Origin of the sequence: Rhodococcus ruber (assembly GCF_016804345.1) — a bacterium.
GTDB classification, from domain to species: domain Bacteria; phylum Actinomycetota; class Actinomycetes; order Mycobacteriales; family Mycobacteriaceae; genus Rhodococcus; species Rhodococcus ruber.
The window spans coordinates 4,639,610-5,100,982 of sequence record NZ_CP044211.1 but is presented as its reverse complement, the minus strand read 5'-3'; the positions used below and the strand labels follow the sequence as shown (position 1 = coordinate 5,100,982).

Sequence of the window (461,373 nt, the reverse complement as noted above, 5' to 3'; positions counted from 1 at the left end):
GAGCGTCTCGCTGGACATGCCGGTGGTCTCGGGGATGTGCACGTTCTCGACGACCGGGTCGGTCACCTTCGTCGCGAGCCACGATCGCAGGTTCTCCCGGACCTGCTCGGGATCGCGCCGGGAGTCGCTGGGCCGCGCGACCTCGGCGTCGTGGCCGGCGGCGCCGGACGTCGACGCGGCAGGATCGATGCTCACGCGCTCTCCTTCCGGCCACCGGGACTGTGACCTCGAACACTAGAACACGTTACAAGTTTTCGGAAGGGGTCACCCCAGGTGAGTCCCGAACCAGGCGAGCATCCGGTCGTACGCTCCCGCGGCCGCGTCCGCGTTGTACCGGGGGCCGGTGTCGTTGAAGAAGGCGTGGTCGGCGCCGGGGTAGGTGACCACCTCGTGCGCCAGGCCCGCCCGCTCGAGCGCCGCGGTCGCCGCGTCCCGCGAGGCGTTCACGCGCTGGTCGAGTTCGGCGTAGATCGCGAGGACGGCGGCTCGGGAGCCGGCGAAGTCGGCAGCGTCGGGCAGCGGTCCGTAGAACGGGACGGCCGCCGCGACGCGCGGGTCGCCGGTCGTCAGCAGCAGCCACGTCATGCCGCCGCCGAAGCAGAACCCCACGGCCCCGACGCCCCGATCCGGCACCCGCCGGGTCAGCTCGTCGATGCCCGACCGCATGTCCTGGGAGAACCGTTGCGGCGGAACGGTACTCAGTGCCGCCGTGGCCTGCGCCGGGTCCGTGAACACGGCCGTGCCCCCCTCCTCGGAGAGCAGGTCGATCGCGAGCGCCGAGTAGCCGGCCCCGGCCAGGCGCCCGGCCACCGAGCGGATGTGATCGTTGAGTCCCTTGTTCTCGTGGATCACGAGCACGGCACCCCGGGGCTCCGCCGCCGGCGCCCATGCGCCCTGCAGCGTCCGTCCTTCCGGGCCGGGGAACGTGATCGGCTCCGTCGCAACGGCCGTCGCGCTACCCGGCGGTGTCCGGTCCGGGGATGCGGAAGCCGCCCCAGAAGGGCTGGAAGGTGTTACGGTCGAACCGTTTTCGTTCGAGCAGGCCGCCAGCAGGGCGGATGCCGCGGTGAGGCTCAGCCCCATCAGCCCCAGCCGGCGCAGCGCCTCGCGGCGGGTGAGCAGACCGTCGGCGTGGTCCACCGCGATCTCCTCGGCGATGTAGCGCTGGAAAGGCGTCATGGCCGCTCCCGTCCCGAGGGCAATACCCTCGTATTGTGACGCGGGAAGGGGCCGCGGCGCGGGCGATTCGCGTCGAAGCTCAGCCCGCGACGGCGAGGAGCCCGGCGCCCGTCAGGGTTCCCGCGGCGGCGAGCCGCGCCGGGACGAGCCGCAGCCCGGACAGGAACGGCAGCCGGGCGTGCCGGGCCGCGGCCGCGCGCATCGGCCGCCACAGCGGCGCGCCGGCCTGCGCGAATCCCCCGCCGACCACGACGAGGTCCACGTCGACCAGCGCCGCGGCCGACGCGATCACCTCCCCCAGGGCCGTCCCCGCCCGTCCCAGCGCCGCCACCGCGACAGGATCGCCCGCCCCCGCGTCGCGGGCCAGCGCCGCACCGTCGGCACCGGACCAGCCGTGCCCCCGCGCCCACCGCACCGCGGCGGGCCCGCTCGCCACGGTCTCCACGCACCCGGCGCCCCCGCACGCACACGCCTCGGTACCCACGCTCGACACCATGTGCCCGATGTGGCCCGCGTTGCCGGTCCGGCCCCCGGCAATCCGGCCGTCCAGCACCAGACCACCGCCGATGCCGGTCGAGACCACCACAGCGACGAGGTCGGCCGTACCCCGGCCCGCCCCGAGCCGGTGCTCGGCCAGCGCGGCCGCGGCCCCGTCGACCGCGAGCCGCACCCCCGCGCGCGGGAACAGTCCGCGCACGGCATCGGCCAGATCGAAGCCGCGCGCCCACTCGCCGATGTTGATCGGCGCCACCGAGCCGGCGCCGGTGTCGACCGGGCCGGCACTGGCGATCCCGACGGCGGTCACCTCGTCCCCCGCGGCGACCTGCCGCAGCAGCTGCGCGCACGCCGCCCACACCCCGTGCACGGGCGTCGGCACCGTCCGCGGTGGGTCGAGCGTGCCGTCGGCGCGAACGCGGGCGGCGGCCATCTTGGTGCCGCCGACGTCGAGGGCGAGCGCGACCATCAGCGCCGGCGCAGCACGAGCACCAGGTTGCTGACCAGGAACTCCCGTAGCGCGGGGACCCGAACCAGCCACCACGCCCAGTGCGGGTGGTACCGGGGGAACGCGGCCAGCAGCTCCCCGTGCGGCGTCGACCGTGCCCAGTGCAGCCCGTCGCGGCAGCCCACCTCGAACAACGAGACCCCGTACCGGTTCTTCGGTTCCCGGCCGTGCCGGCGGGCGTACCGCCGGGCCGCGTACTCACCGCCGAACGCGTGCCACGGGCCGGTCTCGTGCCCCCCGAACGGACCCCACCACAGCGTGTACGACAGCACCGTCAGCCCGCCCGGCCGCGTCACCCGCAGCATCTCCTCGGCCATCACCCACGGCTGCGCCACGTGCTCGGCGACGTTCGACGAGAAGCACACGTCCACCGACCCCGTGCGCAGCGGCAGCGCGAGGCCCGAGCCGCGGACCGACCCGCCCACGGCGAGGCCGGCCGCGTGCATCTCCGACGGATCCGGCTCGACCGGCACGTAGCGGGCACCCGCCGCGCCGAACACCTCCGCGAAGTATCCCGGTCCGCCCCCGACGTCGACGACGGTCGTGCCGGTGAGGTCCCGGTCGGTCAGGTCCGCGTACAGGTCACCGATCAGGTCGACGGTGTCGCGCGCGAGCGCCCCGTAGAACAGCTCGGGTGCGGACTGCTCGTGCCGGAAGTCGCCGAGCAGCCCGACGGATCGGCGCAGGGTGGCGCGCCGGGCGAAGGTGCGGGCCACCGGGGGAACGGGCAGGGTCGGAACAACCACGAGGAGCAACCATAGCGGCCCCCGCACTGCACTACCCGCCGGTAACCCTCCACCGCGGGTGCCCCTGCACCCGTTAGTGTGTTCCGGGATACATCCGTCGACGACGAACCACAGGGGGTCGCCACGTGCGCGAGGTTCTGTTGCTGTGCTGGCGCGATACCGGGCACCCCCAGGGCGGAGGCAGCGAACGGTACCTCGAGCAGGTCGGAGCCCAGCTCGCCGCGCGCGGCATCCGCGTCACCCTCCGCACCGCCGCCTACCCCGGTGCCCCCCGCCGCGACGAGATCGACGGCGTCACCGTCAGCCGCGGCGGCGGACGGCTCACCGTCTATCCCCGGGCCCTCGCCGCGATCGCCGCCGGCCGTCTCGGCGTCGGCCCGCTGCGTCACCTCCGGCCCGACGCCGTGATCGACACCCAGAACGGCATCCCGTTCTTCTCCCGGCTCGTCGCCGGGGCGCCCGTGACCGTGCTCGTGCACCACTGCCACCGCGAGCAGTGGCCCGTCGCCGGGCGCGTCATGGCCGCCCTGGGCTGGTGGATCGAGTCCACGCTGTCGCCGCGCGTGCACCGCGACGACCAGTACCTGACCGTGTCGCTGCCGTCCGCCGACGAGCTCATGGCCCTCGGGGTCGACCGCGACCGCATCGCCGTCGTGCGCAACGGTGCCGACGCCGTCCCCGCCGGCGTCGAACCCGGCGACGAACACACCCGCACCGCGCATCCCACCGTGTGCGTGCTGTCGCGGCTCGTACCGCACAAGCAGATCGAGGACGCCCTCGTCGCCGTCGCCGCGCTGCGCGACCGCGTCCCCGGCCTGCACCTCGACGTCATCGGCGGCGGCTGGTGGGAACGGAACCTGCGCGCAGCCGCCGCCGACCTCGGCATCACCGACGCCGTCACCTTCCACGGCCACGTCGCCGAGGACCGCAAGCACGAACTGCTCGCCCGATCCTGGGTGCACGTGATGCCGTCCCGCAAGGAGGGGTGGGGGCTCGCCGTGGTCGAGGCCGCCCAGCACGGTGTGCCCACGATCGGCTACCGCAGTTCCAAGGGCCTGACCGACTCGATCATCGACGGCGTCACCGGCGTGCTCGTCGACTCCCCGGACGAGCTCACCGGTGCCGTGGCCGACCTGCTCGCCGACGCCGACCGCCGCCGCACCCTCGGCGGCAAGGCCCGGGTGCGCGCCGCCGAGTTCTCCTGGTCCGCGACCGGCGACGGGGTGCACGAGGTGCTCGCCGCGACGGCCGCGGGCCACCGCGTCTCAGGACTGTTCCCGCGCCCCGCGCAGGCCGCCGTCGTGCTCGCGGCGCCGGACGCGCCGTCGCAGGACCAGCAGGCCCACGAGCCCGCCTGCTGACACCGCCGCCCACAGCGCGTGCGCGGCGATCGCCGCCGTCCGGTCGTCCGACCGGGTCCCGGCGACCCCGCGCACCCGGTACAGCGACAGCGCGGCGTCGGTGACCACCGGCTCGAGCTGCTCGAGCGTGCGGGCCGAGTCGCCGAGATCCCCGGGCGTGCCGTGCTCGACGAGCACCCACCCCACGCCGTGGGCCGCGAGGTCGGCCGGCGCCGCGCCCGCCAGCAGCAGGCGTTCCACCTCCGCGGCCCCCCGGCCCTCGCCGGCGACGGTGCCGCCGGCGACGATCAGCTCCCCGGACTGCAGCACGTCGGCGCGCAGCATCCGGGGGGCCGGATCGAGAACCGGTGCGGCGCCACTGAACTCGAATCGCCGGAACATACCCGCCGGCAGCACCGCCACATCGCCGTCGCCGGGCGGCACCGTCGCCGCGACCCGCTGCCACGCGTCCGGATACTGCACCGGGCGTACGCGCCCGCCCACGCCCCACGCCAGGTCCGGAAGGGCCAGCAGCACCGCCAGCGCGGTCGCCGTGGCCCAGACGCCGGCCCGCCCGCCGAAACGCGTCCGCAACGTGCCGACCCCCGCCGCGGCGGCCAGCGCGTACAGCGGCACCGCCCAGGCCACCCACTTCTGCGTGTCGCGCAGCAGACCCGCACCCGGGACGTGCACCATCGCCCACTCCCCGGCCCGCAGCCCCGGCCCCGTCGCCGCGAGGGCGGGACCGAGCACCGCGACCGCGGCCAGCGCCGTCAGCACGCCGAGCACCGGGTTGCGCCGTCGCCGCCACAGCGCCGGCACCCCGCACACCACCACCAGCAGCAGCGCCGCAGTACCGACCAGCGCCCACACCGTCGTCCGCGACGCGGGCACCGCGTCGGCGTTCCAGATGCCGCCGAGCCCCGCCACGCTGCCGAGCGTGCCCAGCGCGGGCTCGGCCCGTGCCGCGAAGGCGCGCACCCCCGCCGGATCCGATCCGTCGCCCGCGCCGCCGGAGACGGCCGTCGCCACCAGCCACGGCGCCGCCACCGCACCCGCCAGCGCCACCGCGCCGGCCAGCCGCGGCACCCGCCGGGACCGCCCGCCCGGGGGCGCGAGCACGGCCAGCGCCGTCCCCGACGCCAGCAGCGCACCCGTCGGGGTCAGGCCCGCCACGCCCAGGCACACCGCCAGCGACGGCCACCCGGAGCGGTCGCCCCGCCGCACCGCCACGGCGGCCACCACCGTCCACGGCAGCGCCGCGTAGCCCACCAGCAGGCTCCAGTGCCCCTGCAGCAGCCGCTCCGCCACGTACGGGTTCCACACGCCCACCGTCGCCGCCACCAGCCGGGCCGGCAGCCCGGCCGTCGGCAACAGCACCGCCACCAGCCGGGCGCTGCCCCAGCCGGCCGCCCACAGGGCGCCGGTGAGCAACGCCGTCACCACCAGGCCGCCGTCCGCCACCGAACTCGCCGCCGCCAGCAACGCGTCCTGCGGGACGGCCCGCGCCGCGGCATCGGTCAGACCCAGCGCCGAGTCCGTCGGAAACGACCGCGGGGTGCTCACCGCGTCGCGCAACAGCAGGTAGCCGGGGGAGGTGAGCAGCGGCCCGAGCACCACGGCCGCCAGCGCGAGGCTGTAGAGGGCCGGGACAGCGGGACGCAGCGACACCGGCCTGGGCATGGCCGCACAATACCCATCTCGCGCCGGTGTCCCGCGCCTCGTCGCCCGCACCCGCCGCGTGCAACCATGGTCCGATGCCGCGACCTGAGATGCCGCGCCCGGCCACCGGAACCGCCGTCGCCGGGATGACGATGGTGACCGCCGGTGCCATGACCGCCAACCTGGCGTCCTATCTGCTGCACCTGCCGGCGGCCCAGTGGCTCGGACCCGCGGGATACGGGGAGTTCGCCAGTCTGCTGGCCGCCCAGCTGGTCCTGGCCGTGCCGGCGCTCGCCCTGCAGACCGTCGTCGCCCGGGAGACCGTGCGCGGTGCCGGCACCGCGGCCCTGCGCCGTCTCGGCTATCGCTGCGCCGGCCTCGCCGGGTTCGTCGCGCTCGCCGTCGTGCCCCTCGTCGCGTGGGCCCTCGACACCAGCGTCGCCGGTGCCCTCGGCTCGCTCGTCACCGCACCCCTGCTCGTGCTGCTCGCCACCGAACAGGGCCTGCTGCAAGGCCGGGGACGGTTCGGCGCGCTCAGCGTCGTCCTCGCCGCGGCCGGCGTGGCGAAGGTCGTGCCCGCCGTCGCGGTGCTCGCCGTCGGCGGCGGACCGGGGGCGGCCCTGTTCGCCGGCGCGGTCGGCACCGGGTTCGTCGCGGCCGCGGCCGCCACGCTCGTGTCGCGCTCCCCGGCGGGGCCCGGATCCGGGACCGCCCCGGCGGTCGGCGTGCTCGCGGTGCTGCGCGCTTCCCAGGTGCAGCTGGCGCTGATCGCCCTGACGTCGCTGGATCTGCTGCTCGCCCGCACCGTCCTCGACCCGCAGGACGCGGGATTGTATGCGCTCGGCGCCGTCGCGACGAAAGTCGCGTTCTGGCTGCCGCAGGCGGTCGGGGTGGTGCTGTACCCGCGGATGGCCGACCCCGCCCAGTCCGCGGCCGCGGTCCGCTCGGCCCTGACCGTCCTCGTCGGGATCGGTGCGGCGCTCGTCGCGGGCGCAGCCGTGGGCGCGCCGCTCGTGCCGCTGCTCGTCGGTGACGCCTACGCCCCGGTGCAGTCGCTGCTGTGGCTGTTCGCCCTGCAGGGCGCGTGCCTGGCGGTCCTGCAGGGCGCACTGCTGTCCGCGATCGCGGGCGAACGCACCCACCTCGCGGCCGTCGCGTGGGTCGGTCTCGCGGTGGAGGCTGCCCTCATGCTCACCGTCGCCACCACCACGAGGCAGTTCGTGCTCGTCGCTGTGGCCGTCGCGGCGACGACGGCCGCGGTGGTCTCCGTCCTCGCCGTGCGCGCCGCCCGCACCGTCGGGCCGGATACGCGGCCCGCCCCGTCGGGCCGAATGTGACATCGGTTCGATCCAACCGACGCGATGTCACATTCGGTCACACGCCGACGCCCTCCCGATCGGGAGTCCACACGCCGATGCCCCTCCCGATCGGGAGGGGCATCGGCCGGGTACCTACTGCTACCTACTGCTGCGGCGGTTCCTTGCGCAGGTCGGTGCGCGGGATCTCCTGCGTCTGGTCGGTGGTCCAGTCCCGCTGCTGCGGGGGAGCGTCCGTGCGGGGGATCTCCTCGGTGCGGTCGCTGGTCCAGTCGCGCTGGGCCGGGGCGGCGTGGGCCGGTCCGGCCGGTGCGGTCGGGCCGCCCGTCGCGGCGACGGGACGGCCGGTGCGGCCGCTGCCGCCGCGCAGGCCGAGCACGATGCCGGCGATCAGCGCGAGCAGGCCGAGGATGCCGAGGATGATCGGCACGGTGCGACCGAACAGGTTCAGGGTGTCGATACCGTTCTTGGCCTGTTCCACCTGGAACTCGATGGTGTCCTCGTTGAACGGCAGGGACACCTGCAGCACCGTCACCTCGGGACGGCTCGCCTCGCGGGCGTAGTACTGGTACTGCTGCTCCTGGCCCTTGATGACGACGCCGGTCTCCGGCTCGACCCACAGGTCACGGACGTTGGTGTACCAGCGGGTCATGGTCACCGGCGTCTCGCCGCCCTCGACGCCCCACGTCGAGGCGGGCAGGCTCAGCTTGTAGGTCGGCACCGACGGATCGACCGCGGACAGGTCGACGGGCTCGATCTCGTGCCGGAAGTGGTAGACCTTGACGCCGTTGATCTCGGTCTCGTCGATGTAGTCGATCGGGTAGGTCTCGCGCGCATTGAGGTCGAAGTACGGGTAGGACTTCTGCTCGGTGCCGAACGGGAAGCGGTACTGCAGACCGTCGCGGTTCGGGATCTCCGTCGGCGGAGCCGTGGCCGAGGTCTGGATGGTGCTGACCGCGTCCGGGTTCTCCTCCTTGGTGACCGGCATGCCGCTGACCCGGTCCACCGTGACCCGGTCGACGGTGGCGGAGACCAGACCCGTGTCGCCCTGCATGTCCAGGCGACGGACCGTCTGGCCCGCCTGCAGGGTCATGATGTCCGCATTCGACGGGTCCTCGACGGTGACGAACCGCTGCGCCACGATCGGCACGTCGGTGTCGACCTGCGCCCGCCCCGACAGCAGCGCCCGCGCGTTGAGGATGTCGCCGGTGCCCTCGGCGACCGTGGTCACCTCGAGGTCCAGCGGCGTCTTGGCGAGTTTGCCGACGGTATACGTCGGGATCAGTATTGCCGCGACGATGAGGAAGGCGCCGAGGCCCACCAATGCCAATGCCAGTTTCCGGCCCGAGCCCGAACGCTCAGCCATGCTGTGTCTCCTCACTCAACGGTTCCATCGAGTACCCCCACCGGCAGCCGGTCTGCACGGATCGCCTGGCATCCGGCTCGCGAATACCACGTGAGCCCAGACACTAACAGGGCATCCGCCCGGCGCGCGCCACCGTTCGGACTCGAGATCCCGGCTTCCCCGCCCCGAAGCGACCGGGCAGACTGTCGTCGATGACCAGCAGTGCCCCGCCCACCGCCTCGGCTCCCGCCGTCTCCGGCTTCCTGCCGGCGCTCGAGGGCATGCGCGGATTCGCGGCCGTCGGCGTCCTGATCACGCACGTGGCATTCCAGACCGGCGCCGTGCACGACCCGGTGCTCGGCCGCATCTGGGGGCGGTTCGACCTCGCCGTCGCCCTGTTCTTCGCGCTGTCGGGCTTCCTGCTGTGGCGGCCGCACGCGGCGGCCGCGCGTGGTCTCGGGGCCGCGCCGACCACCGGGCGCTACCTGCTGTCCCGGGCCACCCGCATCCTGCCTGCCTACTGGGTGGTGGTGTGCATCGTGCTGCTCCTGCTGCCCGAGGCGGGCGGCGGGTGGCGGCTGTGGCTCGCGAACCTGACCCTCGTGCAGGTGTTCGTGCCGCTGAGTCTCACCGAGGGGCTCACCCAGATGTGGAGCCTGTCGGTGGAGGTGGCCTTCTACCTGCTGCTGCCGCTGTTCGCCGCGGCGCTCGCCGGTCTGCGTGGCGAACGGGCCCGGTTCCGCGTCCCGCTGTTGCTCGCCCTGAGTGCGCTGTCGCTGGTGTGGGCGTGGCTGCCGGTTCCCACCCCGGACCACATCAACCACGACAACTGGCTGCCCGGCTATCTGCCGTGGTTCGCCGCCGGCATGGTGCTCGCGGAGCTCGTGACGGGCGAGCGGACCTGGGTGCACCGCCTCGCGGCGCACCGGGTGCTCATGGCGGTGGTCGCCGTGGCCGCGTTCGCGCTGTCCACCACGGCCCTCGGCGGGCCGGAAGGCCTCGTGAAGATCGATCCGTGGCAGTACAACGGCAAGATCCTGCTCGGCGCCCTCATGAGCTTCGCACTGCTGGCGCCCCTCGTCCTGGCGCCGCGCGCCGAGCACCGCATCCTGGCGAGCGGTCCGGCGCTGACCGTGGGCCGATGGTCGTACGGCATCTTCATCTGGCACCTGGCCGTGCTGTCCATCGTCTTCCCGGTCTTCGGTCTCATCCCGTTCCAGGGCGACTTCTGGTTCGTGCTCACGGTGACTCTGGTGCTGAGCATCGCCGTCGCGTCGGTCAGCTACGCCCTCGTCGAGGAACCGGTGCGCCGGGAGGTCAGGCGCCGTCAGAGCCGCGTCGCCTCCACCGCAGAACGCGTCGCAGATTCCGCCGCGCCCTGACCGAGACCGGCAGCGCCGCGATTCCCAGCGCGACGAGCCCGCACAGCGCGGCGAACTGGACGGCGACCGAGTGCCCGACGTAGCCGTCCGGCGCCCGCCACGGCCCGGTGGACAGCAACGCCATCGCCGTCATGGTGGCGCATCCGGTCACGACGACCAGCGTGCGGGCAGCCACGTCGCGGCCCCAGCGGGCGCCCACCGCCACGATCGCCGCTGCCGCCACGACCGTCGTCGCCGCGCCCACCGCGCCGGCCGCGAGGACCGCGACGGCCAGCACGCCGGCGAAGCCGACGGTGGTACTGCCCCAGACCCGGGGCGACGGCCCCGGATCGGCGACGGGGCGCCGGCGCGGCCACGCCGCGAGCGCGAACAGCGGCAGCAGCAGGAGCAGGCCGCCGAAGATGCCGAGGCGATACCACCGGTCGGTGGCGAATTCGAGGGTCACGGTGCCGCCGGTCCCGGCGGGCACGACCCAGCCCTGCTGCCAGCCGTCGACCACCACGGGTGTCAGTTCGGTGCCGTCCGCGGCCGTGGCGACCCAGCCGACGTTGGTGCTCTCCGGCACGACGACGAGCCGGTCCCGTTCGGACGCGGGCACCTCGAGCTCGCGCAGGTTCTCCGTCCAGGTGCCGACGGCGAGTTCGGTGGGTTCGGCTGCCGGCGGGCTCGCGGCGCCGGGAACCGGGAGCCGCAGCGTCCCGACGGTGAACGCCTGGCCCGGGTCGATCTCGACGTCGACGCGCCCGGCGGGCAGCGGCGCGACGGTCTCGTCGCACAGGGTGGCCGGCACCTCGACACCGGCGGCGAGGTCCGCGACGGTCGCGGTGACCGAGGTCCGGTAGCTGCGTCCGTCGACGGTGAGCACGGGCCCGGTGTCGCAGCCGACCGTGACCTGCCGGTCGTACACCGGATCCTGCGGACCGATCGGACCGTCCGGGCCGAGGACGGTCACCTCCGCCAGACCCGGCGGGACGACCTTCGCGAAGCCGAGCACCGTCTGGTCCAGCACGTCCTCCCAGCCGACCAGGCCGAGCACCACCCGATCCGTCACGTGTGGTTCGAGATCAATTGTCGTCGTTGATGATTCGACGTCGCGCACCTGCGGTCCGCTGCCGAGGTCGACGGCGACGCGGGTCGGGCGCGCCGGCAGCGGTCCCAGGCCCGCGGTCACCTCCAGGCCGGTCACCAGCTGCGGGGACGGCAGGTCGAGCGTGACGGTCGGTCGCGGCGCGCCGGGGCGCACCGACTCCTCCGACGCCGTCCACGTGGTGCGCGGATCACCGTCGGTCGCGGCGAACGCGGAGCCCTGCAGGTCGACGACGTCGGCGGCGCCGCGGGCGACCACCCGGTCCGGCAGCGCGGCGATCTCGGCGAGGGCCGGGCCGGGCCGGGCCCGCACCCACGGTTGCGGCGTCACCGACGTCGCGTCGGGCACCGACAGGGTGCGGGTGAAGAGGTTCGGCTCCTCGGCTGCGACGGCCAGACCCCGCGCACACCGCACCCGATCGGGGGTGTCGACGCAGCCGCCGCGGCCGGGCAGTTCCTGACCGAGATTCCAGCCCCGCACCGTCGCCCCGGCGACGACGTCCGGCAGCACGATCCGCTGCCGGATGTCGACCGGCCGGGGGTTGTCGCGGTCGGTGAAGTCGTCCACCGCCACCTCGGTCAGCCCGAACTGGTTGCCCACCGACCCGTCCTCGGTGCGGGTGGAGGTGATCCGGATCCAGGTCGTCCGTCCGAGCGGCAGCGCCACGGTCTGTTCGCGGCCGGGTTTCTCGACGCGCACGGCCGTGCTGCCGCGGTCGGTGGTCACCTCGAGCCATTTCACCGCGGGGCCGAGCGCGCCGGGGCTGGTGCTCAACCGCAGCAGCCCGGCCTCGAGGGGCCGGTCCAGGTCGAGCTGCAGCCACTGGCCGACCGCGGACTCGAGGCCGTTGCTGTGCCAGCCGGTGGTGGGATCGCCGTCGACGGTGGCCGCCGGTCCGCTGCCCACGGAGGTGCCGCCGAGCTGGGTGGCGTCGGACGCGGAGCTGGACACACTGATCCGGGCGCCCTCCCATTCGGCATGCACGAGGTCGGTGTCCGGCACCGGATAGTCCGGTACGAGGTTGTAGGTGCGCCGCGGGTCGCCGGCGGCACGGATCGCCGAGCTGTGGTGGTCGACCTGGCCGTAGTCGGTCTCACGGGCGGTGGGGGTGTCGGTGACGAGGACGTCGTCGACGGGCAGACCCGCGCGGTTCGCGTCGGCGGCGAGCAGGGCGGGGCCGGTGCTGCCCGGCTCGGCGTCGTCGAGGCGCAGCAGGGCCTCGGGGCCGCCCTGCACCCGGGGCACGTCGGCCGCGTCCACCGCGTACGGCCCGACCGGAGCGCCGGGCAGGTCCACGCGGTAGATCTCGACCGCCGGGTACGCCGGCCGCAGGTCGGAGTCGGCGGTGAAGCCCTCCTCGAAGTTCCGGGTGATCTCGTTGCCGAACTCCGCGACCCGGACCAGCCCGGGGGAACCCTCGATCGCCCGGTGCACGAGCACCGGCCGCGCCGACGGCGACGTCTCCGGGTCGAGGTCGTTGCGGATCACCACGTACCCGATGCCCTGACCGCGCAGCGTCGCCGCCAGCCCCGGGGTGGGCCGGCCGTCGGCGATGTGCCGCTGCACCGAGTCCAGGGCCCGGATCGCGCCCGGCGGCACGAGGGGCACGGCGTCGCGGGAGGCCCACGGCGTCGACGCGAGCGCCTGGAGGGGCTCGTCGCGGGTCAGGCCCCAGATCTGGCTGCCGAAGGGGGCGCCCGGCACGATCAGCGCGCGTTCCCCACGGGTGTGCTCGTCGAGCCACGCGGCGGTCTCGTGCCAGTATCCGGGCACCGCATCGTAGGCACCGCGCGGGGCGAGCCGGCCGGTCCACGCGAGCGACGTCGCGAGGGTCAGCGCCACGAGGATCAGGGTGGCGAACGCGACCATGGGCTGCCGCTCGGGATGCGCGAACGCGGTCCGGGCCTGCCGCCACGGCACCGCGCCGGGCAGCGGCACCCGGCGCAGCAGATGCGCGAGCCCGAGCACGAGCGGCAACCGCACCAGCGGCTCGAGCTTGTGCACGTTGCGCAGCGGGGCGCCGGTCGAATCCAGGAAGTGCCGGACCTGCTCGGCGATCGGCGAGCCGAGGTCACCGACGTACCCGGCGGCCAGCCCGGCGATGCCGGCGAACAGGATCAGCGTCCACCGCCCCCGGGCGGGCATCGAACGCATCGCCAGTCCCGCCAGGCCCGCGGCCGCGAGCAGACCGGTGACGAGGACCGCCGCGGGCTGGGTGACCAGCACCGCGCCGGCGATGCGCTCGGGGGAGACGAACGGGGTCCAGCTGTCGGTGCCGCGCAGCACCTCCGCCAGCGAGGTCCACTGCGTGGTCACCCCGGATGATTCGATGTAGTCCAGGAACGGGGGGCTGACGCGGCCGAGCAGCAGCAGCGGCACGATCCACCACAGCACCGCGACGACGCAGGCCGGGATCCACCACAGCGTGAACCGCCACCATCGCCGGTTCGGGCGGTGCGCCAGCCACCACAGCCCGGCGACGAGGCACGCGGCGACGGTGGCGACGGCGTTGATCGCGCCCATGAGCGCGACGGCGACGGCGGACTGCGCTGCCGCTCGTCGAGCGGAATACGACGCTGCCGCTCGTCGAGCGGAATACGACGCCGCCGTCCGACGAGGCGAATACGACCCGTCGCCGTCGAGGTAGCGCACGAGCGGCAGCAGCACCCACGGCGCCAGCATCATCGGCAGCGTCTCCGACGAGATGGATCCCAGGGTGGTCAGCACGCGGGGGGAGAGCGCGAACGCCGCCGCGGCGATCAGCCGGGAACCGCGGTTACCGACGCCGAGCGCCTCCGCGAGCCGCACCACGCCCCAGAACCCGGCGAGCAGCAGCAGCGCCCACCACACCCGCTGGGTGATCCACGGGGGGATGTGCAGGAGCTGGCCGACGGCGAAGAAGGAACCGTGCGGGAAGAAGTAGCCGTACGCCTGGTTCTGTACCTGGCCGAGCGGCGCGATGCTGCTCCACTGGTGGGCGGCGCGGGTGAGGAACCCGAGGGGATTCTGGGTCAGGTCGTACTTGGTGTCGGCGACGATCAGGCCGGGGGCCTGCGCGAACGCCAGCAGCAGCGACACCACGGCGGCCCCGTACAACCACCGCCTGGAGAAGGGGTCGGCGGACGGTGCCCCACCGGGGTGGGGTGCCGTGCCGTGGGAAGTGCGTGAACTCGTCGCGTGGACGGCGCCGTCAGCGGCTGCCGTACTCAACCTGGTTCAGCAGGGAGGAATCGGCGTTGCCGCTGCGGTCGACCTGCGGGCGGGTGTTCTCCTGAACCGCCGCCGTGACGCCGAACACCGCCACGGCGCCGAGGACGGCACCGATCGCCGCGCTGGCCAGGCCCGGGCCCACGAACTTCGCCATACCCATCTCCCCATCGTCCATCGTCGGCTCCCGTGTGAGCCGACATCCGTCGCGCGCGCCCGTCGCCGGATCCGAACCGGCGTCGTCGCGCTCCGCGTCAAGGTATCACCCGCACGGGGACAACTGTGGCGTGCTCCACTCGTGGCGGCCTAGAGGCCGAGCACGCCGAGCAGTGTGCGCAGCTTCGCGGTGGTCTCGTCGAGTTCGGCCTGCGGATCGGATGCCGCGACGATGCCCCCGCCGCCCCACGCGAGGGCACGCCTGCCGTCGGCGCTGAGTTCGGCGCAGCGGATCGCCACCAGCCAGTCCCCGTCGCCGTTCGCGTCGCACCACCCCACCGCTCCGCCGTAGAAGCGACGGTCGCCCTCCGTGCCGCGGATCGCGGCGAGCGCGGCCTCGGTGGGAGTGCCGGCCACGGCCGGGGTCGGGTGCAGCGCCGCGGCCAGGGTCAGGACGTCCGTCCCGGGATCGCGCAGGGTGCCGGTGATCGGGGTGGCCAGGTGCCACACGTCGCTCGTTGCGGTCAGCACGGGCGTGCCGGGGATCTGCAGGTCACCGCAGAGCGGGGCCAGGCGGGCGCGGATCCACTCGATGACGAAGGCGTGCTCGGCGAGGTTCTTCGCCGAGGCGAGCAACTGGCGGCCCGCCTCCCGGTCGGCGTCCGGGTCGGCGCACCGCGCGGCGGTGCCGGCGAGCGGACGGCACGTGACGGCGTCGCCGCGACGGCTGACCAGCAGCTCGGGCGTCGCACCGACCAGGGTGTGGCCGCGGTACCGCTCGCCGGCGGCGCTCAGATCCACCGCGTAGACGTGCGCGGTGGGGTGGCGTTCGGCCATCCGGGCCGCGAGGGCGAGCGGGTCGACAGGGGTGTTCGCGACGAGCGTGACCGAGCGGGCGGCGACGACCTTGTCGAGTTCGCCGCGGCCGAGCCGGTCGCGCAGTGCAGCGACCCGCGCGACGTGTTGCTCCGGCGCCGGGGTCTGCGCGGCGATCCGCACCGTGGGCAGGCCGGGCAGGGCGTCCGGCGGCTGCCACGCCGCGCCGGTCACCTCGGCGGTTTCGGGCTGGGTCAACGCGGCCGGACGCTCGGGATCGAACGGCAGCGCGCCCACGATCAGGTCGGCCTCACCGCGGCGCAACGCGAGGGAGGCCTCGGCGATGTCGGTGAACCGGCGGCGCGTCCCGGTGGTGTGCACGGTGCGATCGGCGCGGGAGAGCAGGAAACCGTCCATGGTGGGTCGACGATATCCTCGCCCGCGTGCGGTTCGCGCCGCGGCTAGCGTCCCGGCGGGACGATCAGCACGGGCCGGTGGCTGTGCCGCAGCACATGGTCGGCCACCGAGGACTGCAGCAGCGAGCGCAGGCCGGTGGTGCCGCGGGTGCCGGTGACGATGATGTCGACGTTCAGCTCGTCGGCGGCCTCGACGATGGCGGTCCACACGGCACTGACCACCTCGAGGGTGCGGCCCTCCGCGGCGAGGCCGGCGGAGCGGGCCAGGTCGAGTCCCTCCGCGTTGATCACCTTCGCGTCGGTGAGGGCGACGTCCTCGGTCTCCTCGTCGGGGACCCACTCCGGCTGCATCACCCCCGACAGCCCGGACATGCGGGCGGCCTGACGGACCATCGGTTCCCAGGCCGTGACGACGACGGCGCGGCACGAGGCGAGGAATCTCCCCGCATATTCCACGGCCCGCTTGGCGTTCTCGGAGCCGTCGTAGGCGATGAGGATGAGATCTGCGGGCATCACGAATCCCTGCTGTCGTGGCGGTCCTTGGGGGACACTTTACCGGCCGCCGTGGGCCGCGGGGACCACCCGCCGCCGCGGGTCGTGGGGACCACCCGCCGCCGCGGGTCGTGGGGACCACCCGCCGCCGTGGGCCGTGGGGACCACCCGCCGCCGCGGGTCGTGGGGACCGGCACGGTGGTGGTCGGCTACCGTCGGAGGCCATGCGGATCCGTCACACCCTCACCGTCGCGGTCGCGGCCGTCCTCGCCGTCGCCGGGTGCGGAGGACAGGACGCTCCCCGGGCCGCCGAGTCCACGGCTGCGCCCACGTCGCAGGACACCTCGGCCGTCGCGCAGCCACCGTCGCCCGCCCCCATGGCGACCGCGTCCGCCGCACCGGCGTGCGGCGACGAGCTGCTCGCGTCGCTGACGGTGCGGCAGCGGCTGGCGCAGCTGCTCAACGTCGGCGTCACGGGCACGGCCGACGCACTCGAGGCGGTGCGGTCCGAACAGATCGGCGGGATCTTCGTCGGCAGCTGGACCGATGTGTCGATGCTGGCGAACCGGGAGATCCCGCAGGTGACGGCGGCGAGCCGGCTGCCGCTGATGGTCACCATCGACGAGGAGGGCGGCCGGGTCTCGCGCGTTGGGGCGCTGCTGGGTCCCGATCCGTCGGCGCGGGTGACGGCGCAGACCATGACGGTGGAGGAGACCTACCGGATGGCGCTGGAGCGGGGCCGTGAGCTCCGCGAGCTCGGCGTCACCGTCGACTTCGCCCCCGACGTGGATGTGAGCAGCCAGCCCGACGACGCGGTGATCGGCGACCGTTCCTTCTCCGCCGATCCGCAGGTGGTGGTGCAGTACGCCGGCGCCTACGCGCGCGGGCTGCGCGACGCGGGAATCCTGCCGGTGCTCAAGCACTTCCCGGGCCACGGTTCGGCGTCGGGCGACTCGCACACCGGTGCGGTCACCGCGCCGCCGCTCGACCAGCTGCAGCAGGTGGACCTGGTGCCGTACCGGGAGCTCGTCGATTCCGGGGTCGCGGTGATGCTCGGGCACTTGGACGTGCCGGGTCTGACCGAGGGCGTGCCGGCGAGCATCAGCCCGCAGGCCGTGCAGTTGCTGCGTTCCGGAACGGGCTACGGCGCCCCGCCGTTCGACGGGGTGGTCTTCACCGACGACCTGTCGGGGATGCGGGCCATCACCGATACGTACGACATCACCGAGGCGGTGCAGGCGGCGCTCGCCGCCGGGGTGGACCAGGCGCTGTGGCTGTCCACCGACGACGTCCCGCGGGTGCTCGACCACCTCGAGCAGGCGGTGGCGACGGGGGAGCTCCCGGCGGCGCGGGTGGACGACGCGGTGCGCACCGTCGCGCGCGCCAAGGGCGCGCTGGACTGCTGAATCGACGTCGGAAACCCGATCCTTACTCTAGAGTAAGGATCGGAGCATCGGGACTTGGAGGAGACATGGCCGGCGGTACCAAGCGACTGCCTCGCGCGGTGCGGGAACAGCAGATGCTCGATGCCGCGGTGGAGGTCTTCTCCGAGAACGGATTCCACAATACCTCGATGGACGCCATCGCGGCCCGGGCGCAGATCTCCAAGCCGATGCTCTACCTGTACTACGGCTCGAAGGACGAACTGTTCGCCGCGTGCATCAGCCGCGAGGGGCAGCGGTTCGTCGAGGCGCTGACACCCGCCGGCGACCCCGGGCTCACGCCGCGCGACCAGCTGCGGGTGGCGCTCGAGTCGTTCCTCGGGTTCGTCGACGCCCACCGCAACTCGTGGATGGTGCTCTACCGCCAGGCGATGTCGCAGCAGGCGTTCGCCGGGCAGGTCCGCAGCAGCCGGGACCGGCTCATCGAGCTCACCGCGCATCTGCTGGAGTCGAGCACCCGCGACCCGGAGCCGGGAACGGACTTCGCCATCATGGCGGTGGCGCTGGTCGGTGCCGGTGAGGCGGTCGCCGACCGCATCGCGGGCGGCGAGATCGACGTGGAGAAAGCCGCCGACCTGCTCGAGAACCTCGCCTGGCGCGGACTGGCCGGCAAGAAGCGCACCGACCAGCACGGCTGAGACGCCCCGAGGCCCTGTCGGGGCAGTCCGGAGACGGCCCCGGCAGGGCCTCGGGGGAGCCTTCCGCCGGACGTCGTCCGGGCGAGCCGAGGTGGCTGCCCGTTACAGCGAGGCCGGCACGGCCACGCCCCGACCGGCGACGTCGCCCAGTGCGACGGACTCGTCCGCCAGGGCGGCGCGGTCGATCGGGGCGCCGGCGGCCACGAGCCGGCGCACGATGCGGATGTCCTTCGGACGGCCGAGGGCGATCGCCCCCACGAGCCGGTCGCCGCGCAGCGCGAGCGCCGTGAAGTCGCGGTCCTCGATCGACCCGCGCACCACGTAGTCGTCGTCGTGCCGGGACCAGCCGGCGAACTGCAGGTTGTGCCCGTACTGGTTGGACCAGCCCCACGGCACCTCCGCGGCGCCGAGCGGCTGCCCGAGAACGGATTTCGCCGCGGCAAGGCCCTGCGCCCGGGCGCTGTTCCAGTTCTCCGTGCGGTGCCGGCCGCCGAGTACCGGGTCGGGTTGCTCGATCACGTCGCCCGCGGCGTACACCCCGGCGGCCGAGGTGCGGTAGGCCTCGTCGACGACGATGCCGTCGCCGACGGTGAGCCCGGCCGCCCGGGCGAGCGCGGTGTCCGGCACCGAGCCCACCGCGACGAGCGCGGTGCCCGCCGTCCAGGAGCGGCCGTCCTCCGCGACGGCGTGCACCCCGTCGTCGCTCCCGGTGAGGGAGCGCAGCGCGACGCCGGTGTGGACGGGCACGTCGTGTTCGGCGTGCAGGCCGACGTACATCCGGGCCACCGCGGGCGGCACGATGCGGGCGAGCGGCGACGGCGCACTCTCGAGCACCGTGACCTCGGCTCCCAGTTCTCGTGCGGTGGAGGCGACCTCGCAGCCGATCAGGCCGGCGCCGACGACGAGGAGCGCTCGGTGCGACGCGATCGCGGCCCGCAGCGGCGCGACGTTCTCCGCCGTGCGCAGGCTCAGCACCCGGTCCCCGGCGTCGTGCTCGAGGTGACGGGCGCGCGCACCCGTCGCCAGGATCACCGCGTCGTACTCGACGATCTCGTTGTCCCACAGCCGGAGTCGGTGACGTTCCGGGTCGAGTTCGACGACCCGGGTCTCGGTGCGCAATTCGATGTCGTGGTCGGTCCAGTAGCCGGCCGGTTCGAGTTGCGCCTTCTCGTCGGTGATCCTGCCGGCGAGCAGGTCCTTCGAGAGCACCGGCCGCCGGTACGGCAGTGCGGCCTCCTCGCCGATCAGCACGACACGGCCGGCGAAGCCTTCGTTGCGCAGGGTCTGTGCGGCGGTCGCGCCGGCCACCCCGGTGCCGACGACGACGATCGTCTCGGTCACGTCCGGCTGACCTCGACCATCTCGAAGTCGGACTTGGCGGCGCCGCAGTCCGGGCAGGACCAGTCGTCGGGGATGTCGTCCCAGCGGGTGCCGGGCTCGATGCCGTCCTCGGGCCAGCCCTCGGCCTCGTCGTACTCGAATCCGCACTGCAGGCAACGGAACAGCTTGTAGTCGGTGGTCATCTCAGCGTCCTTCGAAGTCGATCTTCTCGCGGACCCCGCAGTCGGGGCAGCACCAGTCGTCGGGAATCGCGTCCCAGGGGGTGCCGGCGGGGAAACCCTCGCGCGGCGCGCCGGCGGTCTCGTCGTAGACGTAGTTGCACACCGGGCATTCGTAGGCGGCCATCACTGTGCTCCGTACTGCGCGAGAACCTTGTCGCGCTTGCGAGGCTGGATGTTGGCCCGGGTGAGGTCGCCGTCGTAGTGCTCGACGACGCGATGGTCCATCACCTTGCGCCACAGCGGCGGAATGTAGGCGAGGCCGATCATGCTCGCGTAGCCGCTGGGCAGGTTGGGGGCGCCGTCCATGCTCCGCAGGGTCTGGTAGCGGCGCGTCGGGTTGGCGTGGTGGTCGCTGTGCCGCTGCAGGTGGTACAGGAAGATGTTGGTGACGATGTGGTCGGAATTCCAGCTGTGCGCGGGGGTGCAGCGCTCGTACCGGCCCGAGGCCGTCTTCTGCCGCAGCAGTCCGTAGTGCTCGAGGTAGTTCACCGTCTCGAGCAGGGAGAAACCGTAGACGGCCTGCAGGATCAGGAACGGAACGATGACCGGGCCGAACACCGCGACGAGCACGCCGAACAGGACCACCGACATCGCCCACGCGTTGAGGACGTCGTTGCGCAGGGTCCACGGGCTCTTGCCGAGTCGCTGCAGGCGGGTCTTCTCGAGCTCCCACGACGACTTCAGGCTGCCCCACACGCTGCGCGGCAGGAACGCCCAGAACGATTCGCCGAAACGGGCCGAGGCCGGGTCCTCCGGGGTGGAGACCCGCACGTGGTGGCCGCGGTTGTGCTCGATGTAGAAGTGGCCGTAGCCGGTCTGGGCCAGGGTGATCTTCGACAGCCACCGTTCGAGGTCGTCCTTCTTGTGGCCGAGTTCGTGGGCGGTGTTGATCCCGACGCCCCCCATCACGCCGACGCTGAACGCCAGGCCGATCTTCGAGACCAGACCCAGGCCGCCGTCGATCCCCAGCCAGGACAGGTCCGTGGCCGACCACAGGTAGCAGGCGAAGACGAGGCTGGCCAGCTGGAACGGGATGTAGGCGTAGGTGCAGTACCGGTAGTACTTGTCGTTCTCGAGCATCTCCATCACCTCGTCGGGCGGATTCTGCCCGTCGGGGCCGAAGAACCGGTCGAGGATCGGCAGCAGCACGTACACCAGCAGGGGACCGATCCACCACCACACCGACGAGACCGCGGTCCAGCCGAGTTGGTTGAATCCCCAGACCAGCGCCGTCGCGAGAAAGATTGCCGTGGGCGGGATCAGCCCCATGAGCCACAGATGCCGCTTGCGATCGCGCCACTGTTCCACCGGCGTGTGCGCGTGCCGGCCGATGTCCGACGTCGTCACCGTTCGACCTCCCTGTCCCGTGATCCGCGGAGGAGCTGGTATGAGCCAGCTCACTGTCTCTTGGACAGTACATCAGTTTGGGTCGGCGCGGTAGACAAAGGAGAAGATTTGTAAATAGAGCCACTTCGCGACGCGGACGTCTTCGGAGTGAGGGACGCCAGAGTCAGCGACGCCGTGCGTGTTTTCGGTAGTCGGTACTACCGAAAACACGCACGGCGGTGGCGGTGCGTCGATGGTTCAGCGTGTGAGTGCGGACTGCGGCGCAGCCGCTCTCAGCGCAGGGTGGCGGTGAGGTGCGGGTAGCCCTTCTTCGGGTCGCGCAGCGCCAGGTCCCAGCCGGCGGCGGCGCGCGCGGCGTACAGATTCACGGTCGCGGGCAACAGGACCGGCTTGCCGAACCGGACCGAGTACGTCGCGTGCGACGGGATGCGGCCCTCCACGGCCCGCAGTGCCGCGGCCGCGCTCCACATGCCGTGCGCGATGGGCCTGGGGAACCCGAACGCCTTGGCGCCGAGCCGCGAGACGTGGATCGGGTTGCGGTCACCCGAGATCGAGGCGTAGCGGTCGATCGTCTTCTGGTCCACCCGCAACGTCGACGTCGGCACCGGCGGGATCTCCTCGGCCTTCGGTTCGGGCTTCGGCTGATCCGACAGCGAGGTGCGCTGCTGGCGCAGGAACGACGACGTCTGCCGCCACACCGGCTCCCGGCCGACGCTGATCTCGCTCACCAGGTCGACGAGCAGGCCCTTGCGGTGTTCCCGCAGGTTCTCGGCATGCACCCTCAGATCCAGCGGCTCGGTCACGGACACGGGCCGCAACTGCTCGATCACGTTCTCGGCGTGAACGGAACCGACGGCGGGGAAGGGGAAGCCCTTCGACACCATCAGCTTCATCACGACGGGAAACGTGAGGGTGAACGGGTAGGTCAGCGGCAGTGTGTCGCCGAAGCGCAGCCCGCACACCTTCGTGTACCCGGCCAGGTTGTCCGGGTCCACGCGCAGGCCGCGCAGCACGAGGGTGTCGTCGGGCAGGCTGTCGCCGGAAGCACCCACGACCGGCAGCGCCGAGAGCACCGCCCGGGAGTAGACGTCGAGAGTCGAAGGGCGTGAAGAAAGTTCGACGACAGCCATCACGCCCCCAGCATGGACTGGCCGCACACGCGCACGACCTGGCCGGTGACCGCGCTCGACGCCGGGTTGGCGAACCAGGCGACGGTCTCGGCGACGTCGACGGTCTGCCCGCCCTGCTGCAGCGAACTCATCAGCCGGCCGGCCTCGCGGGTGGCCACCGGGATGGCTGCGGTCATGGCCGTCTCGATGAAGCCGGGCGCGACGGCGTTGACGGTGATGTTCTTCTCGGCCAGCACGGGCGCGGTCGCCTGCACCATGCCGATGACGCCCGCCTTGGACGCGCCGTAGTTGGTCTGGCCGCGGTTGCCGGCGATGCCGGCGATCGACGACACGTCGACCACCCGGCCGCCCTCCTTCAGTGCGCCCCGCTCGACCAGTTTCTCGGTGATCTTCTGGGGGGCGAGCAGATTCACGGCCATGACGGCGTTCCACCGCGCGGCGTCCATGTTGGCGAGCAGCTTGTCGCGGGTGATGCCGGCGTTGTGGACGATGACGTCGGCGCCGCCGTGCCGCTCGAGCAGGTAGTCGGCGAGCTTGTCGCCCGCGTCCGGGGCGGTGACGTCCAGTGCGAGGGAGACCCCACCGACCTTGTTCGCCGTCTGCGACAGGGCGTCGCCGGCCGCCGGCACGTCCGCGCAGACGACGTGCGCGCCGTCGCGGGCGAGTACCTCGGCGATCGTGGCGCCGATGCCGCGGGCGGCGCCGGTCACGACGGCCACCTTCCCCGCGAGCGGACGCTCCCACGATTCGGGCGCCGTCGCGTCGCCGGCTCCGACACGGATCACCTGACCGGAGACGAAAGCGGACTTCGCGGACAGCAGGAAACGCAGCGTGGATTCGAGACCGGAGAGTCCGGTGGCGGCGTCGGGGGAGACGTACACCAGTTGCGCCGTGGCCCCCCGGCGCAGCTCCTTGCCGACGCTGCGGGTGAAGCCCTCGAGCGCGCGCTGGGCGATGCGCTCGTCCACGGAGGACGCCTCCTCCGGGGTGGTGCCGAGCACGACGACACGTCCGCTCGGACCGAGGCCCTTGATGGCGGGCTGGAAGAAGGTGAACAGCTGTTCCAGCCCGGCGACGTCCGTGATGCCGGTGGCGTCGAAGACGAGCGCGCCGTACTCGGTGTCGGCGGGGTCGGCGAAGGGGTAGTCGGACAGCAGCGTGCGGATCGGTTCGACGAGGCGGCCGTTGCCCCCGAGGAGCAGCGGGCCCGCCAGCGGCGGCTGCCCCGGCTCGTACCGGCGCAGCTTCTCCGGCTGCGGCAGGCCGAACTGCTTGGCGAGGAATGCTCCGGGCGCGGACCCGATCAACTGGGCGTAGAGGCCGGGGGCGGTCTTGGTTTCAGCCACGATTCCACCTTCTCTGGTTCGGACGTCGGTATTGTCGGGAGGGGCCGACGATGTGGTGTCGACAATGAACTTACTCGCGAGTAAGAATAGTAGCGAGAGCCCGTACTCACCGCCATCATCCACCAGCATCCCGGGAGACGTCAGTGACCACCACCGCCCGTTCCACGCAGCTGCGCCGTGTCGCAATCCTCGGCGGCAACCGGATCCCGTTCGCCCGGTCGGACCGCACGTACGCCCGCGCCTCGAACCAGGACATGTTCACCGCCACGCTCGACGGCCTGGTGAGCCGGTTCAATCTGCAGGGTGAGCGGCTCGGTGCCGTCGTCGGCGGTGCCGTCCTCAAGCACAGTCGCGACTTCAACCTGATCCGCGAGTGCGTGCTCGGCAGCGCGCTGAACCCCCACACCCCCGCCTGGGACCTGCAGCAGGCCTGCGGCACCGGCCTGCAGTCGGTGATCTCCGTGGGGGACGCCATCGCCGCCGGCCGCATCGAGGCCGGCATCGGCGGCGGAGTCGACACCACCTCCGACGCCCCCATCGGTGTCAACAACGAACTGCGCGAGTTCCTGCTCTCCCTCAACCGGGCCCGTTCGACGGGGGACCGCATCAAGCTGCTCGGCCAGGTCCGGCCGTCGATGCTCGGTGTCGAGATCCCCCGCAACGGCGAGGCCCGCACGGGGTTGTCCATGGGGGAACACGCGGCCGTCACCACCAAGGAGTTCGGCATCTCCCGCGAGGCGCAGGACGAACTCGCCGCCGCGAGCCACCGCAACATGGCCGCCGCCTACGACCGGGGCTTCTTCGACGATCTCGTCACCCCCTTCCTGGGCCTCACCCGCGACGACAACCTGCGCCCGGACTCGACCGTCGAGAAGCTCTCCGGCCTGAAGCCGGTGTTCGGAGTCAAGCTCGGCGACGCCACCATGACCGCGGGCAATTCGACCCCGCTCACCGACGGTGCGTCGGCGGCGCTGCTGTCCTCCGAGGAGTGGGCCGCGGAGCGCAGGCTCCCCGTGCTCGCCTACCTCGTGGACTCGGAAACCGCGGCCGTCGACTACGTCCACGGAGGTGACGGCCTGCTCATGGCCCCCACCTACGCGATCCCGCGCCTGTTGCGCCGCAACGGCCTGACCCTCCAGGACTTCGACTTCTACGAGATCCACGAGGCGTTCGCCTCCGTCGTGCTGGCCACGCTCCAGGCTTTCGAGTCGGAGGAGTACTGCAAGGGCCGGCTCGGCCTGGACGCTCCGCTCGGGTCCATCGATCGCACCAAACTCAACGTCAACGGCTCGTCGCTGGCGGCCGGGCACCCGTTCGCCGCGACCGGCGGACGCATTCTCGCGTCCCTGGCGAAGATGCTGCATGAGAAGAAGCAGGAGACCGGCAAGCCCGTGCGGGGCCTGATCTCCATCTGCGCTGCAGGTGGGCAGGGTGTGACCGCCATTCTCGAGGCCTGAGTCCCGCTTCCTGCGGTCCCGTCCGGAAAAAATCTCGGAAGTCTGTAACGCCCGGGCGGGACCACCGATAAACCAGGCGACCTCGCGTTGCTGCCTGACCCCCGACCTGGCGGCAGCGCGAGGTCTTTCGCTTCTCCGTGCGCGCTCCGGCCGCCCGTCCGATCGGGAGCGCTCGGGATCCGACATTAGGCTGGATACCGAGTGGTGCGCCCGAACCGGGGTGCACCCCGGTGAAAGGACACGGGTGAGCGGCAAGAACGGGACGAACGACCCCGAGGACGGTCAGGACGACGCTCGATCGGTCGTCCCCGAACCGGAGGCGGCGGCTCAGGACGCCGCCGGTGACCGGTCGGAGGCAATCCCCGGGGAGAGCCCCGAGCACACCCCGCCGTCCGTCGCCGACGACGCTGCGCCCGAGCCCGCCCGGTCGGGCCCGGACGCCGAGCCGGCACCGCCGGCGGAGGTACCGCCCTGGGAGGCGCCCACGGCCGTGCTGCCCGTCGTCGGGCCGGCGACGGACCGCACCGACGCCGTCGGGCCGGCGACGGACCGCACCGACGCCGTCGGGCCGGCGACGGACCGCACCGACGCCGTCGGGCCGGCGACAGACCGCACTGCGGCCGACGTCGAGACCGAGGTCCTCCCCAGCCTGTCGGACGACGCCGCCCGCGAGCCCGCCGTCGCGGGGGACGCGACCGCCCGCTCGGCGACGCCGTCAGAGGTACCGGACACCCCCCCGCCCGCCGGACCCCCGCCTGCCGGACCCCCGCCTGCCGGACCCCCGCCTGCCGGACCCCCGCCTGCCGGACCCCCGCCCGCCGGACCCCCGCCCGCCGGACCCCCGCCCGCCGGGCCCACACCCGAGGAGCCGGCGCCGACCGGACCCGGGGGCGACAGCGGTCCGCCCTGGCGCCGCATCGCCCTCGTCGCCGGTGGAGTGTTCGCCGTGCTCGCGGCCCTCTATGTCGGTGACCTCGTCGTCTCCTCGGGGAACGTTCCGCGCGGCGTCACCGTTGCCGGCATCGAGATCGGCGGACGGTCGGTTCCGGAAGCCGAGCAGATCCTGCGGGCCGAACTCGGCCCGCGCACAGACGAGCCCGTCACCGTCACCGCGGGCGACGTGACCGCGCAGATCGTGCCGGCGCAGGCCGGTCTGGACGTCGACTGGGAGCACACCCTCGACCGCATCGGATCGCAGCCGCTCGATCCGATAACCCGCGTGACGTCGTTCTTCGGTGGCGGTGACGAGATCGGTGTCGTGTCCACCCGCGACGACGCCGCGCTGTCGGCCGCGATCGGCGGCGTGCGTGCGGTCGCCGACCGTGCACCCCGCGAGGGCAACCTCGTGTTCGACGGCGCAACGCCGGTGCCGGTGGCGCCGCTGCCCGGGCAGACCCTCGATGCGGAGGCCTCCGCAGACCTGTTCGCCGAGCGGTGGGCGTTCGGCGACGTCGAGTTCCCGGTCGAGACGGTCGACGTGACGGTCACGCCCGAGGGACTCGAGCGCGCACTGCGGGAGGTCGCGGACCCGGCCGTCGCCGGCGACGTGACGGTGCGCGGACGGGACGGGGCCGTCGCGACCCTGCCCAGCGACCGGATCGGCGCTGTGCTGACCTTCGTGCCGGACGGCAACGGGGGCCTGTCCCCGCAGTACGGGATCGAGGCCGCGACCGAGATCCTCCGGCCGCAACTGGCGGCGACCGAGGTCGAGCCGAAGGACGCCCGGATCGTGCTCGAAGGCGGCGGCCCGACGGTGATCCCGTCGGTCGCCGGCGAGCTCGTCGACTGGCCGGTGAGTCTCGAGTCGCTGCCGCAGCTGCTGGCCGCGCCGGGCGAGCGGGTGACCGACGCCGTGTACAAGCCGGCCGAGCCGGCGCTGACCACGGAGGCCGCCGAGAAGCTGGGCATCCGCGAGGTGATCGGTGAGTTCACCACCGGGGGCTTCGAGTACGCGTCGGGTGTGAACATCCGCCTGGCGGCGTCGGAGATCAACGGTGCGCTGGTGAAGCCGGGGGAGACGTTCTCGCTCAACGGCTACACGGGCCCGCGCGGCGCGGCGCAGGGGTATGTCGAGTCCGGGATCATCAACAACGGGCGTCCGTCCAAGGCCGTGGGCGGCGGCATCAGCCAGCTCGCGACCACCCTGTACAACGCGACGTACTTCGCCGGTATGGAGGACGTCGAACACACCGAGCACAGCTATTACATCTCGCGGTACCCGGCGGCCCGGGAGGCGACGGTCTACGAGGGCGCGATCGACCTGAAGTTCCGCAATCCCTTCGACACCGGAGTGCTGATCCAGGCGATCGGCACGTCGTCGGACATCACGGTGCGGATCTGGGGCACCAAGACCGTCGACGTCGAGTCCGTGACCGGTTCCCGCACCAACTTCACGGCACCGAACACGATCACCCTGCCGGCCGGGCCGGGATGCATCCCGTCGAGCGGTGCGCAGGGGTTCACGGTGAGCGACACCCGCATCATCACCGACGCGGCCACCGGCCGGCAGATCTCGAGCACCACCCGCACGGTCCGCTACGACCCGGTGCCCGTGGTGCGCTGCGTCAGCGCCGAGCCGGAGCCCGAGCGGGAGTCGGCGCCGGCCGCACCGTCGCAGCCGGCGCCCGGTGAGGCGGAGACGCCCGGCGGTGGCGCGGAGGAACCTGCCGGCGCGCGCCCGGCCGTGACGACGACCCCGCAGCCCGCGCCGAGCGGCGCGGACGAGGCGGAGGAAGTTCCTGCCGCGGCGCCCGCGGCGGCATCGCCGACTGCGGCCGATACGGAGTAGCCGCGGCAGTCCCTGCACACAGCACTGTGCCCTCCCGTCGTGCGACGGGAGGGCACAGTGCTTTCTGTCTGCGTACTCGGTTCCGCCCGAGAGCCGGCTCAGAAGGCCGCTTCGTCGAGCTCCATGATGTCGAGGTCGACGTTGGCGACGATGCTGCGCACGGCGGTCAGCTCGGGCAGGACGTTCTTGGCGAAGAAGCCGGCGACGGCGACCTTGCCTTCGTAGAACGCCTTGTCCTTGGAATCCGGGCCGGCGTCGAGGGCCGCGAGGGCGATCTCGGCCTGCTCGAGCAGCCGCCAGCCGATGAGCAGGTCACCGACGGCCAGCAGGAACCGCACCGAGCCCAGGCCCACCTTGTACAGCTCGGTGGGCTGTTCCTGAGCACCCATGAGGAAGCCGGTCAGGGTGGCGGTCATGGCCTGGACGTCCTCGAGCGCGGTGGCCAGCAGGGCCCGCTCCGACTTGAGGCGCTCGTCGGCGCTGTCGGAGGCGAGGAACTTCTGGATCTGGCCGGTCACGTGTGCCAGGGCGACGCCGCGGTCACGGGCGATCTTGCGGAAGAAGAAGTCCTGCGCCTGGATCGCGGTGGTGCCCTCGTAGAGGGAGTCGATCTTCGCGTCGCGGATGTACTGCTCGATCGGGTAGTCCTGCAGGAAGCCCGAGCCGCCGAACGTCTGCAGCGAGTCCGTCAGGTACTGGTAGGCGCGCTCGGAGCCCACACCCTTGACGATCGGCAGCAGCAGATCGTTGACGCGGTGCGCCAGCTCGTGGTCGGCACCGGAGATCTGCTCGGCGACGACGTCGTCCTGATGCGCGGCGGTGTAGAGGTAAACCGCGCGCAGACCCTCGGCGTAGGCCTTCTGCATGGCCAGCGAGCGTCGCACGTCCGGGTGGTGGGTGATGGTGACCCGGGGGGCGGTCTTGTCGGTCATCTGGGTCAGGTCGGCGCCCTGCACGCGCTCCTTGGCGTAGGCCAGGGCGTTGAGGTAACCGGTCGACAGCGTCGCGATGGCCTTGGTGCCCACCATCATGCGAGCGTGCTCGATGACGTCGAACATCTGGGCGATGCCGTTGTGGACCTCGCCGACGAGCCAGCCCTTGGCCGGGACGCCGTGCCCGCCGAAGGTGAGCTCGCAGGTGGCGGACGCCTTCAGGCCCATCTTGTGCTCGACGTTGGTGACGAACACGCCGTTGCGCTCACCCATCTCGTTCTTCTCGAAGTCGAAGTGGAACTTCGGGACGAAGAAGAGCGAGAGGCCTTTGGTGCCGGGGCCGGCGCCTTCCGGGCGGGCGAGGACGAGGTGGAAGATGTTCTCGAACAGGTCGTCGGAGTCGGCCGAGGTGATGAACCGCTTGACGCCCTCGATGTGCCAGGTGCCGTCGTCCTGCTTGATCGCCTTGGTGCGGCCGGCGCCGACATCGGAGCCGGCGTCGGGCTCGGTCAGCACCATGGTGGCGCCCCAGCCGCGTTCGACGATGGTCGCGGCCCACTGCTTCTGCTCGTCGGTGCCGTTGGCGTGGAGCACACCGGCGAAGGAGGGGCCGGCGGCGTACATGAAGGCGGCCGGCTGGGCGCCGAGCATCATCTCGTTGACGGCCCAGCTCAGGGCGCGCGGTGCGGGCGTTCCGCCGATCTCCTCCTCGAGGCCCATGGACCAGTAGCCGGCCTCGTACCAGGAGTTGAACGCCTTCTTGAAGCCCTCGGGCAGCGAGACCGAGTGGGTCTCGGGGTCGAAGACCGGGGGGGTGCGGTCGGTCTCGGCGAAGGACTCCGCCGCCGGGCCCTCGGTGAGGGTCTTCACCTCGGCCAGGATGCCACGAGAGGTCTCCTCGTCGAGGTCGCCGAACTTTCCGGCCTCGAGGAGCGTCTGAATCCTCAGCACCTCGAAGAGGTTGAACTCCAGATCCCGGAGGTTGCTCTTGTAATGGCCCATGTCTGCGCTACTCCCAGTGAGATGGTGCGGTCAAGCTGTGTTCGAGTACCGCCCAAGTTATTACTCGTCGGTAACATCCGCCTATGTTACCCGTCGGGCAACTAACTGCCAAGAGTTGGTTTGCGGGCCACCACCAACGCATCGATCGCCATTCCGGCGTCCGTTTCCCGCATTCTTCGTTCGGCGGTCCGGATTTGCAGTCGGCCATCGATTTCCGCGACGACATCTGCTGGGGTGTAGAGGATTTCGGGATCCCGGGGGCCGCCGGCACCCTCGGTGGGATTGAGCGAATCGTGGCCCAGAAATATGAGGATTCCGTCAGGTTTCAGGGCCGCGATCGCATTGTCGATCAATGCCCGTCGCTGTGGTGGAGGGAAATGGAGATAGGCCGAGAGGACGAGATCATATCGAGCCTCGAAAGTGGCCCCGGTCACGTCGGCGCACTCGTACGTCAGGCGTTCGCGCACCCGCCGTGGCGCCTGCGCCGCGATCGCCCGGGCCTTGTCCACCGCCACGCGGGAGAAGTCGAGTCCGGTCACCTCCCAGCCGCGCGTGGCCAGCCAGAGCGAGTGCCGGCCCTCGCCGCAGCCCAGATCCAGAGCCCGGCCGTGCGGCAGCGACGTCGCGAACTCGACGAGCACCGGGTTCGGCGGCACCCCCCACACCGTCTCGCTCTTCGCGTACCGCGCATCCCACTCCCGTGCGTCCATGGACGCACGGTAGCCCGGACGCCGCGCGGGTCAGGGGTGGAGCGTGGTGCGCAGCAGGAGCACGTTGTAGTTCTGGTGCACGGTCGTGAGGAAGTACAGGTCCGGGCCCGACGACCACGGGTGGATGTACGCGCCGTACGCCGTCGGCAGTTCGCGGGTGTCGAGGACGACCTCCGGCGCGCTCCACGGCCCTGTCGGCGACGGTGCCCGGCGCAGCACGACGGAGTTGTGCGCGTCGGTGGTCAGCAGGACGAACTGCCCGAGGTGGTCGTTCCACTGCACCGACAGTTCCGCCGCACCACCCGTCATCACCGGGCGCGCCGCGTTCACGTCGCGGACCCACGCGCCGCCGTCCCAGTACTCGTACGCCGCGAGGTCGAGGATCTGCTGTTCCGGTACCCGTGCCAGGTGCACCGGCCCGCCACGACCGGGCGGGGTTCCGTACTGATAGACGAAGCCGCCGTGCCGGACGAAGGCGCCCATCTGGAAGTTCCGGTTCCCGTCGGCGTTCGGCCGCTCGGTCTGCGGCGCCACCGTCCAGTTCTCCCCGTTGTCGTGGGAGAAGGCCAGGCCGGAGAAGTTGGTCTCCCACGAACCGGCCGGCCCCCAGTTCTTCACCGACATCAGGCTCAGGAACTGGGTGTCGCCGACGGCGATCCCCGCGGTGGGGATCCGGCTGATCTCCACGAACGGGATCTTCGGGCTCGGGACGAGTTCCTTCGCCTGGCCGAAGAAATCGCGGGCCGCGCTGTCGAACGTCATCCCGTCGGCGAGGTGGCGGTCCGAGCTGCGGAACAGGGAACTGCTGCGCCAGGCCCAGATGCTGCCCGACAGCAGATTGGGCACGCCGAGGCCCGCGGTGTCACCGAACGCGGTCAGCACCTGGCCGCGCCCGTTGTCCCACATCACGCCCAGGTCGGTGCCCAGGACGTTCAGATCCTGGGTGCGGTTGGTGCTGAGCATCCCGGTCTGCTGGGCCACCACCTGGGTGCGGCCGCGCAACTCCGGCAGGCCGTTGACCCCGTTGAGGCCCGGGATGGGATTGATCGCGTTCGGGTTCGCCGCGGAGGTGCCCGCGAACGGGACCAGGGCGACGACCGCACAGGTCAGTGCGGTGACCCCGACTCGGAACGAGGCACGTCGGTAACCCCCATTACGTGTGTGCACGGCCACAGACGGTAACAGCGGGTGACAACCGTCACACGTCCTTCGGTGTCCGTCGGCGTGTCCCGGCGGTACTCGCACGAGGCCCGGGCCGACGGGTGGGCTCCGCTACGATTCGCGCGCGCGTTACCGTGTCAGGGACGCGATGCACTGACGAGCAGTGCACGAAGCAGAGGAGATTCGCCTGATGGGTGCACAGATCGCCGGTCCCGCCCCGCTGCGGAACACCGCACTGCTCGGGCTGGGCGTGCACCGCCCCGAGCGGGTCGTGACCAACGACGAGATCTGCCAGCAGATCGACTCGAGCGACGAGTGGATCCAGTCGCGGTCCGGCATCAAGGAACGGCGCTTCGCGAAGCCGCACCCCGAGGAGTCGGTGGTGGACATGGCGATCGCGTCGGCCCGCAAGGCGCTCGAGGCCGCCGACATCACCGGTGATCGTGTCGGCGCCGTCATCGTGGCCACCTCGACCTACCCGAATCAGACGCCGCAGTCCGCGGCGCTGGTCGCGCACGCCCTGGGCACCGGGGGCGCGGCCGCTCTCGACATCTCGGCCGGGTGCGCCGGGTTCTGCTACGCGCTCGGCGTGGCGTCCGACATGGTGCGCACCGGGACCGAGGACTACGTGGTCGTCGTCGGCGTCGAGCGCATGAGCGACACCACCGAACCCACCGACCGCTCGGTGCGGTTCATCTTCGGCGACGGCGCCGGTGCCGTGGTCGTCGGCCCGTCCGACGAGGTGGGTATCGGTCCCACCGTGTGGGGGTCGGACGGCTCCCAGGCCGACGCCATCCGCCAGGAACCGGACTGGGTGAGCTTCGCGGACAACCCCGATCAGAAGCGGCCCTGGATCATCATGGAGGGCACCGCGGTGTTCCGCTGGGCTGCCTTCGAGATGGGGAAGATCGCCCGCCAGGTCGCCGACAAGGCCGGTGTCGAACTCGCCGCCCTCGACGCGTTCGTGCCGCACCAGGCCAACCTGCGCATCAACGACGTCATCGTCCGGCAGCTCGACCTGCCGGAGACGGTGGCCGTCGCCGACGACATCATCGAAACGGGCAACACCTCCGCCGCGTCCATCCCCCTCGCGATGGAGAAGATGCTGCGCACCGGCCAGGTCCGGCCCGGCGGGCTCGCCCTGCTGCTCGCCTTCGGCGCCGGACTGTCCTACGCGGGGCAGGTCGTGAAGATGCCGCAGCTCGCGCAGTAGTGGCCGCGGCGAACTCGACCGGTCGTCGTCGCTGGTTGTGGTCGCTCGCCTACGTGCTCGCCTTCGTCGCCTTCGTCGTCCTCCAGCAGACGTACGGCGGCGACGAGGCGGGTCCCGGCGGGTCCACGTCGGCGCCCGTCCCGGCCCCGTCGTCGGCCGCCGCCGCCGAGGCGGTCGAACTGCTGAAGAGCCTCGCCGTGCGGGAACCGGACCCCTCCGGCGGGTACGACCGTGCGCTGTTCGGGCCGGCGTGGACCGACGACGTGACCGTCGCGGGCGGGCGCAACGGCTGCGACACCCGCAACGACGTCCTGAAGCGGGATCTGGTGAACATCAAGCTGGCACCGGTGACGAAGGAGTGCACCGTCGAGGCGGGAACCCTGTACGACCCGTACACGGGCCGGGAGATCTACTTCCGGCGCGGGGTGGACACGTCGTCGGCGGTGCAGATCGATCACGTCGTCGCCCTGTCGGACGCGTGGGAGAAGGGTGCGCGCCTGCTCGACGCACAGGCCCGCAAGAATCTCGCGAACGATCCCCGGAACCTCCTTGCCGTCGACGGACCGACGAACCAGGGCAAGGGCGACAAGGACGCGGCGCAGTGGCTGCCCCCCAACCCCGAGTACCGCTGCACCTACGTCTCCCGGCAGATCGAGGTGAAGGCCGAGTACGGACTGTGGATCACGCCGGACGAGAAGGATGCGATGGCCGGCGTCCTGGCCACCTGCTGACCGGTCTCAGGCGCGGCGGTGCGCGACGTGCTTGCGGACCGCCGTCACCACCCCGACCGCCGAGGCGACGATCACCACGATGCACACGATGCCGACGGCGAGGTTCAGCTGAGCCGTCAGGTCCGAGCCCGCGCGCTCGCGCAGGTCGGACAGGAACTGCGGGGAGAAGTACGGCCGGTGCACGAGCACGGCCGTGGCCACCGCGACAGCGAGCAGGTCGGAGACCACCGACAGTGCGGTGACGACCGTCGTCCAGCTGCGCACGGCCAGCGCGACGCTCGCCGAGACCACCCACAGCACCGCGACGGCCACCATCGCGGGCACCAGCCGGTCGGTGAAACTGGGGTCGAGCGCCTCGTACCCGGCACCGAAGAACGACGGCGCCAGCGACGGGGACAGACCGGCCACCCCGATCAGCACGACCACCGCGAACACCAGTTCCGCGACCGCCTCCCCGACCGGGATCTCCCGGCCGTGCGGCACCGCGGGCAGATCGTCCGGATCCCACCGCCCGAGATCCGTGCCGGCGGGCGCGGTGCGTTCGATCACCGCGAACACGACGGTCACCCAGAAGGCGGCGTACACACCGCCGGTCAGGGCCGCATCGATCGCGTCCCACACGACGTCGGCGCCGTCGAGGGGCGCGGCCGCGGGGTCGGTGGCCTCGGTCAGGGCGGCGAGCAGGGTCAGACCGCCGAGCACCGCCGCCACCACGCCGACGACGGGCCACAGCACCCGCAGATAGGTGTCGTAGAACCTCGGGCCGATCAGGTGCCGCGGCGCGCCCCGGTAGGTGCGGGCGAGATCCTCCGGGGACCCCAGGTCGGCGAGCACCGCACGCGTCTCGTGCTCGGCACCGGCGTCCTCGAGGCGACGGCGCAGGTCGGCGGCCACCTCGGCGCGCCGGGACCGGGGCAGGTGGACGAGGACGGCGTGCAGGTACCGCTCGACGAGTTCCCCGTCGGTGAGGCGGGTGGACATCCCGGTGTTCCTTTCGTTCGGTGCCGGCCCGCGAGCGGCCGGCGCGACGACCCGCGCCGCCCGGGGCCGGGCGGTACTGTGCCGGTACACAGTATTGGGCAGGACCTGCGAGGGTGTGGGGCAGCGCGATGACGGCCGAGCCGCTCGACGAGTACTTCACCGCCACCGTCCGCGGCTGGAGCGCCGGGGCCGGGCAGGCGTCGAACGAACCGGTGCTGCGGTACTTCGACGCGCAACTGCAGTCCCGTCACCTCGACTTCGCGGCCCGCGAGATGCAGCGACGCGGTGCCGGGTTCTACACCATCGGTTCGTCCGGCCACGAGGCGAACGCCGCGCTGGGGCTGCTGTCGCGGGTCACCGATCCGGCGCTGCTGCATTACCGGTCGGGTGCCTTCTACGCCGCGCGGGCGGCCCAGGTGCCGGGCACGACGCCGGTGCGGGACGTGCTCGCCGGGTGCGCCGCCTCGACGCTCGATCCGATCTCCGGCGGCCGGCACAAGGTGTTCGGCAACGCCGAGTTGAACATCCTCCCGCAGACCTCGACGATCGCGTCCCATCTGCCGCGCGCGGTGGGGGCGGCGTTCGCCCTCGCCCGCGCGTCCCGGTTGGGCCTGCAGTGCCCGTGGCCCGCGGATTCGGTGGTGCTGTGCAGCTTCGGGGACGCCTCCGCCAACCATTCCACCGCGGTCGGTGCGCTCAATGCGGCTGCCTACTGCGCGTACCGGGGCCTGCCGCTGCCGCTGCTGTTCGTGTGCGAGGACAACGGGCTCGGCATCAGTGTCCGCACGCCGGAGGGCTGGACGGAACGGGCCCTCTCGTCGTACCCGGGGGTGAGCTACCGCGCGGCCGACGGCGCGGACCCGGTCGGGGTGCTCGCGGCCGTCGCGGACCTGCTCGTCGCCGTCCGGACCGCACGCGCACCGGCCGTGCTGCATCTGAGGGCGGTACGGTTCCTCGGCCACGCCGGCTCCGACGCCGAGACCGCGTACCGCAGCCGCGAGGAGATCGCCGCCGACTACGCCCAGGATCCGTTGCTGGCCACCGCACGTGTCCTCGTCGACCACGGAACGCTCACCCCCGCACAGGTGCTCGAACGATACGAGGCGGTGCGCGCCGTCGTCGCCGCGGAGGTGGACGCCGTCGCGGATGCCCCCCGGCTGGGGTCGGCCGCCGAGGTGATGCGGCCGCTGCACATGCACGGCCGGCGCCGGGTTCCGGACGGGCCGGAGCCCGCGACGACGGAGCCCTGCACGCTCGCCCAGGCCGTGAACGGCGCGCTCGCCGGAATTCTCGACGAGATCCCGGAATCGTTCGTGTTCGGGGAGGACGTGGCCGAGAAGGGCGGGGTGTACGGCCTCACGCGTGGCCTGCTCCGCCGATTCGGGCCGCGGCGCGTCTTCGATACCGTCCTCGACGAGCAGACGATCCTCGGCACGGCACTGGGATTCGCGGTGACGGGCCTGCTGCCGATTCCGGAGATCCAGTACCTGGCCTACCTGCACAACGCCGAGGACCAGTTGCGCGGCGAGGCGGCGAGCCTGATGTTCTTCTCCGACGGCCGCTTCCGCAACCCGATGGTGGTGCGCATCGCCGGCCTCGCCTACCAACGGGGGTTCGGTGGGCACTTCCACAACGACAACTCCGTCGCGGTGCTGCGCGACATCCCCGGTCTGGTGCTCGCGGTGCCGAGCCGCCCGTCGGTCGCCGGGGCACTGCTGCGCAGTTGCGTGCACCTCGCGCGCAGCGAGGGCCGAGTGTGCGTGTTTCTCGAGCCGATCGCGCTGTACCACGAACGCGACCTGTACGACGAGGGCGACGGGCTGTGGCGTGAGCCGCCCGATTCCGTTGCGGTACAGCCCGGTTCGGTGCGGGTGTACGGCACGGGCGAGGACGTGCTGCTCGTGACGTTCGGCAACGGCGTCCGGATGAGCCTGCGTGCGGCTCGTCGGCTGTCGGCGCGCGGTGTGCAGGCCGCGGTGCTGGACCTGCAGTGGCTGGCCCCGCTGCCGCTGGCGGAACTCCTCGCGTGCGCACAGTCCTTCCCGCGCGTGCTGGTGGTGGACGAGACGCGGCGCAGCGGCGGGGTGTCGGAGGCGGTGGTCACCGCGCTGGTGGACGCGGGCTACCGGGGCCGGATCTCGCGGGTCACCAGCCGGGACAGTTTCGTGCCGCTCGGCCCGGCGGCGGCCGAGGTGCTGCTGTCCGAGGACGACGTCGTCAGCGCGGCCGCCGAGTAGCGGCGCCCAATCGGTGGGCCCCGGTCGGTGGGCCCCGGTCGGTGGGCCGTGGTCCGCCCGGCCGGGACGAAGGTCCCGGAAAGCAGGGACCTTCAGCGGGCGGAAATACCCGCCGGGGTACTTGAAGAGCCGACGCCGCGCGCCTACAGTCGTCGGTGAATACCCCACCGGGTATCTAGGGGCGTGGAGGCCCAGCCCGCGTCCGCGCCTGCGTCACGGACGGAAAGGACTGTTCACATGTCGCTCCATTCAGGCAACGGTGCCGCGCGACATCGAGTACTCGTCGTCGGAGGTGGCACGGCCGGAATCGCGACCGCTGCGCGCCTGCGCCGGGCCGGCGTCACCGACATCGCGGTGATCGAGCCCTCCGACGAGCACTGGTACCAGCCGCTGTGGACACTCGTCGGCGGAGGCCAGGCGTCGCTGGACGAGACCCGCCGCGCCGAGGAGAAGCTGATCCCCAAGGGCGTCCGGTGGATCCGGGCCGCCGCGACCGCCGTCGACCCCGACGCGCAGACCGTCACGACCGACCGCGGGACCGTCGTCGGCTACGACTACCTGGTGCTCGCCACCGGACTGCACCTCGACTGGGACGGTGTGCCGGGCCTCGCCGACGCCGTCGGGCACGGTGCCGTCTCGAGCAACTACTCCCCGCGGTACGCCCCCTACACGTGGGAGCTGATCCGCAACATGCGCTCCGGCACGGCGATCTTCACGCAGCCGGCGGGACCGATCAAGTGCGCCGGCGCGCCGCAGAAGATCGCCTACATCGCCTCCGACTACTGGCGGCGGCAGGGCCTGCTGGACGGGATCCGCGTCATCCTCGTCCTGCCCGGTGACTCGATGTTCGGCATCCCGTCCTGGCGGCGGACCCTCGAGGGGGTCGCCGCGCGGTACGGCATCGAGGTGCGCCTGAGCTCGGAGATGACCGCGCTCGACGGGGCGTCGCGCAAGGCGACGATCGTGAACAACGCCACCGGAGACGAGGAGATCGTCGGGTTCGACATGCTCCACGCCGTGCCTCCGCAGCGCGCGCCCGGCTGGGTCGCGGCGAGCCCGCTCGCCAACCCGGCGAGCCCCTTCGGGTACGTCGAGGTCGACAAGCACACGCTTCAGCACCGCCGGTACCCCAACGTGTTCGCGCTCGGCGACGTCGCGGACCTGCCGACGTCGAAGACCGGCGCCGCCGTCCGCAAGCAGGCGCCCGTCCTCGTCGCCAACCTGGTCGCCGAGATGCGCGGGGTCGGCAAGCGCAAGAGCTACGACGGGTACTCGTCCTGCCCGTTCGTCACCGCCCGGGACAAGATGATGCTCGCGGAGTTCGACTACGAGCTCGAGCCGTCCCCGAGCATTCCGGTCATCGACACCACCAAGGATCGCCGCGACATGTGGCTGCTCAAGCGCTACGGCCTGCCGGCGATGTACTGGCACGGAATGGTCAAGGGTCGCGTCTGACCCCCAGTCTGCGTCACCGCAGGCGGCGCAGCGCGATCGGCTGCCCGTCGGACGGGTACGGCAGCGACGTGAAGTTCAGTGGGGCAACGTAATCGGACGGCACATGCCAGCTGTACCCGAGCAGCAGGTGGTGCAGTACCGTCTTGATCTCGGCGCCGGAGAAGTACATGCCCAGGCAGCGGTGCTCTCCGGCGCCGAACGGCGTCCACGCGAACTTGTGTACTCGGTCCTCGCGGCGTTCCGGGGAGAAGCGGCCGGGATCGAACTTCTCCGGCTCCGGCCACAACTCGGCCATGTGGTGGCTGTAGTGCAGCCCGACGTTGATCAGGGTGCCGCGCGGCACGAAGTGGCCGAGGATGTCGGTGTCGGCGGTGGTGTACCGGACGATGCCGGGCACCGGCGTCACGAGCCGCTGGCATTCCTTGATCACCAGGTCCAGGCTGGTGAGCGATTCGAGGTCCGTCAGGGTCGGGGTCGTCGTGCCGAGCGCCTGCGACTCCTCCCGGCACAGTTGCTGCCATTGGGGGAACTGACCGAGGTATTGCAGCACGGTGGACAGCGTGATGGTCGAGGTGTCGTGCGCGGCCATCATCAGGAAGATCATGTGGTTGACGACGTCCTCGTCCGAGAACCGTTCGCCGTCCTCCGATTCCACGTGACACAGTGCGGTGAACAGGTCGTCGCCGTCGCCGGCGCGACGCGCCGGCAGGTAGCGCCGGAAGAACTCCTCGAGCCGGCGACGGCCCACCACGCCACGGCGCCAGCGGGTTCCGGGCAGGGGGTAGCGCACGATCGCGGTGGCCGCCTGCACGCACCCGATGAAGGCCTTGTTCACCTCGGCCATCTCCGTGGCCGACGAGCCCTCGGCGCCGCCCATGAAGATCGAGGTGGCGAGCCCGAGCGTGAGTTCCTTGAGCGTCGGGTAGGCGCGGAAGTCCTCGCTCGGCGTCCACGAGTCGAGGGCCCGGGCGATCGCGGGCTGCATCGAGTCCGTGTACCGGGCGAGGCGGTCCCGGGTGAAGGCCTGTTGCATGATCCGGCGGTGCGTGCGGTGCTCGTCGCCGTCGAGCAGCATCAGGCCGCGATCGAAGAACGGGCCGATGAGGGTGCGCCAGCCCGGACCGTTCGCGAGTGCCCGGTCGCGGTTCTGCAGCGCGGCGCCGCAGGCGTCGGGGCCGAGCAGCACCACCCAGGGCCGGCCCGCGAACCGGAACCAGGACACCGGCCCGTGTTCGCGGTAGCGCCGGTCGTAGGCCCTCAGCGGGTTGCGCATGTAGTCGAGGGCGTACCCGACGTACGGCAGGCCGGCGTCCCCGGGAACGGCGGTCAGACCGGGCGGGGAGGGTGCGAGCACTTTCGTCATGGGGTCTCCGATTCGTCGGACCGTATCTGACATGAAGCTCTGTCAATTGACTGTAGCGTGGATCACAGGCCGTGATCTGTCAAGATTCGACTATGGACCGGCCCAGTCGTCAGTACCGCGGAAAGAGCGCCGAGCAGCGCACCGCCGACCGCCGCGAGCAGTTGCTCGAGGCCGGTCTGACGGTGTTCGGCCGCGACGGTGGCGACCGTGCCACCATGACCGCGATCTGCCAGGAGGCCGGGCTCACCGAACGGTACTTCTACGAGAGTTTCTCCGGCCGGGACGAGCTGCTCGTGTGCGTCGTCGAGCGGATCGCCGACGAGATCCGGGAGCGCGCGCTGGCCGCACTCGCCGAATCCGAGCGCGGACCGGAGGAGCGGGCCCGCGCCGCCATCGCCGCGTTCGTCGCGGTCCTGACCGACGATCCCCGCAAGGGCCGGGTCGCCGTCGTCGAGTCCACCGGGTCCGAGCCCGTGCGCGTCCGCCGCCGGGAACTGCTGCGCCAGTTCGCCGGCCTCGTCGCCGTGGAATCCCGCGAACTGTGGGGCGACCGCGCTCTGCAGCCGCCCCACGATCAGATCGCCGCGCTCCTGTTCGTCGGGGGTCTCGCCGAGCTCACGACCGCCTGGCTCGGCGGGGAGATCGACGTGACCCCCGATCAGATCGTCGAGTCCGCGACCCGCCAGTACGTGTTCACCGCTCACCGCTGAGGCTGTCGTCGCGCTCGGTCCGCTCCGCGCGCCGCCGGGCACCCGGCAGCCGCCACACGGGCTCGAGCGCCGCGGTCTCCTCGGCCGTGGCCACCCGGAACGGCGGCGTCGTGGGCGCTTCGAGGCCGCGACGGCCCTGGCCGCGCGTGGCGCGCAGGCTGGCGACGATCGACACGGTCAGGATCGTGGCGACGACGGCCAGCGAGATCGGCGTCGGAATGTAGAACACGTCGATCTTGAGCAGCATCTTGATGCCCACCCACACCAGCACCAGAGCCAGCCCGATCTTCAGGTACACGAAGCGGTGGATCAGGTCTGCGAGCAGGAAGTACATCGCCCGCAGTCCGAGCACCGCGAATGCGTTGGCGGTGAAGACGAGGAACGGTTCGTCCGTGACGGCGAAGATCGCGGGGATCGAGTCGACCGCGAAGACGATGTCGGTGATCTCGATGAGGACGAGTACCGCAAGCAGTGGGGTGGCCAGCAGCGCACCCCCGCGACGGACGAGCAACTTCTGTCCGTGGTAGGCGTCGGTCATCGGCACGTGGCGGCGGAACAGCCGTAGCGCCCGGGACTTCTCGGGATCGAGGTGCTCGTCGCGCTGCCGGATCATCCGGTAGCCGGTGTAGAGCAGGAACGCCGCGAACAGGTAGAGGATCCAGCCGAAGCTCGCGATCAGCACCGATCCCGCCGCGATGAACAGACCCCGGAACACCAGGGCGCCGAGCACGCCGAGGAACAGGACCCGGTGCTGGTACTCGCGCGGCACGGCGAAGTACGTCAGGATGATCGCCCAGACGAAGACGTTGTCGACGGCGAGCGACTTCTCGATCAGGTAGCCGGAGAAGTACTGCTGGCCGAACTCCGAGCCGTACTGCCACCAGATCAGCGCGCCGAATCCGACGCCGGTACCGACCCAGAACACCGACCAGCCTGCGGCCTCGCGCACACCGATCACGTGAGCACGCCGGTGCGCGAACAGATCCACGGCCAGCATCGCCACGATCGCGGCGAGCACCGCCGCCCACAACCACAACGGAACGGTCATCAGGACCACCTTTCAGCCTCGAACGGCCGAAAGTCTTTCCCGGCTCCGGTGAGCCCGCTCCGCCGGAGAGCCGGCGGACGGCTCCCGAGTTGACGACGAAGCGCGGAGGGATACTCCCTTTCGCGAACTTAGATTAGTGAAGAGTATTTCCGGTTAATTGTCAAGGGGGCAGGACACGGAAGTGAAGAGCAATACCGGAAACCGTGGTGCCCTATGGTGTGCAGGTGACCTCCTCCGCCCGCTCGTCACCCGCCGTCGGCGAGGACCGTGCCCGGGGCTGGACGTTCCTGACCAACCACGCGCACGTGCTGCTGTGTGTCGCGCGGGGCGGACAACCCACCGTCCGCGAACTCGCGCAACGGATCGGGATCACCGAGCGCTCCGTGCAGACGATCCTCGCGGATCTGGTCGACGGCGGGTACCTCACCCGCACCCGGGTGGGCCGCCGCAACACCTACTCGCTGAATCCGGAGGGGCGGCTGCGGCATCCGCTCGAATCCGCGCACACCGTCGGCGAACTGATCGACGCGCTGCGCTGAGCGGCCGGGAAGATGTCCGGCACGCGCCGTCACGGACACCTGCCTCGTGTGGCCGCCGTCACGTGGCATGCTGGCGCTCATGATCGACGTCGAACGTCCCAAGCTGGAAGGCACCGTCGCGGTCGGGGGCAGCCGCCGGATCGGGTTCGCCGAGTTCGGATCGGCCCAGGGCCGAGCCGTGTTCTGGCTGCACGGCACCCCCGGGGCGCGCCGGCAGATCCCCGTCGAGGCACGCCGCTACGCCGAGCGTGAGCACGTCCGGCTCATCGGCCTCGACCGCCCCGGCATCGGCTCGTCGAGCCCGCACCGCTACGAGAACGTCCTCGCCTTCGCGGACGACCTGCGGATCGTCGCGGACACCCTGGGGGTGGACCGGATGGCGGTCGTCGGGCTCTCCGGCGGCGGGCCCTACACCCTCGCCGCGGCGCACGCGATGCCCGAGCGGGTCATGGCCGCCGGGGTACTCGGGGGTGTCGCACCCGTCGTCGGCCCCGACGCGATCAGCAGCGGCCTGATGCGGCTCGGCACAATGGTCGCGCCGCTGCTCGCCGTCGCGGGCGTCCCCATCGGCATGGGCGTGACCTCGATCATCCGGGTCGTGCGCCCGTTCGCGTCGCCGATCATCGACCTGTACGGCCGGCTCTCGCCCGAGGCCGACCGGCAGTTGCTGGCCCGCCCCGAGTTCAAGGCGATGTTCCTCGACGATCTGCTCAACGGCAGCCGCAAGCAGATGGCCGCCCCCTTCGCCGACGTCGTGGTGTTCACCCGGGACTGGGGCTTCCGCCTCGAGGACGTCAAGGTGCCGGTCCGGTGGTGGCACGGCGACACCGACCACATCGTCCCCATGGAACACGGCCTCCACGTGGTGGGCCGGCTCCCCGACGCCCAGTTCCACCACCTGCCGGGAGAGAGCCACCTCGGCGGTCTCGGCGTGTCCGAGGACATCCTCTCGACCGTCCTGCGGATCTGGGACGACGCCGACCGCTGACCCCCGGTGCCCGGTGCCCGGTGGCCGTGCCCATCGCCGTGACCGAATGTCACACCGCTTCGATGTGATCGAAGCGGTGTGACATTCGGTCGCCCCAGCGACGGGGTGCGCACGGCGCGTGCGGCTCCCGCAGGCCGATCACAGCCACCGGCGGGGCGGCTTCTTCACCCACATGATCTTCTCGTCCGCGGCGGTGGGGGAGGCCGCCGGGTGGTCGGGGTGTTGCGCGGCCCAGGCCGACTTCTCGTCGAGCAGCCGAGCGACGAGCGTCCACGTCTCCATCGTGCGCGGCGGGTGCGCCCCCGCCGCCCGTGCCAGCTTCCGGCGCACGTCCTCGCTCAGGGCCAGCAACTCCTCCGCGGTGATCCCGCGATCCCAGGCGAACCGGGCGAGGACGATCGCCTTCTCCCGACGGTTGCGGGCCGCCTCGTCGGTGTGCGCGAAGTCCTCGTCGGTGGCCATGCCCTACAGGATTGGCCGCCGGCCGTGCCGTTGACAACCCACCCCGCGCGGCTCACGCTCGGAGCAGGCGCAGCTGCGGCCCGGGGGAGGACGACATGCCGGTGACTCCGATGGATCTCCCGGACGGCACGCCCGAGGACGTGCGGGTGCGCGCGGCGTCCGCCCCCCGGGTGCCGGTGTCGGATCCCGCGCTCGGACGGGACGTGCAGGTCGACGCCCGTGGTGTCCCACCGCACCGGCTCGTCGCGATCGGGGATTCGGTGCTGCAGGGGTTCCAGAGCGGCGCCGTCTTCCACACCGACGTCTCGGTGCCCGCGATCGTCGCCTACGAACTCGGCTGGCTGCGCCGGTTCCGCTACCCCCGCTACGCCGGTCCGGGCGGGTTGCCGCTCAACATCGAACTGCTTCTGCGCGACCTGGAGCGACGCTTCGGGTCCTCGGTGAACGTGTGGGAGACGCCCCTCGCGCTGTTCGCCGTGCGTGCGCTGATGGACGAGGTGGAGGACTACTGGGAGCGCGGGCCCGGTCGGGACGCGCCGCTGCCCGCGACGTATCGGCACAACCTGTCCTGCTTCGGCTGGGACCTGCGCGACGCCCTGAGCAAGACCGCCGCGACGTGCGAGGCGGCGATCGCCACGCCGAAGGACGACCTGCTCGACCAGATCGTGCAGAACAACGGCGAGCGGGCCGCGTTGCGGGTGTATCCGCGCTGGAGCGACGAGGCGAAGTCGATGACGGTGTTCGACGCGGCCGCGGCCCTGGGCGACGACCACGACGACACGACGGAAGCCGGGATCGAGACGCTGGTCGTGTTCCTCGGCTCCAACAACGCGCTCGGAACGGTCACGGACCTGCGTATCTCCTGGAGCGGCCCGGACTTCCGCGACCTCACCGCGAAGGACGCCTACACCATCTGGCGGCCCGAGCATTTCGCGGCCGAGTTCGCGGAGGTGGTCGATCGGGTGGCGGCGATCCGGGCGCGGCACGTCGTGTGGTGCACGATTCCCCACGTCACCATCGCCCCGATCGCCAAGGGGCTCGGCCACAAGATGGAACCGGGTTCGCCCTACTTCCCCTACTACACCCGGCCGTGGATCGAGGAGTCCCGGTTCGACCCGGCCCAGGACGAGCACATCACGGGTGCCGGCGCGTACGCGGTGGACGTCGCGATCGATCTCTACAACGAGCACATCGAGCAGGCGGTCGCCGACGCCCGCGCCGGTGCGCACGGCCCGGCACGGGACTGGTATCTGCTGGACGTGGCCGGTCTGCTCGAGCGCCTCGCGTCCCGGCGCTTCGTCACGGATGTCGGTGCCCGTCCGGCGTGGTGGACCCCCTACCCGCTCCCGCCCGCGCTCGCCGCGCTCGACCCCGTGCCCGATTCGCGGTTCCTGACGGCCGACGGCCGGGGCGGCCGGGCCGCGGGCGGGCTGTTCTCCCTCGACGGTGTGCACCCGACGACGGTGGCGAACGGGATCCTCGCGCAGGAACTGGTCAACGTGATGCGTCGCGCGGGGGTGCGGTTCCACCATGCCAACGGTGGCGTGCGCCCCGATCCGGTGACGGTGGACTTCGAGCGGTTGATCCGCAGGGACACCCTCGTGCGGACGCCACCGGGGAACATCGACTCGACGCTCGGCATTCTCGCGTGGGCGGACGAGGTCGGTGACCTCGTCCGTCGCACGCTCAGCTTCCGCGTCCGGTGATCAGTTCTCGACGGTGGTGGCACTCCGGTCGATCAGCGCACCCCACAGGTCGGTCGCGACGGTGTGGGCGCGCCGGTGTGCCGGGACGGTGTCGGAGGTGGTGGTCAGGTCGGTGAGGGCTTCGCACAGGTCGACGATGTCGACGTGGAAGCGCATCGAGGCGTCGAGCAGTTCGTCGAACGCCTGGTCTTCGCTGTAGGAGCGGCCCCGTGCGGAGCGGAGAAGGGTCTGCGCGGTGTCGAGTGCCGTCAGGCGTCGTACCGCGGGGATGTCACGGTGTGCTTCGATCGTCAATTGTCCGCCTCTGAGGTGTCGCCACTGGGCGTGTGTCAACTCGTTGTAGTGCGGGTACCCCGCCGGTTCGGCAGCTACCCGGTCTTGTGTCCTCCGTCACAGTACGAGGACTGTGCCGTCGTGTCCACCGTACCCGTGTTTACCCAGCACAGCCCGGTGGGGCGACGCCGCGTCCGCGGGTGTTCCGTCCTCGATGTCCGAATTCGTCGCAGCTGCACAGGTTTCCGACACCATGTATGTTGCGCGCCGGTCAGGCCGGAGGGTGGTGGTCGAGGAACCAGTCCCGCGCCTGCTGCGCCACGACCTCGAGCGTGCCGGGTTCCTCGAACAGGTGCGTCGCCCCGCGCACGATCCGCAGGTCGTGTTCGCACCGCAGGGCCGCGGCAGCCTGCCGGTTCAGTTCGATCACCGTGCGGTCCAGGCCGCCGACGAGCATGAGCGTGGGGGCACGGACCCGGCCGAGCCGAGGCATCGCGAGATCCGGCCGTCCGCCGCGGGAGACGACGGCGGCGATCTCCCGGTCCGGGTCCGCAGCGGCCCACAGCGCCGCGGCAGCGCCCGTGCTGGCCCCGAAGTAACCGATCCACGCGGCCTCCGTGCGGACGAGGTCGGTCACCTCGCCGAGCCGGCCCGCGAGCAGCTCGATGTCGAAGACGAGAGTGCGGTCGCCCTCCTCCCCGGCCGTCAGCAGGTCGAACAGCAGCGTGCCCAGACCGGCGGCGTTCAGTTCCCCGGCGACGTACCGGTTGCGCGGGCTGAACCGGCTGCTGCCGCTGCCGTGCACGAAGATCACCAGGACGTCCGAACCGGCGGGGACGGTCAGGGTGCCGGCCAGGGCCACGTCGCGGAGCTCGAGCTCGACGTCTCGCGCGCTGTCGGCGGTGCTCATCGGGTTCGGCTCAGGCCAGGGTGACCGTGCGGGTGTGCGAGCGGACCGCGTCCTGCAGGTCCTGGCGCGACAGGGTGTGCGGGCCGCACGCGCAGCGCGCGGGCACGTCGTCGTCCTCGAACTGCGTCGTCTCGAGAGTGTCGACGAACTCGGAGCCGAGGGAGCCGCCGTGATGTGCGGTCTCGGAGCGGTCGCGATTGCCGTGTGCCGTCGGCCCACCGCCGGCGACGAGCACCGGCCCCTCCGGCGTGCGGTAGACGGTGGCGACGTTGTGGCTGGCGGGGCACTTCACGCGGACGAGGGCGTGGTCACTGCGCTGGGTACCCAGCGAATCCACGGCAGCACGAGCCATCCGGCGGCGGTCTGTGGGAAGGAGGTCGGGGATGTTCATGGGACCTATTGCACACCCGATCGCGGCCGGATCGAGGGCTTTCGCGGGCAACGGGCCCGATTCGCCCGTTGCGCTACCAGTGCTTCGGCGTGGTCACTGTGGCGGGCAGCCGGGTGCGGCCGTCGCCCCGCGCGGAGTCGAGCTGGGACTGGACGAGGAACAGGCTGCCGGTGAGATCGGCGCCGCGCAGGTCCGCATCGCGCAGGTCGGCGCCGATGAGGTCGGCGCGGCGCAGGTCGGCCTCGCGCAGATCCGCGGCGACGAGGAGGGCGCCCCGCAGGCTGGCGCCCCGCAGGTTCGCCCGGCGGAGTTTCGCACCGACCAGGTCCGCACCGCGACGGTCCTTCCTGCGACCGGGCACGGTGGCCCGGGCGAGTTCGCTCGCATGCAACAACAGGGTGTTGATCTGCTGCCGGTGTGCCGCGACGTCGAGGCGGGCGAGCGCGCCGGCGTCGCCGTTGCTCAGCCGGTCGGTCGCGGCCCGCGCAGCGCGCAGGTCCGTGCGGATCGGCCCGGAGGTGGGCAGGGCGGCCGCCTCGTCGAGATACCACAGCAGCTCGTGCAGTTGGCGCACGACGGGGAAGACGTCGAACATCTGCCGGGCGAGCTGCGGCGAGCGCCGCCAGTCCTCCCCGCCGAAGGTGAGCTGTGAAACCTTCTGGCCCGCACCGAAGCAGTCGTAGACGGTGCACCCGGTGAAGCCCCGGCTCCGCAGGTCCCGATGGATGCCGCAGCGGAAGTCGTCCTGCAGGTTCGGGCAGGGCCGGCCCGCGTCCTTGTCGATCGCGAAGTCCGACGACGCGGCGAACGGCAGAGCCACGCAACACAATCCGAAGCAGTCGGCGCAGTCGGCCAGTAGTTCCGGGCGGGGAGTGGGGTGGTCGGGCAAGGAATGCGTGCCTTTCTGGGCGGGCGGACTGTGGTCGGGGCGCCCGCCGAGCCTAGTCCGGACCGTCGCGCGGGGTCGGCTCCCGGCGGTCGTGGGGCGGACGCCACGACGGGTCGCGTCCGCTGAGCCCGATCAGGCGGTCGAGATCCGGGGCGTCGTCGGGAACCGCGACGGCCGGCCCGAAGAGCCCGCCGGCTGCGCGTTCCTCGTCGGTGGTCGCGGCGACGAACGTCAGGCACGCGGCCAGCGCGGCGGGATCGCAGGAGAACTTCCGGCCGCAGGCGGTCGCGATGTCCCAGCCGTGGATCACGAGTTCGTCGAGCGCCACGACTCCCGCGACGTACCCGGGCAGGTCGACGCCGCCGGCCCGGGTGGTTCCGGTCCATGCGCCGGGGTCGTGCCACGCCTCGGCGAGGGCGAGGACCTGGCCGGGGATCCTGACGCGCCAGTCGTCACCGAGCCGGGAGGCATCCGCCGACGGTCTGTGATCGCCGACAGCTCTACCCGCGGCGGCGGTGAACGCCAGGGACAGCCCGCCCACGTGATCCACGAGGTCCCCGACGGTCGTGCCCGCGCACGGGGTGGGACGGGCCAGTTGCTCGTCTGTGAGCGCGCCGACGAGCCGTGCCATCTCGTGGGCGGCCGGTGCCAGGTCGAGGATCTCGGGCATGAGCGTTCCTTCCGGCGGCGGTGCGCTCATGGTGCCGCACCGGTCCGACAGGATCGAAGGGCAGCCTTGCGGCAGCCGAAAGAAACTGCAGTCGCAACAGTAGACTTTCGATAGCGCGGCCGATAATATCGAGGGCGTCAACGCGAAGGATCCGGAAGAGGGGCAACCGACGGGTTGCCGGCGAAGTTGAAGTTGCAGAGGGGTGGAGCCGCACTCGGTTCTGCGGCTCCACCCCGACGGCGCGACGGGGCGGACTCTGGGAGGCCGACCACGTCGCCACCGGAGAACAGAGCGAGAGGCTGGTGATGCGTATCCATCGGGATTGCGAACTCGTGTATGTCATTTCCTCGTGCCGGTCGAGGCCGGCATTGTCATAACCGTCACGAACCCCGGCGCTGCACGTGCCGGGGTTCCCTCTCGTAGCAACGAAGGGCACGTGGATCCGACCGACGACCGCACTCCCGCGGTCACCAACGAACTCGACAACGACGACTACCCTGCCTTCAGCATGGGCCGCGCCGCTGCGGCACTCGGCGTCACCCCCGCCTTCCTCCGTAGTCTCGATGCCCCCGGCCTCGTGGTTCCGCACCGTTCCGAGGGAGGCCACCGCCGCTACTCCCGCAACCAGCTCCGCATCGTCGCGCGGGTGCGGGAACTGGTCGACAGCGGCACGGCGGTGGACGCGGCGTGCCGCATCGTCTGCCTCGAGGATCAGCTCGCCGAAGCGCGGAGCCGGATTCCGAGTAATTAGAGCACCCGGGGCAACTGGAGCACCGGGTTCCGGCCGGGCGGGTACAGGCTCGATGCGGGGGGGCAGACACGCCTCCGCGCCGCTGGGACTACCCCTCGTATAGTCCCGGCGACGCGGAGGTGCCGTGATCTCGGGTCGATCGGAAACACCCCTCCGCGTGCTCCACGGCCGACCCTTTTTGTTTCCCGACTGCACTACACGTTAGCATAAACCGGTCGATCGGTTTGTGGAGTTCGAAGAATTCATCCGAGCGATCGACGGGGGACGGAAACCGTTCCCCACGAGGGTGCCGGCTACCGGACGCGAGCGTCTCCCGATTCGTCCCGGTCGTCTATAGTCCCTCGATAAAAGCAGTCCGGCCGGTTTGCAATGAAAGAAGCGACAATGACCGTGGATGCGGACGCAGTGCCCCGGAACAGTCCCGTCCTCGGTTTCGAGTCGACGGTGCCCAGGCGGTACGTCCATCGGCAATCGGTGTCGGAGGTGTTCCTGACGGACTGCACGTCCGTCGGCGTCGCCCACCGATTCCTTCTGGGTGCCCAATGGCCACGGCTGCACGGTTTCTACCGGACCGAAACCGGCCGCTACGACGCCATGCTGATCGCCGAGACTCTGCGCCAGACGGCGATCTACTTGGGGCATACGCAGTATCGTGTGCCGCTCGGCCATCCGTTCGTCATGCAGACCCTGCGGGTGGACGCGGCGGTGGACGCGCTGGCCATCGGGGCCGGAGCCGCAGAGGTCGTGCTCGACGCCTCCCTCGACGACCCGGTCTATCGCGGCGGGTTGCTCTCCCAGTTCGACCTCACGGTGGTGTTCGCGATCGACGGACAGCGGGTGGGCACGGGGGAGGGGGTGGCCAACGTCCTCACCCCGGACGCCTACCAGCGGCTGCGCTGGAACGGCGCCGGCCCCCGCCGGATCGGGGATCCCGTCTGCCCCCCGCCGATTTCCCCCGTCGTCGTCGGCCAGTCCCGGCCCGTGGACGTCGTCCTCGGACCGCAGTACGCCGAGAACCGCTGGCGTCTGCGGGTCGACGATCGGCACCCCGTCCTGTTCGACCATCCCAGCGACCACGTGCCCGGAATGCTCCTCCTCGAAGCGTTCCGCCAGAGCGCCCGCGCCGCGTGCGGGTGTCCGGACGCGGATATCGCGCTCATCGAGGCCACCTATCACCGGTTCGTGGAACTGGACGAGCCCGCGAACGTGGTGGCGCGAATCGATGCGCACGATCCGTGGATCGTGCGCACCACCGTCGAGCAGTGGGGCGAGGTCCTGGCGAGCGGCGTCGTGCGGCTCGCGCCGGACCGGTCGCGATGCTGACCGCCGGCGACCGTCGTTCAGTCGCCGGACGGCGGCGTCCAGCGGGCCGCGCGGATCCGCGGCATCTCACCGTGGCGGTCGGCAGGCATCACGGCGGGCAGCAGCAGGATCCACATCTCGTCGAGGCGCTGCTCGAGATCCTGCCGGTGGGTGAGCACGTTGGACACGAGCTGGACACCGTTGTAGGCGGAGATCACGAACCGGGCCAGCATGGCCGCGTCGATCGTGTCGAGGATGTCGCCCTGGGCGATCGCCTGCTCGGTGAGCTTCTCGCAGGCGGCAATCCAGTCCAGGTACGGACCGGTGGGCCCGTCGGTGGCACTGAGTTCGAGGGTCAGACGGATTCCGGCCCGCACGATCGGCTCGTCGATCATCTGGCGCGCCATCTCGTGCGAGAGCATCACGATCTGTTCCAGCGCGGGAATGTCGAGGTTCGCGATGGCCTCGACCGCGGCGATCGAGATGCGATGCTGCTCCTCGATCACGACCTGCGCGAGCTCGTCCTTCGACCGGAAGTGGAAGTAGAGAGCACCCTTGGTGATACCCGAGCTCTCGACGATCGCCCCGAGGCTCGCGCCCTCGTAGCCCGATCGTTCGAAGTTCTCTGCCGCGCCCAGGACGATCTGCTGCCTGGTAGCCACCGCCCGCGCTTGCTGAGCCATCCGTCCTCACTCCGTTCCCACCCTGTGTTCCGACGAGGTGCATCGTGACGAACCCCATCGGGTTTCCCCCACCCGGCCGAATCGTACCCGCCGCCCCGGAATGCCGCCGCGACGAACCTTCGGCGCAGCACCCGCGAATCGCGGTGATCGGCGCGACCGGCTTCGTCGGCGGCGCCGTGCTGGCCGGGCTCACGGAGGCGGGTGTGCCCTGCACGGCCGTCGCGCGACGACCCGACGACGTGCCCGCCGCGGCGACGCGACGGATCGCGGCGGACCTGACCGAACCGTCGTCCCTGGGCACCGTGATCGCCGCCGCCGACGTGATCGTGCATGCGGCCTCGTACACCGGATCGGACCCGCAGACGTGCGACGAGGTGAACCGTGCCGGGACCGAGAACCTGCTGGCGGCAGCGAACCGGCAGCACTGGCCCCACGTGATCTACGTCAGCACGATCGGAGTCTACGGACCGGGCCCGCACCGCGGCGTCGCCGAGGACGCCGTCGTGCCGAACCCGGTCTCGGTGCTCAGTGCGAGCCGGCTCGCGGCCGAGCTGGCCGTGCGGGACTACGGGGGCACGGTGGTGCGCGCCGCCTTCGTCCACGGACCCGGAGACCGCTGGTTCGTGCCCGGAATCGCGCAGATCCTCACTCGTCTCGGTGCGTGGGTCGAGGACGGACGCCCGTTGCTGTCGGTGATCTCGGTCGGTGATCTCGGCCGCCTGATCGCGGCACTCGCGGTTCGCGGCACCCGTCCCGGGGCCGGCGGCGCTGTCCTGCATGCCGCCCACCCGGAGCCGGTGAGTGTGCGCGCACTCGCCTCGGCCGTCGCGCGCGACGCCGGATTCGACCTGCCCAGCACCAGTCTCGGGTACGACGAGGCCGTGGCCCTCGCGGCGGAGCGGGGACTGACGGAGCGGCACATCGATCTCGCCGGTCACGACCACTACTACGACGCGACGCGCATCTGGCGGGAGACCGGGCTGCGCGTGCCACCCCCGGCCTTCGCTCCGTAAGGGGTGGGCACGGCGCCGTTCCCGGCCACCGGGAAACCGCCGGATGCCGCCGGGGCGGGACGGCTACCGTCGCGACGGTGACCACCGTGCCGAGCTCGAACACTCCGTCGCATCCACTGCTGTCCGGACGGACCGCGGTCGTCACCGGAGGAGCGAACGGCATCGGCGCGGCCGTCGTGCGGTTGTTCGCCGAGCACGGTGCCCGCGTCGTCCTCGTCGACACCGATCGCCGGGCGGCCGAGCAGCTCGCCGCCGAAGTGCCCGCCGCGGTTCCGATCGTCGGTGACGCAGCGGACCCGGCGGTCGCGACGGAGGCCGCCGCCCATGACCCGGACGTGCTCGTCAACAACGTCGGCGACTTCCTCCGCGCCGCGACGCCCTTCGCGGAGGCCGACGAATCCGAGTGGGAAGCCCTCGCCCGCGTCAACCTCGACCACGCCCTGCGGATGACCCGCGCCGTCCTTCCCGGCATGATCGACCGGGGGAGGGGCGGTTCCGTCGTCAACGTCACCACGGTCGAGGCGCACCGGGGCATTCCCGGGCACGTCGTGTACGGCACGTACAAGGCCGGGCTGCGGCACTTCACCCGCAGTCTCGCCCTCGAGGTCGGCCGGCACGGCATCCGGGTGAACGCGATCGCACCCGACCTGATCGAGACGCCGCAGGTGCCGTACGAGCGGCTCGTGCCCGAGGCGGACCGGCACCGCTGGCCGGGCTGGGCGCCGCTCGGCGGTCCGGGCCGGCCCGAGGACGTCGCCGGGCCGGCTCTGTTCCTCGCCTCCGACCTCTCCCGCTACGTGACGGGGTCCACGGTGCACGTCGACGGTGGCAGCTACGCGGCCGGCGGCTGGTTCGCCCGCGCCGACGGATCGTGGACCAATCGTCCCCTCGCGCCCTGATCCCTACCACCGAAGGACCTTTCGCGTGAATCCTCCCACCCTGAGCGTCAACCTCCCCAACTTCGGCGACGTGCTGGCCCGCGACAACTACGCCCACCTCGTGGACGTCGCGGTCCGGGCGGAGGAGAGCGGGGTGGACCGGGTCAACGTCACCGACCACGTCGTGATGGGGTCCGACACCTCCGGTTACGCGTGGGGACCGTTTGCCACCGAACCCGATGCGATGTGGCTCGAACCCATGACCGTGCTGGCGGTGATCGCCGGCCGGACCCGCACGATCCGCCTCGGCACCGGCGTGATCATCGCGGCGTTGCGGGGCGCGGCCGTGCTCGCCAAGACCGCGGCCACCCTGGACCACCTGTCCGGCGGGCGGCTCGACCTGGGCGTCGGAACCGGCTGGCAGGAGAAGGAATACGAGGCGGCCGGGTTGAGCTTCCGCGAGCGCGGGCCGCTGCTCGACGACACGCTCGCCGCCTGCCGGGCCCTGTGGGAGCACGCCCCGGCCTCGGTGCAGCGGCCCAGCGTGGCCTTCACCGAGGTGTACTGCTCGCCGCGCCCCGGAGACCGGCGGATCCCGGTCTGGGTCTCGGGATCGTTGTCGAAACCGGTGATCCGCCGGCTCGCCCGATGGGGCGACGGGTGGATCCCGATCATGGGTGCCGGACCGGACGAGCTGCAACGGGGCCGCGACCTGCTCCGTGCCGCGCTCGAGCGGGAGGAACGCGACCCCGACCACCTGCAGATCCGCGGGCGGCTGCAGGTGGTGCACGAGGCGAGCGGCGAGATCGCCGTGCCGGAGACCGCTCGGGCGGTGAAAGAGCTCCTTGCCGTCGGCGTCACCGATGTGATGGTCCCGCTGACCATGGTGCATCCCGATCCGGACCGGGCCGCGGACCGGCTCGCGACGCTCGTCACGGTGCTGCGGGAGGCGGCAGCCTAGAGCGACGGTCCCACCACGACCTGCGGTGCGGTGGCATCATGCCGGGGTGGAACGTGCATGGATGCAGCCGCTCGCCGAACTCGGCGCGGGCACTGTCACCGCGCTGGTCCCCGACACCCTCGTCGACCTGCTCGGCCGCGGTCTCGCCCTCCGGTACGCCGGCCGTCCGGTCGAGACGACCGTGCAGGGAGCGCCGCTGCGTGCCGTCGTCGACGGCGTCCGAATCCGTCGTGACCGCGCGCATCTGCGCGCCCGCGTGCGGCTGAGCCGACTCGACTGGGACGACCGGCGCATCGACAGCCTGACGGTGACCGCACACGGGCTGCGGATCGTGCCGGGCTTGTCCACCCGGATCAGCGCGGCGCGTCTCGACGTGCAGGGCGTCGCACCGATCACCGTCGTGCTGGACTGGTTCAACTCCCTCGACACGCCGTGGCGGCTGAGTCACGGGGACGACATCCGCGCCGATCACCGTCGGCTGAACGTCAGCGCCGTCGTGGACGGGGCGGTCGTCGACGACGTCGCCTACGTGGAGTTGCTGCGCCTGCGCTGCTACGGCCTGCTCGTACCGGTCGTCGCGGCTCGGCGGGTTCCGTTGCCGCCGTTGCCGGCCGGGATTCGCAAGGTGTACGCCGCCCGACGAGGCGACGACGTGCGGTTCGGTTTCGAGATCGCGGACGTCGACGGTGTGCTGCCCTTCGGGGACAGGCCACGCAGGTAGTCGCGCACTGTTCGCCCTCCGAAGCGGACGGTGTCGGGTCAGGGCCGCCGGGCGGCCCACGCCGTGCGGACGCTGCGGACCGTCAGATCCGGTCGCCGCGCCAGGTTTTCGGGGCTGCCGGGCGACAGCAGGCGATCGAGCCGGTCGAGGTCGTCCCTGTCCAGTCGATCGTCGAGCGCGTCGCGGATGCGGGCCAGGTAGGTCGATGCGTACCTCACCGTGTTCGATTGTGCCGCAGTGGCTTCCGTCGAGAACCGTTGCCGGTCGACGACCTCGAACCCGGCGCGCTCGAGGTGGGCGTGCCAATCGGGGTGGGCGTTCCACCCTGCCTCCGTGAGCGCCCGAAGGCAGCGCTCCTCGAGGCCGGGCCGGTCCTGTCCGGTGTCGTCGGGCAGGAAGCGCGGCAGCTCGTCCATCTCGACGACGACGAGCAACCCGCCGGGCGTCAGGCCGGCGTGGAGGTCGCGCAGCACCCGATCCGGGTCGGCGACCTCGTGCAGCGACGAGGCCGCCCACGCGAGGTCGACCTCGTCGACCGGAAGCCGGGTGGTGTCCAGGTCGGCGAGGACGGTCCGGATGCGTTCGGCGAGGCCGTGTTCGCGGGCGGTGGCGCGGACGCGGTCGAGCATCGATGCCGACCGGTCGACCGCGACGATCTCCGCGTCGGGGAATCGGCGGGCGAGAGCCACGCTGCCGGTTCCGGTTCCCGCCCCCACATCGGCGATCACCCGGGGACGGACCGGGGCGTACGGTTCGGCCCACGCCGTCACCTCGTCCAGATACGCGCCAAGCACCTCGGCGTCGAGGTCGAGGAGGTCCGCCAGGCCGGCCTCGTGATGCGTGTGCGGATGGCCCGGAGAGTGGGTGTGGTGCGTCATGTCGCTCACGGTAGCGGCCGTGGTGCCTATAACGCATACCATCTTGCGTATGACGCAAGATCTGGACGCCGTGATCCGCCGCCGCATCCGCAGCCTGCGCCTGGCCCGCGGCTGGTCGCTCGATTCGCTGGCGGCCCGCTGCCGGCTCAGCCCGTCGACGCTGAGCCGCATCGAGACCGGCAACCGCCGGATCGCTCTCGATCAACTGGTGCCGATCGCCCGGGCCCTGGGCACCACGCTCGATCAGCTCGTCGAATCCGCCGAGGACGAGGACGTGGTGATCCGGCCGCAGCCCGAGCACATGCCCGGGGTGACGACGTGGCTGCTGTCCCGGGAGCGGGCCCTGCACGGCGTGACGGTGGCCAAGATGCGCATCACCCCCGACCGGCCCACCGGAACCGGTGCGGCGGCGGTGCATCCGGGCCGGGAGTGGTTCACCGTGCTCGCCGGCACGGCCCGGCTGCAATTGGGCGAGCGGACGGTGCTGGTGCGGACCGGCGAGGCCGCCGCGTTCTCGACGATGGTCCCGCACGTCATCGGTGCCCACGACGGTCCGGTGGAAATTCTCACGATCTTCGACCACGACGGCGAGCGTGCCCACCTCCACGGTGAGCACGGCTCGTCGCGGCCGTGACGCCGGCGCTACCGCGACATCACCGACGGCCCCTCGGCCCCGACATGCATCGTGTCGTCACCGAGATGTGATCCGTGAGAGACACGTTCAGTCGGGGGGTAGGTCGCGTACGTATCGGCCGGGGGCGGCCTCGAGTGGGGGATGCCGGGCACTGCCGGGCGCGGCCGGCGCGACGGTCTCCTCCCCGCTGTGGGCGAGCACCCAGTCGGCCCAGGCCTGCCACCAGCTGCCCTGCTGCCGCTCGGCGCCCTTCAGCCAGGCATCGGGGTCCGGGCCCGGTGTGCCACCGGTCCAGTAGTGCGCCTTCGGGTTGCCGGGCGGGTTGACCAGGCTGGCGATGTGCCCGGAGAAGCTGAGCACGAACTCGGTGTCGCCGCCGAGCAACTCGGTGGTGCGGTAGCAGTTGCGCCACGCGGTCAGGTGATCGGCGATCGCGCCCGAGACGAAGGTGGGTACGGTGATCGACGTCAGGTCGAGGGGCGTGCCCAGCACGGTGAACGCGCCGGGTTCGACGAGCAGGTTGTCCCGGAAGAGGTCGAGGAACTGCCCGTGCAGGGCGCCGGGCAGGTTGGTGCCGTCGGCGTTCCAGGCGAGGATGTCGAAGGCCGGCGGGGTGCGCCCCATGAGGTAGTTGTTGACCACGTAGTTGAACACCAGATCGTTCGGGCGCATCCAGGTGAATGCCGAGCCCATGTCCCGGGCGCTGATGAGGCCCTTGCGGCGGGACCGGCCCTTGGCGAACCGGATCAGGGCAGGCCGGGCGAACGCGCCGAGCAGTGCCGGATCGCCGAAGTCGAGCATCGTCACCGCATACGCCATGCTGTGCACCCGGTCGTCGCCCCGGGCGGCCAGATGGTTGAGCACCGTGGTGGCGAGGATCCCGCCGGCGCAGAAGCCGATCAGATTCACCTCGTCGCTGCCGGTGATCTCCCGTACCTCGTCGATCGCGCGCAGCACCCGCCCGGCGTAGGTGTCGAAGTCCCAGTCACCCTGCTCGGCGGTGGGATTGCGCCACGACAGCAGGAAGGTCTGCTGGCCCCGGCCGACGCTGTACTCGACGAAGCTGCGTCCCGGGCGCAGGTCCAGGAAGTAGTACCGGCCGATGGGCGGGGGCACCGCGAGCACCGGCCGGCGGCGGACCGTCGCCGTGGTCGGGGTGTACTGCAGCACCTCGGCGACCTCGTCGCGGGAGATCACCGCCCCCGGGGTCACCGCCAGGTCGGTGCCGACGGTGAAGGCGCCGCGTCGGACCATCGACGGCATGCCCCGGTTCTCGACCACATCGGAGACGAAGTGCTTCGTGCCGCGCACCAGGCTGAGGCCGGCGGTGTCGAACGCCTCCTTCAGCGCGGCGGGGTTGGTCCACAGGTAGTTCGTCGGCGCCAGGGCGGCGGTGAGGATGTCGGCGGCGAATTTGGCCTCGGCGGCCCGGCGTGGGTCGATGCCGCGGCCGACGTCGGCGACGACGCCGTCGACGGCGTCGGTGGCGGCCAGGTAGGTCTGCTCGAGCCGGCGGTAGGCCGGGTGCGTGCTCCACGCCGGATCGGCGAACCGGCGGTCCCCCTCGGCGGGGGCCACCGTGGATCGACCGGCGACGATCTTCGCCAGTTCCTTGCCGAACGCCGCGCCGTGCCGGGCCACGGTCCGGCCGTGACCGAACACGTCGGCCAGGGCACCGACGGCCGCCCCGAGCCGCGGCGGCGCGACGTCCTCGCCGCCGCCGATCGACTCCTCGACGCTGTCCCCGATCACCGATCGTGTCTGGGTCATCTCGCGCCTCCCTTCGACACCTGGATTGTCGCACCGGATCGGTGTCCCAGCGGCCGGGTATTGCGTAGGCGACAGGTGCAGTCGTCGGAACCGGGCCACTCGGGCCGGTACCGGCCGTGCCGGGCCCCCGTCCGGTGATCGTGACAAGCGTCCAGTTCGCAATCACGTCCACGTGTTACGAGCCGGTCGGCGGGGCGCCACCGCCACTCGGGGCGGAGTCGTTGTTGCATGTGCGGTGGCAAGTGATGCCCGCATCGGGCGGCGTGTGCGCATCACTTGCTCGGTATGAGGGGCAGCTATCGGACGAGTCGGACCGCGACCAGAGGGGCGTGCGGGAAGATCTTCTCCGTACCGTCGGGCATGAACCCGTTACGGCGATAGAAGCTGTGGGCGCGGGGATTGTCCTCGGCAACCCACAGTTGAGCGGGTTCTCCGACGAGAACGGCATCGAGAAGTAGTTGCCCGGCACCGCTTCCGTGGTGTTCGGGGAGGAGATAGAGGGTGTAGAGCTGGAGGTCTCGGACGGGGTCGTCGTCCTCGATCGGTGGGCCGGCAGCAGCGAACCCGACGATGTCTCCGTGTGTTTCGGCGACGCGGAGTCGTGGCGGACGGTGCAGCCCGTTCAGTACGGAGCGCCACATGGCTGTGCGCTGCTCGAGCGCGGTGGCGTCGAAGTACGAGCTGGGGAGGAGGCTGCCGTAGGTTGCCTGCCAGGTGGCGACCTGCACTCGAGCGATCGCCTCGGCATCGGCGGGCTCCGGTTCCCGCACGTGAAACCTCGCAGCCTCCTGCACGGTTCGAGACTACCGTTCGTCCCGAACATGACGGCGCAGACGTGCATCGCTCCGTCTACGGACGTCCGGAACTGTCTGGCGCTCACCGTGGGGTCCGACGCTCGAGGGCACCGGCCGCGGCGACAGCGACCACCCTTCGGCCGCGGGGCGTGAGTTCGAGTTCGGCACCCCGATCGGGGAGCCGGCGATCACCACGGATCTGTTGCTGCACCGGCGTGGTGCAGTGTATGTCACTGTGTGCGAACGGGATTGCAGTCGGACGGCCGTCGAACAGTCGATGGTCCGTTCGGCCGTCCCGGACCAGTGTGCCGCCCAGGGTGACGAAAGGGGTGGTGCTGGGGATGTATTCGGATTCGGACGGGCCCGGAAATCACTGGAACAGTATTGTATCGAAAACGCGTACGTTCTAGAATCGGGGTATGGCCACGGTCGAGTACGACTCGACGGCCGGCGGCTCCGGAACTCGCCGGTACCGCTCTTCGCTGCGCCGGATGCAGGCAGCCCAGACGCGGAGGGTCGTGCTCGAGGCCGCCACCCGCTTGTTCGCCGAGCGCGGCTGGGTCGGCACCGGGATGCGCGAGGTCGCGCGGACCGCCGGGGTGTCCGTCGAAACCGTCTATGCAACGTTCGGATCCAAGGCGGATCTGTTGAAGTCGGCGCTGGACGTCGCCGTCGTCGGCGACGACGCGCCGGTGCCACTGGCCGCCCGGCCCGCCTACACGGAGATCGGTTCCGGACGAACGACCGGCGAGCGCATCGAGATCACCGCGCGCATGATTGCCCTGATCAACGAGCGCCTCCATCGCCTGGCCGCGGCACTGCGCCAGGGGGCGACGGTCGATCCCGCGCTCGCCGCGGTGGTTGCCGATCTGGAGCGGCAACGCAGGCTCTCGATCGCCGACGTCGTCGGCGTGATTCTGGGCCGCCACCCGGATCCCGGTCAGGTCGACGAATTGTGGGTTCAGGCCGGGGACCAGGTCTACGCCCTTTTCATCGAAGGATGCGGCTGGAGTCGGGTCCGCTACGAGGCGTGGCTCATCGACCGCATCGAAGAAATTCTCGATCGCCCGGGGTGAGACTCGGGTGCCCGTGGCTGGAGACGAACATGACAACCGACACTCTGCCCCCCGCCGACACGCGGATCATGCGTGTCGTGCACAGCGCGCTGCGCCGCGATCTGACGCGCGCCGCCCAGGTACTGCGTACCGCGCCTGCGCCCGAACGGACCCAGCGGGTCGCCCTGGCCGATCATCTGGTGTGGATGATGCAGTTCCTGCACCTGCACCACAGCGGCGAGGATCAGGGACTGTGGCCCCTGGTGCGCGCCGTGAACCCGGCCGCCGAGGCCCTGCTCGACGAGATGGACGCCGACCATGCGCGGATCGGCCCCGAGATCGAACGGGTGACCGCTGCGGCCACCGACTACCGTGCCGATCCCGCGGCCCGAGAAGATCTGGTGCATGCCCTCACCGCACTCGAACAGGTACTGCTGCCGCATCTGCAGCGCGAAGAGGACGAGATGATGCCGGTCGTCGCCCGGACCCTGACCCGTCGTCAGTGGGACGAGGTGGAGCAGAAGGTGTTCATTGCCTCGAAGGCGAAGCGGGAGTTGGGGATCGAAGCTCACTGGGTGGTCGACGGGGTCGATCGGGAAGACTACGACGTCGCCGTCGGCAAGGTCGGCCCCGCTACTCGGTTCCTGCTGCGGCATGCGTTCGCACGACCGTATCGGCGGGCATGCGCCGCTCGGTGGGGCGCCGACGTCGATGTCGGCCCGCGGCTGCACCGGCCGCCCCGCACCGAGGGGTCGGTGGAACTGCGGATCGACACCCCGGCCCGGCAGCTGTACGACGCGGTCGCCGACGTCACGCGCATCGGGGAGCGCAGCCCCGAGTGCCGCAGCTGCGAGTGGCTGCCGGGACGATCGCCGGGGACGGTGGGGGCCCGCTTCCGCGGACGCAACCGCGCCCATCACATACGCTGGTCCCGGGTCTGCGAGGTGACCGCCGCCGATCCTGGCGAGAGGTTCGAATTCCACACCGTCTCGGACCGGCGCAACCCGCTCTACCACGACTCGACCACCTGGTCCTACGTGTTCCGGACCGACGGTGACGGGACCCGGGTGACGCACTCGTACCGGATCGACGTACTGCCGTACCGCCCCCTGCTCGCGCTCTACTCCCGCCTGCATCCGCAGCACCAGGACATGCGGCCACAGATGCGACAGAACCTGGAGACGCTGCGGCGGCAGGCCCGCGCCGGCACGCCTACAGGGCCGACTCCTGCCTCATACACCTGACGCGCATGCCACGCCGATCTGTCCGAAGGGTGCTACGAGGGCTCGGTGCCCTGATCCTGCCGGTGCGACATTTTCGACGTGCACTCCACGAAGGCGCCGACCGCGTCCGCGGTCTGCTCCCGATGGTGTTCGCGGCCGGCCCGGCGAACCGGTCGGACGGCTTCCTCGAGCTGAACCTGCTCGCGTGCGAGGGGCGCATCGATCCCGACGACGAGGAGATCGGCGCGGTGTGGGCCGCCGTGGACCGAGCCGACCGGAAGCTCGCTCCCCGGCAGCATCTGGCGTGACCCCCGGTTCGTCCCGACCGGTGCCGCGATCGAGGCGCTCCCGCGTGGCATCCCCCATGTCGTGCCATGTTCGACGGCCCGGTGCGAGTGGGGATCCGCCTGCGCTGCAGAGGTGGAATAGAAACGGGATTGAAGTGGAAATATTGCGTTATATGGTCGCAGTCGAGACTATATATGAGTGAAGGAGATGTCCGTAGCGGCCGCAGCTGTCGAACTGGGAGTCAGCAGGCGACAGGTCGCCCGCTTGGCTCGCGCCGGTGAAGTGGTGGTAGCGCGTGAGATCGGTGACATGCTGCTCCTGGATGCCGGCTCGGTGCACCGTCGTGCACAGTTGCGCCCGGTCCGCGGGCGGCCCTGGAACGAAGACGTCGCCTGGGCGGCGTTGACGCTGCTGTCCGGGGAGGACGTGGACTGGATACCGGCGGCGCAGATGGCCCGGCTCAAGCACCGGCTCCGGCGATCCAGCGCGCAGGAAGTCGCATTTCTCGCGCGTCGCCGTGCGGCGGTTCATCGCATGCGTGGATGGGCCGGCAGCGCGGCGAACCTCTCCGAGTATCTGGTGCTGACCGGCGCAAGCGCGCTGGTACGACGCCCCGTCGCGAGCAAGTTCGGTTTGGCTGCGAGCCGGAGAGGAATCGACGGATATGTACTGGCGGAGGAGTACGACGGTCTTGTCGATCACTTCGGTTTGACCGTCGACGGGGATGGTGACATCACTGTGCGAGCGGTGACGATCGCGGATGCCTTTCGTGGGGGAGAGGTGCCGCTGGCAGCTGTCGCAGTGGATCTGATGGACTCTCTCGACACTCGCGAGCGTAGCGCCGGCACGCGGGTGCTACAGAATTTGCTCGATGACGTCCGGTGACCGGCCGAGATGGGAAGTGCCGGCTCCTGTCGGCGGGTGGACGCCGCCGTGACCCCAGGTAGCGGAACTGTCCCGGACGATCTCGCGCCCCGTCATCGACCGAAGGTGGCCGGCCGTGAGGTATTCGCCGTGCCTGCAGGAACTTCGGCTCTCCGCAAGACCGTCGACTGCATCGTCGAGTACGACGACGGATCGATCCGGCTGAGCGTTCCTGACGTCCTCGGTGCGCTGGTGCTGAAAGGTGCTGCCTACAAGGAGGACGCACGGGACCGAGCGCGGCACCTCGACGACGCGGTGGTGTCGGCGTGTGCGATGAGCGATCCGTTGGGCGACAGCCTACGCATGGAAGGCAGTGATCGTGGACGGGTCCGGGTCTTGGCCGACGCATTGGCCGCAGAGTCGCATCCGTCCTGGTTGCAGGTTCCCGAACAGTTCCGAAGTCAGGGGTACCACGCACTTCTTCGAGTGGTCGAAGAGCCGAAGCCTGTTCCGCCGCAGCGGAGACTGGGGAGGTAGGGGCGAGCGCAATGTGCTCGGTGGCAGCAATTCCGTTGCTCTGGGACGATTTCCGCCAGAGACGTCACGAAGCCGTTCCACGTGCGCTGCCCTCGGCTCCGCAAGAGAATTGCTGAGCCATCCGTGGCGTGTCGACGAGGACCGAGAGCCGGTGAACCGACGAGACGCGTTACCGCGAAAAGCGCTCCGTCACCATCTCGATCCCCGAGACGGCAACCGACGAAGTCCTACCGGAGCGGCTTCAGAAAGTCGAAGAACCCGGGTGTGTGCACCTGCCGCAGCCGGGTGAGCTTGCGGTAGCTGATCAACCACACGCCGTCGACCTTCCGGTACTCCTCGTGGTAGTGGCCCCAGCCGTGCAGGTGTTCCTCGACCGACCCGTTCGTCCACCACAGTTCGTCCTCCATCGCCCAGATCCCGGTCGCGGTGGTGTCGCCGGTGAGGGTGATCTCGGGAGTGTGACCGTGGTGCGCACTGGTGACCGGAGTGCCTCCGTCGAGCAGGTTCTCGATGGCGCGCCGCAACGGTTCGCGGCCCACGACCCGATTGGACCGTCCACCGGTGCGCGGCTGGGTGTCCTCGGGCAGGCCGCCCCAGGTCTCGCTCACCACGTCCTCGGTGTGCAGGGTGGGGTACAGATCCCACTGCTTGGTGTCCATCACCCGCAGCCGTGCGGCGAAGAGCCGCTTGATCTCCTCGACGGCCAGCAGTTGTTCCGCGGCGCTCGGTGTCAGGCCCGCGTCGGTCTGTGTCACGAAGGTTTTCCCCTCACTCGGATCGGAGCAACGTCACTTCACGGTCGGCGGTGAGATCGACGACCAGTTCCCGGCGCGAGATGCGCCAGCCTTCCGGCTCGCGCCGGTACTCGTCCCGATAGCGGACGGACACCGTGTAGTCCCGGTAGCCGTCGCCGCTCGGGTACACGTGGTGCGCCTCGCAGTACAGCTCGCCCCGGGCGCGGTCGCCGTCGAGGTCGATCACGTGCTGGCCGAGGACGTGGCGTGTGGAGTGCAGGTGCGCGACCGCGGCGAGCACCCCGTCGGCGATCGGTCCGGCACCGGTGAGCACCGGGTCGTGTCCGCGACGGACCAGCCCGGGCGGCTGCACGAACTCGGCGTCGTCGGTGAAGAGCGAACGCAGCACGGCCGGCTCGCGGCGGTCGACGGCACGGGCGTACCGTGCGACGACGTCCGTGAGCGCGAGGCGATCCTCGAGTGGGCTGCTCATGCGGGCATTCTCCATCGCTCGACGTCCGGCGCGCGCTCGTCGTCCCACTGATCGGTCGGCGACGAGGCCGCTCCGGGGCGGGTGAAGCGCAGGACCGGGCAGCTGCCCGGGTGGTCGGCGACGGTCACGACGAGACCGGGGTGGTCGGTGACGGCGGGCAGCAGCGCGGCGTACGTCGTCGCAAGCGCGTCGGCGAACGTGCGCCGGTGCGGACTCACCGGTCCCGCAGCGCCGGGGCGCAGCACGGACGTCGTCGCGGTCCCGCCGGGCGGCGACGCGTGGTGCTCGCCGGTGACCACGACGTGGTCGAAGCGGTCGGCGGTGATCTGATCGTCGTGGTTCTCGATCCCGACGAGCACCGCGATGTGGGCGGGGTCGAGGAGGGACTCGGCGGCGTCCGCCAGCACTCGCACCGTGCGCGGCAGCCCGTGGGCCGGCATCAGCACGGCGCGGTGGCCGGTGCCGATCGCGCTGACCCACGGTCCCAGCAGCGAGAACAGGGGTGCGGTGCGGCTTCCCACGATGGCCACCGTCCCGGCGTCGTGGTGCGGGCCGCAGTGCCACAGCGCCCCCGACGGCCCGGGTATCCGGTAGGTGGGCCGACCGGCGCTACCCCAGCCTTCCAACGACTCCCGCACCCGGTGCAGTGCCGTCAGGGACGTGAGGATGTCGTCCATGACCACGTGGGTCGGCAGTTGTCCGTCGAAGTCGGCGTGGACCGCCTCGGTGAGCGGCTTGTGGTGCTGCACGAGCAGATCGATCATGGCGCGGACGGGCCGGACCCGGTGGCCCGGATCGGTGGCCGACGCCGTGGACGGCGTCCGGCGCTGCCGATCGAGCACAGCGGAAAGTTGCTCGGGGAACGAGGATCCCATGGAGGCCTCCTGTCGTCACCGCCGCGCACCCGCCCCGTTCGGGTCAGGTCAGCGACGCTTCGTGGATCGCGCGGTCGAATTCGGGCAGCGGCCCCCCGGCTTGCAGGGTGGTCGCGAGGGCCGGGTCGGCCAGGTGCAGGCGGCCGACGGCGATCAGGTCGAATTCGCCGCTGTCGATCCGTCGTTCCACCTCGTGGACGTTGTCGTCGATCGGTGCCGAGCCGCTGATCCGGCTCTCCCGCAGCGACTTGCCGATGCCGACGCTGCCGACGGCCATGGTGGTCACGCCCGTCAGCTGCTTGGCCCAGCCGGCGAGCGAGAGGTCGCTGCCCTCGAAGGCGGGGGTGTCGAAACGGCGGATGCTCGCGTCGAGGATGTCGACGCCGGCCTCGACGAGAGCGCCGAGGATCACCTTCAGCTCGTCGGGCGTCTCGGCGATGCGCGCGGTGTAGTTCTGCTGCTTGTGCTGCGAGAAGCGGAACACGATGGGCAGATCGTCGCCGATCTCGGCGCGGATGGCCGCCACGACGGCCGCGGGGAATCGGGTGCGCCGCTCGAGGTCACCGCCCCACGCGTCGGTCCGGGTGTTGGTGCCCTCCCACAGGAACGAGTCCAGCAGGTAGCCGTGCCCGCCGTGCAGCGCGATGCCGTCGAATCCGGCCTCGGCGGCTGCGGCGGCGGCGCGAGCGTAGGCCGCGATCACGTCGGCGATGTCCTGCTCGGTCATCGCCTCCGTCGGCCGGGTGGCCCACGCGACGTAGTCCTCCGGGTACGAGGTGATGCCCAGGGCGCCCCAGCTGCCCGACGGACGCATCGGCTTCAGTGCGGGATCGACCGCGCTCATCGCGCCCCACAACGGTCCGACGTGCCACAACTGCGGGACGATCCGGCCCCCGGCGTCGTGTACTTCGTCGACGACCCGGCGCCACCCCGCGAGTGCCTCGGTGCCGTGCATGCGCGGAACACGCGGATTGTCCACGGCCGTCGGGTGATCGATGGCGACACCCTCGGTGACGATCAGGCCCGTCCCACCCGCGGCCCGCCGCCGGTAGTAGGCGGCGACGTCCTCACCCGGCACACCGTCGATCGAGTACGACCGCGTCATCGGTGACATCACGATGCGGTTCGCCAACTCGAGCGAACGCACACGGAGCGGGCGGAAGAGCGGGGAGGAGGAAGCCATGCGGTCGAAACCCTCTCTCGGACGGTACGGACGTGGCTGCCGTGCGGCAGACCGGATATGGATGCGGCCCGCCGGCCGGGTACGACACCGGCCGGCGGGCCTGTAGGACGCAGATTTCCACGCGGCACCGCCCCTGTCGATCGGGTGTCCCACTCAGTGCGATGGAACCCGGCGCGAGGGAACCCCGCTCACCGCAGCTTGATGCTGCCCCCGTCGGCCATCAGCGTCTGCCCCGTCATGTACTTCGAGTCGTCGGAGGCGAGGAACACCACCACCGGCGCGATGTCCGTCTCCGGGTCGCCGATGCGCTGCAACGGCACCTTCGCCGCCGCGGCGGCCGCCCGGTCGGGGAACGCCTGCTGCCAGGCCTGCACGCCTTCGGTCGCGGCGAACGGGCACACGACGTTGACGCGGATGCCGTCGGCGGCCCATTCGTTCGCGGCCACCCGGCTGACCGCCCGGATCGCCTCCTTCGCCGCCGCGTACGACGTCTGCGTCGGCATGCCGTCGAGGGCGGACCCGGAGCCGAAGTTGACGACGGAACCCCGGGCCTGCTTGAGCTGCGGGTAGCAGGCCTGCATGAGGTGCACGGTGGGGTAGAACCCCGTGCCGAACGACAGCTCGAACATCTCCGGGGTGTGCTCGACCAGCAGTGCCTGGCGCGACGCGTGCGCGTTGTTGACCAGGATGTCGATGCCGCCGAACGCCGCGACGGCGGCGTCGCGGATCTGGTCCGCGCTCTCGCGCCGGGAGATGTCGGCCTGCAGGAACTTCGCCTCACCGCCGGCCCCGGTCAGCTCGGACTCGAGCGCGCGCCCCCGATCGTCGTCGACGTCGACGAACAGCACGCGGGCGCCCTCGCGGACGAACACGCGGGTCACCGCGCGGCCGATCCCGCCCGCACCGCCGGTGACGACGGCGGTCTTCCCGCGCAGTTTCACGGCCACGTCCCTTCCACTCATGCGCCGACGGGGTCGCCCGTGGCGAGCGCGACCTTCTCCAGTTCGGCCACACTGTAGGCGGCGTAGGTCTCGTACGGGCCGCGACCGGAGAAGTAGGACGAGAGCTGGTCACCGAGTTCGTCGACGGTGAACGCGGAGCCCGCGGCGTCGAAGCGGTGCTCGACCTTGGGGGCCTCCATGAGCGCGACCATCTTGCCGTACACGACGAAGACCTGACCGTTGACCTCGTCGGAGGCGGGGGAGGCGAGGTACCGGACCAGGGTGGCCACTCGCTCGGGCGCGAGCGGGTCCAGACCCGACGCGCCGGTGTTGTTCTCGCCGAATGCGTCCGCAGTCATGGCCGTGCGGGCGCGCGGGCAGATGGCGTTGGCCCGCACCCCGTACCGCGACAGGCCCTGGGCAGTCGACAGGGTCAGGGCGGTGATGCCGGCCTTGGCGGCCGAGTAGTTGGGCTGCCCGGCCGAGCCGAACAGGAACGCCTCGGAGGAGGTGTTGATCACGCGGCCGTAGACGGGGCCGTTCGCGTCCTTCGACGCCTGCCGCCAGTGCACGGCCGCGGCGCGCGACGTCGCAGCGTGGCCCTTGAGGTGCACCCGGATCACGTCGTCCCAGTCCGACTCGGACAGGTTGAAGATCATCTTGTCGCGCAGGATGCCGGCGTTGTTGACCAGGATGTCCATCGATCCGAACTCGGTGACCGCGGTGCGGACGAGTTCCTCGCCGAGCGCCCAGTCCGAGACGTCGCCGGTGACGGCGACGGCGCGGCCTCCGGCGGCGCGGATCTCGTCGACGACGTCGTGGGCGGCGGCGCCCATGTCGTTGACGACGACGGCGGCCCCGGCGTCGGCGAGGGCGAGGGCTTCGGCACGGCCGAGGCCGGCGCCTGCTCCGGTGACGACGGCGGAGCGGCCGTCGAGGGTCAGGTTCTGAGTCATGGTGGCTCCTTGGGTCCGTGCGGGAGTACAGAACGGTGACTAAAAACTAGTATTCATTCTAGTACCTGCACAAGGGTGTTCTCCGGCCGCACTCTCGCGAGCCGAGGGTGTTCCCGTAAGTCCGCAGGCAACCGTGGGGCCTGGCCTTCGCGTCATCATCCGGCCGTTGATCCCGGAACAGGAATATGTTCTACTGAATTTGCTGTGATCCGCGGCACACCCGCGACGATCGCGTGGTCGTGCGAGTCCTGCCCCACCCACGAACCCCGGAAGGACCCGCGATGTCTCTGAACCTGGCCGATCTCACCGAGGCCGTCGTCGATGCGATACCCGACCGGACGGCCCTGATCTGCGGGGACGAGTCCCGGACGTACGCCGAGTTCGACGCGCGCGCCAATCGGGCCGCGCACCACCTCGCGGCCGTCGGAGTGACGGCAGGTGATCATGTGGGCCTGCACATGCGCAACAGCCTCGAGTTCCTGGAGGTCATGTTGGGCTGCTTGAAGATTCGCGCGGTGCCCGTGAACATCAACTTCCGCTACGTGGGTGCCGAGCTCGTGCACCTCTACACCGATGCGGACCTCGTGGCACTCGTGGTCGACGACGAGTTCGCCGACGTCGCGGCGCAGGCCGTGCCGCACACCTCACGGCTGCGGCACATCACCGTCGTCGGAAGCGCCGAGACGGCGGCGCTCGAGCAGGCCGCGGCAGCTGTGGACGCGACCGTGGCGCGGTACGCGGAGGCGGTGGAGAGCGCCTCGGGGGAGAGGGATTTCGGTGCGCGGAACGGCGACGACCGGTACATCCTCTACACCGGCGGCACGACGGGCATGCCCAAGGGCGTGATGTGGCGGCACGAGGACTTCTACTTCGCGGCGCTGGCCGGCGGCAACCCCTACGGCGAACCGCACCGCAGCCCTGCCGATCTCGCCGCGGCCGCCGCGGCCAACGAGCACCCGATGTCCTATCTCGTCACGGCGCCGCTCATGCACGGGGCCGCGATGTACTCGGTGCTGATGGGGCTGTTCACGGGTGCGAAGCAGGTGCTGATGCGGTCGTTCGATCCGATCGAGGCGCTGCGCCTGATCGACCGGCACCGGATCGCGATCGTGATGGTGGTCGGCGACGCCATCAGCCGGCCGCTGGCCGACGCGGTCGCCGCCCGCGGCACGGAGTTCGATCTGAGCTCTCTGCTGGTCATCGGCTCCGGCGGGGCGCTGTGGTCGGCGAGTGTGCGCGCACACCTGGCGGAGCTGCTGCCGAACGTCTACCTGCGCAACTCCTTCGGCTCGTCGGAGGCGGGCGCGACCGGCACCCTCGACGCCGGCTCCGACGGCCGTGCGCGGATCTCCCCGTCGCCGACGCTGCGGGTGGTCGACACGGATCTGGCCGAGGTCGAGCCCGGCTCGGAGACCATCGGTTACCTCGCCCGCATCGGCCACGTCCCCCTCGGCTACTACAACGACCCGGACAAGTCCGCGGCGACGTTCCCCGAGCGTGACGGTGTGCGCATGTGCCTGCTCGGGGACCTGGCCACCGTGGAGCCGGACGGTGCGATCGTCGTGCTCGGCCGCGGGTCGGCCTGCATCAACACCGGCGGCGAGAAGGTCTACGCGGAGGAGGTCGAGGAAGCCGTCAAGAGCCATCCGGCCGTCCTCGACGCCGTGGTGGCGGGGATCCCGGATCCGCTTCTGGGCGAGCGGGTCTCGGTGGCCGTCCAGTTCCGTCCCGGTGTGGACGCGCCCACGGCCACGGAACTGGCCGACCACTGCCGGACCCTGATCGCCGGGTACAAGATCCCGAAGACGATCGTGCCGGTTCCCGAGGTGCTGCGTTCGCCCGCCGGGAAGGCGGACTACCGGTGGGCGAGGGCGACGCTCGAGAACGCGACCGTCGACGCCTGACGTCGTCGGACGAGGAACGGCCGGCCCCACATTCGGTGCCGGCCGTTCCCGGTGTCCGGGGCGGGTCAGCGACCGGCGCGGGCGAGCAGCTCGCGCGACTCGTCGCGGCCGTCGAGCACCCGGGCGGTGCGTCTGCGGATCCGCCACCGGCCGTCGTTCTTGACGAGTTCGAAGCGGTTGGCCGTCACGCGCCAGACCCGGAAGCCGTTCTCGTCGTGGCGCAGCAACTGCGAATGGCAGGTGGCCACGGCCGTGTCACCCTCGACCCGGATGTGCACGGGATCGAGGAGGTGTCCGCATCCTTCGTGGATGTAGTCCTGGTGCGGCCGTGTGCGCACCATCTCCATGATCTCCTTGCGGCCGTTCATGGTGCGCATGTCGACGTCGTAGACGGCGTCCTCGGTCCACAGTTCGCCCACCGCGTCGGCGTCGCCGGCATCGACGGCCGGGCCGTAGGCGGTGACGATCTCCTGGACGGCGATCTTGTCCTCGAGGAGCTGGACGCGGGCGAGGAGGGACCGCACGAGTTCTGCGGTGTCGGTCTCTGCGGTGTCGGTCATGGGGTCTCCTGTTCGGATGGTTCGGCCGGGGCGAAGTCCAGCCCCAGATCGGTGCCGAGTGCCCGCAGGCACTCGAGTTGTTCGCAGTAGTGTTCGACGCCGGTCGCGGCGACGGTCGCTCCGACCACGGTGGCGCCGGCCTCGCGACGGCGATCCAGCGACCGGGCGGTGCGCTCGCGCGCGCCCAGCGGGTCGAGGGGCGCACCGGTGTCGAGGACGACGTCGAAGCCCTCCGGGCGGTCCACCCGGCCGAGCATCGCGGTCAGGTCGGGCAGGGGCAGGCCGAACGGCACCCAGCCGTCGCCGTGGGCGACGGCGCGGCGCAGCGAGCGCAGCGTGCGGCCCCCGATCCACAGCGGGACGCGGGGTTGGACGGCGTGCGGCTCGACGAGCAGGTTCTGGAATTCGTAATAGGGCCCGTGGTACTCCGGCAGTCGTCGGGACAGTGCGGCGCGCAACGCGGCCAGGGCGTCGTCGGCGCGGGCGCCCCGGTCCTCGAACGGTGCGTCGAGGAGGTCGAACTCCTCGCGCAGGCTGCCCACCCCGAGGCCGAGCGTCAGCCGGCCGCCGCTGAGGACGTCGAGGGTGCCGTAGCGCTTGGCGATCTCGAGCGGGTGGTGGTAACCCAGGACGAGCACCTGAGTGGCGAGCCGGATGCGTTGCGTCCGGGCAGCGAGATAGCTGAGCGTGGCGAGGGGGTCCCAGTAGGTGCCCCCGCGGGTGGCCGCCACGTCCACCGGGACGGCGACGTGTTCGCTGCAGGTCAGATGGTGGAAGCCAAGGAGATCGGCGGTTCGGGCCACCCGGGCGAGGTCGTCGATGCCGGCGGTGCGTTCCCACGGTGAGTGCACGCCGGGGTGCTGGACCACGACGGGGCTGACGATTCCGATGCGCATGCGAGCCTCTCCGCTGCCGGGACTGGGAGGGTGTCGGTCCGTTGTACCGGACGGCATCGTTTCGTCGCGGCCGACGTTCCGATCAGCGGGATCCGCGTCGACCGCGGACGCGAGGCGCGTCAGGGTCGCAGGGGGAGATTCGCGCCGCCGATCACTACTGGCGGCGAGAGTGAGCTGATACACTTTCAGAATTCATTTCAGTTTTCCCGCTCCCATCCGGGGGCAGAAGTATCGGGAGGCCGCAGATGGCAGTCGTCGAAGCAACGGAACCGACAGCTACCACCGCCCCGCGGCGCGACGTGCCGCCGTCGATGGTCGAACGGATGACGCTCATCCTCGACGCGTTCGAGGGCAGGTCCTCGCGCCTGACGCTGGAGGAGGTGGCCTGCCGCACCCGGCTGCCCCGCTCGACCGTGCACCGCATCCTCGATCAGCTCGTGAAGCTGAACTGGGTCGACCACGCATCCTTCGGCTACTGCCTCGGCCGGCGGGCGCTCGGTCTCGGCAGCGGGGACGGTGGCCACGGGGAGATCCGGGCGTCGGCGGCGCCGCTCCTGCACGAGCTGCACATGCAGACCGGCATGGTGGTCCACCTCGCCGTCCTCGACGGCGCCGAGAGCGTCTACCTCGACAAGGTCGGCGGCCGCTTCGCCGCGGCGCTGCCCTCGCGGGTCGGCGGCCGGGCCCCGGCGTACACCACCGCCGGTGGCAAGGCGATGCTGGCCTGGCTCGAACCCGAGCGCGTCGACGACCTGTACGAGCGGCGCCTGGCCCGCCGCACCGAGCACACCATCGGTGACCTCGCGACCCTGCACCAGGAACTCAGCCGGATCCGGCAGAGGCGCGGTCTGTCGTTCGAGCGCAGCGAGTCCGTGCGCGGCGTCGCGTGCGTCGCCGTCGCTGTGCGCGGGCACGACGGTCCGGTCGCCGCGATCTCGCTGTGCGGCGACGCCCGCACCGCGCAGCTCGAGCGGGTCGCACCCCTCGTGGTGGACGCCGCCCGAGAGGTCTCCCGCAGCCTCTACCCCGAACTCGGCGCCCCGCGCCGGGGCCGCCGGGCGCCCGAACCGCCCGAGAGCACGTGGTCCCCGGACGCGATGGACCGGCTGCTGTCGGTCCAGAGCGGTCAGTGGCTCTGAGGGACTTGTTCGAGGCCTCATGCCGCGAGCTGGCTGCGGTGGTGGGCTTCGTGCCGGTCTCGTCCTGAGGGTCCCGCTTCGACGCGTGCCGCGTCGGTGCCCTACGGACCCCTCGCTCCGTCCCGGCCCGCGAACAGTGCCCGAGGTGAGTGCTTGAGTCGGGTGTCCGCCCCCGGTCGCGGTGGGATACTGGACGAGGGGTGACGGTTCCCGACGGAGGAGTTCTGCGATGACCGAGACCGACCACCGCGAGCATGCAGGCCACGACCACACCCATGGCGAGGGTTGCGGGCATGTGGCCGTTCCGCACGGCGACCACATGGACTACATCCACGAGGGGCACCGGCACGCCGCGCACGAGGGGCACTACGACGACCACTGACCGGCAGGACTCGCCCCGGGGCGCAACCGACCCGCGCATCCGGGAGTTCTGTGAGCGCAATCTGCGCTGGAGATGGGTGCTGCTGGGTGGGATCTGCAGCATCGGGGCACTGCTGGGGGTCGCGCCGATCCGTGTCGCGGTGGTCGGCGCCTGGCTGATCCTGCTGGGTATCGCGGTGTTCTCTTTGCTCCACCGGCCGATCGGAGCACCGGTGGCCTCGTTCGGCCTCGGAGTGCTGACACCGGCCGTCGTTCCGACAGCGCTGGATCTGCTCGACTCGCTGTGAGTTCCCCTCATGGTCTGGGAACCGCGGCAGCGGCCCACTCCCGGGAGGGCGACAGCGGTCGCCGCCGAACTCGGGGTCGACGAATCGCAGGGTGAGCTCCGAGGACACGCTCGACGTCGCACACCGACTCCAACGGGGTCCGTGGTGGCGACGGCGGGCGACCCCATGAGCAGGGTCTTCGAGGACTCGGGCGACGAGCGGCCGACGTTCACGAGTCCCCCTATTAATGAAAACGGTTATCGTTATAATGGGGCATCGCACCTCGACCCTCAGGACGCCCCATGGACATCTCCGATCCGGTGCGCGTGCACCTCTTCTTCACGCAACCGGCGGCAGCCACCGCGTTGCGCCGCGCTCTGGGCCCGTCGGCTGCGGACCGGCTCGTCGAGTTCGACGCCTTCGTGCCGCACCTGCGCTCGGCCGCGGACGTCACCGCTACCGACGCGCTGTTGCAGTGCCGCGGGGACGCCGGCGCGCCGCACGTGATCTCCGAATTCGTCTCTGCCCGCGACGAACATCCCCGGGGCCTCGCCCTCGCCTCGGTCGTCACTACCGTCGACGCCCTGACATTGTGGGATATGTTGGTTGCCCCTGCCCTGTACCGGAGGCGAAACCCGGGGGCGTCGCTCGTGGCGACCGCGACGCAGATCGAGCACGCCACCGTCGTGGTGTTCACCGCATGGACATCGCTGGCAGTGGACGATCTCCATCTGCTCGTGGCGCTGGTCGGGCACCTGAACCCGGCGGCGACGGTGGTGCTGCTCGGAGCCGACGCCCCCTTGGCGCTCGATCGGCACGGATTCGACGACGCCGAGGCGAGCCTCAACCGCGCGGGTTGGATGCACGTGCTCAGCGACACCTTCGCCCCGCGCAGTGTCCACGCACGGGTGTCCACCTTCCGGTATCAGAATCTTCGCCCGTTTCATCCCGGCCGTCTGGCTGCGTTGTTCGATGCAGGTCCGGACTCGCCTGTCGGGGCGAATGTGGTACGGGCGGTGGGCTTCTGCCAGCTTGCATCGCGCCCCCACACGGTGGTGCTGTGGGATCAATGTGCCACCGAGTTGCAGTTCACGGCCATGCACACCGACACCGATGCCTGCGCGGAGGAATCGCTCGCCCTAGGCCAGGACATCGCATTCTTCGGCGTCGACCTCGATCCTGCCCGGCTGCAGGACGTGCTGGATGCGTGCATCCTCGATGACGACGAGTTTCTTGCCGGGCCTGCAGCCTGGACGGCTCTGCCGGATCCGCTGCCTCGGCGGGGAACGTAGATCCCGTGCCCGCGCCGGGGCCCGGCGCTTGTGCGGTCCCGGGCTGGTCCGGGAGCAGACTCGGGTGACCGTGGGCCGGTCAGGTAGCAGCGGTGGTCGCCGCATCGGCGGAAACACCAGCTTCTCGCTGCTGTGGCCGTCGCTACGCGCCGGTGGCCATCGAACGTCGAGTTCGTCAGGAGAACCACGGTATTCACCAGGGACACAAAAAATCCGGCAAACCGGGCACATCGAAGTGTCGTCGGCGATGTCATCTTCACGGGGACCCTGTCACGGCTGCGGATCGATCCGCCCCCTTCCCGAGTGCTCTCCCGCTTTTCCATGCGCGGTATCCAGCCCGCGCGCGTTCCGTGCGGCAACCGACCCGGCTGCGACCGCGAGTGTTCGTGCCGGGCCCGGGCTGCAATCCGCCGCAACGTTGAGCGGGCTCGCTCCCTCTCCCTACATTCGTGACCCGGGTTACACGGCGTGAGACGAGGACCGTCCCGAAGTCTCGTCACGCTCGGGGCTCGGCCCTGTGCGGCAGGCCCTCAGGCAGAAAGTAGAGGAGAGCAATGGCGCTGAACAAGAGTGCATTACTGAGCGCGTATCGGAAGATGTCGGAGATCCGCGAGTTCGAGGACCGGTTGCACGAGGAGAACGCGACCGGCGACATCCCGGGGTTCATCCATCTGTACTCGGGGCAGGAAGCGATCGCCGTCGGTGTGTGCGAGAACCTGCACGACACCGACTACATCGGCTCCACCCACCGCGGACACGGCCACTGCATTGCCAAGGGGTGTGACCTCGACGGGATGATGGCCGAGATCTTCGGCAAGAACGACGGACTGTGCCACGGCAAGGGCGGATCGATGCACATCGCCGACCTGTCGGTGGGCATGCTCGGCGCGAACGCGATCGTCGGCGGTGCCCCGTCGCTGGCGATCGGTGCTGCGCTGAGCGCCAAGACCCTGGGGAACGGCGGTGTCGCGGCCTCGTTCACCGGCGACGGCGGATCCAATCAGGGCACCGTGTTCGAGGCCATGAACATGGCGGTCGTGCTCGAGTTGCCGATCGTCTTCGTCATCGAGAACAACGGATTCGGTGAGGCCACCGGCCGCGACTATGCGGTCGGCACACCGAGTATCGCTGCGCGCGCCGCGTCGTTCGGGATGCCCGCTACCACCGTCGACGGTACCGACTTCTTCGAGGTCCACGAGGCGGCGCGCGAGGCGGTCGAGCGCGCCCGCAGGGGAGGCGGTCCTTCCACCATCGAGGCGGTGGCACACCGCTGGCACGGCCACTTCGAGGGCGACGCCCAGCTGTACCGCACCGCGGACCAGGTCGCCGAACTCCGAAGAACCCACGATCCGCTGGTGAAGTTCCGCGCGAAGGTCGACGGCAAGAAGGTCACCGCGAAGGAACTCGATGCGATCGACGCCGAGGCTCGTGAACGGGTCGAGGTCGCCGTCACGAAGGCGCGCGCTGCCGAGTATCCGCCGTTGACGAACCTGCTGACCGACGTCTACGTGTCGTACTGAGAGAGAGAACGAAAATGACCACGTCGAAGACGACATATCGCGAAGCGATCAAGGCCGCACTCGCACAGGAGATGCAGCGGGACGCGACGGTCGTGCAGATCGGTGAGGACCTGCGCGGCGGTCACGCCGGCACCAATCCGGAGCTCGAGTCCGGGAAGGTGGAGGCGTTCGGCGGTGTGCTGGGGGTGACGAAGGGTCTGTGGACCGAGTTCGGTTCCGACCGTGTCATCGACACCCCGATCACCGAGTCCGCGATCATCGGCATGGCAGCCGGCGCTGCTCTGACCGGGCTGCGACCGGTGGCCGAGTTGATGTTCATGGACTTCTTCGGAGTCTGCTACGACGCGCTCTACAACCAGGCCGCGAAGTTCCGGTACATGTTCGGCGGCAAGGCCCGTACCCCGCTGGTGGTGCGGGGCATGATCGGCGCCGGATTCTCCGCCGCCGCCCAGCACTCGCAGTCACCGTACAACGTGTTCGCCGCCGTTCCCGGCCTCAAGGTCGTCGCCCCGTCGAATGCGTACGACGCCAAAGGCCTGCTGATCCAGTCGATTCGCGACGATGATCCCGTCGTGTTCTGTGAACACAAGACACTCTACGACGTCAAGGGCGAGGTTCCGGACGAGCCGTACACGATCCCGTTCGGTGTCGCCAACTACACCCGTGAGGGCACGGACGTCACGATCATCGCGCTGTCGGCGATGGTGAACGCCGCCAACACCGCCGCGGACAAGCTGGCAGCCGAGGGGATCTCCGTCGAGGTCGTCGACCCCCGCACGGTGTCGCCCCTCGACGAGGAGGGCATCCTCGAATCCGTCGCCTCCACCGGCCGGGTTGTGATCGCCGACGAGTCCGCGGCGCGCTGCGGGTTCGGTCACGACGTCGCCGCGCTGATCGCGACGCGTGCGTTCGGGTCACTGAAGGCGCCGATCGAACTGGTCACCCCGCCGCACACTCCGGTGCCGTTCTCCCCGGTCCTCGAGCAGGCGTGGCTGCCGAACGCCGCTCGGATCGAGGCCGCCGTCCGCAAGGTTGTGAGTGCCTGACATGAGTGAGATCAAACTGATCGAAGTTCCCAAGTGGGGCCTGTCCATGGAGGAAGGCACCGTGGCGGAGTGGCTGGTCGAGGAGGGAGCGTCCTTCTCGAAGGGCGACCTGATCTGCGAGATCGAGACCAGCAAGATCGCCAACCAGTTGGAGGCGCCGTTCGACGGGGTGCTCCGACGGGTCGTCGCCAAGCCGGGGGAGACGTTGCCGGTCGGTGCGGTGCTGGCGGTGTCGGCCGAGGCCGCGGTCTCGGACGCCGAGATCGAGGAATTCCTCGCGGGCATCGGGGCAGATCAGGTGCCGGCACCGGCCGAGTCGGGGCGGTCGCCGGGCGGGCAGCCCGCCCCCGCGCCGCCGGATCTCGAGAGCAGCCCGCCGGCGCCGGCGGCCCACGAATCGGTCCCGGCGACCGGGGCGGCCCCCGGGTCCCGTCCGCGTCCCGGCGCGACGATCGTTCCCGATGCCCTGCGCGGACGGACGAACGGTGACGTGTTCGCGACTCCGCACGCCCGCCGCCTGGCGGACGAGCTGTCGATCGACCTGGCCCGTGTGACGGGGACCGGCCGGGAGGGCCGGATCTCGGTTGCCGATCTCCACGACTCGATCCGTGCGGCTGGTGGAACCGTCGCACCACCGCAGTCGCCGACGCGGTCGGGTGTACCGGGACGTTCCTTCGAGGACGACACCGCCGTCCCGGCCACCCCCGTGGCCCGACGTCTGGCCGCGTCCCTCGGGATCAATCTGCACGACTGCCGCGCCACCGGTTCACGTGGTCGGGTGTGTGAGGCCGACGTCCGCGAGGCCGAGCGCCGGTTCCGGCTGCAACCGGAAGTCGTCGCCGCGCCCGAACCCGCCGCGGAGGCGGAGTTCGAGACGATTCCGTTCACCGCGATGCGCAAGGCGATCGGGCAGCGGTTGCAGGAGTCGAAGCGCAGCGCCCCGCACTTCCGGCTCACCGCGGACCTGCAGATCGACGATCTTCTTGCCTTGCGGACGAAGATCAACGCGACCGTTCCGGCCGTCAAGCTGTCGGTCAACGATTTCGTCGTCAAAGCGTGTGCCGCGGCGCTGCGGAAGGTGCCCGATGTCAACGTTCAGTTCGACGAGGCGACACAGTCGGTGCTGCGCTACGCGAGTGCCGACATCTCGGTGGCTGTCGCACTGCCGTCGGGTCTGATCACCCCGATCGTGCGCGGCGCCGACGGCAAGACGCTCGCCGAGATCTCCGGGGAGGTGCAGTCGCTGGTGACCAAGGCCAAGACCGGGAAACTGACGGCCGACGAGTTCCAAGGCGGCACCTTCACGGTGTCCAACCTCGGCATGTTCGATGTGCGGGAGTTCGACGCGATCATCAACCCGCCGCAGGGCGCCATCCTCGCGGTCGGTGCCGGACAGGAGCGTCCCGTCGTCGTCGACGGTCAGGTGGTTGCGCGCACGATGCTCACCGTCACGCTCTCGTGCGACCACCGGGTGATCGACGGCGCGCTCGGCGCGACCTTCCTGCGAGAACTCCGGCGTTTCGTCGAGTCACCCGCGCTGATGCTGGTCTGAGAGGTACACCATGACAGAGAAATACGACGTCCTCGTCGTCGGCAGCGGGCCGGGTGGCTATGTCGCCGCCATCCGCGCCGCGCAGCACGGTCTGCGCACTGCGGTCGTCGAGCGGGACCGGCTCGGCGGGATCTGCCTGAACTGGGGGTGCATCCCCACCAAGGCACTGCTGCACGGCGCCGATGTCGCACACACGCTGGCGAACCTGCGTCCGCTCGGATTCAGCGCGAGCGGTGTGGAATTCGACATGGGACGCCTCGTCGAGTTCAGCCGGTCGGTGTCCGGGCGACTGTCCGACGGCATCGGCTACCTGATGAAGAAGAACGGCATCGACGTCGTCCGGGGGTCGGCGCGGCTGCTCGACAAAGGCGTCGTCGCAGTGACGGCCGCGGACGAGTCGGTGTCCGAGTACCGGGCCGACCACATCATCCTGGCCACCGGAGCCCGGCCGCGATCGGTACCCGGTGTCGTCCCCGACGGTGACCGGGTCTGGACGTACTTCGATGCCCTGGTCCCGTCGGAGTTGCCGAAGTCCTTGCTGGTCATCGGCTCCGGCGCCATCGGCGTCGAATTCGCGAGTCTGTACAACGATCTCGGCACCGACGTCACCCTCGTCGAGGTGGCTCCGCAGATCATGCCGGTCGAGGATGCCGCCGTCGCGGGCCACGTACGGCGGCAGTTCGAGAAGCGAGGCATCAGGATTCACACCGGCGCCTCGGTGTCCGAACTGACGGTCGGCACGAACGCCGTCACCGTGGCCGTCCGGTCGGCCGACGGAACGATCGACGAGTCGACCGTGGACAGGGTTCTCGTTGCGGCCGGAATCCAGGGCAACGTCGAGGACCTCGGCCTCGAGGAACTCGGCGTCGAGGTCGATCGCGGATTCGTCACCACCGACCAGTGGTGTCGCACCACCGCATTCGGCGTGTACGCGATCGGTGACGTGGCGGGCGCACCCTGCCTCGCCCACAAGGCAAGCCACGAGGCCGTGCTGTGTGTGGACAGGCTCGCCGGTGCGGATCACGTCCGGCCGTTGGACCGCGACTACGTTCCGGGCTGTACCTATGCGAGGCCGCAGGTCGCCAGCCTCGGTCTCACCGAAGAACGAGCGCGTGCGACCGGCCGCCGCCTGCAGATCGGGCAGTTCGACCTGCAGGCGTCCGGGAAGGCGCTCGCGATCGGTGAAGCCGACGGGTTCGTGAAGACGATCTTCGACGCCGACAGCGGCGAACTCCTCGGTGCCCACATGGTCGGCCCGGATGTCACCGAGCAGATCCAAGGATTCGGTATCGCTCGATCCCTGGAGGCGACCGCCGACGATCTCGCCGAGGTCGTCTTCGCGCACCCGACACTGTCGGAGGCGATGCACGAATCGGTTCTGGCCGCACTGGGCCGCCCGATCAACATGTAGCAAGTCCCGCCGAACCGCGGGCCCGCGTGGGACCGTGGTTCGGCGGGAACCCCACGCCCAGGAATCGAACGAAACGTGAATCCCACCCCTGGAACATCACCCGAGGCGCCGGCCCGGTCGGGCCGCACATTGCTTCGACTGGAGGTCCGCAACGCGCAGACCCCCATCGAACGCAAGCCGAACTGGATCAAGGCGCGCGTCAAGACGAGTCCTGCGTATGCCGAACTCGAGAGTCTGGTCGAACGCGAAGGGCTGCACACGGTGTGTGCGGAAGCCGGCTGCCCCAACATCTTCGAATGCTGGGCAGACCGCGAAGCCACGTTCCTGATCGGCGGGCGGCAGTGCACGCGCCGCTGCGACTTCTGTCAGATCGACACCGGCAGACCCACCGACCTCGACCGGGACGAGCCCCGCCGCGTCGCCGAGTCCGTGCACGCGATGGGACTTCGGTACTCCACCATCACCGGGGTCGCCCGCGACGACCTGCCCGACGGCGGCGCCTGGCTCTACGCCGAAACCGTCCGGCAGATCCACGCCCTCAACCCCGGCACCGGCGTCGAGAACCTCGTCCCCGACTTCGGCGGAAAGCCCGACCTGCTGGCCGAGGTGTTCGACTCCCGGCCCGAGGTGCTCGCCCACAACCTCGAGACCGTGCCGCGGCTCTTCAAGCGGATCCGCCCCGCGTTTCGCTACGAACGCTCGCTCGGTGTGCTCGCCGCCGCCCGCGACTTCGGCCTGATCACCAAATCGAACCTGATCCTCGGTCTGGGCGAGACCCCACAGGAAGTGCATCAGGCGATGATCGACCTGCACGATGCCGGCTGCGACATCCTCACCATCACCCAGTATCTGCGTCCCTCGCCGCGGCACCACCCAGTCGAGCGGTGGGTCGCGCCGGAAGAATTCGTCGAGCACGCGAAGGCCGCCGAGGAGATCGGTTTCGCCGGCGTCCTGGCGGGGCCGCTCGTGCGTTCCTCCTACCGCGCCGGCCGCCTCTACGCCGACGCCATGGCCCACCACCGCCGTCCACTCGCGGCTGCTCTCAGCCGTCTCGCCCCAGCGCACCCGCCAGGAGAGTGACCACATGAGTTCCGCCGTCGAAGACGACCGCATCGTCGAGTTCGCCCGCCGCTGGCTGCCCTACGGGGGCGGAAGTCCCGGAGACCTTCTCGTCGAATTCGGTATGACCCCCGCGGGATATCTGACCCGGCTGGGTGAGATCCTCGACAGCCCCGCCGCCTTACGGCTGCACCCCCGATTACGTGCGGACCTGCGCAACTTCGTCGCTGCGCGCACCGTCGCCTCGCGCCCCGCCGAATCCGCGCCGACCCGGAGGGACGATGTTCGGAGAGAAGCCCGGTCCGCCCCACTGTGAGCCCCGGGGAGGAGGGCGCGCGTGCCGCTCCTACCCGGATTCGTCGACACGGAGGCGGCGGGGGCTCGGAGCGAGATATCCGCAGGCGGATCTCACCTGATCACACGGACTTCGACCCCCTCCGCGAACCGGTACGGTTGGGGCGTCAGCACAGGACCGAGGCTCTTACGCAGGCGGGAGACCTCGGCACGGACGGCAACGATGTGGTCCCGGTCGCCGAACAGGGCCTCGCTCAACGACGCGGCATCGATACCGGCCGACCGGGTACGTGCCAATACCCGCAGAATCTGCGCGTGCCGCGGTGACAGGGCGCGCGTCCATTCCGTCTCCCCCCGCACCGTCACCCGCGGAGCCGCCCCCAGGTCGAGTTCGAGTTCGACGGCCGCCCGTTCCGCTCGGCGCCGCACCAGCCATGCGTCACCGAGCGGTTCGGGCACGCAGAGTCCGAGACCGGGCACGAGCAGCGGTCGGTCGCCGCCCGGCGGTGCCAGTCGTTCGGGAACGCCGATTCCGCTGGCTGCCACGACCCAGCCGTGGCCGTCCACGACAACGGCGGGCCCGCACGTCGCTGCGAGCACCGGTGCCGCATCGGCACGGAGCCTGTCGAGGTGGGCGGCATGCTCGCGCCAGAGCATCGACTCGGCCAATCGCACAGCCGTCTGCACGAGGGCCACGGTGGCCGGATGCACCGACATCGCGGACCCGCTGATGTCCAGTACCCCGAGTACCTCGCCGGAGCGTGGATCGTGGACCGGTGACCCCGTACACGACCAGCCGTAGTGGGACCGCGCGTAGTGTTCGGCCGAGAAGAGCTGCACCGGAGCGTCCTCGACCAGCGACGTGCCGACCGAATTGGTGCCCACCGACTTCTCCGACCACCGGGCGCCCTCCACGAATCCGAGGACGTCGGCTTCCCTCTGCACGTCGCGTGCACCCTCTCGCCACAACACCACCCCGTCCGAGTCTGCGACGACCACGATGAAGTTCGCGTCGCTCGCCACCTCGGTCAGGGTGCCGCGTAGCTCGGGCAGAACCGATCTCAGGGCACTTCGTGCACGGCGCGCCTCGAGTTCGGAAGTGTCCGCGAGTACGACGTCCTCACACCGGGCGGGACTGACACCGTCTGCCCGAAGACGCGACCACGACCGGGCGACGACGTCGCGCGGCGGTACCGGCGGCGTCCGACCGGACATCACCGCGTCGTGGACGTCGCTCAGCAATCGGGCGCGGCGCGACAAGTCTTCACCGGAACCGAAAGCGAGCAACCGTTGGCGCGCCGAACTGGCCTTACTCACGCCGTCCAGCCTACCGTCAGGAGTGTGAGCCACACCATGGCCCCTGCCGTCTGCGGCCGTCACGAATGCGGAATTCGTCGACGATCTCGCACACTCGCCGAGAAGTGGGTCGACCGGCACACTGCCTGAGCAAGATCGTTCCGCACGAACGCTTTCGGGCCCCACGCACGCCACCACAGGTCGACACACCCGCGCGAAGCGGACCGCACCGTGTACGGCGTGGCCCCGGCCGGCTCGCCACCGAACCCGTCCATCTCCCGCGGCCCCACCGAGCCGCCGAACGACGTCGACGCCTTATGATCCTCTCGACACGGGGTGCCCTGGAGGAGGGCTGAGATCACACTCGTCGAACCTGCTCTAGTTCGTACTAGCGAAGGGATGTCCGAACGACGATGTCTGCTTGTCCACCGCCGCGAGTGTTGTCCGTTGCCGGTTCGGATTCCGGAGGACAGGCAGCGCTTCTTCTGGACCATGTTCAGGCGACCCACTGCCGCCGGATCGTCCTCGTGCCGGGCGGGAATCCTTCGCAGCCTGCCGAGTTGTCCGATGTGACATCGAAGTTCGACGTGCAGGCACAGCCGGGGTAGGCTTGCGACGGACTCGACACGGGGTGCCGGAAACGGCTGAGAGACAGACCCGTCGAACCTGATCTCGATCATGCGAGCGAAGGGATGCCGAGCCGGCGCGGCCGTGTGGTCCGTCGCTGCGGTGAACCCCTTCCCACCGAAGGGAAAGAACAGACAATGCTCCTGCAGAACCAGACTGTCCTCGTCACCGGCGCCGGGCGCGGTCTCGGTCGCCACCTCGCGCAGGCGTTCGCCGACGAGGGCGCCGCCGTCGTGGTCAACTACCGCAACAGCAGCGACGCCGCCCACGCCCTCGCCGAGAAGATCGGCCCGGACCGTGCGATCGCCCTGCCCGCCGACGTGACCGACGCCGCGCAGGTAGACGTCCTGTTCACGCAGGCCCGGAAACAGTTCGGCCGGCCGGTCACCACCGTGGTCAACAACGCGCTGCCCGACTTCTCCTTCAACGGCGACGCGCGCCGCAGAGCCGACGAGATCGGCTACGGCGACTTCGCCGCTCAACTCGACGGCATCGTCGGCGGCGCTGTCAACACGATCCAGGCGGCCCTGCCCGGCATGCGCGAGGCCGGCGGCGGCACCGTCATCAACATCGGCACCAACCTGTTCCAGAACCCGGTGGTGCCGTATCACGACTACACCGCCGCCAAGGCGGCACTGCTGTCGCTGACCCGCACGTTCGCGGCAGACCTCGGGCCCGAAGGCATCCGCGTGAACATGGTCTCCGGCGGGCTGCTGCGCACCACCGACGCATCGGCAGCGACCCCCGAGGAAGTATTCGACCTGATCGCCGCCTCCACGCCCCTGCGGAAGGTCACCACCCCGGCGGACTTCGCCGCCGCCGTGCTGTTCTTCGCTTCCGACTGGTCGCGAGCAGTGACCGGCCAGAACCTGGTGGTCGACGGTGGACTGGTGATGAACTGATGCCGGAGCCCCGCACCCTCCATCTGAACGCCTTTCTCCACGGTGTCGGCCACCATTCGGCGGCCTGGCGGCATCCATCGTCTGCGGCGGAGCGAATCGGCGACATCGCCTACTACGAGGAACTCGCGCGGACCGCCGAACGCGGCTGCCTCGATGCGGTGTTCTTCGCCGACGGACACTGCGTGAACCCGGGCTACACGGCTGGGACCACGTGGTTTCTCGAACCCCTGACCGCGCTGTCCGCCATGGCGCGCAGGACGAATCGCATCGGGCTGGTCACCACGGTGTCCGCGAGCTTCCATACACCGTTCCATGCGGCGCGGATGCTCGCCTCGCTGGACCACATCAGCGGTGGACGGGCCGGGGTGAACATTGTGACCTCGATGTTCGACGCGGAGGCGCGCAACCACGGGTTCGACGCGCTGCCGGACCATGCCGAGCGTTACGGCCGCGCCGAGGAGTTCATCGAGGTGCTGACTGCGCTGTGGGACTCGTGGGACGAAGCCGGCATCCTCGTCGATCGCGCGGCCGGTCGATACCTCGACGCCGATGCCATCCGTCGGATCGACCACCGCGGTCAGCACTTCCGCGTCGACGGGCCGCTCACCGTGCCGCGTTGTCCGCAGGGGCGTCCGGTGCTGTTCCAAGCGGGCGCGTCGGAGACCGGACGCAACCTCGCAGCGCGGCACGCCGAAGCGGTGTACTCGGTGTCGTGGGATTCGGCCGCGGCGCTCGACTTCGCAACCGATCTGCGTGGCCGCGCTGCCGCCGCCGGACGAGATCCCGCGTCGATTGCGATACTGCCGGGCCTCGTCCCCTACGTCGGTCGCACCGAGGACGAGGCCCGGGCGAAGAAGGCGACCCTGGACGCGTTGCTCGACATCGACGCCGCGCTCGCCCAGCTCGGTGTCTTCACCGGTCAGGACTACACGGGCCACGATCTCGACGCGCCGGTGGACGACCTGCCGCCCCTCGATCAGTTCTCCGGCCCGCAGGGCCGCTACGCGACGGTACAACGGATCATCGAAACGCACCGGCCCACTCTGCGTGAACTGCTCGGCTACCTCGCGGCCGGAGGAGGACATGCGACGATGATCGGCACGCCCGAGGCGATCGCGGATGGGATCGAGGAGTGGTTCGTCGCCGGCGCCTGCGACGGATTCAACCTGATGTGTCCGGCGTATCCGGATTCGCTGGACGACTTCGTCGACCTCGTCGTCCCGGAACTGCAACGCCGCGGCCTGTTTCGCACCGCATACCCCGGGGCCACCTTGCGCGACAGTCTGGGACTGTGGTCCTTCGCGTGAAGGCACCCGGGTGACGGCGCCGCTCGGGTAGTGCACAGCGCGGTCAGGGGTCCTGCTCGTCGAGCACCCGCCCGACGAAGCCACCGAGTCGAGTCCCGAGCCGGCGGATCCGAGTCTCGGTGGGCAGTGCTCGATCGGGCTGATTGCCGGGCAGAGGCGCCAGCTCCCGCACATACAGTGAGCATGCGAAGTTGCTGCACATGTAGGTTCCGATGCTGTTTCCGGCCTTGCCGCCGGCGCCGGCCTTGCGCGCCGTGAACAGCGACGTCCCGCCGGTGCGGTGGGCTCGAGCTGGCCTGGGCGGAAGCGCACACGCCGGATGGGCGCCGGCGAACCGCCATGTTCTTCGAGATCTATACCGCGGCGACGCGGGATCCCGAGCTGCAGCAGACATTCCTCGTCCCGGTGGTGACCGAATGGCTCGACCCCATGGCCGCGGCGATCGAGGCTGCGGGCGCGGCACCGGGCGCGGCCCGGTCCGTCGCCTCGCGCATCCTCGCGGTCCATCGAGGTCTTCTCCTCGAGGATCTCGCGCTCGGCTGCAACGTCGCCACCGATGCAGCGCACCGGGACGCCGTCCTGGCGATCCGTACCGAGATCTCCCGTGCGACTTCCTCGGACGAGGAAGGGGTCCGTGACCCGGCCGAGTGAGCAGCCCGCCAATCGTTCGTCGCGACCCCGTTCGCACCGCTGTTCCGGGCTTTCCCGGCGTCGCCGGGGTCGCCGACCGGCCTGGGATCGAGCCCGGCTCGATCGGCGGATCGGCACGAGCTGCCGGACCTTCGTGGGCCACCGTTCTCATCGGCCTCGCAATCGTCCGGCACAACCAGTCTTGCTAACGATAACGATTATCAGTAGCTTCTGTGGCGCTGGGTACTACGGAGGATGCGAGCGGAAGGCCACGTGTGGCACACCTACTGCTGGTCGAGAGCTGGGTCGGGGCAATGGGAACGTTGCTGCCGAGAGCGATTGCCGACCTGGGAGTCGAGTTCACATTCCTGACCCGACGACCGGGGCACTACCCGGACACCCTGCCGGACGGCTCCCCGCATCCGCTGCGTCTCGGTCGCGCGGTGGCGACTGCCGAGACCAACGATCCGGCTGCCGCACTCGAGGCGGCGCGGCGGATCGATGCCGAGGCAAGGATCGACGGCGTCCTCACCAGTTGCGACTACTACCTGCCGACGGCCGCGCGAATTGCCGCCGCGCTCGGACTTCCCGGTCCGACACCCGAGGCGATCGAGACCGCCTGTGACAAGGCGCGCACCCGGGCGGTGTTGGATTGCGTCGGTGTCCCGGGGCCGCGGCACACCACCGCCTCGGTCGACGACCCGATCCGGCTCCGTACCGCGGCCGAGTTGGTGGGATTCCCCTTGGTGGTCAAGCCCACCGATCTGTGTGCGGGAATGTTCGTGCGACGCGCGGACAGTTGGCTGGATGTCGAGTCGGCGGTGCACGCGCTGCGGGGGTTCGAGATCAATGCGCGCGGGCAGCGGCGGAGTCCGGTGGTGTTGCTCGAGGAGTTCCTCGCCGGACCGGAATTCAGTGTGGAGAGCTGGATTTCACGCGGAAACGTCCACACGGTCGGCGTGACCGACAAGAGCCTGGGTGGGGCGTCGGGTTTCGTGGAGACCGGGCACATGTTTCCGGCCGACCTGGCTGAGGGGGACCGCGCGAAGGTGGTGGCCGCCGCGGAGGAGGCGATCGGCGCGGTGGGCCTCGATCACGGTGTGGTGCACACCGAACTACGTCTGACCGCCGCCGGGCCGCGGATCATCGAGATCAATCCACGGCCGGCCGGCAATCAGATCACCGAGCTGATCCGGCATGTGAGCGGAGTCGACCTGCCGCGGGTGGCGGTCGAGCTCGCACTGGGACGCGAGCCGATCGTCCCGACGGTCTCGGACGAGCACCGTGACGGCGGACGGCCCTCGAGCGCAGCCGTGAGCATGCTGGTGCCGACGAGGGCGGGTGTCGTCACCGGAATCGAGGGAGTGGACACCGTCGCAGCCGATCCGTCGGTGGTCTCGGCGGCGTTCAAGGGGCCCGGTCACCGAACCACGCCGGGAATGGACAACAACAGCTACCTGGGCAGCGTCGTCGTCATCTCGCCGGAGCGGTCCGGGGCCCGCCCGCTGGCGGAGCGCCTGTTGTCGTCGATCTCCGCCACATACGGCGAGGAGCCGGCGTCGTGACCGCCACCTCGGCGATCGATACCGCGACGAACGGGCGCCTGGCTGCGCTTCTCGAGTGTTACCGCACCGACCCTGCCCGGCGTCCCGCGCGCGACGTGGTGGTGTCGGTTGCGTTCACCACGTCACAGGGGGTACGGCACGGCGGGCGCAGTGGCGGCTACCGCAACCAGGTGATCTCGCTGCGGGTGGGGGCTGCGACGGGCTCGTGCGCGGTCGAGCCGGGCTCGGTGGATCCGGAGATCGTGCACGCCTGCGCAGGGGTGGCAGTGGCCGATCTGCTGCACCATGCCGAGATCGCCGTGCGAATCGCCGCACTCGACGCCTACCTGACGCACCAGCGCCCGCACTCGGATGAGCCCCGCGCAGTGACGGTGCAGCTGGATTCCGGGGATTCGCTGCAGCGCTCGCTGGCCCGGGCGCATCACGTGACCGGGCTGGTCGACGCACCACCCGGCGGGCGGGTGCTGGTGATCGGAGTGGTCAACTCGCTGCTCGTCAGCTTGCGCGAGCGCGGGCTGCGGTACGTGCCGTGTGATCTGAAGGGCGGCACCACCGAGTGGGGTGAGCCGATCGTTACCGACTTCACCGAGCATCTCGACGAGTGTGATGCGGTGCTGGCCAGCGGAATGATGCTGGGCAACGGCACCGTCGACACCTTGTTCGCGCGGGTGGCGGCGTCCGGCCGGCGGATTCCGATCACGATGTTCGCCCAGAGTGGCGCCGCGGTCGCCCGGGAGTTGCTCGGACACGGCATCGACGCACTCTCGGCCGAGCCGTACCCGTTCTTCTGGCTGACCGGGGACGCCGGCCCGATCTACCTGTACCACGGGTCGAGGGCACGATGACTGTGATCGATCTACCGGCGCGGGTGGGGAACAGCCCACTCGTCCGCATCCTCACGCCGGTGCCGACCCGGCATCCGGGCTACTTCGCGAAGATCGAGGCGCTCGGCCTCGGTGGGCTCAAGGCGCGGTCGGCCCTGTCGATGCTGGTCGGCGCCCGGCGACGCGGGGAACTGCGGGCGGCGCGCGGATCGTCGAATCGACCAGCGGCACTTTGGGAGTCGGGTTGGCATACGTGGCACAGCCACTCGGCCACCCCGTGACCCTGGTGGTGGACTGCGAGCTCGAACCCGCCATGCGCAATCTGCTGTGCGCGCTGGGTGCCACCGTGGAGATCGTGGACCGTCCGCACCCGGAAGGCGGGTGGCAGCAGGCCAGGCTCGACGTCCTGCACCGGATTCTTGCCGCCGACCCGGATGCGTACTGGCCCAACCAGTACGACAATCCCGACAACGCCGTGGGCTACCACGGGCTCGCCGACGAGATCGTCGCGGGCCTGGCCGCACAGGGTATCGAGCGGGCCGAGGTGCTTGTGTGCAGTGTGGGCACCGGCGGCCACAGCAGCGGAGTGGGTCTGCGGTTGCGCCAGGCGTGGCCGGACCTGCGGATCATCGGGGTCGATGCGGTGGGGTCGACGATCTTCGGACAGCCCGCCGCCTGCCGGGTCATGCGGGGACTGGGCAGCAGCGTGCATCCGCGCAATGTGCGATACGAGATGTTCGACGAGGTGCACTGGGTCGGCCCGCGCGAGGCCGTGCACGCCTGCCGCAGCCTGGCGCGGGACGGGTTCCACACCGGCGGCTGGTCGACGGGTGCGGTGGCCACGGTGGCCGGGTGGGCGGCCACCCGCTGGCCGGGCTCGGTGGTCACCGTCTTTCCGGACGGCCCCGACCGCTACCTGCGCACCATCTTCGACGACGACTGGTGTGCTCGGCACAGCCTGCTCGCTCCGCCGCGAACACATCCGCACGAGATCGCCGAGTGCGGTGACCCGGCGGAGTGCTGGACGCGGTGCGAATCCGTGCGGGCCCCGCACCCGGGGGCGAGGGACCGGATGGAGACGGCGCGATGAGCCTGACCTGGTCGGTGAGCACCCTCGCCCTGGCCCGGCCGTTCCGGATCAGCCGGGCGGTGATGTCGTCCCGCCAGGCGATCACGGTCACCGTGACCGATCCCGACACGGGATCGTGCGGCCGCGGCGAGGTCGTCACCTCCGTGTTCGCGGGCCTGGACGTGCACCTCGTCGAGGCCCAACTGCGGGCGGTCGCGGCGTGCTGCGGTGCCCGAGGGATCCCCGAAACGATTCCGGCACACGTGCACCCGGCGGTCGCCGGCGCCGTGTGGTCCGCCGTCGCCGACTACCGGGCACGCGTGAACAGGCAGACGGGCGCTGCGCACCTCGGGCTGCCGCTGCCCGCCGAGATCCCGATCTCCCGCACCCTCGGAATCGGTGCGCCCGAGGACATGGCCGCCGAGGCCGCCGAGTTGTCCGGGTGCGGGTTCGCTCTGCTGAAGGTCAAGACCGACGCCGACCCGACCGAATCGGTACGGCGGCTGGCCGCCATCGCCGCTGCCGCTCCAGGCGTGGACCTGATCGTCGACCCGAACGAAGCGTGGACCGCCGCCACCGCGCTGTCGGTACTCGCCGACAGCGGTGGTCTGCCGATCGTCGCGCTCGAACAACCGCTGCCGGTGCACGACCGCGACGGAATGCGGGAGCTGCGCAGCCGCACCGATCTTCCGCTCGTCGCGGACGAGGCCGTCCACGACCTGACGGACCTGGACGAGCTGACCGGCCTCGCGGACGTGGTGAACATCAAACTCGCCAAGTGCGGCGGCATCTACCGCGCCCACGCACTGGCCGAGGCGGCCGGCGCGCGCGGAATGGAGGTGATGCTCGGCTGCCTGGTGTGCAGCTCGCTGGGTATCGCCCCCGCGGTTCAGCTGGCGTCCCTGGCCCGATGGTGCGACCTGGACGGGCACCTGCTGCTCGCCCGAGACCCGTGGGCCGGCCTCGGGGGCGGAGACGGAAAGCTGCGCCCGAGCGGCCTGCCCGGACTCGGCGTGTACCGACCCGACAACGAGGAAACGCGATGACCGCCACCGACTCCCCGGCAGGGACCTTCGCTCTGCTGCGCAGCTTCCCCCGCTCGGTACAACTGCTGGTGCTCAACCAGTACGGCGTCAACACCGGCTTCTACATGCTGGTGCCGTACCTGTCGATGCATCTGACCGGGAACCTGGGTCTGTCCCTGGCGATCACCGGCCTGGTCCTCGGGGCGCGCACCCTCAGCCAGCAGGGGTTGTTCCTGATCGGGGGCACCGCTGCCGACCGGCTCGGACCCCATCGGGTCATCATCGCCGGCTGCGCACTACGGTCGGTGGGCTTCGCGGTGTTCGCTGTGGGCACCAGCGTGCCGCTGCTGCTGCTCGCCTCTGTTCTGTCGGGATTGGCTGGGGCTCTGTTCAATCCGGCCGTGCGCTCCTACATCGCCGTCGCCGAACCCCGGCGCCGGGCGGAGGCGTTCGCGGTCTTCAATGTCTTCGCACAGGCGGGGGCACTGTCCGGGCCGCTGATCGGCAGCGCGCTGCTGACGGTGGACTTCCGTACCGTCGCCGTCGCCGCGGCGGCCGTCTTCGCCGCCCTCACCCTGGCACAGCTGCGGTTTCTGCCCGCCCACCCGGTGGACCGCGCCGAGACGACGGTGCTCCGCGGCTGGGGTGCGGTGCTGGCCGACCGCCGGTTCGTGCTGTTCACCGTGACCATGCTCGGGATGTTCGCCCTGCAGACGCAGATGTATCTGGTGTATCCGGTGCTGGCCGGGCGGATCACCGACTGGAGTGGGGCAGTGGCGGTGCTGTTCCTGTCCACCACCGTCTTCGGTCTGCTCGCTCAGGTGCGGCTGACCCGATGGTTCGATCGCCACACCAGCCGGGGCACCGCGATCACGGCGGGGCTGATGCTGATGGGCGCCGCGTTCGTGGTGGCATTGCCGGTCCTGTGGGGCGAACCCTCCCACGGCGCGGGACGGATCGCCCTGACGCTGGCACCGCTGTTGCTCTCCGCCCTGATCCTCGAAGCGGGCATCCTGATCGCGCAGCCGTTCGTGATGGAACTGATCCCGGCATACGGGCCGTCGAACATGTCCGGAACTCTGTTCGGGATGTTCTACCTGGTCTCCGGGGTGGCCGCCGCCGGCGGCAATGCGCTGATCGGATACGGCCTCGACCTGGGCAACGGGTGGCCCGGAGCGCTGGTGTGCGTCGCCCTCGCATGGGGTTCGGCCACCGGGATCTGGCTGTTGCACCGCCGCGGCCTGCTCGCCGACCCGGCCGGAGCGCGGACATGACCGCGGCTGCAGGGGCTCGGAACCTGTTGACGGACAACCCCGCTCTGTACGAGGCACGATTCCCCGACCCGGACCACAGCGCCGCCCGGTTCGTCGACGACATTCTCGCGACCTACCTGACCTCCGACGATCCGGCGCCGCGGACACACCCCGCGACAGTGCTGGACCTGGGCTGTGGCACCGGCCGCGACCTGGGATACCTGGCCCGGCGGGGATACCGCTGCCTGGGCATCGACCAGTCCCCGGCGATGGTGCGGTACGCGCAACAACAGTATCCGGGCGTGAGAGCCGCGGTCGGCGACCTGCGCACCTTCGAGGTCGACGCGAGCGTCGACGCCATCGTCTGCCTCGACAGTGCCCTGCTGTACTGCCACACCGACGTCGAGCTGGAATCGTGCCTGCGCTGCTGCCGCAGGCACCTACGTCCCGGTGGGCTGCTGATCGCGGAAATGCGCAACGGCGCCTTCTTCCTCGGCAACACCGAACTCCTCGACGGGCCCACCCGCTCGTCCTTCTCCTGGCACGGCCACACCTGGCGGGCGGAGACCACCCTGTGGATCGACCACGCCGCGCAGCTGCTACGCCGCCGCCGGCGGTGGCAGATCCCCGAGTCCGCCGAGCCCCTCGTCCAGACCTCGGCGTGGCGGCTGCTGTTTCCGCTGGAGCTGACCGGCCACCTGCAGCGCGCCGGATTCGTGGTGCGGGCACTGTTCGACACACCCGGACCCCGCACCGAGACCGGCTGGCCGGGGCAAGGAACCGATCTCGGCGGTACTGCGCTCTGCGGCGACCGGCTGCACGTGATCGCCGAGGCCGTCTGACTCACCCCCACTCTTCACCCCGACCCGCTCGATCCACTGCCCGAGGAGATACCCCGATGAATCCGATTGCCCTGCCTCCGCGTCCGCACCTGAGCCGGCGCTCGTTCCTCGGCCTCGGCGCCGCCGCCGGCGCCGTACTGCTCGGGGCATGCAGCACGAGCGGCGAGACCGCCCCCGCGGCCACCGCCGGGCCCCGGGACGGCGGCCGACTGCGAGCGGTGTTCGCGGGCGGTGGCGCACAGGAGGTGTTGGACCCGCACAAGACCAACCTGTACGCCGACGTCGCCCGCGCGAACGCGCTCTACGACAAGCTCGTCGAATACGGCGACGACCTCGGCCCGGTACCGCGGCTCGCCACCGCCTGGCATCCGAACGCCGACGCGACCACCTGGACGGTGGAGCTGCGCCCGGCGGTCTTCCACGACGGCCGGCCGGTGCGCGCCGCCGACGTGCTGTACTCCTACCGGCGGATCCTGGACCCGGTGAATGCACTGCGCCCGCGGGCCTCTCTCGAGGTGATCGACATCGCCCGCTCCCGCGCCCTCGACGACCACACGATCGAGTTCGTCTGCGCCCGCCCGTGCGGGGAACTGGCGAACGTGCTGGCCGCGTTCGGCGCCTACATCATCCCGGAGGGCACCACCGACTTCAGCCGTCCGATCGGCTCCGGGCCGTTCACGTTCGTCTCGTTCGAACCGGGGCGCTCGCTCGTCACCGCGCGATTCCCCGACTACTGGGACGGTGCCCCCCATGTGGACGAACTCGAGATCCTCACCGCTCCGGACGAGACCGCACGGATCAACGCCCTGCTCGGTGGGCAGGTCGACTACGCCGACGACCTCGGTGTCACCTCGGCGCGCACCTACGAAACCGATGCCCGGATGCAGATCCTGCGGTCGCCGCGCAGCGCGATGTCGGCGTTCGCGATGAAGGTGGACCGGCCCCCCTTCGACAACGTGGATCTGCGGCGGGCGATGTTCGCCCTCGTCGATCGCGACGAGCTGGTCACCACCGTGCTGGGCAGCACCGGTGTGGTCGGCAACGACCTGTTCGGCAAGGACGCCAAGTACTACGCGGCCGACCTGCCGCAGCGCACCCTGGATCTGGACGAGGCCGAGGCCCTGATCCGCAAGGCCGGCGCCCGGAACGCGACCATCGAACTGCAGACCACCGGCGCCACCAACGGCTTCGTCGAGGCCGCCAACATCCTGGCCGAGCAGGCCGGACGCGCCGGACTGAAGATCGATGTGAAAGTCGTTGAGGGATCGACCTATTGGACGCGCACCCTCGACGAGGGTGTGTTGTCGAGTTTCCGCTCCGGGGCCATGCCCATCGAAACGCACCTCGCGCAGCGGATGCTGTCGACCTCGGCGAAGAACTACACCCAGTGGCGCCGCCCCGAGTTCGACGCCTTGTTCGCCACCGCCAGCGAAACCACCGACGAGAACGTCCGGGCCCGCGCATATCAGCAGATGCAGTCGCAGCTCCACAGCGAGGGCGGTCTGCTGGTGTGGGGCTTCTCCGACGGCCTGCACGGGATGGCGCCGCATCTGGCGGGGATGGCCGAGAATGCGCCCAGCAACACCCTCGGGTACGCCCGTTTCGACAAGGCCTGGCTTTCGTGATGCTCGCCCGCTACGCCGGTACCCGCCTCACGGTGGGACTGGCCCAGGTGCTGGGCGTACTCGTCGTCGTCTTCGCGATCGCCGCCCTGCTGCCGGGGGACGCTGCGGTGGTGATCGCGGGCGATGACGCAGATCCGCGGCGGATTGCGCAGTTACGCGAACTCCTCGGGCTGGACCGGCCGCTGTCCGTGCAGTTCGGGGACTGGCTGACCGGTCTGCTCGGCGGCGACCTGGGCACCTCCGTGGTATCCGGCCGCCCCGTCACCGCGATGCTGGGCTCGGCGCTGGCGCCGACGCTGACCCTCGCCGCCCTGGCGTTCGTGGTGCTGGTCCCGCTGGCACTGCTCCTCGGGGTGGTCGCCGCGGTGCGCCGCGGCCACCGGATCGACCGGGCCGTCACCGCCCTGACCGTAGCGTTCTACGCGGCACCGGAATTCGCGTTGGCGATCGTGCTGGTGGCAGTGTTCGCGGTCGGGCTGGGATGGTTCGCGCCCACCGCGGTCGGCGCCGGTGGTCCGTTGCTGATGCAACCGGAGCTGTGGGTGCTGCCCGTACTGGTGCTGGTGATCCGCCCGGTGTGCTCGCTGTCGCGGTTGGTGCGCTCGTCGCTGATCACCACCCTGGACTCCGAATACATCCGGCACACCCGTCGCCTCGGTGTGCCCGTGCGGCGGGTGATCTGGCGGCATGCCCTGCCGGGCTCGCTCACCCCGGCGACACAGCATCTCGCGCGGGTCGCCGATTGGCTGCTCGGCGGGGTCGTGGTCGTCGAGGCGGTGTTCGCGCTCGGCGGTCTCGGGCAGCTGCTGGTCAGCGCGGTCAGCAGCCGCGACATTCCGCTGTTGATGGGATTGGTGACGGTGTTCGCGGTGATCACGGTGGCGGTGAACACGGTCGCGGACATCGCGGCGTTCCAGCTCAACCCCACGGCCGGATCGGCATCGTGACCGGCTCCACGTTTCTCGAGCGTGCGGGTGGGCGGTCCCGGGTGCGCGTCGGGGCTGCCCTGACGGCGGTCCCGCTCGCGGTCGCGCTGCTGGGGCCCTTGTTCACCGAACCCGGTGCCCGTGGCCCGGCGTTCACCTACGGGGACCAGTGGCTTCTGGGAACCGATTCCGAGGGGCGCGATCTGCTCACGCAGGTCCTGCTCGGGGGGCGTTCGCTGGTGCTGGTGGCCGCGGCGGCCGTGGCCCTGACGTACCTGCTCGCCGTGCCGTGGGGGATAGCTGCCGCGACCGCTCGGGTACCGATCGTCGACGAGATGCTCATGCGCCCCCTGGATCTGCTGCTGTCGCTGCCGTCGATCATGGTGCTGCTGCTGGCCGTGGCGCTCACCGACGCCGACCTGGTCGTTCTGACAGTCACCGTGGCGGTGCTGCTGTTCCCTGATGCGGCGCGTCTGGTGCGGGCGTCGGCGCTGCACACCGCGCACACCCCGGCCATGGAGGCGCTGCTCCTGCAACGCGAAACCTGGTGGCGCCGGCACCTCGGCTATCTGGGACGATCGCTGCTCCCGGTCCTCGCGGCAGACGCAGGGCTACGGTTCGTCGGGGCGATCTACCTGGTCGCCTCGGCCAGCTTCCTGGGGGTGAGCGCGGACTCCGCCGGCACCGACTGGGCCGTGATGATCGACCGCAACCGCGCGGGCCTCGCCCTCGTCCCGTGGGGTGTCGTCCTGCCCGCGGCCCTGATCATCGCCTTGGCGATGGGGGTGAATCTGCTGTTCGACTCCGGTGCTCGCGCGGCAACACGCGAGGTGTCGACGAGGAAGTGGCGATGACCGAGGTAATCCCCGCGGCCCCGGCCGCCGCTGTGCCCAGCAGCACCATCCGAGTGCGCGGTCTGACCGCACGGACACGGGATCGGCTCCTGGTCGACGGCGTCGACCTGGACATTCCCGCCGGGGTGGTCACCGCGCTCGTCGGGGCTTCCGGGAGCGGCAAGACCACCACCGCGCTGGCATTGATGGGCGAGCGCCGCCCGGGGGTCGACGTGACCACGACCGTTCTGGACACGGGCGGGGCACGGTTCGGGTACGTGCCCCAGCACCCCTCCTCGGCGCTGAACCCGGCCCTGCGGATCGGTACCGTGCTCGACGACATCGCTCGTGCCGGCCGACGGCACGGGCATCCGGTGACCGTGGCCGACGCACTCGCACGTGCGGGATTCGCCGACGATCCGGGCATGCTGCGCCGTTACCCGCATCAACTGTCGGGCGGACAGCAACAACGACTGGTCATTGCCCAGGCTCTGCTGACCGACCCGACATGCCTGATCCTCGACGAACCCACTACCGGGCAGGACCCGGCTCGTCGGACGGCGGTCCTCGACGAGATCACCCGACTTGCCCGGCAGGGCCTGACGATCGTGCTCGTCACCCACGACCTGGACGCAGTCCGCGCGGTCGCCCAGCGTGTGATCGTCATGGGCGGCGGCCGGGTGCTCGAGACCGGTGACGCCGGGATCCTGCCGGTCGCCGCCCTGCGGATCCCGCAGACACGCGCCGACAGTGCGGATCGCCGCCCGACCCGGGCCGACGCCAGGTTGAACCTGGACGCCGTCTCGGCGAGGTACCGCAACACCGAAGTTCTGCAGCATTTCTCGCTCTCGCTCCAGCCGGGCGAATGTCTGGCACTTCACGGCCCCTCGGGCTGCGGCAAGACCACCGCGGCCCGGGTCGTCGCGGGCTTGCACCCACCCACGGCCGGACGGGTTCTTCTCGACGGCCACCCGTTGGCCGCATCGGTACGGCGACGGACCCGGCACCAGACGGCGGCGATCGGGTACGTCTTCCAGGACGCCAAGGCGGCCTTCGACCCGTATCGCAGCGTGTGGGAGCAGATCCTGCGCGGTCCGGCACGCCTGCGCGGTGCCACCGGCCCGGAATCGGCCGCGGCGGCCCGTCGCGCGCTCGACCAGGTGGGTCTGGCCGAACGGATCACCCGGCAGCATCCGTCCGCCCTTTCCGGCGGCGAGGCCCAGCGCGCCGCCCTCGCCCGTGCCCTGGCGGTCGAGCCCTCGCTGCTCATCTGCGACGAAGTCACCACGGGACTCGATCCCGCATCCCGACAGCGGGTGCTCGACATCTTGTCCGATCTCGTACGAACACAACGCATATCCCTGCTGATGATCAGTCACGACGGCGCCGTGGTGGATGCGATCTCCGACCGGGTCGTCGACATGACCCTCCCGGCCACGAACGGGGAACCGCCGTGAGCGCGCCTCGCCGCGTCCGTCGCCGAGGAAACCCGGCTGTCTCCGCACCGAGCCCGAACCGGACAAATCACTCGCATTCGAGGGGCCGGTTGTGTCAGTCTCTCGGACATGACCGTGCACGACGCCCTCACCATCCGTACCGCCACCGACGACGACTGGCCGGCCCTGGAGTTGCTCGACTCGGTGGCGTTCGGGTACCACCCCATCGATGCCGATCGGACACTGCTTCGTCCGATGTTCCGCACGGAGAACATCGTGGTGGCGACCGAGCGGGGCGCGCCGATCGGTCAGGCGCTGTATCTGGACCTGGAGATCACTGTGCCCGGCGGGCACCAGGTCCCGGCATGTGGTGTCAGCTGGGTTTCGGTCGCTCCCACGCACCGTCGCCGCGGCGTGCTGCGGTCGATGTTCACCGAGCTGCACCGCCGGATGGAGGCGACCGGGGCACCGCTGGCCGCCTTGACCGCCAGCGACGCCGGCATCTACGGGCGTTTCGGATACGGTCCGGCCACCGTCGCCACCGAGGTCACCGTCGATCGGCGCTTCGCCCGCTTCCGCGAGGACGCCCCCGATCCCGGCGGGGTGGTCCTTGCCGACGCTGCGACGGCGGCGGTCCGGTTGCCGGAACTGTACGACCGGTGGCGGCTGTGCACGCCGGGAGCGCAGGCCCGTCCGAAAGCCGAGTGGGACTACACTTTTGCCGATCCCGAGGAGCGCCGCGACGGCGCCTCGGCGCTGTTCTTCCTGGTACACCCCGACGGGTATGCCACCTTCCGCCGCAAGGGATCCGACGCCGAGCCGGTCGCGGTGGTCGAGGAGCTGGTCGCGATCACCGACGACGCCCACGCCGCGCTGTGGCGCACCCTGTGCGGACTGGACCTGACCCACCGCATCGAAGCCGTCCAGCATCCCGACGATCCGCTGCGCCTGCTGCTGACCGACTACCGCCTGCCGCGCACGACCGCCCGGGTGGACGAATTGTGGCTGCGGATCATGGACGTGCCGGCCGCGTTGACCGCCCGCGACTATGCCGCCGACCTGGACACCGTGCTGGCGGTCCGTGACCCGTTCCGCAGCGCCGGGGGCACTTTCGCGCTGACGGTCCGCAACGGCCGGGCCCGGTGCGTCCGCACCGACGCGGCGCCGGTGATCACGCTGGACCTGGACGCGCTGTCCGCGTTGTACCTCGGCGCGCACAAGGCCCGCACGTTTGCTGCAGCCGGCCGGGTGGAGGCGCGCAGTGCTCGTGATATCGCCGACTTGGACCGCGCGTTCGACGTCGCCCGCCCCGCAACACTGGGCTGGCACTTCTGAATCGAGAGCTGCCCTGTGTCATGTCGACACAGCCTTGTCGACACAGTGTGGGATTCTCATGATCCGGTCGGAATCCTCCGGTTGCGACCTGCACCAGTCGGCAGGCCGGCGACGTCGACGGTGGCCGCCGATGCCGCGGCCAGCCACACCAGCACGAACACTCCCGCCGCCGCCCATGCGGCCACCAGCGGGCCGAAGCCCGGCAGACACTGCGTGCCGGTGCGGACGCACTCGCCCCATCCGGCGTCTGCGACCACGCTCCCGGTCACCATCACGATCACCGAGACTACCGCCGCGAGCTCGCCACACCTCCGGACCGCGCGGACCGGCGACGCGTCAGGTCGGCGACGTCGATCGAGCGACGTGTACAGGTCAATCGGCGACCAGTCGCGCCGACCCGTACCGTCCTGCGCCGTGCTCGCGTTGTCGACGGATCACGTAGCAACCCGGAGCGATCCCCGTCGCCCCGTGCTCGGGGTGAAGAAGATACGCCGTCCCGGTGGTCTCGACGATGCCCAGAGCGAGACCCATGGTGTCCCGGACGGGGGTCGTCCACGTGCAGGTGCCCTCGTCGGCGACGAGGGAGTGCGGGTTGCCGCCGGCGGCGCTCCGCAGCAACTCCACTCCCGACTGTGGCACCCGGAGGGAGCGCGCCCACGGTGTGCGTTCGACGGCGGCACCGACCACCGGGTAGGGGATGACGATCAGATCGCCTTGAGCCTGGAGACCACCGGTCACCGGGACGGTGACCTCCCGGTCCAGGTGGTCGAGGACGTCCAACCCGCTGAGAGTCGTGAGATCGGACAGTGTGAGTTCGGACAGTGCGAGTTCGGAATGCATGGGATCACCTTGGTGGAGTTCAGGTTCGGCGAACGAGTTGGGCATAGTCGGTACCGCTGATGCCGTAGGTCCAGCCCGCGGCGTCCAGTGCGGAGGGAACCCAATCGGGGACGTGCAGGCCGTACCGGCGCCGTTGCCCGTCGCGTTCGGCGGAACCGTTGACGACGAGCAGGATCCGGCTGGGCCGACCCCAACCGGTCGGGGATGCATACAGTCCGAGCGTGCATCCCGGGTTTCCCGGATCGTCGGCACGGTCCACGAGTTCGAGCGCAGCCATGTCGATGTACCTGTCCCAGCCGATTCGCTCGATGGCGCATCGGCGGACCTCGACATTGCGCTCGTCGTTGATCCGCTCGACGGTGGGATCGAGGACGACCCAATCGGGAACGATGGTGCCGTGATGCACGAAAACATGGCTGCCGTCCGATAATTCGAGTGCCGGACGATCGGGATGGTGTAAGCGGCGTTCGTTGTGGACGCCCTCCGGTGTGGGTTCGGTGTGTAGTGCGGTAGGCCGTTCGGCCATGACGCAGACTCCGCCGAACGCCCACCACCACCCGGTGGCGCGGACCAGTGCGGCCTGAAGATCGAGGAGGTCGTCGTCGCGCGACTCGAAGCTCGCGAGGCCGAAGCGTCGGACCGTGTCGTAGTGCGCGACCCGATGTGCCTCCTGTTGCCCGTACCAGGTGACACCGGGAGTCGGGCGCGGCCACAGTGTGCGTATCGCCGTCGCGACACCGACGTACAGAGACGTCCGCAACGAATCCCACACGGCCGCACGAAGGAGCGGGTCCTGCCGCCGAGGTATGCGGGCGTCCATCCGGTCACGGGACGCGGACCAGAGTGCGGCGATCCCCGCCGAAGGGTGTGCCGGCTTTCCGAAGCGCAGCGGGGGGACCGAGAGGCCTTCGTCGGCAATCAAGTGCAGTGCCGCTGGGGGAGAGGGGACCCAGACGAACTCCGGTTCGTCGAATCCCGCTCGTCGGTAGAGCTCTGCGACGGCGGATTCCGCGGCGGGCTGGTCGGAAGGCCTCGTACACAGTCCTTGCGCGAGCCAATGGTCGCGCCGGGCGGACGCGGCGGCGGCAAGGGCGTGCGGATCGGTGATTCCGGTGGACAGGGTGCGGTGCGGAACCGCTGATGAGATCGGCACGGCGCTCACCGGATGGTGGCGGTGGCCGCCTTTCCTGTAGTCATGGTTATCGAGGATGGCACGGGAAGGCTCTGGGCGCAAGCAAGTGTCCCCGCCCAGGCGTTCGGGCGTGGACGAAGACCGACGTCTACGTCATCGGCCGAGCGGGACCGTCGTCGATCGTCGTACGGGACTGCTGCAGAAGGGCATTCTCGGAACTACCGCCGCGACCCGGGCAACGGATCGGCACGCGGGCAACGGCGCCCGCGCGTCAGCCGATCTGCTCGAAGAGCGACACGATGATCCCTTCGGGTCCACGCACGTAGGCCATCCGCACGCTGTTCTCGTACTCGCCGATGCCGCCGACGAGCCCGTAACCGTCCGCAGCCACCGCGTCGACGGCCGCCTGGAGGTCGTCGACCTCGAAGGACACGTTGCGCAGCCCGAGCTCGTTGGGCATCGCCGTGGGTGATCCGGGCCCGTGGTCGGGCGTGACGAAGGTCGCGAGCTCCAGCCGGGTCCCTCCGTCGGGCGGCCGGAGCACGGCGATCTCACAGTGCGCGCCGGGGATGCCGCAGACGGTCTCCACGAACTCGCCCTCCACGGATCCGGTGCCCTCCACCTCGAGACCCAGTCCGACGAAGAACGCCGTCACCGACTCGAGGTCCGCGACGGTGATGCCGATGTGGTCGAAACGTTTCACGTGTGCCATGGGACCCATCCTCCGAGTGTCGTCGTGCCGATGCTGGGACGGAGACGGGTCCGGGATCTCGACATGTTCTTGCCGCAGAGCCGCGGTCGACCCGTGGTATCGAAAGGTCGCTGTTGTCCTGCATGGACCGGACCTCGCCGGTCGTGGGCACGCATCCGGTGTTGTCCCGGGTGCTACCGAACCGGGGAAATGGCACGCGAGCGACCGGGCCGTCCGCGACGTCACCGAGGAGCTCGGCGAGGAGTGATCACCCGGCCGGCGACGGCGGGCGGCTCACAGGCCCTCGGCGCGTAGCCAGGTGCGGAGGCGGCGCCGGGCGTTGGTGTACGGGGAGGAGGTGTTGAGCTGGATCATCCGTCCCGCGGTGTACGTGCGATACCAGGGCGCGCCGTAGAGTTCGTCGTTGTCGAGCCCGCGCACCAGGGCAACGATGCGGTCGTGGGCGGCATCGAGCCGCTGCAGCAGCTGCGGCCACGGTACGTCGGCATGATCGCGGTAGAACTTCTGCGCCAGCGGGCCGAGTCGGTTCCAGGTGAATCCCGGTGCCGGGAGGTGCGGGTCGATGCCGCGAGCGCGGTCGTCGTGCCACGAAACGACCAGTTCGCTCCATCCGATCAGGTACGCCACCAGATCGGCCGGGCTCATCCGGGTTCCGGCGCGGTGCCCGGGCAGCGACGCCTCCCGGGCCCGTTCGGCAGGCACACGCTGCAGCTCGCGCGTGAGCGCGCCGTACGTGTCGGCGAGGGCGTGCAGCAACTCGTCCTTGGTGTGCGGTACCGGCATGCGTGTCTCCGTGTGGCGGGCGGTGGTGCCGGCATGCACGGTATCGGCGACGGTGGGTCTGTGCCCGGCGACGGGCCCGGTCAGACCACCGGCGCCGGGCTCTCGATCCCGAACCGGCCCCGGAAGAACACCATGGGACGCTCCTCGCACACGGTGTCCAGCTCCAGCACCCGGCCGATGATCACGTCGTGGTCGCCGGCGACGTGGACGTCGTGCACCTGCGCGTGCACGCGCATCAGCACGTCCGGCAGCGCCGGCGTTCCCCAGCGGGACACCTCCCAGGCAAGATCCTCGTACTTGCGCCCCCGGCTCGAGCCGAACCGGGCGCACAGGTCGGACTGGTCCTCGCGGAGCACGTTGACGCTGAACCGCCCCGTCGCCCGGATCCGGGGCCACGCGCGGCCGCGGTGGTCGGCGCAGAACAGGATGAGCGGCGGCTCGAGCGACACCGAGGCGAACGACTGGCACGCGAACCCCACCGGGCCCTCGTCGTCCAGTCCCGTCACCACCGTGACCCCGGTGGCGAACTGTCCCATCACCCGGCGCATGTCCTCCGGGCTGGGCGCGTCGGCTGTCGATGGTGCGAGGGTCGTCGTCTCGAGGGGCATGAGTCCACCTCCGGGTCGTGGGGACGGATCGGCGTGATCACTGGTCGATGGGCGACGCTAGGTCAGGGCCGGGGCGGTCCGAGCGAGCGTCCCGCTGAGCGGACGGGGTCGGCGGCGCCGCCGTCGACCGAGCGGTGATCTCGCTGAACGGGATGGTGTATGGCCGTCGTCGATCAGGGCTGGCAGCCTGCGGTTCGAATGGGCGGTGTGCCCGGCACCACGGCGACGAACAGGGACGACGATGACCGAAGTGAGCTACGAGGGGACCCTGAAGGAACTTCCCACCGATCAGGGTGTGCTGCGCTACCACGAGGCCGGCGACGGACCGCCGCTGCTGCTGCTGCACGGCTCCGGCCCGGGGGTGACGGGGTGGCGCAACTACCGCGGCGTCCTCGCCGACTTCGCGCGGCACTTCCGCTGCCTGGTGCTCGAGTTTCCCGGTTTCGGCGTCAGCGACCCCGGCGACGGCCATCCGATGGCGATGGCGCAGGGGGCCGTGGGCACCTTCCTCGACGGCCTCGGTCTCGGTGCGGTGGACATGGTCGGCAACTCGATGGGCGGGATCGTCGCCGCCAAGGTCGCCATCGACGAGCCGCACCGCGTGCGCAGGCTCGTCACGATCGGCGGGATGGGCAAGAACGTCTTCGCGCCCGGACCGGGCGAGGGCATCAAGCTGCTCATGGAGTTCACCGACAACCCCACCCGCGAGGGCCTCGTCCGCTGGCTGCAGTCCATGGTCTACGACCCCGCCGTGGTCACCGACCAGCTCGTCGAGGAACGCTGGGCGCTCGCCACCGAACCGAAGACCCTCGAGATCGCCCGCCGGATGTACAGCTCGAAGGCGTTCGCCGCCGGCGCCGCCGCGGCGGCCGCCTCGAACGTCACCCCGTACTGGGCGCAGCTGCACAAGATCACCGCGCCCACCCTGCTGACGTGGGGCCGCGACGACCGGGTCAGCCCCGTGGACATGGCGATGCTGCCCATGCGCGACATCCCGAACTGCGAGCTGCACACGTTCCCGAAGTGCGGGCACTGGACGATGATCGAAGCCCGCGACGCGTGGCTGTCGGCGGTCCTCGCGTTCCTGCTGCGCGACGACGATCGCAGCTAGCCCACGATCCCGCTGAGCGGGAAGACTTCCGTCCTCCCACCTGCGCATATGCCACCTTCGAGACAACCGATCGGCGCGACGACGCGCGGATCATCGACCAGTTCCAGGAGTGCACGATGCTCGACGGTTCCCGGCGACTCGCCGCCGCCGATCTTCTGTGGGCCGCCGAGCGCGACCGCGCCGCGATCGCCCCGCTGACGGAGACCTTCCCCGACATCGACGTGGTGGATTCGTACGAGATCCAGCTGATCAACATCCGCCGCCGGCTCGAGGCGGGCGCCACCGTCTACGGCCACAAGGTCGGCCTGTCGTCCGAGGTCATGCAGAAGATGATGGGCGTGGACGAGCCCGACTACGGACACCTGCTCTCGACGATGGTGTACGCCGAGGACGAGCCCATCGACACGGCGCAGTTCTGCTACCCGCGCATCGAGGTCGAGATCGGCTACGTCCTCGGCGAGACCCTCCCCGGCGAGGACTGCACCGAGGCGGACGTGCTCCGGGCGACCGAGTACATCGTCCCGAGCATCGAACTCATCGACTCGCGCATCGTGGACTGGCGGATCGGGTTGGCGGACACGATCGCCGACAACGCCTCGTCCGCGGGAGTGATCCTCGGGGCGGGCCGCATCGAACCGGACCGGGTCGACATCGGAGCGATCTCGGCGGTGCTGTACCAGGGCGACGAGGAGATCGCGCGCGGCGAGGCGGCGGCGGTACTGGGCGACCCGACCCGTGCCGTCGCGTGGCTGGCCCGCAAGGTGGCGAGCTTCGGGGTGCGGCTCGAGGCCGGGCACGTGATCCTGCCCGGCTCGTGCACCCGCGCCGTCGATGCCCGCCCGGGCGACGTCTTCCGCGCTGATTTCAGCGACATCGGCTCTGTCTCAGTAGAATTCAAGTAAGGAAGTGCACCAGTGACGAAGGCTACCGCCGCGATCGTCGGGCCCGGCAACATCGGCACCGACCTGATGTACAAACTGCTGCGCTCGGACGTCATCGAGCCGCGGTGGATGATCGGTGTCGACCCCAGCAGCGAGGGTCTCGCCCGCGCGGCGACCGAGGGCCTGGTCGCGAGCCACGAGGGTGTGGACTGGCTGCTCGCCCAGGACGAGCGGCCCGACGTGATCTTCGAGGCCACCTCGGCCTACGTGCACCGCGCCAACGCCCCCCGCTACGCCGAGCTCGGCATCCAGGTCGTCGACCTGACCCCGGCGGCCCTCGGGCCGGCCGTCGTGCCCGCCGTGAACATGGGCGAACACGAGGACGCGCCGAACGTCAACCTCATCACCTGCGGTGGCCAGGCCACGATCCCGATGGTGCACGCCGTCTCCCGGGTCACCGAGGTCGAGTACGCCGAGATCGTCGCGAGCGTCGCCTCCCCGTCGGCCGGGCCCGGCACCCGCGCCAACATCGACGAGTTCACCATCACCACCAGCCGCGGCATCGAGACGATCGGCGGTGCCCGCAAGGGCAAGGCCATCATCATCCTCAACCCGGCCGAGCCGCCGATGCTCATGCGCGACACCGTGTTCTGCTCGATCCCCGAGGACGCGGACCGCGACGCGATCGCCGCGTCGATCCACGAGGTGGCCGCCACGGTGCAGGGCTACGTCCCCGGCTACCGCCTGCGCGCCGAGCCGCAGTTCGACGACCCCACCCCGATGAGCGGGGGACGCGCCCGGGTGGCGATCTTCCTCGAGGTCGAGGGCGCCGGCGACTTCCTGCCGCCGTACTCGGGCAACCTCGACATCATGACCGCGGCCGCCACGAAGGTGGGCGAGAGTTTCGCGGCCAAGCTGCTCACCGCCCGCGTGTAGACCCCCACCGCAGACCGTACTTTCGAAGGAACACAGTCGATGCCCTACAGCGCTGATCTCGACATCCGGATCACGGACTCGTCGTTGCGTGACGGCTCCCATGCCAAGCGTCACCAGTTCACCGTCGAGGACGTGCGCTCGATCGTCGGTGCACTCGACGCCGCCGGTGTGCCCGTCATCGAGGTCACCCACGGCGACGGCCTCGGTGGCTCGTCGTTCAACTACGGCTTCAGCCGCACCCCCGAACAGGAGCTGATCAAGGCCGCCGTCGAGACCGCGACGCAGGCGAAGATCGCGTTCCTGATGCTGCCGGGTCTCGGTGTCCGGTCTGACATCCGTGAAGCCGCCGACAACGGCGCGTCGATCTGCCGGATCGCCACGCACTGCACCGAGGCCGACATCTCCGCCCAGCACTTCGGTCTGGCCCGCGAGCTCGGACTCGAGACCGTCGGATTCCTGATGATGTCGCACAGCCAGCCGCCCGAGGTGCTCGCGAAGCAGGCGCGCATCATGGCCGACGCCGGCTGCCAGTGCGTGTACGTCGTCGACTCGGCCGGCGCCCTCGTCCTCGAAGGGGTCTCGGACCGGGTCGCCGCCCTCGTCGCCGAGCTCGGCGACGACGCACAGGTCGGTTTCCACGGGCACGAGAACATGGGGCTCGGCGTGGCCAACTCGGTGCTCGCGGTGCGCGCCGGCGCACTGCAGATCGACGGCTCCACCCGCCGGTTCGGCGCCGGCGCGGGCAACACGCCCGTCGAGGCGTTCGTCGCCGTCGCCGAGAAGCTCGGTATCCGAACGGGTATCGACACCCTGAAGATCATCGACGCCGCCGAGGACGTGGTGCGGCCGATCATGGACGGCGAGTGCCTCCTGGACCGGATGTCGCTGACGATGGGGTACGCCGGCGTGTACTCGAGCTTCCTCAAGCACGCCGCCACGCACGCCGATCGGTACGGGGTCTCCGGCGCGGAGATCCTCATCGAGGCCGGCCGCCGCAACCTCGTCGGGGGCCAGGAAGACCAACTCATCGAGATCGCCGTCGGTCTCGCCGCCCAGAAGTAGACCCTCGGGTCCCGAGCAGAGAGCTGACAGTCATGGGCCAGGTTTTGGACAACATCATCCAGTACGCGGACGAGATCCGCGCCGAGGGCGCCGAGGGCGACAAGCTCATGCGCCTGACCGACAACAACGCCAAGCGGCTGCGCAACGCCGGTGTGATCCGCATGCTGCAGCCCAAGGAGCACGGCGGCCTCGAAGTCCACCCGCGCGAGTTCGCCGAGACCGCGATGGCGATCGGAGCAATGGACGGCGCCACCGGCTGGGTCGCCGGCATCGTCGGCGTACACCCGTGGGAGCTCACGTTCTTCGATCCGAAGGCGCAGAACGAGATCTGGGGCGAGGACCCCGACATGTGGATGGCCTCCCCGTACGCGCCGATGGGTGTCGCGGTTCCGGTCGACGGTGGCTACATCCTCAACGGCCGCTGGTCGTTCTCCTCGGGCACCGACCACTGCGGCTGGATCATGATCGGCGCCGCGGTGGGCGACAAGGACGGAAACCGGCTGAACCCGCCGCAGGTCCTGCACGTGCTGCTGCCGCGCTCGGACTACGAGATCGACCAGGACAGCTGGAACGTCGTGGGCCTGCGCGGCACCGGCTCGAAGGACCTGATCATCGAGGACGCCTTCATCCCCGCCTACCGCACCCTCGACGCCGATGTCGTCCTCAGCGGCAACGGCTGGCGGCACGCCGGGCGCGACGAGACCCTCTACAAGTTCCCGTTCTCGTGCATCTTCCCGCTGGGCATCACCTCGTCGCTGATCGGCATGGCCGAGGGCGCGCTCGCGTGCTACATCGCGGCCCAGAAGGAGCGCGTCGCGGTCACCGGTATCCCGATCAAGGAGGACCCGTACGTCCTCTATGCCCTCGGTGAGGCGGCCGCCGAGATCGCCGCGTCGCGCGCCGCGATCCTCGAGACCGTCGACCGCTTCTGGGACAAGACGGACAAAGGCCAGGAGGTCACCTTCGACGAGCGTGCCATCGGGCGCCGCACCCAGACCGCTGCCGCGTGGCGGGCCGTCCGCGCCGTCGACGAGATCTTCGCCCGCGCCGGTGGTGGCGCGATGCACCTGAAGTTCCCGATGCAGCGTTTCTGGCGCGATGCGCACGTCGGTCTGTCGCACGCGATCCACGTCCCCGGCTCGATCTTCCACGCGTCTGCGCTGACCCAGCTCGGCGGCGAGCCGCAGGGCGTCCACCGCTCGATGATCTAGCTCTCCCGCGAACGTCCCGGAAGGAACACATATGACGGATATTCGAGGACTCGGATACCTCCGGATCCAGACCACCGACGTCGCGCGCTGGCGTGAACTCGTCGTCGACGGCCTCGGCATGGCCGTCGGCTCCGGCCCCGAACCGGACGGCCTCTACCTGCGGGTCGACGAGCGGCGGGCACGCCTGATCGTGCTGCCCGGCGAATCCGACAAGGCACTCGCGGTGGGCTGGGAGGTGCGCGATCAGTTCGCCCTCCAGCGGGTCCGCGAGACCGTCGAGAAGGCGGGCGTCACCGTCGACGTCCTCTCCCAGGAGGAATGCGACTACCGCGACGCCGAGCAGGTCATCGCGTTCGACGACCCGATCGGCACCCGCGTCGAGGTGTTCTTCGGCCCGGTGCTCGACCACAGCCCCGTCGTCACCCCGCACGGCGGCCGGTGGGTCACCGGCGAGCAGGGCCTCGGCCACGTCGTGCTGCCCGCCACCGATTTCGACGCGGCGCATGCCTTCTACACCGAGGTGCTCGGCTTCCTGCCGCGCGGCGCGATCCGGCTCCAGGCTCCCGGCCCGGCGCGGCGCGTGCGCTTCCTCGGCGTGAACCAGCGTCACCACAGCCTGGCCCTGTGCCCGGCGCCGCCGACCGAGGAGCCCGGCCTCGTGCACCTGATGACCGAGGTCGACACCCTCGACGCCGTCGGTCAGGCACTCGACCGCGTACGTAAGCTCGGGTTCTCCATCTCCTCGACGCTGGGCCGGCACACGAACGACAAGATGGTCTCGTTCTACGTGCGCGCGCCGGGCGGCTGGGACCTCGAGTTCGGCACCGAGGGAATGCTCGTCGACGAGGCGTACTACACGGCCGAGGAGATCACCGCCGACAGCTACTGGGGCCACGACTGGTCCGGGTCCGAGCCGCTGGCGGCGTTCAGCCCGAAGTCCTAGCTCGCAGAGGGAACACGAACAAAGGCCCGGCCGGGGATCACCCCGGCCGGGCCTTCGTCGTCGAGCCCTGGTGCTGGGCCGCACCTCGCACGGCATGGTTCCTGCCGTGCTGCTCGGCGTCGTCGCGACGCTGCTCGCGACGAATTTGTCGGTGCGGCTGCGACGGTGCACCCGCGCCGCGATCTGTCATGGCTCGTCGTGATCGTCGGCTACGGCTGCGCCATGACCCCGGTGCGCCTGCAGGACAGGATCGTCGGTGCTCTGCGCGGAACGCAGTGCCGGTCCGCGCCTGCCGACGACGCACCGAGCTCGCAGGTCCCGCCGGCGCGGCAGTCGACCCGGCCGGTGCTCCGACCCGCACAGAAACGAACTGCCCACACGCCGTGCTCGGCGGGTGGGCAGTGCGGATACGAGAACCGATCGGGCCGGCCGTCCTGCGCAGCAAGTCGACGGTGGACCGACTGTCATGGAATGTGCGCAGTCCGGCCGACCCGATCGTGTGTAAGGTACCCCCGCGTCGGTGCTTTCACACCGACGCCCCGGAAATCCGTTCGGTCAGCTCCTGTTCAGCAGCTTGCGCATCGCCTCGGCCGCGCCCCGGACGAGCTTGTCGCGGGGGAACCCGCTGCGCTTGACCGCGGCGTCGTAGTTGCCGCCGGCCACCCACACCGGCCCGTCGGTGAGGTGTTGGAGGCCCTCCCGGGCCACCTCCTCCGGCTCGGCGACGAGCATGCCGGGGATGTCGAAGTTCAGCCCGGCGCGGATCATCGCCGGGGTGCGGGTCACACCGAGGACGAGTTCGACGACGTGCACCCCGTGCGGGGCGAGTTCGAGCCACAGGCTCTCGGCGAACACGCGACTGAACGCCTTGGACGCCGCGTAGATGCTCTGGTGCTCGGACCCCATGTAGCCGGCGAGCGAGCCGAGCAGCATGATGCCGCCGCGCCCGCGCTCCTTCATCTTCGACCCGAACAGGTGCGAAAGTTCCAGCTGCCGATCGATGTTGAGGGTGATCACGCCACGGAAGCCGTCGAGGTCGCCGGAGACGAACTCGTGACCGTAACTGTTGGCGCCGGCGTTGAAGATGAGCAGACCCACCTCGACGTCGGCGGTCGCCCGCCGGAGCTGCTCGACCGCGTCGTCGGCGAGCAGATCGAGCGCGAGGGTGCGCACCTCGACCCCGTTGCCGCGGACCTTCTCGGCGGTCTCCTCGAGCGGGCCGGGCTTGCGGGCGACGAGCACCAGGTTCAGCCCCGCCTTGCTGAGCTCGTCGGCGAACGCGGCACCGACGCCCTCGGAGCCGCCGGCGATGACGGCCCACGGGCCGTACTGCTTGACGTCGATCACGAAAGTTCCTTTCCGGCTGACTTACTGGATGATCGGCCCCGGGACCGGGGTGTCGTCGAGGACGGTGAGGCGGCCTTCGGTCGCGGCCCACGTGATCGTCTCGGCGAGCTTCGCGCAACCACGGCGCGGCGCCCCGGGCCGGGAGTCCTGCCCACCCTGCTCACGCATCTCCGGGCACCGAGACCGCGCCTCCTCGTTCCACTGGACGGAGGTGTGCTCCCAGCTGTTCTTGGCGACGAGAACCCGGGCGCCGCACTCAGTGCACTGCAGGGGTTGCATCGGTGGTCGCCGCCTCCTCGGCTGCCGTCTTGCGGGCGAGGTTCTCCTCGACCTCCTTCATCCACGCCGCCACGGGGCGGGTGGTGTCCATCTCGAACTCGAACCGCTCGGTCATCTCCGGCTTGACGTCGGCGGCGTCCACGTAGAACTGCTCGTACCAGCGGCGCAGCTGGTAGACCGGGCCGTCCTCGTCGCACAGCAGCGGATTCTCGATGCGCGTCTTGTTCTTCCAGATCTCGACGTCCTGCTCGAAGCCTCGGGCGATGAAGTCACCGAACTTGCGGGCCGTCTCGTCGGCCGAGTCGCCGAGGGCGTCCGACTTTTTCACGATGATCCCGTACATCAGGACGAACTTGTTCTCGGTGACGGGGTAGTGGCAGTTGAGCAGCACCGAGTCGATGTCGTAGCCCTCGTACTTGTACTGCAGGTCGTCGATCATGAACGACGGACCGAAGTACGCCGCCTCGGAGCGGCTGCCGACGAGCTTCGGCTGGCCGTCGGCGTGCGGCCGCATGTCCTCGCGCGCCTGACCGTGCATGATCTGCGTCGCGACGTGGCCCTCGAAGATGTTCTTGAAGTACGTGGGGAACGAGTAGTGCACGTAGAAGAAGTGCGCCATGTCGACGATGTTGTCGATGATCTCGCGGCAGTTGGTGTCGACCTCGGTGGTGTACCAGACCCAGTCGGTCCACTCGTCGCTCGTCGCGCCCTCGATGCGGGGGATGGTGACGTCGGCGGGCGGCGGGTTGCCCTCGGGATCGTGCCAGACGAACAGCATTCCGTCCTGGTCGAGGGTGTGCCACGCGCGGGTCTTCGCGATCGGCGGAACGCGCCGCGCGTAGGGGATCGAGGTGCACCGGCCGTTGCCGCCCCAGCGCCAGTCGTGGAAGGGGCAGGCCACCGAGTCGCCCTTGATCGTGCCCTGGCTGAGGTCGCCGCCCATGTGCCGGCAGTACGCGTCGAGGATCTTCAGGTTGCCGTTGCTGTCGGCGAACACCACGAGCTTGGTGCCGAAGGCGTGGATCGAATGCGGCTTGCCGTCCTTGAAGGACTCGGACAGGCCCAGGCAGTGCCAGCCCCGGGCGAACCGGGTGGGCGCGGCACCGGCCACGATCTCGCGAACTTCGACGTCGTCGGACTTGCTGGAGCTCACTGTCGTCCGTCCTTTCGGAGGAAATGTCGTATCGGATGGAGCACCTCGGTGCTGTGCGCGGGTGGGCCGGGGGACGGCAGCCGCCTGCGACCTGTGGGATCGACGCTAGGTGAGGCCGGTCACCGGGGGTGCGGCGATCCCACTGTCCGGGACACGTTCCGGCGGGCCGCGGCGACGGCGCCGCACGATGGGGGAGCCCGTACCCGCCCCGGTCACGAAGGAGTGACGCCGATGCCCGACGACGTGCTGACGAAGGTGCGCGAACTGCTGCCGTCCATCGCGGAGCGCGCGCAGACGGTCGACGACTCGCGCCGGGTGCCGGACCAGACCGTGCAGGACCTGGCCGCGGCGGGGGTGTTCCGGATGCTGCAGCCCGCCCGGTACGGCGGTCTCGAATGCGACCCCGTGCGCTTCTACGAGGTGGTGCGGGAGATCTCGGGGGCCTGCGGGTCGACGGGCTGGGTGACGTCGATCCTCGGGGTCCACTCCTGGCACCTGGGCCTGTTCGACCCGCAGGCCCAGGACGACGTGTGGGGGCAGGACGATTCGACGCTGCTGTCCTCGTCGTACGCGCCGGTCGGCGAACTCGTCCCGGTCGACGGCGGTTTCCGGCTGTCGGGCAACTGGCGGTTCTCGTCCGGGTGCGAGCATGCGACCTGGGCGTTGCTCGGGGCACTCGTCGTCGGTGCCGAGGGCCGGCCGGTGGACTTCATGACCGTCCTGGTGCCGCGCAGCGACTACCGGATCCTGGACGTGTGGGACGTCGTGGGCATGCGCGGAACCGCCAGCAACGAGATCTCCGTCGACAAGGCGTTCGTGCCGCACCACCGCACGGTGCGCAACTACGACCTGGCGCAGCTGCGTGCCCCCGGCCACGCGGTGAACCCGGGACCGTTGTTCCGGCTGCCGTTCGCCGCGATCTTCACCACCGCCGTCGCCGCGCCGGTGATCGGAACGGTCGCCGGGTGCTACGAGCAGTATCTGGGCGCGATGCGGAACCGGGTGCGGTTGAGCCTGGGCGGGGGCCGGTTCGCCGAGGACCAGTTCGCGCAGGTCGCCGTCGCCCGGGCCGCCTCGGAGATCGACGCGGCGATCCTCCAGACGGACCGCAACATCCGGGAGTTGTACGAGCTGGCGGTGGCGGGGCAGCCGCTGCCGACGCGGCTGCGGCTGCGGCTGCGCCGCGACCAGGTGCGGGGCACCGAGCGTGCCGTCGAGGCGATCGATCTGCTGTTCAAGACCTCGGGCGGCAACTCGCTCGGCCGGGGGACCCCCGTCGAGCGGGCGTGGCGTGACGCACACGCGGGCAGCGTGCACGTCGCCAACGATCCCGAACGCGCCCTCGCGATGTACGGACGGGGCGCATTCGGCCTGCCGGTGGAGGACAACCTGATCTGAGCCGCCACCTGCTGGAACGAGGGGTGCCCGGGATCGCTGTATCCTCCCTCTCGTGCGCCTAGCACGCGCGCGTCCCACTGAGCGGAAGATCTCCGGCGGCTCGGCGCGGAACGCGGGATGCTGGGCGGCGCGGCATCGCCGCAGAGACGAGACGACGGAGGAGGACCCCCGTGCCCAGAGTTGCCGAAGCGCGGGACGCCGCGGAGCCGACGTCCGCCGAGCAGCGCGCGCGGTTCGGGCGCATCCTCGACGCCGCTGCGAGCCTGGCGACCGAGAAGGAACTCGAACGGGTGCAGATGCACGAGGTCGCGAAGATGGCCGGCGTCGCCATCGGCACCCTGTACCGGTACTTCCCGTCCAAGACGCACCTGTTCGTGGCGGTCATGGTCGATCAGATCGATCAGATGAGCGAGCGGATGGCCCAGCGCACCAATCCGGACGCCACCCCGCAGGAGGCCGTCTACGAGGCGCTCGTGCGGGCGACGCGGGCGCTGCGGCGACGGCCGTTGCTGGCGACGGCGATGATCCAGTCCACGAGCACCGCCAAGGCCACCTCCATTCCCGACGTCGCGAAGATCGACCACCGCTTCCGCGAGGTGCTCTATCGGGCGGCCGGGCTCGAGTACGTCACCGAACGGGACGCGACGCTGGTGCGGGTCCTCGAGCAGGCGTGGTTCGGGATCATCCAGTCCAGTCTCAACGGCCGGATCTCGGTTCCCGACGCGGAGTCCGACCTGCGGGTGGCGTGCGAGCTGCTGCTCGCGGGCCTGTCGAACGCGAGCCCGGCGAACGCGAGCCCGGCACCCTCCGTCTGACCTCCCCGGTCGCGCACCCGTGTCTCGAACCGTGGCGTGCCTCCAGAACTGAAATGAATTCTTATTCCGTCCGTGGGGCGTAGACCTGCATGGGGTCCGAATTAGGCCATTGCCGTGGCGTAAGAAATGGAATACATTCCAAAAGTGAACGCGTTCCGGTTCTGTGCACCGGCGCGTCCCATCGACACCTGCCCAGCACTCATGTTCCGAGGAGCCAGCTCATGACCGACGTAGTCATCGTCGACGCGGCCCGTACCCCCGTCGGCCGCCGCCGCGGCGCCCTGTCCGGTCTGCACCCGGCCACCCTGCTCGGCACCGCCCAGCGCGCCGTCCTCGAGCGCACCGGCCTCGCCCCCGACCAGGTGGGACAGGTCGTCGGCGGCTGCGTCACCCAGGCCGGCGAACAGTCCAACAACGTCACCCGGCAGGCGTGGCTGCACGCCGGCCTGCCCTACACGACGGCCGCCACGTCGATCGACTGCGCGTGCGGCTCCTCCCAGCAGGCCGTCCACATCGTCGCCGGCCTCATCGCCTCCGGCCAGATCACCGCCGGCATCGGCTGCGGCGTCGAATCCATGAGCCGGGTCTTCCTCGGCCAGGCCCTCACCCCCGAGACCGGCAGCCCCTACCCGGACGACTGGACCATCGACATGGGCGACCAGTTCACCTCCGCCGAGCGCATCGCCGCCAAGCGCGGCATCAAGCGCGGCGACACCGACGCCTTCGGTCTCGAGTCGCAGCGCCGCGCCGCCGCCGCCTGGGCCGAGGGCCGGTTCGACCGCGAGATCGTCCCCACCGAGGCGCCCGTGCTCGCCGACGGCGTGCCCACCGGTGAAACCACCGTCGTCACCCGCGACGGCGGCCTGCGCGAGACCACCGCCGAAGGCCTGGCCGCGCTGAAGCCGGTCGTCGCGGGCGGCATCCACACCGCGGGCTCCGCGTCGCAGATCAGCGACGGCGCCGCCGCGGTCCTGCTCACCAGCGCCGAGCGCGCCCAGGAACTGGGCCTGCGGCCCCGTGCCCGGATCGTCGCCTCGGGCATGGTCGGGTCCGACCCGTACTACCACCTCGACGGCCCGATCGACGCCACCCGCCACGTGCTCGGCAAGGCCGGGATGACGCTGGACGACATCGATCTCGTCGAGATCAACGAGGCGTTCGCGTCGGTCGTCCTGTCGTGGGCGCAGGTGCTCGACGCCGACATGTCCAAGGTCAACGTCAACGGTGGCGCCATCGCCCTCGGCCACGCCGTCGGGTCGACCGGTGCCCGGCTCCTCGCCACCGCCCTGCACGAGCTCGAGCGGTCCGACCGGTCGACGGCACTGGTCACCATGTGCGCGGGCGGCGCACTGTCCACCGCCACCGTCATCGAACGCATCTGACCACCACCATCGAATTCGCGAGGCCGACATGACCATTGGACTGACAGACGAGGACCGCGACCTGCGCGACGCGGTGCGCGGCTGGGCCGCCCGCCACGTCACCGCCGACGTGGTGCGCCAGGCCGTCGAAGCCAAGACCGACACCCGTCCCGCGTTCTGGGGCTCGCTCGCCGAACTCGGTGTGCTCGGGCTGCACCTGCCCGAGGAGGTCGGCGGCGCCGGCTTCGGTCTGGTCGAACTCGCGGTGGTCATCGAGGAACTGGGCCGGTCGATGGTGCCCGGCCCGTTCCTGCCGACCGTGCTGACCGCCGCGGTGCTGCGCGAGGCCGGCCGCACCGCCGAACTCGCCGGTCTCGCGGACGGTGCCACGCTCGCCGGCGTCGCCCTCGACCCGGGCACGTTGCGGGTGGGGCGCGGCTCGGCCGGCACCACCCTGTCCGGGCGGTCCGGATTCGTCCTCGGCGGCCACACCGCCGACGTGCTGCTCGTCGCGGCCGAGGACGCCGGCAACCGCGCCTGGGTGCTGCTGCACCGCGACCGGGTCGACGTCGAGGATCTGCCCAGTCACGATGTGGTGCGCGGCAATTCGCAGTTCGAGGTGGACCGTCTGGCGCTCGGCGCCGACGACGTGCTGCGGATCGACCCGCAGCGCGTCACCGATCTCGCGGCCGCCCTGTTCGCGGCCGAGGCGTCGGGCATCGCGGACTGGTGCGTGCGCACCGCCGCCGAGTACGCCGCGGTGCGCCGCCAGTTCGGCCGCCCGATCGGCCAGTTCCAGGGCGTCAAGCACCGCGCCGCACGCATGCTCGCACTCGCCGAGCAGGCCCGCGTGTGCGCGTGGGACGCCGCCCGCGCCCTGACCCCCGGCGGTGCCGAGGCGGACGAGGCGTCCCTCGCGGCCGCCGTCGCCGGCGCCACAGCCCCCGAGGCCGCGTTCGCCGTGGCCAAGGACTGCATCCAGATTCTCGGCGGCATCGGCTACACGTGGGAACACGACGCGCACCTGTACCTGCGCCGCGCCCAGTCGCTGCGGATCCTGCTCGGTTCCACCGCGTCGTGGCGCCGGCGGGTCACCGACCTCACCCGCGGCGGCACCCGCCGCGTCCTCGGCATCGACCTGCCGCCGGAGGCGGAGCGGATCCGGGACGAGGTGCGCGGCGAACTCGCGCCCGCCGCTGCGCTCGACGGCGCCGAACGCACCACGTACCTCGCCGAGAAGGGCTACACCGCACCGCATCTGCCCGCGCCGTGGGGCAAGGGCGCCGATGCGGTCACCCAGCTGGTGATCGCCGAGGAACTGCGCGCGGCGAGCCTGAGGCCGCACGACATGATCATCGGCAACTGGGTGGTGCCGACCCTGATCGAGCACGGCAGCCCGGAGCAGCTCGAGCGGTTCGTGCCGCCGTCGCTGCGCGGCGACATCGTCTGGTGCCAGCTGTTCTCCGAGCCCGGCGCGGGCTCGGACCTGGCGTCGCTGACCACGAAGGCCACCAAGATCGACGGCGGGTGGATCCTGCAGGGGCAGAAGGTGTGGACCTCGATGGCCCGCGACGCCCACTGGGGCATCTGCCTGGCCCGCACCGACGCCTCCGCTCCCAAGCACAAGGGCTTGTCGTACTTCCTCGTCGACATGCGCGGCAGCGAGGGTCTCGACATCCGCCCGCTGCGCGAGATCACTGGCGAGGCGCTGTTCAACGAGATCTTCATCGACAACGTCTTCGTCCCGGACGAGTGCCTCGTCGGCGAGCCCGGCGACGGCTGGAAGCTCGCCCGCACCACCCTCGCCAACGAACGCGTCTCCCTCTCGCACGACTCGTCCCTCGGCTCCGGCGGCGAGGCCCTGCTCGACCTGGCCGCCGAACTGCCCGGCGGACTCGACGACGAACAGGCCACCGTCCTCGGGAAGGTGCTGTGCGACGCGCAGACCGGCGGGCTGATGGCGTTGCGCACCACGCTGCGCTCGCTGGCCGGTGCCCAGCCCGGTGCCGAGTCCTCGGTCGCGAAGCTGCTCGGCGTCGAGCACATCCAGCAGGTGTGGGAGGTCGCGATGGACTGGGCCGGACCGCGTGCCCTGCTCGGCGCGCAGGACCGCCGGTCGGCGACGCAGATGTTCCTCAACTCCCAGTGCATGTCGATCGCCGGCGGCACCACCAACGTTCAGCTCAACATCATCGGGGAGCGCCTGCTCGGCCTGCCCCGCGACCCCGAGCCCGGGAAGTGAGCACCGCCGTGACGTCGGCGCGGCAGGGACGCCGCGTGTTCGTCGTCGGCGTGGGGATGACGAAGTTCGAGAAGATCGAGACCAGCGGCCGGGAATACCCCGAGATGGTCCGCGAGGCCGTCGACATGGCCCTCGGCGACGCCGGCATCGGCTACGGGCGGGTGCAGCGGGCCGCCGTCGGTTACGTGTTCCAGCCGTCCACCGCCGGTCAGCGCGCCCTGTACGAGGTGGGACTGACCGGCATCCCGATCGTCAACGTCGACAACAACTGCGCCACCGGCTCCACGGCGCTGATGACGGCGCGGGACTGGGTGCAGGGCGGGCAGGGCGACGTCGCGCTGGCCGTCGGGTTCGAGAAGATGACCCGCACCTCCCTGACCGGCACCGGCGAACTGCCGAAGGTCACCACGCTCGACCACCACCTGAACGTCATGACCGACCTGCACGAGTGGGGCACCGGCCCGATGACCGCCCAGCTGTTCGGCAACGCCGCGGTCGAGCACATGGAGCGCTACGGCACCACCGCCGAGCAGATCGCCGCCGTGGCGGTGAAGAACCACCGGCACTCGGTGCACAACCCCTACGCGCAGTTCCGCGACGAGTACACCCTCGAACAGGTGCTGGGCGACAAGATGATCCACGCGCCGCTCACCCGCTCGCAGTGCTCGCCCACCTCCGACGGCGCCGGCGCGGCGGTCCTGGTGAGCGAGGCCTTCGTGCGCGAGCACGGCCTCGAGGACCGGGCCGTCGAGATCGTCGCGCAGGCGTTGACCACCGACACCGGCGAATCGTTCGACAGCCGCTCGATGATCGACGTCGTCGGCGCCCCGATGACGGGAGCGGCCGCCGCCCGGGTGTTCGCCGAGTCCGGGCTCACCGTCGACGACGTCGACGTGATCGAACTGCACGACTGCTTCGCCATCAACGAGATCATCACCTACGAGGGGCTCGGGCTGTGCAGCCCCGGCGAGGGCGGCAAGCTCGTCGAGTCGGGTGCCACCACCCACGGCGGCCGGTGGGTGGTCAACCCGTCGGGCGGCCTGCTCTCCAAGGGCCATCCCCTCGGCGCCACCGGCCTGGCCCAGTGCGCCGAACTCACCTGGCAGCTGCGCGGCGAAGCCGGCGGCCGTCAGGTCGACGGCGCCCGCGTGGGCCTGCAACACAATCTGGGGCTCGGCGGCGCGTGCGTGGTGACGCTGTACCGGGCCGGAACCCTCACCGGAACCGCGGACGAGAAGGAGAACTGACCGTGCCCATCGACCCGAAGACCGCACTGTCCGCCGAACCCACTGTGCGCGAAGCGGTCTGGACCAACCGCGACGTCATGCTGTACCACCTCGGGCTCGGCGCCGGCGGCGACGGACTCGACCCGGCCGAGCTGCGCTGGGTGTACGAGAAGGACCTGCGGGTGCTGCCGACGTTCGCGATGGTGGCCGGCCAGGGCATCTCGGCCGGCGCGCTGAAACCGGCCGGCATGAACCTGCCCGGCATCGACATCGACCTGCGCCGCATCCTGCACGGCGGGCAGTCGCTGCAGCTGCACGCCCCCATCCCCGCCTCCGGGACGGCGCACATCTCGTCGCGCGTGGCGCACGTGTGGGACAAGGGCAAGGCCGCCGTCATCGTGCTCGAACAGGCGGCCACCACCCCGGAAGGTGCGCCGCTGTGGACCACCGGCATGCAGATCTGGGCCCGCGGCGAGGGCGGCTTCGGCGGCGAACCCGGCCCGGAGACGCCGCACACGGTGCCCGACCGCGACGCCGACACCGTCCTCGTCTCGCCCACCGGCACGCGGCAGGCCCTGCTGTACCGGCTCAGCGGCGACATGAACCCGCTGCACGCCGAGCCCGCGTTCGCGCAGGCCGCCGGTTTCGACCGGCCCATCCTGCACGGTCTGGCCTCCTACGGGATCGTGTGCAAGGCCGTCGTCGACGGCCTGCTCGACGGCGACCCGGCGCGGGTGCAGAGCTACTCGGTGCGGTTCGCCGGCTCGCTGTTCCCGGGCGAGACTATCGAGACCGCCGTCTGGCGCGACGGCGACCGGCTGACGTTGCTGGCGACCTGCCCGAAGCGCGACGGCGCCCCCGTCCTCACCCACGCCGTCATGGAGGTGCGTCCGTGAAGGTCGGAACCCATCCCACCGCCGCCACCCACGCCCACGGCACGGTGCTGACCTCGGCGCCGCAGGACGCGCCGGTGGACCGGGCGACCGCCGCCGCGCGCCGCGTCGTCGACGCCATGCTGCGCACCGACCGCGGCAACGCCAACCTCGACCGGGTCGCGGAGGAACTGAACAGCATCGCCGACCACCTCGAGGAACACGCCCCGGAGGTCGCCGAACGACTGATCGACATGTGGAACGGCGAGGGCGTCACCCGGCACGACCCGGTCACCGGCCCCGAGAACGCCATCGCCCCGCCCCTGGTCCTCGAGGGCCTCGAGGACGGCTCGGTGCAGGGCACGGTCACGCTGACGATGCCGTACCAGGGTCCGCCCGGGTGCGTCCACGGCGGGGTGTCCGCGCTCATCCTCGACCATGTGCTCGGCGTCGCCAACGCGTGGGGCGGCAAGTCCGGGATGACGGCGAAACTCGAGACGAACTACCACCGGCCCACGCCGCTGTTCGAGCCGCTCGTCGTCACCGGCCGGCTCGTCTCCGTCGACGGCCGCAAGATCCGCACCGTCGGCAGCATCACGACGGCCGACGGACAGCTGTGCGTCTCGGTGGAGGGACTGTTCATCGACAAGACGGTTCCGCGTCCCCGTTAGGAGAATCCGCATGGGAGCACTCGACGGTCGTGTCGCGCTGATCACCGGCGCCGGCATGGGCATCGGGCGCGGCATCGCCGCGGCGTACGCGCGGGAGGGCGCGGACGTCGTCGTCGCCGAGATCGACGAGCAGGCCGGCGATGCCACCGCCCGGTGGCTGCGCGACGAGTGGGGTGCGCGCGCCCACTTCGTGCGCACCGACGTCACCGACAAGGCCCAGGTCCACGCGGCGGTCGACGGCGCGGTCGAACGGTTCGGCCGCCTCGACGTCCTCGTCAACAACGCCTGGCGCGGCTCCGGGTACGCCCGGTTCGAGAACATGACCGACGAGCAGCTGCGCGCCGGGTTCGACACGGCCGTGATGGCGGCGTTCTGGGCGATGCAGCGGGCCCTCCCGGAACTCGAGCGCCACGGCACCGGCCGGGTGATCAACCTGTGCTCGCTCAACGGCGTCAACGCGCACATGTACTCCGTGCAGTACAACGCCGCCAAGGAGGCGCTGCGCACCCTCACCCGCACCGCGGCGCGGGAATGGGCGCCGAAGCAGATCTGCTGCAACGTGATCTGCCCCGGCGCGCAGAGCGAGGCGTTCCGGCGGGTGGCCGAGACCGACCCGCAGATGGCGGCGGCGTCGGCGCAGGCCAACCCGATGGGCCGAATCGGTGACCCGCTCGACGACATCGGACCCGTCGCGGTGTTCCTCGCGAGCGACGGTGCGCGCTACCTCACCGGCAACACCTTGTTCGTCGACGGCGGCGCGCACATCAACGGCGTCCAGTGGGCGCCGCGGGTGGACTGAGCATCCGGTCCCGACCCCCGAGACCGGCCCGTGACCGTCGGCGACGAAGATGAAGAGGTCGTGTCGGTGACCAGCGGGAGGCGTGTACAACGATGATGCCGGGCAGGTGCGCAGCGTGCGGGCGGATCGTGGGTCCGTTCGAGCGGCGGGTCGACGGCCGGTGCACCCGGTGTGTCGCCGCCCGCCTCCGCGCCTGGGCGGCGGCCCCCGAGGTGCCGGTGCGCCGGGAACCGCAGGACCGCGGCCCGAAGCTGCGCCGGCTGCGTCGTCCCGCGGTGCAGTGGCCCCGCCGGTCCGAGCCGCAGCCTCGTCGCGAACCCGAGTACGCGGGAGTGCGCCGGCCCGAGCCGACGTGGCCGCCCGTCGCCCGGCCCGGGCCGCCCCCGCTGCCGGCGCAGCCGCCCCACAATCCGTGGCCGACGCGGGCGAAGCGGGCCGGGGCAGCGGTGGCGGCGCTCGTGCTGATCGCGCTGACGGCCACCGCGTCGCTGCGGGTGTGGACGCCGGCGTCGTCGCGGTTCATGCGCATCGACGACGGCCCGGTCACCTACCAGTACGTCTCGCTCGACCACGTCAGCCGCTACATCGTCGCCTCGGTGATCGCCCACGAGGACGACCAGATGGGTCTTCGTGCGCAGGCGTTCCACTGGGGCGACTACGCCGACCGCGCCCGCGCCCACCTGACGGGTGAGCCGCAGCAGACGTACTCGACGATCCCGCAGCAGCTCGCGAAGAACATGTTCTTCACCCCCGACCAGAGCGCGATCCGCAAGGCCGTCGAGACGGTGCCGTCGATCCTGTTGAGCAGCACCCTGCCCGACGCCCGCATCATGGAGCTGTACCTGAACTACGCGCAGTTCGGTCCCGACCTGTACGGGGTGTGCGCGGCCAGCTGGTACTACTTCGACACCGCGCCCTGGGAGATGTACCAGTACCACGCGATGCAGCTCGCGGGCATGCTGCCCAATCCGGAGGACGTCGTGCGCCTGCCCGGCGGGGGCGTCGCCACGCCACCGGACGCGCCGTATCCGAGCGCCGCGTTCCACATCAACGGTGCCGCCAACGTCGATCTGCCCGCCCGCTTCGCCGGGTGGGGCGGCTGGGAGAACATCGTCGCGTCGGTGGGCATCGAGGATTCGGCCGCCGACCACGCCGACGACCGGCCCAGCGCGGATTCGTGCTCGACGATGCCCGAGCCGGTGCGTCAGCGTCTGGCGGTCGAGGACCCCGGGTTCGTGTCCCGGTCGCAGTAGCCGCATCCGCGACCGGCGGTGCTTCTCGCGCGCGTGAGAACGCGCGCAAGAAGCACCGCCCCGCGCAACTAGATGCTGACCTCGCGACGCACCGTCTTGCCCGTCGCGTTGCGGGGCAGCAGGTCGGAGGTGATCCGCCAGCGGGTGGGAACCTTGAAGTACGACAGACGCTCGGCCGCGTACTCGCGCAGCTCCTCCTCCGTCACGCTCGCCCCCTCGGCGAGGACGACGACCGCCGCCACCTCCTGACCGAGGTCGGGGTGCGGGACGCCGATCACGGCGCACTCGCGCACGGCCGGGTGCTCGTCGAGGGTCTGCTCGATCTCGGTGGGGTAGACGTTCTCGCCGCCGCGCAGGATCAGGTCGGAGCGACGGCCCGTCAGGCGCAGCCGGCCGTTCTCGATGACGCCGTAGTCACCGGTGCGCAGCCACCGGTCCGGGGTGATCGCCGCGGCCGTGGCCTCCTCGTCCTCCCAGTAGCCGAGCATGACGAACGGGCTGCGCACGCACACCTCGCCTTCGACCCCGTCCGGCAGCCATTCGCCGAACGGATCGCGGATCTCGAGGCTCACCGTGATGATCGGCCGGCCCAGGGTGCCGGGGAACGCCTCGATGTCCTGCGAGTTGGCGACCGCGATGGCGGTGCTGCACTCGGTGAGCCCGTAGCTGTCGACGAGGGCGTCGCGCGCGAAGGGCACCTTCTCGCGCAGCCGGTCCTTGAATGCGATCGACGACGGTGCCGACGCGAGTGCGAACGCCGTCAGCGACGACAGGTCGTACTTGTCGAGGTTGTCGTGCTCGAGCAGCCGCGACGCCATCGTCGGCACCGCGCCCCAGTTGGTGACGCGTTCGCGTTCGATCAGGCTCAGCACCTTGTCCACGTCGAACGAACCCTGGTGCATGATCACCGCGCTGCCCGTCGCCAGCCGCGGGATCACCAGGTTGTGCAGGCTCGCGATGTGGAACAGCGGCGAGGTGAGCAGGTACCGCAGGTCGCTGGGGACGTCGTCGCTGTAGGTCCGGCCGGTGAACGCCGCGAGCAGGGCATCGCTGAACCGGTGGTAGTCGACGACCGCCAGCAGGTTGCGGTGCGAGTGCAGCGCGCCCTTGGGCCGGCCGCTGGTGCCGCTGGTGTAGAGGATGACCGACGGGTCGTCCTCGTCGATGTCGACGCGCGGCGGCTCGGCGCCGGGGTACTGCGCGATCAGCCGGGGCAGGTCCTCCTCCATCGTCAGGACCGTGATCCCGGTGGTGTCGACGTCCGCGAGGGCCTCGGCGCGCTTGGCGTCGACGACGAGGACCTTCGGCCGGCTGTGCTCGAGGCCGTACTCGATCTCCCGCGGCACCCACCAGCCGTTGAGCCCGACGGTGATCGCGCCGAGCGTCTGGCTCGCCCAGAACGCGATCACCCACTCCGGGGTGTTCGCGGCCAGGATCGCGACGCGATCGCCCTTCTCGACGCCGTAGTCGCTGCGCAGCGCCCGGGCGAGGGAGTAGGCGGCGGCGGCGTGCTCGGCGAAGGAGAGCCGGCGGTCGGCGGTGACGAGGTAGTCGCGGTCCCCCCAGCGCAGGGAGTCGGCGAGCAGCTCGCCCACGGCCTTGCCGCGGTTCTTCATCACCGGCATCGAGGCGCCGAGCACCTCTTCCTCGACGATCTCGAACCGGCCACCCGGGCCGGTCAGGCGGGAGACGACCTCGTCGAGGTACAGCCGGGGATCTGCGGACGCAGTCATGCGGGGACCTTTCCTTCGTGTCACGTGAATACCGTGTCACCTGCGGCGATAGACCTGTGACCTCACCCTGGCCGCGGCCGCGTGTGAGGCGTGCCACTGCAATTTCTCACGTCGGGCCGTGGGTGCGGTAGTGGTTACCACTGAGCGGGACTCACCGTGATCCACCCGACAGCCGGGGCTACGTTCGGCGCAGAATCGCTGCCGGAGGAGCAACCGCATGTCCACATTTCTCGATACCCCGACGACAAGGATCGATCCCTTCGCCCCCGCGAAGCTCGGCCCGCTGACCCTGCGCAACCGGGTGATCAAGGCGGCCACGTTCGAGGGCCTGACCCCGAAGGGGCTCGTCACCGACGAGCTCATCGAGTTCCACCGCCGGCCCGCCGCCGGCGGCGTCGGCATGACGACGGTCGCCTACTGCGCCGTCGCACCCGACGGCCGCACCGCCCCCGGTCAGCTGCAGTGGACCGACGAGACCCGGCCCGGCATGCGCAAGCTCACCGACGCGATCCACAACGAGGGCGCCGCGGTCTCCGCGCAGATCGGCCACGCCGGTCCGGTCGCCGCCGCGAAGTACCTCGGCACCCCGGCCCTCGGGCCGAGCCGCGCCTTCCGCATGACGACCCAGAACTTCAGCAAGCCCGCCACCAAGGCGGACATCGCCCGCATCACCGAGGGCCACGCCGAGGCCGCGCGCCGCGCCGTCGAGGCCGGCTTCGACGCCGTCGAGATCCACTTCGGGCACAACTACCTCATCAGCTCGTTCCTGAGCCCGAAGATCAACAAGCGCAAGGACGAGTACGGCGGGTCGCTGGAGAACCGCGCCCGCTTCGCGCGGGAGGCCGCCCGCGCCGTCCGCGACGCCGTCGGCGACAAGATCGCGATCCTCGCCAAGCTCAACATGGACGACGGCGTGCCCGGCGGCTTCTGGCTCGACGAGTCGATCCAGGTCGCCAAGTGGCTCGAGGCCGACGGCTCGCTCGACGCCCTCGAGCTGACCGCCGGCAGCTCCCTGCTCAACCCGATGTACCTGTTCAAGGGCGACGCACCGTTGCGCGACTTCGCCGCCGTGATGCCGCAGCCGACGAAGCTGGGAATCCAGCTGGTGGGCAAGCACTTCCTGCGTGAATACCCCTACCGCGACGGCTACCTGCTCGAGGACGCCAAGCAGTTCCGGTCGCAGCTGAAGATGCCGCTGGTGCTGCTCGGCGGCATCACCAACCGGGCGATCATCGACGAGGCGATGGCCGAGGGCTTCCAGTTCGTCGCCGCCGCGCGGGCGCTGCTGCGCGACCCGGACCTCGTCAACCGCATGCAGGAGGACGCGGCCACCGCGTCGCTGTGCAACCACTGCAACAAGTGCATGACCGCCATCTACGGGGGCACCCACTGCGTGCTCCGGACGGCGTGAAGGGAGCCGCAACGATGACGAGCACCGTGAACCCCGGCACCGCCGCGACGGAAGCGGGCGTGCAGCGCGCCACCATCGCCGAGATGCTGCTCGACCGCGTCGGCGACGACCGGCTCGGCCTGCGGACCCGGGAACAGGACTGGACGTGGGACGCCGTGGTGCGCGAGAGCGCCGCGCGTGGCGCTCTCGCGCGGTCGCTGCGCGGCGACGGCCCGTTCCACATCGGGATCCTCCTCGACAACGTCCCGGACTTCCTGTTCTGGCTCGGCGGGGCCGCGCTGGTGGGCGCGACGGTCGTCGGCATCAATCCCACGCGCGGCGCGGCGGAACTCGAGGCCGAGATCAGGTACGTGGACTGCCAGCTCATCGTCACCGACACCGCCGGGATGGCGAAGCTGCGCGGCCTCGACCTGGGCCTCGGCGAGGACCGCTTCCTGCTGATCGACGATCCCGGCTACGCGGCCCGCCTCGAGCGGGTGGAACCGGCGATCGCCGACGGTGTCGGCGAGGACAGCCTGTTCCTGCTGCTGTTCACCTCCGGCACCACCGGCCGGTCCAAGGCCGTCAAGTGCTCCCAGGGCCGGTTGTCGCGGCTCGCGTACGCCAACACCGCCAAGTACGGGCACCACCGCGACGACGTGGACTACTGCTGCATGCCGCTGTTCCACGGCAACGCGCTGATGGCGCTGTGGGCGCCGGCCCTGGCCAACGGTGCGACGGTGTGCCTGACCCGCAAGTTCTCCGCGTCCGGGTTCCTGCCCGACGTGAAGTTCTTCGGCGCGACGTTCTTCACCTACGTCGGCAAGGCCCTGGCCTACCTGATGGCCACCCCCGAACAGCCCGACGACGCCGACAACCGGCTCGAGCGGGGCTTCGGCACCGAGGCCTCGCCGGAGGACAAGGCCGAGTTCGTGCGCCGGTTCGGCGCGGTGCTGTTCGAGGGGTACGGCTCGAGCGAGGGCGCCGGTTCGGTCCGGCTCGATCCGGCGGCGCCGGAGGGCGCGCTCGGCCGGCCCGCGCACGCCGGGATCGCGGTGGTGCATCCCGACACGTTCGCCGAGTGTGCCCGCGCGGTGCTCGACGAGCACGGCCGGGTGCTCAACCCGGACGAGGCGATCGGCGAGATGATCAACAAGGAGGGCGCCCGCGCCTTCGAGGGCTACTACAAGAACGACGTCGCCGACGCCGAGCGGATCCGCAACGGGTGGTACTGGACCGGCGACCTCGGCTACGTCGACGAGGCCGGCTTCATCTACTTCGCGGGCCGCAAGGGCGACTGGATCCGGGTCGACGGCGAGAACACCTCGGCGCTGATGATCGAGCGGGTCCTGCGCCGGCACCCGAAGGTCGTGACCACCGGTGTCTACGCGGTGCCGGACCCGCGGTCGGGCGATCAGGTGATGGCGGCGATCGAGGTCGCCTCGCTCACCGACTTCGACCCGGCCGAGCTCGCCGAATTCCTCACCGGCCAAGCCGATCTCGGGTCGAAGGCGATTCCCCGGTTCGTGCGGGTGTCGACGAACCTTCCCGTGACCGGCTCGAACAAGGTCCTCAAGCGCGAGCTGCAGGCGCAGCGCTGGCACACCACCGAGCCCGTGTACCGGTGGGTGGGACGCGGCGCGCCGGAGTACACCGCGATGAGCGAGTCCGACAAGGCCGCCCTGGACGAGGAATTCGCCGCACACGGCCGGCAGCGGCTGCTGAGCGTGTAGCCGATGCCCGGCACCCGCGTCGCCCTCGTCACGGGCGCCAGCCGCGGCATCGGACGCGAGACCGCCCTCGCGTTCGCCCGTGCGGGCTTCGACGTCGCCGTCACCGCCCGCACGGTCCGCGAGGGCCAGGGCGCCGTGCCGCCCCGCAGCCGCCGCGACGGCGACGAACCCATCGCCGTGCCCGGCAGCCTCGAGACCACCACCGCGGAGATCGAGGCACTGGGAGTGCGGGCGCTGCCCGTCCCGATGGACCTGCTCGACGTCGAATCGGTGCGCGGCGCGGGCCGGCGCGTCCTGGACGCGTGGGGCCGGGTCGACGTGCTGGTCGCCAACGCGTACGCGCAGACCGCGGGGAACATGGACCGGCTGCTCGACATCGACCTCGCCGACGCCGCCGCCATGATCGACGGCAACTACCTGCACCAGGTGGCGTTGATGCAGACGGTGCTGCCGGCGATGCTCGACCGCGGCAGCGGTGTGGTGATCGATCTGGTGTCCGGGTCGGCGGCGATCGACCCGCCCGCCCCACCGGGGGAGGGCGGCTGGGGCCTGTCGTACGCCGCGTCGAAGGCCGCGTTCGCCCGGATCGCCGGGATGATCAACGCCGAGTACCGGGGCCGCGGGATCCGGGCGTTCAACCTCAGCCCCGGGTTCGTCGTCACCGAGGCCGGCCGGGCCCGGGGCGGCACGCGCGCCGTCGAGGACGCCGGATTCGAGGCCGTGCCGGCGACGGTGCCCGCCGCCGCCGCGGTGTGGCTGGCGACCGCGCCCGAGGCGGACCGGCTGCTCGGCAAGGTGGTGTGGGCGCCGAAACTGATCGAGGAGACGACCGCTCGGGGAGCGGCGGCACGAGAGGACGGACGTACGTGAAGCTGGGTGTGGTGGTGCCGATCGAGCTGGGACACAGCGGGGACCCCGAGTGGATCCTCGAATTCGCGCGTGCCGCGGAGAAACTGGGGTTCGACGAGATCTCCGCCGTCGAGCACTCCGTGGTGATCGCGAACACCGGCAGCGCGTATCCGTACTCGCCGACCGGCAAGTCCCACCTGCCCGACGACTGCGACCTGCCCGACCCGCTCGAGCTGCTGTCGTTCGTCGCCGGTGCCACCACCGACCTCGGTCTCGCCACGGGCGTGCTGGTGCTGCCCAACCACCATCCGGTGGTGCTGGCCAAGCGTCTGGCCACCCTCGACCGGCTCTCCCGCGGCCGCGTCCGGATCTGCCTGGGGCTGGGCTGGATGCGGGAGGAGATCGAGGCGTGCGGCGGCGACTTCGACCGGCGCGGAAAGATCGCCGACGAGGCGATCGCCGTGATGCGCACCCTGTGGGCCGGCACCGACCCGGCGGGAGCGGACTTCGACGGCGAGTTCTACTCCTTCCGCGGCGCCCACAGCTGGCCGAAGCCGCACCGCGAGAGCGGGGTGCCGCTGTACATCGGCGGGCACAGCGCCGCCGCGGCCCGCCGGGCCGGTCGCCTCGGCGACGGATTCCAGCCGCTCGGCCTGGCCGGGGAGGATCTCGATCGGGCGATCGGGCAGATGCGCCGCGCCGCCGAGTCGGCCGGCCGCGATCCCGGCGCCGTGGAACTGGTGCTCGGGGCGACGCTGCCGCGGCTCGACGAGGCCCGCATCGACCGGGCCCGCGCCCTCGGGGCGACGCGGATGGTGCTGTCGGCGTCGCCGAAGGCCGGGACGCTGAACCGGGTCGTCGACGAGATGGCCGCCTGTGCCGAACGCCTCGGCCGGGTCTGACCGGGCGGTTCCCGCTGTCCGAGACGGTCCGCCCGCTCGGCGGCCCCGCTGACTAGCGTCCGAGGTCACAACGACATTCGGTCGCTAGGAGAATTCGCGATGGATCTGAAGGAATCCCCGGAGCAGGTCGCGCTCAGGAGGGAGCTGCGCGCCTACTTCGCGTCGCTGCTGCCGGAGGACAAGCGTCGCCGCGCCGGTGAGCAGGGAGTGGGGGGCGAGCACTTCCGCGAGGTCGTCACGCTGCTCGGCAAGGACGGCTGGCTGGGGATCGGCTGGCCCACGGAGTACGGCGGGCAGGGCAAGTCCATCGAGGAGCAGTTCGTCTTCTTCGACGAAGTGCAGCGCGCGGGCCTGCCGTTCCCGTTCGTCACCGTCAACACGGTCGGCCCGACCCTGATGAAGTACGGCACGCAGGAGCAGAAGGACCGCTTCCTGCCCGGCATCCTTTCCGGCGACATCGTCTTCGCCATCGGCTACACCGAGCCGGAGGCCGGCACCGACCTGGCGTCGCTGAAGACCCGCGCGGTGCGCGACGGCGACGAGTGGGTGGTCGACGGCAACAAGATCTTCACCTCGGGCGCCAACACCGCCGACTACGTGTGGCTGGCGTGCCGCACCGACGCCGACGCCCCCAAGCACCGCGGGATCTCGATCCTCATGGTGCCGACCGAGGCGCCCGGGTTCTCGTGGTCGCCGATCCACACCGTCGGCGGCCTGTCGGTCACCGCCACCTACTACAGCGGCATCCGCGTCCCCGACCGGGACGTGGTCGGGGAGATCAACGGCGGCTGGCCGCTGATCACCGCCCAGCTCAACCACGAGCGCATCGGCCTGGCCGCGATCGGCGGCCGCACCTACGGGCTGTGGCATCAGGTGCTGGACTGGGCGAAGGAGAACGGCGCCATCGAGATTCCCTGGGTGCAGCAGGAATTCGCCCGCACCCACGCGAAGCTCGAGGCGATGCGGCTGCTGAACTGGAAGATGACCGCCGCCGTCGCGGCCGACACCCTCTCGGGCGCGGACGCCGGTGCCACCAAGGTGTACGGCACCGAGACCCACGTCGACGTGTACCGGACGCTGCTGGGCATCCTCGGCGCGGCCGGTCGCATCCGTCCCGAATCGCCGGGCGCGGTGCTGGCCGGTCAGATCGAGCAGATCTCCCGGCAGGGCATGGTCAACACGTTCGGCGGCGGCGTCAACGAGGTCCTGCGCGACATGGTCGGCACCATGGGCCTGGGCCTCGTGCGGGAGAAGAGGGTCAAGTGAGCGAACTGCTGACCACGCTGCGGGCGTTCGAGGGGCAGACCCTGACCCCCACCACGTGGGGGCCGGACGAGGTCAACACCCCGATGATCCGGCACTGGGTCGAGACGATGGGCGACACCTGCCCGATCTACCTCGACGACGAGGCCGCCCGCGCCACCGGCCGTGACGGTGCCGTCGCCCCCGCGCTCATGACGCAGGTGTGGACGATGCGCACCTTCACCGACAAGATGGCGAACAACGACCCGTCGCAGGTGTGGACCGACCTGATCGCCACCCTGGACGCCGCCGGGTTCACCTCCGTCGTCGCCACCGACTCGGACTTCGAGTTCTTCACCGAGCTGCGCCCCGGCGACCGGGTCTCGCTCACCGAGGTGATCGAGTCGATCTCGGAGGAGAAGAGGACCGGGCTCGGTGCCGGGCACTTCGTGACCACGCTCAAGACGTACCGCAACGGCGCCGGCGAGGTCGTCGCCACCCAGCGGTGGCGCACCCTCCGTTTCCGGCCGAAGGGCACGGCGCAGCCGAAGGGCACGGCGCAGCCTGACGATGCGGCGCAGGCGAAGCCGAAGGGGCTGCGTCCGCGCCCGGCGCTCAACGCCGACAACGCCTTCTGGTTCGAGGCGGCGAAGGAGCACCGGCTGGTGATCCAGCGCTGCACGTCGTGCGGCACCCTGCGGCACCCGACGGGACCGATGTGCGGGCAGTGCCGCTCGCTCGACTGGGACACCGTCGACGCGTCGGGCCGCGGCACCGTCTACAGCTTCGTGGTCAACCACCACCCGCAGATTCCCGGCTTCGAGTACCCGCTCGTCGTGGCGACGATCGAACTCGAGGAGGGCACCCGCCTGATCGCGAACATGACCGGTGTCGCGCCGGACGCGGTGGAGATCGGCATGCCGGTGGAACTGGACTGGATCGACGCCGACCCGGATTTGACGCTGCCCGCGTTCCGGCCGGCCGCACGGGAGGACTCGTAGATGGATTTCAACTTCAGCGAAGAGCAGGAAGCGATTCGCGGCCTCGCCCACGAGGTCTTCACCGGCAAGGCCGGCATCGACCGGGTCAAGCAGGTCGAGCTCGGCGACGAGCGCGTCGACCGGGAGCTGTGGCGCGAACTCGCCACCACCGGTCTGCTCGGCGTCGCCCTGCCCGAGGAGCTCGGCGGCGGCGGTCTCGGATTGTCGGAGCTGTACGTGCTGCTCGAGCAGCAGGGCCGGCACGTGGCGCCCGTCCCGATCTGGCAGTCCGTGCTCGCCGCCCTGGCGGTGGTCGAGTTCGGCACCGACGCGCAGCGCACCGCGCTGGTTCCCGGCGTCGCCGACGGCAGCCGGTTCCTGACGATCGGGCTCGAGGAGTTCGGTCCGTACGTCGACGGCGCTCCGGCGACCACCGCGACCGAGACCGGCGGCGGGTGGCACTTGACCGGCGCCAAGGCCGCCGTCCCGGTCACCCACGTCGCGGAGCGCGCGATCGTGTCGGCGACGACGCCGGCCGGTGCCGCGCTGTTCGTCGTCGACCTCGCCGGTGACGGTGTCACCGTGGAGCAGACGCAGTCCACCACGTGGGAGATCTGCGGCAACGTCACGTTCGACGCGGCGCCCGCCGAGCTGCTCGGCCCCGCCGACGGCACCGCGGTGCAGTGGTTGCTCGACCGCGTCGAGCTCGCGCTCGCCGCCCTGCAGCTCGGTGTCGGTGCCGGGGCGGTCGAGCAGGCCGTCACCTACCTCAACGGGCGCATGCAGTTCGGGCGTCCGCTCGCGACGTTCCAGGCGGTGGGCCATCAGCTCGCCGACTGCTACATCGACCTCGAGGCCATGCGGGTGACGCTGTGGCAGGCGGCCTGGCTGCTCACCGAGGGCGCGGACCCGGGCACATCGGTGCTCGTCGCCAAGTGGTGGGCCACCGACGGCGGTCAGCGCGTCGTGCACCGCACGACGCACGTGCACGGCGGAATGGGCGTCGACACCGACTATCCGGTGCATCGGCACCTGTTGTGGGGCAAGCAGATCGGCGCCACCCTCGGCGGGTCCGCGTCGGATCTGGCGCGGCTCGGTGCCCAGCTCGCTGCCGGGGTCGAGGTGGTGGCATGACCGCCACCGTGTCCACGGACCGCAGCTACGACGACATCGAGATCGGCGAGGTGCTGCCCGAACTCGCGATCCCGCTCACCCGCACCCTGATCGTCGCGACCGCCCTCGCGACCCGCGACTTCCAGGACGTCCACCACGATCCCGAACTCGCCCGCGAGCGCGGATCGAAGGACGTGTTCATGAACATCCTCACCAGCAACGGCCTGGTGGGCCGGTTCGTCACGGACTGGGCCGGTCCGTGCGCCGTGGTGCGGCGGGTGAAGATCCGCCTGGGCGCACCGAACTACCCCGGCGACACCATGACGATGACCGGTGAGGTGGTCGGCAAGTCCGACGGGCTCGTCGAGGTCCGCGTCCGCGGCGCCAACAGCCTCGGCGACCACGCCGCCGGCACCGTCACGATCGCCTTCACCGACCGGCCGGGAGGAACCCGATGACCACCCCGCTCTCCGGTGCCGCCGCGATCGTCGGCATCGGCGCCACCGAGTTCTCCAAGAAGTCCGGCCGCTCCGAGCTGCAGCTCGCGTGCGAGGCGATCGTCGCGGCGCTGGCCGACGCCGGCATCGACCCGTCCGAGGTCGACGGCCTGGCCACCTACACGATGGAGACCAACGGCGAGATCCTCGTCGCCCGCAACTGCGGACTCGGGGAACTGAAGTTCTTCTCCCGCATCGGGTACGGCGGCGGGGCGGCCTGCGCGACCGTGCAGCAGGCCGCGATGGCCGTCGCGACGGGCGTCGCCGAGGTCGTCGTGGTCTACCGTGCGTTCAACGAACGTTCCGGGGTCCGGTTCGGTCTCGGCCAGCACGACCGGCCGATGGATTCGACCGCCGACCGCGCGGCCTACGCGTGGCTGACCCCGCAGGGACTGGCGACTCCCGCCCAGTGGGTCGCGATGTTCGCCCGCCGGTACATGCACCAGTACGGTGCCACGAGCGAGGATTTCGGCCGGGTCGCCGTCGTCGCCCGCAAGCACGCCGCGAACAACCCCGCGGCGTGGTTCTACGGCAAGCCCATCACGCTCGAGGACCACCAGAACTCGCGGTGGATCGCCGAGCCGCTGCACCTGCTCGACTGCTGCCAGGAAACCGACGGCGGGCAGGCGCTCGTCGTCGTCTCCGCCGAGCGGGCCCGGGACCTGCGGCACACACCGGTCCTGGTCAAGGGCGCCGCGCAGGGCTCCGGCAAGGACCAGCACATGATGACCAGCTACTACCGTCCGGACATCTCCGGCATCCCGGAGATGGGTCTGGTCGGCCGCCAGCTCTACGCGCAGAGCGGCCTGAGCCCGGACGAGATCGACGCCGCGATCCTCTACGACCACTTCACCCCGCTGGTGCTGCCGCAGCTCGAGGAACTCGGCTTCTGCCGCCCCGGCGAGGCGAAGGACTTCATCCGCGAGGGCAATCTCGAGCTCGGCGGCCGGTTGCCGTCCAACACCCACGGCGGGCAGGTCGGCGAGGCGTATCTGCACGGCGTCAACGGCATCGCCGAGGCGGTGCGCCTGCTGCGCGGCACCTCCACCAACCAACCCGACGGCGTCGAGAACGTGCTGGTGACAGCGGGAACCGCGGTTCCCACCTCCGGCCTGATCCTCGGCGCGGCCTGAACCGGAAGGACACGACATGACGGCAGTGGAGCAGAAGGCCGGTGCGTGGCGCGGCGCCGACCTGGGCACCCGCACGGTGAGTTACGACGAGCGCGACGCGATCCTGTACGCGCTCGCCGTCGGCGCCCAGCCGGCCACCGACCTGGACCTGGTGCTCGAGGACCGGCTGCGGGTGCTGCCGACGTTCGCGCTGACCCTCGCCCAGTGGGCGCCGGACGAGCTGGGCTCGCGGGGCGCGTTCGACACCGGCACCGCGCTGCACGGCTCGCAGGAGCTGACCGTGCTGGCTCCGCTGCCGCGCCGCGGCGAGGTGGAGCTGCGGGCGTCGGTGGGTGAGGTGTGGGACAAGGGCGCCGCGGCCGTGTTCGAGGTCCGGGTCGAGTGCGAGTACTTCGTCGCGACCTGGTCGATCTTCGCGCCCGGCGCGGGTGGGTTCGGCGGCGAGCGCGGCCCGTCGAAGCCGGCGGCCCCGCAGGGCGAGCCGGAGCTGACCGCGCCTCTGGCCACCGCCGCCAACCAGGCCGCGCTCTACCGGCTCACCGGCGACCGGCACCACATCCACATCGACCCGGAGGCGGCCGCGCGGATCGGGCAACCGCGTCCGATCATGCACGGGCTGTGCACGCTCGCGGCGGCGACATTGCCGCTGGCGCGGCTCGTCGGTGCGCATCCGGCGGATCTCACCGCGCTGCAGGGCCGCTTCGCGGCGCCGGTGTTCCCCGGCGACGTCGCCGAGTTGCGGGCCTGGGGTGGACGCGACGACGTGGCGTTCGAGGTGGTCGGGGACGGACGGGCCGTGATCTCGGGGGCGCGGGCGTCGTTCGCGTGACGTGGGATCGGTGCCCGGCATCCGGGCACCGATCCGCGCGGTCACTTCCCGTGCAGGGCCATGTACCGGGCCGGGAACTCGCCGCCGCCGTGGACGGCGAGGTCGGCGCCGTTGACGTAGGCCGCCAGGTCGCTGCCGAGGAACAGGCAGGCCCGGGCGATGTCCGACGGGACCGCCATCCGCTCCATCGGCAGGGTCCGGGTCACGGCGGCGCCGCCGTCGTCGCCGTACACCGACGCGGCGGCCTCGGTGCGGATCAGGCCGGTGGTGATGTGGTTGACGCGCACCTTCGGGGCCCATTCGAGGGCGAGAGCCTTCGTCAGGCCCAGCAGGCCGGCCTTGGCGGCGGTGTAGGCGGCGGTGCCGGGCTGCGGGTCGTGCGCCGAGACGCTGCCGATGTTGACGATCGCGCCGCCCTCGGGCTGTTCCTGCATCACCCGGTTGGCGGCCTGCGCGGCGTAGAACGGGGCGAGCAGGTTCAGTGCGACGATCTTCTCCACGAAGCGCGGGGAGACGGTGGCGGCGTCGGCGTCCGGCGACCCGCCGGCGTTGTTGACGAGCACGTCGAGCCGGCCGAACCGGGCGACGGTGTCGTCGACGAGGCCGGCCACGTCGGCCGGGTTGCGCACGTCGACGGCCCGGAACGCGGCGCTGCGGCCGTCGACCGCGGGCAGCGTCTCGGGTTCGTTGCGGGCGCAGACCAGGACGTCGGCGCCGGCGGCGAGGAAGTGCTCGGCGACGACGAAGCCGATGCCCTTGGTGCCGCCGGTGACGATCACGGCGCGCCCGGTGTGGTCGGCAGGATTGGGAAGGTGCACGTGGCTACCTTTCTGCGAGTTCGGAGCGGTTCGAGACTGCTTGCCGTCCGACGCTTTTCGCGGGCGACGGTGGAAACCGACATAGACAAGCAAGTGCTTGGTCAAGGATAGTGGACGGGGAGCCTGGGACGCACCAGGACTTCCGAAGTGGCGAGAGAACCGGAGCAGGACACATGAGCAAGCTGGACGGCAAGGTCGCGCTCATCACGGGCGCGGGGCAGGGGATCGGCCGGGGCATCGCCCTCGCCCTCGCCAAGGAGGGCGTGCGGATCGCGGCGGCGGGCCGCACCGAATCCAAGGTGATCTCGACGGCCGAGGCGATCGAGGAGCTCGGCGGCAAGGCACTCGCCGTGCGCTGCGACGTCAGCAACCCCGACGACGTCGACGCGGCGGTCCAGCGCACCGTCGAGCACTTCGGCGGCGTGGACATCCTGGTCAACAACGCCAACGACTGCCGGCCCGGACCGCTGCTGTCGTTCACCGACGACGAGTTCGAGCGGTCCTTCGCCACCGGACCGCTCGCGACGCTGCGGCTGATGCGGGCCTGCTACCCGGTGATGAAGGAACGCGGGGGCGGATCAATCGTCAACCTCGTCACCTCGGCGGCGGTCCGGTGGGACGCGAGCAACTACGGCGTCTACGGATCGATCAAGGAGGGCATGCGGTCGCTGACCCGTGCCGCGGCGTGCGAGTGGGGCGTCGACGGCATCCGCGTCAATGCCATCGCCCCCCACGCCCTGTCGCCGGGACTCGAGCGGTGGATGGAACGCAACCCCGAGGAGGCCGAGGAGTTCCGCGCCGGAATCCCCCTGCGTCGCATCGGCGACCCCGAGACCGACATCGGCCGGGCCGTCGTCTTCCTCGTCGGCGAGGACGCCGGCTACCTCACCGGCGCGACCATCCCCCTCGACGGCGGTCAGTCCCGCTGGGGCTGACGCCCCCGGTGCGTCCTTTGGGCTGCCCTGGCCGCCCAAAGGACGCACCGGCGCCGGAGGCGCCTATCCGGTCACCCGGCCCGCGTTGCCGGCGTCGACCGGCAGCACGGTGCCGCTGATGTGGGCGCTCGCCTCGGCGGCGAAGAACAGCACCACGCGGGTGATCTCCGCGGGATCGAGCCACGGCACCGGCTGTGCGTGCAGGCTCTGGAAGACCGGCGCCACGTCGTCGGCGCCGGGGTGCTCGAGGTCCGGGCGCATCAGGCCGTAGAGGAAGTCGTTGTGGATCATCGGCGTCGAGATGTTCCCGGGGGCGATCGCGTTCACCGTGATCCCGTGCGGAGCCAGATCCAGCGCGGCGCTCTTGGTCAGGCCGATCACGCCCCACTTCGACGCGCTGTACGCCGCCATGTTGGTGCTGCCCGCGCGCCCGAGCATCGACGAGATCGTCACGATCCGGCCGTACCCACGCTCCACCATGCCGGGTGCCACCGACCCGACCGTGTTGAACACCCCGGTCAGGTTCGAGCCGATCGCCTCGGCCCACTGTGCCTCGGTCATCGACTGGATCGGGGCGGCGACCGACACTCCGGCGTTCGCCACCGCGATGTCGATCCGGCCGAACTCCGCGTGCGCCTGCGCGACGAGTTCGTCCATCGCCGGGCGGTCCGCGGTGTCCAGCTTCGCGGTGAGGCACCGGCGCCCGGTCGCGCGCACCGCCTCCGCGGTCTCCTCCAGGTCGGCCTCGGTGGCCAGCGGGTACGGCACCACCGGGCTGTCGGCACACCGGTCGCACAGCACGATGTCGGCGCCGCGCTCGGCCAGCGCCACCGCGTGGCTGCGTCCCTGCCCGCGTGCCCCGCCCGTGATCAGCGCGACCCGGCCTTCGAATTCACTCATCGATTCACTCCTCCTACTCGGTCAGCAGGTCGATGCTGCTGCCCCGGGAGGGCGGCGACACTCCGGCGATCCCGCTCAGCGGGAGGAGGGCAGGTCGTGGATCCTCACGCGACGGCTGCGACGGGCACGGACGCAGCGCCCATGCCCGACGGTGCGTAACCGGGCCGGTACGACGGTTGCGACCGGTTCCCCGAGACGAGTACCGCGACGACGACGAACGCGACCGCCAGCAGCACGGCCAGCACGCCGACGACCGTCCACAGATCCGGTCGCCACGAGCGCCCGCGGGGCTCGTCGCCGTAGGTCAGCCGTTTGACGCGTCGGACCTCGGCGCCGGAGGCCGGGACCCGCGCCGCGGAGTGCGACGCCGGCGCCGCGGCCGGCTCGCCCGGGACGAGCAGCTTGGCGATGGGCTGGGTGGACGCGAGGGGGTCCACCGACTCGGGATTGTGCATGGTCGTCCGTTCTCCACAGGTGTCGACTGTCCGCAGTTGCCGACGGCCGTAGATCGACAAACCCGGCACGCCCGTTACGGTGAAATTCGCCACGCCCTCAGGTGGTCCATGCGAAACGGAACCGCTCCGCGAGTTCGGCGGGTGGCCGCGCGCGGTACTCGCCGTACTCGTAGCTCTTCACCGCGAGCAGCGCCTCGCGCAGCGACGGCCCGAACAGGTCACCGGCGAGCCGCGACGAGGCGAGGGCCGCGAGCAGGTCGTCGGGGCTCGTGGGCAGGAGGTCGACCCCGAGCGCGGCGCGTTCGGCGTCGGTCAGCCGGACGGGATCGACCGGGACCTCCGCCGGCAGCGGCAGTGCACCGACGAGGCCGGCGTGCGCGGCCCCGAGGATCGCCGCGCAGGCGAGGTACGGGTTCGCCGACGGATCCACCGGCTTGACCTCGAGATGCGCGCCGTGCGGATTCCCAGGCGTGAGGGCGCACAGCCGCACCGCGGCCTCGCGGTTCTCGAGTCCCCAGCAGCACCAGGCGCCCGCCCACATGCCCGGCCGCAGCCGCAGGTGCGAGAGCACGGACCCGGTGAGGACGGCGCCGAGGTCGGGGAGGGCGCGCAGGATGCCGGCGACGACGCTGCCGCCCGCGTCCGTCATCCCGTGCGGGCCGGCGCCACCGGACAGCAGCGGCCGCCCGTCCCGGGTGAAGGACACGTGGACGTGGGCGCCGTTGCCCGACCCGCCGGCGACGGGCACGGGCGAGAACGACGCGCGCATCCCGTGGGCGCGCGCGGTGCGACCGATCAGGATGCGCGCGAGAACGAGGTCGTCGGCCGAGCCGACCGGGTCGGTGGGGGACAGGGACAGTTCGAACTGCTGCGCGCCCGCCTCGGCGTGGATCTGCTCGATCCCCAGTCCGGCGCCTGCGGCGGCACGCAGCAGGTCGGCGACGAACTCGTCCTGCCCGAGGACGGCGCCGAGTCCGTACGCGGCCCACTCGCCGTGCCCGCCGACGAGCGTGAACTCCACCTCGTGCCCGATCCGGGCCTGCACCCCGATCCCGGCGAGAGCGTCGACGACGCGTTCGAGCACCCCGCGGGTGCACAGCGACGACCGTGTCCCGTTCTGGTCGTACAGGCCGGCAGGAGCCCATCGGATCCCGTCGCCGATACGCCGGAGCCGGTCGCGGTCGATCCGCAGCCGCAGATCACCCGTCACCGACAGCGACGGTGTGAACGCCAGGTGGTCGTCGACGCAGAACACCGCCCAGCTCGGCGACGCCCCCGCACCGACCTCGATGAACCACGAAAGCATGTGCGCGGGAAAAGTTTTGGCGCGCGAGATCCCGGTCGAGTCGACGATCGAACCGACGATCCGATCCGCCGCCCCGGTATCGAGCCGTTCCTCCGTCACAGGAAACCTCCCGCACGCGCCGTGGGCCGTCCCGAGGACACAGTAGAGGGGGGACGGGTCACGGGGGCCGTCTTCGCCGACACCGGACAGCGCCGGCGACGACCGTCGCGGTCGGTGCTCGGAGACGCAGTGGATGTCGCCCCGCGGTGGAAGGGCGGCCCTCTTCGTCGCGCACCGTCGCCGGGGTCCGCCGTCCGGACGAGCGCCGAGCCCGTGCGGTGTCCGCTGAGAGGGACGCTCGTTGACACGGGCACGGCTGCCTGCGGAATGTAAGTGGGGTCACATCCACTCAGTCGGGAGGGCTGCTCGCCATGACCGTTTCGGAAACCTCGACCGGGTCGGCCACCGCGCCCCGGGATCCGTTCGCCCCCGCGACGTTGGGCCCTGTCCGGCTCCGCAACCGCATCGTCAAGGCCGCGACATCGGAGGGGCGTTCACCCGAAGGTCTGGTCACCGACGACCTGATCGACTTCCACCTCGGCTTCGTCCGCGGTGGGGTGGGCATGACGACGGTCGCGTACTGCTGTGTGGCTCCCGAGGGCGCCAGCGCGCCCGGTCAGATACTGATGAACCGGCAGGCGCTTCCCGGCCTGCGGAAGCTGACGGATGCCGTCCACGAGGCCGGTGGCGCAATCTCCGCTCAACTCGGCCACGCCGGTGTGGTGGCCTCGAAGAAGATCACAGGCGTCACCGCGATGGCACCGAGCCGGGTGATCAACCCTTCGTCTTTCGAGTACTGCCGCGAAATCGATCGAGCCGAGATCCAGAAGGTCGTCGATCAATTCGGTGAGGCGTCCGCCGTCGCGGCCGAGGCCGGGTTCGATGCGATCGAACTGCACTTCGGCCATCTGTATCTGCCGAGCTCGTTTCTCAGTCCGCTTCTGAACCGCAGGAAGGACGAGTACGGGGGCAGCATCGACAATCGCTCCCGCTTCGTCCGTGAGATCGCCCACCGGGTGCGGGAGGTGGTCGGCACGCGAGTGGCTGTCACCGCGAAAATGAGCATGGACGACGGGATCCGCGGCAGCATCTGGCTCACCGAGTCCCTTCGCACAGCGCAATTGCTCGACCAGGACCGCAACCTCGATGCGCTCGAGCTGACGCAGGGCTCGTCCTTCTTCAAGCAGATGTACCTGTTCCGCGGCGACGTGCCTGTCGACGAGTTCGCGTCGGTCATGAAGGAACCCTTCAGGACGGGTGTGCGCCTGTTCGGCAAACGGGCGCTGGGTTCGTATCCCTACGAGGATCTGTACATGCTCGAGTCCGCTCGCCAGTTCGTTCCCGTCATGGAGCACACCGCGTTGATCCTCCTGGGCGGGATCAACAACTACGACCACATCACCACCGGAATGCGGGAGGGGTTCGACTTCGTCGCCATGGGGCGCGCGCTGCTGCGGGAGCCGGATCTGATCGAGCGCATCCGCGCGGACCACACGGTGACCGGACGGTGCAACCACAACAACAAGTGCATGTACACCGTCTACGGCCGTACCCACTGTGTGCTCGTCCCCGATGAGCGCCCGGGGAACGTGGCGATCACGGGTCCGACGCCCTTCACCGCGTCCCGTACGGCCGCACGGTAGCGAACCACCGACCCGGCCCGGGAATCTGCTCCGGGCGCTGTTCAACGGACGGGCCGGCGGTGCCGGCGCGGCGGCACCGCCGGACCCGTCACCGCGGTTGGTGCTGGGTGATGCAGTGGATGCCGCCCCCGCGGCGGAAGAGCGGCCGGGCGTCCACTCCCACGACGCGCCGGCCCGGATACGCGGCCGCCAGGATCTCCGCGGCCTCGTCGTCGGCGGGGTCGCCGAAGCGGCAGGCGATCACCCCGCCGTTGACGACGTAGTGGTTGATGTAGCTGTAGTCCACCCAGCCCTCGTCGTCGCGCACCGTGGCCGGGGCCGGCACCCGGACGATGCACCACGGCTCGCCGCGGACGTCGGTCGTGTGCTGCAGCCGGTCGACGATCTGGGCGGTGACGTGGAAGTCCGGGTGGTCCCGGTCGCGCTGGTCGTGGACGAGGACCACACCGGGGGACGCGATCGCGGCGACGATGTCGACGTGCCCGCGGGTGCCGTAGCGTTCCTGGTCCCGCGTCAGCCCGCGCGGCAGCCAGATCGCGCAGGTCGCGCCGAGGGTGCGCCGCAGTTCCGCCTCGACCGCGGCCTTGTCCAGGTGCGGGTTGCGCCCGGGGTCGAGCTGGACGGTCTCGGTGAGCAGGACGGTGCCGAGACCGTCGACCTGGATGCCGCCGCCCTCGTTGACCAGCGTCGAGGCGACGCGCTCGACGCCGGCGCGCTCGAGCACGAACGACGCGATCCGGGCGTCGCGGTCCCAGCGGGCCCAGTCCTGGGCGCCCCACCCGTTGAACACCCAGTCGACCCCGCCGCGGCGGCCGTCGTCGTCGAGGACGAAGGTCGGCCCGATGTCGCGCATCCAGGCGTCGTTCAGCGGGGCCTCGATCAGTTCGACGTCGCGGGACAGGTATCGGCGCGCCGCGTCGACCTGGCCGGGATCGGCCACCACGGTGACGGGTTCGAACTCGGCGACGGCATGCGCGACCGCGGCCCACGTGGCGCGGGCCTCGTGGCGCTCCTCCGCGGTGTCGCCCAGCGAGTATCCCTCGGTGGGGAAGGCCATCCACGTGCGCTCGTGCGGTTCGCCCTCCGCGGGCATGCGCCAGCTCATCGCGTGGCCCCGAAGGGGGCGTGCGCATCCACCGGCGCGGTCAGCGAGCCGTAGGTGTCCGGGCGGCGCGTGGTCAGGAACGGGAACAGCGACAGCCAGTCCCGGCGCTGCGCGAGGTCGAGATCGGCCACCAGCACGGCGGATTCGTCGCGCGGGGCCTGCACCAGGATGCGGCCGTACGGATCGGAGACGAACGAGGAGCCGTAGAAGGTCACGGCTCCCTCGCAGCCGTACCGGTTCGGCACGATCATGAACGTGCCGTTGGCGATGCCGTTTCCGACGATCACCTGCTGCCACAGCGGACGGGTGTCGAACTCGGGATGGTCGGGTTCGGAACCGATCGCCGTCGGGTAGACGAGGATCTCGGCCCCGGCGAGCGAGTACGCGCGCGCCACCTCCGGGAACCACTCGTCCCAGCAGGTCGGCATGCCGATGCGGGCGCCGTCGAGGCCGTCGGGGGTGTGGACGGGATACGGGTCGGTGGCCGGTCCGCCCCGGAAGTAGGTGTCCTCGTGATATCCGGCGGTCACGGGGATGTGCAGCTTCCGGGTGCGGGCCACCGGCTCGCCGGCCGGGGAGACGAGGACGGCGGTGTTGTAGCCGAGTCCGTCGGAGCCGTCGGCGCGTTCGTAGAGGGAAGCGTGCACGAACACGCCGTGGGCGGAGGCGGCGGCCGCGGCGAAGGCGACGGTCGGGCCGGTCCGCAGGTCTTCGGCGGTCCGGGCGGCGTCGGTGCCGCCGGGTGTGTCGGCCGGGTAGCGGCTGAGGGTGAGTTCGGGCAGGAACACGACGCGTGCGCCCAGGCCGGCGGCGGTGGCGATGCCCTCGGTGAGTTCGGCGCGCAACGCCCGTTCGTCGTCGTGCCAGCGGTGCTGGACCAGTCCGACGCGCAGCGGCGGCCGATCGGGGGTGTCCACTCGGCACAGCGAGTCGGGCGGCGTGGTGGCGGTGATGGTGAGCATGGGGTCCTCGGGAATCGGTCCGGGGAATAAAACGAATGTGATTCGTTAAGTATGGTGGACGAGCGCGTTCCGGGCAAGAGCCCACGACGATTTCGAGGAGTGTCCGTATGCCACGACCGCCCACGCGGCTGCTCTCGCCCGAGATCATCACGGACGCCGCCATCCGGATGGTGGACACCGCGGGCGACTTCACCATGCCCGGACTGGCCGAACGGCTGAAGGTGCGGCCGTCGTCGCTGTACAACCACGTGTCCGGGCGCGCCGAGATCGTCGAGGCCATGCGGGCCCGCATCATGTCCACCATCGCCGTGGGCGCCCCGGCCGGCGACTGGTCCGAGACCGTCGCCGCCCTCGCCCGCGAGTACCGTCGCGCCTACGCCGCGCATCCGCGGCTGATCCCGCTGTTCACCGCGCAGACCGTGCAGTCGCCGGTCGCGTTCGGGCTGTACAACGCTCTGGCACAGGCATTCACCGATGCCGGGTTCACCCCGGCGCAGGTGCTGCATGCCGTCACGACGGTGGACAGCTTCGTTCTCGGCTCGGCGCTCGACCTCGCCGCGCCCGAGGTGGTGTGGGCGAACGTCCCCGAGACCGGGGACGCGATGCGCGCCGCGCTGCAGACCGCGGGCCCCAATCCGCAACGGGCCGATGCCGCCTTCGAATTCGGCCTGCGCGCACTGGTGGCCGGCCTGGTCGCACAGACGCCGGCCGGGCGCTGAGCGGCCCGGCCGGCGGTGATCGGTGCGGTCCGAGGTCAACCGCGGTCGGTGGAGAGCACGTCCGTCTCACCGGTGAGCGCGGCGGTGCTGCGCGTGAGGGTCTCCCCGCGGAAGAACTGCGGGTTGCGGGCCCGCATCACCAGCATCAGGACCGCACCGAGCAGCAGGATCCCGAAGCCGAGGAAGAACACCAGTCCGATGCCGCCGATCTCGGCGCCGCTGCCGTTGTCGGGATTCATGCTCTCGCCCACGGAGATCGCGAAGACGGCGGCGAGCATGATCCCGCCCGAGAGGGGGAAGGCGAAGCGGAACACGGCGTTGCGAGCGCTGGTGAACAGCCGTCCCCGGAAGTACCAGACGCACGCGAACGCGGTGATCCCGTAGTACCAGCAGATCATGATCCCCAGCGCCGCAATGGTGTCGAGCAGGGTCCGTTCCGACAGGAACGTCACGCCGGCGTAGAACACCGCGGTGACGACCCCCGCGACGACCGTCGCGTACGAGGGCACCAGGAAGCGGGGGTGCACCGCCGCCAGCCGGCGCGGGAACGCGCCGTAGGCGCCCATGGCGAGCATCGTCCGCGCCGCGGGCAGGAAGGTGGTCTGCAGGCTCGCCACCGACGAGACGAAGATCGCGAGGAAGAGCAGCAGGCCGCCCCACTGACCCAGGACGGGATCGGCGAGGGCGCCGAAGATGTTCTCGGAGTTGTCGGGATTGCCCAGCCCGAGACCCGTCGTACCGACGCCGGCGTACATCATCGCCGCGACCGACACCAGCAGGTAGGTCAGCAGGATCGTGGCCACGCACAGCAACCCGGCCCGGCCCGGGGTCTTCTTCGGGTCGCGGGACTCCTCCCCGAGGGTCAGGCACGTGTCCCATCCCCAGAACGCGAAGATCGAGCCGGTCACGCCGATCACGAAGGCGCCGAGTGCGAGTCCGTGGAACGGGTCGAACCAGGAGGCGTCGAGCGAGAGCCCGGCGGGCGCGTCGCCCGCGCCGACGTGCACGAGCGCGGCGACCGCGAACGCGAGCAGAAGCACCATCTGGAAGCCGACGAGCGCGTACTGGACGCGCTCGCTGGTGGTGATGCCGCGGCTCGCGATCCACGTCGCGATCGCGATGAACACCAGGGTCGTGCCGACGTTGACGAGCTTGTTCCCGGGCAGATCCGCGAGCGCGGCGTCTCCGGTGATCCGCGCCAGGAACAGGTAGAAGAACTGGACGGCGATCGCGGCCAGGTTGGACAGCACGATGATCGTCGCGATCACCATGCCCCAGCCGCACATCCACCCCACGTACGGGCCGAAGGCTTTCGTCGACCACGTGAACGACGCTCCGCAGTCCGGTGATTCGGAGTTGAGTTCGCGGTAGGCGTACGCGGTGAGGAACATCGGGACGAACCCGGCGATGAAGATCGCCGGCATCTTCAGTCCCACGGCCGCGACGATCAGGCCGATGCTCGCGGTCAGCGTGTAACCCGGCGCGACGGACGAGATGCCCAGGACGGCACCGCCGAAGGTGCCGATCCGGCCGGCGGCCAGGCCCTTCGAGACGACACCGTCGGTGGGTGCGGCCATCGGGGGGACCTCCCGGATCTCGGTGGTGGGAAGCGAATTCGTCATGACGGGTCTACTCACTGTTCTCGAACTCGTGCTTGGGAACGACGATCATGGGCACCGGAACGACCCGCAGCATCTTCGCTGCCGTCGAACCCAGGAAGAGCCGGTGCGGTTGGGCGAGCCGGCTGGAGCCGACCATCACGACGTCGCCGTCGTGCCATTCGAGCTTCGCCACCGCCGATTCGACGGTGTCCCCGTCCGCGACGAGCGACCGGACCGGGTAGTCGCCGGGAAGCTCGGCGCGGGCGGTGTCCAGAAGGGTGCGCGCGTGGGCCCGCGCCGACTCGAGGGCGAGTTCGTGCGACTTGCGCGCGTCGCGGCCGAGACCGTGCGGATCGAGGGCGACGAGCGAGACGAGCCGCAGCGGCGTGCGCATCCGCTCGCAGGCGCGGACCGCGGTCCTGAGCAGGACGTCCGCTCCGGTGCGGGTGCCGAGTGCGCACGTGACCTCGTGGACGCGGGGCGCGGCCGAGTGTCGGAATCCGCGCGGTGCCAGGGCCAGCGGCACGGGCGCGGAATGCAGCAGCTCGGACGACACCGTGCCGATGGAGTGCCGGCCGAGGAGCCCGTCGCCCGCGGCCCCGAGAACGACGGCGCGCGCACCGAGCCGGGCGACCTCGTCGAGCAGGCCCTGCGCGAAGGATTCGTGGAAGCTCAGGTGCGTGTGCGCCCGCACGTCGTCGGGCACCGTGGCCGCCGCCTGGGCGAGCCATGCTTCGCCCGTGCCGGCGAGGACGTCCTCGTACCCGGGTTCGGCGGGCACCCGGGAGGGCACCGGGCGGTCCGGGGGCAGGACCATACAGATGTCGAGTTCGGCGCCCAGGCTGCGGGCGAGCTGGACGCCGAGCGCCAGCCCGTCCGCGCCGCTGGGGGTGGCGAGGTATCCGACAACCAGTCTCATGGGATTCCGATCCGGTAGGGGAAGCCGGCGGGAGGGTGCCGCCGGCTTCCGGCAACGGCGCGGTCGGGCCGCGGCAGGTCAGTCGTGGGTGCTCATCACGTGCTTGATGCGGGTGTAGTCCTCGACGCTGTAGGCGGAGAGGTCCTTGCCGTAGCCGGACTGCTTGAACCCGCCGTGCGGCATCTCCGCGACGAGCGGGATGTGGCAGTTGATCCACACCGCGCCGAAGTCGAGCGTGGCGGACAGCCGCTGGGTGCGCCCGTGGTCGCGGGTCCACACGCTCGCGGCGAGCCCGTAGCGGACGTCGTTGGCCAGCGCGACGGCCTCGTCCTCGGTGGCGAAGGACTGCACCGTCAGGACCGGGCCGAACGTCTCGTCCTGCACGATGGGGTCGTGCTGGCCCACGCCGGTGACGATCGTCGGTTCGAAGAAGAAGCCCTTCTCGCCGGCGCGCCGGCCGCCGGTGACGATCGTCGCCGAGGCGGGCAGGGCGGCGATCTTGTCGGTGACGCGCTGGAAGTGCGCGGCGTTGTTGAGCGGGCCGTAGAAGGCGTCCGAGTCGTCGGGGCGGCCCGGGCGCAGCAGCTCGGCCTGCCGCGCCAGCGCGTCGACGAGGTCGTCGTGGATCGACTCGTGGACCAGTACCCGGGTGGCGGCCGTGCAGTCCTGGCCGCCGTTGAAGAAGGCGGCCGCCGCGACGGCTTCGGCGGTCTTCGGCACGTCGGCGTCGTCGAAGACCAGGACGGGGGCCTTGCCGCCGAGTTCGAGGTGCGCGCGCTTGAGCTGCCGGGCCGCGGAGACCGCCACCTCGGTGCCTGCGCGGACCGAACCGGTGATCGACACCAGGCCGAGCGCGGGATGCTCGACGAGGGCGGCCCCGGTGGCGGCGTTGCCGAGCACGACGTTGAAGACGCCGTCGGGCAGGATGCCCCGGGTCAGGCGGGCGAGCACCAGCGTGCTGTCGGGGGTGGTGTCGCTGGGCTTGAGGACGATGGTGTTGCCGGCCGCGAGCGCGGGTCCGATCTTCCACAGCGCCATCATCAGCGGGTAGTTCCAGGGCGTGACCTGACCGACCACGCCGATCGGCTCGCGCCGCACGTAGGAGGTGTGGCCCTCCATGTACTCGCCGGCCGCCTTGCCCTCGAGCATGCGGGCCGCGCCGGCGAAGAAGCGCAGCTGGTCCGCACCGACCTTGACCTCCTCGTCGGCGATCATGGACTTCGGCTGGCCGGTGTTGCGGCACTCCGCCTCGACGAGTTCGTCGCAGTGCTCCTCGAGGGCGTCGGCGAGCTTCAGCAGCGCCGTCTGGCGTTCCTTGGGGGTGGTCCTGCCCCAGGTGCGGAACGCGCGCTGCGCGGCCGCCACCGCGGCGTCGACGTCGGCGGCGGTCGACACCGGGATCGAGCCCACGAGGGATTCGTCGACCGGGTCGATCAGCGGCAGGGATTCGGTGGCCGTCGAGGGCACGAATGCGCCGTCGATGTAGTTCTCGCGGAGAGCGGTCATGGCTGGGTTCCTCTCGGAGGCCTGCCCGGCCGGGGCAGGGACTCTGGTGATCAGTGTGGGCCGCACCGACGGTGCCGGGCCAGGGATCCGGCGGCCGGATCGGGTGCGAAAGGTTCGGAGGGCGGCGGCGCTGCCGGAGGGCGGCGCCGCCGGGACCGGAATGCTCACCTCGTCGTGAGCGGGTCGGACGCCGAGACGGGCGCCGAGCGAGCGTGAAAACTATTGTGAAACCGGATCTTCGGATCTGCAGGGGGAAGGGCGGGGCGGTCAGTGCGCCGGGGCGCCGGCCGCCGCGGTCGCGCGGGAGCCGAGGGCGTCGAGAATGCGCCGGGCCGTGTCCTCGCCCATGCGCACGGCGCCGTCGACGTGCTGGTAGCCCTCGGCGGCCAGGTCGGACGACGAGAAGAGGATCGGTCCGACGGGTGTGAGCTGGTCCTTGCCGTAGCGGTGCAGGCCGCCGAGATCGTAGCTCGCCGCGTAGGCCCCGCGGGTCCACTCCTCGGAGCCCCAGTCGGATTCGTAGTAGACCACCGGGTTCTGGGCCTTCTCGCCGAGATAACCGGCCATGGACGAGAGGATCGCGGCCTTGCGTTCCGCGGCGGAGAGTTCGAAGACGGCGTCGGCCTTCTCGTCCGCCACGAACGCCACCAGGGTGCCCCGCGGATCCTCGAAATTGGTGTTGTCGTAGATCTCCTGGACGAGCGCCCCGGCGCCGAAGCACGTGCCGGACAGGCCCTCCTCGCGCCAGAACGGCGTGTCGTACACGGCGTGCACCTTGATGACGAGCCCGAGGGACTGGTGCTGGTGCATCTGGTGTTGGCGGCGCGGCAGCGGCGGGACGTAGGAGATGCGGGAGTACAGGTTCGGCGGCACGGCCAGCACGGCGAACCGGGCGTCGACGGCGACCCCGTCGGCCACCGCGCGCACGCGCCCCGGCGCCCCGGCCTCCGCGCCCTCGGACCAGTGCAGGGTCCGCACCGGATTTCCGAGAAACACGTCGTCGCCGAGCCTTTCGGCCAGCCGCTCCGACACCTGCTGCATACCGCCGACGACGCGCTTGTCGAGGATGAAGTCCTCGTCCACGAGGTTGCTGAACGAACCCGCGGATGCCGCCATGAGGATCGCCTGCAGCGCGGAGAACGCGTGGGCCGGCTTGGTGAGCATGCCCCCGGCGATGAACAACCCGATGTTGGCGCACGCTTCCTCGTCGTCCGAGTTAGCCCGGAGCCAGTGGTGGAAGGAGACGGTGTCGAGTTCCCGCGCCCGCGGATGCGCCCACGGCTCGTGGGGGCCGATCTCGGCGGCGAGCGCGTCGAGCAGCGCGATCAGCTTGTCCATCTCGGCGCGGGTGTGCTCGGAGGTCGGGAACGTGTCGCCGCGGTACCGGACGGGCCGGCCCTCGGCGTCGAGGTAGATGTTCTCGCCGTCGCGGTAGCGGGCGAAGGTGCGCAGACCCAGTTCGTCGAGGAGGGCGATCAGGGCGGTCTGGTCGGGGGACACCCACTGACCGCCGATCTCGAGCATCGCTCCGTCGATCGTGTCGGTCCAGGTGCGGCCGCCGACGCGGTCGCGGGCTTCGAGGACGGCGACCCGCAGGCCCGCCTGTCGCAGGCGGTAGGCGGCGGTCAGGCCGGACGGTCCCGCCCCGACGACGACGACGTCACGCTCGATGGATTGCATGGGATTCCCCTTCGAGAAAATGAACGACATTCATATGTGTCGCATCACACTGTAACCTCATCGAGGCGCGAGGAGAAGACCCTCGCGGCAATTCGTGGCCGGAAATCGTGAGACGGAGGGGGAGCGGCGTGGGAGAGGGGACGCACCGGCGCGCCGGCCGGCCGTCGACGAAAGTGCTGTCTCGGCAAGCGATCACCGACGCCGCACTCGACGTGATCGAACACGGCGGCTACGACGCCTTCACCGTCGCCAAGCTCGCCCGCGCCCTCGGGGTGGCCCCGTCCGCCCTGTACAACCACGTGCGCTCGAAGCAGGACGTCCTGCTGTGGGTGCAGGAAGATCTCATGACCAAGGTCGACGTCAGCGGGTTCGGCACCGAGCCGTGGGCCGTGGCGACACGGCGCTGGGCCCTGTCCTACCGGGACGTGTTCGCCCGGCACGCGCCGCTGGTCCCGGTGATCGCCGTGATGCCCGTCGCGGGCGCGCCCCGCACCCTCGCGGTCTACGAGGCGGTGGCCGCGGGCTTCGCCGAGGCCGGGTGGCCGATCGGGACCATCGTGCCGGTCGTCGTCGCGCTGGAGTCGTTCATCTTCGGCTCCGCGCTCGACGCCAACGCCCCGGCCGACATCTTCGACACCGCCGACCTCGCCGGCGTCAGCCCGGTGTTCACCGCGGCGATCGACGCGTTCGCCGGCTCGGGCGGCGACTACACCCCGGACGCCGGTTTCGACGCCGGCCTCGACGCGATGATCGCCGGACTCGAGGCGCGCCTGGATCGGCTCCGGAATGACTGAGTCCCAATAGGATACGGCTCGGCCCGGGAGCGCGACGTGCCGCGCTCCCGGACCGAGCCGGTATTCGGATTCCTGATGGTCCCGCTACAGGGCGATGTACTTGGTGTCGAGGTACTCCTCGATGCCCTCGGCCGCGCCCTCGCGGCCGAAACCGGACTCCTTGACGCCGCCGAAGGGGGCGGCGACGTCGGAGATGACCCCGCGGTTGACCCCGACCATGCCGGTCTTCAGTGCGCCCGCCACGCGCATCGCGCGGTCCAGGTCGCGGGTGTAGAAGTAGGCGGCCAGGCCGTACTCGGTGTCGTTGGCGGCGGCGACGGCCTCGTCCTCGGTGTCGAAGACGGTGATCGCCGCGACCGGGCCGAAGATCTCCTCGCGCAGCAGCCGCGCGTCGGCCGGCACCTCGTCGAGCACGGTCGGCGGGTAGAACGTGCCGGGCCCGTCGGGGATCTGCCCGCCGGTGCGGACCCGGGCGCCGCGCTCGACGGCGTCGCGCACCAGCGCGTCGACCGTGGCGCGCTGCCGGGCGGTGATGAGCGGGCCGAGGTCGGTGCCGTCGTCGAGGCCGTGGCCGCTGCGCAGCGCCGCGATGCGGGCAGTGAGCTTGTCGGTGAACTCGACCGCGACACGGCGGGCGACGTGGAAGCGGTTGGCGGCGGTGCAGGCCTCGCCGCCGTTGCGCATCTTCGCGGCCATCGCGCCGTCGACGGCGGCGTCGAGATCGGCGTCGTCGAACACCAGGAACGGGGCGTTGCCGCCGAGTTCCATCGAGGTGCGCAGCAGCCGGTCGGCGGACTGGCGGACCAGCAGCTTGCCGACGCCGGTGGAACCGGTGAAGGTGATCTTGCGCAGCCGCGCGTCGGCGAGCAGCGGCCCGGTGAGCGCCGCGGCATCGGTGGCGGGCAGGATCGACAGCACCCCGGCCGGCAGGCCGGCGTCGGCGAAGACCTGCCCGAGCAGCAGCATCGTCAGCGGGGTCTCGGCGGCCGGCTTGACCAGGATCGGGCAGCCCGCGGCCAGGGCCGGGCCGATCTTGCGGGTGGCCATCGCCAGCGGGAAGTTCCACGGGGTGATCGCCAGGACGGGCCCGACCGGTTCCTTGGTGACGAGGATGCGCCCGTTCCCGGCGGGGGCGGTGGCGGTGCGGCCGCCGATGCGCACGGCCTCCTCGGCGAACCAGCGCAGGAACTCCGAGCCGTAGTTCACCTCGCCGCGGGCCTCGGCGACGGTCTTGCCCATCTCGAGGGTGATGACGCGGGCGAAGTCGTCGGCGCGGGCGTGGACGAGTTCGAAGGCGGTGCGCAGGATCTCGCCCCGCACGCGCGGCGGGGTCGCCGCCCACTCGGCCTGCGCGGCGACGGCGAGGTCGAGGGCGCGCAGCCCGTCGTCGGCGGAGGCGTCGGCGACGTCGGCGAGCACCGCGCCGGTGGCCGGGTCCTCGACGGGGAACGTCGCGCCGGTGGACGAGTCGGTGAGCTTGCCGCCCAGCCAGAGGCGGGTCGGGACGCCCGCGGGAAGGGTGTGGGTCATCGGGTGACTCCTGCCAGGGTCGGGCGCACGCCCGCGACGTCGCGGACGGCGGCAGCGAGAACGTCGAGGCCGTCGGTGAGCAGCTCGTCGGAGATCACCAGCGGCGGCAGCAGGCGGACGACGTTGCCGTAGGTGCCGCAGGTGAGCACGATGACGCCCTGCTCGAGCGCCTTCGCGGCGATCGCCTTGGTGGCCTCCGGGTTCGGCTCGCGGGTGCCGGGCCGGACGAACTCGACGGCGAGCATCGCGCCGCGGCCGCGGACCTCGCCGACGATGTCGACGTCCGCGGCGAGCGCCCGCAACCGATCGGTGGCGATCTGCTCGATGCGCCGGGCGCGGCCGCACAGGTCCAGCTGCTCGATCCGGTCCAGGGTGGCGAGCGCCGCGGCGCACGCGACGGGGTTGCCGCCGTAGGTGCCGCCGAGACCGCCGCCGTGGACGGCGTCGATCAGTTCGGCGCGGCCGGTCACCGCGGCGAGCGGCATGCCGCCGGCGATGCCCTTGGCGAGGGTCATCAGGTCCGGGACGATGTTCTCGTCGTTGCCGGCGAACCAGTCACCGGTGCGCGCGAAGCCGGTCTGCACCTCGTCGGCGACGAAGACGATGCCGTTGGCCTTCGCCCAGTCGACGAGGGTGGGCAGGAAACCCTTGGCCGGCACGATGAATCCGCCCTCGCCCTGGATGGGCTCGAGCACGATCGCGGCGACGTTGTGCGCGCCGATCTGCTTGTCGATCTGCGAGATCGCGCGGTGGGCGGCCTGCTCGCCGGTGACCTCGGTGCCGTCGTAGTTGCGGCCCTCCCGGAACGGGTAGGACGCCGGCACACGGTGGATGTCCGGGGCGAACGGGCCGAAGCCCTCCTTGTAGGGCTGGTTCTTCGCGGTCAGCGCCATCGTCAGGTTGGTGCGGCCGTGGTAGGCGTGGTCGAAGACCACCACGGCGCTGCGACCGGTGGCGACGCGGGCGATCTTCACCGCGTTCTCGACGGCCTCGGCGCCGCTGTTGAACAGCACCGTGCGCTTGGCGTGGTCGCCGGGGGTCAGGGCCGCGAGCTTCTCGGCGACGGCGATGTAGCCCTCGTAGGGGGTGACCATGAAGCAGGTGTGCGTGAAGTGCGCGACCTGCTCCTGTACCGCCGCCACGACCGCCGGGTCCGAGGCGCCGACGCTGGTGACCGCGATACCGGAACCCAGGTCGATCAGGGCGTTGCCGTCGACGTCGACGACGATCCCGCCGTCGACGTCGGCGGCGTAGACCGGCACGGAGGACGCCACACCCGCCCCGACCGCCGTGCGGCGACGCTCGGTCAGTGCCGCCGAGCGCGGGCCGGGCAGCGCGGTGACCAGGCGACGCTGCTGTGGAAGGCGGTATTCGATGCTCGTCATGGGGGACTTCCTCGGGCTCGGCGGCGTAGAGACGATTCGAGTATGGGAGCGGCGGCGGACCCGAGACAGGGCCGATCCGTACAACTCGGCGAATCGCACCGCGCCATTTCGTCGAGGCGTCCTACGATGGCCCCATGAGCGTCGGCATCGCCTGGCTACTGCGGCAACCGGGACTGGGATTGACCCTGCGCGGTGGCCGAGCCGGGATGGACCGGAAGATCGGCTTCGTCCAGCCCACCGAACTGCTGGACCCGCGGCCGTGGCTCTCCGGCGGGGAACTCGTCCTCACCATCGGCCTGGGATTGGAGCCGGCGGCGGGCGGCGACTACGTGCGCCGCCTCGCGGAGGCGGGCGTCGCCGCCCTCGGCTTCGGCACCGGGCTGTCGCACGAGCGGATTCCGCAGTCGGTCCTCGAGGCGGCCGACGCGGTGGGGCTGGCTCTGCTCGAGGTGCCGTACACGACGCCGTTCGCCGCCGTGAGCCGTGCCGTCACCGCCCGGCTCGCCGAGCAGCAGTACGAGCTCGTGCGGCGCGCCGCCGACACCCAGGTGCGCATCACCCGTGCCGTGCTGCGTGGCGGTGTGCCGGCCGTCGTGCGCGAACTGGCCGTCGCCACTCACACCGCCGTCGCCTACCTGGACGAGCGCACCGGGGAGGTGGCCGCCCACCCCGAGGCCGCGGCGGAGCTGGCGGAGCAGATCCCGGAGTTGCGCCGGGACGGCGCCGGCTCGGTCACCACGAGCCGGCCCGGCCGGACGCTGACGGTGCAGCCGGTCACGCACGCCGGCGTCGTCAGCGGATACCTGGCCGTGCAGGCCGACCGGCCGCTCGAGAACGTCGAACTCGTCCTGATCGGCCACGCCGTCTCCCTCGTCACCCTCGAGCTGGACAAGCCGCGGCGGCTGCGGGCGGAACGGAACGCGCTGGGCGCAAAGGTGTTCGGTCTCCTCGTCGCCGGTGCCCTCGACTCCGGCGACGCCTCGGAGTATCTCGCCGACGCGGTCGGCACCCGCAACCGAATCCGGATCCTGCAGCTGCACACCCCGATCCCGGCCGACGTGCGGCGCGTGCTCGACGCCGGTCTCGGTGCCCGGCAGCGGCCGCTGTACGCGCGCAGCGACGACGAGGCGCTCACCGTGCTGCTGCGCGGCGAGGACACGCTGTCCGACGTGGCGGCGCTGCTGGCGGACCTGTCCCCGCCGCAGGCCCGCACCCTCCGCGGCGGCCTCAGCGCCGCGCACCGGCTCACCGACACCCGCCGCGCCGTCGAACAGGCCGAGCACGCCGTCGCCGCCGCGAACGCGGCGCACCGCCTCGTCGAGTTCGACGCCACCCACGGCACCGCCCTGCTCGCGTCCCCGGCGGTGCGGGCCGTGCTCGAATCCGTGGCCGCGTCGACGGTGTCCGCTCTCGCCGACTACGACCGCGGTCGCGGGACCAGGCTCGTCGCGTCGCTGCGGGCCTTCCTCGAGGCGAACGGGCAATGGGAGGCGGCGGCCGCGGCCCTGGAGGTGCACCGGCACACCCTGCGCAGCCGGATCGCCAAGGCGGAGCAGGTGCTCGGCGTGGACCTCGGTGATGCCCGCGTCCGGGCAGAGCTGCTGCTCGCCTTGCTGATCGGGGAACCGGCGCCTTAGATCACCGGCCTCATCGTGAAAGGAAGAGCCGTGACCGGGCAGTTCGTGCGTGTACCTGAAAGTGCCGGCGCAGCGCGGCGAGGAGTGTCATGGTGCCTCGACAAGTTCGGGTGGTCCGCCGATCCCGAATCCGACCCCAGGGAAACTCCAGGGAAGTCGATGCGCATCCACATCGTCGAGCCGAGGCAGTCCCCTCCTTCGCTTTCTTTTCTTGTTTATCTTGTTCAGAGGCGTAGCCTGGGGATATGAGCACGAAGCGGACCGGTCGTACGAACATCGGGTCGGCCTCGACCGCGCGCACGAAGGACAGGGGTCGGGCGGCCGGGACGAAGTCCCGCACGTCGACCCCGCGGACGACGCCGCCCGCGTCCGGCGCTGCAGGTACCACGACTTCGGCGCCGGGTGCAGCGGGCTTTTCCGCGGTGTTGAAGGACGTGCTCGGCAGTGTGCCGGAGGCGGAGCGGGAGAGTTTCGTGCTCGGCGTGGTCGGGGACGAGGGTGAGGGGCTGGACGCAGGGTTGTGGGGGCGGGGTCCGTCCCCGGCCGAGCGTAGACACGCCGCATTGGAGAACCTGCGCCGGCAGTATCGGGCCCGTCGCGCGGTGGTGGCGGAGTCCCTGACCCGACCGGAGGCCGCGGAGCTGCTCGAGGTGTCCGAGCAGGCGGTCCTCGATCGTCTCAAGGCGGGGGATTTGATCGGGGTGAAGAAGGGCCGGGAGTGGCGACTGCCGTCGTGGCAGTTCGACGCCGACACCGAGCAGGGCTTCGTGCCCGGCCTGGCCCGGGTGAGTCGGGTGTTTCCCGGGGGTGCGGTGTCTTTGACCGAATGGGCCCTGAACGTGAACCCCGACCTCGACGGCGCGACCCCGGCCGAAGCGCTCGCCGCCGGGCGCATCGACGACGTCGTGCGGGCGGCCGAAGCCGGCACCGCAGCCGCGTGGTAGCCCCACTTCCCGCACCGACGCGACCGCTGCATGGCGGACGAGCATGGGTCTGGCGGTGGCGCGAACCGAGCCCCGGCCACCCGTGGCGCTGGTGCCGCATCTACCACCCGTCCCCGCACACCCCGAACGGAACCACCCACCGGCACTTCGGGCCGTTGCACCGACTGGACCCGCATCTGCCGGCCCCCGACGGTGCGCCGCGGACGTGTCCGGACGGGCGGTCGGTGCTGTACGTCGCCGGCAACTTGGCCACGGCGCTCGGCGAGGTCTTCGGGGATTTCCCTGCGGCGGCGGTGTGCCCGCGCTACCGGGTGGCGCTGCTGCGACCGACCGCCCCGGTCACCGTGCTCGACCTGCGCGGGCAGGGCGCGGCGATGCGCATCGGTGCGCTGCCGTCGCTGGCCACCGGCGACTATCCGCGCCCGCGCACCCAGCAGTGGGCGCGGGCGATCTACGAGGATCAGCCCGTGGCTCGACGGCGTATCCACGGTGTCTACTATGACGCCGCGCATTCCAACGGTCCTGCGTTGGCGTTGTGGAACACCGAGGACCGGCTCGAGGTACCGGCCGACTCGCGCGGCGCGGTACAGGACTTCGCGCTGGCGGAGCCGCGGATGTGGCCGCGCGTGGTCGATGCTGCGGTGAGTCTGGGCATGCGCGCCGACCTGGTCGCCCACTGCCCCACCTGCTCGTAGTGGGGACCATCCAGGAGAGGCTGTGGCAGAAGGAGTTTCATCCTCCTGCGTGTACGGCCTGCCCGCCGCGCGGGTGTTCTCGACCCGCTGTACGCTCCGAATGGCCCTCTCCTCCCTGCCCCACCTGAGTGGGGTCGCGGATTCTGTCCGTAGGGGATGAGGCGAGGCGATGCGACGAACCGCGGCGCGGCTTGCGGTGGCGTATCGGGCCCCGGGACACCGACCGCGCGGCACATCCCGGTGCCGGGGCCGGGTCCCGGGAACGCAACGCATCATCCACGACATGCGTCATGCCGCACGCAAGAGCCGATCCATAAGAGACACCCGCTCAGCGGTCGAGCAGGCGCAGCTCCCCGGCGATCACGGCCAGCCGGGCGGTGTCCACCGCGTCCTCACCGCGGAGCCGGTCGAGGAGCCGCACGAGCCGGTGCGCGCGATCGGGCAGGTCCGCGGCACGGCCGTCGAGCGCGGTGACGACGAGCGCGTCGAGCCGGTCGGCGATCTCGTCGCGCAGAGCCGCCGCACCCATGGCCTCCCAGTACGGGCCGCGCACCCGGGTCACGAAACCGTCCAGGAGCCGGCGAATGTGGAGGAGGTCGGCCAGTTCGTCGCGGGCCGCGGCGACACGGGCGGGGTCGATGCCCAGGCGCAGCGCCACCGCGGCGTTCGCGAAGGCGCCGCGGCAGTCCTCGGCCGAGGGCCGGTCGCCCAGGGCGGCGGCGACGGGCGCGGCGAAGACCGCGACGAGAGCCTCCGGTGTGTCCGCGTCGGTGCACGCACCCGCGAGCACGTCGCGGAGCGTCCGGCGGGCGGTGTGGCGCAGCAACCACGCCATCTCGGCCTCGACGACGCGCGCGAGCGCGCTCAGTTCCGCCACCGTGGTGCGCGCGTCGGCGCCCGCCGCGAGGATCCGGGCCCGGATGTCCTCGGTGTGCAGCACCCGGCTGACCACCACGTAGGCGAGCGCCGAGTCCTCGGTGGCGGCGCCGAACCGTTCCTCGAACCGGTACAGGGCGCCGGGGCCGAGCCGGTTGACGAGTTCGTCCGCGAGCGACGCGACGACGATCTCCCGGCGCAGGGGATGCTCGGCCACGCCGCTCGCGGCGCGGGCCCGGATCTCGGCGGGGAAGTAGCTCTCGGCCCACGGGGCGCAGGCCGGGGAGTCCGGCAGCGACGACGCGGCCAGCTCGCTCGCGACGACGTTCTTCGACTGCGCCAGGAGCACCGCCAGCTCCGGGCGCAGCAGGCCCGTGCCCGCTCGCCGCCGCTCCCGGATCTCGTCCGTGGTGGGCAGGCTGTCGTCGCTGCGGGGGATCCGGCCGGCCCGCGCCAGGTCCTCGATCAGGCGTTCGTGCTGGGTGAGCAGCGCCGGGGCGTCGTGCTCGCCGGCTCCCAGGGCGAGCACCTGATCGCGGGAGGCCGTGAGCACCGCCGCGGCCACGTCGTCGGTCACCGCGGCGAGCAGGGTCTCCCGCCGCCCGGGCGCCAGCGTCCCGGCCGCCACCGCGCGGTCGACCGCGATCTTGATGTTGACCTCCCGGTCCGAGGTGGCGACGCCGGCGGCGTTGTCGACGAAATCGCCGTCGCAGCGGCCGCCGCAGCGCGCGTACTCGATGCGGGCGGCGCGGGTGAAGCCCAGGTTGCCGCCCTCCCCGACGACGCGGGCCCGTACCTCGCGGGCGTCGACCCGGACCCGGTCGTTGGCGGGATCGGCGGCGTCGCCGTGTGTTGCGCCGGAGGCCTTCACGTACGTGCCGACACCGCCGTTCCACAGCAGGTCCACAGGCGCGCGCAGGACGGCCTTGATCAGCTCGTCGGGTGTCAGCGTCTCGGCGTCGATCCCGAGGGCCGCGCGGGCAGGGGCGGACAGCGGCACGGACTTGGCGGTGCGCGGCCACACGCCGCCGCCCGCGGAGATCACCGCGGGGTCGTAGTCGGCCCAGGACGAGCGCGGCAGCGCGAACAGCCGCGCACGCTCGCGGTGGGCGGCGGCGGGGTCCGGGTCGGGGTCGAGGAAGATGTGCCGGTGGTCGAACGCGGCGACGAGGCGGATGCGGTCGCTGAGCAGCATGCCGTTGCCGAAGACGTCACCCGACATGTCGCCGATGCCCGCGACGGTGAAGGTCTGCGTGTCGACGTCGTGGCCGAGCTCGGCGAAGCGGTGCCGCACGGCCACCCACGCGCCGCGGGCGGTGATGCCCATCGCCTTGTGGTCGTAGCCGGCCGACCCGCCCGAGGCGAAGGCGTCGCCGAGCCAGTAACCGTATTCGGCGGCAACGGCATTGGCGGTGTCGGACATGCGGGCGGTGCCCTTGTCGGCGGCGACCACCAGGTAGGCGTCCGCGCCGTCGTAGGCGACGGTGTCGGGCGGGGTGACGGGCGAGCCGTCGACGATGTTGTCGACGACGTCGAGCAGGCCGCGCACGAACGTGGTGTAGGCGGTGGTGAGGTCCGCGCCGGAGCCGGGCCGGATCACGAACGCGCCCTTCGCGCCGCCGGGGACGATGGGCGCGTTCTTGACGGCCTGGGTCGCCATCAGCCCGAGGACCTCGGTGCGGTAGTCCTCCGGGCGTTCGGAGAATCGCAGTCCGCCGCGCGCGACGAGCTCGGCCCGCACATGCACGCCCTCGACGTCACGGGAGTGGACGTAGATCTCCCGCACCGGCACGATCGCTGCGCCGACGCTCAGCGCGGACGGATCGAGCTTGAACGACGCGTACGATCTGCTGCCCCCACGCTGGAACCAGTTGGTGCGCAGCGTCGCGTCGACGAACGAGCGCAGCCCCCGCAGGGTCCGGTCCAGATCGAACGTCGCGGCGCGATCGATGTGGCCGGCCACCGCCGCGCCCGCGGCGGCCACGGCGCCGTCCCGGTCGGGCAGCCCGGGCCGGAACCGGGCGTCGAACAGCGCGGCGAGGTCCGCCGCGAAGCCGGGGGTGGCGGTCAGGCAGCCGAGCATGTACGCCGGCGACAGGCCGATCCCGGCCTGGGCCAGGAACCGGACGGCCGCCCGCACGAGATCGACCCACCTCCACGAGATTCCCTCCTGCAGAACGAGAATAGAGAAGTCGTCGATCTCGGTGCGGCCCTCGGTGCCCGCGACGAACGCGTCCGCGATCAGCTCGAGCACCCCGGGATCCGGAGCGACGGTTGCGGCCGGTGCGATCGTGAAGTGGTGCGTCCCCGGCTCGTCCAGCGGCCGGTGATCGCTGACGTGGAGGCCGAAGCGCCGCAGGACGTCGACGACGTCGGTGAGGGTGAACCGGTGGTCCGGCCAGGTCGCGACACAGCCGAGCGGAGTGCCGTCGGCAGGATCGAGGAAACGCAGGGTCGTCGTGTGCTGGGACAGGGAGGGGGCGCTCACGGGGGGTCCTTTCCGGGGCGGCGGCGATGGGGCGAGTCTGCCGCCGTCGCACCCCCACAGGGCAGGGCCGAAATGGAGCGGACGAAGCGTAAGGGCACGCCGAATCGGCGCGGGCGGTCCCGTCACTGCCCGGCCGGCGGACCTGCCGGGCGGCCCCCTGCCGGGCCACCACCCATCCCGCCCTGCGGCGGCATGTCGGACTGGACGTTCGCCGATTTCTCGGCGACACCGATCGTGATGTCGACGGCGTAGCCGGTGTCGATGCTGCCGCTGACGGCGGCGAGTTCGGCGTCCCAGCCGTCCCCGAAGACGTTGTCGGAGTCGAGACCGACCTGCGCGAGGTTGCGGGTGCTCTGCGAATAACCTTCGGCCTGCGCGTACACCGTCTCGCACACGTCCTGGGGGAGGGCGATCTGCGACGTCAGCCGGGCGTTGTCACCGGCGACGGCGACCTCGAGGGAGTCGTAGACCTCGAAGTGGATGTGCGGCCAGCGTCCCGAATAGCAGGCCGGGAAGATCGAGGTGAACGAGACGGTGCCGTCGGCCCCGGCCACCTGCACGCCGCGCAGGTAGTTCTGCTCGGTGACACCCTCGCTGTAGAGCGAGTAGTTGCCGTCGCGGTCGCAGTGCCACAGGTAGACCGCCATGCCCGCACCGGCGGCGCAGTCGGCCGCCAGATCCTGCAGGTGCAGCGTGACGGTCGTCGGCACGCCCTCGGCGGTGCCGGTGTAACTGCCGAAGCTGGTGGTGAGGTCGCGCCGCACGATTCCCGACTCGATCAGGACGTTGGGCCCGTTCGATCCGTCGCCGGGATACGGTCCGGCGGTCTCCTGCGGTGCGGCCGCCACGCACCCGCCCGTGGCCGCCGCGGTCGTGCTCGACGCCGTGGTGGCGGAGGCGGCCTCCGAGGTGGACGTCGACCCACCCGTCGAGCACGCGGCGAGGGCGGCGGTGCCGGCCACGCCGAAGACGGCCAGCATCCGCCGGCGCGACAGCATCGTCCTCATGTCGTGGGCCAGGCCCAGGTCGTGCTCGTGGAGGTCGGGGTCGGTGGGAACGCGACGCGCCCGGCGTGAACTCATTGCGGTGTCCTCTCGGTTCGGTGAGGTTCACGCTACGAAGCGATGCTGGGGAATCCGTGGACGGAAGCTGGGAACCTGCTGACAGCCTGGCTCGGGTGGATTCGTACTTCCGTCGTCGAGCGCGGCTCGCACCGGGTGGGCGCGAGTAGGATGCGAAGGGTCGGCGCCCCTGCTGATTCCCGATCGCCACGACATGAGGAATGCGATGTACTCGTACAAGGTCGTCGAGGTCCGCGAGAAGATGCTCGGCGGGAAGATGTCCGGTGACAAGCTCGAGGATCTGCTCAACGAGCATGCCCGGCAGGGATGGCGCCTGAAGGCCATCACGTCCGCCGAGATCAAGGGCCGCGTCGGCCCGGGCGGGGTCGAGGGGTTGCTCGTCACCTTCGAACGCGAGGGCTGACGGGCGCCGATCAGCGCGGCGCGGTGAGCGACAGGCCGGCGAGCACGTAGCGCCGCACGTAGCGCAGCACGGCGGCGTCGTCGTCGGGGTCGAGGGTGTTGCCGGGCACCGTCGCGAGGCTGATGAGCGAGCGCGCCACCCACTCCGCGGCCTCGACGGGCTCGGCGTCGTCGCGGACCTCCCCGCGTTCGATCGCCGCGACCACGAACTCTAGCCAGAACGCCGCGAGGTCGGGAACGAGCTCGCGGACCCCCGCGCCGGCGCACGCCGCGAACTCCTCGGGCTCGGCGGCGCGCAGCCGGAGCGGCAGCGCCCCCGGATCGTCGTAGGTGGCCCGGCCGATCCGGACGCCGGCCGCGAGTTGCTCGACGAAGGTGCCGTACCCGGCGAGGGCCGTCCTGGCTGCGGTCCAGTACGCGTCGTCGAGCCGGACGATCACGCTGCCGACCAGGCTCGCCTTGTCCGGGAAGTGCCGGTACAGCCAGGCCCGGGACACCTCGGCCACCTCGGCCACCTCCGCCATCGTCGTCGCCCGGATTCCCTTGGCGCGCAGGACTTCTTCGGTCGCGGCGAGCAGCCGCTCGCGGACGCTTCCGGGTGTCGTCTCGGTGGGCACGCGCTGTTCCTCTCGGCTCGCGGACCGCCGGCCCGCGAGCCGACCCTACGCGCAGTAGACACTTTCCGAAAAGTGTCTACACCCGCGGTGAACATGTTCTACATTGGGGTCGTCGTCACCGGACGCGTTCGCGCCGGCGATCGGACCGGCTCACCGGGGGGCCGGAACCTGCACACGAGGAGCTGCGACATGCCGGCACCGACCACCGCCGTCATCGGCGCGGGAATCAGCGGTCTGACCGCAGGAAAGATGCTCGGCGACTACGGCGTGCCCTACACGTGCTTCGAGTCGTCGGACCGGATCGGCGGCAACTGGGCGTTCGGCAACCCCAACGGTCACAGCAGCGCCTACCGCTCCCTGCACATCGACACGTCGAAGCACCAGCTGTCGTTCAAGGACTTCCCGATGCCGGAGTCCTTCCCCGACTTCCCGCACCACACCCAGATCAAGCAGTACCTCGACGGATACGCCGCGGCGTTCGACCTCGAGTCCCGGATCGAGTTCCGCAACGGCGTCGTGCACGCCCGCCGGGGCGACGACGGCCGGTGGGAACTCGACACCGAGGACGGGCGCACCCGGTACTTCGACTACCTCGTCGTGGCGAACGGGCACCACTGGGACCCGCGGATCCCGGACTTCCCGGGAGAGTTCACCGGCACGTCGCTGCACTCCCACCACTACATCGATCCGCGCACGCCGATCGACTTCTCCGACAAGCGCATCCTCGTCGTCGGGATCGGCAACAGCGCCGCCGACATCGCGGTGGAGCTGTCGTCGAAGGCACTCGGCAACGAGGTCACCCTCTCCACCCGTTCGAGCGCGTGGATCGTGCCGAAGTACATCGCCGGGCGGCCCGCCGACAAGTACTACCGGACCAGTCCGCACCTGCCGCTGTCGTGGCAGCGCAAACTCGCCCAGCTCGGCCAGCCACTCCTCGCCGGCCGGCCCGAGCGGTACGGACTGCCCACGCCCAACCACAAGTTCTTCGAAGCGCACCCCACCCAGTCGGTGGAACTGCCGCTGCGTCTCGGCTCCGGCGACGTCGTCGCCAAACCCGACATCCGGTTGCTCGACGGCGCGACGGTGCACTTCGCCGACGGCACCTCCTCGGACTTCGACGTCGTCGTCTACGCCACCGGGTACAACATCACCTTCCCGTTCTTCGACGAAGACTTCATCGCCGCACCCGGCAACCACATCCGGCTCTACAAGCGGATTTTCGCGCCCGGCATCGACAACCTCGCGTTCGTCGGCTTCGCGCAGGCCACCCCGACCCTGTTCCCCTTCGTCGAGTGCCAGGCGCGGCTCGTCGCGGCCCACGTGATCGGCCGGTACCGGCCGCCGCCGCCCGACGAGATGGAACGAGTGATCGACGCCGATCAGCGCAAGTACACCGGGCACATGCTCGACCGGCCCCGGCACACCCAGCAGGTCGACTACTTCCTCTACGAGCACGACCTGCGGGTGCACGAGCTGCCCGACGGACTGAAACGTGCTGCGGCCCAGAACTCCCCACGCCCGGTGGGCAACGTCCCGGAAGGGGCACGCCGATGACGCCCCGGAACCTGACCTTCCGCTCCGGCGACGCCGACTGCGACGCCTGGCACTTCCCCGGCCGCGGCGACGCGTTCACCGGCGACGACGGACGGCCGGCGGTCGTGATGGCGCACGGCCTCGGCGGCACCAAGGATTCCGGACTCCGCGAGTTCGCCGATCGCCTGGCCGACGCCGGCCTCGACGTCGTCGCCTTCGACTACCGCGGGTTCGGCGCCTCCGGCGGCACGCCGCGGCAACGGGTCGACCTGCGCGGCCAGGCCGACGACTACCGGGCAGCCCTCGACGCGGCCGCGGCGCTCGACGGTGTCGACCGGAATCGACTGGTGCTCTGGGGAGTATCGCTCTCCGGTGGGCATGTGCTCACCGTCGGCGCCCACCGCTCCGACGTCGCCGCCGTCGTCGCCGTCACCCCGCTGGTCGACGGACCGGCCGCGGGACGGCTGGCCGGCCGGCACCACTCCGCACGGACGATGATGCGGTCCGCGGCCACCGGCGCTCGCAGCCGGGTCTCGACGCGGACCGGCCGCGGACCCGTCACCATCCCGGTCGTCGGCCGGCCCGGGGAGACCGCGGCACTCACCCTCGACGGCTACTTCGAGGACTACACCGTCCTGGCCGGACCGACGTGGCGCAACGAGATCGACGCCCGCATCGCACTCGAACTCGGCACCTACCGTCCCGGCAAGGACGCCGCCGGGCTGCGCTGCCCGCTGCTCGTCCAGATCGCCGACTTCGACCGCAGTGCGCCGCCGCGCGCCGCCGCGCTCGCCGCCGAGCGGGGCCGCGCCGAGGTCCGCCACTACCCGTGCGACCACTTCGGCGTCTGGCCGGGGCACGAATGGTTCGACGCTGCTGTCGCGCACCAGATCTCGTTCCTGTCCCGGCACCTGACCACCGACCCCACGACGACGAGGTGAGACCGTGGCAGACACCGTCCAGCAGGCACTGCGCGCGCGACTCGGCCAGACCGGCACCGCCGTGGTGTACGGCGACCGCGCCTGGACGTGGCAGGAGCACCTCGGTCGTGCGTCCGCCCAGGCCGCCGCGCTGCTCACCCTCGCGGACCCGAACCGCCCGATGCACGTGGGAACCGTGCTCGGCAACACCCCCGACATGCTCGAGGCCCTCGCCGCGGCCGGACTCGGCGGATACGTCCTGTGCGGCATCAACACCACCCGTCGCGGCGACGGTCTGGCCCGCGACATCTCGCGCGCCGACTGCCAGATCGTCGTCACCGATCGGCAGCACCGGCCGCTGCTCGACGGCCTCGACCTACCCGGGGTGCGGATCCTCGACACGTCGACGCCCGAGTGGGCGGATCTGCTCGCCGGCGCCGGCGAGCTGCGCCCGCACCGCGAGGCCGAGGCGATGGACACGTTCATGATGATCTTCACCTCCGGCACGAGCGGCGACCCGAAACCGGTCCGCGTCGCGCACCTGATGGTGCTGTTCGCCGGCCAGAACCTCATCGGGCGGTTCGGCATCACCGACCGGGATGTGTGCTACCTGTCGATGCCGCTGTTCCACTCCAACGCCGTGCTCGCCGGGTGGAGCGTCGGCGTCGGCAGCGGCGCGGCGATGGCCCCGGCCACGTTCTCGGCGTCCCGGTTCCTCGGCGACGTCCGCCGCTACGGCGCGACGTACATGAACTACGTGGGCAAACCCCTCGCCTACGTGCTCGCCACCCCGGAGCGGCCCGACGACCGGGACAACCCGCTGCGGGTGGCGTTCGGCAACGAGGCCACGGACCGCGACATCGAGGAGTTCGCGCGTCGGTTCGACTGCACCGTGTGGGACGGTTTCGGATCCACCGAGAACGCCGTCATCGTCACCCGCGAACCGGGCACCCCGCGCGGCTCGATCGGCCGGGGTCTCGAGGGCGTCGCCGTGTACGACTCCGCCACCGTCACCGAATGCCCCGCCGCGGAGTTCGACGACACCGGCGCCCTGCTCAACGCCGACGAGGCGATCGGCGAACTCGTCAACACCCACGGCGCCGGGTTCTTCTCCGGGTACTACAACGACCCGCAGGCCACCGACGAGCGACTCCGGCACGGCATGTTCTGGTCCGGCGATCTCGCCTACAAGGACGCCGACGGCTGGATCTATCTCGCCGGCCGCACCGCCGACTGGATGCGGGTCGACGGCGAGAACCTGACCGCCGCCCCGATCGAGCGGATCCTGCAGCGGCTCCCGGCGCTGAGCCGCGTCGCCGTCTACGCCGTGCCCGACGCGCACGTGGGCGATCAGGTGATGGCCGCGCTCGTCCTGCGGGACGGCGCCGAGCTGACCCCCGACCGGTTCGAGGAGTTCCTCGCCGCGCAACCCGATCTGTCGCCGAAGGCCTGGCCCCGCCACGTGCGCATCGCCCCCGACCTGCCGGTGACCGCCACCAACAAGATCCTCAAACGCGAACTGGTCCGGCAGGGGCCGACCCCGGGTGACGGGGTGCTGTGGACCCGGCGGGACCGACGTGCCCCCGGCACGGGGGAGGGGTGCGCGTACGTCGCCACCGACTGAGCGGGTGGCGGTCTCGCTCAACGGGACTGCGCCGGGGACCGGCCGGCACCGCCCATAGCATCCGCGCCATGACCGCAACCATCGGCACCGACGTGCACGCGCTGCTCGAGAACCAGCAGAGGGAGTTTCGCGCACGACGGACCAGCTCCGCGGCGCAGCGCCGCGCCCGGATCCAGCGGGTGATCGACATGCTCGTCGCCCGCCGCGGGCGGATCGTCGAGGCGATCGACGCCGACTTCGGTGGCCGCCACCCGGGGTACTCCACCGTCAACGACGTGCTCGGCTCGCTGACCGCGCTGAAGTACTCGCGTGACCACCTCGAGGAGTGGATGCAGCCCGAGCAGCGGTCGGTCTTCGCCCCGTACGACCAGCTGGGCGCCACCGCCTCGGTGCAGTACCAGCCGAAGGGGTCGGTGGCGGTCATCGGAACCTGGAACGCGCCGGTGTTCACCCTCCTGAGCCCGCTCGCCGGGGTGCTGGCCGCCGGGAACCGGGCTGTGCTCAAGCCGTCCGAACTCGTCCCCCGCACCGCACAGGTGCTGGCCGAGGCGGCCGCCGAGTTCCTCGACCCCGCCGACGTCGCGGTCGTCACCGGCGGTCCCGACGTGGCGCAGGCCCTGACGGCACTGCCGTTCGACCACATCGTGTTCACCGGCGGCCAGGCCGCGGGCCGCTCGGTGCTGGAGAACGCCGCCCGCAGCCTGGTGCCCGTCACGCTCGAGCTCGGCGGCAAGTCCCCGACGATCGTCGGGCGTTCGGCCGACCTCGCCGCCGCCGCCTACCGGATCGCGGTCGGCAAGGCCACCAACGCCGGTCAGCTGTGCGTCAACCCGGACACCGTGTACGTCCCGTCGGAGAGCCTCGAGCCGTTTGTCGCCGCGGTCCGCGCGTCGTATCTCGAACTGCTGCCCACCGCCGCCGGCAACGCCGACGCCACGGCCGTCGTCACCGAGCGGCACGCGGCACGCATCGACGGCTACATCCGCGACGCCGAACAGCGGGGGGCACGCATCGAGACCGTGCCGGCGGAACCGATCGACGCGACCGACCGGCGCCGCCCCCTGCGGCTGGTCGTCGACCCGCCGGCGGACGCGGCGATCTCGCAGGAGGAGATCTTCGGACCGGCCATGGTCGTGCGCACCTACGACGACCTCGCGGACGTGATCGCGCAGCTCAACGCCGGGCCGAAACCGCTGGCCCTGTACTACTTCGGGAAGGACGACGACGAGCAGCGCACCGTCGTCGAATCCACCACCTCCGGGGGCGTGACGATCAACGACGTGATGATGCATCCGGGCATGCTCGACGCGCCGTTCGGCGGGATCGGTGCCTCCGGCACGGGGCATTACAACGGCCGCGAGGGCTTCCTCGAATTCAGCCACGCCCGAACGGTGTTCGTCGCCCCCGACCAGGATCCGCGCCGCGAGTGGGGGATGCTGCCGCCGTACGGCGACGGCTACCGCGCCGCGATGGACGCCCAGGTCACCCCCTGACGGTGCACCGAACCCGGCCACCGTCCCACCCATCCGAAGGAACCCGATGAGAACCCGTGGCGCGATCATCCGCCAGGCACCCGGCACGTACGAGATCGCCGACCTCGAACTGGACGAGCCGCGGCGAGGCGAACTGACGGTGCAGATGGTGGCGGCGGGCCTGTGCCACTCCGACGACCACATCGCCACCGGCGACCACGCGGTCGGCAGCTACCCGATCTGCGGCGGCCACGAAGGCGCCGGCGTCGTCGTGCAGGTCGGGCCCGAGACACCCGGCTGGAGCGAAGGCGACCACGTCGTGTTCTCGTTCCTCGCCGCGTGCGGCCGGTGCCGGTGGTGCGCCAAGGGACTGCAGAACCTGTGCGACCGGGGTGCGGCGATCATGACCGGCAGCCGGCCCGACGACCCGGCGAGTTTCCGGCTCAGTCTCGACGGGGCACCGGTCGCGCAGACCTGCGGCCTGTCCACCTTCAGCGAATACACCACGGTGAGCGTCGATTCGGCGATCAAGGTCGACAAGGACCTGCCGCTGGACAAGCTGTGCCTGCTCGGCTGCGGGGTGGGCACCGGCTGGGGCGCGGCGGTCAACTCCGCCGAGGTGTATCCGGGGCAGACCGTGATCGTGCAGGGCGTCGGCGGCATCGGCATCAACGCCGTCCAGGGCGCCGCCCACGCCGGCGCGGCCCGGATCATCGCCGTCGACCCGGTGCCGTTCAAGCGGGAGAGCGCGCTGCGGTTCGGTGCGACGCACGCCGTCGCCGACATGGCCGAGGCGACGGAGATCGCCCGCTCCTGCACCGACGGTCAGGGCGCCGACGCCGCGATCGTCACCGTGGGCGTGACGACCGGCGAGCACATCGCGCAGGCGTTCGCCGCGATCCGCAAGGCCGGCACGTGCGTGGTCACCGGTCTCGGCGCGATGAGCGACGTGGGAATCCCCGTCAGCCCGATGGAGCTGGTGCTGTACCAGAAGCGGCTGCAGGGTTCGCTGTTCGGCGCCTCGGCCCCGACCGCCGACATCCCGTGGATGATCGAGCTGTACACCTCGGGCAAGCTGAAGCTCGACGAACTGGTCACCGCCACCTACAAGCTCGACGACATCGCGCAGGGCTTCACCGACATGCACGAGGGACGGAACCTGCGCGGGATCGTCGTCTTCTGATCGACACGGAGGTCCCGAGATGGAAGTGGTGGCATCACTGCCGGCGGACACGCCGCTGAGCCGGGTGGCCGAGCGGGTTCGCCGGATCGAGGCCCTCGGATACGACACCGTGCACGTGTCGGAGACGGTGCGCGATCCGTTCGCGGTGTGCGCCCTGGCGCTCGAGCACACCTCGCGGCTGACGGTGCGGACCAGCATGGTCGTGGCGTTCGCCCGCAGCCCGATGGTCACCGCCTACTCCGCCTGGGAGCTGGCCCGCTTCTCCGGGGGCCGCTTCCAGCTCGGGATCGCGACGCAGGTCCGCGGCAACATCGTGGGCCGCTTCTCGATGCCGTGGAGCGATCCCGCCGCGCAGCTGCGTGACTACCTCGACTCCCTGCGGGCGATCTTCGACGCGTTTTCCACCGACAATCCGTTGTCGCACAGCGGAACCCACTACACGTTCGACCGGTTGCAGCCGTACTTCCGGCCCGGCCCGCTCGATGTCGCGGCCCCGCAGTTGTGGACCGGTGGGGTCAACCGCCGCATGTGCGTGCTCGCCGGGGAGCGCTCCGACGGCTTCGTCACCCACCCCACGAATTCGCATCCGCTGTTCCTGCGCGAGCGGGTCCTGCCGGCACTGCGGGAGGGCGCCGCCCGCGCCGGCCGGGGCGACGGCGGTCCCCGCGTCGTGGTGGTCCCCAAACCGATCACCGGACGCGACGACGCCGCCGTCGCCGCCGCCACCGACGCCGCACGCTCGGAGTTCGCGTTCCTGTACTCGACCCCCGCCTACCGGCGCACCCTGGAGATGCACGGTCTCGCCGGTCTCGGCGAGCGGCTCGGTGCGCTCGCCCGGGACCGGCGCTGGGCGGAGATGGCCCCGCTGATGAGCGACGACGTCCTGCACGCCCTCGTGCCGTGCGGCACCTACGCGCAGCTGCCGGAGGTCCTCGGCTCCTGGTACGGCGGGCTGTGCGACGGCCTGGCGATCGACCCGCCGGCGGAACCGTCGGGCGACGACGGTTTCGCGCGCCTGCTCGATCGTCTCCGCGCGTTGCCGGAACGCCGCGCGGCCGAGGATCGGTGAGACGGACGCGGCAACTGCCGACCGGCGCGCCGATACCGAAATCGTGCACTTCCGGCAGCGCCGCGATGGACAATGACGGCCAGGGACCCGGATCCGGGGAGGGGATCGTCGATGACCGAGAACGACGGTGCGGCTCCGGGTGGGCCGCCGAGTCGGCAGCCGGCGGCCGGGTCGCGCGTCGCGGACGGACGCTATGTTCTGGTCGATCGGCACGGAACGGTCGACGGCCTGCAGTGCTGGCGCGGACACGACACCGTCATGAACCGCACCGTCGCGCTGACCGTCGCCCCGCGACCGGCGGGCGACGACGGTGCCTTCTTCCACGCGCTGTGTGCGCGCACGGCCTCGGCCGCGTTCGGACGGGTGGGAGCGGCGGCCCGTGTCTTCGATGTCGCCGACCACTCCGCTTGCTGCGTGGTCGTGTCCGAATGGACGCCAGGCCGGTCGCTGCCCGACGTCGCCGGGGACCGTCCCGATCCGGCCGCCGCGGCGCGCATCATGCTTCGTCTGGCCGAGACGGTGCGTGCCGCGCACCGGCAGTCGACGATCCTGGGCCTCGACGATCCGGTGCGCATCCGGGTCGACGAGTCCGGCGCCGCGGTCCTGGCCTTCCCCGCGACGCTGCCCGGCGCGGACGAGACGACCGACGTCGCCGGTCTCGGCGCGGCCCTGAGGTGCATGCTCGGAGACCGGGGTGGTGCACCGGCGATGCGGGCACTGGCCGACGAGGCGGTCGACGGAAGTGTGTGCACTGCAGCAGTGTTCGCCGAGCGGCTGGGACGGCTGCTGCCGGGGGCGCCGCCGCACCGTCCGGAACCGGTGGCCGAGACCGCGGCACCCGCACGGGAGCCGGAGCCGCCCCCGGCCACCGCCCGTCGCAGTGCGGCGGTGCCGGCCGTGGTGGCGCTGGTGGGCGTGGCGTGTCTCGCGGCGGTCGGCTGGGTGGCCGGCACCGCGCTGAGCGGACCGCGTGCCGAGTCGGCATCGCCGGCGACGCTTCCGGTGGTCGCCGCCGCGTCGCCCCCGACGGAGGGCGGGACCGCCGGCCCCGTCGTCCCCCGCGCGGTGCGTGCCCATGCGCAGGAGGGCGCGGCGGACAACGCCGTGACGGCCGACCTGGCGGTCGACGGGAACCCGAACACGGCGTGGAGCACCGAACTGTATCCGCGTCAGCTCCCCGCGGGACGGGCCGGACTGGGTCTGACGGTCGCGTTCGCGCAACCGGTGCGGCTCGGTGAGGTGTGGATCGACAGTCTCAGCGCCGGTTCGCGCGTCGAGATCCGGACGGCCCCGGCCGGGGGCGGTCCCCTCCACCTGTCCCAGGTGGTCGGCACCGCCACGCTCGACGAGGGCATCACGCGCATCCCGGTGGCGGCGACGGCGGCACCGATGTCGGAGGTGCTGGTGTGGATCACCCGGCTCGGACCGGCCGGGGACCGCTTCCGCACGTCGCTGTCCGAGGTGGGATTCACGGCCTTCGACGGCCCGTGAGCCCGGCGGTCAGTCGCGGGCGCAGACGTGCCCGATCAGCACGTGCGGCCCGTACAGGACGCGCGCCCGGCCCAGCAGGGCCGCGTGCACCTGCTCTTCGGTCACGCCGGTCGGCAGGGACAGCACCAGGGGATCGAGGCGGCGATCCGGATCGGTGGGGTCCTCGACGAGGCCGGTCCAGTCGAACGTTCCGCCGTCGCGTCTGCGGGCCGCTTCGATCCGGGCGGCGTGGACCTGGCCGCTCCGCTCGAGCACGCCGTCCGTGGGGTTCTCTCCCACCAGCCGATCCAGATGCTCGTCCGACCACCTGTGCACACCGAAGCTCTGCCGTCCCGGATCCATCTCCCCACGCCTCCCCGCGGTGCATTACCGGTAGCTCGGCGGTGATTATCCCACTCGGGCAAGGATCGCACAGGTGATTCCGCGGGTCGATCCGGTCGAACCGGCGCGGGCCGAATCCGTGGCGCCGGCTCTCCCGGTCCACCACGATGGGGGCACACCCCGCGCGTCGACTCGAAGGACGGTCCCGCCCATGAGTACTCCCGAGCTGGCCCGGCAGGCCTCGCAGTTGCGTGCGGATCTGCACGGGTTCGACCGGCGGATCCAGGAGCTCAGCGAGGAGTTCGGACGCATCGACCGGCATTCCCACGGCGACTCCGCCGAAGCCGCGCTCCTCGAGATCCTCGACCTCCTCGCCGACGCGCGACTCGACCTGCGCAGCGTCGATCGGCACCTGGAGACGACGGTCCGGCACGCGGAAAGCCTGCGCTGACCCACCTCGATCGCCCGCGGCGGGTGTGCCCGTGCACTCGCGGTCGGCCCACGCCGGCATCGCGGTGAGTTTCGACAGACGACCGGAGAAGGGAGACCGGGATGCCGCAACCGGGTTCGCCGCCGTGGCACTACGTGCGCTCGGACGTCCGCACCCACGCCCCCGCCCGGGTGCGTGTCGCCGCCACGGTGGCCGCGGTCGTCCTGGTCCACGCGCTCGGTTTCGGGCTGCTCGGTCTGGCCCGTCTCACGGCCGGCGACGCGCTCACCCTCGGGGTGGCCCTGTCGGCCTACGGTCTGGGCGCCCGACACGCACTCGACGCGGACCACATCGCGGGCATCGACAACGCGATCCGCAAGTTCGTCGCCGAGGGGCGCCGCCCCGTGGGGGTGGGGCTGGCGTTCAGTCTCGGCCACAGCAGCGTCGTGCTGCTGGCGACGTCGGCGGTCGTCGCCGGGATCGGGTCGACCACCGGTCTGCTGGCGGGCGAGGGTGCGACCGCCACCGCCCTGGGGACCTTCGGTGCCGCCGTGGCGGGCGGCTTCCTGCTGCTCGTCGCCGGGGTCAACGCGGTTGCGTTGCGCGGCACGCTCGCCGCCCGACGTTGCGGTACCGACGAGGTGCACTCGTCCGCGGCGGCGCGGGTCCTGTCGGCGCCGCTGCGACGGGTGCGTCATCCCCGCCACGTCTACGTCCTGGGCTTCCTGTTCGGTCTCGGTTTCGACACCGCCTCGTCGGTGGGTCTGATCGCGCTCGCGGTGACGGCGAGCCTCTCGGGCGCCGCCACCTGGCTGGTGCTGTGCCTGCCGCTGTGCTTCGCGGCCGGGATGACCGCCGTCGACGGGGTCAACGGGATCGCCATGGTGCGGATGTACGGATCGGCGCAGATCCCCAGCCGCGATCGGCAGATGTTCAACGTCGTCGTCACCGCCGTGTCCGTGGTCGCCGCCGGTGTGCTCGGCGCGATCATCACGCTGTCCGCGGTCGACGAACTGCTGCCGGGGTATCAGCCCGTCGCGTCCTGGGCCGCGGGCGTGGACCTCGCGCACGCGGGGTGGTGGCTCGCGGCGGGGTTCTCCGCGATCTGGGTTGCGGCCGCGGTGACGCTGTGGGCACGCCGGGGCTCCGCGGTCGTGAGCGGACCGCGGCGGACACTCCGGGACATTCCATAATTCCGTAGAATGTCGTATCGTACGGTCATACGACAGGTCCCGGAAGGCGCTCATGAACACCCCCACGCCACCCACCGCCCCGCCCGACAAGCAGATCGGACTGGGCCTGCGCCGCAACCTCGCCCAGTTCACCCTGCTGGTGGTCGTCAACGCGCTCGTCGGCGGCATGCTCGGTCAGGAACGCACCGTGCTGCCGCTGCTCGCCGAGGAGGAATTCGGCATCCGCGCCTACACCGCCGGGCTGTCGTTCATCCTCGTCTTCGGCCTGTCGAAGGCGATCACCAACTACTTCGCCGGCACCTTCTCCGACCGGTACGGGCGCAAACCGGTGCTCGTCGCCGGGTGGCTGGTCGCCCTCCCGGTGCCGCTGCTGCTCATCTGGGCACCCTCGTGGGGCTGGGTGATCTTCGCCAACGTGCTGCTCGGCATCAGCCAGGGACTGACCTGGTCCACCACCGTGGTGATGAAGATCGACCTCGTCGGCCCGGCCCGGCGGGGATTCGCGATGGGACTGAACGAGGCCGCCGGGTATGCCGCCGTCGCCGCGACCGCGCTGGCCACCGGATATCTGGCCGAGGCCTACGGGCTGCGGCCCGCGCCCTTCCTGCTCGGCATCGCCTTCGCGGCTCTCGGTCTGGGACTGTCCACCCTCGCCGTGAAGGAGACCCGCGAATACGCGCGTCTCGAGGCCGTCGGCCACGTCGCCCGCGCCGACGGACGCCACGACCACCTGCACGACAAGCTCACCGACCGGCAGGTGCTCGTCCAGACCAGCTTCAAGGAACCGGCCCTGTCCTCGGCCAGCCAGGCCGGGCTGGTCAACAACCTCAACGACGGCCTCGCCTGGGGGCTGTTCCCGATCCTGTTCGCCGCGGCCGGCCTGTCCGTCGGCCGGATCGGCATCCTCGCGGCGCTGTACCCGGCCGTGTGGGGAGTCGGCCAGCTGGCCACCGGTGCACTGTCGGACCGGTGGGGCCGCAAGTGGATGATCGTCGCCGGCATGTGGCTGCAGGCGCTCGCCCTGGCCGTGATCGCCGTCTCGGACTCCTTCCTGCCGTGGGCGATCGCCGCGGCCGCGCTCGGCGCGGGCACCGCGCTGGTCTACCCGACCCTGCTCGCCTCGATCGGCGACGTCGCCCATCCCGCCTGGCGGGCCCGGGCCGTGGGCGTGTACCGGCTCTGGCGCGACGGCGGCTTCGCGGCCGGCGCCCTGCTGGCCGGTGTCGTCGCCGACGCGTTCGGCATCCACGCCGCCGTGTGGGTCGTGGCCGCGCTGACCGCCCTGTCCGGACTGGTCGTCGCGGTGCGCATGTACGAAACGCATCCCCGGCCCACCCGCGCCCCACAGGAAGGACCCACCCGTGGCTGACCGAGCCGCCAAGGACGCGCTGTACACCGAGTTCGCCGCCGTCGGCAAGGTGCTCGGCAATCCCGCACGTCTGGAACTGCTCGACCTGCTCGCGCAGGGACCGCGCAGCGTCGACGAGCTCGCCGCCGCCGCCGGGCTCGGCGTGAGCACCTGTTCGGCGCACCTGCAGACCCTGCGCGCGGCCGGGCTGGTGCGGTCCCGCCGCGACGGCAAACGGATCTTCTACTCGCTCGCCGGGGACGACGTCGCCGAACTGTGGGACACCCTGCGTCGCGTGGCCCAGCGGCACCGCCCGCACACCGAGCTCGCCCGGCGCGCCTACCTCGGCCCGGACGACACCGCCGCCGTCGACACCGAGGAACTTCTGCACCGCCTCGAGACAGGCGAGGTGGTCCTGCTCGACGTGCGCCCCGCCGCCGAGTACGCCGCTGGGCACCTGCCCGGCGCACTGCACGTGCCGCTGGACGAGCTGACCGAGCGGCTCGCCGACCTGCCGGCGGACCGGGAGATCGTCGCCTACTGCCGCGGCCGGTACTGCGTGCTCGCCCACGACGCCGTCCGGCTGCTGCGCACCCACGGTGTGCCGGCCCGGCGCGCCGCCGACGGTGTGCTCGAGTGGCGACTCGCCGGGCTGCCCGTCGACTCCGACGTCGCCTGACCGCCCCCGCGACGTTCGCCTCCGGTTCGATTCGCGGTCACCCGCCGGCCACGGAACCGGGCTTTCCGGCACCTACGGTCCGGAGGACCCGACCGCATCGATGGAGGTATCGAGAACAGTGACGACGGCACCACTGAACCGCCGGGGATTCCTCGGGCGCACCGCACTGGCCGGCCTCGGCGTGGCCCTCGCCGGCAGCGTCGAGGCGCTCGTCCGCCCCGGACTCGCGTCCGCAGTCCCCGGCGGGGCGATCGGCTACGGCCCGCTCGTCCCGGATCCCCAGCGCATTCTCGCTCTGCCCGTAGGGTTCTCGTACACCGTGGTGTCGCGCTCCGGGGAGACGACCCTCGACGACGGCACGCCCGTCCCCAGCGATCCCGACGCCAACGGTGTGTTCGCGCACGGCAACGGTTCCACGATCGTGACCAACCACTAGATCGGCAAGGACGAGCCGTTCGGCGTGCCCGTCGTCGACGGCCTGACCTACGACCCCGGCGCACGCGGCGGCACCACCACCGTCACCGTGAGCCCGAACGGGCAGCGCACCGGCCAGTACGTCAGCCTCGCCGGCACCGTGAACAACTGCGCCGGCGGCATCACCCCGTGGGGCACGTGGCTGACGTGCGAGGAGACCGAGGACCGGGCCGGCTCGAAGGGATTCACGCTCGATCACGGCTACGTGTTCGAGGTCGACCCCGCGAGCCAGGACGCCAACCGCGGCAAGAGCCCGGTGCCGCTGAAGTTCCTCGGCCGGTACGCGCACGAGGCGGTCGCCGTGGACCCGGCCACCGGCGCGATCTACCTCACCGAGGACGCCGACGAGCCCAACGGCCTGTTCTACCGGTGGACGCCCCCGCAGGGTTTCCGGGGCGGGCCGGGTGCCCTGCGTGAACTCGCCCAGTCGCCCGGCGGCGACACCGCGGGCAGCCTGCAGGCGATGGCCTGCTTCGACGGCGGCGCGCACGTGCCCGACCTGTCGCAGGCCACCGAGCCGGGGGTGCGCTACACCGTGCGGTGGGTCGACGTCCCCGACCGCGACGCCGCCACCACACCGGTGCGCGAGCAGTTCGCCGCCGACCAGGTGACCCGCAGCCGCAAGCTCGAGGGCCAGTGGTGGGGCGACGGCGGCGCCTACTTCGTCGCCAGCTACGCCCGCACGAGCGACGGCAGCATCGCCGAACACGACGGCCAGGTGTGGTTCTTCGATCCGGCCTCGCAGACGGTCACGCTGAAGACGCTGTTCGGGGTCAACCCCGACCCGTCCGTCGACACCGGCAACTACGACGGTCCCGACAACATCACCGTCTCGCCGTACGGCGGGGTGATCCTCGCCGAGGACGGCGACGGCATCAGCCACCTCATCGGCGTCACCGCCGAGGGGAAGCCGTTCACGATCGCACGCAACGAACTCAACGACAGCGAGTTCTGCGGGCCCGCCTTCAGCGCCGACGGCAGGACCCTGTTCGTCAACATCCAGTCACCCGGCCTGACCCTCGCGATCACCGGGCCGTGGCGTCGCCCGATCGGCTGAGCCGCCGCCCGCGGACCACGACCGCCAGCGCAGCCCGTCGATCCGGAGCACCGGTCCCGACGGGCGCGCCGCGCGGTACTGCGCGTACTTGACGGCCAGCGCCGCGAGACCGGCCGAGCCGAGCTCCGAGCGCGGATCGTGGACGGTGGCCGTGCCGTCGAGACGGACCCACCACAGCCGGGACCAGTCGTCGTCGTAGTGGTCGACGAGCACCGCCACCCGCGGGTCGTTCTCGATGTTGCGCAGGCGCCGCAACCGTCTCGTCGTCTTCGGCTTGTCGTCGACGCAGGTGTAGAGCGCGTCGCCGACGAGCGCGAACACGATCGGCACGAGGTGCGGCCGCCCGTCCGGTCCGGTCGTGGCCAGCCGGGCGACGCGGGCCGTGGTGACGAGAGCACGGGCGTCCACCTCGTTTACGGTAGGCGCATGCCGGCGGTCATCTCCTCGGCCCGGGCATGCCCCGGTCGGGCCCGAACCGCGAGCCCGTGAGCCCCGGGGGCACCGGCCGCCAGTTGTACAGGTTCTGCGGCGGCGGAGATTCCAGGTCGGCGCAGGCCTCCCGCGCCCAGGCCTCCGCCTCCGGGCCCGGCCCGAAATCGATGCCGAGCGACGGATCGTGGGTGCCGATCACCCACCGGTGACCGTCGGGGGTCGCATGGATGCGGTAGCGCCGGATCGTCGCGGGGTCGGGGAGAGGTGCCATGCAGACCGGTTTCCCCACCGCGCGGCAAATCATGTCGGCGCGGCAAATCATGTCGGCACAGTGCGATCCGGCCCGCGCGCCGCTCAGGTGGTGCCGAGGCGCTGCGGCCGGGCGCCGTCCGCCTCCGCCCGCAGCACGTCGAGTACGACCTCGCCGTCGACGGTCTCCTCCTCGACGAGGATCGCGGCCAGCCGGTCCAGCGCCGCCCGGTGCTGCGTCAGGAGCGCGACGGCCCGTTCCTCGGCGGCCCGCAGCAGCCGGGCGACCTCGCGGTCCACGAGCTGCTGGGTGTGTTCCGAGTAGGGCCGCACGAGGCTGCGCTCACTGGTGTCGGCATGCAGGTAGTTGGGGTCGCCCGACCCGTACCCCACCGGGCCGAACGCTTCGGACAGCCCGAATTCCCGCACCATGCGCACGGCGATGCGGGTCGCGCCGCTCAGGTCGTCGGCGGCACCGGTCGACCCCTCCCCGAACACGACGAGCTCCGCGGCCCGCCCCCCGACCCGGACGGTGAGCAGGTCGTTGAGATATCCCTCGCTGTAGAGGTGGCGTTCGACCTCGGGTAGCTGCTGGGTCGATCCCAGGGCCATGCCCGCGGGCAGGATCGTCACCTTCGCCACCGGGTCGGCGTGCGGGCACAGGGCCGCGAGCAACGCGTGGCCCGATTCGTGGACCGCCACCGAGGTCCGTTCGTCGGGGAGCAGGGCATTGGCGCTCTCGCGGCGTCCGAGCAGCAGGCGGTCACGCGCGGACGACAAGTCGTCGGCGCAGATGACGGTGCGGTCGTCCCGGACGGCATTGATGGCGGCCTCGTTGACCAGGTTCGCCAGATCCGCACCCGAGAAGCCCGGGGTGGCCCGGGCGAGCACGCTCAGATCGACGTCGGGTCCGAAGTGTTTGCCCTGCAGGTGCACCGCCAGGATCGCGGCCCGTTCCGACTGGGTGGGCAGGGGGATCACCACCGTGCGGTCGAACCGGCCCGGCCGCAGCAGGGCCGGATCGAGCGCCTCCGGGCGGTTCGTCGCCGCCAGCACCACGATGCCGACGCTCTGGTCGAAGCCGTCCATCTCGGCCAGCAACTGATTGAGCGTCTGTTCCCGCTCGTCGTTCCCGGCGTAGGTCCCGACGCCGCGCTTGCTGCCGATGGCGTCGATCTCGTCGATGAAGATGATCGACGGCGGGCTCTTGCGGGCCTGCTCGAACAGGTCCCGCACCCGGGAGGCACCGACCCCGACGAACATCTCCACGAACTCCGAGCCCGTGACGGACAGGAAGCGCACCTCCGCCTCGCCGGCCACCGCGCGGGCCAGCAGTGTCTTGCCGGTGCCCGGCGGGCCGATCATCAGCACCCCGCGGGGGCCCTTCGCGCCGGCGGCCGCGTACTTCTCCGGATCCCGCAGGAAGTCGACGACCTCGCTGACCTCCTGCTTGACGCCGTCGTACCCGGCGACGTCCGCGAAGCGCGTGGTCGGCCGGTTCGCCTCGATCACGCGGGCCTTCGAGCGGCCGAACGCGCCCATGCCCCCGATGCCGCCGCCGCTGAAGGCGCGCTGTGCCCGGCGGCCGACCCACAGCAACAGCCCCGCGAACACGACGAAGGGCAGCATGCTGAGCAGAATCGCGGCCCACGGGCTGTCGTCGGTCTGTTCCGCGCTGACCTGGACCTGCTTCGCCCGCAGCTTCGCGTCGAGCCCGGCGAGGTTCAGTGCGGTCGGCAGCTGGGTGACGAATTCCGTGTCGTCCGAGAGGGTTCCGTAGGCCGATCCGCGGTCGTCGATCGTCACCTGCTGGACGGTGCCCGCGTCGACCCGGTCCACGAAGTCGCTGTAGGACAGGGTGCTCGACGTCGGGGTCTGCAGCGCCAGGGCGACCACCAGACCACCGAGCAGGACGGCGACGGCCACCAGCTGCCACCACAGGCCCGACGACGGCGCCGGCGGAGGCGGCGGGTCCGGGGGCGGCCCCGATCGCGCCGACCTCGAGAGATGAACGGAGAAGAATCTCGTTCGCGTGATCATCCGGCGCTCCCCTGACCTGTCCGTGTCGGGTCCACGGTATCCGGCCGCGCCGAGGTCCTCACTCGGGTCGCCGGGATCGGCGAGTGGTACGAAGAGGCGCTCGATGCGACGCATCGGTTCGGCCTGCGGCGCTTCCCGCCTCTCTTCGACGGGGGCGCTGTCGTCGTAGGCCGTTGAGTCAGGAATTCACCAGCTCGACGGCGCCGGCGGAGGCGGCGGGTCCGGGGGAGGACCCGATCGCGCCGACCTCGAGAGATGAACGGAGAAGAACCTCGTTCGCGTGATCATCCGGCGCTTCCCTGACCTGTCCGTGTCGGGTCCACGGTATCCGGCCGCGCCGAGGTCTTCACCAGGGATCGACGTCGAACGGCGACCGTGGCGGCGAACCCCAGGGGGTTCGCCGCCACGGTCCGGGGTCAGCCCGCGACGGGGACCGGTGGGAGCTGCGGAGCCTCGGCGAGCTCGCGGACGGCATCCTCCGCGGCGGGCCGGTGGCCGTAGCCTGCCTCGGGTTCGGGAGAGTTCACTGCTCGGTTCCGGTCCGTTGCGTGGAGGCGGCGGACACGGTGGCGAGCTTGCGGACGCCGGCGGGGTAGACGCGCTTGCCGACCAGCAGCGCCACGACGGCCCCCAGGTAGACGAGCGGCGCGAGCTGCAGCGCATTGGCGAGGCTGATCTTGTCCGCGAGGACGCCGACCACGAACGGGCCCGCAGCCAGCCCGAGCAGGCTGTTGGCCAGGGTGGTGGTGCCGAACGCCGAGGCCCGCACGGTGGGGTGGGTCAGGTTGGCGACCATCGCGGTGACCGCGCCGGTGGAGCCGGCGGAGAAGAACGCGCCCAGTCCGAGCAGCACCAGCTGCGCGGTGCCGACCGGCAGCTGGAACCCGACGATGAGCAGTACTCCGGCGGCGAGGCTGATCGCGATCGCGACCGTCCACTTGCGGGCCGGGTCGATGCGGGCGGCCCGGTCGGCGACGAAGCCGCACACGATCATGCCGGCGCCGATGAGCAGCACGAAGATCGCGGCCATCGCGGCGGCCTTGTCCGCGGCCAGCCCGTAGGAGCGCCCGAAGAAGCTGGGCAGCCACGCCATCAGCGCGGCGGCGGTGAACATCTGCAGCCCGCCGCCGATGTAGGCGCACAGCACCGCGGGGTTGGTGAACAGGCTCGAGATCGGGGCACGTGCAGCCGTGCCGGGCGCAGCGGTGTGGGTGGTGTTCGCGTCGTCGTCGACGGCGTGGCGGGCGAGCTTGCGTTCACTGACCAGCGCCCAGAACAGTGCGACCAGGACCAGCCCGAAGACCGCCATCGACGCGAAGGACCAGCGCCAGGACAGCTGTACGGCGACGACCCCGCCGAATGCGACGCCGATCACCGACCCGAACGAACCGCCGGCCATGAATGCACCCGAGAGCGAGGCTCGCAGCCGCGGGGCGAACACGCTGAGCACGACTGCGATACCGACGCTGCCGTAGGCGGCCTCACCGACCCCGACCAGGAACCGGGCGCCGAGCATCTGCTCGTAGGAGCCCGCCACCGCGCACAGCAGGGTCGCCACGCTCCACAACGCGGCCATCACGACGAGGCTGCGCACCCGGCCCCACCGGTCGGCGAGCATCGACAGCGGCAGGGTGAGCAACCCCACCATCAACGCGACCACGCTGTTCAGCGATGCGAGATGCGAATCCGAGAGCGCCCATTCGGCTTTCAGGAACGGGAACACCGCGCTGAGGACCTGCCGGGACATGTAGTCCGACAGCAGCAGTCCGAAGGTGAGCGCGAACACGAGCCACGGGTAGAACCGGGATCGCCCGCTGCGGCGCGACGGCGCCGAAACGGCCGCGGGCCGCTCCGGCGCGGTGGTGGTGACAGACGACATGATCTTCCTGAATCTGGGTGAGGGGACGAGCTCGACGGCCGAGGTGGAACCGATGACGTTGGCTGGGACGGGATTTCGCGTGCCCGGGGGCGCGGCACCGGGTTGTGGTGTCGCGCCCACCGGTCACGCGGATACCGCGTCAGGCGTGCTGGGTGAAGCCGCGCTGACCGGGGCGGCGGTTGGGCGCAAAGCCGATCCTGGCGAGGGTCTCGTCGGCGTCGGTGTAGTGCTCGTCGAGGCGGTAGATCTCGCGGGCCTCCTTGCCGGTGGCGACCTCACGACCGAGTTCGTTCGCGATGCGGACGAGCTGTTCGACCTGGGCGACGGAAGTCATCTTCTCGCCCTTGCGGCCCCACAGGGTGTCCTCGGTGCCGCAGCGGGCGTGCAGACCCATTGCGATGGCCATGGTGTTGACCGGCAGCACGCTGCGCATCAGGGTTTCCAGGGTGAGCACCGCGCCGTCGGGGGTGCGGCGGACGAACTCCATCATGTTGTACGGATTGGGGCCGTCGAAACCGCCGCCGATACCGACCCAGGTCACCATCAGCGGGCCGGTGTAGACGCCGCGGCGGATCAACCGCTCGACGGTTTCGAGCTGGGCGATGTCGGCGAGCTGGAAGTGCGGCTGGATGCCGTTGGCCTGCAGCCGGCGCAGGTGCTCCTCGACCCAGCCCGGCCCGGCCGGGACGGTCATCTCGCGGTAGGCCTCGTACACCTCGGGGCGCTCGAAGGAGGTGCCGGCGATGTCGTCGGCGGTCATCAGCTCGACGATGTTCATCTGGTTTGTGTTGATCGCGATGGTGACCTGGTCGGGCTTGGGGTCGAGTTCGGCGAGCATGTGGCGGGCGTCGTCGGAGAGCCACTTCGCGTCCGCGCCCTCGCCTTCGGGGGCGAACGAGATCGAGCCGCCGACCTGCAGGATCATCTCGGGCACCGCCTCGCGCAGCCGTGCCAGCAGTTCGTTGAACTTCGAGAGCCGCTTGGAGCCCTTGCCGTCCAGTTCACGGACGTGGATGTGCAGCACGGTGGCTCCGGCGTCGTAGCAGTCCACCGCCTTCTGCACGTGCTCGTCCATGGTCAGTGGCAGATCCTCGGCGAAGTCGTCGATGTCCCACTCGGGGCCGTAGGGGGCGACGGTGATGACCAGCTTCTCCTGGTTCTCGGGGAACAGGGCGTCGTCGTGGAAGTGCATGGTGATGCTCCGATCGGAGTTGTCGTGAGAGTGGGGAGGGTGAGAGGGCGGTTCAGAAGGTGGGGTCGCCGACGATGCCGGCGCGTTCCATCCTGCGGACGGCGGGCCAATAGTCCTGCACCGCATAGTGTTGCGTGGATCGGTTGTCCCAGATGGCGACGCTGTTCTTCGTCCAGCGCCACCGCACCTGGTATTCCGGGATCGTGGCCTGGCTGATCAGGTAGCGCAGCAGATCCCCGGCGCCGGGGGCGTAGTCGATCCCGAAGCGCACATTGTCGGGGGTGTGGTAGTTGACGATGTGCGTCGTGAAGGCGTTGACGAACAGGATCTTCTCGCCGGTTTCCGGGTGCGTGCGCACCACCGGGTGCTCGGCGTCGGGGAACCGCCGGTGGAGGGCGTGGCGTGCCTCGACGGGCATGTTCGCACCGAAGCTGGCCTCGATGCTGTGCCGGGCGCGCAGTCCCTCGATCCGCTCCTTCACCGACTGCGGCAGCCGCGTGTAGGCCTGCGCCATGTTCACCCAGATGGTGTCGCCGCCGACCGGCGGGATCTCCACCGCGCGCAGCACCGAACCCATCGGAGGGTTCGCCCGCCACGTGGCGTCGCAGTGGTAGGCGTTCTCGTAGTGCTCGGGCGGGCTGCCGAGGTCCTTGTAGATCCGCACCAGGCCGGGATGGTCGGGGTCGCTGCCGGCCACCGGGTGATCCTCGAGCGGACCGAACCGCTCGGCCAGGGCGACGTGCTCGGCGCGGGTGATGTCCTGCCCGCGCAGGAACAGCACCTTGTGCTCGAGCAGCAGTGCCCGCAGCTCGGCGAACAGCGCGTCGTCGCGGGACACCTCGCCCAGGTTCACGTCGAACAGCTCCGCGCCGATCGTGGCGGTCAACGGCTCGACCCGGAAAGGGATCACCGTTCGTGCCCGCCGGGGCGTCTCGCTCGTGACAGACATTTCGTTGTCTCCTAGATGAATTGGGGTGGAGTACGGTGTCGGGTGGCTCGCGGAAACGAACGATGTTCGCCCGCGGATCTCCCTCGTCGGTCCCGGGCCCCACGCGTCCTGACGTCAACTCGAAATAACTGGGTGTACAACAGTTTTCACGTTCGTTCGGTTGTGTCGGTTCGGGATGTGGGGTCGGTCACCGACCTGCTCCTCTTGTGATGGACCTAACACTACGTGCCCGTTCTCGGTATTACTTTTCCTGGTGGGACATCAACTATTCACTTCGAGACGCTGTAGCCGGATCCGGTCCGATCGACGGGCTTGAGATGGCGACGTCGCCTCCGGGGCGGTGTGGACGGCGCGGGGCGGAACGGTGTCGGACGATCGCGTCGACCGGGCGCCCGTGCCGGCGGGGTGCTCGTCGGATTCGTGCGGCAGGCAATGCCATCGGCGCAGGTACGCTCCTGTCCCGATTTGAACAGTTTGCCGACCCGAAGGGATAAGTGCGGGAAGTGCGGTTCCACTACTGTGGAGTCGCAACCCGAAGACCCGCATGGGTTCTCGATCGAATCCCGCACTCGACGGGCCACATCACCAGCTCCGAGATCGTCGCTGCAGCCGGCAGGCGCAGCCACCTGCCCGGCCTGCTCGGACGCCACCGTCGCCACCCCACCAGGAAGACCGATGACCAGGACCATCTACGCCGCCGACCACCTCGCCTTTCGTGACACGGTCCGTGATTTCACGCAACGCCACCTGATTCCGGAGCACGAGCGGATCATCGAGCAGCGGTTCATCGACCGCGAGATCTGGATCGAGGCGGGCAAGCTCGGCCTACTCGGTTTGGAGGTACCCGAACAGTACGGAGGCAGCGCGGCGGGGGACTACCGGTTCAACGCGGTGGTAGGGGAGGAACTCTCGCGGGTGAGTGCGGCGATCGCGTCGAGTTTCGGAATCCACTACGACATCGTGGCGCCGTATCTGGTGGAGCTGACCACCGAGGAACAGAAGCAGCGGTGGCTGCCGGGGTTCTGCACCGGGGAGCTGGTCACGGCGATCGCGATGACCGAACCGGCCGCGGGATCGGACCTGGCCGGGCTGAAGACCACGGCCCGACGCGATGGGGACGACTGGATCCTCAACGGTTCCAAGACGTTCATCACCAACGGTTACCACGCCGACCTGGTGATCGTGGCAGCAAAGACGAGCCCGGAGAAGAAGGCCAAGGGCATCACCCTGTTCGCAGTCGAGACCGGCATGGCGGGCTTCGAACGGGGCCGCAAGCTGGACAAGGTCGGTCAACCGGAGTCCGACACCGCCGAGCTGTTCTTCACCGACGTCCGGGTCCCCGCGGCGAACGTGATCGGCGAGGTCGACAGCGGGTTCGCGCACATGATGCGAATGCTGCCGCAGGAGCGGATCTGCGCGGCGGTGTCGAATCTCGCGCACGCCGAGGCGATCCTGGGCGAGACTCTGGACTATGCCCGGGAGCGCAGGGCGTTCGGCCAGGCGATCGGTTCGTTCCAGTACAACAAGTTCCTCTTCGCCGAACTGGTCACCACGCTCGAGGTGGCGCAGGCATTCGTCGATCGGTGCGTGCAGGCGCATACCGAAGGCCGGCTGAGCGCGGTGGACGCCGCGAAGGCCAAGTGGTGGAGCTCGCAGGTGCAGAACCAGATACTCGACAGTTGCGTGCAACTGCACGGCGGCTACGGGTTCATGAACGAATACCGGGTTGCGCGGGCATGGAAGGACGCGCGGGTGACCAAGATCTGGGCCGGGTCCAACGAGATCATGAAGGAGATCATCGGACGGGACCTCGGACTGTGAGCATCACCGCGCCGACCACTCACCCGGCCGAATCCACCGAATGGCTCGCTCGTCCGAGGCCCACCCGGCTCGACGCCGGCGCACGCATCGCGTGGCTGGCCTGGGTGCTCGGCTCCATCCGCTGGGCTCCGGCGCTGTGCGTGCCCCCTCGGCCCCGCGCCGGCTCGGATACGACCATTGACCACGACCCCTTTCTCGAACCACACCGGAGACCCACCACATGACCAACCTCAGTACCAATCTCGTTGTGTCGGCGCGCAACTACCCCGACAAGACCGCCCTGCGGTGCGGCGAGGACACGCTGTCGTTCGCGGAGTTCGACGCGGCCGCGGCGCGGGTGGCAACCCTGCTCGCACGGGCGGGGATCGCACCCGGTGACCGGGTCGCGGTGATGCTGCCCAACACCGCGGCGTTCGCGATCGTGTTCTACGGCATTCTGCGCCGCGGGGCGGTCGCGGTGCCGATGAACCCGCTGCTGAAGGCCCGCGAGATCGAGTTCTTCCTGACGAACACCGCCGCGGCGGCGCTGTTCGCGACCCCGGTGTTCGCCGAGGAGGCCCGCGCTGCGGCCGATGTGGCCGACGCCCGGTTGTGGCTGGTGGACGACGACGCCCTCGCCCGGCTGATCGCCGACCTGCCGGCGCAGGCCGCCCCGGTGCCGCGGGCGGGTGAGGACACCGCGGTGATCCTGCACACCTCGGGTACCACCGGCAAGCCCAAGGGCGCCGAACTCACCCACGCCGGACTGGCCGGCAATGCCGAGGTGACCGCCCGCACCCTGATCCAGGTCGGAGCCGACGACGTGGTGATGGGCGCACTGCCGCTGTTCCACGTCTTCGGACTCACGTGCGGGCTCAACGCCTCGGTCCTCGTGGGCGCCATGCTCACCCTGGTGCCGCGCTTCGACCCACGGACCGCGCCCGAGGTGATCGCCCGCGACCGGGTCACCGTGTTCGAGGGCGTGCCGACGATGTACGCCGCGATGCTGGGTGTCGCAGAGGAATTCGACGCGGCGGCGACGGCGAGCCTGCGAGTGTGCGTGTCCGGCGGTGCATCGTTGCCGGTGGCGGTTCTCGAGGACTTCGAGCGGACCTTCGACGCGGTGATCCTGGAAGGGTACGGGTTGTCGGAAACCTCGCCGGTCGCCTCGTTCAATCACCCGGACCGCGTCCGCAAGACGGGCTCGATCGGCACCCCGATCGAGGGGGTGCGGATGCGCGTGGTGGACGGCTCCGGTGTCGAGGTACCGGCCGACCGACCCGGCGAGATCCAGATCGCGGGACCGAACGTGATGAAGGGCTACTGGAACCTGCCCGAGGCGACCGCGGCCGCGATCGACGCGGCCGGTTGGTTCGCCACCGGCGACATCGGCCGCATGGACACCGACGGCTACTTCTACATCGTGGACCGAAAGAAGGACCTGATCATCCGCGGTGGGTTCAACGTCTACCCCCGCGAGATCGAGGAGGTTGTCTACGAGCATCCTGCCGTGGCGGCGGCCGCGGTGGTCGGCATCCCGCACGACACCCTCGGCGAGGAGATCGGCGCCGCGGTCACGCTCAGAGTCGGCATGAGCGCCGACCCCGTCGAGATCGTGAAATTCGTCAGACAGCGCGTCGCCGCCTACAAGTATCCGCGCCACGTCTGGATCCTCGACTCCCTGCCCCAGGGCCCCACCGGCAAGATCCTGCGTCGCGACATCACCATCCCCACATTCGAAAGCAGCAGCAACCGAGCATGACCACCACCGTCACCACCACCGAGCCCGTGCACCGTTCCGACGAACCCGCCGCGCCGGTGGACCTGCTGCTGGCCGGCTCGGCCCGCGGTCTGGCCCGCCGGATGCTGCCCGATCGAGGCTGGGCCCGGCTCGCGGGCGGGCTGGCCGCGCGCCCCGGCACGCTCGCGCACCGCGGCGGAACGCTGGCCAGGGAGCTCGCCGCCGTCGCCGCCGGCCGCGCCGACCGCGCACCCGCCAAGGGCGACAAGCGATTCACCGACCCGGCATGGCAGCACAACCCGTGGTTGCGTCGCAGCATGCAGGCCTACCTCGCCACCGCCGACACCGCCTATGCCCTGCTCGCCGACGCCGGCCTGGACTGGCGCGACACCGAACGGATGCGGTTCGTGCTCGACAACCTCGTCGAGGGTCTCGCGCCGAGCAACAATCCGGTACTCAACCCGCTCGGATGGAAGGCGCTCATCGACACCGGCGGACTGTCCGCGCTGCGCGGGGCGCGTGCATTCGCCTGCGACATGGCCACCAAGCCGCGGGTGCCCGCCATGGTCGAACCCGGTGCCTACACCCTCGGCGAGACCGTCGCGGTGACACCCGGGGCGGTGGTGCTGCGGACCCCGGTACTCGAGCTGATCCAGTATGCGCCGCACACCGCCACCGTGCACGAGGTGCCGCTGTTGATGGTGCCCCCGGTGATCAACAAGTACTACATCACCGACATCGCCCCAGGCCGCAGCATGATCGAGTACTTCGTCGCCCAGGGCCAGCAGGTGTTCACCATCTCCTGGCGCAACCCCCATGCCGAACACCGGGACTGGGGCCTCGACACGTACGTCACGGCGATCGTCGATGCGATGGACGCCGTCCAGGCGATCACCGGGACCGGCCGCACGCACCTGCAGGGCAGCTGTTCGGGCGGGATCCTGGCCGCGACGACCGCCGCGTACCTGGCCGCTACCGGACACGGCGACCGGGTTGCCGGGCTGACCCTGGCGGTGACCGTGCTCGACCAGGCGCGGGCCGGGTTCGCCGCCGCCGCCCTCGACGAACGCACCGCCGCGACTGCGATCGAACGCTCGCAGTCGAGGGGCTACCTGGACGGGGACGAGCTGGCCGAGGTGTTCGCCTGGCTGCGCCCGACCGACCTGGTGTGGCGCTACTGGGTCAACAATTACCTGCAGGGCCGCCCGCCCGCGCCGTTCGACGTGCTGCACTGGAACGCCGACACCACCCGCATGGCCGCCGGCCTGCACCGCGACCTGGTCCGCATCGGCGTCACCAACGCGCTGGCCGCCCCCGGCACGATGGAGCTGTCGGGTACCCCGATCGATCTCGGCGCGGTCACCGCCGACGCGTACGTGATCGGCGGGATCGCCGACCACATCTCGCCGTGGCAAGGCTGCTACCGCAGCGCCGCCCTGCTGGGCGGTGCCGACACCCGGTTCGTGCTCTCCACCAGCGGGCACGTCGCCGCGCTGGTCAACCCCCCTGGAAACCCCAAGGCGTCCTTCCGGGTCGGGACCGTCGACGCGGACACCCCGGAGCAGTGGCTCGACCGCGCGGAGGTCACCCGAGACTCGTGGTGGCCCGACTACACCGCCTGGCTCGCTGCGCGCAGCGGCCCCACCGTTCCTGCCCCCACCACCGTCGGCGGTGCCGCCCACTCCCCGCTCGACGCCGCACCGGGCACCTACGTTCACCACAGCTGACCCCAGGAGACGACATCATGACCACCACACTCGACAACCCGCGCGCGCTGCTCGATCTGGTCGGGCGCGAACTCGGCCGCACCGACTGGCGCGAGATCACCCAGGAACAGGTGGGCCGGTTCGCCGACGCCACCGGTGATCACCAGTGGATCCACACCGAGCCCGAGTTGGCCGCGGCCGGACCGTTCGGCACCACCATTGCTCACGGCTACCTCACCCTGTCGCTGACGCCGATCGTGCTCGCCGAGGTACTGGTCTTCGACGACCTCGGTATGGCAGTGAACTACGGGACGAACAAGGTCCGGTTTCCTGCGCCGGTGCCGGTCGCATCGGAACTGCGCGCCACGGTCACCCTCACCGCCGCGGTGGAGAAGCCCGCCGGCATCGAGGCGGTGTTCACGCTCACCTACGAGATCCGGGGCGGGGTGCGGCCGGTGTGCGTGGCCGAGGTCGTCATCGTCTACCGATGACCGGCGGCGCTCGTACCACGCGGCACGAGATCCTCGTGGGCCGGCAACGCATCCGGGTCCAGGTCCGGCACGGGTTCGGAGTGCCGCTGGTGCTGTGCAACGGGATCGGCGCCGGGTTCGAGGTGCTCGACCCCTTCGTCGCCGCCCTCGATCCGGCCACCACGATCGTCCGGTTCGACGTCCCCGGCGCCGGGGGGTCGCCGCCCGCGCTCGCGCCCTACGGGTTCGGCTACCTTGCACGGCTCCTGGGGCGGGTGCTCGACCGGCTCGGTATCGGCACGGTGGACGTGCTCGGCTTGTCCTGGGGCGGGGCGCTGGCCCAGCAGTTCGCGTTCCAGAACCCGCGCCGGTGTCGGCGACTCGTGCTCGTCGCCACTGCCACCGGGGCGCTCATGGTGCCCGGGCACCCCCGGGTGCTCGCCAAGATGGTCACCGGTCGCCGGTTCACCGACCCCGGGCGTGCGGCGGCGATCGCCGGCCGGATCTACGGCGGTACCGCGGCAGACCGCAGCCACGACATCGCCGCCCTCTTCGGCGCCCAGACCCACGCCGGATCGGCGATCGGCTACCTGCATCAGCTGCTGGCCGGTGCCGTGTGGACCAGCCTGCCGCTGCTTCCCGCCATCCGCCAGCCCACCCTGATCGTCGCCGGCACCGACGATCCCATCGTCCCGATCGCCAACGCCCACATCCTGCACCGACTGCTGCCGCACGCCACCCTGCACCGGCACGACGGCGGGCACATCGAACTGATCACCGACGCGGACGGGCTCGCCCCGGTGATCGAGGCCTTTCTCCACGAAGCCGGACGACGGCCGTGACGATCACCGAGGCATGCCCCCGCCCGCCCGTGCCGGGGCGAGCGTATCTTGAGGTGACCTGGGTTGTTCCCTCTGGGACGGGATGTGGGGTCGGACATGAAGCCGTTGGCCCGCTACGCCGCCATCACCGGGTATGCCGACCTGTGCGCCTCGCTCGGAATGGACCCCACGCCGTTGCTGCGCAGCGTCGGGCTCGATCCCACGGGTTTGGGTCTGCCGGACCGGTGGATCCCTGCCGTCGCGATCGCGCGCCTGCTGGAACGTTCGGCGGCCGCCGCCCGCTGCCCCGACTTCGGGCTGCGGCTCGTCGAGCGACGGCGCTTCGCCAGCCTCGGCCCGGTGAGTCTGGTCCTCCGGGAGGAACCCGACGTCCGCAGCGCGCTGAAGTTCCTGATGCGCTATCAGCACATGTACAACGAGGCCCTGCGGATGCGGTTGGTCGAGGCCGAGGACGTGGCGACCATCCGGGTGACGCTCGAGTTGGGTGAACCTGCCGACACCCGGCAGGCCATGGAACTGGTGATGGGGGTCCTGCACGGGCTGTTGCGCGATTTCCGCGGTGGCCGCTGGCGGCCGTTGGCGGTCTGCTTCACCCACCTCGCCCCCGAGGACATCAGCACCCACCTCGACGTGTTCGGGCCCATGGTCAAGTTCGACCAGGAGTTCACCGGAATCGTCCTCTACACAAGCGATCTCGACGCTCCCAATGCCATGTCGGGTCCCTCGATCGGTCCGTATGCCCGCCAGTACCTCGACAGCCTCGACACCCGGCCCGACGCGATGCTCGTCACTCGGGTGCGCGAGCTGATCGAACTGCTGCTGCCCACCGGGCGATGCTCGGTCGAGCAGGTCGCCCGCAGCCTCGGGGTGGACCGGCGCACCGTGCACCGTCACCTCGCCGAGGCCGGGCAGAACTACACCGCGGTGCTCAATGCCACCCGCGTGGACCTGGCCGAACACCTCGTTGCCGGTCGGCGCTACTCGCTCACCGAAGTTGCCGACCTGCTCGGCTTCTCCTCCCCGAGCAACTTCTCCCGCTGGTTCAGCAACGAATTCGGTTGCAGTCCGCGACAGTGGCGTGCCGAGCACCGGACCGATGCCGGCGTCGGAGCCGGGGACGTGCCGGTATGAGCGGGAGCTTCCGGACCGACGGTTGTGCGTGTCTTGCCAAGGCATTTCGGTCCGGCAACGGCGCCATGGCGACCCGGCCCGAATCGTGAGTCGGCCCCGGCGTGTTTTCGCCCGTCCCGGCGACGAGTCCCCACGCTGATCCGGGTCGCCTCCCGGCATCACACCGACTCCCCGGGCGGTGTGTCACGTCGTCGATCGACGTGGCTCGGTAGTCGGGGGTTCGAGAATTGCGCTTCGGTGCGTCCCGTATCGAATACACCGTGTCCCGCTGGGAAAAGTATGCCGTGCCGGATCCGGATACTGTGAGGTACGTCGCATTCGGGGTCCCGTAGGGGGATCCCTCGGCGGGGCCGCTCGACCGTGGCCCGCTCGATCACGGCGACGTCCGAACCGGCCACAGGCCCGAATATCTCGGCCGGGCCGGGTCCTCGTGCCGACACGTGGAAGAAAGAGAGTGTGCAGCGTGCAGGGTGCTACCGCAGCCGCGGAGACCGACCGCACAGATCCCGAACACGACAGGTCGGCCGGGCCGGACACGCGACCGGTCGCGGACGAGGTTGCCCAGCCGGGGGACCGGGGACGCAACGGCGGCCGTGGTACGGGAGTCACGCGGCACGTCTCGCTCGAGCGCGTGCGTGCATCGCTACCCGGATTGGTGTTGTCTGCCGCGGCGGCGGCAGTGGCCGTTGTCGCGGCACGCGTGTTCGGCGGGATCAGTCCGCTGCTGATCGCGATCCTGCTCGGCGCAGTGGTCGCGAATGTGAGGACCCTGCCGGCGGTCCTCGAACCGGGTGTGACCGTCGCGTCGCGGCGACTGCTCCGCATCGGAGTCGCGCTGCTCGGTCTGCAATTGCTGCTGCCGAACGTGCTGGCGCTGGGATGGGGGACGCTCGCGGTGGTCGCTGCCGTGGTCGGCCTCGGCATCGCCGGGTCGATGGTGCTCGGGAGGATGCTCGGGATCGGCTGGACGCAACGGCTGCTGATCGCGTGCAGTTTCTCGATCTGCGGTGCCGCCGCCGCGGCTGCGGTCGACGGCGTGGTGAACGCACGCAAACGGGAACTGGTGACCACGGTCGCGCTGGTCGTCGTCTTCGGCACCGTGATGATTCCGGCTCTGCCCGCGGCTGCGGCCGCCCTGGGCCTGGACTCGGCCCAGGCAGGGATGTGGGCCGGCGCCGCGATCCACGAGGTGGCGCAGGTGGTCGCTGCCGGCGGCGCGCTCGACGCGGGGTCGTCGGCCGCGGCGGTGGGCGGCGGCGCCCTGGCCGTTGCGGTGACGGTCAAGCTGGCCCGGGTGGCGCTGCTGGCGCCGGTGGTCGCATGGATCGGGGTGGCGTCACGACGCCGCGCCGCCACTCTCACACAGACGAGGCGGCCGCCCCTGGTGCCGCTGTTCCTGATCGGATTCCTCGCCTGCGTGGCGTTGCGGGCCACCGGCGTTCTCGGACCGGCGTGGCTCGACGCCGCGCGAGTGACCCAGACCGCGCTGCTCACCGCCGCGATGTTCGCCCTCGGTACCGGGGTCCGGCTGTCCGTGTTGCGTGGTATCGGATGGCGACCTTTCGCTCTCGCCGCCGCCTCCACGGTCATCGTCGCCACGATCGCGCTCACCGGAGTTCTGCTGGTCGGCTGAGCCGTGCATCGTCCCGCGGGCCCGAGTCGGACCGACGGCGAAGGGCCCCGGCTGCGCGGTGCGCCGGCCGGGGCCCTTCGGGGAGAGCCGATGACGGGAATCGAACCCGCGTATTCAGCTTGGGAAGCTGATGTTCTACCATTGAACTACATCGGCACGCTGGGCTTTTGCCGATTTCTCGGCGTCGTCCCAAGCTCGTCGCACACTGTAGCAGACTCCGCGCGGCCGTTGTCACACCGACCGGGACGTTCCTGCGTCGAACGGGGCGTGGCTGCGGCAAACGCCGAGTGGCGACGTCCGGAACCGCCCGTTCGTCGCGAGATCCTCCCGCTCGGACAAGATGCTCGGACAAGACGACAGCGACGCGCCGTTCCCGCACACTGAAGGCATGAAGGCCACGGCGGGGCGGTCCGAGGCGTCCGAGCTGGCTCGGCTGCTGCTCGACGAGGTGGGCGCGGCGACCGGCGGCGTGCAGGCGGTGCACCGCCGCATCGCGGACCGGGTGTTCGGGGCGGTCGCGCTGGGGGTCGGGACGCCGGCGCTGGCGGTCAAGGCCGCGCACGACGCGATCACCGACGGGGTCTATTCCGTGATCCGGGAGGCCGCGTCGGCGACGGCGGCACTGGCCGAGTTCGGGTTTGCGGAGTCCGCCGGGGACCGGGCGCCGTCGGAGACCGTTCGCGGCGCGATGGCGATCGCCGCGGTCGACGGCCTCATCGGGGACGTCCTCGAGTCGGAGGGATCACCGCTGGCGCTGCCCGTGTCGGTGCGGGTGGACGGCCGGGCCGTGCCGCTCACGGCCGACGCCCTCGCTCGCGCGCTCCCGCACGCGACGAACCGCGTGGTGGTGTTCGTGCACGGGCTGATGGAGACCGAGGCGACGTGGCGGTTCGGCGGCCGCCGAACCTACGGCGAACGGCTCGTCGACGATCTCGGCTGCACGTCGGTGTTCGTGCGCTACAACACCGGCCGGCACATCTCCGTCAACGGGCGCGAGCTGTCGGAGCTGCTCGACGCGCTCGTGCGGGCGTGGCCGCGCGAGGTCGAGCAGATCGCCCTCGTCGGTCATTCGATGGGAGGACTCGTCGCGCGCAGCGCCTGCTTCTACGGCACCGAGAAGGCGTGGTCTCGCCGTGTGCGCCATGTGGTTTCGCTCGGGTCCCCGCATCTGGGGGCGCCGCTCGAGCAGGCGGTGCACTATGCGAGCGCGGCGCTCGTCGCGATCCCGGAGTCGAAGCCGTTCGGGACGCTGCTGCGACGGCGCAGCGCCGGCATCCGCGACCTGAACCGGGGCGCGGTGGTGGACGAGGACTGGTCCGGTCGCGACGCGGACGACCTGCGGCGCGCCGTGTGCCGGGAGGTGCCGCTGCTCGACGGAGCGATGCACTGCTTCGTGTCGGCGACCCTGACTCGTAGTCCCACGCATCCGCTGGGCCGGTTGCTCGGGGACGGACTCGTCCTCGTGCCGAGCGCGTCGGGGAACGGCCGGACCCGGCGCATCGGCTTCCGTGCGGAGGACGGGATGCACCGGGCGCCTGCGCACCATCTGACGCTGCTCAACGACGACGAGGTCTACCGGCAGTTGCTGAGGTGGCTGCGCACCGGTCCCGGAGCGCCTAGACCAGGGGACGACCGGTCCGGATCCGCCGGCGCAGATCGGCCATGAGCAGCCGGTAGGGCGCTTCCCGCAGCGCCACCGGAATCCGCGAGTTGACCGCCCCGAGGGTGCGCGTGAGCCGGTCGAAGCGGCGCTGGTCGCGCGGGCTCCACGGCAGCCGCATCCGGTCGCGGAACATCGGGGGCAGGAAGCCCGTGGTGAGGAACAGGTTGAGCCGGCCGAACAGCAGCGACACCGGGCGGGGCAGGAAGCGCATGGTGGCGATGGCGTAGAGGTGCTCGCGCACGACGTCGTCGATGTCGACCCGGGCGAGCGCGTCGTTCCAGTACTTCTCGAACGCCTCGCGGTCCGCGGGCCACATATCAGGCTTCACCTGCAGGGTGGTGCCGAACGCGGCGCCCTTGCGGTAGTACCAGTCGACGGCCTCGGCGGGGATCGGCCCGTAGAGCGCGTTGTGCACGTCCTCGAATCCGCGGTAGATGCACGCGGCCACCCACAGCTGCAGGTCGGGGTCGAACGCGTTGTACTCGACCGGGCTGGTCTCGGTGGAGCGGACGTGCCGGTGGGCGGTGTTGACGGCCTTGCGGTAGAGCTTCTTCTCCTCGTCGGTGCCGGTGGCCGCGACGGCCAGGTAGGTGAGGGTCGTGCGGGTGCGCTTGATCGGGTGGTCGAACAGCCGTCCGGAGGCGACGCGGCTTTCGACGACGCCGTAGCCGACGCCGGGGTGGGACAGCTGCATGATGACGTTCGCCGCGCCTGCCATGAGGCCGAGCCCGTCCATGACGTCGTCGAACTCCGCAGGCTTCTCGAGGGTGGTCACGAGTTCGATCCCTTCGTCCGTCCTATATGTGAGCACGACTGTAGTCACATATATGACCGGGGTAAAGGGGTCGCCTGCGAAGATGGACCGATGGTGACAGGACGGCTCTACGGAGGACGCGGGGGAGAACAGCGGCAGGCGGAACGACGGGCGCAGCTCATCGAGGCCGGGCTCGACATCCTCGGCGGACCCGACGGCGATCACACGCTCTCCGTCCGCGGCGTGTGCAAGCGCACCGGCCTGGCCTCCCGCTACTTCTACGAGAACTTCGCCGACCGCGACGAACTCACCGTCGCCGTGTACGACCACGTCATCCAGCGCATCGCCGAGAGCACCCTGCGCGCGGTGACGGAGGCGCCGCGCGACGAGCGGGCGGTGGTCCGCGCCGGCGTGGAGAACATCGTCCGTGAGGTCGCCGAGGACCCGCGCCTGGGCCGGCTCGTCTTCTCCGTCAGCCAGGCGAATCCACACCTGGTGAGCCGGCGACTGGAGTCGTCACGCATGTTCGCGGGCCTGGTGACGGCGCAGGCGGTGGACTTCTTCGAGGTGAGCTCCACGCCCCGGCTCGATCTCGCCGCCCACTTCGTCGTCGGCGGCCTCGCCCAGGTCCTCACGGCGTGGCTCGAGGGTGACAGCCCGCTCGGCCAGGACGAGGTCATCGACGCGTGCACCGACTTCCTGCTCACCATGTCGTCGCAGGCGCGCTGACGCAGCCGCCGTCCGCCCGGCGGCGGTCAGTGGCCGTCGCCGAGTCGGCCGGAGAGCCGGTCGAGGCGGTCGAGGCTGGCGCCGTCGAGGCCGACGATCTCCACGTGCTTGCCCTTCGCGGCGTACTTGTGCCGGATCGCATCGAGGGTGGCCACGGTGGACGCGTCCCATATGTCGGCGCCGGTGAGGTCGATGACGACGTTGCGCGGATCCCCGACGTAGTCGAACTGGTAGATCAGGTCGTTGCTCGAGGCGAAGAACAGCTCGCCGTGCACCTTGTAGACACGGGTGTCGACCGTGCCGTCGTGGTCGGTGTCGGCCTCGGAGACCTTCTCGATGCTGATCATGTGGGCGACGCGGCGGGCGAAGAGCACCATCGCGGTGACCACCCCGAGGATCACCCCGATCGCGAGGTTGTGGGTCGCGACGGTCGCGACGACGGTCACCAGCATCACCAGGGTTTCGCTGCGCGGCAGCAGTTTCAGGGTGCGGGGGTGAATGCTGTGCCAGTCGAGGGTGGCGACCGAGACCATGATCATCACCGCGACCAGGGCCGCCATCGGGATCAGTGCGACGATGTCGCCGAGGGCCACGACGAGGATCAGCAGGAACACCCCGGCCAGGAAGGTGGAGATGCGGGTGCGCGCCCCGGAGACCTTCACGTTGATCATGGTCTGGCCGATCATCGCGCAGCCGCCCATGCCGCCGAAGAACCCGGTGACCAGGTTCGCCACCCCCTGGCCCCAGCCCTCGCGGGTCTTGTTCGAGTGGGTGTCGGTGATGTCGTCGACGAGCTTGGCGGTCATGAGCGATTCGAGCAGGCCGACCAGCGCCATCGCCAGCGCGTAGGGCGCGATGATCGACAGGGTCTCGGTGGTCAGCGGCACGTCGGGGACGAACAGCGCCGGCAGCGACTCGGGCAGCTCACCCTCGTCGCCGACGTTCGGCACGTCCCAGCCGAAGACGAGCACGGCGGCGGTGAGCGCCACGATGGCCACCAGCGGCGCCGGCACCACGGAGGTGAGCTTCGGCAGCAGGAACATCACCGCCAGCCCCACCGCGACGAGGGGATAGACCAGCCACGGGACGTCGATCAGGTGCGGCAACTGCGCGGTGAAGATCAAGATGGCCAGGGCGTTGACGAAGCCGACCATGACACTGCGCGGGATGAACCGCATCAGCTTGGCCACCCCCAGCACCGAGAGCACCACCTGGAAGATTCCGCCCAGGATGACGGTGGCGACGAGGTAGTCGAGGCCGTACTCGCGGGTCACCGGCGCGATGACCAGCGCGATCGCGGCGGTGGCGGCGGAGATCATCGCCGGGCGGCCGCCGACGATGGAGATGGTCACGGCCATGGTGAACGAGGCGAACAGCCCCACCCGCGGGTCCACCCCGGCGATGATGGAGAACGAGATCGCCTCCGGGATCAGCGCCAGCGCGACGACCAGTCCGGCAAGGATCTCGGTCTTCAGGCGTTTCGGGGAGTGCAGGGCGCCGCGCACCGAGAGGGCGGGGTCGGCGTCCGCCTCGGGAACGACCGGCGCGCTGCCGGCAGGAGTGGTCACAGTCGTGTCTTCTTTCCGGCGCCGGGATGGGGAATCGGGGGGCGAGGCACCCCCGTGCGCGGGCGGGACGGCATCGTCGCGTCCGCGGAACCCGCCGAACTCTACCCTCCGGTGAGGGTAGAGTTCGAATCGAGGGTCGGGCCGCTCGCTACGGTGGAGACGACCGGGAGGAAAGGGTGCGGCTGTGACCATCGATTCGGGGCATATGCAGATCGGGCAGGTGGCCGCGCGCACCGAACTGTCGATCAAGACCATCCGTCACTACGACGAGGTGGGCCTGGTCACCCCGTCCGCCCGCAGCACCGGCGGGTTCCGTCTCTACACCGACGACGACGTACGGCGCCTGCTGGTGATCCGGCGGATGAAGCCGCTCGGCTTCACCCTCGAGGAGATGCGCGAGTTGCTCGCCGCTCTCGATCGGATCGCCGACGCCGCGCCCTCCGGACAGGCGGCCGACGGCGCCCGCGGCGTGCTCGCGGAGTTCCACCGGCGCGCCGAGGACAGCTGCGCGCGTCTGCGCACCCAGCTCGCGTACGCGGAGGAACTGACCACCATCCTGGGCGAGCACGCCACCGGCGCCTGACCCTCCGTCGGCGCCGCGCGGAGGTCGACCGCGGCGTCGGTCACCGCTCGCTCGCCCGCACCGGCCGCGTGTCCCGTTCGGCGAGCCGATCGACGAACGGCACGATCTTCGTGGCGACGGCGACGTCGTAGGCCTGCGGCTGCTGGATCGGGTTGGCGTGCCCGGTGCCGGCCAACCGGACCACCAGCAGCGAACCCCTCGAACCGCCGACCCGCTCGAACAGCACTCGCTGGCTGTAGTCCACGTCGACGACGTCGTCGTCGGTGCCGCGCCCGGGACGCACGAACACCACCGCCGGCCCGCGACTGTCCCCGCGCCGCGACGCCAGCGCCCGCAGATCATCGAGCGCGCCCGAGGCGACGATGGCCTCGAACTGGGACTCGATCAGCCCGGTGCTGGCCACGTCGCGGTCGAAGATCTTGTCCTCGAGCACCTCGGTGACCGCGTCGACCAGCCCGCCGGGATCGACGGTGGGGAGGCCGTGCGGATGCGGAACGACGTAGCGGTCCTTGCGGGCGGCGGTCTCGACCACCAGCCGCAGGGTGCGGCTCTCACGCGCCCCGGGCACCCACCCCACCCAGCGCAGCAGATCCTCCCCGGTGTCGCGCTTGTCGGCCCGCACCGCGTGCAGATCGACGGGAGTGCAGTCCAGGATCACCGCCAGCAGATCCAGGTCCGGGTCGGCGACGACGTGGCCGGCCACCTCGAGGGCGATGATGCCGCCCATGCTGTGCCCGGTCAGCACGACGCGTTCCACCCCGGCCTGCTCCGCGTGGTCGACGATCATCCGGCTGATGACCGCGGTGTCGAGGCCGGTGTTGTCGTACTGCACCGCCCACACCTGCCCGAGCGCGGCCAGCGCCGGTAGAGCACGGGTGGTGTCGGTGGCATCGAGATTGCCGAGTCCGACCATGCTCACCACCGCGGTGGCGCGATCGGCCGGATCCGCCGCGTCGAAGATCGGATGCAGGTGCGGCCGGGTGTGGGCCAGCCGGTCGCGTTCGGGGGCGACGTCGTGGATCCAGTACTGCCCGCCCAGGATCGAGACCGGAACCGTCAGCAGCGCCAGCCACGCGAGACCGCGGCGCACGCGCCCGAACCGCCGCCAGCGGTGCCCGAGCCGGGTGGAGCGCAGGCACGCTTTGCGGCGCTCGTTGCTCCAGTCTGTCACCGGGCACGGCGCGAGGGACCGATCGTGCACCATGTGGGGCCGAGCTTAGTCGCCGCGCCCGGCCGCCGGCGCCCACCCGGCGCGCGAGCCGCGGGACCGCCCGGGGCGGGTTGTTAGTCTCTACCCCGTGCTGCTCTCCGATCGCGACATCCGCGCCGAGGTCGCCTCCGGGCGTCTCGGCATCGACCCCTTCGACGTCGCGATGGTGCAGCCGTCGAGCGTGGACGTGCGGCTCGACAGCCTGTTCCGGGTCTTCAACAACACCCGCTACACGCACATCGACCCCGCGCTGCGGCAGGACGAACTCACCTCGCTCGTGCAGGCCCCGCCGGGCGAGCCGTTCGTCCTGCACCCGGGCGAGTTCGTGCTCGGGTCGACGATGGAGACGTGCAGCCTGCCCGACGATCTCGCCGGTCGCCTCGAGGGCAAGTCGTCGCTCGGCCGGCTCGGGCTGCTCACCCATTCCACGGCCGGATTCATCGACCCGGGTTTCAGCGGGCATATCACCCTCGAGCTCTCCAACGTGGCCAACCTGCCGATCACGCTGTGGCCGGGGATGAAGATCGGGCAGCTGTGCCTGTTCCGGTTGACCAGCCCCGCCGAGCACCCCTACGGCAGCGCCGCCGTCGGCTCCAAGTACCAGGGCCAGCGCGGGCCGACGCCGTCGAAGGCGTATCTCAACTTCGTGCGCGAACATCCCGACGCCCGGCCGAGCTGACCGGGCGCCCGCGGCGCCGGCTCGTCCCGGTCAGCCGCCGAGATTCGCGACGGTCGCCTCGAGCGTCGTGGCGTGGAGTTCGAGATCGGTGTCGTTGTAGTCCCGGTCCTTCGGCAACTGCCCGCGCAGCTCGTCGCGGGTGACGATCACCAGCGCGCGGTTCTCGTCGGTCAGGTCGTCCGCGGCGACGACCTGCGGCCGGCCGCCCTGCAGGATCAGCGTCGCACCGTCGAGCGACGACTCGAGCAGCGTGCGCAGCGTGTCCGCGGTGACGTGAGTGTTCACGGGCTTGTCTCCTCCGGTCGTGGTCTTCGCTGCCGGAGGCGTACCCGTCCGGTTGCGATTCAATCGCAACGACCGTCCCTGTGCCCGGTTCCGCGACCCGAGGAACCGCTCGCCACCTGGATCCGGATGATCCGGCGCACGGAGAGCCGGCACGCGCCGTCCCGCATCATCGCCGCCCTCGACAGCATCGTGGGTTGAACGGGGACACGCTGCGATTACCGCCGACGCTCCGCGGTGCGCGGCATAGGGTGGGAGCACGGGGAGCCAAGACTCCTTTCCCGGAAGCTGCAGGAGGGGGCGGCCATGGACGGGTGTGAACGGATCGTTCCGAGCGGCGGACGCGGCCTCGGGGGCGGGCGATGACCGCCGACCCGGGCCCCGCCGACCTCGTCCTCGCCGGCGGCGGGGTGAAGGGCATCGGCCTCGCCGGCGCCGTCGTGGCGCTCGCCGACGCCGGCTACCGGCTCAAACGGGTCTCGGGCACCTCGGCGGGCGCGGTGGTCGGCGCCGTCGTCGCGGCCGGATCGAAGGCCGGGTGGACGGGGGAGCAGATGCGCGACGCCGTCTTCGGAATCGAGTACGACAAGTTCCTCGACCCGGGACCGGTCGAGCGGATTCCCCTGTTCGGTCCCGCGTTCGGGGTGCTGCGCGGATCGGGCCTCTATCGCGGCGACTACGCGCACGCCTGGATCCGGGACACGCTGAAGGACCTGGGCGTCAGCACCTTCGGGGATCTGCGGACGGACGACAAGGACCTCCCCGAGGAGCGACGGTACCGGCTGGTGGTCACGGTCACGGACATCACGCGAGGGCTGCTGGTCCGGCTGCCGTGGGACTACCGCTCGGTCTACGGCCTCGATCCGGACGAGCAGTCGGTGGCCGACGCGGTGCGCGCGTCCATGTCGATCCCGTTCTACTTCCGGCCCGCGACGCTCACGGCCACGTCCGGATTGCGGTCGACGCTGGTCGACGGCGGGCTGCTGTCGAACTTCCCCATCGACTCGCTCGACCGGATCGACACCGACCAGCCCCGCTGGCCCACGTTCGGTGTCACCGTGTTGCCGAACCTGCCCGCCGGCAACGACAAGGTCCTGCCCCCGCTGCGGCTGCTGCGCCCGTTCTCGGCGCTCGGTGACTCCCCGGAGCTGATCGAGGGCATCGTCACCACCGTCCTCGTCGGCCGCGACCAGGCGCATCTCAATCAGCCGTGGGTGAGCGCCCGCACGATCCGCGTCGATTCCACCGAGGTCGGCGTCCTGGACTTCGACATCGACAAGTCCGAGATCGAGGCGCAGTTCGCCAAGGGGTACGAGGCGGCGCAGGGCTTCCTGTCCACCTGGAACTGGGTGGAGTACGTCAAACGCTACCGATCCCACGGAAAGCGCTGGTGAGGTCGTGACCGCCGACAGTCTCGAAACGCTGTTCGCCACTTCGACGATCGGTGCCCTCGTCACCCTGAAGAGGGACGGGCGGCCGCAGCTGTCCAACATCGTCTACCACTACGACCCGGGCACACGGACCTTCGCGGTCTCCGTCACCGACGGCCGCGCCAAGACCGCGAACGCGCGCCGCGACCCCCGGGTGAGCCTGTACGTCAGCGCCGCCGGCGGCTGGGCGTACGCGGTCGCCGAGGGCACGGCCGAGCTGTCGCCCGTCGCGGCGGACCCGCACGACGACACCGTCGAGGACCTCGTCGCCCTGTACCGGAAGGTGCAGGGCGAACATCCGGACTGGGACGAGTTCCGGGACGCGATGGTCGCCGACCGCCGGCTCGTGCTGCGGATGCGGGTGGAACGGTTCTACGGGATGGCCGGACCGACCGGCTGATCCGGACGAAAGGGGGAGACGATGCCGCGCGCGTCGACGACAGGGTTCGCAACCACCACCGAGGGGGAACGGTTCCTCCGCGCCTACGATGCCGTGCTGGCGAAATGGCCGGCAGACGTCCGTCCGGTGACGGTCGAATCGGACTTCGGCACAACGCATGTCACTGTCTGCGGCAGCGACGACGCGCCGCCGGTCGTCCTGCTGCCCGGCGGGGGAGCGACGTCGACGGTGTGGTTCGCCAACGCCGCCGCGCTCGCCGGCCGGTACCGGGTGCTGGCCGTGGATCCGATCGGTGACGTGGGTCGGAGCGTCGCGCACGGAAGGCCCGTGCGCGACGTGGACGACCTGCGGTCGTGGCTCGACGGCGTCGCCGCGGCGCTCGGCCTGTCCTCGTTCCACCTGGCCGGCCACTCGTACGGGGCCATGGTCGCGCTCGCCTACGCACTCGAACGCCCCGAGCGGATCCGCAACATGGTGTTGCTCGATCCGAATTCGTGCTTCGTCCGGATGCGCGCCGGATACCTGGCTCGCGCGGTCCCGCTGCTGCTGCGGCCCAGCGGAGACCGCCAGCGACGATTCCTGCGCTGGGAGACCGGCGGCCGGTCACTCGACGAGGACTGGCTCGAGCTCGTCGCCCTCGGTGCCGAGCACTTCCCGGCGGGCAAGCTCGTCGTCCCGAAACGTCCCGCCCGCCGCGCCCTCGCCGGACTCGCCGTGGACACGACGGTCGTCCTCGCGGCCGGCAGCAAGGTCCACGACAGTGCGACGGTGGCGGCCACGGTCGAGGCCGCGAGTCCGCGGCTGCGCCCGGTGCTCGTCGAGGGCGCGACGCACCACACGATGCCCATGGTCCCGGCCGCGGAGGTGAACGCCGCCGTTCTCGGCGCGCTCGGCTGACCACCGGCTGCCGCACGGTCTCGTTCAGTGGGAACGGCGATGTGCGGCACGTCACAAGCCCCTACGTTCGGTCGGCAACAGGGCCGTGCGCATCGGCGTCCGTCCTGAAATCGATTGTGCGCGCGAGCGCTTCGAGGAAGGGGCGAGATGCCGGTCGCAACGGGCAGGTTTTCCATCCGGCGGTGGACGGCCGCCCTCGGAACGTGCGCGGTGCTCGTGACCGCGTGCGGCTCCGAGGTGTCCGAGAATTCGGGCGTCGCCGACCCCGCGATCCCGCTGCGCTACGCGACGGTCTTCGGCGCGTCCTCCTTCGACCCGCACAAGACGAAGATCACCAGTGACGCCACGATGCTCAACCTGGTCTACGACCGGCTCGTGCACCGCGACGTCGACGCGCAACCCGTCCCCGGCCTGGCCGAATCGTGGGAGCTGACGGACGAGTCCCTCACCCTGCATCTGCGCGAGGGGGTGAGCTTCGCCGACGGTTCCCCCGTGGACGCGGCCGCCGTCCAGGCCAACCTGAACCGCGCGCTCGAACCGGACTCGGTGACGGCACCGATGCTCGCCGGGGTCACCGGCATCACGACTCCCGACGAGCGCACCGTCGTGCTCGCGCTGGACCGGCCCGGCGCGCAACTCGTCCTCGCGCTGTCCGACCTGCCGGGAATGATCGTCGACCCCGACGCATTCGGGACACCGGAGAAGAACGCCGCGCTGGCCCTCGCCCCGGCCGGTGCCGGCCGTTACACGGTCACCCGCGCGCAGCCGGGCGCCGAGTACGAGTTCACCGCGCGGCCCGGCTACTGGGATCCCGACGCGGTCCGCACCGACAGCGTGGTGTGGACGGTGATGACCGACCCACAGGCCCGCCTCGCCGGCGTCACCTCCGGAGACCTCCACGCCGCCATCACGACCCCGCTGACCATCGATGCCGCCGAGCAGCAGGGCCTGCGGGTCGAGACGGCGCTGCGGCTCGACCACATGGCCGTCAACCTCAACCGCTCGCGCGGGGAGTTCGGCAAGCTCGAGGTGCGGCAGGCGCTGGCGCACGCGATCGACCGGCAGGCCATCGCCGACACGGCGATGGAAGGTCACGCCGAGGCCGCGACGCAGAACTTCCCGAAGGACTACTTCGTCTACGAGCCCGACCTGGCCGGCGCCTACCCGTACGACCCGGACAGGGCACGACAGCTCCTGGCGCAGGCAGGACTGCCGAACGGGTTCTCCTTCACCGCCATCCTGCTCAACCTGCCCGAGAACGTGCAGGTCGCGCAGATCGTGCAGCAACAGCTCGCCGAGGTCGGCATCGACATGCAGCTGAAGCCGATGCCGCCGTCCGAAGCCTCCCCGACGTTCAACCGCGGGGACGCCGACGCCCTCGTCACCACCTTCACCGGCCGGTCCGATCCCGCCCTGCTGTTCTCCTCGCTGTACGGGGCGCAGTCGCCGCAGAACCCTTCCCGCAGCACGGCCCCCGGATTCCAGGAGGCTCTGGATGCGGCCAACCGCGAGTCCGAACTGCAGGCGCGTGCCGACAAGCTCGGCGACGTGTCGAAACTGGTGAGCGACAACGCGCTCGCGATCCCGCTGGTGTTCTTCGAGCTCGGCTCCACCCTGACCGATCAGGTCGTGGGCTACGAACCCACCCTGCTCGTCGACGAGTGGCGCGGCGTCGGCGTCGCCGCCCCGTGAACCCGTCGACGACCCGAATCACCCCGAGGACTGTCATGTTTCGCAGATCGATGAAGGCCGCCCTGTCCGTGCTCGCCGTCGCCGTCGCGGTGGCCGGGTGCGGCAGCTCCGCGGCGACGGACGCCGCGCAGACCGCCGACCCGAACGCGACGTTGCGCTACGCCACCACCTACGGCGCGTCGTCGTTCGACCCGCACAAGACGAGAATCACCAGCGACTCGATCATGCTCAATTTGGTCTACGACCGGCTGGTGCACCGTGACCGGGACGCGAACCCGATTCCCGGCCTGGCCGAGTCGTGGGAGTTCGCCGACGACGGCTCCACCCTGACGCTGCGCCTGCGGCAGGGCGTGACGTTCTCCGACGGCACCCCGTTCGACGCGGCCGCGGTGGTGGCCAACCTCGAACGCGCGATGCAGCCCGACTCGATCACCGCCGCCATGCTCGCCGGTGTCGCCGCGGTCGAGACCCCCGACCCGCAGACCGTGGTGCTGCGGCTCGACGGACCAGGTGGGCAGCTCGTGCTGACCCTCTCCGATCTGCCCGGAATGATGGTCGATCCCAACGCGTTCGGCACCCCCGACAAGGACGCCGCCCTGGTGCTGACTCCCGCCGGCACCGGCCGCTACACCGTCGCGCAGGCACAGCCCGGTGCGCAGTACGAGTTCGTCGCCCGGGACGGCTACTGGGATCCGGACGCGGTGCAGGCCCGCGCCTTCGAGTGGATCGTGATGACCGATCCGCAGACCCGGGTGAGCGCGGTGGCCTCCGGTCAGCTCGACGCCGCGATCGCCACGCCGCTGTCCGTCGACCCGGCCGAGCAGCAGGGCCTCGAGTCGCACGTGCAGACCACCCTCAACAACTACGTGCTCAACCTCAACCGGACCCGCAGCGAATTCGGCCGCCTCGAGGTGCGGCAGGCCCTCGCCCACGCCGTCGACCGGGAGGCCGTGGTCGAAACCGCCCTCGAGGGGCACGGCGAGGCGGCCAGCCAGAACTTCCCCACGGGGTACTTCGCGCACAACGCCGCCCTCGACGGCCAGTACGCCTTCGACCCCGAACGCGCGAAGGCCCTGCTCGCGCAGGCCGGCGTGCCGAACGGGTTCTCGTTCGTCGCCGGTGCGTCGAACCTGCCGGAGAACCAGCTCATCGCGCAGATCATGCAGGAACAGCTCGCGCGGGTGGGCATCACGATGGAGATCCGGTCGATGACGCCGACCGACCTCAATCCCGCGTTCAACCGCGGCGAACTCGACGCCATCCTCACCACCCTGACCGGGCGCGCCGAACCGTCGCTGCTGCTGACCTCGTACTACGGGCAGGACTCGCCGCAGAACCCGTCGCACGACGACATCCCCGGCTTCCGGGCGGCGATGGAGGCGGCCAACCGGGCCACCGACCCCGACGAACGTGCCGCCCTGCTCGGGGAGGTCAACGCCGTGGTGATGGACCACGCCGCGATGCTGCCCGTCGCGTTCGCCGAACTCGGCGCGATCACCTCCGGCACCGTCGTCGGCTACGAGCCGAGCCGGGTGCTCGACGAGTGGCGCGGAGTGGGAGTGGCCGCGCCGTAACGCCCGTCTCCATCCCCCGCCGAGAAACGGAGAACATCATGGCTCGTCGCACGAGACTCGCCCTGGGCGCCGCGCTGGCCGTCGCGCTCCTCGCCGGGTGCGGTTCCGCCGGCACCGCGCCGTCCGACGTCGTCGATCCGCAGGCGACGCTGCGGTACGCGACCACCTACGGGGCGTCGTCGTTCGACCCGCACAAGACCCGGGTCGCGCAGGACAACATCATGCTGACCCAGGTGTACGACCGGCTGGTGCACCGCGACCGGGACGCGAATCCGATTCCGGGACTGGCCGAGTCGTGGGAGTTCTCCGACGACGGGCGCACCCTCACCTTCCGTCTGCGGGAGGGCCTGCAGTTCCAGGACGGCACCCCGCTGGACGCACAGGCGGTCCGGGCCAATCTCGAACGCGCCCAGGAGCCGGACTCGATCACCACGACGATGCTCGCTCCGGTCGAGGCGATCGAGACCCCCGATCCCACCACGGTGGTGCTGCGGTTGAACGGGCCCGGCACGCAACTCGTCCTGACGCTGTCCGATCTGCCGGGAATGATGGTCAGCCCGAATGCCTTCGGCACGCCGGACAAGGACGCCGCCCTGGTGCTGCGGCCGGTCGGTGCGGGCCGGTACACCGTGGCCGACGCGCAGCCCGGCGCGTCGTACGACTTCGCGGCCTGGGACGGTTACTGGGATCCGGCATCGGTGACCGCCGAGCGTTTCGAATGGGAAGTCGTCACCGACCCGCAGACCCGCATCAACGCGCTGGCGTCGGGCGAACTCGACATCGCGATGGCCACCCCGCTCTCGATCGACCCCGCTGCCGCCCAGGGGCTGAACTCGCAGGTGCAGACGAGCCTGAACCACTACGTCCTGCACTTCAACCGCACCCGCAGCGAATTCGGCAAGGTGGACGTGCGCCGGGCGCTGAGCACCGCGATCGACCGGCAGGCCCTCGTCGGCTCCGCCCTCGAAGGTCACGGCGAGGCGGCCAGCCAGAACTTCCCGCAGGGCTACTTCGCCTACAACCCGGAGCTGGCCGACCGCTACGCCTACGACGAGCGGGCCGCCCGCGAGACACTCGCGGCGGCCGGACTGCCGGACGGGTTCACCTTCACCGCCGGGGTGATGAACCTGCCCGAGAACGAGCGGATCGCGCAGATCGTCCAGCAGCAACTCGACGCGATCGGCGTCACCATGCAGATCCGGCTGCTCAGCCCCGCCGAGATGTCGCCGGTCTTCAACCGCGGTGAGCTCGACGCCGTGCTGACCACCTTCTCCGGACGGGCCGATCCGTCGCTGCTGCTGACCACGTACTTCGCCCCGGACTCGCCGCAGAACCCGTCGCACGACGTCACCCCCGGTTTCGCCGAGGCCCTGGCCGCCGCGAACGCCGAACCGGACCAGCAGGCCCGCGGACAGCTCCTCGGCGAGGTCTCCGCCACGGTCGTGGACCAGGCACTGATGATCCCCCTGGCCTTCTCCGACCTCGGCGCCACCCTCACCGACCGGGTCGTCGGCTACCAGCCGTACCGCGCACTGGACGAATGGGGAGGGATCGGCCTCACCGCCGCCGAATGACCGCGGCGGCACCGCCCCGAGCGACACCTCGACAGATGTAAAGGACCGGCAGGATGCTTCGATTGATCGGGCAACGGCTGCTCGCGGTGCTACCGCTGCTGCTGATCGCCACCGCCATCACCTTCGGCCTGATCTTCCTGATCCCCGGCGATCCCGCACACCGGATCGCCGGTGAGACCGCGACACCCGAACAGATCGAACTGGTGCGCACCGAACTCGGGCTCGACCAGCCCGTCGTCGTGCAGTACGCCGACTTCCTCGGCGGACTGGTGCGGGGTGATCTGGGCACCAGCTTCACCTACAAGGCGCCCGTGCTCGAGATGATCGTCGACCGGCTGCCGGTCACCGTGTCCCTGACCCTGGTGGCGGTGCTCGTCGCGCTGGCCGTCGGCATCCCGGCCGGCATCGTCGGCGGCAGCCGGCCGGGCAGCTGGCAGGACCGCGCCACCAGCGTCGGCTCCACCCTGGGCGTCGCGACCCCGAACTTCGTCCTCGGCCTCATCCTGGTCCTCGTCTTCGCGCTGCAACTGAGGGTGCTGCCCGCCACCGGCTACACCCCGCTCGCCAAGGGCGTGTGGCCGTGGCTCAGTCACCTGTTGCTGCCGGCGATCGCGCTGGGCCTCGCCGCCGCCGCCGAGATCGCCCGCCAGTTGCGCAGTTCCATGATCGAGGTGATGCAGCAGGACTTCGTGCGCACCGCCACCGCCAAGGGACTCGGGCGGCGCTCGGTCCTGTGGAAGCACGCCCTGAAGAACGCGTTCATCCCCACCGCGACCGTGCTCGGCATGCAGATCGCGTTCCTGCTTGGCGGCACGGCCGTCATCGAGTCGGTGTTCGGGCTCAAGGGACTCGGCGACTTCGCCGTGCAGGCGGTGCTGTCCGGCGACCTGCCCGCCATCCAGGGCGTCGTCATCTTCGGTGTCTTCGCCACCGTCGTGATGAGCCTGCTCGTCGACATCTCGTACGGGTACCTCAACCCTCGGACCAGGAGCGCGGCATGAGCGACACCCTCACCCCCTCGCAGCCCGTCGTGGAGGCGGCGCCGGCCGCCGTCGAATCGCCGCGCCGCCGGTTCCTGCGCCGGTTCCGGGGCCGGCGGGCCGCCGTCGCCGCGGCGGTGTTCCTGGCCCTGATCACCGTGCTCGGGCTCGCCGCCCCGTTGATCGCCCCGCACGACCCGCTGGTGCAGGAACTCACGGCCCGCCGGCTGCCGCCGCTGTCCGACGGCTACCTGCTCGGCACCGACAACCTCGGCCGGGACACCCTGTCGCGGTTGCTGTACGGCGCCCGCGTCGCGGTCACCGCCGCGGCGATCTCGGTGACCGTCGGCCTGCTCATCGGCGTGATCCCCGCCCTCGTGGCCGGGTTCCTCGGCGGCCGCTGGGACGCGCTGCTCTCCCGCATCGCCGACGCGTTCCTCAGCTTCCCGCCGTTGCTGCTGGCGATGGCGATCGTCGGCGTCATGGGACCCGACCTCACCAACGCCATGTTCGCGATCGGAATCGTGTTCGGCCCGAGGTTCTTCCGCGTCGTGCGCGGCGCGGTGATCGCGGTGCGGGAGAACACCTTCATCGAGGCGTCCCGCAGCATCGGCACCCCCACCGCGCGGATCGTGCGCCAGCACATCCTCCCGCACACCCTCTCCCCGCTCATCGTGCAGATCAGCCTCGCGTGCGGCTTCGCGATGCTCGCCGAATCCTCGCTCAGCTTCCTCGGACTCGGCGTGCAACCACCGGACCCGAGCTGGGGGCGGATGCTGGCCGAGGGCCGCGAGGCGTGGAACTACACCGCCTGGCCCGTGCTGATCCCCGCCGTCGCGATCATCCTCGCCGTGCTCGCCTGCAACACCCTCGGCGACGGGATCCGCGATTCGGTGGGCCGCGAGAATCGGAGCGAGAAGTGACCGAACCCCTGTTGAGCGTCGACGGTCTCGGCGTCGAGTTCGCCACCGCGTCCGGCTGGACGCCGGTGCTGCAGGACGTCTCCTTCGACGTCGCGGCCGGGCAACTCGTCGGCCTCGTCGGCGAATCCGGCTCCGGCAAGTCCGTCACCTGCTCGTCGGTGCTGCGGCTGCTGCCGCCCCGGCAGTCCCGCACCGTCGCCGGTCGCATCCGCTTCCAGGGCCGCGACCTGCTGACCATGCCGTCGCGCGAACTGGAAGCGGTGCGCGGCAACGACATCGCCATGATCTTCCAGGAGCCGATGACGAGCCTGAACCCGGTGTTCACGGTCGGCGACCAGATCGCCGAAGTGGTACGGCGGCACCGCCGCGTCAACCGGAAGGCGGCGACGGCCCGCGCGGTCGAGGTGCTCGACCTCGTCGGCATCCCCGACGCCGCCCGCCGGATCCGGCAGTACCCGCACGAGTTCTCCGGCGGCATGCGGCAGCGGGTGATGATCGCGATGGCGCTGGCGTGCGAACCGAAGCTGCTCATCGCCGACGAACCCACCACCGCGCTCGACGTCACCATCCAGGCGCAGGTGCTCGACCTGATCCGCGAGATGGCCGGCCGGTTCGGGATGGGCGTGCTGTTCGTGACCCACGACCTCGGGGTGGTCGCCGACCTGTGCACCGAGGTCGTCGTGATGTATGCGGGGCAGGTCGTCGAACGGGCCCGCACCGAGCCGCTGTACGCGACGCCCCGCCACCCGTACACCGCGGGCCTGCTGCGTTCGGTGCCCGACGTGGGCGGGCGCAGCGAACTGCACACCATCGCAGGCTCACCGCCGCCGCCCGGCTCGATCCCCGTCGGCTGCCGGTTCGCGCCGCGCTGCCCCCACCGGGCCGACGAGTGCGCCGCCGACGTGCCGCTGCTCGCCGTGGGCGACGACCGGACGGCGCGCTGCGCCCGGGTGACCGATCTGATCCTGGAGGGAACCGTATGACCGTCGTCGAGAAGGACACGAACGCGCCGCTGCTGAGCGTGCGGGGCCTGCGGGTCGAGTTCCCGGTGCGGGGGCGCGCGTTCGCGAAGAAGCGCACGATCCGCGCGGTGGACGAGGTGGGGTTCGACATCCGGGCCGGCGAAACCTTCGCCCTGGTCGGAGAATCCGGCTCCGGGAAGTCCACCACCGCGCGCGGCATCCTGCGGCTGGTGGACGTCGCCGCCGGGTCGGTGGTACTCGACGGTGTCGACGTCACCGCCCTGGGAAAGTCGGAGCTGCGCACCGCGCGCCGCGACATGCAGATGGTGTTCCAGGACCCGTACTCGTCGCTGGATCCGTCGCGCACGGTCGGCGACGCCGTCGCCGAACCGCTCGAGGTGCACACCGACCTCGACGCCGCTGCCCGCCGCCGCAAGGTCGAGCAGCTGCTCGAACAGGTGGGGCTGCGGCCCGAACACGCCGAGCGCTACCCGTACGAGTTCTCGGGCGGGCAGCGCCAGCGCATCGCCATCGCCCGGGCCATCGCGGTGGAGCCGAAACTGGTCGTCGCCGACGAGGCGGTGAGCGCCCTCGACGTCTCCACCCAGAACCAGGTGATCGCGCTGCTCGAGGAGCTCTCCGCCGAGCTGGGCATCGCGTACCTGTTCATCGCGCACGACCTCGCGGTGGTCCGGCACATCGCCCACACCACGGCGGTGATGTACCTGGGCCGGATCGTCGAGTGGGGTCCGTCGGAGCGGCTGTTCACCGAGCCGGCGCACCCGTACACGCAGGCGCTGCTGTCGGCGGTGCCCGTGCCGGATCCGGCACGGCAGCGCCGCCGCGAACGGATCCGGCTCACGGGCGAGCTGCCCGACCCGGCGAACCCGCCCGCCGGGTGCGCATTCAGTACCCGCTGCCCGAAGGTGCTGCCGGTGTGCCGGGAACGCCGCCCCGAGATCACCGAGGTGCCCGGGGGCGGGCAGGTGGCCTGCCACCTGGCGTGACACCCGCTGACGGACGGCGCTCAGGGCGGCGGCACGTCGTCGGTCCGATCACCGGCTGCCAGGGCGGTGTCCACCACGATCTCCGAGTGCAGGGTCCGGTGCACCGGACAGCGGTCGGCGATCTCGAGCAGGCGCTGCCGCTGTTGCTCGTCGAGATCACCGGCGAGCCGGATCACGCGTTCGACCCTGTCGAGCCGCCCCGTCCGGGTCTCGCAGTCCTCGCAGTCGGCGGCGTGGATGCGGCTGTGATGCAAGGAAACCGACACGTTCTCGAGCGGCCACTGCTTGCGGTCGGCGTACATGCGCAGCGTCATCGACGTGCAGGCGCCGAGGGAGGCGAGCAGCAGGTCGTACGGTGACGGCCCGGTGTCGTCGCCTGCGGGAGGGGGTTCGTCGGCGGTCACCAGGTGCCGGCCCATGGTGATGCGCTGCCCGAACCGGGTGGCTCCGTTCCACGAGACGTCGACGACGCCCTCGGCCGGGGACGGCTGCGGCGCGGTGTGCTCGTCGAGGTATCTGCCCACCCAGACCGCCAGCGTCGAGGCGACGAACCGGGCGTCGGACTGCCGGGTGAGCAGGTGGTCGGCGCCGTCGACGGACAGGAAGGACTTGGGGTGACGGGCCGCCTCGAAGATCTGCCGGGCGTTGTCGATGTCGACGGTGTCGTCGTCGGGGGAGTGCATCACCAGCAGCGCGGCACCGAGCTTGTCGATCTGCTCGGTCGCCGCAGGGGCGCCGATCGTGACCACGGCTCGCGCCTCGGGCGCGTGCTCGGTCGCCGCGAGGACGGCCGCGCCCCCGAAGGAGTGGCCGATCAGGACGCTGGGAGCGGCGTAGTGGTCGCGTAGGTGATTCGCGGCGTGCACGAGAGCGGCGACCTCGGACTCCGAGGCGGTGCCCTGGCAGCCGACGCGCAGGACGCCGAGGCCGTGCTCGGTGAGGGTCTCCGAGATCCGCGACGCTGCCGTGCCGGAGCGGTGGGCGAACAGTGCGAACGCGCGCGGCGGGCCTCCCGGCAGATCCAGCACCGCCGTCGATTCCGTGCCGCCGGAGCCGGCGACGGGGATCTTCTCGCTGTGCATGGTGCCCGCCCTCTCGCCCTTTCCCGGAGGCTATCTCGTTCCCGGGAGGGACCACAGAGGATTCGGCGCCCTCCGCGGATCAGTACAGCGGGCCGCCGCCGAACGCCCCCCGGTGCGAATCCGGTTGATTGCCTTCGACGTCGACGACCCCGTAGTCGAGGGCGGTCTCGGCGGTGATCAGGGTGTGCCCGCTGCGCTTGTTCACCTTCGGGTCGTTCGCGAGCGCGACGATCACCCGTCCGACGAATTCGGGGGTCTCGGCGTTGGCGAGGGAGAAGCCCTCGAAGTTGTCGATGCCGCGGGCGAGCATGGCCTCGTTCTTGACCAGCCCCGGCCACACCGACAGGGCGGTCACACCGGTCCCGCGCAGGTCCACGGCCATGTCGGCGGCCATCTTGTCCAGCCCCGCCTTCGAGATGCCGTACAGCACCGAGTGCAGGTAGCCGCGCGTGCCGAACGAGGAGATGTTGACGATCGTTCCGCTGCCGCGCGGCACCATGAGCTTCGCCGCCTCGACGGACGCGACGTAGTGCGCACGCAGCCCGAGGCCGACGAGCGAGTCCCAGTCCGAGAGTGGGCGCTGCCAGAACGGCTCGGAGAAACCCGCGAAACCGGGCGGCCCGGCCCACACGTTGTTCACCAGCAGGTCCAGCCGGCCGCCCTGCTCGTCGGCGATGCGCCGGAACAGCGCCTGGATCTGCTCGTCGTCGGTGTGGTCGCACTGCACGGCGATGCCGGTCCCGCCGCGGGCGGTGACCTCGGCGGCGGTGCGGTCCAGTGGGCCGTCGGTGCCGACCGGGCCGCGGGCGGTGACGTAGACGGTCCAGCCGTCGGAGCCGAGTGTGCACGCAACGCCCTTGCCGACGCTGCGGCTCGCGCCGGTGACGAGGGCTACCTTGTGTTCGGTCATGTCTTCGGTCATCTGATGTGCGGCGCGATACTGCCTCGTTCACGAGGGAGAGGAAGCGCCGTCCTCCTTTCGGGGGAGTGGTGGTGTCGGGCGAACCTGTCGGTGGGGTCGGTTAGCGTGCCGGCATGGGGGTCGAGGTGGTGCGCTACAACTACCGGTTGCGGCCGGGCACCACCGCCGAACATGCCCTGATGCAGGAGTGGCATCGCTGCCGGTTCCTGTGGAACGAGGCGGTGCACCAACACAAGGCCGGTCGCCGGCCGACGTTCGGGAAGCTGGCCAAGCAGTTGACCGAGGCGCGGGCCCGCTCGTCGTGGTTGCGGGACGGCTCCCAGGTCGCCCAGCAGCAGATGCTGCGCACCTACGCGCAGGCGCTCGACGCGTCGTGCACGGTCGAGGGCCGGGGCCGGCCGCGGTTCAAGGCGCGGAGGAAGACCCTGCCGTCGCTCGAGTACACCCGCCGCGGGTTCCGGATCCGGGACGGCCGGTTGGTGTTGCCCAAGGGCGTGCGTGTGCCGGTGGTGTGGTCGCGGGCGTTGCCGTCGGAGCCGTCGAGTGTGCGCATCACCCGCGATTCGTTGGGGCACTGGTACGCCTCGTTCGTGGTGACCCGCGAGGCCGAGCCGATCCCGGCCGCCGACCCGAACAGCGCGGTCGGGATCGACTGGGGCGTGGCCCGCACCGCGACGGCCACCGAGGAGCGGTTCGACCTGCCGCAGCACGGGCACCGGAAACGGTGTGCGGCGCAGGTGGCGAGAGCGCAGCGGACGATGGCGCGGCGCCGCCGAGGCACGGGGCACCCACCCTCGAGGGGCTATCGCCGGGCCCGCACCCGGGCCGCGAAGGTGCAGAAGAAAGCGGCCCGACGCAGCCGGCACGACGGCCGGATCTGGGCCCGGGCCGTGGTCGAGGCGCATCATCTGGTCGCGGTGGAGGATTTCCGACCCCGGTTCCTGTCGAGGTCGACGATGGCGCGCACGGCCGCCGATGCCGCGATCGCGACGGTGAAACGGGAGTTGCTCGAGCAGGGCAGGCGGGCCGGCCGGAAGGTGGTGCTGGTGCGGCCCGCGTACACGACCATGACGTGTTCGAGGTGTTTCGCGAGAGCCAAGCAACCCCTCGGACTCGAGGAACGTATCTTCCGGTGCCGGGCGTGCGGGCATACCGCGTGCCGGGACCGGAACGCTGCCAGAGTGATTCTGGCTGTGGCGGAGCGTGGCCACACCGGTGTCGACGACGTGAGTCAAGCGGATCACCTCCCTCCCGGTGGTGGTGCGGTTGCGGTCTGAGTCGGGAATCTCCTGCCTTCGGGAAGGAGAGGCGTTAATGCACCACTTTCACGTCGTCGGTCAGTGGGCGTTCGATGGACCAGTGCACCCGCACGTGGCACCGGGCGATCTTCCATTGTCCGTCCTCGACGACGTAGTCGTCGTCGTAGTCGAGTGCGCTGACCCGCTCGGTGCGGGCCCGCAGGTCAACCTGCCGGAACCGCAGCGTCCACGCCCCGGTGGCGGTGCCGTCGCCGGTGATCTCGAGGCTCGGGTGCATGCCGTGGTGCATGTCGAGGATGACGTACCGGTCGTCGAGGCGTTCGAGGGCGAGACGGGCGTAGACCTCGACGAGACCGTCGGCGTCGTCGAAGCTGCCCAGTGCGGGGCCGTAGTAGATGTCGGCACCCTCGGCGACGAAGCAGGCGCGCATGCCCTCCGGGTCCTTGGCGTCGCACGCACGGAAGTACCGGTGCTTGAGCATCCGGATCTCCTCGAGCGCCTCGAGCCGGGCCAGTCGCTCTTCGACGGTCATGGTCGCGTCCCTTCCGTCCTGCGGATACAGCGGCGACCCGGACCCTAGCCGCGGCGGGAGAATGCCGGCGGCGCTCGTCCCGCTCATCGGGCCGCAGCACCGGAACGATCGTAGAACTCGTTTCAGAAACCTCGTCGCGGCGCCTTCCTTCGGAGTACATATGTGTGCAGAATGCTCGGCATGCCGACGCCCACCGCCCGCCTGTTCACCGCCGCCCTGACGATGCTGCTGGCGCCACTCGTCGCAGGGTCCGTCGCGGCCGCCGCTCCCACGGGGTCCGCATCGGGCCACGACGCGTTCTACCTCCCACCCGATCCGCTGCCCGGCGGCGCGTCCGGCGACGTCCTGCGCGCCGAGCCCGTCGTCGCCCCGGCGCTCGACGCCCTCGCCACCCGGGTGATGTACCGCAGCGAGAACGCCACGGGCGGCCCGATCGCGGTCACCGGCACGGTATTCGTGCCGTCGCGGCCCTGGGCCGGCGACGGTCCGCGCCCGACGGTCGTCCTCGGTCCGGGCACGCAGGGCATGGGCGACCAGTGCGCGCCGTCGAAGTTGACGAACCACCTCCAGGAGTACGAATACCTGCACATCGTGCCGCTGCTCGCGCGGGGCTACGCCGTCGCGATGACCGACTATGAGGGCCTCGGCACGCCCGGTGGGCATCCCTACCTGAACCGCGTCTCGCAGGGGCACGCCATGCTCGACATGGCTCGTGCGGCGCTGCGACTGACCGACCGCGGTATCGACGAGGGCACCCGCATCGGCTTCTGGGGCTACTCGCAGGGCGGCATGTCGTCGGCGGCGGCCGCGGAGCTGGCCGACACCTACGCCCCCGAACTGCCCGTCGTCGCCGCGGTCGCGGGTTCCCCGCCCGCCTCGCTCGCCGACCTCGCCGTCGCCGGCGACGGATCGCTGCTCTCCGGCGGGATCGGCTGGGTGGTCAACGGCTTCGCCGCGGCCTATCCGCAGGTCCGCGAGGAACTGTTCGGGGCGTTCAATCCCGCCGGACGCGACATTCTCGCGCGTGCCGAGACCTACTGCGTCTACGACGCGCCCCGCATGAATCCGTTCTTCCCCACGGCCTGGTACACGGTCGACGGCCGTCCCATCGCCGACCACCTGGCCGCCGAACCGTGGGCGTCGCTGGTGCGTGAGCAGGAGCTCGGCAACATCGCCCCCACGATCCCGACGTTCGTCGCGCAGAACGCGACGGACGACTTCGTTCAGGTGAGCGGCGTCGACGCGATGGTCGGGAAGTGGTGTGCGGGAGGAACATCCGTCACCTATCGCCGCTACGCCGTTCCGCCGGTGCTGCGCGGGACCGGCGCGGGTCACGGGATCGGCCTGCTGCCGGCCGCCGTGGAAGGCCTGGACTGGATGGACCGGCGGTTCGCGGGAGCGCCCGACGAGGGCACCTGCGCGGGCTGAGGACGGTCCACCGGCCGCGGTGGCATGATGCGGTCGACGGCCGCGACACCGGGAGGACCACGTGATCGACGAATCGGAGATGACGCACCTGCGGCGGTGTGTGGAACTGGCGCGGGAGGCGCTGGACGCCGGCGACGAACCGTTCGGCTCGGTGCTGGTGGCGGCCGACGGCACGCGCCTCGCCGAGGACCGCAACCGCGTCGCGGGCGGGGACCGGACCAGGCATCCCGAGTTCGAACTGGCCCGCTGGGCCGCCGCACACATGAGCGAGGCCGCGCGTGCCGGCGCGACGATGTACACCTCCGGGGAGCACTGCCCGATGTGCGCGGCCGCGCACGGCTGGGTCGGGCTCGGCCGCGTCGTGTACGTGGCGTCGTCGGCGCAACTCGCCGGCTGGCTGGAGGAGATGGGCGTGCCGCCGGCGCCCGTCCGGTCACTGCCGATCCGGGAGGTCGCGCCCGCGGTGACCGTCGAGGGGCCGGTGCCGGAACTCGTCGACGAGGTGCGTGCCCTGCATCGTCGGTGCTACGGACACGCAGTGTAACTGTTCCGTGACACACTGGGTCACGGTCTGGTGACAGCCGACCGATATTGATCACGGGTTGTGTTCGACTGCGGCGCTTTGCAGTTCCTGTACCCGTTCCTGGGTCGACCATTGAACCGGTCGGGCTGGTCGACGGTCGAAAGGAACGCCCATGAAGGGCTCGAAGCTCGGACGCGCGGCGGTCGCCCTCGCGGCGCCGCTCGCATTGATGACGGGCCTCGCGCCCACGGCATCAGCAGTGGATCCCTACCCGTACGGCAGCTGGAGCGTGAGCGTGCGGGAGAACACGATCACGGTCAAGTTCATCTACTACCGGGCTCCCGAGGCGGACTACCCGCACTACTGCAACGCGGTGATCGACGGAATCCCCGACGTGCGAGTGGCCGAGATCTACTACGCCGACTACGAAACCGTGAAGTTCGAGAACGTGCCCGACGGCGACTACACGGTCGACGCGGACTGTCAGGACGACGACCACGTGTACCGGAGCGTCGGGTCGATCGACGTCTCGATCCCCGGCCCGGCGCAGACCCGGTTCGTCGGCAGCCACCACTTCTCCTTCGGCTGAGTCCTGACCGCTCACCGGAGCGGGAGGTGTCATAGACAACGGCGGCCCGACTCCACGCGAGTCGGGCCGCGGTTCCCGCTGTCCGGCGTCCCGAAGTCCCTCGCGTGGTCGCTGCCAACGGACGCAGCCGACAACGAACTCTGTGCTCCGCACAGTGGGTGACGGCGCTCAGCCCCGCAGGAAGTCCGCGACGAGTTCGTTGAATTCCGCGGCCCGCTCGATCTGCGTCCAGTGCCCGCAACGAGCGAAGACGTGCAGGTCCGCGTCCTGCAGCAGGTGCAGCATGGTCCACGAGACCTCCGGCGGCACGACCTTGTCCTCCCTTCCGTGAATCAGGAGCGAGGGCGTGCGGATCGACCGCACTTGCTCCTCGGTGATACCGAGTTCGTTGCCTTTGTGCCGGGGGTCGAGGAACATCGCGCGATAGGCGTCGAAGGTTTCCAGGCTCGCCTCGTAGCGAATGCGGACCAGCTCGTCGGTGATGATGGACGGGTTCACCGCAAAGTAGTCGAGCAGCAGCGCCCGCATGTTCTCCAGGGAGGGTTCGTAGGCGCGCAGAGCCTTCAGCCCGTCGGTCACGGTCATCCCGACGCCGGGCGAACCCATGAGGACCATTCGGGAGATCCGTTCCGGATGGCGTTCGGCGAGGTCGAGCGCCATCCGTCCGCCCAGGGAGTTGCCTACGAGCGACACCCGATCGAGTTCCAGCACGTCGAGCAGGCCGAGGATGTGGTCGCTCCAAGTGCGAAGTGAGTAGACGATGTCCCCGGGACGCGAGGTGGCCCCGTATCCCACGGTGTCCGGTGCGATCACTCGGAAGTGCTCGGCCAGCCCGGGAATCGTGTGCTGCCAGTTCGCCCAGCCCGACACCCCGGGGCCGGATCCATGAAGCAGCACAACGGGATCGCCGCTGCCGGCCTCGAGGTAGAACGTATCGATGGGCTCGGCGGTAACACCGGGCACGGCGACTCGGCGGCCCTGGGCGAGGTCGGTGGTGGTCATCGTGGTTCCTGTCCCGCCCGGCCACCGGCACCGCCGGCGTAGGCATCGTCGGGCTTGCCGGAGAACACGGCGAAGCACTTGTTGGAGTTGAATACGTCGGTGGTGACGAGGGTGGACCATGTAAGGGGCAGCCCGAGTTCGTGCATTGCGCCGAGCAGGCAGTACCAGTTGAGCATCTCGTGCTGGCCGGACTCGACGATCTCGGCGCCGCTCACTGCACGCCAGGTGTCGACGTCCCCGTGCACGAAGGCGTCGTAGAGCCGCTCGTCGACCGGGGTGTCCGGGCGGAGATGCCAGAGCTTGTCGGTGAGGAAGGCATGCGACCAGCTCGACGAGGCCACCAGGGCGACCCGCTTGTCGGTCGCGGCGAACGCGCGCGCCACGGCGGCGCCGAGGTCGAAGCAACGGTTCGGGGTCGGGCCGACCGGGTCGAGCTGTTCGTCGGCGATGTCGGCGAATCGAGCGAGGCCGCCCTTGCGGGCAATCGCGTGCTGGCCATAGCAATTGACGGTGATCGGCACGATCGGATAGGGGAGTTTCGATCCCGCGTTCTCGTAGTCGAGAAAGATCTGTGTGTTGAGGATGGCGTGCGGGAAGTGAGCCTCGGCGCGCTTGCGGTACGAGTAGGCCATGTCGAAGCCGTCCTCGATCAAGGCATTTGCCAGATTCCTCGCGGCGTGCGGGTCGCCGTGCAGGGTGATGGTGAAGTCGTCGGGTAGCCCCCAGGCATTGGGGCTGCCACGCTCGTTCATCACCTCGAACGCCGGGACCTCGAGGTCGTCGTAGGCCAGCACGCAGAACGGCGGCACCACCTCTTCGCGGAAGTTCTCGTACTGGTCGTCACCCCATACCACCACGAGATCCGGTTCGAACTCGTCGAGTGCGGCCCTGCACCGGGCGAGGTGCTCGACCAGCTCGGCGCGATGCGCGGCTGCGGCGGCTGTGCCGCCGTCGGCGTCCCATTCGCGGCGCATCCGGGCCGGCCAGTTCGCCGGATCCTTCAGGTCTTCCGGGATGTCCGGGTCGGTCAGGGTCCACCGCAGTAGCCCAGCCATGTGCTCGTCGGTGCCGGCGAGCAGGGGATAGTGAGTGATCCCCAACCCGAGGAATTCTGCCATGACTCCTCCTCATGCATTCGGCATCGCTGCCGAGACAAAACATTACGGAATCATGCATGCATAATTCAAGGGCTGGAGCGCAATCGTTGGCAACTATTCCGGCGCCACCGGTGAACGAGTCGGATCCACCGCCCGCACCAGGTCCTGACGGTGCAGGTCCAGGCACTTGCCCAGCGCCTCGCGGTCGCCGCCGCGGATCGCGGCCACGATCTCGGCGTGCACGGCGATGCTGTGCTGGTACATCTCCTCGTGATCGGGTAGCAGTTCGACGCGCGTGGCCGCGCCTCCGATGATCGCGGCGATCGCCTCGTACATGCCCGCCAGCACGGGGATCCGGGCGGCCCGCGCGATCGCCAGGTGCAGCCTCAGGTTTGCATCCAGGAAATCGCGCGGCGTACTCGCCGACTGCATCGACTCCAGTGCCCATTCCATGTCACGGATGTCCGTCGGGCCCGCCCGCTCTACGGCAACCCTGGTCAGGACGTCCTCCAAGTGCATGCGGGCCTCGAACAGATCCAGTGGATCCGTTCCTGTTCCGGAGAACCACAGGTCGAGCGCTCCGAGCCGGACCTGCGGCGGCCGGCTCGCAACGAACACCCCGCCGCCGGGCCCGGGCTTGACCACCACGAGCCCGCGGTCGCGCAGGATCCGCAACGCCTCGTTGATCACCGTCGGGCTGACCCTGAAGCGCTCCATGAGGTCCGTACGTCGGCCGAGGGAGGTCCCCACCGGGGTGTGCGCGGCGAGCAGCTCGTTCTCCACTTCGACCGCGACCTGTTGTGCCCGCGACAGCGACCGCTGGGCCTGCCCCTTGTCGTGGCCGTCCACTGTCCGCGGGTGATTCCTAGTCGATGACGTCATCAGGTTCGACCTCTTCTCAGGGCTGTGAGCTGCGTATATACCGGAGACGCCGGCGCGGGGCCGTAGTCCGACCACAATCGTATCTGCAGGATTGGCGAGAATCGCACGGTACGAGCCTCCGGGTACGGGGTGTAGCGGGCGGGCCGGTTCGGGAAGGTGGACCGACGTAATCATCTTGAATCCTGTAGTCATGATTTGTTACGGTGTCGACCACACCGTCGGAACATCGACCCCGCGGGCGTCGTCGAGGGAGCCAGCATGAGCACGCACGTGAACGGCGACGCCGGATTGCCGCTTCCTCTCGGGGCGATCGACGTTCACACCCACGCGATCGGTACCCGGCTTCCGGACCTGTCCGGCCGACCGGGACGCTGGCCGTCCATCGAACTCCTCGATCCCCGACGCGCCCAGCTCCTGCTCGGCGGTCGTCCCTACCGCGAGATCGACCACCGGTGCTGGTCCGCCCAGCGCCGACTCGTCGACATGGACGCCGAGGGGATTGCAGCACAGGTCGTCTCGCCAATTCCTGTCACGTTGTGTCACGACCAGCCCGCCGACGGCGCACGGATCCTGGCTGCGGCGCAGAACGATGCCTTCGCCGCACTGGTCGCCGAGGCACCGGGGCGGCTGTATGCCCTCGGTGCCGTTCCCTTGCAGGACCCCGACGCCGCGGTCGCCGAGCTCTCCCGCTGCATCGACGAACTGGGTTTCCTCGGTGTCGAGATCGGCACTCGTGTCGGCACGCGGGAGCTGGCCGACCCCGCATTCGACGAGTTCTTCGCCGCTGCGGCCGAGCGCTCGGCACTGGTGCTGGTGCACCCGGTGGACACGACGCTCGACCCGCGGCTGTCGAAGTTGGGCCTGGAGTTCGGGCTGGGGATGCCCATGGAGACAACGACCGCCGCGGCGGCACTGCTCACGGGGCGGACCCGTACTCCGGGCGTGCGCCTGTGCCTGGCCCACGGCGGTGGCGCCCTGCCTGCGATCTTGCCCCGACTCGACCGAGGCGCCGTTCTCTCCGGCACGCCCGGACCGGCGCCGAGTGTGCGGGCCCGGGACCTGTGGTGCGATTCCCTCACCTACGACGCGGCGGCACTCGGCCAGGCCGTCGCCCGATTCGGCGGCGAGCACGTCCTGCTGGGCACCGACTACCCGTTCGCCGCGCGCGAGACACCACCCGGAGCCGTCCTCGGCGCCTGCTCCGACGACCTCGCGGCCGCGATCCGCCGCGACAACGCCGCCGAGCTCATTGCCACGGTTCGCCCGCTCACCGGACCGGCAAACGCCCGCTGACGACGAACTCCCGATATCGGGGTACACAGCAGGCACACTTCCACCCAGCGCCGGCGGAAGCTGCGTCGCGGCGAGACCGTGACCACGTACTGCTGTCCGGCCATCCACCGCCTGCCACGCGTGGGCACGCCTTGGTCGTTCGTGAACCAGGAGCTATCACAATGGGATTCGGTCCCGGAGACCTGCGACGGAACCAGGACTCGTTCAGGTGCGTTCGCGCACCCCGGGGCGCTTGCAGCCCCGGGGGACGTGACTCAGGACCGCAATTCGGGGAACTGGTCGTCGCGCCATTCACCGGCACCGGCGACGCCGGATTCCTCGCGGCCACGCAGTTCCACGCGGCGGATCTTGCCGGAGATGGTCTTCGGCAGGTCGGCGAACTCCAGGCGGCGTACGCGCTGGTACGGCGCGAGGTTCGCGCGGGCGTGCCGCAGAATCGCCAGTGCCGTCGCCCGCGTCGGCTCGTGACCCGGCGCGAGGCTGACATAGGCCTTGGGCACGGCCAGCCGGACTTCGTCGGGGGCCGGCACGACCGCGGCCTCGGCGACCGCCGGATGCTCGATCAGCACGCTTTCCAGCTCGAACGGCGAGATCTTGTAGTCACTGGCCTTGAACACATCGTCCGTGCGCCCGACATGGAAGATGTAGCCGTCGGCGTCCCGGGAAGCGACGTCGCCGGTGTGGTAGAAGCCCCCTGCCATCGCCTCGGCGTTGCGTTCGGGATCGCCCAGGTAGCCGGTCATCAGGCTCATCGGTCGCGCTGTCAGATCGACGCAGAGCTCACCCTCTCCGACTCCGTCGACCCGCGCGCCGGACAGCGGATCGACCAGCACGACCGGAACACCGGGCAACGGCAGCCCCATCGATCCGGGCTTGACCGGCATACCGGGTACGTTCCCGACAGCCAGTGGCAGCTCGGTCTGGCCGAACCCGTCGCGGATCGTCAATCCCCATTGCCGCCGCACCTGATCCATGACTTCGGGGTTCAGCGGTTCTCCCGCGGAAAGCAGCTCACGCAGCTGCCCGGGGCCGCCGGAGAGGTCGGCGTTGATCAGCATTCGCCACACCGTCGGTGGAGCACAGAACGTGCTCACGCCGGCCCGGCGGATCTGTCCGAGCAACGCGGCGGCATCGAAGCGGGAATAGTTGTAGACGAAGATCGTCGCTTCGGCGATCCACGGGGCGAAGAAGCAACTCCAGGCGTGCTTCGCCCAGCCCGGCGAACTGATGTTCAGGTGGACGTCCCCGGGTGCGGCTCCGACCCAGAACGAGGTCGCGAGGTGCCCGAGGGGGTAGGACACCTGCGTGTGCTCGACGAGTTTCGGCCGGCTCGTGGTGCCGGAGGTGAAATACAGCAGCTGGGGGTCGTGCGGAGCGGTACCGGGGTGCGTTGCACGGGGAACGTCGAGCGCGTACGCGCCGGCGAAGCGCACCCAGCCGGCCGGCGCGTCATGCCCGCCGCCGACCACGAAACGCGTGTACTCACCCTCGATCTCGTCGAACTTGGCGGTGTCGGCGACGTTGGCGACGACGTGCCGGGCACCGCCCCGGCCGATGCGATCGGCCAGATCCACCGGGCCCAGCGCGGTGGTCGTGGGCATGATGACCGCACCGAGCTTCATGACCGCGAGCATGGCCTCCCAGAGTTCGACCTGGTTGTTCAGCATGAGGACGACTCTGTCGGCCCGGGCCACCCCGTGGGCGGCCAGATGGGCGGCGACCTGATCGGACCGGCGTGCGAGCTCGTCGAAGGTGTACTTCGCCTCGGCGCCGTTCTCCTCCACGATCCACAGGGCCACCCGGTCGTTGCCCCGTGCGATCGCGTCGAACCAGTCCACGGCCCAGTTGAACCGCTCCCCGAGATCCGGCCAGGTGAACTCGTCGACCGCCTTGCGGTAGTCGCGGCCGAGATCCTGGAGCAGATCGCGGGCCGACCGGTAGAGTTCGGTTGCTGTGCCGGGGGTCGACAGTGGTTCGGGAGCAGAAGCATCCGTGACACGAGATGTGTCGTCGACGTGGGATACGCCGGTCATGGCTCACCTTTCGGGGTAGGGACGCTGGGTGCGGGTCGGTCTGTGCCGCGGCGGAGCGGAGAGGTTTCAGCCCATGCTGCTGCCGCCGTTCACACTGATCACCTGGCCGGTGACGAAGCCGGATTCCGGGCGAAGGAGATAGGCGACGGCGCCGGCGACTTCGTCGGGAACGGCAGGGCGTCCCATCGGAATGAGCCGCACCGCGTCCTCGACGACCGGCCGCAGAACCTCGGGGAGGCGGTTCGCTTCGATCGCGGCGGCCAGCTCCGCGGTCAGGGTGTAGGCCGGCGCCACGGTGTTCACGGTGATGCCTGCGGGCGCGAACTCGCGCGCCAATCCGACGGCGAACGCGTGCACCCCGCCCTTTGCGGCGTTGTAGACCGCGTGGGCGGTGAGCCCGTTGCGCACGGACTCGGCGCCGATGTTGACGATGCGTCCCCCGCCGTTGTCGACGAGATGGGGGAGTAACGCCATGCTGGCCCGCAGCGTGGTCCACAGGTTGTTGTCGATGGTCGACTTCAGCGTCTGCTCGGTGTGCTGGAGCGTCGGCGCGATGACGCCCCCGCCGGCGTTGTTGACGAGTCCGTACACCGGGCCGAACGCGTCCGTGGCCGCGGTGAGCATCGCGTCCGCGGCGCCCGGGAGCGCCAGATCACCGACGAATCCGGTGGGCTCGGGAACGCCGGGGGGTGCGCTCAGCGCCCCGAGCCCGCGATGGAGTTCGTCCTCGTCCCGGGCAGCGACGAGCAACGACGCGCCGTCGGCGAGCAACCTGCGGGTGATCGCGAGACCGATGCCGGTCGCTCCTCCCGTGACGACCACGGTGCGGCCCCGCAACGGTGCCCCGTCCAGTTCGGCGTTCACAGGATGATCGCGACGTCGGACACCTGGCGCAGGCTTCCCATGCGCAGCACGCACCGCTTCGACGCGATCCGCAGGTGCCCGTCGACGACGCGCAGTCGATAGTGGTAGCGGCCGGCGTAGGTGTAGGAGCGTTCGCCGCGGAAGCGCCAGACGACGAACTCGGCGACCACCGGAAGCTCGGCTGCACCGCCGGTGCCGTCGACGACCGGGCGCAGCCGCACGTTGGACACCTGGTGGCTGGTGGCCGAGTGCGGGTATTCCCGGTGTGCCCGGCGGGAATTGAGTCGCTCCACGCGGCAGGACAGACGCAGGTGGTCGTCGTCGACGAGCACCAGGTCCCGGGCCGGGTCGGCGTCGGGGGTGTCGTTGCAGGGCACGACGTAGCGGCAGTCGTCGGTGTAGAGGGTGATCCAGGTGTCGAGGTCCCAGTCGTCGAGCAGTTCGGCCTCGAGGTAGAGCAGGTCCTCGACTCGGCTGCGGGTGACCTGCCGAAGGTCGCCGACCTGCGGGGAGGGCGCCGGCGCGGCCTTCGGGGTCTCGGGTGCGGTGGTGGTCATCGGGCCTCTCCGATCATCTGCTCGTTCCAGCGTCGCCAGAAGGCACGCATCTGCTCTTCGTCATTGGCCTCGGGCGTGCGCGCCATGCCGCGTGAGATGTCGTTCCACTCCACTCCGCCGCTGTGGAAGCCTTGCTGGCAGGACTCGAGGGCTTCGATGTCGTCCGGGGTGGCGAAGCCACCGGGCCCCAGGAAGGTGAGGAAGCTGTCGAGACGGCGCTGCCGCAGCTGGGATTGCTCCTGACTCGGAGCGAGCTCCCAGGCGGTGATCTCCATCCGGTCTGCGGAGACAGGCATGAAGGTGCGTACGGTGACAGCCATGATGTCGTTGATCACCAGGTTCGGGTAGATCAACAGGTTGCGGTTGACGTCGGCCATGCGCGCGGCGCGCTCTTCGCCGTGCTTGGCCACGAGCTCGGCGCGCAGCCGGCTGATCTCCTCGCGCGCGCCCTCACCGAACAGCGGCTCCCACTTCGCTACCGGTCGGCCCCACGGTGCGGTGTATTCGAGTACCGCGTGCCCGTTGCCGAGCGCCTTCGCCGTGCCCTGGACCCCACCCGCGAGGTCGGTGCCCAGCGCTACCAGGTACTTGAAGTAGGTGTCGTGGGTGCTGACCGCGTGGTAGCCGTCGATGCTGTTCTCCGCCAGGAGTTTCCAGTTGGCGTTGATCGCGTACTCGTTGGTTCCGGAGATGATTTCCGCGTCCTCGACCGCGTCGACGACGAGGTCGAGGTACTCCGTGGCGCCCGCCAGGTAGTCGACCAGGGGCACGATATCGCGATCGTAGGAGAGGAAGACGAAGCCGCGGTAGCTGTCGACCTTGGCGGCGGGCCGGAGCCCGAGTTTGCCGAAGTCGAGGTCGTCGCCGTAGGCCTGGCGGTCCGGGATGCCCACCAGTTCACCGTCGGTGTTGAACGACCAGGCATGGTAGAAGCACGAGAAGATCTTGGCGTTGCCGCGTTCGGCGCGGCAGACCATGGCGCCGCGGTGGGTGCAGGTGTTGTGGAAGACGTTCACCTGCCCCGATCGTCCGCGGACCATGAAGACCTGACGTCCGCCGACGGGGCGGCGCACGTAGTCGCCCTTCTTGCGGATTTCCGACTCGTGCCCGACGTAGAGCCAGCTGTGCGCGAAGACCCGCTCGAGTTCCATCGCATGGATCTCCGGTGAGGTCATGGTGGAGCGGTGGACACGGAAGCTGTGTGCTTCACGATCGTCCTCGACGAACGGTCCGTGGGGTGTCGGTAGCTGGGTGGTCGGGTCGTCTGTGACGGTCATCGGTGCCTCTCTGGGATTGGGCCGAGGTTGGTGCGGGGGAGGGGATCCGAGGGGCCGGATCGGAGCAGTCGTGCGGTCGCTAGAACCGGATGACACCGCGGATGTTGGTGCCTGCACGCATGTCGTCGTATCCCTGGTTGATGTCGTCGAGGGCGTACTCGGTGGTGATCAACTCGTCGAGCTTCAGATAGCCGGCCTGGTAGAGGTCGAGCAGCTTGGGGATGTCTGCGCGCGGGCTCGACGAGCCGAACAGCGAACCCACGATCTTCTTCTCGTAGAGGATCAATTCGAGGATCGGTACCGGGATGCCGACGGCGGTGGCGTTTCCGAGGGCAGTGACGACGACCGTGCCCTGCTTGCGGATCCCGGCGAATGCCTGCGCGATGTGGTCGCCGGTGATGACGCCGACGGTGACGATCGCGACGTCGGCGCCCTGGCCGTTGGTGAAGCTCTTCGCGATCTCGATGGCCTCCTCGACGGTGGCGACGGCGTGCGTGGCACCCAGTGAGAGCGCCGTGTCCCGCTTGAAGGCAACGGGGTCGACCACGATCACTCGTGCCGCACCGGCGTGCACGGCACCCTGGACGGCGTTTGCGCCGATGCCGCCGACACCGAGGATCAGCACGGTGTCGCCGGGTTGCACCTTGCCGGTGTTGACCGCCGAGCCCCAGCCGGTCCCGACTGCGCAACCGAGCAGGCACGCCTTTTCCAGCGGGGTGTCCGCCGGGACTTTGATGGCGGAGTCGACGGCGACCGTCGTGTATTCGGAGAAGGTGGAGATGCCGAGCGCCTGGGCGACGGGGGTGCCGTCCTCGAGCTGTAGGCGGAAGCTCGTCGGATCTTCCCAGCGCGAGCCGACCAGGACATTGGCGCCGAGGTCGCAGAGGTTCTGGTGCCCGGTGGAGCACCAGCGGCATTTTCCGCAGGCAGGCAGGAACGAGAAGATGACCTTGTCTCCCGGTTCGAAGCCGGAGGTGTTCGGGCCGACCGACTCGACGATGCCGGCGCCCTCGTGTCCACCGCAGACCGGGTAGACAGCGACGGGGAGGTCACCGGTGGCCATGTGGTCGTCGGAGTGGCACAGCCCTGAGGCGACCATCCGGACTCGGATCTCGTTCTGTCGGGGTTCGTCGACGACGAGGTCGACGATCTCGAACTTGCCAGGGGCTTGGCGGAGAACGGCGCCGCGGCTTTTCATGAGGACTCCTCGGTTGTGGGTCGGTGTGACGGGTTCTGCTCAGGCCTGCGCGGCCGAGGCGTCGAGATAGACGGTCTTGAGGACCTGGTAGCTGTGCAGGGCCTCGGGTCCGAGTTCACGGCCGATTCCGCTGGCCTTGATTCCGCCGAAGGGGGCGACGGGGTCGTTGACGTAGCCGTTGATGCCGATGCTGCCGGTGCGCACCCGGCGGGCGACGGCCTCGCCACGCTCCGGGTCGGCGGTCCAGACACTGCCGCCCAGGCCGTAGTCCGAGGCGTTGGCGATGGCAACGGCCTCGTCCTCGTCGGTGTACGGGATCACCGACAGGACCGGCCCGAAGATCTCCTCCTGGGCGATGGTGTGGTTGTTGTCGACATCGGCGAACACGGTCGGCTGCACGTACCAGCCGCGGTCGAGGCCCTCCGGCCGGCCGCCGCCGGCGGTGAGCCGGGCCCCCTCGGCCTTCCCCTTGGCGATGTAGGACTCGACCCGATCGCGTTGCCGTGCCGAGACCAGCGGACCGATCTGAGTGGTCTCGGCCAGGGGGTCGCCGATCCGCAGGGAGGACACGAGTCCGCTGACGGTGTCGACGACCTCGGCGTATCGCGATCGCGGCGCCAGTACGCGGGTCGAGAGCCAGCAGATCTGTCCGTTGTTGAGAAGTGTCGAGGCGAAGAAACTCTCGATCGTCGAAGCCAGGTCGGCGTCGTCGAGGACGATCGCGGCGGACTTGCCGCCGAGCTCGAGGGTCACCGGGCGCAGCAGGCGCCCGCACGTCTCGGCGATCGTCCGGCCGGCCGCCGTCGACCCGGTGAACGAGACCTTGTCCACCTGCGGATGGGCTACCAGGTAGGCCCCGACATCGCCTCCGCCGGGCACGACGTTCAGCACGCCCGCCGGCAGTTCTGCCTCGGCGGCTGCCTCGGCCATCAGCATGGCGTCGAGGACCGTCTCCGGAGCAGGCTTGAGCACGACCGTGCACCCGGCGGCCAGGGCGGGGGCGAGCTTGAGGAAGGTGATTCCCTGCGGGACGTTCCACGGGACGATCGCGCCGACCACCCCGATCGGCTCACGGATCACCCGCGCCTGCCCGCCGAGCATGCCCTGCCGGGTCTCCTCCTGGGGGGTGTCGGCGACCAGGCCGGAGTAGTAGCGCAGCAGCAGGGCCGGGAACCCGCCCTCGAACTGCTGAGCGAGCCAGATCGGCATACCGTTCTGCGAGCTCACTCGGGTCGCGGTTTCGGGGGCGCGCTTCTCCAGTGCCACCGCGAAACGCTCGAGCGCCTCGCGGCGGCGCGCCGGATCCCAGCGGGACCAGCCCTGAGGGTCGTCGAATGCCCGGCGGGCGGCGGCAACGGCGTCGTCGATGTCCCGTTCGGTCGCCTCCGGGACGCTGCCGAGGCGTTCCTCGGTGGCCGCGGCCCGCACCTCGACGGTGCGCGACGATGACGGGTCGGTCCAGTGGCCGTCGATGTAGAACTGCTGATAGTCGGTCGTGCCGGTGAGTGCGGTCATGGGGTGCGGCTCCTTTGCAGCGCGGTCCCGGAAAAAGGGGTGAGGAAGGGGATGGACCCGCAGGCGGGGTCCGGCGCCGGATCAGCCGTTGGAATCGGGCACGACCACTCGGGCGCCCTCGCACGCGGCGTTGACGATCAATTGGCATGACAGCCGGGACCGCTCGCCGACGTCCTCGGCGTACTCGAGCAGGTCGCGTTCTTCGTCGGTGGCCGCATCGAACAGCTCGGCGTACTCGGGGTCGACGTGTACGTGGCAGGTCGCACAGGAGCAGCTGCCGCCGCACTCGGCGACGATGCCGGGCAGGTTGTTGCGAACCGATCCGTCCATGATGCTCTGTCCCACTGGGACATCGACGATGTGAGCGGTCCCGTCGGGGACGAGATAGGTGATCTTGGGCATGGTGTTCCTCGGGTCGTGCGGGTGGGTGGGTGTGCCGCAGGCCGGCGCGATGACGTCAGCGGACGGCGTCGCGCAGGGCGACGCCGGGATCGGCCAATCGACCGGGATCGACAGGTGTGCCGGCGCCGATCCACTTCTTTCCGGCCATGAATTCCGGTGCGGCATTCGCGGACTCGACCGCGACGGGGATTCCGTCGCGCAGGTGGAAGAGAGCGAAGCGGCCCGACTCGGGGTTCCCGCGGCGGACGACGTCGGCCCCAGGCCGCACGACGCCGGCGATCTTCAGCTTCAGATCGAACTGGTCGGACCAGAACCATGGCGTCTCGGGCTGCGGCGACGGTGTGCCCAGGATCGCGGCTACCGCCTGCCGGGCCTGCTCCGTCGCGCTCGGGATGCTCTCGAGTCGCCCGATGCCGTCGAGTCCGGGCACACGCCGGCAGGTCACGTCGCCGATGGCGAGTATCGCGGGATCGCTTGTGCGAGCGAACTCGTCGACGACGATGCCGCCGGCCGGTCCGCGCTCGAGGTCGCAGGCTGCGGCCAACTCGTCGCACGGCAGGGCGCCGATCCCGACCAGCGCCGCGGTGCAGTCGATCGTCTCCCCGTCGTCGAGGACGACGCGTTGCACCTGCCCCTCGGTGCCCTCGAGCCCGACGACCCCGACACCGGTCCGCACGGCCGTGCCCTGCGCGGTGTGCCGCGCGGTGAGGATCGTCGACAGGTCGGGGCTCGCGACCCGGGCCAGCACCCGGTCCTCGCGTTCGAGGATCACCGCGTCCGCGCCGGCGGAGCGAACTACTGCCGCGACTTCGAGGCCGATGTAGCCGCCGCCGATGATGGCGAGTGTGCGGTCTTCCGCGACCCACTTGCGCAGGGCCCGGGCGTCGCCGAGGGTCCGAAGTGCGCCGACCCCGGCCAGGTTCGCGCCCGCGACCGGCAGGGGGCGGGGGCGGGAGCCGGTGGCCAGGACCAGCACGTCGTACCCGATCCGCTCGCCGGAGGTCGTGACGACCCGGCCGGCCTCGCGGTCGATCGCGGTGACCTGTTCCCCGAGGCGTACCGTGACATCCTGCTCGCGGTAGAACTCCGGGGGGCGCAGCCACTGCTCGAGGTCCCCCTCGGCGAACTTCTTCGACAGCGGCGGCCTGTGGTACGGGTAGTCCAGTTCCTCACCGAGCATCGTGATCCTGCCGGTGTGCCCCTCCTGCCGGAGCAGGCCCACGAGTGAGGCCGCGGCATGTCCGGCACCGACGACCACCACGCTCCGGTCGGCGGCAGGGGCAGCGGTGGTCATGCGAGCTCCAGCCGGACCGGCAGGCTCTTCAGCCCGCCGACGAAGTTGGTCTGGGTCACCTTGCGTTCCCCGGTGATCTCGATCGAGCGGATGCGCGGCAGCAACTCCTCGAACATGATCCGCAACTCCTGCTTGGCCAGGTGCTGGCCGGTGCACATGTGGGGGCCGTAGCCGAAGGCCATGTGCCGGTTGGGCTTACGGGTGATGCGGAATTCGTCCGGGGTGTCGAAGACGTCGGTGTCGCGGTTGCCGGACTGGTAGAGCAGCATCAGCCGGTCGCCGGCCTTGATGTGTCGACCGCGCAGCTCGTAGTCCTCGGTGGCCTGGCGCATGAAGTGTTTCACCGGGGAGCACCAGCGCAGGCCCTCGTTGATCAGGTCTCCGATGAGGGTGGGGTCCTGCTGGACCGCGGCGAGCTGATCGGGGTGGTGGGCGAGTGCTTCGAGGGTGCCGGCCAGGGTGGAGGTGGTCGTGTCGTGTCCGGCGGTCGCGATCGTCACGAACCAGCTGTAGGCGAACTGCTTGGGCCAGTACTCGCCGTCGGCCTGCCGCGCGTTGGCGATGATCGAGGCGAGGTCCTCGCGCGGATTGGCGCGGCGATCCTCCACCAGCACGTCGAAGTACGCGAAGAAGTCGGCGATGGCGGCGGCCCACTGCTTGGCCGCGGCCTCCGGGCTGAGGGGTTCGACGTCGGCGCGGACCTCGTCCGGATCGGACGTACCGAAGAACTCCTGGGTCAGAGCCATCATGCGCGGCTCGTCCTCTTCGGGAACGCCGAAAAGGGTCATGACGACGTGCAGCGGGTAGAAGATCGCGAAATCCTTGACGAGATCGAATTCGTTCATTCCGGGGCGCAGCCTCCGTGCGATCGCCTCCGTGGCCAGCGTCCGGATGCGATCCTCCCAGCGCTTGAGGTTGGCGGGCCGGAACCAGTCGCTCGCGACGTCCTTGACCGCGGTGTGCTCCGGCGGATCGAGATAGGGCAGGGCGTCGAGGATGCGCAGGCTTCCGCCGGTGAGGCTCTTGGTGAACGCGTCGCCGGCCTGGTTGGTCAGGATGGGATTGTGGGTGCCGGGTGCGGACCCTCCGCCGTTGCAGAAGAGTTCCGGCCGGCGCTCGATCTCCAGAATGTCGGCGTGTTTGGTCACCAGCCACAGCGGGTCGTAACCTTCGACGTGTACCTGGGGGAGCGGGTTGTTCTCCCGCAGCCATTTGTAGGCCGCGAACAGGGCCGTTTCGTCTCGGTGGCCTTCGGGAAGAACGATCCGGCGGGCGATTTCGTCCGGTACGGGTCGGGTGGGACCCGTGATGGCCTCGATGGTGGTCACAGTTTTCCTCCGATGGGTGGCAGCAATGTCGCGGAGACGTCGCGGTCCGGCCGTCCGTTGCGTGACGCCGATCACTCGAGTCCCGATAATCTTCGATCCCGGGCGGGGTGATGCACATCACTCCCTGGGCGCACGTTTCTCATCCCAACGGCTGACTCGGCCTCGACGACCACCTGCGCCGAAGGGGGGACGAGCGCGTCGCCACGCCTATCGTTCGACGGACAGGAGGAAGATTCGAAAACATGCATCCATGTCTCACCCCGCGGTCGAGTGGATCGGCGGACGGGCTCCTGAGCGCGGTCGGCGCGGGCGAGCGAGAAACGCCACCAGTCCGGGCCCGAACGAACTACGCCGATCGGATTCCTTCAGAAAACCCGGAGTATTGAGACATGCATGCATGATTTGCTAACGTTTCTCTTATCTGCTCTGGCAATATGGCCGGGAAGGAGCACCGAATACGTGGTACCGACGATGCCTTTCGGGTCGACCGCGGCCGGCCGCGCTTCTTCGCCTGCGCTACGCCCTGTCGGGAGTGTCGGCGAGGAGTTGGAGCGGGCCCGGGGCGTGCTGGCACTTGCCCACGAGCTCCTGGGACGGGGCGCCCCGGCGGATCCGCGCACTGCGGCCGACCTCGACGAGGCAGATATCGCCCTCGAGGTCGTCGAGAAGGCCCTCACGCGCAGGCTCGGTGAAACAGCGCCAGGCGCGGAGATCGCACGTCTGCTCGCGTTGTCTCAGCAGGTCGGTCACGCGCGGGTGATGTTGCGCCAAGCCGAGCTGGCGCAGCGATCGGAGGCGATCGCCGGAGTCGGGCGGGCGCTCGATGCGCTGCGGACCGTCGGGTCGGTAGCCGACCTCGTCCGGTTCGCCCCGACCCATGTCGGCGAGCTGGGGTATCAGCGGTGCATGTTGTCCCGCGTCGAGGGCAACCGCTGGGTGGCGAAGTCGTGCTACGTGCGGAACGATTCGGCGCTCGCTGCCGAGATCCTTGCGGTCGGCAGTCGCAGCAGAACCCTGGGCCACCGGCTCATCGAAAGCGAGATCGTGCGGCGCCGTTCTCCGGTGCTGGTCCCCCGGGCGCAGGCCGACGACCGCGTGGACCCGGGCTTCAAGCAGGTCACAAGCACGTCCTCCTACGTCGCCGCTCCCATCATGGTCGGCTCCGGAGTGTTCGGCTTCGTCCACGCCGACAGCCCGAGCGACGGGCGGGAGGTCGGCGAGTTCGATCGGACGCTTGTCCGCACGTTCTCGGAATGTCTCGGCTATGCCCTGGAACGTCTCTACTACCAGGAACGCCTCCGGACGATCCGGCAGCAGGTCACCGCCGTCATGGATGCCTCGCCGGACATGCTCGACGAAATGATCGGTTCCAACGAAGAGCCGGCGAACGATTCGGTCGTTGCGCTTCCGGGATATCGCCACCCGATGCAGTCCGGCCACCCTGCGGGGAATGTGGACCTGCTGACCCGGCGGGAGCTCGAGGTCCTTGCGCACATGGCCGAGGGTGACTCGAATGCCCGCATCGCGAACCGGCTGTTCATCTCGGAGGCCACCGTCAAGGCCCACGTGAGGCACATTCTGCGCAAACTCGGTGCCGCCAACCGAGCTGAGGCGGTCTCCCGCTACCTTCGGGCGGGGTAACTCCTTCCGGCGTCGAGGAATCCGACGCGAGTGCCAGGGCGGGGTGCCCTGCGGTCCCGGCTCCCGCTCCAGGAACCGGGGATCGCCGAGTCCGGTCTTCCGATGCCCGGTGCCCGCTGTGACCGGACTCGAGCCGGGCGGCATGCTTTCATCGATGATTCTGTGGCACACCGAAATCGCTTCTCCCGTGCTGGAATTCGACAACCGCGCGATCGCCGCGCTCAGCATCACAGGTGCCGTCGACCGATTCGGGCCCGAGCTCCACGCCTCCTCGGTCCGGGCGGGAGCAACCGGGGTGGCCGCCACCATCGCGCGCCGGGCGCACATGCCGGAAGACACGTGAGATGTGGCGCCATGAGTGCGGGACCGGCCTGCTCGGACTCCCGCTACTCTCGCCGGCCTCGACTCCCGCCTCAGTCTGTGCTGGTAGGGCTAGAATGAGGAACCAACCCCAGGTAGAGCCATGAGTAACCATGATCCAACCGGAGACAGTCAGTGGCGTAACAGTCGGTGAGGACGAACCGTGTCCGACGAAGCCGTCGAGCATCCCCCGAGCCAGTTCGAGGCAGAGATAGCGAACGAGCTGGCTGCTGTCGGATTCGACGAGCCTCGGGTGCTGGGCCGCGGCGGGTTCGGCATCATCTACCGTTGCCGTCAACCTGCCCTGGACCGGGTAGTGGCGATCAAGGTCTTGAGCTCGAGCCCCGATGAGGTCGACCGCACCCGCTTCCTGCGTGAGCAGCAGGCGATGGGCCGGCTGTCGGGGCATCCGAACATCGTGCACGTGCTCGAGGCCGGCGTCACCCATACCGGGCGTCCCTACATTGTGATGCCGTTCCACCGCCGCGACTCGCTCGAAGCGTGGATCACCCGACGCGGGCCCCGCACGACCGCCGAAGTTGTCGACATAGGCATCAAACTGGCCGGAGCCCTCGAGACGGCACATCGGGCCGGGGTGCTGCACCGTGACGTCAAACCGGCGAACATCCTGATTTCCGAGTACGGCGAACCGCAACTCGCCGATTTCGGGATCGCCCGACTGTCGGACCGGCAGGACACCACCCGGGGTCTCATAGTGGGTTCTCCCGCCTACACCGCGCCGGAGGTGTTGCACGGGCACCCTCCATCGGTCGCCTCGGACGTCTACGGGCTCGGCGCGACCTTGTTCACCGCCCTGGCCGGTCGACCGGCCTTCGCTCGCCGCCGGGGTGAGGAACTGGTGGCGCAGGTGCTACGGATCAGCACCGACCCGATCCCCGACCTGCGCGAGAAGGATGTCCCGGAGGGCGTCCGGGTGGTGATCGAGCAGGCGATGGCCCGCGCCCCTGCCCACCGCTTCGGGACGGCGGCGGCGCTGGGGGAGGCGTTGCGCCGGGCCGGAACGGATCTGGGATACCTCGTTGCCGACCTGCCGCTGCCGCTGGCGTGGGACGAGGAAAGCTCACCGCAGCGGGAAAAGCGTGAACCTGCGGGCACCGCGGCGTACCTGCGCCTCGATCCGTCGGCCGGGGCGTCCGGGCCCGTCCCTCCGCCCGCCGTGACCACCAAGTACCGCCCCCCGGTCACGGCGCACGCGATGGTGCCGCGCGCCCGGCTGCTCGGCAGACTCGGGACCGGAACCCGACCCCGGTTGATCTTGATTCATGGTCCGGCCGGATACGGCAAGACCACCCTGGCCACCCAGTACGTGCAGATGCTCGAGCGCACCGGGGGTACGACCGCCTGGTTGACCATCGACGAGGACGACAACACCCCGGCGTGGTTTCTCGCTCATCTCGTCGATGCGATCACGGTGACCCTGCCCGGGTTGGGCACCGAGCTGACCCGGGCGCTGGAAGGGCACGGGGAGGGTGCCGAGCGGTTCGTGCTGACGACGCTGATCAACCGGGCGCACACGGGTGGACAGCACATCGCGGTGGTCCTGGACGACTGGCACCGGGTGACCAACCCTGCGAGCCGAGCCATCGCCCGGTTCCTGCTCGAACACGGCTGCCACCACCTGCAGCTGGTCGTCACCAGCCGGACCCGGCAGGGTCTGCCGCTGAGCGGCCTGCGGGTGCGCAACGAGTTGATCGAAATCGACTCGGCCGCATTGCGATTCGACCTCGACGAGTCCCGGGAACTACTCACCGGCGCCACGGATCTGCAACTCGAGGACGAGGAGGTCGTCGATCTGGAGGAATCGACCGACGGGTGGGTGGCGGCGCTGCAATTGGCCTCGTTGGCCCTGCGCGAACACCGCGATCCGCGTGCGGCGATCCGGCACCTGTCCGGCCGGCACCGGGTTATCGGCGAATACCTCGCCGAGAACGTCCTCGACACCCTCGAGCCGGATCTGCTCGACTTCCTGCTTGCCACGTCGATCACCGAGCGCACGTGCGCTGCCCTGGCCACCGCCTTGACCGGCCGGGGGCATACCCAGACGGTGCTCGAAGACATCGAGGCGCGGAACCTGTTCCTGACGCGTCTCGACGAGGACGGGCAGTGGTTTCGCTACCACCACCTGTTCGCCGAATTCCTACGCCGCCGGCTCGAGCGTGACGATCCGGAACGCCTGATCGGTTTGCATCACACTGCCGCCCGGTGGTTTCTCGAACAGCATCTACTCAGCCCGGCTGTGGATCACTTCCTCGCCGCCGGCAGCGACGACGACGCGATCGATGCCGTCGAACACGAGGCGATACCGCTGCTCGAGCGCTCCCAGATGAGTACCCTGCTCGGGCTGGCCGCAAAGCTCCCCGGCACATCCAGCGCGCGTCGGCTGCGCCTGCAGACCGCGCTGGCCTGGGCGCACGCCATCCTGCATCATCGCGCTGCCGCTGCCGAGGCGCTCGGCAACATCGCGGCAACTCTGCCGTCGGCAAGTGCCGACGAAGCTGACATCCGAGCCGAAGCAGCGCTCATCCAGGCCACGGTCAACGCCTTCGACGACCGGCTCGACGGGATGGATGCGGCGGTCGAGGCCTGCAGTGCCCGTTCCGACCGGCTCCGCCCCTGGGTCGTGTGCGGCACCGCTGACGTCGCGTCGTTTCGCTCGATCCATCGGTTCGACTTCGCCGACGCCCGGCGTTGGCAGCAATGGGTACGTCCATACCATCGGCGGTCTTCCGGGCCCTTCAGCGTCATCTACGGGTACTGCCTCGACGGGCTGGCCGCAAGAGAACAACTCGATCTCGACGGCGCCGAGGCCAGTTTCCGCCACGCCATGCAGCTGGCAATCGAGCGAGGAGAGGAACTGTCCTACGGCTCCCGGCTCACCGGGGCCCTTCTCGGAGACCTGCTGTACGAACAGGGGAACCTGGCCGAGGCGGAGCGATTCCTCGACCAGAGCTACAGTCTCGGGGCAGAAGGCGGAACGGTCGATTTCATGCTGTCCACCTACGTCGTCGGTGCGCGCCTGAAGCACCGGCTCGGCAGGTACGACGCCGCTGCCGAGCGATTGAACGAAGGCGAACAGCTGGCACGCACCCTGCAACTTCCGCGCCTGGCGGCGCACCTCGTGAACGAGCGCATTCGCCTGGGAATCGGATCCGGGCATTTCAGCCCGGACAGCTTTCCTCGGCAGCTCCCGCAAGGACCGCTGGACGGTATCACTCGGGTCACCACCGAGATCGCGGAGGAATCGGTCGTCCGGCTCCTTGTTGCCGGCTCGGCCGGCGCCCGGAAGCAAGCCTGTGACAGGGCTCGAGTGCTTGCAGAGTCGATCGACGCCACCCAGCGGCCGAGAGCATCCCTCTATGCGCGCGTGTTGCTGACCGAGTGCCTCGCCACTGCCGGGTCGGACCGTGAGGCGGTGCGCGTGGTCCTTCCGTTGCTCGAGCAATGCGCCGGGGTGAGGATTGTGCAGCCCTTGCTGGATGCGGGGTCGGCCGTCCGCGCCCTTCTACACCGCCTCGCGCAGGGGCACGGCGCCCACGCTCTCAGTCCCGCAACGGGTCTCCACCTGGACCGATTGCTGGAGAGCCCGTACCACCCCTCGGGCTGATGTGGCTGTCCCGTATCGGATCCACCGTGCATGTCACCGTCGTCGGCTGCGCGACATCGGCTTCTGCTGGACGACTGGTGGATAGCCGAGTTTGCGTGTGCAGAGGTTCTTCAGACGGCGCCGGGTCCCGGCGTCGATCTTCGGTCGCGCGTCGAGGAGACACCGCAATCGGTGGTAGAAGTCGGTGGGGACGAGTCCGAACTCGGGAAGGATATGCTCGTCGCCGCCGCCGTAAGGTGCCCACTGCACCGCGAAGTCGAGCAGCGCGACTTCATCTTTCGTCATTGTGTTTCCTTTCCTGACACCTACCGCCGTGGGTGCGGCCGCATGCACGTGCATGCGGCCGCACCCACGCCGGGGTCATCGCATGTCGAGGTAGATGCTCTTGAGTTGTTGGTAGCTTGCCAGTCCTTCGGGTCCGAGTTCCCGTCCGAGTCCGCTGTTCTTGATGCCGCCGAAGGGGGCGGTGGGATCGTTGGCGTAGCCGTTGATGCCGACGGTGCCGCTGGCGATGTTGCGGGCGAACCGGGTACCGCGGTCGGGGTCTGCGGTCCAGACCGAACCGCCGAGGCCGTAGTCCGAGTGGTTGGCGATGGCCACGGCCTCGGCCTCGTCGGTGTAGGGGATGACCGACAGCACCGGGCCGAAGATCTCCTCCTGCGCGATGGTGTGCCCGGTCTGGACGTCGGCGAAGATGGTGGGCTCGACGAACCAGCCGTGCTCTGCCCCGGCGGGACGCTTGCCGCCGGTGGTGATGCGTCCGCCGTCCGACTTGCCCTTCTCGATGTAGCCTTCGACGCGGTCGCGTTGGCGGGCCGAGACCAGCGGTCCCATCTGGGTCGTGTCGGAGAGCGGGTCGCCGACCGCGATGCCCTTGGCGAGATCGGTGATGGTGTCGACGATCTCGTCGTAGCGGGAGCGCGGCGCCAGGACGCGGGTGCCGAGCCAGCAGATCTGGCCGTTGTTGAGCAGGGTCGCCGCGTAGAAGGATTCGACGTTCGCGGCGAGGTCGGCGTCGTCGAGGATCACGGCGGCGGACTTGCCGCCGAGTTCGAGGGTGACCGGGCGCAGCAGTTCACCGCAGGTGCGGCCGATGGCCCGGCCGGCGGCGGTGGAGCCGGTGAACGAGACCTTGTCGATGCCCGGGTGCGCCACCAGGTAGGCGCCGAGTTCGCGGCCGCCCGGGACGATGTTGAGCACACCGGCGGGCAGGCCCGCCGCGATCGCTGCTTCGGCCATCAGGAAGGCGTCGAGCACCGTCTCCGGGGACGGCTTGAGGACCACGGTGCAGCCGGCGGCGAGCGCCGGAGCGAGTTTGAGGAACGTGATGGCCTGGGGGACGTTCCACGGCACGATCGCGCCCACCACGCCGATGGGGGCGCGGGTGACGAGGGTCGCTCCCCCCAGCATGCCGGGACGGATCTCGTCCTCCTGCTGGGCCGCCATCTCGGCGTAGTAGCGCAGCAGGAGGGGCGGGAAGCCGCCCTCGAACTGCCGGGCCAGGCCGATGGGCATGCCGTTCTGGCTGCTCACCCGGGTTGCGGTGTCCTCGGCGCGGGCGTCGAGTTCGTCGGCGAAGCGGCCCAGGACTTCGGCGCGCCGGGCGGCGCTCCAGGACGCCCAGCCGTCCGGGCCGGTGAATGCTGCGCGGGCGGCGTCGATCGCATCGTCGAGGTCGGACTCGGTACCGTCCGGGACCGAGCCGATCCGCTGTTCGGTGCTCGGGGAGATGACCGGGATCGTGGCATCGCCGGACGGTCGTACCCATCCGCCGCGGATGTAGAGCTCGGTGTAGTCGATCGTCATCGGGGTGTCCTTCTCGGGAAGTGTGTCGGGGTGGGGTGGTCAGTCCTGCACGAGCACGGGTTTGAGCACCTCGCCCCGGTGCTGGGCCGCGATCGCGTCGTTGATCTTCGCGAAGGGGAAGGTGGTGACGAGCTTGTCGAGCGGGAACCTGCCCGCCTTGTAGAGCTCGACCAGTTCGGGGATGAACTCGTCGGGAACACTGTCGCCTTCGATGATCCCGGTGATCGTCAGTCCCATGGCGAGGGAGTTGATGATGTTCAGCGGCACCGAGGCCGCCGGGTCGGCGGGCACGCCGATGAGGCCGATCTTGCCGTGGAAGGTCATGGCGCCGACGAGCGACTCGATCACGGCCGGGACGCCGGAGGTGTCGATCGCGTAGTCGACACCGGCCGGGACGATGGCACGGACCTGCTCGACGAGGGGACCGGCGGCCGGATCGACGACGTGGGTGGCGCCGAGTTCGAGGGCGAGGTCGCGCCGGGACCGGTGGGGTTCGACGGCGATGATGGTGGTGCAGCCCTGCACGACGGCGCCCATGACGGCGGCCAGGCCGACCGAGCCGGCGCCGGCGACCAGGACCGCGGAGCCGGGCCGGCAGTTCAGGGAGCGCATCACCGCGCCGGCACCGGTCTGGATGCCGCAGCCGAGGGGGGCGAGGAGTTCGGCCGGGAGGTCGTGGGGAACCTTCACGACATTGCGTTCGAAGGCGAGGCTGTGGGTGGCGAAGGAGGACTGTCCGAAGAACAGGCCGGTGAGGCGCTCGCCGTCGGTGGTGGACAGCGGGCCGGTGCCGTCCTCGCGCACCCCGTCGTAGGCGAGGTGCATGAACTGGTGGCAGTAGGAGGGTGCCCCCGTGGTGCACGACGGGCAGGTCCCACAGCTGTGGAAGGTGATGCCCACACGGTCGCCGGGTGTCACCTTGGTGACGCCGGAGCCGACTTCCCGGACGATGCCGCATCCTTCGTGGCCGAGGACGGCGGGCAGCGCGGTCGGGAGGGCGCCGTCGCGGGCGGCGAGGTCGGTGTGGCAGATGCCGACGGCCTCGATCTCGACGAGCACCTCACCGGCCCTCGGTCCCTCGATGATGATCGGCTCGAGGGTGAACTCGGCGTGCGGCTCTCTCGCGACTGCTGCGAGTGCTTCCATCGTCACGTACTCCATGTCTTGTGGGCCGACCCGGTAAGGCCGGCGGAAATCGAAAGGGTCTACAGAACGGCGTCCCGCAACGAGGTCACGGGATCGGCGAGTGCGGTGGGATCGAGCTTGGTGCGGTTACCGATGAAGCGTTTGCCGGCCATGAATTCGGCTGCGGCGTTGACGGTCTCGACGGCGACCGGCACGCCGTCACTGTCGAGGTGGAACAGGGCGAAGGAGGACTCGGACGGATCTCCGCGCAGGACTGCCCGGGTGTCGGGATCGACCATTCCGGCCATTTTCATTTTCAGGTCGAACTGATCCGACCAGAACCACGGCACCTCGTGGGGCGGCAGTGGTGCGTCCGTGATGACGGCTGCCGCTTGCTTCGCCTGCTCTACCGCGCTGGGAATGCTCTCCAGTCGCACCATCTTGCCCAGGGTGTCGTGCAGGCGGTAGGTCACGTCCCCGATGGCGAGGACATGCGGATCGCCGGTGCGCGCCGAACCGTCCACCACGATCCCGGTGAGGCATTCGATGCCCGCTTCCCGGGCCAGTGCGTCGTTGGGGATCGCTCCGACGCCGGCCAGCACCAGGTCGCAGGCGATGTGGGTGCCGTCGGTGAGGGTGACTCCACCGACTCGACCGGCTGTCCCGGTGATCTCCCGGACCTCGGCTCCCGTGATGATGCGCGTGCCGCGGTCGCGGTGGAACCGGGTGAGGACGGCCGACAGCTCCGGGCTGGCGACCCGCGCCAGCACCCGATCCTCACGCTCGACGACTGTGACTTCGCAGCCGCGGGCGCGGGCCGAGGCTGCGACCTCGAGTCCGACGTACCCGCCGCCGACGATGGCCAGGGAGGAGCCGGTGTGGACCGCCGCGCGCAGTTGTGTGGCGTCGGCGAGGGTGCGCAGGCTCAGGACACCGTCGAGGTCGCTTCCGGGGAGTGTCAGTGTCCGCGGTGTGGCGCCGGTGGCGAGGACGAGCGTCGTGTACTGGAGGATCTCGCCGGATGATGTCGTCGCGGTTCGCGCGTCCCGGTCGATGTGCACGACCGGATCGCCCAGCCGGGTCTCGATGGCGTTGTCGGCGTAGAAGGAATCCGGCTTGAGCCATTGCACGAACTCGTCGTCGGCGTACTTCTTCGACAGCGGCGGCCGGTGATACGGCGGATGTGCTTCCTCCCCGCACAGGACGATGCGGCCGTCGAACTTCTGTTGCCGCAGCATGCCGGCGAGTGTGCCGCCGGCATGCCCGGCCCCGACGATCACCACGGTGGGTGACGGGTGTGGCGTGAGCATCGTGTTACCCGGTGAACTCGATCTTGACGGGCATGTTCTTGAGTCCACCGACGAAGTTGGTCTGGATCATCTTCGTGTCGTCCACCAGCTCGAGGGACTCGATGTGGGGGAGCAGTTCTTCGAACATGATGCGCAGTTCCAGTTTCGCCAGGTGCTGGCCGATGCACATGTGCGGGCCGTAGCCGAAGGCGATGTGCTTGTTGGGCCGGCGGGTGATGTCGAAGCGATCGGGGTCGGGGATGACCTCCGCGTCGCGGTTGCCCGACTGGTACAGCAGCATGAAGCGGTCGCCCTTCTTGATGTCGCGGCCGCGCAGCGTGTAGTCCTGCGTCGCCTGACGCATGAAGTGCTTCACCGGCGAGGCCCAGCGCAGCGACTCGTTCACGAGGTGCGGAGCGAGCGCCAGATCGGCCTTCACCTTGGCGAGCTGGTCCGGGTGGCGGCCGAGCTCGAGCACGCCGCCTGCGAGGGTGCTCGAGGTGGTGTCGTGGCCCGCGGTCGCGATGGCGATGAACCAGCCGTAGGCCATCTCGTTCGGGTAGTACTCACCGTCCTTGTCGCGGGCCAGGGAGATGATCGTCGCGAGGTCGTCTTTGGGGTTGGCGCGGCGATCCTGGAGCAGCCGTTCGAAGTACGCGTAGAAGTCCTGGATCGTGGCCACCCACTGCTTGGCGGCGGCGTCCGGGGTGAGCGGTTCGACATCCTCACGGACGGCGTCGGGGTCGGCCGTCCCGAAGAACTCCTGTGTCAGGGCCATCATGCGGGGCTCGTCCTCTTCCGGCACCCCGAACAGGCTCATGATGACGTGCAGCGGGTAGTTCAGGGCGAAGTCCTTGACGAAGTCGATCCGGCCGTCCGTATCGAGGAGTCGGGCGACGGACGCCTTGGCGAGGTCACGGATGGTGGCTTCCCACTTTGCGAGGTTGGTCGGCCGGAACCAGTCGATCGCGATGTCCTTGATCTCGGTGTGCTCCGGCGGATCGAGGTAGGTGAGGGTCTCCAGGATGCGGAGACTGCCGTTGTTGATGCTCTTGGTGAACTCGTCGCCGGCCTGGTTCGCCAGGATCGGGTTGACGGACCCCTTGTCCTCGCCGCCCGCGCTCGTGAAGATGTCGGGCTGGCGCTCGATTTCCATGATGTCGGCGTGCTTGCTCACCAGCCACAGCGGGTCGTACCCCTCGACCACGGCGCGGCCGAGCGGGTTGTTCTCGCGCAGCCAACGGTAGGCGTCGAACAACGCGTCGTTGTCCCGGTGTCCTTCGGGAAGGACGATCTGACGGGCGACGGTGTCCGGGATCAGCTCCGTGACCTGCTCTGTAGTGCTCATCGATTCCCCTTCGTGGTGCAGTGAGATCTTCGTGGTGCGGTGAGATGTAGCGCCGTACGTTGCGGCGCTCACGCTGACTGGAGTGAGTTCAGCCTGTCAGCCGTTAGAGTGAGGGGCATCACACCAGCGAACGAAAGTTGTCCACCTAACGGGGGATGTGTGCCCGGTCACCCCCGCTGCCCCGTGCCGGTCCGGCCGCAACTTTCACCCTCGGGGAGGGGGGTAATCGGTCGATGTGGTGATGCGTACGCCGAGTGACCGGCGACACAATGTGGACATGGAGAACGCGCCGCACCTTCCGGGTACGGCACTCGGCCCCGCGAGGCGGCCGCGCAGATGTTCACCGGTCGAACCTGAAGGAGATCGCCATGCCCACTGTCGTGTACCAGCTTCCGGACGGCTCGACGTCGTCCGTCGACGTCCCGGCCGGCCAGAGCGTTATGGACGGATCGGTACGCAACAACCTTCCCGGCATCGTCGCCGAATGCGGCGGCAGCTGCTCGTGCGCCACCTGCCACGTGTACGTGGACGAGGACTCCGCCGCGGTGTTCGGGCAGCCGACGGCAGAGGAGCAGGATCTTCTCGAGTTTCTCGACGGCGTCCAGCCGTGCTCTCGCCTCGCCTGCCAGCTCGTGCTGACCCCCGAGGTGGACACCATCACGGTGACCGTGCCACCTTCGGACGCCTGACGACGCGGCGCAGTGGGCCTGCATCGCCGGGCCCACCACGCCTGGACGAGTCACGGTGTCGGAGACGCCGAGTCACCGCGGGGTGGACTGATACTTCGCGATCAGTTCGGCGCGGTTGGTAGCGCCCAGTTTTCGGAGGATGCGTTTCACATGCGACTTGACCGTGTCAACGGTGATGACCAGCTCGGCGGCGATCGCGGCGTTCGACGCGCCGGTGAGGATCAGCCGAACGACGTCCGCTTCGCGCTCGGTGAGCGGATCGAGCAGGCGCCGGTCCACGTCGTCGTGTTCTGTGTGGGACGGCGCGCTGTCGGGCGTGTCGCGTGGGAGCAGCGCGTCGAAGTCGGTGTCGCTGCCCCACCGCCGGGCGCTCTCGCGGAGGAGAAGGTCCTGGCGTTCGCGTCGCGATTCGAGGCCGACCCGCTCGAAGCAGCCGCCGAGCATTTCCGCGAACACGCTCAGGGCGTGGCGTCGTGGACCGTCCAGCACTGTGTCGACGTGCACGAGCGCAGTTGCCTTCCCGTCGACGACGACCGGAGCGGTAGAGAAACCATTGTCGCCCAGGGCATCTCGGAACGACTCGGCCACCACTTCGTCCACCGTGACCGTGTTCGTCGCGAGCGCGTGCGCTTCGGGCGAACCCGGCACGAGGTCGAACCCGGGGGGCAGCGACGGCGACGTGCCGGGGTCGGTGCTGAAGGAGATCACGGGAACGATTCGATCTCCCTCGAGCCGAGACAGGAGGACCTTCCGCGCAGAGCAGAGTTCGGCGACACGCTCGCACGCGCGTCGCAGGAGTTCCGCACTCGAGGCGGCATCGTCCAGGGCATGGACGGCACGATCGATGCCTGACGCAAGTGCACCGATCTCGGCGGACCGCTTCTCCGCGAAGGCCTTTCTGTGATCGAGGAGAACGACGAGGCGCCGGCCGAGCTCGGTGGCGCGTTCGGTGGTCGCGGTGCGCATGTCGGTGAGGATGTCCGAGATGGCGCGATCGAGCTCGGCGTCCCCGGTGTTCATGTCCGGATGTGCATGCGCTTCGGGTACGTCAGGCGCCACCGGTCACCGTCTTGGCGTTGGCGTACAGCGCTGCCACCTCGGCGCGCGTCGATACCCCGAGCTTTTTGAAGATCCGCTGGACATGGCTCTTGACGGTGCCGTCGGAAATGCAGAGCCGCCGGGAGATTGCCGCGTTGGTCGCCCCGGTCGCCAGGAGGGTGAGCACTTCGCGCTCGCGAGTGGTCAGCGACTGCGCGCGCGGAACGCCCGGGTCCCGCGACCCACTCTCCAGGGCCGCTACGTCGGAGCGGGACAGTTCACGGGTACCAAGTTCCGGCATCGTGACGGGTGCCTGCTCGAGGTGCCGTATTGCCCGGGTGAGACGTTGGATCTCGGCCTCGACGTGCTCGTTGCGCGCATGGATCTGCTGCCGCAGGTCGGCGCGTTCCTTCGACGAGGCGCACATCGCGGCGAGCGCGCCGACGATGTGGACGTCGGTGTCGGACAGTCCGTCGCTCTGCCGGTCGACGTGGATCATCGCCACTACGCGGGAGCCGACGACGACGGGAACGGCGATGTATCCCGCCGGACGCGACAGGTCTATGAGGGGGCGGTACGTGTGCCGGTAGGTGTCGGCCGCCTCCACTGCGTACGGCCGGCGACGTCGGACCAGTTCGGCTTCCCGCGGGGCTTCCCGCAGGGAGATCTCCCGACCGTCGATGGCCTCGAGAAGTGGGTGGAAATCCCCTGTCAGTTCCGGATGGACGGCGAGCGCGATGGGTGACCAGATGGAACCGCGGACGACGGAGAACATGGCCTTGGCGTATCCGAGGTTCGTGCACAGTTCCTGCGTCACGGTCCGTGCGATCTGGTCGGCTCCGGCGTCGATGGTGCGCATCGCGTGTTGGAGCGCCTCGAACTGCTCGGTGTGCACGCGCAGGCGACGCGCAATGTCGTCACGTTCGGCGGCGTCGAGTCGCATGACGAGTTCGGCGAGCCGCACCGCCTGCTCGGGGGAGTTGGCGCCCTCCCGGAGTGTGCGGGCTGCGAATGCGCGGATCACCGCGGGGTCGGGCGCGCCACCGGCCGGGCGAACCAGGTTCGGCTCGCTTCCGAGTAGTTCCTGCAGTTCTGCAATTGCCTGCTCGGCAAGCTCGAACGAACTCGTCGAAATGACCACTCACTACTCCTCGCGCCACGGCGGCCACACGGACGGCGGCGACGCCGTCGCGCCTCCCTGTGACACAACACACAGTATAGAGAGTTGCATCGCCGGGACGTCCGGTCGCCGTCTGCGGCTCCCCTTCAATGTATATGGTCAGTCCAATCCCGTCACCCCCTTGGCGGGAATCGCTGCGATCGGCTCTTGTCTCCATCTGATCGCGACGCTAGGGTCGAATGGTACGACCAAAATGGAAGGATGGGCAGTATGGCTCACCCCGTGCGATACGACGTCGACGAGCACGTCGCCGTCCTCACTCTCGACCGCCCGGAAACCCGCAACGCTTTGTCCGACGACCTGTTGGACGAACTCCTGGCCGCGCTCGAGCGCGCGCGGGCGGACGACGATGTGCGGGTTGTCGTGCTGGCCTCGTCGCACGAGAAGGTCTTCTCGGCGGGCGGGGACCTGAAGGCGTTCGCGAGCGACACCCCGACGATCGTCAAGTATGCGGGCCTGGACCGCTTCCCGCGGTTGTACCGACTCATCGGCGGTCTCGGGAAACCGGTGATCTGCGCCGCCGGTGGCGACGTGCTTGCGGGTGCGTTCGGGCTCGCGCTCGCCTGCGACTTCGTGCTGGCCAAGGAGTCGGCTCACTTCGGGTGCCCGGAGATCAATGTCGGCGTCTTCCCGTTCATGATCTCCGCGCTCATCTACCGGAACGTCGGCCGGCTCAAGGCCAATGAGCTGATGATGTATGGAGAGAAGCTCACCGCCGCGGAAGCTCGCGAACTGGGACTGGTGAATCGCGTGTTCCCGGACGGCGACTTCGATGCGGAGGTGTGTGCGTGGGCGCGCCGACTGGCGAGAAAGTCACCGCTGTTGATGCGCCTGGGCAAGGATGCGATCAACAACACTCGTGACATGTCGCTGCCGGACGCACTTGCGACGCTGCAGTCTCAACTGGCCCTTGCATTCACTACCGAGGATCTCGTCGAAGGTGTCACGGCTTTTCGTGAGAAGCGTTCGCCTGTGTGGAAAATGCGATGAAGGCTCCAGGGTCGTCTCCTGCGGTGCCGCCGTCGACAGGAACCGCGCTTATTGCCGGCCCGGCGACGGCCTCGAGGGATGCGGACGGCATGCGACATCGGTTGAACAGTGTGCCGTCGATGGTGAACATCTCTGGGCCCCTTTGCTTGCCGATCGACCGACGGGTGCGATGAGCGCTCGCGAATGTCACCGAAGGTGGTTGCCACTTCGGTCTAACCATTCTAATCTTTACGTGAACGTGTGGCAGAGCAAGAAGGACGGAATCCTCCATGACGCGCGAACGAAACCTCGGCCGATACACCCCTCAGCAGGTAGAGGAGTTCTATGCCAGTGGCCAATGGGCCGACGAGAACCTCACCGAGCTTCTGCGGGCACGTGCCGAGAGCAGTCCCGACAAGATCTTCGTCACCGACGGCACGCAGGAGCTGACTTTCTCGCAGCTCTACGACAAGTCGCAGCGGCTGGCGCTCGGCCTCCACCGAACAGGGCTCCGGGCCGGCGACCGTGTCGCCGTTCAACTGCCCAACTGGGGGGAGTTCGTCGTCGTCGCAGCTGCGCTCGCTCGGCTCGGCGTGGTGACGGTGCCGATCATGCCGATCTACCGGGCGGATGAGGTGTCACACGTTGTCGCCGACGCCTCGATCCGGATGGCGATCGCGCCGGCACAGTTCAAGGGCTTCGACTATGTGTCGATGTTCGACGGTATCCGGCGGTCGTCGCAGACGCTGGAGACGATCATCGCGGTGCGCGCTTCGGACGGGAGCCGTCAGACACTTGCCGAGCGGGACATCGAGGTTCTCGAGAGCCTCGTCGTGGACGCGGACCTGGACGTCATCGACACGGAACTCGACTTCCGTGCCCACCCCGACGATCCGTTCGTCATCGTGTACACGTCCGGAACCACGTCGCGTCCCAAGGGCTGCCTCCACACCTTCAACACCTACGCTTCGGGCGCACGTGCGCTGAAGACGGCCTTCGGGCACACCGAGGCGGATGTCCAATTCGGGCCGTCCCCGATCACGCACACCACAGGGCTCGTCACCAGTGTGCTCATCCCTCTGCTCAGCGGCGCGGCGACCCACATCATGGCGGAGTGGGACCCCGAGCGCGGGTTGGCCGAGATCAAGAAGTTCGGATGTACGGCCGCGGTCACGGCCACCACCTTCCTGCAGACGTTGTTGGCTGCGGCCGAAGAGGATCCGGACGCCGATCTCTCCTCCCTCCGGGTCTGGGTGTGCGCCGGCTCCCCGATCCCGGCGGCCGTGGTGGAGAAGGCGAAGTCCGACCTGCCCACCACCGCCATCCTGTCGCTGTACGGGAGGAGTGAGAACCTCACCACGACGACCTGCACCGTCGAGGACGACCCGAGCCGGGCGGTCACGTCCGACGGCGCCGCGCTGCCGGGGGCAGAGGTCAAGGTTGTGGGCGAGAACGGCCTCGAGGTGGCACGGGGGAGTGAGGGCGACATCGCCTATCGCGGGCCCTCGCATATGATCGAGTATCTGAACCGGCCCGAGGACACTGCGGAACTCTTTACTCCCGAAGGATTCTCGAGGTCCGGAGATCTCGGAGTCATGGATGCCGATGGGTTCGTCCGGGTTACCGGCAGAACCAAAGACATCGTGATCCGCGGCGGCATGAACATCAGTGTGCGTGAGGTCGAGGACAAGTTGGCAGAGCACCCCGATATCCTCGCTCTCGCCGTAGTGGGGATGCCCGACGAGCGGCTCGGGGAGAAGGTGTGCTGCTACGTGGTGCCCAAGGAGGAGCAGAATGCTCCCACCCTGGACCATCTCCGCAACTATCTGCTGGAGCGGGGAGTTGCGATTCAGAAGGCCCCTGAACGCGTCGAGGTGGTCGCCGAATTGCCCATGACCGCCACCGGGAAGATTCAGAAACACCTCCTCCGCAAGCGCATCGCGGCAGAGTTGGCTGCCGGTGCCCAACGCCCATGAAGGTTGAAAGGCAGGTGAACTCCTGGTAGCTCGTCGAGTGGCTTACGCCACGACCGACCAGGAGTTCACCTGCGCTCATCGCGCCATGCCCGTCCTGCCCCGACGCTGACACGGTGCCCGGACACGGGGGTGCGATGTACCCGTCGTCGCCGACCGACCCCCGGTGGCGGCAACTGCCGGTGGAATTCTCCGCCGGCGACGACGGTGTACGCGATCGTCGCCGGCTGCGTGCGGACCGCGTCGCGGCTGCGGATCCACGACGTCGTGTGCGGGATCCGGGTCGCCGAATACGCGGCCTTGGAATCCGGTCAGCGAGCTGTCAGGCCTCGGCGACGACGACCGTCGCCGACCCGGTGACCACCGGCCCCTTCGCTCCGGAGACGACGAGATCGAGCTCGGCCCGCGCCTCCCCATCGGTCTCGGTGATCGCCGTGATCGTCCCACCGACGGTCAGGGTGTCGCCCAGGAAGACCGGCGCGACGAAGCGGACGCCGAAAGCCCGGACGTGCTCGACGCCGAAGATGTCGGAGAGCCAGCCGGCCAGGATCCCGGCCTGCATCTGGCCCATCGCGATGACGCCCGGAAAACCCGACGTCGCAACGAACTCCGGATCGTGGTGCAGGGGGTTGAAGTCGCCTCCGGCGCCGGCGAATCGCACGATGTCCGTCTGGGTGATCGGGCCGACGACACGCGTGTCGACGACCGCACCGATGCGGGCCTTCGTAGGTGCTCTCATCGTTGTTCTCCTCGTTCGATCAGCATTTCCTCCAGTCGCACCACCGGATCACCGTCGGCGTCGACGTATTCGGTCTCCAGCGTTACGACGCGCATCGATCCGCCGCGCTTGCCCTCGCGCCGCGCGTCGTCGACGACGCGCCGCGTGCCGACGACGTGGTCGCCTGCAATCAGGGGTCGAAGGTATGTCCACTTCACCGAGCCGACCACCACTCGTTCGAGCGCCAGGCCGAGCGTTTCGACAAACCTGCGCTGGTCGCGCTGGTGTCCGGCGACGACCGTGTGGGTCAAAGTCGCGGGGACATCGGCGAATCCGGCGGCGTGCGCGGCGGCCCGGTCCGTGTGGGCGGGATCGGTAGTGAACGTCGCACGGGCGAACTCACGAATCTTGCCGCGCTCGACGTCGTACTCGACTCGGTCCACCTCGCCGCAGTGGAGTGGTTCTGTCATCACGGTCCTCCTCTTTTGGACTGACCTATAGTATCATTTGGCCTAAATACGTGAGGAGGGGTTCTATGGAGCTCGCTGATTCCCCGGACGAAGCCCGGTTCCGCGCAGAAGTCCGAGAATGGGCCGAGAAGGCAGTCGCAACCCTGCCCTGGCCGGAACCGGTGGATCTGGTCGACAAGGTCCCGTTCTGGCGCCAATGGCAGCGGTTGCTCTTCGACGCCGGCTACGGAGGAATGTCGTGGCCGAAGGAGTACGGCGGGCAGGCAGCCGACCCCATCCGCAAGGCCATCTTCACCGAGGAGATGGATCGCGTGGGCGCGCCGGAGCGACTGAACACGATCGGTGAGGACTTCGCCGGTCCCACCATCATCGACTTCGGCACACCGGCCCAGAAGGAACGGTTTCTGCGCCCGATCCTCACCGGAGACGAGATCTGGTGCCAGTTGTTCTCCGAACCGGAGGCCGGGTCCGACCTCGCGTCACTGCGCACCAAGGCCACGAAGGTCGACGGCGGATGGAAGATCAACGGGCAGAAGATCTGGACCAGCCGCGCTCACATCGCGGCTCATGCCATCCTGCTCGCGCGCACGGGCGGGGGACCACGTCACAAGGGCATCACCTTCTTCCTCGTCCCCATGGACAGCGAGGGAATCACGGTTCGCCCGCTCGCTCATATGCTCGGTGAGGCCGAATTCAACGAGGTCTTTCTCGACGACGTGTTCATCCCCGACGATCTCGTCGTCGGCGACGTCGACGGCGGGTGGAAGGTGGCCATGGGCACGCTCGCCTACGAGCGAGTGGCGATCGCCACCGGCCGGGTCAACACCAAACGGGCCGTCGACGACATCGTCGGCGACATCGCGGAGATGACCGACGAGTCCGGCCGCCCGCTCGGTTCGGATCCGGTGATCCGGCAGAAGGTCGCGGACCTCTACGGCCGCGCGCTCGTGCACTATCTCATCGGCCAGCGCGTGATCACCCTGGCGGCGAACGACGGCCCACCCGGTCCGGTGACATCGATCGGCAAGCTGTTCTTCTGCCCGCTCGTCGAAGAACTGGCGGATTTCCGGCTGTCCCTCGAGCCCGCCGGCGGCCAGTTCGCGCTCGACGACGAGGAGCAGCGAACGTCGCGCTGGCTCCGGCTGGCGTATCAGGCGCGCGGCACCGCCATCGCCGGTGGTTCCACCTTCATCCAGCGCAACATCGTCGCCGAGCGCATGCTCGAGATGCCGAGGAGCTGACCATGTCCGACTACACGTGGGTCCCCACCGCCGACTACGTCGACAACGCCAACGTCACGCGGCTCGCCCGCGCGCACGGCCTCGGCGGTCTGGACGAGTTGCGTGCCCGTTCCGTCGCCGACGTGCGGTGGTACTGGGATGCGGTGGTCCGTGATCTCGAGCTGCCGTTCCAGGTGCCTTATCGCGACGTGCTCGACACCTCACGCGGCATCGAGCATCCCGACTGGTTCGTCGGCGGACGGACGAACGTCGTCGATGCGTGCCTGCGTCGCTGGGCTGCCGATCCGGTGGCCGCCGATCGGCTCGCCGTCGTGCACGAGGCGGAGGACGGCACGGTCCGCACGCTGACGTATCGCGAGCTGGAGGCGGAGGTGGAGCGTGCGGCCGCCGGACTGCGGGAGCTGGGAGTGGGCCGGGGCGACGCTGTCGCCCTGTTCCTGCCGATGATTCCGGAGGCCGTCGTGTCGGTGTACGCGGTCGCCCGGCTCGGTGCGGTTCTCGTGCCGCTGTTCTCGGGGTTTGCGCCCAGCGCGATCGCGTCCCGCATTCAGGATGCGGATGCGAAAGTGGTGGTCGTTGCGGACGGCACCGTACGCCGGGGCAAGTCGGTCGCGATGAAGCCGGCCCTCGACGAGGCCCTGAGGACCTGCCCCACGGTGAAGTCGGTGGTCGTGGTCGACAACCTCGGTGCCGGAGCAGGATCGGGTGAGCACGAGATGTCCTGGACCGGACTGCGCGCGAGCCGTGATGCGGGTCCGATCGAGGCGATGGACGCCTCCGAGCCGTTCGCGCTGGCCTACACGTCCGGCACGACCGGCAAGCCCAAGGGCGCCGTTCACACCCACGCCGGGTTCCTGGTGAAGACGGCGAGCGAAGTGGCGTACTCGTTCGATCTGAAGCCGGGCGGAGTGTTCTGCTGGATCACCGACATGGGCTGGATCATGGGTCCGTTGTCGATCGTCGGCACGCATGCCAACGGGGGGACGCTGCTGCTGTACGAGGGCTCACCGGACGTACCGGACCGGGACCGGCTGTGGCAGCTGACCGAACGGCATCGAGTGACGATGCTCGGAGTCTCGCCGACGCTCATCCGGACGCTGCGCGGGCAGGGAAGCGATGTCGCCGCACGGTACGACCTGTCCTCGGTGCACACGATCGGCTCGACCGGGGAGCCGTGGGACCCGGACTCGTACGAGTGGCTCGCACGCGAGGTGTTCGGTGGCCGCGTCCCGATCATCAACTTCTCCGGCGGTACCGAGGTCGGCGGATCGTTCCTCGCACCGTATCCGGTGCAGCCGATCCGCAGCTGCTCGCTGGGCGGTCCGTCGCTGGGCATGGACGTCGACGTCGTCGACGATGCTGGCCGTCCGCTGCGCGGTGAACAGGGCGAGCTGGTGTGCCGGCAGCCGTGGCCGTCGATGACCCGCGGGGTCTGGAAGGACGAGGAGCGGTACCTCGAGGCGTACTGGTCGACGTTCCCCGGTATGTGGCGGCACGGAGACTATGCGCTTGTCGACAGCGACGGGCAGTGGTACATCCGGGGCCGGTCCGACGACGTCATGAACGTGGCCGGCAAGCGCCTGGCTCCGGCGGAAGTCGAGGCGGTCCTGACCGCGCACCCGGCCGTGTCGGAGGCCGCGGCGGTCGGTGTCCCGGACCCGAAGAAGGGGGAAACGGTCTGGGCGTTCTGGGTGCCCCGCCCGGAGGCGGACGGGACGGACATCTCGGGGGAGCTGGCCGCCAGTGTGGCCGCAGAGCTGGGTAAGCCGTTTGCGCCCAGCGTGGTTCATCGGGTGTCGCGTCTGCCGAAGACGCGGTCGGCGAAGATCTTGCGCCGCGCGGTGCGAGCGGCGGCGTTGGGCACCGATCCCGGTGACTTGTCCGGTGCCGAGAATCCGGAGGCGGTGGAGGAGATCCGCGCCGTGGTGACCGGCGCCGAGCCGGGCGCCGTACGGACGTAGGCAACACGATGGCCGCCCATACCGGAGTGGTACGGGCGGCCATCGTTTCTGTCCGGTGAGGGGACGCCCGCGAGCCTGGGCAGGGGCGTCGCTCAGGACTCCTGGTCCAGTGGAATGTCGGTTCGCTCTTCGAACTCCCGGATCGACTCGGCGTACGAGTGGACGTGGCGGCTCATGCGACGGACCGCAGCATCGGGGTCGCGGTCTCGGATCGCTCTGGTGACCGAACGATGCGCCTTCACGGTGATCTCGCGGACCTTCTCGTCGATGAAACCCTCGTTCTCGGTGGCAGCGTAGATGGCACGGGACAGCGAGATCATCAGACCCGACAGCAGTTCGTTGTGGCTCGCGCTGGCCACGGCGATGTGCCAGTCGACGTTGGCCTGGAGGAACGCGTCGAGCTTGTCGCCGGCGGCCGCGATGTCCTCGTTCGCGGCGTCGAGCCGCGCGAGATCCTCGTCGGTCCGATGACGGGCGGCCAGTTGCGCGCAGAACGGTTCGATCGCCTCACGCGTTTCGAGCAGCGCACCCAGGCGGATCTGGCGTCCTCGGATGAGCAGCGCCACGGTGTCGGCCATCGACTGCTCGCCGGGTCGCTGGACGAAGGCACCCCCGGCGCGTCCCGCCTTGATTCGTACCAGGCCCTGTACCTCGAGGATGCGCAGAGCCTCGCGCACCGTGGTCCGGCTCATCTTCGTCTGGACGACGAGTTCGCGTTCCGGGGGAAGCGGGGTCCCTTCGGTGTATTCGCCGCTGAGGATGCGTTCGCGCAGCTCGTTGGCAAGAACATCCGACGCCTTGGGAACCTCCATCGGAGTCAGCTGGATGGAGGAACGTCCGGTCCGGGTCGTACTCGGTGCGGCTGGTGACATGACTCCCCGCCCTCTCTGGTCTAACGGTCAGACCTAATATACCATCGAATCGTCGCTGCATTCATCTTGCAGGGTATTCCCCGACTCATCGAGAGGACCAGTTCCATGCGTTGGGAGCTGTCAGAAGAGCAGGAAATGTTCACCGAAGCCCTCGGCGGCTGGCTCGAGCGATTCGCGGCACCCGCGAACGTGCGGAAGTGGGGCGAAGCGGGTGAACCTGCAGAGTTCGAGCGCAGGTTCGTGGACGAGGGGTGGTTCTCGGCCGGTCTGCCGGAGGACATGGGCGGACAGGGCGGCGGTCTGCTCGAGCTCGCGCTGACCGCCGAGGCGCTGGGCCGGTATGCCGCACCGGCGAGCGCGTGGACCGCCTCGGTGCTCGCGGCCCCTCTGTTGCCGCCTGATGTCGCCGACGCGGCACTCACCGGTGGCGAATTCGCTTCCCTGGCAGTCGATTCCAGTCGCCCCCTCGGGCTCCGCGATGCCGTGCGCGTCGACGAGCGAGGGGTGCTGACCGGTCGCGTGTCCGCCGTGCTCGGCGCCGAACGGGCCGCCCGGCTCGTCGTCCCCGCCGACGACGGCGACGGAACGGCCCTCTACCTCGTCCGGGTCGCAGACCCGGGCGTCACTGTCACGCCGCGGCGCTTCCTCGATCCGTCCCGGGGCGCGGCCGACCTCCGGTTCGAGAACGTCGTCGCGCAGCGCCTCGACGTCGACGCGCCGGCCGCGCTGACCGACGCGGGATTGCGCGCCGCCGTGCTCGTCTCCGCGGACGCGCTCGGCGCGATGGAGCGGATGCTGCACTTGGCGGTGGACTACAGCCGAACACGCCACCAGTTCGGTGTGCCGATCGGTTCCTTCCAGGCGATGAAGCACGCTGCCGCAACGATTCTCGTGTCCGTGGAGGCTGCTCGGTCCATCGCCTACTATGCCGCGGCCTCGGTGGACCTCGGGCTCGGGGAGCGCGCGATGCATGCGGCGATCGCGAAGGCGCAGGTGACCCGGAGCGCGGTCCAGGCCGCCGACAGTGCCCTCGTGATGCACGGCGCGATCGGCTACACGTGGGAGCACGACCTGCAGCTGTTCTACAAGCGCGCCAAGCTCGACGAGAAGCTGTTCGGTAGCCCGGAGGTGTGGAACGAGCGTCTCGCTCGGGATCTGCCTCTTCTGCCGGCGGCCGGCCGAGTCACCGTTGACTAAATGGTCTGTCCTTTAGTAACTTAATGCCAAACGGTAGCGACGACGACGGGACTGTGTTGTGGACTTCGATCTGACCGAGGATCAGGCAACGATCCGAGATGCGGTACGAGAACTCGCCGGCAAGTTCGACGAGCAGTACTGGGTGGAGAAGGATGCCGCCCACGAATTCCCCACGGAGTTCTACGACGCGTTCGCCAAGGGTGGCTGGCTGGGCATCACCACCCCCGAGGAGTACGGCGGACACGGCCTGGGCATCACCGAGGCCTCGATCCTGCTGCAGGAGGTCGCCGCGTCCGGCGCCGGCATGAACGGCGCCAGCTCGATGCACCTGTCGATCTTCGGCATGCACCCGGTGATCGTGCACGGCTCCGAGGAACTCAAGCAGCGCACCCTGCCGCGGATCGTCAACGGAGACCTGCACGTGTGCTTCGGGGTCACCGAGCCCGGCGCGGGCCTGGACACCACCAAGATCACCACCTTCGCGCGGCGCGACGGCGACAAGTACATCGTCAACGGACGCAAGGTGTGGATCTCGAAGGCGATGGAGTCGGAGAAGATTCTCCTGCTCACCCGCACCACCAAGTTCGAGGACGTGACGAAGAAGACCGACGGTCTCACGCTCTTCCTCACCGACCTGGACCGCTCGAAGGTCGAGATCCGCCCTATCAAGAAGATGGGCCGCAACGCCGTCACCTCCAACGAGTTGTTCATCGACGGCCTCGAGATCCCCGTCGAGGATCGGGTCGGCGAGGAGGGCAAGGGCTTCAAGTACATCCTCGACGGGCTCAACCCGGAACGGATGCTCGTCGCTTCGGAGGCCCTCGGCATCGGCCGTGCCGCCCTGCACCGCGCCACCCAGTACGCCACCGACCGTGAGGTGTTCGGCCGCCCGATCGGCATGAACCAGGGCATCCAGTTCCCCCTCGCGGATTCCCTCGCCCACCTCGACGCCGCCGAGCTCGTCCTGCGCAAGGCGACCTGGCTCTACGACAACGGCCGCCCCTGTGCACGCGAGGCCAACATGGCCAAGTACCTGTGCGCCGACGCCGGCTTCCAGGCCGCCGACCGTGCCCTGCAGACCCACGGCGGCATGGGCTACTCGGAGGAATACCACGTCGCGCGCTACTTCCGTGAGGCGCGCCTGACCCGCATCGCACCGCTGAGCCAGGAAATGGTTCTCAACTACCTCGGCGAGCACGTGCTCGGCCTTCCCAGGAGCTACTGATGTTCGAACTCACCGGAAGATCCGCCCTCGTGACCGGCGCGGGCAGCGGCATCGGCGCCTCCGTGGCGCACGCCTACGCCGCCGCCGGCGCTGCCGTCCTCGTCACCGATGTCAACGAGGACGCGGCCGCCGCCGTCGCCGCGGAGATCATTGCCGCCGGCGGTACCGCCAAATCCGCCGTGCTCGACGTCCGCAACGCCGCGCAGGCCGCCGCGGCGGCGGAACAGGCCGCCGCACTCGGTGGCGGCGTCGTCAACATCCTGGTCAACAACGCCGGGGCCATCGCACCGGCGATGTTCCCGAATCTCGAGGAAGACGACTTCCGCCGCATCGTCGACATCCACCTCGTCGGCAGCTACGTGTGCAGCAAAGCCGTGCTGCCCTATCTGCCGGAGGACGGCACCGGGCGCATCATCAACGTCACCTCCGCCGCCGGCCTGCAGGGCACCATCGGCCAGGCCAACTACGGGGCGGCCAAGGCGGGCATCATCGGCCTGACCAAGTCGCTGGCCCGCGAGCTCGCCCGCAAACAGGTCACCGTCAATGCCATTGCGCCCCTTGCGGCCACGCCGATGACCGAGAACATCCGCAGCAACGACAAGCTCGCGGCCAAGACTCTCGAGCGTGTCGCGCTGAGGCGCTGGGCCGAGCCGAACGAGATCTCGGCCAGCTTCGTGTTCTTCGCCTCCGACGGCGCCTCGTACATCACGGGCCAGGTGTTGCCCGTCGACGGTGGAACGGTGATCTGATGACCAACGCAACCAACCCGTTCCAGCGCTCCGCGCGCGAGGTGATCATCGCCGAAGCGGCTCGTACCCCGATGGGCCGATCCCACGCCGAACGCGGGTGGTTCCGCGATACGCATCCGAACGAGATGCTCGGCGCGGTCTACACGGATCTGATCCGCCGCAGTGGTCTGGCCCCGGCGGCAGTGGAGGACCTCGTCGTCGGTTGCACCGCGCCCTTCGGTGAGCAGTCCCGCAACATCGGCCGCAACGCATGGCTGCAGGCCGGATACCCGCCCGAGGTGCCGGCCGTCGTCCTCGACCGCCGTTGCGGCTCCGCGCAGACCGCGGTCGAGATGGGTGCCGCCCTCGTCGGGTCCGGCACGCACGACCTCGTCATCGCCGGCGGCGTCGAGCACATGGGCCACGTGCCGATCAACTCCCCGGCCAAGATCTCCGAGCTCTACGGCGATCCGTGGCCGGCCGAGCTGCGGGAGAAGTACGACTTCGTGCACCAGGGCGAGAGCGCCGAGCTCATCGCCGACCGGTGGGGCATCACCCGGCAGGAGATGGACGAATTCGCCGTCCGATCCCATCGTCTGGCGACCGAGGCCATCGAGGCCGGGCGGTTCGACGAAGAGATGATCCCCCTCGAGCTCGACGGCGAGGTCCGCAGGACCGATCAGACCGTCCGGCCCGGCACGAGCCTGGACACCCTGGCCGGTTTGAGGACCGCGTTCCGGGAGAACGGCCGGATCACCGCCGGCAGTTCGTCGCCGATCTCGGACGGCGCGGCCGGTGTCCTGCTCGCGTCCCGGGACGCGGTCGATACCCACGGTCTGCGCGCCCGCGCCCGGATCCTCGACCAGACCACGGTCGGAGTCGACCCGATCATCATGCTCACCGGGCCGATTCCGGCAACGCAGAAGCTGCTCGACCGCAACGGGATGACGATCGACGACATCGACCTCTTCGAGATCAACGAGGCGTTCGGTTCCGTGGTCCTGGCCTGGGAGCGCGAGCTCAAGCCCGACATGGACCGGGTCAACGTCAACGGCGGCGCGATCGCGCTCGGGCACCCGGTCGGTGCCACCGGGGCCCGTCTCATCGCGACGATCGTCGCCGAACTCGAACGTCGCGACGCCGAAATCGGGCTGGTCACCATGTGCTGCGGTGGCGGACTCGGAACCGCCACCCTGATTCAACGGATCGACTGATGATCGACCTCACGCCCCACGTCCGGGCCGGCGACGGAATCTGGTGGAGCCAGACGAGCGCGGAACCCACCCCGCTCGTCCACGCCCTGCTCGACCAGCTCCCGTCGATCGGCGCGGTCCGGGCGTTCGTGGGACTGACCTGGGACCGCCGACTCACTGAGCAGACCCCGGACGAGTTGTCCGTCGTCTCCTACGGTGGGCTGGGTGAACTGCGCCGGCTCAGCCAACGGGACCGGCTCGAGGTCGTGCCCTGCCACTACGCGGCGTTGCCCCGGCTGTTCGCCGAGCACCGCCTGCCGTGCGACGTCGGGTTCGTGCAGGTCGCTCCTCCCGACGCCGACGGCAACTGCTCGCTCGGCGTCGGCGTCGACTACGTCGCCGACGCACTCGAGCACACCCCCGTCCTGATCGCTGAGATCAATCAGCGCATGCCGAGAACCCACGGTGCACCCGCGATCCCGCTGTCGCGGTTCGCGGCGGTCGTCGAGACCGACCGGCCGCTGCTCGAAGCGCCCGACCGTGAGCCCGCCGCCGTCGAGACGGCGATCGCCCGGCACGTCGCCGGCCTCGTCGAGGACGGTGACACCATCCAGGTCGGCGTGGGCACGCTGCCCTCGGCGGTGCTGGCGGCCCTGGAAGGACATCGGGACCTCGGTCTGCACTCCGGCATGATCTCCGATGCGGTGCTGCGGCTGATCGACAAGGGCGTGCTGACCGGTGCGCGCAAACAGATCGACGTCGGACGCCACGTCACCGGGGCGGCGCTGGGCACGGCCACCCTGTACGAGCGTCTGCCGCATCTGCCGGTGGAATTCCGTCCCGCCAGCTATACCCATGCGCCGCAGGTGCTCTCGCAGTTGACCGCGCTCGTGTCGATCAACTCCGCCATCGAGGTCGACCTCACCGGGCAGGTGGGGGCGGAGCAGGCCGGAGCCGCCTACGTCGGCGCGGTCGGCGGCCAGGTGGACTTTTCCCGGGCCGCGGCCCTGACCGGTGGCCGCTCGGTCATCGCGCTGCGGTCCACCGCGCGCGGCCGCTCGTCGATCAAGCCGGCCCTCGAGTTCGGCTCCGTCACCACGGCGCGCGCCGACGTGGACTACGTCGTCACCGAGCACGGCGTCGCCGAACTGCGGGGCTGCTCGCTCGCGGAACGGGCCCGACGAATGATCGCGGTCGCAGCCCCGCAGCATCGTGAGCAGCTGGACATCGCACTGACCGAGCACGACCTTGCTTCGTAGCGGAGCGAGCGGAAACGAGGAGTGAACGCCATGACGCGCCCCCAACGGGTACAGATCCGAGAAGTCGGTCCGCGCGACGGCTTCCAGAACGAGCCGGAGACCATCCCGACCGACGACAAGGTGCGGCTGATCAACGCCCTGGGTCGTGCCGGCCTGAAGCGGATCGAGGTCGCCAGTTTCGTGCGGCCCGATGTCATCCCGCAGCTGTCGGACGGGGTGGAGGTGCTCAGCCGCATCGACGTGCCCGACGACGTGAGGCTGATGGTCCTCGTGCCGAACAGTAAGGGCCTGGACAACGCGCTGAAGGTTCGCGACACCTTCCACGAGGTCGCGATCTTCGTCAGCGCGTCCGAAACCCACAACAAGAAGAACGTCAACCGCACCGTCGACGAAACCATGGCGGACAACGACATCATGGCTCGCCGGATCGTCGCCGAGGGCCTGCACTGCGCCGCGGTCATCGCGACGTCGTTCGGATGCCCCTTCGAGGGCAAGGTGGAGTTGAAGCGGGTGTTGGACCTGGCGGAGCGATTCGCCGAATCCGGAGCCACGGAGATCGGCTTCGGTGACACTACCGGCATGTGCAATCCGGCCTATGCCTCGGAGTTCTTCGCCGCGGCCATCGAACGTCTGCCCGGCGTCGAGGTCACCGCGCACTTCCACAACACCCGCGGCCAGGGCCTCGCGAACGCGTTCGCCGCGCTCGAGGCTGGATGCGCGAGCTTCGAGTCGAGCTTCGGTGAACTGGGCGGCTGCCCCGTCCCGGTGGGGTCGACCGGCAACATCGCCACCGAGGACCTGGTGAGCATGTTCCACGAAATGGGTGTGGACACCGGCCTCGACCTCGACCTGGTCATCGACGCCGCTCGCGAGGCTCAGCAGGTGCTGGGCCGCAAGCTCACCAGCCACTCGATCGTGGCCGGCCCGATCCAGTGGGCCGCGGGCGTGCGCTGACGCCCTCGTCCCCGGTACGACTTCGACATCAGAACCGACAACACGGAGTGAAATCATGAGCAATCGAGTCGCATTCGTCACGGGCGGCGCGCAGGGCATTGGCAAGGGAATCTCCGATGCGCTGGGTGCCGCGGGCTTCCGCGTCGCGGTCGCCGACCTCAACCTCGAGGCCGCGGAGGAGACCGCGGCCGCCATCCGCGAGGCCGGAGGCCAGGCAATGGCCGTTCCGGTCGACGTGACGGACACCGAGTCCGTGCAGGCGGCGGTCAAGCAGGTCGCCGAGCAGTTCGGCCCCGTCGAGATCGTCGTCAACAACGCCGGGTGGGACGACTTCATGCCGTTCGTGAAGACCGACGAGGCGTTCTGGGACCGGATTCTCGAGATCAACTTCAAGGGCCAGCTGCGAGTCGTCCAGGCGACCCTGCCGGGCATGGTCGAGCAGGGCTGGGGGCGCGTCATCAACATCGGTTCGGACGCCGGACGCGTCGGCTCGTCGCTCGAAGCGGTGTACTCGGGTGCCAAGGGCGGCATCATCGCGTTCACCAAGACCCTCGCGCGGGAGGTCGCCACGAAGGGCGTCACCGCCAACACGGTGTGCCCCGGTCCGACGGACACCCCGGCCCTGCGCAAGTTCGCCGACAACTCCGGCCAGGAAGCCGACAAGGTGATCGCCGGCATGACCCGCGCGGTGCCGATGAAGCGGCTCGGCAAGGCCACCGACATCGGCGCCGCCGTGGCGTTCTTCGCCTCCGACGAGGCGGAGTTCGTCACCGGCCAGACCTTGTCCGTCAGTGGTGGTCTGACGATGGCCTGACGGTCATCGGTCGGTTCTCACCCCGACAGCGCGGTCCGGAGCCTATCCGGCCGCGCTGTCGTGCGTCGCGGTCCGTTAACGATCGTTTGCAGGAGAGCTTATGATCGGTATATGACGAATAATTGCGATACAACGGATTTCGTGGAATGGACCTCGCTCGGCGAGTACGCGGACATTCGGTACGAGCACAGCGGCGACGGGATCGCAAAGATCACGATCTGCCGTCCGGAGGTGCGCAACGCGTTCCGGCCGCAGACGTTGATGGAGATCTCCGACGCGTTGGTCGATGCCCGGGAGGACTCCTCGATCGGTGTCATCGTGCTGACCGGGGAGGGGCCCGATGCATTCTGCTCGGGCGGGGATCAGCGGGTGCGTGGCGACACCGGCTACCTCACCGAGCCGGGCAAGGCCGGCGGCGTGGGGCGCTTCCACGTCACCGACCTGCAGATCCAGATCCGCCGACTGCCGAAGCCGGTGGTGGCCATGGTGGCCGGGTATGCGATCGGTGGCGGGCACATCCTGCATCTGGTGTGCGATCTGACGATCGCAGCGGACAACGCCCGCTTCGGCCAGGTGGGTCCCAAGGTCGGTTCCTTCGACGGCGGGTACGGCGCGGGTCTGCTCGCGGAGTTGGTCGGGGTGAAGAAGGCCAAGGAGATCTGGTTCCTGTGTCGCCAGTACGACGCGCAGCAGGCCCGGGAGATGGGGCTGGTCAACACCGTAGTCCCGTTGGCCGATCTCGAGCGCGAAACCGTCCAGTGGTGCCGCGAGATGCTCGAGCTCTCCCCCTTCGCGCTGCGCCTGATGAAGGCCAGTTTCAATGCGGCGGAGGATGGCATGGCTGGCATCCAGCAGCTCGCCCACGATGCGAATCTGCTGTTCTACTCCACGGACGAGGCGAAGGAAGGGCGGGAGGCGTACAAGGCGAAGCGCCGGCCTGAGTTCGAGAAGTTCCCGCGTCGGCCCTGACCTTCCATTTAGGTCCAACAATTAGTATGGTTGGGTCATTGTTGGACCGAACAGGATGGTGTGCATGTCGGAAACCGCTACGCCCGCAGTCGCATGGAGTGACGTCGACGCCGGTGTCATGACGATCACGCTCCAGCGCCGGCCCGCGAACGCCCTGGGCCTGCCGATCATCGACGGCCTGAACGCGGCGTTGGACGCCGCCGATGCCGACGGTTCGGTGAAGGTGATCGTCGTCCGATCGGACATCCCCGGGTTCTTCGCCGCGGGGGCGGACATCAAGCACATGTCGTCGGTGGACGCGGAGTCGTTCACCGCCTACGGCGATCGGCTCCGTGGGGCGCTCGACCGGCTCGCGTCCGCCGACAGGATCACGATCGCCGCGGTGGACGGCCTCGCGCTCGGGGGCGGCCTCGAACTCGCAATGGCCTGCACCCTGCGGGTCGGCGGTGCGGACGCGAAGTTCGGGCTTCCCGAGGTCAAACTCGGCCTCATCCCCGGCGCCGGCGGCACCCAACGTCTCCCGCGCCTCGTGGGCCGAGGTCGTGCGCTCGACATCATGCTGACCGCCCGCCAGATCCCCGCCGACGAGGCACACGCGATCGGACTGATCGACCGGCTCGTCGATGCCGGCGGCGCGACGGACGCGGCGCTCGCCCTCGCGGCCGAGCTGTGCACGATGTCGCTGCCCGCGCAGCGCGCCGTCATCCGGACGGTCGATGCCGCGTTCGACACGCCGCTCGACGAGGGCTTCCGCTTCGAGGTCGCCCAGGAACAGGACCTGTTCGAGAGCGGGGAGGCGAAGGAGGGCATCACCGCGTTCCTCGAGAAGCGCACCCCGCGCTTCGCCTGAGCGTCGTGCCGTCCGGATCCGCCGGGCGCGGAGCGATCGCACTCGCCCTGTCCCTGGTCTACCTGATCTGGGGGTCGATCTACCTCGCGATCCGCCTGGTGATCGAGGAGGTGCCGCCCCTCGGCTCGATGGGTGCGCGCTTCCTTCTCGCCGCCCTGCTGATGGCCGTGTTCCTCGCCGTCCGTGGCGGCTGGAGGCGGCTGCTCGTCACCCGGCGTGAGGCCGGCGGGGCCGCGTTCCTCGGGGTCCTGCTGCTCGCGTGTGGAAACGGCTTGACGTCGGTGGGCCAGTTGCACGGTGTGCCCTCCGGAGTGACGGCGCTTCTCGTCGCGATGGTGCCCGTGTGGATCTGCCTCTACCGTGCCGTGTCCGGCGACCGCCCGCGAGCTCTCGAACTGGCCGGCGTCGGGGTGGGCCTCGTCGGCCTGGCCGTGCTGGTGCTGCCGACCGGAAGTGAGCGTTCGAGCCTTCCGCTGGTCGGTGTGGCGGTCATCGTGCTGTCGAGTCTGTCGTGGTCGTTCGGCTCCTGGATCAAGCCGAGGCTCTGGTTGCCGCAGGACGTGTACGTGGGCGCGACGTATCAACTCCTGGCGGCCGGTGCGGCGATGATGCTGGCGTCGGTGGTTACCCGCGAGCGCTTCGGAGGTGAGATCGGACTGCGGGCCTGGGGCGCGTTCGGCTACCTCGTGGTCTTCGGCTCGGTCGTCGGATTCACCGCGTACGCGTGGCTGCTGCACCATGCACCGCTTCCGCTGGTGGCCACCCACACGTACGTGAACCCCGTGGTGGCCGTCGCCCTCGGATCCGTCGTCCTGTCCGAGCCGGTCACTCCTGCGCTGGTCGTCGGTGGCGTCGTGGTCCTGGTGTCCGTCGTGTTGGTGGTGAGTGCGCAGGCTCGGTCCCGGCGTGGGCGCGCTGCCGACCGCTCGGGGGAGACGAGCATGGTGCGCGACTGAACCGGAGCATTCCGGGTGTTCTTGGAGCCTTCCCTGAACAACGCGAAGGTATTATTATCAGACCAAATTCGGGAAGGTGCAGCAATGACGCAGAACGGCACGAAACGCTCGTTCACGGGTCCGCTGTCGGGTCTGAAGGTGGTCGAAATCGGTTCGATCGGCCCGGGGCCGTTCTGCGCCATGCTGCTGGCCGATCTCGGTGCGGACGTGGTGCGGGTCGACCGCGCCACCGGCGCAGGGTTGGTCGGGCCGAATGCAGAGTTCCGCACCGAACTGCTGCACCGGGGACGTCGTTCGCTTGCCGTCGATCTCAAGCACCCGGACGGAGCGGAGGTGGTGCTGTCGCTCGTAGCGGACGCCGACGTGCTGATCGAGGGCTTCCGCCCCGGCGTCACCGAGCGGCTCGGGATCGGACCGGACGACTGTGCCCAGCGCAATCCGCGGCTGATCTACGGTCGCATGACGGGCTTCGGGCAGGACGGCCCTCTCGCGCAGCACGTCGGTCACGACATCAACTACGTGGCACTCAGTGGTGCCCTGTCGCTGATCGGACGCCACGGTCACCCGCCCACCCCGCCACTCAGCCTGATCGGTGACTTCGGCGGTGGCGGAATGCTTCTCGCCATGGGAGTGATGTCTGCACTCTACGAGAGGCAACGTTCGGGCACCGGGCAGGTGATCGACGCCTCGATGGTGGAAGGAGCCGCCCTCCTTGCGACGCCGTTCTTCGGCTTCACCCAGAGCGGGTCGTGGAACCGTGAACGCGGCACGAACCTCGTCGACAGCGGCGCACCCTTCTACGACGCCTACGAGACCTCCGACGGCAAATGGCTCTCGGTCGGCGCGCTCGAACCGCACTTCTACGCCGACCTCGTAGCCCTGCTGGGCCTGCCCGACGATCTGCCGGATCAGAACGACCGCGCGCAATGGCCGCAGATGAAGAAGGTCTTCGCCGACGCCGTACGGGGCCGCGCCCTCGCGGAGTGGCTCGACGCGGCCGAAGGACACACGCCGTGCATCGCGCCCGTCCTCGACGTCGACGAGGCACCGTCGCATCCCCACCATGTCGCCCGCGGGACCTTCGTCGAGGTCGACGGACTCGTCCAACCGGCCCCCGCGCCCCGATTCAGCCGGACGGCGGCGGCAGTGGACCGCCGTCCGCCGACTCCGGGGGAGCACACCACCGAGATCCTGACCGACTGGGGAATCGACCCCGACCGCACCGACCAATGGCTGCGCTCGGGCGCGGTACGACACGCCCCCGCCGAAGCCTGACCGATCACACGAACTCACGGCGCCCACCTGGAACCGCCGGACCGAAGAAGGAGTGAACCCGTGACCGAGCCCACGATATGGGAAACGTTCACGCTCGAGCGACCCGAACCCGGGATCGCCGTCGTGACGCTGAACCGTCCCGAACGAATGAACTCGATGACGAACACGATGTTCGTCGAACTCGAGAAAGTGGCGTTGCACCTCGACCACGAGGACGACCTGCGGGTCGTGATCCTCACCGGAGCCGGCAAGGCATTCTGCGGCGGGTTCGATCTCGACGACGCCGAAGGGCTGTCGTCGTTGACGCCGATGGGGATGCTCGATCAGCAGGAGCTGGCGGCGCGGGCGCTCTCGGCGATCCGCAGCATCCGCGTTCCGGTGATCGCGGCGGTCAACGGCGCGGCGGCCGGTGGAGGACTGTCCCTGTCCCTGGCTGCCGACATCCGGATCGGCTCGCCGGCCGCGCGGTTCAACGCGGCGTTCGTGCGAATCGGCCTCTCGGCCGGGGACCTGGGCGCCTCCTGGCACCTCACCCGGCTGATCGGCCCGGCGCGGGCCGCGGAGTTCGCCTACACGGGCCGATTCATCGAGGCCGTCGAGGCGGAGTCGCTCGGGCTGCTGAACGCGGTGGTTCCCGCCGAGTCGCTGCTCGACGAGGCGCTCGTGATGGCGCGCCTCATCTGCGCGAACTCGCCTGCCGGCGTGCAGCTGTCGAAACGCGCACTGCACGCGAACATGGAGGTGTCGTCCTACGCCGCGGCGCTCGAACTGGAGAACCGTGGCCAGGCGCTGCTCACCCGTGGTGAGGACATGCCCGAAGCGCTGGCCGCGTTCAAGGACAAGCGCAGCCCGAAGTTCACGGGCCGGTGATCGACATGACGCAGATGGACACGCGGGAAAATACGTCCGTGCTGAGCAACTACGAGCCACCCCGGCTGGAGACCCTCACCCTCGAGGTGCTCGAGGGCAAGATCGCCGTTCTCACGATCAACCGGCCCGACCGGATGAACTCGATGGTCGTGAAGATGTTCGAAGAGTTCAACACGGCCGCCTACGCATTGCGCGACACCGACGCGCGGGCACTGATCATCCGCGGTGCGGGCGAGCGGGCGTTCTGCGCCGGGTTCGACCTGGACGAGATCAGTGTGATCACCGAAATGGGCGTGCGCGAGTTCCTGAAATTCCAGGAGACCGCGACCGGAGGCCTTGCTGCGCTGCGGCATCTGCCGTTCCCGGTCATCGCGGCGATCCACGGCGCTGCCTCCGGCGGCGGTATGTCGCTCGCCCTCGCCGCCGACATCCGGCTCGTCGCCCCGACCGCGAAATTCAACGCGGCCTTCGTCAAGGTGGGGTTGTCCGTCGGGGAACTCGGCACCTCCTGGCAACTGACCCGCCTTGTCGGGCCGGGCCGGGCGGCGGAGATCGCGTACACGGCGCGCTTCGTCGGCGCCGAGGAGGCGGTCCGGATCGGGCTGGCCAACCGCGTGGTGCCGAGCGAGAACCTCTTCGACGAGGCCGTCGCACTGGCCGAGACGATCGCGACGAATTCTCCCGGCGGGATCCGGATGTCGAAGCGCGCGTTGCAGCGGAACCAGGAGGTGACCTCGTACGCGGCGGCGCTCGAGTTGGAGAACCGGGGGCAGGCGCTACTGACCCGATGCGCTGACATGCCGGAAGCGCTGGCCGCATTCAAGGAGAAGCGCGCTCCGCGTTTCACCGGGGCGTAGACGTCGACGAACGACTGCGTGCAGCGATCGGGGCCGGGCGGCGCGGCCGGCGGCACAATCTGATGGAGGCGAGAATATGACCTGGGAATGGACTCCCGACACCCTCGGCGCGCTGGAACGATTTCTGCGTGAGCGGGGTATCACAGATGGACCGCTGACGACGTCGCGTATCGGTGACGGGCATTCCAATCTGACGTTCCTGGTGTCCGACGGGGTACGTCGGGTGATCGTCCGTCGACCGCCCCCGCCGCCCGTCCCGCCGGGTGCTCACGACATGCTGCGGGAGGCTCGGCTCGTCGGTGCACTCGCCGGCAGCGGCGTGCCGGTGGCGGCCGTTCTTGCCGTCGGTCGGACGGGCGACGTGCTCGACGTCCCGTTCTACGTGATGGATTACGTCGCCGGTCCGGTGGTCACCACCGAGACCCCGGCGGCGCTGAGCGCGCCGGCCGACCGTCGCCGGATCGGTGAGGCGCTGATCGACACCCTCGCGGCACTGCACGCGGTCGACTGGCGGGCCGCCGGCCTCGGTGACCTCGGCCGGCCGGACGGTTTCAACGAGCGTCACCTGCGCCGCATGGGCCGGTTGGTGGCGGCCGAGGACGGGACGCCGCCGCCGGAGTTCGCGGAGATCGATGCGTGGCTCGCCGCCCACGTTCCCGCCGAGTCCGGTGCGGCGATCATCCACAACGACTACCGCATCGGCAACGTCATCCTCGCTCCTGACCCGCCGGGACGTCTTGCGGCGGTGCTGGACTGGGAGCTCGCGACGATCGGCGACCCGCTGTTCGATCTGGGGTATTTTCTTGCGTCGTATCCCGTCGAGGGGGAGGAACGCACGCCGACCGAAGATCTCGGTGTCGCGGTCCTCGAGGAGGGGTATCCGACCCGCGACGAACTGGCCCAGCGGTATGCGGCTGCCACCGGCGCGGACCTGTCGAACCTCGACTGGTACACGGCACTGGCCCTGTGGAAGCTGGCGGTGCTGTACGAGTACGGGCGGCGCCGGGCCGTGGCCGGCGTTGGGGATCAGTACTACCGCGACGGTGCCCTGGTGCGTGCCTTTCTCGACGCCGCGCACCGGGCGGCGGGGCTGACGGCAGCCGGGGTCTGATCGGACCGGTACCAGCCGGGCTCCGACCCGGTGGTCCCTACCCGACGCCCGCGATCTCACGCCAGCGAGCGTGCGCTGCCGGCGTCCACTCGGTACGCAAGTCGCGTAGTCGCTTCGCCGCCCGCAATCCGGCCCAGTCCGGCAGCAGGACCTCGGGCAGTCGGGGATCCAGGTAGGGCATCCGGCGCAGGGAATCGGCCAGCTGCAGGTGGGTGATGAGCAACTCGTCGTCCGAGGCGAATCCGCGCACGTCGAACCGGGCGAGCAGCTCGTCGTAGACCTTCTCGGCCTCGTCGAGATCCCAGGACCGCCGCACGAGTTCGGCCTCGGTGATGCCCGGCTGGCCGATTGGGCCGACGAAGGTGACCGTGTTGTCGGTCAACCCCAGCGACTCGATCGTCCTGGCGGCCTCCGCGGCGCGATCGACGTGGGGGGTCACCCAGACCCCGGGAGTCGGGTTTCCGAAGCCGGCCCACCGCAATGCCGCATACAGTTTCTTGCGACTCGAGCGGTGAGATTCGGGAACCGGGACGTTGATCACCAGCCAACGGCCGTCCCACTGGGTGACGTCGACATCGGGGGGAAAGACACGCATGTCGCCTTCGGCGAACAGTCGGTGCGCTTCGTCGGTCAGGTGCCACAACGTCTCCCGACCGACCCGCTCGGCGGCGATCAACCCGGACGATCCTGTGCGGGCCAGAGCCTGCCGTGCCGCGGGCTCGCCGAATCCAAGTCCCTTCAGGACGTGGAGCAGGGCCGCGGTACGAACCGGTCGACCGTATGGTTCGACCAACTCGCCGAGCACCGTCACAAGCACGGATCGGGCGCTGCGGGTGGGGGCTGCGTCCTTGTCGGACGCGGACCCGATGTCGGGATCAATCATGGGTCCATCGTCGCGCAAGCGGTCGGAGCAACGCCACACCGGACCCCGGCGGTGCGGGGACGGCGGGATGTCGCACATCAGTCCGCACCGTCGACACCCCAGTCGCGCAAGACGGCGTCGGTGTCCGCGCCGGGCACGCGAGGTGCCGAGTACGTGGCCGGCGCCGCGTTCGCGAAGCGTGGCGATGCCGCCGGCTGACGCTGTCCGAACGATTCGACGACTGTCCCGCGTGCGGCGATGTGCGGGTGCGCCGCGACCTCGTCCAGGGCGAGCACCGGCGTGAAACACGCGTCGAGGGGGGCGAAGTGCTCCACCCATTCGTCGCGATCGCGTCCGCGGAAGATCTCGGCGAACCGAGTGCGCACCGTAGGCCAGGCCGTGCGATCGTATTGATCCGGAAGGTGTGCCGGGTCGAGTCCGAGGCCCGTGAGCAGGTGCGCGTAGAACGCCGGCTCCACCGCGCCGACTGCGACGTACCGCCCGTCGGCACATTCGTAGGTGTCGTAGAACGGGGCCGCGCCGTCGACGACGTTGGTTCCCCGGTCGGCGGACCATAGGCCGTTTTCGGTCAGCGTCCAGTACATCGTCATCAGCGTGCTGACGCCGTCGACCATCGCGACGTCGACGACGTCACCCTGCCCGGACCGCTCCCGCGCATAGAGGGCACCGAGGATGCCGGTGATCGCCAGCATCGAGCCTCCCCCCAGGTCGGCGACCAGGTTGAGCGGTGCCAGCGGGCGTTCGCCTTTCCGTCCGATCGCGTTCAACGCCCCGGTGAGGGCGAGGTAGTTGATGTCGTGCCCCGCGTAGGGGGCCAGCGGACCGTCCTGTCCCCACCCGGTGATCCGGGCGTAGACGAGGCGGGGATTGCGTGCTCGGCACACGTCGGGGCCGATGCCGAGGCGTTCCGCCGCGCCGGGGCGGTAGCCCTCGATGAGCACATCCGCATTGTCGACGAGGCCCAGCACGCGCTGCAGATCGTCGAGATCTTTCAGATCGGCGCGGACCGAGCGACGGTTGCGCAGGCCGGCGTCCTGCTCCACGGGCAGGAGTTGGCTCACCCCGCCGGGACGTTCGATCCGCACGACGTCCGCCCCGAGGTCGGCCAGCAGCATCGCGGCATGGGGGGAGGGGCCGATCCCGGCCAGCTCGACCACCCGCAGCCCGTCGAGTACACGCGTCATCTTCTACCTCCGAACGGCATTAATGTTTGACAACTCTGGATACTAACTACCAAATTAAGTATTATCTAGCTCGACGTCGCAGCGAAGCACCGACTTGTCGCTGTCGGCATCCATCGACGAATCCGAGGGCGAAACGTGAACAGACTCAGTCCAGAACTGATGGCGACGCTGCGCGCCGTGGCCGTAGATCCGGTCGCCTACGCGCAGACATGGAAGGCGACCCATGGCCGCAGCGTGATCGGTTCCTTCCCGATGAACTTTCCCTCCGAACTTGTGCACGCCGCCGGCGCCCTTCCGGTGCTCATCCAGGAGAACCGGACCCCGATCACCGAAGGCCGCAACCTGCTCGCCGAGTTCTACTGCGGATACACCCGCAGTGTCGCCGATCAGGCGGCGGTCGGACAGCTCGACGTCTTCGACGCCTTCGTGGCGGCGGACCACTGCGTGCAATTACTCGGCGCGGTGGACGTGATCCGATGGGCGCGACCCGAGAAACCTGTGCACTTCGCCCAGCTCACCAGCGCCATGGACGATACGTGGACAAGACCGCGGGTGGCGGGTCGCATCGGCGAACTCACCACCGAGATCGAAGCCGCCCTGGGTGTTTCGATCACTTCCGATACCTTGACCGCCAGCATTCGGATGTTCAACGCCAACCGGCGTCTGCTGCGCGAGTTCTATGAGCTGCGTCGCTCCGGCCGGCTCCGCATCACCGCAAGCGAAATGCAGGTGCTGGTGAAGTCGAGCATGGTGATGGACATCGTCGAACACACCGCTGCCCTCGAGCGCCTTCTCGACGCGATCGAGCCGGCTGCGGAAGCGCAGCCCGACGTGGTCAGGCTCTATCTGTCCGGCCACTTCTGCCACGCCCCGCGGCCCGAACTGCTGGACGTGATCGAGGAGACCGGGGTGATCGTGGTCGACGACGACCTGTACACCGGATACCGCTACATCTCCACCGATGTGCCCGAGAACGGTGATCCGTTCGAGGCGCTGTCGAACTGGTATCTGGAGCGAAACCTCAACGCCCCATGCCCCACCCGAGTGACCACTCAGGTCGACTGGGACCGATACCTGATCGACGAACTCGCTCGAAGCAACGCGAACGGCGTGATCGTGATGATGGCGAAGTTCTGCGAACCTCACATGCTCTACTACCCGGAACTGCGGAAAGCGCTGGAGAGTAACCGAACCCCCGTGCTCCTCATCGAAACCGAACACGAGGGCAATCCTGTGGAAACACTCCGGACCCGGGTCGAGACCTTTGTGGAGCGAATCCGCCGGCTCCCCGCGCCGGTGCTGTCCTGAAACCTGCTCGACCACCCGAGGGAGATCGTGATGACTGTTGCACAACCGCGCAAGGACAAGGCGCACCGTCTGTCCAGTACCCGCGTCGGCGGCAAGCTGGTCGCCGACTACTGGGAAAACATTTTCACCGCGAAGGAGCGCGGTAAGCACGTCGTCTGGTACAACGGCGCAGCGTTGAACCCGCTCTTCCAGGCGGCCGGCCTCGAATGGTGCCACGGTGAGGCGTTCGCTGCACGACTGGCCGCCCAGCATCTCGAGGGTCCGGCTCAGGCCGCCGGGGCCGAGTACGGCTACATCAACGAGCTGTGCTCGTACGCCCGCACGCACCTCGGCTGCGCCGTGCTGACGCATCAGAACAGCGGGCGGAGCGAGACCGGCGTCGTGGGCCTGACCGATCAGCAGGAGCTCGCGAGCAAGCTGCCCGCTCCGGACTTCTTCGTGAACGGATATGCCGGCTGTAGCACCGGACAGCAGTGGGACGCCATGACGTACCGAGTGTTCGACCGCAAGTTGCCTCTGTTCAACGTCTCGCTCCCGATGCTGTGGGGCAACAAACCCGACGCGGGATACATGCGCGGGGAGGAGTGGGTCGAGGTCGGCAAGTACGTCGAGGGCCAGCTCCGGGAGCTGGTCGACTTCCTGGAGTACCAGACCGGCCGGCCGTTCGACTGGGATGCGCTCAGCGAGAGCATGTCATACATCAAGCGAGCTTCGGAGTTGCGTCTCGAAGGTATGGAACTTTGCCGGCAGGCGCCGACCCCGGCGACCTACTGGGACTGGGTGGCGAGCATCGCGCCGATCAACTTCCTGCCTGGCAACCAGGATCTCGTGGACTACTTCGCCGGGGTGAAGACCGAGATCGAACAGCGGATCGCCGACGGTGTCAGCGCCGTGGAGAACGAGCGCTACCGGGTCTACTTCGACGGGATCATGAACTGGAACAAACTCGGATTCCTGACCAGGAAGTTCGCCGAGTACGACGTGGCCGTGGTGGCAGGCCGGTACACCCACGAATCCTTCTGGCAGGAACCACAACTCATCGACGTCGACAATCCGCTGCTCGGTATGGCGCAACACTACCTGCTCTGCCCGCTCAACCACGGGCTGAAGAACCTGCAGGAGCTGTTGTTGCGTCGTCTCGACGAATATGCGATCGACGGCATCGCCTTCCACTCCACCCGGACCTGCCGGGCGATGACCAACCCGCAGTCGATGCTCGCCCGGGCCGCCGAGACCGGGCGAGGAGTCAAGTCGTTCTTCTTCGAGGGGGACGTTGCCGACGCATCGTTCTACAACGACGAGTTGTTCGACAGCCGCCTCGAAGCGATGCTGGAGGCGATCGATGTGCAGCGGATGAGGTCCGCGGTCTAGCGCGATACCGTACCGGAAGAGACGAGTGCGATGAGTACCGACAAGTGGTTCGTCATGGGCGTCGATCTGGGATCGACGACCGCGAAGGCTGCCGTCGTCGATCAGGACGGTGCGTTGTGCGGGACGGATGTCGTGCAGATGGGCGCTGTGAGCCGCGAAGCTGTCACCCGTGCGATCGAGGGTGCCGCCGTCGCGGCAGGAGTGCCACGCGAGGCCATTCGATGGACAGTGAGCACCGGGTACGGCCGCCGATTGGTTCCGGGCGCCGACCGCACCTTCACCGAGATCACCTGCCATGCGCGCGGCGCGGCAGCACTGCGTCCGGGGGTCCGGCTCGTCATCGACATCGGCGGCCAGGACAGCAAGGCGATCATCGTCGACGACGACGGATTGGTGGAACGTTTCGCCATGAACGACCGTTGCGCGAGCGGAACGGGTCGATTCTTCGATGTGCTGGCCCGCGCGCTCGAGATCGACATCGATGCGGTGGGGGATCTTGCGCTCGCCGGTGCCGACGGCCTCGAGGTCAGCAGTATGTGTGCCACATTCGCCGAAACCGAGGTGATTTCCCTGCTCGCACAGGGGCAGGACAAGGCCGACATCGCCGCGTCCGTGCACCGTGCGGTTGCGGCGCGCACCCTGGGGCTGGTCGGTCAAGTCGGCAGGGCCACACCGGCGGTGATGACCGGCGGTGTGGCCAAGAACCCGGCTGCGATCCGGTGTGTATCGCAGGCGTTGAGACATCCGATCGAGGTGCTCGACCAGCCGCAGATCGCCGGTGCCTACGGCGCGGGGCTGCTTGCACGCGACGAGTATCGCGGCGCCCGAACAGCCCTGCCCGCGCGCGATGCCGCGACGGAGACGAACATGGCATCGCGAAGTCCGGGCGGTGGTCAGCACTGTGCGAGCTGCGACGGTGTCCTGGACGGTGATCATGCGCATGCCGGCCGACCGGTGATGCTCGATCTGCGGAGGAACGATTGATGATGAGAGAACCGAGTGAGTTCCGGGTGCCGGTACCGGCCGAGTCGACGATCTACATCGTCGGGGGGACGAGTGGTGTCGGGCTCGAGGTGGCGCGTCGGTTCGTGCGTGCGGGCGTCCAGCGGATCGGTCTGGTGGGGCGCAACGTCGAACGTGGCGAGAAAGCGGCACAGCACATTCGGACCCTCGCACCCGGCGTGTGGTGTCTGTTCGCTGCGGCCGACGTGAATGTTCCGGGGGAGGCCGTGCGGGTTGTGACGGAACTTGCGGATTCGCTGGGTGCTGCCGACATCCTCGTCAACAGCACGACGGGTTCGTTCAACCCGCGACTGTTCCACGAGATGGACCCCGAGGACATTCCGGGGGTGCTGTTGAGCCAGGCTCTCGGCCCGATCAACATGTGCCGAGCCGTCCTGCCCGCGATGCGACAGCAGCGCGGCGGGGTGATTGTGAACATCGCCTCCGATGCGGCGAAGCATCCGACGCCGGGCGAGAGTGTGATCGGTGCGGCCATGGCAGCGATCGTCATGTTCTCCAAAACCCTTGCAATGGAGGCCAAGAGGGACGGCATCCGAGTCAATGCCGTGACGCCGTCGCTCATCCGCGACACCGGTGGCTTCGATCGCGTCATGTCCGAGCCGTTCAGTGCGAAGCTGTTCGAGAAGGCGAGTCGGCTGGCGTCGTTGGGGGTGGCGGAGCCGGGCGATGTTGCCGACCTCGTGCTGTTCCTCTGTAGTGCGCAGGCGCGGCGGATCACCGGGCAGGTGGTCAGCCCGAACGGGGGGATTTCCGCGGGATAGTGGTTGCCGCGAGAAGCCGGCCGAGGTGGGAACCTCGGCCGGCTTCAGGTGCTTCGGGGATGGACCCGGAGGTGTCGTCCACCAAAATGTTTGACAGATCTGTAGCGGAAGGCGACTGATTCGTACTATATTCTGTGTGACCGCGATTACAATTCAGGGTGCCCGGCCCAGGGCCCTGGTCGGTCCCTGCAGTCTTTCTTTCTTCCATCTCGCGCAGCCGAAAGCAGGAGCACACCATGTCGCTACAGATGTCCTATTGGCCGGCGGCCACGAGCACGGGCATTCGAGACATCACGTTCAGTGATCTTCTTCGGGAGGGGGCCGCGACCGTTCCCGACCGCGTCGCGCTCGTCGACGGCGTTGCCGACCCGGCGGACCGGAGAGAATGGACCTATCGCCAGTTGCTCGCCGATACCGAATCGACCGCCCGCGCCTTGCTCACCCACTTCTGCCCCGGCGATCGGATCGCGGTGTGGGCGCCCAACAGTGCCGACTGGGTGATCCTGCACCAGGCCATCGCGATGGCGGGCATGGTGCTGGTCGGCATCAATCCGGCGTACCGGGCACACGAACTCGAGTACATCCTGCGGCAGTCCGAGGCAGCCGGTCTCTTCTTCCGCGAGTCCTATCGTGGAGCGGACCTGTGCGCGATTCTGGACGAGGTCCGCCCGACTCTGCCCGGACTGCACACAGTGGTGTCCGGCAGCGAGTGGGCCGAGTTCGTGCGTACCGGCGATCCGAACGCGCAGTTCCCGGCCGTCTCGCCGACGGACGCGGTGCAACTGCAGTACACCTCGGGCACCACCGGATTTCCGAAAGGCGCACTGCTGCACCACAAAGGTCTTGTCAACGAGGCCGCGTTCGTGTTCGAACGGGCCGGCCGGACAGACCCGCTGGTCTGTGTCAATGCCATGCCGATGTACCACATCGGGGGCGGTGGCGTCACCGAGCTCGGCACGTTCGCCGTCCACGGAACCTACGTGATCTTGCCGGCCTTCGAGCCGGCCGCGATGCTCGAGATGATCGAGACCTACCGGGGCACCCACTCGCTGATGGTGCCCACGATGCTCATCGCCCTGCTCGACCACCCGGACCGGCACACGCGTGACCTGTCGAGCATCCACACCGTCATGTCCGGCGCAGCGGCAGTACCCGAGGCGCTCGTCGAACGGGTGACCCAGGACCTCGACTGCAACTTCACGATCTTGTTCGGCCAAAGCGAGATGCACGGAGTGATCAGCCAGACGCGGATCACGGACGATGTCGTCGACCAGGCGACCACGGTGGGACAGCCGCTGCCGGAACTCGAGGTCAAGATCGTCGATCCGTTCACCGACGAGATCGTTCCCGTCGGTGAGCAGGGCGAGGTCTGCTGTCGCGGCTACCAGGTGATGCTCGGGTACTCGGACATGCCCGACGAAACCGCCGCCACCATCGATGCGGACGGATGGCTGCGCATGGGCGATCTGGGTGTGATGGACAGCCGTGGGTTCCTCCAGATCACCGGTCGTCTCAAGGAGATGATCATCCGGGGCGGCCTCAACATCTATCCCCGCGAGATCGAGGAACTGCTCTACCGGCATCCCGCCGTCGCCGAGGTGGCGATCATCGGTGTGCCGGACGAGAAATGGGGTGAACAGATCGGCGCCGTCGTACGGGTGAAGGACCCCGACTCGCCCCCCAGCGCGGCGGAGCTGAAGTCCTGGCTCCGCGAAAGGCTCGCCGCACACAAGACGCCCGCCCTGTGGTACTTCACCCGGTCCCTTCCCATGACCCCGTCGGGCAAGATCCAGAAGTTCCGTGTGCAGGAACAGATCGCCGCCGGGACGCTGACCGCGGCACCGATGGCCGAGGGCGACGCGGCCGAGCAGTCCTCGGCCGATCTGGTGTCGTGACGACGTCCGCCGCGGCCGAGGACCGAACCGTGACCGGCGGAAGGACCACACCTTGACACAGTTGCTGAACTCCGATGCGCGCGGGATCCGTGACGCGGTGCGGGCATACGCGGCGAAACGCCTGGCACCCGGGTATCTCGAGCGCGCGAAGTCCGCCACGTTCCCCTGGGATCTGCATCGCGAGATCGCCGGCCTGGGGCTCTACGGTCTGCTCGCAGGGAAGGGGTACAACCCTCTCGAGCGGGAGGACTTCGTTGCGGCCGGCGTCGCCGTCGAGGAACTCGCCTACGCGGACTTCAACGTCGCCAACATCACGATCCCCGTCATGCTGATGAGCACGTTGATCCGGCACCACGCATCCGAGACGATCGCCGAGAGGTGGCTGCCGCGCCTGATTGCGGGTGAAACGTACGTCGCGTTCGGCTTGACGGAACCCGAGACCGGATCCGACGCCGCCAACATCAAGACCGTCGCGCGAGCTACCGCAGATGGGTACACCATTTCCGGCGAGAAGACGTCGGTGACCATGCTCGCCGACGCGGAAGCCATCATCCTCGCCGCACGGACGATCCGGGACGGCAAGGATGCCGGCGTCTCGACGTTCCTGGTGCCGCTCGATGCGCGTGGCATTGCCACGTCGACGGTTGCGGATACGGGATGGGGCATCCTCGGTCGCGGGGTCCTGCATCTGGACGGAGTCGAGGTGCCACCGGAGAACCTGATCGGCCTCGAAGGCCGGGCGTTCTCCCGCGTGCTGAACGGGTTCGACTTCACTCGGCCGCTGCTCGCACTGACCGGACTCGGCGCGGCCCGGGCGTCCCTCGACGAAACAGCCGAGTACGTGCGCCGCCGCACGGCGTTCGGTGCTCCGCTGGCGAAGTTCGAGGGCGTGTCGTTTCCCATGGCCGAACACCTCACCAAGGTCGAGGCGGCGCGGATGATCTGCTACGCGGCGCTCGAGAAACGCTCCCTCGGTCTGCCCCACACCATCGAGGCGGCGATGGCGAAGTGGTACGGCCCGCTCGTCGCGAGCGCAGCGGTAAAGGAATGTCTCCTCCTGCACGGCAACTACGGGTACTCGCAGGAACTTCCGTTCGAGCAACGCCTGCGTGATGTGATGTCCGTCGAGATCGCCGACGGTACGGCACAGATCCAGAAGATCATCATCATGCGGGAGAAGTATGGGACCGACTTCGTTCCCTACGAGAGGCGCGGCAGCGACGCGGCCTCGTCGTGGCAGAGAGGAGCGGCCCGCCCCGCGCCCGCGACACAGTGAGTTCGTCGAGTGTCCATCACCTACCGACAGGCGAAGGGGGACCCGAATGGCCGGGCCTGCCGATCTCATGGTGCGGATGCGAGCTCGAGTCTGAACGTGATTCCGCCCTGGGCTACCCCTGCACCTTCAGATAGGCGCAGGGGTAGTCACGGGCTCGGCGTGTTACGCCAAGGAGGGGCGGTAGGCGTACGACGACGACCGCGACAGGGCGAATTCGAAAATGCCGTATCCGGTCTGTCCGTTCCAGCCGAACGTGCAGCATCGGTCCGTCAGGGCGGAGTCGAGAGTCGTCGGTCCCACCGTCCCGTCGAGGGGATAGACGTCGAACTCTTCGAAGTCGCGACCGCGAACCTTTCCGTGGTGTCCGCCGTAACCGCCACCGGCCATGTATCCACCGCCGGCCGAGGCGTCGGCGTCGAGGCGGTAGGTCGCGCCGGCGGCGGTCACGATCTCCACGGTGCCGCTGGTCAGGTCGTTGCCTGCCGTGAACGCCAGGTTGTGCCGGACGCCGGTGATGTCGTCGAGTCGGCCGTCGTCGTGCATGACGGCGCCCTCCAGCAGGATCCGTCCGCCGTTTCGGTCCTCGACGAGGAGGAATCCGAACGTGCGGTCCGGGAACTGGGCCTGGTACCAGATGTGCAGGCCCTGGCCTCCGGACATGGTGCGTACTCCGCGGGAGCGGTCCCGCAGTCCGTACCATCCGGCGACATCGGTGGTGGTGCCGTCCAACGTGAGCGTGCCTTCGTAGCGGCCGGGCTGGAAGAGGTGGTCGAACGAGGTGACGTTTCCGTCGGTGTTCGCCACATCCACCGACCCGAGCCAGTAGGGCGCCCGGGCGTGCCAGAGGAGGTCGAGTTCGAGTCCGGTTTTGTTCTCGTCGAGCTGGATTCGCCACGCCGTGTTGTCCGCGACGGTCTCCCAGCGCAGGGGTCCGACGGACGCGGCGTCGGTGGTGTTGTGCTCTGTGGAGAAGCGGAGGTTGCGTTGCTCGGACCCGGTGGTCAGCACCACGAAGCCGTCTACGACGTTGCGCGGCGGATAGACTCCGGCACCGAGGATCACCGACGGTGCGGTGCTGCCGTCCGGATGAAGATTGAACATGAACCGGTCGAAGAATTTCTCCGGCATGTCCGGGGTGGCCCGGGTTACCAAGGCGTCGTGGAATCCGTCGGTCATTCGTGCTCCTTCTGGTCGACGGGTTATCAGTTGGAAACCGGTGATGTCATTGTCTCCTGGGCCTCATCAGCAGCGTCGACCTGCTTGTGGTCGAGGGTGAAGCGGTAGGAGCCCATCATCAGCAGGCAGGCGATGCCGATGCCGACCAGCACGATGATCGGTATCGCGCCGGCACTGTAGGAGCCCGTGGCGCCGTAGATCTGTCCGAGCAGGAAGATGCCGAATGCCGCGCCCTGGGCGTAGAGGAAGTAGATGAATCCCAGCACCCGACCGTACGAGTGCTTGGGGAAGTAGCGGCTCACCATGTAGGCGGCGAGATCGCCCTCGGATCCCAAACCCAGGCCGATCAGCGCGGAACCTACGAAGAGCAGGCCGATCTCCGACGAGGTGATCATGAGGAAGACTCCGACTGCGCACAAAGCGAAGATGATCGAGCCGATGACTGGAGCGTAGAACCGGTCGAGCAGATAGCCGGCGAGCAGACGAGCGGAGATCGACGCCAGGCTGAGTACGGACAGGATGGAAACGGCAGTCCCCTGGCTGATGCCCTTGTCGGTGGTCATCGGCACGACCTGCGACATCAGACCGAAGGTGGCCGAGGACACCACGAAGATCGCGACGGAGAGCAGCCAGAACTGTCGATATTTCCGCGCCACGGTGAGGAGGGACTCCCCGGCCATCCGGCCCTGCAGACGTGCGGCCGTGCGCTCGGCATCGTGTTCGGCGGGCATCCGGGTGACGAATGCGTAGACCGACGCCGGGATGACGGTGCACACGGCGCCGATGACGAGGAAGGCGACGCGCCAGCCGCCCATACCCAGCACCCAGTTCGCGAGATAGGGCATCAGTACCCCGCAGGCGCCGAGACCGGCCATGAGGACGCCCAGCGCCATGCCACGGCGATCCTGGAACCACGCGCTGACCACGGTGGAGTGCGCCACCGGGTTCACGGCGCCCGCGCCGGCACCGATCACGATGCAGAGGGCAAAGAAGAGCATTTCGTTGTTCGGAAGTGCGGACATCAGCATGAGTCCGATTCCGAACGCCAAGGCCATCGGTACCGAAGGCATCTTCGGACCGTAGCGGTCGATGAGGAAGCCGAGGATGACGATGCTGACTCCGACCATCACCGTCTCGAGGGACAGGCCGTTGGCGATGACACTGCGGTCCCATCCGAACTCCTCGGTCATGGGCTTGCCGAGGACGTTGAACAGAACGTTGACCGTGCTGGTGCCGAACAACAGGGTGACAAAGCCGGTGATGACGTACCACCAGCGGTTCAAGTGCCGCGAGGGCGCCTGCAACCCAGTCGTGCCGACTGCGCTCATGGAAGCTCCTGTGATTGATATCGGTGGTCGGGGCGGCGATGCTGCGCACGAATCCACGAAGAGTGGTCTCCGTCACACGATGAGAGCATACGGACAGTCCAATGTAAAGGACAGTCCAAAGTGTTCGGATGAGCGGGCGGGGGCGACAGCGTGCTGCACGTGCGGCGCAGCGTGATCCCGTGAGCGATGGGTCATACCATTGGACTGTAGGTCCCCGTCTGGGTACCATCGATCGGTGATTTCAATCACAAAGAGGTGGGAGTGCCGTGGACAACGAGGTCGGGATGCGAGACGAAGGTGAGTCGGATGACTTCACGCATCTCGTAGAGCGAGCCGCCGAGTGCCTCGGTACGGCCGGCAAACTGCTGGGCGACCGAACCTGCGACATGCGCTCTTCCGCGCTGTCGGTGTCGCTGGCCATGGCACGGCGTCGACTCGCCAGGGCGCTGACCGAGGGACGGGTGACCGGAACGGACATCGAGGACGCGTGTCGAGTTCTCGTCCGCATCGAACACCTCGAGGAGCAGTTCGCCAAGGCCGAGGCGATTCGTCCTGTCGCCGAAGTGGTCGAGGTGCACGACGCGGCACTCCAACTTCGGGAGCTTCCGCCGCGCGAGATCATCGAGTCGGCTCCAGAGATCGTCTGCACCGCGTTGCCGTTCGCACGCTCGTTGATTTCCGCGGTATCGGGCACTCGGTGGCAGCCGCGCCGCCTCTATCTGCGGCCCGAACTCGACGGCTCCCCCCTCGACTTCTCCGACTACGTAGACTCCGCCGAACTCTCGTTGGTGGAGGCACCTCTGGAAACCGAGCTGGTACGTCGACGGGTTCCGGCGCTGGTTGCGGCCCCGGCCGATGACAACCGCACACACAGGGAGATGGTCAGTGCGTCCCGGACGTCGGCGTACGTCGCTGCGCCGGTCATGTCCGGGGGAAAGGTCATCGGGCTGCTCCATGCCGATCGTCCTGGCTCGACCGAGGCGCTCGACCCGGGGGATCGAGACCGATTGGACACGTTCGCAACCATCCTGGCGATCATTTACGAACAGGCCGTTCTGAAGCATCGGCTACAACTACAGCGTGCACGGATCGAGAAGTCGTTCGACGCAACTCAGGCCATGCTCGATCGGATCTCGAAGGCCGACTCGATTCTCTCCCGCCGTGCCGACGGTCCGGCGGACGGTGCCGTTGGCAAGCCCGACGACCACCATGTGGTCGAACTGGCCTCGGTACTGACCCCCCGCGAACGCGAGATCCTCTCCCATCTCGCCACCGGAGCAACGAACAGCCAGATCGCCCGAGCACTGGTCATTTCCGAGGGCACCGTGAAATCGCACGTGAAAGCGGTACTCAAGAAGCTGCACGCACCTACGCGCGCTGCCGCGGCTGCTCTCTACTCGAGCCAGGTTCGACGACCGCGATGAAGGAGAAATCTCAGGGGCAAAGAGCCGCCCGGGCGGCCGTCGACCGCGAATTGTCACACGCCGTGATCGCCCTCCTCGACCATCTCCGGAACACCTACGGCGTCGGTCCGCGTCCCTGCACGACTCGGTCGGATTCACTCGACACTCGAATGACACTGCTGGACGAAGCCACCGAATCTGCGTTCGCCGCGCTTGCCGACCTCGACCCGGAGCGGCAACGGGCACTCGGTCGCCTCATCGTCGACCTCCAGGACTTGCGCCGGCGAATCCGCACGGAGCATTCCGGACCGGTACATGCGTTCTCGCCCCACGACTTCGCCGGCGCGATCCGTCGTCTTCGCGGAGCCGAGTCGGTCGCCGGTCTCCGCAAACTCATCTGCCGAGAAGTGGCGCACACCGCCCACCTCGACCGAATACTGTTGTCCGAGGTACACAAAGGAACGTGGACAGCGCTCGAACTCTACAGCGCGTCAAGGACGGAGGAGGTACTCCAGTTGCCGCACGCCCTACCCCTCACCTCCGAATCGGCCGAGGGCAGGGCCTGGGAGACACGGTCGGCGGTACTCGCCGGCTCGGGCACCGACGTCGGACCGACGCAGGAGGCTGCGCAGATGCTCGCCTCGAGCTCGTACGTGGTGGCTCCGATCGCCGTGTCGACCGGTGTGATCGGGCTCGTGCACGGAAGCCGCACCACCGGTGAAGCGTTGGACGCGGTGGTACGCGATGTGGTCGGCGAATTCGCGCGAAGTTCCGGAACGCTGTTCGAACGGCTGATGCTCGCCGATCGCCTCAGCGAACAGAAGAACCTGATAATCCAACGATTGCAGCAGGAAGCCAGGGAAGCCGAGCTTCTCGAGCATGCCGATGTGCATTTCGTCGACGAGAACTCCACTCGGTGGGCCGTCGCGCCGGCGGGGGGCTCGAACGAAGACCTGGATATCCCGGCGCTCGGCTCTCTGACTGCTCGTGAACGTGAGGTCTTCGCATTAGTTGTCCGGGGTGCGTCCAACGCCGACATCGCCGAGGAGTTGGTGATCAGCATCTTCACGGTGAAGACACACGTCAAGAAGATTCTCCGAAAACTGGGCGCGATGAATCGGTCCGAAGCCATCTACCGCTACCTCGAGATGACAGGCTCGCGGTAGGCAGCTCGAATCCTTTCGCTGACGGACAGATACGCGGTGGCCGGCGATCTCGAAGTGCACAACTCCTTCGTGGCCTGCCGTCCGAGGCCGGCTCCCGATGAGCCGCCCCGGGCGGCGGTAGCCGATCAGGCGTCGGTAACCGATTCGGCTGCCTGCTTGCGGAGGAGGAACTTCTGGATCTTTCCGGTCGCGGTGGTAGGGAGTTGATCCACAACCACAAGCTTTTCCGGAATCTTCTGCATCATGGCCTTGCGTTCGTTCCGGAGGAAGTCGGCCACCTCCTCCAAAGTCGGCGCGGAGTCGTTGACGACGATGAAGGCGCACACCTTCTCGCCGAGGCGGGCGTCGGGCATCGACACCGCAGCTGCCGCGACGATCCGCGGATGCGCCAAGAGGTGCTCCTCCACCTCCCGTGCCGAAATGTTCATGCCTCCACGGATAATGAGGTCCTTGATTCGTCCCGTGACCCGGAGATAGCCGTCCGCATCGACGCGGCCGAGATCACCGGACGCGAGGAACCCACGGCCGTCGACCGACGCGGCCGTGCGCTCGGAATCACGCCAGTATCCGAGGAAGATGCCCGGTCCTCCGTAGAAGATCTGACCTTCCTCGCCTGCCGGCAGGACGGTCCCCTCTTCGTCGCGGACCTCGAGATCGACGCCGTCGAAGGCCCGCCCGTCGGAGGAGAGCACTTTCTCGACGGGATCGTCGATGCGCACGGCTGTCACCAGGAGTCCCTCACTGCTGCCGTACACCGGAAGGAGGGTGCAATCGGGGAGCGCCGCCTTCCAATTCCGCAGTAGGGTTTCCGGGATCGGGGCCCCGGCGCTCACCCAGAGTCGCATCGAGCTCAGGTCGTGAACTGCGCCGGCCTCGATCGCCCCGAGCGCCATCTGGAGGAACGGCGTCGCGGCCATGCTGACGGTCGTCCTGTACTCCGCGATACGTCGAAGTCCCTCGTTGGGCTCCCACACGTCGAGAAGGTGAATTCCGCTTCCGAGGATCAACGGTGTCGCCACGCCCACGGCGAGCCCGGTCGCATGCGTCACCGGGGAAGGCATGAAGACCACATCGTCGGAATTCAGGCCCATCACCTCACGACCGAGACCGTAAACGGTGAAGGACAGGGTGTTGAACGTGTGCTGGCAACCTTTCGGACGTGATTCCGTCCCGGAGGTGTAGATGATCGCGTGTGCGGCATCGGCCGACGGTGGCGATCCGAGCTCGTCGTTACCGGGCACATGGTTGCCGGCGATCAGCGAATCGAACGAGAGCTCTCCGACGCCTACCGCCCCGCGTACGACGACGACGTGCTCGAGGCCGGGCACTTCCCGACGGACGTCGGTCAACATGTCGGCATAGCGGAACTTGCGAAACTCCTCGGTGACGAAGGAGATCTTGGCACCGGAGTGCTCGAGGACGTAGCGCACCTCGTCATGTCGGTAAACCGGCATCGTCGGCACCAGAACGGCGCCGATCCGGGCCACGGCCACATAGATGACGACGAATTCGTTCCAGTTCGGCAGCTGCACCTGCACCCGGTCGCCGGCGGAGATTCCGAGTCTTCTCAGAGACGCCGCCAGTCGGTACGCCTGTGCGCGAAGTTCGCTGCGGGTGAGCGCTGCATAGCCGTCGGTGACGGCGACGAAACCCGGGTCGACCTCCGCCCAGCGGTCGACGTGTTCGGTCAGGCTCTCGTCACGCCAGTAGCCGTTCGAGCGGAACGCGTGCAGAGTGCTCGCGCTGTAGCGGTCCTCGGGAAGGATTGCCCGTCTGTGCTCCACGACGTCCATGTGCGGATCCTTGCTTTCAGGTGCCCCTCCGCAGGGCGGAAGCGGGCCGAAGTTGTCAGTCGAACCATGATGTCGACCGGGAATGGGGAAGAGAACGATTCGGACGCGATCTCAGCCTCGAGGGGGAAGAAGTTGCCCCGATGGGATGAGAGGCCGGGAGTGGCGCAAACGCGCCCTACCCCCAGCGGCGTGGTCGATGGTGAAACAGGGTCGGGTCTTCGCTTCGGAGGTAATTTTCAGGCCGCGGATATCCCCCCGTTGACGCTGATCGCCTGTCCGGTGAGCCGCCGTGCGGCGGGGGAGGCGAGGAAGACCGCGAGTGCTGCCAGGTCCTCGGATTCGGGGACGCCGAGGTGGGCCTGCTGGGCGGCCTTGGCGAACAGTTTGGCGCTGAATCCGTCGGAGGTGATCCGCTCGGTCGAGCCGGTTCCGGCGACCAGTGACGGGGTCAGGACGTTGACTCGGATCCCATTGCGCTTGGCTTCGATAGCCAGGGTTCGGGTGAACATGACGATCGCCGCCTTGGCTGCTCCGATGACCGCTTCGCCGGGCGTGGCGGTCTTCGCGGCATCCGAGGCGACGTTGATGATCACCCCGGACTTCCTTGCCGACATGTGCGGAACGATTTCGCTCGCAAGGTACATGCACGGCAGTGCGAGTTGGTTGAAGATGCGTGCGATGTCGTCGGTGGGGATGTTCGCGAAGAGTTCCGGCCGGGTGTCGGCGGCTGTCGTGGAGACCAGGATGTCGACGCCGTCCAGGACCCGTTCGGCCTCGGACGCGATGTGCGCGGCGCCGTCGACGGTGGTCGCATCGGCGGACAGGAAGGTCACGTCGCACGACGAGTTGGCGGACGAGATACGTTCTCGGGCAGCAGCTCCACGTTCCGATCCGCGACCGACGATCATGATCCGCGGTACCCCGGACTGGGCGAGGCCCACGGCGGTCGCCAGGCCGATTCCGGCTGTGCCTCCCACGACCAGGGCGCTGCTGTCCTTCAGTTCCTTCGGTGCTGCAATGTCAGGCGTGCTCATTCGTGTATTCCGTTCGGGAGTGGTGGGTCAGAGAGATACCGTGCCGCGGGCGAAGATGTCCTTGGCGATGACGCGCTTCTGGATCTCGGCCGTGCCGTCGGCGACGAGGTAGGCGGTGACGTCGCGGTATCTCTGCTGCAGAGGTGATTCGGTCGAGTAACCGAGGTTTCCGTGGACCCGCATGGCGAACTCGATCGCGTTCTTGGCCACGACGGGCGGCCACCACTTGCTCATCGACGCGAGGGCGGTGTGCGGTTGAGCGGTTTCCCGCAGCCACAGCGCCCGATAGCAGATCCAGCGGGCACCCTCGAGGTAGGTGGCGTGTTCTGCGAATTGGAATGCGAGGCCTTGGTGTTCGGAGAGAGGATGCCCGAAGGTTTCCCGATGCCGGGCGTAGTCGGCGGCCTCCTCGAGGCTCTGCTTCGCGGCTCCGAGACACATCAGCCCGAGGGCGGCACGGCTGAAGTCGAAATGCTCCATGACCGAGTGGAAGCCTTTGCCGAGTTCGCCGACGAGATGCGATTCGGGGACGAAGACGTCGGACAGGTGGATGCTTCCCCAGCCCAGCGGGAGGCAACCCATGCCCGGCATGTGGCTGACGGTGACTCCGTCCGCGTCGAGCGGGACGACGAAGCAGCTGACGCCCCGCGCCCGCTCCGATCCGGGCTCGCGGGCATAGACGAGTGCCGCGGTGGCGTTCATCGCCCACGAGATCGCGGTCTTCTCACCGGTCAGGCGCCACCCGCCCGCCACGGCGGTGGCGGTGGTGCGAAGGGCGCTCGCGTCGGATCCGGACCCCGGCTCGGTCAAGGCTATGGCGACGGTCTGTTCGCCGCGAATCAGTGGTGGAAGGTAACGCTCCTGGACCTCGTCCCGGCACAGCGCCAGCTGGGAGGCGACCAGACCGATCTGTACGGGAGCCGATGCCATGTTCACGTCGCCGTATGCGAGAGTCTCGGTGGCGATTCCGAGCAGAATCGGATCTTCGGTGCCGGTCCCGCCGTACTGCTCGGGTAGCCCGATGCCCAGCAGGCCGATGTCGCCGAGTCTCTTCAGGATGTCGAAGGGAAAGTCCGTCGATGCTGCTCGGTCGCGGTAGCCGGGGAGGAGAACGCGGTCGCTGAACGCTGTCAGCGTCTTTCGGAACTCCTCGTGCTCGTCGGTGAATGCGAAGGAAACCATCGGAGAGTGCTCCTGTGCGTGATTCGATCGGGGGTGATCACGGCGAGGGAAGCGTTGACGCGCAATGTGAAGGCGGGTGGACCTGTTCCCTGCCGGGAAAGAACTCTAGATTTGAATAGTAGGTCGATAGAGTTGTTCTGGCAAGGGGTGTGGGGCGGGAGCCGGAGAAGCGCGGCACACGACTGCTACTGCCGCAAAAGGTTCAGTCGCTCAGTGGCCGGTCTCGATGTCGCCGACGGCGCGGCGGACGAGCTGCAGGTGTGCGATCAGGGATTCCAGTGTCTCGGTGTCGACCGAGGCGAGACCGAACCGGGCGCCGGCGAGTCGATCGTTCGCTTCCTCGACCACGTCCATGCCGGCTGGGGTGAGAGTGGCGAGAACGGTCCGGCGATCCGTCGCATGAGCGTGGCGTTCGACGAGGCCGGCCTTTTCGAGTTGGTCGACGGCCATCGATACCGTGGTGGGATGGACCATGAGGTACTTGCTCAGCTTTCCGAGCGGGCGGGTTCGGTCCTCGGAGAGTTGCAGCGACGTCAGAATGAGGTAGGCGTTGCGTGACAATCGGAGCGAGCGCAGTTCCTGATCCATGGCGCGGACGATCCACTGGTGCGTACGCAGTAGGGCCATCGTAGTGGCGAATTCCAGTTCGCCCGAATCCCGCCGTTCCGTCCACTCGGCGCGCATCCAGTCGATCACGTCGCGGCTGTCGTCGGCAGGGGCCGGCCGTTCACTCGCCACTGCGCGTCCTCTCGTCGTCGCCGAATCGCGTCTCGGACCGACAGCCGGTCGTATCGGGATTCGATGATAGCGACATGGGCATGGACTGCCGGCGTGCGAACGGCTCTCAGCTGTTCGAGAGAACGATCTTCCCGAACCCGCTTCCCTGTTCGAGGTGCTTGTGTGCGGCGGCCGCTTCGGCGAGAGGGAACACCGCGCTGATGGGCAGTGGGGGAACGGTTTCGGCGTCCAGCAGACGTAACAGGCCCCTGAAGTCGTGCGGGCTGCCCATCGTGGTCCCGATCAGTTCGTACTGCCCGAAGTAGAACGGGCGGACGTCGAGGGTGGCGCGTTCGCTGCGTGATGCCCCCAGCACGACCAATCGACCACCCGGCCGCAATGCTGCGACGGACTGTTCCCACGTCCCGACGGAATCCAGGACGAGATCGAAGCCCCGGCCGCGGGGTGAGAGTCGGCGCGCGGCGTCCGGCCATGCCGGGTCGGTGTACAACACGCCGTTCGTCGCACCGAGCTCTTGCGCCTGCGCGATCTTGGAGGTGGACGAGGAGGTGACGGTGACGCGCGCACCCACGGCGGCCGCGAGCATCACGGCCATGGTCGCGACGCCGCCACCGGCGCCGAGAACCAGGATGTTTTCGCCGGCGCGGAGTCGGCCGCGTGTGAACAGGGCGCGGTACGTGGTGAGTCCGACCAGGGGCAGTGCAGCGGCCTGCTCCCAGGTGAGATTGCGGGGCTTGGGAGCGACGCAGTCCTTCGGGACTCGGACCAACTCGGCGTAGGTGCCGCGCTGGTGATCCCCGAGGATCTCCCACTGCGCCCCTGGGGCCGCTTCACGATCGCCCCACCACAGCGACGGGAGCACGAGGACGTCCTCGCCGGTGTCCGTGCGGATACCCGCGCCGTCCGCACCGAGAATGTGGGGCAGGGGTGACGAGTATTTACCCTGTCGCACCAGGACGTCGTGCCAATTGAGTGCGGCGGCCTTCAGTCGGACGGTGACCCACCCCGGGCCGGTTGTCGGATCGGGGACCGACTGCCACCTCAAGACATCGGGTCCCCCGAACTCCTGCATCACCACGGCGTCCATAAAGATCCTTTCGGTCGTACCATTTGCACGATACTGCACACCCCTGCGTTGTGGCGACGGGCAGGCCGCGCTCCTCACCGGCGCCGATCCGAGGGACGAGCCGGTGGGCGCCGTCGGGATCGGTTCGTTCCGGCCTCACCCCCGCTGGCTACGAGGATCTCCACAGCGGTCGTCGGTGTCGCTTGCGGTCGATCTCGGTCAGGCCGCCCCAGATGCCGTACTGCTCGAAGTGGGCCAGTGCATGCTGTCGACATCGGAGAAGCACGGGGCATGGCTGACACACGCGCTTCGCCTCGGTTTCGCGCAGCGCTCGTTCGTGACCGGATTCGTTCTCCGGTCCGAAGAACAGCGAGGGGTCCGCATCCCGGCAGCGGCCGTCCCGCTGCCAGTCCGCGACGGCGACGACGACCGAGGCTGTCATGAGCACTCCCTGGGGCTGTTGCGGGTCGGAAGGGGTGTCCTCCGCCGGTCAGTGGACCGCACTGCAGGTGATGGTGGCGGTGGTGCACGTCTTTCCGGCTGTGGTGCGACTGGAGACCTCGACGATCCCGAGGCTGCGACCCCGGTGCGCAACCTTCGGCGCGAAGGTGACGGGTTCGTCCGACGGACACGGGCGCAGATACGAGATGTGGATCGAGGTGGTGCGGAACTCCGCGTCGGTGGGTAGCGCGGCCGAACCCGTGATCTCGGAGGCGCACAGGAGCACACCGCCGTGGATGTTGCCCATCGGATTCGCGAGCGTCGGAGACGGGCCGAACTCGATCCCATTGGCCCCCCGCGCGTGCTCTGCCCCCAGCAGGTCGATGATCGAGTGGGCACGGAGTCGAGAGTCCAGGTCGTCGGGGGAGACCACGGGTGCGCCCGGTGGGTCGGTGAGCGGCACGGTCTGAAGGCGGGTGGACCCGCACGCAATCAGACGGCCGTGCGCGTCGACGACCCGACCACCGGCCAGCCCCGTCTGCGCCCCTCGACCGAGAACCCAGCTCTCGGCGCGGAGAACCGATCCGTCGACCGGTGGGTCCGCTACGAAGTCGAGATGGATTTCGGTGCTCACGGCCCAGAATCCTTCGGGGGTCATTCCATTGACGAGATGTCCCATCACGTCGTCCATCGCGACACCGAGAGTTCCTCGGCACGGTCGTCCGAGTTCGTCGGCAAGCCATGGCCCCGTGACCATTTCGGTGTACCCGTTGGTGTCGTCCCCGGTCACGTCGGCGACTCGAAACAGTCTTTCGGCGCCGGTGGAAAAGAATCGGAGCGCGGTGGGGTTGTCGGTGGTCATGGCTCTCCTGACGGACGTGCGGTGTCGCCGAGTGCGGGAACGCGCCCGAGGGCCTGACCGCCGGAGAGTGGTCTCCGGCGGTCAGGCCCGTCGGGGTGGGAAGCTCAGACGCCGCGTTGAGCCTTGGCGGTCTCGCTTGCGGCCTTACTGCGTTCGCGTGCGGCGGCCCAGTCCGCGTCGGTCATGGAGGTCAGACCAGCGAAAGTGCCGGGGCCGGCGAGCATCTGGCCGCCGTCCATGGCGATGGTCTGCCCGGTGAGGTAGTCGCAGGCGTCGGACAGCAGGAAGATCGTCAGGTTGGCAAGTTCCTCGATGGTGCCCATCCGCCCCATCGGGACCTGGTCGGCCTGAGTGGCGCCGACCGCGCTCTTGTCGGTGGGGTTGAGCATCTCCCAGGCATAGTCGGTGGGGATCGGACCCGGGGCCATAGCGTTGAGGCGGATTCCGTAACGCGCCCATTCGACCGCGAGGGACATCGTCATCGAATGCACGGCCGCCTTGGCCATCGCGGAGGGGACGACGAACGCCGAGCCGCTCCACACCCAGGTGGTCAGCGTGGACAGGACCACGCCTTTGGTGCCGCCCTCGATCCAGCGGCGACCGGCGGCGTGGGTGGTGTTGAACGACCCGTTCATCACGGTGGAGGTGACGGCCTCGAAGGCTCGCGGGCTGAGTGATTCGGTGGGGGCGATGAAGTTGGCGGCGGCGTTGTTGATCACGCCGGTGAGCGGGCCGTGCAGGGTCCAGATCTCGTCCATCGCCGACGACACCAGGTCGGCGTTGCGGACGTCGACGGTCTGCCAGTGGACCGAGCCGGGTCGCGAGACGGACGCCTCGGTGGCGGCTTCTTCGAGGACGGCGGGCCGGCGACCCCAGAGGTGGACGTCGGCGCCGTGGTCGACCAGGTGGCGGGCGACGCCGCGACCGAGGCCGGTTCCGCCGCCGGTGATGAGGATTCGCTTGCCGGCGAGAGCCTCGGACGTGAACGGGGAGGTGGTCATGCCAGGGGTCCTATCGGTCGGGGGATCGGGAATCACAGTCCCAGGCTCTTGCTGATGATTTCGCGCTGGATCTCGTTGGTGCCGCCGTAGATCGTCGGTGCGAGGGATCGACGCACCTGCTCCTCCATCCCGTATTCGCGGGTGTAGCCGTAGCCGCCCATCATCTGCATGGCTTCGAGGGTGGTCTTCTTCGCGATCTCGGTGCACTTGAGCTTGGCCATCGAGCCCTCACGGTTGAGATTGTCCTCCTCACCGGCGTCGATGCGTTCGGCGACCTCGTAGACGAAGGACTTCGCGAAGGCGATCTCGGTGGCGAGGTCGGCGATGCGGTGACGGATCGCCTGGAAACTGCCGACCTTGCGACCGAACTGCTCGCGTTCGGTGACGAACGCGATGACGTCGTCGAGCGCGCGTTCGGCCGCACCGAGCGACATCGTGGCGATGATGAGCCGCTCGACGCTCAGGCCGCGCATGAGGTGGCGCCACGCCTGGTTCGGAGTGCCGACCACTGCGGTGACCGGGACGGCCACGTCGGTGAAGTAGAGGTCGTTGCAGGTGCGGGCCTCCATGGTGGCAATACCGTGGATCTCGAGGCCCGGAGTATCGGTGGGCACCATGAACAGGGTCAGACCCTCGTGCTTGGAACCGGAGGAGTCGGTGCGGGCGAGCAGCAGGACGTGCTCGGCGACGTGGGCTGCGGAGATCCACGTCTTCTGGCCGTTGATCACGTAATGGTCGTCGACGAGTTCGGCCTTGATGCGGACGCCGCCGAGGTCGGATCCCGCCCCGGGCTCGCTCAGGGCGATCGCCTCGAGCTTGCCCGCGGCCATATTCGAGACGATCGTGCGCTTCTGCTCCTCGGTCCCGTAGCGCAGGTACGTCTGGGCGGCGGTCAGGCCGGTCGAGTAACCGGTGATGGGGGCGAGGCCGCGAGAGGTCTCCTCGAGGAAGATGCACTCCTCGATCATCCCGGCGCCGCCACCGCCGAATTCCTCGGGCAACGACACCGCGAGCCAGCCGAGCCCCGCAAACTTGTCGAGGATGACCTGGCTGTTGGCCACGGTGCCGTCCGCGGTGAGAGCATCGCGTTGTTGAAGAGTTTTGCACTCGGCGTCGCAGAACTCGCGGACCGCGAGTGCAAACTCCTGTTGTTCTCGGCTGAAGCGCATGTCGACAACTGCTCTCTGTGAAGGACCGGGGAGGACGACAGAATCGGGAAGGTAGGTCACCGGGCGGCGGGACGGTGGTGTCCCGCCGCCCGGGAGCTGGGGGCGGTCAGGCGCCGCGGAACTTCGAGAAGTCGGGCTTGCGCTTCTCGTTGAACGCGCTGATGCCCTCGAGTGCCTCGGCGGACTCACCGAACAGCTTGAGCGTGGAGTAGGCCATGTTGCCCTGGGCGATGAAGTGCTCGGTGTCGGCGTTGAGCGACTGCTTGAGCACCTTGAGCGAGGTGGGGGAGAGCTGCAGGATCTCGTCGGCCCACGCCCGGACCTCGGCGCGGAGCTGGTCGGCGGGCACGACCTTGTTGACCAGACCCCATTCCAGGGCCTGCTGGGCGCTGTAGCGGCGGCACATGAACCAGATCTCCCGCGCCCGCTTCTCGCCGATGGCGCGGGCCAGGTAACCGGTGCCCAGGCCGGCGTCGAAGGATCCGACCCGCGGGCCGTTCTGTCCGAAGATGGCGTGCTCGGCGGCAATGGACATGTCGCACAGCAGGTGCAGCACGTGTCCGCCGCCCACGGCGACACCGTTGACGGCGGCGATGACGGGCTTCGGGGTGTCCCGGATGACACGGTGCAGGGCCTCGACCTCGAACAGGCCGCTGTCGGACGGGCCGTAGTCACCGGTCTCCATGCGCTGCTTCTGGTCGCCGCCCGAGCAGAAGGCCTTCTCGCCGGCGCCGGTGAGTGCGACGGCGCCGACCTCCGAGCTGCCCCAAGCCGCCTTGAAGGCCTTGACGAGCTCGTCGACCGTGCGGGCGCGGAAGGCGTTGTAGCGATCCGGCCGGTTGATCGTGATCCAGGCGAGCCCGTTGTCGACCTCGTACGTCACGTCCGTGAATGCGGTGAAATCAGTCATCGACCTGCTGGTCCCTTCCTGCTCTGGTGGCTCGCCCGTCGCCGCGAGAACAGGTCGCGGGGACGGGGTCGTCGGGTTTGGTCCGACCGTATGACAAATGTATCCGCGTTAACGATCGTTTTCAAGGGGTGGGTTGCGAGCTGCGGCCCGAGGCCGAGGGGGGGAACCGCGCAGTATGCCCACGGCTGAACCGGGGCGGAGGACGATCCCGGTCGAATCCTCGCGGGAGTTACCTGCAGGAATCGACATTCGCGACCGGTTCGAGGTGCGTCGCGGGGGACCGACCGACCGTAGGGTTCGCTCGTCGCTGTGCTCCCGACCGGGCGCGTTCCGCCATGCCCTCATCCACGGAGAATGAACTTCATGGAATTCGACGTCACGACACTGCACGCCCGCTACGCGGATCAGCGTTGGAATCGGATGGCCGTGGGCGACCTGCTCGACCGGCGGGTCTGGCCGCCGGCGAACGCGTTCTGCTCTACTACGCGAACTCCGTCGAGGCTGTGGTGACGATGTTCGGTATCGCCAAGGCCGGTCTCGTCGTGGTGCCGGTCATCGACCGGCTCGATTCCGCCGCGACCTGATCCCCATCACTCCGCACAGCGGCGCCGGCCAGCCGACCTCCTCGGTGGCCGCGAGTTCCCGATCGACTGCCTCCGCGACGTCCGGGGCGAACGGAACGACGCGCCGGGTGGTGAGGTCGACATGGGGTGCGACGACCTCGAGTGTGTTCGCCAGCGCCTCGGCCGTGTCGTCGACGAGCAGGGCTATGCCGTGGATGATCTTGTCGGAGCGTTCGACGACCCGGAAGTAGGCCGAGATTCGGTGGCCGACGTGCACTTCCGCGTAGTACTTCAGGTGATGCTCCGCGGTGAAGAAGCCCTGCCTGCGTGTGGCCCGGTAGTCGTCGGTGAGACCGATCCTGCGGAACGCGGTGTCGATCGCTTCGGCACCCAGATCCAGGTAGTGCCGGATGTTCATGTGACCGTTGGCGTCCTCGAAGTCCGGCGGGACGACGAACGGGCCGTACTCGCGAGGAAGACGAACGACCTGGTCGTAGGTGGGCAGGGTGACGGTGGCGGTCATCGGTCTCCTGACGGGTGCATCCTGACGGCGGTCGGTTGCCGGCGCGTCCATGCCTTCGAGGCGCGACCGTCGGCATGCGCCGTCCCTGTCGCTCGGCCCGCGTCGCACGGCCGGAAGCGTTCCCGCAGTATAACGATCGTTCACACATCGTGCTAAACTCGGCGAGTGGACAGGAGCCGGAAGATTCTTGACATCGCCGCAGAACTGTTCTACGAAAAGGGATTCCACGGAACGAGCGTTGACGAGCTGGGTGCTCGTGCGGGACTCACCGGGCCGGCGATCTACCGGCACTTCTCCGGCAAGGACGAAATCCTGGCCACCCTGTTCGACGAGGCGATGGACGAGCTGATCCGCGCCGCGGAGCCCATGGACGAGGACGCCGACAGCGACTTCGAGCGTCTGGTCCGCCATCATGTCGAGTTCGCGATCCGGCACCGACACCTGGTCAATGTGACCCAGCGTGAAGACCGGTCACTCGTGGACCCCTGGCGCCGCAAGGTCAATCGCCGGCGCAAGCTCTATGTCGGCTGTTGGGAAACCGCGGTGGCCCGGTGTCTCCCCCGGGCGACACCGGCGGAGGTCGCCGTGGCGACCCAGACCTGCCTGGGCACGATCTTCTCGATCGCCTACTGGCCGACCAAGGTCAGCCGCACCCCCGGGCTGGCCGACCTGATCGTCCGTCTCACGAACGAGGGGCTCGACGCCTTCCGTGGCTGACCACCGTCGCTGCCCGACTCCCTGGGGCCGATGCTCGTCGGCGATCGGCGCGGTGGTCGGCGAGGTGGTTCCGCCGCCGAACGATCACGTTGTCACGGCGCTCGTATCTTTGTCGTCCAGGTCGGCTTCACCGACGAACTGCGCTGCGAGGCGGTGTGTGCGGAGTCGGATCCCGAGGTGCGGCGATCAGCTCTCGACGAGCAGCTTCCGCACGGCGGCGGCGTGCTCGACGGATGCCTCCATCGAGGTTGCGGCGGGGATGAGCGTGATGCTGTCCGCTCCTGCGTCGACGAACGGGCGCAGCCACTCGGCGACCTGTTCGGGCGTGCCGGCCGGTGCCAGGTGCCGGAACTTGTCCCGGGGAAGGTGGTAGAGGGCCTGCATCTGCTCGCCCACCAGGCGGTCGGCCGTGGCGGCGTCGTCGTCGAGTCCGCACCACACGTTGACTCCGAAGGTGCTCAGCGTGCGGTTCTCGCGGGCGGCAGCGTCGAGAATCGCGGTGCGTGTCTCGCCGAATCGGCGGGGCGTCGAAAAGATGGCGAGCCATCCGTCGCCGTACTTCGCGGTTCGACGGATCGCGGCGTCGCCTCGGCCGCCGATGACGATCGGCACGGTCGGTTGGGGCGCGGGCAGGATCCGGGCACGGTCGAGGGTGAAGAACTCTCCGGTGTGGGTGACCTCTTCGCCGGACAACAATGCCCGGAGAACCTCGAGTGTTTCGTCCAAGCGGCGACCCCGGGTGCGTGGGTCCACTCCGGAGTTGGAGATCTCCGATCGGTCCTCGCCGCCGACTCCCGCGCCGAGGATCAACCGCCCTGGGGCGAGCTGCGCGATGGTCGAGATCTGTCGAGCTGCGAGCATCGGATGCCGCAACCCAAGCAGGTAGACGCCGATGACGACGGAGAGCGTGTCGTGGGCTGCGAGCACCGAGGTGGCGGAGACCGTCCCGTCGAAGCCGGTACCGCCGTGGAAACTGATGTGATCCCCGACCGTGATGTGGTCCAACCCGGCATCGGCGACGGACGCGAGCAGTCGTCGCCGGGCGAGCGGGTCGGGAACCAGTATGGAATCTGTGATCGACAAACCGACTTGGACGGTCACGCGACCCCCTTCCGAAGTATTGGACTGACCATAGGTCCGAAATCGTCGAGTGGCAAGAGGGCGCCTCGCGGGTGTCGATCGACGTGTCGATCCCCGGCTCGGCATCAGCGCGGTTCGACAGGAGCAAGCACTGCGTGCCGACCGATCGCCGTTCCCGACGCTGCGGCCGAACTTGTCCGCCCCTCCGGCATCCGCACATGGCCTGGCGTGGGCCGATTCCGAAGATGCGAGCAAGTCCGCGCGCCCCCTATTGCCTCACGTCAAGATGCGCGCGAGGTGCGCTTCGTTGACTCATTCAAGGATGCGCGCGTGGAGGAGGGCTCGACGATGGGGGTACGCCCCGGGCCGGCCTTGGCGGTGGTGAGCGTGAGCAGCTCGGCGGTCAGGGCCTGAATCTGCCGCTGGATCGCTGCCGGGTTGAGCGTGACGTAGGTGCCGGCGAGGATCGCCTTGTCCTCGGCGGTGACGGCATCGTGCCGCTCGACGCGACGATGCGGAGTGGTCGCGGTGTTGTACTTCTTGGTCACCTTCGCCCCGTCACGTACCTTCGATATCAGCTTCTGCTGCGGGCAGAAGAAGTTCGACAGACTCGATTGAAGAACCCAAATACCGTTGAGCACCAACAACTCTGCCGATGTGTCGTAGCGGTGGTAGCCGACCACGGTCCGTACAATCGCCCAGTTCTTCTGCTCGACGTGCGCGCCGTCGTTGGAGTTGCCGGGCCGGGACCGGGTGAAGGTGATCTGCCGCTGCGCGCACCAGGCGAGCAGGTGATGGTTGATGAACTCGCTGCCGTTGTCGGAGTCGACCCCGCGGATCGGGAACGGCAGGATGCCGGCGATCTCCTCGAGGGCGGCGAGCACCCACTTGCGCGCCTTGTTCGGCACGCTCCGGTTCTCCGTCCACCCGGTGGCGATGTCGGTGACCGTCAACGTGTAGGCATGGTCGCCGACCGCGTTGCCGCCCTCGTGCCCGACCAGGTCGATCTTGCGCGTTCCCGGGCACGGCGTCGCCCCACTGCGCCCACGTGCGGATCGGGATCTGCGACTCGAGCACCCGACCCCGGCTTGGTGTGCGCTCTGCCTTTCGGATCGAGCCTGCGCCGGTCCTCGGCAAGCCGGCGGTCGATGGTCGCCGCCGACATCGACACCAACAACTCTGCGGTGGCGTCGTCGATGCTCAACTCGCCGAACCGACGCAGGATCGGCACCAGGTCCGGCAGCACCGCCGCGAGGCGCTTGCCCGCCGGCGCACCGAGCACCGCCCAGCAGAACCGCAGCGCCGCAATCACGTCGGAGCCGTACTTCGGTGATCTCGGGGTGCGTCGCCTGACCGCGGTGGGCCGCAACGCCTGCATCAACGCCTTGCGGGCGTGATTGCGGTGCCAGCCGGTCGTGGCACACAACTCGTCGAGGATGACACCCTTGGTGGCCTTGTCGGCCCGGGCGTACCGCGTCGCGATCGTCTTGGTCACGGCCTTGCGTTGACTCATCGACAGCCCCATCGTCCGGGCCTACCGCCCGGCCCAGGCCGGACACGGCAGGCGCACCGTACGCGCGCATTCTCATTTGAGGCAACGACTACCTCTACGCGCGCATTTTGATGAGTCAACGCGCGCCCTTGACACCCTCCGGGCCCCGCCCTCAAACTGACAACGTGCGTAGTCAAACTGAGCTCGTGCCGCTCGGACCCGACAGCCTGACGTGGCGGTACTTCGGCGGCTGGCGCGGAATGGTGTTCGGGCCGTGGGCCGGATCGATGCAGAACATGCATCCCGGTCTCGGCGCGGCCGTGGAGGAGCACTCGCAGTTCTTCGACGAGCGGTGGGAACGGCTGTACCGCTCGCTGTACCCCATCTACGGCGTCGTCTTCGACGGTCCGCGCGCCCCGGAGACCGCCGCCCAGGTGCGTGGTTACCACGACACGATCAAGGGCATCGACAAGCAGGGCCGGCGCTATCACGCCCTCGACCCCGACACCTTCTACTGGGCGCACGCGACGTTCTTCTACAGCCTCGTCGTCTCGATCGAGTGGTTCGACGGCCCGCTCCCGCTCGCCGACAAGCACCGGCTGTTCGACGAGCACGTGCAGTGGTACCGGCTCTACGGGATGTCGATGCGGCCCGTCCCCGACAGCTGGGAGGACTTCCTGCGCTACTGGGACCGCATGTGCCGCGAGGTGCTCGAGGACAACAAGGCGACCCGCGACGTGCTCGACCTCTCGCACCTGGGCCGGCCGCCGTTCCTGCGGTGGATGCCCGCGAGCGTATGGGCGGTGCTGCGGCCGCCGGTGACCCACGGGTTCCTCTGGCTGACGATCGGCCTGTACGATCCGGCGGTGCGCGACCTGCTCGGGTATACCTTCTCACGCCGGGAGCAGCGCCTGCACCGCCTCGTCGGCCGATCGATCGGGCTGGGGGAGAAGCTCGTTCCCCGGCGCTACCGCTACCATCCGCGCGCTCGCGCCGGCTGGGACCGGGCCCGGGGCCGCGTCCCGGCGGACGCACCCGTCGTGCACACCCCCGACCGCAACCTGCCGCCGGCGCACCTGTTGGACAGCCCCATGCACTACACGGGGACACACGAGACCGTGGGCAGTGCCCGGCACTGACCCGCAGCGCCCGACATCCCCGCTCGGTCTGGTGCTCGGCGCCCCGATCACCCTCGTCCTGCGGTCGGTGTCCCCGGCGCGCGGCCGCACGATCGGCCGCGTACTGCGCTCCTCGCCCGTGCACCTCGTCGCGAATCCCTTCGTCGCCCTGGCCCTCAACGTCGGCGGTCTGGCGGTTCTGTACTTCTCGCCGCTCTACGTCGCGACCACCCGGAACGAGTTGCTGCACGTGCTCGTCCACGTCCACTTCCTGCTCGCCGGCTGCCTGTTCGCGTGGGTCGTCGCCGGCCCGGATCCCGCCCCGCGCCGTCCCTCCGTGCCGGTGCGGCTCGTGGTGCTCGGTCTCGCGATCACCGCGCACGCCGTCATCTTTCAGGTGATGTACGCGGAACTGTTCGTCCAGGTTCCGGTTCCCGCGGCGCAGCTGCGGGGAGCCGGCGAGCTCATGTACTACGGCGGGGACATCGCTGAACTGCTCCTCGCCGTCGCGCTGCTGTTCACGTGGCGTCCTCGGCCGGTTCGTGACGAGACGGCACGCGCCGTCGATCCTGACGGACGTCAGCCCTTGCCGGCCCGGTCGGTCCTCTCCGTGCGCGCGCCCTCGGCGCGAAGATTCAGCACCCGCCACAACTGATTTGGTAAAGTGCAAGTAATGCACCAATGGCACGCGCTCGACACCACCGCAACGCTGGATCGTCTGGGCACCTCGCCGACCGGGCTGAGCTCGGACGAAGCGGAGCGGCGGCTGACCGAGCACGGTCCGAACGAGCTGCCGCGTCCCCCGTCGGACCGCTGGTGGTGGCGGCTGCTACGGCAGTTCCACAACGTCCTGCTCTACGTGATGCTCGGCGCCGCGGTCATCACCGCGTTCCTGCAGCACTGGATCGACACGGCGGTGCTGCTCGCCGCCGTCGTGATCAATGCGCTCCTCGGATTTGTGCAGGAGGGGCGGGCCGAATCGGCGCTCGACTCGATCCGGGCGATGCTCGCACCCCGCGCCCGCGTGCACCGGGACGGACGGATCGTCGATCTCCCCGCGGCCGACCTGGTGCCCGGCGACGTCGTCCGGCTCGTCTCCGGAGACCGGGTGCCCGCCGACCTGCGGTTGATCCGCGTGCGCGAACTCCGAGTCGACGAGGCGGCCCTGACCGGGGAATCCGTCCCGGTGGACAAGACGTCCCGCCCGGTGCACGCGGACAGCGAACTCGGGGACCGCCGGTCGGCCGCCTACGCCGGAACCGTTGCCGTGTTCGGGCAGGGTGACGGCGTGGTCACCGCCACCGGTGTCCACACCGAACTCGGCCGCATCAATGCCCTCCTCGCCGGAATCCCGAAGACCACGACGCCGCTGCTGCGGCAGATCGGCCGGTTCGCCCGGTGGCTGGCCGTGGTCATCCTGGTCGTCGCTGCGGCGACGTTCGTACTCGGAATCGCGTGGCGCGGCGAATCCCCGGCGCAGATGTTCACCCTCGTCGTCGCGCTCGCCGCCTCGGCCATCCCCGAGGGGCTGCCGGCGATCATGACGGTCACCCTCTCGCTCGGGGTGCAGCGGATGGCCCGGCGCAACGCGGTGATCCGGCGACTACCGGCGGTCGAGACGCTCGGTTCGGTCACCGTGATCTGCTCCGACAAGACCGGCACGCTCACCCGCAACGAGATGACCGTGCAGAAGGTGTTGTGCGCGCACCACCGCATCGACGTCGGCGGGATCGGCTACGCCCCGGTCGGGGCGCTGACCGCCGGCGAAGGCACCGTCGCGGATCGGGCATCCGTCCCCCCGCTGGATCTGGCCGTGCGGGCCGGTGTGCTGTGCAACGACGCGCGCCTGCTCGACGTGGACGGGGCATGGCAGATCGAGGGCGACCCCACCGAGGCGGCGCTGCTCGTACTCGGACGCAAGGCGGGGCTGACTCAGCAGGACGCCGAGCACGCCTGGCCGCGTCTGGACGTCGTGCCCTTCGAATCCGAACACCGATTCATGGCCACCCTGCACCGCGCCGACGACGATGTGCACGAGCGGATCTTCCTCAAGGGCGCGCCGGAGAAGGTGCTCGCGGCGTGCACCCATCAGCTCGAGAAGGACGGCTCGCGGACCGTCGTCGACACGGCCTACTGGAGCACCCGCGCGACGGAGACCGCCACGCAGGGACTGCGCGTGCTGGCCCTGGCCTACCGGGACCGCGACGCCGTCGGTGCCACCCTCGACTTCGAGGACGCCGAGCACGACTTCACCCTGCTCGCGCTTGTCGGGATCATCGACCCGCCCCGCGAGGAAGCCGTCGTCGCGGTCCGCGAATGCCACCGGGCGGGCATCACGGTCAAGATGATCACCGGCGATCACGCCGACACGGCCGCTGAGATCGGCACCCAGATGGGACTGGGCATCGGCTCGCGGCCCGTCACCGGCGCCGAGATCGAAGCACTCGACGAACCTGCGCTGCGGCGCGTGGTCGCCGACACCGACGTGTTCGCCCGGGCCAGCCCCGAACACAAGTTGCGCCTGGTGCGGGCACTGCAGGAGAACGGCCACGTGGTGGCGATGACCGGCGACGGCGTCAACGACGCCCCGGCCCTCACCCGCGCCGACGTCGGTGTGGCGATGGGTGCCGGCGGCACCGAGGCCGCCAAGGAAGCCGCCGACATGGTGCTGGCGGACGACAACTTCGCGACGATCGCCGCGGCGGTGCGCGAGGGTCGCGGCGTCTACGACAACCTCAAGAAGTTCGTGCTGTTCATGCTGCCCACCAACGGCGGCGAAGCACTCGTGGTGATCGCCGCGATCCTGTTCCAGCTGACGCTGCCGCTCACCCCGGCCCAGGTGCTGTGGATCAACCTGGCCACGGTCAGCACCCTGGGCCTGGCACTCGCGTTCGAACCGACCGAGGCGTCCGTGATGCGCAGGCCGCCGCGTCCGCCCACCGAGTCGCTGTTGTCGGCGTTCTTCGTGTGGCGCGTGGCGATGGTGTCGGTGCTCATGATGGCCGGCGCGCTGGGGCTGTTCCTGTGGGAGCTGGAAGCGGGTACGACTGTGGAGGTGGCCCGCACGATCGCGGTCAACGCGATCGTCGTGGCCGAGATGTTCTACCTGATCAACAGCCGCCGCATCGAGGGCTCGGTCCTGAACCGGGAGGGGCTGTTCGGCAACCGCTACGTGCTGGGTGCGATCACCGCCTGCATCGGGCTGCAGCTGCTCTACACCTACACGTCGTTCTTCCAGACCGTGTTCGGCTCCGCGGGACTGACGCTCGTGGAGTGGGCGAAGGTGCTCGGCGTCGGGCTGACGGTCTTCTTCGTCGCCGAGGCGGAGAAGTGGGTGGTCCGCCGCATCCGTGCCCGACGTGCCGAGTCGTGAGCACGATGGACACGTCCCCTCTTCGGCACATCCTGGTCGCCACCGACCTGTCCGACGGCGCGGCCGACGCGGTGCGCCGCGCTGCACAACTCGCCCGCGAGCACCACGCGCAGCTCACCGCCGTGCAGGTCGTGCCGTCCCCGGCCGCACCGGAAACAACGCGGCGCGCGCACACTCTCCTGACGGACCATCTGCGCCGCTGCGGCGGGGACATCGAGGGCGTGGTCCGGGCCGGTGAGGTCGCCTCCACCGTCGGCGCCCTCGCCCGGGAACGCGACACCGACCTGCTGGTCGTCGGCGCGCACGGAGCCCGCCGGCTCGCCGGAGCGTTGCCGGGCAGCACCGCCGAACGTCTCGTCGGCACCAGCACCGCGCCCGTACTGGTGGTCAAGAATCCACCGGCCGGCCCCTACCGGACCGTCCTCCTGGCCGTCGACACCTCTCGTGCCGCCACCTCGGCCGCCCACACCGCCGCAGCCTGGACCCCCGAGGCCGACCACGTTCTCGTACACGTGTCCGTCGTGATGGGCGAACAACTCATGCGACTGCACGGCGCCGACGACGCCGCGCTGGCGCAGCTGCGGCACGTCAGCACCGAACAGATCCGCCTCCACCTCGACGAACTCGCCGCGACCCTGATCCCCGAGCCCGCCGACACCCGCATCGAATCCGGCCATGCGCCCTCGATGATTCCGGAGATCGGAGCCGAGCATCGCGCCGAGCTGATCGTCGTCGGAACCGGGGAGCGTTCCGCCCTCGAATACGCAGTGCTCGGCAGCGTCGCCCAGCACGTGCTGCGACACGCCACCACGGACGTCCTGGTGGTGCCGGACACCGGTGCTCGCGCCAGGTGATCGGTGCCCCGTCCGTAGCGTTGCGCCCAATGTTCCGGTGAGTGAGCACTTCTCGTGCCATCGCCCGGCGCGCCGTCACGAGAAGTGCATCGTCGGCGATCGCATCAGTCCGGGTGAGCCGCGCGCCACGCCTGCCAGACCTCGGGGCGGAGGCGGCCGCGGTCCGGCACGGGTAGGCCCTGCGTGCGGGCCCAGGCTCGGACCTCGGCCGTCGACGGCGCCGCGGTGGCGGGCGCGGCGATGCGGGCGATGGCCGGGCTCTCGGTCTCGGCCCAGACGTAGGCGGCCGCGAGATACCGGTAGGTCCACTGTTCGGCGAGTGCACGGGTGTCGCAGAACACGATCGGCACGTTCGGCCAGCGCACCTGCAGCTCGGCCAGGCCGTCGGCGACGGTCGCCGGCCGCACCCGGTCGAGCGCGAAGATCGCCGAATAGCGGTCCTCGACGACGACCGCGGCGCGCGGCAGCGCCGCCAGCTCGGCCAGTGCGTAGCGCAGGGTGCCGTTCGTCAGGCTGCCTACCAGGTCCGGAACCGATTTGCGTTCCACCGAGGCCACGAGACGCTCGTCGTGGAAGACGCCGTAGTCACCGCACGGCAGTGCCCGCTTGGTGAGGACGACCTGCTGGTCGGCGAACCGGTAGGCGTAGCGCTCGTGCGAGTCGACGACGATCGGCAGGTCGGCGACGCCCGCGGCGCGGGCGGTGGGAGTGCGCACGTTGGGGCGGGCCTGCTTGCGGGTGCGGGGGGACTGCCAGAACACGACGTCGCGTCCGCGGGCGGTGGTGTACACGATCTGTGAGCGGTTCTCGCGACCGCGGTCGAGCACCAGGTCGATCGCCGCGCCGCGGCGTGCGCACGACCGGACGGCCACGCGCTCGACGACCTCGGGGTCGTCGGGCCACTCCTCGCTCGGCACGGGGTGGCAGTACAGCGCCTTCGTGCGCGGCCAGGTGCCGGAGGTCCGGAACACCAGCCCGCCGTCGAGGGGTACACGCAGCAGGTAGCCCAGCTTGGACGCCGGGTCGGGGTTCACCGCGATCACCATCTCCACAGCTGTCAGGTTCCCATCCAGTGGAACTGTGCGCGGAAGTTATCTGCCGGTTCGTGCCGTCGGGGCATCATGGGCAATTGATTGATCGATTACTCAATGAAGGAGGACGCACGTGAATTGCCTGAACGGGGAGACGGCCCTGGTGACCGGGGCGGGCCAGGGCGTCGGTCGCGGCATCGCCCTCGCGCTCGCGGCGGCCGGGGCTCGCGTGGCCCTCGCCGGCCGTACGGCGGAGAAGGTCGAGAAGGTGGCGGCGGAAATCGAGGAGCGGGGTGGTCGCGCGGCCGCATTCGAGTGCGACGTCACCGACGCGGATCGCATCGACCGTCTGGTCGAGCAGGTCGTCGCGCGCTTCGGCGGACTGTCGATCCTGGTGAACAACGCCCAGACCACCGTTCACGGCCATCTGCTCGAGTTGGACGAGGAGGTCTACCAGCGGGGAATGGACTCGGGACCGACCGCCACCCTGCGCCTGATGCGGGCATGCCACTCCCACCTGAAGGGCCGGGGTTCGATCGTCAACCTGGGGTCCGCGGCGGGAGTGCGCTGGGACCCGTCCGGATACGGCGGCTACGCCGCCGCCAAGGAAGCAATCCGGGTGCTGACCCGCACGGCAGCATGCGAGTGGGCGGCCGACGGAATCCGCGTCAACGCGATTCTCCCACTCGCGAATTCACCCGCGCTCGAGGTCTGGGCGCATGACAGCCCGGACGAGGCGCGGGCCTACCTCGACACCGTACCCCTCGGTCGTCTCGGCGACCCCGAGACCGACATCGGCCCGGCGGTGGTGTTCCTGTGCAGTCCGGCGGCGCAGTACATCACCGGTCACTCACTGCCCGTCGACGGCGGCCAGGCGCTCATGCGATGAACCGATCCACGGACGAACACCCGAAGGAGGGAAACGTGCAGATTCCCGACGTGCTCGCACCGGCCCGGCCCGGCGAACAGGTGTCCCGCTGAGCTGACACCCCGCAGCGACGGAGCGGGGAACTTCCTACGCTCGGTGTACCCGAGGAAGGAAGTGATCGGATGCAGTCGCTCGAGTGCCACACGTGTGGCAACAAGGTGCTGGTGGCGAAGTACAGCCCGGTACACACGAGCATTCAATGGACCGGACCGGCCCACGAGACGTGCCGTGAATTCGCTTCGGCGGCAATCGCGGACGAGACCACGACCTACCTGCCCCGCTGTGGGGCGCTGCACGAGTCGGTCGATCGCGCCGTGCGCGACGGCCGGCTCGTGCCCTCCCGCCGGGTCGAACCCCAGCAGATCGAACCGTAGCCGGTCCGGCGTCGCCGCACCTGGAAGCACATCACTTGGAGGACTTCATGACTGTCGAACTCGAGACCATCGAGGTTCGGAGCATCGAGACGGGGACCAACCCGACGCGGTATGCCCGCGGCTGGCACTGCCTCGGCCTGGCCAAAGCCTTCCACGACGGAAAGCCGCACCAGATACAGGTTTTCGGAACCGATCTGGTGGTCTTCGAGGACTCGAAGGGCGCCCTGCACGTGCTCGACGCCTTCTGCCGCCACATGGGCGGCAATCTGGCGCGTGGCGAGATCAAGGGCGACACGATTGCGTGCCCGTTCCACGACTGGCGGTGGGGTGGCGACGGTCGGTGCGCGGAAGTCCCGTACGCCCGCCGCACACCCAAACTTGCCCGGACGAAGTCGTGGATCAGCATGGAGCGCAACGGCTTGCTGTTCGTGTGGAACGATCCGCAGGGAAATCCGCCGCCGGCGGACGTGACGATTCCGGAGATCCCCGACTACGGGACCGACGCCTGGAGCGAGTGGACGTGGAACACTTTCCACGTCACCGGGTCGAACTGCCGGGAGATCGTCGACAACGTCGTCGACATGGCGCACTTCTTCTACGTCCATTTCCAGATGCCGCAGTACTTCAAGAACGTCTTCGAGGGCCACATCGCCGCGCAGCACATGCGTTCGACGGGCCGTGACGACATCAAGACGGGCGTGCAGCTCGATCTTCCGGATTCCCAGACCATCTCGGACGCGATGTACTACGGTCCGTCCTTCATGCTCGACACCGTCTACACGGTGTCCGGGGATGTGACGGTCGAGACCAAACTCGTCAACTGCCACTACCCGGTCACGCAGGACTCGTTCGTGCTGCAGTTCGGCACCATCGTCAAGAAGGTGGACGGGGTCGGCGACGAGGAGGCCGCTGCGATGGCGACGATGTTCACCGAGGGCGTGGAGACGCAGTTCAAACAGGACGTCGAGATCTGGAAGCACAAGACCCGGATCGAGAATCCGTTGCTGACCGAGGAGGACGGCCCGGTCTACCAGTTGCGTCGCTGGTACAGCCAGTTCTTCGTCGACGTCGAGGACGTCACCCCGGACATGGTGCAGCGCTTCGAATTCGAGGTGGACACCACCCGTGCGCTGGAGAACTGGCAGAAGGAGGTCGACGAGACCCTCGCACGTCGGGCCTGATCGGTCGATGTGCGCACGCCCCCGTGGCCGGTCATTCGGCGCGGGGGCGGAAGCCGTCGACGAAGATGCGGGTGATCTCGCGAGCGAGATCGGCGTTGGAACGCTCCGACGTCGGTCGGTGCCACCGCGGTGCCTGCCAGACGGCGTCACGAATCAGCTGGTAGAACACGTCCGGGTCGATGTCGTCGCGGAACGTCCCCTCGGCCACGCCGTCGGCGATGGCCGCCCGCCACGCTCTCTCGACCTCGTCGGCGGTCTCGGCCAGGTCGGCCTCGACGAGGCGGTCGCGCATGTACTCGCCCTCGCGCTGCCAGATCGTCGTGGCGCCGCGGTAGTCCTCCGACGTGGACAGGGCCAGCAACGCGAGTGCCTCGATCCGGTCGACCGGGGTCTGGGACTGCGCGGTGATCTCGCGACACCGCCCGCTCAGGTCGTCGATGTACTCGCGGATCAATTCGGTGACGATCGCTTCCTTGGACGGGAAGTAGTGGTAGAGCGCTCCGGAGTAGACGCCGACCTCGTCGGCGATCTCCCGGATGGTCGTCGCCGCAATCCCTTTGGACGCGAAGAGGTGTGCGGATCTGTCCAGGATCTGGCGGCGGCGCTCGTGCGGATCCATGGCACTCCTCGGGACTCGGTCGTCGGCCGGTCCATTGTGCCACATCTATTGATCAATCGATCAATGCGGTGTCACACCGCAGTCCGGGCGTTTCCGGCACGCAGGTGGGTGAAGCGCCGCCACGCGGTCAGTGCGGCCACGCGCACCGGAGCGGCCAGGGCGGTGGCGCGGATCGATGCAGACGGACCGCTGAGGGAGAGTGCTCCGACGCACTTGCCGGCCGGTCCGATCGGCGCCGCGACACAGGAAACGCCGGGCGCGGCCTCGTCGCGTTCGTGCGCGACGTGCTGCTCGCGCATGCGGGCGAGTTCGCTGCGCAACCGGCCCGGGTCGGTGACGCTGTGCGGGGTCCGGGCGGGGAGGGGATGATCGGCGAAGAGCGCTTCCACATCGTATTGCCCTTGTGCGAGAAGGGCTTTGCCCAGTGCCGTGCAGTGTGCCGGCTGCCGGCCACCCACGCGGGAGGGGATGCGCATCGAGTAGGGTCCGCCGACCTTCTCCAGGTACAGCACCTCGGTGCCCGTGAGCACCGCCAGGTGGACGACGAGGCCGGTGCGGCCGTGCAACTCGTGCATGACGGGTAGTGCGGCTCGGTGGAGGGCGTCGTTGTGCTGGACGAGGGAGCCGAGCTCGAGCATCTTCGTGCCCAGCGAGTACGCGGGTGCGTCCCGTCGGACCCAGCCGATCTCGACGAGCTGGTTCAGTAACCGGTGCGTGGACGAGCGGGGCATGCCCGTCAAGCGGGTGAGCTCGGCCAGGGTGAGCCGTTCGCTGTCGCGGAACGCCTCGAGCAGCCGGGCAGCGCGATCGATCACCGCCACCGGCACATCGTTGTGCGTCGTCACTATGCCTCCCACTGCGACAGAGGGTCCTTTACTGATCAAGCGATCAATCAATGATTGTGGTGACTCTAACAGCTCGGCGGCGGACCGTGAAGAGAAACACAGGATGGACGCGGTCGCGATGCCCATACCGATGCCGAACAGCAGCACCCACAGCACGAGCGGGAACTTCGCCGAGTGCGCGAACGCGGTGAGCACTGGCCCAGCACGTGGTGACAGCGGACGGGACGGGAATCGTCTACGACAGCCGCGGGTTCTTCGTAGCGTTCCTCGTGGCTGCCGTCGTCGCGCTCGCCGGTGCGGTGCTGGCGTTCTGGATCACGGCCGGGAGACGCGGGGAGGCGCCGCTCGCTGAACATCGGTCGTCCGTGACTGCGCAGTTGTCGTTGCCCGCGTCGGGGTGTCGTCACGACAACTGCGCAGTCGACCGGTCAGTGGGTGGCGAGCGCGACCCGGCGGCGGTCGTCGGCCTCGTCACCTGTCCGGGCGCACGATGCAGCGGAAACCGATGTGGCACGTCGACGTCTCGACCGACTCGCCCTGCCGCGCCGCCGGACGGTAGCGGAGGCAGTAGTTCGGCGCGCACAGGTGCGAGCCACCCTTGATCACGCGCCGCGGGTACGGGCCGGACTCGTCGCCGGCACCCGTACGGGGATTGCTGGGGATGCAGCAGGCGTGCGCGGGGGCGGTGTCCCGACCGTCGGCGCCGTGGTGCGCGGTGTAGTGGTCCGCCGACCACTCCCACACGTTGCCGGCCATGTCGACCAGTCCATAGCCGTTGGGACGGTAGGAGCCGACGGGCGAGGTCCCCACGAAGCCGTCCTCGCCGGTGTTCTCCCACGGGAAGCGGCCCTGCCAGGTGTTGGCGCGGTAGCGGCCGTGGGGAGCGAACTCGTCGCCCCACACGAACCGCGCCCGATCCAGGCCACCGCGCGCGGCGAACTCCCATTCCGCCTCGGTCGGCAGCTCCTTGCCGGCCCACTGCGCGTAGGCGAGCGCATCGAAGTGCGACACGTGCGTAACCGGGTGACGGTCGCGTCCCGCCACGGTGCTGCCGGGCCCTTCCGGGTGCCGCCACTGCGCGCCCGGCGTCCACGCCCACCAGCGGCGGTAGTCGTCGAGCGGCACCGGACCTGGCGGTGGCACGAAGACCAGCGACCCCGGCACCAGCAGCTCGGGTTCCGCGTCGGGGTAGTCCCGCGGATCGGGTGCCGTCTCGGCGGTGGTGACGTGCCCGGTGTCCTTCACGAACCGCCGGAACTCGGCGACGGTCACCGGATGCTCGTCCATGAAGAACCCGTCGACCCGGACCTGGTGCACGGGACGCTCCTCGGGATAGAACTCCTCCGACCCCATCCAGAATGTCCCGCCGGGGATCCATGCCATGTTCCTGGGCGCGGTGGAAGTTGCTGTGGGGGCAGCCATGCACTCCAGGTTCTCAGACAGGCGCGCCGAGTGGGCGGGTTGTCCCGCTGGCGGGGTACTACGCGGAGCCGACCGACCAACCTCCCTGGGGACATCACACCCAGCGCACGGCCACCATCGTGATACCGCTGGTGTCTCGAGGTCGATGCACTACCGGGGATGGCTCACGTGTCGACCGAATTCGCCTCCGGCGGGATCCGGCCCGGCAATGTTGTCGGAATCGACATCGACGGTGATCCTCGTGTCCTGTGGGGTCGAGGCCGAGACACCAGACGGAAGGGGCTGACTTTGTCAGGTGCCACGCGGTCTCGTGTTCGCCGACAGTGTGCTGCGCACTCTCGTGGGCAACCTGACGCGTCGGCTGCTGCCGCCCTGGCCGCAGTGAACGGTGGTTCGGGTGCTGGTTCAACCTCGTTCGAGTTGTGCGACAACCAGATGCAGTGCGGCCGTGGTGGTGAGGGTTCGGACCCGTTCGCGGTCCCCGGGGAAGCGGCGGGTGACGGTGTACGTCGGCCGTCCGTCGATCGCGACGCCGAAGCAGACTGTGCCCACCGGCTTGGTTTCGGTGCCACCGTCGGGACCGGCGATCCCGGTGGTGGAGACCGCGACGTCGGCCCCGAGACGGCGTCGGGCGCCCTCGGCCATCGCTGCGGCGACCTGCTCGCTCACTGCACCGTGCGTGGCGATCATCTCGGCCGGTACGTCGATCAGATCGGACTTCGCGTCGTTGGAGTACGAGACGACCCCGCCCATGACATAGGCCGACGAACCGGGGCGGGCGGTGAGGCGCGCAGCGATGAGCCCGCCGGTGCACGACTCCGCAGTCGCGATCAGCCGGCCGTCGAGGGCGTCGATCAGTCGGTCGTCGATGGTGGAGCCGTCGGTCGAGAAGATCTTGTGTCCATGGTGTTCGGCGAGAACATCGAGAAGACGGCGATAGACGTCCGCGTCGCCGGAGGCGAATCGGGTCACCATGTCGAGTTCACCGTGTCGAAGACAGGTGGTGATCTCGAGTCGATCCAGGCCGGCGATCTCTGCTTCGGCCCGGCGCAGTGTCTCGGCGAGTTGCGCCTCGTGCAGTCCGTACGCGCGCACGGTCTCCTGCTGCATGTCGTCGGCTCGGGTCAGCGCCTCGGCCACCGCAGGTGAGGTGATCGCGCTCGGCCACATCGCCTGCAACTCACCGGGCGGCCCGGGGAGGACGACGATGGTCGGGACCGGCCGGTCACCGGCTACTGCGGGGATCACCACGCCCGGTGCTGTGCCGGTCGGCGGTAGGGCGGTGGCACCGGTGGGGACCCGCGCCTGTTTGCGGATCCCGGTACGCGTCGGCCCTTCGTCGAGATCCGGGGTGTCCGGGCGGTAGCGGCGGATGACACCCGCGATGTGTTCCTCGAGTTCGGGGTCGAGCAGCAGGTCACGATGACAGAACTCGGCGACGGTAGCGACGGTGAGGTCGTCGGCGGTGGGGCCGAGCCCACCGCTGGTGACGATGAGGTCGACGCCCTGGTCGGCGAGGAAGCGTAGTTGTGCGATCAGGTCGGCGGGCCGGTCGCCGCAGATCGTGATGTGGGCGACGTCGACGCCGAGTGTCAGGAGCTGACGAGACAACCACGGTCCGTTCTGGTCGGTAATCCTCCCGGTCAGCACCTCGGTCCCGGTTACGACGATTCCTGCACGCACGCTCACGGCATCGAGCCTAGTCGGCAGCGTCCACCGCAGAACGGGACGCGGCATCGCCAGTTGGAGACGACCGGCTGGAGCATCGACCCCGCCGGTGCGCGAAGACACGGCGGTGACACCGGAAACCGACCCGCCGTCACCTCCGGCGGCCGCGCGTCACGGGCACGATGCTGCGTCTCGGGTTCGGAGCGGTGGTGGGCGAGCGCCGACCGGAGAATACTCGAAGGTGTGCGGCTCGGAGTCCTGGACATCGGCTCGAACTCGGCGCAACTGCAGATCGTGCAGGCGCTGCCGGGGGCTCCGCCGCTGCCGATCCACGCGGTCAAGACCTCCACGCTGCTGGGCGAGGCGATCGGCGACGACGGCTGCCTGGAGGAGGCCGGTATCGAACGCGTCTGCCAGGCCGTGAGCCGCACACTCGCGGCGGCACACCGGTACGAGGTGGAACAGCTGTACCCGTTCGTCACGGCGGCGATTCGTGATGCGGCGAACCGGGATGCGGTTCTCGAACAGATCCACACCGAATGCGGGATCCGTCCGCAGTACCTGTCCGGGTTGCAGGAGGCGCGGTTGACCTACATGGCCGTACACCGCTGGTACGGATGGTCGGCGGGCCGCATCCTCATGCTCGACATCGGTGGCGGGTCGATGGAGATCGCATTCGGGCGCGACGCCGAACCGGAGTTCGTCCTGTCGCTGCCGCTCGGCGCCGGTCTGCTCACCCGCACCTATCTCCATTCCGATCCGCCGCGCGGGCGTCAGGTCAGGGAGCTGCGTCACTTCGTGCGCGACACGCTGAGCGAGTCGGCGGAGCGACTGCGCTGGGAGGGAGACTTCGGGCGGGTGGTGGGCACGTCCAAGACGTTCAAGCAGCTGGCCCGCCTGACGGGCGGAGCACCTCAGCGGCGCGGTCCGTTCGTGCGCCGCACCCTGCACCGCAGCGACGTGCACCGCTGGGCGGGACGGCTGACGCAGCTGCCGACACGTGAACGGGCGAGGCTGCGCGGCATCTCGCCCGCCCGGGCCCGCCAGATACCCGCCGGTGCGATCGTCGCCGACGAGGCGATGCGCGCGCTCGACGTCGATCTGCTCGACGTGAGTCCGTGGGCACTGCGCGAGGGCGTGATGCTGCAGCACCTGGCGACGGTGACCGCCCCGGACGTCGCGTTGCCGCTGCAGCCGCTCGTGCCCGCCGAGCCGGAGAAGGCGCAACTGGTGTCGTTGCCGACGGAAGCGTCGAAGCGAACGGGATTCGCGTGACGGGACGTTACCCGCGGATCATCGCCCACGTGCGCGGCCCGTCGCCGGGCAGATCCACGGCGCCGACGACGTCGAACCCGAGCCTGCGGTAGAACGCGACGTTCCGCTCCGACGAGGTCTCGAGATACGCCGGTACCCCCGCCTCGCGGGCCTCCCGGAGGCCGGGGGCAAGGACCGCGCCGCCCAGGCCCGAGCCCTGCCGGTCCGGATCGACGGCGACGGTCGCGAGGAACCACGCCGGCTCGCTGGGCCGCAGCGGGGCCAGCGCCTCGTCCGCGGCCGTCGCCGTGTCGGCCCGATCTCCGGACAGCTCGGCGACGCGCCCGGCGATTCGTGCGAAAGCTTCTAAGATACCGGTGGATTCGGGAGTGGTCCACACGGCGGCGGCGGCGGCGTCGTCGGACACCCACACTCGCCCGCAGCGCAGACCGATCTCTGTCAGGTACAACCGCTGCAACTCCTCGACGCGGTGCAGGTGGTCGCGGGCGTCGACGGTGTGGCGGGTGAAGGGATAGTCCGCGAAGGCGCGCACCAGGGTGCGGGTCGCGCGGTCGACGTCGGTGGGTTCGGCAGGGCGGATCTCGGTCATCGCGCCGAGCGTAGAGGCACGCCTGCGGCGGCCGCGAGTTCTTTTCGGTTCCTCACAGTCGCGCGACGGGGTGCTTTCCGGTCTCGGGGCCGCGCGGCCTCGCGTCCATGCCGGAGCCGCGGGGACACGCCCTGCCCGGCCCTCGACTGATCGCACCCGACTCCGCGGATCGCATCATGTGCACCAGTCATACTTCGGTCATGCTTGCAGTCTGACCGTCAAGTTCACGATCAGTCTCCCGGACGAGGATGCCCACGTCCTCGACGAGTACATCCGGGATCATGGGCTCCGCGGCCGGTCGGCGGGAGTCCGGGCCGCTGTCCGCCTGCTCGCGGCAGCCGGACTCGAACGGGACTACGCCACGGCCTTTGCCGAGGTCGACACAGAGCACGCGTGGGATGTCACCACGGCCGACACCGAATGATCCGCCGAGCGCAGATCCACTGGGTCGATCCGGACCCTGCGCAGGGTAGCGAAGCGGCCGAGCGCCGGCCGGCAGTGGTCGTGAGCAACGACCGCGCCAACGCGACCGCCGAGAATCTGGGCAGAGGAGTGGTCACCGTCGTTCCTCTGACCACCAACACCTCACACGTCTTTCCGTTCCAGGTACTCGTGGAACCCGACGAGTCAGGGCTGACCAGAGCAGCGAAAGCTCAGGCAGAACAGGTACGTTCGGTGTCCGTGCGTCGCCTGGACACCGAACCTGTCGGAAAGCTCGGGGCGAGAACTCTCGCAGCGCTCGAGGAAGCGCTGCGGCTACATCTCGATTTGCGTTGACGGCCGCCAGGTCTGGTCGGGCGAGCGCGGGGAGTGGCTGTCGTCTTGTCGGTCGAAGCCCGTCACCCCGGTTCTCGTCGCCTGACCGGGTCGGTGGGACGGATCTCGAACCGCTCGGGGATCCGCAGCCACGCGGTGCTCACCGTCGACCAGTCCCCGACGCCGGGCCACGGTCCGGACTGGCTGTGGCGGTAGCCGCCCGCCTCGTACCGGTCGTACGGCACCTCCGACAGCCGCGGATGGGCGCACAGCAGGCCGAGCGCAGACAGGTGCACGGCGTCCCACCGCTCGGCGATCGACGGCCAGTCCGGGACGTGCGCCCCGCGGTATTCGAGCGGGTGCGCGGCGATCAGCTCGGCCCAGTCGTCGGCGGTGTCGATCCGGACGATCCGCGCGACGTCCGGGTCGAAGTGCACCGTGTAGCGGGCGGGGTCGGTCGCGCTGCGCAGGTTCTCGCCGCTGGCACCCCACGTGTCGGACGTCCCGTCGTCGAGGGGCGTCGCGGTCCAGAACGCGCCGTCGGGCAGCGCCCCGGGCCGCGCGCGGTTGCGCACCCGCGGCACGCTCAGTTCGGTGACGGCGCCCTGATGCACCTGCGGGTTGACCAGCGTGTCGCGGCTCGACGCACGCAGGGCGTCGCAGATCGCCTCGCTCATCTCACGGACGGCGGGGGAGGTGACGGGCAGATCCAGGATCTCGTTGGCGCCGTTGCCGTAGAGGTACTCGCGGATGATCAGCAGCGCATTCTCGACGAAGTCCTCGAGCGAGTCGGCCTCGACGAACTCGGTGACGGACGGCTGTGGATCCGCGGTGCGGTAGGCGCGCAGGTACCACTGGACGAGCATGCGGCCCGGCACGGTGTCGAGCAGGTTCGCCGCCACATCGGAACACATGGTCGACATGCTGCCGCATCGGTCGCGCTGTCGACACGAACTCCGCAATCCACCGATTTCGGTGTCGGTCCCGTCCTCGTCGCTGCAGGACGCCGGCATGCCTGCGGAGCTTCCTGAACTGAGCGAGTCCCGGTGATCGGAGCCTGCAGCGATCGCAGGTTGTCCTTCAGATGGTGTCGACCTCCAGTAGGTGTTCGATGCCGCGGAGATCGTCCGCGTTGCGGGTGACGAGTCGGGCGTTGTTCGCGTGCGCGGTGGCGGCAATCATCAGATCGAGTGCTCGAGGCCGAGGTTTGCGACCGTACGCGTGCACGGCCGCGGCAAGCTGTCCGTAACTTCGAGCGACACTGGCGTCGACAGGGAGTGGCTCGAACGCGCGCTCCACGGCGACCAGGCGCTGCAACCGCTGAGCGCGCTGCTGCGCGGTGGTCGCGACCAGGACTCCGAAGTGCAGTTCCGCCAGACTCACGGCGCTGATCGCGACCTCGCCGTCAATGGGCGGAACATCCCTCGCGATCAGGATGCTCGTATCGAGTACCGTCCTCACCGCGATGCCCACGGGTCCGCGATCGGGTCGTCGATCAGGTTGCGGTCTGCCTCCCACGTCGGATCGGTGTCGGTTCGAAAGATGCCGGCGACCTCGTCGAAGGCACACCACGTCTTCCGGCCGGCCGGGCCGAGGATCGCACTCGGGCGGCCGGCGACTGTGATCAGCATCGTCTCTCCCGCTTCGGCACGCTTGACGTAGTCGCTGGCGTGCTGGCGCAGTTCCTTCAACCCCAAACTCTCCATACCCGATGGTAGCACTAATGCTACTTATGGACTTCGACTTGGTGCGTGGCGAGTGCCGGATTGCAGAGCTCTGTTTCGACCACCGGCGGACGGCGCGCGCGGCAAGTGGACCCGAACCGGTCTTCACCTGCCGTCGACACAGCGGACGGGCTTCCTGCCGGGCCGGCAAGGGGCTACCGTTCGCGCATGCGCGCAGCCGTGGTCGTCGCCTGCCTGATCGCGGCGACCGCGTGCGCGCCACCACCGCCGTCCGAGTCGCCGGAGCCGCCGCCACCGCCGCGCGTCGCCGTCGACCACCGCGGCCTGACCCTGGACGCAAAACCGTGGTGGCCGGCCGGGCTCAACGCGTACCAGCTCGCCTCCGACTGGGACGTCAACGGCGGCTGCGGCGCGCAGGTGGATCTGGATGCGTACTTCTCGTCCCTGCCCCCGACGTCGCTGACCCGGTTCAACGCCTTCCAGTCGCTCGCGCTGAACCGGGTCACGGGGACCCTGGACTTCTCCGCGATGGACGCCGTGTTCGCCGCCGCGGAACGGAACGGGCAGCTGGTGATGCCGGTGCTGTCCCCGCAGGACGGCGCGTGCGGCAACGAGCTGTACAAGGATCGCGCCTGGTACGAGCACGGCTGGACCGTGCGCCGGGCACCCTTCGCGGTGAGCTTCGCGGACTGGGTGCGGCTGGCCGTGGACCGATGGCGGGTCTCACCCGCGCTCGCCGCATGGGACCTGCTGGGTGAGCCCGAGCCGGGCGTATGCGGCGACGAGGCGTGCAGCCTGCCGCGACGTTCGTGCCCGGCCGACTCGGCGCAGCTGCTGCGGTCGTGGATCGACGCGGTCGGCCGCATCGTGCGGGAGACCGATCCGCGGCACCCGATCACCCTCGGTCTGATCGGCGGGGATCAGTGCGGCAGTGCCGGGGACGGCTACGCGCAGCTCGCGCAGTCGCCCTACCTCGACGTGCTGCAGTACCACGACTACGACGACGCGGCGTGGCTGCCGGTGCGCCTCGGCCAGGTGACCAAGCCGATCCTGATCGCCGAACTCGGCATCGAAGCCGGCAGTTGCCTGTCGCTCACCGAGCGTGCCCAGCGGGTGGACGAGACGCTGACCGGCTACCGCGAGGCAGGTGCCGCCGGTGCGCTGCTGTGGGCGTTCGTGCCCGACCCGCGCGGTGACCAGTGCACCTACGACGTCGGCCCCGGCGATCCGGTGCGTGACGTGCTGGCGCGACACGGGAGCCGCTGACCTGCGCCGTCGAGCAGTTGGTCGAGTCCTGGCCATCGACCTCTCGGGGTCGAAGAGGCTATGCCGGAGCCGAATTCAGCTGATCCGAGCGGAAATGTGCTCGACAGCGGACGCCTTTCGTTCCTGACCGGTCGTCCTGGCGAGCCCGCACCCTTCCTGCAGTGGTCCGGCTACTTCACGGCGGATGGACCTTGTCGTCTGCCGAGCCGTGCGAACTATGTCAGCCCGGACCGCAATCCCTCAGACGTGGGATCGACATCGGTGGACTTCGGGCCCGAGGATCGATATCGGAGAGACGCGCGACTACATGGATATTCGACCCTGCAGTCGACACCTAGGCTCGGACCCGGAAGGAAAAATCCAATGAGTATCGTGGCAATCGCGGCTGTGGCAGTTGCGATCAAGCAGATGGCGGAGTCGCTGAGAACCGTTTACGGCGTCCTGGACGGCGACCGGGGCGTCGCTATCGCAGTTGCAAATCACACGTCGCATGAGCTCGAAATTGCCTGGACTTCATTCGACCACGGCGGATGGGCAGAACCGCCGGATCAGATGGTTCCGCCAGGAGAAGCCTCCCTGTTCTCGGTGAGAGACAAGGGCTTCATGACAGGAACAAAAGGGTGGCTGACATACAGCATCAATGGCTCGGACCCTCAGTGTTGGGCGCAGATCTTCTGGGATAATCCCTTCTTGGGGCAAAACAAGGCGGGGTGCTGGGATTTCAACAGGATCCCTGTAGGGGATGTCATGAAGAAGATGTTCCCCGAGGGTCTCCCGGTGAGTGCCGCAGGCTACCGGATGACCGCCATTTCGGGCACGGGAAATATTTGTCAGAACAAGTACGAGGTGTTCGAGGGGTGAATGAGACGTCCCCGATCCGACAGCGGCCCGGCGATCCGGTGCGGGGCGTGCTTCCCGGCACGGAGCCGCTGAAATGTGCCGTGTCGTCCCGCGAGTGCACGGACGTGCGCCCGGCCGTCATCTAACATCGAGCCACCGTGCGTCGGTTCGTTCGAACGTACGTGTCCGCCAAACGGATACGTCCGAGACCCGCGCGACGGAGGGCCCGCGGCCGCGGTGCTCCGGTGGAGGGGAGGAACTGCGGTATGAGGCGATCCCAGGGATTATGGTCGGTGGCGACGGTCCTGGCCGTGTCGATGTCGGCATGCTCCACCGAGTCGCCGCCGTCCGAACCGGCGGCACCCGATTCCGCACCGGCGCACCTCGCGTCGGCGCCGGTGGAGGCCGGCGGGGTCGAGCTCACCGTGCAACTACCGGAGGGGGCGGTCACGGTCGAGGGGGCAGCGGGGGTGGCGCCGGTCGGCACCGAGCTGGTCGTCGATCCGCTCGACCCCGTCGACACCGGCGACGGCGCGGCATTGCGTTTGAGCCGGCCTGCCGCGTCGATCACCCTCGGAGGCGGGCAGCAGCCCGAGTCGGCGCTCACCGTCCGGTTCCGGATCCCGGACGGTGAGGACACGTTCGACGAGCTGACCGACGATCAGCAGCCCGTGGTGGTCGCGCGCAGTGACCGCAACCCGGACGTCTCCGAGCTGCTGCCCGCAACGTGGGACGAGGCAACCCGAACACTCTCCGCCGAGACGACCCACCTGTCGGAGTTCCGCGGCGGAGTCGTCGACTTCTCCGACATGCGGCAGACCGTCGAGGAAAACGTGGAGGGCTTCTTCGGCACGTCGATCGACGAACCAGCGTGCCACGGTGAGCCGGTGACGATCGGCGACGTCACCTACGATGCGATCACCCCAGGTGAGAAAGTCGTCTACCCCTGCCTGGCCGAGGAGGACGGCAAGCTCGTGGTGTCGCTGCACTCGAACTCTTCCCTCGGCTGGATCGCCCGGTCGACGCCGCCGCCCACGGAGCGGGCGGAGACCACCGAACTGTCGGTGGGCGCAGCCGGCAACTCGATCGTCTACGGATCGATCCTCGCGTCCGACGTCGGCGACGGTGCTCTGCTGCACCCGCGGGGCGTCACCGATCTGGTGTACGACACTTCCGACGTGCCACGGACGATCGACCTGCGCGTGCACGCCGCGATGTCGCTGGTCGACGCTGCCGCGCACGGCCTGTCGATGGTGTGGGGCGGGAACACACTGCTCGATATGACCAACCCCGGCGACATCGTCGCCACCTTGGACTGCATGGGCGATCCGATCACGATGGAAGGCATCGTGTCGGCGAGCGACCGGGAGGCAGGGGACCTGAGCCGCAAGGCGATCGAGTGCACCACCACCGCCGGTGGGTGGGCCGTCAAATCACCCAGCTTCTCGCCGGCCGGCACCGCGCGGGAGGCGTTGGGCAGCTTCGTCACCGGGATCGGTTCGCTGCCGAAGAGCGCCGGCTTGCTGGGGTCCATGGTGGAGGGGCTGGGCGGCGAATTCACCGGCCGCAACTCGGCGACGGTCGTCCTCCGCGCCCGCGGCGGCGATGCGGTGGACATGTCGGACGTGCCCGAGGAGGTGTACGCCATCGACCGCTTCGAACTCGACAACCAGATGACCGAACCGGTCCGCGCGGGCCGCAAGATCGGACCGTACCTGTATCAACTGTCGACCGGTGCGGACCCGGCCGTCGAAGTGTCGTACGGGTGGTCGGCCCGTACCGGCGACGAACGGTACGGCGGGGAGCACTGCCAGATCACCGTCACCCTCACCGGGCCGGAGGGGGAGCGTCACGAGGACCACAAGTCTGCCCGCTGCTCCGACGGGTACGCGTCGTCGTTCGGTGGACTGACGAAGTTTCGGGTAACCACCCCGGGCCAGTACACGCTGCGGCTGCAGGATGTCGTCACCGGTCTGAGCGCGGAGTCGACGTTCACCGTCGAGCGGTGAGACAAGGCGACGCACTCGACGCGACGGCTCGGGTCAGCTGGATGCTTCGGTCGCCGGGTGGGCCGGGAGGTGCGTGGCGGCCCAGCTGGCGAGAACCTTGAGCCGGTCCTCGGATGCGGTTGCGGGTTCGGCGGTGTAGATGGTCAGGTCCAGGACCCAGTGGTCGTCCGCGGCCAGGTCGAGGGAGTGGTAGACGAGGTCGAGCGGCCCGACCACGGGATGGTTGAACTGCTTGCTCCCGGCGTGGTGGATGCGGACATCGTGGGCCGCCCACCGGGTGCGGAATTCCTCGCTGAGCGTGGACAGTTCGCCGACGAGGTGGCGCAGGTCCTTGTTGTGGGGGTCGCGGCCGGCTTCGGCACGCAGCAGTGCGACGGTGACGTTGGCGGCGCCGTCCCAGTCCGGGAAGTAGTCCTGGGCGCCGGGGTCGAGGAACTGGAACCGGGCGATGTTGGCGGGTCTGCGGTCGTCGGTGAACAGCGGCGAATACAGCGCGCGGCCGAGCGCGTTGGTGGCGAGGATGTCCATGCGTCCGTTGCGGACGAACGCGGCGGAGGCGGTCATCGAATCGAGCATCCACTGCACCCTCGGCCGCACCTGAGCCTGTTTGCGGGCGCGGGGTGCGCGGTGGGTGGGCCGGGCGGCGCGGGCGAGGTCGAACAGGTAGGTGCGTTCGGCCTCGTCGAGTTGCAGTGCCCGGGCAACCGCCTCGAGGACGTCTTCGGAGACGCCGCCGATGTGACCCTTCTCCAGGCGGGTGTACCACTCGGTGCTCACCCCGGCCAGCACGGCCACCTCCTCGCGCCGCAGCCCGGGGACCCGGCGGCGCCCGCCGCCGGCGGGCAGCCCGACCTGCTGCGGGGTCAGCCGGGCCCGCCGGGTGGCGAGGAAGCTGCGGATGTCGGCGCGGTTGTCCACGCCGTCCACGGTACGTCCGGTGCGTCGCCGAGGGAGGTTGCAGTTGTACCCCCATGAACGCGACCTCCCGTGCGGGCGGTGCGCGCCCGAGTTGCAGCAGTTCAGTGTGCCGACCCCGACGTGGGATTCGGGATCTCGAGGGAATCGAGGATGCTCACGGCGTCGTCGGTGAGCGGATCGACGGCGGTGTGTTCGTGCCCGGCGATCGTGACTTTCTGGCAGCGCCGCGCTGACGTACTGGAAGAAGCTCGCAGAATCAGACATCCTGAACTTGCACGCAGATGCCGATACCGTGGGTCGAGATTGTCCGGAGGAGCCGTATGTGCACAGCCGCCAACTACACCGCCAAGGACCACTACTTCGGCCGGAACCTCGACCTCGAGTATTCGTACAGGGAATCGGTGACGGTCACGCCGCGTAACTTTCCGTTCGAGTTCCGCAGGGTGCCTGCGCAGAGGACGCATCACGCCATGATCGGTATGGCAACCGTGGCCGATGGTTACCCGCTCTACTACGACGCGACCAACGAGAAGGGCTTGAGTATGGCGGGGCTGAATTTCCCCGACAATGCCGACTACAAGCCCGTCTCGGAGGATGGGACCAATATCGCGTCGTTCGAGTTCATTCCCTGGGTCCTGGGACAGTTCGAGACCGTGGCTCAGGTGCGAGACGCACTGGCAGACGTGCGCATCGTCGACCTCGCCCTCAGCGAAGAGTTCCCACCTTCCCCGCTGCACTGGATCATCTCCGACCGGAACGAATCCATCTCTGTCGAGTCGGTCCGAGAGGGCCTGAAAGTCCACGACAATCCGATCCAGGTCCTCACCAACAACCCGACATTCGATATCCAGCTGTTCAACATCAACAACTACATGAGTCTGTCCGTCGATCCGCCGGAACCGCGATTCTCGAAAGAGATACCCTTCGACACCTACAGTCGCGGACTCGGTGCTGTGGGATTGCCCGGAGACCTGTCCTCGATGTCGCGTTTCGTCAAAGCTGCCTTCACCAAGGTGAATTCGGTATCGGGCGAGTCGGAATCCGAGGCGATCAGTCAGTTCTTCCATATTCTCGGCTCCGTGGAACAACAGCGGGGATGTGTTCGGCTCGACGACAAGTACGAGATCACCATCTACTCGTCGTGCTGCAATACGAGCAAGGGCGTCTACTACTACCGGACCTACGAGAACAGCCAGGTCACCGGCGTGGATATGCACAGAGAAGATCTCGACGGCAGCGCCCTCGCGGCATACCCGCTGGTCAAAGAACAGCAGATCCTCATGCAGAACTGAGCCGGGAAACGGCAGGGTCGTTGTGCTGTCGTGTTCGGGCACGACGAGTCGTAGTCGTACAGCAAGCGTGTCATTTCCCGAACCCGCACCGCTGTCACCAACACAACGCCGGATCGGTTCCGAGAATCGGCCGACCTGGTGCGACTCCGGTCCGGTGTGTCGCCGAGGGAGGTTGCAGTTGTACCCCCTATGAACGCGACCTCCCGTGCGGGCGGTGCGCGGAGTTCCATGGAACGAGGGCCGGAGACATGCCGGACCTCGAGTTCGAACATCAAGGAGCACCGTCATGCGAGGAGCAGTCCTGCACGCCCCCGGCGACGTCCGTGTCGAGGAACGCGACCGTCCGTCCCTCGTCGAACCCACCGACGCGATCATCCGACTGTCCGCGAGCTGTGTGTGTGGCTCGGACCTGTGGCCCTACCGCGGGGTCGAGACCTACGACGGCCCGATCCCCATGGGCCACGAGTACGTCGGCATCGTCGAGGAGATCGGCGGGGACGTCGCCGATATCAAGATCGGCGACTTCGTCGTCGGGTCGTTCTTCGCGTCCGACAACACCTGCGAGATCTGCCGCGCCGGCTACCAGAGCTCGTGCGTCCACCGGGTGATCATGGGCAGCCTCGGTTCCCAGGCCGAGTTCCTGCGGGTTCCGCTCGCGGACGGCACCCTGGTGGCCACGCCCGGGATGCCCGACCCCGACCGGATCCCGTCCTTGCTGGCTGCCTCGGACGTCCTCGGCACCGGATGGTTCGGTGCGGTCGCCGCCGAAGCCGGACCGGGCAAGACCGTCGCGGTCGTCGGCGATGGCGCCGTCGGCCTGCTCGCGGTGCTCGCGGCGAAGCAGCTGGGTGCCGAGCGGATCATCGCGATGAGCCGCCACGAACCGCGCCAGCGGCTGGCCCGCGAGTTCGGTGCCACCGACATCGTCGTCGAGCGCGGCGACGCGGGCGTCGCCCGGGTCAAGGAGCTCACCGGCGGGCTGGGGGCACACTCGGTGATCGAGGCCGTCGGCACCCAGGAGTCGATGATGCAGGCCATCCGGTCCACTCGGCCCGGCGGGCACGTCGGCTACGTCGGCGTCGCGCACGACGTGCAGCTGCCCGGCGACGAGCTGTTCTTCTCCCACGTGCACCTGCACGGCGGTCCGGCCCCGGTCCGGCAGTACCTGCCCGAGCTGATCGACCTGATCTGGAATCGAACGATCGATCCGGGCAAGGTGTTCGACCTCGAGTTGCCCCTCGGGAAGGCCGCCGAAGGCTACAAGGCCATGGACGAGCGAAGCGCCATCAAGGTCCTGCTCCGCCCCTGACCTCGACCGTCACCGACCGGCGGCCACCACCTCGAGTCTGCCGCACGGCCGACTCACGACTCATCAGGAGCCGTTCGCTCATGCCTGCCTCCCTGACCTCGGACCGCCACGACGACCGCCGGGTCGCCGTGGTCAAGGTCGGCAGCGTTTCGGGCCCCGGAACCGGAGGTCGGGCGCTGGGCGTCGTGCTGAGCCTGCTCACCGTCTTCGGCCCGATCTCGATGGACCTGTACCTGCCGGTCCTGCCCGCGCTCACCGCCGACCTCGGGGCGAGCACGTCGGCCGCGCAGCTGACCGTCACCGCGTGCCTGCTCGGGCTCGCGCTCGGGCAGGTCGTCGCGGGTCCGCTCTCGGACCGGTTCGGCCGCCGTCGCCCGCTGCTGCTCGGCGTCGCTGCCTACATCGTGGCGTCCGCCTGGTGCGCGGTGAGCCCGACCATCGAGATGCTCGTCGCGGCGCGCCTGGTGCAGGGGTTGACCGGCGCGGTCGGCATCGTCATCGCCCAGGCCGCCGGCCGGGATCTGTATTCCGGCGCCCGGCTGCTGCGCTACTACGGCCGGTTGACGATCCTCGGCGGCCTGGCCGCCATCGTCGGCCCGGTCATCGGTGGACAGCTGGCGACGGTCACCGACTGGCGGGGCACCTTCGTGTTCCTGGCCGTCGTGGGCGTGGCCATCCTCGTCGCGAGTGCCGTTGTGCTGCGTGAGACGCTGCCGTCCGGCAGCCGGCGAACCGGTGGCCTGGCCGACACCGGGCGGGTGTTCCGCCGGTTGCTGGCCGACCGGGTGTTCCTCGGCGCAGTCCTCGTCACGGGGTTCGTCAACGCCGCACTGTTCGCCTATCTCAGCGGCGCCACTTTCGTGCTCCAGGGCATCTACGGCCTGTCACCGCAGGGCTATTCGTACGCTTTCGGTCTGAACTCGTTGGGATTCATGGTCTTCGGCTTCCTCGCCGGACGCACCGCGGAGCGGTGGTCCGTTCGGGGCACCCTGGTCGCCGGTCTGATCATGGTGGTGGCCGGCGCCGGTGGGGTGTTGCTCACCGCCGCTGCGGATCTGCCCCTGGCCACGATGGTCGTCTCACTGCTCATGATGGTCAGTGGGGTGGCGGTCACGACACCGCCGTCGACTTCCCTTGCACTGGAAAACTATCCCGACGTCGCCGGTTCGGCCGCCTCACTGCTCGGGCTGGCCCGCTTCGCATTCGGCGGCCTCACCGCACCCCTCGTCGGCCTCGCCGGTCCGGGGACCGCGGTGCCGCTGGGCGTCGTCACCGTCACCGCGGCCCTGCTCGGGGTCGGCGGCTACGTCCTGCTCCGCCGACCGGCAGCCGACGTGCCGGAACGCGCTGCGTTCACCTGACCCTTCAGCCTGCCCGGCGTCACCGCGATCCTCAGCCCGGGACTACAACCCTGTGCCGTCCCGCGACACCTGAGCGCGTACCGAGACGCACTCGAACAACCCACCTATGGAGGCTCTTCGCACTTCGTAGGGGCGTGATGTTGTCCGACCCCGTGCCGTGTCGGTGATTGAAAAAGGGCCCGCGCCCTTGTGAGCTGGGTGTTCTTCAGGCAACCAGACCAGCAAGGAACGCGGGCATGCTCCACAGTAGTGGTTCACTGCTGCTCGATCTCGACGGCGTCGTCGTCGAATCGGTGCGGCGCCTCGACGACGGCAGCCGGATCGTCCGGCTCGGCACCGACCCCCGGTGGGTCGGGGTGTGCCCGCAGTGCGGGCAGAAATCGACACGGTCGAAGGGCTGGGTGACCACCCGTCCCCGCGACGTGCAGGTCGGCCCCGACCGCCCCCGACTCGAATGGGACAAGCGGAAGTGGTTGTGCACCAACACCTCATGCGATCGGAAGGTGTTCACCGAGTCCGTGCCCGGCATCCCTCCCCGCAGCAGGGTCACCCCGCGGGCGAAGACGATGATGGCCGCGGCCGTCCTCGACGACGACCGCTCGGTGGCCGCCGTCGCCGCCGAGTACCGGTGCGGCTGGCACACCGTCCACGATCGGGTCGTCACCGTCGCCGACACCGTCCTCGACGACGAGCCCGGGCCGGTGACCGTCCTCGGTATCGACGAGACCCGCCGCGGCAAGGCGAAGTGGGAGACCGACCCGGTCACCGGAACCCGGCGGTGGGTGGACCGGTGGGACACCGGCCTGGTCGACATCGGCGGCGATCAGGGCCTGCTCGCCCAGGTCAACGGCCGCAGCGCGGCGACGGTGATCGACTGGCTCGACGCACGCGACGAGCAGTGGCGACGGCAGATCACCCACATCACTATCGACCTGTCGTCGGTCTACGCCAAGGCGGTACGTGAGGCGCTGCCGCACGCCGAATTGGTGGTCGACCGGTTCCACCTGGTCAAGAAGGCCAACGAAGTCGTCGATGCGGTGCGCCGGCGGGTCACCCAGACCCACCGCGGTCGGCGCGGCCGCAAGTCCGATGTCGAATGGATCAACCGTCGCCGGCTGCTGCGCGGCGCCGAGACTCTCACCGCCGAGCAGCGCACCGAGCTGTTCACCAAGCTGCTCGCCGCCGACCCCAGCGAGGAGATCGCCGCCGCCTGGATCGCCAAGGAGCTGCTGCGGGACCTGCTCGCGTGCACCGCCCGCGGCGGGCTGCGGCACGAGATCCGGGCCGCGTTGTATCGGTTCTACAAGTTCTGTGCGGCCTGCTCGGTGCCCGAGGTCACCGCGCTGGCCCGCACCGTCGAGACCTGGCAGGACCCCATCGTCCGGGCCATCCAGACGGGCCTGTCCAACGCGCGCAGCGAGGGCTACAACCGAATCGTCAAGCACGTCGGGCGGATCGCATTCGGATTCCGCAACCCCGACAACCAGCGACGCAGGGTACGGTGGGCCTGCACCCGCCGCTCCCGGCGGAGCACACCCAGTCGGCGTCAATGCCACTGCTAACTGCGAAGAGCCCCTATGGAGGCCCGGTGAACACGCGCAGCCGTCGCCGGGACGTTTTCATCTTCGGGCTGGTCATCGTCATTCTCGCGGTGACGACATACCTGGACCCGCCGTACGCGTAACCGCCGGCCTATCGAGCAGGTCGGTGATCGGCACCCGAGGGCGCGACGTGAGGCGTAGGAGAATTGGAAAGCTCGGCCGCGAAAGAGTCTCGGTTGGTGCACACCAGTGTCGACTCTTTGCCTGAGCGTCACCCCGACTGTCGTCAGATCCACCGCTTGTACTGCTCCACCGGCATCAACTTCGGGAAGAACTCACGTCGCAGATCCTTGATCAACGATGCATAGTTCGAGTCTTCAGTCTTTGCGGCGATGTCCAAACAGTGGAACGCGGCATTCAACGGATCAGGCTTCACCGCTGTGGAAACAACGTGCATCCCCCGTAGAGCGGCAGATACCTCGGCATTCTCGACATCATTGCCGGTGACGGTCGTGTCGATAGCCGGATCGTCGTCGAATGCCTGCCGCAGTGCCTGGGACTCGTGTTCCCCGAAAGGGTGCGGTAATGGCTCGTCCCGATCCAAGGCGGCCAGTGCCGGGCGAATCCATTCGATCTCTGCGATGCCTGCAGTGGTATATGCCCGGCGTGCTGCCCAGGCCGCGATGCGACGCAGTTTCGGGGACCGAGCACGGGTGATCGCATCGGCCAGGGGGCGGTCGAGACCGGCGATGCCCATCGCGTAGTAGTTGGCGCGGAGCTTGTCCGATGGCGGCCGCCCACCCCATCGGATGGCTTCGTCCTTCGCCCACTGGGCCATCCGGTCGTATCCGTACTTGACATAGAGAGTGGCGTCGCCGGCCGGATCGGGATCCCACCAGTTGCGCTTGGGATGGGTGACGATGCTCTGGTCCCACGCGGCATCGCACTTGTGCAACCGCGCCATCTCTCGCGGTTGCGTCGTCTGCCAAACCTGAACCAGGTAGTCTTCCGTCGGTTCGGTGACGGATTGCCCGGTGTAGGAATCACGTCCGCGGCCGAAAACCCGGAATCGATGCGGACCTCGTTTGATCGGCAGTTTCCGGAAGTCCGGAGCTTTCATTCCGTCCAGGGTGAGCACGTGTGCCGAGGCGGTGAACTCGACTGTGGCTTCCTCAATGACGCCCCATCCTTCGATACCGACCGGGGGCCTCGGGTTCGCTGTCGAGGACATCGACGGTCAACCGGACCGGTCCCGAGGCGATGCCGGTCATAACCGTAGCGAAATTCGGGCCAACTTCGATGACGCTGCCGGTTTCCTCCGGCAGGTACGTTTCTCCGGTGGGTGTGCCGAGCACGAATTGGTGGTGGTCCGCGATGACGATTCCGTGTTGGATCACGACGAGACCGTATCGCGGGTGGTGACGCCCACGATTCAGGCGAGGTGTACTCGTTGCACCGTATTTCGTGACGATGGATCGACCAGCCACATCCCACCTGCGACGATCCACATTCGTCCTTCGCCGTCGTACGACACCTCCGGGTACGGCGAGAAGACAGCCAGACGGCACTTCAATGCAAAGGTGACCGGGTCGAGCACCGACAGCAGGCAGTGCCAATCACTGAGGGGGTTCGGTTCGACACTCAGGTCACCCCCGGGATGCACGACCCATACCCACGGCCCGGCCGTTCCGCCCACAGATCCCCTGATCGGAACACTCTCGACCTCACCGGCTGTCAGATCCGGCCGGATCGGTACCTGTCGTCCTCGCGGGTCGACCAATCGTCGCGGATCGTTCCCGACGAAGAACGTGCCCGTCAGCCGGGTGAGCGGGGGGCCGAGTCGGGTGCGCCCGTCCGCATCGATGACGAACAGCCTCGAGAAGTCGCCGTCGGTATCGGTGTCCGTTCCGGGGTGCAGCACACCCATAAATCCGTCTCTGCCAGGGTCCACGGCGCCTATCCGGCCGTCGAGCGGCTCGAGCTCCTGATGCCGTCCACCGGGCCACTGCAGGCTCACCGAGGTGTGCTCGCCGGTGCGTCGCCATGACAGCAACACTCCGTTGTATGCGGCAGAGCCGATGATTGGTTGCTCGTCGATCCGGACGACGGATCCGTCGAGACTGCAGCGGAAGATTCCATCCCGTCCGACCACCCAACATCCATCGTCGTCGGCATGTACCCAGCGGGGGCGGTGTGCACGCCCGGCCAGAATCGCACCCGGAAAGCGGTATTCGCGCACAGTGCTCGGTTCTCGCAGTCGGATCACGGTGGGCAGTTCGCGATCGACCACCCACACATCACGGTCATGGGCGGACACTGCGGCCGGGACGATGGTCGGCCGTACCGGTGGTGGCGGCACATCGTCGAGATCGAGGTCGACCAGCACCCCGCATTCGCGAACCGCGTCCTCCGCGGGTGACTCGGCTGCCGTCGGGTTGGTGTCGTCGCGGAACACTCCGGTCGCTGCCTCCACTTCCCGGAATGTCCGGGTGCCGGGGATCGGGATCCACCGTGGGTGACGTTTCGGTTCGGTGGGAGGCTGTTCGAACATCTGGTAACTGTCGGAGACCACTCGTGCTCGAAGGATCCGGCCCGTGGCGGAGCCGGTGGTGGCATAGCCGAGATCCCCGAACAACCGGCCGGTCAGTCGCTGCCTGCCGACCGTGGGGCGTCGGCTGTACCAGGTGGCCGTCCACCCGTCACCGCGTAGGAACAGTCGCCATTCCCACCACCGTTCCTCATCGAGAAATGCCGGCGAGGGAGCGGGTTGTCGTAGCGGGACACCGTCGTCGAGTGGTTCGACGTCGACCTCGACGGTGACGATGCTCGGATCTCCTGCGTCCGGTGGTGTCTCGGCGAACAGCAACCAGTACTGTCCGATCTCCCCGACTTCAGGTGGCGCGACCTCTCCATCGCAGATCGCCAGCTCTGTCACCAGCACCGACAGCGTCCGGTGCGGACGGACGGGCCCACGTGATGTCGGCATGCGGCCAGTGTGCCATCACACCCAGGGCCCGGACCGCAACGAACGAGGCGCTTCGGATCGAACTTCCTGAGCCGCAACAGCCGCAACAGCTCACTACCCCTCCACGTCGTCCTCAGTGGCAGGTTCCGCGTGTCCGGCAGGGTCGAAAATTCTCCCACTACTGAGTGTTGTCACTTACCAGTACTCAGTGTTACTTTGTACCGGTAGTCAGCGACACCAGGTACTGGGAGAGAGTGATGGGCAAGCAGGCGACCGAGATGCTCAAGGGAGTCCTCGAGGGCATCGTGCTCGCGATCCTCGCGACACGGCCCGCCTACGGGTACGAGATCACCGCACAGTTACGCGAGCAGGGCTTCACGGACATCGCGGAGGGCACCGTCTACGCCCTACTCGTCCGGGTCGAGCAGCGAGACCTCGTCGACGTGGAAAAGGTTCCATCCGAGAAGGGCCCGCCGCGCAAGGTGTACACCCTCAACGCGCGGGGGCGAGACCAACTCAGCGAATTCTGGAGGAACTGGAGCTTCCTCGCAGAACGTATCGAACAGCTGCACGAAGGAGAGAAGTGATCATGGCCGCCAGATGGATCGAATTCCTCACCGGATCACTCGAGCAGAAGAAGCAGTTCAAGCGGTACAAGGCCCGGATCGAGAAGCTGCCGGAACCCTACGCAAGCACCGCGAAGGCCTTCCAGCGGTACCTCACCTACTACGGTGGCCTCACCGACGGCGGCACCCTCGTGACGATGCTCGGCGACTCCGCCGACCTGTGGGAGCGCGCCGCGGCCGACGGAACTCCGCTCCGGGAGATCGTCGGCGAAGACCCCGTCGAGTTCGCCGAGACGTTCGCGCAGGCCTACACCGGCGCGCAGTGGATCGACAAGGAGCGTGCTCGATTCACCAAGGCGATCGAGGACGCCGAACGTAAGGAGCAGCGATGACCACCGCGATCAGCGTCAAGGGCGTCGAGAAGTCGTACGAGCAGTTGCGCGTGTTGCGCGGCGTCGACTTCGAGGTCGAGGCGGGCAGCATCTTCGCGTTGCTCGGCTCGAACGGCGCCGGCAAGACCACGCTCGTGAAGATCCTCGCCACGCTGCTGAAATCGGACGCCGGGCAAGCCGCCGTCGCCGGCTTCGACGTTGTCGACGACGCCGCCGACGTACGCGAATCGATCAGCCTCACCGGCCAGTTCGCCGCCGTGGACGAGATTCTCAGCGGCCGGGAAAACCTCGTGCTGATTGCCAAACTGCGTCATCTACCCGATCCGCGGGTGGTGGCCGACCAGCTGCTCGAGCGCTTCTCACTGACAGCAGCCGGGGACCGAAGGGTCTCGACGTACTCGGGAGGCATGCGCCGGCGCCTCGACATCGCGATGAGCCTCATCGGCAACCCGCCGATCGTGTTCCTCGACGAACCCACCACCGGGCTCGATCCGCAAGCGCGCATGGAGGTGTGGCAGGTCGTTCGAGACCTCGCCGCACGCGGCACGACCGTCCTCCTGACCACGCAGTACCTGGAGGAGGCCGAGCAGCTCGCCGACCGGATTGCGATCCTGCACGAGGGCCGGATCATCGTCGACGGCACCCTCCCCGAACTCAAGCGCCTGCTTCCCCCCTCGAAGGTGGAATACGTCGAGAAGCAGCCCACCCTCGAAGAGGTCTTCCTCAGCATCGTCGGTGGCGGCGCCGGCGTCGAAAATCCCAGTGCCACAGATGGAAAGGAACCGAAATGACCACCCATGTCGTCGCCGACACCGCGGCCCTCACCGGACGATCCCTGCGCCACATCACCCGCAGCCCCGACACCATCATCACGACCGCGGTCACGCCGGTGGCCATCATGTTGCTGTTCGTGTTCGTCCTCGGCGGCGCCATCGACACCGGCGCCGGAACGGGCACAGCCGCGTACGTGAGCTACCTGCTGCCCGGCATCCTGCTCATCACCGTCGCCTCGGGTGTTGCGTACACCTCGGTGCGACTGTTCAACGACCTGCAGGGCGGCATCGTGGAACGATTCCAGTCGATGCCGATCTCCCGGTCCTCGGTGTTGTGGTCACACGTCCTGACCTCACTGGTCGCCAACCTGACCGCACTGGCCATCGTCGTCGGGTTCGCCGTCCTCATGGGGTTCCGTTCCGGGGCAAACATCCTCGAATGGCTCACGGTCGCCGCAATCCTCACCCTGTTCACGCTGGCGCTGACCTGGCTCGCGGTCATCGCCGGCCTGTCGGCGAGCACCGTCGACGGCGCGGGGGCATTTGCCTACCCGCTCATCTTCCTGCCGTTCGTCAGCTCCGCCTTCGTGCCCACCGAGTCGATGCCGGGCCCGGTGCGGGCATTCGCCGACAACCAGCCCGTGACGTCGATCGTGAACGCGGTCCGCGACCTGCTCACAGGCCAGTCAGTGGCCGGCGACCTGTGGGTGGCCCTCGCCTGGTGTGCCGGCATCCTGGTCGCCTCGTACACCGCAGCGGTCATGATCTACCGACGCAGATTCTCCTGACCGTCATCACGCCGGAACAGTTGCAGCTCGCCCCCGTGACTCTCTCCACCTGACGCCGCAACTCTCAGACCGCTCGACCAGCCCCGATCGACGCTCGAATCGCCGCGCTGCACGCGGTCCAGAGATCGGATCCGCATCTTCCGCCGCCCGCGCGCGAGGTGTTCTCGTACTCACTCAGCCTCCTCGAGGCGGAAAGGACGTGGCTCGCAGCGCGAGTCCAGGTACCGAATGACGGAGAAGACTGATTTCAAGAGGACGCTCGACGCCTATCAGGCACGACGGGGCAAGTTCCGCCTGGTCGACGTACCGACGATGCAGTACCTCATGATCGATGGTCATGGCGACCCCAATACCTCTCCCGACTTCGATCGGGCAGTCCGCGCACTGTACCCCGTGGCGTACAAGCTGAAGTTCGCCAGCAAGCGCGATCTGGACCAGGACTACGTCGTTCCGCCACTCGAGGGATTGTGGTGGGCGGACGACATGGATTCGTTTACCGCGGCGCGGGACAAATCACGATGGGACTGGACCATGATGATAATGACGCCGGACTGGATCGACCACGCGATGTTCGCCGCGGCCGTCGAACGCGCCGGAGCCGAGAATCGGCCGCAGGGCCTCGACGACGTCCGCCTCGAGACGCTTCACGAAGGCCGATGCGTGCAGACACTGCACGTCGGCCCCTTCGACGACGAAGCTGCCGTACTCGCGCAACTTCACGAAGAGTTCGTCCCGGACAACGAATTGCGCCTGACCGGCAAGCATCACGAGATCTATCTCACCGACTTCCGCAGGACCGCGCCCGACCGACTGCGCACCATACTCCGACAGCCGGTCGCCCCAATCCTCTGACACCGAACGAGAGCCCGATCTCGTCGATTCCGGTCAGCCGGCGCTGCCGCCGGTGCCCACTCCGGCATCGGTCGGCCGTGAGCCGGAGGCGGCGCTTCCGGCCTGCAAGTGGGAGGAGGTCGCCTGACGCTCGTTCGTCCACAACGATTCGGCAATAACTTGTGCGGCGTCGCGATGAGTTTCGCCCTCCGGGGCAGTCTGATCTGCATGGGCAAACTCATCTATGGCTTCAACGTGTCGGTGGACGGGTACATCGCCGATGCGCAAGGGAACATCGACTGGAGCGATCCGAGCGAAGAACTGCACCAGTACTGGAACGACTTCGAGCGGGAGACCGCCCTGTCGTTCTACGGGCGGCGGCTCTACGAACTGATGGCTGCCTACTGGCCGACTGCCGACAAGGCCCCGGACGCCACCCCTCTGATCGTCGACTTCGCCCGCATCTGGCGCGACATGCCCAAGGTCGTGTTCTCGCACACCCTGGAGTCCGTCGAGTGGAACTCCCGCCTGGAACGCGGTGACCCGGTCGAGGTGGTGACGAAGCTGAAAGCCGAAACCGACGGGACGCTGGAGGTGGCCGGCGCGACGCTGGCCGCACCGATCGTGCGGGCGGGACTGGTAGACGAGTACCGGCTCGTGGTCGCCCCCACCGCCGTGGGTGGCGGCACCCCGTTCTTTCCGACACTGCCGTCATGGATCTCGCTGCGACTGTTGGAGAACCGCACCTTCCCGGGTGGCACGGTCCTGCTGCGCTACGAGGCGAAACACGACTGATCGGCCATACACCGCCAGGCGAGGTGCGGATGCACTACGCGATACACGACTCGAGCGGCCCGCAATTACTGCTGCTGGACGGCGGCCGCGCGGAGTTACGAGAACGCTCTGGCGAAGTCGTTCTTCCAGAGCCTGAAAGACCGCTACGCCAGTCCGATCGGCGAGCCTCGGCGGGCCGGTGGACGCGAGGTCAGCGGGCGAGGGTCAGATGTTCACGAGCGTCGAGTCCGCCGGCGCTTCGGCACTCGGCCGATCCATCGCCGTGGCGATCCGCAGCACGACGAGGCCGGCGGCTGTGACGACTGCACCCATCCAGATCGGGGAGGTGAAGCCCAGGCCGGCTGCGATGGTCAGTCCGCCGAGCCAGGCACCGAGGGCGTTGCCCACGTTGAAGGCGGCGATGTTGGCGCCGGAGGCCATGGTGGGGGCGGCGGAGGCGTAGTTCATGATTCGCATCTGCAGACCGGGAACTGTCGCAAAACCGAAGGCGCCCATGAGGAACAGCGAGACGATCGTCATGGTCCGGTTGTCGGCGGTGGCGGCGAAGACGACCAGGACGGCGGTCACCAGGACGAGGATCCAGGTCAGCGCCGGGGTGAGGGCTCGGTCGGCTGCCTTGCCGCCCAGGTAGTTTCCGACGAACAGGCCGGAGCCGAAGACGATGAGCAGCCACGGCACGCTGGACGTGGCGAAACCGCTGACCTCGGTCAGGGTGAAGGCGATGTAGGTGAAGGCGCCGAACATGCCGCCGTAGCCGAGGACGGTCAGCGCGATCGAGAACCAGACCTGCTTGTTGCGGAACGCGTGGAGCTCGCCGCGCAGGCCGCCGTGCGTGGCGGCAGGGGGAGTGGCCGGCACCAGGGCGGTGATACCGACGAGCGCCGCCACGCCGATTGCGGTGATCGCCCAGAAGGTCGAGCGCCACCCCAGTTGCTGACCGAGCAGGGTGCCGAACGGAACTCCGAGGACGTTGGCGATGGTGAGGCCGGCGAACATGATGGCGATGGCGCCGGCGCGCTTGGAGGGTGCGACCATGTCCGCAGCCACGACCGATCCGATGCCGAAGAACGCGCCGTGGCACAGGGCCGCGACGATGCGTCCGCCCATCATGACCTCGTACGACGGAGCGAGGGCCGACAGCAGGTTGCCGACGATGAACAGCACCATCAGGGACAGCAGGGCCCGTTTCCGGTCGAAGCGGGTGAGGGCGGCGGTGAGCAGGATCGCGCCGAGGGCGACCGAGAGCGCGTACCCGGAGATGAGGTAGCCGGCGACGGACTCGCTTACGGCGAAGTCCGCAGCGACCTCCGGTAGTAATCCCATGATCACGAATTCGGTGAGACCGATCCCGAATCCGCCCATGGCGAGGGCGATGAGGCCTGAAGGCACGTCGAGTTCCTTTCGAAGGTCTGCGCGTCAGCGCATAGAGCGCGTGTGCAGTAGTTGCAGACGCCTCATAAATAGTTGCACGCGCTCTATACATGCGCAAGCGGGTAGTATCGGCGAGGGCAGGAAGCGAGGAGGCGACGTGGGCATTGCGGACGACGCGGTGGAGATCCGCGCGCAAGGTTGGCGCACGCTGGCCGCGCTGCACGGGGCGCTCGACACCGAGCTCGAACGCGCCCTCCAGCAGCGGCACCAGCTCTCGGTGGTCGAGTACACCGTGCTCGACGCGCTGAGCCGGCAGGACGGCTGGCACATGCGGATGGCGCAGCTCGCCCGTGCGGCCGCGCTGAGCAGCAGCGCGACGACCCGGCTGGTCAATCGTCTCGAGAAGCGCGGGTTGCTCACGCGGATCCTGTGCGAGGACGATCGCCGCGGCATCTACACCGAACTGACCGCCGCCGGGCGCGAGCTGCTCGACAGTGCGCGTCCGACGCACGACGCCACGCTCGAAGCCGCCCTCGGCGAGGCGTGCGAGATCCCGGAGCTGGCCCCGTTGGTGCGCGCGTTGCACGAGCTGCCGCCCAGCCCGCACTGATCCCGGGCGCTGTGCACCCGGGCGCACGTCGCCGGAGTGAGTGCACGCGTTCGGGCCTGGCGGAGGAGAATCCGGGGCGGCAAAGCAGACGGAGACCCTTCGGGTCCCTGACTCGTCGGCCCCTTCCCCAAGCAAACCCACGGACCATGCCCCGATACCGCGTCTCGGCCAGCACGTCTGGCCGCCTGCCGAAAGGGCAAGCGGCTGAGCTGGACCCGGTCGGACGTGTCGACCCGTACTCGATCGGGTGCCCGGTGCCGTTCACCGGGACGAAGGATTGCCGGATGCGGTTGGTTAGCGTCGGACCCGCACGGAAAACGACGTGACCGCGTGCGCCTCGGTCACCGGAACGGCCCTCGCACGCACGCAGGGAAACACCGATGGCCCCGGACCCGGCGGTCGGGTGCGGGGCGGGGTGCAGATCAGGTCGTCGGCGGGCTCGCGCAGGTCAGCGCAGCGGACGACGCCACGTCGGGGCGTGTGGCACGCGGCCACTTGCGGGGATACGCGCCGGGAATCGGCGTGTGGATACAATCCACCTCACGGTGCATGACAGCTCCTACTGTCTTGTGCCCAGACCCCGGTTCGGTGTTGGCGCACCGGCCGGGGTCGCCCCGTTTTCGGGGTCGGTGCAGCGATGGTGGCACGCTGCCCGCCGCGCGTCAACCGATCCGGTACAGACGCCAGGTCGGCTGGTTGTCGCCGTCGTTGGGGATCTCCAGATCGAGGGTCGCGATGTCGGCGCCGTTCTCGAAAACGGTGGGGTAGCGGCGGTTCACCGCATCCGAGACGCCACGGCCCTCGTTCGGCACGGTCAGCAGATAGCGCACGCCGTTCGCGGCGGGGTCGTTGAGGATGCGGGTGAAGTCGGCGTCGGAGGGGACGACGAACTGCTCGGGCCGGTCGGTGGCGGTGAGCACCGCGAACCCGTACACGGTGTCCATCACCACCGAGCCGTCGGGCAGGTCGAGGTCGTCGAGATAGTCGGCGACGCGGCGTTCCGTGCCGAACGAGGCGATGATCCGGTTCTCCTGGTCCCGCAGCTCCGACGTGTCGTCCGGGTCGGGAAACAGCACGGTGCGCAGCGCATGCTGCTCCTGCGAGAGGTTCGCATCGCCCATCGCGACGAACGTGACCGGCACCGACACCGCGAGCGCGAGCGCCCCGACCGGCGCGAGGGAGCCGCGGTCCTGCGGGCGCACCGTCGCGTGGGCGCCGAGCCGCCGCGCCCGCAGCTGCCCGCGACGGGGCGCGAGCTGCACCACCCACATCACCGCCAGCGGCACCGCGGCCAGGTAGAACCGCAGGAACGGGAACGTCATGCCCCGGAAGTACGACAGGGCCGCGAACGCCAGCACCGCCCCCAGCACCACGAACGGCACGACCGGCTCGAAGTCCCGGCGGCGCCACGCCAGCACCGCGACGACCGGCGCGAGCAGCGGCAGCGCCGGCCCCAGCACCAGGATCTCGGCGACGGAGAACGCCAGCGCCGCCAGACCCCCGGCCGAACCGCCGCCGCTCTGCTCGAGGATCGCCGCATTGCCGTACGACGACGAGAACTGCTGCAGCGCTTCGCCGGTGATCAGCCAGCTCGTCGCCGCCCACACCAGGAACGACAACGCCACCGGCGACGCGACGAGGATCGCGTCGAGCAGCGCCGGACGCCAGCCGCCCGTGCGCCACCGCGTCACCGCGACGACGAGGACGGTGACGGCCGCGCCGACGGCGAGCGCGTCGTACCGCGCCAGATACGCCAGGCCCACGGCGATCCCGGCGACGGCGAGGTCGTGCACGTCGTCGGTGCCGATCCACCGCACCAACCGGCGCGCCGCCCAGCACAGCAACATCAGGAACGGCGCCTCGCTCATGCCGTTGGCGCCGTAGTACACGATCATCGGGTTCAGCGCGAACAGCGCCGTCACCGTCCACACCAGCCACGGCGACGCGCCGCGGTCGCGGGCGAACAGGTGCACCTGGGTGACCGCCCCGGCCATGAACGGCGCCGACAGCGCCACCGCCGTGATGCCCCACCGGGTCAGCGCGGGCCACCAGTCCGACAGCGCCACCAGCGGCAGCTGCAGCAGCGCCGTGAGGGGAGTGAACACGAACCCGATCGCCGCCAGGTGCGGGTCGCGGCTGTGCAGGGCGCTGCGCGCGGCCGCCACGCGGCTGAGCGAATCGCCTTGGAAATAGGCCACATCCAGCGCCAGGTACAGGCCCACCGCCGCGTACAGCAGGCAGGACAGCCAGAACACCCGGGCGGCGCTGCTCCTCATGAGGACAGCCCGTGGAAGGTCTTCTCCCAGTAGGAGGGATTGCGGATCAGCTGGTAGGTGCCCTTGATCGCGGCGACCGACATCATCAGCCAGTACAGCGGCACCGTCAGGCACGCGAACCACAGCGCCGAGTTGCCGGTCTCCCGGCACGCGACCAGGTTCATGTACAGCACCGCGGAGTTGCCGAACACCAGGGAGATCAGCGCCGGGAAGTACACGTACCAGGGGAAGATCTCCTCGACCAGGAACGGCTGGCCCAGCAGCCAGGAGATGGTGATCAGCCAGAACACCATGTTCAGGCACGCGATGATCGGCGTCCCGGCGAGCAGGGTCGTGAACCGGAGCATCCCCACGGTGCCGATGCCCCGCCACAGTTGTACGGGCCGGCGCACGTGCACCAGCCACGTCTGCAGATAGCCCTTGTACCAGCGGGAACGCTGCCGGATCCAGTTGATCGGATCGCTGTTGGCCTCCTCGAGCGTCGTCGAGTCCAATACGGCCGTACGGTAGCCCGACTCGGCGATGCGCACCCCCAGGTCGGCGTCCTCGGTGACGTTGTACGGATCCCACGCGCCGATCTCGTCGAACACGCTGCGCCGGATGTGATTCGACGTACCGCCCAGCGGAATCGGCGAATTCGAGCGCATGAGCCCGGGCAGCACGAAGTTGAACCACAGCGCGTAGTCGGCGGTGAACCACCCGGTGAGCATGTTCTGGGTGCCGTTGTGGAACGCCAGCTTCGCCTGCACGCACGCGACGTCGTCGCCGAGCCGGTCGAACGCCACCGCCACCCGCCGCAACTGCAACGGATCGGGCAGGTCCTCGGCGTCGAAGATGGTGACGACGTCGCCGGTGGCGAAGTGCAGCCCGTAGTTGCACGCCTTCGGCTTGGTCCGCGGGTCCGCCGCCGGCACCAGCAGGATCTCCACGATCTCGCCCAGGCCCGCCTCCCGCGCCGCGGCGATGGTGACGGCGTCGTCCTCCTCGAGCAGCAGCAGCACCTGCAGCTTCCCGGCCGGATAGTCGATCGCGGTCATCGCCGCGATCAGGTCGCCCACCACCTCCGGCTCGTTGTAGGCCGGCACCAGCACCGTGTACGTCGGCAGGTCCTGCTCGGGCACGGCCCGGGCCTCGTCGTCGTCGACGGTGAAGATCGCGTCGCGCGCCAGGCCGCGGGAGAACAGCAGCAGCCGGTCGGCGAGCGTGGCGATGTACCCGGCCGTGCACACCGCCGTGAGCACGGTCAGCGTCGGGATCGTCGCGAACACCAGCGCCAGGATCACCACCGCGACCAGGCCCAGCGTCAGCCACTTCTGCCACGGCACGAACGCCACCGACGCCGACGACAGCGGCCGCTTCTCCCGCAGCCCGTACACCGCGTCGTGCAGCGCCGCGGCCTTGAACTCCTCGTCGACTAGATGCCGCGCCACTGCGCCTCCACCAGTTCACGGCCCACCTCGGTGAGCATGTCCAGGTCCTTGTACTCGGGGTCGGAATCCTCCACCGACGCCCGGCCGCGCAGGAACACCGACAGCAGCGCGCTCGCGTTCGACGCCATGTTCGGTGTGGGCTGGGGGAACGGGGCGTCGAGCTCGTGATTGTCGACGGTCATCAGGCTCACCCGCTGCGCGAGGACGTCGCCGCGCGTCCACACGAAACTCATCAGGCTCCACGTCAGCAGTAGGTCGTCGTCCACGACGGTGAAGAAGTCGGCCTGCACACCCCGGCCGAGGTCCACCCGGATCTTCGGGCTCACCCGCGCCTGCCCGAGGTCGTACATGGTGTGGACCGGATACACCTCGAACACCCCCACCCGCCGCACCTGCAGGGTCTGCACCGCGACGGTCCGCGGGCGCGAGAGCCGGTCCCAGTCGGCGCGCGGCTCGACGGCGCGGATCATCTGCCGGCGCAGCTGCGCCGTCGACCCGAAATACCGTCGCGGCCAGTCGTAGTCGACGGACCCGATCTGATACCAGCCGACGGGGACGACCTGGCTGACGGTGCCGCTCGGCGGCGGACCCACCGACACGGGCGTGAGCTGCTGATCGGGCAGCGGCGCAGCGGCCAGCACGACGGTCGCGGGCACGATGAGCAGCAGCGCGCGGGCCGCCTCCCGCGGCGACACCGGGTTCGGCGGCAGGGTCCGCGGCGCCAGGCCCCGGTACCGGTACAGGTAGAACGCGGCGCCGACGACGAGCGCGGCCACCGCCGACGGCACGATCTGCGCGACGGCGACCCGCGCATCCGGGTAGCGGGTGGTCACCACGACCAGCAGCGCCAGGCCGAGCAGCATCGTCGCGCCGAAACCGATCAGCGCGCGGCGCCGGGTGCGGCCGACCGCGACGGCGATCGCGACCGAACCCAGCAGCACCATCAGGAACCCGGCGGCGAACTTGCTGCCCCCGAGCTGCACGAGCACCGCCCGGTAGGCCAGCGGCGAGGTGCCCAGCAGCAGCAGCCACACCGGCCAGTAGCGGGAGGTCACCCGCAGCCCGAACAGCAGCACACACATGCCGATCACGAACAGCCACGCGGACAGCACGTCGAGGTGCATCATCTGGTAGTTCGGCCCGTACCGCGGCAGCAGCAGCCACTTGACCGCGATCGCGATGAGCAGGACGGCACCGCCGACGATCCGGTCGGTCTGCCGGTCGTGGATCGGCAGCTCGCCGCGCCGGCGCCGGGTGACGCCCTCGGCGGCCAGCACCGCGAACGGCGGCACGAGCGCCACGTAGCCGCCGCCGGTGCCGCGGGCGACCTCCTCGGACAGCGCCAGCCACGTGGTCCGGTAGCCGATCAGGGTCGCGGCGACGATGATCGCCCAGCGGGCGCTGGTGTGCGCGAACAGTGCGGCGCGCTCGGTGGTCGTCACGGTGCTCATGGCGGATCCGATCAGTGCGGGCGCGGCCGGCCGCGACGCCATCGCAGCGCGCCGATCACAGCCGCGACGAGACCGGCGGCAAGGAAGAGGCCGCCCCCGACGAGCACCCACGTCGTCGAGACGCCGAGGGACTGCTGCGACGTGGTCTCGGCGGCCGGGTCGGTGAGCGCGAGTTCGACGGGATCGCGGTCCGCGGTGGTGAACAGCACGTCACCGTCGAGCTCGGCCCAGCGTTGCGGTTGCGCGGCGAGCCAGCCCAGGGTGCGGTCGAGTTCGGCGGGCACGTCGGTGGCGGCGGCGACGAGGACGGCGCGCTCGCCGTCGCGCGCCACCTGCAGCGACGCGAACTCGACATCGGTCGGGAAGGTGACGGAGGTGGCGTCGCCGGTGGCCGGGTCGACGAGGTCGAGGGTGCGGCCCTGCGTGCCGGCCAGCGGCAGCTCGAGCTGCTCGGGGACGCGGCCGTCCGCGGCGACGACGATCGCGGGGGTGCTGCCGGTGGCGGCCTCGTCGAGGCTCACCCACTCGGGGTCGAGCGGCACCGACGTCAGACCCTGCAGGCCGGCCACGAGCGCGACGGCCCGGGCGGTGTCGGCGATCCCGGCCTCGGTGGCGGCGACGTTCACCTTCGGCAGCAGCGCCTGCGGCAGCGACCGGAACCCGCCGGGCTGCGGCGGATCGGCGGGTTCGGTGGTGACGCGGCTGCCGGCGTCGACGGTCAGCGTCATCGGCTGCTGCAGGCCGCACTGGTGGGTGCCGCCGGTGGAGCGCAGCGACACCACCACGTCGGTGACCCGGCCGAGCACGGTGTCGGGCACGGTGATCCACCGATCCAGCCGGCCCGTCGCGTCGGCGGGCCACGAGTCGACGACCGTGTCGCCGACCGTCACCGACACCAGGCCGCCCTCGGTCGTGGGCAGCGGGGTGTAGGAGCCCTGCAGGTTGATCCGCAGATTGTGGGACGGCCGTCCCAGACGGGTCTGGTCGATGCCGAGCGGTACCTCCACCACGCCGACGCCGGTGTCGGTGAGGCCCCCGAGACCCAGTTCGGCGAGGGTCGTCGCGTCGGGGGACAGCCGCGGCGGCAGACCCAGCGTGCCGACGGTGGCGGCCGAGGCCACCGCGACCGACGAGATGTCGCTCGTGACGAGGCGGGCCTGGTTGCGCAGCGCGTCGGCGTTGCCCGTCACCGCCAGGGCGGGGACGCCGCCGGGCACGTCGACGAGGGCGGCGGCACCGGCGCCGTCGGTTTCGACGATCGCGATCTGCCGGGTGAACGGCCCGGCCGGGGCGGGTGGCACCGCGTCGTCGCCGGGCAGGGTCTGCACCGTCACCCGCAGCGGCCGGCCCGTGTACTGGGCGGTGACGGCCGCGGTGAGATCGAGCGCGGTGGCCGACTCGGCGGGGGTGGGGTCGGCGGGCAGCGACAGTTCCAGCGACTCGAGGATCGGCGGCAGGAAGTCGGCGACCACGGCCGGCGGGGTCGGGGCCCCGGTGTAGCGGACGCGCCCGTCGCGCAGCACCACCGACCGATCCGTCCAGTCCTCGGGGCAGATGCCGTCGAACGGCAGCAGGTGGACGGTGAGGGTGACGGTGACGGCCCGGTCCACGACCGGCGCCGCCTCCAGGGGCAGCGAGACCGGCACCAGGGTTCCGGCGGCGGGCAGGTCGATGCGGGCCAGCAGCAGGCCCTGCGACTGGACGTCGATCCAGCCGCGGGAGACGTTGGCGGGCATCTGCACCGTCGTGTCGAACGCGGCGGGCCGCAGCCCGTCCGGCACCGGGACGGTGAGGGTCGCGGTGTCGCTGTGGCCGCGGAAGGCGACGGTGTCGCCGAATCCCAGGGTCTGCGTGCCGAAGACGACGTCGCCGGGCGGGTCGACGGGGTCCTGCGCGGCGGCAGGAGCTGCGGCCAGCACGGTCAGCGCGGCGAGGGCGGGAACGAGGAGTGCGTGTCCGGCACGGCGAATTGTCTGGGTCGGCACGTCGGGGACTTTACGGTTGATCGGTACGAAATGTGGGACAAGTGGAGCAACATCGCGCTTGGGCGTGTTTCTGACGGAGACCTACGACAGCAGGTCTCGTGTCTTCTTGCGGAGGCATTCGTAAGGTGCTCGACCGGCCAGGGCACGGTGGACTCGATCGTAGTTGTAGTGGCCCCACACTGTTGGAGGCGCTCGGCGACCAGGTTCGCGTCATAGATGACCTCACCCCCGAGGAGTCGGTAGAACTCGTCGGAATCGACGCGGTGAGAACTCTTGACCGTCTCATTTGAGACTGGGTGGCAACATTTCGGCTAGTCTCACCGAAATGAAGTGGGGTCGAACCGGTTTCCGGGCAGTATTGGGCGCCGCGCTGTGTTCGTTTCTCGTGATCTCCGGTTGCTCGGGCAAACCCGAGGTCGAGAAGATCGAGGTCTCGCCGGAACAGCAGACGACGTGGCGTTCTGTCGATGGCGGCGTGACGGTCGAAATTCCAGGCTCCTCGGTCGACTCGGACGGCGAGCTGCGCATCGACGCGGCCACCACGCCGGACGGCCGCAGCGGTTGGTCGATCGAACTCGACGGGGCCGAGCTGACCGGTGACGCTACCCTGCGTTTTCCGGTGGGCGAACTCGAACCAGGTGAACCGGTTCCGACGGTCACCTATGCCGAGAGCCCGGAGTCCGAACCGACCGTGGCTACCGCCGTGCGCTATGAAAACGGCGAAATCATCGTCACGACCGATCATTTCTCGTTCTGGCTGGTCGACCGCTGGAACGACGTGCGCGCGTCGGCGGCTACGTGGCTGCGCGGACGATTCGACGACATCGCGAGCCTCGGATACGGGTCACCGCCCACATGCCCCGGCGAGAACGAGGTCCGTAAGGCAGGCTTCGATGTGACCAGCGATCAGGGCAAGCGCGTGTACTGGTGTCTCGGCCAGGACAAGGAGTCGCCGCTGTTGAAGGCGGTGAATGCGCGCGGTTACGGCGTCTCGGTGGAATACACTCCCGGCCTGGAGTTCACCGGCACGGACCGTAAGGACTGGATCGGGCACGCCGCCGACTTGCTACGTCCCGCACCGAGCCGATTGGGCAATCGCGTCGAGCTGCTACCCGCGGGCAGTGAGATCGAGTTCGACCTCGTCGGGCGCCGGGCATCCGACGGGGTGATGATCAAGCCGGACCCGGCGAGCTACCTGCTGACTGCGCTCGACTTCGGCGTCGGCACCTACGCGATGGCGATCGAGCGGGTGGGCGGGCGCGCCGGCGCCGAGAAGTTCCTCGAGGCGATGAAGGGCGCTACCTGCTTGAGCTCGTTCAGCAAACTGGCGGCCTCGGATCCCGCCGGTGCGGGCGAGCTGACGCAGTTCTTCGCCACCGCATTGAACATGGCGCTGGACTGTGCCGAACTTGCACTCGAGGAAGCGGATCTGGGCCCGATCCTGTCGACCATCGTAGCCCCGGTCCTGTGGGTGGTGGACGGGGTGCGCACCGTCATCGATGGCATTGTCGGCGCGGTGGAAGGCATAGATCACAACGGCTACCAAATCATCGTGAGCCGTCCGGTGGCAGACACGGAGGTCATCGATGTCGTTGCCGTCGACCGCACCGGTACCCCACTGCCCGGGTGGAGCGCGCGCAACCCGCGACGGACGGTCATCGACTGCCAGTACCCCTATCCGTCGGTATCCTCGCGCGGCGCCGATATCGTGTCCTGCGGTTCCACTGCAGACAGCGCACACACCTGCTGGATCCATCCAGACCGCAGATCTCTGACCTGCGGGATCGACGTATGGAAGCAGGAGTTCTTACAGTACCGGCTCGAAGAGCCCCTCGGCCCAGTGCCTGCCGCGACAGATGTGGCGCCCGAGTGGATCGAACTCGACGACGGCACCCACTGCTTCCGCAGACACGGCGGCGCGTGGGGCGGGCGAGCCGACGGTATGGTCGGCGCGTATCACTGCGAAGGCGCGGATTATTACGTCCTCGCCGCAGATGGCCCCGCGGTCGACACCGGAACCCGGCAGTGGACCGTCAAGGTAGGGGGACTAGGCAACCCCGACGAGGTTTTCCCCGCACCGAACGTGGTCGGGGTCGTGCGGGCATACTTCACCACCTCGCCTTAGGCGACGCAATATCGGTCACACTTGCGTCCGCGTTACCCATCGGCGACGAACTTCGTACACACTGGGTGTATGTGGTGGTGGGTTGCGGCGATCCTCGTCGCCTGGCTGATCGTCTCGGTGGCGATCGGCCTGGTGCTGGGCAAGGTGCTGCGCGTGGCCGACACCGAGGAATCCCTCGTCGAGATCCAGCGCGCCGAGCGCGAACGCGACCGTCACAGCGCCCAGTCCTGACCCGCGGAACGGCCCCGACCGGCACAAGATCATTTGTACTCGCGAGTAACTATCTATCGGACTAGTGTCTCTGTGTCGCCTTCCTGTCCCCCCTGCGAAGGCGACAACTCGCGAGCCGGTTACCCCCCATCACCGGCTCGCGTCGAGGCCCCGCCGATTCGCCACCACGGTCGGCGGGGCCTCACCTTCTTCGAGCGGCCGGCCGATACGCTCGGGCGGTGACCGAGCCGCGCACCGCACCCCGCATCACCATCACCTACTGCACGCAGTGCAACTGGCTGCTGCGCGCCGGGTGGATGGCGCAGGAACTGCTCAACACCTTCGGCACCGATCTCGGCGAGGTCGCGCTCGTGCCCGGCACCGGCGGGATCTTCGTCGTCACCGCCGGCGACCGGACGGTGTGGGACCGCAAGACCGACGGCGGCTTCCCCGACATCGTCACGCTCAAGCAGCGGGTGCGCGACGTCGTCGATCCCGAACGGGATCTCGGGCACGCGGACCGGGGGAGCGGAGCGTAACGAACGGTCACCCGAGATCCTCGATTCCCGTTATCGCTCTTGTGGTTTCGGGCGGGCGGATCCGAGGCCGAAGGTGCTGCCGTGCCCTGGGAACTCTGCGCGGCTTCGTTCTTCGCCGATGTAACGTTTCGGGGATTTGCCCGATTCAACCGACCGTCAGGTCTTTCCCTCTTCGAATCGAGGTCTTCGTGAAGCGTCTTCTCGCCGGCATCCTGGGCTGTGCCGCCATCACCGTCGCCGTACCGGCCACCGCAATTGCGGCCACCGGAAGCACCGATCTGCTTCCCCACCTTCTTCCCGCCGCGATCTGCGCCCTCACGTCCGGGTCCAGTCAGTGCGCTCTGGTTCCGCTTCCCGCGCCGGGCGGAGTGATCGGCGCTGCCGACCCGGCGCCCCTCGCCGTGGCGGGATAGGGCCAGACGCAGCTGCCGCGGACGTGCTCAGACCCCGACCGGGGCCCAAAGGATCGTTTCGGTCTCGGCCGGCTCGGCGGGCGCTTCCGCGGCGCGCGTCGGGCGGGACCGTTCCTCCCGGAGCCGGACGGCGTCACCGGCCACGACCGCGACCAGCACCGACAGCGCTGCCCACAGAACCAACAGGCACAAGACGATGTCCATGCGTCGAACCCTAAACGATGCCGGCAGAGTCCATCGTTTCGTCCGCGGCGACGGGCGCGGGCTGGAATAGTCCGCTGAAACGACACCGAGAGTGCAGATTGGAGGCGGGGGTGCGGGCGCGCGGGGCGCCGCCGGAAACAGACCGACCGACTCGCATGTGAGGCCGCCTCGGGTTACGGTGTCCCAGAACATTCCGACCGGGGGGTCGAAGTGGACGCCGCGACTTCTCGCGGAGACGCCGTACTCGAGGGAGCTTTGATGCAATCCGTTCTGAAGAAGACTGCCGTGACCGTGGCCGGGGTGGGAGCGCTCGCGCTGTGCGTGCCGGGGACCGCGTCCGCCGCAGGCAATCCGAACGTCTCGGCCTCGGGCACGCCGGGCTCGATCACCGTCGACTTCGACTTTGCCGGGGTCGACGTGTCCGCCGGCGTCACCTGCGTGTCGTACGTGTCGACCAAGCAGAGCGGCCTCGACGCCGCCGACCCGTCGGGCCGCGCGGACGCGCAGGCCCCGGGCTCGAAGTTCTCCATCGAGAACACCAGCACCTCCGCGATCACCTTCGTGCAGGACGGGCAGCCCGTCTCGCAGGGCCCGCAGCCCATCGCCGCCGGCACCTACTACGTGTACTGGGGTTGCCAGGACGCCGCCGGCACCCAGTGGGACAACGTCGGCCTCCGCTCCGGAGCGCCGTTCCAGGATCCGATCGTCGTGAACATCGCCGGTGACGGCGCCGCACCGGCGCCCGCGGCCCCGGCCGCCCAGTCCGCGCCGACCAAGTCCGAGGGCACCGTGCCGCAGTCCGAGACCGAGGACGGGCCGAGCACCGACGACATCATCGACACCCCCGAGGAGCTGATCGGTCTCGTGATCGATCTCTTCGGCGGACTGCCGGACCTCTCGCAGAGCTGATCCCGAGCGCCCGCTGGCGGCATCCCCGACGGGATGTCGCCACGGCGTGCTTCCGGGACGACGACTTCGTGCGCGCACGCCTCGCTCGTGCGTCGCACCGGGGAATCATGAATGCAGAACACGCACCGGATGCGGTGATCCTGGTCGGAGGCAAGGGGACACGACTGCGTCCCCTCACCCTGTCGGCTCCCAAGCCCATGCTGCCCACCGCCGGCGTGCCGTTCCTGACGCACCTGCTGGCTCGGATCAGGACGGCCGGCATCACTCACGTGGTGCTCAGCACCTCGTTCAGGGCCGAGGTCTTCGAGGAGCACTTCGGTGACGGCACGAGCCTGGGCCTCGAGATCGAGTACGTCACCGAGACCGAACCGCTCGGCACCGGCGGCGGAATCCGGAACGTGCTCCCGCAGCTGCGCGCCGACAACGTCATGGTGTTCAACGGCGACGTGCTCGGCGGCAGCGACCTGCGCGAGATCCTGCGCACCCACGAGACCAACGACGCCGACGTGACGCTGCACCTCGTGCGCGTCGCCGATCCGCGCGCCTTCGGGTGCGTGCCCACCGATCCAGAAGGACGGGTCACGGCGTTCCTGGAGAAGACGCAGGATCCGCCGACCGATCAGATCAATGCGGGCTGCTACGTGTTCCGCCGCGAATGGATCGAGAAGATCCCCGCCGGACGTCCCGTCTCGGTGGAGCGCGAGGTGTTCCCGTCGCTGCTCGTGGACGGCGCACGCGTGTTCGGTCACGTCGACGCCGCCTACTGGCGGGACATGGGCACGCCCGGTGACTTCGTGCAGGGTTCGTCCGACCTGGTGCGTGGCATCGCGCCGTCGCCGGCGCTCGCGGGGGAGTGCGGCGAGTCCCGCGTGCACCCCACCGCTCGGGTCGCGCCCGGCGCGATGCTGATCGGTGGGACCGTGATCGGCCGCGACGTCGTGGTCGGCGGCGGTGCCCGCCTGGACGGTGTCGCGGTGTTCGACGGCGCGCGCATCGACGCCGGGGCGGTGGTGGAGCGCTCGATCGTGGGATTCGGAGCCCGCATCGGGCCGCGCGCACTCGTCCGCGACGCGGTGATCGGCGACGGCGCCGAGGTCGGTGCCCGCTGCGAGCTGCTGCGCGGGGCGCGGGTGTGGCCGGGAGTCGTGCTGCCGGACGGCGGCGTCCGGTTCTCCACCGACGTGTAGTGACTTGCAGGACAAGCTGATCCGGTTTCGGGGAGGAGTTCGATGTATCCGCTTCGCGGGGCCGTTCGACACTATTCGTGGGGTTCGCACACCGCGCTGGCCGAGCTGACCGGCCGGCCCGCGCCGACCGAGGAGCCGGAGGCCGAGCTGTGGCTCGGTGCCCATCCGGTGGCCCCGGCGACGGTGGACACCGGGGATGCCACGGTGCCGCTGTGCGATCTCATCGCGCGCGACCCCGAAGGTCAGCTCGGGCCGGACTGTGCTCGGCAGTTCGACGGCCGGCTGCCGTTCCTGCTGAAGGTCCTCACCGCCGAGCAGCCGCTCTCGTTGCAGGCGCACCCGAGCCGGGCGCAGGCCCGGGAGGGGTTCGCGCGCGAGAACGCGGCAGGCATTCCGCTGGACGCCCCGCACCGGAACTACCGCGACGACAACCACAAGCCCGAGATGGTCGTCGCGCTGAGTCGATTCGAGGCGCTGGCCGGATTCCGGCCACCGGCCGAGACGGTCGAGTTCCTCCGCGACCTCGGGGTGTCGGAGTTGACGCCGTACGCCTCCGAACTCGGTGACAATCTCGATGCGACAGGACTGCGCGCCCTGTTCACCGCATGGATGACGCTGCCGACCAAATCGCTCGTCGGGCTGACGGACGCCGTCCTCTCGGGCTGCGAGCGCTACCTGCAGGACCGATCCGGGTCGGAGGACGAGTTCACCGCCGCGGCGCGGACCGCCCTCGAGCTCGGGCTCGCCTATCCGGAGGACCCCGGCGTCCTCGCCTCCCTCTTGCTCAACCGGGTGAGCATGGAACCGGGCGACGCCCTGTTCCTCCCCGCGGGCAACCTGCACGCGTACCTGCGGGGCACCGCCGTGGAGATCATGGCGAACTCGGACAACGTGCTCCGCGGCGGGCTCACCTCCAAGCACGTGGACATACCGGAACTGCTGCGCGTGCTCGACTTCGACTCGGTCGGTGTGCCGTGGGTGCGCGCCCGCCGCGACGGACACGAACGCCTGTACGCACCGCCCGTGCGCGAGTTCGAGTTGTGGCGGGTGGCGCTGGACGAGTCGGGAACGTCGGGACCCGCCACCACCCGAATCGGCGGCTCGACCCCGCGGATCCTGCTGTGCGTGCAGGGAACAGTGCAGCTGCGGTGCGGCCACCGGGTGCTGAACCTCCAGCGGGGGGAAGCGGCGTGGGCTGCGGCCTCGGACCCCGAACTCGTCGTCCAGGCCGCGAGTTCTGACGCGATGGTGTTCGTAGCGACTCCGTCGGTTCGGACCGGGTCGGTCTGAACCGGCCGATAGCGCCAACTCTTCATGCACTGTTGGTTCAGCCCTCAGCGTGCATCGGTGTGCTGCACACCCGTACTGGGTACCTCTGAGAGCATGCGCTGCACAGTCTTCGGCACGGGATACCTGGGCGCCACTCATGCCGCCTGCATGGCAGAACTGGGGCACGACGTCCTGGGCGTCGACATCGACGCCGGGAAGATCGCGAAGCTGACGGCGGGGGAGGTGCCCTTCTTCGAGCCCGGACTCGACGAGGTACTGCGGCGCAGCCTCGAGAGCGGACGGTTGCGTTTCACGACGTCCTACGCCGAAGCCGCCGACTTCGCGGACCTGCACTTCATCGGCGTCGGCACCCCGCAGAAGAGCGGCGAGTTCGCCGCGGATCTGTCCCAGCTGCATGCGGTCGTCGACGCGCTCGCCCCGCTCCTGACCCGTCCGTCGCTGATCGTCGGGAAGTCGACCGTGCCGGTCGGAACGGCCGAGCAACTGGCGGAGCGTGCCCGGAGCGCCGCACCGGCCGGCGACGACGTCGAGGTGGCGTGGAACCCCGAGTTCCTGCGCGAGGGGTACGCCGTGCGCGACACCCTCACCCCGGACCGGTTGGTCGTCGGGGTCGACCGCAGTCGCGGCGGGCAAGCCGAATCGATGCTGCGCGACTTCTACGCGTGCCAGATCGCCGACGGCGTGCCCTTCCTGGTCACGAACATCGCCACCGCCGAACTCGTGAAGGCCGCCGCGAACGCGTTCCTGGCAACGAAGATCTCCTTCATCAACGCCGTCGCCGAGGTATGCGACGCGAGTGGCGCGGATGTGGTCGAACTGGCCGATGCGCTCGGCTACGACGCCCGGATCGGACGGCGATTCCTCAATGCGGGACTCGGATTCGGAGGAGGGTGCCTCCCGAAGGACATCCGGGCGTTCATGGCGCGGGCCGGCGAGCTCGGCGCCAACAACGTTCTCCACCTGCTCCGGGAGGTGGACGGCATCAACATGGGGCGCCGCAGCACCATGGTGGAGATGACGAGGGAAGCCTGCGGCGGATCCCTCCTGGGCACCCGGATCGCAGTTCTGGGCGCGGCCTTCAAACCCGACTCGGACGACGTCCGGGACTCGCCGGCACTCAATGTGGCCGGCCAACTCCAACTGCAGGGCGCAGCCGTGACGGTCTTCGATCCGAAGGCAATGGAGAACTCTCGACGGCTGTTCCCCACCCTCGCCTATGCGGCCGACATCCCCGAAGCGTGCAAGGGCGCCGACGCGGTGCTGGTGCTCACCGAATGGCAGGACTTCAAGGACCTGGACCCGGAGGAGATCGGCGCAGTCGTTCGGGCGCGCACCGTGCTGGACGGGCGCAACTGCCTCGACGCCCAGCGCTGGCGCTCCCACGGCTGGCGCTACCACGGCATGGGCCGGTAGAAGGGACCGACAGGTCCGCGGGTGGCCGACCCTTACTGCAGGGCGTCGGGCGCGGCGTCGGGATCGATCTGCTTGAGCCGGTCCGTCAGCCATGACCGCAGCATCGGGCCGTACTCCGGGCTGGCAAGGGCGGAGTCGACACAGGCACGTAGATAGCCGCCGGGATTGCCGAGGTCGTGCCGCGAACCACGGTGGACGACGACGTGGACGGGGTGGCCCTCGTCGATCAGCAGTGCGATGGCGTCGGTGAGCTGGAGTTCCCCGCCCACTCCGGGCGTCACGCGACGCAACGCATCGAAGATCGCGCGATCGAGAAGATAGCGCCCGGCCGCGGCGAGGGTGGAGGGCGCGTCCTCGAGCTTCGGCTTCTCGACCATGCCGAGCACCTTCATCACATCGGGGTTCGCGACACCGGGAACCTCCTGGACTTCGAAGATGCCGTACGAGCTGACCTGAGACTTGGGCACGTCGATGGCGCAGAGGACGGTGCCGCCGCGCTTGGCGCGCACCCGGGCCATCACCTCGAGGACGCCGCAGGGCTGGACGAGGTCGTCGGGAAGGAGGACTGCGATGGCGTCCTCGTCGTCGTCGAGAGCCTGTTCGGCGCACCCGACGGCGTGCCCGAGTCCGAGCGGCTCGGCCTGCACGACGGATTCGACGTCGAGCAAACTCGGTGCCTTGCGCACCTTTTCGAGCAGGTGGTGCTTGCCCTTCGCCGCCAGGTGATTCTCGAGGACCAGGTCTTCGACGAAGTGCGCGACCACGCCGGCCTTGCCCGGCGCGGTGACGATCACCAGGCGGCCCGCACCCGACTCGGCGGCCTCCGACGCGACCAGTTCGATACCGGGGGTGTCCACGACGGGCAGGAGTTCCTTGGGGACCGTCTTGGTGGCGGGCAGGAACCGCGTGCCCATACCGGCAGCCGGCACCACCGCGGTCTTGAATACGCACGGATTCTCGGCGATCAATTCGCCCATGGCGACACCTCGTCTCTCGAATAGGGCAAATCGGATATTCGTCTGCGGGAGGTACTCATGTCATAAAGAATGTCGCTCGGAATAGGCACGCACCGAGCCGTTGCGGGGCGGGGGAGTCACCGCAGGAATGCGCGATTGTGCGAAGTTTAACCCATCGGGCGAAATTCGCGACTTCGCTCGTACGACTCAGTGGGACGCCCGGGCTGACGCTCACGCTCCGTCGAAGGCTGCTCCGGGTCAAGGCAAGTCGGACGTGCCGGCCGACGTTCGAGTGACCGCCTCGCGCGGCCGTGCCCGGGAACGGGCCAGGATCATCCGCTGAAAGATTCGAAATCCTGGCACGAAGAGTACCGGTTCTGTATCAGCTTTTGACCCTACCGCCTGTACGTTCCTGTGAATTGGTCGTGCGTCCAACTCGGGGCCCGCCCGGCGATGCGGAATAGCCGTGTGTGACATTTCACACTGTAACGACGAATCGCTTGCGACCGAATGGCATACGCGTCTACGGGGGTAACAAACCGTCTGACCTGGTACTTCCTGAGAAGCTACTGAGAAGTAGGCAGTCTTCGCAGGTCAACGTGTGGCATCACCGGTCTCAGCCGTGTCCCGATCGAGATGCAAGTCGCTGCTGAATGTCCCAATATGTTCCTTACCGAGGGCAACGCAGGTTTGAGATGTGTGCGGTACGGGGAGGTAGTTGCACACCATCGATGCCGTCCGCGTGTTCCGCCCGAGGTGATCGCACCAGTACGGGCACCTCGCCCGTGTGGGGCTCGGGGAGGGAACGGAATGGAATCAGCAGTGGACCAGTCGGACCGGGTGCAAGCCGCGGCCGACTCCACGACGGAGGTGCCGGCAAGGCACGGCCCCTATCTGGTCGGAGACCGCTCCGGCAACACCCGATGGTCGTGGCAGAGCGGGTACGTCCGCCGTCTCTTCTGGACCGATAGCGTCATCGTCGTCTTGGCAGTCGTCCTGGCGCACGTCGTGCGCTTCGGGCACGCCGATCTGCTCGCGGCAACCTCGTTCAGTGAGGTGAACTACGCCGTCGTGTCGGTGTGTCTGGCTGCGGGGTGGATCGGGACTCTCGCACTCTTCCGCACCCGGTCGCGCCGCGTCATCGGCAGCGGGTACGAGGAGTACCAGCGCGTAATTTCCGGAACGCTGCGGCTTTTCGGTGCAATCGCGATCGTCTCGCTGGTATTCAAGCTCGACTTGGCCCGCGGCTACCTCGCCATTGCGCTGCCTGCCGGGCTCATGATGCTCATCTTCAGTCGATGGATGTGGCGGCGCGTCGTGGCACGAAAGCGGAGCCGCGGCGAGTTCCAGACGTCGGTCCTCGTTGTCGGTGGCGAGCACGCGGTACGCCTCATGACGCGGACATTCCAGCGCGGAGCATCCGACGGCTATCGAGTCGTCGGTGTCTGCGTTCCGCGCTATGCCGGCGCACGCGGTGAGTCCATCGAGGTGGACGGAAACCGGGTCGCGATCTACGGCGACGAACGTTCGGTCGTCGACGCCCTGGCCGAGTCGGGCGCAGACACCGTTGTAGTGACGGCCACCGAAACCCTCGGCCACGAGGGCATCCGCGACCTGGTCTGGGAACTCGAACCGTACGAGGCCGATCTCGTCGTCGCCACCGGCGTCGTGGACGTTGCGGGTCCGCGTATGGAGATGCGACCCGTTGCCGGCCTGCCGCTCATACATGTCGAGAAGCCCAGCTACCACGGCGCCAAGCGAAGCGGAAAGCGCGCGTTCGACTTGGCCTTCTCGCTCACGGCTCTCTTGCTGTTGGCTCCCGTGTTCGCTCTCGTGGCGCTCGCCATCAAGCTGGACAGCAAGGGCCCGGTGTTCTATCGCTCCGAACGCATCGGTCTCGACGGCGAGCCCTTCGGCATGATCAAGTTCCGGTCGATGGTGACCGACGCCGACAAGCAGGTGACCGCGCTCCTTGATCGAAACGAGGGTGCTGGGCTCTTGTTCAAGATGCGCGACGACCCGCGGATCACCCGTGTCGGCAAGTTCATTCGTCGATACAGCGTTGACGAACTTCCTCAGTTCATCAACGTCGTCCGTCGCGAGATGAGCGTCGTTGGGCCCCGGCCGCCCCTCCGCCGCGAGGTGGAGAACTACGACGGAGTGATCCGTCGTCGCCTCCTCGTTCGACCCGGCGTGACGGGACTCTGGCAAGTTAGCGGACGTTCCGACCTGTCTTGGGATGAGTCCGTGCGTCTTGACCTGTCGTATGTCGAGAATTGGTCCATGATCAGTGATCTGTTGATTATCGCAAAGACCGTTCGCGCAGTAGTCGGTAGCGATGGCGCGTACTGAAATCAGCTGCAAGACGAAATGGCGAGGTAACTGGTGATGCGTATCGCCGTATTTGGCACTGGATATCTGGGGGCGACACATGCCGCCTGTATGGCCGAATTGGGACATGAAGTCATTGGGGTTGATGTAGACGCAGGCAAGCTCGCCAAACTCGAAGCGGGTGAGGTGCCGTTCTATGAGCCGGGACTTGAGGACGTCCTGAAGCGCAACCTGAAGGCAGGTCGGCTGCGGTTCTCGTCGTCATATCAGGACGCTGCCGAGTTTGCGGATGTGCACTTTATCGCTGTGGGTACGCCCCAGAAAAAGGGGGAATTCGCCGCCGACCTCACCTATGTGGACGCTGTCATTGAATCCCTTGCACCGTTACTCACCCGGCCGGCGATAATACTCGGTAAGTCGACAGTTCCAGTAGGTACGGCATCACGATTGGCCGCGCACGTACGGGCACTAGCGCCTGCTGGCGAATCCATCGGGCTGGGCTGGAATCCAGAATTCCTTCGAGAAGGGTTCGCCGTCCAGGACACCTTACATCCCGATCGATTGGTCCTCGGCGTTGCAGACGGTCAGGCCGATGACGTTGAAACCGCGGCCCGTGAAGTCTACCGGACGCTGCTCGACGAGGGCACTCCGTTCTTGGTCACCAATTTGGCGACCGCAGAACTCGTAAAAACTTCCGCAAATGCGTTTCTCGCGACAAAAATTTCATTCATCAATGCAATGGCAGAGGTGTGTGAAGCGGCAGACGCAGATGTAACAGTTTTGGCCGATGCCATCGGTTTTGATGTACGGATCGGTCGCCAGTTCTTGAACGCTGGTGTTGGCTTCGGAGGGGGATGTCTGCCCAAGGACATCCGAGCGTTCATGGCTCGAGCAGGCGAACTGGGAGCAGATCAGGCGCTCACCTTCCTGCGCGAGGTCGACAACATAAATATGCGACGACGAACTCGAATGGTTGAGATCGTTCGGGATTCAGTCGGCGGCTCGCTTCTGGGCACACGAATCGCTGTGCTGGGAGCAGCATTCAAGCCAAATTCTGATGATGTTCGGGATTCTCCAGCGCTGAACATTGCCGGCCAGCTGCAACTGCAGGGCGCATCAGTAACTGTCTTCGATCCAGAGGCCATCGAAAACTCACGAGTCGTGTTCCCGACGCTTGAATACGCGGCGAGCATAGAAGAAGCGTGCAATGGCGCAGACGTTGTAGCTGTCCTCACCGAATGGCGGCACTTTCGCGAGCTGACCCCGGCAGATTTGCGGACGTATGTCAGGCAGCCGTCTATTATCGACGGCCGGAATTGCCTCGATCCCCAACAGTGGCGCAGTGAAGGGTGGAACTACCGGGGTGTGGGCAGATAGGTACAGCGTCATTCCAGTTGCTCCAACGGACCACTTCAGCGCAAACATGACGCGATGCAAATTCATAGAAAGACGGGAAATCACTAATGACGAGGGAACCGCAGAATCCTCCGGTGATCGTCTTGTCAACCGCGGACTTCAAGGCACCAGTGTGGACGAATAAGCAGCACATTGCTTCACGTCTGGCGCAAGACCGAGATGTATACTATGTCAATTCGATGGGGCTGCGGACTCCAAATCTCAATTCCGCAGATGCTCGCCGCATCGCGGCCGGTTTGTCCACGAGAATAAAGCACGCAACTCGGCGTTTCACACCGCGGAGCCGGGAGGATCATACGTGCGAGCCTGGCTCGCCGCGCCAGATCGATCCGCAGGTAATTCCGGTGCACACCAGTTCAGTCATAAGGCGGACTAATCGCGCCCTTCTCCGAAACCAGCTCAGGCGCATTGTGCCAGACATTGAGAGTGCAATATTGTGGACCTTCAGCCCTCTGACCTACGGCATCGAAGACCTCGCTCATCGGACCATATACCACAGCGTTGACCTCCTACATAAACTTCATGGAGTTCCATCCGATCTCATTCTTGCAAAAGAGTCGCAATTAGTCGCGAAAGTCGATGCAATTGTCGCGAGTAGCGTTGGCGTCCGGGATCACCTGCAGAATACTCAGCGTGCGCGGTCGGTTCGTCTGTGGGAAAACGTGGCTGATTTCGATGGAATCTCAAGCGTTACTGCTGTCGAGCGACGCCCGAAAGCGATATTTGCAGGAAATCTGACACCTCAGAAAGTCGATTTTGTGCTGCTACAAAATCTGGCGGATTCCGGAGTTGAACTCGCGATCGCAGGTCCACGGGATGTTGATGGAACGAAGGGGGGCACACAGGTTGACGCCCTTCTTCGACACCGTAACGTTCACTACCTCGGCAACCTGGGGCCAGCCGCACTTGCGAACGCGCTCAATTCCGCAACAGTGGGACTGATTCCGTACGTTTCCAACGGCTACACCAATGGTGTCTTTCCAATGAAGGTCTACGAGTACCTCGCCGCTGGGCTCGCGGTTGTAGCCACTCCATTGCCAAGCCTTGCGAATATTTCGTCGAGCGTCGAAATCGCCGATCGTGCGGGGTTTCTAGAGAGCGTGAAGAACAATATTCAGATTCCGCATTCGGACGTCATCGCGTCACGACAGCGGACTGCCAGCGCTAACTCATGGTCATCTAGGATGCGACAGATCGAATCCTTGATCGGTGATTTGACGTGCGCAACCAGACCCTGACGACACGGGCGCGAAAGCGCATATCCAATTTCTCGTCACTTCGGAGCATACTCGCATATGGCATGAACCCCGCCGTAGGATTGATGACGGGGCCCGTACTGGCTCGTATGCTCGGTCCGAACGGACGGGGGGAACTGGCTGCACTCCTCCAACCGCTAACAATGGCCGATAGCGTAGCTGCGCTCGGTGTTCCCACCGCCATCGTCTACTTTCTCAATCGAGGTAATCCGAGCGATCGCACAATGAAGATCGCATACTCGGTGGTAGCGGTATCTTCCTTGACCGTATATCTGTGCCTCGCCTGGTACGCAGGAATACTCACATCTGATTCCCAGTTGCCCGAAAGCCAGGTTCTCCTACTCTGGACAACAGTGATTGTGGGCGCCTTGGCAAGCTGTCGCCGTGCGCAGCACGCAGCGGCAGCGAACTGGGCAGTACTGGACGCGGAACGCGCAACGTCCGCGATATTGCGACTTACCACAGTACTTGGCTTGGCCGGCTTCGGAATCACCAGTTCGACGTTATACGCAACTGCATACCTCGGTGCCGGAATATTGGCCTACGGTGTACTCCTTTATCCGACACAGTCATCGGCGAACGTCGAACGACACACTGTTGGTTTGTCAGAATTCCTCCGGTTTGCATGGGTGAGCGCGGCAGCGGCCGTAGCAATGACAGCGAGTGCCCGGCTTGACCAGATAATGCTTCCGATATCAGGCTCGATGGAGGAACTCGGATACTACTCGGTCGCGGTAACGGTAGCGGAGATACCTATGATCGCAGCTGCCGTCGGTGCGCGCAACATCCTCACGGACGCCACTCAAGGCCACACGACGTTGAGCGCTCTAAGGCGGGCAACGCTTCCGATTTTGACGTGTGCTGCGGCTTCTACCCTTGGTGCGATACTTGCCCGTCCTGCTATCCCAGTTCTATTTGGTCCCCAATTCAACGGCGCCGTAGCGCCTACAGTAGTCCTGTGTATCGGAACCATATTTGGCGGTATCACTGCAATTGCGGTTTCCTATCTTGCGGGAATTGGAAGACCAGCGTGGTCGTCCGTGTCCTACGCCTCCGGAATTGCACTTACTCTGCTTTGCTTCGGATGGGGATGGCGGCGAATCGACGCGGTCGACGCCGCGATAATTGCAACCGCAGCCCAAATGGTGACGGCTACTACTGCGATTCTGTTTATGCGTCGTGCGCATCAGCAAACTTTGAGGGAGCGTACTGCATTCGGGGAGGATGCATATGAATGAGTTGGATCGTGTAAACGTATCTATAGCGCATGACTATTTGTTGCAGTGCGGCGGTGCTGAACGCGTTGTTGAAGTCTGGGCACGTCAGTTTCCGAAGGCAAGAATATCAACGCTCGCTTACAATCCCGAGGCGACATTTCCGACGTTCTCCAACCGAATCATCCACACAGCGCTTCCGAATAAGTCGATTTTCCGAAATATTGAACCGCTGTTGCCGGTCCTTCCGTCGCTGAGTCGTCGGACGAGAATCCAGAATGCTGACCTCGCGATTATCAGTACCTCCGGTTTTGCGCACCTGTTTGACCGTGATTGTCCTGCGATCGTCTACTTTCACAGTCCCGCGCGCTGGCTTTACGCTGCAAACCACTATAGGATGGGGTTATCAATCCCCAAACGAATCGGACTAGCTCTTGCGACGCCGATACTGAAAGCACTCGACAAGATCGATGTCGGCCCAGCGACATCCTTTGTCGCGAACAGTCGAGTCACTCAAGATCGACTGCGCAACGCGTATGGGATCGATGCGCCTGTCGTGAATCCACCAGTTAATGCTATTGCGGCGCAGTATGAAGACCTTCCGGCGGTGGTACCCAGCGAGTACATCCTCACCGTGGCTCGACCGCGAGGCTACAAGAACGTCGACTTGGCCTCGAATTGCGCGCGGATCTTGGGAATACCTCTAGTCGTCGCCGGATCGGGTAGCGAAGGCTATTCGGACGGGAAATGGACATATGGAGTCGGCCGAGTCAACGACGGAGTCCTGCGTTCTCTTTATCGGAATGCACGCGCTCTGATTCTTACGGGATTTGAGGATTTCGGCCTGACTGCCGCCGAGGCGAACTATGAGGGTACACCAATTATTGCAACGCCGGTCGGCGGCTATTTGGAGACCGTAACTCCAGGGGTAAACGGATATCTCGCCGAGGATGAATCAGTCGGTGCGTTGGTGTCGTGCGGGAAATCCGTTTTGGAAACTTCGTGGCACGAACTAGACCACTTCGCGTCCGAACGGTTTTCTAATGCAACGCACTTCAGAGAGCTTGGCAGATTGGCCCAGGAGGTTATGGCACATGGCTGAAGAATGGGCCGGCAGGCACGCCGCTCAGTGGACCGAATGGCATGTAGTGCCACGAGGCGACAGATACATCGCAGAAAATGGTTCGGCTATCCTCGGGGTATGTAAGGCGCTCAGTGAGGCAGCTCAGGAATCGGGCGTGGACTCTACTGTGATTGTCGACCGCGACGCAGAACATCAGGCCGGTCCATACGTTAGGGCAATTCGATATCACGGTATTCGTGAATCTCGCATTGGGCGTTTAGTTGGCAAGGCACGACTCGTAGGTCTCGGAACCGGATACGCGGACGGTCTAGATATAGACTACTCCGGAGATTCACCCGCCGTAATATATCTCCATAATCGACCTTGGGCGGTCGGTGCATTCAGGGAACGGTTCCCAGACGCTTTTATTAGTCTGTATCTTCATAACTCTACGATGCGTGGGGTTCCTCCGAGAAGTATCAGAAGGTGCATCTCCAACTTCGATCAAGTTGTGTGTGTGAGTGACTACCTAAGAAATGATCTGATCCGCCGCGCAAAAATTGATAATGGCATGACTGCTGCCAAAGTCATTGTTGTAAACAATGCGGTCGATAGCACCCGATTCTCGAAGGTCACTCCAGTGGATTGCGATGTGCTCTACGTGGGTCGAGTTATCCCGGAGAAAGGGCTCAAGGTACTTCTTGACTGTCTCACGGATGTCCGTCTTTCTAAAGTGCGAACGAAAGTACTTGGGGGCCACACATTTCTCCCGGGAAATTTATCAGATTACGAACTCGAATGCCGCAACATCGTCGAGTCAAACAAGTTGCATGTCGAGTTCCTAGGTCCTCTCTCCCCGTCTCGCGTGCCCGAATTCATGAACAGATCGAAAATACTGGTCGTTCCGTCGACATGGGACGATCCGTGCCCGCTTGTCGTATTAGAGGGACGGGCAAGCCGCGCGGCGGTGGTTGCATCTCGCGTGGGTGGAATCCCAGAGATCGGCGATTGTAGTCGCGGCGTTGTTCTCTTCAATCGCGGGGACTCGCTAAGTCTTGCAGACATCTTGGTCCGTCTCCTGCGAGATGAGTCAGCGCGGCTCCAGATCGTGACCAATGGTCAGAGTACCGCACGAGCCTGGACGTGGGGTGACGCCTACGCACAGCTGCGCGCCTCCAGGCAAACTACGAGCCCAGCGCGGTCGATCGCGCGTGAAACCGAGCGATGAGCCGAAGCGGAAGGTCCTCGATGAGCAAAGGCCGTATCCAGGACCAAGCGTTTTCGCCTGTGTTTCCGATGGTCGGATTGGCGATTGTGGGGATTTGCGGTATCGCCACGAACGGCAGTACGTCGAGCCTCATCGTTTGGGCATTTGCCGTCCTTTGCGTTTCGACTGTCTACTCGGTAATTCGTTGGCTCCGCTGCGCAGGTTCCGATGTCGTGGCACCCGCGGTGGTAGGGCCGTTGATGATTGCGCTCGGTTTTATTCCGATCGTCCTTATCCCCGTGTTTGCCCAATCATCCGGTATTGTCGGCTCAAAGCTGGCCAGGGCGGGGCTCCCCATTGACGAGGCTCTGGACGCAAACATCTGGTATGTAATTGTATTGTCTGTCTCCCTGGCCTTCTGTGGTGCCGGCGCATTGTGGGGCGGAATCTACTGCATGACAAGAGGCCGCCGCTCTTTTCAAGGCAAATTCTTTGCCAGCGGTGAGGGATCACTCGTTCGTCGTACACACACCGTCTTCGTGGCTCTTGGTATTGTCGGGTACTTCGCTTCGCTGGGGCTGGGACTCTCCGATGGTGCAGAAAGTCGAGGTGCTGAGGACGGTAGGGGCCTTGAGGTTATGGTCGGATGGTTTCTTCCTCTTTCGATATCCATGGGGTTTGCATACCGACATTTTGGTTCTCGGCGGAGATTGGCGGTTTCGCTATTTGGCTGCGCACTCCTGCTCCTTGGGGGAGTTAGAAGTCCGTTCTTGCTGATTCTTGTTGCCGTTGTTGTGGGGTCGCTGAAGTCGCAACGTTTTGGAATCCGGGGTAATGAGCGTACTTCGTATCGACTCGCATTGCTAGCCGTAATCGGAGTCGGAATGGGCTTGGTCAGTGCATTTATTTCTCAGTGGCGCGGCAATCAGATTGCTGGAGAGAACCAGACTGTAACATCTCTGATTGGAGAGATATTCGGTAATCCACTCAGTGCGGTGGCGAGAAGCGGACTCGATAGCTACGACGGTATCCGGCTCGCATTTATCGCGCGGCGCTCCGGATTGGAGGGATCGGCGTTTGATCCACTGAAGGGTATCGTTAATCTCGTCCCTCGATCAATCTATCCAGATAAGCAGCAGTGGTTGGGGAACCAGCTTACGGAGGAATTGCTCGGATGGGGCAAGGGAGGAATATTCTTGTCTGGGATGGGTTATTTCTACTTCTTGATGGGATCAATTCTTGTGGCATTTGCGCTTGTGTTCGCTGTGGGATTCGCGGTCGGTTATATCGAGGTTGCTGCTGGCACGAATCTTATTGCAGTGACTCTTGTTGTGTACTTCGTCCTTCGATTCCTCATGGGCGGCGATGCCTTCGATCTACACCATGTCTTGATGCTGTGTATCGTCTGCATCCTTGCAACATTCGCGGTGCGGATTTCAACGTTCTTGTTTCCTATATCGTCAACGGACGGTGGGCATAAGGTGTCGTTTGGCGGTTCGCTGGCACTGGAACGGAGCGGTTAAATCGGAATGGGACCAAGAATCTTGTTGGTTTCTCGCTCGACTGTCGGGCATGCATGTGCAGGCGGAATGGAACTTTCGCTTGATGGCCTGGCGAGAAACCTTAAGTCCGCGGGCTGCTCCGTTGCCATCTTAACGACCTCCGGAATTGTTGACTCGTCCGCGATTTCAGTCTTTGATTCTGTTTTCGCGGTTCCTGTAAAATCGCCTGGCCGGTATTCTCTTCGGTGGTGGTCGGGGAGTCTGCGGTATGCGGTGCGACTGCGCTCCGCATACGACGCAGTTGTTAGCATCAGTTCGGCAGGCTCGGCGTTCTTGATCGTGCCGAACCGCCCGATGGTTGTTGCCCAATGTCATGGGACCGCGATTGCTGAAGTACGGTCGTCGATCAATTCACTCGGGCTCCGGGAAGTTGCGAAGATCGGCTTGAATCTTGGAAGGGCGATTCGGGAGTTCGTTGCATATCGGAGGTTCGACGCTGTGATTGCGGTCTCAGACGAGGTGAGTCTGCAGTTGCGGCGCTTTCCCTACCGCGTGATGGAGTCGCGTGTGCGTATGATCCCGAATGGCGTTTCCGTCAGCGATTTGCACTTTGACGCGGGCCTACGCGAAGCTGCACGCCGTAACTGGGGCGTAGGTGAGGAGGACAGCGTGGGGCTAGTTCTTTCTCGTCTACATCGACAGAAAGGGGTCGATCTTGCAATCTCGGCCTTGGCGTTAGGACAATCGAGTAATCGCGTGTTGATAATTGCCGGTGATGGGCCTGAGAACGCTTCCCTGAGGATGCTGGCGTTGAGGCTGGGTGTCCTCGACCGAGTTAGGTTTGTTGGTCGACTGGCTCGAGACGAGGTGGTGTCAGCGTTGTCGGGTGCGGATGTATTTGTCTTCCCAACGCGCCGCGTGGAAGGTCTTCCTCTTTCTCTGCTTGAGGCGCTTGCGAGTGGCCTTCCAGTAATTACGACGCGTGGATGCAATGTTCCGAGCGATCTTCGGACGTCTGTGTTCGAAGTTGACTGTATGCCGGCTCGCATTAGTTCTGCGTGGGACGATTGCGCTACGGCGGGGGGTGTGACGTATTCCGGTCGTCCGCCTAGGTCATCACGATTACCTCCACGGTACTCAGAGAGTGTCATGGAGCGTGATTACGTAGAGTTCATCACGGCAAAAATTGGCGAGGGAATCGTCAGCCCGAGTTTGAATAGAGAAATGGACTGACCGAATTGATTGAACGTTCTTGGTATCTTGCTATTGAGCTTCAGAGGCGAGGGCATTCTCGGGCTTCAAGGTTAGTGAAGGGTATGATCTATCTCTTCAATCAAGCTGTTCTGCCACCAGAAGCTATTGTAGGCAAGGGTCTTTCCCTTGGGCACTTCGGGAGCGGCGTCACGGTTCACCCTAATGTTTCGATTGGGGACAACGTGAGGATCTGGCACAGAGTCACGTTGGCGGTTAGCGATCGCCCTGGCTCAGCGACACGTCTGTGTATTGGCGATGGTGTGACTATTGGTGCTGGCGCAGTCGTAGTTACGCCGTTTCGGACGGGTCTCACGGTCGGTCAAGGCGCGATAATTGGCGCGAATGCTGTTGTTACGAAGGATGTTCCGGCTGGAGCGGTCGTAGTTGGGAATCCTGCCGTAGTGAAGCACTTTGTCGGTGAGGGAACGTCTGATCAGTACCGCTAGGTACGTGCGTCGAGGTTCAGCGGTGTTTGTTGCTGCGATTCGCGATATCGCCTGCGATTGGATCTGGTTGAGTGCGGAAGGTGGGTGTTCTTATTAACCCGGAGGTGTTTCGTAGTCTTGTGTTCATGTGCTCTCTCTTCGCTTCTGCGGCGTGGTGTCTGGCCCGACCCGTTTTACTGTCAAGCATGGCGCTGTCTGTCGCCTCAGTCCTTTGGCTGGCGCTGAACGGCTCGCTGGAAGGACGAGTCCTGTACGTGCTTGATCCCCGTCATGGCCTTACCGAATCGGATCTACTTTCTCTTGTTGGATTCGGCATCGCGGGGTGGGGATTCATGGTTACCTGGCGTCGTTCGCGTCGTGCCGGTCGGAAGCGGCAGGTATGAGTCGGTGGGCCGCTTCTAGCCGCAGGAAGGTACGGAGACGCTCACCTTGGGCTCATCTATCAGTGGTTGCACAGGGATGACAGCATCGCCAGCGGTGGTGGGTTCGGTCAGTTGAAATACGATCTCGGCCGTTTCGCCCCGAGGGATAGGCAGCTGCACGCTGTGCACGGGGTGGCCGAATTCCTTGCCGGTAAAGCTCATTGCAGCAGTCCCATCTACTGTCACCTTGTCGAGGGTGGCCCCCTGCGTGGCAACCAATGATAAGTCTGTCAGGTTGGATCCAAATGGTGCGCCCACTGGGTTGTCAAACATGCCTGCCACGTAGTTGGTGAATTCACCCTCAGGCAGATCGTTGGTCAGCCGCACCGTCACGGTGGAGTTCCGGGTTGCGCCATCACACGGGCCGGCGGTGTATTCGATCGACCGCTTCAGGTAATAGTCCAGCTTGTTTCCGCCAAGGTTGTTAACCACGACCCCGGCATACGGCGCGGGGTCATCGGGGACTGTATGACCGAGCGGCGTTGCTGCCAGGACGCCCTGCTCGTCGGGGTTGGCACTCCACACGGCAAGGCGGCCTTCGCTGACTGCCCGGCCGAGCGCTTCGAGGAGGGCTTGAGGCCGGCTGATTGTGCCGGTCATCTTTTGGACAACGGCCGCTGCGACGTTCTCCAGGTACTGTTTGCGGGCGGAGTTGTCGTCGGCAAAGCGGGCGTACGCAGTCGATTCAGTGAGCTCCACAACGTTGTCGGCGGTGATCTTTTCCCCGTCGGGCAGCGCCACCGGACCGACTACCTCAAGAACGTAACTGAGCGCGACCGGATCCGTGGCGACAGCGCCATCGACACGTTCGCCCGACTCTTGCTGCCAGAGCGATTGCCAGATCTGAGCTGCGTACGGAAAGTGAGGGCTAACGTTGCTGTTCACAGCGCGTGTTGTCGGCTGACTGTGGCCGTATGTCCGGTGGAAGTCCGCGCCCAGGTCGATCGGCTGGAACGGCCCGGTGAAATCGCGCCTGGATAATTCGTCGACCCGTACCGCGCCGTCTGCGGCACGCACGATGCCGAACCCGCCGAGCAGTCCGCCCGTGCCTCGCGCCTCGGCGTTGGTCTGGAAGCCGATGAAGTAGCTGCGCGGCCCGTCGGCGCCCAGCATGGCCGGCGCGATTTCGGCCGCGAGGGAAGTGTTGTGGAGCAAACCGGACAATTCGCCTGTCTGGTCCTGCAATTGGGTGCGTGCGTCGTCGATCAGGCCCAGGTAGGTGCCGTCGATGTCCTGCGCCCGGGCGTCCAGTTCGGCGGCCGCGGCCGCGGTGGTCTCGAGGACCGGTGCGGCGTCGCGCAGGGCCGCGAGGTTGATGCGGGCGCCGTCGAGGATCAGCTGATCGGGGGAGACGGCCGAGCCGGCGTCCACGGCGGGCACCAGAACGTCGGATGTGAGACCCGTCACAACGTCGCTCATCTGCTGGCTCGAGGCGAACGGGCTGCCGAGCCACGGGATCACCGCGGCGATGCTCCATGGCAGCGAGTGGGTGGAGTCCTGCGCCTGCTTCGCGTACTTGTCGGCGTCGCCAGCGGTGCGCAGGGCCGTCTCGGTATCACCGGCCAGCAGGGCATTTTTCGAACTCGTCGCGTACTCCCGGGCCTGTTCGAGACTCGACTTGGCCTGCAGCCCTTCGTAAGCCAGCCAGACGCCCATCCCGCCGACGACGACCGCTCCTGCGGTGCAACCGATCGCGATGTTCCGGCGCTTGCGGCGCTCCTGTGCGATCTGCTCGTCGGTCTTGCGCCGGCGCACCTTGCGTCGGCCTGGTTCCGGCGAAAGTGACTCGTCGGTAACATCGTTCACGCGGTCCTGCCCCCTTCGATTCCTCCGGGGTGACCATAACCGAGAAACGGGTCAGCTGGTCGGTTCGAGTGGTGAGTAACGCCGGGGATCGTTAGGGTCGATGTATTCGACGGTGATGGATGCAGGGAGGCGTCCACGTCGTTGTCGATCGATGGGTCCCCACTGCACGCCCGTCGATCTCGAGGGAAACACGAGGGGGTGCGGTGCCGTCATTTGCCATGTCCACGAGTCAGCGTGGACTGTGGTTCGCTCAGCAGCTCACCCCGGACGTCCCGTTCACCATCGCCCAGTACCTGGACCTGCACGGCCCGCTCGACGCCGACCTGATCCGCGCCGCCTGCAACCAGGCCGCCCGCGAGGTCGAATCCGGAACCCTGTTCCTCGAGCTGGTCGACGGCGAGCCCCGCCAGCGGGTGATCCCCGACGTCGACGACTACCCCGGCTACCTGGACCTGCGCGGCCACGACAATCCCGAGGCCGAGGCGCGACGGTGGATGGACGAGACGTACACCCGTCCGGTGGACCCGCTGCGCGACCGGCTCATCGCCACCACCCTGATCCAGCTCGCCGACGAGCACTTCTACCTGTTCACCTACATCCACCACCTCGCCCTCGACGGGCACGGCGGCATGGTGATGCTCGGCCGCAGCGCCGAGCTGTACACGGCGTGGGCGCGCGGGGAGGAACCGCCGCCGATCCGGGCGCTGAGCCTCGAGCAGATCGCCGAGCACGAGCGCGCCTACGTCGGCAGCACGCGGCAGGCCGCCGACCGCGAGCACTGGGCGCAGCGCCTGGTGGACCTGCCGCCGCCGGTCACGCTCGCCCCCGGATCCGCCGCGCCCACGATGCCGTGCCGGCACGCCGGCGCGGAACTCACCGCCACGGTGACCGCCGCCGTGGCCGACCTGGCCGGCAGCGCCAACTCCACCGACGTGCCGATCGTCGTCGCCGCCTTCGCGGCGTACCTGGCCCGCATGAGCGCTGCCACGGACGTCGCGCTGAGCCTGCCGGTCTCGGCCCGCACCACCGCACCGCTGCGCCGCTCGGCCGGCTCGATCTCGAACATCGTGCCGCTGCGGGTGCGCGTGGAACCCGACGTCATCGTCGCCGACCTGGTGCGGCGCGTGCAGGTGGAGCTGACCGGGGCGCTGCGGCACCAGCGGTACCGGTACGAGGACATGCTGCGCGACCTGCACGCCGTCGGCGATCACCGGGAGACGCGCAGCGCGTTCGGGCCCGTGGTGAACCTGATGATGTTCAACCCGGCATACGCGTACGGCGACATCTCCGGCGAGTACAACCTGCTCTCCACCGGCCCGGTCGACGACCTGTCGGTGAACGTGTACGCCGGGATCGCCGGGCGCAGCGTGCGGGTGGACTTCGAGGCCAACCCGCGGCTGTACGGCGACGAGACGCTCACCCGGCACCACCGCCGCTTCCTGGACTTCCTCGGCGCGTTCGCGCGGTCGGCCGAGCACGCCGTCGGGGATCTGCCGCTCGCGACGCCCGACGAACTCGCCGGCCTCGTGCCCGCGCGCGGCCCGCAGGCCGAGGGCGGGTGCCTGCTGGCCGACGTGCTCACCGCGCACGCCGGCTCGGACCGCGTCGCCGTGCGCGACGGCGCCGTCCCGCTCACCTACCGGGAACTGGACGAGCGTTCAACTGCGCTCGCGCGCAAGCTCATTGCCATCGGCGTCGGACCCGACGACCGGGTCGCGGTGCTGCTGCCGCGCTCGGCCGCCTCGGTGATCGCGCTGTGGGCCGTCGCCAAGGCCGGCGCCGCCTACACCCCGATCGACCGGGGCACCCCGGCGCTGCGGCTCGCCGAGCTGCTGCGTGACGTGCCCGTCGCGGTGTGCGGCGACGACGTCGCCCTGCCCGACGGCGTCACCCGCGTCGATCCGGGCGACGGCGAGACGTCGTCGGCGCCGTTCGAGGTGGGGGAGCGGGTGCGTCCGCTGCACCCCGAGCACCTCGCGTGGGTGATCCACACGTCGGGCTCCACCGGCACCCCCAAGGCCGTCGCCGTCAGCCACCGCGGGCTCGCCGGACTCGTCGCGACGCTGCGCGCGCGGTATGCGGCCGACGCCGACTCGCGCGTGCTGCACCTGGCCGCACCGAGTTTCGACGCGTCGCTGCAGGAACTGCTGCTGGCCTTCGCCGCCGGCGCCACCCTGGTGATCTGCCCGCCCGACGTCGTCGGCGGACCGGACCTGGCCGCGCTGCTGCGCGAGCAGGCCGTCACCCACGCGATCACCGCGCCCGCCGTCCTGGCCGTCACGCCCGAGAACGACCTGCCGGCGTTGCGGATGCTCGACGCGGGCGGGGAGGCGCTGCCGGTCGACGTCGCCGACCGGTGGTCGCGCGGGCGCACGATGCTCAACGCGTACGGGCCTACCGAGACCACCGTCCTCGCCACGCTCAGCGACCCGCTGCGCCCGGGTCGGGGCGTGCCCATCGGCGCACCCGTCCACGGCGTGACGGCGCTCGTGCTCGACGCGCGGCTGCGGCCCGTGCCCGTCGGCGCGGTCGGCGAGCTGTATCTGGGCGGGCCGGCCGTCGCGCGCGGCTACCTCGGCGACCCGGCGCTGACCGCGGCCCGGTTCGTCGCGTCGCCGTTCGGCCGCGTGTACCGCACGGGAGACCTGGTGTTGTGGAGCGGTGTGTCCTTTGGGCTGCCAGGACAACCCGAAGGACACACCGAGGGCGGGGGCGTCCTGGAGTTCGTCGGGCGCGCCGACCGGCAGGTCAAGATCCGCGGCTACCGCATCGAACCCGGCGAGGTCGAGACGGCGCTCACCGGGCTCGACGGGGTCGCGAGCGCGGCCGTCGTCGTCCACGGCGACACCCTCGCGGCCTACGTCGTCGGCGACGTACTGCCCGACGACGTGCACGCCCGCCTCGCCGAACGCCTGCCCGCCTACCTGCGGCCCGCGACGATCACCGTGCTCGACGCGCTGCCGCTCACCCCGGGCGGCAAGATCGACCGTCGCGCCCTGCCCGCCCCCGCCGTCGACACGGCCACCGGCTCGCGGGCGCCCGCCGGACCCACCGAGACCCTCGTCGCGCGGCTGATGTGCGAGATCGTCGGCGTCGAGACGGTCGGCGCCGACGCGAACTTCTTCGCCCTCGGCGGACATTCGCTCGGCGCAGCCCAGCTCGCCGCGCGGCTCGGCGCCGCCCTCGGCCGCGACGTGCACCTGCGCGACGTGTTCGACCATCCCACCGTCGCCGCGCTCGCCGCCGCCGTCGACGCCGGACCGGCGGCGACCGTGCCGGCCCCGTCGCGCTCGGCCGACGACACGCCCGCCCCGCTCGCCCCCGCGCAGCGCCGGCTGTGGCTACTCGCCCACGGCGACACCGCCGCCTACCACCTGCCGTTCGCGCTGCACCTCGACGGCACCCTCGACACGGACGCGCTGCACGAAGCGCTCGGCGACGTCCTCGGCCGGCACGAGATCCTGCGTACGGTGTTCACCGAACCCGGCCCCCGCCAACACGTCCGGCCCGTCGCCGAGGTGCTGCCCGACCTCGACGCCGAACCCGTCGACCCCGCCGACGTGGACGCCCTGATCGCCGAGTGGGCCGCCACACCGTTCGACCTCACCACCGACATCCCGCTGCGGGCGCGCCTGCTGCGGGTGGGACCGGACCGGCACGTGCTCGCCGTCGTCGCCCACCACATCGCCATGGACGGCGCGTCGTTCGTGCCGCTGACCCTCGACGTCGCCGCCGCCTACACCGCCCGCGCCGCCGGGCACGGGCCGCGGTGGGAGCCGCTGCCGCTGCAGTACGCCGACTACGCCCGCTGGCACCGCGCCCTGCTCGGCGACGAGGACGACCCCGACAGCCTCGCCGCCCGCGAACTCGCGCACTGGACCACCGCGCTCGCCGGGCTCGGCGAGGCCCCCACCCTGCCCACCGACCGTCCCCGCACCGGCAGCCCCGAACCGGCCGAGTCCCTCGAATTCGCCGTCCCCGCCGCGCGGTTCGAGGCGCTGCGCCGCCTGGCCGCCGCGCACGACGCCACCGCGTTCATGGCCGTGCACGCCGCCGTCGCCGTGTGGCTGTCGACGTGGACCGGCGGGCGCGACGTCGCCGTCGGCTCCGGCACCGCCGGCCGCGAGCACCCCGACCTCGACGCCCTCGTCGGCATGTTCGTCGGAACCGTCGCGCTGCGGCTCGACGTGGACCCGGCCACGTCGTTCACCGACCTGCTCGCCGCCGCCCGTCGCACCGACCTCGACGCGTACGCGCACGCGACGGTGCCGTTCGACCGCGTCGTCGACACGCTCGGCTTCGCCCCGTTCCAGGTGATGCTCGCCTACGACAACGTCGCCGTGCCCGACCTCGACCTGCCCGGCCTGCGGGTGCGCGTCGAGGAGATCCCGTCCGGCCGCGCCCGATTCGACGTCGAGCTCGCGGTGCGGGAGCTGCCCGACGGCTCGCTCGCCGGTCGGGTGATCTACGACGGCGGGCTGTTCGAACGCGCGACGGTCGCCGCCGCGGTGGCCCGGCTGCACGCGGTGCTCGACGCGGCCGTCGCCGCGCCGCACGCACCCGTCGGCGATCTCGACGTCGGGGCCCCCGAGATCGTCGTGGCCCCGGCCGGGCCGGTCGCGACGCTGCCGGAACTGCTCGCCGCGCACCCGCTGCACGTCGTCGCGCCGGGCGGTGCGCCGATCGAGTTGATCCCGGCCGCAACACCGTTGGCGTGGCACCTGCTCGAGCGCGGGCTCGGGCCGGAGGACCGCGTCGCGATCCTGCTGCCGCGGTCGGTGGAGTCGGTGCGCGCGGTGGCGGCCGTCGCGCTGACCGGGGCGGCGTTCGTGCCCGTCGACCCCGCCCAGCCCGCCGCGCGCATCGCCCGCCTGCTCGCCGACGCCGAGGTGCGACACGCCGTCGCCCGGCCCGGCACGTCGCTGCCCGACGGCGTCGCCCGGATCGACCCGGACGCCGGAGCCGCGCGGTCGGGGGCGATCACCGACGCCGACCGGGTGCGTCCGCTGCGGCCCGACCACGCCGCGTACCTCGTCTACACCTCCGGCTCGACCGGCGCGCCGAAGGGCGTCGTCGTCACCCACCGGGGGCTCGCACCGCTCGTCGCGGCGCTGCGTCGTCGCATGGACCTCGACCCGCAGGCGCGGGTGCTGCACTTCGCGTCGCCCGCGTTCGACGCGTCGGTGCTCGAATACCTCCTGGCTGCCGCGGCCGGCGGCACCCTCGTCGTCGCGCCGGCCGACGTGTACGGCGGCGACGAACTGCTGGAACTGCTGCGCGCCGAACGCATCACGCACTGGTTCTCCACCCCCGCGGTGCCGGCCCTGCTGGACCCGGCGGGGCTGGACGCGCTGCGGGTGCTCGCCGTCGGTGGGGAGGCGTGGCCGGCCGAGACCGCCGCCCGCTGGGCGCCCGGTCGCACCATGCTCAACGTGTACGGGCCCACCGAGACCACCGTCCTCGCCACCGCCAGCGCGCCGCTGGTGCCGGGGGAGCGGCTGACCATCGGCAGCCCCCTCGACGGCGTCACCGCCCTCGTCCTCGGCCCGCGGCTGCGGCCCGTACCCGTCGGCGTGGTCGGGGAGCTGTACCTGCTCGGGCCGGGCGTCGCGCGCGGCTACCTCGGCATGCCCGGGCAGACCGCGAGCCGGTTCGTCGCGTCGCCGTTCGGCGGTGGTCGCATGTACCGCACGGGCGACCTGGTGCGCTGGAGCGGTGTGTCCTTTGGGTTGCCAGGGCAGCCCAAAAGACGCACCGGCGGCGGAGCCGCCCTGGAGTTCGTCGGGCGGGTGGACCATCAGGTCAAGCTGCGCGGGTTCCGGATCGAGCTCGGCGAGATCGACGCCACCCTCACCGGGCATCCGGCGGTTGCCGCCGCGGTCACCGTCGTGCGGGGGGACGCGCTCGCCGCGTACGTGCACGGACCCGACACCGCCCGCCTCGACCCGGCCGAGCTGCGGGAGTTCGCGGCCGCGCGGCTGCCGCGGCACATGGTGCCCGCCACCGTCACCGTCCTCGACGCGCTGCCGCTGACGAGCACCGGCAAGATCGACCGCGCCGCGCTGCCCGCGCCCGTCGTCGCGCCCGGCGCCCCGGCCGGATACCGCAGCGCCGCCGAGGAACTCGTCGCCGGGGTCGTCGCCGACCTGCTCGGCCTGCCCGCCGTCGCCGCCGACGACGACTTCTTCGCGCTCGGCGGCAACTCGCTGCTCGCCACCCAGCTCGCCGCGCGGCTCGGCACCGTCGCCGGCCACCGCGTCGGCGTGCGGGAGATCTTCGAGCACCCCACCGTCGCCGGTCTCGCCGCCGCCGTCGCCGATCCGCTCAGCGGCGAACGCCTGCCGCTGCTGCCGACCGGCGACACCGGGCCGGTGCCGCTCGCCCCCGCCCAGCAGCGGATGTGGCTCGCCAACCGGTTCGACGTCGCCGACGCCGCCCCCGGCGACCACATCGCGTTCGTCGTCGACCTCGACGCCGGCACCGACCTCGACGCCCTCGCGGCCGCCGCCGCGGACGTGCTCGCCCGGCACGCCGTGCTGCGCACCGTGCACCCCGACGGCCCGGACGGCCCGGCGCAGCAGGTGCTGCCCCGCATCGACCTCGACCTCGCACCGCACGCCGCGTCCGCCGATCTCGACGCCACCGATCTCGACGCCACCGACCTCGACGTCGCCGACTTCGCCCGCGCCGGTTTCGATCTCACCGTCGACCCGCCGCTGCGCACCCGCCTGTACCGCACCGCCGCCGGGTACACCCTCGCGGTGGTGCTGCACCACGTCGCCGTCGACGGCCTGTCGCTGCTGCCGCTCGGCCGCGACCTCGCCGTCGCCTACGCCGCCCGGCGCGACGGACGCAGCCCCGCGTGGCCGCCGCTGCCGGTCACCTACCGCGACTTCGCCCGCTGGCAGCACACCCTGCTCGGCGACCCCGCCGACCCCGACAGCCTCGCCGCCCGGCAACTCGCCCACTGGACCCGCACCCTCGCCGGCGCCCCGCCGCTGCTCGCCCTGCCCACCGACCGGCCCCGCGGCGACGGCGACTCCACCGCCGGGCGCGTGACCTTCTCGGTGCCCGCCGAACTGCACGCCGCCGTCGACAAACTCGCCCGCGCCCACGACGCGACGACGTTCATGGTCGTGCACGCCGCGCTGTCCGTGCTGCTCGCGACGCTCGCCGCCACCGAAGACGTCACGGTCGGCACCGCCGTCTCCGGGCGCATCGACCCGATGCTCGACGACGTCGTCGGGATGTTCGTCGGCACCGTCGCGCTGCGGCTGCCCGTGCCGGCCCGCGCGACGTTCGCGGAACTGCTCGCCGACGCCCGCCGCGTGGACCTCGACGCGTTCGCCCACGCCGACGTGCCGTTCGACCGGGTCGTCGACGCGCTCGGTGCCTCCACCGCCGGCCACCATCCGATCTTCCAGGTGATGCTCGCCTACGAGTCCTTCGCGCTGGACGGGCTCGACCTGCCCGACGTCACCGGTGTGCGCGAGCTGTCCACCGGCACGGCCCGATTCGACCTCGAGGTGGCCGTCCGTGAGAACCGCTCCGACGCGGGCACCCCCACCGGCCTCGACGGGGTGCTGACCTACGACCGCGGCCTGTTCGACCACGACACCGTCGCGGGGTGGGCGCCGTTCCTGCTGCGCATCCTCGACGTCGTCACCGCCGACCCGGCCGCCGCGATCGGCGACATCGACTTGCTCGGCCCCGACGGCGACACCTCCGCACCCCGGACGGACCCGGCGACGGCCACGCTGCCCGCGCTCGTCGCCGACCAGGCGCGGCGCCGGCCCGAGGCGATCGCGCTCACCCACGGCGACGACACCCTGACGTACGGGCAGTTGCACGCCCGCTCCGGGGCGCTCGCGGCGTTGCTCGCCGAGCGCGGACTCGGCATCGAGGACGTCGTCGCCGTCGCGCTGCCCCGCTCGCTCGACCTGGTGGTGGCGATCCTCGCCGTCGCCCGCGCCGGCGCCGTGTACCTGCCGCTGGACGTCACCCACCCGCCGGCGCGGCTGCGGGCCCTGCTCGACGACGCCGCCCCCGCCGCGGTGCTGTGCGACACGAGCTTCGCGGTCGACACGGATGCGCCTGTGCTGCAGATGGATTCGCTGGACCTGCGGGAACGCCTGGACGGCGGCGGGGGATACGACGCGACCGTCCCGGCCGGGGCGGGCGCGTACCTGATCTACACCTCCGGCTCCACCGGCACCCCCAAGGGCGTGCTCGTGAGCCACGAGGCGGCCGCCGCGGTGTTCGCCGCCACCGCCGAGTTCGGGTTCGGGCCGCGCGACGTGTGGACGCTGTTCCACTCCCCGGCCTTCGACTTCTCCGTGTGGGAGATGTGGGGCGCGCTCACCACCGGCGGCCGGCTCGTCGTCGTCGACCACTACACCGCCCGCGACCCCGGCGCCCTCGCCGCGCTGCTCGACGGCGAGGGTGTCACCGTCCTCAACCAGACCCCCACCGCGTTCCACCAGCTCGCCACCGTCGACACCCCGCTGAACACGGTGCGGCTGCTGATCTTCGGCGGCGAGGCCCTCGACCCCGAGCAGGTCCGGCCGTGGCTCGCGGACCGGCCCCACGTGCGCGCGGTGAACATGTTCGGCATCACCGAGACCACCGTGCACGTCACCCGCGGACCCGCCGACCGGCCCGGCGTGGGCCGGCCCCTGCCCGGGCTCGACGTGCAGATCCTCGACCGGTCGCTGCGCCGCACCCCGCCCGGCACCGTCGGCGAACTCTACGTCGCCGGAACGCAACTCGCCCGCGGCTACCGCGACCGCCCCGCCCTCACCGCCGCGCGGTTCGTCGCCGCGCCCGGCGGCACCCGCCGCTACCGGACCGGCGACCTCGGCCGCCGCGGCCGCGACGGCGTGCTGCACCACCGGGGCCGCGCCGACGACCAGCTCGAACTGCGCGGCTACCGCATCGAACCCGGCGAGATCGAGGCCGCGCTGCTGCGCTGCGACGGCGTCACCCAGGCCGTGGTGGTGCTGCGCGACGACCGGCTCGTCGCCTACCTCGTCGGCGGCACGCCCACCGCGGCGCTGCGCGAGCTGCGCCGCACCCTGCCCGACTACCTCGTGCCCGCCGCCGCCGTCGCGCTGGACGCGCTGCCCCGCACCGCCAACGGCAAACTCGACCGGGCCGCGCTGCCCGCGCCCACCGTCGCACCCGGTGGTGGCCTCGCCCCGCACGGGCCGCTCGAGGACCTCGTCGCCGAGGTGTACCGGGAACTGCTCGCCGCCGGGCCCGTCGGCGCCGACGACGACTTCTTCGACCTCGGCGGCAACTCGCTGCTCGCGACCCGCCTCGCCGGGCGCCTCGCCGACATCGCCGACGTCGACGTCACCGTCCGCGACGTGTTCGCCGCCCCCACCGTCACCGACCTCGGCGCCCTGCTCGCCGCCCGCGCCGGCACACCCCGCCGCCGCGCCCCGCTCGTCGCGGCCGGCGACGACACCCCCGTGCCGCTGTCCCCGGCGCAGCAGCGGCTGTGGTTCGTCAACCGGCTCGACCCCGAATCCGGCAGCTACAACCTGCCGTTCGCGGTGCGCCTCGACGGCCGGCTCGACGTCGCCGCGCTCACCACCGCCGTCGCCGACGTCCTCGGCCGGCACCGCACCCTGCGCACCGTCTACCCCGACCCCACCGCGCAGGTGGTGCGGCCCGCCGCGCGACCGGCTCTCGAGCCCGTCGCCGTGCCCGCCGACGGACTCGACGAGTTCGTCCGCGAGTTCGCCGCCCCCGGATTCGACCTCACCGACGAGCCGCCCGTGCGGATGCGGCTGTACCGGCTCGCGCCGCGGCGGCACGTGCTCGCGGTGGTGGTGCACCACATCGCCGCCGACGAATGGTCGCTCACCCCGCTGCTGCGCGACATCGTCGACGCCTACACCGCCCGCCTCGCCGGGCACGAACCGCGGTGGGCGCCGCTGCCCGTGCAGTACACCGACTTCAGCCGCTGGCAGCGCGCCGGCGTCGACGCGCAGCTCGAACACTGGACGAGTGTGCTCGCCGGCCTGCCCGACGAGGTGACCCTGCCCGGGGACCGGCCCCGGCCCGCGCGCCCCACCGGGCGCGGCGCCACCCACCGCACGACGGTCGATCCCGTCGTCGCCGAGGGGGTCTCGCGGCTCGCGCGGGAGGGCCGCGCGACGACGTTCATGGTGCTGCACGCGGCGCTGGCCGTGCTGCTGGCCCGGCACGGCGCCGGGGGCGACATCGCCGTCGGCACCGTCGTCGCCGGGCGCGGCGACCCGCAGCTCGACGACCTCGTCGGCATGTTCGCCGGCACCCTCGTGCTGCGCACGCCCGTCGACCCGGACGCCGGCTTCGCCGACCTGCTCGCCGACGTCCACGCCCGGGACCTGGCCGCCTACACCCACCCCGACGCGCCGTTCGAGACCCTCGTCGAGCGCCTCAACCCGGCCCGCAACCCCGCCCGGCACCCGCTGTTCCAGGTCGCGCTGTCGCTGCGGCGCCCCACCGTCGACGCGTTCGAGCTGCCCGGCCTGACCGCGCGGGTGCTGCCGGTGGCCGACGAACACGCCAACTTCGACCTCCAGCTCGTCGTCACCGAGACCGGCACCGACGTCGACCTCGACTTCGTCTACGCCACCGACCTGTACGACGCCGGCACCGTCGCCGCGTTCGCCGACCGGTACGTCGCGATCCTGCGTGCCGTCGTCGCCGACCCGGCCGTGCGGATCGGCGACATCGACCTGCTCACCGAGCCGGAGCGGGCCGCGCTCGTCCCCGCCGCCGGGCCCGAGCCCGCCCCGGCGCGCACGCTGTGGCAGTGGCTCGCCGACGGCGCCTCCCGCGGCGGCGGCGGTGTCGCCGTGCGCGACGGCGACACGGACCTGACGTATCCGCAACTCCTCTCGCGCGCCGAGGCGCTCGCCGCGAGGCTGCACGCCGCCGGCGTCCGGCCCGGCGCGGCCGTCGCGTGCGCCCTGCCCCGCTCGTTCGACGCCGTCGTCGCCGTGTGGGGGATCGCGCGCCTCGGGGCCGCGCCGATGCTCGTCGACCCGGCCCAGCCCGCCGCGCGGCTCGCCGGAATGCTCGCCGGCACGAGGGTCGGCGTCACCGGCGCCGCGCACCTCGGGTCGCTGCCCGCCGCCGTGACCTGGCTCGACGTCGCCGACACCTGCGACGGCGCCGTCGCGGTGGCCGACCCGGATCCGGGCGCGCCCGCCTATCTGGTGTTCACCTCCGGCACCAGCGGAAACCCCAAGGGCGTCAGCATCACCCACCGCGGCGTCAGTGCCCTCGTCGAGGACCTGGCGGAACTGTTCGCCGCCGCGCCCGGCGACCGCATGCTGCACGTCGCGTCGCCGAGCTTCGACGCGGCGATGCTCGAGCTGCTCGTCGCCGGGGCGTCCGGCGCGACCCTCGTCGTCGCCGGGGCCGACGCCTACGGCGGCGACGCCCTCGCCGACCTGCTCGGGGGTGAACGCATCACCCACGCCTGCCTGACGCCGTCGGCGCTGGCGACCGTGCCGTCGCGCGCGCTGCCCGACCTGCGGGTGCTCATGCTCGGCGGCGAGGCCGTGCGCGACGAGCTCGTCGCGCGGTGGGGCGCGGGCCGTCGCCTCTACAACGGGTACGGCCCCGCCGAGGCGACCGTCTTCGCGACCTGTTCGTCGCCGCTGACGCCCGGCGCGGACGTCGTGATCGGCACTCCCGTGCGCGGGGTCGAGGCCCTCGTGCTCGACGAGCGGCTGCGGCCCGTGCCCCTCGGCGTCGCGGGGGAGCTGTACCTGGCGGGGGAGCGGCTCGCCGACGGCTACCGCGGCGATCCCGGCCGCACCGCGACCCGGTTCGTCGCCGCGGCCGGCGGTCGTCGCCGGTACCGCACGGGCGACCTGGCCCGCTGGGCCGGTGTGTCCTTTGGGCGGCCAGGGCAGCCCAAAGGACACACCGGCGACGGAGTCGCCTTGCGGTTCGTCGGGCGCAGCGACGATCAGGTCAAGCTCCGCGGGGTGCGGATCGAGCCGGGGGAGGTCGATGCCGCGCTGCGCGGGGTGGCCGGGGTGCGGCAGGCGGCGACCATCGTGCGCGACGGGGCGCTCGTGTCCTACGTCGTGCCCGCCGGCGTCGACGCCGACGACGCGCGCCGGCAGCTGCGCCGCAGCCTGCCCGCCCACCTCGTGCCCGTCGCCGTCGTGCCGCTCGACGCGGTCCCGCGCACCGCGCACGGCAAGCTCGACGTCGCGCGGCTGCCCGCGCCCGACCTCGGCGGCCGCGACGAACCCGGCACCGACACCGAGACCCTCGTCGCGCGGATCTTCGGCGAACTGACCGGAACCGACCCCGGCCGCGGCGACGACTTCTTCGCCGTCGGCGGCAACTCGCTGCTCGCCACCGTCCTCGTCGGCCGGCTCCGCGAGGAGACCGGCACCGCGGTGCCGCTGCGGCTGATCTTCGAACACCCCACCGTCGAGTCCCTCGCCGCCGCGCTCGACGCCGGCGGACTCGACGCCGACACCGGGCCGGTGCCCGTCCACCCCCGCCCCGACCGGATCCCGCTGAGCCGGGCGCAACGCCGCCTGTGGGGCCTGAGCCGCCTCGACCCCGACGCCTACCGGCTGCGCGCCGACGTGCACCTGACCGGACCCCTCGACGTGCCCGCTCTCGAGGCCGCGCTCGGCGACGTCGTGGCGCGGCACGAGATCCTGCGCACCCGCATCGTCGTCGACGAGCAGGGCCCGCACCAGGTCCTCGCGGACCGCGGTGTCCACTGGGACCTCGAGGAGGCCGGAAGCGCCCGGCGGCTGCGGCTCGCGGTCGACCATGCCGCGGCGGACGGGGCGTCGCTCGCGCCGCTGCTACGCGACCTCGCCGTCGCCTACGCCGCCCGCGCGGCCGGGCAGCCGCCGCGGTGGGAGCCGCTGCCGCTGCAGTACGCCGACTACGCGCTATGGGAACAGACCCGCGGGATCCCCGAGCCGGACGTCGCGCACTGGCGACGCGCCCTCGACGGCCTCGACCCCGTCGAACTACCTACGGAAACAACCACTTCCGAGGCAGTGGCGGAGACCGTCGCGTTCGAGGTGCCCGCCGACGTGCGCGCCGGGATCGCCGCGCTCGCCCGCGCCCACGGTGCCACCGAGTTCATGGTGCTGCACGCCGCGCTGTCGGTGCTGCTCGCCCGCGTCGGCGCCGGCCACGACGTCGCCGTCGCCGCCGTCGTCTCCGCCCGCCGCTGGGCGCAGGTCGAACAGCTCGTCGGCCCGTTCCTCGACACTCTCGTGCTGCGCGCCCGCGTGGAACCCGACATGCCGTTCGCCGGGCTGCTCGCGCAGGTCCGCGACTTCGACGTCGCCGCCCTCGACCACGCCGGGGTGCCCTACGAGCAGATCCTCGCCGGCCTGTCCGGCCGCGCCCCGCAGGTCGCGCTCGCCCTGCAGGACTTCACCCTCGACCCCGTCCGGATCGGGGACCTCACCGTCGAGGCGCAGGAAGTCCTGGCCGGCGCACCGAAGTTCGACCTGCAGTTCGCGCTCGCGCCCGCCGCGGACGGCTACACCGGCACCCTCGTGCACGACGCGTCCCGGTTCGCCGGACCCACCGCGCGCCGGCTCGCCGACCGATTCGTCGCCGTCCTGCGGCACGTCGTCGCCGCACCCGACGCGCTCGTCGGCGACCTGCCCGTCGCCCCGCCCGCCGCGCCGCTGACCGGGGCCGACCCCGCGCCCGCCCGCACGCTGCCCGAGCTGCTGCGCGCCACCGCCGCCGCGCACCCCGACCGGGAAGCGCTGCGCGAGGGCGAGATCGCCCTGACCTACCGAGAACTCGACGCCCGCTCCGACGCGCTCGCCGACGAGCTGCGCGCCGCCGGCGCCGGCCCCGGCACCGTGATCCCGATCGATCGGCCCCGCGGCCTCGACCACGTGCTGCGGCTGTGGGCGATCACCAAGACCGGCGCCGCCTTCACCAGCGCCGCCTCCACCAGTGCCGCCGCCACGAGTGCCACCTCCACCGGTGCCGCCGGCGAGCCCGCCCCGGCGAACGTCGCGTACGTCGTGTCGACGTCCGGTTCGACCGGCGCTCCCAAACGTGTCGCCGTCACCCACACCGGTCTCGCGCCGCTCGCCGCCGAGGCCGCCCGCCGCTACCGCGTCGGACCCGGCGACCGCGTGCTGCAGGGCTACCACCCGGCGTTCGACGCGGCCCTGCTCGAGCTGCTGCTCGCCCACACCACCGGCGCGACCCTCGTCGTCGCCCCGCCGGAGGTGTACGCGGGCGCGGACCTGCAGCACCTGCTGCGCACCCAGCGCATCACCCACTACCTGTCCACCCCCGCGGTGCTCGGCACCCTCGACCCGCAGCAGCTGCCCGACCTGCGGGTCGTCGCCTCCGGCGGCGAAACCCTGCCGCCCGCGCTCGCCGCCCGCTGGACCCAGGGCTCGGGTGCGGCGGCCCGGCACATGCTCGACGCGTACGGACCCACCGAGGCCACCATCGTCGCGACCCTCGCCGACGTCGACGGCCGCGGCGGCATCGGCCGGCCCGTCCCCGGCACCGTCGCGCACGTCCTCGACGCGCGGCTGCGCCCGGTGCCCGACGACGCCGTCGGCGAGCTGTACCTGGCCGGGACGTCCGTGGCCCTCGGCTACCTCGGCGCCCCCGGCCTCACCGCGCAGCGGTTCGTCGCCGCACCTGGTGGCACCCGCCGCTACCGCACGGGCGACCTCGTGCACCGCCGCCCCGACGGCACCCTCGCCTTCCGGGGCCGCACCGACCGGCAGCTCAAGGTCCGCGGCGTGCGCATCGAACCCGGCGAACTCGAGGCCGCCCTGCTCGCGCAGCCCGGCATCCGGCACGCTGCCGTGCTGGTCTCCGGCGGCGCGCTCGTCGCCTTCGCCGCCGCCGACCCGGACGTCGACGACACCCGCGTGCGGGCCGGTCTCGCCGAAATCGTTCCCCCGCAGCGCATGCCGGCCCGGCTGCGGCTGCTGCGGCAGCTGCCGACCACCGTCAACGGCAAACTCGACGTCGCCGCCCTGCACGAACTCGACACCGTCCGCGACGACGCCGCCGACGACCGGCCCCTCACCGACGTCGAGGACCTCGTCGTCACCGTCGCCGAGAGCGTGCTCGGCGCCCGGCCCGACATCCACGCCGGGTTCCTCGCCGCCGGCGGCGACTCGCTGTCCGCCGTCGTCCTCGCCGCCCGCCTCGCCGACGCCTTCGGCGTCGACGTGCCCGCCCGCGCGGTCCTGCAGGCCCCCACACTCGCGGCGCTCGCCGCGCACCTGCGCGACGGCGACACCACCCGGATCCCGTTGCGCCGCTATGACGACGACACCGCCACCCCGCTCGCCCCCGCGCAGCAGCGGCTGTGGCTGCTCGGCCGCGCCGAACCGCGCAGCGCCGCGTACACCGTGCCCGTCGCGCTGCACCTGAGCGGCGACCTGGACACCGCCGCGCTGGCCGCTGCGGTCGGCGACGTCGCCGACCGGCACGAGGTGCTGCGCACCGCCTACCCCGACGGCGTCGCCACCCTGGTGGATCCGCCTGTGCTCGAGACGGTTCCGGGCACCGACGTGACCGCCGCCGTGACGGAGGTGTTCACCGCGCCGTTCGACCTCACCGCCGAGGCGCCGCTGCGGATCCGGCTGATCGACCTCGGCGCCGGCGAACGGGTGCTCGCCGCGGCCGTGCACCACATCGCGTTCGACGGCGGCTCGGTCGCGTCGCTGCTGACCGACCTGCAGCACGCCTACGCGGCCCGCGTCGCCGGCTCCGCCCCGATCTGGTGGCCGCTGCCCGTCCGCTACCGCGACTACGCCCGCTGGCACCACGACCTGCTCGGCGACCCCGCCGACCCGGACAGCCTCGCCGCCCGCCAACTCGACCACTGGGCAACGACTCTCGCGGGTCTGCCCGACACGCCGCTGCCGCTGCCCACCGACCGGCCCCGGCCCGCGCGGCCCAGCCACGTCGGCGGCGCTGTCACCGCCCACCTCGACGCCGCCACCCACCGCCGCGTGCGCGACGTCGCGCGCGCCCACGACGCCACCGGGTTCATGGTGCTGCACGCCGTGCTCGCCGCTCTGCTCGCCCGCCGCAGCGGCCGCGCCGACATCGCCGTCGGCACCGCCGTCGCCGGACGCGCCGACCCGCGCCTGCACGCCCTCGTCGGCATGTTCGTCGGCACCCTCACCCTGCGCACCACCGTCGACGGCGCCGAGCCGTTCGCGGACCTGCTGCGCCGCGTCCGCGCCACCGACCTCGACGCCCTCGCCCACGCGGACGTCCCGTTCGATCAGGTCGTCGCGCGGGTCGCGCCGGCCCGCGGCACCCACCACCCGCTGTTCCAGGTGCTGCTCGCCCACCGCACCGTGCCCGCCGGGCAGGACCTGCCCCAGCTGCCCGGGCTGCGCGTGCGCGAATTCGACGCCGGCACCCCGGCCGCCCAGTTCGACCTCACCGTCGACGTCACCGACCGCGGCGACGACGGCGTCGACGTGCGTCTCGTGTACGCCACCGACCTGTTCGACGCCGGCACCGCCGAGGCGCTGCTGGACGAGTACCTCGCGCTGCTCGGCGCCGCGCTCGACGACCCCGCCGTCGCCGTCGGCGATCTCGCCGTCCCCGCGCCCGCGCCGCTGACCGCGTCCGCCGCGCCGCCGCGGACGCTGCCGCAGATCCTCGCCGCCACCGTCCGCGCCCACCCCGGCGCCATCGCCGTGCGCGCCGGGACCGTCGCCTGGACCTACGCCGGGCTCGACGCCCGCGCCGCCGCCGTCGCCGCGCGGCTGCGCGCCCGCGGCGTGACCGGCGTGGTCGCGGTGGCCGTGCCGCGCGGGGAGTACTGGCCGCTCGCGGTGTGGGCCGTCGCGAAGGCCGGCGCGGCGTGGGTGTCCGTCGACCCGGCGCAGCCGCCCGCGCGCGTCGCGACCGTGCTGCGCGACAGCGGCGCCACCGTCGGCCTGACCGTGCCGGGCGCGGCCCCGGCGGGGGAGGGCATCGACTGGCTGGACCTGACCGCCGGCGAGTCCGAAGACGATGCCCCGGATGTCGCCGCCGAGCCGCACCCCGACGACACCGCGTACCTGATCTACACCTCCGGCAGCACCGGCGCCCCCAAGGGCGTCGCCGTGCCGCACCGCGGCCTCACCGCCGTCGCCGACGCGCACGTCCTCGGCGTCACGCCCGGCAGCCGGGTGCTGCAGGCCGCGTCGCACACCTTCGACGCGGCGGTGTTCGAACTGCTCGTCGCCCACGCGCACGGCGCGACCCTCGTCGTCGCCCCCGACCACGTGTATGCCGGTGGGGCGCTGCAGGAGCTGATCGCCGCCGAGCACGTCACCCACGTCGTCGCCACCCCCTCCGTGCTGGCCACCCTCGACCCGGACGCGCTGCCGCGCCCGGTCACGGTGCTGTCCGAGGGCGAGGCGCTCACCGCGCCCGTCGTCGAACGCTGGCAGCGGCACCGGCTGCTCAACGGGTACGGGCCCACCGAGTTCACGATCGCCGTGTCGTTCGGCGGCCCGTTCGCACCCGGCGCCCGGCCCACCGCCGGGACCGTCGTCGCCGGCGCCACCGCCCACGTCCTCGACGCGCGCCTGCACCCCGTCCCGGCCGGGGTGATCGGGGAGCTGTACGTGACCGGGCCGAGCCTGGCCCGCGGCTACCACCGCCGAAGCGGGCTCACCGCAACACGATTCGTCGCCGACCCGTACGGCGCGCCGGGCGGGCGGCTGTACCGCACCGGCGACCTCGCCCGCGTCACCGCCGCCGGCGAACTCGACGTCCTCGGCCGCGTCGACGAGCAGATCCAGCTGCACGGCATCCGCGTCGAACCCGCGGAGATCGACGCCGTGCTCACCGCCGCCGACGACGTCGACGCCGCCGTCACCGTCGCGGTGCCCGGCCCCACGGGCGAGACCGTCCTCGTCTCCTACGTGCAGGGCGGCGCCGACGCCGCCGCGCTGCGGGCCCACGCGGCCGCGCACCTGCCGCGGCCGCTGCGGCCCGCCGCGATCACCGTCGTCGACACGCTGCCGCTGCTGCCGTCCGGCAAGGTCGACCGCGCCGCGCTGCCCCGACCCGACTTCGGCGTCCCCGCACACGGTTTCGTGCCGCCCGCCGGCCTGACGGCCGAGGTGGTCGCCGAGGTGTTCGCCCGGCACCTCGACCGGCCCGTGTCCGCCGACCGGGGGTTCTTCGATCTCGGCGGCACGTCGCTCGGCGCCGTCGCCGTCGCCGCCGACCTGCGGGCCGCGCTCGACCGCGACGTCCCGCTCGACTGGCTGCTCACCGCGCCGACCGTCGCCGACCTCGCCGACCGGATCGACCACGGCGGTGACGACACCGACCCGCTCGCCACCCTGGTGCCGCTCGCGGGACGCCCCGACGGCACCCCGCTGTTCTGCGTCCACCCGATCAGCGGAATGTCTTGGTGCTACACGGGACTCGCGCCGCACCTGCCCGGAGTCGCGCTGTACGGGCTGCAGGCCACCCGGCTCGAGCCGCTGCCGCGCACCGTCGCCGAGTTCGCCGCCCGCTACGTCGACCGGATCCGCACCGTCCAGACCGAAGGCCCCTACCACCTACTCGGCTGGTCGCTCGGCGGAACCGTCGCCCACGAGATGGCCGTGCAGCTGCACGAGGCGGGGCAGCAGGTGGCGTCGCTGATCCTGCTCGACACGCTCACCCCCGACACCCTCCCCGACGTCGCGGCCCTGCCGGACGAACCCGTCGTCGAACTCGAGGTGCCCGGCCTGCCGTCGACGTTCGTCGCCGAGATCCGGGAGCGGGCGCTCGCCGCGGGCGCCGCCCTCGAGGAGGCCGTCACCGCGCACACCCCCCGCGTCCTCGACGGCGACGCGCTGCTGTTCCGCGCCCGCCCCGACGGACCGGCCGGACCCGACCTCGCGGCGAGCTGGCGACGGCACGTCCGCGGCCACGTCACCGAGCACGACGTGCCCTACCCGCACGCCGACCTGACCACCCCCGGCGCGCTGGCCGTGATCGGCCCCGCGCTCGCCCGGCACCTGACCGCACGACAGATTTCCGCGCCCGTGGGGCGCACCGACAGTGTCACAGCAACGAGGGAGACACCGTAATGGAAGTACACGACTACCTACGCATCCTGCAGGCGCGATGGAAGATCGTCGCCGTGACGACCGTGGTGGCGGTACTCGGTGCGCTCGGAGCCTCCCTGCTCACCACCCCGATCTACCAGGCGAGCACCCGGCTGTTCGTCTCCACCTCGTCGGGGGCCTCGGTCAACGAGATCTACCAGGGCAACCTGTTCTCGCAGCAGCGCGTCGCCTCCTACACGAAGCTGCTCACCGGCACCACGCTGGCGCAGCGCACCCTCGACCGGCTGGGCCTGTCCGACCTGACGTCGTCGCAGCTGGCGGAGAAGGTCACCGCGTCGTCCGCGCCCGACACCGTGCTCGTCGACGTCAAGGTCGACGACGCGTCGCCCGAACGGGCCCGGGACCTCGCCAACGCCCTCTCCGACGAGTTCGTCGTGATGGCCCGCGAGCTCGAGACCCCCGAGAACGGCGGTGAGCCCACCGCGCGGGTCGTCGTCGAGCAGCACGCCGACACCCCGGCGACCCCGGTCTCGCCGAAGACGAAGCGCAACCTCGCGCTCGGCTTCGCCGTCGGCCTGCTCCTCGGCATCGCGCTCGCGGTGCTGCGCGACCGGCTCGACAACACCGTCAAGGACCGCAAGACGGTCGAGGAACTCTCCGGAACCGGCCTCGTCGGCACCGTCCCGCTCGACAAGGAACGGCAGGAGCACGCGGCGATCGCCTTCCAGGAGTCGAACTCCGGCAGCGCCGAGGCGTACCGGGAGATGCGCACCAACCTGAAGTTCCTCGACGTCGACAACCCGCCGCGCGTCATCGTCGTCACCAGCGCCCTGCCCGCCGAGGGCAAGACCACCACCGCCATCAACACCGCCCTGGTGCTCGCGGAGGCCGGTCACTCCGTCGTGCTCGTCGAGGGGGACCTGCGCCGGCCACGGGTGTCGAAGTACCTCGGGGTCGTCGGCGACGTCGGCTTCAGCACCGTGCTCTCGGGCCAGGCGGGCCTCGAGGACGTGCTGCAGCCCAGCCAGTACCAGGGCCTGTGGGTGCTGGCCTCCGGGGCGCTGCCCCCCAACCCCAGCGAGCTGCTCGGCTCCGACACCGCCAAGCACGTCCTCGACGACCTGCGGGCGCGCTTCGAGTACGTCATCATCGACGGCTCGCCGGTCCTGCCCGTCACCGACTCCGTCGTGCTCGCCGCGGCCACCGACGGCGCACTGCTCATCGCGCGCCACGGCAAGACCACCCGAGAGCAGCTCAGCCGCGCCGTCGGCAACCTCGGCAGCGCCGGCGCGCACCTGCTCGGCACGATCATCACGATGACGCCGAACAAGGGACGCGGCGCCTACGAGTACCGCTACTACTACGAGTCCGACCCGGCGGTGAAGAAGGCCGCCGCGGACGCGCCCGCCCAGCCCGCCGCGCAACCCACCGGCGGCCGTCGCCACCGGGGCGAGCCCAGCCGGCCGGAACCGTACCGGCCGGAACAGCAGGGTCCCGGCGACGCGCAGGCCGGGCAGCACTACCGGACCCCGCAGGCGTACTCCGCCGAGCCCGCCCACCAGCAGTCGGTGCCGACGGCGGTATCCCGGCCCGTCGCGCCGTCGCCCCTGCCGGGCCCGCGCAACGGATCAGTCGTGGATCCGGGCGAGCAGCGGTAGCAGCAGATCGGCGATCTCGGTCCCGACCGCGACGAACGTGTCCTCGTCGCGGCCGATCGGATCGGTCACATCCTCCGGCCCGGGCGCGGGAAACTGCGCCCGGGCCGCGGCCAGTTCGGTGACGGTCTCGGCGCCGCTGAGCTGCTGCAGCCGCGCGGCCTCACGCAGCGTGAACGTCCGCTTGAGCATCCGGGGCGCCGACTGCAGCACGGCCCCGCGATGCGACTCGGCCATCGTGATCACCAGGTCGGCGTCCTGCGCGATGCGCGGCGACAGACGCCGGGCGACGAAGCCGTCGGGTTCGCCGCCGAGCTGACGCAGCACCAGCGCCGCCGTCGGCTCCATGGGCCGGCCCACCATGCCGCGGGTGCCGGCACTGTGGGCGGACAGCTCACCCCGGCCCGCCTCCTTCGCGAAGGCGGTGGTCAACAGCTCGGCGGTGGGCGATCGGCAGATGTTTCCGGTACAGACGTACAGAACCCGCATCGCTCGATCGTAGGCAGCCGAAGGGTCGTTCGTCCGGTTCCCGGGCCGCATGTCCGATTCGGCCGGGGGTCTGTCCGGACCGTTCGGTAGCATCGGGCGGTCGGGATGCGCCGGGGGAGGCTGTGCGGCGCAAAACACGATCAGAAGGCGGCTGATGAGTTCGGTTCTCGGGGTGACCGCAGGGACGAGTGCCGTCCGGATCGTTCGTCCGATCGATCCGGACGCACCCTCCGCGGGCTACCAGTTCCAGGTGGTCGAGACCAGACGGGACGACCCGGCACGCCTCGCGGCGCAGACCGTGGGCGTGCTCGTGCAGGCCGGCATCGCGGGGGAGAGCGTCGAGCGCGCGGGCCTGGTGTACCGCGACGCCGCCGAGGCCGAACGGCTCCGCGCCGCGATGGCCGAGCAGGGACTCGACCGCTACCGGCTCGTCGGCGAGTCCGAAGCCGCACTGACGTACCTGCGGGCCACCGGCGAGCTCACCGCCGACGTCGCGGTCCTCTACGACCTCGGCGCGTCCGGGCTCACCGTCACCGTCGCCGACCGCAGCACCGGCGCCGTGCACACCGAACGCACCGGGGCCGTCGCCGGGCGCCTGTTCGACGACGCGGTGCGCCTGCACCTGCTCGGCTCGGACGGCGTGTGGCGGCCCGACGACCCCGAGGACGAGGAGTTCGTCGCCCAGTGCCGGACGGCGAAGGAACAGCTGTCCGGCAGCGACGCCGTCGCCGTGCCGGGTGCCGCCGGCGTGATCCTCATGTCCCTGGAGACGTTCGAACCGCTGATCAACCCGCTCGTCGAGGGCTCGGCACGGTTCGTGCGCGACGTCGTGCAGCGGTCCGGCGCCCGGCCGGAGACGATCGTGCTGCTCGGCGGCGGGGCCCACGTCCGCCTGGTGCGCCGGGTGCTGGAGACGTGGACGAAGCTGCCCGTCGTGGTGCCGCACGAACCCGAACTCGTCCTGGCCAAGGGCGGCGCCCTGCGTGCCGTCGCCGCGGACACCGCGGTCACCGAACAACTCGCCGCCCCGGCCGCGACCGAACGCATCGTCCCGCCGGGCGGCACGGCGCCGCACCGCACCGAGAGGCTGCCGCGCCCCGCCACGCCCGCACCGGCCGACGAGACCAGGACACCGGGGCGGAAGCGGGCGGCGACCGCTCACGAACCGCACGTGTCCAAGCGGCAGATCAGCGGGGCCGGGCTGGCCGGCACCGCCCTGGGCGTCGTCGCCATGATCGGCCTGGCGCTGGGCGCCCAGAACACTCTCGCCGGCGACGACGAGTCGGACACCCGGCAGACCGAGGTGATCGTGACGACGCCGTCGCCGACCCCGCAGCCGGCACCCGCCGTCGCGCCGGCACCGGCACCGACGACCACCACGACCGTCCCGCCGGTCGAGGACCCCACGACCGAGCGCGTGGTACCGCCTCCGCCGCCTCCCACGACGGCGCCGCCGCCGTTGATTCCCGGCCTGAACATCCCGGTGCCGACGCTGCCGCCACTGCCGCCGCTGCCCACGATCGAAGTGCCGCCGGAGCTGCGGCTGCCGATCTGACGGGCCCGGGCGCCGCCCGTGGGACCTCGTGTCCGATGGCGTCCGGCGCGACAGGTTAGAGTACAGACGATGTTTTCGCCGCAGAACACCCCGCTGTGCGACTCGGTCACGCTCGCCTATCGGCGCGTGCGCGCCGAGCCCGGTCAGCTGACCGTGCTGCGGCGTGCTCTCGAACGCTGGCTCGACGCGGTGCACGTGAGCCCCGAGCTGACCCGCGACGTGCTGCTGGCCAGCTACGAGGCGCTCGCCAACGCCGTCGAGCACGCCTACCGCGACGGCGCGTCGGGCACCCTCGACCTCGAGGCGACGCTCATCCCGGGCGACCGTCAGGTCGAGGTCGCCATCATCGACCGGGGCAGCTGGCGCGCGAACGACACGGACCCGGGTACCAGCTCCCGCGGTCACGGCCTCACGCTGATCAACTCCCTCTCGGACACGGCGACCGTGGCCCCGGCCGAGACCGGGACCGTCGTCACCATGCGCTGGAGCATCTGACGACAGCCGCACCGGCGGGGCGGGGAGCCTCCGTGGTGACGACTACCGGCGGTGACGACTACCGGCGGTGACGACTACCGGCGGTGACGACTACCGGCGGCGCGGCAGCCGGACGACCTGCACGAAGAACTCGTCGATCTGCCGGACCGCCCCGATGAACTGGTCGAGATCCACCGGCTTGGTGACGTACGCGTTGGCGTGCAGCCGGTAGCTGCGCAGGATGTCCTCCTCGGCGGCCGAGGTGGTCAGCACCACGACCGGGATGTCGGACAGATCCGGGTCGGACTTGATCTTCTCGAGGACCTGCCGCCCGTCGTACTTGGGCAGGTTGAGGTCCAGCAGGATCAGGTCGGGCCGCGGCGCCTCGGTGTAGGCGCCGCGCTGGTACAGGAAGTCCAGGGCCTCCTCGCCGTCGCGGACCACGTGCAGCTCGTTGCCGATCTTGTTGTCCTCGAAGGCCTCGCGGGTCATCAGCTCGTCGCCCGGGTCGTCTTCGACCAGCAGGACGTCGATGGGCTCGGCGGGGGTCATGCGGGGGCTCCTTCGAGGTCGGTGTCGGCCGGGGCGGGCGCTTCGGGTTCTTCGTCGGGCAGGGCCGGAACGGTGAAGCAGAACCGGGTGCCCTCGGTGTGCTCGGTGTCGATCCAGATCCTGCCACCGTGGTACTCGACGATCTTCTTGCACACCGCCAGCCCGATACCGGTGCCGGTGTAGACGTCGCGGCCGTGGAGACGCTGGAAGATGACGAACACCTTCTCGGCGAACTCGGGGTCGATGCCGATGCCGTTGTCCGCGACGCACAGCGTCCAGCTGCCGGGCCCGTCCTGGTCTCCCTCGTCCCGCTCGCAGGTGATCTGCAGGACGGGAGTGCGGTCGGGGTGGCGGAACTTGATCGCGTTGCCCAGCAGATTCTGCCAGAGCATCGTCAGCAGGGTCGGATCGCCCGTGATCTCGGGCAGGTTCTCGGGACGCTCGACCCGCGCGCCGGACTCGTCGATCGCCGCGGCCAGGTTGGCCAGCGCCTTGTCCAACTGCTGATCCAGGTCGACGCGTACGTGGGCGTCGCTGACCCGCCCGACGCGGGAGAAGGTCAGCAGGTCGTTGATGAGGACCTGCATGCGCTTGGCGCCGTCGACGGCGAACGCGATGTACTGGGCGCCGCGCTCGTCGAGCTTGTCGCCGTAGCGCTTCTCGAGCAGCTGGCAGAACGAGGCGACCTTGCGCAGCGGCTCCTGCAGGTCGTGGGAGGCGACGTAGGCGAACTGCTCGAGCTCGGCGTTCGAGCGCCGCAGTTCCTCGGCCTGGGTGTCGAGGTCGGCCTTCTGCTGGGCGAGTTGCTGGTGCTGGGCGTGGGCGGCGGCCAGCGCGAACACGATGCGCCCGCGCATCTCCTCGACGTCCCGGGCCAGGATCCGGATGTCCTTCGGGCCCTGAGGGTGGATGTGCTGGTCGAAGTTGCCGTCCGCGACGACCCGCCGCGTCGCCGCACGCAGGCTGACCAGCGGCATCGCGACGAGGTTGTGCACCAGGACCACCATGAGCAGGCCGGTGAGCAGGAAGCCCGCCACCATCGCCACCAGCACGGAGTTGCGGATGGTCCGGGCGTGGATCAGGTCGTCGTAGCCGTCCACGCGGGCCTGGACGAGTGCCGCGTTCTGCTCCTCGAACAGGGTGCGCATGGCGTCGAACGTGGTCCGGCCGCGCTCGGTGGTCGCGGGATCCACCGGTGCGGGGACGCCGGGGACGACGCTCGCGACGAGCGGGTCGGCGTAGTCGGCGCGCCAGGCCTCGGCCGCTGCCTCGATCTCGTCGACGTCGGCGAGCAGCTCCGGATGGCCGGTGGTGAACTCGCGCATCCGGTCGGCAGCCTCCTGCTCGACGCGTTTGCCGGTCAGGTACGGGGCGAGGAACTCGACGTCGCCGGTGGCGGCATAGCCGCGGGCGCCGGTCTCCTGATCCAGCAGAGCCGCCTGCAGCCGGTATGCCTCGGCGCGGGCCGGTTGGATCTGGTCGACGAGCTCGTCGGTGATCTGGGCGGTGCGCTGGATGAAGTACCCGCCCACGATGGTGCCGAGAACGACGAACACGGCAAGGACCGCGAAGGCGACCTGGAACCAACTCTGGACCGTCAGCCGCGAGCGCACCCGCTCGACCTTGGGTTCGGGCTTCGACGGGTCTCTCATGCCTGCTCCGTTGCCTTCTCGCTCCATCGCACGTGCACCACGGCCACGTCGTCGCCGAGTCCTCCGTGACTTTCCGCCAGGGCCTCGGCCCGGTCGATCAGGGTGTCGACGAAGGCCTCGGGCGTCAGGTGACCCTCCTCGCGGGCCAGCCGCAGCAGCCCCTCCTCGCCGAGGCGTTCCCCGCCGTCGCCGACCCGGCCTTCGAACAGCCCGTCGGTGAACAACATGATGCCGCCACCTTCCGGCAGCTCCAACTCGTGCACGGGCCACGTCGACACACCGGGCAGCAACCCGATGGCGGGTCCGCCGGGCGCCTCGACCCAGTCGACCCCCCGAGGGCTGTGCAGGAGCAGACCCGGATGCCCGGCGCGCATCACCTGCACCCGGCGCCGGTCCGGCGACATCGCGAGACTGGTGAGGGTGGCGAAGTGCCGTTCGTTCGCGCGCTCGGCGACCATGATCCGCTCGAGCTTCTGCAGCTGGGTGACACCCGTGACGCCGGTGACCACCAGGGTGCGCCAGGCGATCCGCAGGCTCACCCCGAGTGCGGCCTCGTCGGGACCGTGCCCGCTGACGTCGCCGATGAGCACGTGCACAGTGCCGTCCTCGGTCTGGACGACGTCGTAGAAGTCGCCGCCGAGCAGCGACTGCTCGCGTCCGGGCCGGTAGCGGGCCACGATGTCCACGTCGCCGGTGCCGTGCAGCATCGGCGACGGCAGCAGTCCGCGTTCGAGGCGGGCGTTCTCCCGGGCCTGCAGCCGGCTGGCCTGCAACGCGACGGCGGCGTGCTCGGCCTGCTTGCGCTGGATGGCGTAGCGCACGGTGCGGCCGAACAGGTCCGGCTCCACGCGTCCCTTGACGAGATAGTCCTGCGCGCCGGCGGCGACCGCCGCCAGGCCCGTCTGCTCCTCGGCGAGGCCGGTCAGTACCACGACCGGGACGCCGGCGGCGTACTGCTGGACCCGCGCGAGGGCGTCCATGCCCTGCGCGTCGGGCAGATGCAGATCCAGCAGGATGCAGTCGGGCAGGCCGGCGTCCAGTTCGGCGCGCGCCGCGGCCATCGTCTGAACCCATTCCAGGCGCATGCCCTGGGCGCTGTCCGCCACCAGTTCCTCGACGATGAGCGCGTCGCCCGCGTCGTCCTCGATCAGCAGGACCGACGGCTCCTCCCGGGCCCAGTCGGTGTCCAGAGCGACCGACGAAGTGGTGGTGCCGATTCCTGGTGGTGCGCCGGCAGGCCTGTGCTGCTCGGAGAACATGGCCCCTGCCCTTCGATCTCGCGTGCCGTGACTCCGGTTCCCTCGTTCCGGACGACAACAGAGGAAGAATACCTATCGTGCGCACGTTCCCCGACGCGCGCGGCCCCGGAAACGGTCACCGGGCATGCCGGCCCTTGCGGGCGACGGGCTCGGGGGCGCCGGGCCGGGCCAGCAGCGCGGCGATGCCGGTGGTCAGCGGAACGGACAGCGCCAATGCGATGCCGCCCACACACGCCCGTACCACCTCGATGGCGACGGCGTCGCCGGTGAGCACGTCCGACATGGACCGGCCGGCCACGCTGAACAGCAGCAACAGCGGCAGGGCGCCACCGGCGTACGCCAGCACCAGGGTGTAGACCGTGCTGGCGATGTGGTCGCGGCCGACCCGCATCGCGGAGGAGAACACCTTCCGGCGCGAGGCGGTGGGGTCGAGGGCCGCCAGCTCGAACGCCGACGCCGCCTGGGTGATGGTCACGTCGTTGAGGACACCGAGGGAGCCGATGATGAAGCCGGCGAGCAGCAGGCCGGTGATGCTGACCTGTTCGAGGTACAGCTGCACGTCGGTGTTCTGTTCCTCGGACAGCCCGGTCAGGTGGGTCATCCGGATCGTGACGTACGAGAGCACGGCGGCGAGCAGCATCGACGCGAGGGTGCCGAGCAGGGCCGAACTGGTGCGCAGGTTGACCCCGTGCGCGAGATACAGCACGGCGTAGAGAATGATGGCGCCGCCGACCAGCGCGACGGGCACGGCGGGTTTGCCGTCGAGCAACGCGGGGAGCATGAACACCACGAGCACACCGAATGCGATCAGCAGGCCGATCAGGGCGCGCAGGCCGCGCCAGCGGGCGACGGCGACGATGACCACGGCGAAGGCCGTGATGATGAGCGCGATCGGGAGGCCGCGGGCGTAGTCGTAGAACGAGTACTGGGTGGCGCCGGACGGGTCGACCTGCCGCACGAGCCGGATCTCCTCGCCGACGCGCAGGTCGGGCTGCCCCGGGCCCGGCCCGATCTCGAGCAGGGTGCGGGTGCCCTCGTTGGGGCCCGAATCGATCGTGACGATGCTGCGCTGGCACTGGTAGGCCTCGGTGGGAGGCGGGACGGGGTCGCCGGTGAAGGGGCGGCCGGCCGAACTGCTGCCGCACGCGCCGATGTCCTGTTCGACGACGGTGCCGGCCTCGGTGACGACGGCTCCGCCGCCGGTGGTCTGGAGCGGGGCCGGGATGTCGACGGCCTCGCGGCTCGGCCACAGGGCGACGGCGCCCGCCAGCACGGCGATGCCGATCACGACGAGGAGTCCGACGACGACCTTCGCGGCGGTGGGTCCGACGGGGACGGGTCCGGAGAAGTGGCCGTGTCCGTGCCCGTGTCCGTGTCCGTGGCTGGGGCCGGTGGGCTCTGCTCGTGTCACCGACACAGGGTAACGACGTGGTCTCGGTGAGGTCGCATCGCGGAGTCCGCGGTCACTCGCGGGGGAGATGGGCTGGTGGTGGCGGGGAGCAGGGGGGGTGTCCCCGCCACCGTCGACCTGATCTCGCACAGGGGGGTGGCGATGATCAGGGAGCCCAGCACGCTGAGGTGCCGTAGACAAACGTACTGCTTCTGTCGGTCCGACGGGTAGTACCTACGGTGTGTCGGTCCTCACCGGAACCCGGCCGAACGCTCGTTCCCGGTTCGTGGTCGACGTCCCGGCCTGCGGCGATGCAGTTCGCATGGGGGTACATATACATTCGACAACGTTCGGCGTGTCGCGCATCCCGGGCGTGTCGCGAGGGTGATCGATTCTCGTGGAGATCACTGCTTGTAGCTGGACAGGAAGTTGCCGAACCGTTCGATGGCCACCGCGAGGTCGCGGGCCCAGGGCAGCGTCACGATCCGCAGATGGTCCGGGTCCGGCCAGTTGAAGCCGGTGCCCTGCACCATCAGGATCTTCTCCTGCAGCAACAGGTCCTGGACCAGCTTCTCGTCGTCGTGGATCTCGTACACGTCCGGATCGAGGCGCGGGAAGGCGTACAGGGCGCCGCGGGGCTTGACGCAGCTCACCCCGGGGATCGAGTTCAGGCGCTCCCACGCGACGTCGCGCTGCTCGAGCAGCCGGCCGCCGGGCAGGATCAGGTCCTCGATGCTCTGATGCCCGCCGAGCGCGACCTGGATTGCGTGCTGAGCCGGCACGTTGGGGCACAGGCGGGTCGAGGCGAGCAGGTCGATGCCCTCGAGGAAGCCGGCCGCGTGCTCCTTCGGGCCGGTGATCGTCATCCACCCCGACCGGTATCCGGCCACCCGGTAGGCCTTCGAGAGGCCGTTGTAGGTCAGGCACAGCAGGTCGGGGGCGAGGGTGGCCAGGGAGATGTGCTTGGCGTCGTCGTAGAGGATCTTGTCGTAGATCTCGTCGGCCAGGAGCAGCAGCTGGTGCCGGCGGGCCAGCTGCACCAGCTGTTCGAGCACCTCGAGCGAGTACACGGCGCCCGTCGGGTTGTTCGGGTTGATGACCAGCAGGGCCTTGGTCTTGTCCGTGATCTTCGACTCGATGTCCTCGATGTCGGGATTCCACTCGTTGGACTCGTCGCACAGGTAGTGCACCGGCGTGCCCCCGGCCAGGGACGTCATCGCCGTCCACAGCGGGTAGTCCGGCGCCGGGATCAGCACCTCGTCGCCGTCGTCGAGCAGGGCCTGCATCGTCATCGTGATCAGCTCGGAGACGCCGTTGCCGAGGTAGACGTCGTTGATGTCGAGCTTCGGGAAGCCCGGCACGAGTTCGTAGCGGGTGACGATGGCCCGGCGCGCCGACGCGATGCCCTTCGACTCCGAGTAACCCTGGGCGTGGGGCAGCGCGGCGATCATGTCCTGCACGATCGTCTCCGGCGCCTCGAACCCGAACGGCGCCGGGTTGCCGATGTTGAGCTTGAGGATGCGGTGCCCCTCCGCCTCGAGCCGCGCGGCGTGCGCGTGCACCGGCCCGCGGATCTCGTACAGCACGTTCTGCAGCTTCGCGGACTGCTCGAGTTTCCGGCTGATGCGGTGGTGAAGGTGGCCCTGTTCTCCTGTACTCACGGCGTCCATGGTGCCACCCGTCCGCAACCGGGTTTCAGCCGGATTTGGGGCGCGTCGCCGCGTCCACCGCGACGTTCGGCTCGAAAAGTGCAATCATGACGACTTGTGACCGTGGCGTCGGGGTGACGCGCGGGTGGATTGAGGAGTCGTACGGTATGGCACAGGGAACTGTGAAGTGGTTCAACGCCGAAAAGGGTTTCGGCTTCATCGAGCAGGACGGCGGTGGACCCGACGTGTTCGTTCACTACTCGGAGATCCAGGGTTCCGGTTTCAAGTCGCTGGACGAAGGGGCCCGGGTCGAGTTCGAGATCGGACAGGGACAGAAGGGTCCGCAGGCCCAGGGGGTTCGTCCCATCTGAGCGGGTTCGTCCCGACAATTCGGCGGCGCTGCACCTTCGGTGCGGCGCCGCTGCTGCTTTCGGTCCAGGTCACAACCCATTGGGCAGTTCGTCTCTTTTGTCCTACCATTCGGTAACATTCCGGCGCGTCGCGGGCATACGCATGTGGGAACCGTGATGTTCGGGAGATGGGCGAGACAACCAGGGGGTTGGTGTAGATGGTGGGGGACGGTGCCGCTGTGGCGCAGTGGCGGGACCGCAAGCGATACCTGTGGCTGTGCGGGCTCGCCGTCCCGCTGAGCCCGTTCGTCGCGTGGGTGCTCGTCGAGTACCTGCGTCTGGGACTCTTCTGGGCGTTCGGCGCGCTGCTGATCGCGGTGATCGTCCCGCTCGTCGATCGATTCACCGGCGTCGACAAGGCCAACCCGCCGGAAGAACTCGTGCGTGAGCTCGAGGAGGACCGGTACTACCGCTGGTGCACCTACCTGTACCTGCCGCTGCAGTACGCCGGTCTCGTCTTCGCCTGCTGGGTCTGGACCGTCGCGCCGATGGGCTGGCCCGAGCGGTTCGCGATGGCCGCCACCGTCGGCGTGGTCGGCGGCGTCGGCATCAACGCCGCGCACGAGCTCGGGCACAAGCGCACCGACCTCGAACGCCGGCTCGCCAAGATCGCCCTCGCCCAGTCCGGGTACGGGCATTTCTTCGTCGAACACAACCACGGTCACCATCTGCGCGTCGCCACCCCAGAGGACGCCGCGACGGCCCGGTTCGGCGAGACGTACTGGAAGTTCCTGCCGCGCTCGGTGTTCGGTGGCGTCCGGTCGGGCTGGCGGTACGAGCGCGACCGCCTGGCCCGTCGCGGGCTGCCCTGGTGGAGCCCCCGCAACAACGTCCTGAACGCCTGGGCGCTGACCGTCGTGCTGTACGCCGGGCTGATCGCGGTGTTCGGGTGGTCCGTCGCGCCGTGGCTGATCGTGCAGGCGGTCCTGGCGGTGATGTTCCTCGAGGCCGCCAACTACCTCGAGCACTACGGCCTGCTGCGCGAGCAGCGACCCGACGGTTCCTACGTGCGGGTGGCGCCCCGGCACAGCTGGAACAGCGACCACAGCTGCAGCAACCTGTTCCTCTACCACCTGCAGCGGCACAGCGACCACCACGCCAATCCGCTGCGGCGCTACCAGACGCTGCGCACGATGGAGGAGGCGCCGCAGCTGCCCGCCGGCTACGCCGTCATGATCCTGCTGTCGTTCGTTCCGCCGCTGTGGCGCAAGGTGATGGACCCGCGACTGCTCGACCACTACGACGGTGACGTCTCGCGCGTGAACCTCGATCCCGCACGTCGCGAGGAGCTCATCGCCCGGCACAGCTGACACCCGTATCCGCATGCTTGCATCCGATGCGGCCGTCGAATTCGGGTGCAAGGACGCGATATCCGGCGCAAGCTCGGCTGTCCACAACCGGGCGATCCATCCACAGATCGAGTCGGTCCCGCCGTCGTCGCAGTGTGCGCCCGGCCCGATACGGCACTGTGACCGCATGGGCGACGAACACGACATCATCCGGCGCGCTGCGGCCCTCGAGCGGGGCGTCAGCGATCGCGAGATCCGGCGACTGTGCGGGCGCGGGCACTGGCACCGCGTCCACCGCGGCGCCTACCTGCCGGCCGAGAGTTATTCGCAGCTCGACGAATACGGCCGCCACCATCGCCGGACCGTCGCGGTGGCCGGGGCGATCCGTTCCGACGCCGCGCTCAGCCACGTCTCGGCCGCCGTCCTGCACGGCCTCGCCCTGTGGCACACCCCGCTGGACGACGTCCACCTGACCCGCAACCGCGCCGGGGGAGCGAAACGCACGCCGGGACGGAACCTGCACGCGTCGCCGTTCGCTCCCGACGAGGTCACCGAGATCGACGGAGCGCGCGTGCTGACCGTCGCGCGCACCGTCGCCGACCTCGCCCGCACCCTTCCGTTCGAGCAGGCCGTCGTCGCGGGGGACCACGCCCTGCACACGTGCGGGATCTCCGTCGCCGACGTGACCGACGCGCTGGCGCGCAACGTCCGCCACCCCGGTCATGCGAAGGGCCTGCGCGCGGCGCAGTTCATGGACGGACGGAGCGAGAGCGTCGGCGAGTCCCGCAGCCGCGTGCTGTTCGTCCGCGACGGACTTCCGATACCACTGACCCAGGCGACGGTCCACGAGGCCGGTGGACGGTGGCTGGCCCGGGTCGATTTCCTGCTTCCGGACCACGGGGTGATCGGTGAGTTCGACGGTCGCGTGAAGTACCGGGGTGACGACGTCGCGCCGGAGGAGACGGTGTGGCGGGAGAAGCAGCGTGAGGATCGTCTGCGCGACGCCGGCTGGACCGTGGTGCGCTGGGTGTGGGACGAGCTGGCCGTACCCCTGGTGGTCGCCGACCGCATCCGGGAGGCGATCACGCGGGCCGCGCGGGGCCCGCGGCCCACCGGGACGTTCAGGGTCTGAGGTCGAGCTTGCACCCGTCGTCGCGTGCTTGCCCCCGCTGTGGGCGTACGCAAGGGGTGCAAGGACGGTAGAAAGGGTGTCTGCTCGGGAAGACGACGACGCCCCCCACACGAGGTGGGGGGCGTCGCTGGCGTTACGAGCGCCGGCCGGGGGCCTTGGCGCCGGACCGGAAGCCCAGCGCGCCGGGCTTGGCCTGCGGGGGAGCCGGGGACTCGGCGCCATTGGTCGGCGAGGCCTCGGCGCCATTGGTCGGCGTTGCCTCCGCACCGTTGGTCGGCGTTGCCTCCGCGCCGTTGGTCGACTGCGTCTCGGGCTCCGGTGCCTTCTCCGGCGGGGCGTCCGGATCGGGTGCCTCACCCGGGGGTGCGTGCGCCGGTTCCGGTGCCTTTTCGGGGGCCGCGGGCTTCTCAGCCGGCTCGGGCTTTCCAGCCGGCTCGGACTTCTCGGCTGGAGCTGTCGGCGCGGCGGCCTTGCGGGCGCCGGGAGCCTTTGCTCCACCCTTGAAGGCCAGGCCGCCCGGCTTCGCCTTCGGCGGCTCGGGAGCCGTCGAAGTCTCGGCAGCGGGTGCTTCCGCAGCCGGTGCTTCCGCAGCGGGTGCTTCCGCGGAGGCGGGAGCCTCGGTGGCGGGAGCCTTGGCGGCCGGAGCCGCCGGGGCGGCCTTCTTGGCGCCCGGGGCCTTGAGCCCGCCCTTCATCTGCAGCCCGCCCGGCTTGGCCTTCGGGACCGACGGTGCGGCCGGTGCCTCGGCAGCCGGCGCCTCCGCGGCGGGAGCCTCGGCGGCCGGAGCTGCCGGGGCGGCCTTCTTGGCGCCCGGGGCCTTGAGCCCGCCCTTCATCTGCAGCCCGCCCGGCTTCGCCTTCGGCGCAGCCGGTGCCTCGGCAGGAGCGGATTCGGCGGCCGGAGCCGCCGGGGCGGCCTTCTTGGCGCCCGGGGCCTTGAGCCCGCCCTTCATCTGCAGCCCGCCCGGCTTGGCGGCGGGTGCAGCGGGAGCTTCGGCTGCGGCGCCGTCACCGGAAGCCTTCGCGCCCGGAGCCTTCAGACCGCCCTTCATCTGCAGTCCGCCCGGCTTCGCGCCGGGAGCCTTGGCGGCGCCCTTCATCTGAAGACCACCGGCCGGGGCCGTCTTGGGGGCTGCCGGCGTCGCGGCCGCCTCCTCGATCTCCTCGACGCGTTCCTTCTCCTCGGTCTCGGCGACGGCCTCGGACGCCACGGCGGCGCCCTTCGAGTCCGCGGCCGGGGCGGGAGCGGGCCGCTCACTCGGGATCACCTTGAGGTTCTCGCCGAGCTGCGCCGGTTCGAGACGCGTGATCGAGTCGAGCATGAGCTGCGCGACGTCGACGACCTCGACGCCCTCACCCTCGCCCTTCTCCTGGCGAGCGGTGACACCGTCGTTGAGCATGACGCGGCAGAACGGGCAGCCGGTGGCGATCTTCGACGGACTCGTCGACAGCGCTTCGTCGACGCGGTCGATGTTGATCCGCTTGCCGATCTTCTCTTCCATCCACATGCGGGCACCACCGGCACCGCAGCACATGGATCGCTCGCCGTGCCGCGGCATCTCGGTGAGCTTCGCACCGGACGCTGCCATGAGCTCGCGCGGCGCGTCGTACACCTTGTTGTGGCGGCCGAGGAAGCAGGGATCGTGGTAGGTCACGTCCTGGCTCACCGACGCCACCGGCACCAGCTTCTTCTGCCGCACGAGGCGGTTGAGCAGCTGGGTGTGGTGGACGACCTCGTAGTTACCGCCGACCTGCGGGTACTCGTTGTTGAGCGCGTTGAAGCAGTGCGCACAGGTGACGACGATCTTGCGCTTGGAGTCCTCGACGCCTTCGAACACCGAGTTCAGCGTCTCGATGTTCTGCATCGCGAGCTGCTGGAACAGGAACTCGTTGCCCGCGCGACGTGCCGAGTCGCCGGTGCAGGTCTCCTCGGCGCCGAGCACCATGAACTTCACGCCGGCGGTCGCGAGCAACTCGGCGACGGCCTTGGTGGTCTTCTTGGCCCGGTCCTCGTAGGCACCGGCGCAGCCGACCCAGAACAGGTACTCGTAGTCGGCGAAGGTGTCCGCGTCCTGACCGAACACCGGAACGTCGAAGTCGAGTTCGGAGATCCAGTTGAGCCGGTCCTTGGCGTTCTGGCCCCACGGGTTGCCCTTGTTCTCGAGGTTCTTGAACAGACCCGCGAGCTCGGACGGGAAGTCGGACTCGATGAGCACCTGGTAGCGGCGCATGTCGATGATGTGGTCGACGTGCTCGATGTCCACCGGGCACTGCTCGACGCAGGCACCGCAGTTGGTGCAGCTCCACAGCGTTTCCGTGTCGATGACGGGCGCGAGCTCGCCCTCGACGGTCTCGCCGACGAGCCTGCGGTCGGTCTCGGCCAGCGCTGCGGCCGGGATCTTTCCGAGCTTGGCTTCGTCCGGGTTGCCCTCGGCGTCGACCAGCCCGATCTCGTCGCCGCCGAGGTCCTTGCGGCCACCGGCGAGCAGGTAGGGCGCCTTGGCGTAGCCGTGGTCGCGCAGCGAGGTGATGAGCAGCTTGGGCGACAGCGGCTTGCCGGTGTTCCAGGCCGGGCACTGCGACTGGCAGCGGCCGCACTCGGTGCACGTGGTGAAGTCGAGCCAGCCCTTCCAGGAGAAGTCCTCGATCTTCCCGGCACCGAAGGTGTCGGTGTCCGGATCGGCCGTCTCCATGTCGATGGCCTTGCCCTTCGACGTCATCGGCTTCGCGGCACCGAGGGCGACGCCACCGTCGTCTTCACGCTTGAAGTAGATGTTGAAGAACGCGGCGAAGCGGTGCCAGGCGACACCCCACGTGATGTTGCGGCCGACGACGTACAGCCAGATCATGCCGGACATCAACTTCACGAACGCGAAGATCGACACCATCACGGCGCTCGCCGGCAGCAGCTTGGCGAGGTTCATCGTGAAGAAGTCGGTCCACGGGTTGGCGTGGCCGTAGGTCGCGATCTTGCCGGCCTTGACGAAGATCATGCCGAGGCCCTCGATGAGGACGACGGTCTCGACGAAGTACGCCGCCCGGAAGTCGGAGCCGGCGAAACGCGAGAGCCGCTCGGGCTTCCGCGGGTGGTTCAGCTGCCGAATGATGATCAGGGCAGTGATGCCGATCACGGTTCCGAGGCCGAGCAGTTCGTCGATCAGGTGGTAGACGGCGGTGTTGCCGATCAGCGGCCAGCGGAACGCCGGGTCGAAGGTCTGGCCGTAGGCCTCGAACCAGACGATCGCGCCGAGCATGAAGCCGACCATCACCAGCCAGTGGGCCCAGCCCACGGTGCGGAACTTGCTCATCCGGGTGTGTGCGACGAACTCGACGAGCATCTGCTTGAAGCGCGGGAAGAACGGCTGCCACCGATCCGGAGCCGGCTGGCCGATCCGGACGACGTTGACCATCTTCATCGCGCCACCGATGAACGAGTACCAGCACACCAGACTGAGCAGCACGCCGATCGTGCCCAACGTGATCGTCAGGGCATTCATAGGTGGCCTTTCGTGTCGGGGGCGGCCGCGGCCGCCTGGTATAAGCCCACGCATCGTAACCCGAACTAAGTTACCAGCCGGTAGCTATAGGAAGTTACCGGCCAGTAGTCTAGTCTCGCGGTGCTGCGGCGCGGTGCCTGGTGGAGGTCGACCGCGTGGGGGGCGGCCGAATTGCCGCATCGCGCCGTAGCGTGAGTGTCCGCCCACGGTAAGCGTTAAACCTTTCGACTCATTGAGTCAGGCATACCTAACGTGCGGTAACCGGTCACGCTTCGGCATCCCTACCGTCGAGTCGGGCAACAGACCGGCAACGGATTCGGCACATTCCGGACGCGACGATCCCTGTGATGTCGGTTATGATGCTGCGCGAGATGTGCTTCGCGCACCCGCGATCAGGGCCTACGGTGCGCAGGGGCGCATTGGTGTCAGAACTTGGGGGGCGTCCGTCGGGGGCGTGCGCCGAAGTCACAGAACGGAATCGAATGAAGTTCAGGAAGCTCGCCGCCGTGGCGGCGATGACCATCGCTGCCGTCGGCCTCACCGCCGGCACGTCCTACGCCGCTCCGGCGGTCACGGCACCGGAGAAGATCAACTACGAGTCCAAGGTCGACGGCGAGTCCGTCGTCACCGTCATCGACGCCGGTACCTTCCAGGTTTCCGGGGACGGCAAGAATGTCGAACTGCAGGACGGCGACGGCAACGCGGTCGTCAGCCTTCCCCTGGCTTTCCAGCTCGGGGATCTGCAGCTGCCTTTCGAGCGGGAGATCAGCGAGGACGGCAAGACCCTCACCCTCACCCCGGTCACCGACATGTCCCAGGCGACTCCGGTCGCTCCGGAGGACAAGACGGCTCCGAGCCTGAACCCCGTCAGCCTGGCGCTGAAGGATGTCGCGTCGCCTGAGGAGAACCTCAAGGCTCAGCAGAACTTCAGCTCGCAGCTCGCGATCGCCTCTGCAGTCGGTGGTTTGACCGGCGGCATCATCGGGTGTGTCATCGGTGCGGTGGCCGGCGGTATTCCGACCGCCCTCATCGCTGCACTTCCCGGGTGTGCCGCAGGTTTCGGCATCGGCAGTGTCGTCGGTACCATCGCTGCCGGCGGCCCGACGCTGATCGTCGCCGGAATCGGCCTGATCCAGACCCTGATGGCCCCTCCGGGCACCACTCAGTGGGCTGAGTAGTCCCAAGCAATCCAACTGCGGCCCCCCGCCATGGCGGGGGGCCGCAGTTGTCTTCGGAGCTCAGGAGTTGAGCGTGATCAACCGGAAGAGATGCACCACTATCTCGACGGCGTAGCCCACGATATCGACCCCGACCAGCAACAGATCTGTTGACACCGGCCACTCACCTTCTGTCGAACCGGCCGTCAGCGGACGCCGGGATATGCAACAGTCCGGCCGCGGAACACTCCGCAGCCGGACCTCGGGACGTTCTGGATCCTAAACCGGTCGGCTGGTTTCCGATCGTCGCGCCCGGTGCGACACGCCGCACAGCACGAGGGCCCGCCTCCGGTCGGAGGCGGGCCCTCGGGGACCACTCACAGTGACGCTCTCACAGAGCGACGATCACCAGGTGCGCACGCGCAGCCCGGGGTTCTCGGCGAGGACCGCGGAGATCGGCGTCGCGAACAGCTCCGGCGACTCGCCGAGCAGACCGCTGACCACGCCGGCGATCTCGCACATGCCGTACTGGCCGACGTTCGAGGCGCTGGAGATGCCCAGGGCGAGGGTGCCGGTGACGATCGTGCCGCCGCTGTCGCCCTGCAGGGCGCACAGGTTGGTGGAGAAGCCGTCCCTCAGCACCCGGTGGCCGACCTCGACGGTCTGACCCGCCGCGGTCACGACACCGCAGCTGTAGCCCGAGCGGACGCCGGACTTGCACGCGGGCGCACCGACGACGGGCTCGGCGATACCGGTGATCGGCAGCGGCGCCGCGAGCGGCACCCGCACCCCGTTGTTCTCGAACCGGCCCTGTGCCTCGGCGGTGGGCCGGATCAGGGCGTAGTCGTGGCCGTCCAGGCTGGTCTTCTCGAAGGTGCCGAGCTGCTGGCCGAGTTCCTCGCCGATCAGGTGGTACACCTTCGACGCGTACTCGGTGCCGGCGGACGGCCGGTTCGGGTCGCAGTGCCCGGCGGTGATGTTGACCGGCCGGTCCGAGCCGTCGACGGCGTTGAAGCCGAGCGAGCAGCGCAGACCATCGCCGGCGCCGAGGGCGGCGTAGGCGTCCCCGCCGAACAGGGCCGTGGGGGCGGCGAGATCGGCGACGGGCTGCAGGTCCCCTGCGGCCGGCTCCGGGACGAGCGGTGCGGGCGCGAACAGCACCCGGGCGCCCTGCAGGAAGTCGGGCAGCTCGATCCCGGCGACGTTCTCGGTGCGCAGCACGACGTCGTTGTGCACGACGTCGATGGCGACGCCGCGCACCAGGTCGGCGACGGCGGGCGGCTGGGTGGCCAGCCAGTCGTTCAGCGCCTTCAGTTCGTCGCGCAGCTGCGTCTCGGTGCGGTCGGTGTCCTCGACGGTGAATCCGGCGTCCTCGGCGGCCTCGCGGGCGGCGTCGTAGCCCTCACCCTCGGTCAGCCCCACCTTCGGCGTGCCGTCCTGCTCGAGCCACACACCGGAGAACACGGCAGCGAACTGCTCCCGCGCCGTCTCGGCGAAGCGGGCCAGCTCCTGGCTGCGGGCAGCGTCCGTCAGGTACCGCTCGGGGCTCATCTGCAGGTCCCGGGCCAGCGCCTCCACGAGTTCGTTCGGCAGCGCCGTCGCCTCGATCGGGGCCGGTTCGGCCTGGGCGATGGCGGCGGCGGGGCCGAACAGCATGAGCGCTGCCGAACCGTAGACCGCTGCTCGACGGGCGAAGGAGCGTCGCATGGATGCCTTCCTCGTTGATCTCCGCGACGGTGCGCGGAGATGCCGGCCCCGGGCGGGCCGGTGCTGGACGGGACGATCATATGGGTTCGGCGGCGTGTACACCCAGCCGCGCGAACCGGTCAGGCCGCCGCGCCGGTGCGCACCCGCGCGCCGGTCTCGGCCTCGATGTCCTGGATCGCGATGCCCAGGCTGGACGTGCCGCCCTGCGGGGCGAGGACGAGGTTGGCTTCCACGCAGTCCGGGGCGCCGGAGCTGTTGGAGCCGCTGATCACCCCGAGCGCGAGGGTGCCGGTGACGATGGCGCCGCCGCTGTCGCCGGAGAGGGTGCAGGCGGTGGTCGCGAAGCCCCGGATCGTGGTGCTCGTGCCGTCGGCGCGGACCAGCTGGGTCTCGATCCGGTCGGCGGCGACGATGCCGCACGTGAAGTACGACGACTGCCCGGACTTGCACACCGGGGCACCGGCGACGGGCGCCGCGGTGCCGGTGACGGTGAGCGTCGAGCCGTTGCCGCCGCGGATCACGGGCCGGTTCAGGCCGACGTCCACGCCCGCCTGGTCGAGGCCGATGATGCCGTAGTCCAGGGTGCTGCCCTCGCCGACGGTCGAGCGGGTGAACGCGCCGATCTTCACGCTCTCGTCGATGTTCTCCCGGTTGGGCAGGTAGACGGTGGAGCCGCCGTCCTCGCGGGCGACCGCGTCGCAGTGGCCGGCGGTGATGTTGACGGCCGACCCGTCGGCGTCGACGGCGTTGAAGCCGAACGAGCACACGCCGATGCGGTCGAGCGGCGTCGAGCGGACGTCGCCGTCGGCGGTGATGTAGGTGTCGCCCCCGAGCGGGCCCGGCTCGTTCGGCGGCTGGCCGGGGGTGAGCATGACCTGGACGTTGGCGATGAGCGTCGGCAGGTTCAGGGCGCGGCCGGCGGGGCTGTTGGCGATGTCGACGATCAGCCGGTTGTTGAACACGTCGATCGACGTCGAGTTCACCTGGGAGGCCAGTTCGCGGGGCAGCGCGGCGACCCAGCGGTTCAGCTCGGCGAGGGACCGCTCGAGCCCGTCCGCGGACACCGGCGCGACGGTGACGTGGTAGCCGTCGTTCTCGGCCTGCCGGGCAGCGTCGGGGTTGGTGACCGCGACGACGGGCTTACCGTCGGTGCCCAGCCATGCCCCGGCGAAGTCGTCCGGCCGTTCGGCGCGGAAGGTGCGCGCGTAGTCCGCGAGTTCCTGGGCGCGTTCGGACCGCTCGAGGTACTCGTCGGCGCTGATCTTCAGGTCCCGGCTGATGGCCTCGACGAGTTCGGCGGGCAGCTGATCCACCGGCAGCTGGTCGGCCGGGGCCGCGTGGGCGGTCGCGGCGAGCGGCCCGGCCAGCAGCAGCGCCGACGCCGCAGCGACGACGACACGGCGGACGGTGGTACGAGCAGCGGCGCGCGACGCCGACGAGTAACGCATGGGGGCCCTTCGAGAATGTGTTGACGGGTTTCGTGCGTGATCGTGCCGCGGGAGCGAGCACGACCGTGTGACAGCGTACGGGACGGTTGGTCTCACTCCGGTGCCTCGGAACCGGTGGTGTCCGTTGGGTCCGGTTCCGTGGTTCCGGTGGGCGTGGACGTGACCGTCGTGGTCGGCGCGACGGTCGTGGTGGCGGTGGGGGTCGTCGTCCGGGTGGGCCGGTCCCGTTCCCGGGTGGCCGCGCTCGTGGTGGGTTCGGCCGTGGTCGAACGCGTGGTGGTGGTGGGTGCCGGGCGGGATGTGGTGGACCGGGTCGACGGGGCGACCGCGGCCGCGGGCAGCGGCTCGGTGACGGCGGGCCACGAGTCGACGGGCCCCGAGTCGACGGCGACCGGCGCCGCGTCGGGGGTGGTCGCCGGGGCGGCGGTGGTACCGGTCGGTGTCCCGGTGGTCGACGGCACCTGCACGGCGCTCGACAGCGACTCGTAGGCGGCGCCCGCTTCCCGCACGGGGGTCTCCGCCGGGGTGTCCCGCAGCGAGAACACCAGGGCACCCATTCCCACGAGCAGCGCGACGGCGGCCGCGACGGCGCCGCTGACGACGAGCCGGTTGGGTGGGACGCGGTCCGGCTCGGCGGATCCCCGGTCGGTAACGGTCGCCGCGACGGCGGGGCCGGCGTCGGCACGGGGTTCGGGGGCGACACGGGGTTCGGGGGCGGCAGGGGGCTCGAGCGGTGTGCGTGCGGCGGCGGCCGAGCGGACCGCCGGGATGATCCGGGTGGCGCCGACCATGTCCGCCGACCCGGCCGCGGCCGCGAGCGCCGCGCCCCGCACCACCGTGTGCTGCGGCTGCGGCGGCAGCACGCACCGCACGCCCATCCCGGCCTTCACGGCCTGCGCGACGAGCTGTGCCGCCGACGGGTCCACGGGGTCCTCGGTGCTGATCACGACGGCATCGAGGTTGCTGACGAGCCAGCCGAACGCGCCGAGCGCGGCCGACAGCTGCGCGGGCACCGACGGGGCGTCGCCCTCCGGATAGCGGAACGCGCGGCCCGCGGCGACACCGGAACGCACGAGCGTCACCGTCGATCCGCCGGCGTCGAGGTGATAGACGGCGACGAGCCGACCGCTCTGCTGCGCGACCCGCGCCTCGAACCACGCCGCGACGGCCTCGGCGTCGGAGATGAGGGCGACGTGCCGCAACCCGACGTAGTCGAGGGCGTTGCGCAGCACCGCGACGGTGGCCGGGGACCATTCGGTGGGATGCGCGGCGGCCACCGTCGCCGGGGCGTCGCCGACCAGGGGCGCGGCGTCGGCGAGGAGGCATTCCATCGCGGTCGCCACGAGGTCCTCGGCGCGGGAGAGCGCACCGTCCTCGGCGCGCACCCCGGCCGGGTCGCCCACACGGTCGACGAAGCCGGCGAAGGAGCTGCACCCGCCGGCACCGGGGTCGCGGACGCCGAGTGTGGCCGTGCCGTCGGAGTGCAGGTGCAAGTGGGTGAGGCGTTCGACCGGTTCGGGGTCGGGACGGATGCCCTCGGCGGAGGTGACGGCCACGGCGGACACGGTGGTGCCGACTTTCAGGCCCACGCCTACGGACATGCGGAAGTCCCCCCGTTCCCACTGGTTGCCGGTTGCCGAGCCTCGGCCCCGTGCCCGAGCGCGCGGAGCATCGAGATGAGCTCCGATCGCGAGCCGGCGCCGAGCCGCCGCCGGATGCGCGCGACGTGATGCTCGACAGTCTTCGCGGAAATGTACAGGCGGGACCCTACTTCGCGGTAGGTCAGTCCGGCGACGACGAGGTCGGCGACCTCCGCCTCCCGATCCGACAGGGGACTCGGGGCCATCGGCGCGGCGGCAGCGGGCGCCGGCGCGGGGGAGCGCGGCGCGGCCGACGGGTGCCGCACCGCCCGTGCGACCTGCAGCAAGGCCGTCGCCGTCGCGGTGTCGCCCACCCGCAACGCGGCCTCGCCGGCCAGTCGTGCCCCGTCCCAGGGCAGGCCGATCGCGGCAAGTGACTCCGCCGCCGCCTGCACCCGCGCCGGATCGGCGTCGCCCTGCAGCACCCGCAGCCACGCCTGCCCGGCCCGCGCCAGGGCGGCCGCGTAGGCGGTGGACTCCGCCGCCGACCCGAGCGCGCGGGCGTGCGGCAACAGCTCCGCGGGCCGGTCCGCGGCGATGGCCGCCTGCACCCCGTACCAGTGCAGCGTCGCGCCCCACAGCGGCGGTTCACCGAGGGTCGACAGGAGCTCCTGCGCCTGAGCGACCAGATGGGCGATGCGGTCGGCCTCGCCGAGCCGGACCGCTGCGAGCCACAACTCGCCGAGGGGCAGCAGGCTCAGCAGGTCCACCGAGTATGCGGCCACCACGCCCTGCGCCGCGGTCCAGGCGGCGGTCAGCGCGCCGACGTCGCCGCCGCGGCGGGCCAGGCCCACCCGCAGCCCGTGCAGGAACAGCTGGTCCCGCTGCTCGGTCGCCGAGGGGGCGAGCTCGTCGGCGGCGGCCGTGGCCACCGGCAGGTCCCCGCCGATCAGCGCCGTCCACGCCGCGAGCAGGCGGTGCCGCACGGACGGCACGGTGCTGGGGCGGCCGAGCACGGCGGCGGCATGGACGAGTTCGCCGGAGTGCAGGCACAGCAGTGCCGTGACCGCCTCCGGGGTGTCCGGCAGCAGCCGCGTCCGGTCGCCGGTGCCGTGCACGGACAGGGCCCGCGTGAGGCTGTTCATCGCGACGCGCCCGTCGCCACCGACGGACTCGCGCAGGCCGGCGGCCAGCAGCTGCGCGGCCGCCGCGGACGACGTCGGTGCCGGCGCAGCCGTGCCGAACCGGGCAGCGGCGCCGGGACGGCCCGCGGCGAGCAGCACCGTCGCGGCGACGGGCGCATCGGCACCCGCGCGCTCGGGTCCGAGCCACTCGTACAGATCCGCGCTGCGACCGAGCATGCCGCGGCGCGCGGCGACGGTCGCGGCGATGCGGGTCGCGGCGGTCAGCTCGTCGCCGGGCAGGGTTGCGGCCCGGTCGAGCAGCCGATCGGTGAGCTGTGCGGCGGTGGCGAGATCACCGGCGAGCCCGGCGGTCTCGGCGCGGCGCACATCGAGCGCGTCGGCGTCGGCACCGGCGCGGATCGCGGCGTCGTACAGCGCCAGGGCCTGCGCGGGCGCGGCCTCGGCGGCGAGCGTCACGAGACGGTCCGCGAGACGGGCGTCGGCCACGCCCGCGTCGGCGAGGGCGCGGGCGGTGTCGGCGGACAGCAGCCCCGCGTCGAGACGCAGCGCCGCCAGCCGGTGCGCGAGCGTGCGGACACCGTGGGATCCGAGGACGGTGGCGGGCACCGCGGCGGCCGCGGGGATCGGGACGTCGCCGTCGACGGTGAGCAGGCCACTGGCTCGCGCGGCGTCGACGAGCTCCCGCGCGCGGTCCGCCTCGACGCCGAGGACGGAGGCGACCTCGAGCGGATCGAGGGTGCCGCCGAGGGCGGCGAGGACCAGCACCCGGGGCAGGTCCGGGTCGCCACCGGCGAGCCGGTCCCGGACGCGGGCCGCGGCGGCCCGTCGGGGATCGGTGCCGTCGCGCAGTGCCACGAGGGCCGCGTCCACGACGTCGCGGGTCCCGCCGGTCAGGCGGTGCACCGCGCGGATCGGTTCCGGACGCGGCGTGAGTCCGAGAGTCGCTGCCCGACCGGCGATTTCGCGTGGGCTGAGGGGGCGCAGTTCGACGAGCGCCGAGTGCGTGCCGAACGCGGACAGTAGCGCGCGCAGATCGCCGCGGTGAGGCCGCGGTTCCGTCGCGACGACCACCGCCCGCTCGCCGCGCCGCACCTGCTCGGCGAGCGCGAGGACGGACTCGGCGGGCAGGGTGTGTGCGTCGTCGACCACCAGCGCCGACGTCGCGGGCGAATCCGGATCGGTGCCGACGGTGAGGCCCCGATCGGCGAGCGTCTGCCGCACCGAGGACAGCAACGCGGACTTGCCGCTGCCGGCGGGACCGGCGAGCAGCAGCCGGGGAGGACTCGCGGCGACGGCGTGCGCGACGTCGCGCGGCAGGGAAACGGGTTGCGGCATCGGTCAGTTGCCGAGAAGTCCGCCGACGCCGTCGACGACGCCACCGACGGCGCCGCCGACCCCTTCGACGACACCGCCGACCGCGTTGCCGGCGCCGCCGACGACCGCACCGGCACCCTCACCGGCACCGCCGAGGGCATCACCGACCTGGGAACCGTAGTTCGGGGCGGGCGCCGGCGCGGGAGCCGGTGCCGGGGCGGGAGCGGGAGCCGGGGGAGGGGTCGTCGTGGGGACGGGGGCGACGGTGCCCGGGGCGACGGTGCCCGGGGCGACGGTGCCGGGGGCCGGTGCGCCCGGCGCCGCACCGGGCGCGGTGGTGCCCGCGGGAACGGACCCGGCAGGGGCGACGGTCCCGGGCGCCCCGGGCGTCGCCGCCGTGGCCGCGGCCCGCGTGCCCGGTGTCGTCGCGGGCACGGCACTGCTCGTGCCGGAGCCGGTGGTCGCGGTCGTCGCCGGCCCCCCGGCCGAGGCGGGGGTCGCGCCCGGGACGGTCGCGGAAGTGGCGGCGCCGACGCCGGCCTCCGAGGCGTCGGACGTGCCGAGCGTCCCCACCGCGAGACCACCCGCACCGAGCAGAACGAGCGCAGCGGCCGCGGCCCCCGCGAGCACGTAGCGCCGCGACCGGAAGGGAGCCGCAGCCGCCGCGGCGGCCGGAGCCGGGGCGGGGACGACGGCCGGGCGGACCGGCGAGATCGCCTCGGTCGGCCGGGCGGTCGTCACCGGCAGCACGGTGGTGGGCACATCGTCGTCCACCGGGGCGGCGACCGCGGTTCCCGCCCGTGGCTGGGCCGCCCCGAGGGCCGCCGTGTGGGCCGGATGCGGCCCGGCCACCACCGCGACGCCCAGCTCCGCCGAGAGCAGCTCGGCGACGAGAGGGATCGCGCCGCCGCCACCGGTGAGCAGCACCCGCCCCACATCCGACGGCTCGACCCCGGCCCCGCGCAGCGCCTCGTGCACCAGCGCCGTCGACGCCTGCAGCGGGCCGCGGGCCAGTTCCTCGAACTCGTCGCGTACGAGACGCACGTCCCGCCGCACCCCGGGCAGATCGATCGCGACGACCGTCTCGGTGTCGGTCGACAGCTGCTCCTTCGCGGCTCTCGACCGGGTACGCAGCTCCGCCAGCGCCGCCGTCATCGGCGCGGCGAACGGATCGAAGTCGGGGACGTCGTCGCGCACGGTGTCCAGCAGATGGGTGGTGACCAGATGGTCGAGGTGACCGCCGCACACGTCCTCGCTCGCGATCGGACGGCCGAGAAGAACCGGTTCGGCGCCGGTGCGTACCACCGAGACGTCGAGCGTGCGGGCGCCCAGGTCGTAGACGACGACCACCCCGTCGCCGAGGGGACCCCGGGTGGCCTCGAGCCAGCGCACCGCGGCGATCGGCTCGGGCATCAGCGTCACGTCCGCGAGCCCGGCCCGCGACAGGGCCTCGCGCAGCGCGTCGACGGTGTAACCGGCCCAGGTCGCCGGGTGCGCCACCGTGATCGCGGGGGCCTCCGGCAGGTCGAGCGAGGCCTCGTGCACCAGGCAGCCGATCGCCGTCGCGGTCAGGTCCGCCCCGGAGTACGACGCTCCGTTGTCGGCGAGCACACCGACGGGATCCCCGACGCGGCTCACGAAGTCGGTGAACACCAGCGCCCCCGGGGCGGCCGGCCGGTGACCGAGGTGCGGCGCGTCGTCGGGGGGAAGGTGCAGTTCGCTGGCACGGGACAGGACGACCGGACGGTACGTGTCGGCGCGATCGAACGCGGTGGCCGCCACCGAATCCGCCGAACCGATCGTGACTCCGAGCCCTGCTGCCATGTCGTTTCGCTCCCTGTTCGGGGCGGACGTATCCGCCGTGTCGCGTTGAATGTCGTAATCGGACACGATGTCGTTAGCCCGATACGAGACCTTCGACCCTGGTGCGGGGGCGATCCCCCTGTCCGCCCCGATCCCCTAATGCGCACCCCCGTACGGGCCCCGGACCGAGGGGGGTCTCGGCCCCCTTGGGCGGGGGACCGGCCGTTCGTAGCGTGAATCGCAGAACACCGACCCCAGGAGATGCGATGTCCACCAACGCTGTGCTCGACTTCATCCTCAGCCTGCTGCGCGACGACGAGGCCCTCGCCCGCTACTGCGCGAACCCCGACGCCGCCCTGGCCCAGGCCGGGCTGGCCGACGTGTGCCACGCCGACATCGTCGCCGTCGCGCCCCTCGTCGCCGACAGCGGACTGTTCGCGGGCACGGCCGCCGAGCTGACCGCGGCGCTCGGCGGGGCGGCGGGCGCGGCCGGCGCCATCGGAGCCGGTGCGGCCGGTGCCATCGGGGCCGGTGCGGCCGGTGGTCTCGCCGGGGGTCTGGCCGGCGGTGCGGGTCTCGGTCTCGCTGGCGGTGCGGGGCTCGGCCTCGCGGGTGCCGTCGGCAGTGGCCTCGGCGGCGGCCTCGGTATCGACACCGACTTCGCGGCCGAGCTGGCCGCCGGCCTCACCGGCACACTGGGCGCGGCCCTGGAACTCGGCGGTGATCTCGGTGCCGCCCTCGGCGCGGCGTTCGGCGCGGCCCTCGGCGCGGGCGGTGCCCTCGGCGGCATCGGTTCCGGTGCCGTGGACCTGGCGGGCGACCTGGACCTGGGCGCGGTGCTCTCCGGGGCACTCGCCGGCGGTCTCGGACTCGATGCCGCAACCGGAGTCGTCGCGGACCTGGGCGCAGCGCTCGATGCGGCGCTCGGCGCCACGGCCGGGACGGCGCTCGACCTGTCCGGTGCACTCGAGGCCGCCTTCGGGGTCGGTGGCGAGCTCGGCGGCCAGCTCGGCGGGGCGCTGGGCGGGCTGCTCGACACGGCACTCGCCGCGGGCGGCGACTTCTCCGCCGCCGTCGAGGCGGCCCTCGCCGGAGGCGCGGACCTCGCGACGGCCGTCGGCGCGACCCTCGGCGGCACGCTCGGGCTGGGCACCGAACTCACCGCGCAGCTCGGCGGCGCCCTCGACTCCGTCCTCGAACTCGGAACCGGCCTCGCCGGCGGTCTGGACCTCGGCGGCGGTCTCGACGCCGTCACCGGCGTGACCGCCGGACTCGGTGCCTCCCTGTCGGCTCTGCTCGAGGCCGGTGGTTCCGTCGCCGGTGATCTCGGCGGCACGCTCGGCGCCGTGCTCGAGGCCGGCGCCGACGGGGGGCTCGTCGGGGGCGTCGACCTCGGCGCCCTCCTCGGCGGCGACGCCGGCGGCGACCTGGACCTCGGCACCGCGGTCGGCGGGCTGCTCGGCGGCGCGCTCGGCCTCGAGAACTCCGCCACCCTCGAACTCGGCAACGCCCTCGACGTCGCGCTCGACCTGTCCGCGTCCGTCGAATCGAGCGCCGACGGCACCCTGTCCGCGGTGCTCGCCTCCGCGTTCTCCGTCGGCGGGGAGGCCGGCGCGAATCTCGGTTCCGCGCTCGGTGGCGTGCTCGAGGCGGGCCTCGGTGGCGTGCTCGAGGCGGGCCTCGGTGGCACCGTCGACTCCACCGTGGACCTCGGCTCGCAGCTGGCCACCACCATCGGCGGCGGGCTCGGCGTCGACGCCGACCTGACCGGTCAGCTCGGCTACGCCCTCGACGGTGCGCTCGACCTCGGCGGGCAGCTCGCCGGCGGCGGCGAAGCGGCAGGTGATCTCACCGGTGGTCTGACGGGTGGGCTCGACGGTGCGGCGGATCTGGGTGCGGGCCTCGGTGGGGGTCTGGCCGGTGGTCTCGGCGGTGCGGTGGATCTGGGTGGGGGTCTGGCCGGTGGTCTCGGCGGGGCGGCCGATCTGGGTGGCGAGCTGGCCGGTGGTCTGGCCGGTGGGCTCGACAGCGCCGCGGATCTGGGTGCGGGTCTCGGTGGGGGCCTGGCCGGTGGTCTCGGCGGAGCGGCCGACCTGGGTGGCGAGCTGGCCGGTGGTCTGACGGGTGGGCTCGACAGCGCCGCGGATCTGGGTGCGGGTCTCGGTGGGGGCCTGGCCGGTGGTCTCGGCGGAGCGGCCGACCTGGGCGGCGAGCTGGCCGGTGGCCTGGCCGGTGCGACCGACCTGGGCGGCAGCCTCGGCGCCGGCCTCGACGGCGCCGCGGGCGGCGCGTCGCAGGTCGGGGGCGCCGTCACCGGCGGTGTCGAGGGAGCCACCGACGCCGGCGGCTCGCTCGGTGCCGGCCTCGGCGGTGCGGTCGAGAGCACCTCGCAGCTCGGCGGCCAGCTCTCGGGCACCGCCGACGGCGCGACCGGTGCCTGGTCGTCCATCGACGCCGGTGACGCCTTCGGCAGCGCCGGCGGCACCGGTGGCCTGTTCGGTTCCGCCGAAACCGGTGCCGACTTGCACGGTGGGATCGACGCCGGCGCCGGCGCGGACACCGACCCGGACTTCGACACCTTCCTCGGCTGACTCACTGCACGGACCCCGATGCCGGCCCCGCGTGCACCACGCGGGGCCGGCGTTCTTCGCAGAGGACATAATCTCGGTGCAGCCCGCACTCCGACAGAAGGCGAGTCGAAGCGATCACCATGCACACGTCCTCCGCAGATGCCGCCGCTCGCCGCGCGGCCCTCGTCGAACTGATCGACGCGGCCGCCGAACACATCCGCGCCGCCGAGCGCGGAGACCTCGCCACCAGGCTCGAGGCGGCGCGCACCCGCGTCGTCGACCCGCGCCTGCGGGTCGTCGTCGTCGGCCAGCTCAAACAGGGCAAGAGCCAGTTCGTGAACTCGCTCCTCAACCTCGAGGTGTGCTCGGTCGGCGACGACGAGACCACCGCCGTCCCCACCGTCGTGCAGAACGCGGACCGCACCTTCGCCGAACTCGTGCTCGCCGAGCCCGGCCGCGATCCCGTCCGGGTGGACCTGCCCGTCGACGAGCTGCAGCGCGTCACGCCCGCCACGCCGCGCGCGGGCGGGCGCGAGGTGCTCCGCCTCGAGGTGAACGTGCCGAGCCCGCTGCTGGCCGACGGCCTCGTCCTCGTCGACACACCCGGCGTCGGCGGGCACGGAAACCCGCACGCCGCAGCAACATTGGGCCTGCTTCCGGCCGCCGACGCGGTGTTCGTCGTCTCCGACGCCAGCCAGGAGTTCACCGAGCCGGAACTGAGCTTCCTGCGGCAGGTGCTGCAGCTGTGCCCCGCCGCGGCGGTGCTGATCACCAAGACGGACCTGTACCCGCACTGGCGCGAGATCGTCGCCGCGGACCGTGGGCACCTGCAGCGCGCGGGCCTCGACGTGCCCCTGCTGCCCGTCTCGTCGCTGCTGCGCAGTCACGCCCTGCGCCTCGACGACGCGTCGCTGCACGAGGAGTCGGGCTTCGAATCGGTCTACGGATTCCTCCGCGAGCGGGTCGTCGCGCGCGGGGCCGACGTCGCCCGGCGTTCCGTCGCGCTGGACGTGAAGTCGGTCGTCGAGCACGTCGCCCTGAGCCTGGGCAGCGAGCTCGCGGCGCTGCGCGATCCCGAGACCGGTGCGGCGGCCGTCGCGGAACTGCAGCGGGCGAAGGCCGCCGCGGAGGCGCTGCGCACGCGGGCCGCCCAGTGGCAGCAGACCCTGGCCGACGGGATCGCCGACCTCGCCGCCGACATCGACCACGACCTGCGGGACCGGCTGCGCCGCGTCACCCGCGAGGCTGAAGCCACCGTCGACGAATGCGACCCGGGCGAGGAGTGGCCCCGGATCGGGGAATGGCTCGGGGAGCAGGTCGCCGAGTCCGTCGGCGACAACTTCGTGTGGGCCCACGAGCGTTCGGTGTGGCTCGCCGAGGTCGTCGCGGGGCACTTCGCCGACAGCGGCGCCGTGGACCTGCCCGATCTGCACCTCGGCGACCTCGAGGGACTGCTCGAGCCCGTCTCCCGGCTCTCGGACCTCGAATCGGGCCGCATCGGTGTCGGCCAGAAGATGCTGGTGGGAATGAAGGGCTCCTACGGCGGCGTGCTCATGTTCGGGCTGATCACCACGCTCATGGGTATGGCCCTGGTCAACCCGATCTCCGTCGGCGCGGGAGTTGTGCTCGGCACCAAGGCCTATCGCGACGACAAGCAGGCACGCATCGCCAAGCGCCGCGCAGACGCCAAGGTCGCCGTCCGCAAGTTCACCGACGACGTCGGGTTCCAGGTGGGCAAGGAGTCGAAGGACCGGCTCCGGCTGATCCAGCGCCAGCTGCGCGACCACTTCACCGAGCTGGCCGAGCAGACGTTGCGGTCGCTGTCGGAGTCGCTGCGCGCCGCGCAGGAGGCCGCGACGGTCGAGGAAGCGCAGCGGCAGCGCCGCGTCGCCGAACTCGAGACGCACGTGCGGGCGTTGACCACGCTGCGCGAACGGGCCGCACAGCTGGCCGGGGTCGACGCGTGAGTGTCGAGCAGGCCCGCGAACTTGTCGCGGCCGCGCGTGCCCGGTACGGAAGCGACCCGCGCGCTGCCGAGCAGCTCGCGCTGTGCGCGGCGCGGCTCGAACAGCCGCTGCGCGTCGCGCTCGCCGGGTCCCTCAAGGCCGGCAAGTCGACGCTGCTCAACGCCCTCGTCGGGCAGGACATCGCCCCCACCGATGCCACCGAGTGCACGCGCGTCGTCACGTGGTACCGCAGCGGCTCGACCCCCTCGGTCACCGCCCACTACGACGGCGACCGGATCCTGCCGGTGCCGGTGCAGCGCCGCGACGGCCGGCTCACCTTCGATCTCGGAGAGCTGACCGCGGACCGGGTGGACCGGATCGACGTCGAATGGCCGGCCAGTGCGCTGTCCCAGACCACGATCATCGACACGCCGGGCACGTCGTCGCTGTCACAGGACGTCTCGGGCCGGACGTTCGAACTGCTGACCCCCGACGACGACGCCTCCGGCGCCGACGCCGTCGTCTACCTGATGCGCACCCTCGGGGCCGCCGACGTGCAGTTCCTCGGCCGGATCGGCCAGCACGTGGGCGGCGAATCCGGGCCGCTCGGCGTGATCGGTGTGGTCTCCCGCGCCGACGAGGTCGGCGCGGGCCGCATGGACGCGATGATGTCGGCCAAGGAGGTTGCGGCCCGGTTCGCGGGTGAGCTCGAGCGCACCGGACTGTGCCAGGCCGTCGTGCCGGTCGCGGGGCTGCTCGCGCTGGGCGCGCGGACGTTGCGGCAGAGCGAGTTCGCCGCGTTCGAGGCGCTCGCGCAGGTGCCGTCGCAGGACCTTCAGGTGGCGATGCTGTCGGCGGATCGGTTCGCCCGCCCCGACATCACGCTGCCCGTCGATCCGGGCACCCGGGCGCACCTCGTCGACCGGTTCGGCCTGTTCGGGATCCGCATGGCCGTCACGCTGATCGGTCTCGGGGTGCGGGACTCGCCGACGCTGGCCGCGGAGCTGGTGGCGCGCAGCGGGCTCGACGAGCTGCGCCAGGTGATCGACGTGCAGTTCGGCCAGCGCGCCGATCAGCTCAAGGCCCATTCGGCGCTGATGTCGCTCGAACGGGTCCTGCGCGCCCACCACGACGGCCCCCTGCTCGCCTCCGTGCAGCGGCTGCTCGCCGACGTCCACGGTTTCACCGAGCTGCGCCTGCTCGGCCGCCTGCGCTCGACCCGGGTCACCCTGAGCGAGGACGACGTGCTCGAACTGCAGCGCCTGATCGGCGGTTTCGGTATCGGCCCGGCCCAGCGCCTGGGTCTCGCGCCGGATGCGACCGTCGCCGAGATCCACGCCGCGGGCGTCGCCGCCGTCCGCACCTGGCGCGCCCGGGCCGAGCACCCCCTGCTCGACCGGTTCACCGCGAACGCGTGCAGCGTGGCGGCCCGCAGCGGCGAGGGCATCCTCGCCGACGTCGCAGGCTGATGCGCGCGTCGGTGCCTCTTGCGCGCGTAAGAACAAGCGCAAGAGGCACTTTCGCGCGCAAGGCTTGGGGGCTTCAGCGTCGCGCCCGCTGTGCCGCCTGCTCGAACCGCGCCTGCACGACATGGAAACGGAACAGATCCGGCCACGTCCATCGGATCACTTCGAAACCGAGCTGCCGGATGGCGTCCTCCCTCAGCTTCTCCCGGCGGACGATCTCGGCGGTCGCACCGGGCTCGTCGGCACCGTACTTCCCCATGCCGTCGAACTCGCCGGCGATTCCCTCCCAGTAGAAGTCGGTGCGCGCGACGAACCGGCCGTCGCCGGTCCGCAGCTCGTGCTGCAACTGCGGCCGGGGCATTCCGGCGTCGCGCATCCGCAGCCTGCTCAGCGATTCACCGGGACTTTCGCTGCGTCCGTCCAGGAAGGGCACCACCCGCCGTGCGGAGGCGATTCCGGCCTTCGTCCCCGCAGCTGCCAGGGCGACGGACAGCGCGCCGGGGTCGACGCGACGCAACCGCAGTGCCGAATCGCCGATCACCGTGGCGTGGTCCGAGGGCAGGGTGCGGGCCAGATCGACGACGGTGCGGGCGGCGGAGGTGACCGGCAGTCCGTCGCACGTGGCGATCTCGTCGGCCCCGTACCCGCCGACGTGGACGTGCAGGTGGGGGGTCCGGCGACCGCCCGACGTGCGCCCGCGGGTGACGTGCACGCGGGAGAGGTCCACGTTCCACAGGTCGAAGCCGTGGAGGACGGCGGCCGAGACGTGGCTGAAGACCGCGTCGGCGTCCAGCGCGGGGGCCAGGGCCTGCACGCGCAGCCGGTGCCGGTCGACGTCGTCGAGGCCGTCGGTCTCGTGCCGCCGAAGATAGATGCCGGGAGCGATCCTGCGCAGGCGTCCCGTGCGCAGCGCGTTGCGTAGTTCGGTGGGTGTGTGTCCGGACGCGAGCAGGTCCGCACGTCGTAGTGGTGTCGGGTCGTTCATGCCGACCAGAGTGGGGTGGACATCCGTCGGTCGCGCGCGCTCGGCGGCGTGCGGGCCGGATCTGTGGATGAAGCCGCCGGTTGTGGACAACTCCTTGCGCGCGTCGCTGCCTCATGCGCGCGTGAGAACGCGCGCATGAGGCACTTTCGTGCGCGACGAGCAGTGGGGTCAGCGACGCCAGGTCGCGACCGCGCCGACGACGGTGAGCCCGGCCCACAGCAGGGGAGCCCACAGCAGGACGCCGGCGGTGGCGTCGCCGGCGTCGGCGAGGACGCTGCGGGCGGCGACGGCCGTGACGACGGTGGCGACGGAGACGACGGCGAGTGCGGGGCGGGCCCAGGGTCGGCCGCGGCGCAGGAGCTCGAGGAAGACGGCGGCGAGCGCGACGAGGAGCAGGCCGGCGGCGGCGAAGCCGGTGAGGGTGAGGGCGACGGTGTCGGCGATGCTCGCGGCGGTGGTGCCGGGGTTGGCGCTCCGCAGCGACTGCTCGAGGGCGTCCCGGACGGATTCGCGGTCGAGGTAGACGGCGCCGAGGAGTCCGGCGAAGACGACGAACGACAGGCCCCAGGCCGAGACTGCGGCGCCGACGCGGGGGCCGGGGGTGTCGGCTGTGCGGAGCGGGGTGACCGAGAACTCGGGGCGAGGCGGCTGCGGGCGTGTGCTCACTCCGGGATCGTAGCCTTCGCCATTTTGTGTGATCCGAGTCACGAAGGGAACAACCCGCGGTGGTGTGCCGTTGGAGAAAGCAGACAACTTGAGCGACAGCGACTCAACTTTGACTTGACTGGGACTTCCGGACGGGTGCAAGCTTGAGTCGACTGCGCTCAGCTGAGTCGGATCGGCTCAGGTTGTGCATGAACACCCATGTGGCACGGATGTGTCGCAGCGAAGAATGGAGAAGCACTATGGCTCGTGCGGTCGGTATCGACCTCGGAACCACCAACTCCGTCGTTTCCGTGCTGGAGGGCGGCGAGCCCGTAGTGGTCGCCAACTCCGAGGGATCGCGCACCACCCCGTCGGTCGTCGCCTTCGCCAAGAACGGCGAGGTGCTGGTCGGCCAGCCCGCCAAGAACCAGGCGGTCACGAACGTCGATCGCACCATCCGCTCGGTCAAGCGCCACATCGGCACCGACTGGACCGTGGAGATCGACGGCAAGAAGTACACCTCCCAGGAGATCAGCGCGCGCACGCTCATGAAGCTCAAGCGCGACGCCGAGGCCTACCTCGGTGAGGAGATCACCGACGCCGTCATCACCGTCCCCGCCTACTTCGAGGACGCACAGCGGCAGGCCACCAAGGAAGCCGGGCAGATCGCCGGCCTGAACGTCCTGCGCATCGTCAACGAGCCCACGGCCGCTGCCCTCGCCTACGGCCTGGACAAGGGTGAGAAGGAACAGACCATCCTGGTCTTCGACCTCGGCGGCGGCACCTTCGACGTGTCCCTGCTCGAGATCGGCGACGGCGTCGTCGAGGTCCGCGCGACCTCCGGCGACAACCACCTCGGCGGTGACGACTGGGATCAGCGCGTCGTCGACTGGCTGGTCGAGAAGTTCAAGGCGCAGCACGGCGTCGACCTGACCAAGGACAAGATGGCCCTGCAGCGTCTGCGTGAGGCCGCGGAGAAGGCGAAGATCGAGCTGTCGAGCTCGCAGTCGACGTCCATCAACCTCCCGTACATCACGGTCGACGCGGACAAGAACCCGCTGTTCCTCGACGAGCAGCTCTCGCGCAGCGAGTTCCAGAAGATCACCTCCGATCTCCTCGACCGCACCCGCGCGCCGTTCCAGCAGGTCATCAAGGACGCCGGCATCTCCGTCAAGGACATCGACCACGTCGTCCTGGTCGGCGGCTCGACCCGTATGCCTGCCGTCACCGACCTGGTGCGTGAGCTGACCGGTGGCCGTGAGCCCAACAAGGGCGTGAACCCGGACGAGGTCGTCGCCGTCGGCGCCGCCCTGCAGGCCGGCGTCCTCAAGGGCGAGGTCAAGGACGTGCTGCTGCTCGACGTCACCCCGCTGTCCCTCGGCATCGAGACCAAGGGCGGCGTGATGACCAAGCTCATCGAGCGCAACACCACCATCCCGACCAAGCGGTCGGAGACCTTCACCACGGCCGACGACAACCAGCCGTCGGTGCAGATCCAGGTCTTCCAGGGTGAGCGCGAGATCGCGGCGCACAACAAGCTGCTCGGCTCGTTCGAACTCGGTGGCATCGCCCCGGCTCCGCGCGGCGTCCCGCAGATCGAGGTGACCTTCGACATCGACGCCAACGGCATCGTGCACGTCACCGCGAAGGACAAGGGCACCGGCAAGGAGAACACGATCAAGATCCAGGAGGGCTCCGGCCTCTCCAAGGAGGAGATCGACCGGATGATCAAGGACGCCGAGGCGCACGCCGAGGAGGACCGCAAGCGTCGCGAGGAGGCCGAGGTCCGCAACCAGGCCGAGTCGCTCGTGCACCAGACCGAGAAGTTCCTCCAGGAGAACGAGGACAAGGTCGCTGCCGACGCCAAGGGCAAGGTCGAGTCCGCGATCAAGGAGACCAAGGACGCGCTCGCCGGCACGGACATCGCCGCGGTGAAGACCGCCGTCGAGAAGCTCGCGACGGAGTCGCAGGCCCTCGGTCAGTCCCTGTACGAGTCGCAGGCCGCCGACGCGGGTGCTGCCGCCGGTGACGGCGCGGCTGCGGGCTCGGACGACGTCGTCGACGCCGAGGTCGTCGACGAGCCGACCGACTCGGAGAAGAAGTGACGGCGGGGCAGCCCGAGCAGGAGCCGGTGACCGTCACCGACAAGCGTCGGATCGACCCCGACACCTTCGAGGTTCGCGACCCGGACGCCGGGTCGCAGCCTGTGGAGGAGACGGACACCGAAGCTCCGGCTGCGGGAGAACACGAGGAGGCCGCGCTCGCGGCCGAGCCGTCGCCCGAATCGGCTCAGCTGGCCGAGCGCACCGCGGATCTGCAGCGCCTCACCGCCGAGTACGCCAACTACCGGCGTCGGGTGGAGCGCGAGCGGGTGGTCACGACCGAGGCGGCCAAGGCCTCGGTGGTCACCCAGCTGCTCGACGTCGTGGACGACCTCGACCGGGCCCGCGCGCACGGCGACCTCGAGCAGGGGCCGCTGAAGTCGGTGGCGGACAAGCTGACCGGCGTCCTGTCGGGCCTGGGGCTCCAGCCCTTCGGTGACCCGGGCGACGCCTTCGACCCGGAGATCCACGAGGCCGTGCACATGGAGGGCGACGGCGCCAACCCGGTGCTGGACACGGTGCTGCGCAAGGGATACCGGCTCGGTGAGCGGATCCTGCGGCACGCGATGGTGACCGTGACGGACACGGTCCTGTCGGGCGACGCACCGGCCGAAAAGCCGGATTCCGGTGCGGACGACGAGTAAGTACAGAGAAGCAGCGAGAGGAGGAGACACCCGGTGAGCCAGAGGGAGTGGATCGAGAAGGACTTCTACAAGGAGCTGGGTGTCTCCTCCGACGCGACGGCCGACGACATCAAGAAGGCCTACCGCAAGCTGGCACGGGACCTGCATCCCGACGCCAACCCCGGGGACACCAAGACGGAGGAGCGCTTCAAGGCGGTCAGCGAGGCGTACGCCGTGCTGTCCGATCCGGCCCGGCGCAAGGAGTACGACGAGACTCGGCAGATGTTCGCCTCCGGCGGCTTCGGCGGCGGATTCCGTCCCGGTGCCGGTAGCGGCGGGTTCTCCGGCGGAACCACCACCTTCGATCTCGGCGACCTGTTCGGTGGCGGGGGCGGTGGCGCCGGCGACGCCGGTCTCGGCGATCTGTTCGGCGGTCTGTTCAACCGCGCCGGTGGCGGGGGCGCGCGCACCACGTCGCGGCCCCGGCGCGGATCGGACGTGGACGCCGAGACGACGCTGGACTTCCGCGACGCAGCGCTCGGGGTGACCGTCCCGCTGCGGCTGACCAACCCGGCGCCGTGCACCACCTGCCACGGCAGCGGTGCCCGTCCCGGCACGAGCCCGCGGGTGTGCCCGCGCTGCAACGGAAGTGGCATCGTCTCGCGCAACCAGGGCGCGTTCGGATTCTCCGAACCGTGCGACGACTGTCGCGGCACCGGTTCGATCATCGACGAGCCCTGCACCGACTGCCGCGGGTCCGGTATCCAGAACCGCACCCGCACCATCACGGTCCGGATCCCACCCGGGGTCCGCGACGGCCAGCGCATCCGGCTGCCCGGTCAGGGCGAGGCCGGCCTGCGCGGCGCCCCGTCCGGCGACCTGTTCGTCACCGTGCACGTCCGTGCCGACAAGGTGTTCGGCCGCGACGGCGACGACCTGACGCTGGTCCTGCCGGTCAGCTACGGCGAACTGGTGCTCGGCACCACCGTCTCGGTTCCCACCCTGGAGGGACGGGTCGGCCTGAAGATCCCGGCCGGCACCGCCGACGGGCGGGTGCTGCGGGTGCGCGGGCGCGGCGTCCCCAAGCGCGGGGGCGGCGCCGGTGATCTGCTGGTGACGGTCAAGGTGGCCGTGCCCCAGAATCTTGACGATCAGGCGATCGAAGCGCTGCGGGCGTACATGCACGCGGAGCAGGCGAACGGCTTCGATCCACGGGCGGGCTGGGCAGGTGCATGATGAGCGAGAACCGCAACCGGAACGATTCCCCGATGGACCCCGACGCCCGGGTCTACGTGATCTCGGTGGCGGCGGAACTTGCCGGCATGCACGCGCAGACACTGCGCAACTACGACCGGCTCGGCCTGGTCACCCCGCACCGCACCCGCGGTGGTGGACGCCGTTACTCGCCCCGCGACGTGGCGCTGCTGCGTGAGGTGCAGCGCCTGTCGCAGGACGAGGGCGTGAACCTCGCGGGCATCAAGCGGATCATCGAGCTGACCAACCAGGTCGAGGCCCTGCAGCAGCGGGTGTCCGAGATGGCAACCGAGATCGCGCAGCTGCACGCGTCGCGCCGGGCGCTGGTGCCGATACCACGCAGCAACGCGCTGGTGGTCTGGAAGCCGAAGCACCAGCGCGACAGGTAGCCCTGGTCAGCCCCTGCATTCACCCGATACCGTTGTGGCCGAATGTCACATCGCGCGTGGCCGAATGTCACATCGCGTCGATTCGATCGACGCGATGTGACATTCGGCCATTCGGCCTTCAGGCCGGGACGAGCCCGCTGACCTGCGCCAGCAGTTCGAGCGAGCGCAGCCACGCCTTGCGACCCGGCGCCGACGACACGACGATCAGTTCGTCGGCTTGTGCGCGCTCGGTGAAGCGGTCGAGATAGTCGCGCACCTCGCCCGGGGTACCGACGGCGGTGTAGCGCAGCATCTGCAGCACCTGCTGCCCGGCGGGGGCGTCGAGCAGCATCTCGACCTCCTCGTCGGTGAACGTGCGGCCCCGGCCGAGCATCTGCCGGATGCGCTGCCGCTTGGTGGCCTCGAACAGGGCGTCCGCCTCGTCCGTGGTGTCCGCGGCGATCACGCCGACGCCCGCGACGACGTACGGCTCGGACAGTTGTTCGGACGGCTGGAACTCGCGCCGGTACAGCGCGACGGCGTCCTCGAGCGCCTGCGGCGCGAAGTGCGACGCGAACGCGTACGGAAGACCGAGCAGCGCGGCGAGTTTCGCCCCGAACAGCGACGAGCCGAGGATGTACAGCGGCACGTCCGTGCCCTTGCCGGGGACGGCGTCGACACCCGGGATGCGGGACTGCCCGCGCAGGTAGGCCTGCAGCTCGAGCACGTCCTGCGGGAAGCTGTCGGCCGACGACGGGTCGCGGCGCAGTGCCCGCAGCGTGTTCTGGTCGCTGCCGGGGGCGCGGCCGAGGCCGAGGTCGATGCGGCCCGGGTGCAGCGTCTCGAGGGTGCCGAACTGCTCGGCGATGGTCAGCGGCGAATGGTTGGGCAGCATGATGCCCCCGGCGCCGAGCCGGATCGTGGAGGTGTGCGCGGCGACGTGCGCGATCAGCACGCTGGTGGCCGACGACGCGATGGTCGGCATGTTGTGGTGTTCGGCGTACCAGATGCGGCGGTAGCCCCACTGCTCGGCGCGCTGAGCCATGTCCACGCTCGCGGCGAAGCTGTCGCGCGCGGTTTCGTCACGGCCGATGTGAGCCAGGTCGAGAATCGATAGTGGTGTGGTCACCGGGATCCTTCGCGTGTCCGGGGCCCGGTGTCGGGATCCGGGCACACGATCGGTCCAACCATCCCGGACGGTCCGCTATTCCGTGACGTGCGCCTCGTCGCCGTTCACCGCAGCGGGTTCACGTCGGTGGCGGTCTCCTCGTCGAGGATCGTCTCGGTCGTGTACCGCCCGAAGCCGCCGCGGTAGAACAGCAGCGGGCCGTCGTCGTGCAGCGCGGTGAGCCCGGTGACGCGGGCGACGACGATGGTGTGGTCCCCGGCGTCGTGCTCGGCCTCGACCACCGCTTCGATGCGGGCCAGGGCGCCGGTGAGCGCGGGTGCGCCGTTGTCCCCGCGCGTCCAGTCCACGCCGGTGAACTTGTCGCCGCCGCTGACGGCGAACGCCATGCACGTATCGCGCTGGTCGTGGGCCAGGACGTTGATCGCGAGGGTGCCGATCTCCCGGATCCTCGGCCAGGTCTGCGACGTGCGGGCGGGGCAGAACGACACGAGCGGTGGATCCAGCGACACCGACGCGAACGACTGGCACGCGAATCCCAGCGGTTCACGGCCGTCGTGGCCGGTCACGACGGTGACGCCGGTGCAGAAGTTGCCCAGCACGTCGCGCATGGTCCGGGGATCGAGCACCGTGTGTTCCGCGGCCATCGAGGCTCCTCTCGGGTAGGTCTGTGTCCAGTGTCCGTCATGCCGGTGCGTGCGATGCAAATCGCTCCCGGTCGGCGGGAGCGCGACGGCGGTGACCGGTCGGGTTCGGACGACGCGGTCAGTCGAGCCGGCCGGGCGTGGGGCAGCTGCGAGCGGTGATCGGCAGTTCACCGCGGTCGGCGAGCTCGTCGACGGTCTCGCGCAGATCGGCGCAGCTGTGGAGGGCGGGACGACCGTGCTCGGCGTCGGCGCGGAAGCGCGCGCACGACCGGGCGGCGTCGGTGAGCCACTGGATGCTCGTGTGGACGGGACTGTACTTCTCGGCGAGCACGCGGTTACCGCAGGTGCGGCAGGTGACGGGGTGCACGACGGACCTCCTCAGTTCTGTCGCATGTCGGCCGGCGCCCAGAAGGCCCGCATGCTCGTGATGAGGCCGTTCTCGTCGAACGTCATGACATCGATGGGTTCGATCTCGTAGCGCTGCCCGTCGGTTTCCGTGATCACCCGGAAGTGGAAGGCGGCGCCGGCGTCGGTGATGCGGAGCGTCAGCAGCTCCGTTTCGTTCCGCGTGTTCTCCACCGCGCGGTAGAACGCCCGGATGGCCTCGTGGCCCGCTTTCGGTTCGCTGCCGGCGGGATCCTCGACGGTGGCGTCGGGCGCGTAGAGGGCGGTGATCTCGTCGGCGGTGCCGTTCGCGACGGCGGAGAGGTAGGCCGTGACGGTGGCGCGGATGCGGTCCGTTCGGGTGGCGAGGTCGGTCATCGTGGACGCTCCTGTCGGTTCTCGCGGCTGCTCTTCCGGACGCTATCGGCGCGGCCGCCGCAGTGGGGGCTCGTCTCCCGCGGAGCGGGACATCGGCGCAGCCCGCGGAGCGGGACATCGGCGCAGCCCGCGGAGCGGGACATCGGCGCAGCCCGCGGAGCGGGACATCGGCGCAGCCCGCGGAGCGGGAGATCGGCGCAGGTGGTCGCGGGTCGTGGGGTTGTTAGGCTCGCGGGGTGTCCGATTCCGCTCCTGCCGCGTATCCCGGTCTACCCGCGACGAGTTGGGCGGTGCTGGGGGTTCTGGCGCTGGGGGAGGAGATGACGGGCAACGACGTGAAGAAGTGGGCGGATTGGAGCCTGAGCTTCTTCTACTGGAGTCCGTCGGTCAGCCAGGTGTACGGGGAGCTGAAGAAGCTCGAGAAGCTGGGCTTCGTGCGGTCGCGATCGATCTCCGAGCCGGGGGCCCGCAGCCGGCGCGTCTACTCGATCACGCCGACCGGGGTGGGGGCGGTCCGGGCATGGTCGCGGGAGGCCCCGGTCGAGGCCCCGGTGCTCAAGCACGGGGTGATGTTGCGCATGTACCTGGGTCACCTCAACGAACCCGAGAAGTTGAAGTCGATCGTGCGGGATCACATCGCCAACCTCGAGGAGAACCTCGGGCGCGTCCGGGACTACGCGGACCATTCGGACGTGGAACCGAGCTGGGCGTTCCCGTTGCTGAGCCTGCGCTGGTCCGAGCGGTACTTTCGTGCGGAGATCGGTCTGTTCGAGGAGCTGCTCGACGAGATCGACGAAGCGGCAGCGCGATTCGCGCGCAGCGACATCGACGAGAACGGTGTTCCCCATCCGCGGCGGCGGGGTGGCTGGCGCACAGTGGAACAGATGCTGAGCGCCCACGACGAGGACGACGACGGATCGGGACCCGCCGGGTAGGGGTCGGGCGCCGATAGGGATCAGGCGCCGATGGTGGTCACGCAGAGCGCAGCCGGGGGCTTCGGGACGTGGCGGGGAAGCGCTGCCGGTCGTATCCGCGCCAGGTCGCGGTCGCTGCCAAGCGGACGCGCCCACTGAGCCGGTGATCGAACGGCATGTGCTGCAACGGCCCGCACACGGAGACCGCTGCGGGAGCCGCGCCGACCGGACCGACGGGCACGGCGATGCACCCCAGCCCCGGCACGGCCTGTCCGCGTTCGTAGGCCACCCCTGTCTCCCGGATGCGTTCGAACTCGGTGCCCTGGGCCCCGGCGTAGGCGAGCAGCGCCTTGCCCAGGGCGGCATGCGGTGCCGGCCGGCGCCCACCGATGCGGGTCGGGACGGCGCTGTCCAGACGTCCCCCGAGCTTGTCGAGGTAGACGACGTCGGTGCCGTCGAGGACTGCGAGGTGGACGACGAGTCCGGTGGCTCGGTGCAGCTCGTGCAGGTGGGGACGCGCGGCGGCGCACAGGCCGTCCTGGTGCACGGCGAGGGAACCGAGTTCCATCAGCCGCAGCCCGAGTGCGTACTCGCGGCCGTCGCGTCGCAACCATCGCAGGTCGACCAGGCGCTCGAGGATGCGGTGCGCCGACGAGCGGGGGAGGCCGGTGCGACGGACGATCTGGGCGAGCGTCAGCCGCCCGGTCTCGTCGAAGGCGTCGAGGACGAGGCCCACACGGTCGATGACAGCACTGGGGGTGGCGGGGGCGGCGGGAGTCGGCACGGGTGCTCCTCACTCATTTGCGGCTGATGAGCTGGCTATTTCGATTCGAAATAGTGTCACATCGCGGCCTCGTTGTGAAGTGCGTCACCAATCCGGGCGTGGCGGGGCCCCGCACGGTCACCGTGCGGGGCCCCGCGGTCGACGTCCCGGGGGTGACGGATCACCCGGCCGTCGCGGCGATCAGGACATCACCCCGAGCGGTTCGCTGCCGGACCAGTCGTGTCCCCAGTAGCTGTCGGCGGTGATCTCCTCCGCGGTGTAGTACCGCTCGTCGACCGCCGTCCCGTCGGTGCCGTACTCGATGTCCCAGCCGCCGGGGGCACGGACGTAGAAGGACACCATCTTGTCGTTGGTGTGCCGTCCCAGCGTCGACGAGACGGAATACCCCTCCCGCGTCACCCGGTCGAGGGCCCGGCCGACGGCGTCGAGGGTGTCGACCTCCACCATGATGTGGATCAGGCCGGGGTCCTTGCCTGCGGGGACGGGCATGAGTGCAAGGCTGTGGTGCCGCTGGTTCACGCCGAGGAATCGGATGCGCATCGGACCGGCCTCGGGAGGAGCCGGCAGGCGGAAGGCGCCGCGGGGCAGGAACCCGAGCACCTCGGTGTAGAACTCGAACGTGGCTTCGGGATCGGTGACCGGAAGTACGACGTGCCCGAGACCCTGTGCGCCCGTGACGAATCGATCACCGTGCGGCGTGACCACCGGACTGTGGTCGAGGGCGGGGCCGTGGAACACCTCGACGGAGGTGCCGGAGGGGTCCTGGAAGGCGATCACCTCCTCGGCGCGCCGGGCGTCCGCCTCGTCGACCGAGAGGGCTTTCACGGCGACGCCGGCGGCCTCCACGGCGCGGCGCACCCGCGCCAGCGCCGCATGATCGCGCACCTCCCAACCGACGTCGACCACCCGGTCGCTGTCGCCGGGGACGACCACGATGCGTGCCGTGCGCTCGTCCATGCGCAGGTACAGGGCGCCGGGTTCCGGTCCCGACCCCTCGGCGAACCCGAGGACGTCGAACGCGAAGGTCCGCCACCGGTCCATGTCGTCGGTCTGAATCTTGATGTAGCCCAAACTCTTGATGTCGGACACTGTCGTCTCCCGCCTGAACTCGAATCGGTCAGATCATCGCCCGCAGCGGACCCTGTGGGTCCGCGCCGAGGCGGCTGAGGGTCGCGGCGTGCAGCACCGTGCCCGGCTGGTGGATCGCGTGGTGCAGGCCGGCGTGGGCGTCGCGCCAGAACCGCTGCAGGGGCTTGTCCATCCGCAGCGCGTTCCCGCCGCAGCGCGGGTAGATGCGGTCGATCGCGTTCACCGCCCGCCACGCCGCCTGGACCTGGGTCTGCCGGCTCGCGGCGCGCTGCTCGAACGTCGGGGTCCGCCCCGAGTCGACGAGATCCCAGATCCGGTCGACGTTCGACAGCAGCGAGTCGCGCGCGGCCCGCAGATCGGCGACCGCCTCACCGAACACGTACATCGTGTAGGGGTCGTCCTTGACGGCGGTGCCCTGCGCGTTGATCCGGTCGGCCTGGTAGACGTCCGCGTGCAGCACCAGTCCCTCGCAGATCCCGATCGTGGCGGCGGTGATGCCCAGCGGGAAGGCTGTCGACCAGGGCAGCTTGTAGAGAGTCTCGGTGCGGCCGTAGCGGGCCACCGCGCTGCCGTCGATCAGGTCGTCGTAGTACATGACGCGGTACTCGGGGACGAACGCGTCCTCGACCACCACGTCCTTCGACCCGGTACCCCGCAGGCCCACCACATCCCACGAGTCCTCGACGATCCGGTAGTCGGTCCGCGGGATGATGACGTGCGCCATCTTCGGGGGCTGGGCCACCGAACCGTCCGGGTTCCCGACGAACGCGCCGAGGAAGGCCCAGTCGCAATGGTCTGTGCCGGAGGAGAACTGCCAGCTACCCGAGAACCGGAAGCCGCCGTCGACGGGGGTGACGATGCCACCCGGCATGTAGGGCGACGCCATCCAGGTGTCCGGATCCTCTCCCCAGATCTCCTGCTGCACGCGAGGATCCGCGTAGGCGACCTGCCACGGATGCACTCCCACGATGCCGTGCACCCAGCCCGCGGAGGGGTTCAGCGCGGCCGTGCGCATGACGGTCTCCGCGAATTCCCTCGGGTGCGACTCGAAGCCGCCGAACTCCCGGGGCTGGAACATGCGGATCGAGCCGGCCTCCTTCATCTTCTCGGCGGTCTCGTCCGCGAGGCGGCCGAGCCGCTCGGCTTCCACACCTTCGGCGAACAGATCGTCCGCCATCGCGTCGATGTGCTCGAGGACTTCGTAACTCATGGTGTCTCCTCGACTCTGACGGCGGACGCTCAGGCGACCGGCTCGGGGGCGGATTCCGCACGGGCCGCGAGATTCTCGGCGATCTGCTGCTCCCACCGCGCGGCCGGTTTCGTGGTGTCGATCGCGAACTCGTAGCGGTTGGTCATGTCCGGGGTGATGTCGGCGACGTCGACATAGAACTGCTGGTACCAGCGGCGCAGCTGGTAGACCGGGCCGTCCTCGTCGCACAGCAGCGGGTTGTCGATCTTGGCCTTGTTCTTCCAGATCTCGATGTCCTGCTCGAACGTCTTCTCGGTGCCCCCGCCGAAGTGGGCGGCCATCGCATTCGCCTCCTCGGCGGACATGCCCGGCAGGCGCTTGACGATCACGCCGTACTGCAGCACGAACGAGGTGGGCGTGACGGGGTAGTGGCAGTTGACGAGGACCGTCTCGATGGTGGCCTCGCCGGTCTCCGTCCACAGCTTGTCGATCATGTAGGAGGGGCCGTGGTACGACGCCTCGGAGCGCGAGAAGTTGTCCGCACCGAAGTCGATGTCCAACTCGACGTCGGTGCGCTGGTTGAACGACATGATCTGTGTGGCGACGTGACCGTCGAAGATGTTCTCGAACGACCGCGGGACGCTGTAGTGGACGTAGAAGAAGTGCGCCATGTCCACGACGTTGTCGACGATCTCGCGGCAGTGCGAGCCCTCGATGAGCACCGAGTTCCACGTCCAGTCGGACCACTCGTCGGTGCCGGCGCCCTCGATCGCGGGGATGGTGACGTCCGCCGGCGGCGGATTGCCTTCGGGGTCGTGCCAGACGAACAGTTGCTGGTTGCGTTCCAGGGTGGTCCACGACCGCGTCCGCGCGAGCGGGGGGACGCGGCGCGCATACGGAATGCCGGTGCACCTGCCGTTGCCGCCCCAGCGCCAGTCGTGGAACGGGCACGCCACCGAGTCGCCCTTGATCTCGCCCTGCGCGAGATTGCCGCCCATGTGCCGGCAGTAGGCGTCGAGGACCTGCAGTTCGCCTGTGCTGTCGGCGAAGACGACGAGGCTGGTGCCGAACGCGTCGACCTGGTGGGGCTTGCCGTCCCGGTAGGTGCGGGCCAGTCCGAGGCAGTGCCAGCCGCGTGCGAAGCGGGTCGGTGCCGCGTCGGCTTCGATGGTGCGGACTTCATCGTGGGGTGTGGTGGGGGGTGCGCTCTGCGTCATCGTGTCCTCCGAAGCGGGTGAGTGCTGCGCCCGAAACAGGCATCGAGGTCATGCTGGGCGGCGGCGTGAGCGGCACAGAAGGGGTTCTCCCGCTGGGCGGACCGTTCGTCCGGGGGCGTCCCGGTGGGCGGGACACCTCCCGGTGGGCGGTGCCGACGTGACCTAGCCTCGCTCCGAGGTCCGCACCGCCGTCCGGCGTCGACGACCTTTCGTCCCAGCGGCAACGACGTGAAGGAGCAGATCGATGGCGACCAATCCCGTACCGGTGAGCCCCACCCACGACACCACCGTGGACCTGCTCGTGATCGGGTCGGGCACCGGCATGGCCGCCGCGCTCACCGCGCACGAGCTGGGGTTGTCCACCCTGATCGTGGAGAAGACGGAGTACGTCGGCGGCTCCACGGCGCGCTCCGGCGGGGCCTTCTGGGTGCCGGCGAATCCCGTGCTGCGCAAGGCCGGCTCCGGTGACACGCTCGACCGGGCCGGCACCTACATCCGGTCCGTGGTCGGTGAGTCCGCACCGGCGGAGCGGGGTGCGGCCTTCCTCGATCATGGCTCCGCCACCGTCGAGATGCTGCAGCGCACCACCCCCATGCGGTTGTTCTGGGCCAAGGGCTATTCCGACTACCATCCGGAGCTGCCCGGCGGGTCCGCCGTCGGCCGCACGTGCGAGTGCCGGCCCTTCGACGTGTCCGTCCTCGGACTCGAACGCGAGCGGTTGCGGCCGGGACTGATGAAGGCCGGCCTGCCGATGCCGGTGACCGGCGCCGACTACAAGTGGATGAACCTCATGGCGCGGAAGCCGTCGAAGGCGTTCCCGCGCATCTTCCGTCGCCTCGCGCAGGGTGTCGCCGGGCTCGCCCTCAAGCGGGAGTACGTCGCCGGGGGCCAGGCGCTCGCGGCCGGCCTTTTCGCCGGCGTGGTCCGGGCCGGGATCCCGGTGTGGACCGAGACCACGCTCGTGCGGCTGCTCACCGAGGGGGATCGGGTCACCGGTGCCGTCGTCGCGTGCGACGGGCAGGAGGTGACCGTGACCGCGCGGCGCGGTGTCGTCCTCGCGGCGGGCGGCTTCGACCACGACATGGCGCTGCGGCACAAGTACCAGTCCGAGCGGCTCGGCGAGCACGAGAGCCTCGGCGCCGAGGGCAACACGGGCGACGGCATCCGCGCCGCGCTCGACGTGGGTGCCGCGACCGACCTGATGGACCAGGCGTGGTGGTTCCCCGCCGTCGCCGCCATGAAGGGGCGCCCGCCGATGGTGATGCTCGCCGAGCGGGCACTGCCCGGGTCCTTCATCGTCGACCACACCGGCCGCCGGTTCGTCAACGAGGCGACCGACTACATGTCGTTCGGCCAGCTCGTGCTCGACCGGGAACGCGCCGGCGACCCGGTCGAATCGATGTGGATCGTGTTCGATCAGCGCTACCGCAACAGCTACATCTTCGGCGGCGGGCTTTTCCCGCGGCAGCCCGTCCCGGAGGCGTGGATCCGGGCGGGCATCGCGCACCGGGCGGACGATCCGGCGGCGCTGGCCCGCGCGGCCGGCCTGCCGGAGGGGGCGTTCACCGAGACCTTCCGCCGGTTCAACGATGCCGCGGCCGCCGGCACGGACGCCGACTTCCGCCGCGGTGCGAGCGCCTACGACCGGTACTACGGTGACCCCACCGTCGAGCCCAATCCCAACCTGCGCCCGCTGACGGACGGACCCTTCTACGCGGTGAAGATGACGCTGAGCGACCTCGGCACGTGCGGCGGCGTGAAGGCCGACGAGCGGGCACGGGTGCTGCGTGAGGACGGCAGCGTCGTCGACGGCCTGTACGCGATCGGCAACACCGCCGCCAACGCCTTCGGCAACACGTACCCGGGTGCGGGCGCGACGATCGGTCAGGGACTGGTGTACGGCTACATCGCCGCACAGGACGCCGCGAAGTCCCGCTGAGTCAGTACGGGTCGAACCGGATGTTCCCGGCCGGCGTCCCGGTCCCGGTGAGCTCGTGCAGGGTCGCGCGGACCATCGCCGCCGACCCGCACACGAGCACCTGGTGGTCGCCGAACGCCCCGTAGGAGGTGACCACCTCGTCGAGGCTGCCCTCGAGCAGGTCGTCGGGGTGGAACCCGGCGTCGCCGACGTGGGCGACGATGCGTTCGTACCACTCGTCGCCGAACTCCGGGTCCTCGACCGACTCGACGACCGGCACCACCGTCAGCCACGGCAGCGCCTCGGCGAGCAGGATCAGCATGTCGGCGGCGTACAGGTCGCGCGGGGAGCGGCCGCCGACGAACAGGAAGGTCTGCGGCGGGTCCGGCCGGCGCGCGACGTCGAGGATCAGCGCGCGCAGCGGCGCCAGGCCGGTGCCGCCGGCCACCATGATCACGATGCGGCCGGAGTCGTCGACGTGCAGGGTGCCGCCCTGCGGCGCGCCGATCGTCCACACGTCGCCGGGGCGGGTGCCGGCGACGATCGTGCCGCTGACCCAGCCGCCCGGCACGGTGCGGACGTGGAATTCGAGCTTGCCGTCGAGCGACGGCGGCAGCGCGGGGGAGAGGCGGCGCGGCAACCGCGGGTGCTGCGGCACCGTCACGTCGACGTATTGCCCGGGGGCGAACGGCACCATCGTGTCGGCTTCGAGACGCACCACGGCGACGTCGTGGCGCAGGCGGTGGTGTTCGACGACGGTCGCCGTGGTGTCGCGGGCGTGCAGGGACTGTCCGGCCGGCTGCATGGTGTGACTCCCGGGGCTCGAGCGTGAAGGGTGGCCCCACTCTAGGGGAGTCCGGCGCCGATCCCCGGAATGAAACATGTTCCAATTTTGCCGTCGATGTGGTTATGGTGGCGGCGGGTGATCCCTGCCACGTCGCGCCGTCACCACGCCGCCCCATCGACCGGAAGGACGACCATGACCGACGAGTACGCCGACCTGCATCGCCCCGTGTTCACCGCGGACCTGCTCATCACCGCCCTCGAACGCAGCGCGGACAAGCCGGCCCTGTACCTCGGCGACGTGGTGCTCACCGGCGGGGAGATGCGTGACGAGATCAGCCGGTTCGGCCAGGCGCTCGCGTCGGTGGGGGTCGGGCAGGGCTCGTCGGTGGCGATGCTGTCGAAGAACCGTCCCGAGGTGCTCATCTCGATGGGTGCGACGATGGTCGCCGGGTGCCGCAACAGCGCGCTCAACCCCATGGGCTCGCTGCCGGACCACCTGTACATCGTCGGCGACGCCGCGATCGAGACGCTGATCTTCGATCCGAACCACTTCGAGGAACGCGCCGCCGAACTGCAGGCACAGGTTCCGACGCTGAAGAACGTCTTCTCCCTCGGCCCCTCGCAGGTCGGCACCGACATCCTCGCTCTCGCGGCACAGTTCACGCCGCAGCGGCTCGTCGCGGCGCCTGTGGCGGCGGAGGACACCTCGTCCGTCGTCTACACCGGTGGCACCACCGGAAAACCCAAGGGCGTCATGGGGTCGTTCCGCTCGGGCGCGACCCTCACCCAGATCCAGATGGCCGAGTGGGAATGGCCCCACGAGCCGCGCTTCCTGATCTGCACGCCCCTCTCGCACGCCGGGGCCGCCTTCTTCGTCCCCACGCTGCTGCGCGGCGGATCCCTCTACGTGCTGCCGTATTTCGAACCCGGTCTGGTGCTCGAGACGATCGAGAAGCACCGCATCAACGCCACGATGCTCGTGCCGACCATGATCTACCTGCTGCTCGACCACCCCGACTTCGACACCCGCGACCTGTCGAGCCTCGAGACGCTGTTCTACGGTGCGTCGGCGATGTCGCCGGCGCGGCTGCGCGAGGGCATCGAGCGGCTCGGCCCGGTGTTCTTCCAGTTCTACGGGCAGAGCGAATGCGGCATGACGATCTCCGTGCTGCGCAAAGAGGATCACCTCGCCGACGACCCCGAGCGCCTGGCCACGTGCGGCCGGCCCGTGCCGTGGCTCGACGTGCGGCTGCTCGACGACGACCTGAACGAGGTGCCCCGCGGCGAACTGGGGGAGATCTGCGTGCGCGGACCGCTCGTGATGAAGGGATACCTGAACAAGCCCGACGAGACGGCCGAGGCACTGCGCGGCGGCTGGTTGCACACCGGTGACGTCGCGCGGGCCGACAAGAACGGCTTCCTGACGATCGTCGACCGCAAGAAGGACATGATCGTCACGGGCGGCTTCAACGTCTTTCCCCGCGAGATCGAGGACGTCCTCTCGTCGCACCCGGCCGTCGCGTCTGTCGCGGTCGTCGGCGTGCCCGACGCCAAGTGGGGCGAGGCCGTCAAGGCGTGCGTCGTGCTGCGGGAGGGCCAGTCCGTCTCCCCCGAGGAACTGATCGAGAAAGTCCGTGCCGCAAAGGGTTCGGTCCACGCTCCCAAGTCGGTGGACTTCCTCGACACGCTGCCGCTCACCCCGCTGGGCAAGCTGGACAAGAAGACCCTGCGCGCCTCCTACCGGTAGGCGGCTTCGCCGCCGGTGTGCCCTTTGGGCGGTCAGGGCAACCCAAAGGACACACCGGCAGCGCAGCTGCACCCGTTGTCGGTGGTGCGTCGCCACCCGAGACGGGTGAGGACGGCTTCGACCTCTGCGGCCACACCGCACGGGTCCCGGCTGACCTCGTCGTACCCGTACACCAGGCGGGAGCGGCCGGCGAGCTCGGCGGCATTGTCGCGGCGACGGTCCCGGAAGGCGACCTCCGCCATCGAGTGGAACCTGCGTCCGTCGAGCCGGACGGTCAGCGCGGCGCCGTGAACGTCGTAGGTGCAGTCCTCGTACAGCGTTCGCCCGTCCACGACCGTCGGGGTCTGCCGATGTGCCGGGGGAAGACCGTGCCGTTGCTCCACCTCGGTCGCGTAGCGGAGTTCGAGCATCGACTGGACGCCGTCGGCGAGCAGCCGGACCGCATCGTCGAGCGCCTTCCGGTAGCGGTACGGGGTTCGCTCCTGCATCCGGCGTCGGATCTCCGACAGGGGAATGCGACTGTCGGAGACGACCCGGATCAACCGGAGGTAGCCGTCGTGCGGGGTGGGGGCGGCTGTTGCCAGGTCGAGCGCCGTGTCGGCGCGGCCGGTGCGCGGGGGCATCGTCGGCACCCCGATGTGTGCGTGGGCCCTGCTGCGGTGGACGATCACGCCCGGATGAAGCATGTCTCCGAGATGCGGCAGCCGAATGCCGCGCGGCTTCGCCGTGGCGAAGGTCGCGGTCTGTCCTCTCGTCGACGATCCCACCGGCACGGTGACATGGACCGGTTCGAGTGGATCGTGGGACAGCATCCCCCATTCCTCGGCGGCCGTGCAGTGACTGAGGACGGCGGCCTCACCGGAGAACGCAACGGCCGCGGCCAGCACCGCGGGCCGGGACAGCGGACCGGTCGTCACCGAGTACACCCCTCGGAGTACCTGCTGCCACCGCCCGCGCTCGAGACGGTGCCGGATCCACGGCCACGTACGTCCGTGGTGTTCGAGTTGGGCGCGGGTGACGATCCCGTGCTGGAACGTGACGATGCGATCGAGTTCGGGGACGTCCGGGAGAAACCGCATGCAGACATGATTCGGCGGGGAACGCTCCTCGGGAACCGGTAGCCCGGCCGATCGCCGCAATCTGTGGAGAAACCGGGCGGCTGGGGATAACTCGGCGGTGTGCCCTTTGGGCGGTCAGGGCAGCCCAAAGGGCGCACCGGCGGCGTCAGCCGCCTACAGCGGGTCGAAGCTGATGTTCTGCCGGGGAGTGCCGCCGGCGGACAGCGCGTACAGGGTGGTGCGGATCATCGACGGGGAGCCCGCGATCTGGATCTGCCGGTCGGCCCAGGAGCCGAACTGCGACACCACCTTGCCGAGCTTGCCGTGCAGGGGCCGGTGCAGGCCCGGTGGTGGATCCTCGACGGGAACCGGGTGCCACCACGGGTTCTCGGTCTCCTCGACGACCGGGACGACGGTGAGCCACGGATTGGTGGTGGCCAGCTGCCACAGGGTCTGCAGGTCGTACAGGTCGCACGGATACTTGCCGCCGAAGAACAGGTGCACGCGCGGATTGTCGCCCCGCATGCCCATTTCCATCAGTTGCGCCCGCAGCGGCGCGAGGCCCGTGCCGGAGGCGATCATCAGCACGTCCTCGCCGCTGTCCCGGTCGACGTGCAGTCCCCCGAGCGGGGGTCCGATGACCCAGCGGTCGCCGACGGCGGTCTCGCCGACGAGCGCGGGACTGACCCAGCCACCGGACACGCGACGGACGTGGAACTCGATCTGCCCGTAGGGATTCGGAGGAATCGCCGCCGACAGGTACCGCCACATGTGCGGGCGCTGCGGGATCTGCACGCTCATGTACTGCCCGGCGTGGTACGGGATCGGGGAGTCCGTCTCGAGCCGGATGATCGCCAGGTCGGGCAGGACTCGCTCGTGGCCGACGACGGTGGCGCCCCACGCGGCGGGCAGCTCGTCGTCGGCGACCGCGTCCGCCATGGTCCCGACGAGCAGGTCGATCACCCGGGCCCAGGTGCGGTCGAGGGCGTCGGTCCACAGGATCGGCGGGGTGCACTCGCGCACGGCGGTGTGCAGCGCCCGGCCCGCGGACCGGAAGTGCTCGGGCCGGACCCCGTACTTGCGGTGGTCGCGCCCGAGCTGGGTGAGGAATGCGGTGACGGCGTCGGGGTCGCCGAGGCGGTTGACGGCCCAGCCGACCGCGGTCGCGAACCGCTGGCGCATCGTCTCCATACCCGCGGGGAACAGCTCACGGATCCCGACGGTGTCGCTCCACAGGGCGGTGTAGAAGGCGGTGGCGAAGCGCTCGGCGCCGCCGGGGGTCGCGACGATCGACGCGAAGCTGAGCTGGACGCGGGCGACGGCGAAGGCCTCCACGCACCCTCCTGCTCGCCGTCTCTGCTGGTCGGCCGCCACTGTAGTCCCGTGGCGGTGTTTCGGCCACAATCGACGGCGGGCGGCCCGGCCCGCCCGGAATGTGTCGCACATCACATAACCGGATAAAGTTGAGCGGAACAAACTCAAGTTTGGGGCCGTTGAAGCTTGCGAATGCCCGCGACGGGAGGCTTGCGGGTGCAGAATTGATACCGGCTCGCTCAATGAAGGGAAGGGGTTCGCAGTGGACTCGTTCAATCCCACCACCAAGACCCAGGCGGCGATGACGGCCGCCATGCAGTCCGCGTCCGCTGCGGGCAACCCGGAGATCCGTCCGGCCCACCTGCTCGTCGCGCTGCTCGACCAGACCGACGGCATCGCCGCGCCGCTCCTCAAGGCGGTCGGCGTGGATCCGACCGTCGTGCACCGGGAGGCGCAGACGCTCGTCGAGCGGCTGCCGCGTGCCACCGGCGCCACCCAGACGCCGCAACTCGGCCGCGAAGCGGTCGCCGCCCTGACCGCCGCCCAGCACCTCGCCACCGAACTCGACGACGAGTACGTCTCGACCGAGCACGTGCTCGTCGGCCTGGCCGGCGGCGATTCCGACGTCGCCAAGCTCCTCGTCGGGCACGGCGCCACCCCGGCCGCGCTGCGCGACGCGTTCACCACCGTCCGCGGCAGCGCCCGCGTGACCAGCCCGGACCCCGAGGGCACCTACCAGGCGCTCGAGAAGTACTCGACCGACCTCACCGCCCGCGCCCGCGAGGGCAAGCTCGACCCGGTCATCGGCCGCGACAACGAGATCCGCCGCGTCGTGCAGGTGCTGAGCCGGCGCACCAAGAACAACCCCGTGCTCATCGGCGAGCCCGGCGTCGGCAAGACCGCGATCGTCGAGGGTCTCGCGCAGCGCATCGTCGCCGGCGACGTCCCCGAGTCGCTGCGCGGCAAGACCGTCATCGCGCTCGACCTGGGCTCGATGGTGGCCGGCGCCAAGTACCGCGGCGAGTTCGAGGAACGCCTCAAGGCGGTGCTCGACGAGATCAAGGAATCGGCCGGTCAGGTCATCACCTTCATCGACGAGCTGCACACCATCGTCGGTGCCGGCGCGACCGGCGAATCGGCGATGGACGCCGGCAACATGATCAAGCCGATGCTCGCCCGCGGCGAGCTGCGCCTCGTCGGCGCGACCACCCTCGACGAGTACCGCAAGTACATCGAGAAGGACGCCGCCCTCGAACGCCGTTTCCAGCAGGTGCTCGTCGGCGAGCCGAGCGTCGAGGACACCGTCGGCATCCTGCGCGGCCTCAAGGAGCGGTACGAGGTGCACCACGGCGTGCGCATCACCGACTCCGCGCTCGTCGCCGCCGCTACCCTCTCCGACCGGTACATCACGTCCCGGTTCCTGCCGGACAAGGCCATCGACCTCGTCGACGAGGCCGCGTCCCGGCTGCGCATGGAGATCGACTCGCGTCCCGAGGAGATCGACTCGGTCGAGCGCATCGTCCGTCGCCTCGAGATCGAGGAGATGGCGCTGCAGAAGGAGACCGACGAGGCCTCCAAGGAGCGGCTCGAGAAGCTGCGCGCCGAACTCGCCGACGAACGCGAGAAGCTGAACCAGCTCACCACCCGCTGGCAGAACGAGAAGACCGCCATCGATTCGGTGCGGGGCATCAAGGAGCAGCTCGAGGCGCTGCGCGGCGAGGAGGAACGCGCCGAGCGCGACGGTGATCTCGGCAAGGCCGCGGAGCTGCGCTACGGCCGCATCCCGCAGCTGGAGAAGGAACTGGAGAAGGCCGCCGCCGCGTCCGGAGCCGCCGCCGACGGCGACGTCATGCTCAAGGAGGAGGTCGGCCCGGACGACGTCGCCGACGTCGTCGCCGCGTGGACCGGCATCCCCGCCGGCCGCATGATGGAGGGCGAGACCGCCAAGCTGCTGCGCATGGAGTCCGAGCTCGGTAAGCGCGTCGTCGGCCAGGACGAGGCCGTCCAGGCCGTGTCGGACGCGGTGCGCCGCTCCCGGGCGGGCGTCGCCGACCCGAACCGGCCCACCGGCTCGTTCCTGTTCCTCGGCCCCACCGGCGTCGGCAAGACCGAGCTGGCGAAGGCGCTCGCGGACTTCCTGTTCGACGACGAGCGCGCGATGGTGCGGATCGACATGTCCGAGTACAGCGAGAAGCACTCCGTCGCACGGCTCGTCGGTGCCCCTCCGGGCTACGTCGGCTACGAGTCGGGTGGTCAGCTCACCGAGGCGGTGCGTCGCCGCCCCTACTCGGTGGTGCTGTTCGACGAGGTCGAGAAGGCACACCCGGACGTGTTCGACACGCTGCTGCAGGTGCTCGACGACGGCCGGCTCACCGACGGGCAGGGCCGTACCGTCGACTTCCGCAACACCATCCTCATCCTCACCTCGAACCTGGGTGCGGGTGGCGACCGGGAGCACATCATGGCGGCGGTGCGCGCGGCGTTCAAGCCGGAGTTCATCAACCGGCTCGACGACGTGGTGGTCTTCCACTCGCTCACGGAGGACCAGCTCGAGCAGATCGTCGACATCCAGCTCGAGCAGCTGGCCGGGCGCCTGGCGGCCCGCCGGCTCACGCTCGACGTGTCGAGCTCGGCCCGGTTCTGGCTCGCTGTGCGGGGCTACGACCCGCAGTACGGTGCGCGTCCGCTGCGCCGGCTCATCCAGCAGTCGATCGGCGACCAGCTCGCCAAGAAGCTGCTGGCCGGGGACATCAAGGACGGTGACACCGTCTCGGTGGGCGTCAGCGACGACGGCGACCACCTCGTGTTGGGCGCGTAGCGCCCGGTGCGTCCTTTGGGCGGCTCCAGCAGCCCAAAGGACGCACCGGCGCGTGGCGCCTACCCTGGAGGGACCATGACTGACCCGCACGATCCGCGCACCCCCCAGGAGCGCGCCTACTCGCTCGACGAGGGGCGCGACGACGACACGGGCGCCGGCCCGGACGCCGACGACACCCGGGTACTGCACACCGCCGACCCGACCGAGGCGTACGGCCGGCCCGTCGACCCCACGTTGGTCTACCCGTCGTACGACCCGCGGTTCGATCCGACGGCGGCGCCCCCGAACCCGACCCAGGCGTTCGAGCAGCCCGGCCCCTACGGTCCGCAACCCCAGTACGCCCCGACCCAGCAGTACGCCCCCACGCAGCAGTACGCTCCCACTCAGCAGTACACAGGGGCGCAGCAGTCCCCCTACGGCCAGGAGTACGGGTCGGCGCCACCGACCCCGCCGCACACCGGTGAGTACCCGCCGCTCGACGCGCAGCCGCCCCGACGTCGCCGCTGGGGTCTGATCCTGCTCGCCGCGGCGGCATTGATCGTGCTGGCCGGCCTCGGCGGCTACCTGCTCAGCGGCGGCAGCGGCGACGATCCGCAGCAGCGCAGCGCCGCGGCCCCGACCACCACGACCACGGTGCCCCGGCCCGCGCCCACGACGCCCGCGCCCACCACCGATCCGGCCGCGCCCGGCCTGCCGTTCGAGCAGCTGCCCGGCGGGCTCGGCGACGTCATCGGCTCCGCCGGCACCGTCGTCGGCACGATCACCGCCAACGACGGCACGTCCCTCACGCTCAGCGGCATGGGCGGCTCGATCGTCACGGTGCGGCTCACCCCCGAGACGCAGATCATGTCGCTCGCGGGCTCCGATCCGTCGTCGCTGCGGGTCGGCGACTCGGTCGTCGCGCAGGGCTCGCCGCTGCGGAACGGGGAGATGATCGCCGACACGGTGGTCAGCGCGTCCCTGCCGTCCTTCGGCGGTCCGGGCAACTAGAACGCGATAGGCTGGCGCTCGATGACGGTGATGTGGTTCGGACTGGCGGCGATCGCACTCGCGGGTGCGTTGGCGTTGCTCTACGTCGACCGCACGCGGCGTGAGCAGTCCGGTCGCGTGCGTGAGATCTGGGCGCGCGCCCAGGGCTACAAGTACAGCGCCGCCGACGACTCCCTGCCCGGGCACTGGCACCGGGCGGCCCTCGCCAAGCAGGAGTATCTCGGCGCGGTGGACGTCGTCCACGGCATCCGCCGCGGCGAGGAATTCATCCTCTTCGACATCGAGGAGACCGCGACGATCGTCGCGGTGCGCCGCAAGGTCGGCTCCGACGTCGACATCGACCTGCGCCTGAAGTCGACGCCGCCGCCGAAGGACCCGGACATGAACCTGCTCGGCGCCATCGGGCCGCGCATCGTGTTCGCCACCGACCTCGAGATCGCCCGCCGCATCTGTGACCAGCGCATGGTCGCGTACACGGAGTCGATCCCCCCGCACGTGCAGATGCTGTGGAGCGAGGGCGAATGGACCCTCGGCTCGATCCCGGTGGGCAGCACCGGCCGCGAATGGGACGCGGCCATCGAGACCGTCGCCCGCCTCTCCGGAATCCTGCACGTGCTGCCGCCGATCGTGGAGCCGCAGGAACTCGACCGGGTCGCGCACGATCCCGGCCGGCCCTCCGCGCGGCGCTGAGCCCGCGTCACCCGACGCGGCCGGCGCGCTGCGCTAGCTTTACCCCATGACTTCCGCTGCCACCCGGCCCGTCGCCCTGGTCACCGGACCCACCTCGGGCATCGGCGCAGGCTTCGCGCGCGCGCTCGCCGGCAAGGGGTACGACCTCGTGCTCGTCGCTCGCCGTGAGGAGAGCCTGCGGTCCCTTGCCGACGAACTGGCTTCCCGTTTCGGCACCACCTCCGAGATCCTCGCCGCCGACCTGGCCACCGAGGACGGCCGCGCGGCCGTCGCCCGCCGCCTCGCCGAGGGCGTGGAGATGCTCGTCAACAATGCCGGCTTCGGCACGTCCGGCGAGTTCTGGACGGCCGACCCGGCCGTGCTGCAGGCTCAGCTCGACGTCAACGTCACCGCCGTGATGCAGCTGACCCGGGCCGCGCTGCCGCCGATGATCGCCGCCGGCAAAGGCAGCATCGTCAACGTCGCCAGCGTCGCCGGTCTGCTCTCCGGGCGGGGGTCGACGTACTCGGCCAGCAAGGCCTACGTCGTCTCGTTCACCGAGGGACTGTCCGGCGGCCTCGCCGGCACCGGGGTGAAGGTGCAGGCACTGTGCCCCGGCTTCGTGCACACCGAGTTCCACGAGCGGGCCGGGATCGAGATGAGCTCGATTCCGGAACTGATGTGGCTCGACGTGGACACCGTGGTGCGCACCTCCCTCGCCGACCTCGAGGCGGGCAAGGTGATCAGCATCCCCGGCCTGCAGTACAAGGTGCTCACGACGGTGGGCCGGCTCGTCCCGAAGAACCTGGTGCGCCGGGCGACCAACCTGGTCGGCCGGGGCCGGGACCGGACGTAGGCCGCACCGGATAACGGTCCGGACACGGCGCCACGACACGGCGCGTCGCGCTCCGGGTGTCGCGTCCGCTGCGCGGTAGATTCCGCCCTGTGACGTCTGTGGCCCTTGTGATTGTCGTTGCGGTCGTGGTGATCGTGTTGCTGTGGACGCGTGCCGCCGTCCGCCGCCTCCGGGTGCTGAAGATGCGCCACCGCGACAGCCTGCGCCTGCTGACCAACGAACTCGACGACCGCTACGACCAGGTACCCGCACTCATCGCGGCGTCCGCCGGTGCGGGTCTGGATCGCAGCCGGCTCAGCCCCGTCGTCGGGGCGCGATCCCTGGCGATCGCCATGCGCGACCAGCGGCTGCCGCTGGGGGAGCGGGCCGCGGCCGAGAACACCCTGTCGGCGGCCCTGCACGAGCTGATCGGCGTCCTCGACGGCGTCAACCACTGGCCGTTCATCCGCGTCGCCCGCGAGTTGCGGACCCGCGAGCAGCGCATCGCCGGGGCCGCCCGCGTCCACAACGATCTCGGCCGCACCATCAACACCGCCGCCACCACCTTCCCGACCTCGGTGTTCGCGCGCATCGCCGCGGTCGGACCCGTCCCGCTGTTCGAGGTCGTCGCCCCGCTCGCCCCCGCCGCCGTCGTCCCGCCGGTGCCGGTCGCGCCGGAGCCGGCCGCCCCCTCCGCAGACGCGCCGACCGGCGGATCGGACACCGTCGCCGCCTGACCGCCGGCCCCCGGCTAGGCTCGTCGTCGCCGGCGCCCACGGGTGCGGCGTGGAACGAGAGACGGTAAGGGGTTGCGATGACCGATCGCGAGGAGTTGGCTGCGCTGGTTCGAGAACTGGCGGTGGTGCACGGCAAGGTGACCTTGTCGTCCGGCAAGGAGGCCGACTACTACGTGGATCTTCGCCGCGCCACCCTGCACCACCGGGCCGGGCCCCTGATCGGCAAGCTCATCCGGGAACTGGTCGCCGACTGGGACTTCGACGCCGTCGGCGGACTCACCATGGGTGCCGACCCGGTCGCGCTCGCGGTCATGCACGCACCGGGCCGTCCGATCGACGCGTTCGTCGTCCGCAAGGCCGCCAAGGCGCACGGCATGCAGCGGCAGATCGAGGGCCCCGACGTGCTCGGCAAGCGGGTCCTGGTGGTCGAGGACACGACCACGACGGGCAACTCTCCGCTCACCGCCGTCAAGGCCCTGCGCGACGCCGGCGCGACCGTCGTGGGCGTCGCCACCGTCGTCGACCGGGCCACCGGCGCCGGCGAGGTGATCGCCGCGGAGGGCGTGGAGTACCGCTACCTGCTGGGCCTGCAGGACCTGGGACTGCAGGACGCCTAGGAGTCCGGGTGCGACGGACCGCGGCCCGCCTCGCGGACGGCCGGGAGCTGTTCTACTTCGACGACACCGAGCCGTACGCCGGAGGCGGAGCAGTGCGGGAACGGCACGACACCCGGCGGCTGCCGCCGGCCGGGGCGGTCTCCGAACTGCGCTTCGACCCGCTGACGGGGGAGTGGGTGGTCTCCGCGTCGCACCGCATGGACCGCACCTTCCTGCCGGACCCCGCCGACTGCCCGCTGTGCCCCACCCGGCCGGGCCGGGCCGCCACCGAGATCCCCGCCGACGACTACGACGTGGTGGTGTTCGAGAACCGTTTCCCGGCCCTCGGATCCGGTGGCGCCGACGCCGGTCCGGTGGACGGCGACCCGCTGTGGCCGCGACGGCCCGCGACGGGACGCTGTGAGGTGGTCGCGTTCACCGCCGACCACGACGCCCGCTTCGCCGACCTGAGCGTCGAACGGGTCCGCACGGTGTTCGACGCACTGGCCGACCGCACCGCCGAGCACTCGGCCGCCCCCGACGTGCGGCAGGTGTTCTGCTTCGAGAACCGCGGCGCGGAAATCGGTGTGACACTGCAACATCCGCACGGTCAGATCTACGCCTACCCGTTCCTGCCGCCACGCTCGCAGGTGCTGCTGCAGCGCGCCCGCGCGCACCACGCGGCGACGGGCCGGCTGCTGCAACGCGACGTGCTCGACGCGGAACGCCGGGCGGGCACCCGCGTCGTGTGGGCCGGACGACGGTGGACCGCCTATGTTCCGGCCGCGGCGCGCTGGCCCGTCGAGGTGCACCTCGCCCCGCATCGCGACGTGCCGGACCTCGTCGCCCTCGACGACGCCGAGCGCGACGAACTGGCGGTGCTCTACCGGGAGTTGCTCCGTCGCGTCGACCTGTTCTTCGACGGCGTGGAACGCGTCCCGTACATCGCGGCCTGGCACCAGGCGCCGGTCGGCGACGAGCGACCGTACGGTCGTCTGTTCTGCCAGATCTTCTCGCTGCGACGCGCTGCCGACAAGCTCAAGTACCTGGCCGGATCGGAGTCCGCGATGGGCGTATGGATCAGCGACACCTCCCCCGAACGCATCGCGGTGCGGCTGCGGGAACTCGCCGGATGAGCGTGGCCGCGGCCGCCGCAGCCGGGTTCGCCGAGGCGTTCGGGGGGGCCCCGGAGGGGGTGTGGTGCGCGCCGGGCCGGGTCAACCTGATCGGTGAGCACGTCGACTACGCGGGCGGGCTGTGCCTGCCGCTGGCGCTGCCGCAGGTCACGGCCGCCGCGGTCCGGCGACGCGACGACGGCGCGGTCCGGCTGGTGAGCGAGGGCTTCGCCGGTGTGTCCTTTGGGCGGCTGGGGCAGCCCAAAGGACACACCGGCGGCTGGGCCGCCTACGTCGTCGGGGTGATCGGCGCGCTCGACCCGCCGGGATTCGCGGGCGCCGACATCGCGATCGCCTCCGACGTGCCGGTCGGCGCGGGCCTGTCGAGTTCGGCGGCGCTCGAGGCGGCCGTGGCTCTCGCCCTGGCCGAGCTGTCCGGGCTGCCGGTCGACGATCCGGGCCGGGCCGTCCTCGCCGCCGCCTGCACGCGGGCCGAGAACGACTACGTCGGCGCCCCCACCGGCGGGATGGATCAGCAGATCGCGCTGCGCGGCCGCGCCGGGCACGCCCTCCTGCTGGACTGTGCGACGGGCGAGGTCGAGCACCTCCCGATCGACCTCGAATCGCACGGCCTGGCACTGCTCGTCGTCGACACCGACGCCCCGCACCGCCTCGTCGACGGGCAGTACGGGCAGCGGCGGCGCGACGTCGAGGAGGCCACGCGCCGGCTCGGGAGCCTGCGCGACGTCGGCACCGTCGCCGCGCTCGGCGCGCTGACCGACCCGGTGCTGCGGCGCCGGGCCGGGCACGTCGTCACGGAGATCGCCCGGGTCCGCGCCGCCGTCGCGGCCCTGCGCGACGACGCCCCGCGACGGCTCGGACCGCTGCTCGACGCCGCCCACCGGTCGCTGCGCGACGACTTCGAGGTCAGCTCCGTCGAACTCGACACCGCCGTCGACGCCGCGCGCGCCGCCGGTGCGCTGGGTGCGCGGATGGTGGGTGGCGGATTCGGCGGCTCGGCGATCGCATTGTGCCGGGCGACGGACGTCGACGCGGTGGCGGAGGCCGTCACGGTGGCCGCCCGCGAGCGGGACCTGCCGCGCCCGAAGTTCCTGCGGGCGACGGCGTCGGCAGGCGCCCGCCGCTGCGCCTGAGGAAAGCCGGCCGGGTGACGCCGCGCGGATCGGTACGCTGCCGTGCATGGGATGGTTCAGCCGGGACAGGTGGAACGCCGAGCACGCGGTGTTCGCCGCGGCCGCGACGGCGACGGTCGTGGGCGGCGTGCTCGGGAACGAGCGGCTGCAGCGGGTCGCCAAGCCGCTGATCGGGCCGTCGCTGGCGGTCCGGGTGCTGCGGCACGCCCCGCACACCGACCGGTCGGACACCGCCCTGCTGCTGCTCGCCTTGACCGGCGCGACCGTCGGCGACGTGTTCATGATCGACCCGGACGACGACGCCCGGCTGCTGCGCGGTGCGTCCTCGTTCGCCGTGATGCAGGTCTGCTACTCGGCGCTGCTGGCCCGTCGCGGGGCCCGTCCGACCCGGTCGGCGGCGGTGCCGCGGGCCGTCGCGGCGCTCGGAGCCGCCGGCCTGCTCGGCGTGAAGGCGCCCCGGGTGGCGGCCCCGTTGACGGGCTACGGTGCGCTGCTCGGGACCACCGCGACACTCGCCGCGGACCCGTCGCTCGCCCCCGGCGCCCGCCGGCTGGCCGACCTGCCGATCCCGGGCCGGGACCGGCGCAGCTGGCTGGGGCTCGGCGGCCTGGTGTTCACGCTCTCCGACGGCACCATCGTCGCGCGGCGGGTGCTGTTGCGCTCGGAGGGGGCGCGCGCCGCGGCGGAGGGGTTCGTGCTCGCGACCTACGCGCTGGCCCAGCTGCTCCTCGTCGAAGGCAAGCTCGCGCTCGGGCGGGAGGGCGCCGTCGCGCCCCGGCTGTCCGCGTAGGCGACGGACACACCGGTCGCCTACGGGCAGAGGACGATGCGGTCCCGGTCGCGCGGGTCGACGCGGATGCCCACGACCCGGCCCGGCTCGAACCGGTCGAGATCCTCGCGGGCGACCTCGTAGAGCACCCGTCCGTGGTACGGCTCGGAACCCGGCACCGTCAGATCGAGATCCAGCTCGGTGAGCTCGCCGTTGTCCACGGTGTGCCCGAGGTGCCGAGCCGAGGTGATGGTCGCCCAGCCCTCGAGGCCGCGGCGGGCGAGACGGCGGTCGGCGCGCGACGGCCGCCCGGCGAGGATCATGGCGATGCCCAGCGCCGAGCCGTACGCGGCCAGCAGGAACATGATCTGGTAGGGGACGGTGCCCTCGGGAGAGCTGCCGACGAACAGCCCCAGCCACAGGGCCAGGACGACGAGATATCCGGCGGTGACGAACGCGACGGCACGAACGACTCGAACGTGGCTCATTGCTCCTCCGATGCCAGGATAGTCCGTGACCTGCGCCACGTTCGGCGTCGCTACGCTGCATTCATGAATTCGCCCACTGCCTTCGTCACCGGTGCCGCCGCGGGGATCGGCCGCGCCACCGCCCTGCTCCTCGCCCGCCGTGGCTACCGGGTCGCCGCCGTCGACGTCGATGCCGCGGGCCTCGAGGCGCTCGCCGCGGAGCAACCCGGCATCGTCACCGCGGTCCTCGACGTCACCGACGCGGCGGGCTGGGAACGCACACTGAAGGCGTTCTGCGCCGACGGCACGCTGGACCTGCTCGTCAACAACGCGGGTGTCCTGGCCTCGGGTCCGTTCGAGACGACCCCGCTCGCGCGGCACCGGCAGATGGTCGACGTCAACGTCGCCGGGACGATCACCGGCTGCCACAGCGCGTTCGAGTACCTGCGCCGCACGCCCGGCGCCCAGGTGGTCAACCTGTGCTCGGCGTCGGCGCTGTACGGGCAGCCGGAGCTCGCCACCTACAGCGCCACCAAGTTCGCCGTGCGCGGGCTGACCGAGGCCCTCGATCTGGAATGGGCTCCGCACGACATCCGGGTGGTCGCGATGTGGCCGCTGTTCGTCGAGACGGCGATGACCCGGGACATGAACATCGGTGCGTCGCGGCGGCTGGGGATCCGGCTCGACGCCGACGACGTCGCGCGGGCGCTGTACGACCTGACCCGTCCGGGCCGGCGGGCGGCCGGTGTCCACCACACCGTGGGCTGGCAGGCGAAGGCGTTCGCCGCCTTCGCCCAGGTCACGCCCGCCCGGCTCAATCGCCTGGTCAACCGGTGGGTGACCGGCAGCTGACGCGGTCTCGCTAGAGTGGCGGACGGATCAGCGACGGAAGGGAGTCGGGTGAACGTGCGTCGGATGTCGTCGATCGGTGCGGCCGCGGTGGCGGTGCTGGCACTGGCCGGGTGCGGAGGTTCGTCGGAGGGGGTGGAGCAGCCGGCTGCCGCGTCGTCGTCGAGCGCGGCCGTCACGACCACCACCACGGTGGCACCCGCCCCGACGACCACCGAGCCCACCTCGACCACCCCGGTCCCCGAGAGCGCCCCGGCAGGGCCCGAGAGCGCTGCGGCGGCGCCGGCCGACGTGCAGTACGAGCGCAACGAGTCGTACTACTTCACCAGCCCCGACGGCGGGTTCCGGTGCGGGATCGTCAAACTCCCCTCCCGCACCGAGGCGGGCTGCGAGGGCGTCACGGATCCGGTGCCGCCTCGGCCCGAGAACTGCATGGTCAACTGGGGCAACGGTATTCGCGTGCAGGACGCGGGGCCCGCGGAGTTCATGTGTTCGGGTGGGTCGGTCTACACCTCCGGCGGCGACGACCCGGTCCTGCCGAGCGGATCGACGTTGAGCAAGCTCGGCTACACGTGCGAGACCACCGCCGCCGACGTCTCCTGCGTCAACGACGCCACCGGGCACGGCTTCACGATCGCTGCCGCCTCGAACACGACGTTCTGACCGTGCATCTCGACGACGTTGCCGGTCCCACCGAGTGGGGCGAGCACCCGCACGGGTACGGTCCGTGGGTCGAGGAGTACGGCACCGAGCCCCCGCGGGATCCGCGCTACGACCCGGAGCTGCTCGCCCACGGTGACCGGCGCAACGTCGTCGACGCGTACCGCTACTGGACGCGCGAGGCGATCGTCGCCGACATCGACACCCGCCGCCATCCGCTGCACGTGGCGATCGAGAATTTCGGGCACGACGCGAACATCGGCACCGTGGTGCGCACGGCGAACGCGTTCGCGGCGGCCGCCGTGCACATCGTCGGCCGCCGGCGCTGGAACCGTCGCGGCGCGATGGTGACCGACCGGTACCAGCATCTCGTGCACCATCCGGACGTCGACTCCCTTCTGGACTGGGCGGCCGGACAGGGACTGACGATCGTCGCGGTGGACAACACCCCCGGATCGGTGCCACTCGAGACCGCACGGCTGCCCCGCGCGTGCCTGCTGCTGTTCGGCCAGGAGGGCCCCGGTGTGACGGCGCGGGCGCGGGAGGTCGCCGCGACGACCGTGTCCATCGCCCAGTTCGGCTCGACCCGCAGCATCAACGCCGGCGTCGCCGCCGGGATCGCGATGCACGCCTGGATCCGGCAGCACGCCGACCTCGACCGCGCCTGGTGAGGAAACGTTCGACGAGGTGCGGCCGATAGGGGAAAGCTGGTAGCGGTAGCGACGGTGAGACGAGGTTGGCGACGACATGTCGGATTTCTGGGCCGAGCGGGCGGATCTCGCGGAGGCTGCAGTCACGTCGCGGCACGTGCGGCGGTTGTGGGCGTTGCCCGGCACCGCGCTCGGAGTCGTCGGATGGCCGGCGGTGCGCCGCGAACGACTCTTCCTCACCTGGCACTACTGGTGGCAGGCGCACCTGATCGATCTCGCGGTCGACGCCGCCGAGCGGGAGGCGACGCCGCGGCGCCGGCGCCGGGTGCTGCGGCTGACGCGCTCGCACCGGATTCGCAACCTTCTCGGCTGGACCAACAACTACTTCGACGACATGGCCTGGCTCGGCCTCGCTCTCGAGCGCGCGCAGCGGCACCTCTACGTCGACCGCCGCGACGCCATCGCCGTCCTCGAGAACGAGCTGTTCGAGGCGTGGGCCCCCGAGCGGGGCGGGGGCATCCCCTGGCGGCGCCGCGACGACTTCTACAACACCCCGGCCAACGGCCCGGCGGGACTGCTGCTCGCCCGCACCGGCAAGCTGCTGCGGGCCCAGGAGATGGCGGACTGGATCCACGAGACGCTGCGTGATCCGGAGACCGGCCTGATCTTCGACGGGATCCGCGGTGGCCGGGTCGAGCGCGCGGTCTACACGTACTGCCAGGGCGTCGTGCTCGGGCTGGAGACCGAGCTGGCGGTGCGGATGGGCGAGCCGCGGCACCGGGAGCGGGTGCACGCCCTCGTCGAGGCCGTGGACACCCAGTTGGCGGACCGTGGGGTGATCACCGGCGGGGGCGGTGGGGACGGGGGACTGTTCAACGGCATCCTCGTCCGGTATCTGGCGATGGTCGCGACGACGCTGCCGGTGGCCGACGTGGAGGACGAACGCGCGCGCCGGCTCGCCGCGCGGATCGTGCTCGCGTCCGCGCAGGCCGCGTGGGCGAACCGCCTGCAGATCGAGGGGCTGCCGTTGTTCGGGCGGGACTGGTCCGTGCAGGCCCGGCTGCCCGGCACGGCACCCGGGATCGCGCGTTTCTCCGGCGGCACGGTGCGCAGCTCGGGCGTGGCGGAGCGGGACCTGTCGGTGCAGCTGAGCGGGTGGATGCTGATGGAATCGGCGTACGCCGTCGCCACCGAGCGGGCGCCGGGACCGAGTTCTGCGCGACCCGACGGCACCCATTTTGAAAACGGTTATCGATAACGGTTACCGTCGACGGCATGACCGCCGCGACCCCACTGCCCGTCACCGTGCTCTCCGGCTTCCTCGGCGCGGGCAAGACCACGCTGCTCAACCACATCCTCGCCAACCGCGACGGTGCCCGCGTCGCGGTCGTCGTCAACGACATGAGCGAGATCAACATCGACGCCGCGCTCGTCGACGGCAGCCTCGACCGCACCACCGAGAAGCTCGTCGAGCTCACCAACGGCTGCATCTGCTGCACGCTCCGCGAGGACCTGATCGAGACGGTCGCGCGGCTCGCCCGGGAGAACCGGTTCGACCACCTCGTGATCGAGTCGACCGGCATCTCCGAGCCGATGCCCGTCGCCGCGACGTTCGACTGGGAGTTCGACGACGGCTTCCGCCTCGGGCAGCTCGCGCGCCTCGACACGATGGTCACCGTCGTCGACGCCACCACGTTCCTCGCCGAGCTCGCGCGCGGCGACCGACTCGACGAGCGCGATCTCGAGGCCGGCGAGGGCGACGAGCGCAGCATCTCCGACCTGCTCGTCGACCAGGTCGAATTCGCCGACGTGCTGCTGCTCAACAAGACGGACCTGGTGAGCGACGCCGTCGCCGGGGCCGTCGAGGCCACCCTGCGCCGGCTCAACCCGACGGCGCGGCTCCTGCGCACCGTCCACGGCGCCGTCCCGATCGGCGAGGTCGTCGGCACCGGACGCTACGACCCGGAGGCGGCGGCACTCGCCCCGGGCTGGGCCGAGGAACTCGCCGGCGGCCACACCCCGGAGACCGAGGAGTACGGCATCCGCAGCGTCGTCTACCGCGCCGATCGCCCCTTCGACCGCGCCCGGCTCGAGGCGGCCGTGGAGAATCTGCACGGGGTGCTGCGCAGCAAGGGCTTCTGCTGGTTCGCCGACGACCCGGACACCGCGGCGGTCTGGTCGCAGGCCGGCCCCGATCTGGTGCTCGAACCGGCCCAGCCGTGGTCCCGGACCGGCGAGACGCCGGGGCAGGAAATCGTCTTCATCGGCGTGCGCCTGGATCCGGACACTCCGCGCCGCATCCTGGACCCCGCCCTCGTCTGAACGCGCATCCCCACCCCTCCCGGACATCGACAGCGGGCTCAGTCGATGGCCTCAGTCGATGGCCTCAGTCGATGGCCTCAGGCGATGGCCGCGGGCGTGCAGGCCGTGTCGACCGGGGCAGCCGGCCGCTCAGTCGGGGTCGACGTCCGCGATCTCCACGTCCACCGCCGGCCGCGCCATCTCGATCCGGTACTGCCGAACGCCGAGCACCGTGCCCACGACGAGGACGGCGGCCATCACGGCGAGGACCGTCGGCAGCAGCCACGAGACCCGCTCGAGGTACTCGCCGAAGTAGAACCCGACGAGCAGCAGCACCGGTGCCCACAGGATCGCGCCGATCGTGGACGCGATCGTGTAGCGGGTGTGGTTCATCCGCGCGGCCCCGGCCACCAGCGGAGACAGCGTCCGCACCCACGGGATCCAGCGGGCGATCAGCACCGCCCAGAACCCGTAACGGTCGAGGAGGACATTGACCTTCCGCAGGTTGGCCGCGTTGAGGTATCGGCCGTTGCGGCGGGCGATGAGGTGGTGACCACGCCGGTGGCCGATCACGTATCCCACCTGGTTCCCGGCGATCGCGGCCACCATCGCCCCGACCGACAGGGCCCACACCTGCGCCGCACCGGAATGGTGGGCGGCCAGCACGACGCCGGCGGTCAGCAGCATGGAGTCCCCGGGCAGGAACAGGCCGAGGATGATGGCGCATTCCACGAACACGAACGTCACGACGACGAGCCACACCAGGGCGGGCCCGGCGGTTTCGAGCGGACCGAAGGTCTCCGCGGCGAGAATCATGGAGGACGCGTTCGCGCGCGTGCTCAGGGCGTGGTGTCGCGACGCGTCGTCGGCACCGGCACCGTGTCGGCAGTGGCGTCGGCCTCGTCGGCAGTGGCGTCGGCCTCGTCGGCAGTGGCGTCGGCCTCGACGACGGCGGCGGCCCTGCGCTTGGCGATCAGGTGCTTGCCGACCTCGAGGATGATCGGGACGACGGAGGCGAACACGATCAGCAGGAAGATGATGTCGATGTTGTCGCGGATGAAGGTGATCTGACCGAGCAGGTAGCCCAGCAGCGTCACGCCGGCGCCCCACAGGATGCCGCCCACGATGTTGTAGGTGAGGAACACCGGGTACTTCATGCGGGACGCGCCCGCGACCACCGGCGCGAAGGTGCGCACGATGGGCACGAACCGGGCGAGGACGATCGTGATCGGACCGTGCCGCTGGAAGAAGTCCTCGGACTGGTCGATGTAGCCCTTGTTGAAGATCTTCGAGTCGTAGCTCTTGAACAGGCGCGTACCGCCCTTGGCACCGATCCAGTAGCCCACCTGGTCGCCCAGGATCGCCGCGATCGGGATCGTCACCATCAGCACCCACAGCGGTGCGAACGGCGGGATCTCCTCGGACTTCGAGGCGGCGATCAGACCGGCGGTGAAGAGCAGCGAGTCGCCCGGCAGCAACGGGAACAGCAGACCCGACTCGATGAACACCACGAGCAGCAGGCCGATGAGCACCCAGGTGCCGAAGGAGTTGAGCAGATTCACCGGGTCCAGGAATCCCGGCAGTAACGCCAGATTCGTCACGGTCTCCGGGACGACGGTCACGGACTCCAGTCCTCCGAGCACACTCACGGCCACCAGAGTACCGGTGGGAGGCCGGTGACCCGAATCATGGCGGGCACCCGACTGTGTCCCCGCGCCGACAGTTGACATACTGCAGGGACAACCCTGGAGCCCTCCCGCACCCCCGGGAAGGCACCCATCGACTCTCATCTGGAGGACAGCCGCCGTGCCAATCGCGACTCCCGAGGTCTATGCCGAGATGATCGCCCGCGCCAAGGACCACTCCTTCGCGTTCCCGGCCATCAACTGCACCTCGTCCGAAACCATCAACGCCGCGATCAAGGGCTTCGCGGACGCCGGCAGCGACGGCATCATCCAGTTCTCGACGGGTGGCGCCGAGTTCGGCTCCGGCCTCGGTGTCAAGGACATGGTGACCGGCGCCGTCGCGCTCGCCGAATTCGCACACGTCATCGCCGCGAAGTACGACGTCACCATCGCGCTGCACACCGACCACTGCCCGAAGGACAAGCTGGACGGGTTCGTGCGCCCGCTGCTCGCCATCTCGCAGGAGCGGGTGAAGAACGGCGAGAACCCGCTGTTCCAGTCGCACATGTGGGACGGGTCGGCCATCCCGATCGACGAGAACCTGCAGATCGCCCAGGAACTGCTCGCGCTGTCCAAGGACGCGAACATCATCCTCGAGGTCGAGATCGGCGTCGTCGGCGGTGAAGAGGACGGCGTGGAGAACGCCATCAACGAGAAGCTGTACACCTCGATCGAGGACTTCGAGAAGACGGTCGACGCGCTCGGCGCCGGCGAGAAGGGCAAGTACCTGCTCGCCGCGACGTTCGGCAACGTCCACGGCGTCTACAAGCCGGGCAACGTCAAGCTCAAGCCGTCCGTGCTGGCCGACGGCCAGGCCGCCGCGTCGAAGAAGCTGGGCCTGGCGGCCGGCTCGAAGCCGTTCGACCTGGTCTTCCACGGCGGTTCCGGCTCGCTGAAGTCCGAGATCGACGAGGCGCTCAGCTACGGCGTGGTGAAGATGAACGTCGACACCGACACCCAGTACGCGTTCACCCGTCCGATCGCCGGGCACATGTTCGCCAACTACGACGGTGTCCTGAAGATCGACGGCGAGGTCGGCAACAAGAAGACCTACGATCCGCGCAGCTACCTGAAGAAGGCCGAGGCGTCGATGACCGCTCGGGTCGTCGAGGCCTGCAACGACCTCAAGTCCGCGGGCCGCTCGGTGTCCGCCGGCTGATCGATCCCGCGCAGTCGTCCGACGCGAGCGGTGACGCGGGCCCGGCCCGCGGCACCGCTCGCGTCGTTTCGTTCTGCCTCTACCGTTCGCCCTCTACCGTTCGTCGCGGATCATTCGCCGCAGACCTTCCAGTCCTCCCCCTCGCGGGCCAGGTCGAAGGTGCGCTGGGTGACGTCGGTCGGCGTCCCGGCGGGGTGCGCCGTGACCTGTGCGATGGCCTGGCCGTCGGTGATCTGCACCTTGTCGACGCCGGTGACGACGGGCACGGTGCCCTGGTCGACGGCGGTGCGGTGGATGTCCGCGAACTGCTCGGGCGGTACCGAGGCGTAGAACTCCTGCAGTCCGCCGCACGTCGTGGTGCGCAGCGTCGTCAGGTCGCCGGCGGCGAGCGCACCGACGAAGGTCTCGACGGTGGCGCGGATCCGGGCCTCCGGCGAGTTCGCCGCCCGGTCGTCCAGGTAGACCTTCACGGCCGCGGCCGCCACTGCGGCGACGACGAGCAGTCCCGCGACGAGCGCGGCGATCACCCAGCCTCGCCGGCCCCGCCTGCCGGGTGCGACGGGGTCGATGCGCTGCGGCCCCGGGACCGGCTGGGCGCGCTGGGGTTGGACGCGCTGGGGTTCGGTGCGCCGGGGTTCGATGCGCTGGGGCTCCACCCGCCGGGCCTCGGCACGGTGCGGTTCCGGCCCCGCCGGCGGGACCCGCTGCGGTTCGGCGCGTTGGGGAACGATCCGCTGCGGCGCCTGCTTGGGGGTGTGCGTGGTGACGGCGATGCGGGCGGTGGGCGCGTCGGCTGGGGAGGGGGCCGGTTCGGCGCGCCGCGCGGCCGGGATGGCCACGGTCTCCGCCTCGCTCGCCGAGGCCGGCTCGTCCGCGGCGCGGTCGGCGGGACCCGTGGCCGGTGTGCCGCCTTGCGGGCCTGCGTGCGGTGCCGGGCCCTCGGCGTCGCCGGGCGCTGTGGAGGAACGGGGGTTGTCCGTGGCCGGTGTGCCGCCTTGCGGGCCTGCGTGCGGTGCCGGGCCCTCGGCGTCGCCGGGCGCTGCGGAGGAATCGGGTGCGCCCGTCGCCGGATCGGGGGACGTGGTGGTGTCTTCGTTCTTCGGATCCGGCACGCGATCCCCCTTGCTGAGCGGACGGCTGTTCTCCCGGGCAGCCTAACGACCGTCGTCCCGCGGTGGGCACAATGGTGGCCATGACGTCTTTCGGTGATCTTCTCGGACCCCAACCCACCCTGCTGCCCGGCGACGACGAGGCGGAATCGGCGCTGCTGAACCGCGAGGATCCGGCGAAGGTGGCAGCCGACCACCCCACCGCGTCGATCGCGTGGGCCTACCTGGCCGAAGCCGCCCTCGAGCGCGGCGAGACGATCGCGGCCTACGCCTACGCCCGCACCGGCTACCACCGCGGTCTCGACCAGCTGCGCCGCAACGGCTGGAAGGGCTTCGGTCCCGTGCCGTACGAGCACGAACCCAACCGGGGTTTCCTGCGGTGCGTCGCCACGCTGGCCCGCGCCGCGAAGGAGATCGGCGAGGCCGACGAGCACGCCCGCTGCCTCGACCTGCTCGAGGACTGCGATCCCCGCGCCGCCGAAGCGCTTGGCGTCGATTAGTCCCCGGCTGCCCACCAGGGACGGCGTCCGCCGGCGGCTGCGTGCGTCGGGGCGCCGGCTGCGGTCCTCGGCGCTGCCCATCCTGCAGTGCGCGCTCGCGGCGGGCATCGCCTGGTGGGTGGCGACGGGACCGGTCGGACACGAGCAGCCGTTCTTCGCGCCCATCGCGGCGGTCGTGTCGCTGGGGCTGTCGCTGGGGGCGCGGATGCGCCGGTCGGTCGAACTCGTCTGCGGGGTCACCGTGGGCATCGGCATCGGCGACCTGATCATCTCGTTCATCGGCAGCGGTCCGTGGCAGATCGCACTCGTTGTCGCGATGGCGATGGGCACGGCGGTGGCCCTGAACAGCGGTCCGATCTTCTCCATGCAGGCCGGGAACTCGGCGGTGCTCGTGGCGACCCTGATCCCGCCCGGCGGGTCCGGGGGCGTCGACCGCATGGTCGACGCCCTCGTCGGCGGCCTGGTCGGCATCGCCGTCGTCGCCGTGATTCCCACGCATCCGGTTCGCCGGGCGCGCCGGGAGGCGGCGAACGTGCTGGCCACGGCGGCGGACGTGCTGCGCAAGGTCGAGACCGGCCTGGTCGAGAACAACCCGAAGCCGATCGAGGCGGCCCTGCGCGAGGCCCGGGCCACGCAGTCGGCGATCGACGCGATGCGCACCAACATCTCCGGCGGCAAGGAGATCAGCCGCATCTCGCCGCTGTACTGGAACAGCCGGCCGCGGCTCGAACGGCTCACGGCCGCGGCGGACCCGATCGACAACGCCATGCGCAACACGCGCGTGCTGGCGCGCCGGTCGCTCTCGCTCGTGCGCGACGACGAGATCCTCGATCCGCGGCTGGTGCGGCGCATCGACGAACTGGCCGACGCGGTGGACGTGCTGAAGGCGATGGTCCTCGCCGAGCCGGGGGAGAAGCCGGACCAGGCGGAGGCGGCCCGGGTGCTGCGGAGTGTGGCCCGGGAGATGAAGCCGGACCAGGTGCAGGGTGCGGGTCTGTCGGCCACGGTGGTATTCGCGCAGATCCGCTCGCTGATCGTGGACCTGCTCCAGGTGGCGGGGCTGAAACGGATCTCGGCGATCGCGACCCTGCCCCCGACCGTGGAGCATCCGGCGTATCCGCCCGAGTCCTGACATCCACCCCTCCGTTGAACATATGCGTATGTCTGCATATGATGGCCGAAACTTCGGAGGGAGGATCATGGGGGTCGGACACGGTCATTCGCACGGTCACGCCGGAGCCGGTGCGCCCGGCGAGGCGGGGCCGTCGCGGGGGCGGCTGCGGCGGATGGCGATCGCCCTCGCGATCCTGGTGGCGTTCCTGCTCCTCGAAGCCGGCGTCGCCCTGTGGATCGACTCGCTCGCCCTGCTCGCCGACGCCGGCCACATGCTCACCGACGTGGTGGGCATGTCCATGGGGATGGCCGCCCTGATCCTCGCGCGGCGCGGGAGCACCGCCGCCGCCCGCACCTTCGGCTGGCACCGTGCCGAGGTGCTCGCCGCGATGGCGAACGCCGCACTCCTGCTCGTCGTGGCGGTCTGGGTGTTCTACGAAGCGATCCACCGCATCGGCGACGCCCCCGACATCCCCGGCACGGCCCTCGTGCTCACCGCGACGGCCGGTCTGGCCGCCAACCTCGTCGTGATGCTGCTCCTGCGCGCCGATGCCAAGGACAGTCTCGCGGTCCGCGGTGCCTACCTCGAGGTCCTCGCCGACGCGGTCGGAAGCGTCGGCGTCCTCGTCGCCGGCGCCCTGGTCCTGCTGTTCGACTGGACCCTCGCCGACGTCGTCGTCGGCGTCCTCATCTCGCTGTGGGTGGTGCCGCGGGCGGTGCGGCTGGCCGCGGCGTCGCTGCGCATCCTCACCCAGGCGTCGCCCGCGCACCTCGACGTCGACGGGGTCCGCGCCGACCTGTCCGCCCTGCCCGGCGTCACCGGCGTCCACGACCTGCACGTGTGGACCCTGACGACCGGGATGGACGTCGCCACGGTGCACCTGATCAGCGACCACGACCCGCAGTGGGTGCTCGAATCGGCCCGCGCCGTCCTCACCTCGCACGGGCTCGAGCACGCCACCGTGCAGGTCGAGACGACCGTCAACGGGCGGCGCTGCGAGGAGAACGTCACCTGGTAGCGCGGCTCAGTCCAGCCGCAGCGACCACCGGCCCGACCGTCCGTGCAGCCGGACCCGGGCGAGCGGACGCACGTCGATCCGCCAGAACGACCGCGGTCCCGCGCCCAGTGCGTACCCGGTCGCGGCGCGGATCACCGCGGGGTGGGTCACCGCGACGACCCGTCCCGGCGCCAGCTCGTCGAGCCATCCCGCCACCCGGTCACCCCAGCGCCGCGACGGATTCGCCGCCGTGCGGTGCCGCGTGCGGATCGGTCAGCCACTCGTGCAGACCCGCGGCCGGCACCTCGTCCATGGCCAGCCCCGCCCAGTCGCCGTAGTCCAGGTCCCGCAGCGCGGGATCGACACCGGCCGTCGCGCCCAGCGCGGCCGCGGTCTCGGTGGTGCGGCGCTCCGGCGCCACGACGACGCGGTCGGCCACCGGCGCCACCACGCGCCCGAGTTCGCGCCTGCCGCGCTGCGACAGCGGCTCGTCGGCGGGGAACCGGACGGCGCGTTGCGCCTCCGTCGAGGCGTGGGCCAGGAGGGTGAGACGAACCACGGCGTCATCGAACCACACCCCGCGCGTTCGCCTTGACAGGGGAAGGCGGGGGTGCGAATGTTCCTTCGTTACCCGTGCCGAGGTGCAGGCAATCCGGTGCAAGTCCGGAGCGGTCGCGCCACTGTGACCGGACGTGACGTCCGGGAGTCAGAAAACTCCCTCGGTGCAAGAACTTTCGACGGGACGCGTTATCCCAGGAGGATGCTTTGGCTACTGTCCACACCCCCGAGTCCACGATGGGTTCGGCAGCGCTGGCTGCCGCGATCACCGCCGTCGTGCTGCTCGCCTTCGTCACCCTCTACCTGGTCGGGTTCGACCAGGGTGCCGTGTCGCGCACCGGCATGTTCATGCACGAACTGATGCACGACGGCCGGCACCTGCTCGGCCTGCCGTGTCACTGAGCGCGGGGGCCGTGTCACCGCACCCGGATGCCGCCGTCTCGGACAGCGTCCCACTGGCCGGTCCCTACACCCGGATCCTGCTGCGCGGCCTGCTCGCCGGTCTCCTCGCGGGCCTGCTCGCCGGCGCCGTCGCGTTCGTGATCGGCGAGCCGCACATCGAGGCCGCGATCGCGCTCGAGGAATCCGCCGCCGAACACGCCGCCACCGGCGCACACACCCACACGCACGAGGCCGGATCCGCCGGTCACAGCCACGGCGAGGACGCCCTCGTCGGCCGCACCGGGCAGAAGGCGGGCCTGATCCTCGCCACCACCCTCGGCGGGCTGGCGCTCGGTGCGCTGTACGCCTCGGTGCTGCACTTCGCGCGCCGCCACACCACGCTGTCGGGTCCGGTGCTCGGACTGCTCGGCGCCGGAGCCGGCTGGCTCGCGGTCGCGGCGGTGCCGTTCCTGAAG

General features: G+C 69.9%; 400 protein-coding genes, 1 tRNA gene, 6 pseudogenes and 3 riboswitches (2 of these 410 only partly in view). Of the genes and pseudogenes, 234 read left to right on the top strand and 173 right to left on the bottom strand.

The annotated features are described in order from the left end of the window. The 4 genes from F1734_RS23320 to F1734_RS23305 all read right to left on the bottom strand — a co-directional run. Positions 1–195: the beginning of a phosphotransferase family protein gene (locus F1734_RS23320; protein WP_017682248.1), read on the bottom strand. It extends 951 nt beyond the left edge of the window; 195 of the gene's 1,146 nt are visible here — the first part of the coding sequence; its start codon is at positions 193–195; the stop codon falls past the left edge of the window. A gap of 69 nt (positions 196–264) precedes the next feature. Next, a complete protein-coding gene (locus F1734_RS23315) occupies positions 265–1,179 on the bottom strand; it encodes a dienelactone hydrolase family protein (protein WP_017682247.1) in 915 nt (304 codons plus the stop codon). 79 nt (positions 1,180–1,258) lie between these two features. Further along, positions 1,259–2,143 carry an ROK family protein gene (locus F1734_RS23310; RefSeq protein ID WP_048773149.1) on the bottom strand — a complete coding sequence of 295 codons (885 nt, stop codon included), beginning with the start codon at positions 2,141–2,143 and terminating at the stop codon, positions 1,259–1,261. Next, on the bottom strand, positions 2,143–2,898 hold the full coding sequence (locus tag F1734_RS23305; RefSeq protein WP_029539964.1) for a class I SAM-dependent methyltransferase: 756 nt from the start codon (positions 2,896–2,898) through the stop codon (positions 2,143–2,145). The genes F1734_RS23310 and F1734_RS23305 overlap by 1 nt, the downstream gene beginning before the upstream one ends. 155 nt (positions 2,899–3,053) lie before the next feature. Between F1734_RS23305 and F1734_RS23300 the strand changes: the two genes are divergently transcribed. Further along, positions 3,054–4,289: a glycosyltransferase family 4 protein gene (locus F1734_RS23300; protein ID WP_040274921.1), complete on the top strand. Its 1,236-nt coding sequence runs from the start codon at positions 3,054–3,056 to the stop codon at positions 4,287–4,289. Here F1734_RS23300 and F1734_RS23295 read toward each other — a convergent pair. After that, positions 4,194–5,951 carry an MmpA family trehalose lipid delivery protein gene (locus tag F1734_RS23295; protein WP_203011133.1) on the bottom strand — a complete coding sequence of 586 codons (1,758 nt, stop codon included), beginning with the start codon at positions 5,949–5,951 and terminating at the stop codon, positions 4,194–4,196. The two genes, F1734_RS23300 and F1734_RS23295, sit on opposite strands and share 96 nt — an antisense overlap. 89 nt (positions 5,952–6,040) lie before the next feature. Here F1734_RS23295 and F1734_RS23290 point away from each other — a divergent pair, with 89 nt between their 5' ends. Beyond that, the gene (locus F1734_RS23290) at positions 6,041–7,267 is read left to right on the top strand and encodes a polysaccharide biosynthesis protein (RefSeq protein ID WP_203011962.1); all 1,227 of its coding nucleotides are present in this window, start codon (positions 6,041–6,043) and stop codon (positions 7,265–7,267) included. Between the two features lie 124 nt (positions 7,268–7,391). On the opposite strand, the gene pgfA is transcribed toward F1734_RS23290, so the two are convergent. Next, entirely contained in the window at positions 7,392–8,612 is a 1,221-nt protein-coding gene (gene pgfA, locus F1734_RS23285) for a cell envelope lipid trafficking protein PgfA (protein WP_029539962.1), read from the bottom strand. A gap of 191 nt (positions 8,613–8,803) precedes the next feature. On the opposite strand from pgfA, the gene F1734_RS23280 reads away from it, so the two are divergent. Next, positions 8,804–9,973, top strand: a complete 1,170-nt coding sequence (locus F1734_RS23280; RefSeq protein ID WP_048773160.1) for an acyltransferase family protein — start codon at positions 8,804–8,806, stop codon at positions 9,971–9,973. Here the strand turns inward: F1734_RS23280 and F1734_RS23275 are convergent. From F1734_RS23275 to F1734_RS23260, 4 genes are all read right to left on the bottom strand, one after another. Further along, positions 9,909–14,141, bottom strand: coding sequence for an alpha-(1->3)-arabinofuranosyltransferase (locus tag F1734_RS23275; protein ID WP_372462641.1), 4,233 nt, complete (start codon positions 14,139–14,141; stop codon positions 9,909–9,911). The genes F1734_RS23280 and F1734_RS23275 overlap by 65 nt on opposite strands. 109 nt (positions 14,142–14,250) lie before the next feature. Next, the gene (locus F1734_RS23270; protein ID WP_003939230.1) at positions 14,251–14,424 is read right to left on the bottom strand and encodes a DUF2613 domain-containing protein; all 174 of its coding nucleotides are present in this window, start codon (positions 14,422–14,424) and stop codon (positions 14,251–14,253) included. A 149-nt stretch (positions 14,425–14,573) separates the two neighbouring features. Beyond that, on the bottom strand, positions 14,574–15,656 hold the full coding sequence (locus tag F1734_RS23265; protein ID WP_010593520.1) for an isochorismate synthase: 1,083 nt from the start codon (positions 15,654–15,656) through the stop codon (positions 14,574–14,576). Between the two features lie 44 nt (positions 15,657–15,700). Further along, positions 15,701–16,168: a universal stress protein gene (locus F1734_RS23260; RefSeq protein ID WP_010593519.1), complete on the bottom strand. Its 468-nt coding sequence runs from the start codon at positions 16,166–16,168 to the stop codon at positions 15,701–15,703. Positions 16,169–16,371: 203 nt separating this feature from the next. Here F1734_RS23260 and F1734_RS23255 point away from each other — a divergent pair, with 203 nt between their 5' ends. Both F1734_RS23255 and F1734_RS23250 read left to right on the top strand, forming a co-directional pair. After that, positions 16,372–17,553: a glycoside hydrolase family 3 N-terminal domain-containing protein gene (locus F1734_RS23255; protein ID WP_010593518.1), complete on the top strand. Its 1,182-nt coding sequence runs from the start codon at positions 16,372–16,374 to the stop codon at positions 17,551–17,553. Between the two features lie 65 nt (positions 17,554–17,618). Continuing rightward, positions 17,619–18,227, top strand: a complete 609-nt coding sequence (locus tag F1734_RS23250; protein WP_010593517.1) for a TetR/AcrR family transcriptional regulator — start codon at positions 17,619–17,621, stop codon at positions 18,225–18,227. 102 nt (positions 18,228–18,329) lie between these two features. Here F1734_RS23250 and F1734_RS23245 read toward each other — a convergent pair whose 3' ends face one another. From F1734_RS23245 to F1734_RS23220, 6 genes are all read right to left on the bottom strand, one after another. After that, complete coding sequence (locus F1734_RS23245; RefSeq protein WP_203011132.1) at positions 18,330–19,568, bottom strand: NAD(P)/FAD-dependent oxidoreductase; 1,239 nt, start codon at positions 19,566–19,568, stop codon at positions 18,330–18,332. After that, positions 19,565–19,750, bottom strand: coding sequence for a rubredoxin (locus tag F1734_RS23240; RefSeq protein WP_003939212.1), 186 nt, complete (start codon positions 19,748–19,750; stop codon positions 19,565–19,567). The genes F1734_RS23245 and F1734_RS23240 overlap by 4 nt, the downstream gene beginning before the upstream one ends. A 1-nt stretch (position 19,751) precedes the next feature. Next, entirely contained in the window at positions 19,752–19,913 is a 162-nt protein-coding gene (locus F1734_RS23235) for a rubredoxin (protein ID WP_003939211.1), read from the bottom strand. Beyond that, positions 19,913–21,136: an alkane 1-monooxygenase gene (locus tag F1734_RS23230; protein WP_203011131.1), complete on the bottom strand. Its 1,224-nt coding sequence runs from the start codon at positions 21,134–21,136 to the stop codon at positions 19,913–19,915. The genes F1734_RS23235 and F1734_RS23230 overlap by 1 nt, the downstream gene beginning before the upstream one ends. A gap of 272 nt (positions 21,137–21,408) precedes the next feature. Continuing rightward, complete coding sequence (locus F1734_RS23225) at positions 21,409–22,266, bottom strand: MaoC family dehydratase (protein WP_040274936.1); 858 nt, start codon at positions 22,264–22,266, stop codon at positions 21,409–21,411. Continuing rightward, a complete protein-coding gene (locus tag F1734_RS23220; protein WP_010593512.1) occupies positions 22,266–23,612 on the bottom strand; it encodes a 3-oxoacyl-ACP reductase in 1,347 nt (448 codons plus the stop codon). The genes F1734_RS23225 and F1734_RS23220 overlap by 1 nt, the downstream gene beginning before the upstream one ends. Before the next feature lie 143 nt (positions 23,613–23,755). Here F1734_RS23220 and F1734_RS23215 point away from each other — a divergent pair, with 143 nt between their 5' ends. Both F1734_RS23215 and F1734_RS23210 read left to right on the top strand, forming a co-directional pair. Continuing rightward, the gene (locus tag F1734_RS23215) at positions 23,756–25,069 is read left to right on the top strand and encodes an acetyl-CoA C-acetyltransferase (protein WP_010593511.1); all 1,314 of its coding nucleotides are present in this window, start codon (positions 23,756–23,758) and stop codon (positions 25,067–25,069) included. 244 nt (positions 25,070–25,313) lie between these two features. Next, positions 25,314–27,857, top strand: a complete 2,544-nt coding sequence (locus F1734_RS23210; protein ID WP_238424036.1) for a VanW family protein — start codon at positions 25,314–25,316, stop codon at positions 27,855–27,857. A 98-nt stretch (positions 27,858–27,955) separates the two neighbouring features. Here F1734_RS23210 and F1734_RS23205 read toward each other — a convergent pair whose 3' ends face one another. The 3 genes from F1734_RS23205 to F1734_RS23195 all read right to left on the bottom strand — a co-directional run bounded on the left by F1734_RS23205 (position 27,956) and on the right by F1734_RS23195 (position 31,590). Continuing rightward, on the bottom strand, positions 27,956–29,791 hold the full coding sequence (locus F1734_RS23205; protein ID WP_017679808.1) for an acyl-CoA dehydrogenase: 1,836 nt from the start codon (positions 29,789–29,791) through the stop codon (positions 27,956–27,958). A 101-nt stretch (positions 29,792–29,892) separates the two neighbouring features. Then, positions 29,893–30,501, bottom strand: a complete 609-nt coding sequence (locus F1734_RS23200; protein ID WP_203011130.1) for a class I SAM-dependent methyltransferase — start codon at positions 30,499–30,501, stop codon at positions 29,893–29,895. Between the two features lie 30 nt (positions 30,502–30,531). After that, complete coding sequence (locus tag F1734_RS23195) at positions 30,532–31,590, bottom strand: DUF4185 domain-containing protein (RefSeq protein ID WP_225222666.1); 1,059 nt, start codon at positions 31,588–31,590, stop codon at positions 30,532–30,534. 262 nt (positions 31,591–31,852) lie between these two features. Here F1734_RS23195 and F1734_RS23190 point away from each other — a divergent pair, with 262 nt between their 5' ends. Both F1734_RS23190 and F1734_RS23185 read left to right on the top strand, forming a co-directional pair. Further along, positions 31,853–32,875 (top strand): beta-ketoacyl-ACP synthase III, encoded by a 1,023-nt coding sequence (locus F1734_RS23190; protein WP_010593505.1) that lies wholly within the window; start codon positions 31,853–31,855, stop codon positions 32,873–32,875. Beyond that, positions 32,875–33,606 (top strand): HNH endonuclease family protein, encoded by a 732-nt coding sequence (locus tag F1734_RS23185; RefSeq protein WP_102031618.1) that lies wholly within the window; start codon positions 32,875–32,877, stop codon positions 33,604–33,606. The genes F1734_RS23190 and F1734_RS23185 overlap by 1 nt, the downstream gene beginning before the upstream one ends. Before the next feature lie 6 nt (positions 33,607–33,612). Here the strand turns inward: F1734_RS23185 and F1734_RS23180 are convergent, their stop codons facing one another. Continuing rightward, on the bottom strand, positions 33,613–34,587 hold the full coding sequence (locus tag F1734_RS23180; protein ID WP_010593503.1) for an HAAS signaling domain-containing protein: 975 nt from the start codon (positions 34,585–34,587) through the stop codon (positions 33,613–33,615). 128 nt (positions 34,588–34,715) lie between these two features. On the opposite strand from F1734_RS23180, the gene F1734_RS23175 reads away from it, so the two are divergent. Both F1734_RS23175 and F1734_RS23170 read left to right on the top strand, forming a co-directional pair. Next, positions 34,716–36,824 carry a thiamine pyrophosphate-dependent enzyme gene (locus tag F1734_RS23175; RefSeq protein ID WP_029539959.1) on the top strand — a complete coding sequence of 703 codons (2,109 nt, stop codon included), beginning with the start codon at positions 34,716–34,718 and terminating at the stop codon, positions 36,822–36,824. A gap of 237 nt (positions 36,825–37,061) precedes the next feature. After that, the gene (locus F1734_RS23170; protein WP_010593501.1) at positions 37,062–38,279 is read left to right on the top strand and encodes an NAD(P)/FAD-dependent oxidoreductase; all 1,218 of its coding nucleotides are present in this window, start codon (positions 37,062–37,064) and stop codon (positions 38,277–38,279) included. A gap of 13 nt (positions 38,280–38,292) precedes the next feature. On the opposite strand, the gene F1734_RS23165 is transcribed toward F1734_RS23170, so the two are convergent. Further along, positions 38,293–39,642, bottom strand: a complete 1,350-nt coding sequence (locus tag F1734_RS23165) for a cytochrome P450 (RefSeq protein ID WP_203011129.1) — start codon at positions 39,640–39,642, stop codon at positions 38,293–38,295. Positions 39,643–39,734: 92 nt separating this feature from the next. On the opposite strand from F1734_RS23165, the gene F1734_RS23160 reads away from it, so the two are divergent. Further along, a complete protein-coding gene (locus F1734_RS23160; RefSeq protein ID WP_010593499.1) occupies positions 39,735–40,352 on the top strand; it encodes a TetR/AcrR family transcriptional regulator in 618 nt (205 codons plus the stop codon). On the opposite strand, the gene F1734_RS23155 is transcribed toward F1734_RS23160, so the two are convergent. Then, positions 40,336–41,400 carry a TerC family protein gene (locus F1734_RS23155; RefSeq protein ID WP_026137555.1) on the bottom strand — a complete coding sequence of 355 codons (1,065 nt, stop codon included), beginning with the start codon at positions 41,398–41,400 and terminating at the stop codon, positions 40,336–40,338. The two genes, F1734_RS23160 and F1734_RS23155, sit on opposite strands and share 17 nt — an antisense overlap. A gap of 218 nt (positions 41,401–41,618) precedes the next feature. Between F1734_RS23155 and F1734_RS23150 the strand changes: the two genes are divergently transcribed. Next, positions 41,619–41,939: a helix-turn-helix transcriptional regulator gene (locus tag F1734_RS23150; protein WP_017679815.1), complete on the top strand. Its 321-nt coding sequence runs from the start codon at positions 41,619–41,621 to the stop codon at positions 41,937–41,939. Positions 41,940–42,018: 79 nt separating this feature from the next. After that, on the top strand, positions 42,019–42,927 hold the full coding sequence (locus tag F1734_RS23145) for an alpha/beta fold hydrolase (RefSeq protein ID WP_371851044.1): 909 nt from the start codon (positions 42,019–42,021) through the stop codon (positions 42,925–42,927). A 138-nt stretch (positions 42,928–43,065) separates the two neighbouring features. Here the strand turns inward: F1734_RS23145 and F1734_RS23140 are convergent, their stop codons facing one another. Then, entirely contained in the window at positions 43,066–43,389 is a 324-nt protein-coding gene (locus F1734_RS23140; protein ID WP_203011128.1) for a hypothetical protein, read from the bottom strand. A 95-nt stretch (positions 43,390–43,484) separates the two neighbouring features. On the opposite strand from F1734_RS23140, the gene F1734_RS23135 reads away from it, so the two are divergent. Further along, on the top strand, positions 43,485–45,095 hold the full coding sequence (locus tag F1734_RS23135; RefSeq protein WP_203011127.1) for a hypothetical protein: 1,611 nt from the start codon (positions 43,485–43,487) through the stop codon (positions 45,093–45,095). Here the strand turns inward: F1734_RS23135 and F1734_RS23130 are convergent, their stop codons facing one another. From F1734_RS23130 to F1734_RS23110, 5 genes are all read right to left on the bottom strand, one after another. Next, a complete protein-coding gene (locus F1734_RS23130; protein WP_010593493.1) occupies positions 45,096–45,389 on the bottom strand; it encodes an ANTAR domain-containing protein in 294 nt (97 codons plus the stop codon). 250 nt (positions 45,390–45,639) lie between these two features. Next, positions 45,640–46,278: a dienelactone hydrolase family protein gene (locus F1734_RS23125; protein ID WP_203011126.1), complete on the bottom strand. Its 639-nt coding sequence runs from the start codon at positions 46,276–46,278 to the stop codon at positions 45,640–45,642. 10 nt (positions 46,279–46,288) lie between these two features. Continuing rightward, positions 46,289–46,669 carry a hypothetical protein gene (locus F1734_RS23120; RefSeq protein WP_003939188.1) on the bottom strand — a complete coding sequence of 127 codons (381 nt, stop codon included), beginning with the start codon at positions 46,667–46,669 and terminating at the stop codon, positions 46,289–46,291. A 73-nt stretch (positions 46,670–46,742) separates the two neighbouring features. Further along, on the bottom strand, positions 46,743–47,489 hold the full coding sequence (locus F1734_RS23115) for a pentapeptide repeat-containing protein (protein WP_017679817.1): 747 nt from the start codon (positions 47,487–47,489) through the stop codon (positions 46,743–46,745). Positions 47,490–47,610: 121 nt separating this feature from the next. Further along, positions 47,611–48,228: a TIGR03086 family metal-binding protein gene (locus tag F1734_RS23110; RefSeq protein ID WP_010593489.1), complete on the bottom strand. Its 618-nt coding sequence runs from the start codon at positions 48,226–48,228 to the stop codon at positions 47,611–47,613. Between the two features lie 436 nt (positions 48,229–48,664). Here F1734_RS23110 and F1734_RS23105 point away from each other — a divergent pair, with 436 nt between their 5' ends. Both F1734_RS23105 and F1734_RS23100 read left to right on the top strand, forming a co-directional pair. Next, entirely contained in the window at positions 48,665–48,979 is a 315-nt protein-coding gene (locus F1734_RS23105) for a helix-turn-helix domain-containing protein (protein ID WP_010593488.1), read from the top strand. Positions 48,980–49,363: 384 nt separating this feature from the next. After that, a complete protein-coding gene (locus tag F1734_RS23100; RefSeq protein ID WP_010593487.1) occupies positions 49,364–50,302 on the top strand; it encodes a ScbA/BarX family gamma-butyrolactone biosynthesis protein in 939 nt (312 codons plus the stop codon). 17 nt (positions 50,303–50,319) lie between these two features. Here F1734_RS23100 and F1734_RS23095 read toward each other — a convergent pair whose 3' ends face one another. Beyond that, positions 50,320–50,964 carry a ScbR family autoregulator-binding transcription factor gene (locus F1734_RS23095; protein WP_026137557.1) on the bottom strand — a complete coding sequence of 215 codons (645 nt, stop codon included), beginning with the start codon at positions 50,962–50,964 and terminating at the stop codon, positions 50,320–50,322. A 44-nt stretch (positions 50,965–51,008) separates the two neighbouring features. Here F1734_RS23095 and F1734_RS23090 point away from each other — a divergent pair, with 44 nt between their 5' ends. The 4 genes from F1734_RS23090 to F1734_RS23075 all read left to right on the top strand — a co-directional run bounded on the left by F1734_RS23090 (position 51,009) and on the right by F1734_RS23075 (position 54,537). Continuing rightward, the gene (locus F1734_RS23090) at positions 51,009–51,977 is read left to right on the top strand and encodes an NAD-dependent epimerase/dehydratase family protein (protein ID WP_203011125.1); all 969 of its coding nucleotides are present in this window, start codon (positions 51,009–51,011) and stop codon (positions 51,975–51,977) included. Positions 51,978–52,054: 77 nt separating this feature from the next. Further along, a complete protein-coding gene (locus F1734_RS23085; RefSeq protein ID WP_017679820.1) occupies positions 52,055–52,876 on the top strand; it encodes an SDR family NAD(P)-dependent oxidoreductase in 822 nt (273 codons plus the stop codon). 25 nt (positions 52,877–52,901) lie between these two features. Then, positions 52,902–53,816: a TIGR03619 family F420-dependent LLM class oxidoreductase gene (locus F1734_RS23080; RefSeq protein ID WP_017679821.1), complete on the top strand. Its 915-nt coding sequence runs from the start codon at positions 52,902–52,904 to the stop codon at positions 53,814–53,816. A 46-nt stretch (positions 53,817–53,862) separates the two neighbouring features. Next, positions 53,863–54,537, top strand: coding sequence for a hypothetical protein (locus F1734_RS23075; RefSeq protein ID WP_230831743.1), 675 nt, complete (start codon positions 53,863–53,865; stop codon positions 54,535–54,537). 38 nt (positions 54,538–54,575) lie between these two features. On the opposite strand, the gene F1734_RS23070 is transcribed toward F1734_RS23075, so the two are convergent. Then, positions 54,576–55,415 carry a class I SAM-dependent methyltransferase gene (locus tag F1734_RS23070; RefSeq protein ID WP_040275025.1) on the bottom strand — a complete coding sequence of 280 codons (840 nt, stop codon included), beginning with the start codon at positions 55,413–55,415 and terminating at the stop codon, positions 54,576–54,578. A gap of 49 nt (positions 55,416–55,464) precedes the next feature. Here F1734_RS23070 and F1734_RS23065 point away from each other — a divergent pair, with 49 nt between their 5' ends. Continuing rightward, positions 55,465–56,049, top strand: a complete 585-nt coding sequence (locus F1734_RS23065) for a helix-turn-helix domain-containing protein (RefSeq protein WP_010593480.1) — start codon at positions 55,465–55,467, stop codon at positions 56,047–56,049. Between the two features lie 87 nt (positions 56,050–56,136). On the opposite strand, the gene F1734_RS23060 is transcribed toward F1734_RS23065, so the two are convergent. Next, positions 56,137–57,819, bottom strand: coding sequence for a PHA/PHB synthase family protein (locus F1734_RS23060; RefSeq protein ID WP_203011124.1), 1,683 nt, complete (start codon positions 57,817–57,819; stop codon positions 56,137–56,139). A gap of 296 nt (positions 57,820–58,115) precedes the next feature. Continuing rightward, positions 58,116–58,613 (bottom strand): GNAT family N-acetyltransferase, encoded by a 498-nt coding sequence (locus F1734_RS23055; protein ID WP_230831744.1) that lies wholly within the window; start codon positions 58,611–58,613, stop codon positions 58,116–58,118. A 419-nt stretch (positions 58,614–59,032) separates the two neighbouring features. On the opposite strand from F1734_RS23055, the gene F1734_RS23050 reads away from it, so the two are divergent. The 5 genes from F1734_RS23050 (at position 59,033) to F1734_RS23030 (ending at position 62,580) form a co-directional block, all read left to right on the top strand. After that, entirely contained in the window at positions 59,033–59,689 is a 657-nt protein-coding gene (locus F1734_RS23050) for a TetR/AcrR family transcriptional regulator (RefSeq protein WP_059174944.1), read from the top strand. A gap of 29 nt (positions 59,690–59,718) precedes the next feature. Beyond that, complete coding sequence (locus tag F1734_RS23045) at positions 59,719–60,912, top strand: hemerythrin domain-containing protein (protein WP_140188910.1); 1,194 nt, start codon at positions 59,719–59,721, stop codon at positions 60,910–60,912. A gap of 122 nt (positions 60,913–61,034) precedes the next feature. Further along, positions 61,035–61,199, top strand: coding sequence for a hypothetical protein (locus tag F1734_RS23040; protein ID WP_017679828.1), 165 nt, complete (start codon positions 61,035–61,037; stop codon positions 61,197–61,199). Between the two features lie 187 nt (positions 61,200–61,386). Then, on the top strand, positions 61,387–62,064 hold the full coding sequence (locus tag F1734_RS23035; RefSeq protein ID WP_225222675.1) for a hypothetical protein: 678 nt from the start codon (positions 61,387–61,389) through the stop codon (positions 62,062–62,064). A gap of 36 nt (positions 62,065–62,100) precedes the next feature. Further along, positions 62,101–62,580, top strand: a complete 480-nt coding sequence (locus tag F1734_RS23030; protein WP_237658132.1) for a hypothetical protein — start codon at positions 62,101–62,103, stop codon at positions 62,578–62,580. Between the two features lie 227 nt (positions 62,581–62,807). Here the strand turns inward: F1734_RS23030 and F1734_RS23025 are convergent, their stop codons facing one another. From F1734_RS23025 to F1734_RS23000, 6 genes are all read right to left on the bottom strand, one after another. Continuing rightward, positions 62,808–63,335, bottom strand: coding sequence for a nuclear transport factor 2 family protein (locus F1734_RS23025; protein ID WP_040274998.1), 528 nt, complete (start codon positions 63,333–63,335; stop codon positions 62,808–62,810). Positions 63,336–63,348: 13 nt separating this feature from the next. After that, the gene (locus tag F1734_RS23020; RefSeq protein WP_017679830.1) at positions 63,349–63,807 is read right to left on the bottom strand and encodes a nuclear transport factor 2 family protein; all 459 of its coding nucleotides are present in this window, start codon (positions 63,805–63,807) and stop codon (positions 63,349–63,351) included. Beyond that, positions 63,804–64,682, bottom strand: a complete 879-nt coding sequence (locus F1734_RS23015) for an aldehyde dehydrogenase family protein (RefSeq protein WP_010593470.1) — start codon at positions 64,680–64,682, stop codon at positions 63,804–63,806. The genes F1734_RS23020 and F1734_RS23015 overlap by 4 nt, the downstream gene beginning before the upstream one ends. Before the next feature lie 43 nt (positions 64,683–64,725). Beyond that, positions 64,726–65,865, bottom strand: a complete 1,140-nt coding sequence (locus tag F1734_RS23010; RefSeq protein ID WP_040275000.1) for an oxidoreductase — start codon at positions 65,863–65,865, stop codon at positions 64,726–64,728. Positions 65,866–66,053: 188 nt separating this feature from the next. Continuing rightward, positions 66,054–66,806: an SDR family NAD(P)-dependent oxidoreductase gene (locus F1734_RS23005; RefSeq protein WP_026137560.1), complete on the bottom strand. Its 753-nt coding sequence runs from the start codon at positions 66,804–66,806 to the stop codon at positions 66,054–66,056. A gap of 17 nt (positions 66,807–66,823) precedes the next feature. Then, positions 66,824–67,762 carry a 3-oxoacyl-ACP reductase gene (locus tag F1734_RS23000; RefSeq protein WP_203011123.1) on the bottom strand — a complete coding sequence of 313 codons (939 nt, stop codon included), beginning with the start codon at positions 67,760–67,762 and terminating at the stop codon, positions 66,824–66,826. A 281-nt stretch (positions 67,763–68,043) separates the two neighbouring features. Here F1734_RS23000 and F1734_RS22995 point away from each other — a divergent pair, with 281 nt between their 5' ends. Further along, positions 68,044–69,666 (top strand): acyl-CoA synthetase, encoded by a 1,623-nt coding sequence (locus F1734_RS22995; protein WP_040275002.1) that lies wholly within the window; start codon positions 68,044–68,046, stop codon positions 69,664–69,666. Between the two features lie 65 nt (positions 69,667–69,731). On the opposite strand, the gene F1734_RS22990 is transcribed toward F1734_RS22995, so the two are convergent. Together F1734_RS22990 and F1734_RS22985 are read right to left on the bottom strand one after the other, a co-directional pair. Continuing rightward, complete coding sequence (locus tag F1734_RS22990; protein WP_010593464.1) at positions 69,732–70,226, bottom strand: nuclear transport factor 2 family protein; 495 nt, start codon at positions 70,224–70,226, stop codon at positions 69,732–69,734. Further along, positions 70,223–71,122 carry a TIGR03619 family F420-dependent LLM class oxidoreductase gene (locus F1734_RS22985; RefSeq protein WP_203011122.1) on the bottom strand — a complete coding sequence of 300 codons (900 nt, stop codon included), beginning with the start codon at positions 71,120–71,122 and terminating at the stop codon, positions 70,223–70,225. The genes F1734_RS22990 and F1734_RS22985 overlap by 4 nt, the downstream gene beginning before the upstream one ends. Positions 71,123–71,367: 245 nt before the next feature. On the opposite strand from F1734_RS22985, the gene F1734_RS22980 reads away from it, so the two are divergent. From F1734_RS22980 to F1734_RS22935, 10 genes and pseudogenes are all read left to right on the top strand, one after another. Further along, complete coding sequence (locus tag F1734_RS22980) at positions 71,368–72,261, top strand: IclR family transcriptional regulator (RefSeq protein WP_140188908.1); 894 nt, start codon at positions 71,368–71,370, stop codon at positions 72,259–72,261. A 253-nt stretch (positions 72,262–72,514) separates the two neighbouring features. Continuing rightward, a pseudogene (locus tag F1734_RS22975) lies at positions 72,515–72,643 on the top strand (zinc transporter permease); the annotation flags it as partial. A 76-nt stretch (positions 72,644–72,719) separates the two neighbouring features. Next, positions 72,720–72,929 (top strand): hypothetical protein, encoded by a 210-nt coding sequence (locus tag F1734_RS22970; protein WP_059174947.1) that lies wholly within the window; start codon positions 72,720–72,722, stop codon positions 72,927–72,929. A gap of 281 nt (positions 72,930–73,210) precedes the next feature. Then, positions 73,211–74,200, top strand: a complete 990-nt coding sequence (locus F1734_RS22965; protein WP_238424031.1) for a GTP-binding protein — start codon at positions 73,211–73,213, stop codon at positions 74,198–74,200. Between the two features lie 554 nt (positions 74,201–74,754). Then, positions 74,755–75,720 (top strand): thiamine pyrophosphate-dependent dehydrogenase E1 component subunit alpha, encoded by a 966-nt coding sequence (locus F1734_RS22960; RefSeq protein WP_010593458.1) that lies wholly within the window; start codon positions 74,755–74,757, stop codon positions 75,718–75,720. Positions 75,721–75,734: 14 nt separating this feature from the next. After that, positions 75,735–76,766 (top strand): alpha-ketoacid dehydrogenase subunit beta, encoded by a 1,032-nt coding sequence (locus tag F1734_RS22955; RefSeq protein WP_017679840.1) that lies wholly within the window; start codon positions 75,735–75,737, stop codon positions 76,764–76,766. 1 nt (position 76,767) lies between these two features. Further along, positions 76,768–78,318 carry a 2-oxo acid dehydrogenase subunit E2 gene (locus tag F1734_RS22950; protein WP_203011121.1) on the top strand — a complete coding sequence of 517 codons (1,551 nt, stop codon included), beginning with the start codon at positions 76,768–76,770 and terminating at the stop codon, positions 78,316–78,318. 10 nt (positions 78,319–78,328) lie between these two features. Then, a complete protein-coding gene (lpdA, locus tag F1734_RS22945) occupies positions 78,329–79,729 on the top strand; it encodes a dihydrolipoyl dehydrogenase (RefSeq protein ID WP_203011120.1) in 1,401 nt (466 codons plus the stop codon). Between the two features lie 75 nt (positions 79,730–79,804). After that, positions 79,805–80,809: a lipoyl synthase gene (lipA, locus tag F1734_RS22940; RefSeq protein ID WP_043822252.1), complete on the top strand. Its 1,005-nt coding sequence runs from the start codon at positions 79,805–79,807 to the stop codon at positions 80,807–80,809. A gap of 4 nt (positions 80,810–80,813) precedes the next feature. Then, positions 80,814–81,104, top strand: a complete 291-nt coding sequence (locus F1734_RS22935; protein WP_203011119.1) for a DUF3263 domain-containing protein — start codon at positions 80,814–80,816, stop codon at positions 81,102–81,104. 92 nt (positions 81,105–81,196) lie between these two features. On the opposite strand, the gene F1734_RS22930 is transcribed toward F1734_RS22935, so the two are convergent. Next, positions 81,197–82,324, bottom strand: a complete 1,128-nt coding sequence (locus F1734_RS22930; RefSeq protein ID WP_225222678.1) for a GAF domain-containing protein — start codon at positions 82,322–82,324, stop codon at positions 81,197–81,199. Between the two features lie 376 nt (positions 82,325–82,700). After that, a riboswitch (TPP riboswitch) is annotated at positions 82,701–82,795 on the top strand. 200 nt (positions 82,796–82,995) lie between these two features. Next, positions 82,996–83,088, top strand: a riboswitch (TPP riboswitch). 54 nt (positions 83,089–83,142) lie between these two features. Here F1734_RS22930 and F1734_RS22925 point away from each other — a divergent pair. After that, on the top strand, positions 83,143–83,907 hold the full coding sequence (locus tag F1734_RS22925) for a 3-oxoacyl-ACP reductase (RefSeq protein WP_010593451.1): 765 nt from the start codon (positions 83,143–83,145) through the stop codon (positions 83,905–83,907). Continuing rightward, positions 83,907–85,214, top strand: a complete 1,308-nt coding sequence (locus F1734_RS22920) for an LLM class flavin-dependent oxidoreductase (RefSeq protein ID WP_059174951.1) — start codon at positions 83,907–83,909, stop codon at positions 85,212–85,214. Before F1734_RS22925 ends, F1734_RS22920 begins: the two co-directional genes overlap by 1 nt. Before the next feature lie 43 nt (positions 85,215–85,257). Here F1734_RS22920 and F1734_RS22915 read toward each other — a convergent pair whose 3' ends face one another. Next, on the bottom strand, positions 85,258–85,608 hold the full coding sequence (locus tag F1734_RS22915) for an FBP domain-containing protein (protein ID WP_230831746.1): 351 nt from the start codon (positions 85,606–85,608) through the stop codon (positions 85,258–85,260). On the opposite strand from F1734_RS22915, the gene F1734_RS22910 reads away from it, so the two are divergent. The 12 genes and pseudogenes from F1734_RS22910 to F1734_RS22855 all read left to right on the top strand — a co-directional run bounded on the left by F1734_RS22910 (position 85,506) and on the right by F1734_RS22855 (position 98,577). Beyond that, entirely contained in the window at positions 85,506–85,865 is a 360-nt protein-coding gene (locus tag F1734_RS22910; protein ID WP_332112659.1) for a TetR family transcriptional regulator, read from the top strand. The genes F1734_RS22915 and F1734_RS22910 overlap by 103 nt on opposite strands. 254 nt (positions 85,866–86,119) lie before the next feature. Next, entirely contained in the window at positions 86,120–87,409 is a 1,290-nt protein-coding gene (locus F1734_RS22905) for an ATP-grasp domain-containing protein (RefSeq protein ID WP_048773207.1), read from the top strand. Further along, complete coding sequence (locus tag F1734_RS22900; protein ID WP_203011118.1) at positions 87,406–88,254, top strand: hypothetical protein; 849 nt, start codon at positions 87,406–87,408, stop codon at positions 88,252–88,254. Before F1734_RS22905 ends, F1734_RS22900 begins: the two co-directional genes overlap by 4 nt. Then, a pseudogene (locus F1734_RS22895) lies at positions 88,251–89,323 on the top strand (PLP-dependent cysteine synthase family protein). Before F1734_RS22900 ends, F1734_RS22895 begins: the two are co-directional and overlap by 4 nt. Beyond that, positions 89,320–90,348, top strand: a complete 1,029-nt coding sequence (locus tag F1734_RS22890) for an enolase C-terminal domain-like protein (protein ID WP_203011117.1) — start codon at positions 89,320–89,322, stop codon at positions 90,346–90,348. The pseudogene F1734_RS22895 and the gene F1734_RS22890 overlap by 4 nt, the downstream one beginning before the upstream one ends. After that, positions 90,345–91,601: an MFS transporter gene (locus F1734_RS22885; RefSeq protein ID WP_010593443.1), complete on the top strand. Its 1,257-nt coding sequence runs from the start codon at positions 90,345–90,347 to the stop codon at positions 91,599–91,601. The genes F1734_RS22890 and F1734_RS22885 overlap by 4 nt, the downstream gene beginning before the upstream one ends. Beyond that, complete coding sequence (locus F1734_RS22880; protein WP_026137565.1) at positions 91,598–92,422, top strand: class I SAM-dependent methyltransferase; 825 nt, start codon at positions 91,598–91,600, stop codon at positions 92,420–92,422. Before F1734_RS22885 ends, F1734_RS22880 begins: the two co-directional genes overlap by 4 nt. 56 nt (positions 92,423–92,478) lie before the next feature. Beyond that, on the top strand, positions 92,479–94,047 hold the full coding sequence (locus F1734_RS22875; protein WP_203011116.1) for an ABC transporter substrate-binding protein: 1,569 nt from the start codon (positions 92,479–92,481) through the stop codon (positions 94,045–94,047). Further along, positions 94,047–94,994 (top strand): ABC transporter permease, encoded by a 948-nt coding sequence (locus F1734_RS22870; protein WP_040274239.1) that lies wholly within the window; start codon positions 94,047–94,049, stop codon positions 94,992–94,994. Before F1734_RS22875 ends, F1734_RS22870 begins: the two co-directional genes overlap by 1 nt. Beyond that, positions 94,991–95,827 carry an ABC transporter permease subunit gene (locus F1734_RS22865; protein ID WP_017679855.1) on the top strand — a complete coding sequence of 279 codons (837 nt, stop codon included), beginning with the start codon at positions 94,991–94,993 and terminating at the stop codon, positions 95,825–95,827. The genes F1734_RS22870 and F1734_RS22865 overlap by 4 nt, the downstream gene beginning before the upstream one ends. Further along, positions 95,824–97,263 (top strand): ABC transporter ATP-binding protein, encoded by a 1,440-nt coding sequence (locus F1734_RS22860; protein ID WP_203011115.1) that lies wholly within the window; start codon positions 95,824–95,826, stop codon positions 97,261–97,263. The genes F1734_RS22865 and F1734_RS22860 overlap by 4 nt, the downstream gene beginning before the upstream one ends. Positions 97,264–97,371: 108 nt before the next feature. Then, the gene (locus F1734_RS22855) at positions 97,372–98,577 is read left to right on the top strand and encodes an enhanced intracellular survival protein Eis (protein WP_203011114.1); all 1,206 of its coding nucleotides are present in this window, start codon (positions 97,372–97,374) and stop codon (positions 98,575–98,577) included. Positions 98,578–98,633: 56 nt separating this feature from the next. Here the strand turns inward: F1734_RS22855 and F1734_RS22850 are convergent, their stop codons facing one another. From F1734_RS22850 to F1734_RS22825, 6 genes are all read right to left on the bottom strand, one after another. Continuing rightward, positions 98,634–98,849 (bottom strand): hypothetical protein, encoded by a 216-nt coding sequence (locus F1734_RS22850; protein ID WP_235435243.1) that lies wholly within the window; start codon positions 98,847–98,849, stop codon positions 98,634–98,636. 100 nt (positions 98,850–98,949) lie between these two features. Next, entirely contained in the window at positions 98,950–99,417 is a 468-nt protein-coding gene (locus F1734_RS22845) for a hypothetical protein (protein ID WP_203011113.1), read from the bottom strand. Positions 99,418–99,436: 19 nt separating this feature from the next. Continuing rightward, a complete protein-coding gene (locus F1734_RS22840) occupies positions 99,437–100,579 on the bottom strand; it encodes a DUF6745 domain-containing protein (RefSeq protein ID WP_203011112.1) in 1,143 nt (380 codons plus the stop codon). 241 nt (positions 100,580–100,820) lie between these two features. Then, positions 100,821–101,261, bottom strand: a complete 441-nt coding sequence (locus F1734_RS22835; protein ID WP_017679858.1) for a VOC family protein — start codon at positions 101,259–101,261, stop codon at positions 100,821–100,823. A gap of 273 nt (positions 101,262–101,534) precedes the next feature. Then, entirely contained in the window at positions 101,535–102,044 is a 510-nt protein-coding gene (locus F1734_RS22830) for a ClbS/DfsB family four-helix bundle protein (RefSeq protein ID WP_026137567.1), read from the bottom strand. An 80-nt stretch (positions 102,045–102,124) separates the two neighbouring features. Next, positions 102,125–102,652 carry a flavin reductase family protein gene (locus F1734_RS22825; RefSeq protein ID WP_040274228.1) on the bottom strand — a complete coding sequence of 176 codons (528 nt, stop codon included), beginning with the start codon at positions 102,650–102,652 and terminating at the stop codon, positions 102,125–102,127. A gap of 241 nt (positions 102,653–102,893) precedes the next feature. On the opposite strand from F1734_RS22825, the gene F1734_RS22820 reads away from it, so the two are divergent. The 7 genes from F1734_RS22820 to F1734_RS26470 all read left to right on the top strand — a co-directional run bounded on the left by F1734_RS22820 (position 102,894) and on the right by F1734_RS26470 (position 108,998). Then, positions 102,894–103,763, top strand: coding sequence for an alpha/beta fold hydrolase (locus F1734_RS22820; protein WP_017679861.1), 870 nt, complete (start codon positions 102,894–102,896; stop codon positions 103,761–103,763). A 116-nt stretch (positions 103,764–103,879) separates the two neighbouring features. Beyond that, the gene (locus F1734_RS22815; protein ID WP_017679862.1) at positions 103,880–104,665 is read left to right on the top strand and encodes a 2-keto-4-pentenoate hydratase; all 786 of its coding nucleotides are present in this window, start codon (positions 103,880–103,882) and stop codon (positions 104,663–104,665) included. 12 nt (positions 104,666–104,677) lie between these two features. Beyond that, positions 104,678–105,580, top strand: a complete 903-nt coding sequence (locus F1734_RS22810) for an acetaldehyde dehydrogenase (acetylating) (RefSeq protein WP_003934759.1) — start codon at positions 104,678–104,680, stop codon at positions 105,578–105,580. Between the two features lie 39 nt (positions 105,581–105,619). Continuing rightward, positions 105,620–106,642, top strand: a complete 1,023-nt coding sequence (gene dmpG, locus F1734_RS22805; protein ID WP_017679864.1) for a 4-hydroxy-2-oxovalerate aldolase — start codon at positions 105,620–105,622, stop codon at positions 106,640–106,642. A gap of 32 nt (positions 106,643–106,674) precedes the next feature. After that, positions 106,675–107,853 (top strand): acyl-CoA dehydrogenase family protein, encoded by a 1,179-nt coding sequence (locus F1734_RS22800; RefSeq protein WP_203011111.1) that lies wholly within the window; start codon positions 106,675–106,677, stop codon positions 107,851–107,853. 31 nt (positions 107,854–107,884) lie between these two features. Then, the gene (gene bphC / locus F1734_RS22795; protein WP_017679866.1) at positions 107,885–108,796 is read left to right on the top strand and encodes a biphenyl-2,3-diol 1,2-dioxygenase; all 912 of its coding nucleotides are present in this window, start codon (positions 107,885–107,887) and stop codon (positions 108,794–108,796) included. A 70-nt stretch (positions 108,797–108,866) separates the two neighbouring features. Then, the gene (locus tag F1734_RS26470) at positions 108,867–108,998 is read left to right on the top strand and encodes a hypothetical protein (protein ID WP_267966265.1); all 132 of its coding nucleotides are present in this window, start codon (positions 108,867–108,869) and stop codon (positions 108,996–108,998) included. Positions 108,999–109,351: 353 nt separating this feature from the next. Here the strand turns inward: F1734_RS26470 and F1734_RS22790 are convergent, their stop codons facing one another. Genes F1734_RS22790 through F1734_RS22780 form a run of 3 tightly spaced genes read right to left on the bottom strand, consistent with a single transcriptional unit; the run spans position 109,352 to position 111,575 of the window. Next, entirely contained in the window at positions 109,352–110,143 is a 792-nt protein-coding gene (locus F1734_RS22790) for an SDR family NAD(P)-dependent oxidoreductase (protein ID WP_048773228.1), read from the bottom strand. A gap of 21 nt (positions 110,144–110,164) precedes the next feature. Continuing rightward, the gene (locus tag F1734_RS22785; protein ID WP_017679868.1) at positions 110,165–110,422 is read right to left on the bottom strand and encodes a hypothetical protein; all 258 of its coding nucleotides are present in this window, start codon (positions 110,420–110,422) and stop codon (positions 110,165–110,167) included. Next, positions 110,400–111,575: a 3-ketosteroid-9-alpha-monooxygenase, oxygenase component gene (locus tag F1734_RS22780; protein ID WP_059174956.1), complete on the bottom strand. Its 1,176-nt coding sequence runs from the start codon at positions 111,573–111,575 to the stop codon at positions 110,400–110,402. The genes F1734_RS22785 and F1734_RS22780 overlap by 23 nt, the downstream gene beginning before the upstream one ends. Positions 111,576–111,806: 231 nt before the next feature. Here F1734_RS22780 and hsaA point away from each other — a divergent pair, with 231 nt between their 5' ends. The 9 genes from hsaA to F1734_RS22735 all read left to right on the top strand — a co-directional run bounded on the left by hsaA (position 111,807) and on the right by F1734_RS22735 (position 122,212). Further along, positions 111,807–112,973 (top strand): 3-hydroxy-9,10-secoandrosta-1,3,5(10)-triene-9,17-dione monooxygenase oxygenase subunit, encoded by a 1,167-nt coding sequence (gene hsaA, locus F1734_RS22775; RefSeq protein WP_017679869.1) that lies wholly within the window; start codon positions 111,807–111,809, stop codon positions 112,971–112,973. Positions 112,974–113,143: 170 nt separating this feature from the next. Further along, positions 113,144–113,788 carry a TetR/AcrR family transcriptional regulator gene (locus tag F1734_RS22770; RefSeq protein ID WP_010596079.1) on the top strand — a complete coding sequence of 215 codons (645 nt, stop codon included), beginning with the start codon at positions 113,144–113,146 and terminating at the stop codon, positions 113,786–113,788. Positions 113,789–114,009: 221 nt separating this feature from the next. Then, the gene (locus F1734_RS22765; protein ID WP_203011110.1) at positions 114,010–115,170 is read left to right on the top strand and encodes a steroid 3-ketoacyl-CoA thiolase; all 1,161 of its coding nucleotides are present in this window, start codon (positions 114,010–114,012) and stop codon (positions 115,168–115,170) included. A gap of 28 nt (positions 115,171–115,198) precedes the next feature. After that, the gene (locus tag F1734_RS22760; protein ID WP_203011109.1) at positions 115,199–117,391 is read left to right on the top strand and encodes an acyl-CoA dehydrogenase family protein; all 2,193 of its coding nucleotides are present in this window, start codon (positions 115,199–115,201) and stop codon (positions 117,389–117,391) included. Then, complete coding sequence (locus F1734_RS22755) at positions 117,388–118,638, top strand: lipid-transfer protein (protein ID WP_010596075.1); 1,251 nt, start codon at positions 117,388–117,390, stop codon at positions 118,636–118,638. Before F1734_RS22760 ends, F1734_RS22755 begins: the two co-directional genes overlap by 4 nt. 2 nt (positions 118,639–118,640) lie before the next feature. Next, positions 118,641–119,513, top strand: a complete 873-nt coding sequence (locus F1734_RS22750; protein ID WP_203011108.1) for a MaoC/PaaZ C-terminal domain-containing protein — start codon at positions 118,641–118,643, stop codon at positions 119,511–119,513. After that, positions 119,510–120,160 (top strand): PaaI family thioesterase, encoded by a 651-nt coding sequence (locus F1734_RS22745; RefSeq protein WP_010596073.1) that lies wholly within the window; start codon positions 119,510–119,512, stop codon positions 120,158–120,160. Before F1734_RS22750 ends, F1734_RS22745 begins: the two co-directional genes overlap by 4 nt. A gap of 10 nt (positions 120,161–120,170) precedes the next feature. Then, a complete protein-coding gene (locus F1734_RS22740; protein ID WP_048773231.1) occupies positions 120,171–120,959 on the top strand; it encodes an SDR family NAD(P)-dependent oxidoreductase in 789 nt (262 codons plus the stop codon). A 128-nt stretch (positions 120,960–121,087) separates the two neighbouring features. Then, complete coding sequence (locus tag F1734_RS22735; protein WP_048773233.1) at positions 121,088–122,212, top strand: biosynthetic peptidoglycan transglycosylase; 1,125 nt, start codon at positions 121,088–121,090, stop codon at positions 122,210–122,212. 68 nt (positions 122,213–122,280) lie between these two features. On the opposite strand, the gene casG is transcribed toward F1734_RS22735, so the two are convergent. Next, positions 122,281–123,945: a steroid-24-oyl-CoA synthetase gene (gene casG, locus F1734_RS22730; protein WP_040270152.1), complete on the bottom strand. Its 1,665-nt coding sequence runs from the start codon at positions 123,943–123,945 to the stop codon at positions 122,281–122,283. A 217-nt stretch (positions 123,946–124,162) separates the two neighbouring features. Here casG and F1734_RS22725 point away from each other — a divergent pair, with 217 nt between their 5' ends. The 10 genes from F1734_RS22725 (at position 124,163) to F1734_RS22680 (ending at position 134,613) form a co-directional block, all read left to right on the top strand. Further along, a complete protein-coding gene (locus tag F1734_RS22725; RefSeq protein WP_040270153.1) occupies positions 124,163–125,356 on the top strand; it encodes an NADH:flavin oxidoreductase in 1,194 nt (397 codons plus the stop codon). A 14-nt stretch (positions 125,357–125,370) separates the two neighbouring features. Beyond that, on the top strand, positions 125,371–127,068 hold the full coding sequence (gene casI, locus F1734_RS22720; RefSeq protein ID WP_203011107.1) for a steroid-22-oyl-CoA synthetase: 1,698 nt from the start codon (positions 125,371–125,373) through the stop codon (positions 127,066–127,068). Between the two features lie 3 nt (positions 127,069–127,071). Continuing rightward, entirely contained in the window at positions 127,072–127,938 is an 867-nt protein-coding gene (locus tag F1734_RS22715) for an SDR family NAD(P)-dependent oxidoreductase (RefSeq protein ID WP_017679878.1), read from the top strand. Then, positions 127,935–128,819, top strand: coding sequence for an LLM class F420-dependent oxidoreductase (locus tag F1734_RS22710; RefSeq protein ID WP_048773241.1), 885 nt, complete (start codon positions 127,935–127,937; stop codon positions 128,817–128,819). Before F1734_RS22715 ends, F1734_RS22710 begins: the two co-directional genes overlap by 4 nt. A gap of 99 nt (positions 128,820–128,918) precedes the next feature. Continuing rightward, entirely contained in the window at positions 128,919–130,085 is a 1,167-nt protein-coding gene (locus F1734_RS22705) for an acyl-CoA dehydrogenase family protein (protein WP_203011106.1), read from the top strand. Then, complete coding sequence (locus F1734_RS22700) at positions 130,082–131,062, top strand: bifunctional MaoC family dehydratase N-terminal/OB-fold nucleic acid binding domain-containing protein (RefSeq protein ID WP_102031576.1); 981 nt, start codon at positions 130,082–130,084, stop codon at positions 131,060–131,062. The genes F1734_RS22705 and F1734_RS22700 overlap by 4 nt, the downstream gene beginning before the upstream one ends. Continuing rightward, positions 131,063–132,175, top strand: a complete 1,113-nt coding sequence (locus tag F1734_RS22695) for an acyl-CoA dehydrogenase family protein (RefSeq protein WP_017679882.1) — start codon at positions 131,063–131,065, stop codon at positions 132,173–132,175. Beyond that, positions 132,172–132,612: a MaoC family dehydratase gene (locus F1734_RS22690; protein WP_010596062.1), complete on the top strand. Its 441-nt coding sequence runs from the start codon at positions 132,172–132,174 to the stop codon at positions 132,610–132,612. Before F1734_RS22695 ends, F1734_RS22690 begins: the two co-directional genes overlap by 4 nt. Then, positions 132,609–133,784: a lipid-transfer protein gene (locus F1734_RS22685; protein WP_010596061.1), complete on the top strand. Its 1,176-nt coding sequence runs from the start codon at positions 132,609–132,611 to the stop codon at positions 133,782–133,784. The genes F1734_RS22690 and F1734_RS22685 overlap by 4 nt, the downstream gene beginning before the upstream one ends. Positions 133,785–133,800: 16 nt before the next feature. Next, positions 133,801–134,613: a MaoC/PaaZ C-terminal domain-containing protein gene (locus F1734_RS22680; RefSeq protein ID WP_203011105.1), complete on the top strand. Its 813-nt coding sequence runs from the start codon at positions 133,801–133,803 to the stop codon at positions 134,611–134,613. A 41-nt stretch (positions 134,614–134,654) separates the two neighbouring features. Here the strand turns inward: F1734_RS22680 and F1734_RS22675 are convergent, their stop codons facing one another. Continuing rightward, positions 134,655–135,431 carry an SDR family oxidoreductase gene (locus F1734_RS22675; RefSeq protein WP_010596059.1) on the bottom strand — a complete coding sequence of 259 codons (777 nt, stop codon included), beginning with the start codon at positions 135,429–135,431 and terminating at the stop codon, positions 134,655–134,657. A 173-nt stretch (positions 135,432–135,604) separates the two neighbouring features. Between F1734_RS22675 and F1734_RS22670 the strand changes: the two genes are divergently transcribed. Then, complete coding sequence (locus F1734_RS22670) at positions 135,605–136,366, top strand: SDR family NAD(P)-dependent oxidoreductase (RefSeq protein WP_010596058.1); 762 nt, start codon at positions 135,605–135,607, stop codon at positions 136,364–136,366. Positions 136,367–136,429: 63 nt separating this feature from the next. On the opposite strand, the gene F1734_RS22665 is transcribed toward F1734_RS22670, so the two are convergent. The 3 genes from F1734_RS22665 to F1734_RS22655 all read right to left on the bottom strand — a co-directional run bounded on the left by F1734_RS22665 (position 136,430) and on the right by F1734_RS22655 (position 139,126). Beyond that, complete coding sequence (locus tag F1734_RS22665; protein ID WP_124258870.1) at positions 136,430–137,266, bottom strand: mycofactocin-coupled SDR family oxidoreductase; 837 nt, start codon at positions 137,264–137,266, stop codon at positions 136,430–136,432. A gap of 104 nt (positions 137,267–137,370) precedes the next feature. Further along, positions 137,371–137,721, bottom strand: coding sequence for a hypothetical protein (locus F1734_RS22660; protein WP_017679884.1), 351 nt, complete (start codon positions 137,719–137,721; stop codon positions 137,371–137,373). Between the two features lie 97 nt (positions 137,722–137,818). After that, positions 137,819–139,126 carry a type I glutamate--ammonia ligase gene (locus F1734_RS22655; RefSeq protein WP_203011104.1) on the bottom strand — a complete coding sequence of 436 codons (1,308 nt, stop codon included), beginning with the start codon at positions 139,124–139,126 and terminating at the stop codon, positions 137,819–137,821. Between the two features lie 311 nt (positions 139,127–139,437). Here F1734_RS22655 and F1734_RS22650 point away from each other — a divergent pair, with 311 nt between their 5' ends. After that, the gene (locus F1734_RS22650; RefSeq protein WP_191902491.1) at positions 139,438–140,709 is read left to right on the top strand and encodes an NADH:flavin oxidoreductase; all 1,272 of its coding nucleotides are present in this window, start codon (positions 139,438–139,440) and stop codon (positions 140,707–140,709) included. An 88-nt stretch (positions 140,710–140,797) separates the two neighbouring features. Here the strand turns inward: F1734_RS22650 and F1734_RS22645 are convergent, their stop codons facing one another. Further along, positions 140,798–141,814: an agmatine deiminase family protein gene (locus F1734_RS22645; protein WP_203011103.1), complete on the bottom strand. Its 1,017-nt coding sequence runs from the start codon at positions 141,812–141,814 to the stop codon at positions 140,798–140,800. After that, entirely contained in the window at positions 141,811–142,776 is a 966-nt protein-coding gene (locus F1734_RS22640; protein WP_017679888.1) for a nitrilase-related carbon-nitrogen hydrolase, read from the bottom strand. The genes F1734_RS22645 and F1734_RS22640 overlap by 4 nt, the downstream gene beginning before the upstream one ends. A gap of 107 nt (positions 142,777–142,883) precedes the next feature. Here F1734_RS22640 and F1734_RS22635 point away from each other — a divergent pair, with 107 nt between their 5' ends. Then, positions 142,884–143,495, top strand: coding sequence for a TetR/AcrR family transcriptional regulator C-terminal domain-containing protein (locus F1734_RS22635; protein WP_017679889.1), 612 nt, complete (start codon positions 142,884–142,886; stop codon positions 143,493–143,495). 35 nt (positions 143,496–143,530) lie between these two features. Here F1734_RS22635 and F1734_RS22630 read toward each other — a convergent pair whose 3' ends face one another. From F1734_RS22630 to F1734_RS22615, 4 genes are all read right to left on the bottom strand, one after another. Continuing rightward, the gene (locus tag F1734_RS22630; protein ID WP_304563469.1) at positions 143,531–145,072 is read right to left on the bottom strand and encodes an APC family permease; all 1,542 of its coding nucleotides are present in this window, start codon (positions 145,070–145,072) and stop codon (positions 143,531–143,533) included. A 52-nt stretch (positions 145,073–145,124) separates the two neighbouring features. Beyond that, the gene (locus tag F1734_RS22625; RefSeq protein ID WP_017679891.1) at positions 145,125–146,015 is read right to left on the bottom strand and encodes a universal stress protein; all 891 of its coding nucleotides are present in this window, start codon (positions 146,013–146,015) and stop codon (positions 145,125–145,127) included. A 78-nt stretch (positions 146,016–146,093) separates the two neighbouring features. After that, positions 146,094–147,521, bottom strand: a complete 1,428-nt coding sequence (locus tag F1734_RS22620; protein WP_017679892.1) for a gamma-aminobutyraldehyde dehydrogenase — start codon at positions 147,519–147,521, stop codon at positions 146,094–146,096. A gap of 267 nt (positions 147,522–147,788) precedes the next feature. Further along, positions 147,789–149,201, bottom strand: coding sequence for a flavin monoamine oxidase family protein (locus tag F1734_RS22615; protein WP_124258867.1), 1,413 nt, complete (start codon positions 149,199–149,201; stop codon positions 147,789–147,791). A 128-nt stretch (positions 149,202–149,329) separates the two neighbouring features. On the opposite strand from F1734_RS22615, the gene F1734_RS22610 reads away from it, so the two are divergent. Continuing rightward, complete coding sequence (locus F1734_RS22610) at positions 149,330–149,995, top strand: TetR family transcriptional regulator (protein ID WP_228287100.1); 666 nt, start codon at positions 149,330–149,332, stop codon at positions 149,993–149,995. A gap of 84 nt (positions 149,996–150,079) precedes the next feature. Here F1734_RS22610 and F1734_RS22605 read toward each other — a convergent pair whose 3' ends face one another. Next, positions 150,080–151,525 carry an NAD-dependent succinate-semialdehyde dehydrogenase gene (locus F1734_RS22605; protein ID WP_017679895.1) on the bottom strand — a complete coding sequence of 482 codons (1,446 nt, stop codon included), beginning with the start codon at positions 151,523–151,525 and terminating at the stop codon, positions 150,080–150,082. Further along, positions 151,522–152,910 (bottom strand): 4-aminobutyrate--2-oxoglutarate transaminase, encoded by a 1,389-nt coding sequence (gene gabT / locus F1734_RS22600; RefSeq protein ID WP_048773259.1) that lies wholly within the window; start codon positions 152,908–152,910, stop codon positions 151,522–151,524. Before gabT ends, F1734_RS22605 begins: the two co-directional genes overlap by 4 nt. A gap of 134 nt (positions 152,911–153,044) precedes the next feature. Here gabT and F1734_RS22595 point away from each other — a divergent pair, with 134 nt between their 5' ends. From F1734_RS22595 to F1734_RS22585, 3 genes are all read left to right on the top strand, one after another. Next, complete coding sequence (locus F1734_RS22595; RefSeq protein ID WP_203011102.1) at positions 153,045–154,547, top strand: PucR family transcriptional regulator; 1,503 nt, start codon at positions 153,045–153,047, stop codon at positions 154,545–154,547. 422 nt (positions 154,548–154,969) lie between these two features. After that, complete coding sequence (locus tag F1734_RS22590; protein ID WP_017679898.1) at positions 154,970–155,491, top strand: helix-turn-helix domain-containing protein; 522 nt, start codon at positions 154,970–154,972, stop codon at positions 155,489–155,491. Next, on the top strand, positions 155,485–156,186 hold the full coding sequence (locus F1734_RS22585) for an RES family NAD+ phosphorylase (protein ID WP_203011101.1): 702 nt from the start codon (positions 155,485–155,487) through the stop codon (positions 156,184–156,186). Before F1734_RS22590 ends, F1734_RS22585 begins: the two co-directional genes overlap by 7 nt. Positions 156,187–156,514: 328 nt before the next feature. On the opposite strand, the gene F1734_RS22580 is transcribed toward F1734_RS22585, so the two are convergent. Both F1734_RS22580 and F1734_RS22575 read right to left on the bottom strand, forming a co-directional pair. After that, entirely contained in the window at positions 156,515–159,550 is a 3,036-nt protein-coding gene (locus F1734_RS22580; RefSeq protein ID WP_203011100.1) for an NAD-glutamate dehydrogenase domain-containing protein, read from the bottom strand. A gap of 122 nt (positions 159,551–159,672) precedes the next feature. Beyond that, on the bottom strand, positions 159,673–160,632 hold the full coding sequence (locus tag F1734_RS22575) for an intradiol ring-cleavage dioxygenase (protein ID WP_203011099.1): 960 nt from the start codon (positions 160,630–160,632) through the stop codon (positions 159,673–159,675). Between the two features lie 205 nt (positions 160,633–160,837). Between F1734_RS22575 and F1734_RS22570 the strand changes: the two genes are divergently transcribed. Next, complete coding sequence (locus F1734_RS22570; protein WP_006935226.1) at positions 160,838–161,035, top strand: DUF4177 domain-containing protein; 198 nt, start codon at positions 160,838–160,840, stop codon at positions 161,033–161,035. Positions 161,036–161,045: 10 nt separating this feature from the next. Here F1734_RS22570 and F1734_RS22565 read toward each other — a convergent pair whose 3' ends face one another. Continuing rightward, entirely contained in the window at positions 161,046–161,651 is a 606-nt protein-coding gene (locus F1734_RS22565) for a TetR/AcrR family transcriptional regulator (protein WP_203011098.1), read from the bottom strand. 189 nt (positions 161,652–161,840) lie between these two features. Between F1734_RS22565 and F1734_RS22560 the strand changes: the two genes are divergently transcribed. The 7 genes from F1734_RS22560 to F1734_RS22530 all read left to right on the top strand — a co-directional run bounded on the left by F1734_RS22560 (position 161,841) and on the right by F1734_RS22530 (position 170,943). Continuing rightward, positions 161,841–163,205, top strand: a complete 1,365-nt coding sequence (locus F1734_RS22560; protein ID WP_017679903.1) for a flavin-containing monooxygenase — start codon at positions 161,841–161,843, stop codon at positions 163,203–163,205. After that, positions 163,202–164,125 carry an alpha/beta hydrolase gene (locus tag F1734_RS22555; protein ID WP_064065702.1) on the top strand — a complete coding sequence of 308 codons (924 nt, stop codon included), beginning with the start codon at positions 163,202–163,204 and terminating at the stop codon, positions 164,123–164,125. The genes F1734_RS22560 and F1734_RS22555 overlap by 4 nt, the downstream gene beginning before the upstream one ends. Before the next feature lie 4 nt (positions 164,126–164,129). Beyond that, on the top strand, positions 164,130–165,728 hold the full coding sequence (fadD1, locus tag F1734_RS22550) for a fatty-acid--CoA ligase FadD1 (protein ID WP_124258862.1): 1,599 nt from the start codon (positions 164,130–164,132) through the stop codon (positions 165,726–165,728). Between the two features lie 26 nt (positions 165,729–165,754). After that, positions 165,755–167,221: an aldehyde dehydrogenase family protein gene (locus tag F1734_RS22545; RefSeq protein ID WP_420803916.1), complete on the top strand. Its 1,467-nt coding sequence runs from the start codon at positions 165,755–165,757 to the stop codon at positions 167,219–167,221. 46 nt (positions 167,222–167,267) lie between these two features. Beyond that, complete coding sequence (locus F1734_RS22540) at positions 167,268–168,383, top strand: NDMA-dependent alcohol dehydrogenase (RefSeq protein WP_048773273.1); 1,116 nt, start codon at positions 167,268–167,270, stop codon at positions 168,381–168,383. 19 nt (positions 168,384–168,402) lie between these two features. Beyond that, positions 168,403–169,452, top strand: a complete 1,050-nt coding sequence (locus F1734_RS22535; RefSeq protein ID WP_203011097.1) for a TIGR03617 family F420-dependent LLM class oxidoreductase — start codon at positions 168,403–168,405, stop codon at positions 169,450–169,452. A gap of 111 nt (positions 169,453–169,563) precedes the next feature. Beyond that, a complete protein-coding gene (locus F1734_RS22530; protein WP_064065705.1) occupies positions 169,564–170,943 on the top strand; it encodes a hypothetical protein in 1,380 nt (459 codons plus the stop codon). A 9-nt stretch (positions 170,944–170,952) separates the two neighbouring features. Here the strand turns inward: F1734_RS22530 and F1734_RS22525 are convergent, their stop codons facing one another. Beyond that, on the bottom strand, positions 170,953–171,285 hold the full coding sequence (locus F1734_RS22525; protein ID WP_010596027.1) for a hypothetical protein: 333 nt from the start codon (positions 171,283–171,285) through the stop codon (positions 170,953–170,955). Between the two features lie 190 nt (positions 171,286–171,475). On the opposite strand from F1734_RS22525, the gene F1734_RS22520 reads away from it, so the two are divergent. The 5 genes and pseudogenes from F1734_RS22520 (at position 171,476) to F1734_RS22500 (ending at position 176,445) form a co-directional block, all read left to right on the top strand. Continuing rightward, complete coding sequence (locus F1734_RS22520; RefSeq protein ID WP_010596026.1) at positions 171,476–171,715, top strand: hypothetical protein; 240 nt, start codon at positions 171,476–171,478, stop codon at positions 171,713–171,715. Between the two features lie 101 nt (positions 171,716–171,816). Further along, positions 171,817–172,887: a HoxN/HupN/NixA family nickel/cobalt transporter gene (locus F1734_RS22515; RefSeq protein WP_203011096.1), complete on the top strand. Its 1,071-nt coding sequence runs from the start codon at positions 171,817–171,819 to the stop codon at positions 172,885–172,887. A gap of 52 nt (positions 172,888–172,939) precedes the next feature. Further along, positions 172,940–174,256 (top strand): MFS transporter, encoded by a 1,317-nt coding sequence (locus F1734_RS22510; protein WP_017679911.1) that lies wholly within the window; start codon positions 172,940–172,942, stop codon positions 174,254–174,256. After that, positions 174,249–174,914: an ArsR/SmtB family transcription factor gene (locus F1734_RS22505; protein ID WP_010596023.1), complete on the top strand. Its 666-nt coding sequence runs from the start codon at positions 174,249–174,251 to the stop codon at positions 174,912–174,914. Before F1734_RS22510 ends, F1734_RS22505 begins: the two co-directional genes overlap by 8 nt. Before the next feature lie 118 nt (positions 174,915–175,032). Continuing rightward, a pseudogene (locus tag F1734_RS22500) lies at positions 175,033–176,445 on the top strand (alkaline phosphatase PhoX). On the opposite strand, the gene F1734_RS22495 reads toward F1734_RS22500, so the two are convergent. From F1734_RS22495 to F1734_RS22470, 6 genes are all read right to left on the bottom strand, one after another. Further along, on the bottom strand, positions 176,392–176,853 hold the full coding sequence (locus F1734_RS22495; protein ID WP_040270206.1) for a TIGR03668 family PPOX class F420-dependent oxidoreductase: 462 nt from the start codon (positions 176,851–176,853) through the stop codon (positions 176,392–176,394). The pseudogene F1734_RS22500 and the gene F1734_RS22495 overlap by 54 nt on opposite strands. Before the next feature lie 28 nt (positions 176,854–176,881). Beyond that, positions 176,882–177,148: a hypothetical protein gene (locus F1734_RS22490; RefSeq protein ID WP_010596020.1), complete on the bottom strand. Its 267-nt coding sequence runs from the start codon at positions 177,146–177,148 to the stop codon at positions 176,882–176,884. An 83-nt stretch (positions 177,149–177,231) separates the two neighbouring features. Beyond that, positions 177,232–179,052, bottom strand: coding sequence for an ATP-dependent zinc metalloprotease FtsH (gene ftsH, locus F1734_RS22485; protein ID WP_010596019.1), 1,821 nt, complete (start codon positions 179,050–179,052; stop codon positions 177,232–177,234). Between the two features lie 637 nt (positions 179,053–179,689). Then, positions 179,690–181,045 carry an MFS transporter gene (locus F1734_RS22480; protein WP_203011095.1) on the bottom strand — a complete coding sequence of 452 codons (1,356 nt, stop codon included), beginning with the start codon at positions 181,043–181,045 and terminating at the stop codon, positions 179,690–179,692. A 139-nt stretch (positions 181,046–181,184) separates the two neighbouring features. Further along, complete coding sequence (locus F1734_RS22475; protein WP_010596804.1) at positions 181,185–182,237, bottom strand: beta-keto acid cleavage family enzyme; 1,053 nt, start codon at positions 182,235–182,237, stop codon at positions 181,185–181,187. A 52-nt stretch (positions 182,238–182,289) separates the two neighbouring features. After that, on the bottom strand, positions 182,290–183,186 hold the full coding sequence (locus F1734_RS22470) for a TauD/TfdA dioxygenase family protein (protein ID WP_026137573.1): 897 nt from the start codon (positions 183,184–183,186) through the stop codon (positions 182,290–182,292). A gap of 675 nt (positions 183,187–183,861) precedes the next feature. On the opposite strand from F1734_RS22470, the gene F1734_RS22465 reads away from it, so the two are divergent. From F1734_RS22465 to F1734_RS22435, 7 genes are all read left to right on the top strand, one after another. Continuing rightward, positions 183,862–185,007, top strand: a complete 1,146-nt coding sequence (locus F1734_RS22465) for an acyl-CoA dehydrogenase family protein (protein WP_010596806.1) — start codon at positions 183,862–183,864, stop codon at positions 185,005–185,007. A 220-nt stretch (positions 185,008–185,227) separates the two neighbouring features. Next, positions 185,228–186,748, top strand: coding sequence for a long-chain-fatty-acid--CoA ligase (locus F1734_RS22460; RefSeq protein WP_203011094.1), 1,521 nt, complete (start codon positions 185,228–185,230; stop codon positions 186,746–186,748). After that, entirely contained in the window at positions 186,745–188,454 is a 1,710-nt protein-coding gene (locus tag F1734_RS22455; protein WP_203011093.1) for a PHA/PHB synthase family protein, read from the top strand. The genes F1734_RS22460 and F1734_RS22455 overlap by 4 nt, the downstream gene beginning before the upstream one ends. Before the next feature lie 17 nt (positions 188,455–188,471). Beyond that, positions 188,472–188,924, top strand: a complete 453-nt coding sequence (locus F1734_RS22450) for a MaoC family dehydratase (protein ID WP_010596809.1) — start codon at positions 188,472–188,474, stop codon at positions 188,922–188,924. Continuing rightward, the gene (phaZ, locus tag F1734_RS22445; RefSeq protein ID WP_017679920.1) at positions 188,921–189,745 is read left to right on the top strand and encodes a poly(3-hydroxyalkanoate) depolymerase; all 825 of its coding nucleotides are present in this window, start codon (positions 188,921–188,923) and stop codon (positions 189,743–189,745) included. Before F1734_RS22450 ends, phaZ begins: the two co-directional genes overlap by 4 nt. 96 nt (positions 189,746–189,841) lie before the next feature. Beyond that, positions 189,842–190,876: an AraC family transcriptional regulator gene (locus F1734_RS22440; protein WP_010596811.1), complete on the top strand. Its 1,035-nt coding sequence runs from the start codon at positions 189,842–189,844 to the stop codon at positions 190,874–190,876. 631 nt (positions 190,877–191,507) lie between these two features. After that, positions 191,508–192,509: a YeiH family protein gene (locus F1734_RS22435; protein WP_238424186.1), complete on the top strand. Its 1,002-nt coding sequence runs from the start codon at positions 191,508–191,510 to the stop codon at positions 192,507–192,509. Between the two features lie 85 nt (positions 192,510–192,594). Here F1734_RS22435 and F1734_RS22430 read toward each other — a convergent pair. Continuing rightward, a tRNA-Gly gene (locus F1734_RS22430) sits at positions 192,595–192,665 on the bottom strand. A 232-nt stretch (positions 192,666–192,897) separates the two neighbouring features. Here F1734_RS22430 and F1734_RS22425 point away from each other — a divergent pair. Next, positions 192,898–194,175 carry an esterase/lipase family protein gene (locus F1734_RS22425; RefSeq protein ID WP_010596813.1) on the top strand — a complete coding sequence of 426 codons (1,278 nt, stop codon included), beginning with the start codon at positions 192,898–192,900 and terminating at the stop codon, positions 194,173–194,175. On the opposite strand, the gene F1734_RS22420 is transcribed toward F1734_RS22425, so the two are convergent. Further along, positions 194,126–194,947, bottom strand: coding sequence for an oxygenase MpaB family protein (locus tag F1734_RS22420; RefSeq protein WP_048773280.1), 822 nt, complete (start codon positions 194,945–194,947; stop codon positions 194,126–194,128). The genes F1734_RS22425 and F1734_RS22420 overlap by 50 nt on opposite strands. Positions 194,948–195,037: 90 nt before the next feature. Between F1734_RS22420 and F1734_RS22415 the strand changes: the two genes are divergently transcribed. Then, positions 195,038–195,655 (top strand): TetR/AcrR family transcriptional regulator, encoded by a 618-nt coding sequence (locus F1734_RS22415; RefSeq protein ID WP_010596815.1) that lies wholly within the window; start codon positions 195,038–195,040, stop codon positions 195,653–195,655. A 26-nt stretch (positions 195,656–195,681) separates the two neighbouring features. Here F1734_RS22415 and F1734_RS22410 read toward each other — a convergent pair whose 3' ends face one another. Next, entirely contained in the window at positions 195,682–197,223 is a 1,542-nt protein-coding gene (locus F1734_RS22410; RefSeq protein ID WP_203011091.1) for a SulP family inorganic anion transporter, read from the bottom strand. A 205-nt stretch (positions 197,224–197,428) separates the two neighbouring features. Between F1734_RS22410 and F1734_RS22405 the strand changes: the two genes are divergently transcribed. Further along, positions 197,429–197,806, top strand: a complete 378-nt coding sequence (locus F1734_RS22405) for a MerR family transcriptional regulator (RefSeq protein ID WP_203011956.1) — start codon at positions 197,429–197,431, stop codon at positions 197,804–197,806. Positions 197,807–197,846: 40 nt separating this feature from the next. Here the strand turns inward: F1734_RS22405 and F1734_RS22400 are convergent, their stop codons facing one another. After that, entirely contained in the window at positions 197,847–199,010 is a 1,164-nt protein-coding gene (locus F1734_RS22400) for an alpha/beta fold hydrolase (RefSeq protein ID WP_203011090.1), read from the bottom strand. A 94-nt stretch (positions 199,011–199,104) separates the two neighbouring features. On the opposite strand from F1734_RS22400, the gene dcd reads away from it, so the two are divergent. Beyond that, positions 199,105–199,695, top strand: coding sequence for a dCTP deaminase (dcd, locus tag F1734_RS22395; RefSeq protein ID WP_003934612.1), 591 nt, complete (start codon positions 199,105–199,107; stop codon positions 199,693–199,695). A 30-nt stretch (positions 199,696–199,725) separates the two neighbouring features. Here the strand turns inward: dcd and F1734_RS22390 are convergent, their stop codons facing one another. Next, entirely contained in the window at positions 199,726–199,980 is a 255-nt protein-coding gene (locus F1734_RS22390) for a hypothetical protein (RefSeq protein ID WP_017679926.1), read from the bottom strand. A gap of 359 nt (positions 199,981–200,339) precedes the next feature. Between F1734_RS22390 and F1734_RS22385 the strand changes: the two genes are divergently transcribed. The 10 genes from F1734_RS22385 (at position 200,340) to F1734_RS22340 (ending at position 211,416) form a co-directional block, all read left to right on the top strand. Then, positions 200,340–201,371 (top strand): patatin-like phospholipase family protein, encoded by a 1,032-nt coding sequence (locus F1734_RS22385; protein WP_048773287.1) that lies wholly within the window; start codon positions 200,340–200,342, stop codon positions 201,369–201,371. Between the two features lie 4 nt (positions 201,372–201,375). After that, positions 201,376–201,807 (top strand): PPOX class F420-dependent oxidoreductase, encoded by a 432-nt coding sequence (locus F1734_RS22380; protein ID WP_048773289.1) that lies wholly within the window; start codon positions 201,376–201,378, stop codon positions 201,805–201,807. Positions 201,808–201,828: 21 nt separating this feature from the next. After that, positions 201,829–202,704 carry an alpha/beta fold hydrolase gene (locus tag F1734_RS22375; RefSeq protein ID WP_010596822.1) on the top strand — a complete coding sequence of 292 codons (876 nt, stop codon included), beginning with the start codon at positions 201,829–201,831 and terminating at the stop codon, positions 202,702–202,704. Positions 202,705–202,851: 147 nt separating this feature from the next. Beyond that, the gene (locus F1734_RS22370; RefSeq protein WP_203011089.1) at positions 202,852–204,396 is read left to right on the top strand and encodes an ABC transporter substrate-binding protein; all 1,545 of its coding nucleotides are present in this window, start codon (positions 202,852–202,854) and stop codon (positions 204,394–204,396) included. 50 nt (positions 204,397–204,446) lie between these two features. After that, positions 204,447–205,970, top strand: coding sequence for an ABC transporter substrate-binding protein (locus tag F1734_RS22365; RefSeq protein WP_203011955.1), 1,524 nt, complete (start codon positions 204,447–204,449; stop codon positions 205,968–205,970). 38 nt (positions 205,971–206,008) lie between these two features. After that, a complete protein-coding gene (locus F1734_RS22360) occupies positions 206,009–207,544 on the top strand; it encodes an ABC transporter substrate-binding protein (protein ID WP_040270226.1) in 1,536 nt (511 codons plus the stop codon). A 53-nt stretch (positions 207,545–207,597) separates the two neighbouring features. After that, positions 207,598–208,545, top strand: coding sequence for an ABC transporter permease (locus F1734_RS22355; protein WP_026137578.1), 948 nt, complete (start codon positions 207,598–207,600; stop codon positions 208,543–208,545). Then, positions 208,542–209,447 (top strand): ABC transporter permease, encoded by a 906-nt coding sequence (locus F1734_RS22350; RefSeq protein ID WP_017679934.1) that lies wholly within the window; start codon positions 208,542–208,544, stop codon positions 209,445–209,447. The genes F1734_RS22355 and F1734_RS22350 overlap by 4 nt, the downstream gene beginning before the upstream one ends. Next, positions 209,444–210,430, top strand: coding sequence for an ABC transporter ATP-binding protein (locus F1734_RS22345; protein ID WP_010596829.1), 987 nt, complete (start codon positions 209,444–209,446; stop codon positions 210,428–210,430). Before F1734_RS22350 ends, F1734_RS22345 begins: the two co-directional genes overlap by 4 nt. Beyond that, positions 210,427–211,416, top strand: a complete 990-nt coding sequence (locus tag F1734_RS22340; RefSeq protein WP_010596830.1) for an ABC transporter ATP-binding protein — start codon at positions 210,427–210,429, stop codon at positions 211,414–211,416. The genes F1734_RS22345 and F1734_RS22340 overlap by 4 nt, the downstream gene beginning before the upstream one ends. Positions 211,417–211,436: 20 nt before the next feature. Here the strand turns inward: F1734_RS22340 and F1734_RS22335 are convergent, their stop codons facing one another. Continuing rightward, positions 211,437–212,498, bottom strand: coding sequence for a bifunctional alpha/beta hydrolase/OsmC family protein (locus F1734_RS22335; RefSeq protein WP_203011088.1), 1,062 nt, complete (start codon positions 212,496–212,498; stop codon positions 211,437–211,439). Positions 212,499–212,577: 79 nt separating this feature from the next. Next, a complete protein-coding gene (locus F1734_RS22330) occupies positions 212,578–213,408 on the bottom strand; it encodes an SDR family NAD(P)-dependent oxidoreductase (protein WP_029540271.1) in 831 nt (276 codons plus the stop codon). A gap of 125 nt (positions 213,409–213,533) precedes the next feature. On the opposite strand from F1734_RS22330, the gene F1734_RS22325 reads away from it, so the two are divergent. After that, the gene (locus tag F1734_RS22325) at positions 213,534–214,697 is read left to right on the top strand and encodes an RNA-guided endonuclease InsQ/TnpB family protein (RefSeq protein ID WP_203011087.1); all 1,164 of its coding nucleotides are present in this window, start codon (positions 213,534–213,536) and stop codon (positions 214,695–214,697) included. Positions 214,698–214,731: 34 nt separating this feature from the next. Here F1734_RS22325 and F1734_RS22320 read toward each other — a convergent pair whose 3' ends face one another. Next, a complete protein-coding gene (locus tag F1734_RS22320) occupies positions 214,732–215,211 on the bottom strand; it encodes a nuclear transport factor 2 family protein (RefSeq protein ID WP_203011086.1) in 480 nt (159 codons plus the stop codon). Positions 215,212–215,382: 171 nt separating this feature from the next. Between F1734_RS22320 and F1734_RS22315 the strand changes: the two genes are divergently transcribed. The 3 genes from F1734_RS22315 (at position 215,383) to F1734_RS22305 (ending at position 217,751) form a co-directional block, all read left to right on the top strand. Then, positions 215,383–216,639: a lipase family protein gene (locus F1734_RS22315; RefSeq protein ID WP_010593417.1), complete on the top strand. Its 1,257-nt coding sequence runs from the start codon at positions 215,383–215,385 to the stop codon at positions 216,637–216,639. A gap of 61 nt (positions 216,640–216,700) precedes the next feature. Next, positions 216,701–217,183, top strand: a complete 483-nt coding sequence (locus F1734_RS22310; protein ID WP_010593416.1) for a nucleoside deaminase — start codon at positions 216,701–216,703, stop codon at positions 217,181–217,183. A gap of 151 nt (positions 217,184–217,334) precedes the next feature. Then, complete coding sequence (locus F1734_RS22305) at positions 217,335–217,751, top strand: hypothetical protein (RefSeq protein ID WP_010593415.1); 417 nt, start codon at positions 217,335–217,337, stop codon at positions 217,749–217,751. Between the two features lie 168 nt (positions 217,752–217,919). On the opposite strand, the gene F1734_RS22300 is transcribed toward F1734_RS22305, so the two are convergent. From F1734_RS22300 to F1734_RS22290, 3 genes are all read right to left on the bottom strand, one after another. Then, complete coding sequence (locus F1734_RS22300) at positions 217,920–218,753, bottom strand: alpha/beta fold hydrolase (RefSeq protein ID WP_010593414.1); 834 nt, start codon at positions 218,751–218,753, stop codon at positions 217,920–217,922. Next, the gene (locus tag F1734_RS22295; RefSeq protein ID WP_010593413.1) at positions 218,750–219,871 is read right to left on the bottom strand and encodes a DODA-type extradiol aromatic ring-opening family dioxygenase; all 1,122 of its coding nucleotides are present in this window, start codon (positions 219,869–219,871) and stop codon (positions 218,750–218,752) included. The genes F1734_RS22300 and F1734_RS22295 overlap by 4 nt, the downstream gene beginning before the upstream one ends. 93 nt (positions 219,872–219,964) lie before the next feature. After that, positions 219,965–220,732: a FadR/GntR family transcriptional regulator gene (locus tag F1734_RS22290; RefSeq protein ID WP_043804932.1), complete on the bottom strand. Its 768-nt coding sequence runs from the start codon at positions 220,730–220,732 to the stop codon at positions 219,965–219,967. Positions 220,733–220,990: 258 nt separating this feature from the next. On the opposite strand from F1734_RS22290, the gene F1734_RS22285 reads away from it, so the two are divergent. Next, positions 220,991–222,025 carry an amidohydrolase family protein gene (locus F1734_RS22285; protein WP_099528047.1) on the top strand — a complete coding sequence of 345 codons (1,035 nt, stop codon included), beginning with the start codon at positions 220,991–220,993 and terminating at the stop codon, positions 222,023–222,025. A gap of 254 nt (positions 222,026–222,279) precedes the next feature. On the opposite strand, the gene F1734_RS22280 is transcribed toward F1734_RS22285, so the two are convergent. The 9 genes from F1734_RS22280 to F1734_RS22240 form a co-directional block, all read right to left on the bottom strand. After that, positions 222,280–224,058, bottom strand: coding sequence for an AMP-binding protein (locus F1734_RS22280; RefSeq protein ID WP_238424021.1), 1,779 nt, complete (start codon positions 224,056–224,058; stop codon positions 222,280–222,282). 66 nt (positions 224,059–224,124) lie between these two features. After that, the gene (locus F1734_RS22275) at positions 224,125–224,922 is read right to left on the bottom strand and encodes an SDR family NAD(P)-dependent oxidoreductase (RefSeq protein ID WP_010593409.1); all 798 of its coding nucleotides are present in this window, start codon (positions 224,920–224,922) and stop codon (positions 224,125–224,127) included. Continuing rightward, on the bottom strand, positions 224,919–225,479 hold the full coding sequence (locus tag F1734_RS22270; protein WP_010593408.1) for an aromatic-ring-hydroxylating dioxygenase subunit beta: 561 nt from the start codon (positions 225,477–225,479) through the stop codon (positions 224,919–224,921). Before F1734_RS22270 ends, F1734_RS22275 begins: the two co-directional genes overlap by 4 nt. Beyond that, the gene (locus F1734_RS22265) at positions 225,476–226,756 is read right to left on the bottom strand and encodes an aromatic ring-hydroxylating oxygenase subunit alpha (protein ID WP_203011085.1); all 1,281 of its coding nucleotides are present in this window, start codon (positions 226,754–226,756) and stop codon (positions 225,476–225,478) included. Before F1734_RS22265 ends, F1734_RS22270 begins: the two co-directional genes overlap by 4 nt. Before the next feature lie 79 nt (positions 226,757–226,835). Beyond that, positions 226,836–227,954 (bottom strand): NDMA-dependent alcohol dehydrogenase, encoded by a 1,119-nt coding sequence (locus F1734_RS22260; RefSeq protein ID WP_203011084.1) that lies wholly within the window; start codon positions 227,952–227,954, stop codon positions 226,836–226,838. 39 nt (positions 227,955–227,993) lie between these two features. Then, complete coding sequence (locus F1734_RS22255; protein WP_203011083.1) at positions 227,994–229,469, bottom strand: aldehyde dehydrogenase; 1,476 nt, start codon at positions 229,467–229,469, stop codon at positions 227,994–227,996. A gap of 81 nt (positions 229,470–229,550) precedes the next feature. Further along, a complete protein-coding gene (locus F1734_RS22250; RefSeq protein ID WP_203011082.1) occupies positions 229,551–229,871 on the bottom strand; it encodes a 2Fe-2S iron-sulfur cluster-binding protein in 321 nt (106 codons plus the stop codon). Positions 229,872–229,926: 55 nt separating this feature from the next. Continuing rightward, a complete protein-coding gene (locus F1734_RS22245) occupies positions 229,927–231,165 on the bottom strand; it encodes an NAD(P)/FAD-dependent oxidoreductase (RefSeq protein ID WP_203011081.1) in 1,239 nt (412 codons plus the stop codon). Continuing rightward, complete coding sequence (locus F1734_RS22240; RefSeq protein ID WP_203011080.1) at positions 231,162–232,493, bottom strand: cytochrome P450; 1,332 nt, start codon at positions 232,491–232,493, stop codon at positions 231,162–231,164. The genes F1734_RS22245 and F1734_RS22240 overlap by 4 nt, the downstream gene beginning before the upstream one ends. A 459-nt stretch (positions 232,494–232,952) precedes the next feature. On the opposite strand from F1734_RS22240, the gene F1734_RS22235 reads away from it, so the two are divergent. The 3 genes from F1734_RS22235 to F1734_RS22225 all read left to right on the top strand — a co-directional run bounded on the left by F1734_RS22235 (position 232,953) and on the right by F1734_RS22225 (position 238,119). Further along, positions 232,953–234,134, top strand: coding sequence for a LuxR C-terminal-related transcriptional regulator (locus F1734_RS22235; RefSeq protein ID WP_238424015.1), 1,182 nt, complete (start codon positions 232,953–232,955; stop codon positions 234,132–234,134). A gap of 118 nt (positions 234,135–234,252) precedes the next feature. Beyond that, complete coding sequence (locus F1734_RS22230; protein WP_203011079.1) at positions 234,253–234,477, top strand: hypothetical protein; 225 nt, start codon at positions 234,253–234,255, stop codon at positions 234,475–234,477. 180 nt (positions 234,478–234,657) lie between these two features. Next, complete coding sequence (locus F1734_RS22225; protein ID WP_238424014.1) at positions 234,658–238,119, top strand: serine/threonine-protein kinase; 3,462 nt, start codon at positions 234,658–234,660, stop codon at positions 238,117–238,119. Positions 238,120–238,152: 33 nt separating this feature from the next. Here F1734_RS22225 and F1734_RS22220 read toward each other — a convergent pair whose 3' ends face one another. The 5 genes from F1734_RS22220 to F1734_RS22200 form a co-directional block, all read right to left on the bottom strand. After that, the gene (locus F1734_RS22220; protein WP_203011078.1) at positions 238,153–238,404 is read right to left on the bottom strand and encodes a DUF3263 domain-containing protein; all 252 of its coding nucleotides are present in this window, start codon (positions 238,402–238,404) and stop codon (positions 238,153–238,155) included. A gap of 75 nt (positions 238,405–238,479) precedes the next feature. Further along, the gene (locus F1734_RS22215; RefSeq protein ID WP_203011077.1) at positions 238,480–239,925 is read right to left on the bottom strand and encodes an aldehyde dehydrogenase; all 1,446 of its coding nucleotides are present in this window, start codon (positions 239,923–239,925) and stop codon (positions 238,480–238,482) included. A 39-nt stretch (positions 239,926–239,964) separates the two neighbouring features. Next, positions 239,965–241,071, bottom strand: coding sequence for an NAD(P)-dependent alcohol dehydrogenase (locus F1734_RS22210; RefSeq protein ID WP_203011076.1), 1,107 nt, complete (start codon positions 241,069–241,071; stop codon positions 239,965–239,967). A gap of 59 nt (positions 241,072–241,130) precedes the next feature. Continuing rightward, on the bottom strand, positions 241,131–242,360 hold the full coding sequence (locus F1734_RS22205; RefSeq protein ID WP_203011075.1) for an NAD(P)/FAD-dependent oxidoreductase: 1,230 nt from the start codon (positions 242,358–242,360) through the stop codon (positions 241,131–241,133). A 4-nt stretch (positions 242,361–242,364) separates the two neighbouring features. Then, the gene (locus F1734_RS22200) at positions 242,365–243,687 is read right to left on the bottom strand and encodes a cytochrome P450 (protein WP_203011074.1); all 1,323 of its coding nucleotides are present in this window, start codon (positions 243,685–243,687) and stop codon (positions 242,365–242,367) included. A 368-nt stretch (positions 243,688–244,055) separates the two neighbouring features. Between F1734_RS22200 and F1734_RS22195 the strand changes: the two genes are divergently transcribed. Beyond that, positions 244,056–244,376: a 2Fe-2S iron-sulfur cluster-binding protein gene (locus tag F1734_RS22195; RefSeq protein ID WP_010593392.1), complete on the top strand. Its 321-nt coding sequence runs from the start codon at positions 244,056–244,058 to the stop codon at positions 244,374–244,376. 72 nt (positions 244,377–244,448) lie between these two features. On the opposite strand, the gene F1734_RS22190 is transcribed toward F1734_RS22195, so the two are convergent. Both F1734_RS22190 and F1734_RS22185 read right to left on the bottom strand, forming a co-directional pair. Continuing rightward, complete coding sequence (locus F1734_RS22190; protein ID WP_010593391.1) at positions 244,449–245,396, bottom strand: helix-turn-helix transcriptional regulator; 948 nt, start codon at positions 245,394–245,396, stop codon at positions 244,449–244,451. A gap of 28 nt (positions 245,397–245,424) precedes the next feature. Beyond that, positions 245,425–246,555 (bottom strand): helix-turn-helix transcriptional regulator, encoded by a 1,131-nt coding sequence (locus F1734_RS22185; protein ID WP_203011073.1) that lies wholly within the window; start codon positions 246,553–246,555, stop codon positions 245,425–245,427. 249 nt (positions 246,556–246,804) lie between these two features. On the opposite strand from F1734_RS22185, the gene F1734_RS22180 reads away from it, so the two are divergent. Together F1734_RS22180 and F1734_RS22175 are read left to right on the top strand one after the other, a co-directional pair. After that, positions 246,805–247,584, top strand: a complete 780-nt coding sequence (locus tag F1734_RS22180) for an enoyl-CoA hydratase/isomerase family protein (protein WP_010593389.1) — start codon at positions 246,805–246,807, stop codon at positions 247,582–247,584. Positions 247,585–247,853: 269 nt separating this feature from the next. After that, positions 247,854–249,539, top strand: coding sequence for an AMP-binding protein (locus tag F1734_RS22175; RefSeq protein WP_099528043.1), 1,686 nt, complete (start codon positions 247,854–247,856; stop codon positions 249,537–249,539). A gap of 319 nt (positions 249,540–249,858) precedes the next feature. Here the strand turns inward: F1734_RS22175 and F1734_RS22170 are convergent, their stop codons facing one another. Both F1734_RS22170 and F1734_RS22165 read right to left on the bottom strand, forming a co-directional pair. Next, complete coding sequence (locus F1734_RS22170) at positions 249,859–250,275, bottom strand: MaoC family dehydratase (RefSeq protein WP_010593387.1); 417 nt, start codon at positions 250,273–250,275, stop codon at positions 249,859–249,861. After that, positions 250,272–250,724, bottom strand: coding sequence for an FAS1-like dehydratase domain-containing protein (locus F1734_RS22165; RefSeq protein WP_203011072.1), 453 nt, complete (start codon positions 250,722–250,724; stop codon positions 250,272–250,274). Before F1734_RS22165 ends, F1734_RS22170 begins: the two co-directional genes overlap by 4 nt. Positions 250,725–250,789: 65 nt before the next feature. Between F1734_RS22165 and F1734_RS22160 the strand changes: the two genes are divergently transcribed. Continuing rightward, positions 250,790–251,965, top strand: a complete 1,176-nt coding sequence (locus tag F1734_RS22160; RefSeq protein ID WP_203011071.1) for an acyl-CoA dehydrogenase family protein — start codon at positions 250,790–250,792, stop codon at positions 251,963–251,965. Between the two features lie 2 nt (positions 251,966–251,967). Beyond that, positions 251,968–253,926 (top strand): AMP-binding protein, encoded by a 1,959-nt coding sequence (locus tag F1734_RS22155; protein WP_203011070.1) that lies wholly within the window; start codon positions 251,968–251,970, stop codon positions 253,924–253,926. 92 nt (positions 253,927–254,018) lie between these two features. Here F1734_RS22155 and F1734_RS22150 read toward each other — a convergent pair whose 3' ends face one another. Beyond that, positions 254,019–254,738, bottom strand: coding sequence for a FadR/GntR family transcriptional regulator (locus F1734_RS22150; protein ID WP_006934213.1), 720 nt, complete (start codon positions 254,736–254,738; stop codon positions 254,019–254,021). 165 nt (positions 254,739–254,903) lie between these two features. Between F1734_RS22150 and F1734_RS22145 the strand changes: the two genes are divergently transcribed. The 14 genes from F1734_RS22145 to F1734_RS22080 all read left to right on the top strand — a co-directional run bounded on the left by F1734_RS22145 (position 254,904) and on the right by F1734_RS22080 (position 269,056). After that, the gene (locus F1734_RS22145; protein ID WP_029539944.1) at positions 254,904–255,995 is read left to right on the top strand and encodes an acyl-CoA dehydrogenase family protein; all 1,092 of its coding nucleotides are present in this window, start codon (positions 254,904–254,906) and stop codon (positions 255,993–255,995) included. A 58-nt stretch (positions 255,996–256,053) separates the two neighbouring features. After that, on the top strand, positions 256,054–257,220 hold the full coding sequence (locus F1734_RS22140) for an acyl-CoA dehydrogenase family protein (RefSeq protein WP_064065735.1): 1,167 nt from the start codon (positions 256,054–256,056) through the stop codon (positions 257,218–257,220). Continuing rightward, positions 257,220–257,969, top strand: a complete 750-nt coding sequence (locus tag F1734_RS22135) for an SDR family NAD(P)-dependent oxidoreductase (protein ID WP_203011069.1) — start codon at positions 257,220–257,222, stop codon at positions 257,967–257,969. The genes F1734_RS22140 and F1734_RS22135 overlap by 1 nt, the downstream gene beginning before the upstream one ends. Beyond that, a complete protein-coding gene (locus F1734_RS22130; protein ID WP_203011068.1) occupies positions 257,969–259,162 on the top strand; it encodes a thiolase family protein in 1,194 nt (397 codons plus the stop codon). The genes F1734_RS22135 and F1734_RS22130 overlap by 1 nt, the downstream gene beginning before the upstream one ends. Continuing rightward, positions 259,162–260,400 carry an acetyl-CoA hydrolase/transferase family protein gene (locus F1734_RS22125; protein WP_203011067.1) on the top strand — a complete coding sequence of 413 codons (1,239 nt, stop codon included), beginning with the start codon at positions 259,162–259,164 and terminating at the stop codon, positions 260,398–260,400. Before F1734_RS22130 ends, F1734_RS22125 begins: the two co-directional genes overlap by 1 nt. 30 nt (positions 260,401–260,430) lie before the next feature. Beyond that, a complete protein-coding gene (locus tag F1734_RS22120) occupies positions 260,431–261,354 on the top strand; it encodes a hydroxymethylglutaryl-CoA lyase (protein WP_064065739.1) in 924 nt (307 codons plus the stop codon). 55 nt (positions 261,355–261,409) lie between these two features. Further along, complete coding sequence (locus tag F1734_RS22115; protein WP_010593376.1) at positions 261,410–262,168, top strand: SDR family NAD(P)-dependent oxidoreductase; 759 nt, start codon at positions 261,410–261,412, stop codon at positions 262,166–262,168. A 111-nt stretch (positions 262,169–262,279) separates the two neighbouring features. After that, positions 262,280–263,137 (top strand): 1,4-dihydroxy-2-naphthoyl-CoA synthase, encoded by an 858-nt coding sequence (gene menB, locus F1734_RS22110; protein ID WP_203011066.1) that lies wholly within the window; start codon positions 262,280–262,282, stop codon positions 263,135–263,137. Between the two features lie 64 nt (positions 263,138–263,201). Beyond that, complete coding sequence (locus F1734_RS22105) at positions 263,202–263,987, top strand: enoyl-CoA hydratase/isomerase family protein (RefSeq protein ID WP_203011065.1); 786 nt, start codon at positions 263,202–263,204, stop codon at positions 263,985–263,987. Between the two features lie 5 nt (positions 263,988–263,992). Further along, positions 263,993–264,943 carry an EamA family transporter gene (locus F1734_RS22100; protein ID WP_203011064.1) on the top strand — a complete coding sequence of 317 codons (951 nt, stop codon included), beginning with the start codon at positions 263,993–263,995 and terminating at the stop codon, positions 264,941–264,943. An 84-nt stretch (positions 264,944–265,027) separates the two neighbouring features. Further along, the gene (locus F1734_RS22095) at positions 265,028–266,218 is read left to right on the top strand and encodes a CaiB/BaiF CoA transferase family protein (RefSeq protein WP_203011940.1); all 1,191 of its coding nucleotides are present in this window, start codon (positions 265,028–265,030) and stop codon (positions 266,216–266,218) included. A gap of 60 nt (positions 266,219–266,278) precedes the next feature. After that, entirely contained in the window at positions 266,279–267,088 is an 810-nt protein-coding gene (locus F1734_RS22090) for an enoyl-CoA hydratase/isomerase family protein (RefSeq protein ID WP_203011063.1), read from the top strand. A 5-nt stretch (positions 267,089–267,093) separates the two neighbouring features. Then, positions 267,094–267,945, top strand: a complete 852-nt coding sequence (locus F1734_RS22085) for an enoyl-CoA hydratase/isomerase family protein (protein ID WP_051009371.1) — start codon at positions 267,094–267,096, stop codon at positions 267,943–267,945. A 76-nt stretch (positions 267,946–268,021) separates the two neighbouring features. After that, entirely contained in the window at positions 268,022–269,056 is a 1,035-nt protein-coding gene (locus F1734_RS22080; protein WP_203011062.1) for a phosphotransferase family protein, read from the top strand. A gap of 37 nt (positions 269,057–269,093) precedes the next feature. Here F1734_RS22080 and F1734_RS22075 read toward each other — a convergent pair whose 3' ends face one another. After that, entirely contained in the window at positions 269,094–269,939 is an 846-nt protein-coding gene (locus F1734_RS22075) for a PaaX family transcriptional regulator (RefSeq protein WP_203011061.1), read from the bottom strand. Positions 269,940–270,016: 77 nt separating this feature from the next. After that, on the bottom strand, positions 270,017–271,123 hold the full coding sequence (locus tag F1734_RS22070; protein ID WP_203011060.1) for a CaiB/BaiF CoA transferase family protein: 1,107 nt from the start codon (positions 271,121–271,123) through the stop codon (positions 270,017–270,019). Positions 271,124–271,282: 159 nt separating this feature from the next. Here F1734_RS22070 and F1734_RS22065 point away from each other — a divergent pair, with 159 nt between their 5' ends. The 6 genes from F1734_RS22065 to F1734_RS22040 all read left to right on the top strand — a co-directional run bounded on the left by F1734_RS22065 (position 271,283) and on the right by F1734_RS22040 (position 278,757). Then, positions 271,283–272,431, top strand: a complete 1,149-nt coding sequence (locus F1734_RS22065; RefSeq protein WP_203011059.1) for a 2-hydroxyacyl-CoA dehydratase subunit D — start codon at positions 271,283–271,285, stop codon at positions 272,429–272,431. A 30-nt stretch (positions 272,432–272,461) separates the two neighbouring features. Further along, entirely contained in the window at positions 272,462–273,802 is a 1,341-nt protein-coding gene (locus tag F1734_RS22060; protein WP_010593365.1) for a 2-hydroxyacyl-CoA dehydratase subunit D, read from the top strand. A 30-nt stretch (positions 273,803–273,832) separates the two neighbouring features. Continuing rightward, entirely contained in the window at positions 273,833–274,786 is a 954-nt protein-coding gene (locus F1734_RS22055) for an acyl-CoA dehydratase activase (protein WP_010593364.1), read from the top strand. Continuing rightward, positions 274,786–275,586, top strand: coding sequence for an SDR family NAD(P)-dependent oxidoreductase (locus tag F1734_RS22050; protein ID WP_010593363.1), 801 nt, complete (start codon positions 274,786–274,788; stop codon positions 275,584–275,586). The genes F1734_RS22055 and F1734_RS22050 overlap by 1 nt, the downstream gene beginning before the upstream one ends. 236 nt (positions 275,587–275,822) lie before the next feature. Beyond that, positions 275,823–277,481 carry an AMP-binding protein gene (locus tag F1734_RS22045; protein WP_203011058.1) on the top strand — a complete coding sequence of 553 codons (1,659 nt, stop codon included), beginning with the start codon at positions 275,823–275,825 and terminating at the stop codon, positions 277,479–277,481. Positions 277,482–277,533: 52 nt separating this feature from the next. Continuing rightward, a complete protein-coding gene (locus tag F1734_RS22040; RefSeq protein ID WP_203011057.1) occupies positions 277,534–278,757 on the top strand; it encodes an acyl-CoA dehydrogenase family protein in 1,224 nt (407 codons plus the stop codon). A 162-nt stretch (positions 278,758–278,919) separates the two neighbouring features. On the opposite strand, the gene F1734_RS22035 is transcribed toward F1734_RS22040, so the two are convergent. Together F1734_RS22035 and F1734_RS22030 are read right to left on the bottom strand one after the other, a co-directional pair. Beyond that, entirely contained in the window at positions 278,920–279,933 is a 1,014-nt protein-coding gene (locus F1734_RS22035; protein ID WP_203011056.1) for an Rv3169 family protein, read from the bottom strand. Between the two features lie 26 nt (positions 279,934–279,959). Next, entirely contained in the window at positions 279,960–281,261 is a 1,302-nt protein-coding gene (locus F1734_RS22030) for an MFS transporter (RefSeq protein WP_203011055.1), read from the bottom strand. A gap of 266 nt (positions 281,262–281,527) precedes the next feature. On the opposite strand from F1734_RS22030, the gene F1734_RS22025 reads away from it, so the two are divergent. Beyond that, the gene (locus F1734_RS22025) at positions 281,528–282,685 is read left to right on the top strand and encodes a LuxR C-terminal-related transcriptional regulator (RefSeq protein WP_203011054.1); all 1,158 of its coding nucleotides are present in this window, start codon (positions 281,528–281,530) and stop codon (positions 282,683–282,685) included. A gap of 134 nt (positions 282,686–282,819) precedes the next feature. On the opposite strand, the gene F1734_RS26340 is transcribed toward F1734_RS22025, so the two are convergent. Beyond that, positions 282,820–283,080, bottom strand: a complete 261-nt coding sequence (locus F1734_RS26340; RefSeq protein ID WP_238424012.1) for a hypothetical protein — start codon at positions 283,078–283,080, stop codon at positions 282,820–282,822. Positions 283,081–283,296: 216 nt separating this feature from the next. Between F1734_RS26340 and F1734_RS26335 the strand changes: the two genes are divergently transcribed. Next, the gene (locus F1734_RS26335; RefSeq protein WP_238424011.1) at positions 283,297–283,830 is read left to right on the top strand and encodes a helix-turn-helix transcriptional regulator; all 534 of its coding nucleotides are present in this window, start codon (positions 283,297–283,299) and stop codon (positions 283,828–283,830) included. A 125-nt stretch (positions 283,831–283,955) separates the two neighbouring features. Here the strand turns inward: F1734_RS26335 and F1734_RS22015 are convergent, their stop codons facing one another. The 10 genes from F1734_RS22015 to F1734_RS21970 form a co-directional block, all read right to left on the bottom strand. Continuing rightward, positions 283,956–285,623, bottom strand: a complete 1,668-nt coding sequence (locus F1734_RS22015; RefSeq protein ID WP_203011053.1) for an AMP-binding protein — start codon at positions 285,621–285,623, stop codon at positions 283,956–283,958. A 236-nt stretch (positions 285,624–285,859) separates the two neighbouring features. Continuing rightward, positions 285,860–286,657, bottom strand: coding sequence for an SDR family NAD(P)-dependent oxidoreductase (locus tag F1734_RS22010; protein ID WP_010593355.1), 798 nt, complete (start codon positions 286,655–286,657; stop codon positions 285,860–285,862). 27 nt (positions 286,658–286,684) lie between these two features. After that, positions 286,685–287,839, bottom strand: a complete 1,155-nt coding sequence (locus tag F1734_RS22005; RefSeq protein WP_064065744.1) for an acyl-CoA dehydrogenase family protein — start codon at positions 287,837–287,839, stop codon at positions 286,685–286,687. Between the two features lie 210 nt (positions 287,840–288,049). Continuing rightward, on the bottom strand, positions 288,050–288,577 hold the full coding sequence (locus tag F1734_RS22000; RefSeq protein ID WP_010593353.1) for a MarR family winged helix-turn-helix transcriptional regulator: 528 nt from the start codon (positions 288,575–288,577) through the stop codon (positions 288,050–288,052). Between the two features lie 106 nt (positions 288,578–288,683). Further along, the gene (locus F1734_RS21995) at positions 288,684–289,664 is read right to left on the bottom strand and encodes a quinone oxidoreductase family protein (RefSeq protein WP_010593352.1); all 981 of its coding nucleotides are present in this window, start codon (positions 289,662–289,664) and stop codon (positions 288,684–288,686) included. A 148-nt stretch (positions 289,665–289,812) separates the two neighbouring features. Then, positions 289,813–290,085, bottom strand: a complete 273-nt coding sequence (locus F1734_RS21990) for a WhiB family transcriptional regulator (protein WP_010593351.1) — start codon at positions 290,083–290,085, stop codon at positions 289,813–289,815. Between the two features lie 48 nt (positions 290,086–290,133). Continuing rightward, entirely contained in the window at positions 290,134–290,946 is an 813-nt protein-coding gene (locus F1734_RS21985) for a PaaI family thioesterase (RefSeq protein ID WP_010593350.1), read from the bottom strand. A 104-nt stretch (positions 290,947–291,050) separates the two neighbouring features. Further along, positions 291,051–291,947, bottom strand: coding sequence for an SDR family oxidoreductase (locus F1734_RS21980; protein WP_010593349.1), 897 nt, complete (start codon positions 291,945–291,947; stop codon positions 291,051–291,053). 32 nt (positions 291,948–291,979) lie between these two features. Further along, the gene (locus F1734_RS21975; protein WP_010593348.1) at positions 291,980–293,116 is read right to left on the bottom strand and encodes an acyl-CoA dehydrogenase family protein; all 1,137 of its coding nucleotides are present in this window, start codon (positions 293,114–293,116) and stop codon (positions 291,980–291,982) included. Between the two features lie 106 nt (positions 293,117–293,222). Beyond that, positions 293,223–294,026, bottom strand: coding sequence for an enoyl-CoA hydratase-related protein (locus F1734_RS21970; protein WP_010593347.1), 804 nt, complete (start codon positions 294,024–294,026; stop codon positions 293,223–293,225). Between the two features lie 410 nt (positions 294,027–294,436). On the opposite strand from F1734_RS21970, the gene F1734_RS21965 reads away from it, so the two are divergent. After that, positions 294,437–294,610, top strand: a complete 174-nt coding sequence (locus F1734_RS21965) for an AMP-binding protein (RefSeq protein WP_202637488.1) — start codon at positions 294,437–294,439, stop codon at positions 294,608–294,610. On the opposite strand, the gene F1734_RS21960 is transcribed toward F1734_RS21965, so the two are convergent. Next, a complete protein-coding gene (locus F1734_RS21960) occupies positions 294,579–295,112 on the bottom strand; it encodes a thioesterase family protein (RefSeq protein ID WP_010593346.1) in 534 nt (177 codons plus the stop codon). The genes F1734_RS21965 and F1734_RS21960 overlap by 32 nt on opposite strands. A 165-nt stretch (positions 295,113–295,277) precedes the next feature. On the opposite strand from F1734_RS21960, the gene F1734_RS21955 reads away from it, so the two are divergent. Continuing rightward, positions 295,278–295,829, top strand: a complete 552-nt coding sequence (locus F1734_RS21955) for a TetR/AcrR family transcriptional regulator (RefSeq protein ID WP_010593345.1) — start codon at positions 295,278–295,280, stop codon at positions 295,827–295,829. Positions 295,830–296,015: 186 nt separating this feature from the next. Here F1734_RS21955 and F1734_RS21950 read toward each other — a convergent pair whose 3' ends face one another. Both F1734_RS21950 and F1734_RS21945 read right to left on the bottom strand, forming a co-directional pair. Further along, entirely contained in the window at positions 296,016–296,930 is a 915-nt protein-coding gene (locus F1734_RS21950; protein WP_010593344.1) for an LLM class flavin-dependent oxidoreductase, read from the bottom strand. A gap of 260 nt (positions 296,931–297,190) precedes the next feature. Further along, positions 297,191–298,434: pseudogene (locus tag F1734_RS21945) on the bottom strand (integrase catalytic domain-containing protein). A gap of 173 nt (positions 298,435–298,607) precedes the next feature. On the opposite strand from F1734_RS21945, the gene F1734_RS21940 reads away from it, so the two are divergent. Genes F1734_RS21940 through F1734_RS21925 form a run of 4 tightly spaced genes read left to right on the top strand, consistent with a single transcriptional unit; the run spans position 298,608 to position 303,746 of the window. Next, positions 298,608–299,540 (top strand): oxygenase MpaB family protein, encoded by a 933-nt coding sequence (locus F1734_RS21940; RefSeq protein ID WP_203011939.1) that lies wholly within the window; start codon positions 298,608–298,610, stop codon positions 299,538–299,540. Next, positions 299,527–300,174, top strand: coding sequence for a cytochrome c oxidase assembly protein (locus F1734_RS21935; RefSeq protein WP_010593340.1), 648 nt, complete (start codon positions 299,527–299,529; stop codon positions 300,172–300,174). Before F1734_RS21940 ends, F1734_RS21935 begins: the two co-directional genes overlap by 14 nt. Positions 300,175–300,192: 18 nt before the next feature. Continuing rightward, positions 300,193–302,892, top strand: coding sequence for a cation-transporting P-type ATPase (locus tag F1734_RS21930; RefSeq protein ID WP_010593339.1), 2,700 nt, complete (start codon positions 300,193–300,195; stop codon positions 302,890–302,892). Positions 302,893–302,897: 5 nt separating this feature from the next. Then, a complete protein-coding gene (locus F1734_RS21925) occupies positions 302,898–303,746 on the top strand; it encodes a universal stress protein (RefSeq protein WP_225223195.1) in 849 nt (282 codons plus the stop codon). Between the two features lie 104 nt (positions 303,747–303,850). Here the strand turns inward: F1734_RS21925 and F1734_RS21920 are convergent, their stop codons facing one another. After that, positions 303,851–304,798 carry an ERCC4 domain-containing protein gene (locus tag F1734_RS21920; RefSeq protein ID WP_140188861.1) on the bottom strand — a complete coding sequence of 316 codons (948 nt, stop codon included), beginning with the start codon at positions 304,796–304,798 and terminating at the stop codon, positions 303,851–303,853. A 112-nt stretch (positions 304,799–304,910) separates the two neighbouring features. On the opposite strand from F1734_RS21920, the gene F1734_RS21915 reads away from it, so the two are divergent. The 3 genes from F1734_RS21915 (at position 304,911) to F1734_RS21905 (ending at position 307,260) form a co-directional block, all read left to right on the top strand. Beyond that, positions 304,911–305,666, top strand: a complete 756-nt coding sequence (locus F1734_RS21915) for an SDR family NAD(P)-dependent oxidoreductase (RefSeq protein WP_140188860.1) — start codon at positions 304,911–304,913, stop codon at positions 305,664–305,666. Positions 305,667–305,827: 161 nt separating this feature from the next. After that, entirely contained in the window at positions 305,828–306,079 is a 252-nt protein-coding gene (locus F1734_RS21910; protein ID WP_140188859.1) for a hypothetical protein, read from the top strand. Between the two features lie 47 nt (positions 306,080–306,126). Beyond that, a complete protein-coding gene (locus F1734_RS21905) occupies positions 306,127–307,260 on the top strand; it encodes a 3-ketosteroid-9-alpha-monooxygenase, oxygenase component (protein ID WP_140188858.1) in 1,134 nt (377 codons plus the stop codon). A gap of 31 nt (positions 307,261–307,291) precedes the next feature. Here F1734_RS21905 and F1734_RS21900 read toward each other — a convergent pair whose 3' ends face one another. From F1734_RS21900 to F1734_RS21885, 4 genes are all read right to left on the bottom strand, one after another. Then, on the bottom strand, positions 307,292–307,879 hold the full coding sequence (locus F1734_RS21900; protein WP_010593333.1) for a TetR/AcrR family transcriptional regulator: 588 nt from the start codon (positions 307,877–307,879) through the stop codon (positions 307,292–307,294). A 71-nt stretch (positions 307,880–307,950) separates the two neighbouring features. Then, positions 307,951–308,724: an IclR family transcriptional regulator gene (locus F1734_RS21895; RefSeq protein ID WP_010593332.1), complete on the bottom strand. Its 774-nt coding sequence runs from the start codon at positions 308,722–308,724 to the stop codon at positions 307,951–307,953. A 471-nt stretch (positions 308,725–309,195) separates the two neighbouring features. Further along, on the bottom strand, positions 309,196–310,107 hold the full coding sequence (locus F1734_RS21890) for a formylglycine-generating enzyme family protein (protein WP_140189163.1): 912 nt from the start codon (positions 310,105–310,107) through the stop codon (positions 309,196–309,198). A 444-nt stretch (positions 310,108–310,551) separates the two neighbouring features. Beyond that, the gene (locus tag F1734_RS21885; RefSeq protein ID WP_140188857.1) at positions 310,552–311,835 is read right to left on the bottom strand and encodes a competence/damage-inducible protein A; all 1,284 of its coding nucleotides are present in this window, start codon (positions 311,833–311,835) and stop codon (positions 310,552–310,554) included. 222 nt (positions 311,836–312,057) lie between these two features. Between F1734_RS21885 and F1734_RS21880 the strand changes: the two genes are divergently transcribed. Beyond that, positions 312,058–313,089, top strand: coding sequence for a Ppx/GppA phosphatase family protein (locus F1734_RS21880; RefSeq protein ID WP_124258606.1), 1,032 nt, complete (start codon positions 312,058–312,060; stop codon positions 313,087–313,089). A 7-nt stretch (positions 313,090–313,096) separates the two neighbouring features. On the opposite strand, the gene F1734_RS21875 is transcribed toward F1734_RS21880, so the two are convergent. After that, positions 313,097–313,678 carry a GNAT family N-acetyltransferase gene (locus F1734_RS21875; protein ID WP_124258607.1) on the bottom strand — a complete coding sequence of 194 codons (582 nt, stop codon included), beginning with the start codon at positions 313,676–313,678 and terminating at the stop codon, positions 313,097–313,099. Between the two features lie 178 nt (positions 313,679–313,856). On the opposite strand from F1734_RS21875, the gene F1734_RS21870 reads away from it, so the two are divergent. Both F1734_RS21870 and F1734_RS21865 read left to right on the top strand, forming a co-directional pair. Beyond that, on the top strand, positions 313,857–314,102 hold the full coding sequence (locus F1734_RS21870) for a ribbon-helix-helix protein, CopG family (RefSeq protein WP_237658120.1): 246 nt from the start codon (positions 313,857–313,859) through the stop codon (positions 314,100–314,102). Further along, positions 314,099–314,455, top strand: coding sequence for a type II toxin-antitoxin system PemK/MazF family toxin (locus tag F1734_RS21865; protein WP_124258608.1), 357 nt, complete (start codon positions 314,099–314,101; stop codon positions 314,453–314,455). Before F1734_RS21870 ends, F1734_RS21865 begins: the two co-directional genes overlap by 4 nt. 62 nt (positions 314,456–314,517) lie before the next feature. Here the strand turns inward: F1734_RS21865 and F1734_RS21860 are convergent, their stop codons facing one another. The 3 genes from F1734_RS21860 to F1734_RS21850 form a co-directional block, all read right to left on the bottom strand. Continuing rightward, the gene (locus tag F1734_RS21860; protein WP_237658119.1) at positions 314,518–315,348 is read right to left on the bottom strand and encodes a hypothetical protein; all 831 of its coding nucleotides are present in this window, start codon (positions 315,346–315,348) and stop codon (positions 314,518–314,520) included. A gap of 166 nt (positions 315,349–315,514) precedes the next feature. Then, complete coding sequence (locus F1734_RS21855) at positions 315,515–315,907, bottom strand: type II toxin-antitoxin system VapC family toxin (RefSeq protein WP_010593324.1); 393 nt, start codon at positions 315,905–315,907, stop codon at positions 315,515–315,517. After that, positions 315,892–316,140, bottom strand: coding sequence for a type II toxin-antitoxin system Phd/YefM family antitoxin (locus F1734_RS21850; protein WP_124258610.1), 249 nt, complete (start codon positions 316,138–316,140; stop codon positions 315,892–315,894). Before F1734_RS21850 ends, F1734_RS21855 begins: the two co-directional genes overlap by 16 nt. A gap of 186 nt (positions 316,141–316,326) precedes the next feature. Here F1734_RS21850 and F1734_RS21845 point away from each other — a divergent pair, with 186 nt between their 5' ends. From F1734_RS21845 to F1734_RS21835, 3 genes are all read left to right on the top strand, one after another. Then, positions 316,327–317,385 carry a glycoside hydrolase 5 family protein gene (locus F1734_RS21845; RefSeq protein ID WP_124258611.1) on the top strand — a complete coding sequence of 353 codons (1,059 nt, stop codon included), beginning with the start codon at positions 316,327–316,329 and terminating at the stop codon, positions 317,383–317,385. A gap of 363 nt (positions 317,386–317,748) precedes the next feature. Next, the gene (locus tag F1734_RS21840; RefSeq protein WP_124258612.1) at positions 317,749–318,246 is read left to right on the top strand and encodes a hypothetical protein; all 498 of its coding nucleotides are present in this window, start codon (positions 317,749–317,751) and stop codon (positions 318,244–318,246) included. Between the two features lie 245 nt (positions 318,247–318,491). Continuing rightward, on the top strand, positions 318,492–320,234 hold the full coding sequence (locus F1734_RS21835) for a hypothetical protein (RefSeq protein ID WP_203011052.1): 1,743 nt from the start codon (positions 318,492–318,494) through the stop codon (positions 320,232–320,234). Positions 320,235–320,267: 33 nt separating this feature from the next. Here the strand turns inward: F1734_RS21835 and F1734_RS21830 are convergent, their stop codons facing one another. Next, positions 320,268–321,161 carry a helix-turn-helix transcriptional regulator gene (locus F1734_RS21830; RefSeq protein ID WP_010593319.1) on the bottom strand — a complete coding sequence of 298 codons (894 nt, stop codon included), beginning with the start codon at positions 321,159–321,161 and terminating at the stop codon, positions 320,268–320,270. A gap of 311 nt (positions 321,162–321,472) precedes the next feature. Between F1734_RS21830 and bsh the strand changes: the two genes are divergently transcribed. The 4 genes and pseudogenes from bsh to F1734_RS21810 all read left to right on the top strand — a co-directional run bounded on the left by bsh (position 321,473) and on the right by F1734_RS21810 (position 326,676). After that, a complete protein-coding gene (gene bsh / locus F1734_RS21825) occupies positions 321,473–322,444 on the top strand; it encodes a choloylglycine hydrolase (RefSeq protein ID WP_203011051.1) in 972 nt (323 codons plus the stop codon). 286 nt (positions 322,445–322,730) lie between these two features. Next, a complete protein-coding gene (locus F1734_RS21820; protein WP_203011050.1) occupies positions 322,731–323,753 on the top strand; it encodes a zinc-dependent alcohol dehydrogenase family protein in 1,023 nt (340 codons plus the stop codon). Positions 323,754–323,833: 80 nt separating this feature from the next. Then, positions 323,834–325,114 (top strand): multidrug effflux MFS transporter, encoded by a 1,281-nt coding sequence (locus tag F1734_RS21815; protein WP_203011049.1) that lies wholly within the window; start codon positions 323,834–323,836, stop codon positions 325,112–325,114. Between the two features lie 189 nt (positions 325,115–325,303). Continuing rightward, a pseudogene (locus F1734_RS21810) lies at positions 325,304–326,676 on the top strand (ISL3 family transposase). A 265-nt stretch (positions 326,677–326,941) separates the two neighbouring features. Here F1734_RS21810 and F1734_RS21805 read toward each other — a convergent pair. Genes F1734_RS21805 through F1734_RS21800 form a run of 3 tightly spaced genes read right to left on the bottom strand, consistent with a single transcriptional unit; the run spans position 326,942 to position 329,641 of the window. Beyond that, positions 326,942–327,775 carry a transposase gene (locus tag F1734_RS21805; RefSeq protein ID WP_238424009.1) on the bottom strand — a complete coding sequence of 278 codons (834 nt, stop codon included), beginning with the start codon at positions 327,773–327,775 and terminating at the stop codon, positions 326,942–326,944. Positions 327,776–327,827: 52 nt separating this feature from the next. Beyond that, the gene (locus tag F1734_RS26330) at positions 327,828–328,052 is read right to left on the bottom strand and encodes a hypothetical protein (protein ID WP_238424007.1); all 225 of its coding nucleotides are present in this window, start codon (positions 328,050–328,052) and stop codon (positions 327,828–327,830) included. Positions 328,053–328,087: 35 nt separating this feature from the next. Then, positions 328,088–329,641, bottom strand: coding sequence for a hypothetical protein (locus tag F1734_RS21800; protein ID WP_238424006.1), 1,554 nt, complete (start codon positions 329,639–329,641; stop codon positions 328,088–328,090). A gap of 236 nt (positions 329,642–329,877) precedes the next feature. Here F1734_RS21800 and F1734_RS21795 point away from each other — a divergent pair, with 236 nt between their 5' ends. The 6 genes from F1734_RS21795 (at position 329,878) to F1734_RS21770 (ending at position 333,765) form a co-directional block, all read left to right on the top strand. Beyond that, positions 329,878–330,207 (top strand): PadR family transcriptional regulator, encoded by a 330-nt coding sequence (locus F1734_RS21795; RefSeq protein ID WP_010593314.1) that lies wholly within the window; start codon positions 329,878–329,880, stop codon positions 330,205–330,207. Positions 330,208–330,209: 2 nt separating this feature from the next. Next, positions 330,210–330,578, top strand: coding sequence for a DUF1048 domain-containing protein (locus tag F1734_RS21790; RefSeq protein WP_026137944.1), 369 nt, complete (start codon positions 330,210–330,212; stop codon positions 330,576–330,578). Then, positions 330,575–331,369 carry an ABC transporter ATP-binding protein gene (locus F1734_RS21785; protein WP_102031460.1) on the top strand — a complete coding sequence of 265 codons (795 nt, stop codon included), beginning with the start codon at positions 330,575–330,577 and terminating at the stop codon, positions 331,367–331,369. Before F1734_RS21790 ends, F1734_RS21785 begins: the two co-directional genes overlap by 4 nt. After that, positions 331,366–332,139 (top strand): ABC transporter permease, encoded by a 774-nt coding sequence (locus F1734_RS21780; RefSeq protein ID WP_203011048.1) that lies wholly within the window; start codon positions 331,366–331,368, stop codon positions 332,137–332,139. Before F1734_RS21785 ends, F1734_RS21780 begins: the two co-directional genes overlap by 4 nt. Positions 332,140–332,367: 228 nt before the next feature. Next, positions 332,368–332,991, top strand: coding sequence for a GyrI-like domain-containing protein (locus tag F1734_RS21775; protein ID WP_040270331.1), 624 nt, complete (start codon positions 332,368–332,370; stop codon positions 332,989–332,991). 207 nt (positions 332,992–333,198) lie between these two features. Further along, complete coding sequence (locus tag F1734_RS21770) at positions 333,199–333,765, top strand: dihydrofolate reductase family protein (protein WP_029539935.1); 567 nt, start codon at positions 333,199–333,201, stop codon at positions 333,763–333,765. Between the two features lie 204 nt (positions 333,766–333,969). Here the strand turns inward: F1734_RS21770 and F1734_RS21765 are convergent, their stop codons facing one another. Then, on the bottom strand, positions 333,970–335,154 hold the full coding sequence (locus F1734_RS21765) for an MFS transporter (RefSeq protein ID WP_010593310.1): 1,185 nt from the start codon (positions 335,152–335,154) through the stop codon (positions 333,970–333,972). A gap of 139 nt (positions 335,155–335,293) precedes the next feature. Here F1734_RS21765 and F1734_RS21760 point away from each other — a divergent pair, with 139 nt between their 5' ends. Next, on the top strand, positions 335,294–335,746 hold the full coding sequence (locus F1734_RS21760) for a MarR family winged helix-turn-helix transcriptional regulator (protein ID WP_203011047.1): 453 nt from the start codon (positions 335,294–335,296) through the stop codon (positions 335,744–335,746). 662 nt (positions 335,747–336,408) lie between these two features. Here the strand turns inward: F1734_RS21760 and F1734_RS21755 are convergent. The 4 genes from F1734_RS21755 to F1734_RS21740 are packed head-to-tail and all read right to left on the bottom strand — an operon-like array spanning position 336,409 to position 342,888. After that, entirely contained in the window at positions 336,409–338,022 is a 1,614-nt protein-coding gene (locus F1734_RS21755) for an ArnT family glycosyltransferase (RefSeq protein ID WP_203011046.1), read from the bottom strand. Beyond that, positions 338,019–339,452 carry a glycosyltransferase gene (locus tag F1734_RS21750; protein ID WP_064065759.1) on the bottom strand — a complete coding sequence of 478 codons (1,434 nt, stop codon included), beginning with the start codon at positions 339,450–339,452 and terminating at the stop codon, positions 338,019–338,021. The genes F1734_RS21755 and F1734_RS21750 overlap by 4 nt, the downstream gene beginning before the upstream one ends. Further along, positions 339,437–340,945 carry an archaeosortase/exosortase family protein gene (locus F1734_RS21745; RefSeq protein ID WP_064065760.1) on the bottom strand — a complete coding sequence of 503 codons (1,509 nt, stop codon included), beginning with the start codon at positions 340,943–340,945 and terminating at the stop codon, positions 339,437–339,439. The genes F1734_RS21750 and F1734_RS21745 overlap by 16 nt, the downstream gene beginning before the upstream one ends. After that, the gene (locus tag F1734_RS21740) at positions 340,915–342,888 is read right to left on the bottom strand and encodes a hypothetical protein (RefSeq protein WP_203011045.1); all 1,974 of its coding nucleotides are present in this window, start codon (positions 342,886–342,888) and stop codon (positions 340,915–340,917) included. The genes F1734_RS21745 and F1734_RS21740 overlap by 31 nt, the downstream gene beginning before the upstream one ends. A 325-nt stretch (positions 342,889–343,213) precedes the next feature. On the opposite strand from F1734_RS21740, the gene F1734_RS21735 reads away from it, so the two are divergent. From F1734_RS21735 to F1734_RS21720, 4 genes are all read left to right on the top strand, one after another. Beyond that, a complete protein-coding gene (locus F1734_RS21735; RefSeq protein ID WP_234420107.1) occupies positions 343,214–345,013 on the top strand; it encodes a hypothetical protein in 1,800 nt (599 codons plus the stop codon). 69 nt (positions 345,014–345,082) lie between these two features. Beyond that, positions 345,083–345,244, top strand: a complete 162-nt coding sequence (locus tag F1734_RS21730) for a hypothetical protein (RefSeq protein WP_017681462.1) — start codon at positions 345,083–345,085, stop codon at positions 345,242–345,244. 218 nt (positions 345,245–345,462) lie between these two features. After that, positions 345,463–345,762, top strand: a complete 300-nt coding sequence (locus F1734_RS21725) for an Rdx family protein (protein ID WP_048774033.1) — start codon at positions 345,463–345,465, stop codon at positions 345,760–345,762. A 188-nt stretch (positions 345,763–345,950) separates the two neighbouring features. Beyond that, positions 345,951–346,175: a hypothetical protein gene (locus F1734_RS21720; protein ID WP_203011044.1), complete on the top strand. Its 225-nt coding sequence runs from the start codon at positions 345,951–345,953 to the stop codon at positions 346,173–346,175. 27 nt (positions 346,176–346,202) lie between these two features. Here F1734_RS21720 and F1734_RS21715 read toward each other — a convergent pair whose 3' ends face one another. Next, positions 346,203–346,379, bottom strand: a complete 177-nt coding sequence (locus F1734_RS21715; protein WP_203011043.1) for a hypothetical protein — start codon at positions 346,377–346,379, stop codon at positions 346,203–346,205. A gap of 258 nt (positions 346,380–346,637) precedes the next feature. Here F1734_RS21715 and F1734_RS21710 point away from each other — a divergent pair, with 258 nt between their 5' ends. The 4 genes from F1734_RS21710 to F1734_RS21695 all read left to right on the top strand — a co-directional run bounded on the left by F1734_RS21710 (position 346,638) and on the right by F1734_RS21695 (position 351,178). Beyond that, a complete protein-coding gene (locus F1734_RS21710) occupies positions 346,638–347,288 on the top strand; it encodes a hypothetical protein (RefSeq protein WP_010593302.1) in 651 nt (216 codons plus the stop codon). A 107-nt stretch (positions 347,289–347,395) separates the two neighbouring features. Then, positions 347,396–348,475, top strand: a complete 1,080-nt coding sequence (gene manB / locus F1734_RS21705) for a mannose-1-phosphate guanylyltransferase (RefSeq protein ID WP_203011042.1) — start codon at positions 347,396–347,398, stop codon at positions 348,473–348,475. Positions 348,476–348,517: 42 nt separating this feature from the next. Then, complete coding sequence (gene manA / locus F1734_RS21700; protein ID WP_203011041.1) at positions 348,518–349,765, top strand: mannose-6-phosphate isomerase, class I; 1,248 nt, start codon at positions 348,518–348,520, stop codon at positions 349,763–349,765. Positions 349,766–349,858: 93 nt separating this feature from the next. Beyond that, on the top strand, positions 349,859–351,178 hold the full coding sequence (locus F1734_RS21695; protein WP_203011040.1) for a UDP-glucose dehydrogenase family protein: 1,320 nt from the start codon (positions 349,859–349,861) through the stop codon (positions 351,176–351,178). A gap of 32 nt (positions 351,179–351,210) precedes the next feature. Here the strand turns inward: F1734_RS21695 and F1734_RS21690 are convergent, their stop codons facing one another. Further along, complete coding sequence (locus F1734_RS21690; RefSeq protein ID WP_203011039.1) at positions 351,211–352,155, bottom strand: UTP--glucose-1-phosphate uridylyltransferase; 945 nt, start codon at positions 352,153–352,155, stop codon at positions 351,211–351,213. Positions 352,156–352,956: 801 nt separating this feature from the next. On the opposite strand from F1734_RS21690, the gene F1734_RS21685 reads away from it, so the two are divergent. The 8 genes from F1734_RS21685 to F1734_RS26585 all read left to right on the top strand — a co-directional run bounded on the left by F1734_RS21685 (position 352,957) and on the right by F1734_RS26585 (position 363,356). After that, positions 352,957–354,486, top strand: coding sequence for a sugar transferase (locus F1734_RS21685; protein WP_203011038.1), 1,530 nt, complete (start codon positions 352,957–352,959; stop codon positions 354,484–354,486). A gap of 30 nt (positions 354,487–354,516) precedes the next feature. After that, positions 354,517–355,842: a UDP-glucose dehydrogenase family protein gene (locus F1734_RS21680; protein WP_203011935.1), complete on the top strand. Its 1,326-nt coding sequence runs from the start codon at positions 354,517–354,519 to the stop codon at positions 355,840–355,842. 701 nt (positions 355,843–356,543) lie between these two features. After that, positions 356,544–357,119 (top strand): glycosyltransferase, encoded by a 576-nt coding sequence (locus F1734_RS21675; protein WP_203011037.1) that lies wholly within the window; start codon positions 356,544–356,546, stop codon positions 357,117–357,119. Next, positions 357,101–358,375, top strand: a complete 1,275-nt coding sequence (locus F1734_RS26595; RefSeq protein ID WP_420803900.1) for a lipopolysaccharide biosynthesis protein — start codon at positions 357,101–357,103, stop codon at positions 358,373–358,375. Before F1734_RS21675 ends, F1734_RS26595 begins: the two co-directional genes overlap by 19 nt. After that, positions 358,368–359,453, top strand: coding sequence for a glycosyltransferase (locus F1734_RS21665; RefSeq protein ID WP_203011035.1), 1,086 nt, complete (start codon positions 358,368–358,370; stop codon positions 359,451–359,453). The genes F1734_RS26595 and F1734_RS21665 overlap by 8 nt, the downstream gene beginning before the upstream one ends. Beyond that, entirely contained in the window at positions 359,395–360,642 is a 1,248-nt protein-coding gene (locus F1734_RS26590; protein WP_420803899.1) for a glycosyltransferase family 4 protein, read from the top strand. The genes F1734_RS21665 and F1734_RS26590 overlap by 59 nt, the downstream gene beginning before the upstream one ends. Positions 360,643–360,662: 20 nt before the next feature. Continuing rightward, positions 360,663–362,144, top strand: coding sequence for a hypothetical protein (locus tag F1734_RS21655; RefSeq protein ID WP_203011033.1), 1,482 nt, complete (start codon positions 360,663–360,665; stop codon positions 362,142–362,144). Positions 362,145–362,150: 6 nt separating this feature from the next. Further along, the gene (locus F1734_RS26585) at positions 362,151–363,356 is read left to right on the top strand and encodes a glycosyltransferase family 4 protein (RefSeq protein WP_420803898.1); all 1,206 of its coding nucleotides are present in this window, start codon (positions 362,151–362,153) and stop codon (positions 363,354–363,356) included. 865 nt (positions 363,357–364,221) lie between these two features. Here F1734_RS26585 and F1734_RS21640 read toward each other — a convergent pair. After that, complete coding sequence (locus F1734_RS21640) at positions 364,222–366,000, bottom strand: DUF4012 domain-containing protein (protein WP_203011930.1); 1,779 nt, start codon at positions 365,998–366,000, stop codon at positions 364,222–364,224. Positions 366,001–366,269: 269 nt separating this feature from the next. Between F1734_RS21640 and F1734_RS21635 the strand changes: the two genes are divergently transcribed. Beyond that, positions 366,270–385,139, top strand: a complete 18,870-nt coding sequence (locus tag F1734_RS21635) for a non-ribosomal peptide synthetase (protein WP_203011031.1) — start codon at positions 366,270–366,272, stop codon at positions 385,137–385,139. Beyond that, complete coding sequence (locus tag F1734_RS21630) at positions 385,139–386,776, top strand: tyrosine-protein kinase domain-containing protein (protein ID WP_010593281.1); 1,638 nt, start codon at positions 385,139–385,141, stop codon at positions 386,774–386,776. Before F1734_RS21635 ends, F1734_RS21630 begins: the two co-directional genes overlap by 1 nt. Here F1734_RS21630 and F1734_RS21625 read toward each other — a convergent pair. Continuing rightward, entirely contained in the window at positions 386,747–387,262 is a 516-nt protein-coding gene (locus F1734_RS21625) for an arsenate reductase/protein-tyrosine-phosphatase family protein (protein ID WP_010593280.1), read from the bottom strand. The genes F1734_RS21630 and F1734_RS21625 overlap by 30 nt on opposite strands. A gap of 154 nt (positions 387,263–387,416) precedes the next feature. Between F1734_RS21625 and F1734_RS21620 the strand changes: the two genes are divergently transcribed. Both F1734_RS21620 and F1734_RS21615 read left to right on the top strand, forming a co-directional pair. Further along, positions 387,417–388,817 carry a DUF7159 family protein gene (locus F1734_RS21620; protein WP_203011030.1) on the top strand — a complete coding sequence of 467 codons (1,401 nt, stop codon included), beginning with the start codon at positions 387,417–387,419 and terminating at the stop codon, positions 388,815–388,817. A gap of 69 nt (positions 388,818–388,886) precedes the next feature. Further along, positions 388,887–389,312, top strand: coding sequence for an ATP-binding protein (locus F1734_RS21615; RefSeq protein ID WP_017682228.1), 426 nt, complete (start codon positions 388,887–388,889; stop codon positions 389,310–389,312). A gap of 90 nt (positions 389,313–389,402) precedes the next feature. Here F1734_RS21615 and F1734_RS21610 read toward each other — a convergent pair whose 3' ends face one another. The 5 genes from F1734_RS21610 to F1734_RS21590 form a co-directional block, all read right to left on the bottom strand. Then, the gene (locus F1734_RS21610; RefSeq protein ID WP_017682227.1) at positions 389,403–389,843 is read right to left on the bottom strand and encodes a response regulator; all 441 of its coding nucleotides are present in this window, start codon (positions 389,841–389,843) and stop codon (positions 389,403–389,405) included. Further along, positions 389,840–391,495, bottom strand: coding sequence for a sensor histidine kinase (locus tag F1734_RS21605; protein ID WP_203011029.1), 1,656 nt, complete (start codon positions 391,493–391,495; stop codon positions 389,840–389,842). The genes F1734_RS21610 and F1734_RS21605 overlap by 4 nt, the downstream gene beginning before the upstream one ends. After that, a complete protein-coding gene (locus tag F1734_RS21600) occupies positions 391,492–392,754 on the bottom strand; it encodes a PP2C family protein-serine/threonine phosphatase (protein WP_017682225.1) in 1,263 nt (420 codons plus the stop codon). Before F1734_RS21600 ends, F1734_RS21605 begins: the two co-directional genes overlap by 4 nt. Positions 392,755–392,869: 115 nt before the next feature. Next, on the bottom strand, positions 392,870–394,171 hold the full coding sequence (locus tag F1734_RS21595; protein WP_203011028.1) for a YibE/F family protein: 1,302 nt from the start codon (positions 394,169–394,171) through the stop codon (positions 392,870–392,872). 377 nt (positions 394,172–394,548) lie between these two features. Further along, entirely contained in the window at positions 394,549–395,814 is a 1,266-nt protein-coding gene (locus F1734_RS21590) for a pyridoxal phosphate-dependent aminotransferase (protein ID WP_017682223.1), read from the bottom strand. Between the two features lie 146 nt (positions 395,815–395,960). Here F1734_RS21590 and F1734_RS21585 point away from each other — a divergent pair, with 146 nt between their 5' ends. The 3 genes from F1734_RS21585 to F1734_RS21575 all read left to right on the top strand — a co-directional run bounded on the left by F1734_RS21585 (position 395,961) and on the right by F1734_RS21575 (position 398,624). Further along, positions 395,961–396,164, top strand: coding sequence for a cold-shock protein (locus F1734_RS21585; protein ID WP_003938894.1), 204 nt, complete (start codon positions 395,961–395,963; stop codon positions 396,162–396,164). A gap of 197 nt (positions 396,165–396,361) precedes the next feature. Then, complete coding sequence (locus tag F1734_RS21580; protein WP_010593273.1) at positions 396,362–397,513, top strand: alkane 1-monooxygenase; 1,152 nt, start codon at positions 396,362–396,364, stop codon at positions 397,511–397,513. 166 nt (positions 397,514–397,679) lie between these two features. After that, positions 397,680–398,624: a type IV toxin-antitoxin system AbiEi family antitoxin domain-containing protein gene (locus F1734_RS21575; RefSeq protein ID WP_203011027.1), complete on the top strand. Its 945-nt coding sequence runs from the start codon at positions 397,680–397,682 to the stop codon at positions 398,622–398,624. A gap of 133 nt (positions 398,625–398,757) precedes the next feature. On the opposite strand, the gene F1734_RS21570 is transcribed toward F1734_RS21575, so the two are convergent. Continuing rightward, positions 398,758–402,120 carry a (Fe-S)-binding protein gene (locus F1734_RS21570; RefSeq protein WP_203011026.1) on the bottom strand — a complete coding sequence of 1,121 codons (3,363 nt, stop codon included), beginning with the start codon at positions 402,118–402,120 and terminating at the stop codon, positions 398,758–398,760. A gap of 482 nt (positions 402,121–402,602) precedes the next feature. Between F1734_RS21570 and F1734_RS21565 the strand changes: the two genes are divergently transcribed. After that, the gene (locus tag F1734_RS21565; RefSeq protein ID WP_010593270.1) at positions 402,603–403,298 is read left to right on the top strand and encodes a DUF8020 domain-containing protein; all 696 of its coding nucleotides are present in this window, start codon (positions 402,603–402,605) and stop codon (positions 403,296–403,298) included. Positions 403,299–403,682: 384 nt separating this feature from the next. On the opposite strand, the gene F1734_RS21560 is transcribed toward F1734_RS21565, so the two are convergent. The 5 genes from F1734_RS21560 to F1734_RS21540 form a co-directional block, all read right to left on the bottom strand. After that, positions 403,683–404,984 carry a S1 family peptidase gene (locus F1734_RS21560; protein ID WP_040270589.1) on the bottom strand — a complete coding sequence of 434 codons (1,302 nt, stop codon included), beginning with the start codon at positions 404,982–404,984 and terminating at the stop codon, positions 403,683–403,685. Positions 404,985–405,103: 119 nt separating this feature from the next. Further along, entirely contained in the window at positions 405,104–406,432 is a 1,329-nt protein-coding gene (locus F1734_RS21555) for a S1 family peptidase (RefSeq protein WP_040270590.1), read from the bottom strand. A 92-nt stretch (positions 406,433–406,524) separates the two neighbouring features. Continuing rightward, a complete protein-coding gene (locus tag F1734_RS21550) occupies positions 406,525–408,033 on the bottom strand; it encodes an Hsp70 family protein (protein ID WP_072786517.1) in 1,509 nt (502 codons plus the stop codon). Beyond that, positions 408,024–410,492 (bottom strand): LuxR C-terminal-related transcriptional regulator, encoded by a 2,469-nt coding sequence (locus F1734_RS21545; RefSeq protein WP_203011025.1) that lies wholly within the window; start codon positions 410,490–410,492, stop codon positions 408,024–408,026. Before F1734_RS21545 ends, F1734_RS21550 begins: the two co-directional genes overlap by 10 nt. Positions 410,493–410,495: 3 nt before the next feature. Beyond that, positions 410,496–412,295 carry an Hsp70 family protein gene (locus F1734_RS21540; RefSeq protein WP_119699991.1) on the bottom strand — a complete coding sequence of 600 codons (1,800 nt, stop codon included), beginning with the start codon at positions 412,293–412,295 and terminating at the stop codon, positions 410,496–410,498. Between the two features lie 245 nt (positions 412,296–412,540). On the opposite strand from F1734_RS21540, the gene F1734_RS21535 reads away from it, so the two are divergent. The 3 genes from F1734_RS21535 to F1734_RS21525 all read left to right on the top strand — a co-directional run bounded on the left by F1734_RS21535 (position 412,541) and on the right by F1734_RS21525 (position 418,259). After that, a complete protein-coding gene (locus F1734_RS21535) occupies positions 412,541–414,865 on the top strand; it encodes an IniB N-terminal domain-containing protein (RefSeq protein WP_203011024.1) in 2,325 nt (774 codons plus the stop codon). Between the two features lie 119 nt (positions 414,866–414,984). Continuing rightward, the gene (locus F1734_RS21530) at positions 414,985–416,811 is read left to right on the top strand and encodes a dynamin family protein (protein ID WP_203011023.1); all 1,827 of its coding nucleotides are present in this window, start codon (positions 414,985–414,987) and stop codon (positions 416,809–416,811) included. Continuing rightward, positions 416,808–418,259: a dynamin family protein gene (locus F1734_RS21525; RefSeq protein WP_203011022.1), complete on the top strand. Its 1,452-nt coding sequence runs from the start codon at positions 416,808–416,810 to the stop codon at positions 418,257–418,259. Before F1734_RS21530 ends, F1734_RS21525 begins: the two co-directional genes overlap by 4 nt. A 73-nt stretch (positions 418,260–418,332) precedes the next feature. On the opposite strand, the gene F1734_RS21520 is transcribed toward F1734_RS21525, so the two are convergent. Then, positions 418,333–419,241, bottom strand: a complete 909-nt coding sequence (locus F1734_RS21520; protein WP_059174337.1) for a type IV toxin-antitoxin system AbiEi family antitoxin domain-containing protein — start codon at positions 419,239–419,241, stop codon at positions 418,333–418,335. Positions 419,242–419,409: 168 nt separating this feature from the next. Continuing rightward, positions 419,410–419,907, bottom strand: coding sequence for a hypothetical protein (locus tag F1734_RS21515; RefSeq protein ID WP_010593258.1), 498 nt, complete (start codon positions 419,905–419,907; stop codon positions 419,410–419,412). Between the two features lie 239 nt (positions 419,908–420,146). On the opposite strand from F1734_RS21515, the gene dnaK reads away from it, so the two are divergent. From dnaK to F1734_RS21495, 4 genes are read left to right on the top strand one after another with little or no spacing between them, the layout of a single operon-like run. Then, a complete protein-coding gene (dnaK, locus tag F1734_RS21510) occupies positions 420,147–421,991 on the top strand; it encodes a molecular chaperone DnaK (RefSeq protein WP_010593257.1) in 1,845 nt (614 codons plus the stop codon). Further along, on the top strand, positions 421,988–422,632 hold the full coding sequence (grpE, locus tag F1734_RS21505; RefSeq protein WP_059174338.1) for a nucleotide exchange factor GrpE: 645 nt from the start codon (positions 421,988–421,990) through the stop codon (positions 422,630–422,632). Before dnaK ends, grpE begins: the two co-directional genes overlap by 4 nt. Before the next feature lie 33 nt (positions 422,633–422,665). Then, the gene (gene dnaJ / locus F1734_RS21500; RefSeq protein ID WP_203011021.1) at positions 422,666–423,847 is read left to right on the top strand and encodes a molecular chaperone DnaJ; all 1,182 of its coding nucleotides are present in this window, start codon (positions 422,666–422,668) and stop codon (positions 423,845–423,847) included. Then, complete coding sequence (locus F1734_RS21495; protein ID WP_010593254.1) at positions 423,847–424,254, top strand: heat shock protein transcriptional repressor HspR; 408 nt, start codon at positions 423,847–423,849, stop codon at positions 424,252–424,254. The genes dnaJ and F1734_RS21495 overlap by 1 nt, the downstream gene beginning before the upstream one ends. 118 nt (positions 424,255–424,372) lie before the next feature. Here the strand turns inward: F1734_RS21495 and F1734_RS21490 are convergent, their stop codons facing one another. The 4 genes from F1734_RS21490 to F1734_RS21475 all read right to left on the bottom strand — a co-directional run bounded on the left by F1734_RS21490 (position 424,373) and on the right by F1734_RS21475 (position 426,768). Then, positions 424,373–425,362: an LLM class flavin-dependent oxidoreductase gene (locus F1734_RS21490; RefSeq protein WP_040270615.1), complete on the bottom strand. Its 990-nt coding sequence runs from the start codon at positions 425,360–425,362 to the stop codon at positions 424,373–424,375. Positions 425,363–425,466: 104 nt separating this feature from the next. After that, the gene (locus F1734_RS21485) at positions 425,467–426,006 is read right to left on the bottom strand and encodes a flavin reductase family protein (protein ID WP_010593249.1); all 540 of its coding nucleotides are present in this window, start codon (positions 426,004–426,006) and stop codon (positions 425,467–425,469) included. A gap of 118 nt (positions 426,007–426,124) precedes the next feature. Next, complete coding sequence (locus tag F1734_RS21480) at positions 426,125–426,373, bottom strand: hypothetical protein (protein ID WP_010593248.1); 249 nt, start codon at positions 426,371–426,373, stop codon at positions 426,125–426,127. Between the two features lie 11 nt (positions 426,374–426,384). Next, the gene (locus tag F1734_RS21475) at positions 426,385–426,768 is read right to left on the bottom strand and encodes a nuclear transport factor 2 family protein (RefSeq protein ID WP_203011020.1); all 384 of its coding nucleotides are present in this window, start codon (positions 426,766–426,768) and stop codon (positions 426,385–426,387) included. 290 nt (positions 426,769–427,058) lie between these two features. Between F1734_RS21475 and F1734_RS21470 the strand changes: the two genes are divergently transcribed. Further along, complete coding sequence (locus tag F1734_RS21470) at positions 427,059–427,703, top strand: PadR family transcriptional regulator (protein ID WP_010593246.1); 645 nt, start codon at positions 427,059–427,061, stop codon at positions 427,701–427,703. Between the two features lie 37 nt (positions 427,704–427,740). Here the strand turns inward: F1734_RS21470 and F1734_RS21465 are convergent, their stop codons facing one another. The 4 genes from F1734_RS21465 to F1734_RS21450 form a co-directional block, all read right to left on the bottom strand. Beyond that, entirely contained in the window at positions 427,741–428,466 is a 726-nt protein-coding gene (locus F1734_RS21465) for an IclR family transcriptional regulator (protein WP_010593245.1), read from the bottom strand. A 180-nt stretch (positions 428,467–428,646) separates the two neighbouring features. Further along, entirely contained in the window at positions 428,647–429,555 is a 909-nt protein-coding gene (bphC, locus tag F1734_RS21460; protein WP_203011019.1) for a biphenyl-2,3-diol 1,2-dioxygenase, read from the bottom strand. Between the two features lie 28 nt (positions 429,556–429,583). Next, positions 429,584–430,765 carry an acyl-CoA dehydrogenase family protein gene (locus F1734_RS21455; protein ID WP_203011018.1) on the bottom strand — a complete coding sequence of 394 codons (1,182 nt, stop codon included), beginning with the start codon at positions 430,763–430,765 and terminating at the stop codon, positions 429,584–429,586. A gap of 29 nt (positions 430,766–430,794) precedes the next feature. Beyond that, positions 430,795–431,961, bottom strand: coding sequence for a 3-ketosteroid-9-alpha-monooxygenase, oxygenase component (locus tag F1734_RS21450; protein ID WP_017680752.1), 1,167 nt, complete (start codon positions 431,959–431,961; stop codon positions 430,795–430,797). A gap of 244 nt (positions 431,962–432,205) precedes the next feature. On the opposite strand from F1734_RS21450, the gene F1734_RS21445 reads away from it, so the two are divergent. After that, entirely contained in the window at positions 432,206–433,900 is a 1,695-nt protein-coding gene (locus F1734_RS21445) for a 3-ketosteroid-delta-1-dehydrogenase (RefSeq protein ID WP_040270625.1), read from the top strand. 1 nt (position 433,901) lies between these two features. Here the strand turns inward: F1734_RS21445 and F1734_RS21440 are convergent, their stop codons facing one another. Next, the gene (locus F1734_RS21440; RefSeq protein WP_017680750.1) at positions 433,902–434,684 is read right to left on the bottom strand and encodes an FAD-binding oxidoreductase; all 783 of its coding nucleotides are present in this window, start codon (positions 434,682–434,684) and stop codon (positions 433,902–433,904) included. 174 nt (positions 434,685–434,858) lie between these two features. Here F1734_RS21440 and F1734_RS21435 point away from each other — a divergent pair, with 174 nt between their 5' ends. Continuing rightward, positions 434,859–436,412, top strand: coding sequence for an AMP-binding protein (locus F1734_RS21435; RefSeq protein ID WP_040270628.1), 1,554 nt, complete (start codon positions 434,859–434,861; stop codon positions 436,410–436,412). A gap of 32 nt (positions 436,413–436,444) precedes the next feature. Here F1734_RS21435 and F1734_RS21430 read toward each other — a convergent pair whose 3' ends face one another. Next, positions 436,445–437,491 carry a type IV toxin-antitoxin system AbiEi family antitoxin domain-containing protein gene (locus F1734_RS21430; RefSeq protein ID WP_040270630.1) on the bottom strand — a complete coding sequence of 349 codons (1,047 nt, stop codon included), beginning with the start codon at positions 437,489–437,491 and terminating at the stop codon, positions 436,445–436,447. Positions 437,492–437,644: 153 nt separating this feature from the next. Next, positions 437,645–438,805 carry an FAD-binding oxidoreductase gene (locus F1734_RS21425; protein WP_010593236.1) on the bottom strand — a complete coding sequence of 387 codons (1,161 nt, stop codon included), beginning with the start codon at positions 438,803–438,805 and terminating at the stop codon, positions 437,645–437,647. Positions 438,806–439,046: 241 nt separating this feature from the next. Between F1734_RS21425 and clpB the strand changes: the two genes are divergently transcribed. The 9 genes from clpB to F1734_RS21380 all read left to right on the top strand — a co-directional run bounded on the left by clpB (position 439,047) and on the right by F1734_RS21380 (position 448,488). Next, the gene (gene clpB / locus F1734_RS21420) at positions 439,047–441,602 is read left to right on the top strand and encodes an ATP-dependent chaperone ClpB (protein WP_010593235.1); all 2,556 of its coding nucleotides are present in this window, start codon (positions 439,047–439,049) and stop codon (positions 441,600–441,602) included. 75 nt (positions 441,603–441,677) lie between these two features. Beyond that, a complete protein-coding gene (locus F1734_RS21415) occupies positions 441,678–442,592 on the top strand; it encodes a DUF5666 domain-containing protein (RefSeq protein WP_203011017.1) in 915 nt (304 codons plus the stop codon). A 30-nt stretch (positions 442,593–442,622) separates the two neighbouring features. Next, positions 442,623–443,282: a type III secretion system chaperone family protein gene (locus F1734_RS21410; RefSeq protein ID WP_017680746.1), complete on the top strand. Its 660-nt coding sequence runs from the start codon at positions 442,623–442,625 to the stop codon at positions 443,280–443,282. 46 nt (positions 443,283–443,328) lie between these two features. After that, on the top strand, positions 443,329–444,117 hold the full coding sequence (locus tag F1734_RS21405) for an SDR family NAD(P)-dependent oxidoreductase (protein ID WP_017680745.1): 789 nt from the start codon (positions 443,329–443,331) through the stop codon (positions 444,115–444,117). 107 nt (positions 444,118–444,224) lie between these two features. Further along, complete coding sequence (locus F1734_RS21400; RefSeq protein ID WP_191902589.1) at positions 444,225–444,833, top strand: LemA family protein; 609 nt, start codon at positions 444,225–444,227, stop codon at positions 444,831–444,833. Positions 444,834–444,910: 77 nt separating this feature from the next. Next, positions 444,911–445,450 (top strand): orotate phosphoribosyltransferase, encoded by a 540-nt coding sequence (pyrE, locus tag F1734_RS21395; RefSeq protein ID WP_048772104.1) that lies wholly within the window; start codon positions 444,911–444,913, stop codon positions 445,448–445,450. 8 nt (positions 445,451–445,458) lie between these two features. Continuing rightward, positions 445,459–446,565 (top strand): galactose-1-phosphate uridylyltransferase, encoded by a 1,107-nt coding sequence (gene galT / locus F1734_RS21390; RefSeq protein ID WP_017680743.1) that lies wholly within the window; start codon positions 445,459–445,461, stop codon positions 446,563–446,565. Next, the gene (gene galK / locus F1734_RS21385) at positions 446,562–447,698 is read left to right on the top strand and encodes a galactokinase (RefSeq protein WP_203011016.1); all 1,137 of its coding nucleotides are present in this window, start codon (positions 446,562–446,564) and stop codon (positions 447,696–447,698) included. Before galT ends, galK begins: the two co-directional genes overlap by 4 nt. Positions 447,699–447,744: 46 nt before the next feature. Further along, complete coding sequence (locus F1734_RS21380; RefSeq protein ID WP_040270637.1) at positions 447,745–448,488, top strand: lysoplasmalogenase; 744 nt, start codon at positions 447,745–447,747, stop codon at positions 448,486–448,488. Between the two features lie 20 nt (positions 448,489–448,508). Here F1734_RS21380 and F1734_RS21375 read toward each other — a convergent pair whose 3' ends face one another. Further along, positions 448,509–448,955 carry a hypothetical protein gene (locus tag F1734_RS21375; RefSeq protein ID WP_017680740.1) on the bottom strand — a complete coding sequence of 149 codons (447 nt, stop codon included), beginning with the start codon at positions 448,953–448,955 and terminating at the stop codon, positions 448,509–448,511. A gap of 63 nt (positions 448,956–449,018) precedes the next feature. On the opposite strand from F1734_RS21375, the gene F1734_RS21370 reads away from it, so the two are divergent. The 5 genes from F1734_RS21370 (at position 449,019) to F1734_RS21350 (ending at position 453,415) form a co-directional block, all read left to right on the top strand. Next, complete coding sequence (locus tag F1734_RS21370) at positions 449,019–449,786, top strand: SDR family oxidoreductase (protein WP_010593224.1); 768 nt, start codon at positions 449,019–449,021, stop codon at positions 449,784–449,786. 48 nt (positions 449,787–449,834) lie between these two features. Next, positions 449,835–450,446, top strand: a complete 612-nt coding sequence (locus F1734_RS21365; RefSeq protein ID WP_017680739.1) for a hypothetical protein — start codon at positions 449,835–449,837, stop codon at positions 450,444–450,446. Between the two features lie 2 nt (positions 450,447–450,448). Further along, positions 450,449–451,114 (top strand): TrmH family RNA methyltransferase, encoded by a 666-nt coding sequence (locus F1734_RS21360; protein ID WP_017680738.1) that lies wholly within the window; start codon positions 450,449–450,451, stop codon positions 451,112–451,114. 76 nt (positions 451,115–451,190) lie between these two features. Then, positions 451,191–452,351, top strand: coding sequence for a glycoside hydrolase family 76 protein (locus F1734_RS21355; RefSeq protein WP_203011015.1), 1,161 nt, complete (start codon positions 451,191–451,193; stop codon positions 452,349–452,351). A gap of 17 nt (positions 452,352–452,368) precedes the next feature. Next, a complete protein-coding gene (locus F1734_RS21350) occupies positions 452,369–453,415 on the top strand; it encodes a GTP-binding protein (protein WP_010593219.1) in 1,047 nt (348 codons plus the stop codon). A gap of 129 nt (positions 453,416–453,544) precedes the next feature. Here F1734_RS21350 and F1734_RS21345 read toward each other — a convergent pair whose 3' ends face one another. Then, a complete protein-coding gene (locus tag F1734_RS21345; RefSeq protein WP_010593218.1) occupies positions 453,545–454,210 on the bottom strand; it encodes a DedA family protein in 666 nt (221 codons plus the stop codon). A 23-nt stretch (positions 454,211–454,233) separates the two neighbouring features. Continuing rightward, complete coding sequence (locus F1734_RS21340) at positions 454,234–455,049, bottom strand: VTT domain-containing protein (RefSeq protein ID WP_017680735.1); 816 nt, start codon at positions 455,047–455,049, stop codon at positions 454,234–454,236. 151 nt (positions 455,050–455,200) lie between these two features. Between F1734_RS21340 and fbaA the strand changes: the two genes are divergently transcribed. Beyond that, the gene (gene fbaA, locus F1734_RS21335) at positions 455,201–456,238 is read left to right on the top strand and encodes a class II fructose-bisphosphate aldolase (RefSeq protein WP_003938365.1); all 1,038 of its coding nucleotides are present in this window, start codon (positions 455,201–455,203) and stop codon (positions 456,236–456,238) included. Between the two features lie 110 nt (positions 456,239–456,348). Here the strand turns inward: fbaA and F1734_RS21330 are convergent, their stop codons facing one another. Beyond that, positions 456,349–457,350, bottom strand: a complete 1,002-nt coding sequence (locus tag F1734_RS21330) for an Rv0361 family membrane protein (protein ID WP_048772115.1) — start codon at positions 457,348–457,350, stop codon at positions 456,349–456,351. A gap of 80 nt (positions 457,351–457,430) precedes the next feature. Between F1734_RS21330 and F1734_RS21325 the strand changes: the two genes are divergently transcribed. The 3 genes from F1734_RS21325 (at position 457,431) to F1734_RS21315 (ending at position 459,979) form a co-directional block, all read left to right on the top strand. After that, entirely contained in the window at positions 457,431–457,847 is a 417-nt protein-coding gene (locus F1734_RS21325) for a DUF3151 domain-containing protein (RefSeq protein ID WP_003938363.1), read from the top strand. Further along, complete coding sequence (locus F1734_RS21320; protein ID WP_048772118.1) at positions 457,834–458,979, top strand: FUSC family protein; 1,146 nt, start codon at positions 457,834–457,836, stop codon at positions 458,977–458,979. The genes F1734_RS21325 and F1734_RS21320 overlap by 14 nt, the downstream gene beginning before the upstream one ends. Positions 458,980–459,046: 67 nt before the next feature. Continuing rightward, on the top strand, positions 459,047–459,979 hold the full coding sequence (locus F1734_RS21315) for a cation diffusion facilitator family transporter (RefSeq protein ID WP_059174344.1): 933 nt from the start codon (positions 459,047–459,049) through the stop codon (positions 459,977–459,979). 6 nt (positions 459,980–459,985) lie between these two features. Here the strand turns inward: F1734_RS21315 and F1734_RS21310 are convergent. Next, positions 459,986–460,535: pseudogene (locus tag F1734_RS21310) on the bottom strand (histidine phosphatase family protein). Positions 460,536–460,580: 45 nt separating this feature from the next. Continuing rightward, a riboswitch (cobalamin riboswitch) is annotated at positions 460,581–460,694 on the top strand. Positions 460,695–460,753: 59 nt separating this feature from the next. Between F1734_RS21310 and F1734_RS21305 the strand changes: the two are divergent. Together F1734_RS21305 and F1734_RS21300 are read left to right on the top strand one after the other, a co-directional pair. After that, entirely contained in the window at positions 460,754–460,918 is a 165-nt protein-coding gene (locus F1734_RS21305; RefSeq protein WP_003938359.1) for a CbtB domain-containing protein, read from the top strand. Positions 460,919–460,929: 11 nt separating this feature from the next. After that, on the top strand, positions 460,930–461,373 hold the 5' portion of the coding sequence (locus F1734_RS21300) for a CbtA family protein (RefSeq protein ID WP_010593212.1). The gene runs 372 nt beyond the window's last position; only the first 444 of its 816 coding nucleotides appear in the window; the start codon lies at positions 460,930–460,932; the stop codon falls past the right edge of the window.

Coding starts and splice junctions, on each gene's coding strand:
- F1734_RS23315 (WP_017682247.1), bottom strand. CDS start 1,179: ATGACGCCTTTCCAGCGCTACATCGCCGAGGAGATCGCGGTGGACCAC.
- F1734_RS23310 (WP_048773149.1), bottom strand. CDS start 2,143: ATGGTCGCGCTCGCCCTCGACGTCGGCGGCACCAAGATGGCCGCCGCC.
- F1734_RS23295 (WP_203011133.1), bottom strand. CDS start 5,951: ATGCCCAGGCCGGTGTCGCTGCGTCCCGCTGTCCCGGCCCTCTACAGC.
- F1734_RS23290 (WP_203011962.1), top strand. CDS start 6,041: ATGCCGCGCCCGGCCACCGGAACCGCCGTCGCCGGGATGACGATGGTG.
- pgfA (WP_029539962.1), bottom strand. CDS start 8,612: ATGGCTGAGCGTTCGGGCTCGGGCCGGAAACTGGCATTGGCATTGGTG.
- F1734_RS23280 (WP_048773160.1), top strand. CDS start 8,804: ATGACCAGCAGTGCCCCGCCCACCGCCTCGGCTCCCGCCGTCTCCGGC.
- F1734_RS23270 (WP_003939230.1), bottom strand. CDS start 14,424: ATGGCGAAGTTCGTGGGCCCGGGCCTGGCCAGCGCGGCGATCGGTGCC.
- F1734_RS23265 (WP_010593520.1), bottom strand. CDS start 15,656: ATGGACGGTTTCCTGCTCTCCCGCGCCGATCGCACCGTGCACACCACC.
- F1734_RS23260 (WP_010593519.1), bottom strand. CDS start 16,168: ATGCCCGCAGATCTCATCCTCATCGCCTACGACGGCTCCGAGAACGCC.
- F1734_RS23255 (WP_010593518.1), top strand. CDS start 16,372: ATGCGGATCCGTCACACCCTCACCGTCGCGGTCGCGGCCGTCCTCGCC.
- F1734_RS23250 (WP_010593517.1), top strand. CDS start 17,619: ATGGCCGGCGGTACCAAGCGACTGCCTCGCGCGGTGCGGGAACAGCAG.
- F1734_RS23240 (WP_003939212.1), bottom strand. CDS start 19,750: ATGACCACCGACTACAAGCTGTTCCGTTGCCTGCAGTGCGGATTCGAG.
- F1734_RS23235 (WP_003939211.1), bottom strand. CDS start 19,913: ATGGCCGCCTACGAATGCCCGGTGTGCAACTACGTCTACGACGAGACC.
- F1734_RS23225 (WP_040274936.1), bottom strand. CDS start 22,266: ATGGCTGTCGTCGAACTTTCTTCACGCCCTTCGACTCTCGACGTCTAC.
- F1734_RS23205 (WP_017679808.1), bottom strand. CDS start 29,791: ATGGGCCATTACAAGAGCAACCTCCGGGATCTGGAGTTCAACCTCTTC.
- F1734_RS23200 (WP_203011130.1), bottom strand. CDS start 30,501: ATGGACGCACGGGAGTGGGATGCGCGGTACGCGAAGAGCGAGACGGTG.
- F1734_RS23190 (WP_010593505.1), top strand. CDS start 31,853: ATGGGTGCACAGATCGCCGGTCCCGCCCCGCTGCGGAACACCGCACTG.
- F1734_RS23180 (WP_010593503.1), bottom strand. CDS start 34,587: ATGTCCACCCGCCTCACCGACGGGGAACTCGTCGAGCGGTACCTGCAC.
- F1734_RS23175 (WP_029539959.1), top strand. CDS start 34,716: ATGACGGCCGAGCCGCTCGACGAGTACTTCACCGCCACCGTCCGCGGC.
- F1734_RS23170 (WP_010593501.1), top strand. CDS start 37,062: ATGTCGCTCCATTCAGGCAACGGTGCCGCGCGACATCGAGTACTCGTC.
- F1734_RS23165 (WP_203011129.1), bottom strand. CDS start 39,642: ATGACGAAAGTGCTCGCACCCTCCCCGCCCGGTCTGACCGCCGTTCCC.
- F1734_RS23160 (WP_010593499.1), top strand. CDS start 39,735: ATGGACCGGCCCAGTCGTCAGTACCGCGGAAAGAGCGCCGAGCAGCGC.
- F1734_RS23155 (WP_026137555.1), bottom strand. CDS start 41,400: ATGACCGTTCCGTTGTGGTTGTGGGCGGCGGTGCTCGCCGCGATCGTG.
- F1734_RS23145 (WP_371851044.1), top strand. CDS start 42,019: ATGATCGACGTCGAACGTCCCAAGCTGGAAGGCACCGTCGCGGTCGGG.
- F1734_RS23140 (WP_203011128.1), bottom strand. CDS start 43,389: ATGGCCACCGACGAGGACTTCGCGCACACCGACGAGGCGGCCCGCAAC.
- F1734_RS23135 (WP_203011127.1), top strand. CDS start 43,485: ATGCCGGTGACTCCGATGGATCTCCCGGACGGCACGCCCGAGGACGTG.
- F1734_RS23125 (WP_203011126.1), bottom strand. CDS start 46,278: ATGAGCACCGCCGACAGCGCGCGAGACGTCGAGCTCGAGCTCCGCGAC.
- F1734_RS23120 (WP_003939188.1), bottom strand. CDS start 46,669: ATGAACATCCCCGACCTCCTTCCCACAGACCGCCGCCGGATGGCTCGT.
- F1734_RS23110 (WP_010593489.1), bottom strand. CDS start 48,228: ATGCCCGAGATCCTCGACCTGGCACCGGCCGCCCACGAGATGGCACGG.
- F1734_RS23100 (WP_010593487.1), top strand. CDS start 49,364: ATGACCGTGGATGCGGACGCAGTGCCCCGGAACAGTCCCGTCCTCGGT.
- F1734_RS23095 (WP_026137557.1), bottom strand. CDS start 50,964: ATGGCTCAGCAAGCGCGGGCGGTGGCTACCAGGCAGCAGATCGTCCTG.
- F1734_RS23070 (WP_040275025.1), bottom strand. CDS start 55,415: ATGACGCACCACACCCACTCTCCGGGCCATCCGCACACGCATCACGAG.
- F1734_RS23065 (WP_010593480.1), top strand. CDS start 55,465: ATGACGCAAGATCTGGACGCCGTGATCCGCCGCCGCATCCGCAGCCTG.
- F1734_RS23060 (WP_203011124.1), bottom strand. CDS start 57,819: ATGACCCAGACACGATCGGTGATCGGGGACAGCGTCGAGGAGTCGATC.
- F1734_RS23050 (WP_059174944.1), top strand. CDS start 59,033: ATGGCCACGGTCGAGTACGACTCGACGGCCGGCGGCTCCGGAACTCGC.
- F1734_RS23045 (WP_140188910.1), top strand. CDS start 59,719: ATGACAACCGACACTCTGCCCCCCGCCGACACGCGGATCATGCGTGTC.
- F1734_RS23040 (WP_017679828.1), top strand. CDS start 61,035: ATGGTGTTCGCGGCCGGCCCGGCGAACCGGTCGGACGGCTTCCTCGAG.
- F1734_RS23035 (WP_225222675.1), top strand. CDS start 61,387: ATGTCCGTAGCGGCCGCAGCTGTCGAACTGGGAGTCAGCAGGCGACAG.
- F1734_RS23020 (WP_017679830.1), bottom strand. CDS start 63,807: ATGAGCAGCCCACTCGAGGATCGCCTCGCGCTCACGGACGTCGTCGCA.
- F1734_RS23015 (WP_010593470.1), bottom strand. CDS start 64,682: ATGGGATCCTCGTTCCCCGAGCAACTTTCCGCTGTGCTCGATCGGCAG.
- F1734_RS23010 (WP_040275000.1), bottom strand. CDS start 65,865: ATGGCTTCCTCCTCCCCGCTCTTCCGCCCGCTCCGTGTGCGTTCGCTC.
- F1734_RS23000 (WP_203011123.1), bottom strand. CDS start 67,762: ATGACTCAGAACCTGACCCTCGACGGCCGCTCCGCCGTCGTCACCGGA.
- F1734_RS22995 (WP_040275002.1), top strand. CDS start 68,044: ATGTCTCTGAACCTGGCCGATCTCACCGAGGCCGTCGTCGATGCGATA.
- F1734_RS22990 (WP_010593464.1), bottom strand. CDS start 70,226: ATGACCGACACCGCAGAGACCGACACCGCAGAACTCGTGCGGTCCCTC.
- F1734_RS22985 (WP_203011122.1), bottom strand. CDS start 71,122: ATGCGCATCGGAATCGTCAGCCCCGTCGTGGTCCAGCACCCCGGCGTG.
- F1734_RS22980 (WP_140188908.1), top strand. CDS start 71,368: ATGGCAGTCGTCGAAGCAACGGAACCGACAGCTACCACCGCCCCGCGG.
- F1734_RS22965 (WP_238424031.1), top strand. CDS start 73,211: ATGGACATCTCCGATCCGGTGCGCGTGCACCTCTTCTTCACGCAACCG.
- F1734_RS22960 (WP_010593458.1), top strand. CDS start 74,755: ATGGCGCTGAACAAGAGTGCATTACTGAGCGCGTATCGGAAGATGTCG.
- F1734_RS22955 (WP_017679840.1), top strand. CDS start 75,735: ATGACCACGTCGAAGACGACATATCGCGAAGCGATCAAGGCCGCACTC.
- F1734_RS22950 (WP_203011121.1), top strand. CDS start 76,768: ATGAGTGAGATCAAACTGATCGAAGTTCCCAAGTGGGGCCTGTCCATG.
- lpdA (WP_203011120.1), top strand. CDS start 78,329: ATGACAGAGAAATACGACGTCCTCGTCGTCGGCAGCGGGCCGGGTGGC.
- F1734_RS22935 (WP_203011119.1), top strand. CDS start 80,814: ATGAGTTCCGCCGTCGAAGACGACCGCATCGTCGAGTTCGCCCGCCGC.
- F1734_RS22925 (WP_010593451.1), top strand. CDS start 83,143: ATGCTCCTGCAGAACCAGACTGTCCTCGTCACCGGCGCCGGGCGCGGT.
- F1734_RS22920 (WP_059174951.1), top strand. CDS start 83,907: ATGCCGGAGCCCCGCACCCTCCATCTGAACGCCTTTCTCCACGGTGTC.
- F1734_RS22915 (WP_230831746.1), bottom strand. CDS start 85,608: ATGTCTGCTGCAGCTCGGGATCCCGCGTCGCCGCGGTATAGATCTCGA.
- F1734_RS22890 (WP_203011117.1), top strand. CDS start 89,320: ATGAGCCTGACCTGGTCGGTGAGCACCCTCGCCCTGGCCCGGCCGTTC.
- F1734_RS22885 (WP_010593443.1), top strand. CDS start 90,345: ATGACCGCCACCGACTCCCCGGCAGGGACCTTCGCTCTGCTGCGCAGC.
- F1734_RS22880 (WP_026137565.1), top strand. CDS start 91,598: ATGACCGCGGCTGCAGGGGCTCGGAACCTGTTGACGGACAACCCCGCT.
- F1734_RS22875 (WP_203011116.1), top strand. CDS start 92,479: ATGAATCCGATTGCCCTGCCTCCGCGTCCGCACCTGAGCCGGCGCTCG.
- F1734_RS22870 (WP_040274239.1), top strand. CDS start 94,047: ATGCTCGCCCGCTACGCCGGTACCCGCCTCACGGTGGGACTGGCCCAG.
- F1734_RS22860 (WP_203011115.1), top strand. CDS start 95,824: ATGACCGAGGTAATCCCCGCGGCCCCGGCCGCCGCTGTGCCCAGCAGC.
- F1734_RS22855 (WP_203011114.1), top strand. CDS start 97,372: ATGACCGTGCACGACGCCCTCACCATCCGTACCGCCACCGACGACGAC.
- F1734_RS22850 (WP_235435243.1), bottom strand. CDS start 98,849: ATGGTGACCGGGAGCGTGGTCGCAGACGCCGGATGGGGCGAGTGCGTC.
- F1734_RS22845 (WP_203011113.1), bottom strand. CDS start 99,417: ATGCATTCCGAACTCGCACTGTCCGAACTCACACTGTCCGATCTCACG.
- F1734_RS22835 (WP_017679858.1), bottom strand. CDS start 101,261: ATGGCACACGTGAAACGTTTCGACCACATCGGCATCACCGTCGCGGAC.
- F1734_RS22830 (WP_026137567.1), bottom strand. CDS start 102,044: ATGCCGGTACCGCACACCAAGGACGAGTTGCTGCACGCCCTCGCCGAC.
- F1734_RS22825 (WP_040274228.1), bottom strand. CDS start 102,652: ATGCCCCTCGAGACGACGACCCTCGCACCATCGACAGCCGACGCGCCC.
- F1734_RS22820 (WP_017679861.1), top strand. CDS start 102,894: ATGACCGAAGTGAGCTACGAGGGGACCCTGAAGGAACTTCCCACCGAT.
- F1734_RS22815 (WP_017679862.1), top strand. CDS start 103,880: ATGCTCGACGGTTCCCGGCGACTCGCCGCCGCCGATCTTCTGTGGGCC.
- dmpG (WP_017679864.1), top strand. CDS start 105,620: ATGCCCTACAGCGCTGATCTCGACATCCGGATCACGGACTCGTCGTTG.
- F1734_RS22800 (WP_203011111.1), top strand. CDS start 106,675: ATGGGCCAGGTTTTGGACAACATCATCCAGTACGCGGACGAGATCCGC.
- bphC (WP_017679866.1), top strand. CDS start 107,885: ATGACGGATATTCGAGGACTCGGATACCTCCGGATCCAGACCACCGAC.
- F1734_RS22785 (WP_017679868.1), bottom strand. CDS start 110,422: ATGCAACCCCTGCAGTGCACTGAGTGCGGCGCCCGGGTTCTCGTCGCC.
- hsaA (WP_017679869.1), top strand. CDS start 111,807: ATGCCCGACGACGTGCTGACGAAGGTGCGCGAACTGCTGCCGTCCATC.
- F1734_RS22765 (WP_203011110.1), top strand. CDS start 114,010: ATGACCGACGTAGTCATCGTCGACGCGGCCCGTACCCCCGTCGGCCGC.
- F1734_RS22760 (WP_203011109.1), top strand. CDS start 115,199: ATGACCATTGGACTGACAGACGAGGACCGCGACCTGCGCGACGCGGTG.
- F1734_RS22740 (WP_048773231.1), top strand. CDS start 120,171: ATGGGAGCACTCGACGGTCGTGTCGCGCTGATCACCGGCGCCGGCATG.
- casG (WP_040270152.1), bottom strand. CDS start 123,945: ATGACTGCGTCCGCAGATCCCCGGCTGTACCTCGACGAGGTCGTCTCC.
- F1734_RS22725 (WP_040270153.1), top strand. CDS start 124,163: ATGTCCACATTTCTCGATACCCCGACGACAAGGATCGATCCCTTCGCC.
- casI (WP_203011107.1), top strand. CDS start 125,371: ATGACGAGCACCGTGAACCCCGGCACCGCCGCGACGGAAGCGGGCGTG.
- F1734_RS22715 (WP_017679878.1), top strand. CDS start 127,072: ATGCCCGGCACCCGCGTCGCCCTCGTCACGGGCGCCAGCCGCGGCATC.
- F1734_RS22705 (WP_203011106.1), top strand. CDS start 128,919: ATGGATCTGAAGGAATCCCCGGAGCAGGTCGCGCTCAGGAGGGAGCTG.
- F1734_RS22695 (WP_017679882.1), top strand. CDS start 131,063: ATGGATTTCAACTTCAGCGAAGAGCAGGAAGCGATTCGCGGCCTCGCC.
- F1734_RS22690 (WP_010596062.1), top strand. CDS start 132,172: ATGACCGCCACCGTGTCCACGGACCGCAGCTACGACGACATCGAGATC.
- F1734_RS22685 (WP_010596061.1), top strand. CDS start 132,609: ATGACCACCCCGCTCTCCGGTGCCGCCGCGATCGTCGGCATCGGCGCC.
- F1734_RS22680 (WP_203011105.1), top strand. CDS start 133,801: ATGACGGCAGTGGAGCAGAAGGCCGGTGCGTGGCGCGGCGCCGACCTG.
- F1734_RS22670 (WP_010596058.1), top strand. CDS start 135,605: ATGAGCAAGCTGGACGGCAAGGTCGCGCTCATCACGGGCGCGGGGCAG.
- F1734_RS22665 (WP_124258870.1), bottom strand. CDS start 137,266: ATGAGTGAATTCGAAGGCCGGGTCGCGCTGATCACGGGCGGGGCACGC.
- F1734_RS22660 (WP_017679884.1), bottom strand. CDS start 137,721: ATGCACAATCCCGAGTCGGTGGACCCCCTCGCGTCCACCCAGCCCATC.
- F1734_RS22650 (WP_191902491.1), top strand. CDS start 139,438: ATGACCGTTTCGGAAACCTCGACCGGGTCGGCCACCGCGCCCCGGGAT.
- F1734_RS22645 (WP_203011103.1), bottom strand. CDS start 141,814: ATGAGCTGGCGCATGCCCGCGGAGGGCGAACCGCACGAGCGCACGTGG.
- F1734_RS22640 (WP_017679888.1), bottom strand. CDS start 142,776: ATGCTCACCATCACCGCCACCACGCCGCCCGACTCGCTGTGCCGAGTG.
- F1734_RS22635 (WP_017679889.1), top strand. CDS start 142,884: ATGCCACGACCGCCCACGCGGCTGCTCTCGCCCGAGATCATCACGGAC.
- F1734_RS22630 (WP_304563469.1), bottom strand. CDS start 145,072: ATGGCCGCACCCACCGACGGTGTCGTCTCGAAGGGCCTGGCCGCCGGC.
- F1734_RS22625 (WP_017679891.1), bottom strand. CDS start 146,015: ATGAGACTGGTTGTCGGATACCTCGCCACCCCCAGCGGCGCGGACGGG.
- F1734_RS22620 (WP_017679892.1), bottom strand. CDS start 147,521: ATGACCGCTCTCCGCGAGAACTACATCGACGGCGCATTCGTGCCCTCG.
- F1734_RS22615 (WP_124258867.1), bottom strand. CDS start 149,201: ATGCAATCCATCGAGCGTGACGTCGTCGTCGTCGGGGCGGGACCGTCC.
- F1734_RS22605 (WP_017679895.1), bottom strand. CDS start 151,525: ATGACCCACACCCTTCCCGCGGGCGTCCCGACCCGCCTCTGGCTGGGC.
- gabT (WP_048773259.1), bottom strand. CDS start 152,910: ATGACGAGCATCGAATACCGCCTTCCACAGCAGCGTCGCCTGGTCACC.
- F1734_RS22595 (WP_203011102.1), top strand. CDS start 153,045: ATGAGCGTCGGCATCGCCTGGCTACTGCGGCAACCGGGACTGGGATTG.
- F1734_RS22575 (WP_203011099.1), bottom strand. CDS start 160,632: ATGAGTTCACGCCGGGCGCGTCGCGTTCCCACCGACCCCGACCTCCAC.
- F1734_RS22570 (WP_006935226.1), top strand. CDS start 160,838: ATGTACTCGTACAAGGTCGTCGAGGTCCGCGAGAAGATGCTCGGCGGG.
- F1734_RS22560 (WP_017679903.1), top strand. CDS start 161,841: ATGCCGGCACCGACCACCGCCGTCATCGGCGCGGGAATCAGCGGTCTG.
- F1734_RS22555 (WP_064065702.1), top strand. CDS start 163,202: ATGACGCCCCGGAACCTGACCTTCCGCTCCGGCGACGCCGACTGCGAC.
- F1734_RS22540 (WP_048773273.1), top strand. CDS start 167,268: ATGAGAACCCGTGGCGCGATCATCCGCCAGGCACCCGGCACGTACGAG.
- F1734_RS22535 (WP_203011097.1), top strand. CDS start 168,403: ATGGAAGTGGTGGCATCACTGCCGGCGGACACGCCGCTGAGCCGGGTG.
- F1734_RS22530 (WP_064065705.1), top strand. CDS start 169,564: ATGACCGAGAACGACGGTGCGGCTCCGGGTGGGCCGCCGAGTCGGCAG.
- F1734_RS22525 (WP_010596027.1), bottom strand. CDS start 171,285: ATGGATCCGGGACGGCAGAGCTTCGGTGTGCACAGGTGGTCGGACGAG.
- F1734_RS22520 (WP_010596026.1), top strand. CDS start 171,476: ATGAGTACTCCCGAGCTGGCCCGGCAGGCCTCGCAGTTGCGTGCGGAT.
- F1734_RS22515 (WP_203011096.1), top strand. CDS start 171,817: ATGCCGCAACCGGGTTCGCCGCCGTGGCACTACGTGCGCTCGGACGTC.
- F1734_RS22510 (WP_017679911.1), top strand. CDS start 172,940: ATGAACACCCCCACGCCACCCACCGCCCCGCCCGACAAGCAGATCGGA.
- F1734_RS22490 (WP_010596020.1), bottom strand. CDS start 177,148: ATGGCACCTCTCCCCGACCCCGCGACGATCCGGCGCTACCGCATCCAT.
- F1734_RS22480 (WP_203011095.1), bottom strand. CDS start 181,045: ATGTCGTCTGTCACCACCACCGCGCCGGAGCGGCCCGCGGCCGTTTCG.
- F1734_RS22475 (WP_010596804.1), bottom strand. CDS start 182,237: ATGCACTTCCACGACGACGCCCTGTTCCCCGAGAACCAGGAGAAGCTG.
- F1734_RS22470 (WP_026137573.1), bottom strand. CDS start 183,186: ATGTCTGTCACGAGCGAGACGCCCCGGCGGGCACGAACGGTGATCCCT.
- F1734_RS22465 (WP_010596806.1), top strand. CDS start 183,862: ATGACCAGGACCATCTACGCCGCCGACCACCTCGCCTTTCGTGACACG.
- F1734_RS22460 (WP_203011094.1), top strand. CDS start 185,228: ATGACCAACCTCAGTACCAATCTCGTTGTGTCGGCGCGCAACTACCCC.
- F1734_RS22455 (WP_203011093.1), top strand. CDS start 186,745: ATGACCACCACCGTCACCACCACCGAGCCCGTGCACCGTTCCGACGAA.
- F1734_RS22450 (WP_010596809.1), top strand. CDS start 188,472: ATGACCACCACACTCGACAACCCGCGCGCGCTGCTCGATCTGGTCGGG.
- phaZ (WP_017679920.1), top strand. CDS start 188,921: ATGACCGGCGGCGCTCGTACCACGCGGCACGAGATCCTCGTGGGCCGG.
- F1734_RS22440 (WP_010596811.1), top strand. CDS start 189,842: ATGAAGCCGTTGGCCCGCTACGCCGCCATCACCGGGTATGCCGACCTG.
- F1734_RS22425 (WP_010596813.1), top strand. CDS start 192,898: ATGAAGGCCACGGCGGGGCGGTCCGAGGCGTCCGAGCTGGCTCGGCTG.
- F1734_RS22415 (WP_010596815.1), top strand. CDS start 195,038: ATGGTGACAGGACGGCTCTACGGAGGACGCGGGGGAGAACAGCGGCAG.
- F1734_RS22405 (WP_203011956.1), top strand. CDS start 197,429: ATGCAGATCGGGCAGGTGGCCGCGCGCACCGAACTGTCGATCAAGACC.
- F1734_RS22400 (WP_203011090.1), bottom strand. CDS start 199,010: ATGGTGCACGATCGGTCCCTCGCGCCGTGCCCGGTGACAGACTGGAGC.
- F1734_RS22385 (WP_048773287.1), top strand. CDS start 200,340: ATGACCGCCGACCCGGGCCCCGCCGACCTCGTCCTCGCCGGCGGCGGG.
- F1734_RS22375 (WP_010596822.1), top strand. CDS start 201,829: ATGCCGCGCGCGTCGACGACAGGGTTCGCAACCACCACCGAGGGGGAA.
- F1734_RS22370 (WP_203011089.1), top strand. CDS start 202,852: ATGCCGGTCGCAACGGGCAGGTTTTCCATCCGGCGGTGGACGGCCGCC.
- F1734_RS22365 (WP_203011955.1), top strand. CDS start 204,447: ATGAAGGCCGCCCTGTCCGTGCTCGCCGTCGCCGTCGCGGTGGCCGGG.
- F1734_RS22360 (WP_040270226.1), top strand. CDS start 206,009: ATGGCTCGTCGCACGAGACTCGCCCTGGGCGCCGCGCTGGCCGTCGCG.
- F1734_RS22355 (WP_026137578.1), top strand. CDS start 207,598: ATGCTTCGATTGATCGGGCAACGGCTGCTCGCGGTGCTACCGCTGCTG.
- F1734_RS22350 (WP_017679934.1), top strand. CDS start 208,542: ATGAGCGACACCCTCACCCCCTCGCAGCCCGTCGTGGAGGCGGCGCCG.
- F1734_RS22340 (WP_010596830.1), top strand. CDS start 210,427: ATGACCGTCGTCGAGAAGGACACGAACGCGCCGCTGCTGAGCGTGCGG.
- F1734_RS22335 (WP_203011088.1), bottom strand. CDS start 212,498: ATGCACAGCGAGAAGATCCCCGTCGCCGGCTCCGGCGGCACGGAATCG.
- F1734_RS22330 (WP_029540271.1), bottom strand. CDS start 213,408: ATGACCGAACACAAGGTAGCCCTCGTCACCGGCGCGAGCCGCAGCGTC.
- F1734_RS22325 (WP_203011087.1), top strand. CDS start 213,534: ATGGGGGTCGAGGTGGTGCGCTACAACTACCGGTTGCGGCCGGGCACC.
- F1734_RS22320 (WP_203011086.1), bottom strand. CDS start 215,211: ATGACCGTCGAAGAGCGACTGGCCCGGCTCGAGGCGCTCGAGGAGATC.
- F1734_RS22315 (WP_010593417.1), top strand. CDS start 215,383: ATGCTCGGCATGCCGACGCCCACCGCCCGCCTGTTCACCGCCGCCCTG.
- F1734_RS22305 (WP_010593415.1), top strand. CDS start 217,335: ATGAAGGGCTCGAAGCTCGGACGCGCGGCGGTCGCCCTCGCGGCGCCG.
- F1734_RS22300 (WP_010593414.1), bottom strand. CDS start 218,753: ATGACCACCACCGACCTCGCCCAGGGCCGCCGAGTCGCCGTGCCCGGT.
- F1734_RS22295 (WP_010593413.1), bottom strand. CDS start 219,871: ATGGCAGAATTCCTCGGGTTGGGGATCACTCACTATCCCCTGCTCGCC.
- F1734_RS22290 (WP_043804932.1), bottom strand. CDS start 220,732: ATGACGTCATCGACTAGGAATCACCCGCGGACAGTGGACGGCCACGAC.
- F1734_RS22285 (WP_099528047.1), top strand. CDS start 220,991: ATGAGCACGCACGTGAACGGCGACGCCGGATTGCCGCTTCCTCTCGGG.
- F1734_RS22280 (WP_238424021.1), bottom strand. CDS start 224,058: ATGACCGGCGTATCCCACGTCGACGACACATCTCGTGTCACGGATGCT.
- F1734_RS22270 (WP_010593408.1), bottom strand. CDS start 225,479: ATGACCACCACCGCACCCGAGACCCCGAAGGCCGCGCCGGCGCCCTCC.
- F1734_RS22265 (WP_203011085.1), bottom strand. CDS start 226,756: ATGACCGTCACAGACGACCCGACCACCCAGCTACCGACACCCCACGGA.
- F1734_RS22260 (WP_203011084.1), bottom strand. CDS start 227,954: ATGAAAAGCCGCGGCGCCGTTCTCCGCCAAGCCCCTGGCAAGTTCGAG.
- F1734_RS22255 (WP_203011083.1), bottom strand. CDS start 229,469: ATGACCGCACTCACCGGCACGACCGACTATCAGCAGTTCTACATCGAC.
- F1734_RS22250 (WP_203011082.1), bottom strand. CDS start 229,871: ATGCCCAAGATCACCTATCTCGTCCCCGACGGGACCGCTCACATCGTC.
- F1734_RS22245 (WP_203011081.1), bottom strand. CDS start 231,165: ATGACCACCGCTGCCCCTGCCGCCGACCGGAGCGTGGTGGTCGTCGGT.
- F1734_RS22220 (WP_203011078.1), bottom strand. CDS start 238,404: ATGACGAAAGATGAAGTCGCGCTGCTCGACTTCGCGGTGCAGTGGGCA.
- F1734_RS22215 (WP_203011077.1), bottom strand. CDS start 239,925: ATGACGATCGACTACACCGAGCTCTACATCCGCGGCGGATGGGTACGA.
- F1734_RS22210 (WP_203011076.1), bottom strand. CDS start 241,071: ATGGAAGCACTCGCAGCAGTCGCGAGAGAGCCGCACGCCGAGTTCACC.
- F1734_RS22205 (WP_203011075.1), bottom strand. CDS start 242,360: ATGCTCACGCCACACCCGTCACCCACCGTGGTGATCGTCGGGGCCGGG.
- F1734_RS22200 (WP_203011074.1), bottom strand. CDS start 243,687: ATGAGCACTACAGAGCAGGTCACGGAGCTGATCCCGGACACCGTCGCC.
- F1734_RS22195 (WP_010593392.1), top strand. CDS start 244,056: ATGCCCACTGTCGTGTACCAGCTTCCGGACGGCTCGACGTCGTCCGTC.
- F1734_RS22190 (WP_010593391.1), bottom strand. CDS start 245,396: ATGAACACCGGGGACGCCGAGCTCGATCGCGCCATCTCGGACATCCTC.
- F1734_RS22180 (WP_010593389.1), top strand. CDS start 246,805: ATGGCTCACCCCGTGCGATACGACGTCGACGAGCACGTCGCCGTCCTC.
- F1734_RS22175 (WP_099528043.1), top strand. CDS start 247,854: ATGACGCGCGAACGAAACCTCGGCCGATACACCCCTCAGCAGGTAGAG.
- F1734_RS22170 (WP_010593387.1), bottom strand. CDS start 250,275: ATGAGAGCACCTACGAAGGCCCGCATCGGTGCGGTCGTCGACACGCGT.
- F1734_RS22165 (WP_203011072.1), bottom strand. CDS start 250,724: ATGACAGAACCACTCCACTGCGGCGAGGTGGACCGAGTCGAGTACGAC.
- F1734_RS22160 (WP_203011071.1), top strand. CDS start 250,790: ATGGAGCTCGCTGATTCCCCGGACGAAGCCCGGTTCCGCGCAGAAGTC.
- F1734_RS22155 (WP_203011070.1), top strand. CDS start 251,968: ATGTCCGACTACACGTGGGTCCCCACCGCCGACTACGTCGACAACGCC.
- F1734_RS22150 (WP_006934213.1), bottom strand. CDS start 254,738: ATGGAGGTTCCCAAGGCGTCGGATGTTCTTGCCAACGAGCTGCGCGAA.
- F1734_RS22145 (WP_029539944.1), top strand. CDS start 254,904: ATGCGTTGGGAGCTGTCAGAAGAGCAGGAAATGTTCACCGAAGCCCTC.
- F1734_RS22135 (WP_203011069.1), top strand. CDS start 257,220: ATGTTCGAACTCACCGGAAGATCCGCCCTCGTGACCGGCGCGGGCAGC.
- F1734_RS22130 (WP_203011068.1), top strand. CDS start 257,969: ATGACCAACGCAACCAACCCGTTCCAGCGCTCCGCGCGCGAGGTGATC.
- F1734_RS22125 (WP_203011067.1), top strand. CDS start 259,162: ATGATCGACCTCACGCCCCACGTCCGGGCCGGCGACGGAATCTGGTGG.
- F1734_RS22120 (WP_064065739.1), top strand. CDS start 260,431: ATGACGCGCCCCCAACGGGTACAGATCCGAGAAGTCGGTCCGCGCGAC.
- F1734_RS22115 (WP_010593376.1), top strand. CDS start 261,410: ATGAGCAATCGAGTCGCATTCGTCACGGGCGGCGCGCAGGGCATTGGC.
- menB (WP_203011066.1), top strand. CDS start 262,280: ATGACGAATAATTGCGATACAACGGATTTCGTGGAATGGACCTCGCTC.
- F1734_RS22105 (WP_203011065.1), top strand. CDS start 263,202: ATGTCGGAAACCGCTACGCCCGCAGTCGCATGGAGTGACGTCGACGCC.
- F1734_RS22095 (WP_203011940.1), top strand. CDS start 265,028: ATGACGCAGAACGGCACGAAACGCTCGTTCACGGGTCCGCTGTCGGGT.
- F1734_RS22085 (WP_051009371.1), top strand. CDS start 267,094: ATGACGCAGATGGACACGCGGGAAAATACGTCCGTGCTGAGCAACTAC.
- F1734_RS22080 (WP_203011062.1), top strand. CDS start 268,022: ATGACCTGGGAATGGACTCCCGACACCCTCGGCGCGCTGGAACGATTT.
- F1734_RS22075 (WP_203011061.1), bottom strand. CDS start 269,939: ATGATTGATCCCGACATCGGGTCCGCGTCCGACAAGGACGCAGCCCCC.
- F1734_RS22070 (WP_203011060.1), bottom strand. CDS start 271,123: ATGACGCGTGTACTCGACGGGCTGCGGGTGGTCGAGCTGGCCGGGATC.
- F1734_RS22065 (WP_203011059.1), top strand. CDS start 271,283: ATGGCGACGCTGCGCGCCGTGGCCGTAGATCCGGTCGCCTACGCGCAG.
- F1734_RS22060 (WP_010593365.1), top strand. CDS start 272,462: ATGACTGTTGCACAACCGCGCAAGGACAAGGCGCACCGTCTGTCCAGT.
- F1734_RS22055 (WP_010593364.1), top strand. CDS start 273,833: ATGAGTACCGACAAGTGGTTCGTCATGGGCGTCGATCTGGGATCGACG.
- F1734_RS22050 (WP_010593363.1), top strand. CDS start 274,786: ATGATGAGAGAACCGAGTGAGTTCCGGGTGCCGGTACCGGCCGAGTCG.
- F1734_RS22045 (WP_203011058.1), top strand. CDS start 275,823: ATGTCGCTACAGATGTCCTATTGGCCGGCGGCCACGAGCACGGGCATT.
- F1734_RS22035 (WP_203011056.1), bottom strand. CDS start 279,933: ATGACCGACGGATTCCACGACGCCTTGGTAACCCGGGCCACCCCGGAC.
- F1734_RS22030 (WP_203011055.1), bottom strand. CDS start 281,261: ATGAGCGCAGTCGGCACGACTGGGTTGCAGGCGCCCTCGCGGCACTTG.
- F1734_RS26335 (WP_238424011.1), top strand. CDS start 283,297: ATGCTCGCCTCGAGCTCGTACGTGGTGGCTCCGATCGCCGTGTCGACC.
- F1734_RS22015 (WP_203011053.1), bottom strand. CDS start 285,623: ATGGACGTCGTGGAGCACAGACGGGCAATCCTTCCCGAGGACCGCTAC.
- F1734_RS22010 (WP_010593355.1), bottom strand. CDS start 286,657: ATGAGCACGCCTGACATTGCAGCACCGAAGGAACTGAAGGACAGCAGC.
- F1734_RS22005 (WP_064065744.1), bottom strand. CDS start 287,839: ATGGTTTCCTTCGCATTCACCGACGAGCACGAGGAGTTCCGAAAGACG.
- F1734_RS21995 (WP_010593352.1), bottom strand. CDS start 289,664: ATGGACGCCGTGGTGATGCAGGAGTTCGGGGGACCCGATGTCTTGAGG.
- F1734_RS21990 (WP_010593351.1), bottom strand. CDS start 290,085: ATGACAGCCTCGGTCGTCGTCGCCGTCGCGGACTGGCAGCGGGACGGC.
- F1734_RS21985 (WP_010593350.1), bottom strand. CDS start 290,946: ATGACCACCGACAACCCCACCGCGCTCCGATTCTTTTCCACCGGCGCC.
- F1734_RS21980 (WP_010593349.1), bottom strand. CDS start 291,947: ATGACCACCTCCCCGTTCACGTCCGAGGCTCTCGCCGGCAAGCGAATC.
- F1734_RS21975 (WP_010593348.1), bottom strand. CDS start 293,116: ATGCGCTTCAGCCGAGAACAACAGGAGTTTGCACTCGCGGTCCGCGAG.
- F1734_RS21970 (WP_010593347.1), bottom strand. CDS start 294,026: ATGACTGATTTCACCGCATTCACGGACGTGACGTACGAGGTCGACAAC.
- F1734_RS21960 (WP_010593346.1), bottom strand. CDS start 295,112: ATGACCGCCACCGTCACCCTGCCCACCTACGACCAGGTCGTTCGTCTT.
- F1734_RS21930 (WP_010593339.1), top strand. CDS start 300,193: ATGCACCAATGGCACGCGCTCGACACCACCGCAACGCTGGATCGTCTG.
- F1734_RS21925 (WP_225223195.1), top strand. CDS start 302,898: ATGGACACGTCCCCTCTTCGGCACATCCTGGTCGCCACCGACCTGTCC.
- F1734_RS21910 (WP_140188859.1), top strand. CDS start 305,828: ATGCAGTCGCTCGAGTGCCACACGTGTGGCAACAAGGTGCTGGTGGCG.
- F1734_RS21905 (WP_140188858.1), top strand. CDS start 306,127: ATGACTGTCGAACTCGAGACCATCGAGGTTCGGAGCATCGAGACGGGG.
- F1734_RS21900 (WP_010593333.1), bottom strand. CDS start 307,879: ATGGATCCGCACGAGCGCCGCCGCCAGATCCTGGACAGATCCGCACAC.
- F1734_RS21890 (WP_140189163.1), bottom strand. CDS start 310,107: ATGGCATGGATCCCCGGCGGGACATTCTGGATGGGGTCGGAGGAGTTC.
- F1734_RS21875 (WP_124258607.1), bottom strand. CDS start 313,678: ATGACCGAGATCCGCCCTGCCGAACCCACCGACGTCGACCGCGCGACC.
- F1734_RS21865 (WP_124258608.1), top strand. CDS start 314,099: ATGATCCGCCGAGCGCAGATCCACTGGGTCGATCCGGACCCTGCGCAG.
- F1734_RS21860 (WP_237658119.1), bottom strand. CDS start 315,348: ATGTGTTCCGATGTGGCGGCGAACCTGCTCGACACCGTGCCGGGCCGC.
- F1734_RS21850 (WP_124258610.1), bottom strand. CDS start 316,140: ATGGAGAGTTTGGGGTTGAAGGAACTGCGCCAGCACGCCAGCGACTAC.
- F1734_RS21845 (WP_124258611.1), top strand. CDS start 316,327: ATGCGCGCAGCCGTGGTCGTCGCCTGCCTGATCGCGGCGACCGCGTGC.
- F1734_RS21840 (WP_124258612.1), top strand. CDS start 317,749: ATGAGTATCGTGGCAATCGCGGCTGTGGCAGTTGCGATCAAGCAGATG.
- F1734_RS21835 (WP_203011052.1), top strand. CDS start 318,492: ATGAGGCGATCCCAGGGATTATGGTCGGTGGCGACGGTCCTGGCCGTG.
- bsh (WP_203011051.1), top strand. CDS start 321,473: ATGTGCACAGCCGCCAACTACACCGCCAAGGACCACTACTTCGGCCGG.
- F1734_RS21820 (WP_203011050.1), top strand. CDS start 322,731: ATGCGAGGAGCAGTCCTGCACGCCCCCGGCGACGTCCGTGTCGAGGAA.
- F1734_RS21815 (WP_203011049.1), top strand. CDS start 323,834: ATGCCTGCCTCCCTGACCTCGGACCGCCACGACGACCGCCGGGTCGCC.
- F1734_RS21805 (WP_238424009.1), bottom strand. CDS start 327,775: ATGAAAGCTCCGGACTTCCGGAAACTGCCGATCAAACGAGGTCCGCAT.
- F1734_RS21800 (WP_238424006.1), bottom strand. CDS start 329,641: ATGCCGACATCACGTGGGCCCGTCCGTCCGCACCGGACGCTGTCGGTG.
- F1734_RS21795 (WP_010593314.1), top strand. CDS start 329,878: ATGGGCAAGCAGGCGACCGAGATGCTCAAGGGAGTCCTCGAGGGCATC.
- F1734_RS21790 (WP_026137944.1), top strand. CDS start 330,210: ATGGCCGCCAGATGGATCGAATTCCTCACCGGATCACTCGAGCAGAAG.
- F1734_RS21785 (WP_102031460.1), top strand. CDS start 330,575: ATGACCACCGCGATCAGCGTCAAGGGCGTCGAGAAGTCGTACGAGCAG.
- F1734_RS21780 (WP_203011048.1), top strand. CDS start 331,366: ATGACCACCCATGTCGTCGCCGACACCGCGGCCCTCACCGGACGATCC.
- F1734_RS21775 (WP_040270331.1), top strand. CDS start 332,368: ATGACGGAGAAGACTGATTTCAAGAGGACGCTCGACGCCTATCAGGCA.
- F1734_RS21770 (WP_029539935.1), top strand. CDS start 333,199: ATGGGCAAACTCATCTATGGCTTCAACGTGTCGGTGGACGGGTACATC.
- F1734_RS21755 (WP_203011046.1), bottom strand. CDS start 338,022: ATGAGGAGCAGCGCCGCCCGGGTGTTCTGGCTGTCCTGCCTGCTGTAC.
- F1734_RS21745 (WP_064065760.1), bottom strand. CDS start 340,945: ATGGCGTCGCGGCCGGCCGCGCCCGCACTGATCGGATCCGCCATGAGC.
- F1734_RS21735 (WP_234420107.1), top strand. CDS start 343,214: ATGAAGTGGGGTCGAACCGGTTTCCGGGCAGTATTGGGCGCCGCGCTG.
- F1734_RS21730 (WP_017681462.1), top strand. CDS start 345,083: ATGTGGTGGTGGGTTGCGGCGATCCTCGTCGCCTGGCTGATCGTCTCG.
- F1734_RS21715 (WP_203011043.1), bottom strand. CDS start 346,379: ATGGACATCGTCTTGTGCCTGTTGGTTCTGTGGGCAGCGCTGTCGGTG.
- F1734_RS21710 (WP_010593302.1), top strand. CDS start 346,638: ATGCAATCCGTTCTGAAGAAGACTGCCGTGACCGTGGCCGGGGTGGGA.
- manB (WP_203011042.1), top strand. CDS start 347,396: ATGAATGCAGAACACGCACCGGATGCGGTGATCCTGGTCGGAGGCAAG.
- manA (WP_203011041.1), top strand. CDS start 348,518: ATGTATCCGCTTCGCGGGGCCGTTCGACACTATTCGTGGGGTTCGCAC.
- F1734_RS21695 (WP_203011040.1), top strand. CDS start 349,859: ATGCGCTGCACAGTCTTCGGCACGGGATACCTGGGCGCCACTCATGCC.
- F1734_RS21690 (WP_203011039.1), bottom strand. CDS start 352,155: ATGGGCGAATTGATCGCCGAGAATCCGTGCGTATTCAAGACCGCGGTG.
- F1734_RS21665 (WP_203011035.1), top strand. CDS start 358,368: ATGAATGAGTTGGATCGTGTAAACGTATCTATAGCGCATGACTATTTG.
- F1734_RS26590 (WP_420803899.1), top strand. CDS start 359,395: ATGCAACGCACTTCAGAGAGCTTGGCAGATTGGCCCAGGAGGTTATGG.
- F1734_RS21655 (WP_203011033.1), top strand. CDS start 360,663: ATGAGCAAAGGCCGTATCCAGGACCAAGCGTTTTCGCCTGTGTTTCCG.
- F1734_RS26585 (WP_420803898.1), top strand. CDS start 362,151: ATGGGACCAAGAATCTTGTTGGTTTCTCGCTCGACTGTCGGGCATGCA.
- F1734_RS21635 (WP_203011031.1), top strand. CDS start 366,270: ATGTCCACGAGTCAGCGTGGACTGTGGTTCGCTCAGCAGCTCACCCCG.
- F1734_RS21630 (WP_010593281.1), top strand. CDS start 385,139: ATGGAAGTACACGACTACCTACGCATCCTGCAGGCGCGATGGAAGATC.
- F1734_RS21625 (WP_010593280.1), bottom strand. CDS start 387,262: ATGCGGGTTCTGTACGTCTGTACCGGAAACATCTGCCGATCGCCCACC.
- F1734_RS21620 (WP_203011030.1), top strand. CDS start 387,417: ATGAGTTCGGTTCTCGGGGTGACCGCAGGGACGAGTGCCGTCCGGATC.
- F1734_RS21615 (WP_017682228.1), top strand. CDS start 388,887: ATGTTTTCGCCGCAGAACACCCCGCTGTGCGACTCGGTCACGCTCGCC.
- F1734_RS21610 (WP_017682227.1), bottom strand. CDS start 389,843: ATGACCCCCGCCGAGCCCATCGACGTCCTGCTGGTCGAAGACGACCCG.
- F1734_RS21605 (WP_203011029.1), bottom strand. CDS start 391,495: ATGAGAGACCCGTCGAAGCCCGAACCCAAGGTCGAGCGGGTGCGCTCG.
- F1734_RS21600 (WP_017682225.1), bottom strand. CDS start 392,754: ATGTTCTCCGAGCAGCACAGGCCTGCCGGCGCACCACCAGGAATCGGC.
- F1734_RS21590 (WP_017682223.1), bottom strand. CDS start 395,814: ATGGACGCCGTGAGTACAGGAGAACAGGGCCACCTTCACCACCGCATC.
- F1734_RS21585 (WP_003938894.1), top strand. CDS start 395,961: ATGGCACAGGGAACTGTGAAGTGGTTCAACGCCGAAAAGGGTTTCGGC.
- F1734_RS21580 (WP_010593273.1), top strand. CDS start 396,362: ATGGTGGGGGACGGTGCCGCTGTGGCGCAGTGGCGGGACCGCAAGCGA.
- F1734_RS21575 (WP_203011027.1), top strand. CDS start 397,680: ATGGGCGACGAACACGACATCATCCGGCGCGCTGCGGCCCTCGAGCGG.
- F1734_RS21570 (WP_203011026.1), bottom strand. CDS start 402,120: ATGAATGCCCTGACGATCACGTTGGGCACGATCGGCGTGCTGCTCAGT.
- F1734_RS21565 (WP_010593270.1), top strand. CDS start 402,603: ATGAAGTTCAGGAAGCTCGCCGCCGTGGCGGCGATGACCATCGCTGCC.
- F1734_RS21560 (WP_040270589.1), bottom strand. CDS start 404,984: ATGCGACGCTCCTTCGCCCGTCGAGCAGCGGTCTACGGTTCGGCAGCG.
- F1734_RS21555 (WP_040270590.1), bottom strand. CDS start 406,432: ATGCGTTACTCGTCGGCGTCGCGCGCCGCTGCTCGTACCACCGTCCGC.
- F1734_RS21550 (WP_072786517.1), bottom strand. CDS start 408,033: ATGTCCGTAGGCGTGGGCCTGAAAGTCGGCACCACCGTGTCCGCCGTG.
- F1734_RS21545 (WP_203011025.1), bottom strand. CDS start 410,492: ATGCCGCAACCCGTTTCCCTGCCGCGCGACGTCGCGCACGCCGTCGCC.
- F1734_RS21540 (WP_119699991.1), bottom strand. CDS start 412,295: ATGGCAGCAGGGCTCGGAGTCACGATCGGTTCGGCGGATTCGGTGGCG.
- F1734_RS21535 (WP_203011024.1), top strand. CDS start 412,541: ATGTCCACCAACGCTGTGCTCGACTTCATCCTCAGCCTGCTGCGCGAC.
- F1734_RS21530 (WP_203011023.1), top strand. CDS start 414,985: ATGCACACGTCCTCCGCAGATGCCGCCGCTCGCCGCGCGGCCCTCGTC.
- F1734_RS21520 (WP_059174337.1), bottom strand. CDS start 419,241: ATGAACGACCCGACACCACTACGACGTGCGGACCTGCTCGCGTCCGGA.
- dnaK (WP_010593257.1), top strand. CDS start 420,147: ATGGCTCGTGCGGTCGGTATCGACCTCGGAACCACCAACTCCGTCGTT.
- F1734_RS21495 (WP_010593254.1), top strand. CDS start 423,847: ATGAGCGAGAACCGCAACCGGAACGATTCCCCGATGGACCCCGACGCC.
- F1734_RS21485 (WP_010593249.1), bottom strand. CDS start 426,006: ATGGCCGCGGAACACACGGTGCTCGATCCCCGGACCATGCGCGACGTG.
- F1734_RS21475 (WP_203011020.1), bottom strand. CDS start 426,768: ATGACCGACCTCGCCACCCGAACGGACCGCATCCGCGCCACCGTCACG.
- F1734_RS21455 (WP_203011018.1), bottom strand. CDS start 430,765: ATGAGTTACGAAGTCCTCGAGCACATCGACGCGATGGCGGACGATCTG.
- F1734_RS21450 (WP_017680752.1), bottom strand. CDS start 431,961: ATGACGCAGAGCGCACCCCCCACCACACCCCACGATGAAGTCCGCACC.
- F1734_RS21445 (WP_040270625.1), top strand. CDS start 432,206: ATGGCGACCAATCCCGTACCGGTGAGCCCCACCCACGACACCACCGTG.
- F1734_RS21440 (WP_017680750.1), bottom strand. CDS start 434,684: ATGCAGCCGGCCGGACAGTCCCTGCACGCCCGCGACACCACGGCGACC.
- F1734_RS21435 (WP_040270628.1), top strand. CDS start 434,859: ATGACCGACGAGTACGCCGACCTGCATCGCCCCGTGTTCACCGCGGAC.
- F1734_RS21430 (WP_040270630.1), bottom strand. CDS start 437,491: ATGCGGTTTCTCCCGGACGTCCCCGAACTCGATCGCATCGTCACGTTC.
- F1734_RS21415 (WP_203011017.1), top strand. CDS start 441,678: ATGACTGACCCGCACGATCCGCGCACCCCCCAGGAGCGCGCCTACTCG.
- F1734_RS21410 (WP_017680746.1), top strand. CDS start 442,623: ATGTGGTTCGGACTGGCGGCGATCGCACTCGCGGGTGCGTTGGCGTTG.
- F1734_RS21405 (WP_017680745.1), top strand. CDS start 443,329: ATGACTTCCGCTGCCACCCGGCCCGTCGCCCTGGTCACCGGACCCACC.
- pyrE (WP_048772104.1), top strand. CDS start 444,911: ATGACCGATCGCGAGGAGTTGGCTGCGCTGGTTCGAGAACTGGCGGTG.
- galK (WP_203011016.1), top strand. CDS start 446,562: ATGAGCGTGGCCGCGGCCGCCGCAGCCGGGTTCGCCGAGGCGTTCGGG.
- F1734_RS21380 (WP_040270637.1), top strand. CDS start 447,745: ATGGGATGGTTCAGCCGGGACAGGTGGAACGCCGAGCACGCGGTGTTC.
- F1734_RS21375 (WP_017680740.1), bottom strand. CDS start 448,955: ATGAGCCACGTTCGAGTCGTTCGTGCCGTCGCGTTCGTCACCGCCGGA.
- F1734_RS21370 (WP_010593224.1), top strand. CDS start 449,019: ATGAATTCGCCCACTGCCTTCGTCACCGGTGCCGCCGCGGGGATCGGC.
- F1734_RS21355 (WP_203011015.1), top strand. CDS start 451,191: ATGTCGGATTTCTGGGCCGAGCGGGCGGATCTCGCGGAGGCTGCAGTC.
- F1734_RS21350 (WP_010593219.1), top strand. CDS start 452,369: ATGACCGCCGCGACCCCACTGCCCGTCACCGTGCTCTCCGGCTTCCTC.
- F1734_RS21345 (WP_010593218.1), bottom strand. CDS start 454,210: ATGATTCTCGCCGCGGAGACCTTCGGTCCGCTCGAAACCGCCGGGCCC.
- F1734_RS21325 (WP_003938363.1), top strand. CDS start 457,431: ATGACGTCTTTCGGTGATCTTCTCGGACCCCAACCCACCCTGCTGCCC.
- F1734_RS21315 (WP_059174344.1), top strand. CDS start 459,047: ATGGGGGTCGGACACGGTCATTCGCACGGTCACGCCGGAGCCGGTGCG.
- F1734_RS21305 (WP_003938359.1), top strand. CDS start 460,754: ATGGGTTCGGCAGCGCTGGCTGCCGCGATCACCGCCGTCGTGCTGCTC.